A 458,640-nucleotide genomic window follows, 5' to 3' on the forward strand; every position below is an offset into this window, starting at 1 on the left:
CAACGCGGCCTGGGGATGGGACCGCCACCCGCGGACTGTTCCCTACCGCCTCGCCCTGGCGGCGGCCACGCCGTTCGCGGTGGTCGATCCGACGGGAGCACGTTTCGGCCTGCACCCCAGGCGTATCCAGAAACTGCAGTTCGATACCAACATCAGCTCGGAGCGTCTCGCCGACATCGGCTTCACCGCTCAGTATTCGCTTCGCGAGGCCTTCGCCGACTGGCGGCAGGACTGCGGCGGCGGGTTGCCGCAGTGAGCGGGACCTCAGCGCGGTGGCCTGACGGGCTCCACAGCTGAGACCGGAAGAGGCGCTCCAGGGGTGCTGACCGGATCGACGGGCTTGCCGATCACCTCGTAGACGCGGAACATCTCGTCGCTGGTCGCGCCGTCTGCCGAGTAGATCAGCCTGCCGATCCCCGCGCCGGTAGACCATAGGTCAGGGTAGCGGCGGTTGATCGCGTCGGGGATATTGAGCCGGGGATTGGTCGCCACGATATAGCGGATTCCCATGTCCCACGGTCGATTCAAGGCCGCCGAGAAATCGTAGTCACTGGTGATCACGAACTGCTTCGGATGGTCCGAGGACAGCCAGACCCCCCAGGCCAAAAAGGTGTCCATCAACACCGCGCCGTCCGGAAGCTTCTTCGCGTCGAGCCAGGCGGCGAGTTGTCGCTCACTGATCAGCCGCCGGCGTGCGGATTGCTTCTCCGGAGGATGGCCGACCGGATCGACCAGAGAGATGAAGCTCGATTCCAACTGCCCGTAGGCGATGTCCTCGTTGACGATGAGCGGTGTCGTCACCGGGATCGCCACCACCACCGACGCGGTGAGCAGTACAGCGGCGGCTTGGGTGGAACGCCTATCGGCCGTGCTGCGGGCAGCGCCCGGCCGCGCCGATGTCCAACAGGCAACCGCGATGCAGACCACCATCGGGATCGCCAGCAGGTAGAAGCGGAACCATCCGAACGTCATTGAGAGATGTTGTGCCACAGCGGCGAAGGTCAAGGTGGCGCCTAGGACCGCGACTGGAACGACAGTGCTGACCTGCTGTCGCAATACCCCGACCAGAACCGCCATGGCGACGGCGATACCCGTCAGAGGCTGCATGCCGAAGAGGCGTGCGGCGATGACCAGCCATCCGGAACCGGGGTCGCCGCGGCCCACGTGTGCCAGCCGTTGAGCCACCTGGCTGCTGTTCCCGTACTGGGACGAGAAGGTGGCGAACAGTTCGCCGTTGATGATCCAGCCCGTTACTGCCCATACGAGGATGGCAGTGGCAATGGGGAAACCGATGATGGCGAGATTGAGGACGGTCGACTGGACACGGTCGGAATACCGCGAACGGTGCCAGGTGACCGCGCCCACCAGAAGAGCGGCGCCGGCGGCTGCCGGGACCACCTCATAGCGGGTGAGATATCCACACCCCAACGCGATGCCGGCCCAGGCGAGGTCCCCTACGCGCTCGCTGTCGCACCATCGCATCAAGTGACGTACAGCCCACACCAGGCAGAACATTTCCGCGGCCTCGCTCAGGCCGGAGCCGCCGTACAAAATGATCATCGGGTGCAGGGCCACCGCGCCGACGGCGACCCACCGCCACGCCGTCGGGAGTCCGCGGTCGAGCGCGATACCCCGGACCATGAGCGCGGCGCCGGCCATGAACAGCGAGCTCTGGATGACTCCGGCGATCCCGTAGTACTTCAGCGCCGGCCACCAGTGACTGAGTGCCACGAACGGTATGTCGACCATGCTGGGCAGCGGATTCCAGACGAACCCGATGGCCGACAGGTGTGGATCGCGGGCATAGATCGCAAACCCGGCGTTGGCTACCCGATTGGGTGCGTCCGGCTCGAAGATGTTGTACCGCAGCACCAGAACGGTCCCGACCGCACAGTAGAGCGCAGTCAAGACGGTGAAGAGCAGCAACCCCGGCCAGCGCGTGCTGCCCTGGGCCGACTGGTCGGAGTCGGCCTGGATCGGGGCGGCTACGACCGTGGTCACAGCTCTGGGCTGGTGGTGGTACGCCTGCGTAGCCGGATCACCAGAACTGTTGCGGCGATGACGAGCGCGGCGGTGCCGATGCCGAGACTGAGCCACGCCCACCATTTCCAGGCGGCGCCGGGATTGGGCTGGCGGGCCATCGGGCCACCCTCGTTGATGGACATGTTCACCGTACGGCCCTGCGATCCGGTGGCGACCACGTCGCCGACGACTGATGCCCAATGATTGGGCAGGCCGCGGATGTAGTCGAACGACGCGTCGACCAGGGACCAGTCGCCGGTGGCCGAGATGGCCAGCACCGTGCGGTTGTTGGAGGTGAACGCCTGGATGGCACCGACCTGGCCGTTGATATTGAGATCGGTGGCGGGGTCGCCGTTGACGCCGACGTCGCTTGCTCCGTTGGGAACCAGCGGAGCCTTCATGCCTGCCTTGGACAGAGCGGCACCGCTGGTGACGGCCAACAATCCGGTGCCGGAACTGGACGCTTGACCGAAAGTCGTCACCTTCGGGCGCAGGGTCACCGACGTCTGCTGCGCCATCAGATTGATGGCCTGCGCGGCGTACCTGATGTATTCGGGACTGTCCAGTGTCACGTAGAAGTCAGGGGTGAATGCCATTGGCAGTACCGGGAATCCGCCGCGGTTGTTGGTACCCGGCGTAACGGTGACGGTCGATTGCCCGTCCAACGCGAACGTCATGCGGTCATTGAGGGGGGCGCACTCCTGCTGTGGAATGTAGCGAAGCTCTAGTGCGAGTCCGACGTTCGAGGCGATCTCTTCCGGAGGGATCACGCCGCTGATGTCCAGTGTTCCCGAATTGTCCAGCCGGTGAGTGGCCAAAACCGTTGATCCCGAACGGATCAGCACCGATGCCTGGCCGCTGCCGACCGGGGTGTACTTGGCCATCAGGTGGACGCTGGCACTGCTGATCGGGCCCGCGCCGAAGGCGCTCACGTCAAAGCCGGCGTAGATGGTGGTGACCCCGAGGACCGAGGCCTGGCCGTTGACGCCGAGCTGGTCAAAGGTCTTGGTGTTGCTCGACAGTGTGGTGTCGTCCTTGGATGACAGCACAACGGCTGCCGGTGCCTGGGCCAAATTTGTTCTCTGGTCGACGAATAGCTGCACCTGTCGAGCCAGTGTCTGTCCGGTGCCGCTGATCACCAGCGTGGCCGCGGGCGTGCCGGCGTTTTCGACGATCACCCCTGGCTGGCTGTTGTCGCGGATGTCGATCACCCGCACAGTGGGTTCCGTTGCGGGTGCGATGTCCTGGGTGGTGACGTCGATGCGGACCGGCATCGGACGGTACTTCTTGGTCAACTGTGCCACTAGGTCCAGTGCCGCCTGCTGCTGAACGTAGGTCGGATTCGGGCCGACGTTGATCAGGATCTTGTCGAGAAAGCTTGGCAGGTAGTCGGCTACCGATGCCGGGTCGGTCGGCGGCCCGGCGAACGAACTGGCGAGCTGGCTGATCGAAAGCGCCGGTATCTGCGTGCAATTGTTGACGTTCTGGTTGTTGTCGCGGATGACGAAGCTCAGCTTGGCCATGCCGTTGGCGACGAGCGCTGGGGTGATGTCGATTTCGAACGGTACGGTCGTCGCGTCGGCAGGTACCGGGATGGTGCCGAGTACCATGCCGCGGTCGTCGAGAACGTCCACCCGCCCGCTGACCACGTTGACGACCGCGCCGATGACGCCACTGAGCGTCGTCGGCACCGTGCCGGCCGGGACCGGGATCGCGGTCTCGCTGGGTTGATTGGCTCCCAGTAGATCGATCCTGTCCGGCAACCCCAGCTGGGGCCATCCGATCAACCGTGGTGGCTCGGGTGCGGGCTCAGTGGAGATCACCTCGACCACGTCACTGTCCGGATCTGCCGACGCGGGCGCGAGCGCGCTGCCCAGCATCGGTGCCGCAAGCAGAACCGACACCATACTCACGGTGCCGAGTCTGGCGAAAAGTGTTCTCACGAAAGATTTCCCGTCGACTCGGGGACAGTGTGTTTTTCGGACAAGCCGTGGACGGTCTTCTCCCAGAAACACGGCTTGGTCACCAACTGATAGAACGCCTTCACCGCCGCGATGGATTGCAGGAACCAATACAGCGGGACCAGCGCAGCCGCCCACCAGAGGTGGGGTTTACCCAACGCCTGCGCGACGATGAGGCCGACGAAGACCGACATCGGTGCACCGATGAGAAGCAGAATCAGACAGACGTAATAGGTCATCGGTGGGAACACCACTTCGACGGCGTGGGGCCGGCCCAACATCCACGTCGCCAGGATGAACCAGAACAGCAGATTGCACGCCGCGGTAAGCGGCACACCGCCGGTCATGTTGATGAGGCGCCAGGTGCCCTTGAAGCCGATCTCTCTGCGCAGGGCCGCGGGATCGCGCAGATGGACCAGCATGGTCTGCAGGTAGCCCTTGTACCAGCGCGACCGTTGCCGAATCCAGTTCACCACATCGGAATTCGCCTCTTCCAACGTCACCGAGTCCAGGATCCGGGTTCGGTAGCCGCAACGGGCAAGCCGCACACCGAGATCGGCGTCTTCGGTCACGTTGTACTCGTCCCACCCGCCGATCTCCCTCCACACGTCGGCGCGCATGTGGTTGGAGGTGCCGCCGAGCGGCACGACGCAGCGGGCCCGTTCCACCGCAGGCAGCACGACGCCGAACCATTGGTCGTACTCCAACGAGAAGAATCGCGTCAGCAGATTCTGCCGCTCGTTGAAGTAGCCGAGCCGGGCCTGCAGGCACCCGACCTCGGCGGGGGTCTGTCGGAATGCGGCGACGGCCCGACGCAGCTGCAGCGGGTCGGGGATGTCCTCGGCGTCGTAGATGGTCATCAGCTCACCGCGAAGGCCGGGCGTTGCCATGCCGTAGTTGCACGCCTTCGGCTTCGTCTTCGGCATGCTGTGCGGAACGATGATGACCCGGATGGATGTCAGATTCGCGTCGAGCAGTGCCATCTGGGTCGGCAGATCGTCTTCCTCGACGAGCAGCAGGATTTCCAGTTTGTCTCTGGGGTAGTCCAGTCGCCCCACTCCGTTGAGGAGGTTGGCGACGATGGTGGGCTCGTCGTAGACGGGCAGCAACACCGTGTACACCGGCAACTCGTCATCGGTGAGTGCCAGCGCCTCGTCGTCGGAGACCTGGATGAGTGCCGACGAGCGAATCCCGCGCAGCAGAAGATAATTCCGGTCGATGCTGGATGCGAGATAGAAGGCCGCAATCAGTGCGGTCACGGTGGGTGCGACAGCGTAGGGGAATGCGACGCCGCCGGCGATCAGGGCGGCGGTGGCAACACCCAATGCGGTCAGAGTGCGTGCGCCGAGGAGATTGCGGGCCGAAAACCGCGGGTGCAATTCCGCGGGTTGCAGGGTCTCAGTCACTTCTGTGGGAGCCTCCGGGATAGGCGGTGCCGGATCTGCCACTGATCGCGGCCACCAACTTGTCGGCGCGCTGACTCACCAGCGGATCGACGTGATCGAGGCCCTGTGGCCGCTGACGTGACAGCCACAGCCACGAGCCCACGGATGCGTCGAGGACGTCGGGCGGCTGGGGTGCCGGGGGTGCCTGATCACCCGTCAGCGACTGGCTGACGATCACGGTCACCCGCTGGAACAGTGAGCCGGCGCGTTGGGTCCAGGTCAGCGCGTACCAGTCCACCCCGCGGGCGTCGGCGGCGGCGTCGGCGTCGCTGTGGATGGCGCGGGTGCCGGCCGGGATTGCGGTGGAGGTGGCGACCGCTCGATAGCTCACCGGCCGTGCGGTCGGATACCAGACGACATCGGCGAGGTCGTCCAGAACGGCCTCGCTGGGTGTCGAGAGCACGTCGACCGCGGCGGTCGGCATGTCTTTTTCGGCCGGCACGGCATACCTGACCAGTGTGGAGCCGGGCCCGGCGAACTTGGTGACGAAGTCATAGGACGCACCGCGGGACAGACCGCTGCGGGCCGTCCAGTCCGTTGGGACCGTTCGCAGGGTCGGCGCCTCGTGCTGGTGCAGCCCAGCGGCGGCCAGGATCGCGGTGCCGACGGCGAGGAAACCCACCGTCCGCGAGGAACGATGGGGCATTGCCGCGCTGATCGAGCGTTCGGTGGAGTCTGCCGAGCGGCGATCCGGCGCAAGCCGCGCACCGAGAACCGACAGGACGGGAATGACTCCGCCTGTGACGATGATCGTGGCCAGAAACCAGGATGCGCAGCCGAACACCAGCGGTGCGCTGGCCACGAGGCTGATGGCGGTGGCGGCTAGTCGACGATGTGTGGGAAGCGGGCGGGTGGCCAGGTAAACGGCAACCGCGCCGATCGCGGCGGCCACCACTGCGCCGTCGGTTGGGGTTCCGCCCAGGGCGGCCGTGGCCGCCAGGTAGGGCACGGGCGTGGCGAAGAACGCCAGGAAAAGCCACAACGCCCACATCGTGAGGGCGTGGCGCATGCCGAACAAGACGACGACGCAACACACGGCCCACACCAGGACCGCCAGCGACTCCAGACGCCACCACGCTGACAGTGTCGGCATCCGGCCGATCAACAAATAGATGGCCGCCAGACCGAGAACGGTGATCAACGTCGCCACGATCCAGTCCGATTCACCGTCGCCGACCCCGTGTGAGGTCGTGCGGTATCCGGCGGCGATCAGAAGAGCCAGGACGGGCAGGACGATCAGATACGCGGCTCGAGAGCCGGTGACCGCGCCGGCGAAGTTGTGGGCGTAGCTGGATGCGTACGCGACGAGGCAAAGCGATGCCACCGCTATGCCTCGAGGCAACACGCCGAGACCGGTTGGCCGGGCCGGGGCGTCAGTCGAAATATCGTCTGGGAGTTCGCGGTCGGTAACCGGCCGCGGCGCGACGGTGGCCGTCACATCGATGTTTGGCATCTATCCATCCGGTGTCCAAATGATGTTGCAGTAGCTAACTTGCATTTGCATGATCTGTTATGGCAGATGTGATCGATCAGTCAATCACGGTCTTAACTAGGAAAAAGTTACGACGTCAACAAATACAGCAAACTTCTGACCAATCGCTGACAAAACCACCCGAGTGTGGTGCAACTCACGTTTGAGCTGTGAGCGGCGGGTCCTGCGGGTACGAAGCCGCAGTGGATGCGGAATGCTGAAGATCGTGACCGCCGCGCGCACCACTACGTCGATCTACATCGCGTCGCCCGAGGGTGACACCGGTAAGTCCACCGTCGCGCTGGGCATCCTGCACCGCCTGACCGCGATGGTGCCGAGGGCGGGCGTGTTCCGCCCGATCACCCGACGGGAGAACCGCGACTACATCCTCGAGCTGTTGCTGGCCCACAGCAACGCCGGGCTGACCTATGAGGAATGCGTCGGCGTCAGCTATGAACGGCTGCACGCCGATCCCGACGGCGCCATCGCCGATATCGTCGACCGCTACCACGAGGTGGCCGACCGCTGCGACGCTGTCGTCATAGTCGGATCGGACTACACCGATGTCGCCTCACCCACCGAGCTGAGCGTGAACGCCCGCATCGCCGCCAACCTGGGCGCCCCGGTGCTGCTCTCGGTCCGCGCCCGCGACCGCACGCCGGGAGAAGTCGCACAGGTCATCGAGCTCTGTCTGGCCGAATTGGCCGCCCAGCACGCACACACCGCGGCGGTGGTGGCCAACCGTGCTGACCCGGCCCAGCTGGCGGCAGTCGCGCAGGCCTGCGCGGCGCTGGGGCCGCGCGTCTACGTCCTCCCCGAGGAGCCGCTGCTGGTGGCCCCGACTGTCGCCGATCTGAGCGTTGCCGTCGGTGGCGTTCTCGTGCATGGCGACTCCTCGCTGCTCGGCCGCGAGGTGATGGGTGTGCTGGTGGCGGGCATGACCGCCGAGCACTGTCTGGAACGACTCACCGAAGGCGTTGCGGTGATCACCCCGGGTGACCGCTCCGACGTGGTGCTGGCTGTGACGAGCGCGCATGCCGCCGAGGGCTTTCCCTCCCTGTCGGCCATCATCCTCAACGGCGGGCTGCCGCTGCACCGGTCGATTGCGCAACTGGTGAACGGCCTGGGTCTGCGACTACCGATCATCGCCAGTGATCTCGGCACGTTCGAGACGGCGAGCGCAGTGGCGAGCACCAGGGGTCGGGTAACCGCAAGTTCTCAGCGCAAGATAGACACCGCTATCGCCCTCATGGAGCGCTATGTCGACATCGACGAGCTGCAGGACCGGCTCAGCTTGCCGATCCCGACCGTGACGACGCCGCAGATGTTCACCTATCAGCTGATGGAGCGAGCCAGGGCCGACCGGAAGCGGATCGTGCTGCCCGAGGGAGACGACGACCGCATCCTGCGGGCCGCGGGACGATTGCTGCGCCGCGGGGTAGCCGATTTGACAATCCTCGGCGAGGAAGCTCAAGTCCGCTCGCGTGCAGCGGAATTGGGCGTTGACCTGACGGCGGCAACCGTCCTCAATCCGCGGACCAGTGAGTTGTGCGACCAGTTCGCCGAGCAGTATGCCGAGCTCCGGAAGAAGAAGGGAGTGACGCTGGAGCAAGCGCGCGAAACCATGCATGACGTGTCGTACTTCGGAACGATGCTGGTGCACAACGGAATCGTCGACGGGATGGTCTCCGGCGCGGCACACACCACCGCGCACACCGTGCGGCCGGCCTTCGAGATCATCAAGACCCAGCCGGATGTCTCGACGGTGTCGAGCATTTTCTTGATGTGCCTGTCCGACCGGGTGCTGGCCTACGGCGACTGCGCGATCGTGCCGGATCCGACCGCCGAGGAACTCGCCGACATCGCGGTCAGTTCGGCGCGCACGGCCGCGCAGTTCGGGATCGACCCGCGAGTGGCGATGTTGTCCTACTCGACGGGCGACTCGGGCAGCGGTAGCGGTGTGGAGAAGGTCAGGACTGCCACCGAGTTGGTCCGGTCACGGGCGCCGGAGCTGTTGGTGGAAGGGCCGATTCAATACGACGCCGCCGTCGACCCAACCGTGGCCGCCGCCAAGATGCCGGGCTCGGAAGTGGCCGGACGCGCGACGGTGCTGATCTTCCCGGACCTCAACACCGGCAATAACACCTATAAGGCAGTCCAGCGGAGTGCGGGCGCCATCGCGATCGGGCCGGTGCTGCAGGGGCTCAACAAACCTGTCAACGACCTGTCCCGCGGCGCGCTCGTCGAGGATATCGTCAACACCGTGGCGATCACGGCGATCCAGGCACAGGGGCTGTGATGGCCGATACCGTTCTGGTACTCAACTCCGGCTCGTCGTCACTGAAATACCAGCTCGTGCAACCGGATACCGGCGCCTCTGTGGCGCACGGGATCGTCGAGCGGATCGGCGAGGGCACGTCGACCGCCACGTTGAAGTCGGGCACCGAAGAGATCCGCCGTGACGGCCGGATCGCCGATCACGAGGCGGCGCTGCGCACCGCGTTCGACTTGTTCGCCGAGTCCGGCCAGCACCTGAACGATCTGGGGCTGGTTGCCGTTGGGCACCGCGTCGTACACGGCGGCCAGGATCTGTACCGCCCCACCGTCATCGACGATGCGGTGATCGTCAAGCTGAAGGAGCTCGCAGCGCTTGCCCCGCTGCACAATCCGCCAGCCGTACTCGGTATCGAGGTCGCCCGCCGAGTGCTGCCCGACCTGCCACACATCGCGGTGTTCGACACCGCGTTCTTCCATGATCTGCCATCCGCCGCAGCCACCTATGCGATGGATCGGGAATTGGCCCGACGCTGGGATATTCGCCGTTACGGCTTTCACGGCACCTCTCATCAGTACGTCAGCCAACAGGCCGCGCAGTTTCTCGGCGCACCGATCGAATCCCTCAACCAGATCGTCCTGCACCTTGGCAACGGTGCCTCTGCGTCCGCCGTCGCCGGTGGCCGTCCGGTCGACACCTCGATGGGACTCACGCCGATGGAGGGGTTGGTGATGGGGACGCGTTCCGGTGACATCGACCCCGGAGTGCTCGTATACCTGTGGCGGACCGCGGGCATGGGGGTAGAGGAGATCGAGACCATGCTCAATCGGCACTCCGGAATGTACGGCCTTGGTGGTGAGATCGACTTCCGGGTGGTGCATCAGCGGATCGAGTCCGGCGACGAGGCAGCGCAATTGGCCTACGACGTCTACATCCACCGGCTACGCAAGTACGTCGGCGCCTATCTGGCTGTTCTAGGACACACCGATGTGGTGACGTTCACGGCCGGGGTGGGGGAGAACGACGCACGAGTTCGGCGCGACGCGCTGACCGGTCTTGCGCCTCTGGGCATCGAACTCGACGAGCACCTCAACGACAGTCCGGCCCGGGCCGCACGGCGGATCTCGGCCGACAAGTCACCGACGACCGTGCTGGTGATACCGACGAACGAGGAGCTGGCGATCGCGCAGGCCTGCCTGACTGTCATCTAGGTTCCGCGCCGCGGGCGCTACTTGGCGCCAGGCATCGGAATCGGGCGAACGCCCGGAGTGCCGAGCTTGCCCGCCAGCCATGGCAACGCGTCGGCGAACGCGTCACCCGCACCTTGGAAATCGTGCGATGCATGGGTTTTCACCACGGCACATTCGATGCCGTAGCTGCTCACGAGCGAACACAAAGCATGGGCGATATCGGCGTGGTTCTCGGAATTGGTGTCCCATTCCGCCGGTGTCGTGGGCGGGGCGTCGGCGTGCTCGCCCGGCCGGTATTCATCAGTGGTGTCCGACGACACCGCGAACCATGCCGACATTCCGGTGTAGGGACCGTGCCGGATGATCGCCGACCGTGGATCGAATTCTTCCCACGCGGCGGCATCACCTCCGAACAGTCGAGCGATGGTCTGCTCGCGCGTTCCGGCATTGGGGCCCAGTTGACCGTCGACACTGACAATCGCGCTGAACACGTCTGGGTGCATAACCGCGAGCATCACGGCACAGGTGCCGCCCGACGACCATCCGGCGACTCCCCAATTCTCCGCTTTGGGGCTTACGCCGAAAGTCGAGATCACGTAAGGCACCACATCTTTGATGAGGTGATCGGCAGCGTTGCCACGAGGGCCGTTGACGCATTCGGTGTCCGTGCTGAAGGTCCCGCCGACGTCGGGGAAGACGAATACGGGCGCGTTGCCGTAGTGCCGCGCCGTGAAGTCGTCCAGCGTCGCAAGCGCATCGGCCGATCGCAGCCAGTCGTCGGGACGGCCGAACTGCCCGCCGAACATCATCACCGCGGGCAGTTGGGGCGGTGGTGAGGTCGCGAACCATGCCGGTGGGAGATAGACGTACTCCTGGCGATGTTGAAAGCCCGATGCTGCATCGGGTGTCGTCACTTTGACGACCACACCCTGAGTCGGCCGGACTCCTCGGCGTTGCATGTCGGCCAGGGTGGCCTGGTCGATGAAGCGCGGCGACTCGGTACCGGTGATCCGGTCCCAGGCGGATTGCACGGTGGGGAAGTAACCGGTCCAGGTGTTGAGTGCCAGCGCCACGCAGAGCAGACACAGCGGAACCGCCACGAACGCTGCAATCCTGCGGGGCCATCCGGCGCCGCGCCATCCGAAGATCAGTACGATGATGGCCGCTCCGAGGCCGACGATCCACACCCAGAATGTCGCGGGCGCGGGATCTTCAGACAGCCCCTGGTTGTGGATGAACCAGAACGTCAGTCCGGCGCAGATGCCACCGACTATCACCGCGATGGGAAGCCAGAGCAGCAGCCACCGTGGCGATCTGCGTCCTATCGCCGCCAACAGCACTGCCGCGGCCACAACTTGAACGGCGATCACCACCCAGCCATGTAGCAAGCTCACGAGGAACGGCCTTCGCAATCGTTGGGTGCCGGAACGGAGTTGACGCGTTGGTTCATCCAGTCGAGCGCCTCGGCCATGTCGAGCTGGTCGGGAGCGTCACCGGGCAGCCGACGAATGGTGATGACGTCACCCATTTTGCATGCGCGATCCAGCGCGGCGTCAGTCCACGCCGCCGGTGTCGCCGGGTCTTGGTCGCCGTAGATCACCAGCATCGGGCCTTGGGTCGGTCCTTGCGGGAGGCTGCTCTTTTCCAGGAAGCCGCGAAGCGTGTTCGCCGCGGCGGGGGAATGGGGCCGTAGGTCGTCGGGGGTGATCTGACTCGCGATCGTCGCGCGTTCGGCGAGGCCGGCGGGATCACATGCCAGCAGCGCGTCCCACTTCTGCGCGACGATTCCGCTGCGGTAGTCGTCGAGCGGGAAATCGTTGAAGTACGAGTTCTTCACTCCGGAAAGAAATGCCAGGAGATCGAGTTGTTGCTGGCCGTTGAGTGTGCCTGCCTCGGCGGCATCGGCCAGACCGGTGATATCGGCGGCCGGGGAGATGGCGACCGAGCCGAGCAACGTCATACTCCAGCCTTGGTTCGCCGCAAGCTCATTGGCGGCCCACGCCGCCTGTCCGCCCTGACCGATGCCAAGAGCGAGCCAGGACGTCGACGCCTGGCCGCCGGCCCGTTCGATCACCTGGCGTCCGGCACGCACCGAATCGATCAGGTTGTAGCCGACTGTCGTCGAATCGAGATAGGGATGGTAATGGTCCCGGTCCGGCCGATCCTGGATCTTGGCGAGGTCGCCCAGCCCCTGATAGTCCGATACGACGACCGCGTAACCGGCTTGCAGTAACTGCTGTACAACGGCTGACGAATTGAGCAGCGTCGGCGAAGTTGACGGACCGCAGCCTGGTTTGGTGCCGCTGGCGGGATGCCCGAACGCAACGAGTCGCCACCCGCCGTCCGGGGCGGGCCCCTTCGGCACCAACAGAATCGCCGTGACGTGGGTGCCGTTATCGTTGATCCCCGACCGGGACGCGTACGTGAAGCGCTTGGCCCACTCGACTGCCGATTGAAGTGACGGATCGAGATCCCTTGCTGCATCACTGGTGATCACATCGCCGTACTGCTCCGACGGCGCGGGCTTGTCCGTCGTGGGCTGCGGTGACGGGGACTTACCGCATGCGGCGCCGCTCAGAACCACGATCACCAGCAGGGACAGGGCCGTCACTATTCGTCGCACGAACCAGATGGTAGTGGTCGCCGAAGGCGCATCGGCGTCGGTTGAGGTGCATCCGTTGGTCTTGCTGGCCGGTTGTGCGACCTGACGTGGGATAACTCGGCCGGTCATGGTCTAGCTCGGCGGCCGCGGATCGCTGGGGTCGTCGGGGTCGGGGTCACCGAACCAGCGGGACGGGGTGTGCTCGGGGTAGTGGTCGTGCCAAGCCCACCATTCGTAGGGCTTGCTCTGCGGATAGCCCGGTGGGGAATCTTCCCAGGTCTCCTGGCGGCCGAGTGCGGTCATATCGAGGAAATGCCATGTGTTGACGAAGACTTCGTCTCCCCGGCTGTCGATGAAGTACGTGCGGTAGATCTGGTCGCCGTCGCGGATGAAGGCGTTGGTGCCGTGCCACTGGTCGACGCCGAAGTCGACGTCGAAGGCGTTGTCCGGGCCGGGCAGCATGGTGTACCACGGGATGTCCCAGCCCATCCTTGCCTTGATGCGCTGCACGTCGGCCTGCGCGCCGCGCGAGGCGTAGACGAGGGTGGTGTCGCGGGCGTTGAGGTGGGCGAGGTTACCGATGTGGTCGGCCATCAACGAGCATCCGACGCACCCGTGGTCGGGCCAGCCGTGGACACCCGGATCGAGGAAGGCGCGGTAGACGATCAGCTGCCTTCTGCCGCCGAACAGGTCGAGCAGGCTGATCGTGCCGTCCGGCCCGTCGAACTCGTAGTCCTTCTCGACGGGAGTCCACGGCATACGCCTGCGCAGTGCGGCCACGGCATCGCGGGCGTGCGTCAATTCCTTTTCCTTGACCAGCATTTGGTGACGGGCGGCCTCCCACTCGGGTGCCGACACGATGTCTGGCATGTGCACTGTTGCTCCCTCGCGTTATTCAACAAGTTAGTTGAGTATCTTCCTTCAGCGAAGCACGCGGAGCGGCTATAGTCAACAAGATGGTTGAAGATCAAGTGCTGGACCGGACCTATGCCGCCCTGGCCGACCCGACGCGCCGTCACCTGATCGAGGTGCTTCGGCAGGGCGATGCGCGGATCACCGACCTCGCCGCCCCGCTGCCGATGACGTTCGCCGGGGTGTCACGCCACGTCGGAGTGCTGGAGTCGGCCAGCCTCATCCAGCGGGAGGTGCGCGGACGCGAACATTGGGTGTCGTTGCGGCCGGAAGGCCTTACCGCAGCTCAACATTGGATTGACGAGCAGACCCGGTTCTGGTCCGCCCGTGCCGATGCACTTGCCGCACGACTGCGCCGCAAAAAGGCCGACGGCCGATGAGCGAGACGGTGACCGTCGTCGTGTCGCGCGTCATGCCCGCCCCGCCCGCGGTGGTGTTCGACGAGTGGCTCGATCCGGAAGCGCTACAGGAATGGATGTGCCCGAACCCGGTGCGCGTCGTCGAGGTCCGTGTCGAGGCCCGCGTCGGCGGAACGGTGCGCTTCGACGTCGACGATTCGGGCACCAGGGTGCTCATCAGCGGGCAGTTCCTGACCATCGAGCGCCCCCATCTGCTGCGGTTCACCTGGAGCAACTCGAACTGGGAAGATCCCTCGCAGGTGAGCATCGTGAATGTGACATTCGAGCCGGTCGGCGTGGACGAGACATTGATGTCGATCGAGCACACGTTGCTGCCGACAAGTGAATTCGAATCGTTCCACAGCGGCTGGATCGATACCTTCGCCCAGCTCGCCGACCGGTTGGCGTCGCTGTCCTGAACGCACAGTCGATCCCAAGCTGACCGGTTTACCGTCAGCAGCTGTGGTGCGCTGGTCATGTTTGGTGCTGGGCATAGCCGTGTGGGCGTCGGCCACCTTCGGTCCCGTCGGCGAGTACGCACCGGTGCTGTTCTGGGTGCGCGCGTTGCAGGTGCTGCTGCTGCTCTTCGTCGCGCCGTTTCTGCTGGCATCAGCTCGCCCGGTGGCATGGTTGTGCGCGCTCTCGGCGCCCGCCCGTCGAATCGTGGACCGAGCGCTGAGCTCGAGAGTCATGCGGGTGGCACTGTCGCCGTTGACGACGTCAGCCACCATGCTGGCCACGCCGTGGCTGCTCTACCTGACGCCCTGGTATGTCGCCTCGATGACCGGACCACTGGCGGCGGGGACTCGAATACTGCTGTTGCTCGTCGGGTTCGGGTATTTCTACACCCGGCTGCAGATCGATCCGGTGCCGCGACGGTTCTCCCCGCTGCTGTCCATCGGCATCAGCGTCGTGGAATCTCTCGCTGACGGCCTGCTCGGCATCGTGCTCTGGCTCGGACCGCTCGTCGCCTACGACTACTACGCTGCGCTGCAGCGTGATTGGGGGCCGAGTCTCCGGACTGACCAGTCCATCGGCGCGGGCATCCTGTGGATCCTCGGCGACGTGCTGAGCATCCCGTTCGTGGTGGCGCTGATGCGTCAACTCGGGACCGACGAGCGTCGGAAGGCCGCGTTGGCGGACGCAGAACTCGACGAGGCGACCGCTGACGGGGTGTCGGCGCTGTGGTGGGAGAACGACCCTGCGCTGCGTGATCGCTTCTCGCGCTAGAAGGTGCTGGTGGGCCGCACGTTGTTGGCCATGTCGACCAGCGCGTAGCGGTGCGCCTGACTGGTCGCCACCCGCGCCAGACTGCGCAGGGAGGCCTCCACGCCCAGGCGCAGACCGTGCTCGGTGAACGGGAAACCGAGAATGTGGTTGGTGCTGGCCGTGTTCCCGCTCATCCAGTCCATCGCGGTGCCCAACACCAATGCGCGGATCTGCAGCACACGCGGTTCGGAATCGGGCAGCGCCTCCACCCGGTGCGCGGCATCGCGGATCTGCTCCTCGGACAGCTCATGTGCTGACCGCCCGGACAGCAACGTCACCGCGCTGGTCAACCGAGCCGTCGTGAAATGTCTTGATGCGGCCGGGACTTCGTCGAGTGTTCGGACCGCGGCTTCGCGATCGCCCTCCACCGAGAGGGCCCGGGCCAGGCCGAACGCGGCCGAGATGGAGTTGTTGTCGGTGTGCCAGACAGTGCGGTAGAACGGCAGCTCGTCGGAGGTTGCGGCCAGCTCGGCCGTTGCCGCCAGGGCCAGCTTCGGCGCCAGCTCTCCCGGGAAAATGTCCAGCACCTCGGTGAAGTGCTTTGTTGCCGAATCGAAGTCGCTGGTGAGTAGCTCGGAGACCGCCTTGAACCAGATCAGCCGCCAGCGCCATCCCACCCGTTCGGCCAGGTCGTCGAGCTTGCGGTTGGCCTTGGCGACGTCGCCGAGGTCGAGCAGCGCCCGCACCTCCATCAGCGGTAGTTCGATCGACTCCGTGAGGTCGATACCCTCGGAATCGAGTACGCCGTGCCGGGCCGCCCGAAGCGAGTCCAGTGTCTGAACCGGTTGCGAGAGCACCGTCGCGGACAGCACCGTCGCGGCGATGTCGGTGGGATCCACCAGGGGAACCGGCAGCGCGGTGACGATCTCGGCGGCGGTCAGCTTCTCGGCGTGGGCCAGCCCGTCGAGGTACACATCCGTGTGCGCCACCAGCAGTTCCACCCCGAACGCCGCCCGGGTTCGGGTGAAGACGTTCGACAGGCCGGGCCGCGGCACGCCGGTGTCCTCGGCGACCACCTCACGCAGAACACCCAGCAGCTGCGACGACATCTCCTCGGCGCTGGCGAACCGGCGGCGCGGATCGGGGTCGATCGCCCGGCGCAACAGCCGCGCGAACGAGTCGTACTTCTTGAGCACCGGGTCGTCTTCGGGCAGCCCATCGACGTAGCGGCCCTTGCGGGTCCGCAGGTTCAGCGTCAAAGCGGCCAGGGTGCGGCCCACCGTATAGATGTCGCTGGCGACGGTCGGCCCGGTCCGGACGATCTCGGGCGCCTGATAGCCGGGCGTGCCGTAGAGGTAACCGAACGAGTTGATCCTCGAGACCGCGCCGAGGTCGATCAGCTTGAGCTGCTCCTCGGTCACCATCACGTTCTCCGGCTTGAGGTCGTTGTAGCACAAGCCGATCGAATGCAGATAGCCCAGCGCCGGCAGGATCTCCAGCACGTAGGCGATGGCTTCGGACACCGGAAGTTTCTCGCCCTTGGGCAGTTTCAGCGACTTGCCGCCGACGTACTCCATCACGATGTAGCCGACCGGCTCGCCGTGGGAGTCGGGGTGCTCGACGAAGTTGAAGATCTTGACGATCGACGGGTGAACCACCTCGGCCAGGAACTGGCGCTCGGCCATCGCGATGGCCTGCGCCTCGGCGTCCCCGGAATGCACCAGGCCCTTGAGCACCACCGGCCGTTCGTTCACGTTGTGGTCGACGGCCAGGTACACCCAACCCAACCCGCCGTGCGCAACGCATCCCTTGATCTCGTACTGGTCGGCCACCATGTCCCCGGGAACCAGCTGCGGCACAAAAGAATACGGACTGTTGCAGTGCGGGCACCAACCCTCAGACGGCGCCTCGCCATCCTCGGTCGAGCGGCCCACCGGGCGTCCGCAGTTCCAGCAGAACCGCTTCGCCTCGGCGACAACGGGATTGACCATCAACGCCTTGAGCGGGTCGATCTCGGGATACCGGGGAATCTCCACCAGGCCGCCACCGAGACGCCGGGTCGGCGACAACTTGCGGGCCACGGTTTGCATGGACTCGGGCTCGGTGCGCACACTGCCGATCGAGTCGTCGTCGTCCTCGAACTGCGGGCGGTAGATCGCCTGGGTGGCCATCGGCCGCACCGTCGACGCCGAGTCCATGGCGAAATCGTCGAACGACGCGGGCTGGGTTCCGACGTCGACATCTGGCTGATCGGAGGCGGCCATCAGTCCAGGTACCTCGGCGTCGGGGGAGCGGGCGCAGGCCCCAGTACCGTCAACCACTTGCGGTACAACGTGTTCCACGTGCCGTCCCGGCGGATGCGTTCCAAGGTCCCGTTGACGAATCGCACCAGCCCGGTGTTGGCCAGATTGATGCCGATGCCGTACGGCTCCTGGGCCATGTTCGGTCCGATGATGTGCAGATACGGATCCTGGGCCACCAGGCCCGCCAGGATGGAGTCGTCGGTGCTGACCGCGTCGACCTCGCGTTGCTGCAGCGCGACCAGGCAGTCCGCCCAGCTCACCACGGTCACGATGATCGGCGGCGGAGCGATCTGACGCACCCGGTCCAGTGACGTGGTCCCGCTGGCGACGCACACCCGACGCCCGGACAGGTCCGAGGCCTGCGAGATGGCCGACTCGCGTGGAGCCAGAATGCGTTGGTAGGCGGTGAAATACGCCGTCGAGAAGTTCACCAGTTTGCGGCGTTCGCAGGTGATCGTCATGGTCTTGACCACGATGTCGACGGTGTTGTTCTGCAGCGCCGTGATCCGGTCGGCCGACGACAGGATGCGGTATTCGACGGCCGACGGCGTCCCGAAGATGTCGCGGGCCACCTCACCGGCGATGTCGACGTCGAAACCGGTGATCTCCCCGGTGATCGGATCGCGGAAGGAGAACAGGTTGCTGCCGACGTCGAGCCCGACGATCAGCCGGCCGCGGGCACGAATCCCGGCGACCGCCGCATCGGCCTCGGCCTTGGTGGGGAACGGTCGCAGGCTCGCGGTGCGGTCACACGCATTCTCGGACGGATCGGGACGCTGCGGCGGTTGCGGCGCGAGCTCCTGCATCCCGGCCGGTGTCGGCGGGGCCAGGGTCGGCACCGGGGGAGCCCCGATGAACTCCGTTTTGCCGCAGCCGGTGAGCACCGTCGCCGCGGCGATCGCGATGCAGAGCAGCCGGCGCATGCTCATCACCGGTACTCGCTGAGCCGCGGCCACAGGCCGAGCGCAACCGACAGCGCCGCTCCGACCGAGAGCACCACGCCCCCGACGGTGGTGCCGGACAGCACCCGGCGAGCGGACAGGATGTCGTTGCGCAGTTGGTTGCGGCTCTGCCGGATACCGCTCGACAGGGCCGCGTCGAGCTTGTCGAACGCCGGCGTCGAGTCGTCCTCACCGGTGCCCAGCGCCACCTGGGTCGCAGCCTGGTAGTTGCCGACCGAGATGTAGGCGTTGATCCGCTCGTCGGCCTGGCGCCACTTGGTCAGCAAGCCGTCGGCATCGGCCAGGTCGTCCTTGGCGATGGCGTCCTTGCGGGCGAGGTAATCGTTGAGCTGTGTGTGCATGGCTTCGACGCGTTGGTAGTAGGAGCGCTTGCGGACGTCTTCGTCTCCCCGCCGGATCAGCGACAGCGTCTCGTCGGCGCGCGCCTGCTGGGCGGTGATCGCCAGGTTAGTCACAGTTTTCAGCGACTCGGCCGCGGTGTTCTTGGCAGCCCGGCTGCCTGCGGTCGAGATGAGCAACGCCGAACCCACCCAGATGATCATCACGACGATCGCCAGGCCGCCCGCGATCAGGCCGACGTTCACCCGGCGTTTGGTGCGATCGGCCAGCCACCGATGACCGAACGCCCCGAACAACAGCGTCACGGCGACGACCATGATCACCGGCGCCGGGACGCGGGTGGAGGCTGTGGTTTCGGCGTCGACCCGCGCCGAGGTCTGCTCGTACAGCCGCTGCGCGTCCGGCAGGATCTGCTGCTGCATCAGGGCCGAGGCCTCCGAGAGATACGACGAGCCGACCGGATTGCCCATCCGGTTGTTGGTGCGGGCGGTTTCGATCAGGCCGGTGTACACGGCCAGCTGCGCGTTGATCCGGCCCAGCAGCTGCACCAAGGGCTCGTCGGTGAGGCCGCTGGAGGCGCGGGTCACCGCCACGGCCGCATCGGTGATCGCCTGCTCGTAGCGCTGCCGCACCGCGCGCGGCTCGGAGCCGGCGATGAACGCGGTCGCCGCGGCGGCGTCGGCCACCGAGAGCGTGGTGTAGAGCTGGCCGGCGGCGAAGGACAGCGGCTCGGTGTGGTTGAGGACGTTGGTCAGCTGGGTTTGCCGGTCGGTGATCGTCGTCGAGGTGGCGAACGCGCTCAGGATCCCGAGCGTGGCGAGGATGACGCCGAGGGTCAGGATGCGTCCGGGCGTGGTGCGGACGAACCACCACCGGGGATGAGCGGGCGGCGTCGTCGACCGCTGGCCCAACGGCTCGGTCGACGGGTGTGCCAGCTCAACGGTCACGTTCGCGGACCTCATTCCGTGTTGTCCGGATCCACTGCTGCCCTTTGCCGGGAGGCCCGGCGCGCTTTCTGAGACAATCCTAAGAGGTGCTGTGACGGATGGGGCGGGATCGACCGACCTAAGTCCGGCGTGGCGTGCTTATCCTGAACGCGTGCGCGGGGATGGCGACGGTTGGGTGGTGTCGGATACCGGCACGCCCTATTGGGGACGGCATGGCGCCGCGGGGTTGTTGCTGCGGGCGCCTCGCGCCGACGGTACGCCCGCGGTGTTGCTTCAGCACCGGGCCCCGTGGAGTCATCAGGGCGGCACCTGGGCGCTGCCCGGTGGCGCCCGGGACAGCCACGAGACCCCCGAGCAGGCCGCGGTGCGTGAGGCCCACGAGGAAGCCGGCCTGCTCGCCGAACACGTCCAGGTCCGGGCGACCGTGGTGACGGCGGAGGTCGTCGGCGCCGCGGGTGCGTACTGGAGTTACACCACCGTCGTCGCCGACGCGCCCGAACTGCTGAGCACGGTCGCGAATCGGGAGAGCTCCGAATTGCGTTGGGTGGCCGAGGACGAAGTGATCGAGCTGCCGCTGCACCCCGGCTTCGCCGCCAGCTGGGAACGTCTACGCATCACAGCGATGCTGAGCGGTCACGATCACGAGGAATGCCTGCAGCCGGTGCCGCACACCGTGGAGATCCGGGCCGGCGTGTTCGCCTGGTGCACCTCGGCGGCCGCCGAAGTCGGCTGACCCGGTCCGGCGACAACCCGTGGGTCAGCCGAGCGCCGCTCGGAGCCGTCGGGCGGCGGCCTTCGGGTCGTCGGCCCCGGTGATCGCCCGCACCACCACGATTCGGCTCGCGCCGGCCTCGAGCACCTCGGGCAGACGCGCCTCGTCGATACCGCCGATCGCGAACCACGGCTTGGCCGGGCCCATCGCCGCGACGGTGCGTACCAGATCCAGACCCGGCGCCGGCCGGCCCGGTTTCGTCGGCGTGGGCCAGCACGGGCCGACACAGAAATAGTCGACATCCTCGGTGAGCGCGCGAGCGGCCTCACCGCTCTGATGGGTGGAACGCCCGATCAGCGCCTGCGGCGCGACCTCGCGGGCCACGGTCAGCGGCAGATCGTCCTGACCCAGGTGGAGGATGTCAGCCCCGGCCGCGCGGGCGATGTCGGCGCGGTCGTTGACCGCCACCAGCGCGCCGTGCCGGTGCGCGGCCTCGGTCAGGATTTCCAGTGCTGCCAGCTCGTCGCGGGCCTCCAGCGGCCCGAACTGTTGCTCGCCGGGTGATCCCTTGTCACGAAGCTGGATGATGTCGACGCCGCCGGCCAGCGCCGCGTCGGCGAACTGGGCCAGGTCACCGCGTTCGCGGCGGGCATCGGTGCACAGGTAGAGCCGTGCGGTCGCGAGCCTCGCGTGGGGTTCGTGCACACCGCGACGGTAGCGGCTAGCGTGGGGGATCGGCACGGGAGCCCCGGGGCGGGGCTGAGAGTGGAGCGCGACGTTCCAGACCGTCACCACCTGATCCGGGTCATGCCGGCGAAGGAAGCGAAAGGGATATGTCGAAGGATTCTCTGGCTGTCATCGGGGGCGGTGTCATTGGACTCGCGGTGGCGCGGCGCGCCCTGCTCGACGGGCTCTCGGTGCGGGTGCACCGGTACGGCGGGCAGGAGCGAAGCGACCCGGGAATTGCCCGAGCCCTCCCGGGGGCGTCGTGGGTGGCCGGCGGCATGCTGACCCCGCACAGCGAAGGCTGGCCGGGCGAGGAGCAGCTGCTGGCGCTGGGGTTGGAGTCGCTGCGCCTGTGGCACGACGGCTTCCTCGACGGTCTGCCCGCCGATGTCGTCACCGCGCGCGAGTCGCTGGTGGTCGGTGTGGATCGGGCCGATGCGGCCGATTTGCGGACCGTTGCGGACTGGCTGTCGGCGCAGGGTCATCCGGTCACCGTGACGACCACCGCCCGCGACACCGAACCGCTTCTGGCCCAAGGTATTCGTCACGGCTTTGTCGCCGCCGACGAGCTGGCGGTGGACAACCGCAAACTGGTGGCCGCCCTGGAGGCCCACTGTGAGCAGCTCGGGGTGCAGTGGTCGGCACCGGTGGAGCGCCTCGACGACGCGCGCGACGGTGTCGACACCGTCGTCATCGCCAACGGTATCGACGCGCCCACACTCTGGCCGGGCCTGCAGGTGCGGCCGGTGAAGGGCGAGGTGCTGCGGCTGCACTGGCGGCGCGGCTGTATGCCGGTGCCGCAGCGGGTGATTCGGGCCAGGGTGCACGGCCGCGCGGTCTACCTGGTGCCGCGGGCCGACGGGGTGGTGGTCGGTGCGACCCAGTACGAACACGGCCGCGACACCGCACCGTCGGTGGCCGGGGTGCGCGAGTTGCTCGACGACGCCTGCGAGGTGATGCCGTCGCTCGGCGAATACGAACTGGCCGAGTGCGGGGCGGGGTTGCGGCCGATGACCCCGGACAACATGCCGATCGTCGGCCGGCTCGATGAGCGCACCCTGGTGGCCACCGGACACGGCAGGTCCGGATTTCTGCTGGCGCCTTGGACCGCGCAGCGCATCGCCGCAGAGTTGATGGGAGCACGCGCGTGAAGCTGATGGTCAACGACGAAGAACTGGAAGTCGACGACGGCACCACGATATCGGGGCTGCTGGATACGCTCGGCTTTCCCGATCGCGGCATCGCGGTCGCGGTGAACTGGTCGGTTCTGCCTCGTTCACAATGGGATTCGGCGGTGCCCGACGGGGCCCGCGTCGAGGTGGTGACGGCGGTGCAAGGTGGTTGAACAACTCACGATCGCGGGACGTACGTTCGGTTCGAGGCTGATCCTCGGCACCGGCGGCGCGCCGAATCTGACCGTGCTGGAAGAGGCGCTGGTGGCGTCGGGCACCGAGCTGACCACCGTCGCGATGCGCCGGGTGGATGCCGAGGGTGGCACCGGGGTGCTGGATCTGCTTGCCCGCCTGGAGATCACCCCACTGCCCAACACCGCGGGCTGTCGCGGTGCAGCCGAAGCGGTGCTGACCGCACAGCTCGCGCGCGAGGCGCTGGGCACCAACTGGATCAAGCTCGAGGTGATCGCCGACGAGCGCACCCTGCTGCCCGACGCTGTCGAATTGGTGCGGGCGGCAGAGCAATTGGTGGACGACGGGTTCGTGGTGTTGCCGTACACCAACGACGACCCGGTGCTGGCCCGCCGACTCGAGGACACCGGGTGCGCGGCCGTGATGCCGCTTGGCTCGCCGATAGGAACCGGTTTGGGCATCTCCAATCCGCACAACATCGAGATGATCGTCGCAGCCGCCGGCGTGCCGGTGATTCTCGACGCCGGGATCGGCACCGCCAGCGATGCCGCGATCGCCATGGAATTGGGTTGTGATGCAGTTCTTTTGGCCAGTGCGGTGACGCGTGCCGCGGATCCGCCGGCGATGGCGGCCGCGATGTCGGCCGCGGTGACCGCGGGACTGCTGGCCCGGCATGCCGGTCGCATCCCGAAGCGGTTCTGGGCGCAGGCGTCGAGCCCGAGCCTGTCCGGGTGACGGACGAGTGAAGGGCCGCTATGTGGCACTGGGTAGTTCGATGGCCGCCGGCCCCGGGATCAAACCGAGAGCTGCGGGGTCGCCGCTGTCGGCCGGCAGGTCGGCCCGCAACTACCCACACCTGACCGCCGAACGCCTGGGCCTCGACCTCGTCGACGTCACCTATTCCGGCGCCACCACCGCCAACGTCCTGCGCGATCCGCAGCGCGGTGCGCCGCCACAGATCGAGGCCCTCGACGGTTCGGAGGAGCTGGTCACCGTCACCATTGGTGGCAACGACGTCGGCTATGTCCCATTGCTGTTCGCCGCGACGCTGCCGCCGGTCCTGCACAAGCTTCCGGTGCTCGGTGCGCGACTGCATGAACTCCTGGATCCGGCCGCCCGGGGTGTGGCGCTGAACCAGGTGGGTGCGTCGCTGCGTGACGGTGGGCCGGGTGCTGCGGGAGCGATCGCCGCGGGCTCGAATTCTGTTCGTGGACTACCTGACCCTGCTGCCTCCCGCGGGCACACCCGCGCCACCGCTGCCGGACGACGTCGCCGACTTGGGCCGCCACATCGCACAGCGACTGGTCGATCAGACCAGTGAAGCGGCGCTGGCCACCGGGTGCGAGGTGATCCATGCCGCGGAGATGAGCCGCGACCACCACCCCTGGTCTGTCGAACCATGGACAGTCGGCGCCGGTTCCTTGCTGCCGTGGCGGCCGAAGCCGTGGCACCCCAACGCGGCCGGCATGCGCGCGGTCGCCGAGCTCATCGTGGCGAGGGTGCGTCAGCCGTAGGTGTTGGCGGGTGGGGCGATCCGCACCACGCTGGTCACCTCAAGGGTGGGTATCGACCCTGTGCCGGAATAGGTTTGGCCAGCCGGGGCCGTGCCCACCACCCGCAGCCAGGTGTTCTCCGGCATCGCGGCCGCCGCCTGCGCCGCAGGCCCGGACAGGTGCAGCCGGGCCAGTTGAGCGTCGGCGGCACAACAGACGATCACGATCTTGGCCAGGTCGACGCGATCGCCGTCGCGCATCGTGAAACCGGTCGTGGTGATCGGATGGTTGTCCAGGCCGCCGACCTTGCCGACCGCCACCCGCATCAGCACCTCGGGCAGCGACAACGACGGCGCGGGCCCGGGCGGCAGCGGCGGGAACGACCGCGCTATCGACACCGTCGCGGGAGCGGCAGCCCGTGCGCTCAGCGCTGGTGGCACCACGAAGATCAGCAGGATCACCGGCAGCACCAACAGCCAGACAATGCCGTTGCGGTGATGGTGACCGCCGTGCTCGTGGTGGGGACCGCCGCGCCGGATGTCGCGCGCGATCGCGGTCACTGCCAGCCCGAGCAGTACGACGGCCGAGATCGCCAGCCACGGCAACATTCCCGGTTTGACGTATCGGGTGTAGGCCCCGGTGACCGTGACCATGACCAGGGCGATCCCGACGATCAGCAGTAGCGTGTTCTCGGTTTCGCGCCTCACAGCAGCACCATCCCGAACGCCGTCGCCAGCGCCGTCGCCACCACCAGGGTGACCGGGGCGAAGCGCAGCGCGAAACTGCGGCCGAACAAACCGGCTTGCATGGCAACGAGTTTCACGTCGACGGCCGGCCCTACCACCAGGAACACCAGCCTCGGCACCAGCGGCACCATGGTGAGGCTGGCCGCGACGAAGGCGTCTGCCTCCGAGCACAGCGCCAGCACGAACGCCAGCAGCGCCATGGTGATCACGCCGATCAGCAGGTGGCCGGCCACATGCTCGAACATCCACGGCGGCACCACGACGCGCAAGGTTGCGGCGGCTGCGGCACCGATCACCAGATAGGAGCCGGCCTGCAGGAAGTCGTGCCGGGCGGCTTCGGTGAACGCGACCCAGCGGGATTGATCCGCATCGTCCGAGCGGGGCAGCTTGCGGGTGACCCAACCCGGGCGGCCCCACCGCGACCACAGCATCCCCATCACCACCGCGGTCGCCAACGATGCGGCGCAGCGTGCGGCCACCATCTCGGGTTGACCGGGGAAAGCCACCGCGGTGGCCACCAGGACCACCGGATTGATCGCCGGCGCACTGAGCATGAACGTCAGCGCCGCCGCACCGGTGGCTCCGTCGCCGAACAGGCGCCGGGCCACCGGAACCGACCCGCACTCGCACCCCGGCAGTGCCGCACCGGCCACGCCCGCGGCCAGCACCGCCGCGGGCGCGCGGCGGGGCAGCCACCGAGCCAGCCGCTGCGGGGACACGAAGGCGGCGATCAGCCCGCTGATCACCACGCCGAGCACCAGGAACGGCACGGCCTGCAGAAATACCCCGGCGAACACGGTTCCCGCGGTGGCCAGCCGCGGATCGCCGGCAACCCCGTCGCGCATCCAGGTGCCCGCCAGTGCGCACACCACCAGCGCGGCCACCAGCACCTCGGTGGAAGTCACCAGGCGCCGGCGCGGGGACGTGACGGTCATCGAGCACATGGTGCCACCTGAACCTGCGCACTCGCCGATACGTACCCTGGGCGCGATGAAGTACAGACACCTGGCCGCTGCGGGCCGCGTCGCGCTGGCCGTCGCCGTCATCGGCGTGGCGGGATGTAACCGGCCGGCTGACTCGGGCCAACCGGCCGCCCCGGCCAAGGCCGCCGCGCAGTTCGCCGACGAGTTGCGCCAGCGGGTCACCACCGACGCCATGATGGCGCATCTGCAGAAGCTGCAGGACATCGCCAACGCCAACAACGGCACCAGGGCGGTGGGCACCCCCGGCTTCGATGCCAGCGTCGACTATGTGGCCGGTGTGCTCCGCTCGAAGGGGTTCGACGTCCAAACCCCCGAGTTCCAGGCGAAGGTGTTCAAAGCCGGCAAACCGGAGTTGCGGGTCGGCGGCGACACCGTCCCCGCTCAAGCCGCGGAGTTCAGCCTGTCTACCCTGCCGCACGGAGTCACCGGGCCGTTGATCGCCGCGCCCGCTGATGACACGCCGGGCTGTGCGCCTGCCGACTACGACGGTTTGGCCGTCCAGGGCGCGGTGGTTCTCGTCGACCGGGGTAGTTGCCCGTTCTCCGACAAGCAGGCCATCGCCGCCAAACTCGGTGCGATCGCGATGGTCGTGGCCAACAACGTCGACGAGCCCTCGATGGGCGCCACCCTCGGAGAGGCCACCGATGTCAAGATCCCGGTGGTCGGTGTGAGCAAGGCCGACGGCGCGCGGCTGCGCGCCAATCCCGGGCCGACGATGCTCAAGCTCGAGGCCAACACCCAATTGGTCAATGCGCGCAACGTCATTGCGCAGACCAAGACCGGGTCGACCACTGACGTGATCATGACCGGCGCCCACCTGGACAGCGTTCCCGAGGGGCCCGGCATCAACGACAACGGCTCCGGGGTGGCGGCGGTGCTGGAGACCGCTGTGCAGCTCGGCCCCAATCCCGATGTCAAAAACGCGGTGCGATTCGCCTTCTGGGGTGCTGAGGAGCTTGGGACGATCGGATCCAACAAGTACATCGAGTCGCTGAATGTCGACCAGCTCAAAGACATTGCGCTGTATTTGAACTACGACATGATCGGCTCACCGAACCCCGGCTACTTCACCTACGACGGCGACCAGTCCACCACGCCCGGACCCGGGGAGCGGGCGCCGCGGGTGCCGGAGGGGTCGGCGGGTATCGAGCGGACCTTGGTCGCCTACCTGAAGTCGGCCGGAAAGACTGCCCAGGACACGTCTTTCGACGGCCGGTCGGACTACGACGCGTTCACCAGGGCCGGCATTCCCTCCGGTGGCCTGTTCTCCGGGGCCGAGGAGAACAAGACCGCCGATCAGCAGAAGCTCTGGGGTCGTACCGCCGACGCGCCATTCGATCCGAATTATCACAAGGCAACCGACACCCTCGATCACATCGACAAGGCCGCGCTGGGCATTCTCGGCGGGGGAGTCGTGTTCTCCGTCGGGCTCTACGCTCAGGACATCGAGGGCCGCAACGGCATTCCCATTCGCGATGACCGCACTCGGCACGCCGGCACCGTCTCGTAGTCGTCTTTTCGTTGAGACCGCACTCAGATCGCGATTCCGGTCAATTTCGTGATCTACGTGCGGTCTCAATGTGGAAGTCGCAGGGCTAGCGGGCGCATACCCGCCAAAGTTCCTCGGCGGCATCCAGATTCGCCGACTTCAGCCGCTCACCGATGACCGGCTGGGCAAGGAAGTCCAGGACGAGATCCTTGACGGCAGGCTCGATCGGCTCGCGCACGGTGAATGCCCACTCCACGAGTTCACCGAGGTGCTCGGCGGCCGGCGCCGTGTCCATCGCCTGCCAGCGGTTCAGGTGAGCCTGCAGGGGTTGGTCACACCAGTAGGTGAAGTCGATCAGAGTCGGACTGTCGGAGAAGTAGCCCAGGTCGGCCGGATACTCCGCCAGCAGGCCGCTCCACAGGCCGTCGACAAGAGCGGCGACTGCCCCGCGCTCTGGTGCCGGCCAGTTCGGAACGCGCCCGCGCAGCTTGCTGAGGTCGAAGGCGAACACCGGTGCCTTTTCTGCGAGCAACGCCTCGATGAGACGCGGAAAGAAGTGCCGAAAGTCATTGTCTCCCAACGACATCAGGTGCAGGGCTTCTAACTGCGGCAGTGACAGCGAGCGCGGCGGGGTCGCGCGGACATCGGTGGCCGACCATTCGGGACCGCACTGGTCACACACCACCAGATCACGTGGCAGCGGATAACCCTCAAAACAGCCGTAGAGATCCTCCACAGCGGCGATCACGACCGCGCGCCGCGCAGCACCCCCAGGGCCCGCATGCCGTGGTAGATCACGAGTGCGGCGATCGAGCCGAGCGCAATGCCGGTGAACGTGAGATTGCCGATCTTCCAAGTGAAGTCGGCGATGCCGATGATCAGCGCGATCGCGGCGGTCATCTGGTTGATCGGCAGGCTGAAGTCCACCCGATTGGTCAGCCAGATCCGCACGCCCAGCACGCCGACCAAGCCGTAGAGCACGATCGTCGCACCGCCGAGCACGCCGGGCGGGATCGCCGAGATCGTCGCTCCGACCCTGGGGCACAACGCCAACAGGATGGCGGTCACGCCGGCTACCCAATAGGCGGCCGTGGAGTACACCCGGGTGGCGGCCATCACGCCGATGTTCTCGGCATAGGTGGTGGTGGCCGAGCCGCCGCCGAAACCGGCCAGCACGGTCGCGACTCCATCGGCCGCCAGCGCGCGGCCGGTCAGCGGGTCGGTGTCGACCCCGGTCATCTGACCCACCGATTTCACGTGCCCGATGTTCTCGGCGATCAGCGCGATCACCGCGGGCAGGAACATCGGCAGGACCGAGAGGTTCAGTGTCGGGGTCTGGAACTCCGGCAGTCCGATCCAGCCGGCCGCCGCGATCCCCGCGGTGTCCACTTGTCCGAGGGCCAGCGCCAACAGATAGCCGCCGACCACGGCGACGAAAATCGCCAGCCGTCCGATGATGCCGCGGAAGAACGCCAGCGCCGCCACCAGCAGCACCAGCGTGACGATCCCGACCAGTGGGCCTTTCTCGAAATTCGTCTTGGCCGCCGGTGCCAGGTTGAACCCGATCAGCGCGACGATGGCGCCGGTGACGACCGGCGGCAGCGCGATGTCGATCCAGCGGGTGCCGGCCAGATGCACGGCCAAACCGACGACGATCAGCAGAATCCCGACAGCGATCAGCCCGCCCAGCGCGCTGCCGGTTCCGTGCGAGGCCACCGCGGCGGTCACCGGGGCGATCACCGAGAAACTGGAGCCGAGATAACTGGGCAGCCGGTTTCCGGTGATCACCAGAAACAGGAGCGTCCCGATACCGGAGAACAGCAGCGTGGTGGCCGGCGGGAATCCGGTGAGCACCGGCACCAGGAACGTGGCACCGAACATGGCCACCACGTGCTGAGCTCCGATACCCACGGTGCGCGGCCAGCTCAACCGCTCGTGCGGGGCGACGACGAAGTTCTGGTCAGCCCGGCTCTCGACCGGTGTCCAGGTCATGGGAATCACGGTCATACCGTAACCGCCGTACCGCGTAGATGACGGCGCCAAGGACGAGCACCCCCGCCCCGGAGAGTACGGCCGGAAGCGGCAGTGCGACCGACAGCACCACGCAGCCGATCAGCCCGACCGCGGGAATGATGCGGCGGGCAGGAGCGAAGCGACCCGGGGGCTGGCGTGACCCCAGTGTCCAGGCGGACGCATTCGCGATCGCGTAGTACACCAGCACCGCAAACGACGAAAAGCCGATCACCCCACGGACATCGGTCACCGCGGCGAGCACCGCGACCACCACGCCGACGGCCACCTCGGCGCGGTGCGGGACACCGAAGCGCGGATGCACCGCCGCCAGCGCGACGGGCAGGTGGCGGTCGCGCGCCATCGCAAGGGTGGTCCGCGATACCCCGAGAATCAGCGACAGAAGGGAGCCGAGTGCCGCGACCGCCGCACCGACCCGCACCACCGGCTCGAAGCCGGCCGCCCCGGACGTCCGTACCGCATCCGCCAATGGTGCTGCGGCCGTTGCCAATCGGTCCGGGCCGAGAGCCGCGAGCACTGTGACCGCAACGGCCGCGTAGATGACGAGCGCGAGCCCGAGCGCCAAGGGGATGGCCCGCGGGATGGTCCGGGCCGGATCGCGCACTTCCTCACCGAGCGTGGCGATTCGCGCGTAGCCGGCGAACGCGAAGAACAGCAGACCGGCCGCCTGCAGTACACCCAAGACCGTGCCGTGGCCGAGCCGCAACTGGTCGACGTCCCCGCGTCCCGAGGCTGCCACGATCACCACGACCGCGGCCAGCACCGCCAACACGACGGCGACGATGACGCGGGTCAGCACCGCCGATTTCTGGACACCGCGATAGTTCACCGCCGTCAGGCCCACCACCGCGGCAACGGCCACGGCGTGCGCGTAGGCGGGCCATACGTAGAAGCCGACGGTCAGTGCCATTGCCGCACACGACGCGGTCTTGCCGACCACGAAGCTCCAGCCGGCCAGGTAGCCCCAGAACTCGCCGAGCCGTTCCCGGCCGTAGACGTAGGTGCCGCCCGATTGCGGGTAGCGCGCCGCCAGCCGCGCCGAGGAGGTGGCATTGCAGTAGGCGACGACGGCCGCAACCGCCAGCCCGACCAGCAGCCAGGATCCCGCCGCCGCGGCGGCGGGCGCCAGTGCGACGAAGATGCCGGCGCCGACCATCGAACCGAGTCCGATGATCACGGCATCGGTGGTGCCCAATCGGCGCTGGAGCGTGCTCACGGCCGGGATGTTAGGCGCTGAACATGAATGCGGACCGGCGAGGGAGCGGTCGCCCGCGCCCAAGCCGGTCCGGCACGGTCCCCCGACCCATTTCGCGTGGCATCCTCACAAACCAACGACGTACGCGTCGCCGTGCCTGATCAATGTAAGCGAAATATCTGACGGTGTCGTAAATCTTGTCGGAACTGTGATCTTGAAAGTCAGCGGTTGCGGACGATGTTCACGCCCAGATAGGCGCCATAGGCCAGCAACCCGGCCACTGCGAACTTGCGGGTCTTGGGTGCGATCAGGGCCAGCCCGATCGCGGTCTCGATGCCGCCGTCGATGTAGGTGTGCTGCAACGTGTTGTCCGGAAACGCCGATTTGGTGGCGGATTCGAACAGCTCCGGGCGTACGAAGTGCGACAACCCGGTGGCGGCCACCACCAGCCCGGTCGCTTTGATCAACGGCTCTGCAGACATCGACGTCCTCTCGCAGGTCAACTGATGTGGTAGTCGGAGAGCGGGTACGTCGACGCCTCGCGTAATGCCTCATGCGTAGTCATCGGCCGCAACAGCGTCGCCTCACCACTGGGATTGAAATAGTACGACCGCGCCGACGCGCAGTTGCCGAGGGTGAACAAAGAGGTGCCCAGCAGCTCGGTCATCTCGTCCAGATAGCGGGCGTTGGCTTCTTCGGTGATCTCGAACGTGGTTGCCCCGCGTTGCTTCAGTTCGCCGAAGAGCCGGTCCATGTGCCGCATCTGATACTCCATCGAATTGAAAAAGTTCAAGCCGAGGAACGCATACGGACTGGCCAGGCTCAGGAAGTTGGGGAAGTACGGAACCGACACACCTTGATAGGCCTGGAATCGGGTCTCGCGCCACCACTTACCGAGGTTGCGGCCGTCGCGACCGATCACCTCGATGGCCGGGAAGTTCGCTTCCCAGAGATCGAAACCTGTTGCCAGCACCAGGGTGTCGATGACGGACTTGGTGCCGTCGTTGGCGACGATACCGTCGGCCTCGATGTGGTCGATGCCGCTGGACTGCAGGCGCACGTTCGGTCGGGTGAAGGCCCGATAGAACTTGTTGGAGAACGTCGGCCGTTTGCAGCCGAAGTCGTAGTCCGGGGTGAGCTGGCGGCGCAATTCCTTGTCCCGGATGACGGCGAACCGCCACAGCTGGGAGAGGTAGGCCGCGATGCGATTCCCCAGCGGGAAGCGGTTGTAGTGCAGGACGCCCCAGTCGACCAGCACCTCGTAGGCGAAGTCGGTGACGGCGCGGATCGCGCGCTGGGACAGCGGTACGCGAGCGAACAGCCGCTTCGCCCTGGCCGAGAATTTGACGTCGAGTTTGGGCACGACGTAGATCGCTGTGCGCTGATACACGGTGAGATCCGCGGCGTCGCGGGCCAATTCGGGGATGAGCTGGACCGCGGTGGCGCCGGTGCCGATGATGCCGATCTTGCGGTTGGTTGCGTCGTAGCTGTCGTCCCAGGCGGCGGTGTGGACGATCGTGCCCTCGAAGCTGTCGATGCCCGGAATCTCCGGTGTGCGCGGTTGGGACAGGAAGCCCGTCGCGGTGATCAGGTACCGCGCCGCCAGGGTGTCACCGTCGGCGACCGTGACCCGCCACAGCTTGTCCTCCTCGTCCCAGCGGGCGCTCTCGACGGTCGTGTTGAACCGGATGTGGCGGCGCACGTCGTACTTGTCGGCGACGTTGTCGGCGTACTGCTTGATCTCGGCCCCGGTCGAGAACAGCCGGTTCCAGTTCGGGTTGGGCTCGAAGAAATACGAATACGTGGTGGTCGGGACGTCAACGGTCAACCCCGGGTAGTGGTTGACATACCAGGTGCCACCCAGATCGTCCTCGCGATCGAGAATGACGAAGTTGTCGAATCCGAGGCGCTTGAGCTCGATCGCCGCCCCGATTCCGCCGAAGCCGGCGCCGACGATGATCGCGTCGTACTGCGTTGCCATGCGAACAGAATACCGTATCTTACTCGCCAGTAAGATACGCCGTTGGACCCCAATTCGCGGGACTGATGTCGACGATCCATCAGTCCCGCGGACCGGCTCAGCCCGTTGTCGTCGGCGTGGGAGCCGGCGGCAGCGGCGTGCGAAGCGGCTTGGGCGGGTAGGGAGCCCGCTGTGGCGCGGTGGGCAGCGCGTACTTGGTGTAGGTCGGCCGCACTCCGCGCTTCTTGTTGCGCACCCAGGCGGCGTACCGCTTCTTGTAGACGTTGTAGTTGTAGGCGTTCAGCTTGTTGATGTAGTTGAACCGATTGACGTAGTTGGCGTAGTTCGTCTTGTACTGACGATCGATGTAGTTGACCTGGTTCTGCCAGGTCTGCAGCGCGATGTCGTCGGCCCGCTGGATCTCCGCGACCCGTTCGAGGTATTGGCGCATGGCGATGTCGTCGTCGATGACGGCTGCTGCCGCGGCGGCGCTCACCCGGCTGGCTGCGACGGGTTGCGCGATCGTGCTGTCGGCCGCCGGAACCGTCCCGTCGTCACCGGCCCGGCCGTGCAGTCCGAAGAGGCCACCGGCGCCACCGGGCTGGCCGATTCCCGCGGTTGCGGTTCCGGTGCCGAATGTGTCGGCGTCACCACCGCGGCCGCCGTTGCCACCGATGGCGAACAGTGTGCCGCCACCGCCGATCCCGCCGTCACCGCCCTGTGCGTTGCCGTTGGCGTAGGCGACCGCGCGGCCGCCGCTTCCCGCCGCGCCGCCGACACCGGCGAACACCTGACCGCCGTTGCCGCCGAGGCCGCCTTCGGCGTCGCCGTCGTCGGAGTAGCCGTCGCCGCCGAGGCCGCCGGTGCCTCCCATGCCGAACGCTGTGTCGCCGCCTGCGCCACCGGTTCCGCCGAGGCTGTCAGCCGCGTTGTAGGCGGCGCCGTCGCCGCCTTCGCCGCCGCGTCCGCCGATCCCGAACAGGCTTGCGCCGCCTCGGCCGCCGTCGCCGCCGAACGCGGCGTCGTCCGGGTTGGTGCTCTCGGCATCGCCGACGCCGCCGTTGCCACCCAGGCCACCGAGTCCGAAGATGCTGGCGCCGCCCGCACCGCCGTTGCCCGCGAGCGCCGTTCCGGCGTCGGCCACCGCCATACCGCCTTTGCCGCCCTTGCCGCCGGTGCCGTACACGCCGCTACCACCGGCGCCGCCATTGCCGCCGACCGCGATTCCGTCGGCCGAAAACGCGGTGCCGCCGTCACCGCCGTTGCCATTGGTGCCGAAGTAGAAGCCGCCACTGCCACCGGCGCCGCCGTCGGCCGCGATGGCATCACCGCTCGGGCCGTCGACATCCCAACCGCCGTCGCCGCCTCGGCCGCCGTTGCCGACGAGCATGCCGCCCCGGCCGCCGGTGCCGCCGCGGGTGGCCTCGGACGTCAGGGTTCCGTCGACGGCGTAGACCGCGTCCGCGCCGGCGCCACCGGCGCCGCCATTGCCGAACCAACCTGCCGCGCCGCCGTTGCCGCCGTTGAACCCGTTGCCGCCGTTGCCGAAGATGCCACCCCGCCCGCCGTTGCAGGCGGTGCCGGAGGCGCAGGTGTCCGCGGTCCAGGAGTAGCCGTTGCCGGCGATGATGCCGCCGTTCGGGTGCGCGGCAGTGCCGTTGCCGAAGAACACGCTGACGATCGACTCGAAGCCGCCGAGCGCACCGACCGCGGCCGAGCGGGGGGTGGTGGTGACGGCTGCGGCGGTCGGCGTGGTGCTCGCGGCCTTCGGTGACGACACCGTGGTGTCGGTGGCTGCGGCACTGAGATTCTGCTTGTCGGAGCCCGAATCCCGCTGCGTCACAGCGCTCTTCTTGGGTGACGTCGACTCCGGGCCCGAGTTCCGTGCTGAGCCGGCCTTCTTCGACGCCTTCGTCGCTCCGGAACTCGCAGAGGGCTTCGCCGGGCCGGCCGCGGACGAACTCGACTTCGATGAGCCGCTGCCGCTACCGGCCGAACCGGTGTCGGCGGACGCGACCGCCGGGGTCGAGACGATCGCCAGGCCGACGCCGAGGGCGATCACCGACGCTCCGGTCCAGCAAATGAGACCCGAATAGCTACCGACACCAAAGTTTGCTATCGAGCGAATTCGGGCCCGTGCCTCGGCGGCGGAATTATCCTGTGAATGAGCAGTTTTTGCTGCATGACAAAGATTCATGTGTCCCTCTCCGACGGAACGGTGCAAAGAAGCTAGGTTAGCTGACGTGAACTGGCGCAAAGTATGCGCGAAGCATAAAACGGATGTGCCGATACGTCTAGCGATCGGGAAAATCGGCGCGCGACGCCCTGGCGAGCCGAATCCCGCTCACCGTACCGGATTTCGTGCCGCGGGTGTCAGGGCAACGCCGACAGCGCGGCGTCGACGGCGAGGGCCGGCACGTCGAGCTTCTTGGAGCCGAGGTCGTGGCGGGCGCCGGTGATCTCGACGATCTCCACCGGCGCGGGGATGAGCACGGCCGCCTCGCGGAGTTCGTCGATGGTGCCGAACGGATCGGCGGTGCCATGGGTGAACACCGTCGGCACCGTGATGCCGCCGAAGTGCTCAGTGCGTAACCGGTCCGGCTTGCCGGGCGGATGCAGCGGGTAGGAGAACGGGGTCAGCACATCGACGAGGCCGGGATTCTCGGCGACGACCATCGACGTCTGCCGGCCCCCGTAGGAATGCCCGCCGGCGAGCAGCGGACCCGTGGCCAGGGAGCGGGCCAGCGTGAGCGCTTCGACGACCCCGTCCCGGTCGCCACCCGCCGATCCCGACGGCGGACCTTTCGGGCGGCGCCGCCGGTAGGGCAGGTTGTAGCGCACCGCGAGCCAGCCGCGGGCCGCCCACTCGTCGCAGATCCGGATCAGCAGTGGCGACTCCCGGCTGCCACCGGCCCCGTGGGTCAGCACCACAACTCCGGCCGGGGTGCCGTCCGGTTCGTGTGCGACGCCGGCGATCTCGTCGAGGTCGGTCATGGCTGCAGTCGCCACAGCGCCGATACCGGGCCGTGGCCGCTGCCGAGCGGATAGGCCGCGCGCAGGCACTGCGTCACCCAGGCCTTGCCGAACGCCACTGCCTCCGGCATCGAATATCCGTGGGCCAGAGCGCACGCCGTCGCCGCTCCCAACGTGTCCCCGGCGCCGTGGTCGTGTCCGGTGTCCACCCGCGGTGCGTCGAACTCGTGGAAGTCGGTGCCGTCGTACAGCAGATCCGGACTGTGCGTCGAACCCCGCAGATGGCCGCCCTTCACCAGCGCCCACTGCGGGCCCAATGCGTGTAGCGCCTTGGCGGCATCGCGCTGGGTCTGCTCGTCCACGACGTCGATGCCGACCAGCAGTCGCACCTCGTCGAGGTTGGGGGTGACCAGGCTGGCCAGCGGGAAAAGCTGGCTGCGCAGGGTCTCCAGCGCCGAGGGGTGCAGCAGCGGATCGCCGTGCATCGAGGCGCAGACGGGGTCCACGACGAACGGCGTCGTACCGGCCAGGCCGAGGTCGCGCCATGTGCCGGCCACCGTCTCGATGATCTGCGAGGACGCCAGCATGCCGGTCTTGGCGGCCTGCACGCCGATGTCACTGACCACTGCCGACATCTGACCGGCGATCACATCAGTCGGAATCTCGTGGAAACCCTTGACACCCAATGAGTTCTGCACAGTGACGGCGGTGACGGCGACCAGCGAGTGCAACCCGAGCAGCGCGAAGGTGCGCATGTCGGCCTGGATGCCCGCACCGCCACCGGAGTCGGAGCCGGCGATGGTCAGGACCCGCAGCGGGGTCTGGCCCGGCGGGGTCAGGGGGAGCAAGTTCACGGCACTGAGTTTTCCAGAGGGATGTACACCCGGTTGCCGTGTGCGGCGAACTCCTCGGATTTGGCGGCCATGGCGTCGCGAATGTCCTGCGTGATGCGCATGGAGCAGAACTTCGGCCCGCACATCGAGCAGAAGTGCGCGGTCTTGGCCGGTTCGGCGGGCAGCGTCTCGTCGTGGAACTCCCGCGCGGTGTCGGGATCCAGCGACAGTGCGAACTGGTCGTGCCAGCGGAAGTCGAACCGGGCCCGCGACAGCGCGTCGTCGCGTTCCTGCGCACGCGGGTGACCCTTGGCCAGATCGGCGGCATGGGCGGCGATCTTGTAGGCGATCACACCGTCCTTGACGTCCTTGCGGTTGGGCAGGCCCAGGTGCTCCTTCGGCGTGACGTAGCACAGCATCGCCGTGCCGGCCTGAGCGATGATGGCCGCCCCGATCGCCGACGTGATGTGGTCATAGCCCGGCGCGATGTCGGTGGCCAGCGGCCCGAGTGTGTAGAACGGAGCCTCCTCGCACAGCTCCTCTTCGAGGCGCACGTTCTCGACGATCTTGTGCATCGGCACATGGCCGGGACCCTCGATCATCACCTGCACCCCAGCGGCTTTCGCGATCTTCGTCAGTTCGCCCAAGGTGGCCAGTTCGGCGAACTGGGCCGCATCGTTGGCGTCGGCGATCGAACCCGGACGCAAGCCGTCGCCCAGCGAGAACGTGACGTCGTAACGCGCGAGGATCGTGCACAGCTCTTCGAAGTTGGTGTACAGGAACGACTCTCGGTGATGCGCCAGGCACCAGGCGGCCATGATCGAGCCGCCGCGACTGACGATTCCGGTGACGCGTTTGACCGTCAGCGGGATGTGGCGCAACAGCACACCGGCGTGCACGGTCATGTAGTCCACGCCCTGCTCGCACTGTTCGATCACGGTGTCGCGGTAGATCTCCCACGTCATCTGCGTGGGGTCACCCTTGACCTTCTCCAGCGCCTGGTACATCGGGACGGTGCCGACGGGGACCGGGGAGTTGCGCAGGATCCACTCCCGCGTGGTGTGGATGTCGGCGCCGGTGGACAGGTCCATGATGGTGTCGGCGCCCCACCGGGTGGCCCACACCATCTTGTCGACCTCCTCGGCGATCGACGAGGTGACTGCCGAATTGCCGATATTGGCATTGACTTTCACGGCGAAGGCCTTGCCGATGATCATCGGCTCGCTCTCCGGGTGGCGGTGGTTGGCGGGGATCACCGCTCGCCCGCGCGCCACCTCGTCGCGCACGAGTTCGGCGTCGACGCCCTCGCGCGCGGCGATGAACGCCATCTCGGCGGTGATCTCACCCGCCCGGGCCCGCTGTAGCTGGGTGCCGCGGTCGGTGACGATCCCGGGCCGGGCGGGCAAGCCGGCGTGCAGGTCGATCACCGCGTCTGCATCGGTGTAGGGACCTGAGGTGTCATAGAGGTCCAGGTGTTCGTCGTTCGTCAGGTTCACCCGGCGAAACGGCACGCCGTCGCGATAGATCTTCGTGCTACCGGCGATCGGGCCGGTGGTGACGGTGGGATCGACAAAGAGATCGGTCATTTTCACTCCCTACGCCGGCATTACCCGGACAGGTTCTACGGTCGACGGCCGGTCAGCCGTCCTCTCAGCGCACTCGTTGTGCGCTCCCGTGTGGTTGGTTTCCGTCGCCAACGCTAGCAGCCGACGGTGGGGTGAGCTGATCGAGTTTCACGTTTGGCAGCGGTCTTCTCGAACTTTGGCTGCGAAACGTGAAATTCGACGGCGGGCTCCTCGGTTTGAGCGGGGAATCGTTGTCGGGCGGCGCTGGCATGCTCCCGTCATGGCCGAGCGGGAGGTGTTTCTTGCCCGGGAGGCGCTGGCGGATGGCCGGCTCACCAGAAGCGAACTGGCCCGCTGGTACCAGCCGCTTTTTCGCGGCGTGTACTTGCCCAAGGATTCACCGGTCACGCTGTGGCACCGGGCGAAGGCGGCGTGGTTGGCGACCGGCGGTCAGGCAGTGATCACCGGCGTTGCCGCGTCCGGTCTCTACGGCGCGAGTTGGGTCGACGCAGACACAACCATTGAGCTGATATCGCCGCGACATGCTCGGCCGCAGCGGGGTCTGGTTGTCCGGCAGGAGTCGCTCGCACCCGACGAGGTCACCAAAGTTTCGGGCCTTCCCGTTGTGGTGCGCGCACGCGCGGCCTTTGATCTCGGCCGGCATCTGCGGCGCGGCGAAGCCGTCGCCAGGATGGATGCGCTCATGCGAAACCAAGTCTTCTCCGCTGAGGACGTGCTCATCCTCGCCAAGCGGTATCCCGGTGTGCGAGGACTGAGGCAGTTGGGCAGCGTGCTGCCCCTGGTGGATGGTGGGGCGGCCTCGCCGCAGGAGACGCGGCTTCGGTTGCTGTACATCGACTCCGGGCTCCCGCGTCCCACGACGCAGGTCCCGGTGTTCGACGGCTGGCAGGCGGTCCGCGTTCTGGACCTGGGATGGGAGGAATTCCGGGTCGGCTCGGAGTACGACGGCGACGTACATCGCACGAACCGTCGGGCATACGTGAAGGATGTGCGGCTGCGCCCGAAGGTGGAAAGCCTCGGGTGGGCGGTCGACCACGTCATCAAGGAGGACCGCGACGACGAGATCGTCAGCCGGGCCACCAAGCTCTTGAGGTCTCGCGGCTGGAGGCCATGACGGGACCGTGCCGATTTTCACGTTGTGCAGCCGCCTACTCGATCTTTCGCTGCGAAACGTGAAAATCGCCGGGATAGCGGGTCCCGGCGGGCGGGAATAACGATTGGCCGTGAATGATTTGTATAGCTAACATATGTGTTATTGCGCCGGAAGGCGTTCATTGGTTTTTGCTGGACGATTGCACACGAAACGAGATTTGCCCGTGACGACCGAGCTTGACCCGGCCCTGGCCGAGACCGACCGGCGCCGCCGCCGGATGGACCACGACCACCCGCACTACAAGTGGGTGGTCCTGTCCAACACCACGCTCGGCATCCTGCTGGCCTCGATCAACGCCTCGATCGTGCTGATCTCCCTGCCCGCGATCTTCCGCGGTATCGGCCTGAACCCGCTGGCTCCCGGCAACGTCAGCTATCTGCTGTGGATGCTGATGGGCTACCTCGTGGTGACCGCCGTGCTGGTGGTGCCGTTCGGCCGGCTCGGCGACATGTTCGGCCGGGTTCGGATCTACAACATCGGCTTCGTGGTGTTCACCCTGGCCGCCATCGCGCTGTCGTTCGACCCGTTCCACCTCGACGGCGGCGCGATCTGGCTGATCGCCTGGCGGGTGGTCCAGGGCGTCGGCGGCGCGATGCTGATGTCGTCGTCGTCGGCCATCCTCACCGACGCCTTCCCCGCCAACCAGCGGGGGATGGCGCTCGGCGTCAACATGGTCGCCGCGGTAGCCGGCTCCTTCCTGGGCCTGCTCATCGGCGGTGTGCTCTCCGAGATCCACTGGCAGGCAATCTTCTGGGTGGGGGTGCCGATCGGGATCCTCGGCACCATCTGGAGCGTGCGCTCCCTGAAGGAACTGGGCGTCCGCAACCCGGGCCGGGTCGATTGGGCCGGCACCGTCACGTTCGGTGTCGGGCTGACCGTGCTACTCATCGGGATCACCTACGGCATTCAGCCGTATGGCGATTCGACCACCGGCTGGACAAACCCGATGGTGCTGGGCTCGATCATCGGCGGCCTGTTGCTGCTGGTGGCCTTCTGTTTGATCGAGCTGCGGGTGGCGCAGCCGATGGTCGACATCCGGTTGTTCCGATCGGCTGCCTTCGGGATGGGCAATCTCGCCGGACTGATGTCGTCGGTGGGTCGTGGCGGCTTGCAGTTCATGTTGATCATCTGGCTGCAAGGAATCTGGCTTCCTCTGCACGGCTATAGCTTTGAGTCCACGCCGCTGTGGGCGGGCATCTACCTGCTGCCCGCGACGTTCGGCTTCCTCGCCGCCGCACCGATCGCCGGGTCGCTCGCAGACCGATTCGGCGCACGGCCGTTCACGGTGGGCGGCATGGTGCTGATGGCCGTGACATTCGTTGCGCTGCTGATGATCCCGGTGAACTTCAACTACTGGGTCTTCGCGGTGCTGGTGTTCCTCAACGGCCTCGGCGGTGGCATCTTCACCGCCCCCAACACGGCGGCGATCATGTCCAGCGTCCCGGCGTCTCAGCGCGGGGCCGCTTCGGGCGTGCGCGCGACGTTCTTCAACGCCGGCTCCTCGCTGTCCATCGGAATCTTCTTCTCGCTGATGATCGTCGGACTGGCCAACACCCTGCCCGGCGCGATGAGCCAAGGCCTTCAGGCTCAAGGCATTTCGGCCTCGGTCGCCCACGACGTGGCCAACCTGCCGCCGGTCGGCAGCTTGTTCGCGGCGTTCCTCGGCTACAACCCGATCGCCGAGCTCCTGGCGCCCTCCGGTGCGCTGAACCAGCCCGGGGTCAACACCGAAGTGCTGACCGGGCAGACGTTCTTCCCGAACCTGATCACCGAGCCGTTCCATTCCGGGCTGGTGGTGGTGTTCGGTGCCGCCGCGCTGATGATGGTGATCGGCGCGGTCGCGTCGCTGTTCAACCCCGGCCGCTACGGTGGCGATCCGGTTACCGGGCCCCAGGAGTCCGCGACGACGACCGAGTAGCCGGCGGCGGGGCAGTGCCCTCGGCGACCCAGCGATGCAACCGTCCCGCGGTCCGCCACATCGCGGCCTGCAACTCGGCCGGCCCGACTTCGGCTTGCGCGCATGCAGTGAGGCGCTCGGAGATCCTGGACAGGGTGAAGGCGCCCATTCGGGCAGTGCGGTCCCGCGAGGCGCGCATGCTCTGCGCGATCGCCTCCCGGAACTCGAGCAGATCGCCGACCGTCCTGGAACCGCCCGCCGGTCGCTGCCGTCGATACTCTTCGATGAGCGCGTCGATACACGTCAACGCCTGATGCGCAGTACTTTTCGGGATCGGGATGCTGAGGTCAGAGCTCACCGGATCAGCCCAACACAGCCGCTCGAACGGACCGTGACGAGCCGAGAACGGCTACGAATCACGAATCCGAACGGCCGACCAAGATGAGGTCACGAAGAGCGAACGCCGGGACAGCCAGCGCATCGGAGAGCTGGGCCGCGAAGGAGCGGGCGATGCGGGTACCGTCGCGCTGCTCGTCGAAGTCACCGGTCAGATCGACGGCGATCCGGCAACCGAAGGTATCGCCGGCCTCGACCACATCGATGCCCTGAACGCCGACGGGCAAGGGAAGTGTGCTGGCGGCCGCACGAACATGCTCCACCGTCGCTGCCCAATCGACGTACACCGAAACAAACGACCCCATCTCGACCATGGTTCTGCCGGACACCGGTGATCGCCACCCAAATCGCCGAATGTTCACGTACCGGTTACCCGGCGACAGCTCCTGCTAGCCCCCGGAGATGTCCACATTCTCCGGCTGGTCGCCGGACCGTCGCCGGCGGACCACCACAACGGTGATCGCGACGCCCGCGAGGACCACCACCGCCGCGATCCCGCCGCCGATCAGCAGTGTGCGGTTCTGGTGTTGTTGGGCCTGTGCCGCGGGCGCCTGTTGGCCGGCAACGAGTTTGATGTCGTAGCCGGGCAGCGGATCCTGAGCCGGCGGGTCGACGCCGGGCAGCAGCTGCGTCCGAGAGATCTGGAACAGCGCTTCGCCGTGTTCGTCCTTCGACCATTGCCCCCAGGCGGGGATCTCGCCGTCGAGAAGAACGCGGGTGGCATCGCCGACGGCGGGGTCCTTGCCCAGATCCGTCAGCGTGCGCACCCGGAACGGCGCTGAGGTGCCCTGGTCGAATGTCACCTGGACAAGGGCGTTCTTGATGATGTTCAGGGGTGCCGGCTTCTGCGGCGGCGCCTGTCCGGGCGCCGGCTTGAAGCCGCCGCCGGAGAAGCTGCCGACCGAGATGTTGGTCGGCGGAGCCGAACCGGTTTCAGTCGAGGCGGTGAAGCTGTACACCCCGGGTCCAGGGGTGTCGATCACGGCCCGCTGCAGCGGCGGGACGGTGAATGTCCTTGGGGTGCCGCCGGATTCGTATACGACCCGCAGCGGGGCCTGGTACGGGTTGATGAAGACCGGCCGGTAGTACCGGTCGTATGAGGTCCAGCGCGAATTCCATTTCTTGACCGGACTGTTCAGCCGCCCCGCCCTGGATCGGGCGGGCCGGGGGACCGCGGACTTCACCTTGTTGGCGTAGGACCGAGCACCCCTGGTGGTGGTCTTCGGGCCGACGACCCTGCCGCGACGAGCGGTGGTGCCGTCGTCGCGCGGGACCTCGGCCGTGTCCGGCTTGGGCTCGGCGTCGGGCTCGTCGTCCGGGTCTGCGGTGGAGTTGGGGTCGTCGTCCGGGCTGTGGGTCTCCGGAGCGGAGGGCTCTGGGGTCTCGGCGCCGGACGGCTCCTGGGGTGCGCCGTCGGGGTGCTCACCGTCGGCGCCGGGTTCTTCCTCCGTGGGTTGCGGTGCCTCCCCGGGCGCCTGCTCGGGCTCTTGCTGGTCCTCTCCGGGTGACTCCGGTGCGTCCTGGTCGGCGGGGTCGTCCACGTCGGGCGCATAGTCCATGCCGCCGTCGTCGACGTCGCCCGGGTCGTCGAAATCCACGCCGCCCTCGTCGTAGCCGCCGCCGTCGTCATAACCGCCGTCGTCGTATCCGCCACCGTCGTCGTAGCTGCTGCCGCCGTCGCCGTCGTCAGGGTCGGCGGAACTCACCGGGATACCGGCGAACAGCGTCGACATCGACAGTGCGACGGCTGCCGCGAAAGCTGCAGGCTTGTAACAGAACATTGCGGTTGCGCGGCGCACCGAGACCTCCCCCTTGACCACCACGGACCGGCCGCGGCACTGCCATCAAATCATCCTGGCCGCGATGATGGAATGGCTTCGCCGTTTGCTGGGAATAATGGCGTGCCATACCGCCGCATCGCGACTGTCCCAACTGGCCTCCGAATCCGCGCTGCCTTCGGTAGCTTGCTGACCGTGCCCGCGCTGACGAACCGCCAGATCCTCCTTCGCCGTCGCCCCTCGGGCCTGGTGCAATCCACCGACACCGAGCTGGTCACCACGCACGCACCCGATCCCGCCGAGGGTGAGGCGCTGCTGCGCACCACCTATGTGGGACTGGACGCCGCCGTCCGGACCTGGCTCGACGACCAGCCGAGCTACCTGCCGCCGGTGCAGCTCGGCGAGGTCATCCGCGCCGCCGGGATCGGTGAGGTCGTCGAAACCCGGTGTGACGCGTTCACCGTCGGCCAGATCGTCACCACCCTCACCGGCTTTCAGGACTACGCGATCATCCGCGACGACATGTTCAGCACGCCCATCCCCGGCGAGACCGACCAGTTGGCCATCATGAGCGTGTACGGGCCGACCGGCGCCACAGCCTATTTCGGCATGACCGACATCGGCCGCCCGCAGGAGGGGGAGACGGTGGTGGTGTCGGCGGCGGCCGGTGCCACCGGATCGGTGGCCGGACAGATCGCGAAGATCGCCGGTGCCCGGGTCGTCGGCATCGCCGGCGGGCCGGACAAATGCCGTGCGGTGGTCGAGGACTTCGGCTTCGACGCCTGTATCGACTACAAGAACGACGACATCCCCGCCGCCCTGAAGGCGCACTGCCCCAAGGGCGTCAACGTGTACTTCGACAATGTCGGCGGCCCGATCCTCAACGCCGTGCTGGGCCGGCTGGCTCCCAAGGCCCGGGTGGTCCTGTGCGGTGTCATCTCCAGCTACCTCACCGGCGAGCATCCCGGGCCCGCCAATTACGTCAACCTGCTGGCCAAGACCGCCTCGATGCAGGGTTTCAACGCCTTGGACATGTGGGGCCGCTTCGATGAGGCGTTCGCCGATCTGCGCCGCTGGGAATCCGAAGGCAAGCTGGTGCACCGCGAGACCATCTTCGACGGGCTGGACTCCTGCGTCGACGCGCTCAACGGGCTGTTCACCGGCGCCAACATCGGCAAGATGCTGGTGAAAGTCAGCGAACCGTCAACGGCCTGACGACGTCAGCGGCGCACGTCGACCAGCACCGGCGCGTGGTCGCTGGGCGCGGGGTCGCCCTTCTTGCCAGGACGGCGTTCGTCCTTGACGATCTCGGCGTGTGTCACCCGGTTCGCCAATGCCGGTGAGCCCAGGATGAAGTCGATGCGCATGCCGCGACGCTTCTGGAACGCGAGCTGGGTGTAATCCCAGTAGGTGTAGACACCGGGGCCGGGGGTGAAGGGGCGCACCACGTCGGTGAACCTGGTCTCGACGATGTCGTTGAACGCCTTGCGTTCCGGTTCCGACACATGGGTGGCGCCGTCGAACACGGTGATGTCCCAGACGTCCTCGTCCGTCGGCGCGATGTTCCAGTCGCCGACCAGTGCGATCGGCGCCTGAGGGTCGTCGAGCAGCCACGACTCCGCTGTATTACGCAGAGCTGCAAGCCATTCCAGCTTGTACTGATAATGCGGATCCGCCAGGGTGCGGCCATTGGGCACGTACAGACTCCACACCCGCACGCCGCCGCAGGTGGCCGCCAGGGCGCGGGCCTCGGCCTTGGCGTCGGCGTCCTTGCCCCATGAGGGCTGGCCGTCGAAGCCGACCTGGACGTCATCGAAGCCGACGCGGGAGGCGATCGCCACTCCGTTCCACTGATTGAACCCGCAGTGCACCACCTCGTAGCCGGCTTCCAGGAACGGCATGGTGGGGAACTGGTCGTCAGCGCACTTGGTTTCCTGCATGGCCAGCACATCGACGTCGGCGCGGCCGAGCCAGTCCACGACCCGGTCCACCCTCGCGCGAATCGAATTCACGTTCCAGGTGGCCAGGCGCAAGACGTCGGCGGACATGGCCTACAGCGTACGGGGGCTCAAAGACCGGGCATCGACGTAGCGGTGGTGATGATGCAGCCGAAAACCGAGCGAGTGATACAGCATGATCGCGCCCGAGTTGTCGCTCAGCACCTGCACGTACGCCCGGTCGGCGCCGCCCCGCGCGCCCCAGTCGAGCAGGGCCACGCACAGCCGGCGGGCGTGCCCACGCCTGCGGTGCTCGGCGTCGACGTGCACGGCCGAGATACCCAGCCAGCGGGTGCCGTCCGGTGCGGTGGTGATCGCCCCCCGCCCGACCGCGGCGCCGGCCGTCGCGGCGAACACGACCTCGCCGTCGACCACCGCCGTCAGTACCTCGGGCGGCACGTCGCGCTCATAGCAGGCCAGCCATTCCGCATTCGGGCTCGGCAGGAAGGTCACCGCCTCGTCCGGCTCGGTGGCGGTGACGTCGGTGACCATCACCCGGGTGTGCTTGATGCCGTCAACGCGAATCGGCAGCAGCCGCTCCGGCAGCGCCAGCCACGGCTCCAGGCCACGCTGCGCGTACCACTTGACGATCGCGGGCAGCGCGGTGATGTTCGACGAGAAGTCCAGTGGTACAGCCGAGTTGGCTCGGCTGGTGTAGCCGCCCGCGGCCCGCAGCAGCCAGCCGTCCTGCCAGCTCTGCTCGGTGCCCGGCCATGCCAGCGCGGCCGCATGCTCGAGGTTGCGGATCTCGGAGGTTCGTACGGGAACCACGCTGAGCTCCCGTACCGCGACCACATCAGCCGGGCGAACCTCCACCACCCCGTCGGACTTGGTGCGCACCACGATCACCGGGTCGTCCGCCAGCAGCTCACCGATCACGTCGGACATCGGCGGCGTGGTGCCCGCGGGCAGGCGGTGACGAATGCTCACTCGGCTGCCGGTCGGCGGCAGGCTGGTCATCGGTCAGTGACCGAACGGATCGGGCACCTCACCGGGTGTCCACGCCAGGCCGGGCACCCCCCATCGGCGCCGTCCGCGTGTCGGCCGGCACGCGCGCGTGTCATCGCGTGCTGATCGAACAGGGGTGAGCCTCAGCCGGGCCCCCAGCCGTTCCTCTTCGCGGTCTTCTTCGCCGCCCGCGCGTGCCGGCCGATCAGCTTGTCGACGTAGAGGAACCCGTCGAGATGTCCGGTCTCGTGCTGCAGCATGCGGGCGAACAGGTCGTGGCCCTCCAGGGTGACCGCGTTGCCGTCGGCGTCCAGGCCGGTGACCCGTGCCCACTTGGCGCGGCCACACGGAAAGGATTCGCCGGGCACCGACAGGCAGCCCTCGTCGTCGTTGTCCGGGTCGGGCATGGTCTCGGGAATCTCCGAGGTCTCCAACACGGGATTGATGACCACACCCCGTCGGCGCGTGGTCTTCCCGCGCTCGTCGGCGCAGTCGTAGACAAACAGCCGCTTGCCGACGCCGATCTGGTTGGCCGCCAGCCCGACTCCGTTGGCCGCGTCCATCGTGTCGTACATGTCCGTGATCAGATCGGCCAGATCCGCGGGCAGCGAACCGTCGTCACCGACCGGCACGGGCTGCGTCGGCGTATGCAGAACAGGATCACCCAGAATCACGATTGGTCTAACCGCCATGATCGGCAAGCTTAAGTCAGCCGACGCGCGGGCTTGGCTGCCGTCCCAACCGAGACAACCGTGATTGAATGAGCGCCGAGCATAGGCAAGTCATTTGCAGGTCTTCGAAAGGGTCTACAGATCGAAATGGACGGCGCCATGGCACGGGCCGAGCGGTCCAATGACGACGCTGACCTTCCCGATGGGTTGACTCGCCGCGAATACGACGTCCTGGCCTTCGAGCGGCAATGGTGGAAGTACGCCGGCGCCAAGGAAGAGGCCATCAAGGAACTCTTCTCGATGTCGGCCACCCGCTACTACCAGGTGCTCAACGCCCTGGTCGACCGCCCCGAGGCGCTCGCCGCCGATCCGATGCTGGTCAAGCGGCTGCGACGGCTTCGGGCGAGCCGACAGAAGGCGCGCGCGGCGCGCCGACTCGGCTTCGAGGTCACCTGATTTTTCTCCCATGGCGGACCCGCTGGTTACAGTGGGCGCGATGAACGACCGCGTACCTGATTCCGCCGGGCTGCCGCTGCGCGCCATGGTGATGGTGCTGCTGTTCCTCGGTGTGATCTTCCTGCTGGTCGGCTTCCAGGCCATGGGCTCGGGCAATGACGACAGCAGCGACGACACGTCGGTGCGAACGGTGACCACGACGACGTCCAAGACCTCGGCCGCGCCGGCACCCAAGGCCGACGTGCGGGTTTTCAACGTCGGTGAAGGCGAAGGCGCCGCCAGCCGGATCGGTGACCGGCTGCGCGAAGCCGGCTGGAATGTCACCGAGACCAGCAACCTGCAGGTGCCGCCGCTGCCTGCGACCACGGTGTATTACGGCACCGCCGACGGGGAGCAGGCCGCTGCGGAGGCGGTGGCCAAGGTGCTCAACGCGCCGGTGGCCCCGAGAATCCCGGAAATCGCCGAGCAGCCACCGGGCGTGATCGTTTTGGTGACCGGATAGGCTTCGGCTCATGGTCACGACCGTCAGCCCGCTGAGAACTGCCGCCGCCATCCTGTTCGTCGCTCCCGTCGCCGTGTTGAGCGCGTGCAGCCCGAACGAACCGATCGCCTCGCAGCCCGGAACCACGCCCCCGGTGTGGACCGGCTCCCCGGCGCCCGCCGCCGCGGGCGAGGGCACCCACGGCGCAAGCCACGGTGAGGACACGCACGCCGCTCCGCAGGCGTCCGCGTCCAGCGCCGACACCCTGACCGCCCAGATCAAGACGGCCGACGGCACCCAGGTCGCCGCGGCGACCTTCGAGTTCCAGGACGGCTTCGCGACGGTCACCGTGCAGACCACCGGAACCGGCAAGCTGACGCCGGGCTTCCACGGCCTGCACCTGCACTCGTTCGCCAAGTGCGAGGCCAACTCCGTGGCCCCGGCCGGCGGCGCGCCCGGCGACTTCCTCTCTGCGGGTGGCCACTTCCAGGCCGGCGGCCACAGCGGGCATCCCGCCAGCGGTGACCTCGCCTCGCTGCAGGTGCGTGAGGACGGCTCGGCAATGCTGGTGACCACCACCAACGCCTTCACCAAGCAGGATCTGCTGGGCGGCAACGGGACCGCGATCATCATTCACGCCGACGCCGACAACTTCGCCAACATCCCGCCGGAGCGCTACCAGCAGATCCAGGGCGGCGCGCCCGGCCCGGATGAAGCCACGATGGCCACCGGCGACGCCGGCAAGCGGGTGGCGTGCGGTGTCGTCGGCACCGGCTAAATCTCCTTCGGAGAAGCCCGGCCGCATCGACTTCGCCGGGTCACCCCGGCCGACGCTCGGCGTCGAGTGGGAGTTCGCCCTGATCGATGCGGCCACCCGCGACCTCAGCAATGAGGCGGCCGAGGTGATCGCCGATGTCGGCGAGAGCCCGCACGTCCATAAAGAGTTGCTGCGCAACACCATCGAGGTCGTCACCGGTGTGTGTGACACCGTCGACGAGGCGATGGCCGACCTCAAGGGCACCCTGCGCAGCGCGCGCGAGATCGTGCACGGCCGCGGCATGGAGCTGTTCTGCGCGGGCACCCACCCGTTCGCGTCGTGGTCGACGCAGAAGCTCACCGATGCGCCGCGCTATGCCGAGCTGATCAAGCGGACCCAGTGGTGGGGACGGCAGATGCTCATCTGGGGTGTGCATGTGCACATCGGGGTGTCGTCGGCGCACAAAGTGATGCCGATCATCTCCTCACTGCTCAACCAGTATCCGCATCTGCTGGCGCTGTCGGCCTCCTCGCCGTTCTGGGCCGGCGATGACACCGGTTACGCCAGCAACCGGGCGATGATGTTCCAGCAGCTGCCGACTGCGGGCCTGCCGTTCCAATTCCAGACCTGGCGGCAGTTCGAGCGGTTCGTGCACGACCAGAAGAAGACCGGCATCATCGACCACATCAACGAAGTGCGTTGGGACATCAGGCCGTCTCCGCATCTGGGCACCATCGAGGTGCGGGTGTTCGACGGGGTCTCCAATCTGCGGGAGCTCGCGGCATTGGTGGCGCTGACGCACTGCCTGGTGGTGGACTTGGATCGCCGGCTGGAAGCCGGTGAGCAGTTGCCGGTGATGCCGCCGTGGCATGTGCAGGAGAACAAGTGGCGCGCCGCGCGGTACGGTCTGGACGCCATCATCATCCTCGATGCCGACAGCAATGAACGGCTGGTCACCGAGGATCTCGACGATCTGCTGACCCGTCTGCAGCCGGTGGCCGAATCACTGCACTGCGCAGACGAATTGGCTGCGGTCGCCGACATTCCGCGGCGCGGTGCGTCCTACCAGCGCCAGCACCGGGTGGCCGAGGAGAACGGCGGCGATCTGCGCGCGGTGGTTGACTCGTTGGTCGGGGAGCTGGACATCTAGCCCGCGTCACGACGATGCGGGCGGTAAGCCCGAGGAGGAGTGGTGCAATGGACCCGAGGGAGGCGCCCATGAGGATGAGACGACTGGGACTCGCGGTGGTGGCGACGGCCGTCGTCCTGACCGGCGGCGGTTGCGCCAAAGCGATCACCGGCACCCCGGTGGCCACCCCGGGCGAGGCAGGCAAGGGCATGGTTCCCGCCGATCTGCTCACCACGACCTGCCGCGAGTTCCTGACCATGGACACCGTCACACGGCGCGAAGTGATCGTGGCGATCGGGAAAAGCGGGAATCAGCTGGTCTCGATGAACCCCCAGCTGTGGGCGGGAGTGGCCAGCGCGTTGTGCGGATTCGTCGATCCCAGCGCACCGGTCAAGGATGTGGTCATGGGGCAGGGCATCCGGTAGCCATGACCGCCCAGCCGATGTTCCCGCTGCAGTCTGCGCTGCTGCCCGGAGAACCATTGCCGCTGCGGATCTTCGAGCCGCGATACTCGCAGCTGGTGCGGGACTGCTTGGACATGACCGACCCCGCATTCGGGGTCGTGTTGATCACCCGCGGCCGCGAGGTCGGTGGTGGCGATGTCCGCGGCGACGTCGGGGCGCTGGCCCGCATCACCGAATATGCCGACCACGGAATGGGCCAATACCAACTGGGCACCGTCATCGGTGAACGAATCCGGGTGCGCGAGTGGCTGGACGATGACCCCTACCCTCGCGCCGACATCGAACCCTGGCCCGACGAGCCGGGCCCACCGGTGACGCACGAACGCATCGGCGAGATCATCGATGCGATGCTGGCGCTGTTCGAACGCATCGTCAGCGCGCGGGGCGCGCGGTTGCGGCCCGACGCGCTCGCGGTCGCGCCCGAGGTCGCCGACGATCCGTCCCGGCACGTCTATGCGCTCGCCTCGCGGGTGCCGATGGGGCAGGCCGACCGGTACGCGGTACTGGCGGCGCCGACGCTGGCCGAACGGGTCGACGTGCTGACCGACGCGATCGAAACAGTCTCGGCCATGGTCGAATTCCAGATCGCCTCCGACGACACCGGGGAATAGCCGCTCCAGTTCTCTTCTGTCGGGGTGAGATGACACCCTTGGTGCATGACGTCGATGGAACGGCCGATGCCGCCGCTGAATGCCGATGAGCGCACCACACTGGAGAGTTGGCTGGACTTCTACCGCGCGACGTTGGCCACCAAATGCGAAGGCCTTGAGGACGACCGGCTGCGTGTTGCGTCGGTGCCGCCGTCGCAGTTGACGCTGTTGGGCTTGCTTCAGCATGCCGCGGAGGTGGAACGGAATTGGTTCCGTCGCGTACTTGCCGGAGAGAACGCGCCGCCGATTTTCGGACCATCCGATCAGCCCGAGGGCCACGACGGTGGGTTCGCGGTGACGGCGGAGTCGTCACATCGCGCCGCCGTGGCGATCTGGCAGGACGAAATCAGGCACGCGCGCGCGAACTGTGCGACGCGGGCGCTCGATGACACCAGCCCCTTCATGGGCGGTGAGGTGAGTCTGCGCTGGATCTACACCCACATGGTCACCGAGTATGCCCGCCATTGCGGGCACGCCGACCTGATCCGTGAATGCATCGACGGGGCGGCCGGGGTCTGAAACCCATTACCTGTAGCCGACTTACACTTCGCCGGGGCAGGTTCAGAGCTTGTGCGCATCCAGCAGGACGGTGTCGGGCACCGGGTCCTCGAGATCGTCTGGTGCGGGCCGCTTGTAGTGCGCCATCAGGTCGACGGCCGAGGTCGCGGTGACCTCCCAGCCCCGCTCGGTCAGCCACTTCTCGACGTCGGTGCGCGCCTCCATGTACCAGAGCCGGGTGACGTCGGGCAGCTCCGGACCGCCGGCCTCGGCGGCCTCCCGGCGGGCCTGCGCCATCCGCTCCTGGCGGCGGGCCAGCTGTTCGGCGGAGTAGAACGTTTCACCGAACGCCTCCACCGACAACCTGCTGCCGGCGGCGCTGAGCTGGTCGATCTGCTCGAACAGCGCGTCCTGTGCGGCGGCGGGCAGGTACGGCAGCAGTCCTTCGGCGGACCATGCCGTCGGGCGTGATGGGTCAAAACCGTTCTGGCGCAGCGCGGTTGGCCAGTCGTGGCGCAGATCGACCGCGACCGCGGCATACCCGGCGCCGGGCTTTGCCTGGTGCTCGGCCAGTACCCGCGCCTTGAACTCCAGCACCTTCGGCTGGTCGATCTCGTAGACCGTCGTGCCGCTGATCCACGGCAGCCGCCAGGCGCGGGTGTCGAGGCCGGCGGCCAGGATCACGGCCTGATCCAGTCCGTTGGCGCCGGCGGTGGTGAAGAACTCGTCGAAGAACTTCGTGCGCGAGGCGATGTAGGCGGCCATGGCCTGTGCCCGTACCGGGTCGTCGTCCAGAAACGGTGAGCGCCAGCCTGCCTCGACGGCGGCCTCGACGAAGAAGTGGGCGTACGGGTCGAGGTAGAGCGGACATTCGGCGCCGGTCTCCGTCGCCCGTGCGCGGGCCACGCTCAGCGCGGTGGCGCCGACCCCTTCGGTGATGTCCCAGCTGTCGTCGTCGGTTCGGCTCACGGCTCCGGCTTCGCTCCCTCGGTGTTGTCCTCACGCATCTCATCGACCGTCAGCCCGTCGCTGACCCGTTGCTCACGGTAGGCCAGCTGCCCGACCCGATGGGCGATCACCGGCGCGGTGATCAGGGTGAACATGGCGGTCAGCACCAGCATGCCGACGTCGACGTTGCCGCGCAGCCGGATCGTCGCGCCGGCCAGGACCAGCAGCAGTCCCAGCACCTGCGGTTTGGTCGCGGCGTGCATGCGGGTCAGCGTGTCGGGAAAGCGCAGGACACCGACGGCCGCGGTCAGAGCCAGCGCGGATCCGGCCAATACGAGCACGCCCGCCAGCAGATCGAGGGAGTTCATGACTCGTCCCGCCGCGCGATGTCAGGCACCCGGAACCGGGCCACGCTGACCGATCCGACGAAGCTGATCAGCGCGAGGGCGGCCAGGCTGTAGGTGACGGTGGTGTCCAGACTGAACGCCGCCCACGTGCCGATGCCGCACATCGTCACCGCCACCAGGGTGTCGACCGCCACCAGCCGGTCCAGCGTGCTGGGGCCCATCAGGAGCCGGATCATCGTGATCGCCGCGGCCGCGACCAGCATCACGCCCGAGAGCACCCACACGATCGTCATGACTGGACCCCCTCCTCGGCTTCGCTTGCGGCAGGACGCCATTCGGAGTCCCGCTCGAACGCCGCGATCAGCATCCGCTCCAGCTGGGTCAGCTGCCGGTAAAACCGCTCCACTGAACGCTGGGAGCCCACGTCCAGGACATGGACGTACACCAGCCGCCGCGTCTGGTCGATCTCGAGCACGATCGTTCCCGGCGTGAGATTCATGATGTTGACCGCCAGGGCCAGCACCAGATCAGACTTCAGGGCCAGGTGGCCGCGCAGCACCGCCGACAGCGGTGGCTTTCCCGGCCGGATCGCCAGCCAGGCCACCTGTACCGAGGACTGCATCAGCCACCATGCGACATGCAGCACCAGCCGCAGCAGCGATAACGGATGCAACCGGCCCTGCACCGGCACCGACGGCAGCGGCAGCAACAGGATTATCAACAGCGCGACCGCCAGCCCGGACAGCACATTGGCCACCGACACGGTGCCCCACAGCAGCAACCACACCAGAGTCAGCCACACCAGCGTCCAGACCCGAAGCACCCATGTTCTCATCGGTGGCTCACCTCCGCGTTCCCCAGCACCGCGGTGATGTACTGGGCGCGGTCGAGCACCTCGTCGGCCGCGCGATCGGTATAACCGAGGATGGGGCCCGCCGCCACCGTCAACACCAGCCCGACAGCGATCAAAGCCATTGTGGGGACCAGCATTCCGACCGGCATCCGGCCGACATCGCCCCGGTCGTCGAACGAGACGTCATCGGAGTAGTCGTCGAGCAGGACCGACGGCGCGGAGTCGGCGAGGTCGCCTTCGGGTGCGTCGACCCGCGCCCGCCAGAACGCCTTGGTCCACACCCGGGCCACCACATACAGCGTCAGCAAGCTCGTCACCACCGACCCGGCGACCAGTAGCCAGGCGAGTACCGAACCATCGGCGGTACCCGCCTCGAGCAGCGCGACCTTACCGATGAAGCCCGAAAATGGCGGGATACCACCGAGATTGAGTGCCGGCACCATGAAGACGAACGCCAGCAGCGGGCTGGCGGCGGCCAGTCCACCGAGCCGACGCAGGGTCGACGCTCCGGCCTGTCGCTCGATCAATCCGACGACCAGGAACAGGGTGGTCTGCACGATGATGTGGTGGGCGACGTAGTAGATCGCCCCCGACATGCCCAGCCGACTGGACAGCGCGATGCCGAAGACCATGTAGCCGATGTGACTGATGAGAGTGAACGACAGCAGTCGTTTGATGTCGCTCTGCGCGATCGCACCGAGGATGCCGACGAGCATGGTCAGCAGCGCCGCGACCAGCAGTACGTTGTCCAGCCGGCCGGCGGGGAACAGCAGCGAGTGCGCCCGGATGATCGCGTACACGCCGACTTTGGTGAGCAACCCGGCGAACACCGCGGTGACCGGGGCCGGCGCGGTGGGATAGGAATCCGGCAGCCACGCCGACAGCGGGAACACCGCCGCTTTGATGCCGAACGCGACCAGAAGCACCGCGAAGATGGCGCTGCGGGTGCCGGTGGTGACCTCCTGTAGCCGCAGCGACAACTCCGCCATGTTCAGCGTCCCGGTCGTCGCATAGATCAGTGCCAATCCGATCAGGAAGATCAGCGACGACACCATCGACACCATCACGTAGGAGATGCCGGCACGGACCCGTTCCTTGCTGGCGCCGATGGTCAGCAGCACGAAGCTCGCCGACAGCAGGACCTCGAAACCGACGTACAGGTTGAACAGGTCGCCGGCCAGGAACGCCGTGCACACACCGGCTGACAGCACCAGGTAGGTGGGCAGGAAGATCGACACCGGTTGGCGCTCGTCGCCGTCCCGGATGCCCTGCCCGATGGCGTAGAACACCACGGCCAGCAGCACGATCGCCGACACCACCAGCATCATCGCCGACAGGCGGTCGGCCACCAGGGTGATGCCCAGCGGCCCCAGCCCCGCGTCGGTCGGCCCCCAGCCGCCGACATGCAATGCCTGGGTGCCGTCGCGGTCGGTCAGGTAGAGCAGCGCCACGCACACCACCAGCACGCCGCTCAGCGCGGCCAGCGCGATCAGCCGCTGTAGTCGTGGCCTGCGCCCGGCGATCAACGTGAACGCCGCCGCGACCAACGGGATCAGTACCGGCAACGGCATCAGCACACCAGCTGTGCTCATGTGCGATCCCGCTTCGCTTCTCGCGTGGTTGTCATCGTGATCCGTCGTGGCCGGGTAGGGCGTCGAGCTCGTCGGGCTCGTCGGTGTCGCGCTCGGGTACGTGCTGGGGTGCGTCCTCGTCGATCGATGCCGCTTCGGAGTCGGACAACTTCGACACCCGGGTGTCCTCGGGATCGTTGCCGACGTCTTCCTCGGTGGTCAACCGGAACGAGCGATAGGTCAACGCCAGCACGAACGCCGCGATCCCCATCGCGATGACGATCGCGGTCAGGATCATGCCCTGGGCCAGCGGGTCGGCCGTCGTCGTCTCCGCGCCGCTGGTGCGGCCGCGGATGGGTGGGTTACCGGCTTCGCCGCCGACGGTCAGGATCAACAGGTTGACCGCGTTGCCTGCCAGCAGAAGACCCAGCAGCATCCGGGTCAGGTTGCGCGAAAGCAACAGGTACACACCACAACTGGTGAGGCCGCCGATGATGATCAGCGGAACCAGGTAGACGATCATGAGGCTTTCGCTCTCAGCGCGGGGCGGGCGGCGGTGGCCATTTCCTCGTCGATGCGCGCGCCGAGGCTGCGCAACACGTCGAGCACCAGGCCCAGCACGATCAGATACACGCCGAGGTCGAAGAACAGGGCGGTCACGAACTTCACGGAGCCCAGCAGCGGCAGGTTCAGCGAGATGACCGCCGAGGACAACGCGGGAGCGCCCAGCAGCATCGACCCGACGGCGGTGCCGCCCGACAGTGCCAGGCCCGCCCCGAGGATCTTCCCGGCGTCCAGCGGCAGGGTCTCGCCGAGTTCGTAGCGCCCGCCGGCCAGATAGCGCAGCACCAGCGCCAGGCCCGCGGTCAGCCCGCCGGCGAACCCGCCGCCCGGGGTGTTGTGTCCGGTGAAGAAGAAGTACACCGACAACACCATGATCAGCGGGAAGATCAGCCGGGTCGCCACCTCGAGTACCAGGGAGCGGTTGCGTGGGTCGCGCAGTTCGCTGCCGCGCAGCCAGGTGGTGTCGCCGACCGCCGGGCTGTAGGCCAGTGCCGGTAGCGCACCGATGTCGGGCTGGCCGGCGTCGGAGACCCGCGGCGCGGCGCCGAACCGGCGGTTGCGGAACACCAGTGATGCGACGCCGGTGGCGGCGACCACCAGCACCGAGATCTCCCCGAGGGTGTCCCAGGCGCGGATGTCGACCAGCAGCACGTTGACGGTGTTGGCGCCGTGCCCGCGGTCATAGGCCGCGTCGGGTAAGAGGTCGGCGATCGGTGTGCCGGTGCGGGCGGCCATCGCGAACGCGGCCAGGGTGGTGACGGTGGCGCCGACGCCGAGCGCCAGCGCGATCCGGGGGAGCCGGAAGCGCGTGGACTCCTCGGCCTCGGCGGGCAGTGTGCGCAGCACCAGAACGAAGATGACCAGCGTCAGGGTCTCCACCAGGAATTGCGTCAAGGCCAGGTCGGGGGCGCCGTGGAAGGCGAAGATCGCACCGCAGCCGTAGCCCGTGATGCCGACCAGCAGCACGGCCGCCAACCGGTTGCGCATCACGGTGGCGGCCACCGCGGCGGCCAGGATGAGCAGGCCGACCACCGGCTGGACCAGGGAATCCCATAGCCGGAACTCGGGACGGTCGAGCGGGCCGAACGCCAGCACCACCACGGGGAACAACACCAGCGTCGACAGGATCACCGACTGCGTGACGGGAATCGATCCGCGTTGGGTGATCGCCGTCAGCCGGACCGAGGCGACGTCGGCGCCGCGGATCACCGCGTCGTAGATCCGGTCGGCGTTGCCCAGCGGCAGCCAGGATCCCAGCTGGGCAAGGCGCAGACGTTCGCGGCTGACGAACGCCCCGATGCCGATCGCCAGCACCAGTGCGGACAGCAGCAGCGGCAGGTTCACCCCGTGCCACAGGGCCAAGTAGTAGTGGCCGTCGTCGGCGCCGGCGGCCGGCATGGTGGCCGCGTAACCGTCCAGGGTGGTGTCCAGCCGGCTGGGCACCAGACCGAAGAACAATCCGGCCGCGGCCAGGATCGCGGGCGCCACCAGGAAGGCCGCCTTGGGTCGGTGCAGATTGGCGACCAGCGTCGTGGGTTCCTGAGATCCCTTGCGCGCGAACGCACCCCAGAGGAATCGCAGACTGTAGATGGTGGTGAACACCGATCCGGTCACCACGCCGGTGAGCACTACCGGTGCCCACGCACCGAGCGATTGGCTGTGCGCGATGGTCTCGAAGTCGGCCTCTTTGGCGACGAACCCGAGGAATGGCGGGACGGCGGCCATGCTGGCGGTCGCTGCCGCCGCGATGACGAACAGTCCAGGCATGCGGTGGCCCAGCCACGCCAGCCTGCGGATGTCGCGGGTGCCCGTCGAATGGTCGATCACGCCGACCACCATGAACAACGTTGCCTTGAACAGCGCGTGCGCACACAGCATGGCCAGCCCGGCCAGCATCAGATCCTGACCGCCGCCACCCACCATCACCGTGATGAAGCCGAGCTGGCTGACCGTGCCGAACGCCAGGATCAGCTTGAGATCGTTCTCGCGAACCGCGCGCCAGCCGGCCAGCAACATGGTCAGCACACCCAGGGTGATGACCGTGGGACGCCAGCCCGGGGAGTCGGCGAACCCGGGCGCGAGCCGCGCGATGAGGTAGACACCGGCTTTGACCATGGCTGCCGCATGCAGATATGCGCTGACCGGGGTCGGCGCGGCCATCGCGCCGGGGAGCCAGAAGTGGAAGGGCACGATCGCGGACTTCGACAGCGCGCCCACGAGGACGAGGACGACGCCCACGGCGACGGCGGTGCCGTGGGGAGCCTTGATCACCAGTTCCGAGAGCAGATAGGTGCCGGCGGAGTGGCCGAGGATCACGATGCCGGCCAGCATGGCCAGCCCGCCCGCGGTGGTCACCAGCAAGGCCTGCATGGCTGCGCGACGGCTGGTGGCCCGCTCCGCGTAGTGCCCGACGAGCAGGAACGACAAGACGGTGGTCAGCTCCCAGAACGTGTAGAGCAGCAGCATGTTGTCGCTGACCACCAGGCCGAACATGGCTCCGGAGAATGCGACGAGTTCGGCGGCGAAGCTGGGCAACCGGTTCTCGGTGTGGCCGTCACGGTGGTGGAAGTACTCCGCGCAGTAGAACAGCACGAGCGCCCCGATGCCGAGGACAAGCACGCTCATGACCGCGCTCAGGGTGTCGAATCGCAGGGTGATGTTCATCGACAGCTCGGGCGCCCACGGGATGTCGACGGTGGGAGCGGGGCGCCCGGACTGCGGCCAGTTCAGCCCCACCCAGACCAATGAGCCCGCCGGCACCAGGGCCAGCGGGTAGAAGGCCAGCCGCCCCCATCGCCACACGAGAGCCGGCGCCACGGCGGCGGCAATCGCGTGCGCGATCAGGATGACGAGCATGGCACTCCGCTCTAGTGGACGCGCAAGCGCGTCGTCGATCTAGTCGACGCCAGCGCGTCAATGATCTACCGGTCGGTCGGGGTGTCAGCCAAAGGTTTTCGGCTATGTCCTTGGTGCAGTCTACGTGGTTGGCAGTAAGGCAGAATGTCCGGCTGGAGTGCCTTCGTGCTCAGCGTTGCGGCGCTGGCGTTGAAAGTGCTTGTCGAGCAATGCGTTTCAGCATGTTGCGGACGACGACCCGGTGTCCGCCGGATCCGGTCACCAGGGCCCGGTACATCTTGCCGGTGATTCCGGGAAAGGCCGCCCAGGTCTGCGCCGCCACCCGGGTGCCGCCGGCCGGTTCATCGGAGAGCAGGAAGATCAGTCGGTAGACCGCGAAGCAGTGCCGTCCTTTGATGGCGAAGCATTCGTTTTGCTCGGCGGTATCGAGGGTGAATCCGAACGGCACCGTTTGGGGTTCGTCGGGGTTGCTGCACATCGTGTGCAGCACTGCGCGCCACGTCGCTGCCCGGTCTGCGGGGACCGTTATGGCATGCTCATCGATATAGGGCAATCGCTCCATATAGAAGGACTGTACTAGATCGTGGCACCCCCGCGGAAGCACGAAACCGACGCCATCCTGGATGCGGCGCGCGGACTGATCCTCACCGAGGGGCCCCGCGCGGCCAGCGTCGCGGCCATCGCCAAGGCCAGCGGTGCACCGGTGGGCACGCTGTATCACCGGTTCGGCAATCGCGACGGCGTGGTGACGGCGGTGTGGTTGCGCGCCCTCGCACGCTTCCAGGAGCGGGCGATGGCGGCGGCCGGCTCGGACCCGTTGGAGGTTGCGGTCGCGATGGCCCTGGCTGCGCTCGACTTCGCGACGGACTGCACTGAGGATGCCCGCGTGCTGTTGACGATCCGTCCCGGTGATCTGCGCGACGCCCAGCCGGATCCGGACTTCACCGCGACATTGGCGGCGATGAACGCGCCTCTGGCCGACCGGGTGGCTGAGCTGGCTCGCGACCTGTACGGACGCGACGACGCTCGCAGCGTCGATGCCGTCACCAGGGCGATCGTCGACCTGCCCTACGCGGCGGTGCGTCGGTACTCGCACGGTGACGCGATGCCGTCGTGGGCGCGGGCCGATCTGTCGGCGTCGGTTCGCGCGCTGTTGACGGCGCCGGTGCCGGACGGCCCGGTCTAGCGCTGCATGTAGGTGATTGTCTGGACGCTGTTGACGGCTGGGTTGGCCGTGTGGAGGACCTCGGTCGTTCCCGTTGCGCTGGCCGTCATCCGGGCTTGACGCGCGTCGGCGCTCGCGGCGATCGCGATGCCGCCGGCGCTCACCAGGTGATCCGGATGCCGGTAGGCGAAGTTGCAGTTCGCCGGACCGCCATCGGCGCGGCTTTTCCCTTTGAGGAATCCCGTTGCGCCCGAGGCGATCCGGGGTGGATAGCTCGCGACGTTGGCGGTGATGTCGGCAACGAAGACCAGGTCGTGATCGCAGGTATTGGTCAGCTCGAACTCCCACCCGTCGTGGTTCGGTCCCCAGAGGTCCTGTCGATCCGGCATCACGGTCATGGTCGCGTTCATGGGTGTCCTTCTGCGCTCGAGCTATCTGCCAAGTGCCAGTAAGGATCCCGTAGACGGTGACGGCTACGCATCAACCGATCGGTGGGTGAGGGGGAGGAAACCGGTGTCCCCCGATCGGACTACCGACCCGGTGTCACCGGCAGTGGGTCCGCACCGGAAGCATGTGCCCCAGCAGCCCGATCGCCCCGCCGAGGATCGGCCACACCGGCCAGAAATACGCCGTCTCGCCCGTGGTGAGCGCCACGGCCAGCCAGACCGCGAGGACGATCGTGACCATCGCCAGATAGCCGGCCGCGTGCAGTCGCACCGAGGCTCGGGCGGCTTGCTTGCGGGCGGCCACGCGCCGGGGGTCGGTGCGTCGCAGGTGATCGACGGGTAGGTCGGCGAGGACCTGGCGCAGCTGCTCGGTGTTCTCCGCGGCGAAGGCTGCTTGGACGCGGATCTCGTACTCGGCGAGGCCGACGTACCCTAGCGCGAGAGCGTGGGATAGCAGGTCAGCGGTGTTTTCCCGGTCGCGGTCTCCGACCCGGGCGACGGTGGTGGTCATACCGTCCAACTCTGACATGTCACTAATGGACTGTCAACGGGTGTTGTTGAATTCAGGGCATGGCCGATCAGGACAGAATCGTCAGCGCCACCCGACGGATCTCCGCGCCCGCCGCGATCATCTTCGAATTGATCGCCGACCCCGCGCGCCAGCCGGAATGGGATGGCAACGACAACCTCGCGCAAGCAGCCCAGGGCCAGCGGGTCCGCGCCGTCGGAGACGTCTTCACCACGACGCTGACGCTGGGCGCGAACCGGGACAACCACGTCGTCGAGTTCGACGAGGGCCGGCTGATCGCGTGGCGGCCGGCGCCCCCGGGCGAGGCCCAGCCGGGTCACCTGTGGCGCTGGGAGCTCGACGAAGCCGGCGACGGCACTACCGTTGTCACGCATACCTACGACTGGACCGAGTTGACCGACCCGGACCGTCTGCCCCGGGCTCAAGCCACCACCGCGGACAAACTGGCGGCCTCGATCGACCGGCTCGCCGCGCTCGCCGAAGCCGATCGCTGACCAGTCGGCGGACGGGCTACCGACCGGCGGCAAACACGCGAAGCGACTCCACCTGAGCAGGATCCAGTGACGGTCGCACTGCATCGCGGGCCTTCGCCACGTCGGCGGCGGTGACGTCCGCGGCGTCGATCGAGCGGCGCATCGCCGTCAGCGCAGCCTCGCGCAGCAGAGCCACGCAGTCCGCCGCGCTGTACCCGTCCAGCTCGCCGGCCAGCGCGTCGAGGTCGACGTCCGACGACAACGGCACGGATTTACCTGCGGTGCGCAGGATTTCGCGACGCGCATCGGCATCAGGCGGCTCGACGAACACCAGCTTCTCCAGCCGGCCCGGGCGTAGCAGTGCCGGGTCGATCAGATCCGGCCGGTTCGTGGCGCCGAGCACGACGACGTCGCGCAGCGGCTCGATGCCGTCGAGTTCGGTCAGCAGCGCGGCCACCACCCGGTCGGTGACACCGGAATCGAAGCTCTGCCCACGCCGCGGCGCCAACGCGTCGATCTCGTCGAGGAACACCAGCGATGGAGCGGAATCCCTTGCCCGGCGGAACAATTCACGAACGGCCTTCTCCGAGGAGCCGACCCACTTGTCCATCAGTTCGGCGCCCTTCACCGCATGCACACTCAGCCGCCCCGAACTGGCCAGCGCCCGCACCACGAAGGTCTTGCCGCAGCCGGGCGGGCCGTACAGCAGCACACCCCGGGGCGGCTCGACTCCCAGGCGGGCGAAGGTGTCCGGATGCTGCAGCGGCCACAGCACCGCCTCGGTCAGCGCCTGCTTGACCTCGACCATGTCGCCGACGTCGTCGAGGGTCACCGACCCGACGGACACCTCCTCGGTGGCCGAGCGGGACAGCGGCCGGATCACGCTCAGCGCGCCCGTGAGGTCTTCCTGGGTCAGCGCAGGCGGCTTGCCGTCGTCACTCGCGCGGGCCGCTGCCCGCAGGGCGGCCTCCCGAACCAGTGCGGCCAGGTCGGCGCGGACGAATCCCGGTGTGCGCTCGGCGATGTCGTCCAGCGTCAGAGTGCCCGCGGGAACATCGCGCAGCAGCACCTCCAGCAGTGCCTTGCGGGTGGCGCCGTCGGGCAGGCTCAAACCGAGCTCGCGGTCACACAGATCCGGTGCGCGCAGCCGCGGATCGGCCGCATCCGGCTGCTGGGAGGTGGCCACCAGCACGACGCCGGGCGCGACGACCGCCTTGCGCAGCTCGGTCAGGATCATCGCCGACACCGGCTCGGCCGGGGTGGGCAGCAGCGCGTCGATATCGGTGATCAACAGCACGCCACCACCATTCGTGACGGTGGCGACCGCGTCGGCGACAGCGCGCTGTCGATCCTGCGCCGCCAGCGCGCCGGTGTCAGGCCCGTCGAGCTCGACCAACCGGCGCCCTGCGCACACCGCGCGCACCAGCGTCGCCTTGCCGACGCCCGCCGGGCCGGTGACCAACACACCCAGATGCGGTTTGGCGCCAAGCTTTTCCAGCAGCTCCGGCTGATCGAGCGCGAGCTTGAGCCATTCGGTGAGCCGGCCGGCCTGCACGTGCTGGCCCTTGAGGTCGTCGATCGACACCGCCGGGGCCTCCGGCCACGACATCGGCTGGCTCACCGCCGCGGTGGGCACGGGCGCACCGGCCGCCGGCGTCAGACCGTCACCCCAGGTGACCGACGAATTCGGTTGCACGCTCACCGGTCCGGCCGGATCGGTGCCGGTCACGGTCAGCAATTCCGACGTCCAGGTGATCCCCACCGACGAGGTCAGCGCCGAGCTGGCCTGGGTGGTGGATGTGCCGGGGCCGAGGTCGCGCGGGAGCAGCGACACCGTGTCACCGACGGTCATCACCTTGCCGAGCAGGGCCTGGCGCAGAGTCGCCGACGCGACCGACTGGGTGGCCAGGGTCGAGCCGCGCAACGTGACCGAACGTGCGCCGTACACGGTGACCGGGGCCACCAGCACGGTGGTGTCCTCACGCAGGCCGGCATTGGACAACGTCACGTCATCCAGGAGCGCGGTGCCGGCCGGGACATCCGCCGGTGCGATCCCGGCGACGGCGGAGGTGGTCCGGGAGCCGGTGAGCGACACCGCATCCCACTCGCGGATGCCGAGCGCGGCGAGGGCCTCCGGATGCAGCCGCACCACACCGCGCCGGGAGTCCAGCGCGGAGGTGTTCAACCGCGCGGTCAGCGCCAGGTTGGACGGCCCCATGTCAGCGACCGGGCTTGCGCAGGCCGAGGCGGGTCGACCGGCGGTTCGGCTGGCCGCGGCGATCAGCGCGTCGCGCCGCACGCCGCTGTTTGGGTTCGTCGTTCCATGCCTCCGGTCGCGCGGCGACCCAGCGCTGGCTGCGGATGGTGAACGGGATGATGCATAGGTAGCCGGCGATGATCAGCAGGACCAGGATGTACGGGAACAGCAGCAGCGCCGCCGCCGCCGCGGCGATCAGGATCAGCAGGATCGGCGCGGCGTTGGGCGGCATCGACACCGACTTGAGTGCCAGCGTCGGGACCCGGCTGATCAGCAGGGTGGCGTTGGCGGCGAACCAAAGGCAGACGAACCACGGCGAGGTCCACCACCCGTGGCCGAACTGCAGCATCGCCGCGAGCGGTCCGATCACACCGACCGCGCCGCACGGCGCCGGCATACCGGTGAAGTACTGGCGGGTGTAGGCAGGGCGGGTGTCATCGTCGAGCAGTGCGTTGAATCGGGCCAACCGCAGCACGATGCACACGGCGTAGAGCAGCGCGAAGATCCAGCCGACCGGCGAGGTGGGCAGCAGCGTCACATAGACCACCAGCGCGGGCGCGACACCGAAGTTCACCGCGTCGGCCAGCGAGTCGATCTCGGCGCCCATCCGGGACTGTGCATCCAGGGCGCGCGCGATGCCGCCGTCGATACCGTCGAGCACCGCAGCCGCACCGATCAATGCCAGCGCGATGTGCGGGCGCCCGTCCAGGGCGAACTTGATCGAGGTGAGTCCCGCACAGATGGCCAGCACCGTCGTCGCGCTGGGCAGAATGCGCATGGCGGACGGGCGGGGTTTGATCACGGCAGCTGCGCCAACACGGTCTCGCCGGCGAGCGTGCGCTGACCGGGTTCGATCAGAATCTGCGAGCCGGCAGGCAGGTAGGTGTCCAACCGCGAGCCGAATCGGATCAGTCCGTAGGTGTCGCCGATGGTGACCTGGTCACCGGGGTGCAGATCGCAGATGATGCGCCGCGCGAGCAGGCCGGCGATCTGTACGACCACCACCTCCTGTCCGTCCGGTGTGCGGATCAGCACGCTGTTGCGCTCGTTGTCCTCGCTGGCCGCCGCCAGTTCGGCCGAATGGAATCGGCCGGGCCGGTGTTCCACGGCCAGCACCTGGCCGCCGACCGGAATGCGCTGCACGTGGGCGTCGAGCAGCGACAGGAAGATGCTGATCCGGGGCCGCGGCCCGGCCGGCAGACCCAGCTCGGCGGGCGGTTCGACCTCTTCGACCAGACAGATCAATCCGTCGGCCGGTGCCACCACCACGCCGGGACGGCTCGGGGGTGTCCGGGGCGGATGCCGGAAGAAACCGGCGTTGGCGGCGGCCGCGGTCAGACCCGCGCGGCGCAGCCAGCGGTGCTTGCGGCCCACGCCCGCCACCGCCAGGCTCGCCGCAATGAACGGGAGACCGGCGGGGTGAACAGGGGGAACGGTGGAACGCACCAGCGCGACCAGCCGCTGGGGGCCGGACTTCGTGGTGTCTTCCGCGGTGCGGGGGCGTCTGGCCATCGGCGACGATTCTACGTGCGCGCTGTGATTGTGCGGGAGCAGACCTACGAGAGATCCCAGAGCTGGACCTGCTCGCCGGCGGCCACCCCGGTGATGTCCTCGGCGATTTCCAGAAGGCAGTTCGCCGAGGCCAGCCAGCGAAGATGGTGCGATGCCGGTGGACCGTAGGTCGTGACGGTGCCCGCCTCGGGGTCATAGACACCGCGCCGGAACTGGCGTTTGCCCTTCGGCGATGTCAGGTCGTCGGCCAGCACGGCGGTGCGGCGCGGCCGGTTCGGGTTGGCCAGGCCCATCGCCGCGCGCAGTGCGGGCCGGACGAACACCTCGAAGGAGACCAGCGCACTCACCGGGTTGCCCGGCAGCGTGATGATGGACGTGCCGTTCGCTCGCCCTGCCCCCTGCGGCATACCGGGTTGCATGGCGACCTTGACGAAGTCCACCGCCCCCGCGCCGAACGCATCCTTGACCACCTCGTAGGCGCCGGCGCTCACGCCGCCGGTGGTGATGATCAGATCGGCCTGCCCGGCGTAGCCCTCCAGCACGGAGCTGAACTGGTTGACGTCATCGCTCGACGTCGGGGTCGCGACCACGTCGGCGCCGGCCTCGCGGACCGCGGCGGCCAGCATGATCGCGTTGGATTCGTAGATCTGACCGGGTTGCAGCTCGGTGCCCGCCGACACCAGCTCCGAACCCGTCGACATCACCAGCACCCGCAGCCGTGGCTGCACCGTCAGCGAGCCCAGGCCCAGGGCGGCGGCCAGCCCCAGTGCCGCCGGGGTCACCAGCTGACCGGCGCGCAACACCGTCGTCCCCGCGGTCACATCCTCGCCGGCGTGCCGCACGTGCTGGCCGGGCTTGGACGCCGACCGTATCTCGACGGTGTCGATACCGGCATCGGTGGCCTCGACCGGCACCACCGCCGTCGCACCGGCGGGCAGCGGTGCGCCCGTCATGATCCGGTGAGCGGTGCCCGCCGCCAACGTCAAGGAGTCAACGCGTCCAGCCGGAATGTCCTCGGCGACAGGCAATGTGACCGGGCTGGCCGCGGAGGCGCCGGCGACGTCCTCGGCGTGAACCGCGTAGCCGTCCATAGCCGAGTTGTCGAACACCGGCAGCGACATCGGGGCCGCCACGTCGGCCGCGAGAACCAGGCCCTCGGCTTCGGCCAGCCCGACCGTCGCCGCCGGGCGTGCGGTGATCAGATCGGCGACGACCCGCTGATGCTCCTCGACAGTGCGCATCAGACGGGGAATTTCACGCCGGTCAGCTCCTCGGACACCGCCCACAGCCGCTGCTGGACGTCCCGATCGTGTGACTGCTTGCTGGAGCTCACCAGCTTGGGGTGGCCGCGCAGCTCGCGGAACCCGTCGGGCCCGTAGTACTGCCCGCCGGTGACCGCGGGGTCGGTGGCGGCCCGCAGAGTCGCCAGCGCGCCCATTTCCGCGCTGTTCAACAGCAGCCCGCTGATGAGCTTGACACCGGGAAGCGAGCTGCCCGGGACGTGGCGGATCAGCTCGGTGTCGGAAACACCCGGGTGTGCCGCTACGGCAATCGTTTTCGCGTCGGCCGCGGCGAGGCGCCGCTGCAGTTCGTAGGCGAACATCAGATTGGCCAGCTTCGACTGCCCGTAGGAGGCGACGCGCTCATAGCGGCGGCGCTCCCACTGCAGATCGTCGAACGCGATCTTGGCGCGGATATTGTGCGCGACGCTGGCCACCACGACCACCCGTGATCCGTCGACGGGCAGCAGGTTGTTCAGCAGCAGTCCGGTGAGCGCGAAGTGGCCCAGATGGTTTGTGCCGAACTGCAATTCGAAGCCGTCGGCAGTGGTCTGCTTCGGCGGGTACATCACCCCGGCGTTGTTGACGAGCAGATCGATCCGGGGATAGGCGCTGCCCAGTTCGGCGGCCGCTTCCCGCACCGATGCCAGCGAGCCCAGATCCAGCTTGTGCACGGTCACCTCGGCAGAGGGGGCGATTCGCCGGATCTCGGCTGCCGCCGCCTCACCCTTGGCGGTGTCGCGAACCGCCATCACCACCTGGGCCCCGTGCTGTGCCAGCACGCGGGCCGTGTCGAATCCGAGCCCCGTATTGGAGCCGGTCACGATCACAATACGTCCGCTCTGATCGGGAACGTCCGCCTCGGTCCACTTCTGTGCGCTCATGGCACGACGATAGACGGCCCAAGTTGCGGACAATCGGTGGCCGTTTACTGTCGCGGTATGGCTATCGGTGGGGTGCTCTTCGACATCGATGGTGTTCTGGTGACCTCGTGGACGCCGATCCCCGGTGCCGCCGAGGCGTTGGCTGTGCTGGCCGACCACCAGATCGCGCGGTCCTATCTGACCAACACCACCACCCGTACCCGCCGGCAGATCGCCGCGGCATTGTGTGACGCCGGAATGGATGTCCGTCCCGACGAGGTGATCACCGCGGCGGCGCTGACCGCCGACTATGTGCGGGCCAACTATCCCGATGCGCGCTGTCTGCTGGTCAACAACGGCCAGATCGCCGACGACATGCCGGGCATCGACATCGTCGACTCGGCCGACCAGGGCTTCACCGAGTTGGAGGCCCCCGACGTCATCCTGCTCGGCGGCGCCGGTCCTGAGTACAGCCACCGCACGCTCAGCCGGGTCTACGAATGGATGGCCCAGGGCGTGCCGGTGGTCGCCATGCACCGCAGCACCGCGTGGACCACCACCGAGGGTCTGCGCATCGACACCGGTATGTACCTGATCGGCATGGAGGAGACCTCCGGGCGTAAGGCCACCGGTGTCGGCAAGCCTGCACCCGCAGGCTTTCTGGCGTCGGCCGCCCGGCTGGGCGTCGATCCCGATGAGATGTACATGGTCGGCGACGACCTCAACAACGATGTGCTGGCCGCCCAGGTGGTCGGGATGACCGGTGTGTTGGTGCGCACCGGCAAGTTCCGTCAGGACACTCTGGACCGCTGGGCCGCAGACGAATTTGCGATGCAGCCCAATCACGTCATCGACTCGGTGGCCGCGCTGCCGGAGCTGCTCGGGCTGTAGCGGCGGACGCAGGTGGCCCGCGTCCGCCCAACGTCACTCCAGAGTCACGACCGCCGTCGAGCGCGACTCTGGTGTGACGCTCGACGGATGCGATGAGTTTCCCGGCCCTGGCGGGTCTGTCTGGCTATGACCGAAATTCTGATTGTGGCCACCACCATCGACGCACCCGCTGTCGCCGTATTCGGAGTGCTCGCCGACCCCAACACCCACCAGGACATCGACGGCACCGGCTGGGTTCGGGAACCGCTGGACGACGGCAGGGCACTGACCGAAGCCGGGCAGATTTTCCGGATCGCGATGTACCACGACAACCATCCCGACAAGCACTACGAAATGGCCAATCAGGTCACCGTGCTCGAACCGGGCCGGGTGATCGGCTGGGCGCCGGGCGGGCTGGCCGAGGACGGCAGTATCGAACTCGGGGGCTGGACATGGCGTTACGACCTCGAGCCCCTCGGCGACGAGCAGACTCGGGTCACGCTGACCTACGACTGGTCGGGTGCCACCCCGGAGATTCGGAAGAACATCGTCTTCCCGCCGTTTCCGGTCTCGCACCTTGATAATTCGCTGGCGAATCTGGGCAAGCTGGCCACCGACAGGGGATGAGGCGGGCGACCGCCTCGACAGGGCCTCGCGGACCTCCCACGCTCTCGACGACCGGGCCCGGCGCAACGTGGTTGTAAATTTGCTGCGTCTGCCTGCCGACGTGCCACTCCGTGTGGTAAGCATTCAGCCATCAGTGGTCCCGAAAGGGACCATGGGCTTTACCTGTCGGGGGAACGGTCATGCCACATTTGAATTCAATACTTTCGAAACTTGGAACCGGTAGCGGAACTCCTTCCCTAGTGTCGGCACCCGATCTCATCGCTTGAGATATCACGGAACTGACAGGAAGGGCGCGCGGTGCCGATCCTCCTGACCGGGCAAGAATCCGACGAGCAGTTGCGACTACTGGCCGGTGGAAAAGCGCGCAACCTCTGTGACCTCACGGCCGCCGGTTTCCCCGTGCCACGGTGGGCCATCCTCGGTACCGAAGCGTTCGAGAAAGCCTGTGCGGCCGCCGGCGTGAGCATCAGCCAAGCGCCGCTGTCGTTGGCCGAACGTCTTGCTGAGGCGGCGTTCGCCGAATCCGCGCTCTGCGAATTGACCATGCCGGCCGAGATTCGGGATGCCATTGCGGCGGCGGTCGATTATGTGGGCGCCGAAACTGTCGCCGTTCGTTCGTCCGGTCGGCAAGAAGACGGCGACCGCGATTCGTTTGCGGGACTGTTCGACACATTCTTGAATGTGGCCGGGCTCGATGCCACCGAAGACGCGGTGCGGCGTTGCTGGGCGTCGGCCTTCTCCCAGCGGGCCACCCAGTACCGCCACGTCCGCGGGCTCGACTTCGGCGATGTCGCCCTGGCGGTCGTGATCCAGCGATCGTTGACACCGCGCAGCAGCGGGGTGATGTTCACCGTCGACCCGATCACGGGGTCGCCAGACCGGCTGGTGATCAACGGCGTACTGGGCCTTGGTGAAGGTCTGGTCTCCGGCGCCGTCGATTCGGACTCGGTGAGCATCGACAAGGACACCGGCCGAATCCTCGACGAGATGGTCTCCGCGAAGAGTGAGATGATGGTCGGCGCCGCAGGCGGCGGAGTCGCCACAGTCGGCGTACCGGTCGAACGCCGGCAGGAGACCAGCGTCGACCCCGCATTGCGTGCCACGTTGTTGGACTTGGGAATTCGGCTCGAACAACACTTCGGCTCCCCGCAGGATGTCGAGTGGGCCTGCGACGACACCAGCACCTGGATCCTGCAATCCCGCCCGGTCACCACCCTGGATCGCGAGTTCGACCTCACCGCAGAGTATTTCGGTGAATCCACCGAGGAGGTCCGCATCTGGGACAACTCGAACATCATCGAGAGCTTCGCCGGTGTCACGTCACCCCTGACCTTCACCACGGCTCGCAAACTGTACGGCGACGTCTATCGGGCCTACGCGCGCAGCCTGAAGGTCCCACCGGCCCAGCTCGAACAGATGGAGTCGTGGCTGCCGGTGATGCTGGGCCAGTTCCACGGCCACGTCTACTACAACCTGCTGCACTGGTACCGGATGGTGGGCATCGCGCCCGGCTATCCGCTGAATCGGCGGGTCCTGGAAGTCGCGCTCGGCGTCAGCGAACCGCTCGACCGTAAGACGGCAACTCAGTTGCGTCCGTTCATCTTTGCGAATCCTGTTGAGAAGGCGGTGTCGCGGGCCCGCACCACCATCGCCTACCTGCGCAGCATCAGATCCGTCGATGCCATGATCGACGACTTCGATGACACGTTCGTCGACTTCATCGATCGCCACGGACTGATGGACGTATCGGCGATGGACGGGCCGTCGGCGTACCGGATGTTTCGCCAGATCTACGACGAAGTCGCCGATCTGTGGGGTCCGATGATGGTGCTCGACGCCATGTTGCTGACCATGGTCGGCTCGCTGGCCGTCCTCACGAAGACGTTCCTGCGGGGTGCGCCGGAGTGGGTCCAGTTCGCCGTCGTCAACCCCGAACCGGACGTGATCTCCGTCGAACCGGCCAGGGAACTGGCCGACATCGCCGCCTTCGTCCGGGAACACCCCGAACTCGATGAGTTCATCGCGTCAGCCGAGCCCTCGGTCGCCTACGCGCACCTCGCCGAGCGCGCCGACGACGCAGACTCGCCGCTATGGCAAGAGCTGCATTCCAAAATCGAGAAGTACATCGACCGCTTCGGGTATCGGTGTCTGGACGAACTCAAGCTCGAAACACCGGATCTGCGCCAAGATCCTGCCGGGATCTTTCATCTGCTGCGAATGGACACCGCCGGGCAGCGCGAGCACACCGGGAGCTCCGTCCAGGAGTACCTCGATGCGCACCTGCGGGGCCGGCGCCGACGAGTGTTCGATGCGTTGCGACGAAAGGTCCAACGCGCGGCGACGCACCGCGAGCACCTGCGTTTCTGCCGCACCCAGGGCTTCGGCATCCTGAAATCACTTGTGGGGGTGATGGGTCGGGAGTTGGAGCAACGGGGAACGATTCATGACCGGTCCGACGTCTTCCAGTTACGCATCGACGAGCTGTTCGATCTGTACGAGGACGCGATGACCACGGCCGCCGCCCAATCCGCGATCCGCCGCCGAAAACTTCTGCAGGACAGCTACTCACGGTTCGCCGCACCCGCCCGGTTCACCACCACCGGATCTGACTACTCAGAGCGCGAACTGGCGCGGGCCGGCTGGCGGCCGGCCGAAGAGTCGACACATGCGCCCGCCGGAACGGTACTCACCGGAACGCCGTCCAGCCCGGGTGTGGTGACCGGCCGCGCGGTCGTGGTCGAGAAGCCACAGGACTTCTCCAGCGGCATCCTGGTGGCATACCGGACCGATCCGGGCTGGGCGTCGGCCCTGCCGTTCGCGTCCGCGCTGCTCATCGAACGCGCATCCCCCCTCACCCACGTGGCGATCATCGCCCGCGAGCTCGGAGTGCCGACCGTCGTGCAGATCGACGGCCTGACCGACGCGGTACGCACCGGAATGACGGTGAGCGTCGATGGAGCCACTGGCCGGGTGGTCCTGGTGGAAGAGCCCGGGTCATGAACGACGTCGACCGCATCCGCGGCTGGTTGATGGAACCACGGGACAACACCGGGATTCACCTGGCCAATGACAAGAGCGGCTGGGACTTCGTCACCTACCGCGTGCTGGCCGACAATGCGCGACGCATCGCCCGCCGGCTGATCGACGACGGTGTCCGGCCGGGCGATGTCGTCAGCGTCTTGATGCCGACCTCCGACCTGTGTTTGTCGACGATGTTCGGTGTTCTGGCCGCGGGTGCCACCCTCACTCCGATCGTGCCGCCGATGTTCCAACCGCCGGATCAGTACACCGCGCACCTGCACGGCATCCTCGGGGTGTCGGGCTGCACCGCGATGGTGGCCTCGTCCGCCTACGCCGAGCTGGCCGGTCGTGCAATCACCGGTCTTGCCCACGAGCCCACAGTGATTGCGATCGACGGTGTTCCGGAGTCCGAGCTGTTGGATGAGCTCGCCGAGCCCGCTCCCGCGGTGCTGCTGCAGATGACCTCGGGTTCGACGAGCGCACCCCGCGGTGCCAGCATCAGCTGGCGCAGCCTGGCGACCAACCTCAATGTCATGGAAGAACTCTGCGGTATGGCCGACGGCCAGGTCGGTGTCTCCTGGCTTCCCCTGTACCACGACATGGGGCTGATCGGCGTGCTCTTCCAGGCCATGACCCGTCAGCGAAATCTGCAGCTGATGCGCCCCGACCAGTTCATCCGTGACCCACTGCGGTGGCTGAAAGCGGCTGCCACCTCGCAGCACACCGCATCCCCGTCGTTCGGGCTGGTGTACACCAGCACCAGGCTCACGCCAGATGATCTCGGTGACATCGATCTGTCTGGGCTGCGGACGCTGGTCGTCGGGGCTGAGCCCATCAACCCGGCACATCTGCGGGCGTTCACCGAACTGACTGCGGGCCATGGATTTTCCCCCGACGCCTTCATGCCCTCGTACGGTCTTGCCGAGCACACATTGTTCGCCACCTCGCACCGGCTGGGCGAGCCGCACCGGATGGTTCGGGTGGACCGGGCCGCGCTGCGTCACGGTCACCCGGTGCGGGTGCTCTCGCGCGTGACAGGCGACATCACCGCCGACACCGGCAGCGATTGCGTGGTGTCGGTCGGCAAAGCCGCACCGGGACATGCGGTCTGGATCGCCGATGAGTCCGGTGACCGGCTGCCCGACGGGGTGTTGGGCGAGATCGTCCTGTCCGGGCCGTCGGTGGCGCAGGGATACCGCGGAAATTGCGACAGCACCACACGATTCGTCGGCGAGGAGCTGCGCACCGGGGACGCCGGATTCCTGCTCGACGGCCAACTGCACGTATTGGGCCGGATGGGGACCAGCCTGAAGATCAACGGGCGCAGCGTCTTCACCGAGGACCTGGATGTGACGACAGCGGATGCGCTGGGAATCGCGCCGAGTCGCGTCGTCACCGTCGCGGTCAACGAGTCAGAACGCCCCGGGGTCGCGGTGTTCATCGAACACATGAAGGTGACCCCCGAGATGATCACCGCTGCAATCAGATCCCTGCAGGCGAACGTCGGCGAGGACGCCCCGCTGTGGCTGATCAGTACACCGCGCGGAACGCTGTCCCGTACGTCGAGCGGTAAGCCGCGTCGGGCACACCTGTGGCAGCAGTGGCGCGCGGGCCGATTCACCAGGGCTCGATTGCTCGCCATCGGCGGCGCGAATCGAGACGTCCAGGGGCTCCAACGGATCCGCGCCCTGTTCGAGAAGACCCGCGAGCTCGCCGTGATTCCCGATGATGCGACAGTGCATTTCGAGGGATCGCTCGCCGAGGGATTCGGCAACGAGGGCTCGGACATCGACTTCCTGCTGGTGGTGCCCGGCGCTGAACAGCCGGTGATGCCCACGGTTCTGTTCGTCGACGGTCGCCGAGTGGAGGTTCGGGCCCAGTCGCACGAGCAGATCCGCGAACGGCTGCTGAAGGTCAGACGGGCGATCGATACGGGTTCGGTGGCCGGGGTGTCCGAGGACCTGCTCAACAGGGTTCAGCGGTTCCTGCGCGGTATCCCGCTGTACGTCGGGTCCGACTACGGGCAGCTCCTCGACATCGTCTCCTACGCCGAGCTCACCACCGTGCTCAGCTCGTGGTGGCGCCGGCGGGCCAACGGATGCCTGCGCTATGCCGTCGCGCTGGCGCTGCTGGGTAACGACGTCGAGGCGGTCCGGTGGGCCCGAGAAGGTGTGGCGCAGCAGATGAAAGCGTTCCTCGCCGCGCGCGGTGAGGGCTACATCGAGATCAAATGGCTTCCGGAGCAGATCACTCGGCTCTCGCGTGACGCCGACGCGACGGTCGGCGCGCTGCTGGATGACTACCGAGCACTTGACGCCACACCGGCCACACCTGATTCGAGCCGGGACATCGTCGAGCGGGCACTGGCGCTGGCGGTGCGATTGGGCGGCCCGAGAATCACGCTCGATCCCACGAACGTCGTCTTACGGCGGATGCCCGGAGTCACCACCTGGCCCATCGGAACCGCCACTCATGTCGTGCGTGACAGAGCCGACGTGTTCGTACTGTCCGCCGACTGCGCGCAATCGTGGCGGAAGGTGATCTTCGGTGAGTCCCTGGCCACCACACAGGCTGACCCGCAGCATATTCAGCTGTTCGTCGACCACGGCCTCGTCGGGCTGGCGTGGCGCGGCGGGGCAGTCATCACCCCGGTGGCGGCGATGTGCACACCGGGCCGGCCGCTCACACCGCTGCCGTCCACCCAGCGCCCGGTCGTCACGATCGATGGCGTCCTCACCGACCGGGGAATCGTCCGATCCCCGCTGGGCGCACGGGCGTTCGCGGAATGCGCCGGAGCGTTGCTGTTGGCCAACATGGTGCTCGAGAACGCCCGCGAAGACTTCAGCGGTGCGGTCAAGGACGGACAGTGGCAGGTCGCCTCGCTGTGCGGGCGACGGATCGTGATCATGGCCACCCGAATCCTGGCCAGCGCCTGGGGTATCACCCCGCTGCCAGCCGACCCCGTGCTGGCGAGCAGGCTGGAGATGCTGGTACCCGAGCATCCCCAGTTGGCGCAGACCGCTCGCGGCCTCATCGAGCTCTCCATCGCCGATGAGGACGACGCGGGATCGGTACACCAGGAACTCGATGCGTTCGTCGCCGAGGTGCGCAAGGTCACCTGCGGCGAGAACTTCCCCTCGTCGTTCGCGTCCAGGGAAGAGTGGCAGCGCACCATCCGGTACGGATATCACTGGCTGCGCATGGGCGGATACTTCGACGCCTATGTCGAACTGGACGAGATCCGCGATCTGCTGACCACCGGCGGAGCCCAACCTGCAGCAAGGCCGACGTCATGAGCGACATCGGCGATGAGGTTCTGGCGCTGGTCGCGGCGATGGCCCCCGACACGGCCGGCGAGCCGGACCTGAGCAGCGCCCTGGTCGGCGATCTCGGATACACCTCGCTGCGGCTGCTCGAGCTGTCGATCGCCGTCGAGCGCGCCTTCGAGCTGCCGCAGCTCGACCACGAGATGCTCGCCGGCGTCTCGACCGTGGGAGATCTGGTGAATCTCGTTCACGCCCAGAAGGAATCGACATGAGCGGGACCGTGTTGGTCACGGGGGCCGCCGGGCACGTCGGCGCCGGCGTCGTCGGCCGGCTGTCCCGCCGCGGGCGCACCGTCATCGCGCTGACACACGATCGCCCGGTCGCCGCCGCGCGAGAGCTGCACGGCGATGTCCGCAGCGCAGACTTCGGCCTCGACCAGCAGACCGTGTCGGAACTCGCGAATGAGGTTGACGTGGTGGTGCATTCCGCCGCGGTGACCGACTTCGGGCTACCGGAGCAGCGCTACACCGAGATCAACGTTGACGGGACGGCCAATGCCGTGGCCTTGGCGCGCCGCCTGGATGCCGGCCTGGTCTATGTGAGCACCACCTACGTGTGCGGCGAGACCGAAGGGGTCTTCTACGAGGACCAGCTCGATATCGGCCAGCGGTTCAGCAACGCCTACGAACAGAGCAAGTATCGGGCCGAACAACTGGTCGCCGAAGCCGGCCTCCGGTCGGTGGTCGTCCGGCCCGGCATCGTGACCGGGGAATACCGCACCGGGAACACCGAGGTCTACAAGCACATCTACCAACTGCTCAAGGTGATCGTCGAGGGCAGGCTGCGGACGCTGCCCGGAAACTACTCCGCGACATTGGGATTGGTCCCGATCGGCCACGTCGCCGACGTCGTCGCGGCCGCGGTGGAGAAATTCGACGACAACATCGGACGGACATTCCACGCGGTGGGCGCCAACGCCCTTTCGCTGCGCACCGTCTCCGATGTCCTTGCCGAGTATCCGTCCTTCTGCATTCCTGATTTCGTGCCGCCCAGCACATTCAGCGAAGCTGATCTCGACGAGATCGAGCGCCGCTACTTCGACAAGGTCGGCATCCTCTATACGAGCTACCTACGGCGGCGCCTGGAGTTCGACAGCACCAACACCCGCGAGCGACTCGGTGTCACGCCGCCTGCCATCGGTCCCGGCTATTTCCGACGCCTCCTCGACTCCTGCCTGCGCACCGGCTATTTGGGCCGGCCCGAGCCGTCGGTCGCCGAGGTGCTGGCCCGATTGCAGGCCACCAGGAGTCCCGCATGATCCGCACCGACAGCAGGTATGACTCGGACACCTACTTCATCGAGACGTGCGATGCGCTCGCGGCGATGAACATCGACCGTGGCACGTTCGCCCATGAGCATGCACTGATGCTGCTCAAGCCCGATGCGGCCGTCACCGGGGCGATGGGGTCGGCCATCACCTGGCTGCTCGATCACGGCTATCGCATCGCCGGGGCATATCCGGTGCAGCTGACGTATCTGCATCTACGGGCGTTGTGGTACTTCAATTGGCACCGCGCGACCGCCGAGCGTCGCCGGGTTGCGGACCGTCTCGCCGGACTGTCACCGTCGCTGGTCCTCGTCGTCGGCCATCCCGACGATGAGCAGCCGGTCTCGGTTCGGCTCACGGCGGACAAAGGCCCCGCCGACCCGGCGCAGCGGCAACCTCATCACCTACGGCATGCGCTCGCGGCCGGAACCTATCTGCTGAACAAGGTTCATACTCCCGACGATCCCGACGATGTGTTGCGGGAAATGAGTATCTACTTTCCCGATCCGCAACTGAGCGCCGTGATTTCCGCTTGCGTCAAAGGCGCCGACGCAACAGCAGATGCCGTTCGCATCGTCGACGGTATCGAGTCCGGCCTTGACCGCAGAAGCGGTGACCTCACCGCCGCGCAGGACGCCGTCTGGCAAAGCCTTGGTGGGATCGATGTGTGGGATCGACCCCGAACCGGTGAGGAATGGCTGGCCGCATTGGCGGATGCAGATAACCGGGGCATTGACGTCGATCCGTGGTTCCGGATCGTGATCGAGTCCTCCTATCTTCCGATGCACCGACAGGGAAGTGACGGGATATGAACGGGGAGAGGTACTCTCAGACGATCCGCCGGGAGTTGGTGCACAAGCGCGCGGTATCCGAAGTGCTAGTCACCTCGATGGGTGGTCAGGGGGACACCTGGACAGCGCATGCCCAACTGCCACGCCTGCACAGCTTTCACTCCGACGGGCTGGGGCGGCAGGGTTCGTACTACGATCCGCTTCTCGTCCTGGAGGCGTTCCGGCAGGCATGCATCGCGGGCAGCCATCTGTTCTATGACGCACCGCCGGATGCCCGGCATACCGTGCGGCTCTACGAACTGGCCGTGGTCGACTTCGACCATCTGGCGTGCGGTGCCGAGATGCTGGATCTGGAACTGAACTTGGCGGTGCAGAAGGAATTTCGTCGTGACGGCCACGACGCGGTGCATGGTCTGGAAGTTCGTGCCGTCGTGGCCCATGAGGGCACCAAGACGATGGAACTGTCGGCCGCGTTCAACTGGATGCCGGTGGAGAAGTGGGACCGGCTGCGGGCTGGTGCGAGTTGGGACCCGGGGCCACAGCCGGCCCCGGCCGATCCTCGATCGGTCGGCCGGACACGGATGGCGAACGTGGTGATCGGTGCCCCGGTCCGCGCGGCGCAGAGTGGCGCGGCGCGCGCGCCGCTCGTGGTGGACATCAGTCACGCGACACTCTTCGACCATCCCCTCGACCATCTCCCCGGCGGACTCATCATCGAGGCCGCTCGGCAGCTTTCCCTGGTGATCGCCGATTCGCGTGCAGAGGATCTGGTAGGTCCGTCGTGGCTGAAGATCGGGTTTCAGTCGTTCGCCGAAATGGATTCGGTGAGCACGGTGTCGATGACACGCGATGGCGCCGACCCGCTGACGTTCCGGGGCGACATCACGCAGTCGGGTCAGACCAGGGCCACCATCGAACTGGCATTCATGGAATGACGGTCCTGCGGCGGACGGGCGGTATCGGCGCGTTCCTGGTCGAACGTTGCCTGCCCGTCTATCCCGTCTACCTGGCGCTGTGGGTGATCGCGGTCGAGTCCATGGTCGTGGTCGTCGGGCAGTCGTCCGGCCCGTGGCGGCCGTCCTGGGATACCGCGCTGAAGATTGTGGCGCTCAACGCCGCCGGTGCCTTCCTGCGCATGGTCGACGACCAGAAGGATCTGGATTACGACAGGGTGCACAACCCGGACCGACCACTCGTCCAAGGCCGGATCAGCACCCGGGAGTTGCGGATCGCGATGATCCCGGCGGCGGCGGTGGCCGTACTGCTGGCGGCGATGGTCTCGGGTTGGACAGTCGTGTTCGTGGCGCTCATCCTCGGCTACAGCCTTGTCCTGTGGTGGTTGGAGTCGCGGGTTCCGGTGGTACGCGACAACCCGTTGGTGAACCTGGCGGCCGCATGTCCCGCACAGTTCCTGGCAACGGGTTTCGCGATGACGGGCCGGCCAGGTGTCGGAGATGCGTCCTGGGGACAGCTGGCCGCCGTCCTGCTGGTGTTCACCACCGCATTCCTGCATGTGGAGTTGGCGCGCAAGACCACTCGGGTGGCAGCCGCCGATGACCTGCGGTCGTATTCACGGGTCATCGGGCCGACCGCGAGCGGTGGCATGGTTCTGGTTCTCGGACTGTCGGCTGTGCTGATGGAGGTGCTACTCACCTCGCCGTGGAGTTGGTCCGGGCGCTGGTGGCCGATCGCCTGGTTGCCCGCCGTCGCGGCGGCGTTGCCGTTGCTGTCGTCGTGGATCTTCTTCGTGCGGCGCACCGAGGTCCACCCTCGAGGATTGCCAACGTTTTTCGTGATCGTGTTCTACCTCGCCATCGTCGGGCAGGGTTTGGTCTACCACTAGAAAGGGGCCCTAGAGTGCGGATCCTCATACCGCTGGTCGGGAGTCGCGGGGACGTTCAGCCCGGGGTGGCGCTCGGTCTGGAACTCGAGCGCCGCGGCCATGACGTGATCATCGGGGCACCAACGAATTTCGTCGACTTCGTCGCCAGAGCCGGTCTGACCGCGCGCCAGTTCGGCCCCGATGTCCATGCGTTGTATTCCTCTCCGGAGGGTCAGAAGGCATTGGCGGCGGGCAGCACGTTCAAGCTGATGTCGATGGTGTCGAAGCAGATGTCGGAATACGCCGACCGGATGGACGACGAACTGATCGACATCTCCAGGGGAGCGGAGATGATCGTCTGCACCACGTTCAGTGAGGACCGGTCTGCGATCGTGTCTGAGTCCCTGGGTATTCCGATGGTGACACTGCACACCTACCCGTGCCGCAAGAACAGTTTGTACGCGCCGCCGGGATCGGTGCCGGCCAACTGGAAGGTGCCCGGGGTTTTCAATCGCGTGGCGTGGTCCGCGATCGAGCGACTGCGGACCGTGGTGTTCGGGAAGTACCTCAACAACCTCCGGGGCAAGCTCGGCTTACCGCGATCGTGGGCCAGTACCGAATCGATTCTCGCGGGGCGCAATGTCCCCGAGCTGCAGATGTACGACCCCGCGTTCGTGCCGGGCCTGGCCGAGGAGTGGGGCTCGTCGCGGCCGATGGTGGGTTTCCTGTGGTTGCCGCAGTCGGCCCGGGCGGCGATCGGCGAGTCGGCCGAAGACCACACCGAGGTGCTCCAGTGGATGGACGCCGGTACGCCGCCGATCTTCTTCGGGTTCGGCAGCATGCCCATTCTGGATTTCGGATCGGTGCTCGGCATGATCGAGCACATCTGCGAAAGAACCGGCCAGCGGGCGCTGGTCAGCGTCGGCGGCGCCCACCTGAGCCCCGAACTGCGGAACACCTCCGACAACGTGAAGGTCGTCGACGCGCTGGCTCATGACCTCGTCTTCCCGCACTGCAAGGCGGCTGTCCACCACGGTGGCATCGGCACGCTCTTCGAGAGCCTGCGGGCTGGGTCGCCGACGCTGGTGTGCTCGGTGTCGTTCGATCAGCCGGTGTGGGGACACCAGGTCGAAAGACTCGGGGTCGGTGCGCACATTCCGTTCACGAAATTGCGGGCCGATACCCTCGGCGCCGGCATCGATGCCATCCTGGATCCGGATATGCGTTCCCGGGCAGAAGCGTTCGGCGCGCGCCTGCAGGCGACCGGCGACGGTGTGCCGCGAGTCTGCGACATCGTGGAGAAGACCGCGGCCCGCTAGCCGGGTGTTCGGGGCGAGAACACCACCGGCAGGGATGCCGGCGACAGCACGAAATCCTTGGCTTGCGGCTTGACCTGGAAACCGGCAGGCAGCCGGATGTCCCACCGCGAGAACAATGCCGCCGCCTGCAGCGTGATCGACAACAACGCGAATTGGCTTCCGGGGCAATGCCGTTGACCCAGGCCGAACGCCATCATGACGTCCCGGTCCACCGTGTCGGATTCCCAGCGGTCGGGGTCGAAGGTCGATGCATGGGGGAAATACCGGTCCTGAAGGTGCACCATCAACGGGCTGAACAAGATGTTGGTGCCATCTCCGAACTCCACCGAGCCGATGCGTACCGGCCCGTCGGAGGTGAGGATGCTGATCCACGGCGCCCACAGCCGCAGCGTCTCGGTGAGAACATTGCGCAGGTAGCGCAATGCAGGCACATCGCCCACTTCCACTGGGCGAGAACCGACTACGGAGTCCAGTTCGTCGCGGATCTTCGCGGCGATGCCGGGCGCACGGCTCGTCTCGTAGATGAGCCAGGAGAACATCGACGACTGGGATCCGATGCTCGCCGCCAACGCCAGCAGTAGTTCGTCGACGAGGTCGTCATCGGACAGCGTCGCCCCGGTCTCCTCGTCGACGTGATGCAGAAGCGCCGACAGCATGTCGCCCTCGTCGGGTGCGTGGCGCCGGCGCTCGATCAGCGACCGCAGCGCGGCACGGACCCGCCTGGAATCGGCGATGAATCGGCGGTTGGCCAGCAGCCGCAACTGCCTTGCGGTCTTGGGCAGGGCGCCACGAATGATGACTTCGCTGAGCAGCCAAGGGGTTCGCTCGCGGATGACGTCGATCTCTTCGGCGTCGGATTGGGCACGGAACAAGGTTGCCAGCATGGTGCGCATCACCAGCTGGTGCACGCTGGCCCGCAAGTCGGTCTGGGCGCCGCCGACGAGTGAGCCTGCCCAGTCGTCGGCGATCGCTGCGACGGTGACCCCGTATTCGTTGAGGCGGCGTTGGCGAAATACCGGGGCGATCAGTCGGCGCCTCAGGTCGTGTTCGGGCCCGCTGAGTACATTGGTCGCGCCACTGACCAATTCATGGATGGCCTCGCGCATCGGCTCGCGGTGGAAGGACCCGGCGCGGCCGAGGCTGACGTCGCGGATCAGCTCCGGGGTGGTGAGCAGGTAGGAGGCTCGCGGCCCCAGGTACACCCGGACGATGGGACCGATGCCGGGGGCGCGCAGCAGCAACTCGCGCGGGTCACCCGTGACCATGTGGGCGTGGCCGATCAACGGCAGACGCCCTGGCGCCGTGGGGATTCCAGACAGACCGGCTGGCGTCATGGCGGCAGCGTAGCTGGTTTACGACGAGGTGAGGCTGCGAACGGCTTCGATGCGGGCTTTGAGCTGATCGGTGGTGGCAGCGGCCACCGGTGGTCCGCCGCAGACGCGGCGCAGTTCGTTGTGGATCTGACCGTGGGTCTTGCCGGTGCGGTGGTGGGCCAGCGACACCAGGGCGTTGAGTTCGCGGCGCAGATCCCGCAGCTGACCGTGCGTGGTCAGCCGCGGCACCTCACCGCTGGCGGTGCGCTTCTCGATCTGCTCTTCTTGCCTGCGCCGCAACAGATCTCGCATCGATGCGGCGTCGAGCAGGCCCGGGATGCCGAGGTAGTCGGCCTCCTCGTCGCTGCCGGCCGGTGTCGCGGTCCCGAACGACGAGCCGTCGAAGATGACCTGATCGAGCTCGGCGTCGGCGCCCAGATACTCGATCTTGTTGTCGCCCTCGTCGGGTTCGTCGCGGTTCTGCTTGGCCAGCTCCGCCTCGAGTGGATCGTCCTCGAGGTTCTCCCGGTGCGGCTTGCCCAGCACGTGATTGCGCTGTGCCTCCATCTCGCTGGCGAGCAGCAGCAGGTTGGGCACCGACGGCAGGAAGATGCAGGCGGTCTCACCGGGCCGCCGTGAGCGCACGAACCGGCCGATCGCCTGGGCGAAGAACAACGGAGTCGAGGCGCTGGTGGCGTACACGCCGACCGCGAGGCGCGGGACGTCGACACCTTCGGACACCATCCGCACCGCGACCAGCCAGCGCGAGGTGCTCTCCGAGAACTGCGAGATGCGATCCGAGGCGCCCTTGTCGTCGGAGAGCACGACGGTGGGGGCCTCGCCGGTGATTTTGAGCAGCAGGTCGGCGTAGGCGCGGGCTGCGGTCTGATCGGAGGCGATGATCATGCCGCCGGCGTCCGGCACGTGTTCGCGAAGCCCGCGCAGCCGGGTGTCGGCCGCGGCGATCACCGCGGGCATCCATTCGCCGGCCGGGTTGAGCGCGGTCTTCCAGGCCCGGGCGGTCTGCTCGGCGGTCAACGGCTCACCCAAGCGTGCCGCGTGTTCCTCGCCGGCGCTGTCGCGCCAGCGGGCCTCACCGGAGTAGGCCATGAACATGACCGGGCGCACGACACCGTCGGCCAGCGCGTCGGAATAGCCGTAGGTGTGGTCGGCCTGGGAGCGGGCGAAGCCGTCGGGACCGACCTCGTAGTTGACGAACGGGATCGCGCTGTCGTCGCTGCGGAACGGGGTCCCGGTCAGGGCCAGCCGGCGCGTCGCGTCGTCGAACGCCTCCCGGATCGCGTCACCCCAGGTTTTGGCGTCGCCGCCGTGGTGGATCTCGTCGAAGACGACGAGGGTCTTGCGGTTCTCGGTGCGTACCCGGTGCCGGGTGGGATGGCTGGCGACCTGGGCGTAGGTGACGACGACACCGTGATACTCCGCGGAGGTCTGTGAATTCGAGTTGGAGAACTTGGGGTCCAGGGAGATGCCGTGCCGCGCGGCGGCCTGCGCCCACTGGATCTTGAGGTGCTCGGTGGGGACGACGATGGTGACCGCTTCGACGGTGCCTTCGGCGAGGAGCTCGGCGACGATCCGCAGGGCGAAGGTGGTCTTACCGGCGCCGGGGGTCGCGACAGCGAGAAAGTCGCGCGGCTTGGCGGCCAGATACTTGACCAACGCCCGTCGCTGCCAGCCCCGTAACGCCTGGGTGCTGGGCGCATCAACTGCCCGCACCCCTGGGACTCCTCTCGGTCGAGATGGACTCTAGTGCAAGCGGATCCGCCCGCGCACTTCGATCCGGCGTGTCGTCAGACCAAGAAGTTGTCGTTGCGAATGAAGAACTCGCGGCGTTCGTCGTCGGTCAGCTCGCCGAGCTTGGGCAACCCCTCGAAATAGAACTCACGGGGCGCGCCGGGAGCAAACAACATCAAGATCGCGGCGGGCTCGTCGGACTGGTTCCCGAAACCGTGGATGCCACCGGGTGGGACGTACAGGTAGTCGCCTTGCTCGCCGACGGTCCAGTCGCGGCCGTCGAACAACTGGATCCGGCCGGACAGCACGAAGAAGGATTCCGACATGGCCTTGTGAAAGTGCGGCCCGGGGCCACCCGCCTTCGGGCCGAGGTCGACGCGGTACAGACCGAAGTCGCCGCCGGTCGATGTGTCGGTGGCGAGGTAGGTGTACTTGACCGGGCCGACTTCGAAGTCGGCCGGGGTGTCGGCCTTGCGCAAGGTGGCGCTGATGTCGCCGTCCCCCTCGTACCGCGGCGGGGGATAGGGCGGCACATGCAGCGACATGGCTACATTGTGCCGCTCATCCGAGCGGGTAGGTCACGCCCGTCAGTTCTTCGGACACCGCCCACAACCGCTTCTGCGCCGCGACGTCGTGCGACCGGCGATTGGAGGAGACGAGCTTCGGATAGCCCCGCATCTGCAGCAGTCCGCCGGGTCCGTAGTACTGGCCGCCGCGCACTGTCGGGTCGGTGGCCGCGCGCAGCTGCGGAAGCGCGCCCATCTCTGAACTCTGCACGGTCAGCCCGAATCCCCACTCGACGATCTTGGGCAGGTTGCGGCCCAACTCGGTGGCCGAGCTTCCCGGGTGGGCGGCGGTGGCGATGGTGTCGGTCGCGGCCAGGCGCTTCTGGAGTTCGTAGGTGAACAGCAGGTTGGCCAGCTTGGCCTGACCGTAGGCGCGGGTGCGGTCGTAGCTGCGTTCGGACTGCAGATCGTCGAAGCGCATGCGTCCGAATCGGTGGCCGTTGCTGCTGACCGTGACGATCCGCGAGGCCGGGGCGGCGAGCACGCGATCCAGCAGCAGGCCGGTCAGCGCGAAGTGGCCGAGGTGGTTGGTGCCGAACTGCAGCTCGAACCCGTCCTGGGTGGTCTGCTTCGGCGTCATCATCACGCCGGCGTTGTTGATCAGCAGGTCGATGCGGTCGTGACGGGCGCGCAGCTCGTCGGCGGCGGCGCGGATGGACGCCAGCGAGGTCAGGTCGAGTTCTTGGACGCTGACGTCGGCGCCGGGGTAGCGCCGCACGATGAGGTCGGCGGCGGCCTTGCCCTTGTCGAGGTTGCGGACGGCGAGAACCACGTGCGCGCCCTTGGCTGCCAGCGCGCGGGCGGTCTCATAGCCCAGGCCGGTGTTGGCGCCGGTGATGACCGCGGTGCGGCCCGTTTGGTCCGGGATGTCGGCTGCAGTCCAGTGGGCCATGCAGATCTCCTCGTCTAAACTCGATAAACGGAGCGCACGCCCCGGTTTCTTCGACTATACGGAACGTGCGCCCCGCTTTGTCAACGCGTGAAGGGGTGTGAGGTGGTGCTGAGCTGCCGGCCGCTGCGGGCTGATGCCGCGCGCAACCGCGCCCGGGTACTGCAGGTGGCCTACGAGGTCTTCGCCGAGCAGGGGCTGGCCGTGCCGATCGACGAGATCGCCCGGCGCGCCGGGGTCGGCGCGGGCACGGTCTACCGGCATTTCCCGACCAAGGAAGCCTTGTTCGAAGCAGTCATCAGCGATCGGGTGCGCCTGGTCGTGGCGCGGGGGCGGGAGTTGCTCGCCGCTGATCCGTCCACGGCGCTGTTCGAATTCCTCCGCGAGATGGTGCGTTCCGGTGCCGCCGACCACGGCATGGTCGAGGCGTTGGCGAGCTACGGGATCGACCTCGACTCCGCGGCGCCCGGCGCCGAGGCGGAGTTCCTCGAAGTGCTGGGGGAGATGCTGGTGGCGGCGCAACAGGCTGGTGCCGCGCGCTCCGACGTCGGTGTCGCCGAGCTCAAGGCACTGCTGGTCGTGTGCAAGAGCGGCCAGGAATACGGCGACGACGTCGCCGACCGGATCACCAACGTCATCGTGGCCGGTTTACGCGCCGGGTGAACGGTTGATCCACTTCTTGCACTCGCCTAGGGCGAGTGCTAAGAATGTGGTTGGCACTCGCGACCGGTGAGTGCTAGGTCGGGACGGTGAGGCCGGGGCCGCGTACGCGCGGAGCACTCTCCAGCCGTCCGTCGCGGGCACTGCACCCGACCGAAGACGTGCCATCCCCAACCGGAGGATTCACTTCGCAATGTCCAAGATCATTGCTTACGACGAAGAGGCCCGCCGCGGCCTCGAGCGGGGCCTGAACGCCCTCGCCGACGCGGTAAAGGTGACGCTGGGCCCCAAGGGTCGCAACGTCGTCCTGGAGAAGAAGTGGGGCGCCCCCACGATCACCAACGATGGTGTGTCCATCGCCAAGGAGATCGAGCTCGAGGACCCGTACGAGAAGATCGGCGCTGAGCTGGTCAAGGAAGTCGCCAAGAAGACTGACGACGTCGCGGGCGACGGCACCACCACCGCCACCGTGCTGGCTCAGGCCCTGGTTCGCGAAGGTCTGCGCAACGTCGCTGCCGGCGCCAACCCGCTCGGCCTGAAGCGCGGCATCGAGAAGGCCGTCGAGAAGATCACCGAGACGCTCCTCAAGAGCGCCAAGGAGGTCGAGACCAAGGACCAGATCGCGGCCACCGCCGGGATCTCCGCGGGCGACCAGACCATCGGTGACCTGATCGCCGAGGCCATGGACAAGGTCGGCAACGAGGGTGTCATCACCGTCGAGGAGTCGAACACCTTCGGCCTGCAGCTCGAGCTCACCGAGGGTATGCGCTTCGACAAGGGCTACATCTCGGGTTACTTCGTGACCGACGCCGAGCGCCAGGAAGCGGTCCTCGAGGATCCGTACATCCTGCTTGTGTCGTCGAAGGTCTCGACCGTCAAGGACCTGCTTCCCTTGCTGGAGAAGGTCATTCAGTCGGGCAAGCCGCTGCTGATCATCGCCGAGGACGTCGAGGGCGAAGCCCTGTCCACCTTGGTGGTCAACAAGATCCGTGGCACCTTCAAGTCCGTCGCCGTCAAGGCCCCGGGCTTCGGTGACCGCCGCAAGGCCATGCTGCAGGACATCGCGATCCTGACCGGTGGCCAGGTTGTCAGCGAGGAGGTCGGCCTCTCGCTCGAGACCGCCGATGTCTCGCTGCTGGGTCAGGCCCGCAAGATCGTCGTCACCAAGGACGAGACCACCATCGTCGAGGGTGCCGGTGATTCCGACGCCATCGCCGGCCGGGTGGCCCAGATCCGTGCCGAGATCGAGAACAGCGACTCCGACTACGACCGCGAGAAGCTGCAGGAGCGCCTGGCCAAGCTGGCCGGCGGTGTTGCGGTGATCAAGGCCGGCGCTGCCACCGAGGTGGAGCTCAAGGAGCGCAAGCACCGCATCGAAGATGCCGTGCGCAACGCCAAGGCCGCCGTCGAGGAGGGCATCGTCGCCGGTGGTGGCGTGGCTCTGCTGCAGTCGGCTCCGGCTCTCGACGAGCTCAAGCTCGAGGGTGACGAGGCGACCGGTGCCAACATCGTGCGTGTCGCGCTGTCGGCTCCGCTGAAGCAGATCGCCTTCAACGCGGGCCTCGAGCCCGGCGTTGTCGCCGAGAAGGTCCAGAACTCGCCCTCCGGAACCGGCCTCAACGCCGCGTCCGGTGTGTACGAGGACCTGCTCAAGGCCGGCGTTGCCGACCCGGTGAAGGTCACCCGCTCGGCGCTGCAGAACGCGGCGTCCATCGCGGCTCTGTTCCTCACCACCGAGGCCGTCGTCGCCGACAAGCCGGAGAAGGCCGCCGCACCTGCCGGCGACCCGACCGGTGGCATGGGCGGTATGGACTTCTAAGTCCCAGTACGAAAGAAGCCCCGGCTCGCTTGGCGAGCCGGGGCTTTTTCGTTGTCCCCCGTGACCTCACCCCGAGCGTGCGGTTTCATACGCAACACGCCGCGGCGGGCGTATCAATCCGCACAGTCGCGGCCGGGCTGTGGACGGACGAGGCGTGCTTCGCGGACGGCTGACACTCTTCGTTGATGCGGACCGTCCCTTGGCCGTTCATCGCGGCGGAGGCCATGGCGGCTGACCTGCTTTCATTCCGTGAGCTCAGGCGGTTTCATGCCGCGGTCTATCCAGGCGTCTGGGCTCCGCGCGGCGCGGAACTCTCGGCCATCGACCGGGCTCGCGCCGCCTGGCTCTGGTCGGGGCGCTGCGGCGTATTGGCCGGTTTGTCCGCGTCGGCCTTGCTGGGCGCCAAGTGGATCGATTCGGACGTGGCTGCGGAGCTGGTGCATACCAATCGACGTGCACCACAACTGATCTCGGTACATTCGGATACGTTGTTGCCTGTCGAGATCCAACAGACACGGGGGCTGCCTGTCACCACGCCGGCTCGGACCGCGTTCGATCTCGGACGACGACTTGATGTCACGGCCGCAATACAACGGATCGATGCCCTCATGAACGCGACGGAGGTCAAGGTTGACGACGTCTCTGCCGTGATCGCTGCCCATCGTGGGGTCCGCGGGCTCAGGCAGCTGCGGGACGCTTTGGATCTCGTGGACGGGGGTTCTGAGTCGCCGTACGAGACGTTGACCCGAATCCTGCTTGTCCGCAATGGGTTTCCGCGACCGCAGACGCAGATAAGGGTGTGCGACGACGATGGGTACGTGGTGGCCCGGCTCGACATGGGATGGCCCGAATACCGGGTCGGCGTCGACTTCGACGGAGCGCATCACTGGACGGACCCCAAGCAGCGATCGAAGGACATCGAACGTTACGCGCGACTGCCAGAGCTCGGATGGATCGATGTGCGGGTGACGAGTTCGATGCTGCACAACAATCCAGAGGTGTTCCTCGACCGGGTCGGGCAAGCACTCATGGCGCGAGGCTGTCCGCGGACGTGGTGAGTGTGCGTTCTCATCCGCGATCGACGGCGTGTCACGGACGAAACCGCACGCTCGCGGCTCAGCCCAACGGCACGCAGTCGTCGCCGCAGCCGGATGCCGTCGCCCCTCCCGGAACGGCCGGTCGGTGCAGTACCGCCCGCTGCGGAATGACCCGCAACCGCTCGTCGGTGAACTCGCCGCGGCCGTCGACGATCAAGCTGTACCCACCGGGCTCTCGCGGCGGCCACACCACCGTGACGTCGGGGTGCGCGAGCGCGTTGCGCCGCGTGCTGTTGCCCACCGAACCGACGTCGAGCACACCTGCGACAAGCTGAGGATCGACTGCGACGGTGTGCGCGCGGTGCTCGTCGCTCACGGTGATGAGATAGCCGAACGGATAGTCGGCCAGCGTTCCGGCGAGCTGGTCGAGATCCACCTTGACGCTCATGGGCCGACGATACTGCCGCCGATCCACCGAAACCCGGGGAATACCGCCGCACTGCTCTAGGGTTGCCAACCAAATGCCGCTGCCTACGCCGTCCCCCACGTCCACTGCTGTCGTCACCGGCGCCTCCTCGGGCATCGGCGCAGACCTCGCTCGCGAGCTCGCCGCCCGTGGACACGGGGTCACCCTGGTCGCCCGCCGCGAGGACAAGCTCCGAGAGCTCGCGGCCGAGCTCGGCGACCAAGTCCGCGTCGAGGTCATCGCCTGCGACGTCGCCGACGCCGACGCCCGCGCCGCCCTGTTCGACGAAGTCGAGCGACGCGGCCTGACCGTGGACATCCTGATCAACAACGCCGGCATCGGCGTGGTCGGCTCGGTCGCCACCGCACCGGTCGCCGACGAGATCGCTCAAGTACGCGTCAACGTCGAAGCCGTCATCGACCTCACCTCGCGCGCTGTCCAGCAGATGGTGCCGCGCGGTCGCGGCGCGATCCTCAACGTCGGTTCGACGGCAGGCTTCCAGCCGTTTCCCGGGCAGGCCGGCTACGCCGGCACCAAAGCCTTCGTCCGCAGCTTCACCGCCGGACTGCGCGGCGAGCTCGCCGGCACCGGCGTCACCGCCGCGGTCCTGCACCCCGGCCCGGTGCGCACCGAGTTCCTCGCCGCCGCCGGGATGGACGAACGCGAATTCGCCTCTGCCTTCCCGAAATTCATGTGGATGCCGTCGCGGACCGTCGCGAAGATCGGCATCGACGCGCTGGCCGGCGACCGCGGCGACGTCATCGCCGGCATTCAGAACGTGATCAGCACCCGGATCTTCCAGGCGTTGCCGCATCGCGTGCTGCTGCCACTGCTGTCCAAGAGCCACCCTGCGCTCAAGCGCGACGCATCACGCAACTGACGGCCACGGCCGCATCCAGCCCTCGACCGGAAGGTCCAGCCCGTTGCACAACGTGCACACCGTTCGGTACCAGCCGACCGCGATCAACAGCTCGATCCGCTGCTCGTCGTCGAAACTCTCACCCAGCGCCGCCCAGGTGGACGCCGACCACGACCCGGTGCGTTCGAGCTCATCGACCGCGCTGATCAATACCCGCTCCGCAGAGCTCCATCGCGCGTCGTCAGCAGAACCGACCGCCAGCGCGTCAGCCTCGTCACCGGACACCCCGGCGATCGGTCCCCAGAACGCGGCCTGGCCGCCCCACTCGTAGGCGCAGCGCACCAGCCCGCAGATCCGCAGGATCGCAATGGTGCGGACGCGCGGTGGCAGCCGGGTGTCGACGTACAGCGACTCGCCCATCTTGCGCAGCTTGCGCGCCATGTCCGGGTGCCGCTGCAGACACCGCACCAGCAGCAGCGGCTCATAGGTGCGATCCGGATGGCCCCAACTGCCGATGTCGGCGGCGTCGGCATCACTCCACGGCTGAGCCAGCGGCGCGACCCGGCTCAAACCGATTCCCGGGTCGCTGCGCTCCTGCCCTCCGAGGGCGCCGCCTGCCGTCCGCGGATCAGCTTGCCCGGCAGCGCCGACGTCGGCACCCCGTTCTCCGAGATCACCTCACCGGCGACGATCGTCGCGACATAGCCGTCCGCAGTCTGGTCGAGCCGCCGCCCACCCGCGGGCAGGTCGGCCTTGACGGTCGGCTGGTGCAGCCGCAGCGCATCGGCATCGATCACGTTGAGGTCGGCTTTGTAGCCCGCCGCCAGCCGGCCGCGGTCGGCCAGTCCGGCGATCCGGGCGGGCACCGACGTCAGCTCCTGGATCACTCGCTGCACCGACAGTCGGCCTGTCGGCCTGTCCCGCACCCAGTGCGTCAGCATGTAGGTGGGAAAGCTTGCGTCGCAGATCATTCCGTAATGCGCGCCGCCGTCGCCCAGGCCCAGGACGACGTCGTCGCGCTGGATCAGCTCGGCCACCGTGTCCAGCGAATTGTCCCGGAAGTTGGCCAGCGTGACCAGCAGCATGGCGTGACCGTCGTCGTCGAGCAGCCGGTCGTAGGCCTCCTCGAGCGGGCTGACGCCACGGGCGGCGGCCCGTGCGCCGATCGAATCCTCAGGCGAGGGTTCGTAATTCGGCGGATCGCCGAGCGGGAACATGTAGTTCCACGCTTGCGCGGCGAACATCAGCGGATGCCCGTCGCTGGCCGGCTTGTCGTTCAAGATGCGCTCGCGCACTTCGGGTTTACGCATCTCGGCGACGCGCTCGGCCAGCGGTAGGTGGGCGATCTCCCGGTATGCCGGGTACATGACGAACGGGTTGCCGGACAGGTCCAGACCGAGAACAAGGCCGATCGGCCGCGGGAAGATCTGCCCCGTGACGTCGCCGCCGTTGGCGTTGGCCTTCTCGACCATCCGCAGTGCGTCGAGGTGGATGGGTGGGCCCGCGTTTCCGATCGCGAGCGTGAAGGTCACCGGCAGCCCGACGTCCGAGGCGACGTCGAACACCGCGCTGAGTGCGCCCTCGTAGTCTCCGGCCATCAGATCCGGCACGAACTGCAGCAGTCCGCCGCCGGCGTCGTCGACACCTCGGGCGATGGCCTCGATCTCCTCGTATTGCGCTTCATAACTCGGAATCGGTTGTCCACCAGAGGTTTTATGCAGCGTGAGCCGGGATGATGCGAAGCCCAGTGCGCCCGCGCGAATAGCTTCCTCGGCCAGCTTGCGCATCATCGCCAGGTCCTCGGGAGTGGGCAGTTCGCGGTTGACGCCGCGCTCACCCATCACGTATACCCGCAGCGGGGAGTGCGGCAGGAACGCTGCGACGTCGATGTCCCGCTGTCGCGAATCCAGTGCGTCGAGGAATTCCGGGAAGGTCTCCCATGTCCACGGCAGTCCGTCGACCATCACGACGCCGGGGATGTCCTCGACACCGGCCATGACGTCGACGAGCGTGTCGTGGTCTTCCGGGCGGCACGGCGCGAAGCCGACGCCGCAATTGCCCATGACTGCGGTGGTCACCCCGTGAGCCGACGACGGCGTCATCCGATCCGACCAGATCGCCTGCCCGTCGTAATGGGTGTGCAGGTCGACGAACCCGGGGGTGACGAGGAGCCCGGTGGCGTCGATCTCGCGCTCACCTTTCTCGGGGACGGTGCCCACCGCGGCGATGACGCCGTCGGAGACGGCGACGTCGCCGGGGTAGGGCTCCCCGCCCAGCCCGTCGACGATCGTTCCGTTGCGGATGACCAGGTCATAGCTCATACCGACGACATTACGTCGCAACCCCCTGTCACGATGGAGGTGTGATTGATCATTTCGGAATCAACTGTGACAACTACGCCGAATCCCAGGAGTTCTACGACAAGGTGCTGCACGTCTTGGGCTACCACCGGGTGATGGACTTCGGTGAGGCCATCGGTTACGGCACCGACGGCAAGCCGGTGTTCTGGATCGCCGACGCCTCGGCCGGCGCCGCCAACGGACCGAACCGGGAGGTGCACATCGCGTTCGCCGCCAAAGACGCCGAATCGGTTCAAGCGTTCTTCCACACCGCCCTGGCGCTCGGTGTCGAGCCCCTGCACGAGCCGCGCCTGTGGCCCGAATACCATCCCGGCTATTACGGCGCCTTCGTCCGCGACCCCGAGGGCAACAACGTCGAAGCCGTCTTCCACGGCGCGCAGCCTGACGCCCAGATCCCGACGAACTCCGCGTAGCGTTCCGGTTATGGCCGACTCACTGTCCGACGCAGATGCCGCCCGCGAACTGCTGCGGGACTCGTTCACCCGCATCATCGAGCACGTCCAGGACATCACCGACGATCTGACCGAGGAACTCTCGTTCTTCCGGCCGACCTCGACGGCCAACAGCATCGCGTGGCTGGTGTGGCACAGCGCCCGGGTCCAGGATGCGCAGCTCGCCGATATCGCCGGAACCGAGCAGGTGTGGTTCAGCGGCGGATGGGTGGACCGCTTCGATCTGGACCTGCCCCGCGACGCGCACGGCTACGGCCACACTCCCGAGGAGGTCGGCAAGGTTCGGGTGCCCGCCGACCTGCTGGCCGGCTACTACCACGCGGTGCACAAGGTCACCCTCGAGTACATCGCCAGCGTCACCCCCGAGGACCTCGCCCGCGTGGTCGACAAGAACTGGAATCCGCCGGTGACGGCAAGCGTCCGGTTGGTCAGCATCATCGACGACTGTGTCCAGCATCTGGGTCAGGCGGCCTACGTGCGGGGCATCGCCCGCTGATCACCGCCGCGGTCCGCTGGTGGCCGCCGGTCGGGCTGGCCGCGATGGCGCTGCTCGGATGGGCTATGGGCAAGGGCTCTACCGCGGTCGACGACTGGTTCCAGCAAGCCCACGGCAGTGGGCTGGGACGACTGCTGTTCTTCACCGATCAGCGCACGGTGGCGGTGATTCTGGTCGGTGCGCTGGCGCTGGCCGCCTATCGGAGGCGCTGGTCGCTGGTCGCCGCGGTCGCAGTGAGTCCTGTTGCTGCCGTGTGGCTTTCACGCTTATTCAAGGAGATGTTCGGTCGCCAGAAGGGTGGTGCGGTCGCCTACCCGAGCGGCCACACCACGCTGATGGTGGTGGTGCTCGGCATGGTGCTTCTGGTGGTGGGTGCGCGGCTGTGTGTCGTGGCGGTCGCCATCGTCTGGGCGCTGCTGGGGATGCTGGGTCAGGCGGTGACGTATCACTACTTCACCGACGCCGTCGGCGGGCTTCTGCTGGGCAGCGCGATCGCGTGCCTGGCTGCCGCGCTCGTCGACTGGATCGGTCGTTCACCGCGGCGTCACCCCCGGTTTCCTTCACGCTGCTAATTTCCGCGCGTGTCACTAGACAGCCACGGCTACACGGTTTTCGATGACGACGATGACGATCCGGTGCTGCTCGACGCCACCGGCTTGGCCGTCGACACCTGGCGGGAGAACTACCCGTACGAACATCGGATGTCGCGCAACGAGTACGAGGAGCAGAAGCGGCTGCTGCAGATCGAGCTGCTGAAGCTGCAGAAGTGGAGCCAGACGCACGGGCTACGCCATGTTTTGGTGTTCGAGGGGCGCGATGCGGCAGGCAAGGGCGGCACCATCAAGCGCTTCATGGAGCACCTCAACCCCAGGGGCGCTCGGGTGGTGGCACTGGAGAAGCCCACCGAGAAGGAACGCACTCAGTGGTACTTCCAGCGCTACGTCAATCACCTGCCTGCGGCCGGCGAGATCGTGATGTTCGACCGGTCCTGGTACAACCGCGCCGGGGTGGAGCGGGTGATGGGGTACTGCACGCCCAAGCAGCACGCTGAGTTCATCCGGCAGGCGCCGTTGTTCGAGCAGATGCTGGTCAACGACGGCATCAGCCTGACCAAGCTGTGGTTCTCGGTGTCCTCGAGCGAGCAGCGCACCCGGTTCACCATCCGCCAGGTCGACCCGGTCCGGCAGTGGAAACTGTCGCCGACGGATCTGGCGTCGCTGGACAAATGGCACGAGTACACCTCGGCCAAGGAAGACATGTTCGCCTGGACGGACACTGAGATCGCGCCATGGACGGTCATCAAGAGCAACGACAAGAAACGCGCGCGGATCAACGCGATGCGCCACGTGCTGAGTAAGTTCAACTACGACAACAAAGACCATGAGGTGGTCGGCCAGCCCGACCCCTTGATCGTGGGCCGCGCAACTCACTCCGACTGAGGCGTCGCGTCCCCGCAGAGGAGGACGCGTGCGGTTCGCGACGACGCTGCTGATGTGGCTCGTCACGACGCTCTTGTTGGCGGTCGCCCTGCCGGCGGCCTGGGTGCAGCAGCACCTGGTCGACGAAGACGGCTATGCGGCGCTGGCTCAGAAGGCGGCGGCCGATCCCGGACTGCAGTCGGCGATGGCCTCGGAGCTGACCTCGCAGGTGGGCCGATTGGGTACCAGCGTGAACACCGGGACGGTGAGTCTGGTCGCCGCCGCGTACACCGCGAGTTCGACGTTCCCGGGACAGTTCGCGCAGGCGAATCGCTTCGCACACCGCTGGTTGTTCACCGACCGGGTGCGCTCGAGTGTCGATTCGCAAGGCCGGTGGGTGATCGACGCCGCGCCGATGCTCTCGGATGCCGCGTTCAAAGAGACGTTGAATGACTACAACGTCACACTGCCGTCGTCGATACCAGTTCCGTTGACCGACAACGCGCCTGCGGCATTACGGCCCGGTGCGTTGCGTCCGGTCGCGACCTTCGGTCCGTGGGTCAGCGTCGGTGCGGCTGTGGTAGCCGGGCTGTTCGCCTTGCTGACACTTTTTGTGGCCAGGAGTCGGGGCAAGATGCTCGTCGGGCTCGGAGTGTCAGCACTGTTGGTCGGTGCTGCCGGTTGGGCGGCAATCGAATTCGGCCGCAGACGCCTGGATGCGGTGTTGAACAATTCGTCCGGTGATATCCGGCGGATCGCCGAGGTGATGGTCGACACCGCGCAGGACAGCATGCATCAGTGGCTGAACATCACCCTGGTCGTCGGGGGCGGCCTGGTGATCATCGGGGTGATCGTCTCGCTATTGGTGAGCCTGGCCAAGACGAATTAGCGGACGACTATTCCTCGTCGTCCTCTTTGGCGTAGTGCCGGGCAACGGGGTCTCGAAGGCCGTGCAGGACAGCTGCGAAGACCGAGCGATCAATCATCCGCATTCTCGGGAGCCAGTGCTGGCGGCCGGTCGGGGCGACGGTTGTTGTTGAAGGCCGAATAGATTCGGCCATTGATTTTGATGTGGTTGGTCCACTGGAATGCAATCGCCAGCACGGCCACCGCCGTGCCGAGCGCGAAAAATACTCCCTGGCCCCAGTTGGGGATCTGAGAACAGAACAGCAGGGTGATACCAATCGCGCACCCGGTCCAGTAGACGCGGCGCTCGATCGAGTCTGGCGACAGAGTCGCCGATCTCCACAGCGGAAACATGCTGAGAATTCCCCCGCGACTATTGCGGCCAAACCGGCATAGCCCAAAGTGTGCGCCATGACTACCAACTCCCTCCACCACCGCCAGCAGACCTCAATGCTGGGTCGAAAAGCGACCCGATGCCACCGCCAACCTGTTCGCCAGCGGCGCTTCCCACCACACTGGCCGCCACTACGATCGCCGCCGTCGTCCAAGGGCCGGTGAAGGACCCAGCGACGGCTGCGGCTCCCCACGCGGCCGCAGAGCCGCCTGCGAATCCGCCGACAGCACTGCCCAGCTCTTCGTTGCTTCCGCCCTGGATGCGGTCGCTGATTGCGGTGCCGAGTTGAATAATGTCGCCAACTCGTCCGACTTTTCCGGCGATATGTGCCCACTTTTCCGCATCGGCCGGTGACAGCAGGTCTTCCAGCTTCGCGTGGCGCCCACCGGGCACCCGCTCGCCGTAGGCTTCGACGCCCGCGGACGCCGGTCCCGTGTAGTCAGTGAGATCGCTTGCTCTATGGACCAAGTCATTGATCACCGATTTAGCGCCGTCCTCAGACATGCCCTGGCTGGTAAGCGCATTCATCGCTTGCTTCACCGCAACGACGCGTCCGAATTGGTCTCCTTCGTCCAAAGCCTGCGTTGCTTGGTCAGCCGACATCGGCGGCAGGCCATAGAGCCCCTGCTCTAATTTCCGCTGCATGTCTAGCCGCTTCTGCGCCTGCGTGCGCGCGTCTCCGCCGAGAATGGGATCTTTCGGCAGTGGCCCCGTGAAGTGAGCCATCCGGAAATCATCCAGTCGTTCACCGGCCAGCCGACGAGCGTCCGCGTCCGCGCTGGGATTGGTCGCCGTGGCGAAGTCACGCAAACGCGCTGCGGCGTCGGCCTTTTCCGATGTCATCGGCCCGCCGCCGTTGACCAGCGCCTCATCTTTGGCGCGCTGGTTTGCGTCGTAGTAATCGGTGGATTCGCGGCCCCGCTGCTCGGCGCTGGGCTCACCGTCACCGTCGACGCCCTCGATGGGGGCGGGGTCGTAACCGTGCTCGGCGCGCAAGTCGGTCAATGCCGCGTCCAGCTTGGTGCCGTAGTCGTCGCGCAGTGCCTCGACTTGGTGCAGCACGCCGGAGGTCGCTGCGATCGCGTTGTCCTCCAAGGCGGAGGTGTCCTGGTCGTGGGCCAATGCTTGATCGATCAGTGCGTCGATGTAGTGCAACTGGGTGTTGAGGTTCTCCACCTGCATGCCAGAAAAGCGTTGTGTCTCAGCGAGAGTTGCCGCGATGTTCGACAGGTCCACGCCGATCGCCGGCAGTTGGTCACGCTGGACCATCAGCCGGGTCGTAGCGCGTTGAACCTCAGCGCTGTCATTGATCGGGTGCTCACCGTTCTCGCGGTTCCACGAAGCTTGAAATCGCTGCTGTGCCTGCGCGAACTCCGAGTACGTCTCGGCTGTGCAGGCGCCTGCGTTGTAGAACGCCCGGCCGAGGTCGTTGATCGCCCCGGGATCCCCACTCTGCAGCGTCTGGTCCACCTGCCACGGATCGCCGCCGGCCTCACCGACGAGAGCGCCGATGCTGATGTGCTTGAGGCTCGGATAGGCGGTCACAACACCGAACGCAGGGCCTCGGCGTTGCGTTCCTCCATCTCGACGAACACCGACGCTGCCTTGTGTCCCTTGTCGCCTAGTACTCCTAGGCGATTCTCGTGGCTCCGCAGTCGCTGAACGTGGTTGCTGTGTGCCTCGGAGAGGGCGCCGTGAAACGACTCGGCAGCCGCGAAACCACCGAAGATGCCGGCGCCGACTGTTGCGCGACCTAGCTGGTCAGCGCCCTCCATGGCGAAGGAAGCGGCGTTGTACGACCGGTTTGCGCCGGCGCGCATCTCCTCCACGTCGACCTGCATGGCGAACCCCCTGGTGAGTTAGCTGCTAGCTAGAGGGTACTCGATAGTCCGTGCTGGTCAACTCACCCAATCAGCCCAGCATTCGATGCAGGAACGAGTAGCTCAGCGCGGACTTGAACGCCGTCTGCGCGTTGTCGGCCGCCCCGGCATGGCCACCCTCGATGTTCTCGTAGTACCAGACCGGATGCCCGGCTGCCTCGAGCGCGGCCGTCATCTTGCGGGCGTGGCCGGGGTGCACCCGATCATCACGCGTCGACGTGGTGATCAGCACCGGGGGATACCGCTTGTCGGGCGAAATGTTCTGGTAGGGCGAGTATTCCGAGATGAATGCCCAGTCCTCGGGTTCGTCCGGATCGCCGTACTCGGCCACCCACGACGCGCCGGCCAGCAGTAGATGGAACCGCTTCATGTCCAGCAGCGGCACCTGGCACACCAGCGCACCGAAAAGCTGCGGGTACTTGGTCAGCATGATGCCCATCAGCAGGCCGCCGTTGCTGCCACCCTGTGCACCCAGCTGTTCGACGGTGGTAATACCGCGGGCGACGAGATCGCTTGCCACCGCGGCGAAGTCCTCGGCTACCTTGTGCCGGCCCTCCCGCATGGCCTGGGTGTGCCAGCCCGGGCCGTACTCTCCGCCGCCGCGGATGTTCGCCAACACATACGTGCCGCCCCGTGACAGCCACAGCCGGCCCAGCACCCCGTCGTAGCCGGGAGTCCGTGACACCTCGAAGCCGCCGTAGCCACCCAGGAGCGTCGGGCTCGGCGCCCCGTCGTGCTTGTGCCCAACGACGAAGTAGGGGATGGCCGTGCCGTCGTCGGAGGTGGCGAAGTGCTGGGAGACCTCCAAGTCGGTGGCGTCGAAGAACGATGGCGCCCGCTTGATCTCGGTGAGCTCGCCGCCCGCCGTGCCGTGCAGCAGTCGCGACGGCGTGATGAAATCGCTGGAATCCAAGAAGATTTCGTCGCCGTCTGGATCGGTGGCAACGATGACGGTGTTGTCCCCGACGCCCGCGACGGGTTCACGGGTCCAGGATCCCGGTGTCACGATCTCGACCCGACTGGCGACATCGACCAGACTCACCAGCAGCAGGCGATCGAGAGTCCACGAGTATTGGTGCAGGCTGGAATGCTCGTCAGGTTCGAATACAACCGCTAATTCGGCTGTCCCCGCCAGGAATTCGTCGTAACCGGCGGCCAGCAGCGACCCGGCGCGGTATGAGGCGGTGCCAGTGTCCCAGTCGCTGCGCAGTTCGATCAGCAGCCACTCACGGTGGATGGACACGCTGGCGTCGGTCGGGGCGTCGATGCGGATCAACTCGCCGGCGCGGAGCTCGTACACCTGATCGTTGAAGAAGTCGATGGCGCGGTGCAGCATCGTGCGCTCGTAGCCAGGTGTGCGGTCCACCGATGCCCCGACGATCACGTCGGTGACGGGTCCGGTGAACACCGTCTCCGCCTCGGCCAGCGGCTGACCGCGGCGCCACCGCTTGACCACCCGCGGATAGCCGGACTCGGTCATCGAATCAGGTCCGAAGTCGGTTCCCACCAGGACGGTGTCGTGGTCTTCCCATGACACCTGCGACTTGGCCTCTGGGAGTGCGAACCCGCCACCGACGAATTGTCTTGTCACCATGTCGAATTCACGCACGATTGCCGCGTCCGAGCCGCCCGGTGACAGGCTGACCAGAGCCCGCGTGTAATCCGGTTCGATGACGTCGGCGCCCGCCCACACCCACTTCTCGCCGTCGGCGGCGGCGAGTGCGTCGACGTCGATGATCACGTCCCAGTCGGGATCCTCGGTCAGGTAGCTCTCCAGTGTGGTCCGCTGCCACAGCCCCCTCGGGTTCTCGGCGTCGCGCCAGAAGTTGTACAGAAACTCGCCGCGCCGCCGCACGTACGGAATACGGGCATCGGTGTCGAGAACCTCCAACGCCTCGGCGCGCATCTCCTCGAACCTCTCGTCGCTGAATTCGGCGACAGTCGGCTCGTTGTGCTTGCGCACCCACGCGAGCTGCTCGTCACCAGCGATTTCTTCGAGCCAGAGGTAAGGGTCGTCAGAGGCCATGCCTCCATTCTGCTTGCGTCGCCCTCAGCTCAGGTGATGCACCTCCTGCAGCCCGTACACCGGAGTGGGAATTCCTTCGTAGCGAGCCTTGAGCTGCAGCGCCAGATACAGCGAATAATGCCGAGACTGGTGCAGATTGCCGCCGTGGAACCAGAGGTTCTCCTGCTGGGTCGGCTTCCACATGTTGCGCTGCTCGCCCTCCCAGGGGCCGGGGTCCTTCGGAGTGTCCGAGCCCAACCCCCACACCTTGCCGACTTTGTCGGCCACCTCCTGGCCGATCAGGTCCGCCGCCCACCCGTTCATCGAGCCGTATCCGGTCGCGTAGACCACCACGTCGGCCGGTAGTTCGGTGCCGTCGGCGAGCACCACCGAGTTCTCGGTGAGCCGATCGACCTGGCCGTGGGCCAGCTTGATTCTGCCGTCGGCCACCAGGTCACACGCGCCGACGTCGATGTAGTAGCCGGAGCCGCGGCGCAGGTACTTCATGAATAGTCCGGAACCGTCTGCGCCCCAGTCCAATTCGAAGCCGGCTGCCTCGAGCCTGGCGTAGAACTCCTTGTCCAGCTCCCGCATCTGGTCGTACAGCGGGATCTGGAACTCGTGCATGATCCGATACGGCAGCGACGCGAACGTGAGGTCGGCCTTCTCGGTGGTCATTCCTGCCGCCAGCGCGCGTTCGGAATACAAATCGCCAAGGCCGATGTCCATCAACGTGTCCGACTTGACGATGTGCGTCGACGATCGCTGCACCATCGTCACGTCGACACCGTTCTCGTACAGCGCTTTGCAGATGTCGTGCGCAGAGTTGTTCGAGCCGATCACCACAGCCTTCTTGCCCACATAGGGATCAGGGCCGGGGTGGGCGCTGGAGTGATGCTGATCGCCGCGGAAGATGTCCTGACCCGGCAGCACGGGCACATGGGGTTTGCCCGACATGCCCGTCGCGAGCACCAGGTGGGTGGGGTGCAGGGTGAGCCGCTCACCGTCGCGGTCGACCTCGACGGTCCACTGCTTGTCCGCCTCGTCGAAGGTTGCCGACAGGCACGTGGTTTTCGGCCAGTACGGCACCTCCATCACCCGGGTGTAGAACTCCAGCCAGTCGCCGATCTTGTCCTTGGGCGCGAAGACCGGCCAGTTCTGCGGGAACGGCAGGTACGGCAGGTGGTCGTACCAGACCGGGTCGTGCAGGCACAGTGACTTGTACCGCTTGCGCCACTGGTCCCCGGGCCGCTCGTGGCGGTCGACGACGATGGCGGGCACCCCGAGCTGACGCAGTCGCGCACCCAGTGCGATCCCGCCCTGACCGCCACCGATGACCAGCGTGTAGGGCTGCACCGTGCGGCCCAGCTGGGCTTCCTCCTCGGCGCGCTTCTCCGCCCACGACCGGGCATCGGGGTCGTCGCCGTGAACCGCACCCAGTACCCGGGAGGCTCCCTTGCGCTCCTCGTGTCCGGTGAGCTCTTGCAGCGCGGTCAGCAGCGTCCACGCCTCATCCGTCCCTGAGTCGCTTCGAAGGCGCAGGTGTCCGACACCGCGTCCCGCGCCGGTCTCGAACTCGATGAACGCCGACGTGACATCGCCATCGGACGTGGGTTCCTCACGAGTACGGAAACCGGACGGGTCGGTCTCCGACAGCCGGGCGCCGAGCATGTCGGCGATCCGGTCGCGGCCCTCCATCGTCTTGATGTTCCAGGTGAACGACACCAGGTCACGCCAGAAGCTGTCGACGGCGAACATGCCGGCCACCCGCTCGACGTCGCGGTCGGCCAGTGCGGCTTCGAAGGCGGCGAGCCAAGCGTCGACGCGCTGCTGCGGTGTCACATCGCCGGCGGTCTGAGGTTCCAATGTTGAAGTCATGTGAGCTACACCACACCTGTGGCGCGGGGTCTGGCAAGAGTTGCGAACCGTTGCAACGCCATGTGCAACCCCCTGCAACTCTTTCGGATGTGGTCGCCGTCACATAGAACTGCTGCATGAAGGCAGCTGTGTACTACGGACCGAACAAGATCGAGATCGACGACGTCGCCGAACCCGACCCCGGGCCGGGCACCGTCAAACTGAAAGTCGGCTTCAACGGGATCTGTGGCACCGACCTGCACGAGTACTACGCCGGGCCGATCTTCATCCCGACCCAGCCGCATCCACTGACCGCCGCCGAACTGCCGCTCACCATCGGGCACGAATTCTCGGGCACCATCACCGCGGTCGGCGACGGGGTGACGGGATGGGTAGAGGGCGACCGCGTGGCCGTCGAACCCATCTACAAATGCGGCCACTGTGCACCGTGCCGCGCAGGCAATTACAACGTCTGCCAGCAGATCGGCTTCCACGGTTTGATGTCCGACGGCGGGATGGCCGAGTACACGGTGGTGCCGACCAGCATGCTGCACAAGCTGCCCGGCAACGTCTCGCTGGAACTCGGGGCGCTCGTCGAGCCGATGTCGGTGGCGTACCACGCCGCCACCCTCGGCGACGTACGCCCCGGCGACACCGCGATGGTGTTCGGTGCCGGGCCGATCGGGATAGGGCTGTGGTTCGCGTTGCGCGGCAAGGGACTTGACGACGTCCTTGTCGTCGAACCCTCTCCGACCCGGCGTGCCGCCATCGAGGCGCTGGGCGCGAGCACCCTGGACCCAGCCGCCCTCGACGTCACCGGCTTCATCGCCGAGCACACCGGCGGACGCGGGGCCGATGCGGTGTTCGATGCCGCCGGTGTCGCCCCCGCAGTGGCGACGGCGCTGGCCTGCGTAGGGTCCCGCAAACCCATGGTCAGTGTCGCGATCTATGAAAAGCCGCTGGAGACACCACTTCTCAATCTGGTGATGAACGAGTCCCGCATCCAGGGATCACTGTGCTACACCGGTGCCGACTTCGAGGCCGTCATCGCGCTGATGGCCGACGGCAAGTACGACACCACCGGTTGGGTGACCAGGATCCCGATCGACGACGTAGTCGACGAGGGATTCGAGGCGCTGCACGCCGGCACCAAGATGAAAGTGCTCGTCGACCCGAACGGAGAATCATGAGCCTGAACGGAAAGGTCGCGCTGGTCACCGGCGCGGCACGAGGCATCGGACGCGGCATCGCGCTGCGGCTCGCCCGCGACGGCGCTGACCTGGCCCTGGTCGACGTGCGACCGGACGGTATCGACACCGTCGCCAACGAGATCAGCGAGATCGGCTGCAAAGTAACCACATTCGTGGCCGACGTCAGCGACCGGCCACAAGTCTTCGCCGCCGTCGACCATGCCGCGTCGGCGCTCGGCGGCTTCGACATCATGGTCAACAACGCCGGGATAGCCCTGGTCGTCCCGATCGCCGACGTCACCCCCGAACAGATCGAGAAGCTCTGGGCGATCAACGTCAACGGCGTGCTGTGGGGCACCCAGGCAGCGGTCGCCATGTTCAGACAGAACGGCACCAAGGGAAAGATCATCAATGCTTCCTCGATCGCCGGCCATGACGGCTTCGCGATGCTCGGCGCCTACAGCGCCTCCAAGTTCGCCGTACGTGCGCTGACCCAGGCCGCCGCCAAGGAACACGCCGCCGACGGCATCACCGTCAACGCGTACTGCCCGGGTGTGGTCGGCACCGATATGTGGGTGGAGATCGACAAGCGGTTCGCCGAACTGACCGGAGCGGCCGAAGGCGAGACCTACGAGAAGTTCGTCGGTGGTATCGCGCTGGGCCGCGCGGAAACCCCCGATGACGTGGCGGGCTTCGTCTCGTATCTGGCCGGCCCGGACGCCGATTACATGACCGGCCAGTCGGGTCTGATCGACGGCGGCCTGGTTTACCGCTGAGATGCGGAGCACAATCGGCAGTAATGCAAGGGGTGTACGTGCCTGAGCCCGCAGTCGCGCTCGGCGAGGACCCGCGCAACTATGCGCGGCTGATGTCGGCTGTCTATGACGCGACGATGGCGGGCCACCGCGCTCCAGCTCGCCCGCGAGATGTCATCGGCGAATCGTGGCACCGGCTGATGTCCGCCGGTGTCGACCCTGACTGCCGCGCCCAGCCCGTCGTGGAAGCAGGCGGACTGGAGGCACTGCGCCGGGCGTCCGGGCTGATGGCGGTCCTCGACGAGGTGTCCCGCGGGCTGGAATCCCTCGTCGCCGACGGCACCAACATCCTCGTCGTCGCCGACGCGCAAGGTCGGGTGCTGTGGCGCTCGGGCTCGCCCGCGGTCCTCAACAACGCCGACCGGCTGGGCTTCATCGAAGGCGCGCACTGGGCCGAAGGAGAAGTCGGCACCAACGCCATCGGCACCGCGCTGGTGTCCAACCGCGCCGTGCAGGTGTTCTCCGCCGAGCACTTCCTGCGCACCCACCACTCCTGGACATGTGCGGGCGCACCCATCCGAGACCCGCGAACCGGGCAGGTGATCGGTGTCGTCGACGTATCAGGCCCCGCCGCGACCGTGCACCCGACGACCGTGGCGCTCGTCGACGCCGTCGCCCGGCTCGCCGAGTCGCACCTGCGCGAACAACACGACCGCACGCTGAACCGCCTGCGCATGGTCGCTGCCCCGATCCTGGCCCGCATCGGCAAGCCTGCGTTGGCCGTCGACCCCGAGGGCTGGGTGGCGGCCGTCGACTCACTGCCACTGCATCACCGCATCCTGTTGCCCGACGACATCGCGGCAGGCCGCTCGTGGATTCCCACCTTCGGCATCTGCGATATCGACGTGTTGCCCGGCGGTTGGCTGGTTCGTCCGACCGACGACGACGACGCGCCCGCGTTGGCGCAGGCATCGTTGGACTTGACCGTCGCCGGCGCGCCTGCGTTGGACATGACGGGGCAGTTCGGGCATTGGCGCCACGACGTCTCGCTACGTCACGCCGAGATCCTGCTGATCCTGGCCCGCGATCCCCGGGGTCGATCGGCGCCCGAGTTGGCCGCAGACCTCTATGGTGATCGTTCCCGGGTCGTCACGGTGCGCGCCGAATTGTCCCGGCTGCGCAAGCAGTTCGCCGGTCTGCTTGCCGCCCAGCCGTACCGCTTCGCCGGCGGAATCGAGGTGACGGTGCGCTATCCCGCGGACCTCTCGATGGTGTTGCCTGCGTCGACCGCACCCGCGGTTCGCGCCGTTCGTATCAATGCAAGTGTCTCGTAGAGGAGTACCTATGCCAGTGTTCGCCCGCCCCGGAACATCGGGATCTGCCATGTCTTTTCAGTCCCGCTACGAGAACTTCATCGGTGGTGAGTGGGTCGCGCCGGTGGGCGGTCAGTACTTCGAGAATCCGACACCGGTGACGGGTGAGGTCTTTACGGAGGTCGCGCGGTCGACGGACGCCGACATCGAGAAGGCCTTGGACGCTGCGCATTCCGCTGCGCCGGGATGGGGTAAGACGTCAGCGGGGGAGCGGGCGGTGATCCTCAACAAGATCGCCGACCGTATCGAGGCGAACCTGGAATCGATCGCGTTGGCCGAGTCGTGGGACAACGGCAAGCCGATCCGGGAAACCCTGAATGCCGATATTCCGTTGGCAGTGGACCACTTTCGGTACTTCGCCGCCGCGATCCGCGCCCAGGAAGGCTCGCTGTCCCAGATCGACGAGGACACCGTCGCCTACCACTTCCACGAGCCGCTGGGTGTGGTCGGACAGATCATCCCGTGGAACTTCCCGATCCTGATGGCGGTCTGGAAGCTCGCGCCGGCACTGGCGGCCGGCAACGCGATCGTCCTCAAGCCCGCCGAGCAGACCCCGGCCTCGGTGCTGTATCTGATCTCGTTGATCGCCGACCTGCTGCCCGCCGGAGTCCTGAACGTCGTCAACGGATTTGGTGTCGAGGCCGGCAAGCCGTTGGCATCGTCGAATCGGATCGCCAAGATTGCGTTCACCGGGGAGACCACCACGGGCCGGCTGATCATGCAGTACGCCTCCCAGAACCTGATCCCGGTCACCCTCGAGCTCGGTGGCAAGAGCCCCAACATTTTCTTCTCCGATGTGATGGCTGCCAACGACGACTACCAGGACAAGGCCCTAGAAGGGTTCACGATGTTCGCCCTCAACCAGGGCGAAGTGTGCACGTGTCCGTCGCGCAGCCTGATCCAGGCCGACATCTACGACGAGTTCCTGGCCATGGCCGCGATCCGTACCAAGGCGGTGCGCCAAGGCGATCCGCTGGACACCGAAACGATGATCGGGGCGCAGGCCTCCAACGATCAGCTGGAGAAGATCCTGTCCTACATCGAGATCGGCAAAAGTGAAGGCGCCCAGATCCTCACCGGTGGGGAGCGCGCCGACCTCGGCGGAGACCTCAACGGCGGTTACTACGTGCAGCCGACGATCTTCACCGGCGACAACGCGATGCGGATCTTCCAGGAGGAGATCTTCGGCCCGGTGGTGTCGGTGACGTCGTTCACCGATTACGACGACGCGATCCGCATCGCCAACGACACCCTCTACGGCCTTGGCGCCGGAGTGTGGAGCCGTGACGGCAACACCGCCTACCGCGCCGGGCGTGACATCAAGGCCGGGCGGGTGTGGACCAACTGCTACCACGCCTACCCCGCCCACGCGGCCTTCGGCGGCTACAAGCAGTCCGGCATCGGCCGGGAGAACCACCTGATGATGCTCGACCACTACCAGCAGACCAAGAACCTGCTCGTCTCCTACTCGAACAAAGCCCAAGGCTTCTTCTGATGAGTGATTTCGGCGCGCAAACGAGCGCCCAGCGCACGCAACCGCGCCGGAATGACGAGACGCAGCAGGCGCCGCCGCGGGCATTGATCACCGCGGCGGCTGCCGAGCTTGTGCACAGCCTGCAGCAGCGGCACGGGCCGCTGATGTTCCACCAGTCTGGCGGCTGTTGCGACGGGTCGTCGCCGATGTGTTACCCGGACGGCGACTTCATCGTCGGTGACCGTGACGTGCTGCTCGGGGTGCTCGAAGGCGCCCCGATCTGGATTTCCGGTCCGCAGTTCGAGACCTGGAAGCACACCCAGCTCATCATCGACGTCGTCCCAGGTCGTGGCGGCGGCTTCAGCCTCGAAGCCCCCGAGGGGATGCGCTTCCTCAGCCGCGGTCGGGCCTTCACCGACGCCGAAAACCGGTTGCTGGCCAGCGATTCTCCGCTGACGGGAGTTGACTACGAGCGCGGTGCGCGCCCGGCTGAACGGGCCGATCTGGTGGTCGCCGAGGCCGCAGACGCCTGTGCAATCCCTGGTCGGCGCGCCGGAGTCGTTCAGCAATAGTCCGCGCGACTGCACGTACCCTCATAAGCGTGATACCCCTGCCTCGGGCATGGCTGCTCACAAGTGCGTTGCTGGTCGGCACAGTGACCGGTCTGGTGGCGGCGGTCGTGGCCACCCTGCTGGTCAAGACACCCGTCCGCCCTGACCTGGTGGTCGGCTTGGTGGTGGCTGTCCCGAGCGTCATCGGCATGCTGCTGATCCTGTTCTCGGGCCGGCGCTGGATGACGACAGTGGGGGCGTTCGTCCTGGCGATGGCGCCGGGTTGGCTGGGGGCATTGGTTCTGGTTCAGGTGGTGTCCCATGGCTGAAAAAACGTCCCTCCCGTCGACTGAGCCCCACCACGCGCCGATCTTCGACACCGGCCCGCATCCCCACGCGCTCCGGTCGCTGACCGACGAACCCGAGGCCGAAGTCTCGGAGGAGTCCATCGCCTTCAGTGAGTTGGAGAACTTCGACACCGATGCGTTCCTGCACCGGGTCGAGGGGTCGCTGCACGCCGAGCCGGTGGTCGTGCCGCCCGCCCCGACAGCCGCCGCCGGCACGTACCAGTACGTGAAGCGGTGGCAGTTCGTGTTCATCGTCGCCGCGGCGTGGGTGCTGGCCGCCGCGGCCGGCCTGGGCTTCTACTTCTGGTGGTACACCTCCCTGCAGAAGACCCCCGCGGTGTTCTGCGTGCTGATGTACCTCATCGTCTGCTCGGTCGCCAGCATGCTGGTTTCGATGGTGCAGAACCGGCCACCGGTAACGGCGCTGGCCATCGCGCTGATGTCGGCACCGTTGGCCTCGGTGGCCACCGCCGCGCTGCTACATGGCGCCTACTACTTCGAATGGATTGCCCGTCCGACGATAGGCTGAGGTCGTGACTCACTATGACGTCGTCGTTGTCGGAGCCGGTCCCGGCGGATACGTCGCGGCGATCCGCGCGGCACAGCTCGGACTGAACACCGCCATCATCGAACCCAAGTATTGGGGCGGAGTCTGCCTCAATGTCGGCTGCATCCCGTCGAAGGCGTTGCTGCGTAATGCCGAGCTGGCCCACATCTTCACCAAGGACGCCAAGACGTTCGGCATCAGCGGAGAGGCCACCTTCGATTACGGAGTCGCCTTCGACCGCAGCCGCAAGGTCGCCGACGGCCGCGTCGCCGGCGTGCACTTCCTGATGAAAAAGAACAAGATCACCGAGATCCACGGCTACGGGAAGTTCACCGGGCCCAACAGCATCGACGTCGATCTCAACGACGGCGGAACCGAGAAGGTCGAGTTCGACAACGCGATCATCGCGACCGGCTCGAGTACCCGGCTGGTCCCGGGCACCTCGCTGTCGAAGAACGTCGTCACCTACGAGGAGCAGATCCTGTCCCGGGAGCTGCCCAAGTCGATCATCATCGCCGGCGCCGGCGCGATCGGCATGGAGTTCGCCTACGTCATGAAGAACTACGGCGTCGACGTCACCATCGTCGAATTCCTGCCGCGTGCGCTGCCCAACGAGGACGCCGAGGTCTCCAAGGAGATCGAGAAGCAATACAAGAAACTCGGCGTCAAGATCCTCACCGGCACCAAGGTGGAGTCCATTGACGACGACGGGTCGACAGTGACCGTCGTGGTCAGCAAGGACGGCAAGACCGAGGAACTGAAGGCCGACAAGGTCATGCAGGCCATCGGTTTCGCCCCGAATGTCGACGGCTTCGGGCTGGACAAGACGGGCGTCGAGCTGACCGACCGCAAGGCGATCGGGATCGACGACTACATGCGCACCAACGTGCCGCACATCTACGCCATCGGCGACGTCACCGCCAAGCTGCAGCTCGCCCACGTCGCCGAGGCGATGGGTGTGGTGGCCGCCGAGACCATCGCCGGCGCCGAGACGCTGGCGCTCGGTGACTACCGGATGCTGCCACGGGCGACGTTCTGCCAGCCGCAGGTGGCCAGCTTCGGCCTCACCGAGCAGCAGGCCCGCGACGAGGGCTACGACGTGAAGGTGGCCAAGTTCCCGTTCACCGCCAACGGCAAGGCGCACGGGCTGGGCGACCCGACCGGCTTCGTCAAGGTCATCGCCGATGCCAAGTACGGCGAGCTCCTCGGCGGGCACTTGATCGGGCACGACGTCTCCGAGCTCCTGCCGGAGCTGACCCTGGCGCAGAAGTGGGATCTGACCGTCAACGAGCTGACCCGCAACGTGCACACCCATCCGACGCTGTCGGAGGCACTCCAGGAATGCTTCCACGGTCTCGCCGGCCACATGATCAACTTTTGAGACCGACGCTGATCGCCGGTATCGGCGGAATCGTGCTCGGCCACATCCTGTGGCTGATCGGCATCTCGTTGGCGACCAACGGGCAGGACGTCAGCTCCTGGGTGCTGATCCTGTCGGCGGTGATCCTCGTGGTCGCCGCGGTCGTCGGCTATCTGGCCTGGCGGGCGTATCAGCGTAAGCGCATGGTGTTGGCGGCTTTTCTGGGCTGCGTGCCGGTCTCGCCGGTGATCTTCACGCTGATCGTTCTCGGTGTCACCTACCTGTAAGCGGTCTTTGCCAGCTGTTCGTCAGGTCGGTTTCAGGCTGCCTCAAGCATCGCGGTGTCGACTTCCTAACAGCCGGTGCCAGACAGGCTCCGGCTACAAGGGGGTTGTCATGGCCGAGTGGCGGGGTGCTGTGAGCACCAAAGTTCTGATGGCAGTGATCGGCGGGAGTGCCGTGGTCGCGATGGGGGGAGTGACCGTCGCGTTCGACGACGGCGTGCCGATCGATTCGTCGCCGGTGGCGGCACCGGTGATGCCGGGTCCGATGACGCAGGGCGACACCGTGACCACCACGATCGAGCCGGTCGCGATGCCAGGTCCCGTGCTGCCGACGGAGAAGGCGGCGCCGAAAGTGAAGGCCAAGCGCTTCGGCGAGTGAGAGAGCCCGGCCCTAGTCGGGGAAGTCCATCGGAACCCGCAGCGTGGCCAGAATTCCCGCGATCGCATCGTAATGCCCTGCCAGGGCGCAGAATTCGATCACCTGCTCGCGGCTCAAGTGTGTCGACAGCGTTGCGAAGGTGTCGTCGGACAGATCGCGATTCAGAATGAACTCATCCACCGCCGTCAGCAGGGCGCGCTGACGGTCAGTCAGTTCCTCGGCCGTCGGGCCGGCAAAGATCTTGTCCTGCAAGGCCGCATCGACGCCACGGCTGCGGGCCAGCCTGCGGTGCTGCTGCAGCTCGTACTCCGAACCGCGCAGGTGGCCGACGCGCAGGATCACCAGTTCTTTGTCCCGCTTGGGCAGCTTGCCCCAGTTCAGCAGCACACCCGAATACGGCAGAAACGACAGGAACAGCAGCTTGTGCCGCCCCAGGACTTCGAACAGGTGCATATGCGGAGCGCGAATCGATCGGGCGCCCAACCGGGAGATGCCCCAGTTGACCAGACCGAGCTCGCGTCGATCCCCGGGCGGAATACGTTGACCCATCAAGACTCCTTGACCAGATAAGGCGATACCGTGCTGCGGTGCTCATCGAGATCCAGCGCCCGTCCCAATGCCGGGAAGGCCCGCTGCGGGCAGTTGTCCCGTTCGCACACCCGGCAGCCCGCACCGATCGGTGTAGCGCTGTCTGATGACAGATCAAGACCCTTCGAGTAAACCAACCGGCTGGCATGCCGCATCTCGCAGCCCAACCCGATCGCGAAGGTCTTGACCGGTTGGCCGTAGCGCGACGCCCGCCGTTCGACCGTGCGCGCCACCCACATGTAGTTCTGCCCATCGGGCATCTGCGCGATCTGCACCAGGATCTTGCCCGGGTTCGAGAACGTCTCGTAGACGTTCCACAGCGGGCAGGTGCCGCCCGCGGACGAGAAGTGAAAACCCGTGGCGGACTGGCGTTTCGACATGTTGCCGGCCTTGTCCACCCGGACGAACGAGAACGGGACGCCGCGCATGGACGGGCGCTGCAACGTCGAGAGCCGATGGCAGATCGTCTCGTAACTGACCTGATAGAAGGCCGAGAGCCGTTCGATGTCGTAGCGAAAGTTCTCGGCCATGTTGTGAAACTGCCCGTAGGGCAACACCGTTGCGGCCGCGAAGTAGCTCGCCAGGCCCAGCCGAGCCAGCTTTCGCGACTCGTCGCTGGTGAATTTGCCCTCGTCGACCAACTTGTCGATCAGGTCGCCGCACTCGAGATACGCCAGCTCCGTGGCCATCTTGAACACTTGCTGACCCGACGACAGGTGGTTGCTGATCTCGAGAGTGCGCGCGACCGGGTCGTAACGGTGCAGCACGGTATCGCCCATGTCGATACGCCGGATGATGTGCACGCCGTGCACCATGGTCAGCCGGTCGGCCAACTCCCGCGACAGCTCGGCACGGTGCATCCGCATCCGGATGGTGAGATCCTCGGCGGCGGTGTCGAGTTCGTGCAGATAGTTCTGTCGTTGGTAGAAGTAGTCGCGGACTTCCTCGTGCGGCATGGAGATCGACGCCGAGCCACTGCCCCCGGTATTGAGGTTGAACCGGTCCTCGGTGGCCGCCGCCAGCTGCGCGGTGGTGATCCGGTAGCGGCGATGCAGGTTGACGATCGCGCGGGCGATCGCCGGGTGAGTGCCGACGATGTCGGCGACCTCGGTCATGTCGACATCGAGGTCGAGGTCGCGGTCCATGGTCACTTCACGCAGCTCGGCCACCAGTCTGGTGTCGTCCTCCGACGAGAAGAACGTGGCATCGACCCCGAACACCTCGGTGATGCGCAGCAGCACCGCGACGGTCAGCGGCCGGACGTCGTGCTCGATCTGGTTGAGATAGCTCGGTGAGATCTCCAGCATCTGGGCCAGTGCGGCTTGGCTGAATCCGCGTTCGCTGCGGAGCTGTCGTATCCGGGAGCCGACGAACGTCTTGGCCACGCGTCCAGCCTACTCACCCCTGCGAAGGGGGCTTCGCAGCGTTGCCAACGCAGGCTGGTTGGCATCAGGGAAGGCCTTTGGCATGATCGCGCTGGGACGGGATGGGAGAGGACGACAGACCAGATGACCACCAACACCACCGGCACCGGATTGGCGAAGGTGTTGATGCCGGTTCCCGATCCGCACCCCGATGTGTTCGACCGCGAATGGCCGCTGCGCGTCGGCGATATCGACCGCGTTGGCCGGTTGCGTCTGGACGCGGCCTGCCGCCATATCCAGGACATCGGCCAGGACCAACTCCGCGAGATGGGCCACGAGGAAACGCATCCGCTGTGGATTGTCCGGCGCACCATGGTCGACCTGATCCGCCCGATCGAGTACCCGGAGATGCTGCGACTGCGGCGCTGGTGCTCGGGGACCTCGAACCGCTGGTGTGAGATGCGGGTCCGTATCGACGGACGTAAGGGCGGGTTGGTTGAATCCGAGGCCTTCTGGATCAACATCAACCGGGAGACCCAGGGGCCGGCCCGCATCGCCGATGACTTTCTGGAGGGCCTGCAGCGCACCACCGATGTGAAACGGCTGCGCTGGAAGGGCTATCTGAACGCCGGCTCCCGGCACGACGCCAACGAGATCCGCGCGTTCCCCATCCGCGTCAGCGATATCGACCTCTTCGACCACGTCAACAACTCGGTGTATTGGAAGGTCGTCGAGGAGTTCCTGGCGCCGCTGACGGAGCTGTTCGAAGCGCCGCTGCGGGTCACCATCGAACACGATGCGCCGGTCGCGTTCGGCGACAAGCTCGAGATCCTGCTGCATGTGTATCCGCCGGGCTCCACCGACAAGTTCGGTCCGGAGCTCGCGGATCGCACTGTTAGAACGCTCACATACGTCGTCGGCGAAGAGGTCAAAGCCGTCGCATCGATCTTCGCGCTCTGACCGTCGCCGGTTTAACAGTACGGGCGTACTGACCTGCGAGAATCTGCTACTGAACGGTAACTTCTGAACCGGTTCAGCTGTCGACTGTCTTCGCAACCTTCGCAGGGTTACCGCTCGGGTTGGCGAAAATTGGCACTCTTAATGGCTTGAACTGCGCTAATGGTGCGAGGCATGCTCGACTCAGCACACCAGCCATGCTGCGTTGACGTTAACAACTCGAGTGTCCGTCAAGGTGGCCAGTCGATCCGAAGGAGCAGGCGATGTCCAACGTTGGCCAGCCGAAGAGCCCAGAAGAAATCCAGAAGGACTGGGACACCAATCCCCGCTGGAAAGGGATCACCCGTACCTACACCCCGGCCGACGTCGTCGCGCTGCAGGGCAGCGTCGTCGAAGAGGCCACCCTGGCCCGCCGCGGCGCCGAGGTGCTGTGGAACCAGCTGCACGACATGGAGTTCGTCAACGCGTTGGGCGCGCTGACCGGCAACATGGCCGTCCAGCAGGTTCGGGCCGGCCTGAAGGCCATCTACCTGTCGGGTTGGCAGGTCGCCGGCGACGCGAACCTGTCCGGCCACACCTACCCCGACCAGAGCCTCTACCCGGCCAACTCGGTGCCGCAGGTCGTGCGCCGCATCAACAACGCGCTCATGCGTGCCGACGAGATCGCCAAGGTCGAGGGTGACACCTCGATCGAGAACTGGCTCGCCCCGATCGTCGCGGACGGCGAGGCCGGCTTCGGTGGCGCGCTGAACGTCTACGAGCTGCAGAAGGCGATGATCGCCGCCGGTGTGGCCGGTTCGCACTGGGAGGACCAGCTGGCCTCGGAGAAGAAGTGCGGCCACCTCGGTGGCAAGGTGCTGATCCCGACCCAGCAGCACATCCGCACCCTCACCTCGGCCCGCCTGGCGGCCGACGTCGCCGACGTCCCCACCGTCGTCATCGCCCGTACCGATGCCGAGGCCGCCACGCTGATCACCTCCGACGTCGATGACCGCGACAAGCCGTTCGTCACCGGTGAGCGCACCGCCGAGGGCTTCTACCGGGTGAAGAACGGTCTCGAGCCGTGCATCGCCCGCGCCAAGGCCTACGCGCCGTACTCCGACCTGATCTGGATGGAGACCGGCACCCCGGACCTGGAGCTGGCAGCCAAGTTCGCCGAGGGCGTCAAGAGCGAGTTCCCGGACCAGATGCTGGCCTACAACTGCTCGCCGTCGTTCAACTGGCGCAAGCACCTGGACGACGCGACCATCGCGAAGTTCCAGAAGGAGCTCGGCGCGATGGGCTTCAAGTTCCAGTTCATCACGCTGGCCGGCTTCCACGCCCTGAACTACTCGATGTTCGATCTGGCCTACGGCTACGCCCGCAACCAGATGAGCGCCTACGTCGAGCTGCAGGAGCGCGAGTTCGACGCCGAGGAGCGCGGCTACACCGCCACCAAGCACCAGCGTGAGGTCGGCGCCGGTTACTTCGACCGGATCGCCACCACCGTGGATCCGACCAGCTCGACCACCGCGCTCGCGGGATCGACCGAAGAAGGCCAGTTCCACTGATCAGCAGCCCCTGACAGCTGACATCAGGCCCCGTCCTTATATTGGGCGGGGCCTGATGCGTGAGGAGACGAAGTGAGTATTGAACGAGTAGGTGTGGTCGGAGCCGGGCAGATGGGCTCGGGCATCGTCGAGGTGTCGGCCAAGGCGGGTGCGAACGTCGTCGTCTACGAGCCGACCGACGCTCTGATCAACTCCGGACGCGACCGCGTCACCTCCTCGCTGGAACGCGCGACCAGCAAGGGCAAGCTCTCGGAAGCCGATCGCGACGCGACGCTCGCCCGATTGACGTTCACCACCGATCTCGCCGATCTGTCCGATCGTCAGCTGGTGATCGAGGCCGTCGTCGAAGACGAGGCCGTCAAAGGCAAGATCTTCGCCCAACTCGACGAGCTCATCACCGACCCCGACGCCGTGCTCGCGTCCAACACCTCGAGCATCCCGATCATGAAAATCGCTGCGGCGACCAAGAATCCGAGCCGGGTGCTCGGCCTGCACTTCTTCAACCCGGTGCCGGTGCTGCCGCTCGTCGAACTGGTCAACACACTGGTCACCTCCGAGGACGCCATCGCCAGGGTGGAGCAGTTCGCCGGTGAGGTGCTCGGCAAGAAGGTGGTGCGCTGCGGCGACCGTTCCGGGTTCGTCGTCAACGCCCTGCTGGTGCCCTACCTGCTGTCCGCCATTCGCATGGTGGAGGCCGGGGTGGCCACCATCGAGGACGTCGACACGGCAATCGTCGCCGGCCTGTCACACCCGATGGGGCCGCTGCGTCTTTCGGATCTGATCGGCCTGGACACCATGAAGCTCATCGCCGACTCGATGTACGACGAACTCAAGGACGCGCACTACGCGCCGCCACCGCTGCTGCTGCGCATGGTCGAGGCAGGACAGCTGGGCAAGAAATCCGGCCAGGGGTTCTACACCTACTGAGCGTGCCGCCGCGCTCGCCGCTTGTGCATTTCCTCCGTTGATTGGCTAGGCTCCTGGGTTTGGTCGGGGGGCCGCGCTCGCCGCTGTGCATTTCCTCCGTTGATTGGCTAGGCTCCTGGGTTTGGTCGGGGGGCCGCGCAGCAAGCTTGCATTTCGCGGCAACCGGCCGTGCACACAATGCGTTGGAGGTAGCTGTCGATGGTCGATGTGGATACGGATCTGACTCCCTATTACGAGGAATCACAATCCATCTACGACGTCTCCGACGACTTCTTCGCCCTGTTTCTGGGCCCGACCATGGGCTATACCTGCGGCTACTACGAGCGCGAGGACATGACGCTCGACGAGTCCCAGAACGCCAAGTTCGACCTCGCGCTGGGCAAGCTCAACCTGCAGCCCGGTATGACCCTGCTCGACGTCGGATGCGGCTGGGGCGGGGCCCTGGAGATGGCGGTGCAGAAGTACGACGTCAACGTCATCGGCATCACTCTGAGCAAAAACCAGTCGGAATTCGCCCGTAAGCGTCTGGCCAAGCTCGACACCAACCGCTCGATCGAGGTGCGGCTGCAGGGCTGGGAAGAATTCGACGAGCCGGTGGACCGGATCGTGAGCATCGGCGCCTTCGAGGCGTTCAAGGTGGAGCGCTACCCGCTGTTCTTCCAGAAGGCCTACGAGCTGCTTCCCGACGACGGCCGCATGCTGCTGCACACGATCTTGGCGCACACCCAGAAGTTCTTCCGGGACAACGGGATCAAGGTCACGATCAGCGACCTGAAGTTCATGAAGTTCATCGAGCAGGAGATCTTCCCCGGCGGGCGGCTGCCCGCCGTCGAGGACATCGAGCAGCTGGCCCTCGATTCGGGCTTCACCCTCGAGCGCATCCACCTGCTGCAGCATCACTACGCGCGCACGCTGGACATGTGGGCGGCCGAGCTGATCGCCAACCGTGACCAGGCCATCGCGATCACGTCGACGGAGATCTACGACCGCTACATGAAATACCTGACCGGCTGCGCCGACTTCTTCCGCCGCGGCATCACCAACATCGGTCAGTTCACCCTGGTCAAGGGCTGACCGTCAGGCCTCGGCCAGCTTCTTCTTCTCCGCCTCGACGTCGAAGTCGGGCGGCGGCCACGTCAGCTTCATTCCTTTGAGCGCCTCGATCAACAGTTCGTTGATGGCAAGCCGGGAATACCACTTCTTGTCACAGGGGATGACGAACCACGGCGCGTAGTCGGTCGAGGTCCGGTCCAGCATTGCCTGATAGGCCTCTTGGTACGCCGGCCACAGCTTGCGCTCGGCGACATCGCCCGGGTTGTACTTCCAGTACTTGTCCGGACGTTCGAGCCGTTCGGAGAGCCGCCTCTTCTGCTCGTCGAGGGAGACGAACATCGCGCATTTGACGATCGTGGTCCCGGAGTCGACGAGCTCCTTCTCGAAGGCGTTGATCTCGTCGTAGCGCGGCTCCCAGACGTCGCGCGGAACCAGTTCGTGCACCCGCACGACCAGGACGTCCTCGTAATGGGACCGGTCGAACACCCCGATGTTGCCTGCCGCGGGCAGCGCTTTGCGAACGCGCCACAGGTAATGGTGGGCGCGCTCCTCCTCGGTCGGCACGCCGAAGCTCGTGTAGTGGATACCTTGCGGATTGCCTGCTCCGACAACGTGTTTCACGGTGCCGCCCTTGCCTGCGGTGTCCATGCCCTGCAGGACGAGCAGCAGTGAGCGGTTGTCGCCGGCGCGGCCGTTGGCGTACAGCATCTCCTGCAGGCCGGCGAACCGCTCGTTGCGTTCGTCCTGCAGCTCCTCCGACCCGTCCTTGCCGTCGGAGTAACCCGGGGTCGAATCGGTGTCGATGTCGGCCACCTTGTCACCCGGACTGAACCGCAGGACCTTGCGCGGCTCATGGGTCCATTGCGACGGCAGATCACTCATAGCCGACGAGACTAACCCGCAATCACCCGCCTGTGCCGCGGCGCCGCGAAACCACCATGAACCCGACCACGGCCAGCGCCAGGACGCCGGCCGCGACGGCCACGCTGATCAGCACGGTCCGGTTCTTGTCGATCCACGACGTCGACTGCGAGGCGGCCGCCAGCTTCACGTTGTATCCGGGCAGCGGCTCCTGGGCCGGACGTTGGATGCCGGGCAGCAGCTGCGTCTGGTTGATGACGAACAACGCTTCGCCCTTGTCGGTCTTCGACCACTCGCCCCAGGCCGGGACCTCTTCGTCGAGCAGCACCTTGGTGGTGTTGTTGACGGTCGGGTCCTTGCCCAGGTCGGTGAGCGACGTCACCCGGAACGGTTCGGACTGTCCCCGGTCGAACTTGACCTGAACCAGCACGTTCTTCTGGGTGTTCACCGGCGCCGGTTTCTGCGGCGGCGCCTGGCCCGGAGCCGGCTGGTAGCCGCCACCGGAGAAGCTGCCCACGGACAGGTTGGTGGCCGGCCCGGACGCCGGACGCGTCATCGCGGTGAAGTTGTAGGTGCCGGCGTTCGGGACGTTCAACGCGGCCCGCTGCAGCGGGGGCACCGTGAAGACCTGGGTGCGGCCGCCGTAGTCGTACAGCACGCTCAGCGGTGTGCGGTACGGATTGGTGAACACCGGACGGTAGAAGCGGTCATAGCTGATCCAGCTCGAATTCCACAGTGTCACTGGGCTACTCAGGGTCATACCGGTGGTCAGGGTCGAGGTGCTCACCGTCGACGAGACCGACTCCTGGTAGGTGGTGACCTCCTCCGAGGTCACCTCGGTGGACGTGGTGGTCTCGACCTCGGAGGCGAGCGCCGTGGTGAGGTCTTCCTGGGATACCTGCGGCTCTGCCGGCTCGGCGAGTCCGCCGGCGGTCGTGGGCTCCTGCGTGCCTCCGCTGGGGGCAGGTGCCGGGGTGCCGGGCGCCTCGTTGGTCCCGCCGCCGCCGGGGGCTTCGTTGCCGCCGGGCTCCGAGGGAGCGCCGCCCGGTTCGTCGTGGGTGCCACCCGATTCGTCATGCGTGTCGCCGGGAGCCGGTTCGGCTCCGCCGGGCTCGTCGTGCGGCCCACCGCCCGGCACGTCGATGCCGCCCGGCTCGTCGTGAGGGGCTCCGGCAGGCGGCTCGACGGCGCCCGGCTCCTGAGTGATTCCGCCGTTTGACGGCTCCTCTGCCCCGCCGCCGGACGGGGCCTCAGGTGCGCTGCCGCCGTCGTCGCCGCCGCTGTAGCTGCTGCCGCCCCCGTCGTCGTCGCCGAACGGGTCCGCCGCACTGACCGCGGTACCAGCAAACAGCGCCGACGTCGATATCGCGACGGCGGCTATCACCGCCGCAGGCTTACGCAACTTTGCGGTGCTGTCGTTGTCCACCCCGGCCTCCCTAGACCCTTATGACGCGAAACCATTCCGCCCGAGGGCATATCTCATAGGCAGCCCCGAAGGATTGTTCTACATGATCCGCGGCGCTTTCACGGGAGGTTGGGTTTCCTGCATTGATGCGAGTCCGTTTTCGGGGCCGGGCAGTTAACATCATTGGGCTTACGTGCGGATGAGTCTCGGGGGGATTGGTGCGGGCACGAACCTCGTTGATCAGTGCAGCGGTGTTCGCATTGGCGGTTGCTGCCGCCGGTTGTGGACACAACAACTCCGCCACATCGACGTCGGAGTCGGTGGTGGAACCGTCGACAGCTCAGGCATCTCCCCAGGCATCGGGACAGCCGGATGTCAACGACAACGGCGTGCCGGACTCCTCGGGCGACGACAAGGACTGGCCGGGCAAGATGACGGCGACCTACGAGGACGCCACCTCGCCGGAGGCGGTGACCGGTCGTGACCTCATCAAGAACGATCATCTGCTGGAGGATCTGGCCGACGGCATCAACGAGTCGCTGAAGCTGCCGTTCGACATCCCGCTGATCGGCAAGCAGTGCGGCACCGCCAACGCGTACTGGAGCCCCGACGCCAAGTCGGTCACCATCTGCTACGAAGACGCCGCCGACGCGTTGGCCATCTACACCAAGGCCGGTGACTCCGACCCGAAGGCCTCGGCGATCAACTCCGAGATCGCGACCTTCTATCACGAGACCGGGCACATGGTGATCGACATCTACGACCTGCCTGCGACCGGGCGAGAAGAGGACGTCGCCGACCAGCTGGCCGCCTACATCCTGCTGGCACCCGGCCCCGACGGGAAGATCGACCCGGAGTCCGTCCAGGCGGTCAAGGACTTCGCCCGCGAGTTCAAGGGATACAGCGACCAGCGGGGCGGCGAGATCGACGAAGGTCAGCTCGCCGATGTGCACACGCTGGATCTGGCCCGGATGTACAACCTCGAATGTTGGGTTTACGGCGCCGATCCCACGGGCAACGCCGATCTGGTGAGCAGTGGCGCGCTGCCGCAAGATCGCGCCGACGGCTGCGAGGACGAGTACACCAAGTTGAGCAGCTCGTGGGGTACCTTGCTCGGCCCGTATCTCAAGTGAGCGGCGGCAGTACCGGCGACGGGTGCGGGCCGGAGTTGAACCTGGCCAGCGAGCCGCCCGCTTCGACAATGCCGCACAGTGCGTTCCAGCACAGCATCGTCAGATAGTCGATCAACTCGTCGCTGCTCATCCGCGGGCTCGACATCCACGAGTGCGTGGCCAACTGAACCCCACCGACGATCAGATACGCCCAGGGCTCGACGCCGCCGGTGTCCATCCCGGCCCGCTGCATGCGCCTGCGCAACACCACCGCGAGCATCCTGGCGATGATTTGCTCCGAGTCGGCGATGACTTTGGTTTTGCTGGCGGAACTGTTTGCCATGACGAATTGGTAGGTCGCAGGCTCGGTCGCCACAGTGTCGACATACACCCGGATGATCTCGCGGGTGAGGTCGAAGCCGTCGAGGTTCGACGACAGGGCGCCGGCCAAGTTGGGGATGAGGGTGGTTTGCGCGAAGCGCATCATCACCGCGGTGGTGAGGTCGTTCTTGTCGACGAAATAGCGATACAGCACGGTCTTCGACACACCGATTTCCGCAGCTATCTCGTCCATGCTGACGTCGCGGCCGCGCTGGCGGACGGCCTCTAGGGCCCCGTCCACCAATTCGGTGCGGCGCTCGACCTTGTGCTGATGCCAGCGTCGCTTGCGACCGTCAGTCTTGGCCCGGCTGCCATCCAGGCCATGGCTCATATTTTGTGCCACTATCGCGGAGTCCGTTCCCCTCGTTCGCAACGATTCTACGGTTTATCCGAGGGCAGGGTCACATTAACTGGGTCGCGGGATAGCGGATGATGTAGGGGTGGCAGCCAAACACCGCCTCCCGGCGTTGCCGACGGAGGCAGTCCGCACAGGTACCTCCCTTGCGGAATCGTTCGCCGGAGCCGACCCGGAGGCGGATGCGCAACGAGCGCGTGCACTGCGCCGGATGAAGGCTGTGGCGCTGAGCTTCCTGATCGGTGCCACGGTGATCTTCCTGGCCTGCCGCTGGGGGCAGTCGCTGGGTGGCCCGGCCTGGATCGGGTACGTCGGTGCCGCCGCCGAGGCCGGGATGGTCGGCGCGCTGGCCGACTGGTTCGCCGTCACCGCGCTGTTCCGCCACCCGCTGGGGCTCAAGATCCCGCACACCGCGATCATCAAGCGCAAGAAGGATCAACTCGGCGAGGGCCTTGGCACCTTCGTGCGGGAGAACTTCCTGTCGCCGGCGGTGGTGGAGACCAAGCTGCGTGACGCCGAAGTCGCTGGGCGCCTTGGTAAGTGGCTATCGGAGCCGTCACACGCCGAGCGGGTGGCCACCGAGGCCGGCACCGTGTTGCGAGTCGTGGTGGAACTGCTCAACGACGACGACATCCAGCAGGTCATCGACCGCACCATCGTCCGGCGTCTCGCGGAACCGCAGTGGGGGCCGCCGGTGGGCCGGGTGTTGGGCCAACTGCTGGCGGAGAATCGCCAGGAAGCCCTGCTTCAGCTGCTGTGCGACCGCGCCTTCCAGTGGGCGCTCAACGCCGGCGACACGATCGAGCGCGTGGTCACCCGCGATTCACCCAGCTGGTCGCCGCGATTCGTCGACCAGCTGGTGGGGGAGCGGATCCACCGTGAGCTCATGGATTTCACCGACAAGGTGCGGCGTGACCCGAACCACGAACTGCGGCAATCGGCCAACCGGTTCCTGTTCGAGTTCGCCAGCGATCTGCAGAACGACGATGCGACGATCGCCCGCGCCGAGGCGGTCAAAGAGCAGCTGATGGAACGCGACGAGGTCACGCGTGCGGCCGAGACCGCGTGGAAGACGTTGAAACGCTTGGTACTTGAGGGTGTGGACGACCCGTCGAGCACACTGCGAACCCGCGTCACCGAGTCGGTGATGCGGATCGGGGAGTCGCTGCGCGACGATGCCGAGCTACGCGACAAGGTGGACAACTGGATCGTGCGCGGGGCGCAGCACCTGGTCGCCCAGTACGGGGCCGAGATCACCACGATCATCACCGACACCATCGAGCGCTGGGACGCTGACGAGGCGAGCCGTCGCATCGAATTGCATGTCGGACGCGACCTGCAATTCATCCGGATCAATGGCACCGTGGTCGGCTCGCTGGCTGGCTTGATCATCTACACAGTGGCGCAATTACTGTTCTGACCTGCGCTAGCATGAGTGCTTGCAAAAGCTAGCACCCCCGCGTAGGGTGGCGTTCGTACGTACCGGACACCCATCGCGACGGGAGGGAACCCATGGCGCAAGACGGCGATCTTCAGGCCGTGGTATCCAACGCCGCGCATGACATCGGTGGTTTCATCAGGGCGCAGCGTGAAGCCGCTCAGGTTTCGGTGCGGCAGTTGGCCGAGAAGGCCGGTGTCAGCAACCCGTACCTCAGTCAGATCGAACGGGGACTGCGGAAGCCGTCTGCGGAGGTGCTGAGCCAGATCGCCAAGGCGCTGCGGCTATCGGCCGAGGTGCTCTATATCCGGGCGGGAATTCTCGAGCCCGGGGAGGCGAGCATGGTGCACGACGCGATCATCGGGGACACCGTGATCACCGAGCGTCAGAAGCAGGTGCTGCTCGATATCTACACCTCGTTCTGTCAGCAGAACGAAGCTGCCCGTGAGGAGCTCATCCCTGAGTAACAGACCAGCAACTGACGAAAACCATTAACGGACAACAACATCCAATCTGAAAGGAGCCACTACGATGGCTGAGAACAACCCCAATGTCGAAGACCTGAAGGCCCCGTTGCTCGCTGCGGTCGGCGCTGCCGACCTGGCCCTGGCCACCGTCAACGAAATCCTCGCGACCCTGCGTGATCGTGCCGAAGAGGCCCGCACCGAGGCCAGCACCCGCGTCGAAGAGCGTCGTGCCGCGCTGACCAAGCTGCAGGAAGACCTGCCGCAGCGCGCCGAGGAGCTGCGCGGCCGGCTGTCCAGCGAGGAACTGCGCAAGGCTGCGGAGGGCTACGTCGAGTCCGCCACCGCGACCTACAACAGCCTCGTCGAGCGCGGCGAGGCCGCCCTGGAGCGCCTGCGCAACCAGTCCGACCTCAAGGACGTCGCCGCTCGTGCCGAGGGTTACGTCGACCAGGCCGTCGAGCTGACCCAGGAGGCCCTGGGCAACGTGTCGTCGCAGACCCGCGCCGTCGGTGAGCGCGCCGCCAAGCTGGTCGGCGTCGAACTGCCGACCAAGGCCGCCCCCGCCAAGAAGGCTCCGGCCAAGAAGGCGCCGGCCAAGAAGGCCGCCCCGGCCAAGGCTGCGGCCAAGAAGGCTCCCGCCAAGAAGGCGCCGGCCAAGAAGGTCACCCAGAAGTAAGCAGAAGCAATTCGTCGTAAGGACAAGACCCGCCTACGCTTGTAGCCGTGATGCTGCAAGGTGTGGCGGGTCTTGTTCTTCAGGTCGTCTTCTGGGCGGTCACCGCGGTGACCATCTATGCGTTCGTCAATGCGGCGATGCAGCGGCCGGATGCCTATACCGCGGCCGAGAAGCTCACCAAGCCGGTCTGGCTGGTGATCCTCGGTGTCGCGGGTCTGCTGTCGCTGTTCCTGGGAGTCACGGGTGTGGCGATCGCCGCCGTGGCCGCCGGCGTCTACCTGGTGGACGTGCGGCCCAAGCTGCTCGAGGTTCAGGGGAAGTCGCGCTGAGCGCTCGATACGGTCTGGCCGCAGTGCTCCTGGCCGTCCCGGTGGGCCTGAGCCTCGCCGCTCCGGCCACTGCCGCGCCCACGCCCGCTCCGCCGTACATCGACCACGTCAGCTGGGCCGACTGGGGAGACCTGAAGAGCCTGCGGGTGTATCCCACGCCGGCCGGCCGCGCGGTGGCCGGTGAATTGCTCAAGCCCCAGACCGACATCGACGAAGCCTGGGGTGAGGTGCTGGCCCTGGCACCCGAGGCCGACCTTCCCGGAATGCGGGGCCAATTCGTCTGCCACTTCCGGTTCGCGGAGTTCGGTCAGCCCGGCAAGAGCAGCTGGAATCTGGAGCCGTGGCGGCCCGTGGTCGACGACCAGACGATGACCGAGGCGGGCTGCAATCCGGGCGGCCTGGAGGAGCCGTTCTGATGCGGACCCGAGGTGAGGTCGCCGCATTGGTCGACCACACGCTGCTCAAGCCTGAGGCCACCGACGCTGACGTGATTGCGCTGGTCGACGAGGCCGTCGAACTCGGCGTGCTGGCGGTCTGCGTGTCCCCGTCGATGGTGTCGGTGGCCGTCAGGGCCGCGAGCACGCATCCGGAGAGCCTTCTCATCGCCGCTGTCGTGGGGTTCCCGTCGGGAAAGCACCTGCCGGCCATCAAGGCGCAGGAGGCCCGGACGGCCGTCGACGACGGTGCCACCGAGATCGACATGGTCATCGACGTCGGGGCCGCCCTGGCCGGCAACATCGACCAGGTGGCGGGCGACATCGCGACGGTCCGGGCCGCGGTGCCCGGCGCCGTGCTGAAGGTCATCGTCGAGTCAGCCGCCCTGCTGAGCCTGGCCGACGAGGGCACGCTGGTCGCGGTGTGCCGGGCCGCCGAAGGGGCCGGCGCCGACTTCGTCAAGACCTCCACCGGATTTCACCCCGCCGGTGGCGCATCCGTGGTCGCGATCGAGATCATGGCGGCGACCGTGGGCGGCCGGCTCGGCGTCAAGGCCAGTGGCGGTATCCGCACCGCCGAGCACGCCATCGCGATGCTCGACGCGGGCGCGACCAGGTTGGGCCTGTCCGGGACGCGAGCGGTGCTCGACGGGTTGTCGGCTTAGACCCCGGCGAAGCAGGGATCCTGCTGGCCGTTGGGGATCGTCGCGTTCTGGGTGACGAATTTGGCCGTGACGCCCTCGTCGGTGACCGCGACGCTGTCGGCGTGAATGCCCATCGGCAGGTTCTTGGTCAGCGTCGACATGAAGGCGTCCAGTGCCGGCTGCACGGTCTCGCGCGGCAGCGTGAAGCCCAGCCCGGTCAGATTCACCACCTGCAGGGTGAGGCCGCCGTTGGAGATGGCCGGCTTGGTGGTGATGGAGCCCATGGCGCTCTGCAGCTCGATCGTGCCGTCCGACGGGCTCGTGCTCACGCCGCTGACCAGGCTGCCGAAGAACGGGATGGCGTTCTGCACGGTCTCCTTGATGCCGTCCTTGGTCCACGCGATCGTGGCGTCCAGCGACCCCATCGTGCCGGCCGAGTTCGCGGTCTGGTCGATCCGGATGTCATCGAGCCAGAGGTCGAGCTTCATGCCCTTGGCCCCTCGAATCTGATTGCCCGCGGTCTGCACGTGGATGTCGCTGTAGTGCCGCGACAGGTGCTGCAGCAGGAAGGGGCGCGCGCCGAACGAGACGTCGGCCTGGTCTTGCACCACGCAGGAGACGGCTCGCGACACCACGGTGTCGGCCTCATGGCGCACGTAGAGTTCGGTGCCCAGCAGTCCGGCGATCACCACGGCCAGCACGATGACCATCACCAGAACGATCGACAGCGGGTCGCGCAGGAAGCCCCGCTTGCCCTCGTCGGGCTCCTCGCCGGGCGGTGTCTGCGACGGCGGCGGCCCATGCGGGATGTGCTGGGTCGGCGCGTCGGCGGGACCGCCCGGTCGGGGGATGTACTCGGTGGGTGTGCCTTGACCCGGGGAGGCGGCCCATGCCGGCGTGGTCGGGTCGCCGGGGCCGACGGGATGATTGGGGCCCTGTGGCGGATTCGTCACCTGGGCGATTCTGCCTTATCAATCTGAGCGAACTCTGAGCGGTTACGCAGCACCGCGAGGGTTTCCCTGGTTGGCGCGACCCGATCGATGTCGATGTCGGTCACCATGAGCTGGGGATCGTCGCCCGCCGCGGCGACTACTTCACCCAGCGGCGAGGCCACCACACTGCCGCCGACACCGGTTGGCGCCTTGGTCGACGTCGCCAGTTCGTCGCCCGGGTAACCCTGGTCGACGGCGGCGACAAAAGACTGCGAGTCCAGCGCGCGAGCGCGGGCCAGCAGGGTCCACTGCTCCAATTTGCCCGGCCCGGCGCCCCACGAGGCGTGCACGGTGATCAGCTGCGCCCCCCGGTCGGCGAGCTCGGTGTAGAGCGCGGGGAACCGAATATCGTAACAGAGGGTGATCCCGACGCCGACGCCGTCGACGGTGATCACGACGGGCTCCCGGCCGGGGGCCACCGCCTCGGATTCAGCAAATCCGAACGCGTCGTACATGTGGATCTTGTGATAGTGCGCGTCGACGTCTGGCCCAGTCGCCAGGATCGTGTTGGTGACCCGGCCGTCCGGGACGGGGGTGAACATGCCGGCCAGCACGGTGATGCCCGCGCTGTGCGCGATGCGGCGCACCTCGTCGGCCCAGGGGCCGTCGAGCGGTTCGGCCACCGGGGCCAGCGGCACACCGAAGCGGCACATCGTCCCTTCGGGGAAGGCCACCAGCCGGGCACCGGCGTCGGCGGCGCGACGGGTGTAGTCCTCGACCAGCTTCAGGTTCACGGCCGGGTCGGTGTCCGAGAGCAGCTGGGCCAGCGCAATCCGCATGCGGTCAGCCTACGTCCGGTGCCACCGTCGACCATCCGACGGTGAGCACCGCATCGCGGACCGTGCGGCGCTGTGCCTCGATGGGGACACCGGCCGCACGCAGCTCCGCGAGCATTGCGCGCCAGCGATCACGCGGGCCGAACACCGAATGCCCGGCAGCGCTCGCCCACGCACGGTCCGCCGACGACAGCAGGTCGTGGATGGGCTGGCCCGGAACATTGTGGTGGATAAGCACTTTCGGCAACCGCTCGGCCAAGTCTGACGGGCGGTCGATATGCCGGGGGTCGCATGCCAGCGTCAGGCTCACCGGACCATCGCCGTCCAGCAGCACCCAGCAGCAGCGCCGCCCGAGCTCGTCGCAGGTGCCGTCGACGATCAGACCACCCGGCGCCAGCTGGGCACGCATCTGCGCCCACGCCTGGTCCACCGCCTCTTCGGGGTATTGCCGCAGCACGTTGAACGCCCGCACCAGGACCGGATGCAGGCCGGCGAGTTCGAAACCGCCGACCTTGAACTCGACCCCGTCGATGTCGGGTACCACCCGCTGCGGGTCGATCTCCAGCCCGACGACCCGCACATCGGGCCGGACCGCACGAAGCCGTGCGGCCAATTCCAGTGTGGTGACCGGCAATCGGCCGTACCCCAGGTCGACGATCACCGGGGTGGTGGCCGACTCCAGCGCCGTGCGCACCCGGGGGGAGTTGACCATCCAGCGATCGGCGCGCCGCAGCCGGTTGGCGTTGGTGGTGCCGCGGGTGGGAACGCCCACCGGCCGTGGTGGTCTAGTGATGGCGGGCGATCCACTCGCGGGTGAAATCCCGTTCGTTGTCGAACAATCCGCGCAGACCGTCCAGCACCCACTTCTCGATCTTGCCGCCGACGAGCGGCACGTTGACCTTGCAGAGGCTGCGCAGGCGCAGTTCGCTCCCCGCGCCGGTCTGCTGCAGGACGTACGTGCCGTCGAAGTCCAGCGGGGCGGCGGGCACCAATGCCCGATAGTGTCCGTCGGCCGAGTTCTTCCCGGCGTCGAACGGGTCGAAATGTTGTTCGCGGGTGATGGTGAGCCGCAACGGAACCACCGCGGCGATCATCGACGGCATATCGCGGCGCGACACGGTGTGGGTGAACACGATGTCGGTGCCGTTCGCGTCCGAATGAAAATGCGTCATCGCCGAATCCGTGTGCTGCTGATGCTCGGCGACCAGGTCCTCCCAGTACTCGCGACTGGTGAAGCTCTGGTAGAGCTCGGCGACAGGCTTGTCGAGCCCGATGACGTAGTCCATGCGACGGGACATGAGCCCAACGGTACCTGTGACGTCAGCTGTTCTCGGCGATCCACCTGGTGGTGAATCGCTGCTCGGCGTTCAGCAGGTCGACCAGTTGGTGGCCGATGAAGTTCTCCACCTTGCCACCCACCAGGGGGATGCGTACCTCAACGGTGGCGCGAAAAGCCAACTGCGCCTGCAATTCTGCCGGTGTCAGCTGAGCACTTCCGGTCAACGACACCGGCGCGCCGGGGATGGTGCCGCTGACGGTGGCTTCGGCTGCGCCGTCGACAAGTCCGGTCCAGCTCTCCACGCGGCGAATTTCGAGATCGCCATGGTGGAACTGGGTGACCACGGCCGGCAGCCGGTTGACTCGCAGCACCTGGGTGGTCGCCACGTCGACGCCCCCGTTGGCCGTCAACCGAATTGAGTCGAGCGACGCGTGGTCGGCACCGGAATCGGCCAACCGCGCCAACCAGTACTGCTCGTCGCGCAATGCCTGGTGCACCTGTTCGACGCTGCCCTCGTAGGCGGTGGCCATGTCGAATGAGCGCGGCATAGCTGGTGAGGCTACCGTTACGGGCCGTGGCAGCTGGGAACTCATACGGTGGCGCGGCGGTTGCCGAGAACGTGTCGCTGGCTCCGCTGACCACCCTGCGGGTCGGTCCGGTCGCGCGTCGCCTCATCACCTGCACCACCACCGAGCAGATCGTGGCGACGTTGCGCGCCGTCGATGCCGATACCGACGGCCCGGTTCTGGTGCTGGCCGGCGGTTCCAACGTGGTGATCGCCGACGACCTCACCGATGTGACCGTCGTGCTGCTGGCCAGCCGAACCATCAGCGTCGAGGGTGGGCTGCTTCGCGCCGAAGCCGGCGCGGTCTGGGATGACGTGGTCGTCGCCGCCGTCGCGGCCGGGTTGGGCGGGCTGGAGTGCCTGTCCGGGATCCCGGGATCGGCCGGAGCCACCCCGGTGCAGAACGTCGGCGCCTACGGCGTGGAGGTGGCCGACTACCTGACCCGCGTTCGGCTGCTGGACCGGCGCAGCTCGCTGGTGCGGTGGGTGCCCGCCGCGGATCTCGGCCTCGGTTACCGGCACAGCGACCTGAAGAATTCCACCGACGCGGTGGTGCTGGAGGTGGAGTTCGGCCTGGACACGGACGGTCGCTCGGCGCCGCTGCGGTACGCCGAGCTGACGGCGGCGCTCGGCGTGCCTGCGGGGGAGCGGGCTGCACCCGCCGACGTGCGCACGGCCGTGCTGGCGTTGCGCGCCCGCAAAGGCATGGTGCTCGACGCCGACGACCACGACACCTGGAGCGTCGGATCGTTCTTCACCAATCCCGTCGTCCCCACCGCGCAGTTCGATGAACTGCAGGGCCGTTGGGATGGTCCGGTGCCGCACTACCCGGCCGACGACGGGGTCAAGCTGGCGGCCGGCTGGCTGGTCGAACACGCGGGTTTCGGCAAGGGTTACCCCGGCCCGGGCGGTGCGCCGTGCCGGCTGTCGACCAAGCATGCGCTGGCGTTGACCAACCGCGGCGGTGCGACGACCGCCGACGTCCTGGCGCTGGCCCGCACGGTCCGCGACGGTGTGCGCGACAGCTTCGGCATCACTCTGGTGCAGGAACCGGTGCTGGTCGGCTGCTCGCTGTAGGCACTTCCGGCGCCGGGTCCACGAATATTCTGATAATTAACCCGCGCGACGAAAAATGGGGAGAATGGTGGGTGTCAGCCCGCCAACGGGTTTGCTTAGATCATCTACGGGGGATGTGAAATGGCCACTGCCAGCACCAAAACTGTCAATCGCGGACGCAATCGCACACTGGGGGTCAAGACGTGGCTGGGCGCGGGGGCACTGACCCTCGGCGTCGGCGCCGCGCTGGCCGGAGCGACTGCTGTCGCGTCAGCTGATACCGGCGGCCATTCGGCGTCGGGTTCGGCCTCCTCGAGCTCATCCACCAAGTCCGATGCCGGACCCAAGCGCAGCGTGGCCACCTCGGCCCGGACGGTCGCCAAGGTGACGACGGCTCCCTCGAGCGCAGCCGCCTCGAAGCCGGCCGCCGGCGTCAAGCCCGCCGGCAAGACCGCCAGCGCCAACGCGAGCCTTCCGCCGATCAACCAGACCATCGACACACCGTTCGGTCCGATCTCGTTCGTCGCGAACGTGTCCGCGCCGACCCCGCCTGACAGCGGGCCGGTGGCGATCGACGTCACCGCGAAGACTCCGCTCGGCGGCGCCAAGTTCTCGATCGGCGGAACGTCGACATTCACGACGACACCCACGCCGACCAGCACGACGGCGTTGACCGACGGGACCCTCCAACTGCCGCCCGCGGTGGCATTCGCCGCCAGCGCGGCCGGGGCGTTTGTCGGTGCCGGGCTCAGCGCGGCCGACAGCCTGAAGACCTTCGTCGCCGCGGCGCAAAGCGGAAACATCGCGGGGGCGTTCGTCGCCTGGGCCGCGGCCGCGCCGAAGTTCACGAACGCTCTGCTGTTCGGCACCAGCACCCTCGACCTGCCGATTCCGACCGGCGGGACAGGTCCGGCCATCGTGGCGCACATCCCCGTCGGCGGGTTCTTCTCCCCGGCGCGATCGCTGTCGGTGAGCTGGGACGAGTTCAGCACCGTCCAGTCCGGCGTGACGATCAAGCTGGCGGCCGGTGACATCGTGTTTGCGGGATCGAAGTTTGGCGGCGCAGCGCCGGCGTTCCTGGCGATCTTCGGCCTCTGATCTCGGCCACGGTGGGGCGAAGCCCACACTCCGTCGATTAGCAGCCGGGCGGCTGGGTTCCGTATCTTGGATTGACGTGAGCCCAGCCGACCGACCGCCGATCAACCGGCGACGCGCTTTGGCAGCGCTGGCGATCGGCGTTGCCGCGCCCAGTGCGCTGGCGGCATGCGTCAGCGGGCCTGGCAAACAGGCCGCCAAGCAGGGACCCCCGCCGAAGGCGTCGCTGACCTTCACCCCGGCCAACGATGCCAAGGATGTGCTGCCAACGACCCCGGTGAGCCTCGAGGTCAAAGACGGCTGGCTGCAGCACGTCGCGCTGACCAATGTGGACGGCAAGCCCGTGGGCGGCACGCTCAACCGCGATCGCACCACGTTCACCGTCACCGAACCGCTGGGCTACGGCGCGTCCTACACCTGGGCCGGTTCGGCGGTCGGACGTGACGGGCAGGCTGTGCCGATCGCCGCGGCGTTCACCACGATCAATCCCACCAAACAGGTCAACGGCCAGTTCCAGCTGTCCGACGGGCAGACCGTCGGCGTGGCCGCGCCGATCATCCTGCAGTTCGACGCGGCGATCGACGACGAGCACAAACCGGATGTCGAAAAGGCGCTGACGGTCACCACCACGCCGCCCAACGAGGGCAGCTGGGCCTGGCTGCCCGACGAGGTGGGCGGCTCGCGGGTGCACTGGCGCACCAAGGAGTACTACCAACCGGGAACCAAGGTCCACGTCGACGCGCGCCTCTACGGGGTGAAGTTCGGCGACGACTCCTTCGGCGCGACGGACTCGACGCTGGACTTCGAGATCGGCCGCCGCCAGGTGGTCAAGGCCGATGCGACGTCGCACCGCATCCAGGTGATCACCGACGAGGGCGTGATCATGGACTTCCCGTGCAGCTACGGCGAAGCCGACAAGCCCCGCAACGTGACCCGCAGCGGCATCCACGTCGTCAGCGAGAAGTACGCCGACTTCTACATGACCAACCAGGCTGCCGGATATTCGAATGTCCATGAGCGCTGGGCGGTTCGGATCTCCAACAATGGCGAGTTCATCCACGCCAACCCGGCGAGCTCCGGCGCGCAGGGCAATACCAACGTCACCAACGGCTGCATCAACCTGTCCACCGGCGACGCCGAGCAGTACTTCGGCACCGCCGTGTACGGCGACCCGGTCGAGGTGACCGGCACGTCGATCCAGCTGTCCTACGCCGACGGCGACATCTGGGACTGGGCGGTGGACTGGAACGAGTGGAAGTCGATGTCGGCGCTGTCCGATACACAGCCCGAGACCAGCATCCCGAGCACCGCACCGGCCACCCCGACCGACGCGCCGACCCTGTCCGGCACGCCCACGACGACGACGCCGGCACCGGCGAGTTCATCCTCGAGCTCCACCTCGTCCTCGACCCCGACGACGACCGGTACGGCTACGAGCGGCGGTTGAACCGGCTCGCGCTGGCCTGATCGCGGGGCCGCAGCACGATCTGGTCCAGGTTGACGTGCGACGGACGTGACGCGACGAAGCCGATCACCTCGGCAACGTCGGCGGCGACCAGCGGGGTGATTCCCGAGTAGACCGCGTCGGCGCGCTGTTCGTCGCCGCCGAAGCGCACCAGCGAGAACTCCGTCTCCACCGCGCCGGGCGCAATTTCGGTGAGCCGCACTGGTTTTCCGAGGAGTTCGCCGCGCAGCGTCCGGTGCAGAGCGCCCTGGGCATGCTTGGCGGCGGTGTATCCGCCCCCGTTGTCATAGACCTCGAGCGCGGCGATCGAGGTGACGGTGACGATCAATCCGTCACCGGACTCGACGAGCTTGGGCAGCAATGCCCGCGTCACCCGCAGCGTCCCGAGGACGTTGGTCTCCCACATCCAGCGCCAGTTGTCCAAGTTCGCCTCGGCGATCGGTTCCAGTCCTTTGGCGCCGCCGGCATTGTTGACCAGGACGTCGACCCGCGGCACGCTGTCCGCCAACGCGGCGACGGCGGCATCATCTGTGACGTCGGCCACAATGGCGGTGCCGCCGATCTCGTCGGCCAGCCGCTGGATGCGGTCGGCCCTGCGCGCTACCGCGACCACGTGAAATCCAAGGGCGGCAAGACTTTTCGAGGTCGCCTCGCCGATGCCGGAGCTCGCCCCGGTCACTACCGCTACACGGGAATGGGCGTCTGGAGTGATCATCGAACCAACTCTAGTAACTGTGCTAAATTCCCAACGTGATCCGAATCGGTCTGACCAGTTGTCTGGTCGCGCACACCGCGTGTTGTTGTCACGCGACTCGCTGCGCCTGACCCGACCGGACTTTCTTCTTTCGTCCCGCTCACGTCGCCAGGTGTGGCATATGCCCCCCACCTGAAGACTCGAGAAGGACACCCCAAATGCGTACCGTCGCCCTTTCTTCCCACGATTCGCTCCGTACTTCCGCCCATGACGCGGCCCGCATCGCCGCCCATGACGCGGCCCGCGTAGGAGCCCGCCCGCATCCCCTGCGCACCCGCCACCACATCGTGGCCCCGTCGCTGCGGATCCCCGACGCGGCTGCCGCATCGGTTTTCGCGGCGGTTCGCCAACGTGGCGCCATCGGCCGCGATGTGATCGCCCAGGTCACCAACCTGTCGATCGCCACGGTGAACCGCCAGGTCACCGCCCTGCTGGATGCCGGGATTCTGCGTGAGCGAGCCGATCTGGCCGTGTCGGGCGCGATCGGCCGCCCCCGCGTTCCGGTCGAGGTCCATCATGAGCCGTTCCTGACCCTCGGCATCCACATCGGCGCGCGCACCACCAACATCGTCGCGACCGACTTGCTCGGCCGCACCCTGGACGCGGTCGAGACCCCGACGCCGCGCGGCGGTCAGGCTGCCGCACTGGCGTCGTTGGCCGGCAGCGCCCGTCGTTACCTGAGCCGCTGGCATCGCCGCCGTCCGTTGTGGATCGGCGTGGCGATCGGTGGCGTGGTCGACAGCGGCACCGGACATGTCGACCACAGCCGGTTGGGCTGGACGCAGGCTCCCGTCGGCCCGGTGCTCGCCGAGGCGTTGGGCCTGCCGGTCTCGGTGGCATCCCACGTGGACGCGATGGCCGGCGCCGAACTGCTGCTCGGTCTGCGTCGTCCGCCGGCTCAGGCGTCGAGCAGCCTGTACGTCTACGCGCGTGAGACCGTCGGGTTCGCTTTGGTGATCGGCGGCCGGGTGCACAGCCCGATCAGCGGCCCGGGCACCATTGCCGCGCTCCCGGTGACCTCCGAATTGCTTGGCGGCAGTGGGCAATTGGAGTCGACTGTCAGCGACGAGGCGGTGCTTGCCGCAGCCCGCAAGCGCGGCATCGTGCCCGGTTCCGGGCCGGGCGCGTCGATGACCACGCTGCTGCGCACCGCCCGCCAGGGCGATACGCCGACGGCGGTCGGCGCCCGAGAACTGCTGGCCGAGCGGGCCCGCGTTCTGGGCGGCGCGGTGGCGCTGCTGCGCGACATGCTCAACCCCGACGACCTGGTGGTCGGCGGCCAGGCCTTCACCGAATACCCCGAAGGCATGCAACTCGTCGAGGCTGCGTTCGCCGAACGGTCGGTGCTGCCGGACCGCGATATCCGGGTGACCGCGTTCGGCAACCGGGTGCAGGAAGCCGGCGCCGGGATCGTCTCACTGGGCGGCTTGTACGCCGACCCGATCGGCGCGCTGAGACGGGCGCAGAACCGTCGCGAAGCCGCGGTGTAAAGATGGAGGCGTGCGGCACGCCCGGGAACTGAGCGACAGCTCGACCGATCCGATGCCGCGGCGCGTCGCGGTGTTGTCGGTGCACACCTCCCCGCTGGCTCAGCCCGGGACCGGTGACGCCGGCGGAATGAACGTCTACGTACTCCAGACCGCGCTGCACATGGCCCGGCGCGGGGTGGAGGTGGAGATCTTCACCCGGGCGACGTCGTCGTCGGATCAGCCGCTGGTCCGGGTGGCGCCCGGGGTTCTGGTGCGCAACGTCGTGGCGGGGCCCTTCGAGGGACTCGACAAGTACGACCTGCCCACCCAGCTCTGCGCGTTCACCGCCGGAGTGCTGCGCGCCGAGGCCAACCACGAGCCCGGCTACTACGACATCGTGCATTCGCATTATTGGCTCTCCGGCCAGGTCGGCTGGCTGGCCCGTGACCGGTGGGCGGTTCCGCTGGTGCACACCGCCCACACGCTGGCCGCGGTGAAGAACGCCGCACTTGCCGATGGCGACTCGCCGGAGCCACCGCTGCGCGCGGTGGGCGAACAGCAGGTGGTCGACGAGGCCGACCGGCTGGTCGTCAACACCGAAGATGAAGCGCGACAGCTTATTTCGCTGCACAACGCCGACCCGCGGCGGATCGATGTGGTGTACCCGGGTGTCGACCTGGAAACGTTCACCCCTGGCGACCGGCGCACCGCGCGGGCGGCGCTCGGCCTGCCTGACGGCGAGCGCGTGGTCGCCTTCGTCGGGCGTATCCAGCCGCTCAAGGCGCCCGATGTGCTGCTGCGTGCCGCTGCCCGGCTGCCCGGCGTGCGGGTGCTGGTGGCCGGCGGTCCCTCGGGCAGCGGGCTGGCGGCACCGGATGCGCTGGTGGGTCTTGCCCGCGAACTGGGTATGGCAGATCGGGTGACATTCCTCCCGCCCCAGTCGCGCGAGCAGTTGGTCAACGTCTACCGCGCCGCCGATCTGGTCGCCGTGCCCAGCTATTCGGAGTCGTTCGGTCTGGTCGCGGTGGAGGCGCAGGCCTGCGGGACGCCGGTGGTCGCCGCCGCGGTCGGCGGTCTGCCGGTGGCGGTGGCCGACGGAGTCAGCGGTGCGCTGGTCGCCGGCCACGAGCCCGGCCAGTGGGCCGACGCGATCGCCGAGCTGCTGGCCCGCGACCCCGATGAGCTAAGCCGAGCGGCCGTCGCGCATGCGCAGGGGTTCTCCTGGGCGCACACCGTCGATGGGTTGCTGACCAGCTACGGCCACGCGATCGACGACTACGCCAGCGCCCGGCGCCGTCGCGCGGCCGGTGACGCACTGGCCAAGCGCAACGGGCGGCGCTGGTCGATGCGGCGGGGTGTGCGGTTGTGAATGGCGAGCGAGAAGCCGAAGGCGGATCGCGCATCGGCGCAGCAGACGTCCACCAGCTCATCGAGAAGGCACTGGACGAGCACGGGCTGGTCTACACCCGCCACGAAGGCGCCCACGGCGGGTTGCCGGGACTGATCGTCGAGCTGCCGGGGGAGCGCAAGCTCACGACCAACACCCTGCTGAGCGTCGGTGAGCATTCGGTGCGCGTCGAGGCATTCGTCTGCCGGCAGCCCGACGAGAACCACCAGGGCGTCTACCGGTTCCTGCTCAAGCGCAACCGCCGGCTCTACGGAGTGGCCTACACACTGGACAACACCGGCGATATCTATCTGATCGGGCGGATGGGGCTGGAGTCGGTGACCGCCGACGAACTGGACCGGGTGCTCGGCCAGGTGCTCGAAGCCGTCGACACCGACTTCAACACCCTGCTGGAACTGGGCTTCAAGTCGTCCATCCAGAAGGAGTGGGCGTGGCGGGTGTCGCGCGGCGAATCGCTGAAGAACCTGAAGGCCTTCGAGCACCTGATCGACGACGACAGGAACGGGAACGGCCGCGACCACTGATCGGGGTCGTGAGAGTATTTCGGCATGGCTGACTCCACACTGATTCTGCTGCGGCACGGCGAAAGCGAATGGAACGCGCTGAACCTGTTCACCGGCTGGGTGGACGTCGATCTCACCGACAAGGGTCGCGCTGAGGCGGTACGCGGCGGCAAGCTGATGGCCGAGCAGGGACTGCTGCCCGACGTGCTGTACACCTCGCTGCTGCGCCGCGCGATCACCACCGCCCACTTGGCGTTGGACGCCGCCGACCGGCTGTGGATCCCGGTGACCCGCAACTGGCGGCTCAACGAGCGGCACTACGGCGCGCTGCAGGGCCTCGACAAGGCCGAGACCAAGGAAAAGTACGGCGAGGACCAGTTCATGCTGTGGCGACGCAGCTACGACACGCCGCCGCCGCCCATCGAGAGGGGCAGCAAGTACAGCCAGGACGCCGACCCGCGTTACGCCGACATCGACGGCGGCCCGCTGACCGAATGCCTGGCCGACGTCGTGGCCCGCTTCGTTCCGTACTTCACCGAGACGATCGTTCCGGATCTGCAAGCAGGTAAGACGGTGCTGATGGTCGCGCACGGCAACTCGTTGCGGGCCCTGGTCAAATATCTGGACAACATGTCCGACGCCGACGTCGTGGGCCTGAACATCCCGACCGGCATTCCGCTGCGCTACGACCTGGACGCCGATCTGAAGCCGCGGGTGCCGGGCGGCACCTACCTGGATCCCGAGGCCGCCGCCGCCGGCGCGGCCGCGGTTGCCAGCCAGGGCGCCAAGTAACTCCGGTGGTCACCCCGGATTTGGCAAACACGGGGTAAACGGGGGCGGAATACATGCGCGCTGGGAGTGTGACGTGTACCGATTTGGCTGCACGCTGCTGGGATGACGTTCACCGGATGCGTACCCTTTTCCTGTGAGTGTTGGCTCGGTGGTAGTGCTGGCCACCGTCGCGGCGCTGGTAGCGCTTGCTTGCGGACTCGGAATCGGGGCCGCACTCACCCCACGGATCATGGAGCGCAGGCAGCGCCGCGCGATCACCGAAGCCGGCATCACCGTGTCGCAGATGTTGCAGCATGTCGTGTCGCTGGCGCCGATCGGGATGGTGGTCGTCGACTCGCATCGCGACGTGGTGTTCATCAATGACCGCGCCACCGAACTCGGCATCGTGCGGGACCGCCAGCTCGACGAGCGGGCCTGGACGGCCGCCCAAAGTGTCTTGGCCACCGGTGAGGGCGTCGAGGTCGACCTGTCTCAGCCGCAGCGCGCGGCGGCGGGTAGGTCGGGGCTGTCTGTTCGCGGGCACGTGCGCCTGCTGAGCAAGCAGGATCCCCGCTTCGTCGTGGTCTACGTCGACGACCAGTCCGAGCAGGCCCGCATGGAAGCCAGCCGGCGTGACTTCGTGGCCAACGTCAGCCACGAACTCAAGACCCCGGTGGCCGCGATGGGCGTGCTGGCCGAGGCGCTGCTGGAGTCGGGCGACGATGCCGAGACGGTGCGACACTTCGGCAAGAAGATCCTCACCGAATCTCAGCGGCTGGCGAACATGGTCCGCGAGCTGATCGAACTGTCCCGCCTGCAAGGCGCCGAGCCGCTTCCCGACCTCGACAGTGTCGACGTGGATTCGGTTGTCAGCGAAGCTATTTCGCGGCACAAGGTGGCCGCCGACAATGCCGACATCGCGGTGACCACCGACGCGCCGAGTGGGTTCCGGGTGTTGGGCGACCAGTCGTTGTTGGTCACCGCGCTGGCCAACCTGATCTCCAACGCGATCGCCTACTCACCGGACGGATCGAAGGTGTCGATCAGTCGCCGTCGTCGCGGCGACAACATCGAGATCGCCGTCACCGACCGGGGTATCGGGATCGCCCGCGCAGATCAGGAGCGGGTGTTCGAACGGTTCTTCCGGGTCGACAAGGCCCGCTCACGGGCCACCGGCGGTACCGGCCTGGGGCTGGCAATCGTCAAACACGTGGCGGCCAATCACAACGGCAGCATCCGGCTGTGGAGCCAGCCGGGCACCGGCTCGACGTTCACCCTGTCCATTCCCGCCTATCCAGATACCGATGACGACGAAACGGCCGACCTTTCGGCCATTGACGAGGAGGCACTACGCCAATGACCAACGTGTTGATCGTGGAAGACGAAGAATCGCTGGCCGACCCACTGGCTTTCCTGCTGCGCAAGGAGGGGTTCGAGGCCACCGTGGTCGGCGACGGCCCGTCGGCGCTGGCGGAATTCGACCGGTCGGGGGCCGACATCGTGCTGCTCGATCTGATGCTGCCGGGCATGACCGGCACCGACGTGTGTAAGCAGCTGCGGGCCCGCTCCAGCGTGCCGGTGATCATGGTGACCGCCCGCGACAGCGAGATCGACAAGGTCGTCGGCCTGGAACTCGGCGCCGACGACTACGTCACGAAGCCGTACTCAGCCCGCGAACTGATCGCCCGCATCCGGGCGGTGCTGCGCCGCGGCAGCGATACCGAGGACTCCGGAATCGGCGACGCGATCCTGGAGGCCGGCCCGGTCCGGATGGATGTCGAGCGGCACGTCGTGACCGTCGCCGGTGAACCGATTACCCTGCCGCTCAAGGAATTCGACCTGCTCGAGTACTTGATGCGCAACAGCGGACGGGTGCTGACCCGCGGTCAGCTCATCGACCGGGTCTGGGGTGCGGACTACGTGGGGGATACCAAGACCCTCGACGTCCACGTCAAGCGTCTGCGCTCGAAGATCGAAGCCGATCCCGCGAACCCGGTGCATCTGGTCACCGTGCGCGGTCTGGGCTACAAGCTGGAGGGCTAACCGCGCGGCCGCCACCGCGGCTGGGTCTAGTAGGCGCCTTCGCCGCTCAGGACCGTCTTGATGGTCTTGGCGATGATCACCAGATCGCGGATGGGCGACCAGTTTTCGATGTAGCTGAGATCGAGGCGGACGGCGTCCTCAAGGGGAAGGTCGGACCGTCCGCTGACCTGCCAGAGGCCGGTCAGCCCGGGCTTCACCGTCAGCCGCCTGCGGACCAGATCGTCGTACGAGTCGACCTCACGGCGCACCTGCGGGCGCGGCCCCACCACGCTCATGTCCCCGCGCAGCACATTGATGAACTGCGGTAGTTCGTCGATGCTGTACTTGCGAATGATCTTGCCCACCTGCGTGATCCGCGGATCGTTCTTGTCTTTCCAGAACACCGGATCGCTGCCGGCGGCGGCAATCATCGCCGGCGCTTCTGTGTCGGCACCGTCGACCATGCTACGGAACTTCAGCATCTTGAACGTGGTGCCCTTGAACCCGATTCGTTCGGAGGCGTAGAACACCGGTCCGGGGCCGGAGAGCCGCACCGCGAGCGCGGCGAGGAAGAACACCGGCGCCATGACCGTCATCGCGACGAGGGTGAACACGACATCGAACACCCGCTTGGCGGCCGAGTTGGCGCCGTCGTACTGGGGTTTGGTCACCTCGAACATCGCCATGCCTGCGACGGGTCGGCTGTGCAGCCGATCTTCGGCGACGTCGACCAGTCCGGGGGCGATCATGAGGTCCACGCCGAGTGAATCGAGTTCCCAGATCAGCCGGCGGATCTCGGTGGGATGCAGATGATCGGTGGCGGCCAGTGCGACGGTGTGGGCACTGGTGCGGCGGACGGCGTCGGCGATCGCCTGGTCGATGCCCACGATCGGGATGTGGCGTCCGTCGACGTCGATTCCGTCGTCCTGTGCGGTTGGTCCGGCGGGCGTGCAGATGCCCACGACGCGGTAGCCGGCGCCGGGATCGCGCACGAAGTTGGTGGCGACGTCGGCGGCGGTCCTCGCGCTGCCCACGACGAGCACGGAGATCTGGTGCTCCGCACGGCGGAGTTCGGCGGCCGCCACCCGGCGCCAACACATCCGGCTCGCCAGGAGGCCGAGTAGGCCGGCCGAGAAGACGATGGCGAGATACGTGCGTGACACGTCGACGTGCAGGAGCAGCGCACCGATCGCGATCAGTCCGAAAAGCTGGAGTGTGGCGAGGATGACGCTCAGGTACTCACCGACATCGCGGCCCACCACCCGGCGGGCGCGGTATCCGGCGAGGCCGAGCGCGGCCATCCACAGGGCGGCCAGGGTCGCTGAGCCCACGGCGTAGGTCAGCAGGGCAGCGGGATGGCCGGCGAACAGTGTCACCGTCGCGATGGCCGACGCCAGGCAAATGACGGCGGCATCGCTGAGGATCAACCGTTTGGAGTGGCGGAAGCGCCGGGTCTCGCGCCGCGACGCCTGCGCCCGCTGCCAGAGAGGCGGGATGCTGTTCTCGTCAAATAACGCTGAGGTCGAGTTTTGGCGAAGATTCTTCGGACAGCTGTTGCCGACTGAAATCTGGTTATCAGACTGTTCAGCCAACACAGCGAAGATCAGCTCCCATAGTCGTCCAACTGCTATTTACAGCACCGTAACCCCACTTAGGGAACACCGCAACCTTAACGGGAGATGACGAAGATCACGAGTTTCGTACAGAGTGATGCAGAACTAGCAAAGATCGCTGCTAGTGCGCGGGGCAGCGGGGCCGCCAGGGCGTTATATTCGCGCTACTGCGCAGCCCGGGTGGCCGGGTGGATGGCGATCAACGGGAAGCCGCCACGCCGCCGGCACATCGCCGCCAACTCCGAATACGCCTTCTCACCGAGCAACTCGGTCAGCTCCGGGGCGTAGGACTGCCACACCTGCTTGGCGCCGACGTGGGCGGCCGGGTCGCCGGTGCAGTACCAGTGCAGGTCGGCACCGCCTTCGCCCCAGCCGCGCCGGTCGTATTCGGTGATCGTGGATTTCAGGATCTCCGAGCCGTCCGGCCGGGTGATCCACTCCTGGATGCGCCGGATGGGGAGCTGCCAGCACACCTCGGGCTTCATGGTCAGCGGCTCGACCCCGAGCTTGAGGGCCTTGGTGTGCAGCGCGCAGCCGATGCCGGTCGGGAAGCCCGGCCGGTTGAGGAAGATGCAGGCGCCCTTGTATTTGCGGGTGCGAAGGCTCGGTTTGTCGTCGAACTCGTCCATCTCGAGGTAGCCCTTGCGGCCCAGCCCTTTGTCCCGGAACTGCCAATCCTCGTCGGTCAGGTGCTTGACGGCGTCGTCGAGGTTGGCGCGGTCGTCGTCGTCGGACAGGAACGCCCCGTGCGAACAGCAACCGTCGTCCGGTCGGCCCTCGACGGTGCCCTTGCAGGCCGGCGTGCCGAACACGCACGTCCAATTCGACAGCAGCCAAGTCAAATCCGCGGCGATCAGATGTTCCGGGTTGTCCGGGTCGTAGAACTCCACCCACTCGCGGGGGAAGTCCAGGTCAACTTCGCCAGGGTGCGCATCCGTCACAGCGCCCAACCGTAGTCCAAGTGCGCGCGACCTTCGCGGTGGCATTTGCCCCATGTCGCAGGTGCCGCGCAGGGAACGCAGGCTAGTTTTGTTCACGTGCGATTAGGCGTGCTCGACGTGGGCAGCAACACAGTTCATCTGCTGGTGGTCGATGCCCACCGCGGCGGGCATCCAACTCCGATGAGCTCGACCAAAGCCGCGCTGCGGCTCGCCGAGGCGATCGACGACTCGGGCAAGCTCACCCGCCGCGGTGCCGACAAGCTGATCGACACCATCGACGAGTTCGCGAAGATCGCGGCCAGCTCGGGCTGCGCGGACCTGATGGCCTTCGCCACCTCGGCGGTGCGCGACGCCAAGAATTCCGAGGATGTACTGGCGCGGGTGCTCGCCGAAACCGGGGTGAACCTGCAGGTCCTGTCCGGTTCCAACGAGTCGCGGCTGACGTTCCTGGCGGTGCGCCGCTGGTACGGCTGGAGCGCGGGCCGCATCATCAACCTCGACATCGGCGGCGGCTCGCTGGAGCTGTCCAACGGCGTGGACGAGGCTCCGGAGGTGGCGATGTCGCTGCCGTTGGGCGCCGGCCGGCTCACCCGCGAGTGGCTCCCGGACGACCCGCCAGGCCGCCGCCGCGTCGCGATGCTGCGCGACTGGCTGGACAACGAGCTGGCCGAGGCCAGTGCGTTCGTCCTGGACGCCGGCCCCCCCGACCTCGCGGTCGCGACGTCGAAGACATTCCGATCGCTGGCGCGGCTCACCGGCGCGGCCCCGTCGGGTGCCGGTCCCAGGGTCAAACGAACGCTGACCCTCAACGGCCTGAGGCAGCTCATATCTTTCATCTCTAGGATGACCACGACAGATCGTGCCGAGTTGGAGGGAGTCAGTGCCGAGCGGGCGCCACAGATAGTGGCCGGTGCTCTGGTGGCGGAGGCGAGCATGCGAGCACTGTCATTGGAATCCGTGGACATCTGCCCGTGGGCGTTGCGCGAGGGTCTGATCCTGCGCCGACTCGACAGTGAAGCTGACGGAACTGCCCTGGTGGAGACCGCCGTGGGGGATGCTGGAAGCAAGAATTTTGATCGGTCGACTGCCCGATCGAGAGGCACACGATGACAGCACCAGATGACAGCGAGAACAGCCGGCCCATCTCGGTGGCCGAGCTGCTCGCCAAGAACGGAACGATCGGCTCACCGCCGGTCGGTGGGCGCCGCCGTCGTCGTCGCGGCAACAGTGACGCCGTGACTGTCGCCGAATTGACCGGCGAGATCCCGATCATTCGGACCGGCGAAATGCCGGTCGTGCGTGAGGACCCCGTCGTGCGTGAGGACCCCGTCGCGCATGAGGACGAGGTCGCCGAGGAGCCGGTCGAGCAGGAGCCGCCCGCTCAGGCGCCGGCCGCCACCAACGGCTCGGCTGCCGCCACCGAGGTGGTCGAGAACGACGAGCCGCTCGAACAAGAGGAATACCAGGACGAAGCGCCCGCGCGGCCGTTCGGCGGGCCGCCACCGCGCTCGGACAGCCCGCTACCGCGGCGTGAGCAGCGCCCGGAACGTGCCAACGACCCGCGCCCGCTGCGTAGGTCCGAACCCACCCCCGTCGACGAATCGGACTCCGGCGCCGAGCAGATGGCGTTCGACCCGGTCGATGAGGCGGCGCCCGTCCTCGACCTGACCGCCGACGAACAGGTCGACGAAGCCGCCGAGCTGCAGTCGTATCTGCGGTCCTCTGCCGGCGCCCTGTTCAGCGGTCAGACCGTCGCTGACGATCTCGCCCGCCGCGGTGTGGCCGTCGACGAGCACGACGGCGACGCGGCATCGGCAGACCTCGACGCCCAGGCCGCCCAGGACGAGGACTATCCACGCGAAGGCAAGCTCACGGCGCTCTGGCGCGGCCTGCTCGTCGCCGGGCAGTCGATCCTGGCCGTCGCGTTCGGCGCCGGGCTGTTCATCGCGTTCGACCAGCTGTGGCGGTGGAACAACATCGTCGCGCTGGTGCTTTCGGTGTTGGTCATCCTCGGTTTGGTGATCGCCGTCCGAATCGTCCGTAAAACCGAGGACATCGCCAGCACGCTGATCGCCGTGGCGGTCGGTGCGCTGGTGACGCTCGGACCGCTGGCGCTGTTGCAATCGACCTGATTCGTCAGTGCGCCCAGCCATCAAGGTCGGTCTGTCGACGGCCTCGGTCTATCCGCTGAGGACCGAGGCCGCATTCGAGTACGCGGCCGAACTGGGTTACGACGGAGTCGAACTCATGGTGTGGGCCGAAACCGTGAGCCAAGACATCGGCGCCATCGCCAAGCTGTCCCGGCGGTACGACATGCCCGTGTTGTCGGTGCACGCGCCGTGTCTGCTGATCTCGCAGCGGGTGTGGGGAGCCAATCCCATCCCGAAGCTGACCCGCAGCGTGCAGGCTGCCGAGCGGCTCGGCGCGCAGACCGTCGTGGTGCATCCGCCGTTCCGGTGGCAGCGCCGCTACGCCGAGGGGTTCAGCGAACAGGTCGCCGAGTTGGAAAGCCGCAGTGACGTTCTGGTCGCGGTGGAGAACATGTTCCCGTTCCGTGCCGACAGGTTCTTCGGCTCCGGCGACCCGTCGATCGAGCGGATGCGCAAGCGCGGCGGCCGTCCCGGGGTGGGCATTTCGGCGTTCGCGCCGTCGTATGACCCGCTGGACGGCAACCACGCGCACTACACGCTGGACCTGTCCCACACCGCGACGGCGGGCACCGACGCCCTGGAGATGGCCGACCGGATGGGTGAGGGTCTGGTGCACCTGCACCTCTGTGACGGCAATGGCGCCTCGACCGACGAACACCTGGTGCCCGGCCGGGGAACCCAACCGACCGCCGAGGTGTGCCAGATGCTGGCCGCAAGCGACTTCACCGGGCATGTGATCCTGGAGGTCACCACCTCGGGTGCGCGCACCAAGGCTGAGCGCGAGGCGCTGCTGGTCGAATCGCTGCAGTTCGCGCGCACTCACCTGTTGCGTTGAGCGAGAAAGGCATTGATGTACCCCCGGTTCGACGATGCGATGACATTGCACCCGCTTGACAACGGCTTTGAGGCAAACCTCAATGAGCACTGGACAATTGGCCCGAAGGTCCACGGCGGCGTGATGTTGGCGTTGTGCGCCAAGGCGGCTCGCGAGGCGTACGACCACCCGCGCTTCGAGCCGGTTGCGGTGTCGGCGGACTTCCTGTCGGCGCCGGATCCCGGGTCGGTTCGCCTGGTCACAGCAGTGCAGAAGCGCGGACGCCGAATCGGTTTGGTCGACGTCGCCCTCACCCAGGGTGGGCGCACGTGCGTGCGCAGCGTCGTCACCCTGGGCGATCCCGAACATCACGTCGAGCCCCTGCTGTCGGCCAATCCGGTGACACCGCTGATGAGCGTCGAGCCGCCGGAGCACATCGAGCCGATCGGCCCGGGCCATCCGGCGGCGGCGATCAACAATCTGGCGCGCGGCTGCGATATCCGGCCTGATCTGGACGAGACGCGCACCGGGTCCGGTGCGCCGGTGTTCAAGATCTGGGTGCGCCCCAAGGACGGGCCGGTGGACGTGTTGTTCGCGCTGATGTGCGGGGACATCTCGGTGCCGGCGTGCTACGCGGTGGGCCGCCGTGGTTGGGCGCCGACGGTGCAGATGACGGCGTACCTGCGGGGCATACCCGACCCGGGTTGGCTGCGGGTGGCCTGCACGACGACCCAGATCGGCCAGGACTGGTTCGACGAGGACCACACCGTGGTCGACAGCGCCGGCCGCATCATCGTCCAGACCCGCCAGCTCGCCCTGGTGCCCGCCCAGTGACTTCGGCGCGCAAACCGCCGCTGGGCGAACGAAAGCGCGCCGAAATCGTGGGGACCTCGGTCGGCCGACCCAGGCCGAAATCATCGGCCTCCTCCTCGTGCCGCGGGCGGCCCGCATCGGTCGGCCGGCCCAGGCTGAAATCATCGGCCTCCTCCTCGTGCCGCGGGCGGCCCGCATCGGTCGGCCGATAGGGTCTGCGCATGGCCAGAATCGCGATCATCGGCGGCGGCAGTATGGGCGAGGCGATCCTTGCGGGGCTGCTTCGGGCGGGCCGGCAGGTGAAGGACATCGTCGTCTCCGAACGCATGCCAGAGCGTGCCCGCTACCTGGGCGAGAAGTATTCGATCCAGTTGGCGTCGGTGTTGGAGGCGGTGGAGACCGCGACATTCGTCGTCGTTGCGGTCAAGCCCGGTGATGCCGAGCCCGTTGTCGCCGAGATCGCCGAGGCCGCGGCGCGGGCCGACGGCGACTCCGTCGAGCAGGTCTTCGTGACCGTGGCCGCGGGGGTGACGATCGGTTTCTACGAATCGCGGCTGCCCGCCGGATCACCGGTCGTCCGGGTGATGCCCAACGCACCGGCTCTGGTCGGCGCGGGCGTCAGCGCCATGGCGCCCGGGCGGTTCGCCACCGCTGAGCAGCTCGCTGACGTCGCGGCGGTGTTCCGCTGCGTCGGTGACGTGTTGACGGTCCCTGAGAGCCAGCTGGACGCCGTCACGGCCGTCTCCGGTTCGGGGCCCGCCTACTTCTTCCTGTTCGTCGAAGCATTGGTCGACGCGGCGGTCGCCAACGGGCTCGGGAGGGCCGTCGCAACGGACCTTGCCGTGCAGACCATGGCCGGATCCGCGGCGATGCTGCTGGAACGCCTCGACAGCCAGCGGGCTGCTGGCGAAGACGTCGGACTGGACACGTCGCCGGCCCGGCTGCGGGCGATGGTGACCTCACCCGGCGGCACCACTGCCGCTGGCCTGCGGGAACTCGAGAACGGTGGGCTGCGGGCGGCCCTCGCGGCTGCCATCGATGCCGCAAAAACCCGCTCTGAGCAGCTAGGAATTACATCAGAGTAGTTCAAAGAATTTCTGATGGATTGACCCACACCCGTCGCAGTAACCCCATCCGCCACGCTATTCTCCTCGTGTATGCACGGCTGGGTGCCAGCGGTGGGGAAGCCGCTGGAACTGCCGTGCCTGACGGATTGGGTTGCGATGACGTCTATGAACGGGCCATCAGCGCGGGATTCGGCTGGAAAGTCGGCGCGTGATGCCGGCGCTGACAACCCGCCCGCCGCTCGAGCTCAATTTCTCACCGTCGCCGAGGTCGCCGCGCTGATGCGCGTCAGCAAGATGACGGTCTACCGCCTGGTGCACAACGGCGAGCTGCCCGCGGTGCGGGTGGGCAGGTCGTTCCGGGTGCACGCCAAGGCCGTTCACGATCTGCTGGAGACGTCGTACTTCGACGCGGGCTAGCGAGATCGTCAGGCAGGCGTTCATCGCACGCTCGCGAGCTCGTCGGCGCCAGGTCGTTTTCCGTTCCGCATGCCTGCTTAGGTAAGGTGTCCGGGACACAAGAAGCCTGCTCTCGTGCAGGCACTGCGAGGATTTAGGTAGCGGATTTTCATGGGTTCAGTCATCAAGAAGCGGCGTAAGCGCATGTCGAAGAAGAAGCACCGCAAGCTGCTGCGTCGTACCCGGGTCCAGCGCAGAAAACTCGGCAAGTAGTCGTCGCACCCGGCCTGGCTCGGCCATCGTCGTCGAGCCGTGCCGGGTCTCGCGCAGGCCGATAGGCTGTTCTGATGTCTTCCGGCGGTATGGACAACGAAGCCCCGCATTACCCGAAGGTCGTGCTGGTCACCGGGGCATGCCGGTTCCTCGGCGGATACCTCACCGCGCGTCTGGCGCAGAACCCGCTGATCAACAAGGTCATCGCTGTCGACGCCGTCGCGCCCAGCAAGGATCTGCTGCGCCGGATGGGCCGCGCCGAGTTCGTGCGCGCCGATATTCGAAACCCGTTCATCGCCAAGGTGATTCGCAACGGCGAAGTCGACACTGTGGTGCATGCCGCCGCGGCGTCCTACGCCCCCCGCTCGGGTGGACGCGCCACGCTGAAGGAAATCAACGTGATGGGCGCCATGCAGCTGTTCGCGGCGTGCCAGAAGGCGCCCTCGGTGCGGCGGGTGATCCTCAAGTCGACCTCCGAGGTCTATGGCTCGCACCCGCACGATCCGGTGGCGTTCACCGAGGACAGCAGTAGCCGCCGTCCGCCCGCGGAAGGGTTCGCCCGCGACAGCATCGACATCGAGGGCTATGCCCGCGGACTCGGCAGGCGCAGGCCCGACATCGCGGTCACGATCCTGCGGCTGGCCAACATGATCGGTCCGGGCATGGACACCGCGCTGTCGCGGTATCTGGCCGGCCCGCTGGTGACCACGATGCTGGGCCACGACGCGCGGCTGCAGCTGCTGCACGAGCAGGACGCGCTCGGCGCGCTGGAGCGGGCCACGATGGCCGGCAAATCGGGCACCTTCAACATCGGCGCCGACGGCGTGATCATGATGTCGCAAGCGGTTCGGCGGTCCGGACGCGTTGCGATTCCGTTGCCGAATTCCGCGGTTTGGGCACTGTATTCGTTGCGAAGGGCGGGCCGGGCCTCCGACCTCAACCGTGACCAGATGGATTGGCTGAATTACGGCCGGGTCATGGACACCACCAGAATGCGCTCCGAGTTGGGCTTCACGCCGAAATGGACGACGATGGAGGCGTTCGACGACTACGTGCGCGGCCGAGGTTTGACACCGATCATCGATCCGAAATGGGTACGATCTGTGGAGAGTCGCGCGGTCGCCGTTGCGCAGCGGTGGGGCGGCTGAGGGGCCAATGGTGGGGAGAAGGTATCGAAGTGGCGGGTGAATCAAAGGCGAAAGTGATTCCGCTGCACTCGAATACGAGTCGAGTTGCGGCGTCCCGTCGTGCTGCGCAGCGCGCTGATGCGGCGCGCCGTCATCCCTCGCTGATGTCCGACCCGGGCACCCGTGCCTCGGCTGAGGAGATCGCCGCCGTAGTACGAGAAATAGACGCGCGGCGCGCGCCCGGTGGAAACGGGGTCGCCGAAGATGCGCCCAATGAACTGGCGCAACGCATTTCGGCCGTCGCGGAGTATGTCACCAAACGATTCACCGGCGACTATTCGGTCGACGAATTCGGGTTCGACCCGATGTTCAATAACGCGATCGTATTGCCTTTGCTCCGGCCGCTTTTCCAGAATTGGTTCCGGGTCGAGGTCAGTGGCATCGAGAATCTGCCGAAAAAGGGCGCCGGCCTGGTGGTCGCCAATCACGCCGGAACGTTGCCGATGGACGGTCTGATGTTGTCGGTGGCGGTCCACGACCATCACCCGGCGAACCGGGACGTGCGGTTGCTGGCGGCCGACATGGTCTTCGATATGCCGATGCTCGGCCCGATCGCCCGCAAGGCCGGCCACACCATGGCCTGCACCACCGACGCCCATCGTCTGCTCGCCGGCGGCGAACTCACCGCCGTGTTCCCCGAGGGCTACAAGGGCCTGGGCAAGCCGTTCCGGGACCGCTACAAGTTGCAGCGCTTCGGCCGCGGCGGCTTCGTCTCGGCAGCGCTGCGCACCAAGGCGCCGATCATCCCGTGCTCGATCGTCGGGTCCGAGGAGATCTATCCGATGATCACCGACGTCAAGCTCCTGGCGCGGGTGCTCGGGTTGCCCTACTTCCCGATCACGCCGCTCTTCCCGCTGGCCGGCCCGGCCGGGCTGATCCCGCTTCCGTCGAAGTGGCACATCGCATTCGGAAAGCCCATCGAGACGGCCAGCTATGACGAGGCCGCCGCCGACGATCCGATGATCACGTTCGATCTCACCGACCAGGTGCGCGAGACCATCCAGCAGACGCTGTATCAGTTGCTGACGAAGCGTCGCAACATGTTCCTGGGCTGAGCCCGGTCACTGCGGGCTGGTTTGCCTGCCCATTGCCGCCGCGGCGATGGCTGCGACCTGAGCATTGGTTTCCTCGTCGCCGCCGGCTTCACCGATCATGGTCACGACGGTCGTCATCACCGGTTTGCCATCTTCATCGGTGACTTCGCTGCGCAATTCACTGATCACCGTGCCGTGCGATTCGACAACCGAGTCCAGCCACGAGTCGAAGAACAATTTGTCGCCCGCCACGATCCGCCGGTGATATTTGATCTTCTGATCGCGATGAATGACGCGCGCGATATTGATGCCGACATCGAAGTTACGGAAGATGTCGAGCTGCACCTGGCGGCCCGGGATCGCGATGAACGTCAGTGGCGCCACCACGTCGGGGTAACCGGCGGCCTTGGCCGCTTCCTCGCTGTAATGCAGCGGATCGTCGGACTGGATCGCCTTGGCGTACTCGCGGATCTTCTCGCGACCGACGAGGTAGTAGTCCGGATAGCGGTAGTGGGTTCCGATGATGTCGCTGGCGATTGACACCCGGGGAGCCTATCAGCGGGTATTGCGGACGCTGTGAATCAGCGCCGACGTGACACCGCTGCCGCGAGCGCGCCACCGACTGCGCCCAGCGCCAGCGCCGACGGCACCCCGATGCGTGCCGCTTTGCGTGCGGTGCGGAAATCACGGATCTCCCAGCCCCGCTCGCGGGCCAGCTCGCGCAGGTCGGCATCGGGGTTGATCGCGACCGCGGTGCCCACCAGCGACAACATCGGCACGTCGTTGTAGCTGTCGGAATACGCGGTGCAGCGCCGGAGGTTCAGCCCTTCTCGAATGGCCAGCTGCCGCACCGCGTGCGCCTTGCCGACGCCGTGCAGGATGTCGCCCACCAGCCGGCCGGTGAAGACACCGTTCTCCGACTCGGCGACGGTCCCCAGCGCGCCGGTGAAGCCGAGTCGGCGGGCGATCGTGTCGGCCAGCTCGTACGGGGTCGCGGTGACCAGCCACACCTGCTGGCCGGCGTCCAGATGCATCTGCGCCAACGCCCGGGTGCCGGGCCAGATCTTGTCGGCGATGATCTCGTCGTAGATCTCCTCGCCGACGGCGATCAGCTCGGCCGTCGAACGCCCCTCGATGAACGCCAGTGCCTTGCGCCGGCCTTCGGCCACGTCGTCGCTGTTCTCCCGGCCGGTGAGCTGAAACTTGGCCTGCGCGTAGATGAATTTGGCCATGTCGCCGTAGGTGAAGTACTTGCGTGCGGCCAGCCCGCGACCGAAGTGCACCAGCGACGAGCCCTGCACCAGCGTGTTGTCCACGTCGAAAAACGCAGCGGCGGTGAGGTCGGCAGGCGGCGGCTCGGGCGGCTCGGTGGCCGCCGGCCCCGGCTCGCGAACCGCGGCGATGCTGGCGTCGCGCGCCACCGCGCTGGCTTGCTCGGCGACCAACTCGTCGACGGCCGGCTCGGCGCCGGCATCACCTGCAAGCTCCTGGTCGTGGTCCCCGGAACCCATGGGTCAACCCTAACTGCGACACTGGGTCGGGTGAGCCGCGCACACGTCGAGCTGTTGACCCGGGCCGGGTGCAGCATCTGCCAGCAGGTCTACGGGCGCCTCACCGAGTTGGCCGCCGAACTCGATTTCGAGCTGTCGGCCACCGATGTCGATGCCGCTGCGGCCGCGGGGGACAACGCCTTACGGGCCGAATTCGGCGACCGGCTGCCGGTCGTGCTGCTCGACGGGCGCGAGCACAGTTACTGGGATGTCGATGTCGCGCGGCTTCGCGCCGACCTGTCTGCGCGGTGAACACCGGCGGAATTTGGCCAGCTGCCTGCGCAGCGTTTACCGTGGAACTAAGTTTCACTAACGGAGCATTCCGTCACAGCGAGGGAGCGGGCCAGGTGATCGTGCCGTGAGCGTCCTGCTGTTCGGAGTTTCGCATCGCAGCGCTCCGGTTTCGGTTCTCGAGCAGTTGTCCACCGACGAGTCGGACCAGCTCAAAATCGTCGATCAACTGCTGCAGTCGTCGCTGGTGACCGAGGCGATGGTGCTCTCCACCTGCAACCGCGTCGAGGTCTACGCGGTGGTCGACGCCTTCCACGGCGGCCTGTCGGCGATCGGCCAGGTGCTGGCCGAGCACTCGGGCATGCCGATGGGCGATCTGACCAAGTACGCCTACGTCCGCTACGCCGAGGCCGCCGTCGAGCATCTGTTCGCGGTCGCCAGCGGCCTGGACAGCGCCGTGATCGGTGAGCAGCAGGTGCTCGGCCAGGTCCGCCGTGCCTACGCCACCGCGGAAGCCAACAAGACCGTCGGGCGGATCCTGCACGACCTGTCGCAACGTGCGCTGTCGGTGGGCAAGCGGGTGCACTCCGAGACCGCGATCGATACCGCCGGCGCCAGCGTGGTGTCCGTCGCACTGGATATCGCCGCCTCCCGCATGGACGGGTTGGCCGGGCGCTCCGCTGCCGTCGTCGGCGCCGGATCGATGGGCGGGCTGTCGGTCGCGCACCTGCTGCGCGCGGGCGTCACCCACATCGACGTCGTGAACCGGTCGTTGCCGCGTGCGACGCGCCTCGCCGAGAGCATCCGTCAGCAGGGTGCGACGGCCCGGGCGCTGAGCCTCGAGGAGCTGCCTGCCGCGCTGGCCACCGCCGATGTGGTGGTCAGCTGTACCGGCGCGGTCCGTCCGGTGGTCTCGCTGGCCGACGTGCACCACGCTCTGGCCAGCGTTCGTCGCGATGAGACCGCCCCTCCGCTGGTGCTCTGCGACCTGGGCATGCCCCGCGACGTCGACCCCGCAGTGGCCGGTCTGCCCGGTGTGGCGGTCATCGACATGGACCGGGTGCAGCGCGAACCGTCGGCCAGGGCCGCGGCAACCGACGCCGAAGCAGCCCGGCAGATCGTCGCCGCCGAGGTTGCCAGCTACCTGACCGGCCAGCGGATGTCGGAAGTCACACCCACGGTGACCGCACTGCGTCAGCGCGCCGCCGACGTCGTCGAATCGGAACTGCTGCGGCTGGACAACCGGTTGCCGGGCCTGGACGACGCGCAGCGCGACGAGGTCGCCCGCACCGTGCGGCGGGTGGTCGACAAGCTGCTCCACGCCCCGACGGTGCGCGTCAAGCAGCTGGCCAGCGCGCCGGGTGGCGACAGCTACGCCGAGGCGTTGCGGGAACTCTTCGAACTCGATCCGCAGGCCGTCGATGCCGTGGCCGCAGGTGAATTGCCCCTGCTGGCACCGGAATTCGATCAGGGCCGAACCGACGGCACCGGGTAGCGCGGTTGGCCGGCAGTAACGACACGGTGATCCGGATAGGTACCCGGGGCAGTCTGCTGGCGACCACGCAGGCGGGGACCATCAGAGACCAACTGATCGAGCGCGGGCATCGCGCCGAGCTGATCATCATCAGCACCGCCGGAGATCGCTCCGACAAGCCGATCGCCGAGATCGGGGTCGGGGTGTTCACCGCCGCCCTGCGTGAAGCCATCGCCGACGGCCGCGTCGACATGGCGGTGCACTCGTACAAGGATTTGCCGACGGCATCCGACGACCGGTTCACCATCGCCGCCATCCCGCCCCGAGAGGACGCCCGCGACGCTTTGGTGGCCCGCGACGGGATGGTTTTGGGGGAGTTGCCGGCGGGCTCGGTGATCGGCACGAGCTCGGTGCGACGGGCCGCGCAGCTTAGAGCACTGGGTCTCGGTTTGGAAATCCGCCCCCTACGAGGCAACCTAGATACCAGGTTGAACAGGGTAAGCAGTGGTGATCTCGACGCCATCGTGGTTGCCCGGGCGGGCCTGGCCCGTCTTGGGCGACTCGGCGATGTCACCGAGACGCTGGAGCCGGTGCAGATGTTGCCAGCGCCGGCCCAAGGTGCGCTTGCGATCGAGTGCCGCGCGGGCGACACCGAGCTGGTGGCGCTGTTGGGAGAGCTCGACGATCCCGACACCCGCGTCGCGGTCACCGCGGAGCGAACCCTGCTGGCCAAACTGGAGGCGGGTTGTTCCGCACCGGTGGGCGCGATCGCCGAAGTGGTCGAGTCCATCGATGACGACGGCCGCGTCTTCGACGAGCTGTCACTGCGCGCATGCGTGGCGGCAGCAGACGGATCCGACGTGATTCGTGCGTCCGGTATCGGCACACCCGGCCGGTCCGCAGAGCTGGGGCTCTCGGTCGCCGCGGAGTTGTTCGAGCTCGGTGCGCGTGAAGTCATGTCGGTACAGACTCCGCACGTAGAGCGGTAGGCGGGAGTGAAGCGATGACTGGTCATGTGAGCGGTCGGGGACGCAAGGCGAAGCCGGGACACATCACGTTCGTCGGCTCGGGGCCGGGTGACCCCAACCTCTTGACGACGCGAGCCCGCACCGTGTTGGCCAACGCCGCGCTGGTGTTCACCGATCCCGACGTGCCACCGGCCGTCCTGAGCGTGGTCGGCACCGATCTGCCGCCGGCGTCGGGACCCGCGCCCGCACCCGACGGTCCCCCCGCCGACGGCCATGACGAGACCGCGCCGCCGGTGGTCTCCGTCGGCCCGGACATCCGGCCCGCGCTCGGCGACCCGGCCGAGGTGGCCAAGACGCTGGTCCACGAGGCCAAGGCCGGCTTCGACGTGGTGCGGCTGGTCTCCGGCGATCCGCTGTCGGTCGATTCGGTCATCACCGAGGTCAACGCTGTCGCCCGGGCGCACGCCGAGTTCGAGATCGTTCCGGGCCTGCCCGCCACGAGCGCGGTCCCGACCTACGCGGGCCTGCCGCTGGGATCGGCGCACACCGTCGCCGACGTGCGCGGTGAGGTCGACTGGGCGGCCCTGGCCGCCGCACCCGGCCCCCTGATCCTCACTGCGAGCGCCTCGCACCTTCCCGAGGCCGCGCGCACCCTGATCGAGTACGGTCTGGCCGAGGCCACGCCGTGCGTGGTGACCTCCAACGGCACCACCTGCGGCCAGCGTTCGGTCGAGACCACCCTGCACGGCCTGACCGACCGCGCCACCCTGGCCTGCAACAGCGATCCGGCCGGTCCGCTGACCGGCACGCTGGTGGTCACCATCGGCAAGACGGTGGCGCACCGCGCGAAGCTGAACTGGTGGGAGAGCCGGGCGCTGTACGGCTGGACCGTGCTGGTGCCGCGCACCAAGGATCAGGCCGGCGAGATGAGCGACCGACTGGTCGGCCACGGCGCGCTGCCCATCGAGGTGCCCACGATCGCCGTCGAGCCGCCGCGCAGCCCGGCCCAAATGGAAAGGGCTGTCAAGGGTTTGGTGGACGGCCGCTACCAGTGGGTGGTGTTCACCTCCACCAACGCGGTGCGTGCGGTGTGGGAGAAGTTCGGTGAGTTCGGTCTGGACGCTCGGGCGTTCTCCGGCGTGAAGATCGCCTGCGTTGGCGAAGCGACCGCCGACCGGGTCCGCGCCTTCGGCGTCAGCCCTGAGCTGGTGCCCGCCGGAGAGCAGTCCTCGCTCGGTCTGCTCGACGAATTCCCGGAGTACGACAGCATTTTCGATCCGGTGAACCGGGTGCTGCTGCCGCGCGCCGACATCGCCACCGAGACCCTGGCCGAAGGTCTGCGCGACCGTGGCTGGGAGATCGAAGACGTCACCGCCTACCGCACCGTGCGGGCGGCGCCGCCGCCGGCCGAGACCCGCGAGATGATCAAGACCGGCGGGTTCGACGCGGTGTGCTTCACCTCGAGCTCGACGGTGCGCAACCTGGTCGGCATCGCCGGTAAGCCGCACGCCCGCACCATCGTGGCGTGCATCGGGCCGAAGACGGCGGAGACGGCCGCGGAGTTCGGGCTGCGGGTCGACGTCCAGCCGGAGACGGCCGCGGTCGGTCCGCTGGTCGACGCGTTGGCCGAGCATGCCGCCCGGCTGCGTGCCGAGGGTGCGTTGCCGCCGCCGCGCAAGAAGAGCCGACGCCGCTAACCGGAAAGAAGGCATGTCTTTGCCCGGCTATCCACGGCAGCGCCCGCGTCGGTTGCGCTCGACTCCGGCGTTGCGCCGATTGGTGGCCGAAACCACTGTGGAGCCACGGCATTTGGTGCTCCCGATGTTCGTCGCCGACGGGCTCGACGAGCCGCGGGAGATCGCCTCCATGCCGGGGGTCTATCAGCACACCCGCGATTCGCTGCGCCGCGCCGCCGAACAGGCTGTGGCGGCCGGCGTCGGCGGGGTGATGCTATTCGGGGTTCCGCGTGAGTCGGACAAGGACGCGCTCGGCTCGTGTGGGGTGGATCCCGACGGCATCCTCAACGTGGCTCTGCGCGACCTCGCCAAGGACCTCGGCACCGATACCGTGTTGATGGCCGATACCTGCCTCGACGAGTTCACCGATCACGGGCACTGTGGTGTCCTGGATGCCCGTGGCCGCGTCGACAACGACGCCACTAACATGCAGTACGTCAAACTGGCTGTGGCACAGGCGGAATCGGGGGCCCACGTGGTGGGGCCCAGCGGCATGATGGACGGCCAGGTGGCGGCCATCCGTGACGGGCTCGATTCGGCCGGGTTCACCGACGTGCTGATCCTGGCCTATGCGGCGAAGTTCGCCTCGGCGTTCTACGGCCCGTTCCGCGATGCGGTCGCGTCGAGCCTGCAGGGTGACCGGCGCACCTATCAGCAGGACAGCGGCAACGCGCGGGAAGCGTTGCGCGAGATCGTTCTCGACCTCGACGAGGGGGCCGACATCATCATGGTCAAGCCGGCGATGGCATACCTGGACGTGGTGCGAGCGGCCGCCGACGTCTCGCCGGTTCCGGTCGCCGCCTATCAGGTATCGGGGGAGTACGCGATGATCAGCGCGGCCGCGGCCAACGGATGGATCGACGGGCGGGCTGCCGCGCTGGAGTCGCTGACCAGCATCCGGCGCGCCGGCGCCGACATCGTGCTGACCTACTGGGCCGCCGACGTCGCGGGCTGGCTGGCATGACGCATCAACAGCCGCCCACGGCTCCCGCGCGTCCCGCCGACGTCGACACCGGCTTCTGGTTGTGGCTCATCGCCTTACCGCTGATGGTCATCGGCTACCTCGTCGACGCCTACTTCACCGCGAGCAAGCATTCGTCGTTCTTCGTCATCGGGATCACCGTGTTGTTCGCGGTGACGGTGTCGGCGGTGGTCGTCACATTCCTGTTCTTGATGCGGTCCGGCTATCGCTGGACCCGAACGGTGCTGACCGGCGGGGGCTTGGCCAGCGTCATCTACACCGCGGCCAGCCTGTTCAGCACCGAACGGGAGACCGTGCAAGCGGTGGTCTTCGCGGTCACCGGCATCATCGGTTCGGTGTTGATCGTGGGCGGCGCCTACCTGCTGCACCGGCCGGACGCGCACGGGTTCTTCAGCAAGTGACCCGATAGGCTGGCCCGACCATGACCGCAACCCAACCCCGGCCACGCCTTGTCTCGATCGCGTTCTGGTGCTGGCTGGCCGGGTCCATCGTGCTGATGTTGGGCGGCTTACTGCTCGTGTTCTCCAACGGCCCGGTTCCGGTGTTCTTCCGGGGCGCCGGCGTGCTCTGGATCGTGGCCGGTGCGCTGTTGAGCTACATCGCAGGCCGGACCCGCGGCGGCGACACCCGCTTCCGGCGGGCGGCGGTGGGGCTCTCGATCGCGCTGGCGATCCTGTTGGCGCTGTTCTCGGTGATGACCGGCGGCCTGGTGTGGCTGTTCGCCCTGGTGCTGGTGATCGTCCCCGCGGTGTTGATCATGCGGCCCGGAGCCCAGGAGTGGTACACGCCGGAGTCCGATGTCTGACGATCAGCTGACCGAGCAGCCGGAACGGCTGTTCTTCGAAACCGGTGCCAGCTGGTACTGGCTGATCGCCGGGCCGGCGTCGGCGATCGCGATGCTGCTGATCCAGATCAAGGGCGGGGTGGGATTCCAGCCGGTCGTACCGCTGATCTTCCTGGTGCTCGTCACCGGCTTCCTCTACATCCAGGTCAAAGCCGCCCGCATCCACACCAGTGTGGAACTGACCCGCGACGCCCTGCGCCAGGGCACCGAGGTCACCAAGCTGAGCTACATCGTGCGGGTGTTCCCGCCGGCCGAGCATTCGGTGAAATCGCGCCAGCCGCTGGAGAAGTGGCAGACCTCACGGGCTCTCGGAGAATTGTCCGGGGTGCCCCGCGGCCGGACCGGCATCGGCGTCGAGCTCACCGGCAAGCGCACTGCGCAAGCCTGGGCCCGCAACCATCGCGCCCTGCGGGCCGCGCTGACCGCACTGGTTGAGGGCGAGACGGTGGACGCCTCGTGAGGCACATCGTCCAGGTCGTGCTGGCGGCGCTGGCGCTGGCCGGCGCCGTGGTGACCGGGTTGGCAGCCCGCAGCGTGGCGGTCGTGGCGCCGGTCGCCGACGGGCAGCCCTCGACGACGTCGGCGGTCTTCGATCCGCCGCTGATGATGCTGACCTGGTTGCTGGTCACCCTTGCCGGGGTGCTCGCGGTGCTGGGTGTGGCCGGTCTGGTCCGGGCCAGGAGGGCCCGCGCCGAGGTGCAGCTCAGAACACCCGAGTCTGTCCCTCCAGCACTGGAACCGTCGTAGGCAGTTTGTAGGTCTCGACCCCGTTGCGCCACATCACGGCGTCACGGGCATGCTCGGGCAGGTGCTTGACCAGCCAGCGCGGGTCGTCGAACGTCCAGTGCGGGTAGTCCGAGGAGAACAGCAGGATCTTCTCGCATTCCATCCATTCGAAGGCCCGCAGCAGTTCGGTCTTGTCCTCGGGATAGTCCAGCGGCTGGGTGGTGAACTTGATGTGGTCCTTGACGTACTCGCTGGGCTTGCGCGTGATGTCCAGCCAGGACTTGCGCGCGTCGTAGATGGCGTCCATCCGCCACATCAGCGGCAGGATCCAGTTGAAGGCGTGCTCGACGAACACGATCCGCAGCGTCGGGTACCGGTCGAAGACGCCGTCGAAGATCAGGCTCATCACCTGATTGGCGGCCAGCAGTGAGTAGCTGACCATGAAGTCGTGGTTGTAGCTGGGTAACCCGACCGGCGGGATCGGCAGTGTCTCGAACTTGCCCCGGCCCAGATGGCAGCTGACGGTGATGTCGTGTTTGGTGGCAGCCGCCCAGACCGGGTCGTACCGTGGGTCGCCCCACGACGGCCGCGGTTCGGCCTTGATCAGAATCTGCGACATGTACGGGTGGCCGGCCCACTGCTCGATCTCGCGGGCTGCCCCGGCGGGATCTTCGATCGCCACGCTGATCGAGCCGCGCCAGCGCTGGTGCCAGTTGTTGCGGCTGTCCAGCCAGTGTTCGTCGAGCCAGCGGTTGGTCGCAATGGCCGAAGCCTGCGCCGCGTCGGTCAGTCGCGCCCCCGGAGCCAGCGGCTCCAGGATGCAGATGTCGGCGCCGGCATCCATGACGAGCTGGCGAAATGCCAGATCAGGGTCGGTGCCGGCGAACTCGCCGTCGGGCGGGAAGGTGTCGGTGCGCATCGCGTAGGCGTGCGCGTAGTCGGGAGCGTCGTAGTAGATCTGTTCCCCGATGGGGTGCGAGAGGAAGTACTTGGTGCGCCAGGGCTCGGGTATGTAGTCGATCAGCACCCCGCGACGCGGTACCGGGTGGACGTCGGAATCCACGCATCGCACAGCGATGTGTTCGGTCGGTGCTGACCGCTGCTGGATGTGGGTCAGAGTCATCCGGGTCATCTCTTCGTCGTCGGTGTGTCCATCATCCCACTCCGGGCCAGGCAAATCGGGCCGAAAATTAAGTAGTCGGCTACGCATGTCCTCGCGCGGTCGGTGGCCCAGAGTTGGTCACGGGGAGCGAGGAGGCGGCATGGCGCGCATCGGCGATCCGTCGTCCCCGTTCTCGCGCGTGCCCTCGACCCTGCACGGGCAGCTGTTCTTGCTCGCGTTCGATGCCAGGAGCGGCCGGTTCGGCGGCTTCGATCCTCAACTCTTCGGCTTTGCGTTGCGGGCCGCGATGCTGACGGATCTGCATCTGCGGGGATTCCTGGTGGAGCGTGCCGGCAAGCCCGTCCCGGCCCGGGCGGCCAGTCCCGACGATCCGATTCTGCGTGCCGAATTCGCCCAGGTGGGCGTGCACAATCGGGCGACCTGGGCGCAGTTGGTCGTCGGCAACCAGCACGAAGTGATCACCGCGGTCCAGGAACAGTTGGTCAACGAGGGCTGGTTGCGCACTCGGCAACGCCCCGGTCTCCCGGTGTCCGACGCCGGTCTCGAGCCGTTCGACCAGTGCCGGGTCCGCGGTTTGGCCGACGCGGCGCGCGGCGCGCTGTCGAACGCGCTTGACGGCCTGCCCGCGGAGCCCAGGCCCCTGGCGTGCGGATTGCTCGCGGCGGCGGCCGAACTGCCCGTGATGGGCGAGTTCTCCGCCGACGTCCGGGGCTGGGTTCGCCTCGACGGAGTGGCGGCCGGCGACTTGGTTCCTGTCTCCGGGTTGATCGAAGCGATCCGTGATCATCGCGGAGGTGGCCGCCCGGGGCTGATGGGTGGGTCGTCGTGACCGGTGGCCGGCCCCGGCACCTCTGGTCGGTGCCCCCTCCAGACGACTCGGACGACGCCCCTGACCCACCGGACCAGGAGGATCCCGAACCGCCCGAGGACGAGACCGAGGTGCTGTTGTGGTGATCCGGTAGACACTGGACAAGATACCCCCTAGGGGTATCATCAGAACCATGGCGACGACCGACCTTCAGTTGACCGGCATGAGCTGCGCATCATGCGCGGCCCGCATCGAGCGCGGCCTCAACGACCTGGACGGTGTGCAGGCCACGGTGAACTTCGCCGTCGAGCGCGCGCACGTCGAGCATGGACCGCAGGTCTCGGAGCACGATCTGATCCACGCCGTGGAATCCACCGGCTATCACGCCTCAGTGGTGGACCACTCCGGCCACGGACACGACCACATGAACCACGACGTCCCGAGTGAACAGCTGCGCCCCCGGTTGATCGGCTCGGCGATGTTGGCGGTCCCGGTGGTGGCGCTGTCGATGGTGATGCCATGGCAGTTCCCGGGATGGTTGTGGGTGGTGCTGGCACTGACGACCCCGATCGTGTTCTGGGGTGGCTATCCATTCCACAAGGCCGCGCTCAACAGTGCGCGGCACGGGGCTTCGACGATGGACACGTTGGTGTCGCTGGGCACGCTGGCCGCCTACCTGTGGTCGGTGTACGAGGTGGTGACCGGGGCGGCCGGACACGGGCACGGCCACGTCTACTTCGAGGTCGCGGCCGCGGTGACGGTGTTCCTGCTGGCCGGCCGGTATGCCGAGGCCAAAGCCAAGCGGTCGGCGGGCGCGGCGCTGCGGGCGCTGCTGTCGCTGGGCGCGAAGGACGCCACCGTGCTGCGCGACGACGCCGAGGTGCGAATCCCGGTGCAGGACTTGCATGTTGGTGACGTCATCGTCGTGCGGCCCGGTGAGCGGGTGGCCACCGACGGTGTGATCATCGACGGCGCGTCGGCGCTGGACACCTCGGCGATGACCGGGGAGTCGGTGCCCGCCGACGTCGGCCCTGGCGACGAGGTACTCGGCGGAGCGGTGAACACCTACGGCCGAATTCTGGTGAGCGCCAAGCGGGTCGGTGGTGATACCCAACTCGCCCGGATGGCGCGGATGGTCTCCGACGCACAAAGCGGGAAGGCGTCCATCCAGCGGCTGGCGGATCGGGTGTCCGCGGTCTTCGTACCGGTGGTGTTGGCCATCGCGGCGGTCACGCTGGGCGCCTGGCTGGTGGCCGGCGGGTCGGCCACGGCGGCCTTCACTGCTGCGGTCGCCGTGCTGATCATCGCCTGCCCGTGCGCGCTCGGCCTCGCGACGCCGACCGCGATCCTGGTCGGCACCGGCCGCGGCGCTCAGCTCGGCGTGTTGATCAAAGAGCCGCAGGTTCTCGAAACCGTCACCGGCATCGACGCCGTCGTCCTCGACAAGACCGGCACGGTGACCACCGGCTCGATGGCCGTGGCGGCCGTCGAGACCGAAGCCGGCATCGACGCCGACGCGGTGCTGGCGCAGGCGGCCGCGGTCGAATCGGCGTCCGAGCACCCGGTGGCCGCCGCGATCGTGGCCGCCGCCCGGGAGCGTGGCCTGACCGTGCCCGCGGTGCGCGACTTCGCCAACGACCCCGGGACCGGCGTCAGCGGCGTAGTTGACGGTGTGCGGGTGCAGGTGTCCCGCGCCGGCGAGCAGTTAGTCGACGACGGGCGCACCAGCGTGGAGGTGCGCGCCGACGGTAACCGGCGCGGGGTGATCCGGTTGGTCGACGCGGTCAAGCCGACGAGTGCGGAGGCCATCGCCGAGTTGAAGGCGATGGGCATCACGCCGATCCTGCTGACCGGTGACAACCCCGCGGTTGCCGCGCGGGTGGCCGCCGAGGTCGGCATCGCCGCCGAGAACGTCATCGCGGGCGTGCTGCCCTCGGAGAAGGCCGACGCGATCAGCCGGCTGCAGGCGCAGGGCCGCAAGGTTGCGATGGTCGGAGACGGGGTCAACGACTCGGTTGCGTTGGCCACCGCGGACGTGGGCATGGCCATGGGTACCGGCACCGATGCCGCGATCGAGGCCGGCGACATCACGCTGGTTCGCGGGGACCTGCGGACCGTCCCGACCGCACTGCGGCTGTCGTCGCGCACGCTGCGGATCATCAAGCAGAACCTGTTCTGGGCGTTCGGCTACAACGTCGCGGCGATCCCACTGGCGGCGCTGGGCTTGCTGAACCCGATGATCGCCGGCGCGGCCATGGCGTTCTCCTCGGTTCTGGTGGTGACGAACAGCCTGCGCCTCAAGCGCTTCCACTGATTCCGCTCATCTCGCCCAAACCGACGATTCGCAGAAGAACTGCGAGACAAGACCCGCATTTCGTCGACTTCGGCGACAGGGTGACGCTCGTCACGAACCGGTTGGTACAAAGTGCGAAATCTGTAACACTGTTGCACATGACGGATCTTGCCGAATCCCAGTCGGCCACCGACGCCCTGCCACTGGGCCCGCAGTCACTGGTCTGGCGCTACTTCGGCGACAACCGGATGTTCCTCATCGGCCCCCGCCCGGCGGTGCTGCAGAACATGCTCGCCGAACTCGGCCAGGGTGTGCTCGACCATTCGGTGTGGTTCGCCGACACCGCGGCCCGGATCAAACGCTCGTTGCCGCCGATCTTCATGACCGTCTACGGCAGTGAGGACGACAACGCCGGCACCCGGGTCCGCGACTTCCACCACAACATCAAGGGCGATATGCCCGACGGAAGCCGCTATCACGCACTGGATCCCGACACCTACTACTGGGCGCACGCCACCTTCTTCGATCAGGCCCTGTACTTCGCCGACACCTTCGTCAAGCGCCTCTCCCGCGAGGAGAAGGAGCAGATGTATCTGGAGTCCAAGACCTGGTATCGCCGCTACGGCGTCAGCGACCGCCCGATGCCCGCCGACTACGCCGAGTTCGAGCGCTACTGGGACCGGATGATCAACGAGGTGCTGGTCGCGCACCGCACCGCCGCGTACGGAGTCGGCTACGTAACCAAGGGATTCCCGCGGCCCAAAGCCGTCAACCCGATCGTCTGGCGGCTGGTGGCGCCGATCTTCAACCCCGTCGCGGCGTTCCTGACCACCGGTGGGATGCCGCCGCGCACGCGCGAGATTCTCGGCCTGCCGTGGAGCGAGCGCAAGGAACGCAACTATCAGCGCTTCGCGGCGTTCTGGCGCTCGCGTCCGGTCAACTGGCTGTGGGATCATCTACCGATGAACATCCGATACAACGGTTACGCTGCAAAGGGTTTCGCGCAGGCGGGGCATGCCTGACCAGTCGACCGAAGCGATCCTCGACGCCGCGCTCGTCGAGTTCGACCAGCATGGCATCCGCCGGGTCGCCCTGGATGACGTCGCTCGCCGGGCCGGGGTGAGCCGAACGACGATCTACCGTCGCTTCGCCAACAAGGACGACCTGGTGGCCGCGGTGATGGACCGGGAAAACCTGCGGTTGTTCCACGACATCGCCGAAGACTTGAAAAGTGCTCGCCCGCAGTCAAATTACTACGTCGAAGCGTTCACGCAGGCGATCCTGCGAACCCGGCGGCACCGGGTGCTCAACCGCATGGTCGTCGACGAGCCGGCCCTGACGCTGGAGCTGGCCCGATTGCACTACGGTGCCGCGGTGCAGCGCATCGAGGCGGCGCTGCAGGTGATCTTCCCGCCCGGCTTCGCCGACCGGATCGGACCGCAGGCCGTGCATGAACTCGCTGACAACATCTGGCGCTACGCGATGATGGCGATGCTGTTGCCCAGTCCGGTACCCCTCGAAACCGCCGACGAGATAAGAGCGTTCGCCACCAAGCATTTCCTGCCCAGCCTGCCCGAAGCCCTGCGCGCAGTGCCGGTCTAGTTATTGCTGGTGCAATCCAGATCCACGTAGGCGGTGGGCATCGATTGATGCACGCCGGTGACGGTGCATTGCGAAAGCCCGCCGCTCGGCTGGCCGTTGAGCTGAACGTCGTAGCCCTGGCCTTGCAATTGGCTGATGACGTCTGGTGCCGAACCCGTGCCCGACGAGGACGCGATGTGCGCGACGCTGATGAGTGCTGCTCCAATGATGTTGCTGTACATACCTTTAGATAGGCGCCCGGGTTACAGCTCTCAGGTCGTCTGCGGTGGCGGCGCAAGCACCTCCACGACACCGTTGCGCTCGCGGACCTCGAAGTGTGGCAACGGTTTCGGGGCGATCGGCAGGGCGTGCGTGACGACGCTGCCGGCCGGCGAGAACGACGTCGAATGACATGGGCAGCGCAGCCGGTCGTCACCCTGGTCGAACCACAGTTTGCAGCCCTGGTGGGTGCACACACCGGACACGGCGTCGACCCGGCCGTTGACCCGGCGGACGAATCCGTTGACCGAGCCCAGATCGAACGCGCGCACCGCCCCTTCGGTGAGGTCGGCACTCGCCGACACGGTCTGCCACGCACCGTCGGTAGGCACCAGATCCGCCTGGGCGACTTGCTGTTCGGCGCTGTGCGGCCGGATCACCAGCCGATCGACCGACACCCCGGCCACCGCGGCCGTTGCCGCTGCGGAGGTGCCGACGATCACCTGCCGGCGGGTGGCCGACATTCCCCGTTCAGCGGGTGGCGTACTCGTCGACGGTGCCGGGTCCGATGACATTTCCGCGGCCAGCCGGGCCTTGAGCCCGCCGACGAACTCCGGCCGGGGTTCGCCGGCGTCCTCGCGGGCGGCGGTGAGCTCGATCGCGGTGCGCAGCTGCGCTGCCTCGAACTCGTCGGGGGTGAAGCCCTTCGGCTGCCGCCCGGCCAGCATGTCGTCGATGTAGTGGCGAAGGTCGCGGCGGGTCATCTCAGTGCCCCTTCGCTGATCTGTGCGGCCAGCCGTAACGCCCGATGCTGCAACACTTTTGCGTTGGCGATGCTGATGCCGAGCGTACTGGCCGCCTCCCGCACCGAACAGCCTTGGAGGAAACGCAGTTCCAGCACCCGGCGGTAGTTGTCGGGCAGGGCGCCGAGCAGCGCGGCGACGCGCTGAGGGGCGGTGCTCGGCGCGGCGGGACCGAACGCGGTGGTCGGCACATCCTCGATGGTGGTGATCTCGGTGCCCAGCGTGGCCCGCCAGTGCGCGGCCAACACGGTTCGGGCGGTGGCCCGAAGGTAGGCGCGCACCTCGGCGATGCTGGCGGTCAAGCGCAGCGGCCGCATCGCGGCCAGGAATACCTCGGAGGTCAGGTCTTCGGCGTCGGCGCGGTTTCCCACTCGACCGAAAATCAGCCGGTAGACCCACGTGACGTTGTCGTCGTAGACGGCTTCCCAGTCCGGATAGCGAGCGTCGGGGACCAGTCGTAGCTCTGGTCGCGGGCGTGGATCATCCTCCGCCGCCATCATCGTGTGCCTTCCGCTCATCAATGGGAGATAGGCGGCGGGGTTACACAACCGTCCGGTGTAACCGCCGCCCTACCTCTTGATGAGACGGTCCGCGCCGCGGACTTGGTTCAGCCGAGGAGGCAGGTTCCATGCACCACACCCGTACTGCACTGGCGTGCCTGGCGGTCGTTGTCGGCGTCGCGGCATGTTCCACGCCGGCGAAGTCCCCGTCACCGACGGTCGACTTCGGGCCGAACGGCGGCACATCGGTTGGCATGCCAGGGATGTCGAACATGCCCGGCATGCCGATGTCACAGGCCACGACGACCGCGCTCGCCCCGCCGGTCGCCGGAACCGCGGTGGGCATCACCAATTTCGCGTTCACCCCGGCCACCCTCACCGTCAAGGTCGGCGACACCGTCACCTGGACCAACAAGGACGAGGAGCCGCACACCGTCGTCGCAGGAGACGGCTCGTTTCACTCACCGGGTCTGGACGCCAACGCCACCTATAGCTTCACGTTCACCAAGGCCGGCAGCTTCGACTACATCTGCAGCATCCACCCGTTCATGCGCGGCACCGTGGTGGTGAGCGCATGACCGGCGACCCGCACCAGCTGATCCGGCGCCAGCTGATCCGGCACGGTGCCTGGTTCGGTGCAGCCGTCGGACTGGCCGTCGTCGGCGGCGAGGTGCTGTCTCACGTCGCGAGCGCGCCGGCTGCCACCGACACCCGGCCCACGTTGCGGTTCGCTCAGATCAGCGACAGTCACATCGGGTTCACCGGTACCGCCAATGCCGACGTCACGGGATCCTTCGAGCGGGCCATCCGGCAGATCAACAATCTCGGGTACACCCCTGATTTCGTCATCCACACCGGTGACCTCACCCACCTGGCCACCCCGGCCCAGTTCGACCAGGTCAACCAGATGATGGCCGGCCTCAACACCCCGCACGTCTTCACCGTGCCGGGCGAGCACGACTCGGTGGACGACGCCGGGCAGAAGTACCGGTCGGTGTTCGGCGCGGGCACCCGCGGCGACGGCTGGTACAGCTTCGACATCGCGGGCGTCCACGTCATCGGGTTGGTGAACACGTTGAACCTCAAGAAGCTCGGGCATCTCGGGGCCGACCAGTTGGAGTTCATCGAGAAGGACGTGGCCTCGTTGTCGTCTGACACTCCCATCATCGTGTTCAGCCACATCCCGCTGTTCGCGATGTATCCCGACTGGGGCTGGGGCACCGACGACGCCACCCAGGCGCTGAGTTACCTGCGCCGGTTCTCGTCGGTGACGTGCCTCAACGGGCATGTCCACCAATTGTTTTCGAAGACCGAAGACAACGTCACGTTCTACAGCGCCACCACCACGGCCTACCCGCTGCCGCATCCCGGCGACGGGCCCGCACCCAAGCCGCTGACCCTGCCCGCCGGTCAGCTGAAGGATGCCCTCGGCATCCGCGAGGTCAGCTACACGCGCGGCCAGAACGTGCTCGCCCTGAAAGAGGAGACTCTGCAATGACCCGCCTGATCAACCTCGGAATCGCCGCGAGCCTGCTGGTCAGCGCGGCCAGTCACGGCTATCTCTACCTGCACGGATACTCCTCCATCCCGGCCGTCGGGCGAGGATTCCTGGTGCTGACGAGCGTTTTCGTCGCGCTGGCGATTCTGACCGCGCTCGGCGGCCCGGCATGGTTACGTGCGGTGGCGTCAGTGGCCGCGCTCGGTTCGCTGGGCGCTTTCGCGATGTCGCGCACCGTCGGGCTGCAGGGGTTCGTCGAACACGGTTGGCGGCCGGCACCGCATGCGCTGATCAGCGTGCTGGCCGAGGTGATCACCGTGGGGCTGTGCGCCTGGTCGCTGGTCAGGAGCGGGTCAGCAGTACGGCGGATTCGAACGGCAGCATCGTGAACAGTGGACGCCACGCTGCTGAAACATGATGGGCAGCTTCAGTTTTGGGCATCACCCGAGGATTGCTCACGGTGAAGGTGCGCCCGTAGCGTTTGAGCCGGCCGCCGCCGGCCGCGCTGATGTTCTTCAGCCAATCCCGGTCAGGGCCGTAGGTGAGCAGGATCGCGATGCCGTCGTCGGTGGTGAACACCGTCAAGGGGGGTGGCGTGCCGGCTAGCGCGGGGGCGCCCGTCTCGGAGAGACTCCAGGGGGTCCGGTACCGCGCCCCGGAGCGGCGTCCGACGTGTTCGAGGATCCCCATCGTCGGCACGAAGCCGGCCCACAGCCGCTGCACCGGATTGGTGACGTACCGGTTGAACCTGGCCAGCCATTGCGGCAGTTGCATCATCCGATCAAACTCGCAGCGATGGCTTACCTCAAGCCCCCGTGGTTCACCGCCATCCCGTCGTGATCTTGGACACCAAATTCGGTGCGGCAAGGTTCAGCGCCACTGGACTCCCGGTACCGGAACGCTCGTCGGCCCTGACGGCCTACCGCCCCAAAGCCGGCAAGACGGTCGACGGCTACCTCGTCAAGCTGCGACCGACCCCGCTGACCACCCGGTTTTCTCGCTCGAACCGGTGTGAGTACTGCCCGAATCCCGACTCCTACACCCTGTAGTTGAGCATGCGCGCAGTCTGGGACACTGGTGGCCATGAGCAGTACGGATCAGGCCGCCTCCACGGCGGCATCAGCCGGGCTGTTCGCCGACGCCTGCGCAGTCATCCCCGGCGGAGTGAACTCGCCGGTCCGGGCCTTCAACTCCGTCGGCGGCACGCCTCGCTACATCACCTCCGCCACGGGCTACTGGCTGACCGACGCCGACAGCAACCGCTACATCGACCTGGTGTGCTCCTGGGGACCGATGATCCTGGGGCATGCGCACCCGGCCGTCGTCGAGGCAGTCCAGCGCGCCGCGGCCAACGGGCTGTCGTTCGGTGCGCCCACCCCCGGTGAGACCGAGCTGGCCGCCGAGATCATCGCCCGGGTGAAACCGGTCGAACGGGTGCGCCTGGTCAACTCCGGCACCGAGGCCACCATGAGCGCGGTGCGCCTGGCCCGCGGCTTCACCGGCCGCTCCAAGGTCATCAAGTTCTCCGGCTGCTACCACGGCCACGTCGACGCGCTGCTCGCCGACGCCGGTTCAGGCGTCGCCACCCTGGGCCTGCCGTCCTCGCCGGGGGTCACCGGCGCCACGGCAGCCGACACGATCGTGTTGCCCTACAACGACGTCGCCGCGGTGGAGGAGTCCTTCGCCACGTTCGGCGACACCATCGCCGCGGTCATCACCGAGGCGTGCCCGGGCAACATGGGGGCGGTGCCGCCGCTGCCCGGCTACAACGCCGCACTGCGGCGCATCACCGCCGAGCACGGCGCGCTGCTGATCGTCGACGAGGTGATGACCGGCTTCCGGATGAGCCGAAGCGGTTGGTACGGAATCGATCCGGTCGACGCCGACCTGTTCACCTTCGGCAAGGTGATGAGCGGCGGCCTGCCGGCCGCGGCATTCGGCGGCCGCAGAGACGTGATGGAACGGCTGGCTCCGCTGGGGCCGGTGTACCAAGCCGGCACCCTGTCCGGGAACCCGGTGGCAGTGGCCGCCGGACTGGCCACGCTGCGCAACGCCGACGACGCGGTCTACGCCGCCCTCGACGCCAACGCCGACCGGCTGGCGAGCCTTCTCTCCGATGCGCTCACCGAAGCCGGTGTGGCTCATCAGGTTCCGCGGGCCGGCAATTTCTTGTCGGTGTTCTTCACCGACTCACCGGTCACCAACTTCGCTGAAGCGAAGGCCAGCGAGACCTGGCGGTTCCCGGCGTTCTTCCATGCCTTGCTCGACGCCGGGGTGTACGCCCCGCCGAGCGCCTTCGAAACCTGGTTCGTCTCAGCCGCACTCGATGACGCCGCCTTCGACCGAATCGCCGGAGCCCTTCCGGCGGCGGCACGCGCGGCCGCAGGAGCCAAGCAATGACCGAACGGACCGTTGTCCACGTGATGCGCCACGGCGAGGTTCACAACCCAGAGGGCATCCTCTATGGGCGTCTTCCCGACTTTCACCTCTCGGACCGTGGACGCGCGCAGGCGGCCGCGGTGGCCAGCTGGCTGGCTGCCCGCGACGTCACCTACGTGGTGGCCTCACCCCTGGAGCGCGCTCAGGAGACGGCCGCGCCGATCGCCGCGCACCACGGCTTGGCGATCGACACCGACGACGAACTCATCGAGTCGCACAACGTGTTTCAGGGCGAGAAAGTCTCCCCGGGTGACGGCGCGCTGCGTGACCCTCGTAACTGGTGGCATCTGCGCAACCCGCGCACCCCGACCTGGGGGGAGCCCTACCGGGAGATCGCCGAGCGGATGCGGCGCGCGGTGGACCGGGCCCGGATCAAGGGCGCCGGGCACGAAGCGGTCTGCGTCAGCCACCAGCTGCCGGTCGAGACGCTGCGCAGGTCCATGACCGGTGCTCAGCTGCACCACTTTCCGACCCGGCGGCTGTGCAACCTGGCATCGTTGACGTCGTTCTATTTCGATGGGGACGAGTACGTCGGCTGGGGATACGCGGAGCTCGCCGGGCAGTGAAGCGGCTGTTGGTCCTCCTGGTGGCGGCGACGGTGTTGGTCGGCTGCTCCACCGGTGACGACGCTGTCGCTCAGGGTGGGACGTTCGAGTTCGTCGCTCCCGGCGGCAAGACCGACATCTTCTACGACCCGCCGAGCAGTCGCGGCACCCCGGGACCGCTGTCCGGTCCCGAGCTGATGGCCCCCTCGAAGACCGTGTCGCTGAAGGACTTCGAGGGAAAAGTCGTCGTGATCAACGTGTGGGGCCAATGGTGCGGGCCGTGCCGGTCCGAGATCACCCAGCTGGAGCAGGTCTACGCCCAGACTCGTGATCAGGGCGTGGCGTTCCTCGGGATCGACGTGCGGGACAACGACATCACCGCGCCTCAGGACTTCGTCGTCGACCGCAAGGTCACGTTCCCGTCGATCTACGACCCGGCGATGCGCACCATGATCGCGTTCGGCGGCAAGTATCCCGCCACCGTGATCCCGTCGACGGTCGTGCTCGACCGGCAACACCGGGTCGCCGCGGTGTTCCTGCGCGAGCTGCTGGCCGAGGACCTGCTGCCGGTGGTGCAGCGGCTGGCGGCCGACCCGAAACCGGCTGCACCATGACCGGTTTCGCCCAGACCGCCGCCGCGGGCCCGTTGCTGCTGGCCCTCGGTGTCTGCGTGCTCGCCGGGCTGGTGTCGTTCGCCTCGCCGTGTGTGGTTCCGCTGGTTCCCGGCTATCTGTCGTACCTCGCGGCGGTCGTCGGCGTGGACGACACGTCCGGTCCGGTGGCTGTGCGGACGCAGCGCCTGCGGGTGGCCGGCTCGGCGCTGCTGTTCGTCGCAGGATTCACCCTGGTCTTCGTGCTCGGCACCGTGGCGGTACTGGGGATGACCACCACGTTGATCACCAATCAACTTGTGCTGCAACGTGTCGGGGGTGTGCTGACCATCGTCATGGGGCTGGCGTTCATCGGCTTCATCCCGGCGCTGCAGCGTCAGGCCCGGTTCACCCCGCGCCGGTTCGCCGGTGTGGCGGGGGCCCCGCTGCTCGGCGCGGTGTTCGGACTGGGCTGGACGCCGTGTCTGGGTCCGACGCTGACCGGGGTGATCACCGTCGCCTCGGCCACCGACGGCGCCAGCGTCGCCCGCGGTGTCGTCCTGGTGATCGCCTACTGCCTGGGCCTGGGCATCCCGTTCGTGGTGCTGGCGCTGGGATCCAGCTGGGCCGCCAACGGATTGGGCTGGCTGCGCCGGCACACCCGGACCATCCAGATCGTCGGCGGTGTGCTGTTGATCGCCGTGGGGCTGGCCCTGGTCACCGGGGCGTGGAACGACTTCATCTCCTGGGTGCGCGACGCCTTCGTGTCCGACGTCAGGCTGCCGATTTGAGATCCGTCGTCACGTTGATCCGCACCCTCTGGCGGGCGCTCACCTCCATGGGTACCGCTCTGGTGCTGCTGTTCCTGCTCGCTCTCGCCGCGGTGCCCGGTGCGCTGCTGCCCCAGCGCAGCCTGAACGACGCCAAGGTCGAGCAGTACATCGCCGAGCACAACATCATCGGGCCATGGCTCAACCGCCTGCAGTTCTTCGAGGTGTTCTCCAGTTTTTGGTTCACCGCGATCTACGCGCTGCTGTTCATCTCGCTGGTGGGCTGCCTGACTCCGCGGATGATCGAACACGCCAAGAGCATGCGTGCCGTGCCGGTTCCGGCCCCGCGCAACCTGTCCCGGCTGCCCAAGTACGCCGCCGCCGAGGTGGTGGGGACGCAGGAGGCCGTCGCGGCGAGGATTTCCGAACGGCTCAAAGGCTGGCGACGGGTCACCCGCCAGGTGGACGGCGTCACGGAGATTTCCGCCGAGAAGGGTTACCTGCGCGAGTTCGGCAACATCGTCTTCCACTTCTCCTTGCTCGGCCTGCTGGTGGCGATCGCCGTCGGCAAGCTGTTCGGCTACGAGGGCAACGTCATCGTCATCGCCAACGGCGGCCCCGGTTTCTGCTCGGCCTCGCCGGCGGCATTCGACTCGTTCCGCGCCGGTAACAGCGTCGACGGCACCTCCCTGTACCCGATGTGCGTGCGAGTCAACGACTTCCAAGCCCACTACCTGCCCAACGGGCAGGCTCTGTCGTTCGCGTCGAACATCGACTACCAGGCCGGCGACGATCTGGCCGCCGGCACCTGGCAGCCCTACCGTCTCGAGGTCAACCATCCGCTGCGCATCGGCGGCGACCGGGTGTACCTGCAGGGTCACGGCTACGCGCCGACGTTCACCGTCACCTTCCCGAACGGGCAGAAGCGGACCCAGACCCTGCAATGGCGCCCGGACGATCAGCACACCCTGCTGTCCTCGGGCGTGATCCGCGTCGACCCGCCCGGCGGCATGTACCCCGACCCCTCGGAGCGGCGGAAGCACCAGCTGGCGATCATGGGCCTGTTCGCGCCCACCGCCGAACTGGACGGCACCCTGCTGTCGTCGAAGTATCCGGCGGCCAACGACCCGGCGGTGGCCATCGACATCTACCGCGGCGACACCGGGCTGGACACCGGCCGACCCCAGTCGTTGTTCACGCTCGACCCGCGGCTCATCGAGCAGAAGCGGCTGACCATGGTCAAGCGCACCAACCTGCGCCTTGGCGAGGACGTGCGCCTCGACGACGGCACCGTGGTGCGGTTCGACGGCGCCACCCCGTTCGTCAACCTGCAGGTTTCGCACGATCCCGGACAGGTGTGGGTGCTGGTGTTCGCGATGTCCATGATGGGCGGCCTGCTGGTGTCGCTGATCGTGCGCCGGCGGCGCGTGTGGGCGAGGATTTCTGGTGGCGGCGGGCAGGAGCGCAGCCCGGGGATGGATTTGGGTTCGAGCGGTACGGTGAACGTCGAGCTGGGCGGTCTGGCCCGCACCGACAACTCCGGCTGGGGCAACGAGTTCGAGAAGCTCACCGAACGGATGTTGGCGGACCTGCCGGAGCCGTCGAAAGAGAAGGTCTGAGCATGAATACCGAGCACATCGACATCGGGCTGGCCCGCTACTCCGATTGGGCCTTCACGTCGTCGGTCGTCGTCCTGGTCTTGGCGCTGCTGCTGCTGGCCGTCGAACTCGCCTACAGCCGCGGACGCAAGGTCGAGGCCCGCGAGATGGTGTCGGCCGGGGTCGCCGCGGACAGTGACCGCCCCGGCGTCGTCGTCGACAAGCCACGGCGCTCCGCCGATGAACGCATCGGCACAGCCGGCCTGTCGCTGGTGTACCTCGGCATCGCCTTGCTGTTCGCCTGCATCGTGCTGCGCGGTCTGGCCACCGCCCGCGTGCCGTGGGGCAACATGTACGAGTTCATCAACTTGACGAGCTTCTGCGGTCTGATCGCGGCGTCGATCGTGCTGCGCAAACCGCAGTACCGCGCGCTGTGGGTTTTCGTACTCGTTCCTGTGCTCATCCTTCTGACCGTCTCGGGCCGCTGGCTCTACACCAACGCCGCGCCCGTGATGCCTGCGCTGCAGTCCTACTGGCTGCCGATCCACGTCTCCGTTGTCAGCCTCGGCTCGGGTGTGTTCCTGGTCGCCGGTGTGGCCAGCATCCTGTTCCTGCTGAAGATGTCATCACTGGCCGATCCGGGCCGAGAGGGACGGCTGGCCCAGATCGTCCAACGGCTGCCCGACGCCCAGACCCTCGACCGAATCGCTTACCGCACCACGATTTTCGCGTTCCCGATCTTCGGCTTCGGCGTCATTTTCGGTGCCATCTGGGCCGAGGAGGCGTGGGGCCGGTACTGGGGCTGGGACCCCAAGGAGACGGTGTCGTTCATCGCCTGGGTGGTCTACGCCGCATACCTGCACGCCCGCTCGACGGCGGGATGGCGCGACAAGAAAGCCGCGTGGATCAACGTCATTGGCTTCGTCGCGATGGTCTTCAATCTGTTCTTCATCAACCTGGTGACGGTCGGCCTGCACTCCTACGCCGGAGTTAGCTGACTCCAGCCGTGCGCTAGGGTTCAAAGGACCCACGAACAACCACTCGACCCGAAACGATATGTCAGGGGGAAGTGCACGTGTCCACTCCTCATGGGTCCCACCAGGGCCATGAATTAACTGATGCGACAACGGTATTCCGCGCCGAACAGCGGTTCACCGATCCGGCGACCACCGCAACCGAATCCGAACCGGACTGGCTGGCGCCGACGCCGCCGATCGGCATCCCGATGGAATCGCTGACCGCGGCCGCGCCGGTGTTCAACCAGTACGTCGCCGAGCATCCGGTGCCGTCGTACCGCCCGATGGTGCCGCCGACGCCCTATCCGGACCTGTCGACGAGCGCGCTGCTACGCCAGGTGAAGCCGCCGCCGTCCGGTGGCTGGCGCCGTTGGCTGTACCTGGCGTCGGGGAAGTTGATCAACGTCGGTGAGGGCCAGCGCGCCGCGCACCACACCAACCTCGTCGCACAGGTGAACCGTCCGCTGCAGGGCTGCTACAAGATCGCGCTGCTCTCGCTCAAGGGCGGGGTCGGCAAGACGACGATCACCGCCACCCTGGGCGGGACGTTCGCCACCATTCGCGGCGACCGGGTGATCGCGGTCGACGCCAATCCCGACCGCGGGACGCTGAGCCAGAAGGTGCCGCTGGAAACCCCGGCCACCGTGCGTCATCTGCTGCGCGACGCCGAGAAGATCGAGCGCTACAGCGACGTCCGCGGCTACACCTCGCAGGGCCCGAGCCGGCTGGAAGTCCTGGCGTCGGAAAGCGACCCCGCGGTGTCCGAAGCGTTCAGCGCGACGGATTACGACAAGGCGCTGGCGGTGCTCGAGCGGTTCTACAGCCTGGTGCTCACCGACTGCGGCACCGGGCTGCTGCACTCGGCGATGACGTCGGTGCTGTCGCAGGCCGACGCACTGGTCGTGGTCAGTTCGGGTTCGGTGGACGGGGCGCGCAGCGCCTCGGCGACGCTGGACTGGCTGGACGCCCACGGCCATCAGGACCTGGTGCGCCGGTCGGTGTGCGTCATCAACGCCGTCCGGCCGCGGTCGGGCAAGGTCGACATGCAGAAGGTGGTGGACCACTTTTCGCGGCGGTGCCGCGCCGTATGCGTGGTGCCGTTCGACCCGCATCTGGAAGAGGGCGCCGAAATCGATCTCGAGCGGCTGAAGCCGAAGACCCGTGAGGCCCTGGTTCAGCTCGCTGCCGTGGTGGCCGACGGCTTTCCCGCCGTCGACGTGAACGAACGGTTCGGCTAGCGATGGCTAGCGCGGGTTAGCGGGGATTGTTGTCGCCGTGGCTGAGTCGCCACAGGAAGTCGGGATCGTCGTCGGGGCCGACAACCCTGGTCTTCGGCCGGTGCGCCTGGGCGCGAACCGCGCGCCAGCCGACATAGACCGCGGCGGCGATGATCAGAACCAACAGCAGGTACAGCACGAAAACCTCCTTTGTCCGAATATACGCGCGTCGGTAGGCTCGGCGCGGTGTCGGACAATTCGGACAACAAGACCTCGGGCGCGGGCGGTCGTTTGGTGCTCGACGTCCTCGCGTACACCCTTGCGCGGATCGCGCTGGTGGTCGTTCTGACGGCTGCGATCTACTACCTCGGCAAGCTGATCGGGATCACCGAGTTCCCGCTCATCGTGGCGTTGTTGTTCGGGATCGTGCTTGCGCTGCCGTTGGGGATCTGGCTGTTGGCGCCGTTGCGCAAGCGCGCCACCGCGAGCATCGCCGCGGTCGACGAGCGTCGTCGCCGTGACCGCGAGCAACTGCAGGCCCGGCTGCGCGGCAAAAAGTCGACCGACTAGCCGAACGCCAGCGCCAGCGCCACCGCGATCGACCAGACCAGCATTGTCAGGCCGGTATCGCGCAGCACCGGGATGAGCTCGCGACCGCCGAGGCCGCGGCGTACCGGCCCGGCCGCACGCAGGGCCAGCGGTGCGGCGATCAGACCGACCGCACACCACGGCGTGGCGAGCATCAGCACCAGGGTCAGCACGCCGGCCACAGCCAGCATGGACTGGTAAAGGATCCGGGTTCGGCCATCGCCGAGTCGGACCGCCAAGGTGACCTTGCCGGCCACGCGGTCGGTCGGGATGTCGCGCAGGTTGTTGGCCACCAGCACGGCCGACGACAGCGCGCCGGTCGCGACGGCCAGCGCCAGGCCGACCCAGTCGACCCGCAGCGCCTGGGTGTACTGCGTGCCCAGCACGGCGACGAGGCCGAAGAACACAAACACGGCGATCTCGCCGAATCCGGCATAGCCGTAGGGCCGGGAGCCGCCGGTGTACAGCCACGCTCCCGCGATGCAGACGACGCCCACCGCGATCAGCCAGGGCGCACTGACGACGGCCAGAGCCAGCCCGGCGACCGCACCGACACCGAGGCTGACGACGGCGGCGCTCAGCACCGCGCGCGGCGACGCCAGCTTCGAGCCGACCAACCGCAGCGGTCCGGCCCGTTCGTCGTCGGTGCCGCGGATGCCGTCGGAGTAGTCGTTGGCGAAGTTGACCCCGACGATCAGCGCGAGCGAAACGGCAAGTGCCAGTAGCGCCTTCCACCACACGAAGGCGTCCAGCCAGGCCGCTGCGCCGGTACCCGCGACCACTGGCGCCACCGCGTTGGGCAGAGTTCTGGGTCTGGCCCCTTCGACCCACTGCGCGATGCTCGCCATGCCCGCAATCGTCGCACGCAGGTCAGCCCGGTTGCTCAGGTGTCGTGCGGGTACGGGGTGTCGATATTTGCTGGTCGACTAAGCGCTCCGCTGAGCAGCGATAGCTACCCGCCGATGTCGGTACCGCTTCGCTGGGGCGCGACGTTTCGGGCGTATGCCGACGATAAGCACATCAAACTAAAGTGCGGGGATTTGCCGGCGGGTCCGTCTCAGAGATAGCTGACGCCCGTGAGATGGTCCGTCCCGCTGCGGTCGTCCGAGTTCGGCCAACCTAGCACTTCGGCAAACCGGTGCTGCCGAAGAACAGACCCGTAGGGTTCTGGAATGCCGAGAAAGGCTGATCGCCTGCTCAGTCGGAGGGTGGCGGGGGCAGCACGCGGGAGTGGTTGCGCGCTTAAATAATTCACGCGTCAAGAAGGTTTGCTGACGGACCAGCGCATCGCGTTCACCTGCGACTCTCGCAGGGGCTGTGATTGCGAGCCGGACCGCCGAACTGACTGACCGGTAAGTTCTGCGCCAAATACCGCCAACTCCCGATTTCGGCTCCGGTAACTTTTGCCGCGTTCATTCCAGACCCCTCGACAGGAGTAATAATGCGCATTGCTGTGCGGTCGTCCATCGCATCCGGGGTGGCGCTGGTGGGAGCCGGTGCTGTCGCATTCGCACCGATGCAACCGGTCGCGTCACCGCTGTCGAACGTCCACATTCCGGCGGCGTTCTCCAGCGTGGAACTCACCGCGTCGTTCGATCCCGTCACCCCATGGGTTGACCTCGTCACTGCCGCAGTGAGCAATGTGTCGACGATCGGACAGGACTGGCTGGCTGACCCCGCGCCCGCGTTGCGCCAGCTCGGCACGAACTTGTTCGGCTACGGGCAGACCACCGCCACCGCACTCGGGGGCGTCGCCTCGGCGACCTATGACTACTTGACGACGACGGTGCCAGAAGCGCTCACCACCGCGTTCCAGCAGATCGCCGACGGCAACCTGTCCGGGGCGGCAGGCACGATCAACAACGCCCTGGGAACCGCCATCCTGACGATCGGGCTTCCGCTGTTCCCGGTCCTGGATATCCCCGGCAAGATGGCGGACAACTTCGCCGCTGTGGTCAAGACGGTCACCGGGCTCGCGACGGTATTGCCGGCTCTCATCGGCGTTCTCGGCCCCATCGAGGGCTCGATCCAGTCCCTCGGCGACAGCGGGCAAGCGGTGCTCGACGCCCTGGCCGCGGGGCAGACCGTCACGGCGCTGAACGCCGCCATCAACACGCTCCCGACATTCATCGGCGCTGTGATCAACGGCTACGAGTCGACGGACGGCAGCCAGTACCCGGGGCTGTTGTCGCCGCCCGATGAGAACGGCAACAACGCGGGCATCGCGTACACGCTGCTGGTCTCGATCCCGAAGGCGATCGCCACGGCGCTGGGAGCTCCGGCGGCCCCGGCGGGTGCGGCGCTCAAGCCGGCCGCGGCGAGTTCCAAGGCTGTCGCGGCGGAGCAGCCCGCAGCGGTCGAGGCCGCCTCCGGCGAGTCGTCGCAGTCCTCCGAGGCCGCCGACGCCTCGGCGACTGACACGGCGTCGGACAGCGCTGCCTCGGCGACCGTGAAGGACGGGAACAAGGTGACCCCCGGAAAGTCCGGTGTCACGAGTGCGCGGGGTGCGAAGGGCTCGTCGAAGCCGGCCGGATCGGAGACCGCAGGCGGCAAGGGCTCGACCGGGGGAGGCTCCAGCAAGGGTCACTCTGCCCGGCATGGCGCCGGCGGAGCCGACTAGTCCGACTTCAGCAGTACTGACGAGGTAGATGGCAGCCCCCGCGGCGACGCGGGGGACTCGCCATGTCGTTCCAGGCACGCGGAGGATCTGTGTCGACACGTCGACCGGGCGACGTAGGCCGTCAATTGGTTCAACAACGCCGCCACAGGCTGGGCCTCGACGATGTCGAGGCCCATGCGTGGGTGCAGTTCGAGTCGGTCGCGATCGCATTGCACGGACTGGTCAATCGAGCCCTGCTGCACCACCACCATTTGAGTCTCGCCGACGTCCAATTGCTGAGTCATCTGAAGAGTCATGGCCCGAGTCCGATGGGTGCTCTTGCCGAGATGCTGATGGTCACGCCGAGTGCGCTCACCCAACAGATCCAGCGCCTCGAGCGGCGCCGGCTGGTCGACCGGGAGGCGAGCAGCGATGACGGCCGGCGGGTGCTCGCGACGATCACCCGCGACGGGCTCCGGCTGACCGCCGCGTCGTTGGAGACCTACGCCCGTGTGGTGCGTGCGCACTTCCTCGACGAGCTGAGCAGGAATCAGATGATCGCGCTCGGCGACGGTTGCCGGCGGATCAGCGCCCGGTTGAAGGCAGCCGATTCCACCGGGGAGCCGTCCGACAGCCAGTGATCGGCGGGATCGGAACTGCCTGCACAATGGTCGAATGCTCGGAGTAATCGGCGGCAGCGGTTTCTACACCTTCTTCGGGGCCGACGCGCGCAGCGTCAACCTGGATACGCCCTACGGTGAACCGAGTGCGCCGATCACGGTCGGCCGGGTCGGCCAGCACGAGGTGGCCTTCCTGCCCCGGCACGGCCTGAGTCATGAGTTCTCGCCGCACAAGGTGCCGTACCGGGCCAACATGTGGGCGTTGCGTGCGCTCGGTGTGCGGCGGGTGTTCGGGCCGTGCGCGGTCGGCAGCCTCACTCCCGAGCTTGGGCCCGGCGCCATCGTCGTTCCCGATCAGTTGGTCGACCGGACCCGGGGCCGGCTGGACACATACTTCGACTCCGGCGGCATCCATGTCGGCTTCGCCGATCCCTACTGCCCGACGTTGCGCTCGGCGGTGACGGGGCTGCCCGGTGTGGTCGACGGCGGCACCATGGTCGTGGTGCAGGGGCCGCGGTTCTCCACCCGCGCCGAGAGCCAGTGGTTCGCGCGCGAAGGGTTCAGCCTGATCAACATGACCGGATACCCCGAGGCGGTGCTCGCCCGCGAGTTGGAAATGTGTTACGCGGCAATTGCTTTGGTGACCGACCTGGATGCCGGCGTGGATGTCGGGGCGGGTGTTCGCGCGGTCGACGTCTTCGCGGAGTTCGAGAAGAACATGGGGCCGTTCAAGCAGTTGGTGCTGGAAGCCATCGACCAGGTGGCCTCTGACCGCGTGTGCGAGCACTGCCTTGCGCACGAAGGTGTCGAGTTGCCGTTCGACCTGCCATGAGGATCCTGCTGACCGGCGCGGCCGGGTTCATCGGTAACCGGGTCCGCGCGGCGCTGCTCGCCGACGGGCACGAGGTGGTGGCGGTCGACGTCATGCTCGACGCCGCTCACGGTCCCGGTGCCGAACTGCCCGATGACACGCACCGGGTCGATGTGCGCGACGCTGATGCCTTGGCTCCCTTGCTATCCGGGGTCGACGCGGTGTGCCATCAGGCCGCTGTGGTGGGGGCGGGTGTCAACGCCGCCGACGCGCCGTCCTATGGGAGCCACAACGACTACGGGACCGCGGTTCTGCTGGCGCAGATGTTCGCCGCCGGCGTACAGCGGTTGGTCTTGGCATCGTCGATGGTGGTGTACGGCCAGGGTGGATACCGCTGCCCGGAGCACGGTGCCGTCGAGCCGCTGCCGCGGACCCGGGCCGATCTCGATGGCGGCGTGTTCGAACATCGCTGCCCCGTCGGTGGTGAGGAACTGCAGTGGCAGCTGGTGGGTGAGGACGCGCCACTGCGCCCCCGCAGCCTGTACGCCGCCAGCAAGGCGGCCCAGGAGCATTACGCGCTGGCGTGGGCCGAATCCACCGGCGGGTCGGTGGTCGCGCTGCGCTATCACAATGTGTACGGCCCGGGCATGCCGCGTGACACCCCCTATTCGGGAGTGGCGGCGATCTTCCGGTCGTCGCTCGAGAAGGGCGAGCCGCCAAGGGTTTTCGAAGACGGCGGCCAGATGCGAGATTTCGTGCACGTCGACGACGTCGCGGCGGCCAATGTGGCGGCCGTGCGCTCGGAGGCGGGTGGTTTTCTGGCGGCCAACGTGTGCTCGGGGCGGCCGGTCTCGATCATGACGGTCGCCACCCGGATCTGCGAGGCGCGGGGTGGGCCGGCGCCGGTGGTCACCGGTCAGTATCGCAGCGGCGACGTCCGACACATCGTCGCCGACCCGGCCTTGGCGGCCGAGTCGCTGGGTTTCCGGGCACAGGTCGACCCGGACCGGGGGCTGCGGGACTTCGCCTTCGCGCCGTTGCGGGCGTGACCCGCGCCACAGCTCTAAATCCCTTCGCTCCGTGGCTATTTCATGGACGATGACCGCGGTCCCCGGAAGTGGTGACAATCGTCACCTTCGGCGCGGGGAGCGCTGACTGGACCGCGCGAAAGTGGCAGAATCTGGATCGGTTCCAATTTAGCTATTCAAGGAGTGGTGACGATCATGGCTCTGTTGACGATCGGGGATCAGTTCCCGGCTTACGATCTCAAAGCGGTTGTCGGGGGTGACCTGTCGAAGGTCAACGCCCAGCAGCCCGACGATTACTTCATTCAGGTGACCAGCTCGGACAGCCCGGGCAAGTGGCGCATCATCTTCTTCTGGCCCAAGGACTTCACGTTCGTGTGCCCCACCGAGATTGCCGCGTTCGGCAAGCTCAACGACGAGTTCGAGGACCGCGATGCCCAGGTGCTCGGGGTGTCGGTGGACAACGAGTTCGTCCACTTCCAGTGGCGCGCGCAGCATGAGGATCTCAAGAAGCTGCCGTTCCCGATGGTGTCCGACCTCAAGCGCGAACTCGCCCTGGCCACTGGCGTGCTCAACGCCGACGGCGTGGCCGATCGTGCCACGTTCATCGTCGACCCCAACAACGAGATCCAGTTCGTCTCGGTGACCGCCGGATCGGTCGGCCGCAACGTCGACGAGGTGCTGCGGGTGCTCGACGCGCTGCAGTCCGACGAGCTGTGCGCCTGCAACTGGAAGAAGGGCGACCCGACCATCGACGCCGGCGAGCTGCTGGCCGAGGCGGTCTGAGCATGAGCATCGACGCCGTCAAAGAGGCATTGCCCGAGTACGCCAAGGATCTCAAGCTGAACCTGGGCAGCATCGTCCGCTCGACCGAGCTGACCGAACAGCAGCTGTGGGGCGCGCTGGTGGCGACCGCCGCGGCGACCAAGTCCGAGCGGCTGCTGCGCGAGGTGACCGAGGACGCCCTGGATGTGCTGTCCGAGGAGGCGTATCACGCCGCGTTGGGCGCCGCCGCGATCATGGGGATGAACAACGTCTTCTACCGCACCAAGCATCAGCTCGACGGTCGCTACGACGATCTGCGGGCCGGGCTGCGGATGAACATCATCGCCAACCCCGGCGTGGCGAAGGTCGACTTCGAGCTGTGGTCGCTGGCCGTGTCCGCGATCAACGGATGCGATCAGTGCCTGGCCGCCCACGAGAAGGAGCTCCGCGACGCGGAGGTGTCGCGGACCTCGATCTTCGAGGCCATCAGGGTCGCGTCGATCGTGTCCGGTGTCGCTCAGGCCCTGCTCACGGCGCAGGCGCTCGCCACCGCCTGATCACATAGCGGCTCGACTCCCTTCCCAACCCGGTGGTTGGTCGGGAAGGGGGTCGAGCGCATACTGGGCCGGTGAAGACTGAGATCTGCGACCAGTTCGGCATCGACTTCCCCCTGTTCGCCTTCAGCCATTGCCGCGACGTCGTGGCCGCGGTGACCAATGCGGGCGGCTTCGGCGTGCTCGGTGGCACTGCCTACACCCCCGATCAGCTCGATCAGGAGCTCACCTGGATCGACGAGCAGGTGAAGGGCAAGCCGTACGGCGTGGACATCATCGTGCCCGCCAAATTCGAGGGCAAGGGTGAGAACCTGTCGTTCGGTCAGCTCGCCGACCGCATCCCCACGGATTTCCGCGAGTTCATCAACGAACTCCTCGCCGCCCACGACATCGACGTCAGCGATCAGCCGCGGATGGCGGCGTCGTCGCTGAGCGGGGACACCGGCGCCAGCCTGCTCGACGTCTCGCTGAGCCATCCGATCAAGTTGATGGCCAACGCACTCGGCGTCCCGCCGGATTACATGATCGAGGCAGGCAAGCGGACCGGCATCCCCGTCGCGGCGCTCGTCGGCGCCAAGGAGCACGCGATCAAACAGGTCAACGCCGGCGTCGACCTCATCGTCGCGCAGGGCACCGAGGCCGGCGGTCACTGCGGTGAGGTGACCACGCTGGTACTCATCCCCGAGGTCATCGAGGCGATCGAGGCGATCGGCAAGCCGGTGCCCGTGCTCGCAGCGGGCGGGATCGTGACCGGCCGGCAGATGGCCGCGTCCGTCGCACTCGGTGCCGCCGGTGCCTGGACGGGTTCGGTGTGGCTGACCACCGAGGAGGCCGAAACGGCCCCGTACACGGTGCAGAAGTTCCTGGCCGCGACGTCGCGGGACACGGTCCGGTCGGCCGGCCGCACGGGAAAGCCGTCGCGCCAACTGGTTTCGGATTGGACCGACGCATGGGCGCCGCATGAGGGCGGTCGCCAACCGCTGCCGCTGCCGCTGCAGAACATGATCGCCGAGCCGGTGTTGCGCCGGATCGACAAGCTCGCCGAGGGCGGCCATCCAGGTGCTCAGGCGTTGGCGACCTATTTCGTCGGCCAGGGCGTCGGACTGATGAACAAGGTCAAGCCCGCCCGCGAGGTGGTTCTGGAGTTCATCGAGGACTACCTGGCCGCCGCCGAGCGGCTCAGCAGGTCACTCAACGACTGATCTAGAGCCCCTTCGGCGCGGCCTTCACCGCTTGCACGTTGTCGGGGTCGCCGTCGAAGGCGACGTGGGCCGGCCGTCCGGTCGAGAACAGCAGCAGCTCCTCGGGAGCGCCGGTCACCGTCACGGCCGGGCCGTGGCCCGCGGTCAGCACGGTTTTGCCGTCGGGGGTGCGCAGCTGCACGCGGGCCGGCATCTTGGCCAGCGTCAGCCGGGCCATCATTCCCAAGGTGCGCCGCAGCTTTCCGGCCAGTTCCGCGTCGAGCACCCGCGGCTCCCAGTCCGGCTGGGCGCGGCGGATGTCCTCGTGGTGGATGAACATCTCGGCGACATTGGCCACCGAATCGACCAGCTTGAGCGGTGAGTACAGCGGCGGTCCTGCGGCCACCTTGTCCACCAGGTCGTCCCATTGCGTCTGGCCGGCCACCGCGTCCTGCACCTTGGCGGTATGCCCGGCGAACAGCGGAATGAGAATTCCGGGCGCCGCATCGACGCGATACTCGCGAACCATCAAGTGCGCGGCGAGGTCTCGAGCCGTCCAGCCTTCACACAAGGTCGGCGCGTCTGGTCCGACGTCACGCAGGGCGGCGACGAGGGCGGCACGTTCACGCTGGGCTACGGACATCTTGATCAGGCTACGCCCAGACCGACGTTTCGCAGAAAAAGATCGAGTGGATCGCTGTGCAACGTCGATCTCGGCGAACGGCGTCACTCCGACTTCGGTAGCCGGACCTCGAACCGGGCCCCGTTCGCGGTGTTGTGCGCCGACAGCGTGCCGTGGTGTGCATGCACCAACCCGGCCGCGATCGCCAAACCTAGGCCGGAGCCGCTGGGCAGCGATGAATCCTCACGCGGCACACGACCATTCGACCCGCGATAGGCGACGTCGAACACCCGCGGCAGGTCCGTCTCGTCGATGCCGACGCCGGTGTCGTCCACCCGGGCCCACGCTCCGCCCGCGTCGCTGCCGAGCGCCAATGTCACCGCCCCACCGGACGGGGTGTGGGCAATCGCATTCGCCACCAGATTGGACAGCACCCGCACCAGCGCCCGATCACTGCCGATCACCCGGACCGGGTCGGCCGGTACCGACGCGGTCAGGTGCACCCCGGCCCGCTCCGCGGCGATCTTGTGGGCCGCGATCACGTCGTCGACGACCTCGTCGAGGGCCACCTTTTCGTATGGCGCGTGGACCGCTCCGGCGTTGATCTTCGACATCTCGAACAGATCGTCGACCATCTCGGAGAGCCGAACCGATTCGTGTTCAATGTGTTTGGCCTGCACCCGCACCTCGTCGTCGCTGACCACCCCGTCGGCGATCGCTTCGGCCAGTGCGCGGATACCGGCCAGCGGCGTGCGCAGGTCATGGCTGACGAACGCCACCAACCGGCGTCTGGACTGTTCGGCCATCCGTTCGGCGTCGTGAATCTCCCTCTCCCACACCGTCCGGCGGGCCTGATAGCGGGCCAGCATCACCGCCGCGGGAAGTGTCACGATCGCCACGATCAGCAGCACGACGGCGATCGGCGCGAACGTGCTGGTGATCATGAAGCGGCTGGCGCCCAGCACGCCGGTCAGGGTCGCCAGCGTCGGGATCAACACCAGGGCCGCCATCGTGACCGTCATCGACCAGGACCGGGCCAGCCGGATCACCAACGCGCCCAACAGGACTACGGGCAGCGAGCAGGCCAGCGCAAGTACCGCGATCTGGGCCAGATCATGCGGTGGCACGGTCACCGCCGCCGGCTTCACCGCGCCACAGGTACCCACGGCCCCAGACCGTTTGTACGCGGTGATGATCGCCGAGCTTGGACCGCAAGCGCTTGACGTGCACGGTGACCGTCGACAGGTCACCGAAGTCCCAATGCCACACCTGTTGCAGCAACTCCTCGCGGGAGAAGACGGTGTCGGTGTGCGTCAGGAAGAACAGCAGCAGATCGAATTCGCGGTTGGTCAACCCCACCGGCTTGCCGTCGATCTGCACGGCACGCGCCGCGGTCGACACCGTCAGGTCACCGACGGTCATCTCCAGCGGGAGCGCAGATGCGGGGGCCGGCGCGCGCCGCAGCACCGAACGCACCCGCAGTGCCAGCTCGCGCGGGCTGAACGGCTTGGTCAGGTAGTCGTCGGCGCCGGCTTCCAGCCCCGCGATGCGGTCTTCCTCCTCGCCGAGCGCGGTCAGCAGGATCACCGGAATACTGAAGTCGCCCTGCTGCCGCAGGGTCCTACACAGCGACAGACCGTTGGGTCCGGGCATCATCACGTCCAGCACCGCCACGTCGATCCGCTGGGTTCCCAGCACCCGCAGCGCCTCGCTTCCGTCGCCTGCCACCGCCACTTCGAGGCCGTCGCGTTCGAGGTATCGGCGCACCACGTCACGGACGACGGTGTCGTCGTCGGCGATGAGCACACGTGCGGGCATAGGAAAAGGTTAGCCAACAGCAGCCTTCACCTGCAGCAACGTCACGATTTTGTCATTCCCTCACGCGCAGATTCGGCAATGCTCGCCTAGGTTGGCTCCTATGCCCGACTGTCCGGTCACGGTGGTGCTGCCCTGCCTCAACGAAGCGGATTCGCTGCCCACCGTGTTGACCGCCATGCCGGCCGGTTATCGCGTGCTGGTCGTGGACAACAACAGCACCGACGGCACCGCGCAGGTCGCTGAGCAGCACGGCGCGGACGTGGTCCACGAGGCCCGGCCGGGCTACGGATCCGCCGTTCACGCCGGGGTGCTGGCGGCGACGACGCCCATCGTCGCGGTGCTCGACGGCGACGGTTCGCTGGACCCTGCCGATCTGCCGCGGCTGGTCGCCGCGCTGGAGGACGGGGCCGACATGGTGACCGGCCGGCGCCGTCCGCTGCCCGGGGTGACATGGCCCTGGCATGCCCGTTTGGGTACCGCGGCGGTGTGTTGGCGGTTGCGGACCCGGCATCGGCTGCCGGTCCACGACATCGCGCCGATGCGGGTGGCCAAGCGTGACGCGTTGCTGACGCTCGGGGTTGTCGACCGCCGTTCGGGGTATCCGCTCGAATTACTGGTCCGTGCCGCTGCCGCGGGATGGCGAGTAGTGGAGGTCGACGTCGACTACGGCCCGCGGGTCGGCGGCAAATCGAAGGTCAGTGGGTCGGTGCGAGGAAGCTTCACCGCCGCCGTCGATTTCTGGAAGGTCATTTCGTGACACCGAGCCCGGGACCGTTTCCGGTCACCATGCTGGTGGTGGCCAAAGCGCCGATACCCGGGCTCGCCAAAACTCGACTGGCCGTCACGGTGGGGGACGGGGCCGCCGCCGATATCGCCGCCGCCGCGCTGCTGGACACCCTCGACGCGGTGGCCGCGACCCCGGTCACGCATCGGGTGGTCGCGATGACCGGCGACCTGGAGCAGGCCTGCCGGGCCGGCGAAATACATGATCGGCTTGCCGACTTCACCGTGATCGCGCAACGCGGTGACGGCTTCGCCGACCGGCTGGCCAATGCGCACTCCGACGCCGCGATGGTCCGGCAGCCGGTCCTGCAGATCGGGATGGACACCCCGCAGGTGAGCGCGCAGCTTCTCACCGGCTGCGCCCGCCGGCTGCTGGAGGTTCCGGCCGTCCTCGGGATGGCGCGCGACGGCGGCTGGTGGGTGCTGGGGGTGGCCGACGGCGCGAGCGCCGAGTGTCTGCGCGGTGTGCCGATGTCGCAGTCCGACACCGGCGCTGTAACGCTTGCCGCGCTGGAGCACACCGGTATTCCCGTGACCCTCGTCGAAGAATTGCACGACGTCGACACCGTCGACGACATCCCTGTCGTCCGCGCTGCCTGCTCGTCCACGAGCCGGTTCGCCCAAGTCACCCGAGGACTGTGAATGCTGGGACAGCTGTACGACGACGCCCTCGACGGCGAGCGATGTTGGTTGCGCCACGGTGACGGTCGTCGTCACCCGCTTCCGGTGCGCAGCTGGTTGGGGGGTCAGGATGCCGACAGTGAGTTCGACGCGGCCATCGTGGCGCTGTGCGATGGTCCGACGATCGACTTGGGTTGCGGCCCAGGACGTTTGGTTGCGGATCTGATCCAGCGCGGCATTCCTGCCCTTGGTGTCGATCAGTCGCCGACGGCGGTCCGGCTGGCGCGGCGTAGCGGGGCACCGGCATTGCTGCGCGACGTATTCGAGCCGCTGCCCGGAATGGGCCGCTGGCAAACGGTCCTGCTCGCAGACGGGAACATCGGCCTCGCAGGTGATCCGCGCCGGGTCCTTCGCCGCGCCGCTGAACTGCTGCGGGCCGGCGGTCGTTGCGTGGCCGAATTCGATCCGGGGACGGTCGGGGTGCGAACCGGCTGGGTGCGGCTGGAGTCGTCACGCGACATCGGCCCCTGGTTCAAGTGGGCCTCGGTGGGTGTGGACTGCGCGGCCGCGCTGGCCGAAGAAGTCGGGTTGGCGTTGGTCGGGATTCACCCGATCGGCGGGCGTGTGGTGGCTACACTCACGCTGACGTGACGCCGCAGATGGGATCCACCACGAAGGCCACCGGCTTGCGTGGTACAGCAGTGACGGCTCGGGTCGGGGTCGCCCTCGGTGTCGCCGTGGCCGTCTGCTTCGTCACGGGATTGATCAGTCACTTCATCCAGCATCCGCAGCCGTGGTTCTTCTGGCCGACGCGCCCGGTCTGGCTGTATCAGCTGACCCAGGGCCTGCACGTGATCTCGGGCATCGCCGCGATCCCGCTGCTGCTGGTCAAGCTGTGGTCGGTGTACCCCAAGCTGTTCGAACGGCCGATCGTCGGCGGGCTGACCCGCCAGATCGAGCGAGCGTCGATTCTGGTCCTGGTGGGGTCGATGATCTTTCAGCTGTCCACGGGCGTCATGAACATCGCGCAGTGGTATGCGTTCGAGTTCTTCTTCACCACCACCCATTACGCGATGGCCTACGTCGCGGCCGGCGCGGTTCTGGTGCACATCGGTGTGAAACTGCCGGTGATCCGCCGGGCCCTCGGTGAGCCTCTCGAGGAGCCGCCGACCGGGGAGCTGCGGGTCGGTCCCAGTCGGCGGGCGGTGCTGGCCAGCACCTGGCTGGCCGTTGGTGCCGCGACGATAGTCACTGCGGGGCAGACGATTCCGTGGTTGCGGCGGGTCTCGCTGCTGGCCCCGAGGTCGGGCGACGGACCCCAGGGTGTGCCGGTGAACCGGTCGGCGTTCGCTGCCGGGGTCCTCGGTGGTGCGCGCTCGCCGGACTACCGGCTGACCATCGTCAACGGGGCCGCCGTCACGGCGATGACCATCGACGAGCTGGCAGCGATGCCGCAAACCACCCATCGGCTTCCCATCGCCTGTGTGGAGGGCTGGAGTGCCACCGCGGACTGGACCGGCGTCGTGCTCGGCGATCTACTCAAAGCCGTTGGCGCCAAACCGGATTCCGACGTCCGGATGATCTCACTCGAACCGCCCGGCCCGTATTCGCGCACCGTGCTACCCGCGCGGCACACCCGTGATTCCCAGACCCTGATCGCGTTGAAGCTCAACGGTCAGACTCTCGACCTCGACCACGGTTATCCATGCCGGCTGATCGCGCCGACCAGACCGGGTGTGCTGCAGACGAAATGGCTGTCCAGAATTGAGGTGGTGACATGACGTCCAGCCGGGTTTTCCTGGTTGCGCTCGGGCTGGCCCTCGGCGTCTACGGTGTGGTGCTGGTGGCGCAGAACTCTACCGACGTCATCATCCGCATCGTGGTGTGGGCACTGATCGGTGTGCTGCTGCATGACGCGGTGTTCGCACCGGTGTGCGTCGCCCTCGGGTTCGCCGGGCGGCGCCTACTGCCGCACAAATGGTGGACGCCGGTGCTGGTCGCCGCGCTGCTCACGGTGGTCCTGGTGCTGCTGGCGATTCCGGTCTACGACAAGCCCGGACTGCATCTGGACAATCTGACGGTGCTCGACCGCGACTACGAGACCGGCTTCTGGATTGCGCTGGCCGTGGTCTGGGGCGCAGCGCTGCTGTACCTCGTCGGCGACCGAGTGCTACCAGTTGGTCAGGACAACGTGGTTGAGCACCAACGCGCCGACGACGTTGAGGCCCAGCCACCATCGGTGGGCCCGGACCGGCAGCAGGGCACCGGCGGCGGTGAGCCACACCTCGAACGGTAGCCAGATCCGTTCGGTCTCGGCCTTCGACAGCATGGACAGGTCGGCGAACAGGATCGCCACCAGAGCGGCCAGGATCAACAGGTGCAGCCCCGACCGGCGTCTGATCGCGGCGATGTCGAATACGCGGCCGATACCGGCGACGCTGCCCAGCCCGATCGCGCACACCACCGAGGCCAGGTTGGCCCAGCTCCAGTACTGGAACGGCCGGTTCAGCGCGATCCCCTGCCAATAGCGCTGCTGCACAAGGATATAGCCGTCGAACCACCAGAAGCCGGCGATCACGAACACGCCGACCACCGCCAGTGCGCCCAGGGCTGCCGGAACCAGCACCCGAACCGCACCACGCCACGACGACGCACAGAGCAGTACGGCGAGCGCGGGCACGGCCATCAGGGCCAGGCCGTAGTTGAGGAAGATCGCCCACCCCAGCACCAGTCCGGCTGCCACGGCGACCAGCAGGGGCCGGTGTACCGTCCGGCGAACCGCCAACGCCAGCAACGCGATTCCCCACGCCGCGACACCGGCGAAATAGCCGTCGGCGGACACCGCGATCCAGATCGCGGTCGGTGCGACGGCGACGAACGGCGCGACCAGGCGCGCCGTCTGCTCACCGCTCAGCGCTCGTACCGCCACCACGATGGCCGCCGCGGCGGACGAACCGACAAGCAGGCACCACAGGCCGGCCCACGCGCCGCCGCCCAGCCCGATGCGATCGAGCCAGACGAACGTCAGCAGCGCGCCGGGCGGATGGCCGGACACGTGCGTGATCCACGAATTCGGTTGGAAATCCAGGATCCGGCTCGAGAATGTGCGGACCGCTTCCGGGATGTCGGTGATCGTCGGGACCTGATTGAGGTATTCATGCCGGGCGGTGAGCCGGCCGGCGAAGCCGCGCTGCCAGCCGTCGATCATCGCCAGGGAGAACGCCCACAGCATCGAGGTCGCCCACACCGCCAACGTCAGCGCCCGCCATGGCAGTCGCCGCGCCAGCGGGGCGCCCCAGATGACGGCCGCGGCGCCGATGAGGATCGCCGGCACGGTGCCCCAGCCGACGTGGGCGTTCCACCACCCGAAGATTGGCGCGGTGTCGGCGAAGCTCTTGATCTGGGCGGGGGAGCTGTTGATCAGCGGAGTGACGATGCCCAGATGCAGGTGCGGAACCACGAACGCCGCGACCACCAGCAGGACGCCGACGGTGACCGCGACCGCTTCTTTGCGACCGATGCTCACAAGGATCCAGCGTACGGATGTCCCGCGTCCGAGCGATTTCGGCGCGTTTACCGCCGCTGAGCGAACGTCAGCGCGCCGAAATCCCCCAGGACGACCAGTGATCGACGTCCACCGCGATCATCGGACCGTCCAGCGGAACATACTGATACTGAGGATATTTCGCGCGCAACAGGTCATAGCCGCGTTCGCATACCGGATCGTCGTGGTGGATCGCCGCGATGCCGTCGGCCCGCACCCACCACAGCTGAGACCAGTCGTCGTCGTAGTGGTCGACCAGGATGCTCACCCTGGGGTTGGCCTCGATGTTGGCCAGCCGCCGCAGCCGTTGCGTGGTTTTCGGCTTCCCGTCCACCGCTGTGTAGATGGTGGACTCGGCCACCGCGAACACGATCGGCACCACATGCGGAGGGCCGTCCGGGGTGACGGTCGCCAGCCTGGCCACCGTCGCGGCGGCGAAGCGGTCGGCGGGTTCGGTCACCCCTGGGTGGCGGGCTGCTCGATGTCGGCGCCCGCGGTGGTGGCGATGAAGTCGTCGATCAGGTCGACCACTTCCATCGGGCGTTCCACCTGGGGGAAGTGCCCGACGCCCTCCAGGACCTCGAGCCGCACGTCCGGCCGTGTCTCGTGCGCGGAGTAGGCGTGTTCGACGGGAATGATGGCGTCCTGATCGCCCCAGATGACCATCACCGGCATATCGGCGACGTGCAGCCGGTTCAACGCGCTGACGGCCTGCCCGCGGTAGTCGACCACCGAACGCAGCGTGCGCAGGAACGCCTGCCGCGTCTTGGCGTCGGCGAAGGAACTGTAGGCGTTCCAGATCTCCCCGCCGCGCGGCGAAGTGACGCCGAGCTTGCCGAACAGCGACCGCACCCGCTCGCCGGCGGCGAGCACCGGCGGCGGCGCGATGATCGGCATGATCAGCTCGGCGCCGGGCGCGGAGAGCAGTCGCAATGTCCATCCGACGTCCGGCCCCAGACCGCCGCTGTTCATCAGGATGAGGCGCCGGCAGTAGTCGGGGTGCTGATAGACGAATTGCATGGCGATGCCGCCGCCCAGCGACTGCCCCACCACGGTCGCGTGTGTCACGCCGAGTTCGTCGAGCAGGTCGCGCAGAAACACCGCGAACGCACCCAGCGAGTAGTCGCTGCGTGGCTTGTCCGAGCTGCCGTGGCCCGGCAGGTCCGGGGCGATCACCCGATATCTGCGCGACAGCGGGCGCATCATCTGGCGCCAGGTCTGAGAGCTGCCGGCCATACCGTGCAGCAGCAGGATGACGTCGCCCTGACCTTCGTCGCGATAGGCCACCTGGTCACCGTGCAGGTCGAGAAACTTCAGCTCGTCCATACTTCTCTGTCCCCTCTATGTGGCAGCGCCAACCATTGTTCACCAGCCGTAGCCGCCGGGTAGGTCACCGCCGTTGGCGAACCGGTCGCGCAACGCGCGACGGTCCAGCTTGCCGATGCCGCGCCGCGGCAGCTCGTCAAGAATGTGCAGTTCACGAGGTGCCGCCGTCGGGTCGAGCGACTCGGCGAGGTACTCACGAATGTCGTCCAGGCTGGGTTCGAGGGCCCCAGTGACAAGCACCACTGCGGCCGCCACCCGTTCGCCGAGCCGGTCGTCGTCGAGGCCGAACACCGCGCAGTCGGCGATCGCGGGGTGCTGCGACAGCACCCCTTCTACCGGTGCGGGCATCACCGTCAGTCCGCCGGTGCTGATGCCTTCGTCGACCCGGCCCAGCACGCGCAGCCGGCCTTCGTCGTCCACAGCGCCCAAGTCATCGGTCCGGAACCAGCCGGGTTCGGCGAACGGATCGGGGTCTGGCGGGTTGCGATAGCCCAGCGCCAGCGTGGGACCGCCGATCACGATGCGGCCTTCCCCCGGCTCGGCGCCGTCGTCCAGCCGAATCTGCACCCCGGTCAGCGGGATGCCGTCGTAGACGCATCCACCGGCCGTCTCGCTGGAGCCGTAGGTCCGTACCACAGTGATTCCGGCGGCCGCCGCTCCGTCGAGGACCGGCCGCGGCGCGGGCCCACCACCGAGCAGCACCGCATCGAGTTCGGCGAGTGCCGCGCTGGCCTCGGGGTCCAGCAGTGCCTTGGCGAGCTGCGTGGCGACCAGCGAGGTGTAGCGCCGGCCGGAGCCCAATTGTGCGACGGCCGTTGGCAATTGGGTGACGTCGAAGCCCGCTGAGATGTCCAGCTCGACCGGCACCGTCCCGGCCTGCAGGCTGCGCACCAGCACCTGGATCCCGGCGATGTGGTGCGTCGGCAGCGCCAGCAGCCAGGTCCCCGGGCCGCCGAGGTGGTCCAGGGTGGCAGATGCGCTGGCGATCAACGCCGCAGGAGTGAGCATCGCGCCCTTGGGCGTTCCGGTGGTGCCCGACGTCGACACCACGAGCGCGACGTCGTCGTCGATCTCCTCACCGACGCGCAGAGAGCTTGTCAGCAACTCACTTTCACGCAGGTCACCGGCGGGGATCGGAACCAGGGGAGCGTCGCGCCCATCGAGCACGCCATCCAGGGCCGCCATCAATGACTGCGCCGACGGACCGGGCGGAATGGCGAGTGCTCGCAGAGTGGTTATTCGACGTCCTCACTGTCTCGCGGATCGTCCAGCGGCCAGCCGTAGTTCGCCAGCCTGTCGTGGACCCGATCGATGTCCTCCGGAGTGGGCAACGCGTCGGTGATCTCAGTGATCAGTACCCCGATGTCGATGTGATCGAACGCGCCACGCTCGAGCAATGCGTTCGCCACTGCGATGACCTCCTCGTCGCTCAACCTCCGCCGCAGCAGTGCGAACAGCGGCACCTGGTCGGGGTGCGGGACCCCGTCGGGGTAACCGGCTTTGATCCAGGCCACGATTTTGGTGATGAAGTTGGTCACCGCAGCATCTCCCTTGCGGGGGGCGTGTAGGCGCCCTGTGGAATGCACGAAATTCTAGTCGGCATCGAATTGCCGCGCCTACGTTGTACCCCCGATGCGTCGGCCCGGAGAAACCGGAGAAGGCTGGTAGGTTAACGGCCGATGAACACCTGCGGGACGTTCGCAAATGCCCAGTTCGAGGACTTTTGGCAACTGGTCAAAAGGCCCAAACAACCAGCAGAATCTCCCTCATGAGCACGGAGATGATCATCCTGGTGTTGTTGATTGCCACGGCGCTGGCATTCGACTTCACCAATGGATTCCACGACACCGGCAATGCCATGGCGACATCTATCGCCACGGGCGCGCTCAAGCCCAAGACGGCGGTGCTGCTGGCCGGAGTCCTGAATCTCGTCGGCGCGTTCCTCTCCGTCGAGGTCGCGGTCACGGTGACGACGTCGGTCCTCAAGGTGCAGGACGCCAAGACCGGGCATCTGCTGGCCGGTATCGACGCGTCGACGGGCTTGACCATCATCTTCGCCGGCCTGATCGGCGGCATCCTGTGGAACCTGCTGACGTGGCTGTTCGGTATTCCGTCCAGCTCTTCGCACGCCCTGTTCGGCGGCCTCATCGGCGCAGGCCTGGCGGCGCTTGGCAGCAAGGGCGTCAACTGGACGGGCGTCACCCAGAAGGTGCTGATTCCCGCGATCGCGGCGCCGATCATCGCCGGCATCGTCGCCGCGGCCGGCACCTGGCTGGTCTACCGGATCACTCAGAAGGTGCTGGCGCGCCGCCGCGAGGAAGGCTTCCGCTGGGGACAGATCGCCACCGCTTCCTTGGTCGCGCTGTCGCACGGAACCAACGACGCGCAGAAGACGATGGGCGTCATCGCGCTGGCTCTGATCACCACCGGCCACCTGACCGGTGACGTGAAGAAGGACGGCCTGCCGTTCTGGATCATCCTGAGTTGTGCGCTGGCGATCGGGCTCGGCACCTATATCGGCGGCTGGCGCGTCATCCGCACCCTCGGTAAGGGCTTGGTCGAAATCGAGTCGCCGCAGGGTCTGGCCGCCGAAGCCTCTTCGGCCGCAATCATTCTCAGCTCCAGCGCTGCCGGTATGGCGCTGTCCACCACCCACGTCGCCACCGGCTCGATCCTCGGCAGTGGCGTCGGTAAGCCGGGCGCCGAGGTGCGCTGGGCCGTGGCCGGACGCATGGCGGTGGCCTGGCTGGTCACGCTGCCGGCCGCCGCGCTCGTCGGCGCACTGGCCTACTGGCTGTCCTACATCGTCAAGGACGTCAGCGGATCGCAGCTGATGGGTGACGGCCTGATCTTCGTGATCCTTGTTGCCCTGTCCTTCTACATGTGGTGGCGTGCCCAGCAGCAGAAGGTCGACCACAGCAACGTCAACGCCGACTGGGATACGTCGACCAACTCCGTGGTGCCCGCCGAAGTCCGCGCAGCCACCAAGGACGCGAAGCCGGCCGAACCCACCGCCACGGTCTGATCACCGCGACAAGCAGAAGGACACGTTGATGACGTACTTCGAAGCCATTCTCAAGGTGCTGGTGGTCGGGCTCGTCCTCGGTGCCGGCCTGCCGGCACTGTTCGCGACCGGCATGCTGGCCTACTCGTTCGGCGCCGGCGGCGAGGAAGCCGACCATGCGATCCACCGGCCGAACCCGGCGCTGAAGTTCCTGGGGATCGTCCTGTTCATCTTCGTCTCGCTGGTGATCGTGACGGCCGTCGCCTGGATCACCCGGGCGACGATCATCCATCACTTCGGCGTCGACCTCTTCCCGATGCTGAAGAAGTGAGCCTGCGATGACAATCCAACAGCCCCCGCCTTTCTCGACAGCGTCCTCGGCTGGTTGCACAAGGGATATCCGGAAGGTGTTCCGCCGAAGGACTATTACCCGTTGCTGGCGTTGCTGAAGAGGTCGCTGGCGGAGGACGAGGTTGTGCAGGCCGCCCAATCAATTCTGCGCGCAACGGATTTCGATACACCGGTGAGCGAAGAGCAGATCCGCGAAGCGGTCCGCGAGGTCATCGAGAAGGAACCCACTCCCGAAGAGCTGAACCAGGTTGCCGCACGGCTGGCCTCGGTCGGCTGGCCGCTCGAATCGCACTAGCCTCGGCTGTCGCGCCGCAGCGGGTGGTCCTCGGGGATCTGCACGAAGATCAGCGTGATCCCGTCGGGGTCGTTGACGTGCATCTCGTGTAGGCCCCACGGTTCGCGCCGGGCCTCGCGGGCGATCTCGACACCGCGGGAGGTCAGCTCCTGTTGGGTGGCGTAGAGATCGCGCACCTGCAGCCACAGCGACGCGGGGAACGGGCCTTGGGGGTTCGCGGGCGCACCGTGGCCGGCGAGTTCGATGAGCGACTGGCCGGCGTAGAACACCGTCCCGCCGCCGTATTCGCGGGCGATGGCCAGCCCGAGTGCGTCGCGGTAGAAGTCCAGTGAGCGTTCGTAATCCGCCGGCCGGAGCAGCATCCGGCTCGCAAGGATCTCCATCCGTCGTGTCTACCTCAGTTCGGCTGCAGGCGCTGACGCTTCATCGCCCGGTTCATCGCGCCGGGTGCGACGACGTCGAGCGCGCGGGCGGTGACGGCCATCCGCGGAGCGATCCGCACCGGGCGGTGCCGCGCCGCTTCGATCATCCACTGGCCGGCCTCGTCCGGGGTCAGCGCGGGAAGCCCGTCGTATTCCTTGGTCGGCGCGATCATCGGGGTGGCCACCAGCGGGTAGTACAGCGTCGTGGAATGCACGCCCTGGCCGGACCATTCGGTCTCGATGACGCGGCTGACCGCGCTGAGCGCGGACTTCGACGCGTTGTACACGCCGAACAGCGGTGAGGCTTCGCTGAAGACGCCCCAGGTGGCGACGTTGATGATGTGCCCGTCGCGGCGCTCCAACATGGCGGGCGCCAGCCCGCGGATGAGGCGCAGCGGCGAGAAGTAGTTCAGCATCATGGTGCGCTCGACGTCATGCCAGCGGTCCAGCGATTCGGCCAGTGGTCTGCGGATCGAGCGGCCGGCGTTGTTGACCAGGATGTCGACCGCGCCGACCTGCTGCGCCAGCGCGTCGACGGCGTCGAGGTCGGACAGGTCGCACGGGATCGCGGTCGCGGATCCGCCGGCGTCGGTGATGCGGTCGACGACCTCGGCGAGCAGGTCCTCGCGGCGGGCGACCACGATGACCTCACACCCTTCGGCCGCGAACAACTCCGCGCCGGCAGCGCCGATGCCCGATGAGGCGCCGGTGATCAGCACCTGCTTGCCGCGCAGGTCGACGGTGATGCCGGTCGGCAGGCTCAGCGGTGGTCGCATACCGGTCAGCGCGATGGCCTCGGTGATTCGGCGCAGGGGGTTCACGGCTGCTGAGTCTATGTGTGGCAGATCGGGCGCGGTTTCGTGCGCTGGGCGCACGCGAGCGCGCCGAACCTGAGGGCTCGACTAGAAGTAGCGCGGGAACGGACTCCAGTCGGGGTCGCGCTTTTCCAGGAAGGCATCCCGGCCCTCGACGGCCTCGTCGGTCATGTAGGCCAGCCGGGTGGCCTCGCCGGCGAACAGTTGCTGGCCCACCAGCCCGTCGTCGAGCAGGTTGAAGGCGAACTTCAGCATGCGTTGCGCCTGGGGTGATTTGCCGTTGATCTCCTTGGCCCACTGCACGCCCACGCTTTCCAGCTCGGCGTGGTTGACCACCTCGTTGACCGCGCCCATGTGATGCATCTGCTCGGCGGTGTAGGGCCGGCCGAGAAAGAAGATCTCCCGGGCGAACTTCTGGCCGACCTGACGCGCCAGATAGGCGCTGCCGTACCCGCCGTCGAAGCTGCCGACGTCGGCGTCGGTCTGCTTGAACCGGGCGTGCTCGCGGCTGGCGAGGGTCAGGTCGCAGACCACATGCAAGCTGTGCCCGCCGCCGGCCGCCCATCCGTTGACCAAGCAGATGACGATTTTCGGCATGAACCGGATCAGCCGCTGAACCTCAAGGATGTGCAGCCGCCCGGCACGCGCCGGATCGACGGACTCGGCGGTTTCTCCCTCGGCGTACTGGTATCCGCTTCGGCCGCGGATGCGTTGGTCGCCGCCCGAGCAGAACGCCCAGCCGCCGTCTTTGGTCGACGGCCCGTTGCCGGTCAGCAGCACCACGCCGACGTCCGGCGACATCCGGGCGTGGTCGAGGGCGCGGTACAGCTCGTCGACGGTGTGCGGCCGAAAAGCGTTGCGCACGTCGGGACGGTCGAACGCCACCCGCACCGTGCCGTCGGAGACGTGCCGGTGATAGGTGATATCGGTCAGGTCCTCGAAGCCGTCGATGGCTCGCCACTGCGACGGGTCAAACGGATTGTCAGTCAAGGGTTTTGAACTCCATCACTTGAGGGGATCGAATCGGAAAACTGCGCAGCGGCCGGCCAGGGCCTCGAACTCTTCGGGCTTGCCCTCGGTGACCAGCCCGGCGTTCTTCATGAAGCTGACACCGGTCGGAACCAGGACGGGGAACTCGCGCAGCAGTGGGCGCGCCTCCTCGGGGGGCAGCTCCACGATGCGCACTGCTTCACTGCGCCGGCCTGTGCTCAGGGTGACGACGCCGGCGGCGCGGGCGTTGCGCACCCAGTCCGCGCCGGGGAAACCGCCCACCACGTACCGCTTGCCGTCGACGGTGAACGGGGTGATCGGCGTCGAGCGTGGCTTGCCCGATGTGCGCCCGGGAACGGTCAGCACCATCGGGCCTTCGGTTCCGCCGAACGGCACACCGAGCCGCATCATCAGCATGAAGATCTTGTTCATCGGCTTGAGCCACCACGGCGGCCTGATGCGCTCGGTGTCTGCCATGCCCAAAAAGGTACGCCTAGAGCCCGATACCGCGGTCGCGCAGTGCATCGATGAGACCGGTCGGACGCTCGGCGACCGGAAGCGGGTCGACCAGGATGAAGCCGCAGCCGAGGTGGCGCGCGGCGCCGTCGTTCTCCTCGCTGTCGCCGACCATCAGCGCCTCCTCGGCCGCGACACCGAGGCGCTGCAGCGCGATCTCGAAGATTCGCGGATCGGGTTTGACCGCGCCGACTTCGAACGACAGCACGAATTCGTCGGCGTCCGCCCCGGCGGTGCGAAACGCGGGCCGGATGTCGAAGGCGATGTTGGAGACGATCGCGGTACGCAAACCCTGCGCCCGAAGCGACTGCAAGACCTCGACGGTGTCTGGGTAGGGCACCCACGACGCCGGGTCGACCGCCTGCCGGTACAGCGATTCCGCATGCTGATCCGGCAGGCCCGCGTCGCGCAGTGCGTGCAGGTAGGCCTCGCGGTGCAGGGCCGGTGCGAGGTCGCGGTTGACCCACGCCCGTTGAGCCTCTTCGGTTCTCGTCACCGAACCGCCGGTCGGGTGGGTGAGGCGTTCCATCAGTTCGGCCTGCGCATGCTCGTCGACTGCGAGACGGCCGTCGTCGTCGATCAATTCCATGCCGTCAAACCAGCTGTCGTCCTCCTCGAGACGAAACAGGGTGCCGGAGAAGTCGAACAGCACAGCGCGTACGGGCATGGCCCCATGCTGCCAGTGCGCGAGAGGGACGCTGCTCAGGGCCTGGGATTGGTCCAGGTGGGATTGGTCATGCCGGGCACAGTCGAGGTCGGCGTGGGATGGTGCAGTCGGTGCTCCATCATCGACGCGCCGCGGTAGTACGCGAACGCCATGCCCAGAGCGATCAGACCTGCCAGGAACGCGAATTGCAGCGCCACCGAGACCGCTCGGGGCACGGCGGGGACCGTGATCCTGCTGCGGATGCTCGGAGCGACCCGCTCGGCCCGCGGCATCACCGGCGTCTCTTTGCCGCGCAGGAACTGCATCACCACGTCGGTGGCCCGATGGATCTGCTCACGGTCCACGTAGAGCTGGACGCCGTCTGTCGCTGCGCCTCTCAGGCCGCTCGGGCGGGCTACGTACCCGCCGATGTCGGCGTCATGCAGGAGCGCGAGAACCGGTGCCGCGTGGGCAGATTCGAGATCGGCGAGGATCACCCAGGTGTCGGCCCACACATCGTTGTCCTGGCCGCCCGGCGGCAGCCAGAACATGATGTCGCGCTCTTTGAGGTACTCGAGCGGGATAACCCGAGACAGCATCACCCAAGTATGCGCCGAACAGCTAGCCGATGGCTCGAGATGACCCTTCCCAGAACTGCGCCCGCACGGCCTTCTTGTCCGGCTTGCCCAGCGCGGTCACCGGCACCGAGTCGACGATGATCACCTGCTTGGGCGCCTGCACCGAACCCTTGCGGTCCTTGACCGCGGCCTGGATCTCCGCGGTCAGCGTGGCGACTGCGTCGTCGTCGGAGGGATGATCCGGCCGCAGCACGATCACCGCGGTGACGGCCTCGCCCCACTTCTCGTCGGGGGTGCCGATCACACACACCTGCGCGACCGCGGGATGCTCGGCGACGACGTCCTCCACCTCACGCGGGAACACGTTGAAGCCGCCGGTGACGATCATGTCCTTGACCCGGTCGACGATGAACCAGTAGCCGTCCTCGTCCTCGCGCGCCATGTCGCCGGTGTGCAGCCAGCCGTCCTTGAACGTCTTGGCGGTCTCTTCCGGCAGGTTCCAGTACCCGCCGGACAGCAGCGGCCCGGACACGCAGATCTCGCCGACCTCACCTTGTGGCACCTCGTTGCCGTCGGCGTCGAGCAGTGCGGTGCGCGCGAACAGGGTGGGCCGCCCGCATGAGGTCAGCCGCTTCTCGTCGTGGTCCTTCTTGCCGAGGTAGGAGATCACCATCGGGGCTTCGGACTGTCCGTAGTACTGCGCGAAGATCGGGCCGAACCGGCGGATCGCCTCGGCCAGGCGCACCGGGTTCATCGCCGAGGCGCCGTAGTACACCGTTTCCAGCGACGACAGGTCGCGGGTGTGCGAATCGGGATGGTCCATCAACGCGTAGATCATCGACGGGACCAGCATGGTCGCGGTGATCTTCTGCTCCTCGATCACCCGCAGCACCTCGGCCGGGTCGAACTTGGTCAGCACCACGAGCTCGCCGCCCTTGACCACGGTCGGCACGAAGAACGCCGCGCCGGCATGCGACAGCGGGGTGCACATCAGGAACCGCGGGTTCTCCGGCCACTCCCACTCGGCGAGCTGAACCGTCGTCATCGTGGTGATCGACTGAGCGGTGCCCAGCACACCCTTCGGCTTTCCGGTGGTGCCGCCGGTGTAGGCCATGCCGCCGACGTGATCGGGGGGAAGGTCGGCCGCCACCAACGGCTTCGGCGGGTACTTGGCGGCCTCGGCGATCAGGTCCACCGCGGAATCACCGAGGGCCTCGGGGACCGGGCCGAGCGTCAGCACCTGCTTGAGGGCGGGCACCTTCTCGAGCAAGCCCTGCGCCCGCTCGATGAACATCGGGTTGGGATCGATAATCAGCGACGTCACACCGGCGTCGTTGAGCACGTAGGCGTGGTCGTCCAGCGAGCCGAGAGGGTGTAGTGCCACCCGGCGATATCCCTGGGTCTGGCCGGCACCGATGATCATCAGCACCTCGGGTCGGTTCAGCGACAACAGACCCGCTGTGGCCCCGGTTCCGGCGCCGAGCGCCTCGAAGGCCTGAATGTACTGGCTGATGCGGTCGGCGAGCTCGCCCCCGGTCAGGGTGGTGTCACCCAGATGCAGCACCGGCTTGTTCTTGTTGCGCTTCAGCGCGCCGACGGTCAGGTGGCCAGAATGGAGGGGATGGCGAAGCAGCTCGTCACTCATGCGGTCCACATTAGAACGTGTTCCAGTTCGGAAGGAAGGGCGTCTCGATGACTGACGTGGGCAAGCAGCTGCGCTCGGCGATCCTCACGATGACAGCCGAGCGGGCCCCGCGGACGATTTGTCCGTCCGACGCCGCCCGGGTGGTGGACCCCGATCACTGGCGTGAGTTGATGGATGCGGCTCGCGATCTCGCCCGCGAGCTGGCCAGGAGCGGGGATGTCGTGATCACCCAGAAAGGGGAGGTGCTCGACCCGGATGGGGAGTGGCGTGGACCCATCCGGATCCGACGAGCCGGCACCTGAACTTTTGCCGGCATGGCAATCTGGCTCGTATGCAACCACCCGAACCACGCTTCCTCGATGACCGGCCGGCGTACTGGGCCGAGCACAAGCCTGATGGTCAGGCCATCAGTTACCTGGACCGCAGTTGGACCTGGGCGCAGTGGGACGACCGGATCCGGCGGCTGGCAGGCGCTCTGGTGGAGCGCGGCATCGGCCGCGGCGACGTGGTGGCATTCCTGGACAAGAACCACCCGGCCTGTGTCGAGCTGCAGCTCGCCGCTGCCTCGCTCGGCGCCGCCACCGCCGTGATCAACTTCCGGCTGGCCGCCGATGAGATGGACTACGTCCTCAATGACTCCGGCGCCAAACTGCTGATTGTCGGCACCGAACTGATGGGCGCTGTCGACAAGATCCGCGACAAGCTGACCAATGTCTCGGAGGTCATCGAGGTCACGCCCGACGGCGCGGACGGCGACGGGTACGAGGCCCTGCTGGCCGCGGCCACCCCGGTAGGGCGGCCCGCCGAGGTCGATCCCGAGGATGCCGCTTTGGTCATGTATTCCTCGGGCACCACGGGCCGGCCCAAGGGTGTGGTTCTCTCGCACCGAAATGTGTTGGCGCACACGATGAACGCTGCGACGTTCGAGTTCGGCGACGACGACAAGAACATGGTGGCGATGCCGTTGTTCCATGTCGGTGGGTCCGCCTACGTGCAGTACAGCATTCACGCCGGTGTCCCGACGATCATGACGCGCGAGGCTGACGGTGCCTCGCTTGCCGGAGCGCTCCTGCAGGGTGCCAACCGAACTTTCCTGGTGCCCGCGGTGCTGGGCAAGGTGCTGGAGTCCGGCGAGGACGCGGTCAAGCTGTTCAGCGCGCTGCGGACCTTCGTGTACGGGGCTTCCCCGATGCCGCCCGCGCTGCTGAAATCGGCCCTGAAAGCCTGGCCCGACACCGATTTCATCCAGGTGTACGGCCTGACCGAGGTGTGCGGCGCGATCACCCAGCTCTCCCCGGAGGTGCACCGCGACGACTCCCGGCCGGAGCGGCTGATCAGTGCCGGGCAGCCCTCGCGGGAGGTGGAGGTCCGGGTTGTGGACACCGACACCCTGGCTGAGGTGCCGGTCGGTCAGCCCGGCGAATTATGGTTCCGCACACCGCAGCTGATGAAGGGCTACCACAACAAGCCGGAGGCCACCGCCTCGACCATCACCGAGGACGGGTGGTTCCGTTCCGGTGACATCGGCCGCGTCGACGAAGACGGCTTCATCTTCGTCGAGGACCGCCTCAAGGACATGATCATCTCCGGCGGCGAGAACATCTACTCCGTGGAGGTCGAGCGGGTGCTCACCGATCATCCTGCGGTGCTCGACGCCGCGGTGTTCGGTGTCCCGGACGAGAAGTGGGGCGAGTCGGTCAAGGCGGTCGTCGAACTGTCGCTCGGCGGTACGACGTCCGAGGAGGAGCTGATCGCCTGGTGCCGGGAGCGGCTGGCGCACTACAAGTGCCCGCGCAGCGTGGAGATCTCGCCGGCGCTGCCGCGCAACCCGACGGGCAAGCTACTCAAGCGCGACCTGCGCAACCCGTACTGGGAGAACCGCGGCCGCGCGATCTGATGGCGGTGGAGCTGGACGACCTGCTGGATCGGTTGCATGTTCTCGCGCTGCCGATGCGGGTTCGGTTCCGCGGCATCATGGTTCGCGAGGTGGCCTTGATCGACGGGCCTGCGGGCTGGGGTGAGTTCGGCGCGTTCGTCGAGTACGAACCACCCGAGGCCGCGCACTGGTTGGCCTCCGGTATCGAATCCGCCTACCGTGCACGGCCTTCCGTTGTCCGCGACGTGGTACCGATCAATGCGACGGTGCCCGCCGTGCCGGCCGAGCAGGTGCCGGAGGTGTTGGAGCGATTTCCCGGGACGCGTACCGCCAAGGTGAAGGTGGCCGAGCCGGGCCAGACGCTGGATGACGACGTCGCCCGGGTGAACGCGGTGCGCGCGGTGATCCCGACAGTGCGGGTGGACGCCAACGGCGGGTGGACCGTCGAGCAGGCTGTGGCCGCCGCGGCCGCGCTGACCGCCGACGGTCCGCTGGAATACCTTGAGCAGCCGTGCAAATCGGTGGCCGAACTGGCCGAAGTGCGCAGCCGGGTTGACGTCGCGGTGGCCGCCGACGAGAGCATCCGCAAGGCAGCCGACCCGCTGGCGGTGGTGCGCGCGCGGGCAGCCGATATCGCGGTGCTCAAGGTGCCGCCGCTCGGTGGGGTGCGGGCACTGTTGGACATCGCCGCCGAGATCGACATCCCGGTGGTGATCTCGAGCGCGCTGGATACCGCCGTCGGCATCGCCGCCGGCCTGACCGCGGCGGCGGCACTGCCGCGGCTGGAGCATGCCTGCGGGTTGGGGACCGGCGGATTGTTCGTCGAGGACGTCGCGGAGATCACCTTGGTCGATGGCGGCCTGCCCGTCGGTGATGTGGTGCCGGATCCGGCGCGCGTGGCCGCGCTCGCCGCGCCGGCCGAGCGCCGTGACTGGTGGATCGAGCGGGTGCGCGTGTGCCACGCCCTTCTCGCCCAAACCGACAAACGGGCGAGCAATCGCGAGTAGATCGCTGCAGAACGTCGACCTCGACGCTAGAAACTGCCCTTCAACTCCGCGACAGCGCGGCGGACGAAGTGAGCCAGGTCGTGCGTGTCGTCGGCCAGCCACTGCTCGAAGGCCAGGTGGAACACCGCGGCGCCGGCCTCGGCGGTCAGGCGTGCGGTGGTCTCCGGGACACCGCGGCTCACCAAGCCGTCGGCCATCGCGGCGGCCAGTGCGGATCGTTTGGACAGCTCGCGTTCCTGCAGAGCGGGATTGGCGTCGATCACCGCTTGCCGCAGCCGTGATGCGTCCCGGCGATAGCCGAAAGTCGCGCCCAACGCCTGTAGCGCTGTGCTGACCGCATCCAGGGGGGCAAGTGAATCGGGCGCTTCTGCAACGCCTTTCGTCAACTGCTCCAATAGCTGGGGCTGGCCGCCGAAGAGCACTTCGCGCTTGTCGGCGAAGTAGCGGAAGAACGTGCGCTCGGTCAGACCGGCGCGCTCGGCGATCTCCGCCACCGTCGTCTGGTCGAATCCGCGCTCGGTGTAGAGCGCCATGGCCGCCTGGTGCAGGCGGCCCTGCGCATCCGGCTCCCAGCGGCCCATGCGGGAATTTTAGCGGGATGACAGTTGCTGACATCAGCGCTAGTGTTCGATGACAGCGACTGACATGGAGGTAGTCCCATGAAAATATTCGTCACCGGAGCATCCGGCTGGGTCGGCTCGGCCGTGGTGCCCGAGCTGCTGGCCGCCGGACACCAGGTGCTCGGTCTGGCCCGCTCCGACAAGTCCGCCGACGCGGTTGCCGCTGCCGGCGCCGACGTCCACCGCGGCGACCTCACCGACGTCGGCAGTCTGCGCAGCGGTGCCACGGATGCCGATGCCGTCATTCACCTGGCCTTTCACCATGACTTCGACAACTTCACCGACGCGGGCGAACTCGACCGCGCCGCGATCACCGCCCTTGGTGAGACCCTGGCTGATTCTGGCCGGCCGCTGGTGGTCACCAGCGGCACGGCCGGGCACGCGCCGGGGCAGGTTCTCCGCGAGGACCAGACCGCCAACCCGCAGTCGTTGCGCGTCTCCGAGCAGGCCGCGTTGGCGTTCGCCGACCGCGGTGTGCGGGTGTCGATCGTGCGACTCGCGCCGTCGGTCCACGGCAACGGCGACTACGGGTTCGTCCCGCACCTCGTGGGAATTGCTCGCGAGAAGGGTATTTCGGGCTACGTCGGCGACGGTGCAAACCGATGGTCGGCCGTTCATCGTGACGACGCCGCACACCTGTTCCGGCTCGCAGTCGAAGGTGCGCCTGCCGGAACCGTGCTGCACGCGACCGGCGAGGAAGGTGTTACCACCCGCGCGATCGCCGAGACCATCGGTCGCGGCCTCGGCGTTGCGGTCACCAGCGTCCCGGCCGAGAACGCGATGGATCACTTCGGCTGGATCGCTGGGTTCTTCAGCCTCGACATGCCGGCCGGCAGCGCCGTCACCCGCGAGCGGTTCGGCTGGCAACCCACCGGCATCGGATTGCTCGAAGACATGGAGCAGCACTACTTCTGATGGAAGGGCGGTCCGCTGAAATATAGGCTTGCCGTGTGCTGCGCCCTGGTGATCAGTTCGCCGGCTACGTCGTCGACCGGATGCTGGGGCGCGGCGGCAACGCGATGGTCTATCTTGCCCATCGGCAGTCCGAACCCGCCGTTGCGCTGAAGATCCTGACCGATGTGCATCGCGACCCCGCGGCGTTGGAACGTCTGCGACGCGAATTCGACATCGCCAGCGGCCTGCACCACCCGCACATCGCGGCGATGTTCGACCGCGGACCTGACTGGCTCACCATGCAATATGTCGCCGGGGGCAATGCGACCGCTCTGGCATCGTTGGCTGACAAGCTGTCGGCGCTAGCGCAGATCGCCGATGCGCTTGACTACGCACACAGCGTGGGCGTGGTGCACTGCGACATCAAACCCACGAATATCCTTGTCGCTGAAGATTTTCTGGATGGCGGTGCGGTCCTGATCGATTTCGGAGTGGCCCACGTTGCGGGCGAGCAGTGTCCTCCGATGGCTGCCCGCCCGTCCCACGTGCAAGCGTCGTTACCGTACGCAGCACCAGAGTTGTTGACCGGGTCACCGCCGTCGCCGGCGACCGATGAATACGAGCTTGCCTGCACCGCAGTCGAATTGATCGCCGGCGCTCCGCCGTTCACGGCCGCCACCCCGATGGGACTTTTCGACCGCCACCTTCATCACCCGCCGCCGCGGCTGTCATACAGGATCGATTGGGTGCCGCGCGCGTTCGACTCCATCCTGGCGAAAGCAATGGCGAAGCGTCCCGAGGCCCGATACCAGACGTGCACGGAATTCGTCACGTTGATCACGCGAGCGCTGACGTGACACCCGGGAAACGTTGTGTAACCGAGGTTTAACCGCAGGTGAGTTTGGGGTAGGGCGCCAGCTGGATATTCCCGGGCAATGGGAGCGCCAACTACATACGACAATTCCGCGTTGGCCCACGAGGATGTCGGCTATCACAAGGGGCTCAAGCCCCGGCAGTTACAGATGATCGCGATCGGAGGCGCGATCGGCACCGGCCTGTTCATGGGTGCCGGTGGGCGCCTGCATACGGCAGGCCCGGGACTGTTTATGGTCTACGCCGTCTGCGGCGTGTTCGTCTTCTTCATCTTGCGCGCACTGGGAGAGCTGGTACTCCACCGGCCGTCGTCAGGGTCTTTCGTGTCCTACGCCCGAGAGTTCCTGGGGGAGAAGGCGGCTTACGTGGCCGGCTGGATGTACTTCTTCAACTGGGCGTGCACGTCGATCGTTGACGTGACTGCGATCGCGCTCTACATGCACTATTGGGGCGCCTTCAAGGCAATCCCGCAGTGGACCATCGCGCTCATCGCCTTGGTGATCGTGCTGACCGTCAACATGATCTCGGTCAAGGTCTTCGGCGAGATGGAATTCTGGGCCGCCCTGATCAAGGTCGTCGCACTCGTCACGTTCTTGGTTGTCGGCATCGTGTTTCTCGCGGGCCGCTTCACCGTAGAGGGTGCGACCAGCGGACCATCGATCATCGCCGACCACGGCGGGATCCTGCCCACCGGTCTTCTGTCGTTGGTGGTCATCACCTCGGGCGTCATATTCGCTTATGCAGCAGTCGAATTGGTCGGCACGGCCGCGGGGGAGACGGAGAATCCGGAGAAGGTCATGCCAAAGGCCATCAACTCGGTGGTGTTCCGCATCGCGGTGTTCTACGTCGGATCGCTGATCTTGTTGGCGCTCCTGCTGCCGTACACCACCTACAAGCAGGGCGAGAGCCCGTTCGTCACATTCTTCTCTCGCATCGGGGTCCCGGCTGCCGGCACGATCATGAACTTCGTCGTCCTGACCGCGGCGCTCTCGAGCCTCAACGCGGGCCTGTATTCCACCGGCCGGATCCTGCGGTCGATGGCGATGAACGGGAGCGCACCGCAGTTCACCGGCCGGATGTCCAAACGCGGCGTGCCCTTCGCCGGTATCGCGCTCACCGCCTGCTTCACGGTGGTCGGCGTGTTCCTCAACCTCGTGGTTCCGGCCGAGGCGTTCAACATCGCGCTGGACCTCTCCGCGCTCGGCATCATCGCATCGTGGGCGACGATCGTCATCTGCCAGATCCAGTTGTATCGCTGGTCGAAGAAGGGGATCTTGAGCCGGCCGGCGTTCCGCCTATGGGGGACGCCGTATACGAGCTACGCCACGCTGGCGTTCCTGGCCATCGTCACCGGACTGATGTGTTACGAAAACTACTGGAATCTGGTGGCCATCGTGGCTCTCGTCCCGCTGCTGACGATCGGCTGGTATGCGGTCCGCGGCCGCGTGCTGGCAATGGCACAGGAGCGCGTCGGGTACACCGGCGACTACCCGATCTCCGCGGAGACCCCGCTGATGGACGAGTATTTGCGCGAGGATCGCGAGCCCCGCTGACGCGCAGCCGAAGCGGGATTTAAGTAGGTCACTACGCAAGTCGGCCGTGGCGGTCGCCCCGACACTGAAGCGATGTCAGCGCTCCGCGTCGGAATAATGGACCCCATTGTGGCGGCACGCCCCACGGTCGATTTCCTCACTAAAGCCAACTACGCGGCCGCGGCCGCCGCCCGGGTTGACTCGTTCTGGGTGCCCGATCACCTGAATTCGCTGTTCCCGCGCTCCCTGTGGAACAACCCGAAGTACTGCGGCGGGGCCACCCTGCTGCCGCGCGGCGACGCGTACCTGGAGCCGTGGACCATGCTCGGCAATATCGCCGCCCGCAACCGCGCATGCCTTCGACTCGGCATCGGCGTGACCGACACGGGCCGGCGCAATCCGGCCGTCACCGCGCAGGCAGCGGCCACCCTGCAACTGCTGACCCGCGGCCGCGCGATCCTCGGCATCGGCAGTGGCGAACGAGAAGGCAACGAACCCTACGGCGTGGAATGGTCCAAGCCGGTGGCCCGGTTCGAAGAAGCCATGGCGACCATTCGGGCGTTGTGGAATTCCAAGGGGGAGTTGGTGAATCGCGACTCCCCGTTCTTTCCGCTGCGGAATGCGATCTTCGAGCTGCCGCCATACAAGGGCAAGTGGCCAGAAATCTGGATCGCCGCGCACGGTCCGCGGATGTTGCGCGCGGCCGGTCGCTATGCCGACGGGTTCTATCCGGCGTTTCCGCACACGCCGCAGGAATACGCGCAGCGGCTCGAGGCCGTCCGCACCGCAGCTTCTGACGCAGGGCGCGATCCGATGTCGATCAAGCCGGCGCTCTGGTTGATGACATTGGCCGCCCGGAACCAGGACGACCTCGCCGAGGCGCTCGAGTCCGAAGTGGTCCGAGCGGCGGCACTGAATGCTCCCGATCACTTCTACGCCCGCCACGGCGCCCACCATCCGCTCGGCATCGGCTTCACCGGCGCGCAGGACATCCTCCCGCAGGACATGGATGAGCAGACGGCGTTGTCGCACGTCAAAGCGATCCCTGCTGAGGTGGTGCGCGACTGCCTGCTGTGTGGGACGCCCGAGGAGATCGTCGACCGGGCGGCGCAGTGGCGGGATTGCGGCGTCGAGTACGTGGTGCTCGCGAACATCGGGCCGTTGCAGCGCAGCCTGCGTAAAGGCGCGGCGTCGATGCTGCCGCTGCTGCAAGCCGTGCGGCGCCTCAAGAAGCTGTGATGTCCTGATTTGTGGGGTGCATGGCCTAGACGCCATCGCCGGATGCCTCGACACTGAACGCATGGCGCGATCGGTGGTGATCCTCGGGTTTCCCGGCGTCCAGGCCCTCGACCTGGTCGGGCCACACGACGTATTCACCGGCGCCGCGCTGCTCACCGAGGGCGGATACCGGGTCAGCGTCGCCTCCCGCGACGGCAGCCCGGTGAGCACGCCGACAGGCCTGGCCTTCGTCGCCGAGGCGATGCCCGAACCCAAGGACATCGACACCCTGATCCTGCCCGGCGGCTCCGGCGTCGACGATGCCCGCGAGGACCCTGCCACCATGGCCTGGATTCGTACGGCCGCGGCCAACTCGCGCCGCGTCGTCAGCGTGTGCACCGGCTCGTTCCTGGCCGCCCAAGCCGGTCTGCTCGACGGGTGCCGCGCCACCACGCACTGGGCGTTCGCCGATCGGATGGCCCGCGAGTTCCCAGAAGTGACCGTCGACCGCGAGCCGATTTTCCTGCGCAGCTCGGCCACGGTGTGGACGGCGGCCGGGGTGACAGCAGGCATCGACCTGTCCCTGGCGCTCGTCGAGGATGACTACGGCACCGAGGTCGCCCAGACCGTCGCGCGCTACCTGGTCTTGTTTCTCCGGCGGCCCGGCGGTCAGACCCAGTTCGCGGCGCCGGTGTGGATGCCGCGCGCCCGCCGCCAACCCATCCGCGAGGTGCAGGAGGCCATCGAGGCCGAACCCGGTGCCGCCCACAGCATCACCGAGCTGGCCCGCCGCGCCGCCATGAGTCCACGGCACTTCACCCGGGTGTTCACCGACGAGGTCGGCGAGGCTCCCGGCGCCTACGTCGAACGCGTGCGCACCGAAGCCGCCCGCCGTCAGCTCGAGGAGACCGACGACACCGTCGTCACCATCGCCGCGCGCTGCGGTTTCGGTACGTCGGAAACGTTGCGGCGCAATTTCATTCGACGGGTCGGCGTCTCACCCGATCAATACCGCAAAACGTTCGCATAGAGGAGAATGTCATGCAGATCGCCATCGTGCTCTATCCCGGTTTCACCGCCCTGGATTTCATCGGCCCCTACGAGGTGCTGCGCTGGCTGCCCGACGCCGAAATCCGCTTCGTGTGGTACCAGCCCGGTCCGATCACCGCCGACTCCGGCGTGCTCGTCGTCGGCGCCACCCACTCGTTCGACGAAACACCCTCTCCCGACGTCATTCTCGTGCCCGGCGGGATGACGACGATCGAGCACTCCCGCGACGAGAAGCTCCTCGACTGGGTGCGCCAGGCACACCGGACCGCGACCTGGACGACGTCGGTGTGCTCCGGTTCGGTGATTCTCGCGGCGGCGGGATTGTTGAAGGGCAAGCGGGCGACGTCGCACTGGGCGGCGCTGACCGCGCTCAAGGCGCTCGGCGTCACGCCGGTCAAGGACGAACGCGTGGTTCACGAAGGGGACATCGTCACCAGCGCCGGGGTGTCGGCCGGCATCGATCTCGCGCTGTGGCTGGCCGGACAGATCGGCGGTGAGGAGCGCGCCAAGGTGATCCAGCTGTCGATGGAGTACGACCCGCAGCCACCCTTCGACTCCGGGCACATGTCGAAGGCGTCGGCGACCACCAAGGCCTCCGCTGCCGCGCTGATGGCCAAGGATCTGGCGACGCCCACCCAGCTCAAGGCGATGACGTCACTGCTGTGGTCCGGCGCCATCGACGCCGCGCGGTCGAAGGCACGGCGGAAACGGGGTCGCGTAGCCTCTGCCAGGTGATCAACCTGGCCTACGAGGACAACGGCTCCGGCGATCCGGTGCTGTTCATCGCCGGCACCGGCGGCGCCGGCCGAACCTGGCACATCCACCAGATTCCGCGGTTCCTGGCGGCGGGCTATCGCTGCGTCACGTTCGACAACCGGGGCATCGGCGCCACCGAGGAAGCCGGCGATTTCACGCCGGAGCAGATGATCGCCGACACCGCCGCCCTCATCGAGGACGTGATCGGCGGACCCACCCGGATCGTGGCCATCTCGATGGGCGCCTACATCGCCCAGGAGCTGATGCTGACCCGCCCGGAGCTGGTCACCCAGGCCGTGCTGATGGGCACCCGCGGCCGTCTCGACCGCACCCGCAAGTCGTTCCGGGCCGCCGACGTCGAGCTCACCAAGGCCGGCATCCAGCTGCCTCCCGCGTATGCGGCGAAAGTGCGTGTGCTGGAGAACTTCTCACCCAAGACCATCAACGACGAGAAGGCGATCGGCGACTGGGTGGAGATGTTCACCGCCTTCCCGATCAAGCGCACTCCCGGCCTGCGGGCCCAGCTCGAGGTGTATCCCAAGGACAACCGGCTGGCCGCTTACCGTTCCATTACCAATGAGGTGCTGGTCATCGGGTTCGCGGACGACCTGCTCACCCCGGCGGCGCTGGGCCGTGAGGTCGCCGACGCCATCCCCAACGGCCGATACGTGCAGATCGGGCACACCGGCCACCTCGGATTCCTGGAGCGCCCGGACACCGTGAACAACGCGATGCTGGACTTTTTCGCAGGCACTCTCGTCTGATGTCGAGCCCGATCGACGTGTGACACGCTGTAGTAATGAACCCATCGACGGCTCAGGCCCGCGTCGTCGTCGACGAATTGATCCGCGGCGGCGTCCGCGACGTGGTGCTCTGCCCGGGTTCCCGTAACGCCCCGCTGGCCTTCGCGCTCTCCGACGCAGACCGGGCCGGCCGGCTTCGGCTGCACGTCCGCATCGACGAGCGCACGGCAGGCTTCCTGGCGATCGGGCTTGCGGTCGCCGAGCGCGCCCCGGTATGCGTCGCGATGACCTCGGGCACCGCGGTGGCCAACATGGGTCCGGCCGTCGTCGAGGCCAATTACGCCCGGGTGCCGCTGATCGTGCTATCGGCCAACCGGCCCTACGAGCTGCTGGGCACCGGCGCCAACCAGACCTTCGAGCAGCTCGGCTACTTCGGCACCCAGGTCCGCGCGTCGATCAGCCTGGGCCTGGCCGAAGGGGGCCAGGACAAGCTCGACTCGCTCAACGCGCAGTGGCGCTCGGCCACCTGCCGGGTGCTGGCCGCGGCCACCGGCGCACGCTCGGCCAACGCAGGCCCGGTCCAGTTCGACATTCCGCTGCGGGAACCGCTGGTTCCGGATGCTGACTCAGGTGCGGCCACGATCCCGCCCGGCAGGCCGGACGGCAAGCCCTGGACGTACAGCCCGGCGGTGGCCTTCGACCAGCCGCTGCACATCGATCTGACCCCCGACACCGTGGTGATCGCCGGGCACGGCGCCGGTGTCCACCCGAACCTGGCCGCGCTGCCGACGGTCGCCGAGCCGACCGCCCCGCACGCCGCCAACCCGCTGCACCCGCTCGCGCTGCCGCTGCTGCGGCCCCGCCAGGTGATCATGCTGGGCCGCCCGACGCTGCACCGGCCGGTGTCGACGCTGCTGGCCGACCCGTCGGTGCCGGTGTTCGCCCTGACCACGGGTCCCCGCTGGCCCGACGTATCCGGCAACTCCGCGGCCACCGGCACCCGAGCCGAGACCAGCGGCACGCCCGACCCGGCGTGGCTGCAGCGCTGCGCGGAGGTCAACGCGCACACCATGGCGGCGGTGCGCCAGCAGCTGGCCGCTCACCCGCTGACCACCGGCTTGCACGTCGCGGCCGCGGTGGCCGCCGCGGTGCGCCCGGGGGACCAGCTGGTGCTCGGCGCGTCCAACCCGGTCCGTGACGCGGCCCTGGTCGGGCTGAACACCGAGGGCATCAAGGTGCGCTCCAACCGGGGAGTGGCCGGTATCGACGGCACGGTGTCGACGATCATCGGCGCGGCATTGGCGCATACCGGCCGGACCATCGGTCTGATCGGGGACATGACGTTCGTGCACGACAGTTCGGGGCTGCTGATCGGCCCGACGGAGCCGACGCCGAAGAACTTGACGATCGTGGTGTCCAACGACAACGGCGGCGGCATCTTCGAACTCCTCGAGCAGGGCGACCCGCGGTTCTCGGATGTGTCAGCGCGGATCTTCGGCACCCCGCACGATGTCGACGTCGGCGCGCTGTGCCGGGCGTATCACATCGACGCCCGCCAGATCGAGGTCGACCAACTCGGCGGCGCGCTCGCCGAACCCTTCGAGGGCATGCGGGTTCTCGAGGTGAAAGCCGACCGGTCGTCGTTGCGACAGTTGCACGCCGCGATCCGGTCGGCGCTGTGATCGCGCGCCTCCTATCGTGGGTGAAACCGGCCCTGCCCCGGCGCGAGCCGGACGTCGTCGACACCACACGGCGGAAAGTGCTGCGCTGGAGCAAGTGTGCGGTGTGGATCCTCATCGGTCTGGTCACGCTGCAGTCGCTGCTGCTGGTCGCCGGTGCGTGGCGCAACGATCGGCAGATCGAACGCAACATGGGTGTCGCGCAGGCCGAGGTCCTCTCGGCAGGCCCGCGCCGCTCGACGATCGAGTTCGTCACCCCGGACCGCGTCACCTACCGCCCCGAGCTCGGTGTGCTGTATCCCTCCGAGCTGGCCGAGGGAATGCGCATCTACGTCGAGTACGACCGCAATGACCCGGATCTCGTTCGCGTGCAACACCGTACGGCTGCACTCGCGATCATCCCGGCCGGCTCGATCGCGGTGGTGGCGTGGTTGATCGGTGGGCTGGTCTTGACGGGTCTGGTTCTGCTGGAACGCCGGGTGAATCAGGTCGACATCAGCTTGGACAACCAGTTGTTGTCGTAGATGTCGATTTTCTCGTTGGTGTTGAGGTCGAACACCGTTGGGGTGCCGGTGTCGATGGCGTCGATCTCGTAGAGATATTCGAAGTTGGTGTCCGCCATTTCCTGGATGTCCAACGCGGGCTTGCCCGCCCGCATCGCGTCGACGGCAGCGGCGGGCAGCCCGCTTTCGCGAGCCATGTCGGCGATCTGAGCGTCGCTGGGCCCCTTGCCGTGCGAATCCTGGTGGCCCCAAAGGTCTTGCACGAACGCCTGGAATGCCTTACCTGACGTGTTCGGACCCGCCGCCAGGAACATCGCATTGCTCACCCGGTCGGAATAGCCGCCGGGCTTGTCATCAAGAAATGTCAACGGGCGGTACGTGACGGCGAGCTGGCCGAGGTTGATGTAGCGGGCCAGCTCGTCACCGAAATCCTTCTGCAGATCGGCGCAGTGGCTGCACTGAGGTTCGGTGTACAACTCGATGTGGACCCGCGCGTCCGGGTCACCGGCCACGATGCCGAAACCGTCCTTGCTCAGGGCCGTCCCCGGCCCGCGCGGATCCACCTGTGCCACACCGGCAATTTCTCTGCTACAACCGGTGGTCAAGATGACCAGCGCCACCACGAGCACAGACCAGAACCGCATGCTCGCACGGTACCGCGTTCCACCTGGTTTTCGTGTCGTGTATGCCCGGGCGCAACCTCGCTGACAAGCGCCGGTGGCATCCTGAAGTTCGTGCGCGTTGCCATTGTCGCCGAGTCCTTCCTGCCGAACGTCAACGGAGTGAGCAACTCGGTGCTGCGGGTGCTCGAGCATCTCCGCCGCACCGGCCATGAGGCACTCGTGATCGCCCCGGACACCCCGCGTGGTGAACCGGCGGCCGAACGGATCTACGACGGGATCCGGGTGCACCGGGTGCCGTCGCGGATGTTCCCCAAAGTGACGTCGCTGCCGCTGGGGGTGCCGCGGCCACGCATGGTGGGGGTGCTGCGCGGCTTCGATCCGCATGTGGTGCATCTGGCCTCGCCCGCGTTGCTGGGGTACGGCGGCCTGCAAGCCGCCCGGTACCTCGGGGTGCCGACGGTGGCGGTGTACCAGACCGACATCGCCGGATTCGCCCAGAGTTACGAGATCGGCGTCGCCTCGCGCGCGGCCTGGGCCTGGAACCGGCATCTGCACTCACGAGTGGACCGCACGCTGGCGCCGTCCACTGCGGCGATGGAAGACCTTGCCACCCATGGCATTCCGCGGGTGTTCCAGTGGGCCCGCGGTGTCGACGTCACCGGCTTCGCGCCGTCGGCGCGGAGCAACGAGCTGCGGGCGCGCTGGTCACCGGCGGGCAAGCCGATCGTCGGCTTCGTCGGGCGGCTCGCACCGGAGAAGCACGTGGAGCGGCTGGCGGTTCTCGCGCGCCGCGACGACCTGCAGCTGGTGATCGTCGGCGACGGTGTCGACCGCGACAAGCTCCGCGCGCTGATGCCGTCGGCGGTGTTCACCGGGGCGCTGTACGGCGAGCAACTGGCCACCGCCTACGCGAGCATGGACGTCTTCGTCCATCCCGGCGAGCACGAGACGTTCTGCCAGGCCGTGCAGGAGGCGATGGCGTCGGGTTTGCCGGTCGTCGCGCCGAACGCCGGTGGCCCTCGGGATCTGGTGGCGCCGTACCGAACCGGACTGTTATTGACGGTCGCGGAATTCGAAGCGCGCCTGTCGCAATCGGTCGATCATCTGCTCGACGAGCGGGCGCGCTATTCGCTCGCCGCTCGCCGCAGTGTGCTCGGCCGGACGTGGCCGGCGATCTGCGACGAGTTGCTGGGCCACTACGAAGCGGTGCGGATCAATGGGCGACGACGCAGAGCGGCGTGAGTCTGGTGCCACGCCAACGACTTTCCTTAATTGTTCCTGCGAAACCTTTTCATAGCCTGTGAGCGGGCGCACACTTGAACGCAAGCGGGGGAACGCTGAATGCCAGTAAGTGCCAATGACAACACCACCTCTCCAAGACCTGGGGGCGTCCGAATGAACGACGCGTCGTATCGCCAAGATCTCAGCGAATTCGCACTCGAACTCCGTAAGTTGGCTTACACCATGCCTGCTGGGCATGAGGACCGACTGATCCACCTCAGCGAACGTATGGCGAGTCGTGCGCGTCAATTACCGAGAGTCGACGCGCACGCGATCTGATCAGCCCTGGGCCTCGACGGCGACCGGCTGCCACTGCTCCCAGTTGGCGATGCGGCTTTCGTAGTCGGCCTTTGCGGTCTGTAGCGGTGACTCCCCGAAGAACACCCGCAGCGGGGGAGTCGGCGCGTCGACGACTTTGAGAATCGCCGACGCCGACGCCTTCGGGTTGCCGGGCGCAGACCATCGTTGCTTGCGAGCCTCGTCGACCTGGCGGTGCAGTTCTGCGTAGTCGGGCAGTTCGGCCGAGCGCTTCGAGGACGAGCCGGACCAATCGGTGTCGAACCCGCCCGGCTCGATCAGTGTGACGTGGATGCCGAACGGCGCGACCTCCTGGGCCAGCGCCTGCGAGAAACCTTCGAGCGCCCACTTCGACGCGTGGTAGATACCGACGAGCGGGAACGCGGTGATGCCGCCGATCGACGACACCTGGATGATGTGGCCACTGCCCTGAGCCCGCAGATACGGCAGCGCGGCCTGGGTGATCCACAGCGCGCCGAAGACGTTGGTCTCGAGCTGGTCGCGCGCATCGCTCTCGGAGAGTTCCTCGATGAAGCCGAAGTGACCGTATCCGGCGTTGTTGACGACGATGTCCAGCCGCCCGAAGTGGTCGTGCGCCCGCGCAACGGCGGCGAAGTCGGCGTCCCGGTCGGTGACGTCGAGCTGGATCGGCAGGATGGCGTCGCCGTACTGGTCGACCAGGTCGGACAGGGTGTCGGTGTTGCGCGCCGTGGCAGCGACCTTGTCGCCGCGGTCCAGGGCGGCGATCGCCCACTCCCGGCCGAACCCGCGCGATGTCCCGGTGATGAACCACACTTTTTCGCTCATGCGTCTAGCCAACGCATCGACAGGCGAAGCATTCCCGCTCGGGTAGCGTCGGCACCGTGAGCCGCGCGACGCTGGACAAGGATCCCCGCGATGTGGCGTCGATGTTCGACGCCGTCGCGCGGCGGTACGACATCACCAACACCGTGTTGTCACTGGGGCAGGACCGCGCCTGGCGGCGGGCGACCCGGTCGGCGCTGGGCATCGGGCCCGGCGACCGCGTGCTCGACCTCGCGGCAGGGACCGCGGTGTCGACGGTCGAGTTGGCCCGCTCCGGAGCGTGGTGTGTGGCCGCGGACTTCTCGGTCGGCATGCTGCGGGCTGGTGCCGCACGGCCCGTGCCGAAGGTGGCGGCCGACGCGACCAGGCTGCCGTTCGGCGATGCGGTGTTCGACGCGGTGACGATCAGCTTCGGGTTGCGCAATGTCGTCGACCATCCGGCGGGCCTGCGGGAGATGGCGCGGGTGACCCGCCCCGGCGGCCGGCTGGTGGTGTGCGAGTTCTCCACCCCCGTCGTGCCGGTGTTCTCGACCGTCTACAAGGAGTACCTGATGCAGGCGCTGCCGCGGGTGGCCCGCGCGGTGTCGAGCAACCCGGACGCGTACGTCTATCTGGCCGAGTCCATCCGGGCCTGGCCCGATCAGGCGGCACTGGCCCGGCAGATCCGCGACGCCGGCTGGTCGGACGTGCGGTGGCGCAACCTGACGGGCGGGATCGTCGCGCTGCACTACGCCGTCAAGGCCTGAAGAACGCTAGCGGCCGGCGTCTTCCAGCACCTGATACCCGGCGTTGTAGCCGGGGATGAACGTGATGCCCGGTCCGCCGTGGCAGCCTGCACCACCCAGGTAGAGGCCTTCGATCGGGATCGGCTCGTCGATGAACCCCTTGGGTCCCGGCCGGTTGACCCCCATCAGCTCGGGCTGCAGCAGCCCGTGGCAGAAGTCGCCGTTGGGCGCGGCGAACATGGTGTTCATGTGATACGGCGCGAACGTGATGTCGCGGATCAGGATGTCCTTGAAGTTCGGGGCGTAGCGGGTGATCTTGTCGACAACGCGTTCTGCCATCACGGTTTTCAGGTGACCATGCTGATCGCGCGGGGCCTCGATCGGGAAGCCGTAGGCGTACACGCTGGCGGCGTGCTTGCCCTCCGGCGCCATCTCGGGATCGCCGACCGTGGGCATCTGGATCGACAGCGCGGGGTTGTCCGGCACTTCGCCGCAGCGGGCCATCTCCCACTGGCGCTGCTGTTCTTCCGGTGAACCGAACATGCCCACCGACATCTGCATGCCGGGCTCGTTGAGGAAGTCGTAGGGCGCGGCGTACTGGGGCAGCCCGTCCAGAGCGAAGTGGATCTGCATGAACGACGCCCGGTGATCGCGACCGCCGAGCCGTGTCACCAGCGACGACGGAAGATGGTCGACGCCAACAAGATCCAGCAGCGTGGTCTCCGGGGCGAGGTTGGACACCACGATCGGCGCGTTGATCACCTCGCCGTCTTTGAGGCGCACCCCGGTGACCTTGCCGTCCTCGACGAGGATCTGTTCGACCTTGGTGCGGTAGCGCATCTCCCCGGCGGCGTCGACGAACAGGTCTCGCAGATGCTCGGCGAGCACGCCGATTCCGCCCTTGAGTTTGGTGGTCATCGGGCCGCCCTCCGGGGGCATGGCCATCGCGAACGCCAAACATGTTGCGCTGCCGGGGGTGTACGGGCCGCGGTAGGTGGAGTTCACCGCCAGGAACGCCAGCATGCCGCGGATCACGGAGTGCTTTTCCTTGTCGGGCAGGAATCGGTCGACGACGTCCATCGCCGATCCGAACAGCATCTCGTGGATGGCGCGCCGCTCGTTTTCGTCTGCGGCACAGGCATACATCTCGTCGATGGTCTTCGGCAGCGCCAGCGCGTCGAAGCGGCCCAGGGCCTTACCAGGGCCGGCGCTCCAGGCGTACAGGTTGGCCATGGCCATCACGGCGTCCATGCCGTGCTTCTCGTTGAGATGGTTCATCATCGCCATCGGGTCGCTGTGGAAGACCATTGCTTCCTCGCCGTTTTCCCCGAGGTTGACCGACATGATCTCCGAGGAGATGGTCGGCAACGTGTCCAAGCCGAGCTCGCTGTTGATCTTCTGCGCGGTGGGGAAACGCACCGACCCGGCGATCTCGAATTTGAAGCCGTCGATCAGCTCGACGGTGGCCGACATGCCGCCGCTGTAGGTGTTGGCCTCCAGGCAGAGCGTGCGAAAGCCGGCTCGTTGCAGCACCACCGCTGCGGTCAGACCGTTGTGTCCGGCCCCCACGATGATCGCGTCGTAGTCACTCATGCGGCGGAGCTTATGCCGCAACCGCCGCGATGTGAAGAAGTTTTGTCAAATTTGTCACTTCTGTGCGTCGCCGGTTCTGCACCGCGGTCACGGTCAGCTGAACGGCTTGCGCGGATCCAGGATTCGCGATCCCGCACCCGCCACGCGCCAGGCCCGGGCCACCAGGTCGGCGTCGTCGTCGGTGACCAGGTTGCCCATCACCCGCACCGCGATGCCCATCAGCCGCGACGAGCGCATCGCGACCGGCCCGGTCAGCGGCAGGAAGCGCGGCAGCGTCAGCAGCAACCCCAGCCGGCGGGCCACTGAGAAGCCGCGCCCGTAGTGGGCCTGCAGCATTGCGGGCCACGCCGAAGACAGGTCGCCGGAGCCCAGCATCTCGGCGGCCATCCGCCCGGTCTCCAGCCCGTAGTCGATGCCCTCGCCGTTGAGCGGGTTCACACACGCCGCCGCGTCGCCGATCAGCACCCAGTTGGGCCCGGCCACGCCGGACACCGCCCCACCCATCGGCAACAGTGCCGACGACACCGCCCGCGGCGGGCCGTCGAATCCCCATGACGCCCGCTTCAGGTCGGTGTAGTGCTTGATCAGCGGCCGCAACGCCACGTCGGCGGGCCGCTTGGCCGTGGCCAGCGCGCCGACGCCGATGTTCACCTCGCCATTGCCCAGCGGGAAGATCCAGCCGTAGCCGGGCAGCACCTGCCCGTCGACGGAACGCAGCTCGAGATCCGAGGAGATCCAGGGCTCCGAGGAGCGCGGCGACGCGAGGTATCCACGAACCGCCACCCCGTACACCGTCTCCTGATGCCACGCCCTGCCGAGCACCCGCCCGAACGGGGAGCGCGCGCCGTCGGCCACGATCACCCAGCGGCATGACACCCGAGACCCGTCGGCCAGCACCACCGCATCCACGTGACCGCGCGAGTCGCGTGATACGTCAACGGCTTTCACGCCGAGCAGCATCGACGCGCCGGCGTCCTCGGCGACCTTGCGGATCCGGTCGTCGAGTTCGGTGCGCGGCACCGCCGAGCCGCCGGACGGAAACGACGGCCCGGGCCACGGAACCTCGACGTCGGCGCCGAACCCCGACAGGCGCAGCCCGTGGTGGCGGATGTGGCCGTCGAGCCAGTCGCCGAGCCCGAGTCGCTGCAACTCGAGCACCGCGCGTGGGGTGAGTCCGTCGCCGCAGGGCTTGTCGCGGGGGAACTCCGCGGCGTCGATGACGAGCACGTCGTGGCCGCGCCGGGCCGCCCAGGCGGCCGCCGCCGAGCCGGCCGGCCCGGCCCCGACGATGACCACGTCTGACCGCAAGTCCATGCCCCCAGTATGTTGGCAGGGTGAGTACTCCGGCCACGGTGGTAGCAGGGGTGGACTTTGGTGATCCGGCTTTCGCCAAGAGCGTCCGCGACGGGGTAGGTCGTGTCGAAGAGCTCATGAGCACCGAACTGCGTGGCGGTGACGAGCTGATGACCGAAGCCGTCGTGCACCTGTTCGAGGCCGGCGGCAAGCGCTTCCGCCCCCTGTTCACGGTGCTGTCCGCGCAGATCGGCCCTGAGCCCGATGCCTGGCAGGTCACGGTGGCCGGCGCGGTGATCGAGCTGGTGCACCTGGCCACGCTGTATCACGACGACGTCATGGACGAGGCGCAGATGCGGCGCGGGGCGCCCAGCGCCAACGCCCGCTGGGGCAACAACATCGCGATCCTGGCCGGCGACTACCTGTTCGCGACGGCGTCGCGGCTGGTCAGCCGGTTGGGTCCGGACGCGGTCCGGATCATCGCCGAGACGTTCGCACAGTTGGTCACCGGTCAGATGCGCGAGACCAAGGGCAACACCAACGGTGTGGATCCGGTCGACCACTACCTGAAGGTGATCTACGAGAAGACCGCCTGCCTGATCGCGGCGTCGGGCCGCTTCGGAGCCACCTTCGCCGGCGCCAACGACGACCAGATCGAGCGGCTGAGCCGGCTCGGCGGGATCGTGGGCACCGCGTTCCAGATCTCCGACGACATCATCGACATCGACAGCGATCCCGACGAGTCGGGCAAAACCCCGGGCACCGACCTCCGCGAAGGCGTGCACACGCTGCCCGTCCTGTACGCGCTGCAAGAGACCGGTCCTGACGCCGACCGGCTGCGTGAGCTGGTGAAGGGCCCGATCGAGGACGACGACGCCCTGGCCGAGGCGCTCGCGCTGTTGCGTGCCGGTGACGGCATCGCCAAGGCCAAGGCCACCGTGCAGCGTTACGCCGAACAGGCCGGCGAGGAGCTGGCCGGTTTGCCTGATGGACCTGGCCGTCGCGCACTGGCGTCACTGATGGACTACACGATCAACCGGCACGGCTGACGGCGTCGCGGAACCTCACGGTCGGTTCGAGGCGTTAACCTCCCGGAGAGTGCGTTTGCTCGTAGGAGGAATTGATGACTTGGCATCCGACCGCCAACACGTTCAAGACGTTCGCGCTGCTTGTTGGGATGTCGGCGCTGATCGTCTTCCTCGGTTCGCTGTTCGGGCGCAACGTGATGTTCCTTGCGCTGGTCTTCGCGATCGGCATGAACGTCTACGTGTACTTCAACTCCGACAAACTCGCGCTTCGCGCCATGCACGCCCAGCCGATCACCGAGGTGCAGGCGCCGCAGATCTACTCGATGGTCCGCGAGCTGGCCACCACGGCGCACCAGCCGATGCCGCGGCTGTACATCAGCGACACGGCCAACCCGAATGCGTTCGCCACCGGTCGCAATCCGCGCAACGCGGCGGTGTGCGTCACCACCGGAATCCTCAACCTGCTCAGCGAGCGTGAACTGCGTGCGGTGCTGGGCCACGAACTGTCGCACGTCTACAACCGCGACATCCTGATCTCGTGTGTGGCCGGCGCGCTGGCCTCGGTGATCACCGCGCTGGCCAACATCGCCATGTTCGCCGGGCTGTTCAGCGGCAACAATCGCGAAGGCGGTCCCAATCCCTTTGCACTGTTACTGGTTTCGCTGCTCGGTCCGATCGCTGCCACGTTGATCCGGATGGCGGTGTCCCGCTCGCGTGAGTACCAGGCCGACGAGTCCGGAGCTGAACTGTCCGGCGATCCGCTGGCGCTGGCGTCGGCCTTGCGCAAGATCAGCGGCGGAGTGGAGAACGCACCGCTGCCACCCGAGCCGCAGCTGGCCGACCAGGCGCACCTGATGATCGCCAGCCCGTTTCGGTCCGGGGAGAAGATCGGCAAGATGTTCTCCACCCATCCGCCGATCGCCGACCGGATTGCGCGACTCGAGAAGATGGCCGGCCACTAGCCTTCCGGCGGGCGGGAGCGAAGCGACCCGGGGACTAGCTGGTCGACGCGACCTTCTCGACGTTGGTCTTGGCGGCGTTCGGGCTGACGATGCCTTCCTGGCGCAGCGAGCGCAGCACCATCGCGCGCAGCTGGCGGCCTACCTCGAACTGCTTGCCCGGCAGGGTACGGGCCACCATGCGCAGGTTCACGGTGTCGACCTTGATGCTCTCGACACCCATCAACGACGGCTCGTCGAGCAGCAGCTGATCCAGGCGTTTGTCGGAGGTGGCGGCCGCTGCGACGTCGTGGAGCACGTCGTTGACCTTGTTGAGGTCGGCGGTCGTCGGCACCGGGATGTCGACCACCGCCCGCGCCCAGTCCTTGGACAGGTTCAGCGCCTTCACGATCTGCCCGTTGGGGATGGTGAACACCTCGCCGTCGCTGGTGCGCAGCTTGGTCACCCGCAGGGTGACGTCCTCGACGGTGCCTTGAGCTTCGGCCGAGGATCCGCTGACCGTCAACGCGACCAGGTCACCGAAGCCGTATTGCTTCTCGGTGATGATGAAGAACCCGCTGAGCAGGTCCTGGACGATCCGCTGGGCTCCGAAACCGAGGGCGGCACCCAGGACGGCGGCCGGGGCGACCAGCGAGCCGATCGGCAGGCCTAGCTGGTCGAATACGTCGACCGCGACCACGGTGTAGAGGATGGCGATCGCGACCGATGAGATCACCGAGGAGACGGCGGCGCGGTGCTTGGCGCTCTCCGATCGAACCAGTTCGTCGCTGGTGTTGAGACGCCGCGCGATTTTGGCGGCAACCCAGTTGATCAGCCGGGTGCCGATCAGCGCGGCAATGATGACCAGGACGATGTGCAGCCCTTTGGTGCGAAGCCAGTCGCCGAGACTGCCGTTCCAGAAGTCGTGCCATTGATTGGCGGCCAGGTACGTCGTTGTCAGTGAGTTCATAGTCCTTACGCGAATTGCCCTGTCGTGGCGCTCGTTTGGTGTGCGTGACGCACGGGGTCCGCTTTTGCGTTTCCAGATCGGCGGGGTTCTACACATCGGTGGTGGTGTGGATCACGGTTCTGCCGAGGCCAGGACGTCGGGGCCTGGCGGTAACGAATCGCGACCGCGGAGCCGAAGGACCAGGTGAATACGCAAACTGCGCCATCGGTGGCGCTTACGTAGGGTGTGGTGATGCTGAGCAGAATCCTGATCGGCCTGATGAGCGTCGCGGGGGCGGCGGCGATCGGTACGCCGGGCATGGCCGCGGCAGATCCCGAGCCGGCGCCCGCCCCGGTCCTTCCCAACGTCAACGCCTACACCCCGGTGAGCCCGGTGCCCTACACGGCGATGGGCGGCAACTGGTACGCCTTCGCCGGGCCGCCCGGGGTGGTGTGCGTGCTGGACAAGCAGAATTCCAGCTACGGCTGCAGTGGGGCATTGCCCGGTGCGCCCGGTGGCGCGAACCTCGTCAGCGCGGGTCCGTCCGGCGAGCCGGGGTTCTCGAGCAGCGGCGCGTCGCTCTACGCGGCCGCCGGTGACGTCAAGCCGCTGCCGCCGAACACCCGGCTGAGCTTCCGCGATATCAGCTGCGGGGTCGACGGTGGTGGCGTCGTGGCGTGCGTGAACAACCACGACCAGGTCGGCTTCGTCGTCGGGCCGGGAGCGACGTTCACGTCGGGGCCCAGCCCGATGCTGGATCGGCCGAAGAACTCGAACCCGTTGTTCCCGTCGTTCCCGGGCTGAGTCGCGCTAGAAGTGTGAGTCGTTGACCTCGTGGCCGGGCTTCTCGGCCATCAGGCCGCGGTAGGCCTGTTCGACGTTGGCGCCGTGGTTGACGACGGCATCGACCTCGCGCGCGATCGGCATGTTCAGGCCGTACTTCTCGGCGAACTCCATGATCACGCTGGCGGCTTTGACACCCTCGGCGACCTGGTTCATGGAGGCGATGATCTCCTCGATGGACTTGCCGGAGCCGAGTTGTTCGCCGACGTGGCGGTTGCGGCTGCGCTGCGAGGTGCAGGTGACGATGAGGTCGCCCATGCCGGCCAGGCCGGCGAAGGTGTCGCGGTGCCCGCCGATGGCTTCGCCGAGCCGGGACATCTCCCGCACGGCGCGAGCCATCACCAGCGCCCGGGTGTTCTCGCCGATGCCCAGCGAATAGCCCATGCCGACGGCGATGGCGTAGACGTTCTTCAGTGCGCCGGCGATCTCGACTCCGACGACATCGTCGGTGGTGTAGACGCGGAACCGCTTGGTGCGGAACATCTTCGCCAGGTTGGCGGCCAGGTGCTGGTCGGGCATGGCCAGCACGGCGGCGGCTGCGTACCCGTCGGCGACCTCACGCGCGATGTTGGGGCCGGCGAGGATGCCGGCCGGGTGACCGGGCAGAACCTCGTCGATGATCTGGCTCATCCGCATGTTGGTGCCCTGCTCGAGACCCTTGACCAGGCTGACGACGGGCACCCACGGGCGCAGTTCCTTGCTCAGCTCGGCCAGCACGCCGCGGAAGCCGTGGGACGGCACGCCCATGACGACGACGTCGGCGCACTCGGCGGCTTCACTGAAATCGGTGGTGGCCCGCAAGGTTTCCGAGAGTTCGACCTCGTCGCTCAGGTAGCGCGAGTTTCGATGGTTCTCGTTGATGTCCTTGGCGGTCTCCTCCGAGCGCACCCATTGCAGCGTCGGCCCCCGGCGGGAGCAGATGGATGCGACGGTGGTTCCCCAGGATCCGCCACCGAGCACGACGACTTTGGGTTCGCGGCGTTCAGAAGTCATGGTGTTCAGCGTATTGCGAATACCCGGTTGTTCATGGGGAGTTCGTGCAATCGAGTTGCGCGGGTGCGCAGGGCTGGTGGGTGTCTTTTTCAGAACGCGATATCACCGGTGATATCGCGTTCTGGACAAGTGCACCCACCCCGCCCGCAGTTGGGCTATCCGGCCACCCGCGCCGGGGACGCCACCCGCCCGAACGTCATGTCTTCGTCGATCTTGTCGATGAAGTGGTGGTCGAAGGCGTCGGCGAGATAGTTCTGCCGCACCACCCACGGCCGCTTGAGACCCGACTTCGGCAGGGCGTGCAGGTTGCGCAACACGTAGCCGGCCTGGATGTCCCATGCCGGCTTTTCGGCAATGGGTTCGCCGCCCAGGTGCGGGAAGGCGTGGGTGTAGCCGTGTGAGTTCATGTAGTCGATCAGCTTGGCCGCCGCGCGGGCGGTCATGTCGGCGCGCAGCGTCCACGATGCGTTGGTGTAGCCGATGCACCAGATCAGGTTCGGCACGTCTTCGAGCATGTGTGCCTTGTAGGAGAACCTTTCCTGGGGCTTGATCTCGTTGCCGTCCAACGTGATTCGCACCCCACCGAGGGCCTGCAGTTGCAGGCCGGTCGCGGTGACGATGATGTCGGCCGCGAGGTGCTTACCCGACTTCAGCGTGACGCCGGTGTCATCGAAGCGGTCGATGTGGTCGGTGACAACCTCGGCGCGGCCGTCGGAGATCACCTCGAACAGGTCGCCGTCGGCCACCAGGCACAGGCGCTGGTCCCAGACGTTGTAGCGCGGCTTGAAGTGCACGTCGACCGGATAGCCGGCGGGCAGCCGGCTGAGGTTCTGGGCCCGGATGATCTTGCGGGCCAGGCCGGGGACGGTGCGGGCCAGGAACCACACCATGCTTTCGAAGGCGACCGCGAAATAGCGGGCGAACGCGTGAGAAATCTTGCGGGGAAAGACTTTTCGGACGGCCTCGATGAGCGGGTTGACCCGGGAACCGGCCAGCAGGTACGTCGGTGAGCGCTGCAGCATCGTCACTTTGGCCGCCTTTTGCGCCAGCGCCGGAATCAGCGAGATGGCGGTGGCGCCGCTGCCGATGACGATCACCTTCTTGCCGGTGTAGTCGAGATCCTCCGGCCAGAACTGGGGGTGCACGACGGTGCCTGCGAACGTCTCAAGGCCCGGGAAGTCGGGGGTGTAGCCCTCGTCGTAGTTGTAGTAGCCCGAGCCGAAGAAGACGAAGCGTCCGCGATAGGTCGTGCGTTCGCCATTCTCCAGCGCGTGCACGGTCCAGGTGTCGGTGGCCGAATCCCAGTCGGCCGACTGCACGTAGGTTCCGAAATGGATGTTGGGCAAGATGCCGTGCTTGCGCGCGGTGTCTTCCATGTATTCGCGGATGTGGTCGCCGTCGGCGACGCCTTCCTTGCGAACCCACGGTTCCCACGGCCAGGACAGCGAGAAGATGCTGGAGTCCGAGCGCACCCCCGGGTAGCGGAACAGGTCCCAGGTGCCGCCGATGCGCTCGCGGCGCTCCAGGACGACGTAGCGCGTGCCGGGGTTGCGCTCGGCGATGCGGTACGCGGCGCCGATCCCGGAGAACCCGGCGCCGACGATCACGACGTCGTAGGAGCCGCCGTCGGTCTCGGCGGGTACGGGGGCTGTCTCCGGGGTGGCGGTCATCGCGGTCCTCGCTTCGCGTGGGTGGTGATGCTCACCACACTAGGCACTGACCGGTTGGTTGAGCGAGGGCCCTTGGTCTACCGGTAGTTGACGAACTGCAGGGCCACGTCGAGGTCGGCACCTTTGAGCAGGGCGATGACAGCCTGCAGGTCGTCACGCTTCTTGGAGCTGACCCGGATCTCGTCGCCCTGGACCTGCGACTTAACCCCTTTGGGGCCTTCGTCGCGGATGAGCTTGTTGATCTTCTTGGCGTGCTCCTGGTCGATGCCCTGCTTGAGGGTGCCCGACACTTTGTAGGTCTTTCCGCTGGCCTGCGGTTCGTCGGCGTCGAAGGCCTTCATGGAGATGTCGCGGCGGATCAGCTTTTCCCTGAAGACGTCGACGGCGGCCTTCACCCGCTCCTCGGTGGAGCTGACGATCTCGATCGCTTCATCGCCCTTCCAAGCGATGGTGGTGTCGGTGCCGCGGAAGTCGAACCGGGTGCTCAGCTCTTTGGCCGCCTGGTTCAGCGCATTGTCGACCTCTTGACGGTCGACCTTGCTCACGATGTCGAACGATGAATCCGCCATTGGACGCGTCCCTTCGGTTGATCGGCCGGTTTGTGTCTGAGGTACATGATCGTTGTACCCTGCTAGTCGCACCAAACCGGATCCCCGGCGCGGCGCACCCAGGCAGGTTGCCCGAGCGGCCAATGGGAGCGGACTGTAAATCCGTCGGCGAAAGCCTACACAGGTTCGAATCCTGTACCTGCCACACCAGTCAGGCCCCTCATCGAGGGGGCCTGAGGTATTTCCAGCCGACGCTTTGTCTCAGTTGGTCGCCAACCCCAGCAAACCGGCTGCGATCGTTGCGTTCGCATCAAACCGGCGTCACACCGTGGTGGACGGCACCCTCAGCGCGATCGCGCGAGGTACTGTTGCTGTCGTTGGCTACCACGTCGTCGTTTGCGGAGCTGGCGTCGTAAAGGGCCGCTAATGGCCAATTGCGAAGGATCGCAACAAAACACGGGGATCAGATATGTCGACGTCAACTCAGGGTCGTTGCCGCAGAACGCACAGCGCCGAGGGTTTGCTCGTGCTCCGGTGGCTGCAGCTCGGTGCGGCGTCCATCGGCTTGGGTTTGGCGCTGGTGGGCTGGTCGCTGGTTGGGCCGGAGATTGGTGTCGCGGGCGCAGACAGCGGCGCCGGGTCGTCGTCGTCGGGACCGGCAAGTTCGTCGTCCAAGCGGGTCGCCTCCGCCACTACGGCGACGTCCGGCCGTCGCGGGGTGGTCGCACCGCGTGCCGATGTCGCACCTCGCACGGTGAACCGGGCTGAGCGCAACGCCGTCACGGCTCCGATGGTCACCGCAGCGAGCAAGGGTGACCCCTTGGGTGCGCTCGGCAAATTCCTCACGGGCGGACTGAAAGAACTCCTCAACCGGAAAACGCTTCTGAACCCCTTGCAACGATTGGACGACTTGACCCCCAAGCAGAAGAGCTTGTTGGACTTGATCCCGAAAATCCCTGTACGCAAGGAAGATTCGCTGTGGTACCGAGAGGTGCAGGCAAGAGAAGCGGAGCGGACCCAGCAAGCCAGCGCGAACAAACAGCGGATGGCCGAAATCATACTCAAGGGCGCCAGATTGACGGCGAGTGATGGAACCGCGGTCTACTCCATGGACGGGAAAGTATTCGTCCGGTACACCATCACGTCTTTCACCATCGGCCCCAAGGGGCGAGTTGATGGTCCGCTTGAACCCCAACTTTTCACCCTGTCCGACAGAAGTTCTCAAAGGAACAAGGACGCCATGATCCGGTCCATCCTGAAGCTTGACCCGGCACAGGTTCGCAGCACCTGGGGAAAGTAGCCGTCGAGAGCTCTCGGATCTTCGCTGAATCTGTGAAATTATTGACGAGTGCGTAATTCGGATCGGTTTTGGCCGCTTAGTCGTGGTAGCTGAGCCGCGATGGACCTGATAGCCCTCGGTCGTGCCCGTCAGGCGGTACTGCGGCTCGGTGTCGTGCTGATCATGGTCGGCGCGATGATCGTCGGCACATCCCCGGGCGACTGGCTTGCGGAGTGCATCTGGATCGCCGCCTACGCGCTCGCCGCGATCGGTGCCGCGGTTCTCGCTGTCTCACCCGCCGGCAAGTTGATCAGCGGCCCGCGCTGGCACATAGCCACCGCAGCCACCGACATCGTGGCGGTGGCGGGTTTCCATCTGCTGACGTCGGGCGGTTACGTCCCGTTGCTGCTCATCGGGTTGCTTCCGCTGATGGTGATCGTCGAGTTGTCGTGGCAACGCGCGGCAATTGTGTTGTCGCTGAGCGTGGTTGCGTTCATGGGGACGCTTATCGCCGATACGTCGATCCATCAGCAGATCGGATGGCCGGCAGCCGGGTTCCTCGTGGTGTTGTACGCATACCTGTGCTGCGCGGCATTTCTCGCGACCTATGTTCACGCGCGCCAAATTGCGGAAATCTCCTCGGAGCGCACCGCAAGTGAACGCCTGGCCCATCAGGCCACCCACGACGAGCTGACCGGTCTGCCCAATCGTGCCTACGTACTGGCCCGGATCACCGACGCGCTTACCCGAGACGGGCGGGATGCGTTGTCCGCCGTGCTGTTTCTCGATGTCGACGATCTGAAAGCCGTCAACGATTCACTGGGACACGACGCCGGGGACGCGATGCTGCAGGCTGCTGCGCAAAGCCTGCAGCGTTCGGTGCGAGCCGGCGATGTGGTCGCCCGGCTCGGCGGTGACGAATTCGTGGCGCTGCTGTTCGGCCCCACGACCCGCGAGGCGCTGGACGGTCTCAGCGAGCGAATGCATGCCGCATTGGCCGAACCGGTGCGCATCGGCGACACCACCCTGCGCATGACCGCCAGCATCGGCATCGCCCCGATCAACGAGCGTGAGCAGAACACCGCGGCCACCATCCTGCGGGACGCCGATCATGCGATGTATCAAGCGAAACGGCTGGGCCGCGGTAAGAGTGCTTACGCCCCCGGCCAACTCGTCGACTCGAGTGGATCGAGCTAGTCGCGTCGGCTGCTCAGACCGACAGGATGTGTCCTTCGTTGGCCGGGACGGTCCCATCCAGCAGTGCCGCATAGCACTGCTCGACGGCGTCGCGACCGTGTCGCGTCACTACGGTCATCCACGGATGTTCGGCGTCGTCGATGCGTGCCAGGAATGCCGTCCACGCCGAGGCCAACCGCTCTTGCAGACCGTCGGCGCCCCACTCCGCCGCCCGCTTGCGGGCCTGTTCGGGCGCGAAGAACAACTGCGGCGGCGGGCCGGGCAATTCACCCCCGCCACCGAGTGAATCCCAATGGGTCGCGCCCACCGCGCAGCTGTAGGCCAGCAGATCGCCGAGTCTGCGGTGCACCGCCCCGCGCAGCGCGGTGTCCCCGCTCATGTCGACGTACACCGACGCGACCTCGGAAAGTGTGCCCGCGTCCTCGTAGCAGACGACGTCGTCGTAACAGCCGAGCGAGCGGGTGAATTCAGCATTCGCCGGCGACGTCAGCCCGACGACGGTGACCTCCCCGCCGCGCTGCGCGAGGCAGAACGCGGTGCCGTACGCGGTCTTGCTGGACGCACTGGACAGGATCACCGTTGTGGCGCCGAAGAATGCGTTGTCGGCGAGGAAGTCGTCGATCAGGAACGACGTGGCGAACAGTGGACGCAGAAGCGCCTGCTGAGCCTCGCGGTCGAGTCGATAACCAGGGTCGGCACTACACCGTACGTACTGGTTGTAGACCGCGTGCAGCGCGCGCCGGTGCTCGGAGCCTTCGGCAAAACCACCCGGGTGCACATCGGTGGCCCGCAGCACCACCTCGTCGGCGATCGGCCAGTAGCCGTAGAACCGCTCGCCGACTTCCACTCCGGGACAGCGTGATTCGACGACGGTGGCGAAGCCCCACACCGGGATCTGACCGGTGGCCGAATCGCCGGTCGGATAGAACTGCCAGTAGTTCATCACGTCGCCGAGCGCGGCGTAGGTGATGTTGTTCGACGTCAGGGCGAAGGCGTCGATGCGCAGGCGTACCTCTGCGTCGTCAAGGCTGGGTGCGGGGGACTCGTCCCAGTGGGTCGTGTGCAGATCGTTGCGCTGCACTACGAATTTCGTCGTCATCGGTTCTCCCAGCGTCATCGTTGACGGGCACGACGGTAACCGACCGCGGCTGTCGTCACCGGACTTGGTCATCGGCGTAGGGCGGACCCGGTATCGGACGGGCTGAGGTTTCCCGCGTGGATCCCCTGGGTACACGGGAGGTTGCAGGTTCAGAAGTTGTGCCGCGCAGTCCTGGTACCGCGAGACCAACGTAATGGAGCTTGCCATGTCGGAGTATTCAGAAATGACGGCTATGTTCCGTCACCTCAAGTCGCTCGAAGCCGGTTCGCTGGCATTTCGTCGTCAGCGCAACGACATCATCGAATACGGATTGCCGCTCGCCGATCACATCGCCCGCAAGTACAGCGGCCGGGGAGAACCGTTCGATGACCTTCTGCAGGCCGCCCGAACCGGTCTCGTGAACGCCGTCAACCGCTTTGACGTCGACAATGGCGCAGACTTCCTGTCGTTCGCCGTGCCCACCATGATGGGCGAGGTTCGTCGGCACTTCCGTGACCACACCTGGGCCGTCAAGGTGCCGCGCCGCGTCAAAGAGATTCAGCCGCAACTCACCAAGGCTCGTGCGGAGTTGTCGCAACGCCTCGGTCGGGCACCGAAGATCGTCGAGATAGCCGAGTACCTCGGCATTGCGCGAGAGCTCGTCGTCGAGGGAACTCTCGGTGGGGCTCAATACTCGACTATCTCCACCGATACTCCGACCGGGGATGGTGACGACGATCGGCCTGTCGGCGCTGTCATCGGCACGATCGATCCCAAGCTGGACAGGGTCCTCGACATCGAGACAGTGCGGCCCCTGATCGCTGCGTTGCCCGAGCGGCAGCGGATCGTTCTCAACCTTCGGTTCTTCGAGAACATGACTCAGAGCCAGATCGCAGAACGCATCGGCTGTTCGCAGATGCACGTCTCACGCATCCTGTCCAAGGCGCTCGAGACAATTCGCGACCATGCCGTTGAATCCCGGCTGGCCGCTGCCGGGTAACCGGTTGTCGTTTCGGCCAAAGCTATAGCCCAGCATCAATCCGGAGAAGAGGCAGATATGCCTGCGGTTCCGGCCAACGCCAGCAGCGCTGTCGCCACAGTCATGCCCGGCGTGGCATAGCCGATGTCGACCATCGAGCACCGATTCCTCGACGCGTTGGGCGAGACGCGCGGTGTGGAAGCTGCCGACCGGTTATGCCAGACGTGTGTCGAGTTGATCGATGTCGATGTCGATGTCGATGCGGCGGCGTTGTCTCTGGTGTTCGACGGTGCCAACATCGGCACGGTCGGCGCCAGTGACGCGCAGGCACGGGTGTACGACGAAATGCAGTTCGTGGTGGGTGAGGGACCGTGCTTGGATTCTGTCGCGCACCGCGCACCGGTGCTGGTCGCCGACCTCGCCGACGCCACCGAACAGCGTTGGCCGGCATACGGACCGATGATGATCGCTCACGAGATCCGCGGCGTGTGCGCCATTCCGGTGGTGGTGGCCGGTGAGTATGTCGGGGCACTCGATTTGTTCCGCATTGCTCCCGGCGACCCATCCCGTGAACAGCTCGCGGGGATGATGGTCGCCGCAGAGTTGGCCCAATTGCCGTTGCTGGACCTGCTGAGCGACGATCTGCAGGCCGGGTTTTCTGACCCCGGGAGCAACGCGTGGGAGGACCTGAACGCATTGTCCCGCTCGGAAGTGGGTCAGGCCACAGGCATGCTGATGGCTCAATTGGGCCTCAACGCCACCTCTGCTCTGGCCCGGCTTCGGGCATACGCATACGCATCGGGTCGCAGCGCGACCAGCGTCGCTCGCGACATCATCGACCGCCGATTGTGGTTGGAGGCAGACTGATGAACAGGCCCTTTTCGATCCAATGGTGGCCGGCGGTGCCATCCCCGAATGATGAGAGTGGGCGACGATGAGCGCACCCCGGGAAACTCAGGTGCTGGGAGCAGTGGTGGCGCTGGTCGACAGTCTGCTCGACGACTTCGACATCGTCGAACTGCTGACCGACCTCACCGGACAATGTGCGCGGCTGCTCGATGTTCGAGCAGCAGGCCTTCTCCTTGCCGGTCCACGCCAAGATCTTCATCTGATGGCGGCAACCTCGAAGAGCTCTCACGACCTGGAGATCTTTCAGCTCCAGGCAGACGAGGGACCGTGCTTGGACTGTTTCATTACCGGACAAGCGATTTCCGCGCCCGACCTGGATGCAGAGCGAGCTCGCTGGCCGCGTTTCGTCCCCGCGGCCACCGAGGCCGGCTTCGTTTCGGTCCACGCGGTTCCGATGCGTGCCGCGGGCACGCTGCTCGGTGCACTGGGACTGTTCGGCACGCGACTCGGGGCGCTCAACGACGCCGATCTGCTTGTCGCGCATTCGTTGGTGCATGTGGCGTGTGTGGCTATCCTGCAAGGACATTCACCGACGCCGAACACCGTCGGCCCGTCGCTGCGAGCGGCGCTGAATGATCGCGTGGTTGTCGACCAGGCCACGGGCTTCGTTGGCGAGACCCTCGGTGTCCCCATGGAAGAGGCATTCCGTCTCCTACGCCAGTATGCGCAGAACCATCCCGAACATCTCACTGACATCGCTCGACAGTTGGTGGGTCAACCCGCGCGGCGCGCGGGGATTCTGGCCGCGTTGGCAGAGCTGGTCCCAGAGGTCTGATCAGCCACGCCGCTGGTCAGTCAATCGCAGATTCGTGCTCCGCGACGAGCCAACGCGCCACGTCGACCAGCTTGATATTCGTGTCCGCCGATGCATGGGTCAACATCGCGAATGCCTCAACCCCGGTGATGTTGTGGCGGTGCATCAGAATGCCTTTGGCTTGACTGATGACATCGCGGCTGGCCAGCGCAGCATGGAACTGGGTTGCGGCGGCTGTGCCGAACATCGCCACTGCCGCGTGCTGGGCGACAATCGTGCCGACATCGACGGATTCCTGGGTGAACGCGTTCGGTTGAGCGCCATAGAGGTTCATTGCCCCGAGGGTTTCGGATTCCACGAATAGCTGAAATGAGAGCAGACTGTGCACATCCAGCGAGATCGCTTGCCGGACGAACTCAGGCCAGCGTGTTTCGCTCGACATGTCGTCGATGAGGACGGTGTGGTGCTCCCGTAAAGCGGTGATGCAGGGGCCGTCGCCGAGTTCGCTCTGCAACTGGTCGAGGTGGGCGACGATCGGATCGGTGGGAGCCTCGGCTACTACCGTGCCGCGCTGGATCAGGGAGATGCCTACCCACCGCGCCCCGGGCACTATCGCTGTGGCCGCGTCGACGATGGTCTGCAAGGTGTCGGCCCGGCTTTTCTGCGCTTGCAGGCGCATCGCAAAATTGCCCAGGGTTCGGGCTAATTCGTTGCTGGCGTCGGCGGGCATCAAACAACCTACCCACAATGGAACGAAATCATCCCCCACGACCCCGCCGGCACGTGTCTGAACCGGCGGGATCTAAGCAGGTCGTATGGGCGCGCCCACCGCATCTGCTTACACCAGTTATCCCCGGTCATGCTGCGCCCAAACACATGCAGTTGCGCTCAATATGGAACGCCGAGCGCCAGAACCGCTGTGTCGTCTTCGATACCGGATCCGAAAGTGCCTAAAAGTTGGCGGATTTCGGCGATCAAATCGTCCGCGTTGGTTGGCGTCAGGGCCGTGACAAATCGGCGCAGTGCGCCGTCGTCGTCGTATCGGCGTTTACCCTCGCCGACCCGTGCCTCGGTCAGACCGTCGCTGTAGAGCAGCAGGGTGTCGCCCGGCGCAAGTCGTAGCGAGGCGTCGACGAACCGCGGCCGGTCGGTCAGGCCGACAGCCATCCCGCCGGTGAGATCCAGATAGTCGACCTCACCGGAGCGCTCCATCAACAGCGGAGGCGGATGCCCACCACTGGCCAACCGCACCTCGAATCCGTCCTCCTTCTGGGTGAGAGTGCCGAATACCACTGTGCAGAACCGCGTTTGACCATCGCGATACTCCTGGCCGATGACGGTGTTCAGCCGGTGCAGCACCGTGATCGGGTCGGGGTCGACGACAGCGGCTGTGCGCAGCGTGTAGCGGGTCAACGACGTGATCGCCGCGGCCGCCGGTCCCTTACCGCACACATCGCCCAGGAAGAACCCGGATACGTTGTGTGACAACGGGAAAAGGTCGTAGAAGTCACCGCCGATGTCCTGCACCGACGCATGGTAGTGGGCGGCAGCGGTGAGCCCCTCGGGCACTGAGAGCGACGGAGGCAGTAGCGACCGACGCAACGTCTCGGCCAACGACTCGGCCCTGGCTCGCTCGGATTCGGCGCGCTGGCGTTCCTCAAGCAGAGCTCGTTCGTACGACCGTCGTTCGCGGGCGTCTTGGATGTCGACGCGAATCAGTGCCGGGCGCCCGTCGTCACCGCTCTTGACGTTGGCGGTCAGAAAGACGGACCGGCGCGAGCTGTCGGCAGCCCGCAGTTCCACGCTGATGCCTTCGAGTTCGCCACTCATCTGCAGCAGCGGCGCGAAGTGCGTTTCGAAGTGGATGCGCCCGCCGACGGTGAACAGATCAGTGATCTGCTTGCCGCGCAACGCATTCGGCGTAGTTCCCAGCCAGGACGCCAACGTGGTGTTGGCGTCGAGGATGCGTCCGTCCGGGGTCGCCGCCAGCTGACCGCTGGGTGCGTTCTGCCACAGATCCTCGGTGTCGGTCATGCGTAGGCAAATGCCGCAAGTACTTCGGCGGTGGCCTCGGGCGCGCTGACGTGCGGGCAGTGGCCGGTCGCGTCGAGAGTGATCAGTTGGGCGTCGGGGATGCGATCACGGACGTAGGCGCCGACTTCGGGCGGCGCGATGACGTCCTGGCGGCAGTCGACGATCAGCGTGGGAACCGGGACACCGGCGAGGTCGGCTCGGTTGTCGGAGAGAAACGTGGCGCGGGCGAAGATCTTCGCGGCTGCGGGATTGGTGCGGCAGAACGTCGTGGCGAGGTCCTCGGCCAGCTCAGGGCGGTCGGCGTTGCCCATGATCGTCGGGGCCATCGACTGCGACCAGCCGAGGTAGTTGCTTTCCAGAGATTCGAGTAGCTCGTCAATGTCGGCGCGGCTGAAACCGCCGCGGTACCCGTCGTCGTCGATGTAGCGCGGAGACGGGGTGATCATCGCCAGCTTGCTGAACCGGGCCGGCGCCGTGGACACCGCCAGCACCCCGATCATGGCGGCCACCGAGTGCCCAACGAGCACCACATCGCGCAGGTCTAGGGCCTCGGCGATCTCCACCACGTCGTCGGCGTAGCCCTGCAGCGACGCGTACTTGCCCGGGTCCCACGCGGCGGGGTCGGCGTTCCCCGAACCGACGTGGTCGAACAGAACGATGTCGAACCGGTCCCGCAGCCGAGAAGCCACCGGGTGCCACAGGTGCTGGTCGCAGCCGAAGCCGTGGGCCAACAGGAGCGTCGGCCCGTCCGCGTCACCCACGCGGGTGACGTGGTTGCGGGAGACGACGTCCATCAGGGCATTCTTGCGCAGTTAGCGCCGGGTCCCGGATCGTGTCCGCTTTTCGGCATACATGGCGGCGTCGGCACGGGCCAGGACTGCTTCGGCCAGGTCGCCGCCGCCTACGACCGCTGTTCCGCAGCTGGCGCCGACGGTCAGTGCCCCAGCGCTGGTGGGCATGTCTTCCTGCAGCACGGTGACCAGGCGCTGACGCAGGCTGAACGGGTCGGGGGCGAACGAAGATGCCAGCAGTACGGCGAACTCGTCCCCGCCGATCCGTGCTCCGAGATCCTCGGCTCGGCAGGTGGTGGCAATGCGGCTGCCGATGATCCGCAGCACCTCGTCACCGACAGAGTGGCCGTACACGTCGTTGATCGGCTTGAACCCGTCGAGGTCAATGTAGAGCACGACAGCTACCGGGTTACCGGTCCCGGCGGCGCCGGAAATCATGCCTTCCAGTCCCGACAGGAACGCAGCCCGGTTGGCCAACCCGGTTAGGGCGTCGACGGAGGCGGCACGGGCCTTCTCGTCCATGACATGGGCGCGGGCCAAGGCCTTGGCGATGAACTGAGCCAGCTGTTCGAGCAGGTTCACGTCCTCTTCGGCGAAGGCGTTCGGCTCGCTGCAGATGACTTTCAAGACGCCCTGCGTGCGGTTCCCATCGACCAGCGGAACGACGATCATCGAGCGGGCGTGCACCCTGCGACAGGCCTCCAGGTCCACCCGGGGATCGGTCTCGGTGTCGGTGGAAATCAGGATCTTGCCGGTTCGGACGCACTCTCCGGACATGCTGCCCGACATCGCCAACCGCAATCCTTCGGTGCCGGCGAGTGAACCGGCGGTGGTGGTGTAGACCATCTCACCGAACTCGGCGAGCTCGATCACCGCGCCGTGAGCATGGGTCGCTTCGCGTGCCTGTTCCGCGACGATCTTCATCACCGCATCGGCCGTCGCATCGGCCTCATTGATTGCTTGCTGCACCTTGATGATGGTCTGCAAGGTCGCTACCGACAGTTCGCCCCCCACGGGCTGGATATTAGGGGAAAAGACGCGGTCAGCGTAGGCAATAAACAATTCGCGTAAGTGCGTTTACGCGTACACACGCACGTCACCCATGGCGTGTGCTATACCCCTAGCAAATTAGCTTTCACGTCAACATCGGGGGTTGGTGCCATGGGCCTGGGACAGCAGGGTCGTTACGTCGGTCGGGTCGGAGCATTGGCGGTGGCCCTCGGTGTCGGCGGGTTGATCGTCGCGCTGCCTGCGGTCGCCGGCGCGGACGACGGGGCGGGGAACTCGGGCAAGACGACGTCGTCGGCCGGCAAGGCTGCCCCGCGGACCGCGGCGAAGACGGGTCCGCGTGCCCCGAAGGCGCCGACGTCGGCGCCGGCCGCCGCGGCCAAGCCGGCCGCATCGATCTCCGGAGCGAGCCGGCGCCCGCTGGACCGGGTCAGCGGAAGCGGCGACCCGTCGGCTCCGATCACCGAGCCGCTGTCGTTCGCGGTGCTGGCGGCGACCCGCCGGGACGGAACCGCCCGATCGGCACGCTCGGTCGCCACCGGCGGAACCACCTCTGCGGCAGCCGCTTCGGTGCCCAGCGCCGGCGGCACGGTAACCACGCCGCCGGCCGCGGGCGCCACCGCGGGCAGCGCACTCGGCACCGCTGTGCGCAACTTCATCGACTCGCATTTCCCCGGCTGGAGCCCGATCGCCGACGAGTTGGCGCCGATCGTCGCCAACGGCATCCAGGACCTGGTCGCCAACGGCAAGATCAGTGCCGAGGTGCAGCAGCTGGTCGCGAATAACACGATCATGCAGTTCGTTTCGACGAAGATCTCCGCCGCGCTGCACACCTATCTCGGTGTGCCGTCGCCGGTCGGCACCGTCGTCGGCAATGCGGCGGTCGGCTTCGCTCGCACTGTCCTCGGCAACGCCGGCGTCCAGGCCGCGCTGGATGTCATCGCCACCGCCGTGCAGCCGGACAGCGCGCAGGCCACTGCGATCGCAGCCGGGTTGGCTGTCAACGATATTGCGCCGCTTGCGAATTACCTCAAGGCAGTGGTCGCGAACTCCTCCGACGAGATCGCGACCTTCCTGAGCAACTCGGCGGTTCAGGCTGCGCTGGCGTCAGGTGTCTCTGGTGCGGTCATTGACTTGACCAGCGGTGGGGTCATCCCGACATGGCTCGGCAACGTCGTCGACGGCTGGGTGACCTCCGCGCTGGGGGGCAGCCCCACCGCGACCGCTGTCGGCAATGCGCTGGGCGCAGCCGTACAGGGCTTGCTGAGCAACACCAAGGCGGTGCAGGGTGTGGCCGCGGTGGCCGGCGCTGCTGTCACCGACATCTTGTCCGCACCGGGCGTCCCGGCCGCGCTGGCCGACTACATCACGCAGTTCGGCACCGCGCTGCTGGCGGGCGAGAACTGGATCGACGCACTGGATGTGGCCTGGCAAGGGCTGCAAGGCAATTCGGCGTTCCTGTCGGCGCTGGCTCCCGCCGCGGGTGACGCTGTGTCGTCACTGGTCACCAATGCTGATGTGGTGGCGGGCCTGGCGTCGACGGTCAAGACGCTGGTGATCAACTTGGCGGCCGACGAAGGTTTCCGCACTGTCGTCGGTGAATTGTTCGGGCCGACCTATGGTCCGACGCTTGCCGAGGCTCTGGCCGATCCGAAGTCCGCGGCGCAGCTCGGTGCGACGGCCGGCTCGGTGATCACCAGCTTCCTTGCCCAGGACGGCGTGGCGGAGACGCTGTCGGCTGCCACCGAGCAGATCGTCGCGGCGCTGCTGAGCGGGGTCTCGCCTGTCGACGTGCTCCAGGGCGCTGTGCAGCAGCTGGCGTCGGACCCGGCGTTGGTGGCGGCATTCAATGCGACCGTGCCGGATGCGCTGCAGTCGGTGCTCAAGGCGCCGGCTGTCAGGGACGTGATCAGCACGGTCGCGCAAGGTGTCGTCAATCAGCTGATCGATTCGACTCCGCTGAACAACACGGCCCTGGATCCGGTGGTGAGCCAGGTAGCCAAAGCCACGGTGCAGGCCTTCGTGTCCAACCCGGCCGCCCAGGGCCTGATCGGCGATCTCGCCGGGGATCTCCTCGGCGGAGCGCCGCCGGCCGATGTGGTGCAGACCGTCATTTCCAGGGTCGTGAACAGCCCCGCACTGCAGATCGCGCTCGGGCAGTCGCTGGGGCAGGGCTTCGGCGCGCTGCTCGGTGACAATCCGGTCGCCTACGCCGTCGGTCAGCTGGCCGGAATCGGCACGGCGCTGGCGTTGGTGTTGAGCTTCGGGGTGGCGAACCTGTTCGGTCTGACTGGCGGCTTGTCGGCGTCCTCGGTCCCGAGCGGCAGCTCGTACTTCGTGACATTGCAGATTGCCTGACCCTCCTGGGTGACCGGGCTCTGAATCCCCTCGTGCAACTTTCAGGGTGTGCTATATCTAGCAAACTATTGTGCGGGCTGGGGTGGGGGTGACTGCAATGAGCCTGGGGCAGCAGGGTCGTTACATCGGTCGGGTTGGCGCGTTGGCCGTCGCCCTCGGCGTCGGAGGAGTGATTGCGGCTCTGCCCGCGGTGGCATCAGCGGATACCGGCGCGGGGGACTCGGGTAAGGCCACGGCCTCGGCAGGTAAGCACGCCCCCCGAACCCCGGCCAAGCCGGACGGCCGCACCCCGAAGGCCCCGCTTCCGGCGGCGGCAACCAAGCCCGCTCGTGCGATCTCGGCAAGTAGCCGCGTGCCGTTGGCCCGCCTCGGCGTGGGTCACGATCCCCTCGCTCCCGTTACCGAGGCGATTTCATGGGCGGTGCTGGCGGTGACTCGTCGTGAACAGTCCGGGCCGACAGGGATCTCCGTCCCGGCAAGTTCGGTGACCACCGCGGAGCCGGCCGACGGGATCGCCCATTCGGCCAGGACGCTCAACCATGTCAGTCCAAGCCAGAAGACCGGCTCCGCAGCTTCTGTGCCGTCCGTTCAACTCGCGGAGGTGCCGGCCGCAGCGGAGGTCGAAACCTCGGCTGACATGACATTTTGGAATGACGTCGTCGCCCCGGCTCTCACCGATTTCGTCGAACTCGGCATCAAGTTCAGTGATCTCACCGCCGCCAAGCAAGCCGTGGTGAATTTGTTTCTGCCAGTAGCCATCGAATTGATGGGTGAGGCCCTGTACGGGGACCCGGTTAACGGCGCCCTGTCCGGACTGGCCGGCAATCCGGACTTCGCCACCTTCGTCAGTAATCAGGTAGAGACCAGCTTGGCGGGCATGGGGGCGTCCCAGGGCGCCGCCCAAGTCGCCGGTGCCGCAGCGGCCTACTGGTGCACATCAGTGTTGAACGACACCTTCTTTCAGAATGCGTTCGGAACATTCATCCAAACGTTGACGGTGATTCCGAACGGCGGCGGAGCCCTCGATCTGCTGGGCGATCTCGTGACGACAGACTTCACCGTGAACGATCTCGTGAGCGCGGACCTGCTGGAAAGCGCTCCGACAGTCGTGGGATCGCTTGCCGCCTTCCTGACGGACGAGGGCGTTCAAAGAGCGCTGGCGACGGCCACGTTCGGTGCGGTCAACATCCTCCTCGGCGCGCAGGGCGATCCTGCCTCGACCGACTTCGTGACATTCATCGGTGACAGCATTGGTAACTCGCTGGCCTCGGCGCTGGGTGGTGGTCCCGCCGCGATACAGATAGGCGCGGCGATCAGCCAGGCCACCGTGACCTTCCTGACCACACCGGCTGTTCAAGCGAAGATCGCCGACGTTGCGGGATCGCTCTTCGGCTACACGGTGGATGGTGAAATCGCCCGCTGCACAGGGCTTTTCTGTCAGAGTGGCGTCGCCGGCGAGATCGGCAGCGTGGTCGGCACGTTATTCGCGGCTGTGGGGCTGGGTGACAACCAGGCAGATGCAATCGAAGGCGCCGTGCAGTCACTGCAAGGCAGCACAGCCGTCCAGGACGGGATCGCGGGCACAGTTGCGAGCGCGGTGTTTTCACTGTGGGCAGATTCTGCCGTGCAGCAGGGCTTCGGCACATTCGTGACCGACGCGGTGTCGGCGTTCACCGCTGACTCGGCCACGCGGCTGTTGGTGGGCCAAAGGGTCGAGCAGTCGGTCACCTCGGCGCTGGGCGGTGGCCCGGTTGCGGTGGGGGTGGGGGCCGCGGTGAGCACTGCGGTGCAGAACCTGTTGGCCAATCCCGCTGGGGTGAACGGATTGTTGGCGGTCGCCGGCGCAGCCCTGAGCTACGTCGGGATCCCGATCGGCGTATCGACGGTGATCGAGCAGGTGCTGCCTGCCATCATCGCCGGGACCGATCCGGTGACCGCTCTGGCGAACGCATGGCCTTCGTTGCGCACCTCGTCGGCCATCGAGGACTCGCTGCCCTTGGCCGTCAAGCTGGGGTTGCAGACCTTGTTCAGCTATCAGGGGCTGCTGCCGGCGCTGGGCGCCTTCATCACCGATGTCGTATCAGGTTCGGCGGCAAGCGAACCCGTGCAAGCCTGGGTCGGCCAGCAAGTGCAGCAGGGGTTGACGGCGGCGCTGAGCGGTAGTGCTGCCGCCGCCGGGATCGGTAGTGCCGTGGGTGCCGCGGTGCAGAATCTGGTTGCCAATGTGACGTTCGTCAACGGCGTCCTCGGTGCTGCAGGATCGGCATTGACGACTCTTCTCGGTACTTCCGGGATTGCGGCAGACCTGACCGGAGCAGGGGAACAGGTCATATGGTCTCTGCTCGCCGGAAACGACGTGGCCGCCGCTGTCGGAGCTGCTTGGCAAGGGCTGCAGTCTGATTCGATGTTCACGTCGGCGCTCGGCACTGCGGTGGCCAGCGCCGTCTACGCCTTCACCAGCGACACTGGTGTGGTCGCGGCACTCGCGGCGACCACCAGTGCCCTCGTCAGCGACCTGGCATCCGACGCCGCTTTCCGGACGTTCCTCGGTGCGCTGGCCGGTCCCACCTTCGGTCCGACGTTGGTGAGCACGCTGGCCGATCCGGCGGCCGCAACGCAGATCGCCGCGACGCTGGGCTCCCTGATCACCGGTTTCTTGGGCTATGCCGGGGTACCGGGCGCGCTGTCGAATGCCGCGCAGGACTTCGTCGCCGCGTTGTCGGCCGGGGCGACCGTCAGCGGCGCCGTGCAGGGTGCCGTGCAATATCTGCAGGCCGATTCCGCGATCAAGGCCGCACTCGACGCCATAATTCCGCCCGGGTTGCGTTCGCTGCTGACCGTGCCCGCGGTGCAACAGGCGGTCGGTGAAGCGGCGCAGGGTTTGGTCGCCGACTTCCTCGGGACGACGCCGTTCCACAACGCCGTGCTCGATTCGCTGGCGGGTCAGGTGACCAAGGTCGCGGTGGATTCGCTGTTGTCCAATCCCTCGGTGCAGACCCTCATCAGCAGCCTGGCCGGTGACATCGTCAACGGCACCCCGACCAGCGATCTTGCTGACACGGTGATCCAGGCCGTGGTGCGGAGCCCGGCGCTGCAGGTCGCCATCGGAATGGCGCTGGGGCAGGGGATCGGATCGCTCTTCGGTGCCAACCCGGTGGGCTTCCTGGTCGGACAGGTCACCGGAGCGACGGCGGCGCTGCTGATCGGACTGCTCTCGGGGGTGTCGTTGATCGTCGACCAGGTCAGCGGCAGCGCGGCGGCCGTAGCGCCACGGAGCAACTCCTATCTGCTCATTCGGGTGCCGGCGGCGTGACCGAGGGCCATACTGATCAACTAGCAAATCGCCCTCAGGCGATCTTGTATTGAGGGGAAAAGGATCATGATCACAGCCGCAAAGACTCGTTACACCGCCACCGGTGTACTCGCCGCCGGTGCGGCTGCGAGCGCGTTACTGGCTGGCGCCGCTCTCGGGTCGGCCCCCGCTGCGCACGCGAGTTGCGCGTCCTTCTTCGGTCTGGGGAACAGCGCCGACTGCTCCAGCACGCCGCTGAGCATCGCGATCGCGGTCGGCAGTGGCGCCACCGCGCACGCGAGCGGACTGTTCGGTGGAGCGTTCGCACTCGGGACCAATTCGGCAGCGACCACCGGCGACGCGTTCACCTTCGCCACGGCCGCCGGGGACGGCTCAGTCGCCACCGCGAATGGGCTGTTCGGTATCGCAGCACAGCTGGGTCCGAATGGCTCCGCCACTACCCAAGGTTCGGGCCTGTTGACGAACCCCGGGTTCAACATTGCGCTGAACGTCTCGGCACTCGGTGCGCCGACCGACAGCAGTAGCGTCATCGCCGGCGGTACGGGTGCAGCCGGGAACATCGCCCTCAATCTGTTCGGCCGGGGGACCGCGAACAATCCGGACAGCATGAAGGTGGTCTCGCACGGCCTGCTCAACATCGCTACGAACTGGGGCGGCCACGACAACGTCATCGAGGCCGGTGATGCCGCGACGAGCTCGCTGCTCAACTTGACCACGAATCTCTTTGGCAGCAATACCAACGTCACGGCCGAGGGCGGCATCTTCAACTGGGCCACCAACCTCCTCGGCAACAACAACACCGTTACCACGAATGGCAGCCTGGTAAACACCGCGAGCAATCTGCTCGGCAGCAATAACACCGTCACCACAACGGGCGGCTATGGAAACTGGGCCCGCAACATTCTCGGCAATGGCAACACCGTGACGATCACCGGCGGCTACGCGAACGCGGTCCGAAACCTGTTCGGCGGCGGCAATACCGTGACAGTGGCGGGCGGCGCCTATGGAAGCACCGCGCAGAACTGGTTCGGCACCAACAATGCCGTGACCGTTGCGGGAGGCATCTATAGCTCGGCCAGTAACTTCCTCGGTGGCAACGGCAATACACTCGAGTCGACGACCGGGTACAACAACTCGGTGGTAAATCTCGTCGGCAGTGGCAACACGCTGTCCGCTGGTGGCGCCGGCAGCAACTACAACCTGACCTTCAATTCGTTGGGCAGCAACAACCAGGTGTCCTCGGGCGGCGCCGGCGGTAACCTCACGGCCGGGTTCAACTTTGCCGGCGGTACCAACACCGTGACCGCGGGACCGGGACCGCTCGCGCTGGCCGGCACCATCTTCAACAACGGCGCGACCGTCACCAAGCAGAACCCGGGCATCGCGATCAACAACTTCCGCATCGGCGGGGCTCAGGCGACCGGCGGCTCGAGCAGCAAGGCTCCAGCGGCCAAGGCCAACGACACCGGGAAGAAGAAGGGCACCGCCGGGAGTCGGCGGGGTAGCCACTAACGGCTTGCTGCGGGCGCCAATACCCGAGCCCAGCGAGAGCTCCTAGCCCATCGGACCCATGTCGTCCGGCATCGGTGCGTCGCAGCGGGCGCGGAAGTCCGCGGCCGGCTGCCGCACGGCCTTGAGCTGGTCACGCACGTCGGGATTGGCCTGAAGGTAATCGGCTACAGCAGTGCGCATCTCGTCGCGCGACTTGCCCTTGAGGCCGGTGAAGAAGGCGTTCACGTCGGGGTGGGTGAACAGGTAGACCGACATCCCAGCGTTGACTCCGGACATGACCTGGGTGAGGTCGCCCGCCGTACAGTTCGGCTCGTCGGCGGCGGCGGTTGCCGCGCTGCCGATCAGCAGTGCGCCTGAGATGATCCCGGCGCTGATCACGTTGCGGACCAACATTCGACTACTCCTAACGATGAGGGATGGACAGGTTAGCGCGGGCCGATTCCCGGTCGGCCCGGCCGGATCGGCGGCGACGGTGGACGAACCGGCGGTCGCGGGTTGAGGTCGATGTCGATGCCCCAGGAGTCGTCGCAGTACCACGGATCGGCGCAGTAGCCGGGGTAGACAGGCCCGGCGGTCGGCGGTGTGGGACCGCCGCCGCGAACTTCGCCCTGCGCGCACACCGTCGCATAGCCAGCGCTGTCGCAGTCTGCCGCGGCGGGTGTGGCCGAAATGAGGCTGGCGGGCACGGTCGCGATGATCACCCCGAATGCCAAGAAGCACGAAGCTTTTCGCATGACGTCACCTCTGCTCCCCGTCCGGAGGTATGCGCGACCACAACGATCGGGCCGCCTCCTGGACCTGATTGTTGGTTGAGCATATCCCTCCTGCCATATGTGCAGGTGAAGTTAGGAACTATGGCTCCCAACGTAAGTCCGTTTACGGGCAAGTTGAGTACTCGACTACGCAACCCGTCTGATCGACACAGTCGGACCATGGTGGTCTGCGGGCGTGGGGCTCGCGGTGATCAGGATCTGAGGGAAATCATGAGCAACTCACAACAAACGATGGCGCCTAACGGGGTGTCGAAGACCGCGGACCTCGTCGAAACCAATCCCGACGACTTTGGCCCGGAACCCTGGGACCCGGGCATGCTCACGCTGTTCGATGTTCGTGGCAGGTTCGTGAACCGTCCGAAATTCAGCAGGACTCAACCGGTGGACCGACAGAGGATCCGGCTTCCGCTCCCGGTCGGTGACGTCGCTCTCGGAGAATTGGTGCTCGATCTGACGGCTCGGCACCCTTACGCGGACATCGGTTGGATGGACTTCTATCAGCCCGGCCGATGGGACTGCGAAAGCGACAGTGTCTACATGTCCACCATTCGTGTGAATCCGCCCGGATCATCGACCAACTGGGACGGCACTGTTGGCTATGGCCACTTCACTGCACCCGCCGACAATCTCTACGTGGTGGTGTTGAACTTCTCCGGCTATTCGACGTCTCAGTGCATGAGTCTTCGTGGGCCGTGGGGTAAAGCGACGGCGAACCTTCCGGCGGCGAGCTACGACGCCTCTGGACACCTGCTGCCCAGAACCGCTGCGGTCAGAGCTGTTTGGGATGCGCGAGCCGGCGAGAAGGGCTGGTGTGACTTTTCTGCTGTGACAGGCTCGACAGCGAGCGTGATCCTGCCGGGGTACGTGGATCTTGGTATCCCGCTCGTCTTCTTTCATTCGCTCCAGATCTACACGGCCGCCTGAGCTGCGGGACCTCAGAAGGCGCCCGGTTCGCCGGGCTCGCTGTCGAGTGCTTCGCGGTTGGTCACCAGCAGCCAAACGAAGTACAGCCCGCCGACCGCGATCAGGCCCAGCACGATCAGGCCGGGAACCCTTGCCTCACTGGGTGATACGAGCGCGAAGATCGAGAAGGCCACCCACACCAGCGCCGTGTAGGCCACCGGCAGCTCGAACCGGCCGAGGCTGAAACCGCCCTCCTTGCGTTCGAGGCGTTTGCGCACGCAAAGGTAGAGCACCACGATGCCGCCGTAGATCAGTGCGGGCAGGATGGTCGACGCGACGATCAGCTGCAGCAGGGCCGCACCGCGCAACGTGAGCATCAAGACCACGCCGATCACGAAGATGAGAATGGTCGCGGCGACTGGTGTTTGGGTCCGCGGGCTCACCCGCCGCAGCACCGTGTGGCCGGGAAACCGCGAGTCGCGGGCCATGGCGAACGCCTGTCGCGAGCAGGCGGCGATCATCACCATGCCTGCGCCGAACATCGCAAACACGATGCCGGTCAACAGAACTCGTTCCATCACCGGACCCAGCTGATCGTGGATGATCGTCGCCACCGGTGAGCCGCTGGTGGTGACTTCGGTGATGTCCTTGATCGCGAGCGTCAGGATGATGACGAACACCAGGCCCAAGGTCGCCGAGGCGATCACCGACGAGACGATGGCGCGTGGAACGCTGCGGAACGGATCCTTGGCCTCCTCAGCGAGATTCGCCGCGGAGTCGAAGCCGACCAGCGTCACCAAGCCCATGATCATGCCGGCCATCAACGGCCCGCCGATCGCGAAGTAGTTGGGTGCGTCGGCGGCCACACCCCGGGACACCAGATTGGCAGTGGTGCCGGTCCCGGAGAACATCATCACGGCACCGAGGCCGACCACCAGGATCGCCAGGATCCCCAGCTCGAGACCGACCGCACCCGAGGTGACTACGCCGAGCAGGCGGGTGGAGGCGATGACGAGGATGGTCTGAGTGAGCAAGATCGCCAACGTGATCACGCGGGCGACGTCCTCGTCGGGCGCCATCCCGAACAGCGGCATCAGCGCTTGGCTGGCCAGGGCGTTGTCCATCGCCGCCACCGCGATCGCCAGGAACCAGAACGTCAGCCAGCCGAACAGCCACCCGACTTTCGGGCTCGCCAGCCGCGACGCCCACTGGTAGGACGATCCGCTGAGCGCAATGCGAGCGGCGAATTGCGCCACCACCAACGCGACGAGCGTCTGGCCCACCGCGGCGATGATCCACAACCAGATCCCCACCGGCCCCGAATAATTCAGCACCGCACCGTAGGTCGCGAAGATCCCGACGACCACCGAGATGAACGCGAACGAGATCGCGAACACTTGGAACGAGCCGAGGGTGCGCTTCAGTTCGGGTTGATAGCCCGAATGCCGGAGTTCCTCGTCGGTGGATTCAACGGTCATTGCGGCACCGGGCCTTCCTCGAAGTCAGAGCAACCATAGGGGACGAGCGGGAGTTCGGGCGGCGGCTTGAGCAGCATCCAGACCGCCACCGCGGATGCGAGCAGCAGAACCGAACCGATGCCCGCGGCGACGGCCAGTCCGTCGGTGAACGCGGCTTGGGCTGCGGCCAGCAGGGCATGCGCCTTGTCCCCGCCGAGGGTTGCGGCCGCCCGGTGGGCGGCGGCCAACGACTGTTCAGCGTGCGCCATGACGTCAGCGTGGATGCCGGCCGGCCGGTCCAGACCGCGGTAGACGGCGGCGATCACGCTGCCCAGCAACGCGATCCCGAGCGCCATGCCCAGCTCGTAGGCGGTCTCCGAGACACCTGCCGCGGCACCCGCGCGCTCCGGCGGGACGCTGGTGATGATGATGTCGTTGGCAACCGTGAACGCCATCCCGAGGCCCGCGCCGATGACGAACAGGGCGACCCCGAGCGGCCAATAAGGGGTGGTCGGGCTGATCAGCGTCAGCGATGCCAGCGCCGCACCGATCGCCGTCAGCGATGTCGCAAGCACTGCCCGCGGCGAGCGGTACCGCACGACGAAGCCGGCCAGCACACCGAAAGTCATTGCCGCCAGCGCGGCAGGCAGTTCGGCGAGCCCGGCCTGCAGCGGGCTGTAGTCGTGGACCAATTGGAAGAACTGGGACAAGAAGAAGAGCACACCGGACAGGCCGAGGATCGACAACATGTTGGCCGTGATCACGCCGGAGAACCCGCGGTTGGCGAACAGGCGCACGTCGATCAGCGGGTGGGCTGCCTTCAGCTGGCGCCGCACAAACAGTGTCAGGGCGGTTACGCCCACCAACCCCGCGACGACGATGTCGGCGTGCAGTCCGTGTGTGGCGCCCTGCTTGGCGGCGTAGACCACGCCAAGCACTCCGATCAGCGACAGGCCGGCACCGAGCGGATCCCACGGGCCCGGGGTCGGGTTGCGCAATTCTGGCAGCAGTACCGAGCCGCCGACCAACAGGACGATCACCACCGGCACGTTGATCAGGAAGACCGCGCCCCACCAGAAGTGCTCCAGGAACAGCCCGCCGACGACGGGACCGAGCGCGGTGCCTGCTGAGAACACGGACGCCCAAATGCCCACGGCGACAGCACGTTCCCGCGGATTCGGGAACAGGCCCCGGATCAGGGCCAGGGTCGACGGCGCCAGGCTGGCCCCGGCGACACCCAACAGCGCGCGGGCCGCGATCAGCATCCCGGCCGTCGGTGCATACGCGGCCAGCACCGACGCCATCGCGAAAGCGGTTGCGCTGGTGAGTAATAGCTTCTTGTGTCCGACCCGGTCGCCGATGCTGCCCATAGTGACGAGCAGGCCGGCGAGCACGAACGAGTAGATGTCTCCGATCCACATGATCTCGGTGGCCGTCATACCGAGATCCCGGCCGAAGACCGGTGTCGCCACGGCCAGGACCGTGCCGTCGACTCCGATGAGCAGCACGCCCAGGCTCAGTACACCCAGGGCAAGCCAGCGGTGTCGCATGGATTATCCGGCGTGGCAGAACACGTCGACCTGAGCGGTTTCGAAGGCGTCGCGCTGCTGACCGCCGTGGTGCTCGTGACGGTCCTGGTGCACCGAGATCACCGAGCACTTGTCCAGCGGCATGGTGCCGTCTTTGTTGATGACGACGTGCACGCCTTGGTCGCGCAGCTGGCCGATGGTGTCGCTGGCGGTGGAGGTTCCGCCGTCGGTTTCGGGGGTTTCGGCGGCCGCGTGGCCGGCCAGCCCGACCGCGAGGGCGGCCAGCACCGGGGCGGCGAGGGTGGCGAGGGTGAGCTTGGCGGCGGTGGCGGTGATCATGCTGACGACGTTATGGCGCGCAGGCACCCTGCATCATCGGCCGAAGTATGCGTTTATGCAGGTACGGCATGGTGCAAATTATGTAGACGCGCCGTGCAGCACCTTGTTCTCGTGCGCCCACGCCGCGGCTGCGGTGCGGGAGGAGACGCCGAGTTTGACGTAGATGTTGGCCAGGTGCCGGGCGGTGGTCTTCTCGCTGATGAACAGCTTCTTGGCGAGATCGCGGTTGGACAGGCCCGCCGCGACGCCGGCCAGCACCTCGAGCTCACGTTTGGTCAAGCCGCCGGGTGCTTCGGCCGGCTGCGCCTGGGTCACTGCCACGCCGAGCTGTTGGTAGATCGCTTGGGCGTTGGCCGCGTCGCCGTCAGCCCCGGTGGGGTCGCCGGTGCCGCGCCGGGCCAGCGCGATCCAGTCGTAGACCTGGGCCATCTCGTAACGGCATTGCGTGCTCCGGTAGCGCCGCAGGGCATCCTGCAGGACAGGCAATGCGTCGGCGTGGCGGCCTTGGCTGGCGAGGACCGCCCCGCGGGCGTGGCGAGCCCAGGCGCGAAAACCGGGGGAGTCGAATTTCTCTGCGCCTGCTTCGAGTTCGGCACTGTAGCGGTCGGCGTCGTCGAATTTGTCTCGCGCCAAGGCGATTTCGACGGCGGCAGGGAGCAGCCGCAGGCGGTTGATCTCGTCCTGTTCGGCATCCATCCGCATGCGCAGGTCGGTGGCGGCGGCGTCGGCCTCGCCGAGGTGGCACCTTAAAAGGGCTTCGCCGGGTTGGGGATCCTTATTGTGGTCGCGTGCCGTGGCGAAGGCCTGCCGGGCGCCGTCGATGTCGCCTTTGCGTCGCCGGATCTCGCCGAGTTCGTAGTAGCCCTTGCCGACGGTGCCGGGGAAGTCACCCATGGCGGCGATGGCGTTGATCAGTCGCTGCTCCACCTCGCTCAAGGTCTTGGTGGCGCTGTGCAGGTCCATCTTGTGGACCTCGCAGGTGGTGCCGTACCAGGAGGCGGTGACCTTCGGGCCTGTGCGCCAGACCTCCATGGCGTCGAACCAGGTCTTCATTCGGGTGAGGTCGGCCAGGCGGTGGCATTCGTGGATGACGGCGCAGTAGATGTCGCCGGCCCAATCGAGGGGGACCTGGTCGGCGAGGACGGGCATCATCGCTTCGTCGAGTTGGGCGAAGGCCTCGCTGGTGCGGGCGAAGGGCAGCATGGTGACGCCGCTGGCGGTGAAGCACAGCGCGTTGAACCCTGGGTCGTCGAGTCGTTTGGTGACCTCTTCGAGTTCCTCGGCGAGGGCCTTCGCGACGTCGTTGCGGCCTTCGTCAATGGCGACGAGCGAGTCGATATAGAGAAGGTAGGCCAGGACCCGGTCGTCGGGTTGTTTGTCGTGCAGGCGGCGGGCGCGGCTGATCCAGACCCGAGTAATGGTCAGATCGCCGCCATTGAACCACTGCAGGGCGACCTCGACAGCCTTCATGGCGGCGCCGTGGGTGTCGTTGGCGGCGTTGAGGCGGTTAAAGGCCTGCTCAGAGAGCTGCATGGAGTGCCGGCCGTGGCCGAGACGCCAGGCGGCCAGGCCGAACGACGACAGATCGTCGGTGCTGAGCTCGCCGGTTTCTTGGGCTTCGGTGAACTGTTCGTAGGCGGTGCGCCAGTCGCCGTGGGCGTAGGCGGCGCGCGCGGCCGTGAGCTGGGTGTCGGCTGCCATGGTGATCGGCTAACGGTATCGCGGGTGGCAACGATGTAATGGCTGAACAGTGCTGGTGCTTCGGCGGTGTCGTGGGTTGTCGGCCAAGCCTTGTGCTGCGGGTTTTCAGATTGTCTGCATACTGTTGACAGCCGTTGACTTCGGAAGGGGTTGCTCATGCGTGCTGGCTGTGTCGCTGCCGTGGTGTGCGGTGTTGCGCTGGCGATGGCGCCGACGGCGAATGCGGCCGAGGACCTGATGAGCGGCAGCTACACCGTGAAGGGCCCGAACGAGATCATCGACACCTGGACCATCTCGAACCTGTGCAATGTGATCGAGACGGGCTGCTTGGCCAACATCAAGTCCCCGCTGATCGAGGGTCAGGCCGTCTACCAAGGCGCGCACACCTGGATGATGCGAGTCATCGGTCAGGTGCCGGTGTGCCCGGACCGATCCAAGACCAAGGGCGCGATGGTCTTCACGTGGAACACCCAGACGCTGACCGGTTCGGTGACCGAGATTCAACAGGGCAACTGCGTGTTGACCCGGCCCGGGCAGTCGCAGATTCCGATTACGTTGGTGGCTGCTTAGGGGTTGGTGGCGTGGCTGCGGACGGAGCCACGGCCGCTGAGGGCCGATGATTCGTCAGCGTGCCGCGCTAACTTGGCGATTCGCTGGTACGCCCGCGCCGAAAACTAGCCCCTCGTTCTGAGGGTTGCACCGCGTCTTGCTTCCTGGAATGAGGCCGACGATCCAGGACAGCTTCGCCGGCGGGCCTATCTGGATAACACTGAATCGCTTCTCGTGGTGTCAAGAATCGACGGTGATTGGTCCCTCGTACTTAACGTTGGATTGCCGCCGGTCGAGTTCAGACTGGGATTATCGTCAGTGAAGCGGGCGCTTTGAACAAGTAGCAGGCCACGGCTATGGGGGAGAAATGAGCGACAAGAAGACTCGGTCGTGGGCGGGCACCTCGGTGCATCGCATTGACCTGGACGCCGGTCAGCTGCCCGACATGGCTTGCGGCGTCAATGGGGTGGCGCAACAGAAATGGTTTCGGCCCACCCACATTGATGTGGAATTCGACCCGAAGGGTTTGGTGGAGACCCGAATCTACGGTCCGCAGATTAGGCAGGACGGCTCTCTAAGTGAGCGTGAGCTGGACCATCGCTGGCGTCGGTCATGACCGAGCGCGGCCCTGAGTGGGGCGAAATGACCGACAGCGGGGACAGGCGATGAGATCGTGGCGGGCGTCGCGACGTCGATAGCAATGCCTCTGCGCGCCAACACGGCTGAAGGTGGAGTCTTGACGCCCAAACGGCTCGTCGTCTATCGAGGCCATGGCATCTGTGTGGGCAAATGGAAATTGGCGGACGGAACGGCGAAGGCATGGGATATCACGTTCCAACACTGGCCCAGTGCAATGCAGATGTCGACGGAACAGGCTCGGGCATTGCGCGATGCCCTAGTGGCTGTCCTCGGTGACACGGTCGCTCAATGACAAGGTTCCGGTTCGACTTACCCGAGTGGTTCTCCGACAACGCGGACCAAGTCCGCAGTGACTTAGCCGGTTATTTCGGAGGAGGGAAGCAACCCTTCACCGGACGATGGTTCGAGGAGTTTGCGGCCATAGGAGATCCGAACCGCTTTGAAGCTTCGGACCTACTTGCTGTTGAAGCGCTGAGCGTGACGGTGCCCACCGAGGCTGCAGCGTCGCTTCTCGTCGCAGAGAGCGAGCGCTTCAACTCACTGCTCAGGGAGATCCCCCGCGAGCAGAACCTCTGGGAGGTGAGTCGGCTGGATGTCAACGTGGGAAGCGCCGCCGACAGATTGCACGCGGAGCTGCGCACCTTGCCGGGTATCGAGTGGGTCATCGCGGGCAAGCTGATGGCGGCGAAACGCCCCAAGCTGATTCCGATCCTCGACAATGAGGTCCGCAACTACCTGCAACCTCCGAAGAACCTCTTTTGGGTGACTATGCATGACGAGCTATCGGATCCTGCACGGCGCCAAGTAATCGCGGAAGTCTGCCAGGCCGCACCGGCACACGTGAGCTTGCTGAGACGGATGGATGTTGCGCTATGGCGAGCGGCGAAGCGCGGTGCTCCGCGGTGAGCTCAACGCAGTTCTCGTGTCGACGAATGGCACACCAATTATTCATTCACCTCCGCCAATCGTTGGTCGAGGTAGCGAGCTACTGACGGATTAGCGATCAGGCGCTTCTTTCCGTCCGGGCCGTGAATTTCCCAGTGGGACTTTGAGTGTTCGACCACAACGGTGTGCAGAGGATCGGCGCCGATGAGCATGCCACGCTTGAACAAGAGTCGCCCGTGTTCGCGAGCTTCTTGACGGGTAGGCGGACGCGTCGATGAACACCCATGGCAGAGCCACATTCCGCTAAGTGGCGTGTGGACACATCTCTTGCAAATGGCGATGCCGCAGCAATCACACGCAACAATGCCATCGGCACACGCCGGGCAGACGGGTTGTTGGCAGTAGCCGCATTGAGCGGCAACTGATCCGAAATGCCCCTCCCGATCAATCCCGCCCCAATCGAGAATCTGCCTGCTGATCTGATCGGCTCGGCGGGCGTCGGTCTGGCCGGGTGCGAGGACGACGTCGTAACGCCACTCGTGGCCGCCGCTAACAGTGACACTCTGCGTAACCGATGCACCGATATCCAACCGGATCCGGGGTGTCGGTGGGATGAGCGACTGCAACAGGCCTCGAAGCCGTTGCGGTAGATCACTAAACTGCGGGAGCGCGACCGATTGGTCCGGGATCCACGCGGCGAGCGCATCGCTCGTGCCGTCGGCGACTGACCGTGGGCCGGTATTGATCTGCCCGCGCGGCTCGATGTGGTTTGCAACCGCGGTGGCGTTCGAGAGAGTAGACAAAGTGACCTTGTTCGGATCGGTGTAGACACCGACCTCGTCGGCGTCACCCAAGCCCATCTGCCGCGACAGTAGCGTGGCGGCAGGCGCATGCTCAGACATTGAAATCAGGTACCAGTGCACCTCTTCGAGGCGGCGCACACCGAGCGTGACCAGGTTCGCCATGCTGGAAATGACTGCCTCGGTGTCAGTTCCGATGACCATCTCCCGGACCGTCGGCTCGGGATTCCATGCATCAGTCACCCACGGCGGCCGCGACTCGGCCGCACCCCACTCTGCGGTGACCTCGTGCTCGTCCGAGTCAACAATGGTTATCTCGCTGATTCCCTCAGGCGTGATCGCAACCTCGAAACCCGAACGCTCCCAGCGCATGATCAGCGGAGTGGTCGAGGGCTGGTCCATAGCGTGCAGGACGGACCTAAGCCGATTCGGCGTCTGCAGGGCCGCCTCCGGACAGTGCGCCAACGGCGGGAATAGTTCTACGACAGCTGCAGCTAGGTCATCCGTAGGAGACGGTTGTGGTTTGGGGCTTCTCCCGGAGGCATCGAGCTCTGGGGCCGACCAGACCGAGCGGAATTCGCGTTTCGAGTGCACGACGAGCCGAGGGTCTGTGCGTGTCGACTCGGGCTGGAGTATTTGGGCAGCCGGGACGACCTGAGTCTGCAGCGCGCGACTTGCCGACAAGCGCAAGGAGTACGAGTTGTCGATGTGACTGCGGTCGAACGCAACCCACCGTGTAACAGCGCTGTGGCGGATGATGGCTTGCTCGTAGGCCCGTCCGCGGTTGATGAGGACCACAAGCGCGTGGTCGTCCGTACCTGCTTGAATCGTTGTCCCGTGCGCCGCGAGAGCTGCAGGCAGCGTCGCCCGCTGCTCGTCTGTTATCGGTGCCATCCTGTCGCAGGCTGGGCAGAGATCGTCCACTCGGCACGACATGCACATGGCTCGTTCGCACATCGCGCATGCAGCGACCTGCGGGTCCCGACCGCAATCGGTGCAGGCGTGGTCACCACACAGAAGGCATCGAACCGGGGAGACTTTGTGGCTAGTAGATGCGCATCGCCGGCAAACCTCATGTGAACAACCCCCACATGTAAGCGAGGCCAGCTGGCCGAAGTCGTCACAGGCGCGACATGCCCAGGATTCGCACGATGAGCAGAGCGCCGCTGACCCCGCGGCGTAGAAGTGACCGTCCCGGCATACTCCGAAATTCGATTGCCGGATTCCGAGGTCGTTTACCTGGGGAGTCAGCGGAGAGCCATCGAATGTCTGGTAGACGTGCGTTGCGGTGCCGTGTCCTTGCCAGGTCTCCGCAACTTCCAGACCATTGCACAGCGCAGCAGTAAAGCTACCTGTGCTCTGGGCGATCAGCTCCGAGGCCAATTCACTCGGCAGTAAGGAGATGCCCTGTATTGCTGATGGATTGGAAACCACGCCCAGCGCCAGAAGCGAAGCGTTGTCGGCTGCGACGATTTCTGCATCGGCAGTGAGCTCGACCAGCTCTGCGACCGGACGTATGTCTCGTTTCTGTAATCTGCATTCCGACGGCGACGGGAAGTCTCCGACAATTTGAACAATTTCGTCCGTTCGCTTTCCGAGCCTTCCCCCCGGCATCCCGATCGCGGAGAGATAGTCGTAAGCACCCAACTGTTCGGCAGGTGTGAATCCATGCGGGCATCCGATCCACGCGCCGACCTCGTCGCTTCCGTGCCGAGCGTTGACTAGAACCGCCTCGTTCCTCCGTTCCAAGGCCACGTGAAGTCCCGGCAGTTCCGCATTGGCGATCGAAGGACTGTCAGTCGCTGGCGCCTGCCACTGAAGGGCGGCACTTCGCACATCTGATATCTGAGGGACTCCTTCGTCGTTCACGGAGGAGTCCTCCTGCACGATCTGATGTGCTTCGAGATAGGTGTCCACGAAATACGAACGGCGAGTGATCAATACAGCGGGACGTGGTGGCGGCATGACATCACTGCGCAGCTTCTGCAGCAGATGGGCGAGTCCGGACTCCACTTCGGACGTAACAGGAACCTCCGGTGCCGAGGTCGGTAGGTCGGCTACGGCCTTGTTGTCGATCGACGAACCGGCATCGGAAGCAATCGACCGTTCGACCGCGACCCTTTCGGTGCTATGCAGCCGGGCGCGCGTATTGCTGTCTTGCAATCGACGCCCGGTCAGGTCCCGAGTAATAAGGCCGCAGTCCAACGGCAGGCCGTTCTGTCTTGCGTACGCACGCAGGCGGACCCGTTGGGGGTCGGCCGCGTCAGACTCGTGAACAATAACCGCTGAAGTTGAGTCGGGTCGGACCAATTCGGCGACTCGATCGCCCACTCGAAGGATGTTGCCTCGGTTGAGCTTCCAAGCGATAGAAAATTCGTCATCCAGTTCAGGCACGCGCTCTGGTGAGGCACACGTTTGGCAGAGCCCCCCTGTATCGCGGCGGCATTGAGCACAGCTCGACTGTCCACATACGGCGCATGGTGCGAAGACCGCATCGTCGCCGCAACCCTCGCATAATGAGCGGGCACACGACTCGCAATGGGTTACTTCTGATTCGTCGACCCAATGCATTGCGGAGCAGAGCGCAAGTATCTCGATTGCTTGACCGGAGAAGTCGCTCTCCACCGTTACGGGTTCGTTGGTACCCCACTCGTAGGTCAACGTAGCTTCGTCGCCGCTGGGCCCCTGCCATGTCTCTTCGACCAACCAGTCGTCTTCGTCGAGGGTTACCGCGAGGATCTTGGCTCTAGCGCGTATGTCTGGACGCCGACTGAGGCGAGCCTCCTCGGAACGCAGAGCGCGTTGCAGGCGTGTGCGATCCTCCGTGACTGCCTCGGCAATCTGGGCTTTGTAACCTGTGGTGATGCGAGAAAGTTCCTGATTCTGCTGCTTCTCCACGAGCGTCGAGCGTTCACGACGAAGCTTTTCGAGCTGGGCCTTCGCTGCGCGTTCGAACTCAGCGATTACTTTCGGAGCGGTGTCGAATGCCGGCGGCAGTGATTCTCCGTCCTCGAGTGGACGTCGTCGGAGTCGACGTTCGTTGTGCCCGTTGATGTCCGCCGTGATGAGGTGCTCAGTTGTCTCGGCCTCGCCCACTGTCGCTCGGAACGTCGCTTGCCCGCTCCATGAGCCGGAAGGTACGAGACGCCGGCGGAGCAGTCGGATGTTGGCGGCATGTCGATACGGGCTAGGTCCGATGTCATCGGGGATCACCGGCACGGTCGCGTGCATGTCCCCGCGTACACGGAGCAGGCCAAGCAGCTCGTCGAAGACCGGTGATCCGACAGCGCACAGTTCAGCATCAGGATGGTGTTCCAGTCCGAAACGGTCGAACGCCAAATGCATGAGAGTGCGGCCGCCAAGTTCCTGATCGAATTCCTCGTCGAACTTCGCTGTGATGAATGCTCCATCGCCGCTGCCAGTGTCGTGCACAATGACCGCGCCGAGCGCTTCGAGAACATTCCTCACCCATGCCTGTACCCGACGCTGGCGCATCCGTGCACGCTCGCTAACCTCGGGAGCCAGCTCCGTGCTGCCCGCCTTCGTAAGCTCTTTGCGATGCTCGAAACCCGTCGCCATCCACTTGCTCATACCGGCGTCTGCGGCGATCAGTTGCGATGCCTTCTTGCGAGCGTCGACAAGCTCAGTCCCCAGCTTGTTAAGCAGAGTATTCATTTTCGCGTCGCTCTCGGCGAATAGGGCCTCCATGACGCGTGTTTCGAAGCTCGCAGTCTTTGAGTCGTCGAGTTCACCGAGAATCGTGGTGACCTGCCCGAAGAGCAGCTCGAACATGCGAAGCTTCTCAGCTAGCAGCCGGAAGACGCTTTCGTCGATTGTTCGTTGGGCGTAGAGGTTGGCGACGAACACCTCATCTTTGGGCTGCGTCAAGCGATCCACACGACCAATACGCTGCTCGATGCGCATTGGATTCCAAGGCAAGTCGTAGTTCAGAACGCAGTTGCAGAACTGGAGGTTTTGACCTTCTGCTCCGGCGTCCGTCGAAATCATGATGGGGGCGTCACCGGATCTGAAAGCAGCTATCGTAGCTGCACGTTCGCTGGCAGACATCGAGCCGTGGAACGATCGCGCGCTGAGCCCTTCGGCTTCCATCCGTCGGAGTAGCCCAGTGACTGTGTCTGTGTGCTGGGTGAAGATCAGAACGCGGCCATGCTCCCGCATCCAATCTCGAGTTATTTGAATTGCCTTGTCTTCCCGGGCCGACGTCTTGATGTCCATGGCAAGGTGACCAACTTCGTGCAGCACTTCGCGCACGCGGGCGTCGGGATGGCGGTCCGCCATTCTGAGTGCCGTCGTTCCCATCGAGAACGGACTGGCCGTCAACCTTAAGGCAAGGCTGCGACGCCGCATTGTGTCGCCCGATTCACGCATCACGTTGCGCAGCAGTTGCGTTGCCAGCGCATACAATTCGTTCTCACGAGGTCCTAGCGTGATAGGGACATCGACGGCGCGACGCACCACTCGGTCGACTCCTGCTTGGGCCCGCGTGGTGCGAATCATCACGCTGCTGATGAGGCGCCGGAGGGCAGCGGGGTCGTTCGGAGTACGGGGGTCGTAGCCGCGCATGAATTGCCGCTTGAAATCGTTGACCGAGTTGAAAGTGCCAGGACGCAATAGCTCGACCAGCCGGTAGAGTTCGAGCAGATCGTTCTGGACCGGCGTCGCGGTAAGAAAGAAGGCGTACCGGCATGCGGTAGTTAGTGAAGTGATGAGGTCGCGAGTCTTGCGCGCGCCAGAGCCAGCCGCGCGGTGAGCCTCATCGACGATCACAATGTCCCACGGCTTTCTAGTGAGCTTATCGGCATTGCTCCGACCCAGCGTCAAGCTGAGGATTAACCTGTCCTGCTGGTGGATCTCAGGGCCACGGGCGGCGACGTCAAAACTCATGTCGAACTTGGTGCTCATCTCCTCACGCCACTGGTCACGCAACGGTGCCGGGCATAAGATGAGCACCCTCTTCGCAAGACCACGGAGCGCGAGCTCTTTGATGGCGAGTCCCGCTTCGATCGTCTTGCCCAAACCAACTTCATCAGCCAGGACGGCACGTCCACGCAAGCGCGACAACGCGTGTCGCGCCACCGCTTCCTGATGAGGCATCCGGTCGACATTCGACACGTCGACCGCTAAGAGCTCCTCGAAATCGTCGAGTGTTGCTAGCTCTTCGCCTTGAAGGCGTAGCTCGACAAGGTCGAGTGTGTCGAAGCCAGCGGCTTTCAATTGCTCGGCCAACAATTCTCGTGCCGTGCTGAGGAAGCCGATTATCTTGTCGCCCCCGGTGCCCCAGTCATACTCGGTGTCTGGGTGGAACTGGCGGTCTACCGTCGCTCGGCGTCGCTTCGCCTTCGCCCCGCTCGATTTGGCGACAGGAATAGGTGGTGGTGCTGCAATACTGATCTGGCTGGGCGTACCGGGAGGCAGAAGCTGCAGTCGATACACCTGATCGACGAGGCGCAGCCGCAACAGGCCACCCTCTTGACCGTAATCCTGAAGGCGCTCACCGAGAAGCTCGCCGGTGAGTTGTCGGCTGCGCCCGCTCCATTGGGCGAGAAATGGTTCGCCCTCGAGTTCGAGGTGAATGCTTGAGCTGTGCTCTGGTAGAGCCAACACCGAACATTCACGCTCGGTTAGAGCGAGTTGGCCAGTCTCCAGCCACTGCTGTGTGATTCGCTTTTCGATCATTGAGGCTCCGTGATGCCAAGGGTTTTCGCGCCGAGAATCGTGAGGGCGAGGGACTGGTAAGCGGCTTGAGAGGTTTCGCGTATGGCGGCACGGCGCTCAATCAATCCCTGGCCGATGAGCTTCGCGACTGCTTCATCCCAGCGCCGCTCGCCGTTGCGTACGTGGCGCAGCGCACCGAACTGCGGACAGCTAAGGACGCCGACGCCTAGCGGCCGACCCTCGCCGAGTGATTCTCGCCCAAGCACCGCCGCCTTCAGGCTGGCTTCGCCATATGCCCCACGGCGAAAGGCGGATGCCCATGCAACAGCCTGCAGCGCAATGAGGTCGACGTTCACGAGTAGCTCTGGGTCTGGCACCATGTGGTCCGCCAGTGCTGCCCACGGAGCTGGTTGACCGCTGCAGATGTCGCACGCCTCGACATCCCTGCTCTTGCAATCCGGAACCGCGTCCCCGAAGTGTTCTCCGACTGCTACGCGACGGCAGTGCGAATCGGCCGTGGCATAGTCGATCATCGCCTGCAGACGACGCTTTTGCCACCACTTCCATCGCGCGGATTCGCTTTCCAATGCCTGTGTAGGCGCGACACGCGTAAGCGTGCGGACACGGCGCAGTCGGCGCGAGCTGGAGAAGGTGACCAGACGGTCCAGCGACCAATCAATAAGCTGCTGTTCCAGTTTGTCGGGATCGTATCCGTGCTCATCCTTAAGCTGTTGAAAGTCAAGCTGGATACGGACATTGGGGCGAGCCCTGTGGGTCTTGTAGAAGAACTCGCGAAACATGCGGCGTTCGTCTTCGGCCTCTGGTTCTCGACGCCCGACATCAACCATTCCTCGTGCCGAGCAGTCCAATCCCTGTTCTATTGCATGGACACGTTCGAGCTGAGCGAGGTGCACGTTGATCTCGTCGTCGTCGATGCCGAGTTTGTCAGCCATCTCGTCGATATCGAAGACTCGGCTATCGCCTCGTTCAGGGCAGTCCCACAAGGCGGCCAGCAACTGTTGGGTGATGGTCGCGTCGGCCTTAGTTCCGTGGGCCTCGATAAGTCGCCGGCGGCGGGTGAGGTCGGCGTTGGTGTAGAGCAGCACGCAGTCGCCGGAGATATCGCGCGCACGGGCAGCGCGGCCAGCTTCCTGGGCATAACCATCGAGTGAATCTGGTAGGTCGTAGTGCGCGACCCACCCGATGTTGGGCTTGTTGATACCCATCCCGAAGGCTTTGGTTGCGACGATGATTTTTGTCGTATCGGAGTCGAAGTCTTCTTGGACGGCGTCGCGTTGTTCTGGAACCATGCCCGCGTGATACGGCCGGGCAGCGTGACCGGCGCGACGAAGCAGCGCTGCAATCTCCTCCGCCAGAGCACGTTTGGATACGTAGATGATTCCTGATTTGTCGCTTGCCCAGGTTACGAACCGGAGCAACTCCCGTGCGCGATCGCGCTCGTCCGCACATCTCACCACGCGGAAGCGAAGATTGGGCCGGTCGCTTGGCTCGCGGATGGTGATGGGATCTTGCATATCCATCGCGGTGGTGATGTCCGCTTCGACCTCGGTTGTGGCTGTCGCGGTCAGACCCGCTCGCGGCGGTCGAGTTTTGAATGCTGCAACGGATGCGGGGACTTGCCGGAACTCCGGCCGGAAGTCATGTCCCCAAACGGAAACACAGTGCGCCTCATCGACGACGACGCGGTTGAGCTGCTGGCGACCGAGGGCTCCGCGCAAGATTGGATCGCGCGCCAATCGCTCGGGCGATACATATAGAAGGCGCACCTGACCGTTGGCTGTATCGCGCAATATCTCAGTTTGTATCACTCGCGACGTGGTACCAGTGATGCCCTGTACCGGTCGGATGCCGCGTCGACCGCGAAGGTCGTTGACTTGATCTTTGATAAGCGCGACGAGCGGCGAGACGACGACCGTCGCACGAGCCTGCGGGGCAAGCAGGGCCGGTAGTTGGAAACACAATGACTTCCCGAATCCTGTGGGCAAGACGGCCATTACGTCTTTGCCATCGACGATGGCTCGCATTACTTCAAGCTGCTTTGGATGCAATTTAGTGATGCCGAAGAGCTTCTCGGCCGCCTCGGTGAGCTTTGCAGTGGGGTCCTCGCCCTCGACGAGTCTCAGGGACTCTAGTAATTGCGTGACATCGTCACGACCAAACGAGAGGGCCTCCGACAGGTTGGGCGGCTCGCCGGTGACGAACTCGATAGCGCGTGTCCACGCGTCGTCACGGTCGACGGCTTCGTGAATGACTGGATTGGGCAGTGAGCCAAGGATTACCCGTTGGGCTTGCGTGGGTGCATGCAGCCGCCGGTCGCATACGAAGGCTGCACCTCTGTCCGTTTCGGAACGAATCAACCGGCCGAAGCCCTGCGTGAAGAGCATGGCCGTCATCGGCAGGACGTAGTCGAGAAACGGGTCGCCGCCCCGCTCGGCTATGGCACGTTGCCGTGCCGATACGAGAGGGTCGTCGGGATGGGGGTAGGGCGGCTTTTCAATGAATAGGTACGAAAGCGTCTCGCCCGGGGCATCGAATCCCTCCCAGTACGACTTGAGCCCGTAGAGCACTGTGCCGGGCTCAGTCCGGAAGCGATGAGATATCTGGGAGCGTCCGAGTTCATCTTGGACGAGAAGTTCAACCCCGCGATCCTTGAGCTCTGCCTCTCTCGTCCGGACCCCGTGGGCTACCGTTTCCATGCGCTTACGGGCAGCGAATAGGGTCAACGTCTTTCCGCCAGAAAGTGACAGAAAGCCGGCTTGGTCCGCGGCCATCTCCTCACAGAATTCGCGTTCGTTGACCGGCACGGGCACCGGAAGATGGTTGGTGAGCACCACTACCGATTGATTCTGATAGTCGAATGGCGACGACAACAGCAGCGCCCGGAACGCATCGTCGTCAGGGTCTGGGTTGATACGGATGCCTAAACGAGAGGCGAGGTAATCGAAACGGCGTTCCACGGTCAGCGTGGCCGAACAGAGCACTGAGGAGTGAGTACGGTCAACCACGTGCTGCTTGAATTCAGGGAAGACGTGGATGGGCATGCGCTCAAACGTCCACGCTGCAGGGTCGTCTTCTTCCGCCGCGAGTCGGTAAACCCAAAGGTGGCTGTCGGACAGAGTTCCCATAGCTTCTAAGAGGGCGATGGCGTTGTCGAGGCGCTCGGAGTAGCCCCGCAATCGTTGTTTGGCCGATCTCAATCCGCTGATCTCTGACAGCGAGTCTCGAAGGCTGATAACAGCTTTGGCGAGCTGAATCAACCAGTAGCGGACGGTCGATGAAGCTTGTCGTAAGGTTCGGAACTCCGGGCGGTTGTTGACCACTCCGGCCTGCAGTACTACAGCGTCGGCTTTGCCCGCGTACTCATGCAGGTAGGTGTCGATTGCCTCTGCGAGTTCTGTAGCGGTTGAACGTACCTGGGCGGTCACCGTCGCAATTGATTCGAGTGCGTCGACGACGCCCGATTCAGCCCGGGCCTTCGAGCGAATCTCTCTGATCAGTCTGGAACGTGGCGACAAGCTATTCACGAGAATCTCGAGCTCGAGGGCGTCCACGCGTTCGGTCCAGGCAGCGGTCAAGGAGTCTTCGAGGGCGTGTGCCTCATCGAATACCAGATCGGCGCGGCCTTCGGCAAGTACGTCTCCGGGAGCTCGCGAACCCTGCTGCTCGAGCTTTATCCAGCTCGCGATGAGCGCGTGGTTGATCGACACGACGCCAGGCGCCTTGTCGAGACCTACCAGCTGCTGCATGAGAGGGCAGACGCTCGCCCACGCGCAATTTCGCCGATCGCAGCCTCCTGAATTGGTACGAAGTCGAGCCCGCGTCCTTGCGTAACGAGCATCCGTACTGCGCAGCGTGTAATCCGTGACGTCGTCCCACGTGCCCGACGGCGATGTAGCCAAGCCCCGAATGGCCACGGCCAGTGCGAGTCCGGACGACTCGGTGTCAGTGAGCACGATTTCAAGTTCGCGCGCGCAGACATAGTTGCCTACGCCCTGGATCTGTCGAAATGGTGCGCGCAACAAGCCGTCCTCGTGGAGGCGCGTCGCATCGGCACGGAGTTGGTTCTGGAGTGCCTTCGTTGCCGTCGCGACCAACACCGGGCGGGCTGCTTGCGACGCACGGCCGAGGGCGGGAAGCAGATACGCGAGGGACTTACCGGTTCCGGTCGGAGCCTCAACGGCTAGCCGACCGCCGCGATCGAAGACCTCTGCGACGGCATGTGCCATTTCTTGTTGGGCTGGGCGGGGACGCAGACCATGGCGTTGGTGAAGGGTTGGAAAGTCGTCGCGCGCGGCCGACCAGGCGTCTGGTGACGGCGACCCGGTCGCCTCGAGTAGGGGATCGGATGGCCGGGTCAGCGCTGACAGTGTCGGTGCGTCGGCCAACTGGGGGAGAAGCTTTGCGAGGGGGTGATCGTGCGTTTCGAGTGCAGCGATGGCGAGCTGCCAGCTTGGATCGCTCGCATCGACTGAGGCCAGCAATGTTCGAACGACTTCAGATGTGGCAGTGGCATCCGAAACTGCTCGATGTGGGCTGTCGTTGTTGACTTCGTAGGCCAGGCAGAGATCTGCGAGCTGGCGGTTGGGCATTGCGACGTTGACAAGCAATGACAGATGAATGCTGTCAGCACTTAAGGGAAAGGGAACTGGCGGTGCGCCGGCACGGCTGGCGGCTTGCGCTAGGAACGGAAGATCGAATGCGAGCAGATTGTGGCCGATGACAAGGTCGATGTGTCCCAGCTGCGTCGTCAAGGCGGCCAAGGCGTGTTCAAGCGAGACCGGTTCGGGCGCGGTGGACGTTGGTCGTTCGACTCCGTCGGGTAGCCCGACGGCGAGGTCGACCAAGACCGTGCCGTCCATGCGTACGAGCGCTATCTCGGTGATGAAGTCGCTCGCGCGGTGTAGCCCGGTGGTCTCGATGTCCAGCACGGCTACACGGTCGATCGAAATGCGCTCCGGCCGTGCGACGTACCAATCCGTTGCTTCGGGCTCTGCTTCGTCTGTTTCGGCATGATCGTCGCGATCCGCAGCCGCGATCGACAGCCGGCCGTCGGCGGTGATTTGAAAGCGGTGTGGGAATCGGTCCGGCAGGTGCAGCACCCGATCAAGGGCAAGGACGAAATGTTCCTTGCGCAGCCGGTCGCGAAGCTCAGTCGCGGTGAGTGGACCGTCTTCGGCGAGAATGCGGTGCGCGGCTTCCGCAGCCGGAGGCAGCGGACGGTTTTCACTGCTCACGAGCACTCCGCGGCCGCAAGCGCTCAACCCATTTTCGCAGCGCAGTATCATTACCGCTCAGCACCCGAAACCCCCGCCTGCGACAAACCGACAAATTTTCGACCAGGTCAGTACTGGCCGGCCGCTCAGACGATACTCAGTCCCAGGGACAACGACATTAGGGTTGCTAAAAACTATTCGCGGAGCCTTCGGCTAGGCGTCAACGCAGGTCCTCTAGTAGGGCCGGCGCCCTTATCGGAGGGGCCCAACCATTCATCAGCCTGGTTGAGTACGGACAGCGGCACGCTCGGTGCGCCGTATAACAGGGACGTCCGTACCTGTTTGACCTCGTGGCCGGGCGTGGAGGATCACAGTGGAAACAGTTCTAGGACGCGTCTGGCTAGCCTTTGGGTCCTGGCATCGATCTCCGACTCAGTCCACTGGGATGCCTCGACGACGTCAGCGTTGAGCGGTAATCCATTCCGGAAACCAACGAACTTCTTGTTTGCGTCCTTGCGGTTCTTTTTTGACTGGAAGGACTTGTTGCTCAGAGTGCTGTTGTAACCAGTAATCGTGAGATTTCCGAGTCTATGGACATGCTGTTGCTGAACCGCTGAAGCCTTCTCGGCCCCGCCCAGCATCGTCAGCCATTCCTTCGGCAGCCCGGGCCCCTGGGGAAGGATGTGCTCGATCGTCCACTTGTAGTGATTGCCTTCGCGTTCCCACAAGTCAGTGAAGGTCTCATTCGTCATATCTGCTTGGGCGAGAGCAACGAGTATGTATCGAGTGACATCGGCGTTCTCGTTGTAGAGCGGGCCGGTGAGCTTGGCTTCGAACGTCTGGTCATCGGACACGACGTTGCGAAGTCGTCGCTTGACTACGTCGACGACCTGCTTTCCGGTCGATCCGGCGACGTCGGAGATGATTGACATGAAGAGTCGCTGAAGAACGTTGGTCGCGGGATCGCCTGTCAGGTTCCGTCGGACGAAGAAGCTGACCAGCGTCTCGGTGACTGACTGAAGCAGGGAGTCGGTTAGTGCGTAGTCGTCACGGTATGTCATCAGATAAAGGAGAAGCGCCTCTGAAGGCGCGCCTTGCACGCGGGCCAGGTTGGCCAGTGCATCGTCGAACTTATTGGTTGACTCGTCCGCGTCTAGGTTGCCAACTATGCGGCGATAGACACTCCCACAGAGCAGAATGTCTTTCAGCCGTCCTTGCAGGTCCGCGTCGATGACCTTCTCGTAGATTTTGATGAGATTGGACCGAGTAGCTATGGGCGCCTTCGGGATCGAAGGCAATTCATCTTTGAATGCGTTGTAGTAGTGCCGGAAGAATCGCTCCTGGATCTTGTAATCATCGCCAAGATCGTCGAGTAACTCGTTCCATTGGTCGAAGACGTGGTCTGCAGTCAGTCCCTTCAGCTGCTTCTTGTCGGCAGCTGCAAGTAGCGAGTTCTTGATGATGTCGATGGGCGTCAGAGGAATTCCACGATTGTTCAAGGACTCGAACAGGGTGAAGGCGTCCGCGGTGCTCTCCACCTCCAGCTTCACGAGGATCGCGTGTTTGACCCGCTTGAGTAGTTGGAGGACTGGGAGTACTGTCGACCTCGGCCCCGCGAGTTGGTCGATGCGAGCGCCGAAGTGGTTGTATGACTTCATAATCCGGCGATTGCCGAGAAACTTGACTGTTGGCGCCTTCACGTCCAATCCGCACGTCTTCAAGACGTTCAGGTAATCGGCGTGATTGCTATTTTGAAACTGGGGACGAACGCGCAGCCGTGTCGGATCCTTCAAGATGAGTTGGCGACGCAGCGTGCTGAGGTCAACCACGCCGTCCTCGTCTAGTTGGTCACTGCGGTCGCTTAGGAACTTGTAGATCGCGGCGAGCAGGATTGACAGCGTCGTCATCCGTTGCTGACCATCGACGAGCTCCAGAACGCTTTCTTTGGTCGCATTTGCGGTGCGGTTTATGCATATTATTGTGCCGAGAAAGTGGCCAGAGCTTGAGTCTTCTTCCTCCAGTAAGTCATCAAAGAGTTCGTCCCACTGCTGCTTAGACCATGCGTACTCCCTCTGGTACTTAGGTATCTCGTACACAACATCGTTTTCAGAGCTCAAAAGTTTGTATACCGGTTCGTCTGCAACCGACTTGATCACGATCGTTTCCCCACTTCGTCGACTTACCTGACTAACACACGGTCTTGCGATGCCACGAGCTTCGCGTTCGCGAGGTCGGTGAGTCGCTCGCTGAGTGTCGCTTTCGCCAAACGCGGAGGCAGTGCCGCTGAAAACTTCAATCCGCGAAGCGCATTGGGGTCCACGTCGGGGCTAGCCCACTCGTTCGAGGCGAGTGCCTCGGAAAACTCGTCTACTGAAATTCCCGGGACGAGGCGAACGGATTTCTCACCGATCCGCTGTCGCGGATCGATCGTCGATGGCAGTGACGCTTGAAGTGTTCGGTTGGCTGCTGTGCCTGCCCATGTCCACCACCGGCCTGCTGAGTCGTTGGGAAGTCGGACGATGAGTCGATCAGGTGCGACGGCGTCGGCATATTGCTGCTGCAGAGCCTCAAGCACTTTCGTCGCGCGTGCCGTGAATGACACCCCTTCTGATACAGCGCCAAGTAATACAGAGCGCATCCCTCTAGCGATGTCGAACGACAACCCTCCACTGGTGCCCGACCACTTTGCTTTCCCACCGCCGTCGGCCGCTTCAACAAAGCACCGCCGGCGCTCCCAATCGACATGAGTGACTTTCCATGACCGTCCGCCGAGCAAGAGAAGTCTCGGTCCAGCAACTTCTTCCGTCAGCAGGTCTGTCCCGATAGTGCCCACCTCGACGCGTCCGGCCAGTACCACGAATTCCGGTGGAGCGGTGAATACGGCGGTGAGATCGGAGAAGTATCGTCGTCCGAAACGCCGCTCAGCCTCCGGCCCAATCTGCATGAAGGGACCGTCCTGCTCGAAATAGCCTTCTGACAAGAGATGTTCGAGGATCGCGGGCGTGGTCGAGTCAAAGACGGCTAACTCGCCCCACCACGACTTCCAGTCAGCTGAACTGATCCGGTGCTCCTGCAGGCACAAGGCCATTAGCTGCTGCGCGGCAATGTGCCTTGGGTGCGGAGGAGGCACAATGGGTTCGACCCATGCCTGGGCCCACTGGTTCAGCATTCCGGCAGTCAGCAGCACTGACTCATCGTCGAGACATAAGAACAGACAATTGCGTTCGGTTCCGGGTCTTCGACCAGTCCGGCCGAGCCGCTGCAGGAACGACGCTACGGTCCGGGGAGAGCCAATCTGAATGACGCGGTCCAGATCGCCAACGTCAATGCCAAGCTCCAGTGTCGAGGTCGCGACGATCACAGTGTCACGTGCGTCGGTGAATGCGGCCTCTGAGCGCCGTCGCTCAGCCGCCGACAGCGAGGAGTGCGAGATGTATGTCTCGATTCCGTGAGCGGTCAGCCCGGCACCAAGTTCTTCGGCCTGACGCCTACTGTCCACGAACACGAGGCGCTTCTCGCCAGCATGCAACGAGGCGATCACCTTCGCGGCGTTGGCTATTGACCCAACGAAGTCGACGGTGATATCAGGCTTGGCGGAGGCAGCCTCCACAGAGGGCGTGATGACAGTCTTATCGCGCCCGTGGAAGCTGCCTTGCAGCCAGGTCAGAAGTTCGTCGGGGTTACCGACGGTCGCCGACAAGCCAATGCGCTGCAGATCGCGGCCGGCGACACGCGAAAGCCGTTCCAGTACCGCGAGCAGATGCCAGCCCCGGTCATCCCCGGCGAACGCGTGGATCTCATCGACGACGACCGCGCGCAGTCCGGAGAAGAGCACCCGCGGGTTTACCTTTGTGGAGACCAGCATCGACTCGATCGATTCCGGAGTGGTCAGCAGGACGTCGGGTCTATCCGTCAGAATCCGCTGCCGCAGCGCCTGGCTCACGTCGCCATGCCACACCGCGGCTGATCGGCCCAGCCACTTGCAGTACCCGTCGATCCGCGGTTGCAGGTTGTTGAGCAGCGCTCGCAGCGGCGCCACGTACAACACTGACACGCCCTGCCAGTCTTCGCCTGCCATCCTCGACAGCAACGGAAACACTGCTGCCTCGGTCTTACCACCAGCCGTCGGCGCCAAGACGAGAGCGTCGCGGCCGGCGAGAATGGGTCCGACCGCGTCGGCCTGGGTAGGTCGAAGGCCGTTCCAGCGCAACGTGTTCGCGAGGTGATACTGCAGGCCAGGGTGTAACCGGTCGAAGGCATCCATCAGAGATCAAGCGTCACGTCGTCAGCCGTGAGTGCCGCGCGTTCGGCGTCGGAGAGTTCGGCGGGGGCAATTCGGATTTCGTAGTCGCGGGACGGGTCAAAGTCGGGAAACTGTTCGATTTTGTCAAGCACGTCCACGAGCTTGCGCAGGAACAGTCGTGGCGCGATCCCTACCTTGCCGCCGAGTTCGCCGGCGATGGCGGCCGCGAACTGTGCGAGGAACTCGTCGTCGGCAATGGCGCTAACCCGTTCGGCGTCGAGGACTCCAGAGAGGTAGAGATCGCGCACCCGGGCACCGAGTTCGATGAGACGAGTCTGGTCGAACCCCGTCAGTCGCAGCTGCGGTGCGCGCGGGTTGTCGAAGCGGGCATCTTTCGCGAACTCCGTGTGCAGGCGATCAGCGAGCGGAGGTAGCAGCGGGATGCCCTGGCGCCCCTCAAAAAACGCCGGTGTCCCGGTGATTAGCAGATACAAGCCGGGGAAGTGCCCATCGTGGACCTCATCGATCAGCTGCCGTAGCGCATTCAAAGCCTTGGCGCGCGCGTCACTACGAATACGCTGCAGCGTCTCGACCTCGTCGAGCACCAGAAGCAAGCCCGGGTTTCCCGCGTCGGAAAGCACCGCCAACAGCCCGCGCAGAAAGCCAAGGGCCAAAAAATGGTCGAGGTCGCCTTTAACGCCGGCCCGACGTTTCACGGCGGCGGCGACGTGGGGTTGCCCACCTAGCCACGCCACGAGCCCGTCGGCCCCGTCGTGGTCGCCGTCCGCAACGAAACGTCGGTACGCGCGGATGGCGATCGGGAACACAGGCGCGCGGGTGGCTACCTCGGCAAGGCGTCGCTCCAAGAGCGCATCGACGTCGATGTCTTGTTGGCGCGCATCATCTTCGATGGTGAACAGCCACGCATCGAGGATCGGTCGCAGTGCGCTCGGCTGGATCGACGCCGTCCGCAGCGACTCGATGCTGCGTCGGTAGACGGTCTCCAATTTATGGAGCGGGGTGTCGATCTCGTTGATCTGCACCTCCGCAACCGCGAAGCCTTTCTTCATCGCGCGGTCGGCGAGCCAACGCGCGAAAAAGGTTTTACCGGAACCATATTCGCCGCGCACAGCCTTGAACACCGCACCACCGCCAGCGACGACGTCTAGTTCGGCGTCGAGTTCAGCCTCGAAGCGACCGAGGCCGACAGCCAACTGATCGAGCCCGTTGGACGGTACGGTGCCGCGACGTAGAGCGTCGAGGATCTCTCGGCGCCGCCGGGCAGAGACCGGCGATGTCATTCGGATACTCCGAATTGTTCCTTCAGCACAGCGGCATCGAGGCGAACGACACCGCCGCCAACCCGGAGTACTTCGTAGCCCTCGACATCGAGGACGCGCTTGGCTTGCATGAGGGCGCCATTGACGCTGGCGATCGCGACGCCGAGCGCGGCAGCGGCCTGGGCGACGGTGACCTCGTGCGCCGAGGTATCGACCAGCACTTGCAGCAGCCCCTGGATCTGGGCTTGCCGTAACACGATTCGCCCGGCCAGCTTCAGCTGCTCGGCAAAAACCTTGGTCGCTACCACGTCGGCCGCAAGCCGGCTCTGCTGCACGATAATCAGACCGGCATCGGAGCCGTCATCAAACAGGCTAGGGCCGTCTTGTGCAGGCTTGCGGGACGGTTTCGTGGTTGGGCTTTTTGGTGCATCTTGAGCTTTGATGGGCTCGGCATACCACCAGGGCGGTTCGGCACCGACGACCCGCGAGGCGCCGTCAGGAAGCTCGCCGGCAATGAGGACCACTACCGGGACGATGGCTTCGGCCGGGGTCGCGCCACCGTGGTAGCCGGCATTGCGGGCGCCGTAACGAATCGTCTCGTCGACTGCGAGGACGACTGTGTTGGTCTCGGTCATCACTCGGGGGCCGGTGACGGCGACTTCGCGGTCCGGATCGACGTTCGCGAGATCGCCATGCGCCCGCTGGCCGTAGGTATTGGCGCGGGTCACCTTCGCGCTGGAGCCGTACTCGATGATGTGCCCGTGGTCAGAGGTGATGACGACGGTTCGCCCGGCGTTCTTGGAGGCATTCAGCAGCGGGCCGAGGTAGGTGATGGTTTCCAAATTCCAGTCGGTACCGCCGGGGTCGACGTGATGCAGAGTGTCGTCGACGTAGTTGAGGACTACGGCGACCAACGGCTGGTGTGTGACGTCGGCGATGGCGTTGCGCACGTCGCTGGCGAGTTTCGCCCCGCTAGGCACCGCATCGAGGGCCTTCTTGTGGAAGATGGGGTCGGGAACACCGCCCGTCGCCTCCAGCTGTGCGTTGTGGAGGAGCGATAGGAACCCGGAGCGCTCCGGCCCGTCGCCGCCTTCGCGCAGTTCCCCGCAGAGTAGCGAGCACCGGCTGCGTTGCGTGAGGGTAGGGAGCACCGCGAGTGCCGATGCGCGGCGTGCATCATGATTCGCGGAAAGCTCTGTCCAGCCTTCCAATTGGGTGGACCTGACGAGATCATTTGTCGCTGCCATTGATAGCCCGTCGACGACGACAAGCAAGGTGGGCGACTTCTTGGCGATCGGTACGACGAGGTCGTGCATGACGTTCTCGATGGTCTGCACGGGCGGTGTCGGCGCGTCGGCCAGCGCGGCGGCGAAGGAGCGGTCGTGCTGTGCTCGGCGGGCGAGGACGACGTCGATGATGGCGCGTAGGGCCGCTGCGGGGATGGGTTGGTCGGCCCCTCGCCGCGCCGTCACCAGTGCGGTGTCCACCCAGGAGTCGATGCGGACGTACCGCTCGGTCGACGGCGCGAGCCCCTGTGCGGGGGCGACGGGGGCAGCCAGCCAGCGGGCTAGGCGGACGGCACCGCCGAACGCGCGACAGGTGTGGTCGCGGTCTGCGAGGAAGTGCTGTTGCACCTGCGTCCAGTGCGTTTCGATGTCGCGAAGCGCTTCTTCGGGTAGCAGCCGGGCATCGAGGTCGGCTGGTAGTGGGTGCGGCAATGCTTCGGTGATCGCGTCGGACAATGTGACGAGCCGCGCATCGAGTCCCTGAGGCAACAGTTCGGAGGCTGCTGCGGTGGCGTTGATTCCGAGTTCGTTCACGATCGACGCTGCAGTGGTCAGGACGGCTTGTTGTTGTTGGGCGTTCAGAGAGTTGGTGACGAGCCCGCGGGTGTGCTGGTACCAGGAGTTCAAGTCCTCACCGTCGAGGTCACCGAGTGCATAGCTGCCGAGGAAGACACCGAGGGCCTTGCCGTCGGATTCGTCGAAGAGCCCCGCGACGACACCGAGCGGAACCAGGTCGGTGATTCGCTGCGCAGACAACAGAGCATCGACCGGTTTGCGGAGCCGACCCGAACGCTCGGACAACCACGACTGGAACGCGGACGTGAGTTCGGGCCCACCCGAAGCAGACAGCGTGACAAGTCCATTCGTAACATCTTGGGACCGGCTCCATTCGAGCACGGCCAACGCGTCGATCTCCACATCGACGTCTTTGACGATGTTGAGGACGTCGCGCGCGACTGTCGCCATGGCGTGGTCGCGGGTGAGGACGCCGCCGGGTGCGGGGATGTAGGCGTCGGGCGACAACGCGGTGAGAAGTCCGTTGGCGATCGCCCGGTCGTTGTGGGTTCGATACAACGCCGGCTCAATAGTGGTGGCAGAGAAGTTGCTTTTCAATGCATCCCACGGGTCGGGCGTGATGAGCCGGCCATCAAGCAGATGCGCGAGGACGGTGTCACCGAGATCGTCGTCCTCGACGTCGGTGAGGACAACCGTCCACTGATCGGGGTGGCGCTGGTCGATGGCTTCCCAGAGTGCCAACACCGATGGACATGCCACGACCATGACGGGTGTGCCTTCATAGCTAAAGGCGTCGCCATCCCATGACGGTTTGGCGCGCAACCCGAGAACACCGCTCTTGTAGTGTTTGTCGCGAGCCTTCTTCAGGCGAGCCCGAATGATCGGTTCGGTGGCGGTCAGGGTGCTCAATCGACCCACCAGTGAACGTGAACTTCCTTGCCGTGCGCGTCGATTGCCTTTTGGAGGTCGGCGACGAGAGTCGAGATGTCCTCGGCAGTACTCAACGTGACATCGCCCTTGACCGTTCGCGGCGGCGGAGGCGGTGGTGGAGGCGTGCCACCACCGTCTTCGTCGACGACCCATGCAACGAGTTTGTTCTCGACGGAGGCGAGTTCGTCGCTGAGCGAACGTCCGGGGACCGAAATTGCTTGATGGAGGGCCTTTTCGATGGCGCGCGCACTGTCGCCACTTGCGTCACCGCGTTGTACGCCTTGCAGGAGTCGTTCGACGAGCTTCCATTTGAAGCTTCGCAGCGCCTGAGTGTCCCGGCCTGCATCGTTGCGGATCTGGCCGGCGGTCTCGGCCGCGACCGGAAGCTCGGCGCTCGCCATGGTGTTGATCACGGCGACGTTCCCCGACAAGCCCTGCAAGCGGTCCGTGAGACTGCGCAACGCGATGGCTGAGGCGAGTCGGTCGCCGGAGCCTTGGGTTAGCCCGAGTCGTTGGTAGGCGCGTTCGACTTCCTCGACGAGGTAGCCCAGTTGGTTCGTGCTCTCGGCCGCCTTCGCGCGAACCTGGGTGGCGAAGTCGGCGACGTTCGCACCGGTGAGGTAGGTACGAGCGATGGTGTACCCGAACAGCTTCGACGCATTCGAGCGGGCGGTATCCCACGCTTGCTGCTCTGGGAGTTCTTCGGCCCGCAGCTCGATGTTCGGCGACATCCGCCCCAAAGCAGGCGCTGGGCAGGCTGCGCCAGCGTTGAACCAGGCACGTTTCCGTAGCAGTGCCCATGCGCTGATCACGAGATCCCGCGCCTCCGGTCGTAGGCCCCATGCCGGTGTGATGGCCTCAATGTGCTGTTGCATCGCGCCCACCGTCAGCGGGTCAGCCGCGAGTGCGGCGCGATCGAGTTCACCCGCCCAGTACGCGAAGGAGTCCTCGCCGAATAGGTAGTGGTCTTCGGTGGCCTTGCCGACGCGAAGTGGTCCCGCGACGCGGCGGACGATCTTGCGGTCGGTGCCCGGATCGGTGGGCACCCGGCCGTCCCGGTTGGTGGCGGCTTTCTCGACGTAATCGCGCACTGTCTCGAAGTTGCGGGCGGTGACTTCGTCGGACGGGGGATCGAAGGCAGGGTGTTGCGGGTAGATCGCTGAGAACGCTTGGTCGACGATCTTCACCAGCGCGTCGTCCAGGCTCGCGGCCGGGGGCAGGGCGGGGCTGAAGTCTCGCGACAGCGACGTGAGCACGTCGAACTGCGTTGACTCTTCGGAGATTCGCTTCAGATCGGCCGGTTCGATGCCGTAGGCCTGCTTGAGCAGGCTCTCGAGGCTGGTCAAAGTGCCGCTGAGGAGGTTCTCCAGGATGCCTCGGGCCTGGGCTCGATCGGTCGCTGAGAGGTGATCGGAGTTCTCCGTCCATCGGTCACCACTGCCGGTGAAGAGCCAATCGAGTTTGACCAGCAACGCCAAATCGTCCATTGCGGCCTCAGAGAAGAATCGGGGCAGCCACACGAGGGTGTTTCGATCGCCGTTCGTTAACAGCCGGTCGATGCGGTTGACGTCGTCGGCGCTGGTGTAGCCGGCCTCGTCGAACGGGTAGTCGACCACCACCCGCCAGGTGCCGGGTCGGGGGTCGAAGGCCTGTTCGGGTGTGGACCCGGCGTCGCGGACGTTGCCGAAGACGATGTCGACTTCGCGGCGTGATCCGCGCCAGATCACCGTCCGGGTCGCGGCACCGCTGAGATCGTCCTGTCCGCTCGGAACCCCGAGGGCCTTGTGAACGAGGCGACGGATGAGGACGCGGCGTCGGCCCGCATTGTCTTCGCCGCGAACGCGTTCGATGATCGACTGGTAGTCGACGTCGGCGAGCTGCACCCGGATAACGGGGTTGGCGCCTTCGGACACGGTGATCTCGGGGACGTCCTTCTGCGCCCACTCGCGGACGACACCGAGTACGACGCGGGCTTCGCCGCCTGCCATGCGTGCCTTGATAGAACCATGGTTGAGCGCGGCAAGCCGTGCGGCGGTGATATCACGCAGAGCAGGGACTTTCGGTGCAATCGCGGAGAGCAACAAGGTCTTCGCGATGCGTTCCTGCCCACGAAAACCCGATGGAACCGAGGCGGGATCCTTCTCGAGTTGTTCGAGGCTGACGGAATGCTTGTCAAGCAGGCTGGGCAGCAGACGGTTCTTATAGAGGTCTGACGCCGCCTTGAACATGGCCCCTGCGTGCCCGTCGATGGGGTCGCTGCCGTCGACGATGAAGTCATAGGAGTCGCCGACAGGAATGAGGTCATCGACGGTCAGTGTGTCGCGCAGGGACACCAGCATGCGTTGCATCACCTTCAATGCGGTGCGCTCGCGCTGCATCACCGAGGAGAGATTGCGCAGGGTGGACACGAGCGCCGGGGAGAACGGATAGGTGAGCCGAAATTCCTGTTCGGAAGCACCTCGATGCCGATCGTCGGTATTGAGGCTGTCCTGCAACACATCCCATACCGCAGCGGTGCGGGTGAGGTTGGCGAAGGCGTCGTCGAGAATCTTTCGGGCGGCATCGTCCTTGGGCTTCAGAAGCCGCGCGTGGGCGACTTCGGCGAGGTTGTCGTCGCCAAGCTGGATTTCACGGAACCGGCCCTGCTGGAATTGGAAGGCGCTGTCCAGCGCTTCTTGCTCAGCGCCGGAGGCTCCGGCGTCGGCGAACCACTTCCTGAGGTCCATCTGTCGAGAGATGAATGAAATTAACGGGATTGCGCGTTGACGTCCCGATGACTCGACGAGCTTGGTGATCTTTTGGGATTCGCGGGCGAAGAACTCGGCGTCACGCACGGAGAACGCGAGCCAGAGCACCAGTTCGTCGAGGAATAGCACGACGCCGTCGTAGCCCAGGTTCTTGGCGTGTTCGGAGATTACGACGAGGCCGCGGTCAAGGTCGATATAGTCAGCGGTCTCGGAGAACGAGGTGAAATAGCTGTTGACGAGTGCGGACACCAGTTCACGGCGTTCAGCGTCCTCAGCGGTGGCGGCGCGGGCCGCTTGGTAGCGCGGCAAGTCCCACGCTGCACCCAGAAGGCCGCCCCAACCGGTGCCCTGTGCCTTACCCCCTCCCAGTCCGGCGAGAAACTCGTCGTCGCCCATGCGTGTGCGGAGATTGTCGGCGTCGTCGAGCAGTGAGTCGGATACGTGCACGGCCGGAAGCGGCGCATCGGGGTGCAGGGCTTTGATCTGTTCGACGTACCCCTTGAGTACGGCCTGCTCCAGGCTCTTGGCGCCCAGCAGGTGGTAGGTGAGCCGCAGGATCTTCTTGCCGTTGAGTTCTCCGTCATAGCGCCCGGTGAGGTCGCGAAACTTCTCGGTGCGTAACGCCTTGTGGTTGCCGAGAAGGGCGTAGAGCACTGCCATGAAGTGGCTCTTACCGGAGCCGAAGGATCCAGTAAGGTAAGCCGCTCGTGAGGTGTCCTTGGTCAGTGCGTCGGCGACGATGTCGATGGCGGCGTTGAAGTTGTCGCGCAGGGACGCGGTGAGCACGTACTGGTCGAGGGCGGCCTCGATGTGGGTGTCATCGTTGGTGCTGTCGGTGAGGCGCAGCACGTAGTCGTCGGCGCCGACGCGTTCGGGTATGTCGATGACGTCGCGCAGCAGTGTGGTCACGATGTCTTGGCCTTCCGCCCTCGGCCGGTAGGTTCGGGCCGCCACGTGGCCAGCTCGGTGACGGTGAGGTGGTGTTCGGCCAGACGAGTGGTCAACTCGTCGGCGATGGTGTCAGCGACGGATTCGCCGAACTCGGGATCTATTTCGTTGTGCCATTGGCGAACCCAGGGGAGCAGCTCGTTGAGCCCGGCGAGCAACGGAATGAGTTTGCTGGTCTCCCAGCCTTCTTCGATGCGCTGGCTGATCAGCCCGGCGAGAGCCAGTGCTTGGTCGGCGTGATCCCAGCCGGCCCAGCCCAGCAGCTCGGTGGAATCGGAGTCACGCCCGGCGCCTGGATAGGAGATGAACCTTTCTTTCGGCACGTCGAGCTTGCCCCGGTGCGACCAGTAGGAGGCCTTGGCGAAGTCGGTTGGCTTGTACTTCGGCGGTACCGCAATCGGAGTATCGAGCTTCTCGCCGTTGTCTTCGCGGCGCTGCAGGTTCCACGTCTCTTCCCAGACCGTGCGCTTCTCCAGTCCTGATTGCTTGTAGCGGTACGCCGAGAGGTACGGGACACCTTCGTCTGCGAGGAGTTTTACCAATGCAGTGCCTGTAGAGACGTTGGGGTCGCCGGCCCAGAGCCGCAGCACTTTTCGGAAGTCGTCGTCGCGATCGAGAATGTCGGCCAACTGTGCAGTCGACATGGTGGTCGGGCGCCCTTCGCGGTCAAACCACAACGACCGGTTCTCCACTCGGTCGAGCAGCCAATCGCGCAGAGCGGACTGTACCTGCTTGTCCCATGGCTCAACGGCCCAGCGCCGCTTGTACTCCGGTCGCTCCAACAATCGGATATGCGGGTTGGATTCGATTGCATCAAGTCGACGCTGCAGGAGTTCCTGGTAGTCGGCGGGCAGGTGGCCGGGAATCTCAGTGATGGGCGTTGACGAGTGGCGGTCGAACCAGGCGGTTTCTTCGCCGTCCTTCATCCGTCGTGCCAGGGCGATCTCGAAGGCGCGCTGCCCGAGGGTTATTTCGGGAAGTTCTGCGTCGTACGTGAGGTCGTCCTCGATGAGGCCGTAGATGCGGTAATACTCCCAGTCCAATTCCTCTTGATAAGTAATCATCAGGGCGCGTAGTCGATCTGATTCGGCGCGGGCATCTTCGAGTGATGTGGCAGTGGGGGTTTCACATTTGATAAGTGAAGCAGGAGATTTTGCTTGACACCCCTGGGCGATCTCGTCGAGCACCGCGGCCCGTTCGACGGGCGTACTCGCGGGTAGTGGGAAATTTTGGAGGGTGGTCCCAGTGAACTCATACGTCCGAGACCAAGAATGTTCCGCTGCACCGCCTTTGGGTTGACTGTTCTGCTTGAGCCAGAAGCACGCCACCGACGAATTCAGCACGCCCAGTAGCCGCAGATGGTCCTCGACCGACGCACCTTCGGGCAGCTTGATCACAGGTGCAGATTGCTTGAACACTTTGCCGCCGCGGTCCAACACGAAGTGGTTATGGGTGGCGATGAAGGCGAAGGTGATTGAGAGGGGAACCTGGTAGCGCTTGGCAAAGAACATCGAGTACTCAAACCATTCGAGACCTCGTTCGATCTGCGTGTTGCCATAGGCGATCCGGGACCTTAGAAGAGTCTTGTAGGGCCACAATATACCGACTGTTGATCGATCTGCCTCTGCCGCATACGACTTCTCGGAATACGGCCACAAAGACCACGTAGGTTGTGAAATGTCCCAGTCTCGGACTGCATCACCCTCCACTAGCTGTCGTCGAAAGCGCGGCGGTACTCCTGCGCGGCGGAGCGATTGCTCACCCAGCATGTATGCGGAATCTTCACGGGTTACCGCGCCGAATCCAATCTCGGCTGTTCGGTCGGCGAGTGCAAGTTTTCGCTGACGGTCAACGAGTTCCATCAGGCCGACAGCTCCGCCGCCCGTCAGGCTCCACGGATGAGTTTTGAGGGTTTGTCTCGGTAGGTCGGCAACACTGATATAGACATCTTCGTAGCCAGCTTCAGCAGCATGATCGACGATTGATGACCAGTACGGGCCATATCCGCACTCGAGGGCATCAGCGGGACTCTCCCTTACTCCCTTGCTGAGGACGGCGCGTACGGTCGCCGCAGCTGGGGTGCGATTGCGCCCGAATAGAATTGCAGTTGGAGTTCCATCCATGTTATGCCCGGGAATCCACGCGCCTTCAGAATCAATCACAAGTTGAAGATCCACGGTCGGCAGGAAGGCCTCGATCAGCTTGGAACCAAATTCGCGTTTCATGAACGAGTTCGACGTGATCTGCCCGACCCACCCGGCAGGTCGCGCGCGTCTAGGTCCGTACGCGAGTCGGAATAGTAACTCCATGAACGGAACCGTCAGCGCATACTGACGATATGTACTCTTGTACAACTGACGGTAGGTCGCATTCAGCGCCGCGTCTTTGACTGTGATGTACGGCGGGTTTCCTACAACGACATCGTGTTCGCGCTGCAGGATCTCAGTTAGCGCGTCCGCGTTCTCGGTGGTGTCGGCGCGCACTGAGGGTCCGTTGGCAAGAAGGTCTTCGGGCAACAGCTGCTGATTCGCGCCCCACAGCAGGCTGTCGCCGGCGGCGAGGTGCGGTTCGTAGGCGATACGCTGTTCGATACTGGAGTCACCGGCCGCCCGCAGTGCTGCGACCAGGAGTCGGAAGCGTGCGATCGCGACGGCGAACGGGTTGATGTCGACGCCGTAGATGCCGTCGAGGGCCTTCTCGACTAGTTCGCGTGGGCCGAGCGCTGGGGCGTGGCGCTGCCACCTCTCATGCAGACGGTGGAATGCGCCGAGCAGGAAGTGCCCCGACCCGCACGTGGGGTCGATGATCGTGAAGCCCTCCAGCGGGCGATCGGCAAGGGCGGGCTCCATTGTCTGGTCGAGGATGAACTCCTCGACGAATTCTGGTGTTTGGAGTAGTGCGTAGGTCTTCTTGGCGTGCTCGGAGAGATCCTGATAGACATCGCCGAGGAAGCGAGTGTCCATGTCGTGGAACGCAAATGCCGGTTCACCGTCAACGTTCTGCTGCCACCAGAACTCCAACAGTGCGCGAGCCGCATCACCAGACGGCGCGACCAAATGGATCGGCGAGTACGAATCGACGAGCGCGGCAGTCGCCGGGAACTTCGCGAAGTGCGCGATGACCTGACCGATCCACTCCCGGTCGGTGTGTTCGGGATTCTGCTGGAAGTACGCCCGCCGTGAATCTAAGGCGTGCGTGCGCTCATCAGCGTCCGCCCCGGAGATCCACCGCGGCGTCACCAGTGCGTTGTCCTCGCAATAGCGGGCGAACACGGTCAGCAACACCCACGCGACCGCAGCCTGGGTGACTCGATCGTTGCGCCACTCCTGCCACGATGCCGCAGTGCGATTCGCCGAGGCAGCCTTGTCGTAGTCACGCTTCCACGCGTCATACACATCGACCTGGCGACTTTCAGCGTCGGCACCGTCGACTCGGGCGCGCAGATCCGCTTCGAGGTCAAGCACCTGCCGGCGCAGCGCCGCCACCAGATCCGATGTGGCCGCAGCCATCACACCACTCCTTCGTCATCAGTCGCAGACACGAGATCGGCAGTCGGGCGCCACATAATGAACTGCCCACCGGGAGAGCCCAATTGAATCGGCTTGCGATCCACCAACGCGCCGTGCTGGCCGCGCAACTGCGGCAGGACCACCCACACTGGGCGGCGCCGTGGGGCGGCGAGATCGCTGAGTGCAGCAAGGACGTCGAGGTGGCCGTAGCGCGCAAGGGGTGACACTTCAGTCAGAATCAACGGCTGCTCACTCGGCTCACCGTCGAACACCTCTGCGCTCAGGTCGTCACGCAACTGCGGGACCACACGATCGATCACGGCGCGCAAGCCACGAGCGTCCAGGCTGCCGGCATCGGCCGCGTCCGCGCTGCGCACCAAGTCCCATGAGATGCCTTGTTGACTGGCCAACTTACGCATTGACTCGATCAGCCGAGTCGTGACATCGACGACGAGTCCGTCGTAGGCGTCGGCGAGTTCCCGCGCGACCCTCTCGTGCTCACCGGGCCTATCCGGCGGGATCGGCACTCCGATCGCGACGAACCCGTGCTCGTCCTGTGACCGGCGCAGCGTCACGCGTTGGGCGGCGTCATCTCGCCACACCGTGGCCGGGGGTTCTGTCGTCGGTGGGATCGTCGTTGGGCTGCGGGTGTGCATTGTTGTCGCACTGGGAGGTTGAGCGTCCCGAAACCGGTAGGTGCTTGATGCGGCGTCCCACTCCAGGTTGAGCGTCGTCTGCTTGAGGAATGTATCCAGATGCGGCGGTGCAGGAACACGGTCGAGTTCGGGGAAGCGGGCGCTCACCCGGCTCCGGATCTGCGACGGGGACAACGACTCCGACTGCGCCAGGCCGGTGAGTGCAGTCTGAATCGCGGCTGATGGCGCAATGTCCTTATTGTGCAGCTCGGCGCGCCCGGACACAGCGGCATGCTTGGAAATGGCCGCAGCCAAGCGGATCAGCCGGCCGTCGGTGGGCAGCGCGGTTTGCGCACCCGGGTCACTGACCGAGCGGTAGCCGTCCAGGAAGGCCTTGCCCAACTCCCGCGCCGCTGTTGGTGCGGGGATGACGATGTTGCGATCGGCGGCCACCAACTCGTCGGCGCGCTTGGCTGTCGATTCCGCCGCAGCTAGCAGGAGTTCGTCGGTCGCGAGCAGGGCGAGGCGGCGACCATGCCTGCGCCGAACGAATTCCTTGGTGCCCGAGGCAGTTTCGTGTTCGCTGAGCCGTTCCAGCGCGACCCGGAGCAGCCCACCGGCGGCACGATCGGCGCGCGCTCGCTGTGACAGATCGGTCGACGTCACCGGCGCCTCGGGCAGGCGGGCGCGAATCTCCGCGGTCAGGGTGTCGATGGCCGCGACGCCACCGAAGTCGGAAAGCACCTGGAGGGTGATCTCACTGACCGCGTCCAAGAGTTCCCGGGTGTCTTGGCGCTCAGCCCAGTCGTCCTGTAACTCCTTGAGCAGCTGTGGTCCGCGTTGGGCCGCCTTACCCAGGTTGGCGGCAAGTTCGGTGCTACTGGCGAAGGCATCGAGTCCCGGCTTCGCGCCAAGCAGCAGCTCGGCGGCGTCCTTTCGTGTCGAGGCTCGTGCTCCAGAGACTGCCGACAGCAGCAGGTCCACGGCGTCGTCGAGCCCCATCAGGGCGTCGCCGGATGCTTGTTTGCGTTCCTTACCCAGCCGCTTTGTCCAGGCACGGAAGCGAGTAGTGATTTCCTTGCGGGTGTCCTTGGCCTCACGTGCTACCAGCCGATTTAACCGCGTCGAATCCAGTGCCATGAGTTCGCCTACCGTGGTCACTTGCACGGTCGCCAACGCCGACACCGCCCGGGCGCTCAGGCCAGAATTCGCCAGAGGTGTTGCGATGGCGGCATTCTTGGCGGCTTCGTCGTCTACCTGGTCCTCCGGCTCGTTGGCGAGGGTGCTGAAGATTGCGCGCCAGGCTCGCAGCATGTCCTCGGCAGTGTCCTGTCGGTTCTCTGCGCGGCGTGACAGTGCGGCGGCGAAGAACTCGGTCATCGCGGGCGCGATCGTCGGCTCAAACATGTCGGGTCGCAGCGTGACGTCGTCGTCGACGGTGGCAGGGTTGGCGTTTTCGTCGGATCCGTACCACGGTGTCTTGCCGGTGGCCATCTCGTAAAGCACCACGGCAGCGCCGTAGCGCTCGGCTGCGGTGTCGTACTGGCGGCGCTCTCCGATGCCGAGGAAGGGGTCGAGGTACGGCGGGGTGCCGGCGTCGACGTTCTTGGCGTCCACACCTGCCATCGAGAAGTCGAACATCACCAGGTGCGAGTCGGCGCGCGGACTTGACTGATAGACACCAAGATTCGACGGCTTGATGTCCCGCTGGGTGACGCCAGCGCGTTCCAGGGCAAGCAGTGCCGTCAGCAGGTCGGTTCCCCAACGTTCGAGGACGTCGATGGACAGCCGGCCGCGGTTGTTGAGTTCTTCGGCAAGCGTGGTCCGGCCCGCGTACCGGAGCAGCAGTGCGGTGCGCCCACCGACGTCGAGGCAGTCGTGCAGAGTGACAATGCGTTCTTCGTTCTCGAGCTTGCCGAGCACCTTCGCCTCGGCGAGCAGGCGCTCGGCGGCGTCGGCGTCCTTGGCAACCTTAAGGACCCGCTCGGCGTCGCCCACCTGCTTGTCGGTGACGAGGATGCCGACGGCGGTCGAGCCAGCACCCAGTCGTTGGCGGTAGACGAATCGTCCGTCGAGTTCAGCGCCGGGACCTGCTTCCAGCGGATCGGTTCCGGTGGCCTTGCCCAGCAAGTCCTCGCGCACGGCGGTGAGTTGTTCGAGGAACGAGGCTATGTCGGCAATGCGGTCGGCAGGGCTGGGGTTGGTGGCGTCGAGGACGAGCTGCCGAAGGGGCGTCCGAACTTGCGGCATCTCAGCGGCGAGGTCGAGGCCACGGTCGCGGCGCAGTCGATCAATCAGTTCGCCGCGCTCGGTAGCTGGCGGCTGACCGCTGAGGATATAGAACGCCAGCGCGCCGAGACCGAAGACGTCGACGCGCGCCGGATCGGTAGGTCGATGCCCTTCGGGCGCGGAATACAGCTGTGCGGCATCGCTGGGGCTGGCCGCCATCAGGCTCAGTGAACCCGAGGAGAGCCTGCTGACGGCGGTGTCGGGGTTGGCGGGCAGTACTCCGGCGCTGTCCCAGTCGGTGACCTGGGGCAGCAGCTGCGAGCCCTTCTCTCGGATGGCAATGGCGCGAGGGTTGAGGCTGCGGTGCACGACACGATTGCGATGCGCGTAGTGGATGATGTCGGCGATGCGGCCGATGAGGTCCAGTTGCCGCTCCAGCGAGACCTTGCCCTTGTTATCCGCGAGCCAGAGATCGAGCGGGACGTCGCCCTTGGGTTGCGGGAACACCAGACCGACACCGAGTTCAGGCTCGTTGACGATGTCCTCAGGTACCTGCAAACCGTCGAAGCGCAGGCGGGACAGCAGGTGGTACTCAGAGGTGACGGCCCGGGTGCGGGCGTGCTGCTCAGCGGTGGGGGCGCCCTGGCTGGTCAGGTAGAAGCGGATGCGGGCGTGGCGCTCGGCGTCGACGTGGTGAAACGCCGGCCAGTCCTGCCAGCCGTCGCCGTCGGCGAGCGGTTGCTCGTCGATGATCCACGAGCCGACCTCGCGCTGTCGCCGTGGTGCCAGGCCGATCGCCTTCATCAGCCCGGCGATGAGCAGGCTGTTGTGTTCGGTGATTGGCTCGTGTCGGGCGGGGGCGAGCAGGCGCTCGGAGATGCCGGGTAGTCCGGTGTTCTTGGTGGCGCCATCGCGTCCGTAAAGGTTGATCGCCGCGCTCGGCGAGAGATCGCAGACGAACTCGGGGTGGCTGAGGAACACCAACTCCTGCACGTAGGGGATCTTGCTTCTGGCGTCGTTGCCACCTCGTTGGCGGATCGCGTCCTTCAGCAGCGAAGCGAAATACTGGGCCTTGCGGCGTGCCAGCAGCAGTGGAGAGTCCTCGGCACGGTTGCCGTTGCGCATCCATACGTGGTCGTTGCCGCGCAAGATGCCGCGGTAGTGCTTGAGTTCGATGAGGTAGAGGGTGTCGCGGGCCAGGACGAGCAAGTCGACCTCATGCCAGCGGCCGCGGTTGTCTCGGAACTCGAAGTTCGCCCAGGCGCGGAACGGAGGAGCGTCGGGCAGGGCCTCCTTGATGGCGTCAAGGCCTTGCTGTTCATGGGCGAATTGCGACTCGGCGATCTGGACCCAGCGTCCGTCCTTCACCGGTTCGGTACCCCCTCGTCGCAGTGTGCAGAGACAAACTTACTTAGTTGCGCTCGGCTGGTGGGGCGATATGCGGCCCCCGCAGACCCGCAGTCCAAGTGAATTCGCAGTATGAGGCTTTGTACCGACAAACTCCGAGGAAGGGCGGTGGTTCAAGTCGTCGCAGCGGGTAATACGACGACCGACCCGTCACGGTTACGAACCACATCAATAGCCACATCCGACGCGCGTTCAGCCACGTCGACGCCGCTTCCCAACTGATGGAGGCGGTGACTGGCCCGTAGAAGATCGTCCACCTCGCCCCTCGTGAACACAACATCTCGGATGCCGCGGGAACGAGTCAATTCGAGGGCCGACAACCCCCGACGGACCGAGGCAATGCCGGACTCAAGCTCGACTAGCCGCTCGCGGTCGGCACGCAGGATACGAACGAAGTTTTCGAACGGGTGGTCCGCTCCTTCTAGCTGCGCCTGCTCGACGGCCTGAAGCACGATGACCCTCTGCTTGAGCGCGATCGCGAGTGCCGCTAACTCCAGTTGCGCGTGGAACTCGCCACCCTCTTGGTCGACGCCGGGAAATGCTTTGCGCACTGCAGCGAGCTCGACAGGTCCCGTCCCAAGCTCAGAAAGCGACTTTTGCCACCGGGTCAATCGACGTCGAGCGGCTTCAATCGCCGTGTTGATGGCGTAGACAGCGGAGTCGAGGCCAAGAGCAACGCCGATGCGCCCCTGATCCAAGAGGATCGCGGTGGCCTTATCGACCGCGTCTCGGCAGCCGTCCAATTCGCTTCGCTCACGGTCGATATGGGTCTGATCGAGCTTCTCCAACATCTCCGTTATGCGTTCGATTGCTTGTTCGCGCCTTCGATCGGCATAGGCGCTCACGCCGACGGCGACTGCCATAAACACCAGCGGAGCGGCGACCGTAAGCGCCCCCGCACTGGCCGCCGCGACACCCGCTGTACCGGCTGCTCCTGTGGCTGCTCCGGCCGCTGCAGCCTGTCCCGCCACGGGCACAAATGTTGCTTGTGCAGCGATGCCAGAGGAGTTGACCAAGGCGCTGTGTACACCGCCGGCGGCGGCCTTCGACGTCATGGGTCGAACGAGCCCCTTGCCGATTTGGTCCACAACCTTGGCGGGGACGACCATGCGATACAGGGCTTCGCCGGCCACTGAAACTTGCGGCACTGCAGGAGTCGACCTTGAGGTCTGACCAATCAGCTGCGAGAGATTCTGGGCGAGTGGGCTTGCGGCATGGAGTGCGATGCCGCTGCTTCGATCGAGTCCTACTGGAACTGGGTGGACTTCCAGTGTCGTGATCGGAGCCTCGCACAGCGTGGCCAGGATGGAGCGGAGATCGGCAAGCCGGGCAGGTGTCATATGGGTGTCGGTGCCGAGGTCCGGCAGATGTACATCTTTGGTGGCCAGTGTCCACACCGGCACCACTGTCTTGCCGTCTTCTCCCACGGCGCAACCACCTCATCCATCCGCGACACATTAATGGGACGACCGAAAGGTTAACCGGAAGGCCGACAAGCGGAGCTCGCTTCGACGTACTGACGTCGTCCTAACGCATGGAGGGGGTCCGCTGTCACGTATTCGCGCAGCAAACTCTAGGAACTGCGCCGCTGAGGTGAGAGGTTACTTTGCAGCGCTAGGCACAGCTCCGATGTCCATTCCATCAACACATTCGTCGTTTCGGTCCGCAAGGAGCGATGTGCAGTGGCGCTGGCAAACACGCAGTGTCCACCGGTGTGCTTCCGAAGCCATCGGAAGGCGTTGCAGCGCAGCGCATCTTGCATGTCCTCCGGCACGAACCCGTGAATTGGATTGGAGCGCAGCCCGATCGCCGCAGTCACACCGCCACCACCCGGACCAGATCGCGAAGCCCCGTGAAGTCGTCGGCACTGCGGGTGTAGAGGTCCAAGTCATGCGCATGTGCAGTAGCCGCGATCAGCAGGTCTGCGAATCGACTGCGCGGTCTGCGGCCTTCGCTGATGACCGCCGCAACGACGAGACCGTAGCTGCGAGCTGTCCTATCGTCGAACGGGATTGGCTCCAGCAGGGATTCGATCTCCTGCAGCCGTAATTGGCGTTTGGCGGCCTCGACCGGCGTACTCGCCAGGAGGGGACCGGCTGCCAGCTCGGCCGCGGTGATGGCCGAAATTGCCATCTCGTCCGGTAGCTTGTCGACGACGGCCGGATCGTGCCAGTCGATCACCACCGAGGTGTCCAGCAGGCCGGCCGCCATCTAGATGCTCTGATCGACGGCGGCGTCGAGGTCCTGACGAAACTGGTCAGGATCGATCCGAACACCCGCGCCGGCAGTGCGTGCCAAGTCGTCGCGGCTGATGAACGTTTTGCGGGCGGACTGAATAGGGCGAAGCTCCGCGACCGGCTCTCCATGGCGAGTGACGACGAACGTCTCACCCGCTGCGACCGCATCCATGAGCTTCGCGTTCTCATTGCGGAGTTCTCGCTGCGGGATTGTCCTGGCCATACCGGCCAGTGTAGCGAGATGTGCTACATCGTGCTACGCGCCTTCGCGAGATCTATCGTGCAATGGGCGTCCGGTGAACCGGTGCCAGCTACGCTGGCTCGGCACCCACGAAAGGCAGACATCCATGCGACTGTTCATCACCGGAGTCGACGCCGACGGCAAGTCCTGCGTCGTCAGCAACGACGAGGTCGAGATCAACTCAGTCGCACCCGGTTTCGGCATCGCTATTCCTTACAACACGACGCAGAGCCCGCCACCGGCACGCCCGCAAGGGAACGCCGACCTGATCGACCAGTTCCTCGAGCCGGGTCATGTCCGCTGGATGGTCGTCGACCAAGGCGCCAACACCGAGACCCCTAAGCACCACACCGACACCCTCGACCTCGAGCTAGTCCTGAGCGGCAGCGTCGACCTCATCCTCGACGACGGCGCGCACCGCGTCGAGGCTGGCGACATGGTCCTCATGACCGGCGTCGACCACGCCTGGAAAGCCGGCCCCGACGGGTACCGCATGGCCGCCGTCCTCATCGGCACACCGCCGCCGGCATAAGCCGCGTTAGGTCGCCCCAACCCCTAGACAACGACAGTTGTCAGACGGGAAACTTGGTCATGCACAAGGGGTTCACGCTCGCAGCGGCAGTCGTAGCGGCGGCACTAACCGCGCCAATCGCCCACGCCGACAACCCAACCCCGTCACTCCCGCAGTTCGTCCCGCGCGAATCCGACTGGCAGCCCAACGTCGCCGTCTACCCGTACAACCTCTGGCAGAACCGCGTCACCCCCGAGCAAGTCACCGCCATGCGCGACTCCTGCCAATGGTTCAACGCCCAATACGACCAGTTGATGAGCCAAACGCTCGGCTTCCAAAAGCTCCTTGACAGCCAACACGACAACTGGCAGGCACCCGCTGTCCAACAGGCCGCGAACACGATCGAGGCCAACCTCGACCAGTCGGCGGCCTTCCTCGATCCACGCGCCCATACACTCTTCATCGTGAACTACCCCGACCAGAGCGAGTATTCGCCTGTCTACAACGGGGATTCGATGTACCACCTCTGGTATCAGCTCACCCAGATCAGCGACAACATGAAGCACCAGCTGCCCTCCGGTCAGCTCAACGCGCACATCGCCACCGCCAGCGTCTACGGCAACACCATCCGCGACTCCGGAGTGTGCGCCGGAGCCTGACGCCAGGCCGTAACCTCGACCAATGATGATCGGTGTAGCCGCAGCACTGCTGGCGTGCTTCGGCTACGGGGTCTCCTCGGTGCTGCAGGCCTACGGGGCGCGCCGGTCAGCAGCGGCAGCACGCGACCGCGGCGCCACCGGACACGTCACCGCCACCGGCGGACCGACCCTGCTCTCAACCCTGCACGCCGCCATCACCGCAGCCTTCATCGTCGGAATCGTCCTGGACGTCGTCGGCTTCGTCGGCAGCGCGGTCTCGGCGCGGCTGATTCCACTTTTCCTGTCCCAGACGATCATCAGCGCCAACCTCGTCGTCACCGCGGTACTGGGAATCGCGGTCCTCGGCATCGGATTGCGCCGTCGCGACTGGATCGCCATCGTCGCGGTGATCGCCTCGCTGTTCGTGCTCGGCCTCGGCTCCGGGGAGCGTGGTGAGGTGGACCCCGAGCGGCTTGTCCACTGGATCGTGCTCGCGGTGTCGGTGCTGATTTTGCTGGGCGGGATCGCACTCACACGCATCCTCGGGTCGCGCAGTGCCGTCATGGCCGGACTGATCGCCGGCGTGCTGTTCGGCATGCTCGCGATCGGCGTGCGGGTGCTCGATGGCGTTGAGCCGTTTCAACCGTGGGTCCTGCTGGCCGACCCTGCCGCGTGGACGGTCGCCGTCGCCGGAGTCGGCGGCTTCTACCTGCACACCGTCGCGCTACAACTCGGCTCGGTGAACGGCGCCACCGCGGCCCTCGTCGTCGGCGAGACGGTGGTGCCCGGCATCGTCGGCGTCGCATTCCTCGGCGACAGCTCCCGGCCCGGGCTCGGCTGGGTGGTGGCTCTCGGATTCGTCGGAGCGGTTGTCGGCGCCGTGGCGGTCGCGGTTTTCGGCGCGATCGGTCATCAGACCGCACCCGAAACCGAAGTCCCGCAACCTACCTAAGCGGCCGTGAACCGAATCGCCGCCAGCTTGTTCACCTCGACCGCCTCGGCGAACTCCGCTAAGGACGGCATCCGGTCGTCACGGAACTGCAGCCCCATCATCCGCTGCGCCCGCTTGGCCCCATACGAGATAGCGCACCGATGGAACAAATCAGCCGTCAACGCCCGATCCTCGATCAGCTCGCCCCGCATCGGCGTCTCGCGCCCGTCGTAGAGCACCGTCGCTGCTGCGCCGCTGCGGAAGTTCAGCTTCCACACGCTCCCGATCAACGCGTACAGATCGCCATCGATCCAATGCGCAGAGACCGGCACCACGAACTCCCGACCGGTCTTGCGTCCCTTGAACGACAGCACCATGAATTGCTTACGCAACCCGCCAGCCAACGGGGTGCGCAACAGATACCGCATGAGCGGGTTGACGGCCCGCATGATCGCGTCTGGCGGGGGCGCCGTCGTGATCGCCGCTGACTTATCCACGGACCAACGGTACGTCCGCAACCCGCATAACCGCAGGTCATTCGCTACACAGCCGACGGCAAGGTTGCACCTCGGCACACGCAACGGCTTTCATGGGGTGATGGATCGTCGTCAGATGCTCATGACCACCGGCCTCGGCCTCCTGGTCGCCGCCACCAAGATCCCGCAGGCCAACGCCGCACCGACCACATCCGCCCCACAGGCCCCGGCCCCGCAGAACTACATCTTCCACGACGAGTTCGACGGCCCCGCCGGCTCGGCTCCCGACCCGTCGAAGTGGACCACCGCCCTGGCCCGCGAATCGATGGAAGACCCCACCTTCTGGGAGCTGCCCCAAAACGTCGGCCAGTACCGCGACGACCGTCGCAACGTCTACCTCGACGGCAACTCCAACCTCGTCTTCCACGCCGCCAAAGACGGGCCCACCTACTACAGCGGCAAGATCTTCGGGAAGTGGCAGGGCGGCATCGGCCACACCTGGGAAGCCCGCATGAAGCTGGACTGCCTGACCCCGGCTGCTGGCCCGCCTTCTACCTCTCCAACGAAAGCCCCGTCAACGGCGGCGAAGTCGACGTCATGGAGTGGTACGGCAACGGCAAGTGGGCACCCGGCACCGCCGTGCACGCCAAGCTCAACGGTGGCGAACACGTCAGCCAGACCATCTCCGTCGATAGCGCCTGGCACACCTGGCGCGTCGTGTGGGACGACGCGGGTATGAGCTTCTCCAAGGATGGCGCGGCGCCCTACTTCACCGTGCCGGCCCGCTCACTTCCGGACTGGCAGTTCAACGATCCCGGCTACACGATGATGCCCGTGTTCGACCTCGCGGTCGCCGGATCCGGCGGCGGCGATCCGACCGGCGGCAGTTACCCGGCCAACATGCTGATCGACTACATCCGCGTCTGGTAGTTGCTTCATCGAGACTGCGCTCAGATCGTAATTCGGCGAGAATTGAAGATCTGGATGCAGTCTCGATGCGCAGACCGCAGAGTCGAAGTCCCAGACCCGGACTGGGGTAAGCGCTTGTCCAGAGCGTGATATCGCCGGTGATATCACGTTCTGGAACAACGTCATACCACTAGGAGCGCCCACATTCGATTGGCCGACACCAACGTCGAGCGTGCGGGCTATCGGTGAAACCGCCGCCGAAAATCGACAAGAGCCCACACTCTCGGCGGGTAGACGGTGGAAGTCGATGGCCGCGATGATCTCCTTCATCGGCCTCCCTTCGCGCTATGGCGCAATCAGCTGCCCCGCGTCCGAAGCCGCCTGCAGCAGTTGGGAAATGGTCAGCGCGCCGTAACCCGTCTCCACGGGACCCATCGGCAACCCCAGCCACGGCACCACCGTCGGATCCGGGTCGACGTCGAGGTTGTACGCCTGCATGCCCGGCAGATGATGCTCGAAGAAATTACCCAGCGTGTCGACCATGAAGATCAGATCGCCGATCGGGCCGTAGCCATACAACGCCGACGCATTGAACAGCGGCGCAACGGCATTCGGGTCGCCGATCATCACGATCGCGCCGTAGTGCGGCTTGCTCCCGCCGGCGGGCACATAGCTCGGCATGAACGGCTGCAGACCCGGGAGATCGGTAGCGAAGTACGCCGCCGGGTCACCATAGGTCTCGATGTTGACGAACCCGGAGTCGGCGCCGTTGCCCGCGACGATGGTGTTGATACCTGGACTCTCGAAGCCGATGCCGTCCAAACCCGTCTGCTGCGCAACGTATTCGGCCTCCCAACCGCCCAGTGAGTGGCCGGTGACGAAGATGTCAGACGCGCTGTAACCCTGCAGGGCAGCGTCGGCCTGTACCCGTTGCGCGAAGGCCAGCGCGTCGATGAAAGCCCGCGGAGTCGTGTGGGTGTAGAGGACCTGCAGGTCGGTGACGATCTGCGAGATGGCGATCAGCGGGTTGAACAACAGGTTCGTCCCGCCGGTGGTGCCCTGATAGGCGATGATGATCTGATTCTGCGGGGTCACCCACACCTGCGCTCGCTCGCCCGACAGGATGTTGGTGGACGTGACCGGTACCCCGTTGACGGTGAACGGCCGCAATCCGCCCGGCACACCGCCCAGCACGTATTCCGCCGCGGCGGCGTTGAGGAATTGCGCGACGGTCGGCGTCAGTGCGGTCGTCGGTCCGGTGTAGGTCATGGTGGGCGGCACCGGTTGCGTGGTCGGGGTGGCGTCCAGTCCCACCGCGTGCTCGATTCTCCGGAACACCGCGAAAATCAGGTTGTCGAACGGCGCGAAGTCGAGGGGGCTTTGCGGGCCGCCGACCGCGGCGGTGAGGTCGAGCGACTGCAGCACGGTGTTGACGATGTGGCCGGGCAGTGCGATCAGCTTGGCGATCGGGGACAGCGGTGCCGGGGGAGTCGGCGTCGTCGACGAGGTGACCGTCGCCGCGAGCGCAGCGCTTGCCGTGGGCTTCCTCGCCGTGGTCGCCACGGCACGGGTGGACGTGGCTGACGCTTCCGTACCCGGTGTGGGCGCGCTGATCGGAATGGTGACCGCGGACGCACTCGCCGAAGCAGTCGAGTTACCTTGCGACGCAGTCGAACCCGGTTGCATCGCCGAGCGGCGGGCCGTCGCAAGGCTGCCGCCACGATGACTGTCGCGGCCGCTGGCCGCTTTCCTCGGGCCGCTCGCCTGCGACTGACTTGACGACGTCGACGACGACCCGGCGTGGCCGGTATCGGCCCAGGCCGCAGCTTGCCCGCCGACGGTTCCGATGCCCAACCCGATGCCCACCGCAAGCGTGGCCAGGCCGCAGCGCGACGCTGTCCGCTTCCGTTGGCTGGCGCGGCGCTGCGTTCGTACCGTCATCGATCCCCATATTCCGTCACGGTGGCTCTACGTTTGCTGACGACGATATGACAACGGGAGATGTCGGTCTCGATTTTGACTGCCAAACCTGCGCGACACGCATCGAGCACGAAGTCCGTCCACAGTCGCCACCTTTAGCGACGCCGCACCGGCCGGCCTAGCAGCGTGACTTCCATCAGTCGGCGGATCGTCGCGACCGAATCAGGCCCGGCCTCACGGGCGAACAGCCGCCGGAAGTCGACCGTCAACGCGAACGCCGCACCCACTGCGTACCTCGCCGCGCCGATCTTCATCTCAGGACGGGCCGCCGTCACCAGCCGCGCCCAGGCGTCCATCGTCGAGTGCTCGATGGTCTCGAGCACCCGCAGATCCTGCTCCGGAACATTGTGTCGCTCTGTGTAATACACGTACGGCAGATCCGGCCACTCCATCACCCGGCCGAGGTACTCGTCGACCAAGTCGTCGAGCGTCTCCTCCGGATCGGAGTTGCGCGACAACGCATCCGCGGTATCACTGGAATGCCGGTCGGCGGCCCGCCGGTATGCCAGCGCCAAGATGTCCGCCTTACCCGGGAACGACCGGTACAAACCCGACGCCTGAATGCCGATCGTCGACGCGATGTCCTCCATGCTCGTGTTGCGGTAGCCGTTCTCGTAGAACAACCGGACCGACTCGAAGAGCACGTGCTCGTACATCCCGGCCTCGGCGCCCACCACCAGAGGCGCGGGACGGGCAGCGCCCCCGCGCCGCCCGGCAGGCAACTCGGCGGCCAGAACATCACCGGTCATCGTGCACAGACAAGTGCGGATATCGCCTGCCGCGAGCGGATTGGAGTGATCGGTGATGCTGCCGATGACGGTCAGAGCCGCTGCCGACAGTGTCCACGCCTGGCTCGGCCGCAATTTGGGCCTCAGCTTCAGCAGTGGACGATGCATGCGCTCGTTCACCACTTTGAGTTGGTGGACCAGGATCCCGCGGTCAACTTCTTTGAGATAACGCGCTTCCCAGCGATACAGCCCTCCAGCCGCCCGGTTGGCGATGGTGGCGTCGACCAACGCAGAGGTCAACGCCTGCAACGTCATTGCCGGATCGTCGTCCGCATCGTCGGCGAACGCGGTGACGTCGACCAGCATCTGACTCAGCCCCAGCACGGCGTCGCGGAACAGGTCGTACTTGCTGGGGGAGTGGCGATACAGCGCGGCGGGCGTGATGCCGACCCGCGCGGCGATGTCCTCCATACTGACGGCGTGGTAGCCCTGCGACCCGAACGCATCGGTCGACGCGCGCGCTATCTGCGCCTTGCGATCCTTTGGCCGGCGCCGAACAGCGGGGTCGCCTTCTGACACGGATTCCACGCTAGATCACACCCCACCGAATTCTGGTCGTAGCACCGAACTCAACGCCGACAGCGGGATGTGCGCCTGCACGGCGCCGCCATCCATCGACCACTGCATGACGCCCGGGGTGTAGTTGATCGGCGAATCGTGCGCCACCGGATAGTCCGGCATGTAGAGGATCAGTTCGTCACCGGACAGTGCCCACGCCTTGTATCCGCCGGAGTACACCTTGTCCGGTCCCCACCGGTCCGCCACGAACGGATAGCTGCCCGCCTGATGCGGCGGCGCCGCCGCATCCAAAGCATCGGTGATGAACGGCTCACCCAGCGAGGCGATCGCGCCGAAGCCCACCCCGGGCTTCAGCACATCGGCCAGACCCAGCCGAACCCCGCGACCCATGTCCCAGGTGAACGTGCGAAAGGCGTTGTTGGGCTTGGGCCCGTCAGCGTGGTAGTCCTCGTGGAACACCACGCTGAGCACGTCACCGCGCTGCAGGATCTGGAAGTTCTCCTCGCCGAAGCTGTCGGCCACCATGTGCACGCCAACCGTGCGCCAGTTGTCGACGAGCTGTGTCAGGTAGTCCCGGATGGTCGGGCCGGTGACGGGGTTGTCGACCAGATCTCCGGGCACCGCCACCTTGATGTCACGCACGGCCTTGCGCTCCGACAGCACCGAGGTGTGGCAGTACGCGCCGTCCCAGTCGGCCCCCAGGCCGGAGCAGAAGTCCGGTGCCGACGCGCCGGCCACCGGAGCCGCCACCAGCGCGCCCGCAGTGAGAACGCCGAACAACCGCCCAAGCATCAGGGGAGTTCGACTTTGCTTGCCCGCCAGGCTCCGTCGACCTTTTCCATCGTCATCTTGACTCGGCTGCGGTCGATGCGCGGATCCGGCGCCGCCTTGTTGGCCACCGTCTGGTCGACGAACATCAGCACGACCACCTTGTCGGGCGTCGCCGACTTGACCGCCGAATCGATCACCACGCCGTGCGCGGTGGCCTTGTTGTCCAGCAGCAGCTGACGCAGCTGTGCGCTGGATTGCGAGTACATGTCTTTGAATTCGCCGGTCGCGCCGTTGAGCACGTCCGCGAAGTTCTGGTCGACGTTGTTGGAGTCGATGCTCGTCAGCACCTGTGCGTAGCGCACGGCCGCCGCCTGCCCATCCCGTGAGGCCACCTCGACCCGGTGGTCCTGCCACGCCTGCCAGCCCAGGACGCCGCACCCCGCGAGCAACGCAACGATCAACGCGCCCAGCAACACTCGCCGGATCAGCGGCCAGCGCCGCCGCGGTGGCTGCTCCGCGGCGGGCTCGTCGGCTGCCCCCTCGGCGGCCGAGACCTCCACCTCGGGATCGGTATCGGGCTCGATGTCAGTGGTAGCGGTCACCGTAATCTCCTTTAGCTCGGCGGTTCGATCGGCAGCACCGGGCCGCCATAGGGGGTCGGAATGGTGTAGCGGCCCTTCGGTGTCGGGTCCGTTGTGGCACCCAGATCGGCACCCGGCGGGGGGCCGGCAGTGTCGTCGCCTGCCGGCCGCGGAGCGTTCTTCGCGCCCCGGATCAGCACGGCCGGATCGTCGTCGCGGCAGTACGTGTACAGGTAGGGCTCGGGGTAGTCGGCCGACGACGCAGGGCGCCGAGGCGTGCCGTAATCGCATGCGTAGCGCGGGTAGATGTCGGCGGTCGCCCACAGGCCGTGGTCGTGCATCACGGTGCTCCACGCGTCAAGCAGTGACCCGCGGTAGTCCGGGAACAGCGCGTTGAGGGCCGGCACCCGGACGTACAGCAGCTGCGACGCGGTGGCCATGCTGGTCAACAGTCCCACCATGGTGTCCGAGTTGTCGGTGAACAGAGTGTCGGTGGCCGAAAGAGTCTGCGGCGTCTGGTCAACCAACCGCCGATACCCGTCGACCATCTTGTTCACCCCGACGAAGGTTCGGCTGAGGTTGCCGGTGGTCACCGCGATGCCCGCATTCTTCTCGGCCGCCGTCGTCAGCACGATCCGGCTGGTCCGCAGAATGCTCGTGGTCTGCGGCAGAACCGAATCCAGTGTGGACAGCAGGAAGGTGCCGCCGTCGATGATGTCGGCCAGCTTCTGCGGGCCTTGGTTGGTGAGGCTGAGCTCCTTCTTGATCAGCTCGAGCTTGGCCGGGTCGACCTGCTTCAGCATGCCGTCCGCGTGGGCGAGGACGTCGGCAAGGCTGACCGGCACCGACGTCTTGCTCTGCGCGATCACGCTGCCGTCGTGCAGATACGGGCCTGCGTCGGAATCCGGTGCGAATTCGATGTACTGCTCCCCGGCGGGCGAGAGCCCCGACACCCGCACCGGACTCGCGGCGGGGATCTGTACGTCCGAACGCACCGTGGCCACCGCATTGACCCCGTTGGGTGTGATCGCCAGCGACTGCACCCGCCCGATCGCCACTCCCCGCAGCGTGACGTCCTGATTGGGCAGCAGCCCGCCGGATTCCGACAATTGGATTGTCACCCGGTACGCCGAGTCGAACGGCGACACCCGCAACGCACCGAGCATCACGTACGCGGCACCGACCACCAGTGTCATCACCAAACCCGCTGTCGACAGCCACAATCGATGCCGATAACCGAATCCGACCACCCGCACGACCCGGTCGGCTGCGTAAGAGATCATGGCGGCGGCTCCGACGGCGGCGGTCCGGGGGAGGACCCGGGGGTGCGACGATCAGCTGGCCCGGATCAGTCGGGCTCGGCAGTACGGGCACCTGCGGAACGCCGGGACCGGACCCGACGACCCGCTGCTGCAAGCGCCACAAGGTGTACTTGAACGAGCCGACCATCTGGGCCCAGTCGTAGCGCTTGGGCCCGTGGAACCCGGGGTCGCCGAGGAAGCCGGCATCGGGCATCGACCCGAGCACCAGCCGGTCAATACTCGCGCGTACCGAAAAGCCATTGCTGGCAGTCGCTTTGATGATCGGAGGCATCAGGCGGTTCAACGCGGCCAGATTGGCATCCGGGGCCAGCACCAAGTCGTTCCACGACCGCGCGATGGTGTTGACGTCGCCGATCACACTGCGCCCGCTGGTATCGGTGCCCGCGATCGACGGGAACTTCTCCAGCTGCTTGCTGGTGTCACCGGCCTGCTGTACGACGTCGGCGACGGTGTCGGCGTTGGCGGCCAGCGTGTCGGTCGCCGGACCCGCAGCCACCAACACCTCGGTCAGCGCCTGGTTTTTGGCATCGAGTTCTTTGGCCAGTTGCGATGTTTCGGTCAACGCGTCCGAGATCTGGTCTGAACGTGCCGTCAGTGTGGACAGCGTGCCGTTGGTCTTGGCGATGATGTCGCCGAACGCCTGGCCCTGGTCACCAGTCGCCTTGCCCATCCCGTTGATGATGTTGGTGAGGTTGCGTACCGCGCCGCCGTTCACCATTACCGCCGCCGAGCTGAGCACCGATTCCACCGTGGCCGCGGCCGCGGTGTTATCCAGGCCGATCGTGTCGCCGTCCTTCAACAACGGCGTGGTTGCAGAAGCGTCAGCCGGTGGTTTCAACGCGATGAACACATCGCCCAGCGGGGTGGCCGAACGCAATTCGGCGGTGCTGCCCTGCGGCAGGCGCACCCCGTCCATGATCCGGATGGTGGTCACCGCCGTGTAGTTGCGCGCCACCATGGATTCCATTTGGCCGACGTCGGCGCCGGCGAGCTTCACTTTGGCGCTGGCGGGCAGGTTCAGCGCGTTGGAGAACACCGCGGTCAGCCGGTAGCCGCCGCTGCCGACCGTCGGCGCCGGCAACGGCAGGCTCGACAGTCCGTTCGACGAGCAGGCCGTGGCGCCCACTGCAACGACCAGAACAGCGACGAGCCGCTTCATTTCTGCCCCATCGCAGCCATGCCGTCCAGCACATAGGACAGCCCGAAGTCCGGTCCGAAGTCCTGCAAAGTGCCGGTGCTGCAGCCCAGCTGGCGCAGGCCCATCAGGTTGCAGATCTCCTTGGTGTACTGGCTGTCGAACAACACCCGGTCGGTGAGAACCCGGGCCCGCGCCGCACCGTTGTTCTGGTCGACGACGTTGTACATGTTGTCCAGCGTCAGCGGTGCGACGTCCAGAAACTCCTTGAGATCCCGCTGACGTTCGACGAGCGTATTGGCGGTGGTGCTGCCGTTGTTGACAACAGCTTTGATGTTGTCCCGGTTCTTCTCCAGGAAATCCCCGACCTGCGCGAGCAGGGTGTTCATCGTCTTGCCGGTGGTGCCGCTGCCGAAGTCCTCGTCGTTGACGATCTGGCTCAGCTGACGCACGGTCGAGCCGAAGTCACGCAGCGTCGCGTCGTTGTCGGCCGCGGCCTGCAACAACGAGCTCAAGTTGCGCACGATCGTGGTGAGCTGATCCCGGGTCTGCTCACCTCCATCGGCACTGAGCCGCAGTGCATTCGAGAGCTCGCCGAGCGCGTCCTTGATCTTCTGTCCGTTGCCGTCGGCGATCGCCGCACCCGAGTTGACGACATCGGCCACCGGACCGTTGCCGTTGCCGTCGCCCTTGAGCGACGTCGAAATCTTGTCCAGCACTCCCAGCACTCGAGCGAACTCGACGGGAGTTTTGGTCCGCGGCAGACCGATGGTGTCGTTGTTCTTGAGCACCGGGCCGCCGCGATACGGCGGAGTGAGCTCGATCTGCCGGTCGGTCAGGATCGACGTCGAGATCGTCACCGCTTGCGCGTCGGCCGGGATCTGCACCCCACGGTCGACGGTGAATTGGACTTCGACGTAGCTGCTCTTCGGCGTGATCGCGGTGACCTTGCCGACCGGCATGCCCAGCACCGCGACCGTGTTGTCGACATAAAGTCCGGCGGCACTGTCGAATTGGGCGCGCAGCGTGATGTGGTCGGTGGTCGAGCGGAAGTACACCCACGCCACGGTGACCGCGGACGCGACGATCACAACGGCTACCGTCATGAGAGCCAACAGTCGCGCGCTCACTTGCAGTCCTTGAAGTAGGAGATCATGCCGAACTGCTTGGCCCGCCCGCTGATGGCGCACATCCACGAGTCGATGGCGATGCCGTTGGGTGTGTTGAAGTCGACGGCGTTTCCGGTGCCGCTGGCATTGGCGAAGCCTCGCAGCGCTACCGGACCGGCCTGCAGGGTGCTGCGGAGCAGATCGTCATGCTGGGCCAACAGGTCTGACAGCCGACGCAGATTCGTGATGGTCTGGTCCAGTTCGCCTCGGTTGGTCACCACGGTGGTGCTCATCGTGTTGACCAGGTTGGTCAGCGCCGCGATCATCGCGTGAAACGTCGCACTGCGATCCACGAACCGGCCGATCAGCTCCTGCCCCTGATTGATCATGGCGGCAATGTTGGCGTGCTGACGTTCCAGCGTGCTGCTGATCAGATCGGTGCTCTTCAGCAAGTCACCCAGTTGGTCTCGGCGATCGGCGATCACCGTCGACAACGTCTGGATGTTCTTCATGGCCTGCGGCACGACAGCGGGCAGGCCCTGCATCTGCCGGCCGAGGACGCCCAGCGACGTCGCGAACGCATCGGTGTCGACCTGCTCATAGGTGGTCGTCACGTCGGCCAGTGCGGCCTGCAAGTCGTAGGGCACCTCGGTGTGCGACAGGTCGAAGGTGTTGTCGGGCAGGCTTCCACCGTCCTCAGGCTCCAGCGCCAGATAGCGCGAGCCCAGGATGGTGGCGACCTTGATGACCGCTTTCGACTCCTTGCCGAGCGCGATGTCGTCGCGCACTTCCAAGCCGGCTTCGACGTGGTCCCCGGCCAGCTTCATGCTGGTGACCTTGCCCACCTGGATGCCGCCGATGGTGATCGGGTTGCCCACCTGCAGGGCGGCGGCCTGGAGGAACTTGGCCGTGTAGTGCCGATGAGAAATGTTGGCTGCGTTGGCAATCAGCATGGCGCCGACGATGACCGTGACCACAGCGACGGCGATCAGCCCTAGCCACGTCTTGTTGTAACTCTCCAGCGTGCGCCTAGCCATTGGCCATGTTCCTGCATCGTGGGGTGTACATCGCCTTGTTCCCGGGGGTTGCCGCGTTGACGATGATCGGGGTGATGTCGTTGAGCCCGGGGAAGAATCCGGTGCCGTTCAGGTCGCAGGCGTACGCGTTGGCGTAGGCGCCTTCGTTGGTGATCCGAGCCAGCCCTTTGAGCAGCAGCGGCAGGTTGGCCCCGGTGAATGCCAGCTGCGGTTCGATGTCGACGAGATGCCCGGTGAAACCCGGCTGGCGGGTGATCGTGTCGTTCAGCGCAGGGTTCACCGAAGTGGAGATGGTGGACAGCTGGCGCAGCACCCGCGCCATCGTGCCGGTCGAGTCGATCAGCTCGGGACGCCGCGCGTTGAAGTCGGACACCACCTTGCTGGTCTGGGACATCACCTGGTCGAGGCTCGTGTTCTGCTTGGCGAGGTTGGTCATCACCGTGTTCAGCTGCGTGATGACGTCACCCAGTGCCTGATCGCGCCCCGCGAATGTGTCGGTCAGCGTGGATGTTTGGTTCACCAGGTTCACGATCGAGGCATTGTCACCCTGCAGCGATTGGATCACGCCTTTGGTCAGGTTGTCGGCGTCACGGGGGTTCAGCACGCTGAACAGCGGCTCGTAGCCGTTGAGCAGCGTGCCGACGTCGAAGGACGGGTCGGTGCGTTCGACCGGGATGGTGGCGTCCGGCGCCAGCGGGCCCGGGCTGCCGATCGTGCCGAGTGACAGCCCGAGGTACCGCTGGCCGACGATGTTCTGGTACGTCACCGAGGCGACGGTGTTGCCGAACAAGGGCTGCTCGTTCTGGACGACGAACGACACCTTGGCCAATTTCCCAGCCAATTCGATCTTTTCGACGCGCCCCACCCGCACTCCGGCCATCCGGACGTCGTCGCCTTCCCGAAGGCCGTAGACGTCGGTGAACATCGCGGCGTACGACGTGGTGGGGCCGGCGACGTCTCGGCGCAGCGTCACATACACCAGCCACGTCAGTGTCACCGCCACAACCATGAACAGCGACAGCCCGATCAACGGGGCACGGAATCTCATCACGATCCGCCGGCTTCGGCGGGCAGCGGTGCAGGTGCGGCGGGCGCCGCCGGCACGTTGCCCGGGTCGGCGGTGCCGGGCACCGCAGGAAACGGCGGGGCCCACCACGGCGTCGGGGGATTCGGATCGGCCAGGTTGGGAGTTGGATTGATCAGTGGCGGCCCGACAGCGACGAGGTTGCCACCTGCGCCGACGACAGTGCCGGGGGGCGGGGCCAGATCCTTCGGCGGCTGGTAGTTCTGCGGCAGCAACATCTCGGGCAGATCGGGCCGCACCACGATCTTCGGCGCGGTGTAGCAGCTGTTACCCAGCAGTTGGCCGTACCGGGGGCAATCGGCGCGGGTGTAGTCATAGCTCGGTGTCAGTGACAGGTTCACGCGCATGTTGCCGGTGTCCAACTCGGGCATCCACACCTCGTCGAAGAACTTGCGCGACAACCCGTTCAGCTTGGTGAATGCCGGTACGAACTTGCCGGCATTCATCGCGAGGCTGCCCACAACCGGTGTCAGATCGTGGCTGATACCGGTCAGCTGATCGATGTGATTGTCGAGCGCGGTGCGCATCGTGCCCACAGTGTGCGTGCCACCGGTCACCAAGGCGGTGAGCGCCGAACGCTTTTCGGCCAGCACCTGCATGGGTTGCACAGCCTGGTGCAGGGCGTCGACCAGATCGGGTGCGGTCTGGGCCAGCCCATGAGTGGCGTCGATCAGCGCCGACACCGTCGAGGGCCCGTCATCGGTGCTGACCACCGAGTTCAACTGGTCCAGTAGCCGATTCAACTGGGCGCCCCCGGTGAGCAGCTTCCCGCGCCGGTTCTCGGTGGCGGCGTTGACCGCGGCCAGGATGCCGACGCTGCGGTCCTCACGTCCGCGCCCCGTGGCGGCCAGCACATCTCGCAGCTTGCTGATGGTGGTCTGGAACAGCACGGTCGGTAGCTGGGTGTCCTCGGGAATGTGCTCGCCGGACCGGATCGCCGGCCCTGCGCCTGCGGGCACGAGTTGCACCGACGAGACCGCGAACACGTTGGACGGGACCACCCGTGCGGTCACCGTCGCCGGGATGGAGCCGGCGTATTCGGGTTTCAGGTCGATGTGGACGTAGTTGGGATGGCCGTTGGCGGCGGGGATGACGCTGTCGACCGAGCCGACCAGGACACCGTGATACTTCACGTCCGACTTCTGCGGCAACCCGTCGCCGACGTTGACCAGATCGGCGACCACCCGAACATAGTTGTCGAGCTTGCCGTTCGACTTGAGCAGCAGCAGCGTCGTCACCAGGGCGGCGACCACGACGACCGCCAGCCCACAGATCAGCAGCTGCCGGTCGGTGGGCCCGCGCCCGTCCAAGTCAAGGGAATTCGCCATTCAGCCGCCGAACCTCGCTCCGGCGTCGACGCTCCACAGTGCCATGGTCATGAGCATGTTCACCACGATCGTCACCGTGATGGCTGCGCGCATCGCATGGCCCGCCGCGATGCCGACACCCTCGGGTCCGCCGCTGGCGTAGAAGCCGTAGTAGCACTGGATCGTCGAGGCGATCCAGACGAACACGACGGCCTTCAGCAGTGAGTACAGGATGTCGGTGCCGGACAGCATCAGAGTGAAGTAGTGCATGTACGCGCCGTTCGATCCACCGCTGATCACCTCCACCACGATCTGGGTGGTCAGGTAGCTCACCGCCAAACACAAGACGTAGAGCGGGATCACGGCGACCACCGACGCCATCAACCGGGTGGTGACGAGGTAGGGGATGGGGCGGATCGCCAGCGAGTCCAGCGCGTCGATCTCCTCGGCGATCCGCATGGAACCCAGCTGCGCGGTGAACCGGCAGCCGCCCTGCGTCGCGAAGGCCAGCGACGCGGCGATCGGCGCCAACTCGCGGGTGTTCACCAACGACGAGATGATTCCGGTCGCAGGCCCGAGGCCCAGCAGGTTCAGAAAGTTGTAGCCTTCGATGCCGACGATCGCGCCGACCGTCACACCCAGCACCAACGCGACGCCTGCGGTGCCGCCACCGACGACCAATGACCCGTTGCCCCAGGCGATATCGGATAGCAGCCGGGCGAACTCGGTGCGGTAGTGGCGCAACACGATCGGTACCGCGGCGACCGCGCGAATGAAGAACACCAGCATGTGGCCCAACCGCACGACCGGCGAGGTGAGCGTCCGGACGAACCGGGCCCACGGGACCCGGAACGGGCTGTAGGTCGATGCGGTCACGTCACAGCCCCACTCGCGGGAACAGCATGTTGTACAGCTGGCTGATCGCGACGTTGACGATCATCAGGATCAGAATCGATTCCACGACAGCGGCATTCACCGAGTTGGCCACCCCGGTCGGGCCACCCTTGGTGGACAGCCCTTTTTGACTGGACACGATCGCGACGATGGCGCCGAACACCACGGCCTTGAGCAGCGCGAGCACCATGTCGCCGGGCGTGGTGAACGAGGCGAAGGTGGCCACGAAGCTGCCGGGGGCGCCGTTCTGGAAGTAGACGTTGAACAGATAGCTGGCCAGGAACCCGACGAAGCACACCACTCCGGTCAGAGCCACGCCGATCATGATCGCGGCGGCGAACCGTGGGACGACCAGACGGCGGATCACCGAGACACCCATGACCTCCATGGCGTCGATCTCTTCGCGCATCGTCCGCGAGCCCAGATCAGCGGTGATGGCTGAGCCGACGGCGGCCGCCATCAGGATCGCCGCAACCAGGGATGCGGCCTGCCGGATCACGGCCAGGCCGCTGGCCGCGCCGGCCAGCGAGGTGGCGCCCACCTGCCCGGCAAGCAGCGCGAACTGGATGGACAGCGTCACGCCGACCGGCAAGGCCACCAGCACGGTCGGAACCACGGCCGTTCCGGCCATGAAAGCGCCTTGGCGGACGAACTCCTGCAGCGGGAAACGGCCGGTGACGAGGTCGACAAATAAGTACTGCAGCGTTCTCACGCCCAGGACGAACTGGTCGCCCACGGTTGCCAGTGATGCGAGGGGATGCCGCTTCACATAGCCGACGGTCCATTCGCCGACGACGTCCACGGCTTTGGGGTTGGCCGCAGCGTCCGCAGAGGGAAAATTGTCGGCCGTCACCATCGTGCCCGCATCATCGCCAATCCCAAATATGCTGACCTAGTGGACTTTTGAAGATCAGAATCGAGTTCGCGAGTGATGTTCACGCACCTCGACCCATCACCTCGCGAAGTCCGAAGTCCGCGACGTCAACCTCCCCAACCTGTGGTCACGGTAGGACCCAGCCGGCGCCGGCGTCAAGAAAATGAAGAATATTCATTAACATAATCGGACATATGGTGCCGACAAGTGAACCAACGGTCGCGGTGACGCCAGGGGTTGCGCGGCTCAGGCGACGCGGTCGGGCAGTGCCAACTTCAGGATGCTGCGCTGGACCTGAAGGAACTGGCCCAGCAGCGAGCCGGTGGTGTACGGCAGCCCGTACTCATCGCACAACGGGCGAACCCGTCGGGCGATCTGGGCGTAGCGATTGCTCGGCAGATCGGGAAACAGATGGTGCTCGATCTGGTAGCACAGGTTTCCGCTGAGGAAGGCGAGCACCCGCCCGGCCGTGAAGTTGGCGCTCCCCAGCATTTGGCGCAGGTACCACTCGCCCTTGCTTTCGTCCTTGATGGCTTCGGGCGTGAATGTCGCAACGCCGTCGGGAAAATGCCCGCAGAAGATCACCGTGTAGGCCCACAGATTGCGCACGATATTGGCAGCGACGTTGGCCGACAGCGCCCGCCGCCAACGAGGTCCGTTGAGCACCGGGATCGCAACGTAGTCTTTGATGACCTGACGCCGAATCTTGGCCTTCAGTGCGCGCGTGTGGCCTTGGCGTTGCTCAGTGTTCGTTGCGCGTTCGTGTTCGGAATGCAGACCGTGCAGGGCGATGCCCCATTCGAAGATGACGGCCAGCAGCGCGTTACGAAACGGCTGCATCAGGTTGCGCGGGCGCCATTCGACATCGCGGGTCACCCGCATGATGCCGAAGCCGAGGTCGTCGTCGACACCGACGACATTGGCGAAGACGTGGTGGCGGTAGTTGTGCGAGTACTGCCATTGCGACGAGAGCCCGGCCATGTCCCACTCCCAGGTGGTGGAGTGGATTTCGGGATCGTTCATCCAATCCCATTGTCCGTGAACAACGTTGTGGCTGATCTCCATGTTCTCGATGCTCTTGGCCACGGCCAGAGATGCCACCCCCAGAAGCCACCCGCGCCGTGATCGGCTGCCGAAGATCAACAGGCGGGCGCCCGCATCCAGCGCCCTCTGGAACGTGATCGTTCGACGGATATAGGCGGCGTCGCGTGCGCCGCGGGAGTCCTCGATATCGCTGCGGATCGCATCGAGTGCGGCCGTCAAGTTATCGATGTCCTGCTGGCTCAGATGCGCATAGTCAGCGACGTCTGTGATAGCGATGGGAGTCCCTCAACAAATCGACCGTTGCGTTGAGCGGCAACGGCATTGGAGAAAGTGCCCGGCTGTGAGCGGATGCTCGCGGCGCCGCAGAGGTGGAGCGCCGATTCGGGCCGGCTGAATGTGCCAGCATCACCAGCTTACCCGTCCGGGGAAGTGCTGCCGACCGCCGCGGTTGCCGCCCGGCTTCGGCAAATCCGAGCATTAACGTTCTGAGTAGAGGAGGGTGTAGCGATGGTCGTGGAACTCAGGGGCGTCGAGCCGGCATGTCAAGCCTGGTGCGTCTAGCTTGACGATCCTGGACGACCTTGTTGCGGCCGTCGACGGCCAGCGTGGAGTGAAAGCCGCCGACCGGCTTTGTGAAGCGTGTGTGCTGCTGCTCGACATCGATGCCGCCGCGATCTCGCTCGTCTTCGACGGTGCGAACGCGGGCACGCTGGGCTCCAGCGGTGCTTCGGCCCGCGCGTACGACGAATTGCAGTTCACCTACGGCGAGGGACCGTGCCTGGACTCGGTCCTCCAGCAGGGCCCGGTGGTGGTGGTCGATCTGGCCCACCCCGGTGAAGCCCGTTGGCCCAGTTACGGACGGGCCATGCTGGAACATCGGATCCGCGGAGTGTTTGCGATGCCGGTACTGGTAGCTGGTGAGTACGTCGGCGCCTTGGACCTCTTCCGGGCGCATCCGGGCGCCTTGGCGGGTGAACAATTAGCAGGCGCGGCAGCTGCCGCGGAGTTGGCCGGCATCCCGGTGCTGGATCTACTGGTCGGCGACTTGCAGGCGGCCGTCGATGATCCCAGCAGCAATGCGTGGGCGGAGCTGTGCACGCTGAGTCGCGCCGAGGTCAGCCAGGCAACCGGAATGTTGGTGGCGCAATTGGACGTAGACCCCACCGAGGCGTTGGTGCGGCTGCGTGCCCACGCCTACGCAACGGGTCGCACTGCGACCGAAGTCGCCCGCGACATCATCGACCGGCGGCTCAGACTGGAGACGGACCGATGAACCACGACAGAACCGCACGCACATCCAGGCCGGGAGGCAAGCATGGTGAGCGATGACCTTCGCGAGACTCGCGTGCTCAGCGGGGTGGTATCACTGGTCGACAGTCTGCTCGACGATTTCGACGTTGTGGACCTGCTGACCGAACTGACTGAACGCTGTGCCGAACTGCTCGACATCGCGTCGGCGGGATTTCTGCTCGCCGATCCACTGCGGCGACTTCATCTGGTGGCCGCCACCTCGGAGCGGACGCGGGATCTCGAGCTGTTTCAACTGCAGGCCGAGCAGGGGCCCTGCATCGACTGCTACCGGACCGGCGAGCCGGTCGTGGTGCCCGACATCGCCACTCAGGTCGACCGGTGGCCGCGGTTCGCCCCGGCCGCGGCGGAGGCCGGCTTTGCGGCAGTGCACGCCCTACCGATGCGCGCAGCCGGCGTGGTGCTCGGAGCGCTGAACTTGTTCGACACCCGGCCCGGTGGACTCAGCGAAGCGGATCGACTGGTCGCTCAGACCCTCGCTCACATCGCGTGTGTGGCTGTGCTGCAGGAACATTCGCCCACTCTCGATACCGTGGTGTCGCCGCTGAGGTCCGCCGTCATCAGCCGCACGGTCGTGGAGCAGGCCAAGGGATTTGTCAGCGAGGTGCTCGGTGTCTCGATGGATGAGGCATTCCGGCTGCTGCGCACCCACAGCCGGGCGCGCGGCGAGCATCTGACGGATGTCGCGCGGCGGCTGATGAGAGACCGGCATACCCGGCCGGAGTTGATCCGGGCACTCACCGAACTTGCCCACGGACAAAAGCGGCAGTGAGCACTCACTGCTGACGTGCCCGGGCCCGCCGGACCGCCTCGTCGACGAGCTGCTCGGCGACGTCAGCCAATTTGATGTGCTCCCGCTGGCTGATACGGGTGAGCCGCTCGAAGGCCTCCTGCGCGGTGCCGCCGGAACGGCTGCGGATGATGCCGATCGCCTGGTCGATCACCGCCCGGCTGCGCAATGCCTGTTGCAACTGCGTCGTGCGCAGTCGGGTGCTGGCCAGCAGTTGCGCGTTGTACACCGATACCGCTGCGGGACCGGCGAATTGGGTCCCCAGATGGACGGCGTGTTCGGTGAACGCGTCGCGGCCGTAGGCGTAGGAGTTGATCGCGCCGATGACCCGGTCACCGACGGTCAGCGGCAGTGCCAGTACCGAGTGCACGCCCATGCGGGCCACCGAACCGCCGAAATGCGGCCAGCGGCTGTCGCTGCCCAGCGAACCGCTGATCGCCGGTCGTCCGGACCGGATGCAGGTGATGCACGGCCCCTCGCCGAGCTTGTCGTACTGCAGGGCGTCGATGGTCTTGATGAAGTCCGCAGTCACCGACCACGCCTGGATGCGTAAGTCGTCGACCGAAGCCGGGCGGTGGGGCTCGATCACCGTGACGCCGGCACCATCGGCTCCCGGTATCGCCTGAACCGCGAATTGTGCTACCTGGCCCAGCATTTCGTCGACGCTGGCGGCGTCCGCGACAATTCCCGCCAAACCGCTGAGCCCGGCGTTCAGGTCAAGTTCGTCAGAGTGGAGCTGCGCCGGGGAGAGCTCTGGTTCCGGGGGCGTTTTGCGGCCCGGCTGCACGTCGTAGTCGTCCATCGACCCCCCGTGTGTCACTGGGCGGAGAGAGCGGGATCCCCGCTCGATCAATGTACCGCTGCCTCAGGTGACCAACGCCAGCGCGTGAGCGCGTCGCAGTTTGCCGGACGGGGTCTTGGGGATGACTCCCGGGGCGAGCACCACCACGTTGCGCGGCCGGGCGTTGACTTCCACCACCACCTCGTGGATCACCTGGTGTTCGATCCGGCGGACCTCGTCGTGGTCATCGAAATTCTTGCATTCCACCGCCACTGCGAACGATTCGCGGGAATGCCCCGCATCGAGCCGGACGGCTACCGCGCAGCCCGGGCGCACTCCGTCGACGCGGGCGGCGGCGCGTTCGATATCGGTCGGATAGATATTCCGCCCGGCCATGATGATGACGTCCTTGAGCCGGCCGCAGACGACGATCTCGCCACTCTCGGTCAGGTAGCCCAGGTCGCCGGTGTCGTACCAGCCCTGATCGTCCTGCGCCGAGATGAACCCGGCGACCGTGGTGTATCCCGGCGTGACCGGCTCGCCCCGCAGGTGGATGACGCCGACTCCGCGGGCGGGCAGCAGTGCGCCGTCCTCGTCGAGGATGCGGGCCTCCAGCCCGTTCAGCGGGGGGCCGAGTGTCACCAGGCGCCTGGTGTTGCCGCGGGTTGCGGGTACGGCACGGTGCAGGACTGCCAGCAGGTCCGCGTCGATCTCGTCGACGGTCATGCCCACGCCGCACGTGGAGAACGACGCGGCCACGGTCGTCTCGGCCATGCCGTAGGCGGGCAGTATCGCCTCCGGTCGCAGCCCGTGCGGTGCACCGGCATCACACAGGTCCTCGACATCGGCCGGATCGACCTGCTCGGCACCCGACAGCGCCCACCGCAGTGACGACAAATCGAATTGGCCGGGGGAAGCGAGGCTGCGCAGCCGCTTTGCCAACAGCTTGTAGGCAAAGTTCGGGGCTGCGGTCATGGTGCCCTTGTATTTGTCAATCAGCTTGACCCACAACAGGTTATCGCGGAGGAAGTCCATCGGGGTCATCTTGATGAGCTCGACGCCGAAGTACATCGGCACGGTCAGGAATCCCGTCATGCCCATGTCGTGGAAGCACGGCAGCCAGCTGACGATCACGTCGGACTCGACGTCCACTTCGGCGCCGACGAACATCGCCTCGGCGTTCGAGACGACGTTGGCGTGCGTGATCTGGACCGCCTTGGGAGAGCCGGTCGAACCCGAGGTCAGTTGCATCAGGGCCAGGTCGTCGTCGCGGGAGTCCACGGCACGCACCGGGTTGGCTTTCAGTAGTTCGCCCGCGACCACCACCCGGATTCCCCGCTCAGTGAGCAGCGGCACCGCCGGCAGGAACGGCTCGCCGACGACGACGGCTACGGCGTCGATGGTCTCGAGGACCGCCATCGTCTCCTCAGCCCAGCGCAGCAGGTCGGTGCGCGGCGTCGGCTGGTGCAGCATCGTGACGCTGGCGCCTCGGATCCAGATGCCCTGAGCGGTCGGCGCGATGTCGACGGGATATCCGGCGAGCACCGCGACGGCATCGCCGTGGCCGACACCTGCGGCCGCCAGGCCGCCGGCAATCCGGCTGGCGCGCGCGTGCACCTCGGCCCAGCTGTGGCGCACGGGGGCGTCGGGCTCGCCCGTCACCATCCCTTTCATGCTCCATTGGGCGTTACTGAGCATGGTTTCGGTGAACTGGCTCAACGGAGCCTTCCTTCTGCACGCCGCGCCTGGTGCGCCATGCGATGTTGTGGCCGCAGATGACTGCCGCGAGTAGTCGTATGAAGCAGCGCTCATTCGACGCTGTCTGATAGGCCACGCGCCCGAGCTGGGCGCCAGATCTTGCGGCCGGATTACGTCGGGCCGGGGGGACCGGGACGGCGGGGCGTTCAGATCGCCGCCGTGACGTTTCCGTGAGGCTGGTGGGTCAGCCCCTATGACCGTACCGTGCCAAGGCCCAGGTAGGCGCAGGCTCGCAGGCAAATGTGACCCCTCTGTTTCGTCTCGCCGACTGGCGGCGTCCCTGGCAAAGGTGATGTAGCTTCAATCGACGGTCGGGGGAGCTGCCAAGGAGTAGATGGTGGAGGCGACACCATTTGGGCACTATCAGCTGCAGGAGCTGATAGGTCGCGGCGGTATGGGTGAGGTTTACCGGGCCTTCGACACCAAGACCGATCGGGTGGTCGCCCTCAAGGTACTGCCGCACCGGCTGGCCGAGGACGAGACCTTCCAGCAACGATTCAGGCGGGAGGCCCAGGCCGCCGCCGCCCTCAACGAACCGCACGTCGTGCCGATACACGGCTACGGCGAGATCGACGGTCGGTTGTACCTGGACATGCGGCTGATCGAGGGCCGCACGCTGGGATCGATCCTGTCCGACACCGGCAAGCCGTTGGAACCTGCGCTCGCGGTCAGCATCACCGAGCAGGTCGCCGCGGCCCTGGACGCCGCCCACGCCGCCGGCCTGATCCACCGCGACGTCAAGCCGTCCAACATTCTGATCACCGGTCGCGACTTCGCCTACCTGATCGACTTCGGGCTGGCCCGCACCGCCAGCGAGGCAGGGCTGACGACGGCCGGCAGCACGCTGGGCACGCTGGCGTACATGGCCCCGGAGCGGTTCAGCGGCAGTCAGGCCGATCACCGCTCCGATGTCTACGCCCTGGCGTGCGTCCTCTACGAATGCCTCACCGGCGACCGGCCGTACCCGGATGACAGCTTGGAACAGCAGATCGCCGGGCACATGACCACGCCGGCCCCGCGACCGTCCGAGAAGAATCCCAAGCTGGCCGCGTTCGACGATGTCATCGCCAAGGGCATGGCCAAGAAAGCCGCGCAGCGGTACGCCAGCGCCGGGGAACTGGCCGCTGCCGCGCGCCAGGCCCTGACCGCACGGGTTCGCAAAGCCGGGAGTTCCGGGCGGCACGTCCTGGCCGCAGAGCCGCGGCCACACCGCCGACGCGCGTTCGCCGCCATCGGAGCAGCCGTCGTACTGGTGGCCGCCGCGGGTGTGGGTGCCTGGCAATGGCAGGGATCGGACAATCGGTCTGCCGGCGCAACGAGTCTGGCGGGCACCGCATCCAGCTCGCAACCGCTACCGCAGGCCGACGGCGCGGTGCCGTCCATCGCGGCGATGGTGCCGGCCAAGATCCGGGACTCGGGCCGGCTTGTCGTCGGCGTGAACATCCCTTATGCGCCAAACGAATTCATCGACGCCGACGGTAAAGTGGTCGGGTTCGACGTCGATCTGATGAATGCCGTCGCCCGCACGCTCGGGCTGACACCGGAATATCGCGAGACCGCGTTCGAGGCCATCATCCCGTCGGTGCGCGCTGGCGATTTCGACCTCGGCATGTCGTCGTTCACCGACACCAAGGAACGCGAAGCCGCAGCCGATTTCGTCACCTACTTCCGGGCCGGCACCCTGTGGGCGCAGCGGCCCGGGGCCGCGATCGACCCCGACAACGCCTGCGGCCTCAGGGTCGGGGTGGCCTACCCGTCGCTGCAGGAGTCCGAGGAGTTGCCTGCCAAGAGCAAGGCATGCGTGGCTGCCGGCAAGCCCGCGATCAAGAAGGTCATCTACACCCGTCAGGATGATCTCAACACCGCGCTGATGGCCGGTGAAGTCGATGCGATGTCGGCCGATTCGCCCGTCACCGGGTTCACGATCAAAACCAGCGGCGGACAACTCGAGGCCGCCGGCGCGGTGTTCGACTCCGCGCCCTACGGCTGGCCGGTGGCCAAGGATTCCGGTCTCGCCGAGCCGCTGCGCCGGGCGCTGCAGCACCTGATCGAGACCGGGGAGTACCGCACCATCGCCACGATCTGGGGTGTCGAGAAGGGAATGATCGACAAGCCGTCGATCAATGCTGCCGTGCGCTAGCGGGATAGCGCGCTCAGTCCTAGTCCTCGTCCTCGATGACGTGCATGGCGGCTTCCTCCGCGGAGGCCGCCCCGCCGTCGATGCCGACGTCCTCGGCGACGAGTTCGGACTCGTCGTCCTCGCCGAAGCCCGCATCGGGAGCTACCAGCCGGCCCGATCGCGCGCGACCGACCTCGTCATCCTCCGGATAGTCGGACTCGTCACCGTCAGCGCCGTCCAGCTCGTCGAGCACATTGTTCAGCCGGGACACCGGGTCGGGTTCCTCCTCGGCCAGCAGCTCGTCCAGAGTCTCCGGGCCGGGGTGGTCGAGATTCGTGCGGGCAACCGGCCGCTCCGGAGGGGAAATGCCCTCGTCGAGGATGTCGTCGACGCCGCGATCGACCAACGTGTCCTCGGCTTGGAGCTGGTTATCGTCTTCGACGCTGTATTCGCCGCTATCGGCGCTGTCGTCCCAAGTGCTCACAGCTCCAGAATGTCACGACTCTGGACCAGGGCCACGAGGTCTTTCGTCACCAGCGGCCGGACCGCCGTCACCACGCCCACGCCGGCGGTTGCCAGTTCTTTGAGCCCATAAAGATTCGATCGGCACCATCAGCGCATGGACTCACCTCGTTCCGGATTCCGCCGGGCCGCCGTGACCTCGTGGGCGTTGGCCGGCATCGGCATCGCCGGAGTGGCCGGCGCATCCGCGTTGGCATACGGCGACACCGTCAAGCCAGCCGTTGCCGAGCTTCCGGCCGTTGACGCCGTGGCCACCGACCCGGCCGCGGAACTGCCACCGCCACCTCCCGCCGTCGAACCACCCCCGGCGCCGATTCCCGCACCGGACACACCTGCGCCGCCGAGCCCGGAGTCGACGACCGCGCCGGCGCCTGCGGAGACGTACACACCGCAGCCGACCTACACCGAGAAGCCGGCCTACACCCCGAAGGCGACAGTTCAGCAACCGGCGCCGGCACCGGCACCGGCGCCGAGCGCGAAGTCGCAGCCCTCGTTCCCGATCCGGCAGAGTCACGTCCCGGCCGGTGGCGGGGGCACGTCGGGCGGCAACAGCTTCTCCCCGCACGTCACCGTGTCACGTGGGTCATGACCGACGAGGCTCTGTGGGCGCTGGGCCGTGGCAACGGCATCGTGGCGCTGGTATTCATGACCGTGTCGGTGGCCTTGGGCATCGCGGCCCGATCCGGACGCCCACTGCTGGGGGTGCTGCCCAGGTTCGCCGTTGCCGATGTCCATCGCTTCGCCGCACTGTCGTCGACGCTGCTGGTGGCGCTGCACATCGTGCTGCTGTTCCTCGACCCCTACGCCAAGTTGAAACTCATCGACGTCGTAGTGCCGTTCCTCGGCGCCTACCGGCCGCTGTGGCAGGGGCTGGGCACCGTCGCCGTCGACGTTCTCGCCGTCGTGGTGATCACCGGCCTGCTGCGCCACCGCATCGGTCCGCGAGCCTTCCGGATGGTGCATTGGGCGACCTACTCGTTATGGCCGGTCTCGATGGCTCATGCGCTGGGCAACGGCACCGATACCGGACGGGTGTGGTTCCTCGCGATCGCAGGCGGCTGCTCGGTCGTGGTGGCAGCGGCGCTGATCTGGCGGCTGCGCGCGAACTTCAGTGAGTACGCCGATGCCTAGCGCACCGCGGCTGCTGGCCGCCGCCGGGCCGAGTCTCGCCGAGCACGTCGACTGCTTCGGTGATGTCCCGAAAATCTCTGACAGTCAACTCATTTCACGTCTCAACGACGCCGGGCTGTCGGGGCGGGGCGGCGCGGGGTTCCCGACCGGACGCAAACTCGCCGCGGTCACCGGCCGAGACCCCGTGGTGGTCGCCAACGGTGCCGAGGGAGAACCGTTGAGCCGCAAGGACGCGCTGCTGCTGACCCGGGCGCCGCACCTGGTGATCGACGGCCTGCACATCGCCGCCCGCGCGGTCGGCGCCCACACCGGCTACCTGTACGTCCACGCCGATGCCGTGGCATCCGTGCGCGCGGCCCTCGACGAGCGACGAGCGGCCGGGTTCGACTCCAACCGTGTCGACGTAACGGTGGTGCAGGCTCCCGACACCTTCGTCGCGGGCGAGGAATCCGCTGCGATTCGGCACATCGAGGGCGGACCGGCGCTGCCGCGAGACCGCACCGTCCCCGTCGCGGTCTCAGGTGTGCGAAAGCGCCCCACCCTCGTCAACAACGTCGAGACGTTGGCGCACATGGCGTTGATCGCCCGTCACGGGGCCGACTGGTTCCGCTCCGTCGGCGACCCGGACGACCCGGGCACCATGCTCGTCACCCTCTCGGGCGCGCTGGACGGTGAAGGCGTCGTCGAGGTCCCGACGGGTGTGCCGGTCACGGACCTGATCGACACCCGAGCGGTGTCGGCGGTTCTCATCGGTGGCTACCACGGAAGCTGGCTTCCATCAGATACTTTCGCCGGAATGCGGCTCTCGCGCACCGGCTTGAAAGCGCTGGGTGCATCGCCGGGCGCCGGAATCGTCCACGCCCTGGCTATGACCGAGTGCGGCCTGGTTCGCACCGCCGAGATCGCCGGTTACCTCGCCGACGAGAGTGCACGCCAGTGCGGTCCCTGCCGCAACGGCCTGCCGCGGCTGTCCGAATTGATCGACGAGTTGGCCTACGGGCGCGCCAGTGACCATCTGGTCAAAGAGATTCGGCGTATCACCCGGCTTGTGGACGGCCGAGGAGCGTGTCGGCACCCCGACGGGACCGGGCGTATGGTCCGCAGCGCGCTGCGCGCGTTCGCGGCCGATATCGAGCAGCACCGCCTGGGACGGTGCAACAGCGTGGTGCCGGCGACGCCGGTGTCGAAAATGCCGATGGCGTAGCCGGGCATCGTCTGCCGGAGCAGGTTAGCCGGCAGTCGCGAAAAGTGCTGTCCGCGAGGACTATCCGATGCTATTGCCGCGCGTCGTCGGTATGGGGCTCAGCGGGTCTTGGCGTTCGCCACGGTTTGACTCTGCGGGCCGTCGGACTTGGAGCGCTTGTCGGCCCGTTTCTCTTTCAGGGACTTGCCGGATTTCTTGGACATACCCTGTCGCGGGGACTTGTCGGACATCGTTGGCCCTTCAATAGGGGGTCGCGGGACTTGTCGGACATCGTTGGCCTTCAATAGGGGGCCGATGGCGTCCCGGTCCCTTGGACTCTACGCCCGAATCCCCGAAACGGGGTCCGACAAGGCAAGTTCGTGCGTTCTTGACCGGCAAATTTTCCTGTCCCGCAGGATATTTCACGTGATCGGCGGGCGGTCGAGGCGATCACCGTTCGATACCGGCGACGCCAGCCGCACAGCGAATCCGGCATTGACCGACGCTCTGAGAGGTCCGGGGTGTAGTGTCAAAGGAAGATCCGTTCTGCATTGGCGGGGACCGTTAGGCTCGGGCTACGTCCGCGGGTCGACTCTTCTAACCCTGAGGAATTTCCCAGATGGAAAGCTCCGACCTTTTCTCTCATCCTGTCGAGACGACGGATGCTGCGTATGAGACGGCCAATGTGCCTGTCCCGCACCCGATTTTCTCTGGACTCACCGAGTCCCACTCGCCGGAATCGGCGTCCTCGTGAACGGCATGTCCGGGAGCCGGCGCCTGGCCAGCCCGGTGCGCGTCACACTGAAACCCAACCTCGGCGGTGACATCGACGGCGCCTGGTGGCCGCATTCCTTCGCGCTTGCGCGCGAACTGCCGGAATTGATCGAGGCACTGCACCCGGTGCTGGGTGAAATCATCGATATCAAGATCAACTGGTCCTCGTCGTCCGGCACCCCGGTTCTGAAGACGCTGACCTCGGGGGCGGTGTCGATGCACGGCTGGAACGACCGCCAGCATCGGCTGATGATTGTCTCCGGCCGTACCGGCTGCGCACGGCTGCTCGTGGTTCCCAGCTCCACGTCGGTGAATCTGGGGCGTCTGGTGATACGGCGCGCGGCCGCAATGGATCCTGGCGCCGAGCACGACAGCTCTATGTGCGATATCGCTGACGCCGTGATTCGTGCGGCAGAGGCAGAGTGCTCCCTGTGGTCAGCCCAGCTTCTCGAGGCCGCCGCGAAGGTCGAAGCCTCCGCGCCCTGACGGCGTCGGCTGGTAGTTAGCACGCCACGTGGGCCAAGTGCTGCCGCGCGACGGCGGGTTCACTGGGCTCGGTTGACTCAGCGATGCCCAAGCCACGTCCGGCCGTCTCGGTCAGAAGCAGCACGCTGACCAGGCTGACCACGGTGAAGCCGGCCATCATCGCGGTGATCGACCAGCTGCCGTACGACGACAGCAGCATGGGGGAGAGCACCGGGGGCAGCGCGCCGCCGATGATGCCGCCGACGTTGTAGGACAGGCCGGCGCCGCTGTAGCGGTAGCGGACCGCGAAGATCTCCGGAATGAATGCGGCCAGGGGGCCCATCATGATTCCGATGATGCCGTAGGTACCGATGATGGCGATGCCGTAGCGGACGGGGTCGCCGGATTGGATGAGCGGGAACAAGATCAGCGTCCAGGGCAACGCCAGTGCGGCGCCGAGCGCGAGGATGCGGCGACGGCCGTAGGTATCGCTCAGGATCGCCGATGCGGCGACGAACACCAGCGAGCACACTCCGCCGGCCACGCCCACCAGCAGGATCAGGTCCTCGTCATAGTGCAGGTGCGTCGCGGCGTAGTTGGGGAAGTAGGTGCCCACCTGGAACGCCAGCATGAATAAGCCCATCACCGCGCCCGCCGCCAACACCACCTCGCGGCCTTGCTGCCGGATTGCCTCGGCGATCGGAACCCCGCTGGGGCCCTCGGCCGCCGACTCGGCGAACACCGGGCTCTCCTCGAGGTGCAGCCGGATGTAGAGCGCGACCGCCACCAGCACTGCGCTGATCAAGAACGGGATGCGCCAACCCCATTGCAGGAATGCCGTTTCCGCGTCGCCGAAGGCGCCGTGCACCCCGAGGAAGACCAGGTTGCCCAACACCAGCGCAGTGCCCAGACCCAACTGGGTGAACATGCAGTAGTACCCACGCTTGCCCTGCGGTGCCTGCTCGGCGCTCATCAACGCGGCGCCGGCCCACTCGCCGCCGACCGCGAAGCCTTGCAGCAGTCGCATGCTGATCAGGAGCAGCGGCGCGGCCGCGCCGATGACGGCGGTGCTGGGTATGAGACCCACACCGACGCTGGATGCACCCATGATCACCAGCGTGAACACCAAGGTGTTCTTTCGGCCGATGCGATCGCCGAAGTGCCCGAACACCGCGGCCCCGATCGGCCGGGACAGGAACGCCGCCGCGAATGTGCCCAGTGAGGCGATCGTCGCCATCAGTGGACTCAGACCCGGGAAGAACACGTGGGGGAACACCAGCGCGGCGGCGGTGCCGTAGATCAGGAAGTCGTAGTACTCGATCGCCGAGCCGACATAGCTGGCGAGGGCGACCCGGCGGATAGGTGTTTCCATGACGCAATCGTCGCCTGTGGCGTGCGCCACAGGTATCCACCGGCGAGTGGATCTTGGCAGTTGACCGTGATGTCCACCGATCGGTGGACGGCTCAGACCCTCGCCTAACCGCCGGGAGCCGCGGCGGTCATCATGACGGCGGGCGCCCGATCGGCATCTGTTCCGACAGGCACGACGAGCAGGACAAGCTTCCCGCCGCCATGAAGCCCACCAAGTGGAGGTGACCCGATGGGTGATGGCGTTCCGAAGTATTGCCGTACGTGGAGCCCACTCGCATCGGTGCCGACACACGTCCTGACCGGCAAATCCGGCAATCGGCTGGAAACTGTTCGTTATCAACGGAAATCGATAAGGATCGTGGCGGTGCGCCGGCATGGTGAGCGACGTGTCCTGTGCAGTCGAATTCTCTCGCCTGCCGTCGTTGTAGCTCACGGCCTGGTCGCGGGGTGTAGAGTAAATGGTGTTGGGAATTCAGCCAGTCCGGAATGACTCAGCCGTCCGCCGCTGACTCGCCGAGCATTCGCTCATGCCGGGCACGTCGGTGACAACCGCAAGACGGGATCACCTTGAACTTTCCATCTGTTCTTCCAACCAATACACCAATTTCCATTGGCCGCCAAGGCTTTTCCGGCATCCCGCGGGTCGGCATTCTGAGCACATATCCGCCGACATTGTGCGGATTGGCCACGTTCAGCGCAGCGCTGGCCGACGGGCTTCGTGCCAACGGCGCCGCAGTCGACGTGGTCCGGATCGCCGATGGACCGCCAAGCGGCGACGTCCAGGTCATCGGGGAGTTGATCAACGGTGTTCCGGCGTCGGTGTCCGCAGGCGTACAGCTGCTGAACAGATCTGACGTTGTGGTCATACAGCACGAGTACGGGATCTACGGCGGAGCTGACGGCGAAGATGTCGTCGACATCATCCGTGGGATACAGGTTCCGACGATCGTTGTTGCCCACACGGTGCTCAAACAGCCTACGCCGCAACAACGTTGGGTGCTGGAATCGATAGTGGCCCAAGCCGATCAGGTTGTCGTGATGACCACCGCTGCCCGCGATCGCCTTTGCCTGGGTTACGAAGTCGACAGCCGAAAGATCATCACGATTCCGCACGGGGCTACCGTCACCGCCAGGGCGGATGTCAAACGTTCCGGTCGTCCCACGCTCTTGACCTGGGGCCTGCTGGGGCCGGGCAAGGGCATCGAGCGAGTCATCGATGCCATGGTCACGCTCAGCGAACTGCCCGGGCGGCCCGTCTATCTGATCGCCGGCCGCACACATCCGAAGGTTCTCGCCGCGGATGGCAACGCCTACCTTGATTCTCTGCGGGAACGCGCCAACAGCCGCGGCGTCGCGGACTCGGTGAAGTTCGATGTCGTATACCGGGACAACAAGGCGCTTGGCGCGATCATTCAGTCAGCTGCGGCGGTGGTCTTGCCATACGACTCCACCGAACAAGTCACCTCGGGCGTACTCGTTGACGCTATCGCCAACGGACGTCCGGTCGTGGCGACCGCGTTCCCTCATGCGGCCGAATTGCTCGGCGACGGCACCGGAATCGTCGTACCGCACGGTGATACGGATGCACTCACATCCGCCCTGCTTTCGGTGCTGACGCAGCCCCGGTTGGCCGGACATATGGCGGCAAGAGCGCGCCTGTTGGCCCCGACGATGGCCTGGCCGATGGTTGCCAAAGATTATCTGGTTCTGGCTCAACGTCTCTGCTCCAGAAGGTCGGCACTCGTATGAGCGAGATATTGATTCCGAAGTTCGACCAGCTTTTTCGGATGACGGACCACCGCGGGACCTTTGAGCACGCATGTTTTGACGAACCGCGGCCCGAGCACGGCTATTGCACTGACGACATGGCCCGCGTGCTCGTCGTCGCCGCCCGTGAGCCCGGTGCTTCCGGTGAGGTCAATCGCCTGGCCGGCGTTGCCGTGCGGTTCCTGAATGACGCCCAAGCCCTCGGTGGCGCCTGCCGGAACCGAATGGATTCTGCCGGTAGGTGGTTGGACGACCCGAGCCTGGACGACTGTTGGGGCAGATGCATCTGGGGCCTCGGTACCGCAGTGGCGCACAGCGACGTCGTATGGGTGCGCAAATCAGCGCTCGTCCAGTTCGAGCGCGCGGCGCAAGCACGTTCGAAGTGGCCGCGCGCGATGGCATACGCCGCTTTGGGCGCCGTTGAAGTTCTCACGGTCCATCCTGATCATCACGCTGCCCGCAAACTGGTCACCGATTACGCGGTCTCGATAGCCAAGCCGAACGGGGATCCTGACTGGCCGTGGCCCGAGCCGCGTCTGCGCTACGCCAATGCGGTTCTGGCCGAGGCGATCATTGGCGTAGGTGTGGCGCTGGAGGCACCGAAACTGTGGCAGCGGGGGCTCGACCTGTTGGCCTGGCTTCTGGACATCGAAACCTTCAATGGGCACCTGTCACCCACTCCGGTCGCGGGGCGGGGCCCGGGCGACCCCCAACCGGCTTTCGATCAGCAGCCGATCGAGGTCGCAGCGCTGGCCGACGCCTGCGCTCGCGCCGCTGCCGTCGACGCCGCCGCACAGTGGAACGACGGTGTGCGAAATGCTGTGTCGTGGTTCACCGGTGCCAATGACGCCGGCCAGCTGATGTGGGATCCGGCCACCGGCGGTGGATACGACGGACTGCTGGCCGACGGGGTCAACCTCAATCAAGGCGCTGAGTCGACGTTGGCAATGATCTCGACGATGCAGCACGGCCGGCGAATATCGTTGCTGCAGAGATGACGTCGATGGAAGTTGATCTCGCCAAGCGTGTCCCACTGCGGCTGACGCTTGACAGGTCACGGGTCGTCACCCGGCTGTTCGTGCCTGGCCAGGAAGGATTCGAGCAGCAGGATTCGCGGGCGGGTGCGGTGCTCGCGCGCATCCTTGCGCTGGGTGAAGACGATGTTATGCGCTCACTGGATGACGTGATCAGCCGGTTCGACAGTCGGCATCGCGATCTGGGCGGCACGTTCCGGCGGCACGCCCGAGAACTCGCTGACCGGCTGCGGCCAGACGCGCGAGTGTCCGATGCCCGGATGCTGTTATTGGGCGCCACCTTCACCAGCGAGTACGCGATCGAGGGTGCGGCGCTGTGCAATCCCAGCATTGTTGCGCACCCCGACCAGACCGGGACGACCGCGGGTGAACTCCGGATTGTGTTGAGTGTCCGCGGTATTGGTGAAGGCCATCGGTCCTCGATCGGGTTCCGGACCGGTGTGGTCGATGCGTCGGGATGTCCTCGCATCGACCCTCTGGGTGCGTTCGCCACGGTCGGCGCGACGTCGGCGGGCGGCTTGGACGCCGCCGTCTTCCGCAGCGAGCTTCACCGACTCGATGATGACGGGGAAGCAGCCAACTACGTCCTCGAACCACTCGGTGAGTGCTTTAGCCGTAGCGACCTGGAGGAGAGGCTGGTCCAACTGCAGTCTCACTCGAGCACTCGTGGACGTGTGCTCGAGACAATCGCCGAGAGCCGCGCGATCGCGGACAGGAGCTACGCTGTCGAATTCCCGCACCAGGTGCCGATTTCCGAACGCGTGCTGTGGCCTGCGATGGACGCCGAATCGGTCGGTATGGAGGACGCGCGCTTCGTGCGCTTCGTCAACGACGACGGCTCTGTGACCTTCTACGCCACCTACACCGCATACAGCGGATCGCACATCAGCCAACAGCTGTTGGAGACGGCCGACTTCCGGTCATTCACCTCGAAGCCCATGGTTGGGCGCGCTGCGGCCAACAAGGGTTCGGCATTGTTTCCGCGTCGCATCAACGGTCGGTACGCCGTGTTGTCCAGGGCGGATCGCGAGTCGAACTCGATCGCGTATTCGGATCACCCATTTGTGTGGACGGACGCGCGACCGTGCCAGCGCTCGGTCGAGTCCTGGGAGGTCTTGCAACTGGGCAACTGTGGTTCACCGATCGAGACCGATGCCGGCTGGTTGGTGCTCACCCATGGTGTCGGCCCGATGCGCACGTACCGGATGGGTGCGCTGTTGCTCGACCTCGACGACCCGACGAAAGTGATCGGCCGGCTGCGCGAGCCGCTGCTGAGTCCCGCCCCGGACGAGCAGGACGGTTACGTCCCCAACGTGGTCTATTCGTGTGGCGCACTCGTCCACGCCGACACCTTGATGCTGCCGTACGGAATTGGTGACGCCTCGATCGGATTTGCGACCGTCGCGATGCCCGATCTGATGTCGGCGCTCGGGGCGCGATGACGCGGTGTCGAGAAACGATTGCAGCCGAGGAGATTTGGGATTCCGAAGGCGGTCGGTTAGAGCCTGCGGTTGTCGTTCCATCGAGATTCTGATGGACATGAGCGCAGAGCGGCCGGGCAGGGCATCATGGTCGTTATGAAGCGTGAGGTGGCCGCCCAGCTCGAGGTGGAGATCACCGGTGCGACGACTCTGGAGTTCCAGATCGCCGTCGCGCCGCACCCGGGGGCCGACGTGTCCGAGGCGTTGTCCTTCGTCCTGAACGGGCACCCCGTCGCAGCGGCGGAGATCAGCGGTGAGCACGGCAACCGAATCCACAAACTCGAGGTTCCGGTGGGAACCCTGAAGGTCGCCTATGAGGCAACAATCAGCGGCCAAACCAACCCGGCCCCGGTGACCGACTACGACTTGTCAAAGTACCTGCGCCCCAGCAGGTATGCGGAAGCTGACAAGTTCTATGGCTTCGCCGCAACGGAGTTCGGTAGCTATCTCGACTCTGAATCGCTGTTGGAGCACGTGGCATCGTGGGTGGGAAACAGACTGAACTATGTGCCTGGCTCCAGCGACCCGATCGATGGAGCTGTGGACACATTGCTGGCGGGCGCGGGGGTGTGTCGTGACTTCGCGCACCTGGTCGTCGCTCTGTTACGGGCGGTCAATGTGCCCGCCCGAGTGGTCTCGGTGTACGCGCCGGGTCTGTACCCCATGGATTTTCACGCTGTCGCCGAGGCGTACGTGAGAGGACAGTGGTGGGTTGTCGACGGAACGCTCTTGGCGCCACGGCAAACCCTGGTGCGGATTGCCACCGGCCGTGACGCGGCGGACATTGCGTTCCTGGACAACCACAAGGGCGCGATCACGCTGAACAGACTTGAGGTCATGGCGATCGTCGATGGCGATCTGCCCAGAGACTCTCTCGACCAACTGGTGTCGATCCAGTGAGCCGAGAGACCACGTCTGGCTGATCCGGACCCGTGCAACGTCAACCTGAACCCGTTGAGGTAGCCCGCCCATCTGAAGTGGGGCGCTGTTGGCGTTGAGCCGCAATGGATTACGTCGTCACCTGGTGTGGGTAGTCCTGCGCGCGATGCTGGAACGACAAGATGGTGGGGTTGCGGACAACACCGTCGCGAATCTCTACAGCCCGGGAGATCGTCGTGCTGCTGTCCCAGGCGTCCGGTCCGGCCAGGACTGTCGAGATGTGCGGCAGCAACGCCTCACTGATTTCCCACGTCGCCGAATTCCACAGGTACGACGGGCTGTGGTCGACGGCGTAGTAGTACACGCCGGAACCCACGGTGATGACCGGGTCGGTGAACGACGTCGGCCGGGCCCAGCTGAAGCCCATCCCGGTGTCACAGGAGACGTCGACGATCAGGCTGCCGGGAGCGAACGCCTCGAGTTCGTCGGCGGTCACGAAGATCAGCGGCGACTCGGGATTCTGGAGGACGCAGTTGACGACGATGTCGTTGTCGGCCAGCAGTGTCGCTGCCGGCGCAGGACCGTCGGGGGTGTCCGCCCACGTGCGCGCGGCGTCGTCGGGGTCCTGCCACATCTTGAAGATCTGGGTGGAGTGAATCGGCGAGGCCACCGCGGCCGCGTCGCGGTTGGTGAGCACCCGCACGTCGTCGACGCCGTGCGCATTGAGCGCGGTGACCGCTCCACGAGCGGTCGCACCGAAACCGATCACCGCCGCCCGCAACCGTCGGCCATAACTGCCGGTGATGCCGGCCAACTGCATCGCATGCAGGACGGAGCAATAACCGGCGAGTTCATTGTTCTTGTGGAATACGTGGAGGGCGAAGGAACCATCGGCGTGCCAATGGTTCATCGCCTCGAACGCGATGATCGTCAACCGCCGGTCGATGGCGGCCTGGGTCAACGCAGCGTCCTGGACACAGTGTGGCCATCCCCAGACCACTTGCCCGACGTTCATCTCGGCGAGGTCTTCGGCCTGAACCTTGGGCAGCAGGATGACGTCACACTCCGCGATCAACTGGTCACGCGGCTTGATCCCGGCGACCAGCCCGGCCAGAGTCTCGTCAGTGACGCCGAAGTGCTCGCCAAAGCCATGCTCGAGAAACATCCGCTCTCGCAGCGCGGCGTCGATTCTGTCGATATGCGAGGGATGGATGGGTAGCCGAAGCTCGTTCTCCTTGCGCGACCGAGCGAGCACGCCCAGTGAAAGTTGAGGATCCTCAGAGCTTTTCGACATCCAATGGGCCTCTGTTCCCGAAGGCGGCGCGTTGACAGCTTGGCCGCGGAGCCGACTGGCCACCGCACACAACCATAGCTCAGGTCAGAGGCGGTACATCTCCCGTGACATCGATGCCTGCTCGACGAAACTGGCGCGCTGCGGCGGGTAATGCGGCTTCTTGCCAGGTGGCTCCTGCTCGGTGAATGCGGGCGCTCGCAGCCATGCGGCAATGCGGCTCAGGAAGCGTCCCGGCGACAGCCCGCCGGCTCCGATAGCGACCATGACGGTCCTCCGTTCGATCAACCCCTCGCGCTAGACTAAATCGTCTAGTCTGTTTGGTCTAGACGATGTGGTCTAGGCCACATCGTCTAATCGCAGTCAGATGCGACCTATAGTGGGGAAAGCCCAGTTCATCGATGGTTCGAAGGCGGTTCGAATGACGACGCAGCAGGAAGCGGCGCTCTCGCACAAGGAGCGGCTCTTTCGCGCTGGCGCGAAGTTGTTCTATGAAAACGGCTTCCACGGAACCACGATCGACGCCGTCCTCGCGGAGGCCGGCGTGCCGAAGGGCTCGTTCTACCACCACTTCGGCTCCAAGGATGCGTTCGGCCAAGCCGTCTTGAGCCGGTACATGGGGTCCCAGGGTGAACTGGTCGCGACGTGGGCCGCCAGAACCGACCTGTCGACCGCCGAGAAGGTGACCGGCTACTACCGGGATATGTCGCAGGTCTTCGTCAAATCAGGTTTCCAGACGGCGTGCCTGACCGGAAAATTCTCCACGGAGGTGGCCGCCACCTCTGACGTCTTCCGGCCGCAGCTGGCCGGACAGATCGATGGGTGGAAGGCGCGGCTCTCAACGCTGTTCGCGGCCGGTCAGAAGAAAGGCGACGTCCGCCAGGACCGTCCGGCCGAGGACCTCGCCGATGTGGTGCTCGCTCTCATTCAGGGTTCCTTCGTGTTGACGTTGTCGACCCGGGACGAGCACACACTCGCGACGGTGTGCGACACGATCCGGCAACTCATCGAACCCCCGAACTGAGGCGTCCGGCGATTCAGATATCGCCGGGATGATGACCCGCCCAAAAGCGAAGGGCTGGTGCGGCATTGCCGCACCAGCCCTTGCTTGTGGTATGAGGTCCGAGTCAGACCGCGGAAACCCGCGTGGCCTGGGGGCCCTTGGGTCCCTGTCCGACCTCGAACTGGACTCGCTGGTTCTCCTCGAGCGACTTGTAGCCGTTGCCCTGGATTTCCGAGTAGTGCACGAACAGATCCTGCTCGCCACTGTCAGGAGCGATGAAGCCGAAGCCCTTTTCGCCGTTGAACCATTTCACAGTTCCCTGTGCCATCTATTTCTTCTTCTCTCATTCAGATGGATGCCGGAGGCATCCCTTGCTCGCTCCGGCGGGCCCGCCGGAACGAAATCTAGTTGGTGCCAACCGCTGAGCGCGGCCGACGGGCACGACGGCGGCCGGGCTGGCCACCACCGTGAGCTTGATTGCTGCCGGACTGGCCGCCGCGAGACTGACCGCCGCGAGGCTGGCCCGACTGGCCACCACGAGCCTGGCCACCACGGCCGCGACCCGGGGTGGACGCGCGGCGAGGGGCGGCGGGCGCCGCCGCGGGTGCCGGAGCCTGGTATGCGGCGACCTCACCGACCAGTGCCTGCACGGGTTCCGAATCTGCCGAAACCTGTTGCGGGGTGGCCTTGATGCCGGCCTTGCGCAGCAGCGCCTGGGTGTCGCGGCGCTGCTCGGGCAGCACCACGGTGACCACGTCGCCGCTCCGTCCCGCTCGCGCGGTACGACCTGAGCGATGCAGGTATGCCTTGTGCTCGGCGGGCGGGTCGATGTGGACGACCAGCTCGACGTCGTCGACGTGGACACCGCGGGCGGCGATGTCGGTCGCGACCAGAACCCGGGCCGTCCCGGCGGCGAATGCCGCCAGGTTGCGGTCGCGGGCCGGCTGAGAAAGGTTGCCGTGCAGATCAACTGACGGAATGCCGGCCTGGGTGAGCTGCTTGGCCAACTTGCGGGCGTGATGCTTGGTGCGCAGGAACAGGATTCGGCGTCCGGTGCCCGAGGCCAAGGCGTGCACCAAGTCCTTCTTGGCGTCGACGCCGGCCACGTGGAACACGTGGTGGGTCATCGCGTCGACCGGCGACGTGTCCGAGTCCACCGCGTGCGACACCTGGTCGCGAAGGAACCGGGTCACCAGCTTGTCGACGCCGTTGTCCAGCGTCGCCGAGAACAGCAGGCGCTGTCCGCCGGCCGGGGTGGCGGCGAGGATCCGGGTGACGCCGGGCAGGAAGCCCAGGTCGGCCATGTGGTCGGCCTCGTCGATCACGGTGATCTCGACCGCGTCGAGGGTGATCAGACGCTGGCGCATCAGGTCTTCCAGGCGTCCGGGGCAGGCAACGACGATGTCGACGCCGGCCTGCAGAGCCTTGACCTGCTTGTTCTGCGGAACGCCACCGAAGATGGTGGTGACCCGCAGACCGGCAGCCTCAGCCAGCGGTTGCAGCGCCGCGGTGATCTGGGTGGCCAGCTCACGGGTCGGCGCCAGGACCAGGCCCGAGGGTCGGGATGAGCGACGGGTGGTGTCAGCCAGCCGGCTGACCAGCGGAATAGAGAACGCCAGCGTCTTGCCGCTGCCGGTCTTGCCCCGACCGAGCACGTCGCGGCCGGCCAGAGTGTCCGGCAGGGTCGAGACCTGGATCGGGAAGGGATGGGTGATGCCGCCGTCGGACAGTGCGCGCACCAATGAAGGGCGCACGCCGAGATCGGCGAACGTCAATTCGGGATTCATGAAGCCTTTCGGGCATCGATACATGGCGAGATTGCCGGAGGGCAAAATCGATCGCCGCGAGACTGTGTGCTTGGTGGCACTGATCAGCTGAACTCGGCTTCCGCAGAGCGGTTGTGCCGGTGAAGTGAAGGTGTTCCACGACGTGCTGGTGGCTCTTTCGAGCAGCCAACGTTGTTGTAAGCATATCAGCTTGTAGCCGGTATATATTCCCGGAGTAGCGGGTATCCCTCGCGTCAACCTGGACGCGACCGAAGGGGTCAGCGGTTATGACAGCGTTGCGGACCGGCGATGGACTCGCCGATGTGGTGGTCACGGCAGTGGCGTCGACGACTGCTCTGGCACCGGACGCCGAAGAAACCTGGCAGCAATTGCTCGAGGGCGGCAGCGGCATTCGCCAGCTCGACAAGTGGTTTGTGCACGAATATGAGTCGCCGGTGCGCATCGGCGGGGCGCTGCGTGAGGACTTCGACGAACACCTCAACCGGGTTGAGCTTCGCCGGCTGTCCTATCTGGGCAAGATGTCGACCGTGGTGGGTCGCCGGCTCTGGGCGGCCGCCGGCTCACCCGAGGTCGACACCAGTCGGCTGCTGGTCTCGATCGGCACGGCCCTGGCGAACACCGAAGAAATCGCCGAGGGCGCCGTCGACTGGCACGCCCGCGGTCTGCGGGCGATGTCACCGCTGGCGGTCCAGATGCACATGCCGAATGCGCCGGCCGCCGCGGTCGGGCTGGAACGCAAGGCCAGAGCCGGTGTGCTTGCGCCGTTGATGGGCGATGCATCCGGTGCGGGTGCGATCGCGCAGGCCTGGCGGCACCTTGTGTTGGGGGAGGCCGATGTCGCGATCTGCGGCGCGGTGGAGACCCAGATCGAGGCGGTGCCGGTGGCGGCCTTCCACGAGCTCGGCCTGCTGTCCACCAACAACGACGATCCGGCCGGCGCGTGCCGCCCCTTCGACCGGCATCGCGATGGGATGGTGCTCGGTGAGGGCGCCGCCATGTTGCTCATCGAAACCGAGGAGCATGCCAAGGCCCGCGGCGCGCCGATCCTGGCTCGTCTCCTGGGAGCTTCGACGAATTCCGACGCCTACGACCTCCTCGAACCGGACCCGACCGGAGAGACGGCCGCTGCCGCGATCTCCCACGCGATCGACCTGGCCGGGCTGGAGCCATCCGACATCGACCACGTCAACGCCCATGCCACCGGAACGACGTCGGGGGACCTCGCCGAGGCCCGCGCGATCCGGCGCGCCTTCGGCGGCCACACGCCCGCGGTCTACGCGCCCAAGGCGGCGCTCGGTCACTCGTTGGGTGCCGCGGGTGCGATCGAGGCGGTGCTCACTGTGCAAGCCCTGCGCGACGGTGTCGTGCCGGCCACCCGCAACCTGAAGGACCTCGATCCCGAGATCGACCTCGACGTGGTGGCGGACCGGCCGCGCCGAGATGACTACCGCTATGCCGTCAGCACCACGATGGGCATGGGTGGCTACAACGTGGTGCTGGCGTTCGGTGCCGCCTGATCAGCGCTTGACCAAGGTGAACTGCCCGACTTCGGACACACCCCGGCGGAAGAAGTCCGAGCAGCCCACGAGGTAGCGCATGTAGCGGTCGTACACCTCGACCGACGTCACCTCGATGGCCCGATCCCGCGCAGCCTCCAGTCGCTCCGACCAGATGTCGAGGGTGCGCACGTAGTGCGGCGTCAGGTATTGAAGCTCTTCGACCGCGAAGCCGGCCTTCTCCGAGAATTCGACGACATCCTCGTCGCACGGCACCGCCCCGCCGGGGAAGATCTCCTTGGAGATGAACCGCATGAACTTCAGGTCCGACATCACGATCGGAATCCCGAGCTCCGGCCAGCGCTTCAGCGGGTGGCCCATGATGGTCTGCAACACCATTCGCCCGTCGTCGGGCATCACGCGGTGGCACGTGTCGAAGAACGCGGCGTAGCGATCCTTCGGAAACGCCTCGAACGCTTCGATACTGACGATCCGATCGACCGGCTCGTCGAACTCTTCCCAACCGCGCAGCTGAATTTGCCGAGACCGCTTGGTCTCGACGGCATCAAGCACCTCTTGGCCCAGTGCGCGTTGATTTCTGCTCAACGTCAAACCGAGTGTGTTCACGTCGAATCTTTGCGCTGCACGCTTCATCACCGAGCCCCAGCCGCAGCCGACGTCAAGCAATGTCATTCCGGGCTGTAAGTCCAACTTGTCCAGCGCCAGATCGATTTTCGCGAGCTGCGCTTCTTCGAGCGTGGAGTCCTCACGCTCGAAGTACGCGCAGCTGTAGGTGCGCGACGGATCCTGGAAGAGCGCGAAGAAGTCGTTCGAGAGATCGTAGTGCGCCTGGACATCCTCGTAGGCCGGGCGCAGCTGCGTTGAACCTGAACCACTTTCCGTCATCGTCGGCTGACCCCCTCTACTCGAGATGTGTACGCAGTCACGACGCCAACTATGAAAAAAGGCTAACCGATTGCCTTTTCACACGTGAACTGGCATATGTCGGTGTAGCCGTTGCGGAACAGATCCGCGCACCCCGTCAGGTACTTGTCGAAGCGCTCGTAGATCTCTTCGGACGTGATCGCGATCGCCTCGTCCTTCTTGGCTTCCAAGTTCGCTGCCCAGGTGTCCAGCGTGCGGGCGTAGTGCGCCTGCAGGTGCTGCTCGCGGGTCACGTCGTAGCCGGCTGTGACGGCGTGCTGACGGACCATCGAGGCGAGCGGCAGCCGGCCACCGGGATAGATCTCGTCCATGATGAATTTGATGAAGCGCACCCGCGACATCGTCAGCGGAAGCTTCTTGGCTTTGATCTCCTCGTCCTCCGGAATGATGATCGTGTGTAGCAGCATCACCCCGTCGTCGGGCATCCAGCTGAAGGTCTTCTTGAAGTAGTCGTCGTACTTGTTGAAGCCGAAATGCTCGAAGGCGCCGATCGACACGATCCGGTCGACCTTCCCGTCGAACTCTTCCCACGGCTGCAGCCGAACTTCCATGCTGCGGCTGGTGTCGATGTTCGGGAACCGGTTCTGCTCGATGTGCTGCTTCTGGTTCTCCGACAGCGTCAGGCCGATGACGTTCACGTCGTACTTCTCCACGGCGCGCTGGATCGTCGAGCCCCAGCCGCAGCCGATGTCCAGCAGAGTCATGCCGGGCTCCAGACCGAGCTTGCCCAAGGAGAGGTCGACCTTGGCCATCTGAGCTTCTTCGAGGGTCATGTCGTCGCGCTCGAAATAGGCACAGCTGTACGTCTGGGTGGGGTCCTGCCACAGCTTGAAGAAGTCGTTGGAAATGTCGTAGTGGAACTGCACTTCCTTCTTGTCCGACCCGCGAGTCTGGGACGCGGACTTCGACAGCCACTGCGATGAGGGAGACGTTGTACGGGGTGTGTCAGTCACAGGCGTTCCGTCCTCAGTGCGGGGGTAGCAATCCGACGCGGTGTACCCATTCAGACTGATCTCAATCATCACTGTGCGTGGGCATTTCGCCGACTACGGTGGTCGACGTGGCCGATGCCGATGGTGTCCGCTGGGACGGCAAATATGCGGGCCGGACAGCCGGGTCGCCGCGTCTGCCCGAGGTGTTCGCGCCATACGCCGACGAGCTCCCGACAGCGGGCCAGGCGCTGGAGTTGGCCTGCGGATTCGGGCAGGCGTCCGTCTGGCTGGCTGAGCGTGGGCTGACCGTGTGGGGCGTGGATGTGTCGGCCGTGGCGATCCAGCAATCACAGGGCCTGGCCGCTCGCCGCGGAGTCGGCGACCGCTGCAGGTTTTCGGTCGCAGATCTCGACGACGGACTTCCCCCGGGGCCGCCGGCCGCGATGATCCTGTGCCATCGGTTCCGCGATCCGGCACTCTATTCCGCGATGAGCGACCGACTGGCGGCCGGCGGTCTGCTGGCGGTCAGTGTGCTCAGCGAGGTCGACGCCGAGCCTGGGCCGTTCCGCGCCCGCGCCGGTGAACTCCAGCGTGCCTTCGCCGGATTGCAGCCGTTGTCAGCCGGGGAGGGCGCCGGCCAAGCCTGGCTGCTGGCGCGCCGTCCCCGCCGCTAACGCAGCTTGACCATCCGAGTCGTGGAGCTTTCGTCGAGCTCCACGACGTCGGTGCGGGATCGCAGGAAGTCGCTGAACGACTTGAACCCCAAGGACTTCTCCGAGAAGGACGGGTCCATCCGCTTCATCTGGGCTTTGACCGCCGAATTGTGCAGCCAGTCGGCGTCGTCCTTGCCAAGGCCGATCTGCAGCGCCCGCTGCAGCAGCGCAGTGGCCGCGGTCTGTGGATCGGGCGACTCCTTGTCGGCCGACGCGCGCTTGGTCCGCTTCGGTGATTCCTCGGCTGCCGTCGGCTCGACCTCCGGGACACCGGGCAGCGAGTCGTAGATGACGAAATCGTCGCAGGCTGCCGCGAGCGCCCGGCTCGACGACCCGGCCACACCGATGCCGACCACATAGCGGCCCAGCCGCTTGCAGCGCTGAGCGAGCGGGATGTAGTCGGAATCGCCGGCCACGATCACCACGTGCGTGAGGTCGGGCAGCCGGAACATGTCTTCGACGGCGTCGACGGCCAGCCGGATGTCGGCACCGTTCTTTCCATAAGCCGCCGCTGGGAACAGCTGCACCAAGTCCACCGCCCGGCCCACCAGCTGCTGCTGGTACTCCGCGTTCACCCCGGCCGACCAATCGGCGTACGCGCGCGTCAATACCACCGTCCCGAACGACGACGCGAAATCCAGGATCGCCCCCACGTCGACGCGCGCCCGGGTCAACTTGGCGTTCTCCAAACCCTTGGCCTTGTCGCGCTGAAAAGAGTTGCGGCCGTTGACCTGGTCGTAGCGGGAGATGACGATGTTGTCGAAGTCGAGGTACACCGCAACGCGTGCAGCGCCAGGTTCGGTCATGTGCTCGAGTCTTGTCCATGTTGTGACGCGGCACGCGCCTTTGCCCGAACGTGAAGCTCTTCCAGTGCGTCTATGCTTCAGGGGCCCGGCTGATTTGGGTATCCCGCCAACAGTGGCCAACCTCGTAAAATTCGCATGGAGCAAACAAGTTGACCTTGAGTCGTCGTGCCCGTGGAGCCTGCCTCGGCGTGGTTCTGGCGGTGCTGGCCGTGCTCGGCGGAGTCGTCGTCACCTCCGCGCCGCACTGCCCGGAGCACTGCCGTACTGAGGCCGCGGCCCTCAATCCACAGCCGGCGCCGTCGAAGGACCCGGCCGCCGTCACCCTGACGCCGGCCGATGGCGCCACCGACGTCGACCCGCTGGGCGGGATCACCGTCGTCGCCAACTCCGGCATGCTGACCCACGTCACGATGGTCAACGACGCCGACAAGGCGATCCCGGGGATCGTCACGCCGGACTTCAAGACCTGGAAGCCGACCGTGCCGCTGGGCTACGGGCGCTCCTACACCCTCACCGTCGAGGCCCGCGGCCCCGGAGGTGTGCCGTCGACGATGTCGTCGACGTTCCAGACGCTGGTGCCCAGCGATCAGACCCAGGTGTCGTTCACGGCGGCGGGCTGGCAGCCGATCGACGGTGCCCGGGTGGGGATCGGCACCGTCGTCGTGGCGCACTTCGGCGAGCCGATCAGCGACCGGGCCGCCGCTGAGCAGCACCTGTCGGTCACCACCAACCCGCCGGTGCGCGGATCCTGGTATTGGATGGACGACCAAACCGCCCACTGGCGTCCCGAAAAGTACTACGCCCCAGGCACTTCGGTGACGGTGCGAGCCAACATCTACGGGGTGCCGCTCGGTGACGGCTTGTACGGCGAACAGGATTCCGCCGCGACATTCACCATCGGCGATGCGCACGTCTCCGTCGCCGACGACACGACCAAGCAGGTCAGCGTCTTCGACAACGGCAAGTTGGTCCGGACCATGCCGACCTCGATGGGCCGGGGTGGCACCGAGACGATCGGCGGGCAGACCCTGTCGTTCTGGACGCCGCCCGGTGTCTACACCGTGATGGATAAGGCCAACCCGGTGATCATGGACTCGTCCACTTATGGGCTGCCCATCAACTCGCGGCTGGGCTATCGCGAAACAATCCCGTATGCCACTCGCATCAGCCCGGACGGCATCTACCTGCATCAGCTGAACGCGACAGTGTGGGCGCAGGGCAATACCGACACCTCGCACGGCTGCCTGAACCTCAGCGGGGAGAATGCCGCCTGGTTCTACGACTTCTCTGTGCCCGGTGACGTGGTTGAGGTGAAGAACACCGGTGGCCCGCCCCTGCAGCTGACCCAGAACGGCGACTGGACGGTGCCGTGGAGCGAATGGCTCAAAGGCAGTGCACTGCACTGAGTCGGTATTGGGAGAATTAAATTTCGCTAATGAATGGATGTTTGCTGCAGGTGGTCGCCGACTCGGTCTTCGTCGGGTGACGATCCTGGCCCGCAGACGTCTATGATCTCAGGCGTCAAAGGTGACGCCGGCAACTCATCGTCGACCTGTTCTGGAGTGATTTTCGGTGGTCTTTTCCCGTCCCGCTCGCACGGCCAGCCTGGTGGTGGGGGTGTTGCTTCTCGCTGTTCTGGTGAGCGATGTCGCCGGGCTGCCGGGATGCCAGGGCGTGTGCAAGACCGCCACCGCGACCGCCCAGGTGCAGTTGCCGCCCGCGCCGCCGAAGCCACCGATGCTCGGCATCGCACCGGCGAACGGTTCGACCGATCTGAGCCCGCTGAGCCGGGTCTCGGCTCAGGTGGTCGGGGGCAGCTTGACGAACGTCTCGCTGGTCGACGACTACGGCAACACTCTGGCGGGCGCGTTGTCGCCGGACGGTACCTCGTGGCAGCCTGCCAAGCCGCTCAAGTACGGGCGTACCTACACGATGCAGGTCGCCAGCCAAGGCGCCAGTGGCGTGCCGCTCACGCGGACGACCAAGTTCTCCACCGCCTCACCTGACTACCTCACCCACGTGTACCTCGAGACGCCGGGCGGCCTGCCCATCCACGACGACGTCCGCTACGGCATCGGCACGATCATCGCCGCACGCTTCGACGAAGACATCTCCGACAAGGCGGCCGCGGAACGCAACCTGGTGGTGACCACCAACCCACCGGTACAGGGATCCTGGTACTGGGTCGACGACAGGACCGCCCACTGGCGCCCGGCCAAGTACTACGCGCCAGGCACGACCGTGTCGGTGGCCGCCAACATCTTCGGAGTGCGAGTCGGCGACGGGATGTACGGCGAGGAAAACGAGAAGGCCACCTTCACCATCGGCGATGCGCACGTCTCCATCGCCGACGACACCACCAAGACGGTCAGTGTGTTCGACAACGGCAAACTGGTTCGATCGATGCCCACGTCGATGGGGCAGGGTGGGTACCAAACCATTGCGGGACGGACGTTTTCGTTCTGGACGCCACCCGGGGTGTACACCGTGATCGACAAAGCCGAATCGGTGACCATGGACTCGTCGACCTACGGTCTGCCGGTGGCCTCGTCGATGGGCTACAAGGTGAAGATCCCGTACGCCACCAGGATCAGCACCGACGGCATCTATCTGCATCAGCTGAATGACACGACGTGGGCGCAGGGCAATACCAACGTGTCGCACGGCTGCCTGAATCTCAACGGTTCGAACGCCTCGTGGTTCTTCAATTTCTCGCAGCCCGGTGACGTGGTGGAGGTCAAGAACACCGGCGGCCCGAAGCTGGAGATCTGGCAGAACGGTGACTGGTCGCTGCCGTGGGGCGAATGGTTGAAAGGCAGTGCGCTGACGCCGAAGCCGTAGGGCTTCAGGGCTTCTTGCCGCCCCGGGCCGAGCCGGCGGCGCCGACATCCTTACTGGCGGTGGACTTCGCTGTGCTCTTGGCCCTCTGATGTGCCGGTGGTGTTCTGCCGGCCACGGTGCTCGGGGTGGTGGTGCGCCGCAGGTTTCCCAAGCCTGGCTCGGAGCGCTGACGGTGGCGAGAGCTTCGCGACACGGACGCCGCTCCACTCTTGAAGCCTGAATCAGACGCTGCAGCAGGCGATAACTGCCTAGCCAGGGAGGTGAATGCGTTCTTGGCGATATACAGGGGGCCGATCGCCCAGCCTGTGATGCCCAGCTCGAACGCGGTGGTGGGGTCAACGTCGTACCGGCCGCCCATACTGGCAAATCCGGCCCCCGCGGCCAGCACCAAAAAGCTCACCGCGATGCTTGCCGGCAAGGTGATCGGTGCGGCCACGTACCACGCCGGGATCAAAGCGACAACGGTGGCCGCGGAAACCGCAGACCAGACCACCGAAGCGGGGTCCGGCAGTGAGTTGGCTTGCCGAGCCGCCGCTGAGCCAGGGGCCAGCGGCATCACTACGTCGGAGTATCGGTCTGTTGCGGTCAGCTCCACAGAGAGAGTGCGCAGCGGTAACGCTGATCCATCTTGTCTGCTCGTGACACCAGGGGGCTGTGGTGGCGCCACAAGACCTGCGGTGATGATGGCCGCGACGGCGACGCCGACGAGACGAGACGTGTTGCCGCTGTGAGGACTTGATTCACCCATCCGACGGGCTTTTGTTGGCAGTGCGGCGTGAGCCTGCGGTTCCGGTGTGTTGCGTGAGTTTGGGACGATCGCCTTTGGCTGTTCGATGAGCTGGCGGCGTGGGGGCTGCGTGGACGGTCCGAGCGCCGGTCCGTCGAGAGCTGGCCAGTCCGGGGCCAGCCGCCTTGCGGGCTGGCCGAGCGGTGGTCGACTGTTCAGCGGTCGAGGACGAAACAGTCTGTGTCGGTACTGATTTCGCTGTGAGCGCTAACAGTGGGGACCCCAAGAACAATGGGGCAGCGACGAAGAACGCGGCGCTCGCCTGGAGGATGAACACTGGATCGAGGGTGATCGACTGCATGCTGACGCCGCGCACCAACACGTTGAACAACACGCCCGCAGTGAAGCTCAGCGGAAGGGTGACGGGGAACGCCCCATACCAAGCGGCTCCGATCGCGATCAGGCCGATCGTCGCCACCACCTCCTGTGGAGTTGGTATCCCGACGGGAGGTAGCGCGACCGCAGCCGGGCTGCGGTCGGACGGCGCGCTGGCGGCGGTGGTCAGCGCTGCAGCGGTGAGATCGACCGCAACGGTTTGTCGCTGAAGCGTGGGCGCGCCGCGGGGGACCGCCGCGTCTGCGGTGGTCGGCGCAAAGACCAGACCAGTCGCGATGATGACAGCAACGGCAAGGCGCAGGACGTTGGCCGTGCGAGTTGGCTCACGCATTCGATACCCCCCGGGACGAGCGACTACCGAAAAGCGTATCTGACGCTTAGGTCAGTTTTCGGTATTCGCGGAGCTCGGCAGGGATGTGTCGCACATCACACAGGCGTAGCGTTGGAGGTGTCTCTGGAAGGAAGGGAGACGCGATGAAGGGTGCATATCGCGATCCGGTGGATCACTCCCGAACGACACAGCCGCACGCCGGCGAATCGTTCATCGACACGCTCTGGCTTCCCGGCCTGTTCCTCATCGCGCTCGGCGTGATGGGGCTGGTCGGCGTCATCGCTGCGCTGGCCTACAACCATCACGAACTGCTCCTGATGCTGGGCTCGATTGCCGCAGGGCTGCTGATTATCGGGGCGCTGCTGATCATGGCCGAGCATCACCGGGTGGTGCGCGTTGAGCGTCGTTGGCTGGCGGAACACCCCGGCCACACGTATCGCCACACCGCGTAGCCGGATCGGTTCTGGTGCACCCGGATGGGTCCGGGTGTAGATCAGCGGTGTGCCGACCAAATACGCGTTCACGTGCAGATTTGCGCGATTCTCATTTGCTGATAATTACCTGACTGTCAATAAACCGGTAACGGTTGTGAATCAGTTCACAGTCCGCCCTTGCTCGTAGTCAGTGCCTTGAACAGTATTTATACCGATCCGACTGACAGTGTTCTACGAAGTCGCGGCGGACACCCTAGCGATCCCCTAACCCCCTAATGGGGGTTGCTGGGATATCCCGGTACACCCCGTACCGGGTAGGGGACCGCGCCCCATTTCGGGGTGCGCGTCATCTCCATACCGTGGCTAGTAATCACCGGGCGGGGCCGGCGATCGAGCTTTCCAAGCACTAGGAAGGAACGTCCAATGGACTCCCTGCTTCAATTCATCCTTGACCTGTTCAACAACGAGTCTGCGGCGCAGTCGTATGTGGCCGACCCGAATGCCGCGCTGGCGAACGCGGGACTGGCCAACGTCAGCCCCGAGCAGATTCAGTCGGTCGCTGCGTCCGCAGTCCCCGGCCTCCAGCTTGCCGGTGCGGACCCGGTGTCCGGTCTGGCTCAGGCTCTTTCCAACCAGTACGGCTTCGCGCCGGTGGAAGGGCTTCTCTCGGCCCCCGGTGCGGCTGCCGGCGTGGTCGCCGACCAGGCACTGAACCTCGGAGTCGACGGTGGCTCGAACTTGGCCGCCGCGGTCGGCGACGGACTCGGGGTCGGCCTGGGTGAGAGCCTCGGCGCCGGACTCGGTGCCGCGCTCGGCGGCGGCGTCGAGACGGGTCTCGGCCTCGGTGGAGCAGTCGGCGGCGGCGTGGAGACCGGTCTGGGCCTCGGTACCGGGCTGGGCGGCGGATTCAACACCGGCGGAGGTCTGCAGACCGGACTGGGCGCCGGGATCGGTGCCGGCTTCCAAGCCGGGCTGAACGTCGAGGTCGAGGCGGGCTTCAACGCCGGCCTGGGTGCTGCGGTTGGCGGCGGCTCCGAAATCGGTGGCCAGACTGGGGTTGGTCTGGGCAGCGGTTTCGGTACCGGCTTTGGTGCCGGCGGCGGCGCAGAACTCGGCGGTGGCTTCCACACCGGCCTCGGCGCTGAACTTGGTGGCGGTTTCAATGCCGGCTTGGGTGGCGGGTTTGAGGGTGGCACCGAGATTGGTGGTCACTCGGGCGTCGGTCTGGGTTCGGGCTTTGGTGCCGGTGTTGGTGCCGGTGGTGGTTTCGAGGGTGGCGCTGAACTTGGTGGCGGTTTCAATGCCGGCTTGGGTGGCGGGTTTGAGGGTGGCACCGAGATTGGTGGTCACTCGGGCGTCGGTCTGGGTTCGGGCTTTGGTACTGGTGTTGGTGCCGGTGGCGGTTTCGAGGGTGGCGCTGAACTTGGTGGCGGTTTCAATGCCGGCTTGGGCGGCGGCATTGAGAGCGGCGCTGAGATTGGCGGGCACAGTGGCATCGGTGTGAACACCGGTTTCACCGGTGGCGCTGAGCTCGGTGGCGGTTTCCAGAGCGGTGCTGAGCTCGGTGGCGCCGCGGCCGCGGCCGCAGGCGCAGGTGCCGCAGCCGGCCTCGGCGGCGGCGCTAATGTCCACGGACAGACTGGTTTTGGTGGTCACGTTGGTGGCCAGTTCGGCGGTGGTGTCAACGCAGGCAGCAACTTCGCCGCCGGTGGCGGCAGCCAGCTCGGCGGCGGTGCACAGATCAATGACCGTGCCCGGGTGATCGACGCCAGCGAGGTCGACGCCGACCGGCGCACCACGCTCAGCGGCAGCACCAACACCAGTGCCAGCGGAGGTGCCGGCGGCTCGGCAAATGTCGGAACCGGCCTGAGTGCGCAGGAGAATGCCAACTTCAACAGCACCTCCAATGTCGGCTTCAGCAGCCCGCTCGGCGGCGCCAGCATCGGCAACCAGACCGCTGCGGCCGGTGGCGGAGCGATCGGGCTCGGTGGTGCAGGTGTGACCGCAGCCGGCAATGCCGCGGCGAGCAGCACCACCGCTGCCGCGTTCGCCAGCCCCTTGGGCAGTGCGACCGCCGGTGCTCAGGTGGCGGCGAGCAACACTGCGGCAGCGAGCTTCCTGCACAACGACGGCGCGGCCCTTGGCGGCCAGACCAACGTCGCTGCCGGGTTCGGTGGGCAGACCAACCTCGGTGGAGTCGTCGGTGGACAGACCCATGTGGCGGCCTCGGAGACGTCGGCTGCACACGTTGGTGGCCAGACCGGCATCAACGGTGGGTCGAGCATCGCCGGCGGGGCCACGGCCTCCGGTGGTGGAAGCTCGAACTTCCTGAACCACGAGGCGTCCAGCCTGAATCTGCACAATTCGGTTCAGGCGGCCGGCGCGACGAGCGGCTCGGCAGCGGCCGACCACGTGTCGGCGGGCGGAAACACGGCGTTCCAGAATGCTTTTGGCGGCCAGGCCGACATCCTGGGCCACGACACCGCGGCCCTCGGCGGCCACGGCTCGGTCAATACCGGGGCCGGCGCAACGGCGTCGGCGGGCACTCAGGGCTCGGCGACGACCCCGTCGCAGGGCAGCGTCATCCACACCGGTGGCTCGGCGACCGGCGGCGGACAGGTCGCTACCGGTTCCAACGGCGGCTCGGTGATCACCACGACGCAGGGCGGCGCCAACGCCGGCACCTCGAGTTCGGTTGACAACAGCCACAGCTCGGCGACGGTCGACCAGCATTCGGCCTTCGACGCGTCAAGTCACGCCGCGGCGACGCCGGTGCCCGATCACTCGACGTACGACCAGTCGGCTCATGCGAGCACCGACTACTCGAGTCACTCGCTGTACGACACGAGCCACGACAGCGCGGCGTCGCACAGTCAGGCGAGCGCCGATCTGTCGGCACACAACCAGCTCGATCAGCACCACCCGGGATTCTGACCGGACAGGCTTGACACAAATCGGTGGGGACCGCATGGTCCCCACCGATGTGTCTGTGCCGCAGCCGTTTAACTAATCGAACACCTCGGCCAACTCCGCGCCGGCCAGCGCCTGCCGCGCATAGGCCCGGACGTCGGCGTCGCTGTCGTCCAGCGCGGCCGTCAGTGCGTTGCGGGCAGCCGGCTGGGACACCCATCGGGTCAGGCCCAACACGGCCGCTTTACGCACGTCCAGATGCCGGTCGTCCAGTGCGCGGACCAGCACCTCAACCCCGGTTTCGCCCGCGCCCGACAACGCACGAACGGCTCCCACCCGAATCTGCCACGCCGTGTCGCGCAGCGCCCGCTCGATGTGCGGAAGGTCAGCGTCATCGCAGCCGACGTCGCCCAAGGCGGCCAACGCCGCAGCGCGCACCAGTGGGTCGGGGTCGCCGGTGAGCTGACGGACCGCGTCGGGTCCGCTGGCCAGGGTGCCCAGACCGTTGGCGGCGGCGATACGCACCTCGCGATTGTCGTCCCCGGCGGCCGAGGCGACCCCGTCGGCGTCGTCGACCGACACCAACGCCCGGACCGCCTCGATACGCACCCGATGATCGGGATCGCCAAGGGCCGAACGGAAGCTCCGGACATCCCCCACCCGGCGGAAGCTCAGCAGGTACAGCGCGGAGCTGCGGACCACCGGATCGGGTGACGACAGAAGCGGCTGTGCCGCTTGCGGATTGGGCAACACCTCGACCAGCTCACGCACACCCTCGGACGCGGCCCTGCGCACACCCGCGTCGTCGTCGGCCAGCGCCGCGATCAACGCATCCGCATACCCTTCGCAGAGGTGCTCACTCAACGCGTCGACCGCGGTGCGGCGCACGGCCGGCTCGGGATCGGCGAGAAACTCGGCCAGGTCCTCGAGCGACGGCGATTCGAACGCCAGCACGGCGGCGATCCGCGGCGATGGCGGCTGCGTGGGTGGCTGGAGCACCGCGGTCACCGGCGTCGAGTTCCAGTGCCGGTCGTGGGCGATCGTCGGTTGTGCCACCGGAATCGGCTCCGTCCCACCGGTCGGCAGATCGTCGAGGCCGGGCACCGGAACGAAGTAAGGGGCGACCGGCCGCTTGAGGAACTCCATGGTCCCGTCCACGGTCTTGCGGAGGTTCAGGTGGTAGCGCCAGTTGACATCATCACGCTCGGGCACGTCGGAGCGATCGTGGTACAGGCCCCAACGGGATTCGGTTCGGGTCAGCGACGATCGCGCCGCCATTTCCGCGCAGTCCCTGATGAAGGACACCTCGACCGCGCGCATCAACTCGTGCGGGGTGCGTGCGCCGATCTGCTCGATCTCGCCGTGCATGCGCTCGAAGGTGTCGACCGCGATCGACAGTTTCGTCGCCGTCTTCGGCGGGGCGACGTAATCGTTGACGAAGCGGCGGAGCTTGTACTCCACCTGCGGCTGCGGCGGCCCGTCGGGATGGTGCAGCGGCCGGTACACCAACTCGTGAGCCTCGCGCAGCTGCTCGTCGGGAAGTGACTGCGGCGCAGGCAGATCGGTGATCGTGGAGGCGGCGTGTTCACCTGCCAGCTCACCGTAGACGAACGCGCCGATCATATAGTTGTGCGGCACGCAGGCCAGGTCTCCGGCGGCGTACAGGCCCGGAATCGTGGTGCGGGCATGTTCGTCGACCCACACTCCCGACGCGGAATGACCGCTGCACAAGCCGATCTCGGAGATGTGCATCTCGATGTCGTGGGTCCGGTAGTCATGGCCGCGGTTGGCGTGGAAGGTGCCGCGGGTGGGCCGCTCGGTGGTGTGCAGAATGTTCTCCAGCGCCGTCAGCGTCTCGTCCGGTAGGTGACTGACCTTGAGATAGATCGGCCCCCGCGCGGATTCGATCTCGCGCTTCACTTCAGTCATCATCTGACCCGACCAGTAGTCGGAGTCGACGAACCGGTCCCCGTCGGCGTTGACCTGGTAGCCGCCGAACGGGTTCGCCACGTACGCACAGGCCGGTCCGTTGTAATCCTTGATCAGCGGGTTGATCTGGAAGCACTCGATGCCCGAGAGTTCCGCCCCGGCGTGATACGCCATCGCGTAGCCGTCGCCGGCGTTGGTCGGATTCTCATACGTGCCATACAGATAGCCCGATGCGGGCAGTCCCAGGCGGCCGCAGGCACCGGTCGCCAGAATCACTGCTTTGGCTGCGACGGCGACGAACTCTCCGGTGCGTGAGTTCAATGCCGCGGCTCCGACCGCGCGGCCACCGGACGTGAGAACCCGCACGGGCATGAGCCGGTTCTCGATCTGGATCTTCTCGCGCATCGACTTCTGGCGCAGCACCCGGTACAGCGCCTTCTTGACGTCCTTGCCTTCCGGCATCGGCAGAACGTAGGACCCTGAGCGGTGCACCCGGCGCACCGCGTACTCGCCGTGCTCGTCCTTCTCGAACTTGACGCCGTAACGCTCGAGACGCTGCACCATCGCGAAGCCCCGAGTCGCGGTCTGATAGATGGTGCGCTGGTTGACGATTCCGTCATTGGCGCGGGTGATCTCGGCGACGTAGTCCTCCGGCACCGCCTTGCCGGGGATCACAGCGTTGTTGACGCCGTCCATCCCCATGGCCAGTGCGCCGGAGTGCCGGACATGCGCCTTCTCCAGTAACAACACCTGCGCGCCGTGCTCCGCGGCGGTCAGCGCCGCCATCGTGCCGGCGGTACCACCGCCGATGACGAGCACGTCACACTCCAGTCGCGTGGTGTCGGCGAGGTCAGGAATCTGCATCAAGAAGCTCCGGGGTATCAAGGGCGGCAATGAGTTCCGATCGCAGCGCGCTGCGATCAGCGGAGGAGTCGCGCGGCGTCGGAACGTCGTGCAGGGCGCGGAGCGGGTGACCCGCCCGCCCGAGCACGGCGATCCGGTCACCGATGAGCAGCGCCTCGTCGACGTCATGAGTGACGAAGACGACGGTGGTCGGATGGGCGCGCCAGGTGTCGATCAACAACTTCTGCATGCTCGAACGGGTCTGCGCATCCAACGCTCCGAACGGCTCGTCCATCATCACCGCACGCGGCGCACCGGCCAGACCGCGGGCCAGTTGCACCCGCTGGCGCATCCCGCCGGACAGGCTCTTCGGCAGGTACCGCTCGAAACCGGTCAACCCGACATCGGCGATCCACCGCAGCGCTTCCTCTCGACGACCCTCTCGCGGGGTGCCGGCAAGCTTGAGGGCCAATTCGACGTTGGATTGCACAGTGCGCCAGGGCAGTAATGCGTTGTCCTGGAACACCAGTGCTCGGTCGCGGGAGGTGGTGCGCACGGGCCGGCCTTCGGCCAGTACCTCGCCGGCGTCTGGGCGCAGCAGGCCGGCCAGCGCTCGCAGCACGGTGGACTTGCCACACCCGGACGGCCCGGTGAGCACCAGGATCTCGCCAGGGCGAACCTCGAGGTCGAGGTGATTGATGACCGGATTTCCGCCGTAGCTCAGCACTAAAGCACTGAGCTGCAACGCCATTCCCGTTTGCGGTGCGGTGAGCGTCATCTGGTCTTCTCCTCGCCGCGGGGCAGCCACCGGGTGACGCGGCGGCCCAGCACTTCGACGGCTGCAGAGGTGGTGAACCCGAGGACGCCGATGGTGATGATGCCGACGAAGACCTCGGGATAGGCCAATACGGTGTAGGCCTGCCAGGTCCGATAGCCGACACCGAGCCGACCGGAGATCATCTCGGCGGAGATGACACAAATCCAGGCAACGCCCAGACCGACCGACAGGCCGCCGAAGACTCCCGGCAGGATGCCCGGCAGCACCACACGAATCAGGACATCCCATCGGCTGCCGCCGAGGGTGCGCACCGATTCCTCCCAGATCGTCGGCAGGGCGCGCACCGCATGCCGGGTGCTCACCATGATCGGGAAGAACGCCGCCAGGAACGTGATGAAGACGATGCCCGCCTCGTCGCTGGGGAACAACAGGATGGCCACCGGGACGATCGCGATCGCCGGAATGGGCCGGGCGAGTTCGGTCAGCGGTCCGAAGACGTTGGCGAACGCGGCTGAGCGCCCGAGCAGAATGCCGGTCACCACGCCCACCACCGCCGCGAGCGCGAATCCGGTCAGGATCCTGATCAGCGACTGCCCGAGGTCAAGCCAGTACTCCTGCGCAGCAAGTCGTTTGGTGAACGAGCTGACGATCTCGGTCACCGTCGGCAACGTATCGAAGCGCACCCAGAACCGCACGTGGTTGGCGGTCAGCACCTGCCACAGCGCGATCGCCGCGACCACCGAGGCGATCCGAACCGCCCATGAGCCCCACGGACGGCGCCGTGACCGGGCCGGTTTCGGCGCCGCGGCGCCGACTCCCACGGTGACGGGCCCGGCGAGAACCGCGGGCTGGGTGGTCATACCGCGCCGGCCAGCGCGGCCTGGTAGTCCACCACCTTCGCGTCGGGATGTGCCGCGATGTAGCGCTGTGCACCGGCTTCGGTATCGAATGGCAGGTAACCGTTGTTGGCGGCGGGCGACTGCACCCACACCGACCGATCGGCGAACCAGCGGGTACCCAACTCGGTGTCTGGAATGTAGGCCGCGATCACCTTCTCGCCCTTGGCGTTGGCTTCGCGAAGCGCCCGCAACAAGCAGCTGGGATTGGCGGCGGGCTGCGTGGTGGGCTGACCATCGATCCACAGTTCACCGGCCAGCGCGGGGTCGGTGACCGCGACATTGCAGACCGGGTCTTGGCCACCGACCGTGATCGGATTGGTCGTGGCCGCCACCGCGGAGTCATAGTTGAGGTTCCGGTCGGCGAACGCCTTGCGCAGCGGTGCGTCGTTGACGAACTGATCGATGTTCAGATCGGCGAAGTCACCGATGGACTTCAGGTACGGGATATCGCTTCTGAAGGCATCGACCAGGGACTGCTTCAGGGTGGGGTCGAACGAGACCGCGCCGCCGGGACCGTTGTAGAGGTACACCACTTCCTGGGGAAGTCCGCTGCCGTCGGCCACCAGCTTGGCTGCCTCGAGTGGCTTCTCGTGCAGGAAGTCGGTCGCGTCGATCTGGGCCTGGAGGAACGCGTCGAGGACTTCGGGATGTTGGGCCACGTAGTCGCGGCGGACGACCACGCCGTGAAAGGTGGGGACATTCAACTCGGCACCGTCGAACAGCAGCCGTCCCTTGTTCTGGAATGCCAGCAGCCCCGGCCACGCGACGAACTGTGCGAAGGCTTGCACCTGACCGGATTCCAGCGCCGATGCTCCGATCTGCGGCTGCTGGTTGAGTACCTCGACGCCGGTCTTCGGGTCGATTCCGGCCTTCGTCAACGCTCGCACCAGCGTGCCGTGGCCGGCCGACCCCACGGAGGCCGACACTTTCTGGCCACGCAGGTCGGTGAGAACCCGGTCGGGCGAATTGGGGCTGACCACAACCATATTGAGGGCGCCTTTGGCGTTGTACCCGGTGATCGAGACGACCTCGGTCTTGGCGCGCTCATTGGCCTGGGTCTTGGACCCGTTGATCAGCAGTGGGTAATCACCCATCGAACCGATGTCGATCTTCTCGGCCAGCATCTGTGCGGTGATCGGTGCACCGGTGTCGTAGTCCTGCCACTGCACCGTGTACTTGACGTTGGTCCGCTTGGTGATGTCATCGAGTCGCTTCTCCAGGAAGCCCTTGGCCTTCAGCAGGGCACCCGCGGTGGCAGTGTTGATGGTCTTGGACTGGTAGCCGATGACGACATTGACCTCACCGGCCGACTGGGCCTTGGAGTCCAGCGAGCAACCTGCCGCCGACACGGTGAAGAGGGCAGCCGCCAGCGCGGCCGTAAAGCGGTGTTTCATGAATTACTCCGGGAATTCGGGCTTTTCAGCGAAGGAGATAGGGCATGTTGACGGTGACGGCGCCGGTGGGACAGCGGGCTGCACAGGGGCCGCAGTACCAACACTCGTCGACATGCATGAAGGCCTTGCCGTTCTCCGGGTTGATGGCCAGCGAGTCGAGGGGACAGATGTCCACGCACAGGGTGCATCCCTCGATGCACAGCGACTCGTCGATGGTGACCGGGACGTCGGCCCGCTGATTGATCAGTGTCATCACAACTCCCTGACGAGATTGCCGCGCAGGGTGATTCGGTCGCCCCGCATGCGGATGTATTCGAGATCGACGGGTCTGCCGTCATCGAGATGAGTCAGCCGTTCCAGTAACAGAACCGCGGCGCCTTCCGGTACCTGCAGAATCGCTGCCGAGTGAGCATCGGCGGGTACCGCCTCCACGGCGAGGCTCGCCGATCCCAGCCGCTGGCCGGTGACCTCTTCGAGCAGCGCGAAGATGTCGTTGGTTTCCAGGGGGTGTTTCAGGACCTCGGCTCCGACGTCCGGTGCCAGATAGGTCTTGTCCAGGCTCAGCGGTAGATCGCCGAGGAACCGCAGCCGCTCGACGAACAGCACCGGTTCGCCGGGCTGCAGTTGGAGCCGGCGGGCGACCGCCGGGGGAGCGGCCACCGACATCGCCGCTCGCACTTCATTGCGGACCTCGCCGTAGCTTGTGAATGTTTCCTTCAGTCCGACAAGCGCATCCAAGCCATGGTCGTATTTGCGGATGGCGACCTGCGTGCCGACCTTCGGGCCCCGATCGATAAGGCCCTCCTCTTTGAGGGTGGCCAGGGCTTCGCGAACGGCGTTGCGGGACACCCCGAACTCCACCGACAGTTCCGCCTCGGCGGGAAGGCCGTGCGGATAGCCGCCGTCGTGGATGTGATGGCGCAGGACGTCGGCCACGAGACGAGCCTGATCGGCCCGCGCCCGGCGGATCGGCACCGGCTCGGCGTCGCCCATCGCACCCTCCTGACTGACTCACATCTCTCGTCAACCACGGTAAAGCCGCTGACCAAGGCATCCAGCAAGGCGCTTGCGGGTGCAGCGAGTTGCCGGCGTATTGCGCCGGTCGGCATCGGTTCGGACCTGCCGTTACCGGCGATCAGCCAGCTATTGCGCCACCACGGCGTCGAGCAACGCAGTTCTGATCGCGCTGAGCGGAAAGGCTGGCGGGCCGATCGTCGTCGACTATCACATCCGGTGTGGCACGTCGCTGATCAGACCGCCGTCCATCACGAACTCCGAGCCGGTCGCATAGGACGATTCATCGCTGGCCAGGAACAACACAAACGACGACACCTCGTCCGGCTCGCCGAGGCGACCCATCGGGGCGGCGACCAGATCGTCGGGCATGTGTGCGGTCATCGGGGTCCGGATCATGCCGGGATGCAGCGAGTTGACGCGAATGCTGTTGGCCGCCAGCTCGAGTGCGGCGGATTTGGTCAGCCCGCGGATCGCCCATTTGGATGCGACGTAGCCGTGGTTGCCAGGCGTTCCGCGCATCGCCTGGATGGACGACATATTGATGATGGAACCGCCGCCCGCGTCGGTCATCGGCTCGATCACGGACTTGATGCCGAGCATGGTCCCGGTCAGGTTGACGTCGATAACCCGTTGCCAGCGTTCACGTTCCAGGTTCTTCAGGGTGCGCCGGTAAACGATGCCGGCATTGTTCACCAGAACGTTGAGGGTGCCGAATTCGCACAGGGCCAGCGCGACGGCCGCCGCCCAGTCGTCGGGATCCGAAACATCGAGGTGGATGTACCGGGCGTCGTCGCCGAGTTCGGCGGCCACCGCGGCGCCCTCGTCGTCGAGAACATCGCCGAGAATCACCTTGGCTCCCTCGCCGACCAGAAGCCGGGCATGGGCTGCGCCCATCCCGCGAGCGGCACCGGTGATCAAGGCAACCTTGCCGTCGACGCGTCCCACCCGCCGCACGGTACCCGGCCGGCCCGCTCGAGTTGCGTTACTTCCCCGCTAGCTGAGACCAGGTGTCCAGTACGTTCTCGTAGGCCGTCGGCTGAACCGCGATGGAACCCACGAATGGATGCTCCATCGCAAACGTCAGATAGAGAACGAACGCGAGCAGAGAGCCGGCCAACGCGATCAACGCGCCGTGGATTACGACGTCGGAGGAGGGAAAGGTGTAGGTGAACAACAGCATCACCATGCCGCCGCCCAGCAGCAACACCCACAACTCGCCAGGAATCTCCGACTGGCTGCCGGAGATTCGCGTCTTGCGGGCGCTGCCCAATTCGTCGAGCCGGGTGATGGACTCCTGATAGAACGCGATCTCGCTCTGCTTGGCCGGTTCGATGTGCAGGAAGCTGTTCCACACCGCGGTCAGGTGCTCGGATTGCTGCTCGATGGTCTCCCCGCGTCGCATGCGGGGAAATTCGTCGTCGATGACGTCGTTGGTGTAGTCGATCAGGCTCCGCTGAATTTCGGCCCTATCGGCGACCGGCAGGCCGGTGGAATCGCGCAGCAGGTCGGAGATCGCGGACGCCTCCGCCTCCGTGCCCCGCTCAGCCTGATTCAACTGCTCCCACACCACCACGACGACGAAGGCCACCAGCACGGCGTAGAGCACCCCGGCAAGGTCGAACACGTGGCCCGCCACCGCGCCCGACCGTGCCAACCGTCGCTGGGGGAGGATGCGTCGGCTCAGCACCAGCCCCAGCACGGCCAGGCCGACGGTGATGATGACCACCACAAACCCGACGAGCGGTGCGGGCAGCTGCAGGAGCCAGATCACGGCGTACCTATTGCCGCCGCATTCACCCGCCAAACAGCGGCCCGCGTCGATAGGGTTCCGCTGTGCTCGAGGTGATCGCCAAGGGCGGGGCCACTGCCACCCACCCCACACCGCTGCTGTTCGTACACGGCGCCTTCCACGGGGCCTGGTGCTGGGACGACCACTTCCTCGACTACTTCGCCGACCGCGGCTACCACGCTCTGGCGCTGAACCTGCGCGGCCACGGTGCCAGCCCTTCCGCGGTGCCGATCAACTCCTGTGGCGTCCTCGACTACGTCCAGGATGTGAAGACCGTCGCCGACGATCTCCCGGTGCCGCCGGTGGTTATCGGTCACTCGATGGGTGGCTTCGTGGTGCAGAAATACCTGGCGGTGCACGAGGCGCCCGCCGCGGTCCTGGTCGCGTCAGCCCCGCCGACGGGCATCGCTCCCGCGACGGTGCGAGTGGCATGGCGACATCGACGCCAATCGGTGCGCACCCGTTCTTTCAGTAGACCGCTGGATTTCTTTGCAGCGCAGGGTGTTTCACAGGCCACCTTCTACCATTCGGACACGCCCGAGCATATCGTCGCCGCGTGCACGTCGCGGCTGAGCGCGGAAAGTGCCCGGGTGCTCTACCGAGATCTGTTGTATCGCCACCTCGCCCGGCCCAGCCGGGTCCGGGCACCGGTGCTGGTGCTCGGCGCCGAGCTCGACGGATTCTTCACACCGAAGGAGGTGGCCGCAACCGCGCGGGCCTATCGCACCGAGCCGGTGATGTTTCCGGGCATGGGTCACAACATGATGCTCGAACGCGGCTGGGAATCCGTGGCCGACCACATTGACAGGTGGTTGACAGCAACTCTTTGCTGACGCGGCGGTTAGTTCGGTCTTCGAATGGGCAACCAGACCCAACCTACAAAGGAGGCCCGAATGTTGCACAGCGTCGTGCTGGCGGCCAGCGACAACATCGAAGCGGCGGGGTTCATCCTGCGCGGCATCAAAGGCATCTTCGTTGCCATCGGCAGCATCATCGCCGCGATCATCTGCGCCGTCATTGCGGGGATGAAAGGACGTAACCCGTTCGGCTGGGGCATTCTGGGGCTGTTCTTCTCCATCCTGACGCTGATCGTCATCATCGTCATCCCCAGCAAGAAGTCGTAGCGCCGTCAGGCGCGAAAGCCCGCGAGAACCGCCTGCACGCCAACGTCCCAACGGCGATCGACCGAGGACGCCGACGTCCCCAGCCAGCGCCCGGCCTCCTGGACCGCCAATCCCTGGGCCAGTGCGAGCAATACGTGGGAGATGTCGACCGGGTCGCCTGCGAGTAGGCCGGCGTCGAGGCATCGCTGCACCTTCCCGACGAGGATCTGCCGCACGGTCGGCGCGGACGCCAGCTGGTCAGGGTCGGGGTCGAGCTCCTGGAACGGTCTGCTGAACATCACCCGTGCCAGCGGCGGGTAGTCCAGGCAGAACCGGCGGAACACCGGAATCACGGCCCGAAGATCGCCCAGCTCGTCAGCCGTCTCGGGTATTGCGACCAGCTCACCGCCGAGACGGCGGAAGCCTTCGAAGAACACCGCCCGCAGCAGTCCGTCCTTGTCGGAGAACAACTCGTAGACCGCGGGCACGGAGGTGCCTGCGCGCTCGGCGACGCGGCGAGTGGTGAAGCCCGACATCCCGTCTTTGCACAACGTGTTCACCGCCACGTCGACCACGCGGTCGCGCAGCTCGGGAGTGCGCTGCTTGACCCTGGGCACGAACTACTACATTCCGAACTCGGAACGGATGTTGTCGATACCTTCGCGCATCGCATCCAGGGTGGCCTGGCGGGCGCGCAGCTTGCTGGCCAGGTGCGCGCTGGCGTTCAGCGCGGTGAACTCATGAGCGGCTTCCTCGGCGCGCGCCAAAACCTGGTCATTCATCGCGATCTCGTCGACCCAGCCGCCGGCCAGTGCGGTCTCGCCCAGGAAGTTCTTGGCCAGACCGACCGCCTGCTGATAGGCCGACGGCGTCAGCCGCAGTCGCATGATCTCCAGGGCGGGGTAGGGCAGCACCATCCCGATCGCCACCTCATTGGCCTGAAAGTTGTAGGTGGGACCGGCAATTCGGTGATCGGTGCTGCACGCCAGGAACGATCCCATCGCGATCGCGTGACCGGTGATCGCAGCGACGACGGGCTTGGGGAACGACAGCAGTCGGTGCGACAGGTTGAACCCACCCTGCAGCATCTCGACGGAGGCCTCGATGTCGCCGGAGCGGAACACCTTCAGGTCGAAGCCGCCGCTGAAGACGCGGTCGTTGCCTGCGATCACCACAGCGCCGGCGTTGTCGCCCTCGGCGCGATCCAGGGCGTCGTTGATCTCCTTCAGCATGGCCGGACTCAGCACGTTGACCTTGCCGTCGTCCAACGAGATGACCGCGACCGCGTCGTCCTTGCGATAACTGACCGACCCGCTCATGGATGCTCCTTCGTCGCAGCGTCTAATTTCGTATCGACGTTACGTAACGAAGTTCCGATTGCCAAGAGGCGATCCGCCTACCCGTGCCGAGGCAGCCGCACGACTTCCGTGGGCTGCTCGAACCTCTCCCGCCGCCACCGGCTCTGAGTTTCCTCGGCGGCCCGCTTCATCCGGGCGATCTCCTCGCGAAGGACATCGACGCGCGTCTCTTTGGTGGCGAAATGGAAGTAGTCGAGTACGTTCCGCAACAGTTCGAGCTTCTCGCGCTCGCGCCGTGCCAGATCGTGCCCGGTCATCATTTCAACGCGGTGCACCGGCTGCAGAGTGTCCCAGTCCAGCGCCACTTTGGTCCGGTACACCGTGCGCTTGCGGCCGAAGGTCTTGGCCCACCAGCCCTGCGGCTCGGGCTGGTCGTGATAGGACACCACCCCCTCGAATCGCGAGTCGATAGACTCGCCAAACTGGCTGCGATCAAGCGCCGAATCCCACACCGTGCGCCACTCCTGCGCCGGTGCGAGCTCGGGAATGCTTTGCGGCAGAGCCAATTCCACGATGTCGGTGAATCCGTCCTCGGCATGCTCGTAGCGGGCCACCGTGGGCGGTTTGGGAAAGGCGAAGCCTACGTCGTAGGCCGCGGTGGCGCCGTAATTGCGGACCACCAGTTCGATGACATGCCAGTCCGCGGAGTGCGGCTCCATGAACATCGCGACATGCGGCCGCGCCTGCTTGTCATTGACTCTCTGTTGTCGACGAATCTGCCGATGCGCGTAGATCAGCGCCGCCAGCCCCAGCAGCACTGCTGCCCAGGCGGCGACCGCCAACCACGTGCCGGCCCCGACTCCGGTGACATCTCCCCACAGATCCGCGAGATCACTCGCGTTTTCCACCTCATGCTTATATCACAGCAAACCGATGTCTTCAGTATTGACGAGATTGAAAGTTATTGCCGCGCTGGGCCAATCGACGCTGCAGCGCGTACGGGCTCGCAGCCATCGATGCGCGGCGCCGGCGCACGGCCAGCGCGATCGGCAGTACCGGGGAAACGCCGCAGGCCTGCGCGAACTGCGGCGCGGTCAGGCCGTCCGCCGAGTTCATATCGCAACGGCCGAACGGCGGCGCCCCTTCCGGCAGTCCGCCACCGTAACCCTGCCCGTCGGTGTACTGGTGGGCGACTTTGCCCGGGTAGGGCGGATTCGAGCCGTATGACGCCACGACCAGCCTGATGCCGTCCGGTTTGGTGGGCCACAACCGATTCAGGTCACCGACATTGCCGTAGCCGATCACCTTCGCGGTCGAGCCGACGTAGGCGCCCACTTCGCGGTAGGCGGCATTGATCCCGGCGGACTGGTCACCGGAGATCTGACCACCCCACGACTCGACGTCGATCATCACCGCCATCTTCGGATGGGGCGCTCGCACTTGGGATTTGAACGTCTCGACGGTCTCGCGCCAATTAGGCCGCCACACGAAGTAGACGATGAAAAAGGCCAGGCGCCCGATGTCGACATTGCTCAGACACCAGCCGTAGTTGTTCACCCAGCGGCGGTCGCGGTAGGTGCCGTCATTGGAGCGGATGCGCAACACCGGATACGGATAGGTGTCGTTGACGCCGACCTGCCACTCCGAAATGTCGGCATACAGGGTGTCGGCCATAACTGATTATGGCTACTGCCAACGTAATTGGAAGTGTCAGGCGCCCATCAGCGTGCGCCACTGGTCCAGGCTCGACGCTTTGTAGACGTAGTTGGATCGCTTGACCTCAGACAGCGTGGCGCTGGGCTCGATCGAGTACCAGTGCCCGGGGAACACCGTCGGATCCCCGGAGAGTGCGGCCAGCTGCTGAAGACTGCGAAACATCTCGTCGACGTCGCCGCCGGGGAAGTCGGTGCGCCCGCAGCCATCCAGGAACAGAGTGTCGCCGGCGACCAGGCGACCGTCGAGCAGGAAGCACTGGCTGCCCGGCGTGTGGCCCGGAGTGTGCAACAGCTCGATGTCGATGGCGCCGACGGAGACCTTGTCGCCGTGCTCGTGCGCGGTCAGGCTGCTCATGGGAATGCCGGTGACCCGCGAGACCCAATCCGCTTCGTGGGTGTTGACGTGCACCGGGACTTCGACCCGCTCGAGGAGTTCGGCCAGGCCCGCCAGGGTGAAGCCCATCATCGACCCGCCGACGTGGTCGGGGTGGTGGTGGGTGACCAGGACGCCGGACAGGTGCATACCGTCGGCCTCGAGCGCGTCGACCAGGTCGCCGGCGGCGTAGGCCGGATCGACCACGACGGCGTCGCCGGTTTCCCGGTCACCGATCAGGTAGGCGAAGTTGCGCATCTGCTGCGCCATCATGTCGCCGGCGGCAAAATCCCGGCCGGAGAGCAGCTGGCGGAAATACAGACGGTCCGTCGATGCCATGGCTTCACAGTAAGCGTCTCCGCGTGCCGCGCTCAGCCCGGCCCAGGGGCCGATCGGGTTCCCACTCGAGCGGTTTGGCTGAGCCCATCCGCAGGCTGTACCCTCTTTAAGGCCCACGGCAGTTCGTCGCTCGCGGGTCAGGCCCCCTTAGCTCAGTCGGCAGAGCGTTTCCATGGTAAGGAAAAGGTCAACGGTTCGATTCCGTTAGGGGGCTCGGTGGACACTCGGATCTCGTGGCCGACCTCTGGGCGCCGCGGGGCTCCGCAAGTGCCCATCGGGGCGGTGTAGCTCAGCTGGTTAGAGCGCACGACTCATAATCGTGAGGTCGGGAGATCGAGCCTCCCCACCGCTACAGGTAGACGCAAACGAGAACGTGAAAGAAGGCAACGAACGTGGCCTCCAGTACCGACGTACGGCCGAAGATCACTTTGGCGTGCGAGGTGTGCAAGCACCGCAACTACATCACCAAGAAGAACCGTCGTAACGACCCCGACCGGCTCGAGCTGAAGAAGTTCTGCCCGAACTGCGGCCAGCACCAGCCGCACAAAGAGTCGCGCTGATTTCGCCGGCCGTCGCGACGACGGCCAGCCATCAGTGCCGAGGTTGACTAGATAGGTCCTGCTCCGTGGCTTTGTCCCAAGAATTGGTCGGGCGCCATTTTCGCTACCCCGACTACTACTTGGTCGAGCGGGAAAAGATCCGCGAGCACGCCCGAGCCATCCAGAACTTCGATCCGGCGTTCTTCTCCGACGAGGCCGCCGCGCAGCTGGGCTATGACGGCGTTCTGGCGCCGCTGACCTTCACGTCGATGCTGGGCTACGCCGCTCAACTGGCCTTCTTCGAGCACGCCGACATCGGGATCACCGACAAGCAGATCGTGCAGGTCGACCAGGTTCTGAAGTTCGTCAAGCCGATCAAGGCCGGCGACAAGCTCTACTGTGACGTCTACGTCCACGACATTCGTCGGGCGCACGGCACCGACATCATTGTCACCAAGAACGTGGTCAGCAACGAGGACGACGAAGTAGTACAGGAGACCTACACGACGCTCGCCGGGCGGAGTGAGGGAGATGGAGAGAGTGGCTTCAACGATGGCACTGCGTGAGTTCAGCTCGGTCAAAGTGGGTGAGGAACTGCCGGAACGGGTGATCACCCTGACCCGCGCCGATCTGGTCAACTACGCCGGCGTGTCCGGCGACCTCAACCCGATCCACTGGGACGACGAGATCGCCAAGCAGGTCGGGCTGGACACCGCGATCGCGCACGGGATGCTCACCATGGGTCTCGGCGGCGGCTATGTGACGAACTGGCTTGGTGACCCAGGTGCGGTGACCGAGTTCAACGTGCGCTTCACCGCGATCGTGCCGGTACCCAACGACGGTGTCGGTGCCGAGATCCTCTTCACCGGCAAGGTGAAGTCGGCTGACCCCGAGACCAAGACCATCACGATCGCGTTGATCGCGACCACCGGTGGCAAGAAGATCTTCGGCCGTGCCGTCGCAACGGCGAAGTTGGCGTAACCATGGCACTCAAGACTGATATCCGCGGAATGGTCTGGGAGTACCCCGACACCTTCGTGGTGGGCCGTGAGCAAATCCGCCAGTACGCCAAGTCGGTGAAGTCGCCCGACCCCGCCTCGATGGACGACAAGGCCGCCGCCGAGCTCGGCCACTCCGGTCTGGTCGCTCCGCCGACTTTCATGTCGATCCTCGCGGTGATGATTCAGAACCACTTCTTCCAGCACGTCGATGTCGGGTTGGAGACACTGCAGATCGTCCAGGTGGATCAGAAGTTCAAGTTCTACCGGCCGATCGTCGAGGGCGACGCCGTGCGCGGCACGATGTATATCGAGTCTGTCGACGAGCGGTTCGGCGCCGATATCGTCACCACCCGCAACGTCCTCATCGACCAGCACGGTGAGATGATCATGGAATCGTTCACCACGCTGATGGGGCACGAGGGTGACAACTCGATCTCGGCAGGCTGGGATCCGGAGACCGGACAGGTTCTGCGCAAGCCGGTCACTCACGACTAACGACGGATTAACACCTGCTTGGTGTGCCGTTGTACACTCGGACCTCGGGGTTTTCCCAGATAAGCGCGCTGTCCGTCGGTTCGGGTTTGACCGGACGGGGAGCGCGCGAATTATGTGGGGACTTCCCGGCGAGTTAGACAGAGGGGCGTAGCTCAACTGGCAGAGCAGCGGTCTCCAAAACCGCAGGTTGCAGGTTCAAGTCCTGTCGCCCCTGCTTCAACTGAATAAAGCTGGACTGAACATGGTGGACACTGGAGGGTGCACACCGGGCTGGGTACTCCAGCCCACACGTACTCGACACAAAGGAGCATGCGGTGAGCGACGAGCGCGAAAGTGCTGACGCCGCAGGCGACGGCCGATTGGATCGCGACGAGGACACCACCGGCGGTCAGACCGTCGTCGTGACCCGCCCCGCGCGTCCCACGGGCAAGCGGTCCCGGCGCGCCGGAGCCACTGCGCTGGCCGAGCCGGAGGAAGTCGAATCGACCGCCGAAGAACTCGGCGTCGAGGACAAGCCCGGCAAGAAGACGAAGGCCAAGAAGAAGAAGGTCAAGTCCGGGCCGTCGCGCAACCCCATCCTGTTCGTCTGGAACTACCTCAAGCAGGTCGTCGCCGAGCTGCGCAAGGTGATCTGGCCCAACCGCAAGCAGATGGTCAGCTACACCACCGTGGTTCTGCTGTTCCTGGCCTTCATGGTTGCCCTGATCGGTGGGGTCGACCTCGGCCTGGCCAAGCTTGTGCTGTGGGTGTTCGGCTAGCGAACGCTGACGTTTTAGAGAGGACTGACTACCGTGACAACCCCCGAAGGCGATACGCCCACGGGTGAGGCGCTCGTCGATGTGATCGACGAAGACGCTGCCACACCTGAGATCGAGGCGGCGCCTGACGCTGAGACGGCGGAAGCCGCCGGCGAGGCTGCCGAGGAGGAGCTCGATCCGGCCGCCGCGCTCAAAGCTGAGCTGCGCAGCAAGCCGGGCGACTGGTACGTCATCCACTCCTACGCCGGCTACGAGAACAAGGTGAAGGCCAACCTCGAGACTCGCGTGCAGAACCTGGACGTCGGCGACTACATCTTCCAGGTCGAGGTGCCCACCGAAGAAGTCACCGAGATCAAGAACGGCCAGCGCAAGCAGGTCAACCGCAAGGTACTGCCCGGCTACATCCTGGTGCGCATGGAACTGACCGACGATTCGTGGGCCGCCGTGCGCAACACCCCGGGTGTCACCGGCTTCGTCGGCGCGACGTCACGGCCGACCGCGCTGTCGCTCAACGATGTGGTGAAGTTCCTGCTGCCGCAGGGTGCGGCGAAGAAGCCCGGCAAGGCGGCGTCCACTGCTGCGGCCGCGTCCTCTGAGGCCACCCTGGAACGCCCGGAGATCCTGGTGGACTTCGAGGTGGGCGAGTCGGTCACCGTCATGGACGGCCCGTTCGCGACGCTGCCGGCCTCGATCAGCGAGGTCAACGCCGAGCAGCAGAAGCTCAAGGTGCTCGTGTCCATCTTCGGCCGCGAGACACCCGTCGAACTGACCTTCAACCAGGTCGCCAAGATCTGATCGCGTTCTGCGATCGCTAGAAAGGAAACAACCCCGAATGGCCCCGAAGAAAAAGGTCGCCGGGCTGATCAAGCTGCAGATCCAGGCCGGGCAGGCCAACCCCGCCCCGCCGGTCGGCCCTGCGCTCGGCCAGCATGGCGTCAACATCATGGAGTTCTGCAAGGCGTACAACGCCGCGACGGAAAACCAGCGCGGCAACGTCATCCCCGTGGAGATCACCGTCTACGAGGACCGCAGCTTCACTTTCGCGCTGAAGACCCCGCCCGCCGCTCGGTTGCTGCTGAAGGCTGCCGGTGTGCAGAAGGGCTCGGCCGAGCCGCACAAGACCAAGGTTGCGAAGGTCACCTGGGATCAGGTGCGCGAGATCGCCGAGACCAAGAAGGAAGATCTCAACGCCAACGACATCGACCAGGCTGCCAAGATCATCGCCGGCACCGCCCGGTCGATGGGCATCACTGTCGAGTAGCTTGCGGATCGACCAGACAGAAGTCGAATAATTCGTTTGGCGCCGCATGGGCGGCGTCGAGCCACGTGGCAGGGCTGGCATCGGCCCGCAGAGACCACGACCTCATCAATTAGGAGAACGAAATGAGCAAGACGAGCAAGGCCTACCGCGAAGCCGCGGAGAAGGTCGACAAGACCAAGCTGTACTCGCCGCTGGAAGCCGCGAAGCTGGCCAAGGAGACGTCGTCGAAGAAGCAGGACGCGACCGTCGAGGTGGCGATCCGGCTCGGTGTCGACCCCCGCAAGGCCGATCAGATGGTCCGCGGCACGGTCAACCTGCCCAACGGCACGGGTAAGACCGCGCGCGTAGCGGTGTTCGCAGTGGGGGAGAAGGCCGAGCAGGCCAAGGAAGCCGGTGCGGACATCGTCGGCAGTGACGATCTGATCGAGCTGATCCAGGGCGGCATGCTGGACTTCGACGCCGCGATCGCCACCCCGGATCAGATGGCCAAGGTCGGCCGCATCGCCCGCGTGCTGGGCCCGCGCGGCCTGATGCCGAACCCCAAGACCGGCACTGTCACCCCGGACGTGGCCAAGGCCGTCACCGACATCAAGGGCGGCAAGATCAACTTCCGCGTCGACAAGCAGGCCAACCTGCACTTCGTCATCGGTAAGGCGTCGTTCGACGAGAAGAAGCTGGCCGAGAACTACGGTGCTGCGCTCGACGAGATCCTGCGTGCCAAGCCGTCGTCGTCCAAGGGCCGCTACCTGAAGAAGATCACTGTCTCGACGACCACGGGCCCGGGCATCCCGGTCGACCCGGCCGTCACCCGGAACTTCACCGAAGAGGCGTAAAGCTATTCGACCGGTGGCCGTCTACTTCGGTAGGCGGCCATTTGTCGTTTCTAGGACGTGGTGGGGTCGATGGGCACCCTGATCGTGGCCAGCAGGGCACGGTGATCAGAGCCAGGAACCTTGATGGTGCGCACCGATTCGGCCGCGGCGTTGCGGGTGAGCACGTGGTCGATGGTGATGAGCGGTGGGACTCTCCTGTTGGATGGGAATGTCGGGGCGAACCCTGATCCGCTCTGTTCGACCGCGTCGCGGTAGCCGTTGGTGAGTAAGTCCCGGAACTGGCGCATGTCGGGGGTGCTGTTGTAGTCGCCGCCGATGATGACGGCGGCCGGCCCTGCTGTCTTCGCGAAGTTGTCCAATTGAGCCTTCGCGCTTGCCATTCCGCCGCGCCATTCGGCGACCGTATTCGTGTCGCCGGCGATAGGGGAGTAGACGTGCACGCTGGCGAGCAGCGGTGCGAAGCGCAGGCCGGGAATCTCTACCCGGGCTGCCGGGATACTCACCCAGCGGTGCCGTGGTTCGGACAGCACCGTGAGGGGATAACGACTCCACATCCCGATTCCGCCGGCACCTGGGGCGGGGAGTAGGTGTGAATAGGGAAATGCTGCGTCGACGCCGGCGTGATGCAGGCGTTGCACTTCCTCAGGTGTCAGCTCAGAGACCGTGATCACGTCGGCGTTCGCGTTGGCCAGCTTGACGAGAAAGTGAGGATCCGCTTGCCCGTAGCGGAGATTCGATGACAGCACCCGAATCTCTTGGTGGGCAACAACATCGGGTGCTCGCCCAAGGAAATACCACGAGATCTGGAGTGCAAGGCTGGCTGCCACAACCGCGACGGTGACCATCGATAATAGGAATCGGCGGCGTGATGCCGTCGCCACCAGGACCGCGAACGCAGCCAGCCATAAGTACGGTGATCCGACGGCCAGCATCAGACCCGGCATATTCGCAATCGGTTGGGTCCGCGCGATGAGGGCGAGGCTGGTGAGTGAGAGTGCCGCGGCTGCCAGCGTTGTCGACAGGGCGACGCGCGTTCTGGGAGACAAGCGTGGCGGCCCTTCCGGTCTGCCGTCAGTTGTCCGCACGCTACCAAGTTCGGCGGACCGGCTCATCCGTCGTTCAGCGGTTGCGGGATCGTCGGAATATGCACGGTCGCGAGAAGGGCCCGATGGTCAGAGCCGTCGACCGTAACTGCGGTCAATGATGTTGCTGTGGCTCGCCTGGTAAGTACGTGGTCGATCTCCAATGCCGGCGGCAGCCACGAGTCGGCTGGAAATGTGGGTACAAACCCGGCACCAGTCTGGTCGGTCGCATCGCGATAGCCATTGGACAACAGAGCGCGAAATTGCTGCATGTCAGACGTCGTGTTGAAATCGCCGGCGACAATCGCAGCCGCCTCACCGGCCACGTCGCTGAACCTGTCGAGGACTGCTTTGGCGTCTGCGATACTGACCTCCCAGCCATCGACAGTGTCTCTCTGCGATGCGACCGGTGAGAACACGTGGACGCTGGCGATGAGCGGCGGCACTTGGACGCCGGGTACCTGGACTCGTGCCGCGACCATCGTGAAGCTTCGGCGGGCTCCCGGCGACACCGCGTCCAGTGGATACCGGCTCCAGAGACCGATCCCCCCGGCCCCGGCTCCAGGAAATAGCACCGAATACGGGAATGCGGCGTCGATCCCGGCTTGTGAAAAGCCTTCGACGGCCTCGGGGGTCAGCTCTGAGACAGCGATGACATCAGCAGACTCTTTGGCCAGCTTGATGAACGCCGCAGGATCGGCCTGCCCCTTCCGGAGATTCGACGAGAGCACTCGAACGTCAGCGAATTGCGTCGTCGCGGGACGTGTGAAGGTGTAGCGGGGAATCTGGATCGCCGTGGTGATGGTCAACACGAGCACCGAAATGATTGTCAATGAGGTGCGACGCGCTATCGCCGACAGGATCAGGCCTACCAGCGCCATGACCGGGGCGTACGGCGACGCAGCTGCTACGACGACGCCGAAGAGGGTCGATATCGGGCGCAGCCGCGCGACAAGTGTCAGTGCCGCGAGCGCGAGGATGGCAACCGCGAGTGCCGTCGCGAGGACGGGCCGTTTGCCAGACATGCTGCTGGGCAGGCTACGTGCGCGCGGGACGAGTCATGATGCTCGGCACAATTCGAGGATCGGCGGCAGCAGGGCGGCGATTTGCCTACCGACGGTGGCAAAGACCTCCGGATCCTGTCCGATGGGATCGGCGATGTCGAACAACTCCTGTGGTGTGAGTTGTGGACGCAGGGCCGGGAGGTCCGCGATGCTCTTTGCGCCATGTACGGAAGCGAGTTGAGCGGCCTCGCTCATCGTGAACGTCCTGTGCAATTTCTGGGGCGCGATCGCCAACGCCGCGTCACGATGTGCCGTCGTCATCGTGATGATCAGATCGACGCCGGACACGGTCCTCGGCTTGAATTGGCGCGCGGCGAAGTCTGACGCATTACCACCGAGCGATTCCAGCACGGTGGCAGCGTCTCGATGAATCGGATGTGCGGTCACCGCGCGAATGCCCGCGCTGGAGGCCCTCAAGTTGGCGATCTGAGCTTGGTCTGCGTACGCGATGGCAAGCCGTTCTGCTGTGGGTGACCGGCAGATATTGCCGGTGCAGACAAACAGTATGTGCAGGACCTACTCCTTGCTATCCGGCATCGCACCGATAGCACAGCCTCGGACGAATCGGTGCGGTGCCGTTAGTACGCGCCGCTGCGCGCGAAAACCACTTGAGGCGTTTTGGCCATGATCCGGAAGTCCCACATCAACGACCAACTCCCTACGTACACAGAGTCGAGATGCTGGAGATCCGCATATGTCAGCTGGCTGCGTCCGCAGACCTGCCACAACCCGGTGATACCCGGCTTGACGTCCAGGCGCGCCAGGGCCGCACCGTCAATGCGGTCCGACTCCTCAGTCGGAAGGGGCCGCGGCCCCACCAACGACATCTCGCCGATGACGACGTTGATCAGCTGCGGAAGCTCGTCGAGGCTGGTCTTACGGATGAACGCACCGACCCGCGTCACCCTGGGATCGTTCGCCATCTTGAACAGCGGTCCATCAGACTCGTTGAGCGCGGCGACGGTATCGCGGCGCTGCCACGCGTCAGCTGTCATGGATCGGAACTTGAAGATTTGGAAAGGCTCCCCGGCCCGGCCCATTCGCTCCTGCCGGAAGAACACGGGTCCCCGGCTGTCCAGTTTGATGGCCAGCGCGACCAGCAGCATTGCCGGCGATAGCACCACGAGCGCCAAACTCGCCGCGACCACGTCGATAACGCGTTTAGTCGCGCGGGCACCCGGTCCCAACGACGCTGTAGGTAGGTGCATCAACGTGAGCCCGTGGAGCTCCTCAGCTTCACTGCGCCAGTTGTGCAATTCGAAGTAGCGCGGGATCTCCGATACCGGCACCCGGCCTTGCAGTCCCCGCAGCGCTTCGAGCACCGCCATGTCGCTCGCGTTGGGAAAGCCGACTATGACCCGGTCGATATTATGCGCTTCGCAAAGAGCGGGAAGATCAGCCAGACTGCCGAGCGCGTGCGCTCCCGCCGGCGCTTCGTCGTCGACGTGCCCGACGACGAACGTGTCCGGGCACCTGCGAAGTCTGGATGTCAATCGATCCGAGATCGGGCCGGTGCCCACCACCAGAATCCGAGTGACAGTCGGGTCAAACATCCGGACGACCAGTCGACGCCCTAATGGAACCAGGACGATGGCGGGCAGCACCATGGCCACCGCCGCAGTCAACGTCATTCGGCCGCCGCGCAAGAAGAAGGCGTCCACGGCGAGTGCAAGTAGTGCGGCCGTCGGCAGGCATCGCGCGATCACCGCAGGCCGCCACCACTCACTCGGTCGCAGCCGCGAGGCGGGCCGACGGTATAGCCCGTGCAGGTGCAATGCCACCGCCATCGCAAGCGTGGCGATTATGACGCTGCGAACACCGAGCGTGCCGGCTCGCTGAGCACTGATCTGACTGAGGACCACGGCACCGATTGATGCCGACGCGCTCAGGGTCACCAGATCGGCAATCTGCAGGAAGTACCGATGGCGCAGACCGACCTTTTGAGCCTGCTTGGTGTCATTGTCAGGCTGTTTCGGTATCGGCGCAGTTCGCCCGGCCTGATGCGCCGATGGATGTGGTGGCGTGATTTCAATCGTCATAGCAGTTCCCCCCGTATTTCACTTACCGCGTCACCAGCCGAAGCCGATCAGCCGGAGACCCGATCCGACAAAATCGGCTTCCGACAGGCAATTCCGTCCATCGACCACCAGGTCGCCGCGCATCACCCGACGAAGCCCGGCCGGGTCGATCGACCGGAACTCCGGCCATTCTGTCGTGACAACAACAGCGTCAACCCGGTCGGCTGCCTCGTAGGCATCACGTGTGATGCGGATGGCTGACAATTCGTCAGGCAACGACTTAACGACAGGATCGAATGCCGACACCACCGCTCCGGCAGCCAGTAGGCGACGGGCAATGTCCAGAGCTGGGGCATCACGCAGATCGTCGGTGCCGGGCTTGAACGTCAGACCGAGAAGCGCGATCCGACGGCCCTTGAGGACATGGAGCTCTCGCTGAAGCTTGCGGACGACACTCGCACGCTGCGACTTGTTGATACCGACCGTCGCTTGCAGCATTGATGGCGTATAGCCGTACTCCTGGCTGGTCGAAATCAGTGCCGCGACGTCCTTGCCGAAGCAGGAGCCGCCCCAGCCCACGCCAGGATTCAGGAAGGCACTGCCAATCCGGTGGTCGGCGCCAATCGCAGGCAACACCTGGCGGACGTCGGCGCCGAACAGTTCGCACATCTGTGCCATTTCGTTGGCGAAACTGATCTTGGTGGCCAGGAATGCATTCGCCGCATACTTGATCATCTCGGCGGACGCGAGGTCCGTCGTGATGAGTGCTGGCCGAAGAGTCCGGCGTCCACCCTCGAAAGACTGATCGAGCACTGGCGCGTATAGCTCGGCGACGTGGTTGACATCGGCGGCTGCGCCTCCAAGCACGATCCGGTCCGGGTACAGGAAGTCGTCCAGCGCGCACCCCTCGCGCAGGAACTCCGGATTGGACACGACATGGAACGAAAGTTCCCGGTCGTCACCGAGCGCGTCTTCCAGGATCGTGCGGGTCCAGTTGCCGGAACCAACCGGAACGGTCGACTTATTGACAATCACTACACCTGGGCGAAGGTACGGCGCCAACGACTGGATCGCGCCTTCCAGCTGCGAAAGGTCGGGAGCGCCCTCGGGCCCAGGGGGAGTTCCCACACAGAGGAACACGAAGTCGGCGTCGGACAGCGCGTCGGCTGGGCGATCAGTGAACTGGAGGCGCCCGGTCGACAGCGCGGCTTTGAGCATCTCCGGCAGGCCGGGCTCGACGAAGGGTGCTTGACCTTGGTTGAGCTGGCTCGTACGCAGCGAGTCGCTGTCAAGGCCGCAGACGGAGTGCCCCAGGAACGCCAAGCAGGTCGAGGTCACTGCACCCACGTAACCGGTACCGATCACAGCGACTTTGTGTCGGGGATGCTCCTGCGTTTCCTGAACCGAGTAGGACGCCGGTGCACCAGCGGTGAAATCACCGTGCATTTGGTCGCGGAACCAGGAAATGGTCTTCGTCAATCCATCCGTGACATCGACCTGTGGTTCCCAGTTCAATTCGGTTCGTGCCAGGGTGATGTCGGGTTGACGCTGGGACGGGTCGTCCCGCGGCCGGTCGTAGAACTCGATCGGCGAGTCGGACCCGGTAATCTCGCGGATGAGCTCAGCGAGCTCGAGCATGGTCAATTCGTGTGGGTTGCCGATGTTGACCGGACCGGCGAGGTCGGAGAACAAAAGCCGGATCGCGCCTTCGACGAGGTCGTCGACATAACAGACGGATCGGGTCTGGCTGCCGTCGCCGTGAACGGTCAACGGCACGCCGGCGAGCGCCTGGTTGACGAAAGCCGGAATAGCGCGACCGTCATCCGGACGCATGCGAGGCCCGTACGTATTGAAGATCCGCATGATTGCGGTATTGACGCCGTGTTTGGTCCGGTACGCGGTGGTGGCTGCCTCGGCAAAGCGTTTCGCTTCGTCATAACAAGAGCGTGGACCCACTGGATTGACGTTGCCCCAATAGCTTTCGGGCTGAGGGTGCACGTGCGGATCGCCGTACGTCTCCGACGTGGAGGCCAGCAGATAGCGGGCGCCCTTCTCCTTGGCCAAGCCGAGACTGTGAAGCGTTCCGAGTGAACCCGCCTTCAACGTCTGAATCGGGAGTTGCGCGTAGTCGATCGGCGACGCGGGGGATGCGAAGTGCAGGACGAAATCGACCGGTCCGGGGACTGAGATGAAGTCGCTGACGTCGACCTTCATCAGTCGGAAGCCGTCGCGGCCCTGCAGGTGAGCGACGTTCTCGGGTTTGCCGGTCAAGAAGTTGTCGAGGCAGATCACGTCAATGTCGTGCGCGAGGAGCGCCTCGGCCAAATGCGAGCCCACAAAGCCCGCACCACCCGTTAGTACCGCTCGCCGGCGCATAATGTCGCGTCTCCGATTCAGCGCTCAAGGCCGAGTATTGACGGCAGGTTCCGGCCGGCGATCGCCTCCTTCAGGCGCGCGCAACCAACTGGTATCGATCGTCGACCAGTACCACGACGCTTTTCGGACTCCGGTGTGGTCACGTAGATTTCCCCCGCCTTCAAGACCCTGCCAGTCCCCATCAAAATTCCGCTATCAGCTGGCCCTTCCTGGCGCCCTGACGTTATCACCGGGCGACGTTCCCGGCAACGTGAACAAACTTATTAGCCCGGCGCTACGGCTCCGGGTGAATCGGCAGACATTTTAGGCAAAGTTCGACTCACAGGTTCGAGGTGGGGGCCAACTAACCGGTCCACTGAGGCCGCAGGCGCGTGCCGGTTGAACGGCCCCGGTGATCCTCGAGCTCACGACTTGAGCGAGGCGCCGCACAAAGCCGATACGATCCCCCGGTGAAGGTAGAGGTGCGCGAGACGACAATCCCGGAAGTCCTAGTCGTGGACCACGAGGTCTTCGAGGATGAGCGCGGATTCTTCATGGAGGTGTACCGCTCGGATCAGTTCGCGGAATACGCGGATCTTGGTCTCCCAAGTAGTTTCGTGCAGCTCAACCACAGCCGTAGTGCTCGTCACGTGACCCGCGGCCTCCACTTCCAGTGGGAACCCCCGATGGGCAAATTGATGCGCGTGGTGCGTGGTGAGGCATTCCTGGTCGCTGTCGATATTCGCCCGGACTCGCCGACCCTTGGCCAGTACGCGAGCATCATCGCCAACGAACGCAACCGTCTGCAGCTGTGGGCACCCGCAAGCTTCGCGCGCGGGTTTTGTACGCTCTCCGAGGTGGCCGAAGTCGAGTACATGACGACAGGTACGTACAACGCCGCTGCCGAGTCAGGCATTCGGTGGAATGATCCAACGATCGGTATCGAGTGGCCGGTTGAGGAGCCGATTCTGTCTCACAAGGATTCCAAAGCGCAGTCACTTGCAGAGTGGCTGGAAAGGCCTGAGGCGCAAGCCTTTTCAACAGGGGGATAGGTTCGATGAGGATATTCATCGCGGGGGGCGCCGGATATATCGGTACCGTGTTGGCACCCCGCTTGGCTGCCCGTGGCTACGATGTGACCGTCGCCGATTTGGCCTGGTTCGGTAACCACCTGCCTCCGGAAATCCCGGTCATTCACCAGGATGTCATGTCCATTTCGGAAGATGACCTCGCAGGAATTGACGTGGTCATATTCCTGGCCGGCTTGTCGAACGATCCTATGGCCGAGTTCAGTCCTGTCCTCAATTACGTACACAACGCAGCGGCTCCGGCAAACCTGGCCTACCTCGCCAAACGTGCGGGTGTGCGGCGGTTCGTTTTCGCGTCGTCTTGTTCGGTTTACGGATTTACTGAGGACGAGCTGTGGGACGAGGATTCACCGACCGTCACCGCGCATCCATATGGAATCAGCAAGTTGCAGGCCGAAGCAGGCGTTCGACATCTGCAGGACAGCTCATTCAGCGTCATCATCCTGCGAAAAGGGACGGTGTGCGGCTATAGCCCTCGCATGAGATTGGACTTGGTCATCAACACGATGTTCAAGACCGCTTTGCAGGACGGCAACATCACCGTCAACAACCCGTCTATCTGGCGACCGATTTTATCTATCCAGGATGCAACTGCTGGGTATATTCGCGCAGTCGAAGCCAGTCCCTCGGTAAGTGGAACATTCAATATTGCGTCGGAGAACACAACGCTGGGTGCGCTCGCCGACCAGATCGAGGCGACGCTCAGGCGAGAGCTCGACTTGGAGCCTGAGTTGCGGATTCTCGAGAAGGCGGACTTCCGCAACTACAAGGTTTCCGTGGATCGCGCTCGGGTGCAGCTCGGATTCAAACCCGCCTATGGCATAGACCGCATCGTCGAGGATCTTATTCGGCACCGAAATGAATTCGCCGATATGGACAATCCCGCCTACTACAACATCGCCACATTCCGGAACATCATGAGCGGCGAAACCGCCGCGCAAGGCCACACGGCCCTGAGCCCGGTGGACTAGCCGTGGCCGCGGTGATGGTGTTAGGCGCCACCGGTCAGCTCGGCGCCGATGTGGTGGATGCTTTCGGTTCCGCCCGATCCGAGGTGATTGGTCTGGGGCATCGTGAAGTGGACGTGACGGATTTCGCGTCTGTTTCGGCAGTCGTAGGAGCGGCGCGCCCAGCACTCGTTGTTAACACCACCGCCTTCCATAACCTCGAGCTCTGTGAGGAGGATCAGACCTCTGCGTTTGCGGTCAATGCGATTGGAGCCCGCAATGTGGCGATGGCGGCCCATGCCACTGGGGCAGCCCTTATTCACATCAGCACGGATTATGTCTTCGACGGCTTAAAGCAATCTCCCTACGATGAGGGCGATTTGCCTGGACCGCTCAATGTTTACGGGGCTTCGAAACTCGCGGGCGAGCAACTGGTTCGCGCGGCTTGTCCTCGGTCCTTCGTCGTGCGTACGTCCGGCCTCTACGGGCCTCGCCCGTGCCGGGCCAAAGGTGGCTTGAACTTTCCCTTGTTGATGCTCAAGCTTGCGAGGGAAAAGGGTGAGCTGACAGTGGTGACTGACGAAGTTGTTTGTCCGACTTATACTCCGGACCTGGCTCGGCAACTTGTCGCTTTGTCGAACACGGAAGCTTACGGCACCGTTCATGCTACCGGTGTGGGCGAAGTATCCTGGCACGGATTCGCCACAGAGATTCTTCGGCTCAGTGGCCTTACGAATGTGCCGGTCCACGAGGCCACATCTGCAACCATGGTGCGAAAAGTAAAGCGCCCTTCATATTCGATTCTCGCGCACCGCCGGTTGCAGCAGTTGGACATCGTGGCGATGCGGCCATGGGAGGAAGCTTTAACCGACTACGTCCGACTACTCGGTCAGCTCTAAAACGAGTCCGAGTAGTCCGGCGCTTCACCGATCACCCAGCGGAAGTACCGCTCGTGATCACGCCCAACCTTGTCCCACGAGTAATACTGGGTGATCCGTTCTCTGCAAGCTATCGCAGCTTCTGGCCGAAGGGTGTCGGCATCGCGGTCGGCTCGTTCAAGCGCAGCCAAGAGCGACCCCGGCTCTTTCGTCCACAACAAACCATTGCCAGCCAGAACTTCTCGGTTGAAACGTACATCGTGAGCTAGCACGAGATTGCCACAGCCCATCGCCTTGAGGAGCGACGGATTCGTACCGCCGACTTCATGGCCATGGAGATATGCCTTCGCCCCAAGGTGTAGAGCCTCGATGTGACCATCGGTGTAGACAGGCCCGAGGAAACGAATGCGGGGGTCCTTTGTCTTATGAAGCTCTTTGAGGTACTCGCTCTCGTAGTTCGCGCCGCCGGCGACAAGCAGTGGCTCCTTCACTGATGAACGCTCGAACTCGCGCAAGATTATGTCGATGTTGTTCTCGGGCTCCATGCGACACGCAACCAAGTAGTATGAACCCGGCTCAACGCCGTACTCCGCGAGTATCGCGCGATGCCGCGAATCATCCTCGACTTCAAGGGTATTGCCGCCGTTGGTCAGGAACGCGCTAGGTGTTCCCCACTCCTCGATGTAGAACTTCTGGAGCTCCTTGGCGTCAGACACGAGGTGCTTGGTGATGTGTCGAGCGAGCCAATAGTTGGCTATCAGATACGCCCGAGCAATGCGGCCCCATTTGCGTCGCTTCCAGTCGAGGCCGTCGGTGTTGATGACAATGCGCCGACGTAGCAAGAAATGAGGGATGTATGCCCACACCGTCCGGCACGCGAGCACGTAGTACACGTCGTGTCGGCGAGTGAACAAGGCATGGAGGCTGCACAACAGCTCATGCAAGACCGTCTCAGTGAATTTGCCGTAAACCGTTGGCAGCCGGACGAGTTGAACCCCGTGGAATTGGTCGCCCACTTCCGGAGCTGTGTACTTCGGCATGCAGTACAACCTCACCTCGTGACCTGAATCCACGAGCCTAGGCCCCAACTCAGTCACCAATGTGTCGAAACCGCTCCAGGCTGCTGGAACACCACGTGCCCCGAATATCGATATTTTCATTGCTGGTAATGGTAACGGCCTATCCCGCATCTTTGCGAGGGATCAGTGCGACAAGCGATCTCAGCTTCGCCCGCGCACCGCGCAAACGTCATCACCCCCGAAAGGTCCAGCTACTGGCCCTCAAACGCCGGATCGGCGCCATGCTCGCTGTAGAAAGCAGGCAGCGTGCTTTTGCCGCCCTGCGCGGCGCCACGGTCCGATCTACGTCAACGCCCCCGGTCGACAAACACGATGCATGATCACACAGGTGGTCTTGGACACCCGACCGTGTGCAAATCCCGCGCTGCCGGCTCTGGAAGCAGCCATGTTGCGGTTGGGGCGGTGCCGAAGCGGGCTGATGCGTTCAACTCATGCGCGAGTATCCCGGCTGAATTCCGGGGGCGGCAGCACCCGGAGACTGCAGATCTCCGACTACATATTGGTGGGCCAGCGTTGTGAGCTCGAGCAGCCGTGACCGACGCGGTCCAAAAAGTATTGCCTTGACGAGCGCCTTTGTGAACGACACAGCCGCTAATCGCCCCGCGATAACGCGGTAGCGAAGTGAGAGCTTCGGCGATCGTGTGAGCGCCAACTGAAGCTTCAAAACATCGAGCGAGCCGACGCCGGCGGCAAAATTCGATTCACTAGTTGTTCCGTAGGTGTGCACCCGGACGGAAAGGGGCTTATCGATCCAAGCAGCGGCACCGTGCTCAAGTAATGCTAGGCAGAAGCCCACGTCCAACAACTGCGGTAGCTCGTGCGAGAAGCCTCCGACGCTTTCTCCGGCGTCCCGGTTGAACATGATGGCGGTCGGCTCGCCGAAGAGGTTTCGTCGCGCTCCGTCACGAATGAACCTCTCAAGGAGTACGACGCCGTCGGTGCATTCAGACAATGGTTCCAGTGGTCCATGGAGCTCACTGGAGTCGCGAAGGAAGGTCTCAACAGTCGAGTCGACTGTGCGCCGTGAGAACGCCAGCATCGCCTGAGGAAACGACTCGAGAGCGGAAACCATCAGCGAGATTGCACCAGGAAGAAGATAGTCATCAGCATGTACGAACTTGACATACTTGCCACGAGCCAGACGAATACACCGGTTGTGGTTGCCAACTAATCCGAGGTTGTGGTCATTCGTGAGTACGTGAATACTATCCGAGTATTTACGGCAAATTGTGACAGTATCATCAGTTGAACAGTCGTCAATCACAAGGACTTCGACGTTGTCGTAGTCCTGCGAGGAAATGCTGCGAAGACAGCGCTCGACGGTCGCCTCGCTGTTGTATGTGGGAACGCATACCGTAACAAGGGGTGGCGGTGGCGCAGTCACTATCGGACCTTCCATCTCTCACGTCGAGCTGTGACAGCGCTCTTGATACCATCTTTGACGAATCGCGCAGTATCAAAGAGCTCGCTGTTGAGCGAAGCGGGCTTCCAATGTCCAGCGCCTGGCGGGCGGCCGACATCTGAAAATGTCCGCCATTCGTGAAAGTCAGACTCAAAGTTGTCTGCCGGAAATGGCATTACACTTAACTCCGGGGTGGCGGCACAGGCGTATGGAAAGGATAGTTGGTCTCGCCGCGAATAACGGAGTACCTGTTCCCACCAAATTGTGTTGAACCTCTCGACGGCCGCATTATTACGCCGTATCAGAATGGCCGTCCAATAAACTGGCTGCGCAAACAGATTCGGCATTGTTCGCGAATAGGTTCTTTTCTGCTCCCTCACTCGTCGGGGATCATCGAAGCGGCCATGGAGGATCGCTTCAAACTCCTCCGAGAGCGACTGGTGGTAGCTGTGTAGAGGCAGGGCGACGTCCACACCTGCAGGGAGAAACCTCTCGACAAGTTCCTCCACGGCGACCTTCAGCCGGACGCGATTATCAATCCAGACCGTCACGTCGTATGTCGAAAGGGCGGGATGCCCAAGGATCTTGATAGCTCGTGCGCTCCTGATCGGATCCCCTGGGACGCGCTCTTTATCTTGAATGTGCGTCCATGGTGAAGTGGGTGATGGAGTCTGTCCGACGACTGGAGCTGCCGCCACCGAGGCGTCTTCGAACCGGTAATAATCGATATTGCCCGCAGGATAATCTAGGCTATCTTGATCAGGTAATATTGCCGTGGGCGTCTCGTATCCCCCGATTGTTGCAGTATAAAGCGCGATGTCAGCCACGTTTTCTTCCTACGCTACCTAGATCGTCGAACTCTCGTTTCAGTTCTACTTGCTCTGCCCCATTGAATCCTTCATATGAACCGCGGTGAATTGCCAGTGTGCGGCCCCCTTGTGATCCGGCGAAGCCCGCAAACCTCACCTAACTCGAACCTGCCGTACGAGCCCGCGCAGTCCACGAGACAGTAGCTGCTTGATCATGGCAAAGTCACCGGGTCTGAACCTATAGAAGTCACCAATCGAGGTGCCGCATTTTTTGATCGACCACGCAATTCCTATGTTACTTGAAATTAAGTTTCCGACTAAGGTCGCAGTTGCCGCACCCATTGCACCAAATCTTGGGGCCAACAGCAAAACTAATGCGATGTTGACAACGCATGCCACAAGCAGGGCTGAACTCCGCAGGTGCGGGTGCCCAGACGATGAGAGTGCCACCCCCGCGAGTGATCCTGGATTTCCTAGACAGACGGCAGTCAAAAGTATGAAAAGTACCGGAATCGATGCCGAGAAATCCCGGCCGAATAATAAGGGTACAAGTATCGGCGATACTACTCCGACCGCCAGGCAGAGAATTAAAACAATTATCGTTGAAACTCGCGAGAGATCGCCCACTTCCGCCGGTCGTACACCTCGATCGCTGAGGTGGGTAAACGCAGTTTCTCGGAGCGCGGAGTTGACCATGAGCGGCAATTCACTTATCGACACAGCAACGGCGTATAGACCGAGTTCGAAGGCGCCAGCTAAAGGCGACATGAGCACCTGATCGATGCGCATCAGAAGTATTCCAGATATCGTGCCTACCCATATCCCGGCTCCGAACCGCAATACTTGCCTATTCGTTACGACCTCGAGTGTTGCGGCAGGCGGTTGTGTTGTCAAGAGCGGTATATAGATGATCGCGCCAGTCAAGGTCGAAGTGATTGTCACGATTGCCGCTGCTACGAGCCCGAGTTCTCCAATTGAGAAAAGCACAGTTAGAGGGATCAACTTCGTCGCCGCGGTGATTATGCGCTCGACTGTTATCGCGGTCCATCTGTTCTGTGCAGCTGCTACGGCACGTACTATGGACAAAAGAAGAGAGGGAATAATCAGAGCAGCAGACACCATAATAAGGCGACGAACGGTGGGATTGTCACCGCTGATCCAGGGCGACACTATGACGAGGATCGCGGTCGCGATCGCCGCGGGAACCAAGGTCAGCACCATACCGCGTTTAGCGATCATCTTGGTCCTGCTGCGGTCTTGAGCGATAAAAAAGGTCACAGCCTCGGGTAGCCCGATCGTTGCTACTGTGACGGTCAGAGCGAGCGGAGTGGTGGCTGCTGCTAGTTGACCCCGCCCCTCGACGCTGAGGGCATGAGCAAGGATCGGTCCCGTAGCGAATGACGCCGCTGGCGTGAAGATTCCGCCGATCAGGTTGATCGCGGCATGTCGTGCAAGACCAGAACCCCGGTAACCGTTCTCGTCTGAGTCCGATGACGGTCCGTTCACGGGACGTTACAACTTCGATAAAGGTTTCGGTTCAGCCGTTCGGCTGCAATCTGGTCTACGGAAAAGGTCGTCTCGAAAGGTCGGCGCGCCAGCATATAAGTGCCGCGGGCGATCCGAACTGCGGTTGACATGCATTCGGCAGCGGGGGTCAGTTCACTTACGAGCGGCTTTGACCGAGGGCTGGTCACGGCAGGTCGACCTAAGCTCTTCGGATGAATGCACTGCCGGACTTGTCGGGCATCAGAACCACTCGCTCACCAGCCTCCTTGCAGAACTCGTCGATGGCTTGCTTGGCGCCAGGCCAATGGCCGCTCGAATAGTCGTGCAGCATAAGTAGCCCGCCTGGGCTCAGGCGTGGGTAAAAGAAATCCAAGCCGGCCTTCATTGGGTCGTAGAGGTCGCAGTCCAAGCTCACCGCGCAATATCGCGCTGAGTCGTGCTCCGCGGCCAACGACTGAGGGAACCAGCCCGGGTAGAAGCGGCACACCCTGCTCGGCTCGCCGATCACTTGGCGCACATGATCGATTGAAGTATCGGAGAAATCGCGGTCCTTATCGGCGTCCACCCCGGTCAGGTCCCGTTTGTCGAATCCTTCGAATGTGTCGAAGAGATCGACGTTGCGGCCATGCAGGTCACCGAAGTGTGCCAGCACAGCGGCCGTATTACCCCGCCAAACGCCAAGCTCGGCCAAGTCGCCTTCAACGTTGTCGTCGAAGATCTGTTTGAGGTTCAACACCAGTGACCAGAACCGTGGCCAGTCCCCGCCGTTGTTAGCGCGGTTAGTGGAGAGGAACCGTCTGTGCAGATCCTTGAACTCTATTGGGTGCTGCCCAAATACTGCTTGGGAATCGGGTTGATATGCCAGGTAGAGGTTCGCTGCGTTGGACATCCCGAGTCGGAAGGGCGCTCTTTGCAGGTTGTGCTTGGCCAGCGATTTCTGTTCTGCTGCTTTCTTGACAAGCAGCCTCTTCCGTTCGGCTGCTGGTGCCCGCATCCATCGACTGATTCGGCTCACGCCGATCCCCCTCTCGGTTGCTTTCCCAGAATCCGCAGGGTAGCGCAAGGAACTCTCCTTGGGAGGCGTCAGATGGCTTGTGTAGAGCGTCTAAGGTCCCTACGGACGGTCGACACCGACCGATCCGGTCTGCCAACAATGTATCTATGTGGACGTCAAGGTCGGCCAGGGCGTCCATGGGTCCGCAACAACGCCGCCGCAAATCCCCTCCAGCACGGTTGCTCTACGCGCGCTCGGCGCAGTAGGACGACAAGCAGCGGTCTGGCAGTGACACGTCCGTGATAGTCCGGTAGTTAGGCCACAAAAGCCAGATAACGGCCCCCATCTGCCCACACAACGACATTAGTGTTGAATGAACGGTCGCACAGTCGCGTCAGCGGAGCGAACACCACGCAAGGGCCTACCAGCTGGCCGGTGATCACTGGGCACAATTGCTGATGGCGGTGATCCAACTGGCAAAAGCTCGGCTTTGAGGAGAGACTGACCTAGAGTCGGATAACTGCCGCCAGATCCAACTGTTTGAGACCGCAAGCAAGTTCTGCTTGCGCGACCCGACACGACGAAGGTGTGGCGACAGGAGAGAGCAGCCAGTACAAGACTTGAAAGGCGGACTCATAGCCAACTATCTCGCGTCGGAGAAGTCGAACACACCCGTGTCTGTGATATTCGTTGGTTACAACAGCGAAGCCGCATTCGCAAAGTACCTCCCTGATTTCGCCAGTTCATCACCTGCGAATTTTCAGATGATCCTTGTCGATAATGGTTCGATGGACCGGACCGTGACCAAATTTCGAGAAATATTCCCTCACGGCGACGTAATTGAGACCGGAGAAAATCTAGGTTTCGCAAAAGCTGTCAACATCGGTGCCGGCAAGGCAACGGGGGACTGGCTCCTGCTTCTTAACCCTGACGCAGCAGCGAAGGGAACAGATATCGTCGCACTCCACGAATCGGTAGTGGGACGCAGTGAATGCGCAGTAGTGGGGCCGCTTTTCAAGAGCGGGGGAAAAGTCATCCCCGCGGGGCGGTTTCCGACCGCTTGGAGGATGTTCCTTCACGCGACCGCGCTATCGGTATTCGCGCCAGTCGGTGGTCTATTAGAAGGCCATTATATCCGGGTAAAAGCAATCGGGCGCGGTCTGCGCCCCGTGGATTGGGTTACGGGTGGGTGTTTGCTGGTTAGACGGGATGCATGGACGACTGTTGGTGGACTCACGGAACGATGGTTTATGTACGGCGAGGATCTTGATTTTTGCTATCAAGTGAAGCGTTATGGTTACGAAGTTCTTTTAAATCAAGACGTCACAATTTTCCATGAGGTTGGCCAGTCGTCGTCAGGCATCGACGGAAAGATTTCCGTGGTCTGGCTGAAGAATTTGTTCGATTTCTATTCTTCGCAAATCGTAACGAATTCTGTTGGAAGGCTTGCCTGGAAGTCGGTCGTGAGCCTGGGGTTCTTCGGACGAAGTGCGTTGTTCGCTTTCCTTGCACGTATGCGGAGGGACGGCCGTTTGGCATGCGAAGCGAAGAGATTCCGTATTTACGCGGCCGCAATCCGCCCTGGTCCTGCAGACTTTAAGCGCGCAAGGTAACTATCGAAGAAGTGAAGGGCGGAGGGGGGTTGGTCCGTGATACTGATTTTCGTGACATTGGCTTCGCTAGTCATTGCGCTGGCTTCGGCTAACCATCGATGGCAGCCATACGCGCTGTCGGGCGCCTTCTTCGTGCGGATAGCGGTCCCCTCTGAAGTGGGTAATATAAGCGTTTCTGGCGCACTTCCTTCGTTGCATGTTTCAACGGTTCTCATCCTGTTTTATTGCGTGGTTTGGCCACTGGCAACGCGACGAAAAGAGGCCAGCACCCCGGGTCCTGCGCCCATACCCGTCTTGTGTCACGTGATTATCGGCACAGTCGCCGCCGGCTCAGTCATAATGAGTGGCTCGCTCGCCTCAATGGGTTTCGTCGCAGGTCTTACGCTGAATCAGATTGTCGCCCCGTACTTATTCTGTGTACTTGTCTATAATGCATCACGCCGGCACATCTCGTTGTACGAGCATGCTGGGCGCCTATTTGCCCTAATCTGTGTTCTCGAAGCCGTAATTGCGCTGGCAGTGCACTTACAGCTCGTACCCCAGCCGTACCTGTCGACGTTTTCATCACTTAATTCATGGTCCAGCTTGGTGGGCAGAGAACGAGGGACGCTGGAGCATCCACTAGCCCTCGGCCTATTCCTCGTCGCCGGTATTCCGATGGCGGTATATTTCAGGTCACGAATTATGGCGTACGTTGCCATACTCCTGATGGTATTAGGAATCAGTTTCACCCAGTCGCGAATCGCGATGCTGGGCGCGGTGGCTGGAATTGTTTATCTCATGTTAATTGGTTCAAAGTCGATTCGTCAACGGATCACCTTGCTTATTGTGGCTTTCGCGGGTTATACGGCTCTCGACTCGGCAGGAGCTTTTGATGGCATACGCGACCGAATTAAATTTGACGACGGCTCTTCGCGAGGGCGAATTCTTGCATTCAATCAATTTGTCGACAATTGGCGTCAGTTCCAGTTCGCGGGCGTTGGAATGGAACTCAACAAAGAATATTTTCGAACACACGGGATTCGGTCGAGTGGCGAGTCTGCTGCAATCGGTTACGCCGTCGGCATAGGGATACCGCTGACTCTGCTCTATTTTGCGGCAATCGTCTGGTTGATCGGGCGTGCGGTTAAGCAGGCGAACCGTATAACTCCGCCGCCGCGGCCTCAGCGATCATTGTTCTCGTGTCCATTCAGTTGTATTCCTCGGTGACAACGGAATCAGCAGCTGGAATGATTCTCTGGACGACTATAGGTATTGCCCTCGCGGCACCTTCGGTCGCAGGCGGGGAAAAACGCGCAGCGCGATATGAACCTGTCCGGCGAACGCCGCGGGCTTCGCATGGCATGGTCGGTCCGTTTGTCCACCGGTGAAGAGTCCGATCGAACCGGCTGCGTTGAGGAACTAAGGTTCCTCGCATAGACACTGTGAGCCTTGATCGTACGAATCAACCAGAGGTGAAGGTGTCGCTTGCTGGCGCGACCCGCGCTCGGGATTGGAGGCCGGCGTGGCTTTTGAGTCTCGCTTAGGCTAATCATGGGTCGATTTGGATTGCCGATTGGTGATCTGCCTTTATTCCGCGGTCGCGGAAGGTGCGCACGGACCGCGGCGGGGTAGCAATGCAGGTCGTCCGTCGGGATGGAAGGTCAGTAATCAATCCTGGGGCAGTGGGCTCGACAGACCCGGGTGGGCACCGAATGGATTTCCAGTGGTCCCGAGCCATACCGCGGTTGACGGAGACTTCGACGCGCCGCGTGTCAGTAGATTCCTCGCCGCGGCGTCGCGCTGGTTGTGAAGCATAACGTGCTGGGCGGGGATGCGGAGCTGCTGCTGCCATGGTGGCTGACGGTACGCCCCCGGTCTGTGAATGCAGCCTCTTATTAGGTGCCCTTGCGATATCGGCGACTGCTCCGCAAAATCCGTAGCTGATTGTGGCATGCGAGGCACGCCACGTCGCCAGATCGTCTAGACTTCGAGTCGCTCGAGTCGACCGCGGTGCTGACGAATCGACGGCGGGGCACGGGGTTCGAATGTCTGTCAGGGGGAACTGTTGAGCAAGTACATAGCTCGTAGTGCCGGAGTGCTCATTGGGGTGCTGTTGTTCTTAGGAGCGCTGGGATCTGGGTCGGCCAGCGCGGATAATGAATGGGCCGGGAAGACATACGAGAAAGCGCAGCAAAGCCTGAGCGGTGATGGCTGGAAAGTAGAGATCGCGACACGGCAAGGCGAATACCTGCCGCTCGACAAGTGCATTGTCACCGGGTCGCGCAGAGCCCCCTTCCGGGATTCCAGCGGGAAGAGGGCTGGAAAAGTGCAACTCCTCGATCTGAACTGCAACGATACGTCCGCCTCGGACGGCCATCCAGGTAACTCAGTCGCGTCGCCGGAAGGAAAAGCCGCAGCGGTGCTGCGAAGTAAAGCAATTGGCATTAGTAAGGATTATGCATCAGCAGTCGCGGAGGGGAAGGCGCCAGCTTGTGCATCCGAGTCCTATGTTTATAGGTGCAAAGAGCTCTGCACTTTAACCGGTGCATGCTCTGAAGAGCTGCTTTCGTACTTGGGACTCTAAGGCGGCAGCGAGCCCTTATTAAGGCGTTAAGGGGTGCGTCCCAAAGCCGGCCTGGTATTCGTGGCTAGAGCGGTAAATAATTTTCAGCGAGGCATTGCAGAGAGCAGCTCGCTCGTTGGACTGTCATTTCAGCGCAAATAAAGTATGGCGAAATTTGTCTTCAGTACTTATCATTGGTGCAGGCATGTGGTCTGTGCAGCTATGACCTCCGGCGTTCAGCCGTGCCGCAGGCTGGCAGCAGACGGATTAACTCCGGAGCTACGAACAATGAGAGTGAGATACATTGAACGAGGATACGCGTCAAGAAATTGCTGAGTTCCCAACAAAGAATTAGAAATATGTCGATCTCAATTAAGCGAACCATCAAGACGGCTATTCGGGCTATCGGATACGATGTTAACAGACTGCCTGCTGATTCGGTTCCTGCGCTCGATCTGAATCGTCTTTCCGGGAATGGCCGCCTCGTCGCCGGACCATTTCTCGGCGAATTCGGTTGGGAATTAATGCAGTGGCAGGGTTACGCTCGGCAACTTGCGAAGTTTTATAAGGAAACGATAGTTTACGGTCGGGCCTCATCTGCTTATTTCTATCGGGACTTTGCATCAGAGTACAGAATAGTGGAGTGTGACTCCTGGGACACGGCTGGATACGAGCTCCACAATTTCGATTATGACGAATGGGCGCTTGCCCGCGGTTGCGACGATTTATTATTGGCCGACAATCGGTGCTACCAGTTGCCAAACTATTTCGGTCAAGCCTTCATTCCTTTTGGTGAGTACAAGAAAGCTAACGCCTACGATGTAGTGCTACACGCGAGAAATGTTCCGATGATGCCTGGCAACTCCGAGAAGCATCTACGAAACTGGTCCAAAAGCCGGTGGGTCGACCTATGTCGGAGGCTTGATGGTCTTCGAGTTGCGGCGGTGGGCATTCCTGAACTTTCGTACTGTCCTGGGAATGTGACCGACTTACGGGGAATCGAAACTGAAGATCTGTGTTCTGTATTGGCGAGCTCCAAGATATGCGTCGGCCCTTCATCTGGGTTGATGCATCTTGCGACGTTATGTCGGACGCCTCAGTTAATTTGGACATCCGATGAATACAAGTTCGGTTTTGGAGGAACCGCATATCGCTACGTTCGAAGTTGGAATCCATTTGCCACCCCCGTCAAGGCGCTGACTCAAATGGGTATTAATCCCACGGTTGAATACGTCCATGCTGAGTTGGAAGCCTTTCTTTCCGAATTACCGCAAAAAGATTTGCGACAATCAAAGTGAGCGGACTACCGATCGATCCGGTCGAAGCGGCCGGTTAGGTGCGATCACTAGGATTTGCCGCTCACGCGGTTTCGCCTACCAAACGACCAGCGGCGGGGCGCAGAGCTTTCCCGCCGCGACTCTGCGCGAGTAGAGCACCCGCCTCAAGTGGGCTGCTTGCCGGGTCGAACTCGAGAAGGTCATGTTGCTGGGCTACACGCCCGCTTGGGACGATAGTTGCGGGTCCGGTTGCGTTCGCGCGCGATGATACATTCAACATTCGTGTGACGGGCTAAGGCGTGCGCGAGCTGCTTGCGCTTCGACGAGTGCCTCGAAGGAACTCGACCGGGTTGGGCGTGAGGAGAAGGCCCTCTCGAGCGCATTGTCACCGCTGGCCCAACCGCGGCGAAGAATGCTCGGCGTGGATGTCGCAAGGAACGCGGCGCCCGCCACTTGTGCGATACCAGCCACATCCATGGTCTGCTGGCATAATGGGTGAATATGCCAAACGATATACCCCGTCGCGGCGTGCTGGGCCTAGGCGTCGGTGCAGCCCTCGGCGGCGCAGGAGTTATCGCGATTAATTCCCTCGCGCCGCGCGTCGAAGCGGCGTCAGGCGAATCGCCGGGCGAGTCGGAGCCCGATGCCACCAAGCTGGAAAAGGACAATCGTGGCGTAATTTACGGTCGAAATGGATTCCCTGGTCCACTGAGTGTGTCCAATGATTCCAATTGGTCGGTCACGGACCTGCCTCACCCGCTGGGCGACTTCACTGCGGGATTGGGCAGCAGATTCGTCAACCCGGATCCGTCTGATGGAGCGTCAGGCGGCGTTTTCAACACGGGTGTGATCACACAAGTCGAGGGTGCTGCCGGAGAGCAGCCTGAAGGCAAGCTCTTTCTTGACTCCCTGCTGGTGCGACTCGGCCTCAGGAGCTACAACGACTCCGCCGCTACAGCTTTCGCGGGGGCTACCGGCGTCGAAATGAACTTGGCGGTTGATGGTGACGACAACAGTGTCCAACACCTGACAGGCTATTACGTGGTCCCGATTCTTGGACAGGTCAACCGTGGTGGGACATCGGGCCGTATTGAGACCCTGCAGATGGTCCGGACCGATAGCATCCAAGGCGCCCTCAACGCGACGGGCCTGCACATCGAGAGTCTCGTCGGAATCTATGCAGGCCGGCCTCTTAAAGACACCTCGAATCCGAACCTGACCGTCGGCAGCCAGTACTCATTGGTGTCCGAGCCGGGCACATTGATCTACACCGACGCCGCAGAGGATTCGGCGTGGCTGGGCATACAAGACAAGCGCAATCCCGCGAACACTGTATGGCTCAGGATCGCCGAGTCCGGAAACTTAGAGTTCTGTAGCAAAGATGGAACGGTCATCGCGGCTTTGACCGCCGCGGGTGAGCTGACGGTCACTTCGATGGTGGCTCAGAATATCGTCGCTACCGCCGAAACTTGGCGAACCGTGACTTCGCCGCCAGAGTCTGGATCTACCTATCAAAACACCACTGGTGCTGGGCTGGAGATGTCGGCCAACTACACGCCCGGTAGCGGCGCGGGCAACATCACGGTCGACCTCAGCGCTGACGGTACGGGCTGGCGAACATGGCTGACCCAGGCGTTCGGAGATGGTGGTACCGCAGGTCAGGCCATTTTTCGTTGTCCTGCCAACTGGTATTACCGGATCACCCTCAGCGGCGAGGGCGCCAGCCTCGGCGCCTTGAATGCGCTCGGGTAGCAGGGTGCGTGCCGGGCTGGGGGAGCGGCCGCCTACAACTCGAACGTTCTAACCGTGGTTGCCCCCACCACGAGTGGATCCTGTGGGCTCGAAAATGGTGATGAGGCAAGCGCTTCGCTTTGACTTTGATGCCGCTGTGGCGGTGAGCAAAGGGCACCATTCGTTCCGCGTATGCGAGATATGTCGGTCCGTTGAGATCGCGAAGACGGGTGTGTAACGACAGGTTATCGTTAGCACGTCGTCCACTCGGGCGGGGAGAGCAGGGGGCTCACGATGTCAGATGCTGATCGACCTGGCGAAACGCACGCCGGGTCAACGATGGCCGCGGACGCGGCTCTGCTCGAATCCTTCGACGAGGGCATGCGGGCACATCTCTTGGTCGCCGAAGACGTACGAATCGGACTCGCAAAGCCCTTTAGAGAGATGCTCAAAGCCTGGGAAGCCGCCATTCGCGGTGGTGGCAAGATTTTGTTCTTCGGCAATGGAGGCAGTGCAGGTGATGCCCAGCACCTCGCGACGGAACTAACCGTCAGATTTCATGCCGATCGTCCTGCCATCGCGGCTCTCGCGCTGACGACCGATTCGAGTACCTTGACTGCCGCGGGCAACGATATCGGTTTTGATGCGATCTTCTCCCGGCAGATTGAGGCGATCGGCCGACCCGGCGACCTTGCGCTCGGTATCTCAACATCCGGCAAAAGCCCCAATGTTCTGCGGGCGTTGAGGACTGCCCGCGAGGGGGGGCTCGTCGCGGCCGGGTTCACGGGGGGCACTGGGGGCGAGATGCCAAGTGTGACCGACCTCCTCCTTGTGGTTCCTTCGGCCGACACCGCGCGAATCCAGGAAATGCACATCACTCTCGGCCAGCTCTTGTGCGGTGCGCTCGAGGAGCGGCTCGGACTTGTCTAGGGGATACGTTAAGAGTGGCAGTTCCCAGTCGGAGACGTTCGCGTGAACGATAGCCAGGGATTCTTGGATTTCGATGCTTCGCATCTCGCCGGATTTATCGAACGCTTTCCCGAGCAGCACATCGTGGTCGTCGGCGATGTCATGCTCGACAGCTTCGTTTACGGTGACGCACAACGGATTTCACCAGAGGCGCCGGTCCCTGTGCTTCGCTTCAGCAGCGAAATGACGGCGCTCGGTGGCGCAGGCAACGTGGTTCGCAACATCTCGGCGTTCGATGCCGATGTCGCGTGCGTCGGTGTTGTCGGCGACGACGTCGTTGGCCGCGAAGTCGAGGCTCTGCTTAGCGGGCAGCGCGGTGTCACCTGTGCACTCGTGCGGATGCCGGGCCGCCCGACGACAACGAAGGTCCGCTACCTCGCGGCCGGCCAACAGGTGGTCCGAGTCGACCGCGAAGAGCTCGCGGCCATCGACAGCACCGCCGAAGACGAGGTGATCGCCGCGGTCAAGCAGCAGGTTCGCGATGGCAGTCTCATCATTCTCGCCGACTATGCCAAAGGCGTCCTGACGCGGCGTGTCCTTGACGAGATCATCGCGTTCGCCCGAGCCAAGGGCGTCCGCACGGTCGTCGAGCCCAAGAGCGCAGATTTCGCCCGCTACCGGCACGCGCATCTCATCATCGGAAATGCGAGCGAAATCGCCGCCGCAACGCGTATGCCGACGGCCACCGACACCGACGTGCACGCGGCAACGCGCGAGGCGCAACGCCTTGGTGACTTCCAAGCTGTGATCACAACGCGCTCCGAGAAAGGCGTCGTCGCGCTCGACGACAACAGCGTGCTGCACAGCTTCCCGGCGCGGGCACAGCAGGTGTTCGATGTCTCCGGGGCAGGTGACACGGTGACGGCAACCGTCGCATTGATGCTGGCGACAGGAGCGTCGCTTGCCGAGGCCGCCTACATCGCCAACGAGGCGGCCTCAATTGTCGTCAGTAAGCTCGGAACATCCGTCACCTCTGCCGACGAGCTCAAGGCCCGGCTTCAAGAAGATGACGGAGTCAACTACGCCGACAAGATCGCGTCGCTCGATGACATGTTGGCGCGCGTGCTGCAGCAGCAGCGCACCAAGCGACGTGTCGGCTTCACCAACGGTGTGTTTGACATCCTGCACGTCGGCCACCTGTCGCTGCTGGCGCAGGCACGCGTCGCGTGCGACTACCTCGTCGTCGCTATCAACTCCGACGACTCGGTTCGGCGCCTGAAGGGACCGGAGCGGCCGATCAACACTGAGCACGATCGGGCGCTCTTGCTCGCCGCACTCGAAATGGTCGATGGCGTAGTCATGTTCGGCGAAGACACGCCACTTCGCGTCATCGAGACATTGAAACCCGATCTCCTAGTCAAGGGAGCCGACTATCGTCGCGAGCAAATTGTGGGGGGTGATTTCGTCGAGCGCCGCGGCGGTCGGGTGGTGATCGCTAACCTCGTCGGCGAGCGTTCCACGACGCGCACAATCGACAGAATTCGCAGACAAGCAGAAAAGGCCGACTCGTGATTGTAGTGACGGGCGGTGCCGGCTTCATCGGCTCGAACGTCGTCGCTTCCGTGGAGGCCGAGGATGACATCGCAGTATGCGACTGGATCGACGACGACAAGCGGCCAAACCTCGCGGCCCACCGCGTCAATGAAGTTGTTTCGCCGGACTCGCTCTTCGAGTTCCTCGCCGATCGGGCTAGTGACATCGAATTCGTCATCCATATGGGTGCGAATTCCTCTACCACTGATCCTGATGTCGACCGGGTCTTCCACTACAATCTTGACTTCAGCGACGCCCTCTGGAGATGGTGTGTGGCGCAACGCGTACGGCTCATCTACGCGTCGTCGGCATCGACGTACGGCGACGGGAGCGGCGGATTCGAGGACCGGCAGGACCGCGAGTTTCTCACAACGTTACGCCCGCTTAACGCTTACGGCCTCAGCAAGCATGCCTTCGATATGCGCGTCGCGCGGTGGATTGAAGAAGAGCAACCAACGCCCCCACAATGGGCCGGGCTCAAGTTCTTCAACGTCTACGGCCCCAACGAGTATCACAAGGGCGACATGATGAGCCTCGTTGCCAAGATGGTGCCGGTGATCGAGCGCGGAGAGGTTGTTCGGCTTTTTCGCTCGCACAAGCCTGGGTATCGCGACGGCGAACAGCTACGCGACTTCGTATACGTCAAAGACGTTATCGCAGTGATCGATTGGTTGCGTGCCAACCCCGGCGTGAACGGGTTATTCAACGTCGGCAGCGGTAAGGCGAGGTCGTTCCTCGATCTAACTCTCGCTACCTTCGATGCCCTCGGCGCGGAACCGAGAATCGAATTCGTTGACATGCCTGAACATCTACGCGACCGTTACCAATACTTCACTGAAGCGCCGTTGGACAAAATCCGCAGCGCAGGCTTCGAACGTCCAGCCACCGGACTGGAAGAGGGGGTCCGGGATTACGTTCTGGGCTACTTGAAGGACGGCCGGGGCTACGCGTGAACCCAGCGTTCGAACCACGCCAAGGTCTCGTTAAGGTCCTGGAATCGGTTCACTTTGGGTGCGCCCGCGGGCGCCGGCCCCGGGTCCCCCAGGAGGGCGATTGCCGAAACTCCCGCGGCGGATGCGGCAAGGGCGTCCCTCCATCCGTCGCCCACCATTGCCGATCGCGCAGGGTCGATGCCGTGATCCGCGATAGCGTCGAGGAACATCCCCGGTTTCGGCTTCCGGCTTGGATGATCTGCGCGATAGCGCTCTACCCGAGCCTCTGGATGGAACGGCGAAAAGTAGACCGCGGTCAACGGAGCGAGCTCCTGCTCGAATCGGTAGCGGACGAACCCCATCAGGTCCTCGAACGCCGGCTCGTCGTAGTAGCCCCGTCCTATCCCCGACTGATTGGTGACCACGATCGGAAGCATTTCATGCGCGACAGCCATTCTAACTAGATCGAATATGCCGTCGACAAATTCGAAATCCTGACGGCGCCAGACAAAGCCGCGGTCGACGTTGATAACTCCGTCGCGATCAAGGAAGAGCGCGCGGTTCATTCCGTGAGCCTAACGTCTCTCAGGACCTACTGGAGGCGACCGGCGCGCCGGTCGTGCGATGACATTGCCGCCAGAACGTGGGCGTGCTCGGCGTGGGATACCCCGACCGCGTATCGTGGTTGAAACGCGCGAAGGGGGATCGAGTGGCTAGAAGTGGCTCCTGCCAAACTATTCAGCCATCCTCAGTTCCACACCTCGCAGAGGGTGTGGAATGAAGGCCGCGATCTCTGATGGATCCAGGATCCTATATTTTCAAGCCAGGAACCTAGGGGACGCGGTAATCGGGACGCGATTGGTGGAAACCTTTGGTCGTTCGTTTCCGCGTTCTCCGATCACAGTGTTCACGCGTCCCGAGCTTGCAGATATATATCGACATAATCCCCATGTCGATGAGCTGCGGTTCGCCGCGTTTCCCGTTGGCTCGGCAAAGAATACCGGAATTGGTGAGGTCCGACGACTGTGGTGTGAGCTCGGTCGAATTCGCCGTCAACGATACGATCTGGTGGTCAATTGCGAGGGCGGTCTCGGTGAGAATGTCCTCGCGTGGCTGATGTCCCCACGGCACAACAGTGGCCCCATTTGGTCCATAGACCATCCACGAAACTCCTTCTTTCGCACCGGGTTGGGTGGACTGATCCGTTACCCGGTGACGGTTCCTGTCGACGTCCCCGACGTTTATTCCGCAATGGATGAGCTCGCTAGAGGCCTCGGTGCCATGCGTCCGGCGAAATCACGGCTCTATGCATCCGGCGGCCGTGAATTGCGGTGTCGCGAAGAAGCCGAGATCATCGGCATACACCCACTCGCCAGCCAGGCGGGAAAGCTCTGGGCAGCCGAGAGATGGCGTGAGCTCATAAGGATCCTCAGGAGTCGTGGAAGATCCGTAGTGCTCTTTGGCGCATCCAGCGAGCGGGAGAGACTCGCTGCTCTCATTCCGGATCCGACCGACGAAATGGTCACGATCGAAACGCTTCCGTTATTGGAATTCTTCGAGAAGCTGACCGAGGTTCGCACGCTGGTGTGCCTCGACAGTTTTGCGGCACATGTCGCTGCCGCTATCGAGACGCCCGCTGTCATTCTCACTGGGAGTGGAATGTCGGAGGTGTGGACTCCACCGGGTGCAGAGGTGATCGACGGCGGCAAAGGTTATCCGCCGCCCGATGGGGTGCGATGCGGGGATGGCCTTGCGTCCGGAATGCAGAGGATTGCCCTGGCAGAGGTGGTGGCAACTCTCGAACGCCTTGGCGTGCTCTAGAGGCGATGTCAGTGCTGGCCTGACCGGGGTGAACGCTCAGTCCGACACCGTTTTATCCGCCGCATTTGCCGGGACTGCGATTTCGGGCTTTGACTCTTCTTGCACGTCGGAGGCGCGTGAATCGCTTAGCCCAGGCTGTTGCGGCGCTTCATTGTCGCCATAGTAGCTGTAGTTGTAATTGTAGCTGGTCCCTCCTCGAAGTGGTGTCATCGTCAACACCGCTCCTAGCAGTAAGGCGCCGACATCTTTCAAGGTTCCTACAGCGTGCGCGAGTTGCTCGCGCTTTGTGCTACCGAATTTAGCGATTATTAGCGCTCCGTCTGCGAGAGCTGCCAAGATTGCTCCGTCCGTTACTGCGAGTAACGGGGACGAATCGATGACGACATAGTCAAACTTCGCGCGGAGCTCGTTTAAGACATTTTTAGCTGCCAGGGATCCAAGAAGTTCACTCGGATTGGGCGGGGCAGCGCCTGCGGTCAGGACCGTCAACCGGGGAAACTTTGTCGCTTGCAATGCCTCGGATAGTGAAGTTCTCCCGCTGACTACTGTGCTCAACCCGACTTCATTTACCAAGTCGAGGTATCTAGCTACGGATGGGCGCCTCATATCGCCATCGACGAGAGCGACGTTATGGTCTGATTCTGCCAACGCAAGTGCGATATTCATCGCTGTGGTCGTTTTTCCCTCGTTTGGCGCTGAGCTGGTGATTACAATGACTCGCGGTGGTGTGTCGACAGCCAAGAATTGCAGATTCGTCCGAAGTTTTCGGAAGGCTTCTGCAATAGGTGAGTTGTCATCCTCGAATAACAGAGCTGGCTTGTCACGCCGAGCCTTGTCGAGCGGAATGCTGCCTACAACACCCACTCCGGTGATGCTCCCGAGCGTCTCCCGGCTCTTCACTGTGTTGTCAAGCAAGTCACGGAGAATCGCCAGCCCTACTCCCAACGCAATACCCAGAAGGACACCTAGTCCGATATTACGGGCGGTTTTCGGAAGTACTGGCTTGGTGGGAATGGAAGCACGCTGTTCGACCACGACGCGTGCATCGGGCGGAGCTCCCGCCTTCGGAGGAGTCTCTAATTCGCCTACCAACGCAACGAATTCGTCAGACAAAGCATTTGCGATGTCACGTGCTCGAACCGGCGACTTATCGAGGACCGATACATCTATAAGCACAGTGTCGGGTTTGGCGGTTGCTTTGACCTTTTCTCGCAGGTCGTCTGCGGACATATCGAGGTTGAGTTTGTCGATTGTGCGCTGAGCCAGCGTCTGACCCATCAATAGCTCGGTGTACGACAGCACGCGTTCCTGCGAGAAACGGTTGCCCTGATATAAGTCGCTCAGCGACGAGCCGGACGATGTAGAGACGAACAGTCGTGTAGAAGCCTCGTATTGCGGCGTCGTCGCAACCGTATATGCGATAGCGGCCAAGGTAATCACAAGCGCGGTCACGCTGACGGTCATCCAGCGGGTCCGCAACAACTTCGCGAAATCCTGCAAACTCATTGTGGCCCCCTTGCTAGCTTTCCATGGCGCGGAGGACCGCCCGCCGGTCCCGTAGATGCTCAGTTTGGGCTCGTGTCCCCGTTATGCAGCCTATCAACGGAGGCGCTGAGTCACCGCGATGGCTGGAGTAACCGGCAACCCGAAAGGACTTTCTGTGCCTACCGCGTGCATGTCGGCACCGCGACTTTGGGAATAACATCGTCCGCCAGCGGCTGAATCGGAACTCGCGGGGCTCCGCCCGTCGTAGGCTCAGTGAGCCGAAATATCAATTCGACCGTCTGTCCCGGCGGTATGGCCACCTGAGACTCGAAGCTTGGATGGCCGCGCTCTGTTGATCCGAACACGCGGGTCCTCTTGCCGTTGGCGAGGACGCTGTTGACCTCTGCGCCCTTGGTTGTCAGCAGGCGGACCGAGGTGATCATCGTGCCCCGTGGAATGCTTCCCGGGATCTCGGGATAGAAGCCCAGCCTCCCTGCTACGTAGTCTGGCAGACCGGCGACGTCCTTCAGTGTATTGGTCAGCCGGACTGTGACGGTAGACGTACGCTTGTCGCCGTCGCAGCCGTCGGCGACATACTCGATCGCCCGATCCAGATAGTAATCCATCTTGTTGCCGCCGAGGTTGTTGACGACGACTTCGGCGTAGGGTGCCGGGTCGTCAGGAATTTCATGGGCTAACTGCGTTCTTTCCAGAAGCGCTTGATCAGCTGGGTTGGAGCTCCACACTGCGATTCGGCGCTCGCTGACCGCCCGCCCCAAAGCGTTGAGCAGCTTGCGTGGCGACTCCACCGGCGTAGTGAGCTTCTTGACTACTTCCGTGGCAATGTCTTGCAGGTATCGCTTTCGTCCGCTTTGGTCGTTGGGATCGGGAAAGCGTGCATAAACTGTGGACTCGGTCAGCTCCACGACATTGTCCTTGGTGACGATTTCGCCGGTAGGTAGCGTAACTGGGCCCGTCGCGCCAAGGATGTAACTCAGTGCTATGGGGTCAATGGAGATAACGCCATCGACGTTCATCCCTGACTGCTGCGCCCAGATCTGCTTCCAGATCTGGGCCGCATAGGGGAAATGCGAGCTCTGATTGCTGTTACGAAAATCGGTGGTGGGATTGGTGAAACCGTACTGTTCGTCGAATTCAGGATTCACAGCGAACGGAGTGAACTGCTTGTTGAGCTCGGTGTTTGCTCCGAGTGTGTCTACTGAGGGCTTGCCGTCGTCGAACCTGAGGATCCCGAAGCCGCCGAGTAGGCCGCCGGTGCCTCGGGCCTCTGCGTTCGTCTGGAATCCAATAAAGTAGCTGCGCGGACCGTCGGCGCCCAGCATCGACGGCGCCAATTGCGCCGCCAGAGCCGTGTTGCCGAGCAGCTGCGCAATGTCTGCTGTCTGCGCCTGAAGTTGTGACCGCGCTCCGCCGACAGCTGATAGGTAGCTTGGTTCTGTAATTGCTTGCGCGGCCGTGTTCAGGCGCGCTGCGTCTGCCGCGATCTTACTTAGTACGGGTTCTTCTCTACGCAACGCCGTCACGTCGAGCCTGCCGTTGGCGAGCAACTGATCCGGTGCGACCGTGGTACCGGCATCTGCGGTGGGCTTCAAAACGTCGGCAGCCAGGCCGAGCACCACATCTGATATCTGCTGACCGGTCTTGAAGGGACTGCCCAACCACGGCACGACGGAAACGATGTTCCAGGGCACCGAGTGGGTCGCGTCTCGGGCTGCCTGCGCGTGCGACTGTGCATCTGCTGCGAAGTGCGAGGCGTCTTTCGTATTCCCCTGCAGGAGTGCATCTTTGGCTTGCTGTGCGCTGGCGCGGGCTTGCTCGAGACCTGTCTTCGCCTGGTCGGCCCGTAAACCGAGCCAACCGCCAAATACGATGAGAACGAGGAGTGCTCCCAACGCTCCCCAGACGACGTTGCGACTCCTGTACCAGGGTCGCTCATCGTCATCGTCATCGGTGAGGTCTACATGGTTATCTTCCGGGTTGTCATTGGCCGGTCGTCGCGAAAAGAACTTCACTCAGTCAATTCCCCATGCTCCAGTGCGGTCTGTATCTGTGCAGCCGCGTCAGCCGACCAACAAAAAACGACCCGCCAGCTGTCGATCGACAACAACTGACGAGTCGTTCTCGTAGATTGCTAGCTCGAGGTGCCGTACGGACCAATCTTGATGGCCTTGGCCACGTTGGTGGCTGCGTTGTCGAATCCGTTGCCGATGTTCGTAAACGCGTCACCGATCGGGCCAGGGAGGATCTGGCCGGCAAGGTTGAAGGCAAGTCCGGTGAACGCGAGACCACCGTAGACGAACGTACCGAAGTACTGCACGCCTGCCTGGACCGCACTCTGGGCTGCATCGACGAACCCGGAGATGAAGATCTGAATGACCTGTGCCGGCGGGGTGGCGCTGGCGGCGGCCTTCTTGTTGGAGCCGGGCGTCGCAACCGCGGCGCTAGGCGTGTCGACGATGACCACCGGGTCGACGAGGAGCTCGGCAGAGTTGCCAAGTCCCTCGGAGAACGATGCCAGGCTCGGTGCGGCGTGGGCGACAGCCGGAGTGATCGCGGCGGCTGCTGCGACGGCCACGGCAGCGGTGCTCACCTGAAGCTTGGTTGACATGGCAGAGAACTTGCTTGCTGCAGTAGTCATCTAGACCCCCCTATAAATGTTCCTGTGTGCTTCCTGAGGCCGCTGCTTCGCATTGCCTGAGAAATTAAAGAAAGAGTCCCATACCACCCAGGTCCTGTCAACCGGAAACCGTCACCTTTCATCAGGCATTTCCCCGCGAAACGACCTCCCATTCGGATGGCACCGAGTGCACAAATCGGCGCTCTGGGAAGTGCTGCACAAGTGGACGGCACCGATCGCCCGGCATGTCACGTCGGTGGCCGCCGTATCCGATGAAAAGGCTTGTGCGGCAACCGGTTACGCGGACACCGACCAGGCGAAGCCGCTGACGTCGCGAACCGAGGCCGCGAAGACGTCCGGCATCGTCGCCGGGAACAGCAGGTCGCCGCCATGGCAGGTGCCCGCCACGACACGGCCGACGGTGGGAACACCGGCGGCTAGCAGCCTCCGGTAATAGAGCAGTCCTTCGTCGCGCAGCGGATCGAGTTCGTTCACCGAGATCACGTGCGGAGGTAGGCCGGCAAGATCCTCGTCGCTGGCCGCACCGGCCCAGCAGGTGGGATCGCCCGTGTGCGTGGCGTCGGGATCGTAGATGGAGCCCAGCAGCGCGGCCTGTTGGCAACTGATGAAATATCCGTCGTTTTCCCGCAGCGACGGCAGGTCATCGGGGTAGTCGAGCCAGCGGTTGGAGATGTACGGGCAATGGGCGTAGGCCCCGCCGATCTCGTCGAGCCACCCTTCACGCTTGGCTTTGTGGACGACGGTCAGCGTCAGGTTCCCGCCGCCGGACTCGCCGCACACGATCAGCCGACTCACGCCGAGGTCCGCGGCATTGGCGTGCACCCACCGGGTCGCGGCCGCGCAATCGTTCAATCCGGCCGGGTACGGATGGGCGCCGAGGCGGCCGCCGGAATTGCGGAACTCCACGCCCACCACCACCAGGCCGGTGGCGGCCATGCTCTCCCTGATGTGCCGATAGCCCGCGTCCGCGGCGCTCGCGATCGCCATGCCACCGCCGTGAAAGTGCACCACGGCCGGAAGTGGACCGTCGGCGTGATCAGGCCGGCTGACGAAGAGCGTGATCTCGTGGCCGTCGGCGCCGGGGATGGTCACCGTGGTGGTGGTGACGCCGGCCGGCGACGGAGCCGCGGAAGCCATCATCGAGATCACGCCGCCGACCGCTTGCTCGGCGGCCGCGGCATAAGCCAGCCGATCCGCCAACGGTGAGTCGAGGGTCAGCGGCGCATCCGGAAGCACGTCGGCCAGCCCGAGCGGCGCCAGCGCCGCCACCATCCGGGGATCCGATCGCGGATCGGTGCCAAGGGTGCAATTCGGATCAGCGAGCCGCCCAACAGACATGGGCCCGAGACTAACTCGGGCCCATGGACTGCATTCGGCGATTCGCCGATGGAGAAATGCCTGCTAGGCGGTGGCGCCCGGCTTGAGGTAGGTGACGAGACTGACGTCGAGCTGCTCGTCGAGGTAGTAGTACTGGCAACCGGTCAGGTAGCGCATGTAGTTGTTGTAGCTCTCTTCACCGGCGGCGGCGATCGCCTCGTCCTTGTGCTGCTCCAGGCGCGCGGCCCAGATGCCCAGGGTCTTGATGTAGTGATTGCGCAGCGACAGTGGCTCGGGCACAACGAAGCCCGCCTTCTCGCCGTGCTCGACCAACATCGAGGTGCTCGGGATGCGGCCGCCGGGGAAGATCACGTCAAACATGAACTTGGCGAAGCGGGCCAGCTCGAAGGTCAGCTTTTTACCGCGGGCGGTGAGCTCATACGGGTGGTAGCCGCAGCTGCTCTGGATGGTCATCCGGCCGTCGTCGGGCAGGATGTCGAACGAATTCTTGAAGAAGTCGTCGAAGCGCTCGAAGCCGAAGTGCTCGATGGCCTCGATCGACACGATGCGGTCGACGGGGCTGTGGAACTGCTCCCAGCCCTCGAGCCGGACGTCGAACGTGCGATCGGAGTCGATCTTGCTCAGCAGCTGATCGCAGTACGCCTTCTGGTTGTTCGACAACGTCAAGCCGATGACGTTGACGTCGTATTTCTCCATCGCGCGCTGCAATGTCAGGCCCCAGCCGCAGCCCACCTCGAGCAGCGTCATGCCGGGCTTGAGGTCGAGTGCGTCGAGATGCTGGTCGACATTCGCGATCTGCGCTTCGGACAGCGTGACGTTCGGTCCGGTGAAGTACGCGCAGCTGTACTTGCGGGTCGGGTCCTGGAACACCCCGAAGAAGTCGTCCGAGAGGTCGTAATGCGCCTGAATTTCTTCGAAATGGGGCCGCATGTCCTTGGTTTCACTTGCCTCGGGCATGAGAGTTACAGCCTTCCTGATTCTGCTTGTCTGCCTGCATCACGGCCCCCGCACGTGATTTTTGCGCGCGCACCAGTATGCACTTTGTGATCTGGACCATACCGTCTCGGCTCACCGAACCGGTGGCCAAACAGTGCCCTAACCGGGCGTTTCTTTCGCCTGCTTCTCAAGCGTGAACTGGTCAACGTCGATGTACCCTACCCGGAACCCGCGGGCGCAGCCGGTGAGGTACTTCATGTACCGGTCGTAGACCTCCTCGGATTGCACCTCGATGGCCTTGTCGCGGTTGGCCTCCAGCGCGGCCGCCCAGCAATCCAGGGTGCGCGCATAGTGCGGTTGCAGCGACTGCACCCGGGTGAGGGTGAAGCCTGCCCTGGCCGAGTATTCATCGACCTTTTCGACCGACGGCAGCCGGCCGCCCGGGAAGATCTCGGTGATCATGAACTTCGCGAAGCGGGCCAGCTCGAACGTCAGGGGAATCCCCTTCGCTTCCATCTGATCCACCGTGAACGAGGTGATGGTGTGCAACAGCATCACCCCGTCGGCGGGCAGGACCCGGTACGCCATGGCGAAGAAGTCGTCATAGCGATCGAACCCGAAATGCTCGAAGGCACCGATTGACACGATCCGGTCGACGGGCTCGTCGAACTCTTCCCAGCCCTTGAGCTCAATGCGCTTGTCCCGCGGGCTGTCGGACTCGGCGAACAGCTGCTCCACGTGATCGTGCTGGTTCTTCGACAGGGTCAGTCCGATGACGTTGACGTCGTACTTCTCCAGCGCCCGCAGCATCGTCGCGCCCCAGCCGCAGCCGACGTCGAGCAGGGTCATGCCGGGCTGCAAGCCCAGCTTGCCCAGAGCCAAGTCGATCTTGGCGATCTGCGCCTGCTCCAGGGTGTAGTCGTCCTTTTCGAAGTACGCGCAGCTGTAGGTCTGAGTGGGATCGAGGAAGAGCCGGAAGAAATCGTCGGACAGGTCGTAGTGGGCCTGTACATCCTCGAAGTGAGGTTTGAGTCGTTTTGCCATCTCGGTGTGCCTTTCGCATTGAATGCTTCAGGCAGCAACCACAAATCCCCCCGTGGAATGCGATCACCGCTGTATGCAGACCCGATGCTAGCCGCTCAGGCTGCGAGTAGACGATTCCGAAAGATAACCGTTGTTACCTAGCTGACCTCGGCAAATGTGGTTTTGAGTTCGCCTGCAATGTCGTCCCAGAGGGCTTCGGGCAGGTCATGTGCCATGCCGTCGAAGAGGACCAGCCGCGCGTTGGGGATCGTCGCCGCGATCGAGCGGCCGCCCGCGGGGCGCATCAACTTGTCGGCGCGGCCATGGATCACGACAGTCGGTGCACTGATCTGGCGGTCATAGTGTTTCAGGCTGCCGCTGCCGAGTATCGCGGCGAAATGCCGGGCGATGCCTTGCGGATAGTGGGACCGGTCGTAGGCCTCGATGGCATTGGCCCGCGCCTGCTCGTCGGGAACGGGATAGCCGGGGCTGCCGAGAATCTTGCCGACCCGGACCACGTTCTCGACGATCACATCGCGCGGCGCATTCGGTGGCGGACCGGTGATCAACGACAGCAGTGATCGAGGCGCCGGGGGAGGGAGGAACGCAGAGTTGTTGGACGAGAAGATGATTCCCAACGCTTTCGTCCGTCGGCTGTACCTCGCCGCGAAGATCTGCGCGATCATCCCGCCCATCGAGGCGCCGACGATATGGGCCTGCTCGACCCCGAGGTGATCGAGCAGCGCCCCGGCGTCGTCGGCCATGTCCTCCAGTGTGTATACCGATGAGCTGGCCCGCCCGACATAGGACTTCGCCAGCTTGGGCACCAACCGGCCGCCGGCCCGTTGCCCGTGCAGCTTGGTGGACAGCCCGACGTCGCGGTTGTCGTAGCGGATCACCCGATAGCCCTGGTCAACCAGTTTCTCGCAGAAACCGTTGCGCCACAACAGAAGCTGAGCGCCGAGGCCCATGATCAGCAACACTGCCGGGTCGCCGGGATTGCCGAGGTCCTCGTAGTACAGCTCGATGTCATCGGAAATGGCAGCCGTGCCGGTACGGATTTCCATCAGACCTCGACGTCGCTCTGGTGCTCGCGGCTGACCTCGACCATGAAGTTGGCGAAGTATCCGCCGAACTGCGGATCGTTCATCATCTGCCACTTGGGTGCCAGCAGTTTCATATACCGCTCGACATACAGGAACTGCTTACCGATCAGCACCAGCTCGCGCGGGAGCTTGACGTCATAGGCGTCTGCCAGGGTGGACAGCTGCTTGCCGATCTCGGCGTAGGACATGTCGCCGAGCGTCTTCAGCGTGAGAGGAGCCGCGAACTCTTCGAGATCCTTGGCAGCTTCCTTCTCCGGTTTGGTGGTGCCCACCGCGCCGAGCAGCACGACGATCTTGCCCGCCGCGGCGTGGTCCTTCTTGACCAGCAGTGCATAGACGAGCTCGCGCAGCAGCCAGCGGGTCCGCGGGTCGATGCGACCCATGATCCCGAAGTCCAGGAACACGATCCGGCCGTCGTCGTCCACCAGCAGGTTGCCGGCGTGCAGGTCACCGTGGAACAGGCCGTGGCGAAGGCCGCCCTCGAATGTGGAGAACAGCAGCGCCTTGACCAAGTCGGTGCCGTCGAAGCCCTTCTTGCGGATCTCCTTCACGTCGTCGATGCGCACGCCGTGCACGCGTTCCATGGTCAACACCCGCTCGCTGGTGAACTCCCAGTGCACCTCCGGAACCCGGATGTTGCGGCCCAGCGGGGACCCGTGCAGACCCGACACCCACGCCTCCATCGACTGCGCCTCGATGCGGAAGTCGAGCTCCTCGGCGAGGTTGTCGGAGAAGTCGGCGACCACGTCCTGTGCCGACAACCGCCGGCCCAGCTTGGCCAGCTCGACGAGCTGGGCGAAGCGCTTGAGGATCTGCAGGTCGGCAGCCACCCGGCGGCGTATGCCGGGGCGCTGGATCTTGACCACGACCTCCTCGCCGCTGTGCAGGGTGGCGAAATGCACCTGGGCGATCGAGGCTGACGCGAAGGGCTGCTCGTCGAACTTCGCGAAGAGCTTCGCCGGGTCACCACCGAGTTCCTGCTGCAGAAGCTTGTGCACCTCGGTGGTGTCTGCGGGCGGCACCGCGTCCAGCAGACTGCGGAACTCCCGGCTCAGATTCTCGCCGAAGGCACCGGGGCTGGAAGCGATGATCTGGCCGAACTTCACGTAGGTGGGTCCGAGGTCGGCGAAGGTCTGCGGGATCTGCTTGATGACCTTGTCCTGCCAGCGGCCACGGCCGGGCAATGTGGTGAGCACGCGGGCGCCGGTGCGGGTGAGCTGCCACCCGGTTGTGCCGATGCGGGCAGCCTCGACCGGCAACGGAACGCGATCGAGCTTGGCTACTTCGCGGTGTTTGGTCGAATTCATTCTTACCAGTCTGCCAAATATGCACGTGGTACCCCAATTTCTGCTGGCACATTGGGGTGGTGGATAGCGCGCAAACCCATGAATTCGCATGTCGTCTCATGGACGAAATCTGGCGCCGACTGGACTCGACCGATCTCGCCACCTTCTATCACCGCGACGTGGTGGGACACCACGACAGCCCGCGCGGATCCGATCGATTGGCCTACGACGACGTGGTTCATCGGCTCGATTTCGACCGGCAAACGTTTACCGACCCGGTTTATGAGATCGCCGACCTCATTGCCGGCGAAGACCGCTTCGCAATTCGGTTCCACTACGCCGCGACGTTGATCAGCACCGGCGAGCGATATCGATCAGAGGCCGCGTACTTCTACCATCTGCGGGACGGCAAGATCGCCGAATTCTGGCTGCTGGCCGACGTCGACTTCGACTACAAGGAGTGACCGTCACGCCTTGGGGCGCCACGGGGTCAGCCACGGCTGGGGTGCCATCCCTTCCGCGGCCGCGACCAGCTCGTACATCGTTGCGCCGTCGATGGATTCGCGGATGATGTCGGCATGGCCGGCGTGCCGGGCCAGCTCAGCGATCAGGTGCTCGAAGACCCACCGCACCGACCAGGCGTCGACGTCATCGGGAAACCACGGTGCGTCCCGCGGCACCGGCACCGCGTTGTCCAGATCTGCGGTCTCGACCAGCCGCAGCGACGCGGCATTCTGGACGGTCATTGCGTCGATGAGCTGGGCCAATGTCTCGTCGGCCCGCATCACATACTCGTCCTGATACTCCCGGGCGCGTTCGTCGAACGGGCGGTCATCGGCCGGCGGCTCGTCCGGGGCCGCGGCCACCCGCTGCATCCAGGACCGCTGCACCCCGGTCGCGTGTTTGATGAGACCACCGATCGACAACGTGCTGACGGTCGGCGTGGATCGCGCCTGCTCGTCGGTCAGGCCGTATGCGACCGCGATGAATGCGCTCTGGTGGTAGGCGAGGAACTCGCGCAGCGCGTGACGTTCGTCGTGAACGGGTGGGGCGAGGGTGGGCATGATGGGTTCTCCTGATCAGCGGTGGGCGTAAAGGTCGCGAAGGCAAGCGATTTCAGCACCGTGATGGATGACCTCACGGTTGATGTGCAAGATCAGCTCCGATAGCGCGTACTCGGCGTAGGGGCCTTCGGCCGGCCCGCACGGCCGGGCGAGATCGTCGTCGGACAATCCCCGCACCCCGGTGATCCAGCGCGCGTAGGCGTCGTCGAGTTGGGCCAGCGCCGTGTCGGCATCGGTGGCGTAACGCCAGCTCTGGTAGTCGGCGGGTGGGCCGCCGAAGTGCGAATGGTTGCGCATCGCCAGCACGCCGACGATGACGTGGGCCAGCCGCCAGGCGATCGTGGTGAACGGCTCCGGCTGTGGGGGCGGATAGGCGAAATCGATGGAGCCGTCACCGTGCACAGTCCAGCAATCAGCCACCGGCTCCCAGAAATACTCGTCGTCGGTCAGGCCGGCAAGGCGGGGCCGCAATGCGTTGTGCCAATGCCAGTCCAGCTGGTCGGCAAGTTGGGTTGTCCACGTCATATCCGAAGGCTTTCACGGATTGCGGACAGCTTCTGTCCGCAGACTGCGCGAGACTGGAGTCATGTCCGCGACAACGAGCCGGGTGCTGCAGCTGCTCGGCCTACTGCAATCGAGGCGGGTGTGGTCGGGCGAGGAGCTGGCGCAGCGACTCGGGGTGACCACCCGCAGCGTGCGGCGAGACGTCGAGCGCCTGCGTGAGCTCGGCTACCCCGTCCACGCCAGCACCGGGCACGGCGGCGGCTACCAGCTCGGCGCGGGGGCCGCGCTGCCTCCGCTGCTGCTGGACTCCGACGAGGCCGTCGCAATGGCCGTCTGTCTGCGGCTCGCAGCCGGTGGCAGCGTCGCCGGCGTCGGAGAGGCAGCTCTGCGGGCACTGACCAAGCTGGACCAGGTGATGCCGGCCCGGCTGCGTTCCCAGGTCGCCGCCGTGCACGACGCCACCGTCACGCTGACCCCCGAAGCCGAGTCGCCGGTGGATCCCGAGGTGTTGATGACGCTGGCGCGGGCATGCCGGGACGCTGAACACGTCGGTGTCGACTACGTCGACCGGGCCGGTGTCCCGACCAGCCGGCGCCTGGAGCCCTACCAGCTGGTGACCACCGGACGGCGGTGGTACCTGCTGGCCTACGACCGCGACCGTGACGACTGGCGCAGCCTGCGGCTGGACCGGATGGCCCGGGTTCGCGCGAAAGGGAGCACCTTCACCGCGCGGGAAGCCCCCGATGCCGCCACCTACGTCCGCCGCGCCATCACCACCTCGCCCTACCGCTACGTCACCAGGGTGCGCTATCAGGCCGCGAAAAGCGTTATGGAACAGCACTTCTCGCCGACGACAGTAACTATCGAGGACGACGGCCCGACCTCCTGCGTTGTCGTCACCGGCGCCGACGACCCCAAGGCTCTGGTGCTGCATCTGGCGATGCCGGGTATCGCCTTCGAGCTCCTCGAACCCGAGGAGGTCGCCGAGGGGGCGCAGGCGATGTCAGCGCTGCTGGCCGATGCCGTCAGGCGGTAAGACTGAGCAGACATGGGTACCTGCATTCCATGCGGATGGCCACCTTCAACATCTTGCACGGCCGCAGCCCGGATGACGGGCAGGTCAATCTGGAGCGGTTGTCCGAGTGCATCCACCGGCTTGACCCCGATGTATTGGCCCTGCAGGAAGTCGACTGCGAACAGCCGCGCTCGTCGCTCGCCGACCTCACGGCGATCGCAGCCGCGGCGATGGGTGCCGTCGCGCACCGCTTCGTCGCCGCCATCTCCGGCACCCCGGGGGCGACCTGGATGGCCGCCACCGGTAGCGAGCAACCAGGGACCGCCGGCTACGGCATCGCACTGCTGTCGCGCTATCCCGCGATCTCCTGGCAAGTGCTGCGGCTACCCCGGATTCCGGCCCGGTTCCCGATGTATCTGCCCGGCCCCAACCGGGTGCAGATCGTCCACGAGGAACCGCGGGCGGCGATGCTCGCACAGCTGGACACCCCGTTCGGAGTGATGACCGTCGCCAACACGCACTTGTCGTTCGTGCCCGGGTGGAACCGCGTGCAGCTGCGCCGGCTCATTCGCGATCTGAACGGGCTGCCCGGTCCGCGAGTGCTGATGGGTGACCTCAACATGTCGGGGCGGTCACCGAGCCGGCAGACCGGTCTGCGTTCGCTGGCCAGCGCGCCGACGTTTCCGCGGCACTGCCCGGACCGTCAGCTCGACCACATCCTCACCGACCATGACGGTCTGGTGGCCACCGAGGCCGGTACACCTGTGCTGCCCGTCTCCGACCATCGCCCGCTCGTGATCGACGTGTCGCTCCGCTGACCGGTGGTGGGGCCGTACATTGCTGGCGTGCGGATAACCTCCGCGGAGTCGACGGAACTCTTCGTCGGACCGCCCGATGCGCCGCTTCAGGTGGTCCGCGTCGGCTATAGCGCGGCCGATGCCGGCACTGTGCGGATACTCGGCGACGGCGTGCAGTCCGACAGGGTGGCGGTGCCGCGCGGCGACGGGGTGGCGGAGGTGCCGGTCCGGATCGAGCGGCCGGCGCCCGGCGATCTTCGGGCGGCCCGCGCGGTCGGCGATGACGTCGAATTCCCCTTCCAGCTCACCGTCGCCGAACCGGGCTGGACCATGTACATGGTCAGCCACTTCCACTACGACCCGGTGTGGTGGAACACCCAGGCCGCCTACACCAGCGTGTGGACCGAGGATCCGCCCGGACGGGCCCGGCAGAACAACGGCTTCGCCTTGGTCGCCGCCCACCTCGAAATGGCCCGCCGCGACCCGCATTACAAGTTCGTGCTCGCCGAAGTCGACTATCTCAAGCCCTATTTCGACACCCATCCGGAAGACCGTGCCGATCTGCGCCGGTTCATCGCCGACGCCCGGGTGGAGGTGATGGGCGGGACCTACAACGAGCCGAACACCAACCTGGTCGGCGCCGAGACCGCGATCCGCAACTTCGTGCACGGCGTCGGGTACCAGCGCGACGTGCTGGGTGCCGACCCGGCGACCGCCTGGCAACTCGACGTGTTCGGGCACGATCCGCAATTCCCGGGCATGGCCGCCGACGCCGGACTGACGTCGAGTTCGTGGGCCCGCGGACCGCACCACCAGTGGGGACCGATGGCAGCCGACGGCGACCCCAGGCGCATGCAGTTCCCGAGCGAGTTCGAGTGGATCGCGCCGTCGGGACTCGGGCTGCTGACGCACTACATGCCTGCGCACTACTCGGCCGGATGGTGGATGGACTCCGCGGCGACGCTCGCCGACGCCGAGCAGGCCACCTATCACCTGTTCACCGAACTGAAATCGGTGGCACTGACCCGCAATGTGCTGCTGCCGGTCGGCACCGACTACACCCCGCCCAATGCGTGGGTCACCGAGATCCACCGCGACTGGAACGCCCGCTACACCTGGCCGCGATTCGTCTGCGCCCTGCCGTCGGAATTCTTTGCCGCCGTGCGCGCGGAGACTGTTGAGCGCGGGGTGACGCCGTCACCGCAGACCCGGGACATGAACCCGATCTACACCGGCAAGGACGTGTCGTACATCGACACCAAGCAGGCCAACCGGGCCGCCGAGGATGCGGTACTGGGTGCCGAGCGGTTCGCGGTGTTCGCGGCGCTGCTCTCCGGCGCGCGATATCCGGAGGCAGCGCTGGCCAAGGCCTGGGTGCAGCTGGCGTACGGCGCCCACCACGACGGCATCACCGGCTCGGAATCCGATCAGGTCTATCTCGACCTGCTGACCAGTTGGCGTGACGCCTGGGAGCTCGGTTCGGCCGCCCGATCGGGGGCGCTGGAGCTGCTGTCGCGGGCCGTCGCGCCCGAGTCGGGCGCGGTGGTTGTATGGAATCCATTGGCGCACAAGAGAACCGATATCGTGACGGCCCGGCTGACGGCGCCGATCGGCCCCGGAGTGTCGGTGGTGGACTCCGCGGGGGAGTCGCATCCCGCCGTCGTCTCCGACGACGGCCACCTGGTGAGCTTCCGGGCCGACGATGTCGATTCCCTCGGCTGGCGCAGCTACCGACTGGCGGCCACGCGCAAGCCGACCGGGTGGCGCCCCGTCGACGGGGTCGAGATCGCCAACTCCCACCACCGGCTGCGGGTCGACCCGGCTCGCGGGGGCGCGGTGGTGTCCCTCGTGGAGGTGTCGACCGACCGCGAACTGATCGCGCAGGGTCGCGTCGGCAACGAACTGGCCGTGTACGACGAGTACCCCGCACACCCGCAGGCGGGGGAGGGGCCGTGGCATTTGCTGCCGGCCGGTCCGGTGACGTGTTCGGCTGCAGCCGTTGCAGATTCGGTTCAGGCCTACCGCAGTCCCCTCGGCGAGCGGCTCGTCGTGACCGGTCGGGTCGGCGAGCTGCTGCGCTACACCCAGGTGCTGACCCTCTGGCATGGTATCGACCGGGTGGACACCAGCACCACCATCGACGAGTTCACCGGAGCCGACCGGCTGGTGCGGCTGCGCTGGCCCTGCCCGGTGCCCGGCGCGCTGCCGGTCAGCGAGGTCGGTGACGCCGTGATCGGACGCGGGTTCGGGCTGCTGCACGACCATGCCACGGGGGAGGACCGCGCTGTCGACTCCGCCAAACACCCCTGGACACTGGACAATCCGGCACAAGGCTGGTTCGGTCTGTCCTCGGCGGCCCGCATTCGGGTTGGCCACGACATGCGGGCGGTGTCAGTGGCCGAAGTGGTGGTCCCCACCGAGGACACCTCCGAGGCCCGCGACCTGATGGTCGCCCTGGTGCGCGCCGGGGTGACGGCGACCTGCAGCTCTGCCGGACACCCGCGCTACGGGCACCTCGACGTCGACTCCAATCTGCCGGACGCGCGCATCGCGGTCGGCAGCCCCGAGGACAACGCGTTCACCGCCGCGGTGCTCGCCGCGGCAGATCCCGCCTACGCCGCCGAACTGCGCCAACAACTTTCGGAATCCGGACAGGCGCGGGTGTGGGTCCCGGCCAGTGAGTCGCTGACGGCGGTATGGCAGCCCGATGCCGACCTTCGCGGTGTGCTCGCGCTGCCGGTGCTCATCGTCGCCGGAGACGGGGCCGTGGCCGCCGTCGTCGAGGACCTCGGCGACGCCCAGATCGACGTCAGCCAGGACGCGCCGTCGGGCCTCGGCGAGTTCGAATCGCGCACCGTCGCCCTGCTCAACCGCGGCGTGCCGGGCTTCGGCGTCGAACCCGACCAGACACTGCACAGCTCGCTGATGCGGTCGTGCACCGGTTGGCCTTCCGGAGTGTGGATCGATCCGCCGCGGCGCACAGCTCCGGACGGGTCCAATTTTCAGCTGCAGCATTGGACACACACCTTCGATTTCGCACTGGTGTCCGGCCGTGGTGATTGGCGGTCCTGCGAGATGCCCTCCCGCAGTGCCGAGTTCGCCCACCCGATGTTGTGTGTGGTGGCGGATGAGGGGGTGGAGACTCTGGCCGCCGATGGCTCGCTGCTGCGCATCGAACCGGCCGGCGCACTGCATCTTGCCGCGCTCAAGGTCGGGGGCAACCCGACCGCCACCGGAAGTTCCGCCGCCGTCGACCCCGAGGACGTCACCATCCGGCTGGTCGAAACTCGCGGTACGACAGCCGAAGTCGCGCTGTCATCTGGGGTGGGCGCAGTGTCGGCGGTGGTGTCGGCCGACCTGCTGGAAGCCGCCCGTGCCGGTGATGCGCCGCCGCTGCGGCTGCACGGCTACCAGATCGCGACCCTGCTGGCCCGGCTGGACGTCCACGCCGTGTTGGACGCCGACGGTGCCGCGCTGGCTCCCGACACCGAGAGCGCGCAGCCGTTGTACGCCCGCTACTGGCTGCACAACCGCGGCCCGGCCCCACTGGGCGGACTGCCCGCCGTCGCACACCTGCACCCCGACACCATCTCTGTCGATGCCGGCCGGACCGTGCGGCTGCGACTGACCGCCGCCAGCGACTGCAGCGACGCCACCCTGGCCGGAGAGGTGCGACTGCGCGGACCGCGCGGCTGGGTCATCGAACCCGACGTGCTGCCCTTCGAACTGACCACCGGCCACCACCGCGAAGCCGAGATCGTCGCGACCGCGCCGCCTGATGCGCAGCCCGGTGACTATCCGATCTGCGCGCAGCTCACCTTGTCCGGCGATGTGCCCGCGGCGTGGAAACAACCCGTCGAAGACGTCTGCGTGGTGTCGGTCGGTACCCCCGGCACACTGGTGCGCCTCGTCGGCGAGCCCCCCGACATCGTCGTCGCCCCAGGGGAGCGGGCCCGCCTTGCCGTCACCGTCGGCAACGGCGCGCACACCGACCTGTCGCTGGAAGCCCACCTCATCAGCCCGTGGGGGACCTGGGAGTGGATCGGCCCGGCTGCGCTCGGCGCCGTCGTCGGCGCGACATCGGAGGTCGAGGTCGCGTTCGACATCGCGCCGCCGCCGTGGACGGCACCCGGGCAGTGGTGGGCGGTGGTCCGGATCGGGTGCGCGGGCCGGTTGCTCTACACACCCGCGGTGGCGGTGACGGTCCGATGAGCTTGGCCGCCATCGTTGCCGGGGTGGACGTCGAGGTCGGCGAAGTCGACGACCGCGAAGCCGCACTGCGCGCCACACCCCAGGTCGCCGCGCTGCCCCGGCCGCACACGAGTGAAGGACGCCAACTGCGCCGCTGGCTCACCCAGCTGCTGGTCGCCGAGAAGTTGGTGGCCCGCGAAGCGGAAGCGCTCGGGGTGAGCGTGACCGAGTCGACGCCGGAGGAGGATGAGCTGCTGCCCGATTCCACCGCACGACTGGAGATCGGCAGCATCGCCGCCGCGGTGCTGGCGGCCCCGATCGCCCGGGCGCTCTTCGCGCGCATCACCGACGCGGTGGAGGTCGACGACGACGCCGTGACGGACTTTCACGCCCGGAATCCGCGGCGGTTCGTGCGCTTCGCCGGCACCGGCGTCTGGCGGGTCGCCAGTGAGCCCGAGCTGACCGACGTGCGCCCCCTGATTGCCGCGCTGCTGCTCGGTGCGGCCCGGCGGCGCCACTTCCGGATGTGGCTCGGCCAGCGGCACGCCGACCTGGTGTGGCTGGCACCCGGCTACGAGCATCCCGGCGACCCGCGCCAGCCCGACAACACCCACAAGCACTGATGGTCACGACGCTCGCAGTCGACATCGGCGGCACGAAGATCGCCGCCGGCCTCGTCGACGCCGACGGCAGCCTGCGATACGAAGCCCGGCAGCCGACCCCGCACACCGACGACCCCGACCAGGTGTGGGCCACGGCCGCTCGCGCCATCGCCGACGCGCTCGCCGAGGCGGGCGGCCCGGTCGACGGTGTCGGTATCTCCTCAGCCGGCCCGATCCACCTGCCCGACGGAACCATCAGCCCCATCAACATCCCCGCGTGGCGTCACTTCCCGGTCGTCGAACGAGTGGTCGCGGCCGTCCCCGATGTGCCGGTGCGCCTCGGCGGCGACGGGCTTTGCATGGCGCTGGGTGAGCATTGGCGCGGGGCCGGCCGCGGCGCCGCGTTCCTGCTCGGCATGGTGGTGTCCACCGGGATCGGCGGCGGACTGATCCTCGACGGCGTGCCGTACCACGGGCGCACCGGCAACGCCGGTCACGTCGGCCACGTCGTCGTCGACACCGCCGGACCGCCCTGCACCTGCGGCGGCCGTGGTTGCGTGGAAGCGATCGCCAGCGGACCGCATCTGGCGCAGTGGGCCCGGTCTCAAGGCTGGGACGGTGCCGACGCCAAGGAATTGGCTGACGCCGCGGCGTCCGGACATCAGGTGGCGCTGGCGGCGTTTCGCCGGGGCGCCCGCGCCATCGCCGCGATGATCGCCTCGGTGGGCGCCGTCTGCGACCTGGACCTCGTCGTCCTCGGTGGCGGAGTGGCCAAGGCTGGGCCGGTGTTGTTCGACCCGCTGCACGAGGAGCTGCGCACGTATGCCGGGCTGGAGTTCCTGTCCGGGTTGCGGGTGGTCCCCGCCGCGCTCGGCGGCGAGGCGGGCCTGGTCGGCGCGGCCGCGCTGCTGCGCGGCTGACCAGCGGCTCGCACGCGTTTTGGCTGATCCGGGCAGCGCACGCTATCCTTGCTCAGTTCCACCGAAGACCGTCGGTCACCGAGCAATCGGTTGAAGGTCCCGGATTCCCGGGCGGCCCACGCAGGAGGACGAGGTAACAGTATTTTTCTGTGCGCCCCGACCAGTCCTGTGTCGGGGCGTTTGTGATTTCTGGCTCTTCTCGCTCGTCGGTTGGTGGACGTCCCAACCATCACGAGGAGGCAAGCATGGCTAAGCCTGAAAAGGCCACCGCGGTCGCCGACATCGCCGAGAAGTTCAAGGAGGCGACGGCCACCGTCGTCACCGAGTACCGCGGCCTGACGGTGTCCAACCTTGCCGAGCTGCGTAGGTCACTGGGTGCCGGGGCCAGCTACACCGTTGCCAAGAACACCTTGGTGAAGCGGGCGGCGTCCGAGGCGGGTGTCGAGGGTCTCGACGATCTCTTCGCCGGTCCGACCGCCATCGCGTTCATCCAGGGCGAACCCGTTGACGCCGCCAAGGCGATCAAGAAGTTCGCCAAGGAGAACAAGGCACTGGTCATCAAGGGCGGCTACATGGACGGTCGCGCGCTGACCGTCTCCGAGGTCGAGCGCATCGCCGATCTCGAGTCGCGCGAGGTGCTGCTGTCCAAGCTGGCCGGCGCAATGAAGGCGAAGCAGTCGCAGGCCGCGGCGCTGTTCGTGGCGCCCGCGTCCCAGATCGCGCGCCTGGCCGCAGCTCTGCAAGAGAAGAAGGCTGCAGAGGGTTCCGCCGAACCCGCTGCCTGATCCAAACCACCACAAAGCACACAGATAAGGAATCACCATGGCAAAGCTGTCCACCGACGAACTGCTCGACGCGTTCAAGGAAATGACCCTGCTCGAGCTCTCTGAGTTCGTGAAGCAGTTCGAGGAGACCTTCGACGTCACCGCCGCCGCTCCGGTCGCCGTCGCGGCTGCCGGCCCCGCCGCCGGTGGCGCTGCCGCCGAGGCCGCCGAGGAGCAGTCGGAATTCGACGTCATCCTCGAGGGTGCCGGCGACAAGAAGATCGGCGTCATCAAGGTCGTCCGTGAGATCGTCTCCGGCCTGGGCCTCAAGGAAGCCAAGGACCTCGTCGACGGCGCCCCCAAGCCGCTGCTCGAGAAGGTCAACAAGGAAGCCGCCGATGACGCCAAGGCCAAGCTCGAGGCCGCTGGCGCGACGGTCACCGTCAAGTAGTTTCGGTATCACCGAAGGAGGCCCCCGGATTCGTCCGGGGGCCTTCTCGTTGTTGGGCCAATTCGTGCATTTACCGCAACGGCTCGCCAGCGGGCCGGACCGGACCATCACAGTTTTGCGAGCGTCAATAACCGTAGTGACACAACCCGAGTGGCACGAGGGGCCGTGCGCTACAGTGACTCAAACCACAGGCCATCGCGGCGGTGGCTGACCGGTGTGGGCGGAAGGATCTGGCGTGGGTATTGCTATTCAGGTCGAGGGGCTGACTAAGTCATTCGGTTCCCAGCGAATTTGGGAAGACGTGACCCTCGATATCCCCGCCGGTGAGGTCAGCGTGCTGCTGGGCCCGTCGGGTACCGGTAAGTCCGTGTTCTTGAAGTCGTTGATCGGTCTGCTGCGCCCCGAGCGCGGCAAGATCATCGTCGACGGCACCAACATCATCGAGTGCTCGGCCAAGGAGCTCTACGAGATCCGCACGCTGTTCGGCGTCATGTTCCAGGACGGCGCGCTGTTCGGCTCGATGAACCTCTTCGACAACACCGCCTTCCCGCTTCGTGAGCACACGAAGAAGAAGGAAAGCGAAATCCGCCAGATCGTCATGGAAAAGCTCGACATGGTCGGCTTGGGTGGCGACGAGAACAAGTTCCCCGGTGAGATCTCCGGCGGTATGCGCAAGCGCGCCGGGCTGGCCCGCTCACTGGTGCTCGACCCGCAGATCATCCTCTGCGACGAGCCCGACTCCGGTCTGGACCCGGTCCGCACCGCATACCTGAGCCAGCTGCTGATCGACATCAACGCTCAGATCGACGCCACGATCCTGATCGTGACGCACAACATCAACATCGCCCGCACAGTGCCCGACAACATCGGCATGCTGTTCCGCAAGCACTTGGTCATGTTCGGCCCCCGCGAGGTGCTGCTGACCAGTGACGAGCCGGTGGTGCGTCAGTTCCTCAACGGTCGCCGTATCGGCCCGATCGGCATGTCCGAGGAGAAGGACGAGTCGACGATGGCCGAAGAGCAGGCCTTGGTCGACGCCGGCCACCACGATGGTGGTGTCGAGGAAATCGAAGGCGTGCCGCCGCAGTTGACGGTCACCCCGGGCATCCCGGAACGCGACGCCGTCCGGCGCCGCCAGGAGCGGGTGCGTCAGATCCTGCACACCCTGCCCCCGGCCGCCCAGGAAGCCATCCGCGACGACCTCGACGGCACCCACAAACTGCCCAGCCACACCTTCGCCGGTGAAGAGGGCAACTGACCCAAGCTAACTATCAGCGAGAAGCCCCAACCGAAATCGGTTGGGGCTTCTCGCTTTTCGGGTGAGAATCCGGATCCGCACGGGCACCGGCGGCGCGCGCAGGAAATGACGCTTTGGCCAATTCGCATCGTTGCGGCGATTTGCTGGGTTAGCGTTTGGCCCGATCGCGCAGGAGGAGGCGACTAGGTGCGACGCGACCGGCGGGTCTGGTGGGGGGCGGTTGCGGTCTTCGCCGGCATCGGCGCAGGCCTGCTGACCGGTACTGCCACCGCCGCCGCCGACACCGGTGGCAGCCCCGACCATTCGGGTGGCGCATCCACCTCGCAGGCGTCGACATCGCCGACCACGTCCTCCGCTGTCGCAACCGGCAAGACTCGCACCGCGGTCGCCGCCGTCGTCTCCGGCCCGCGCACCACGAAGCCCACCGCCAAAGCCACCGCACCCACGGCGGCGGCCCGCCGACAGACCACCTCCCGCCCGGCAGCGAAACTGTTGACCAGCGTGCTGTCCGCGCTCGGCGTCGCACCGCCGCAGACGGCAGCCCGCACCACCTCCCCGCCGGCGACCGGCACCAGCGCGCGTCCCGCGGCGGCGTCGAACCTCGCCGAGGCCACGGTCATCACGCCGCCCGCGACCAACGGCGTCACCGGGGTCAAGGTCGGGCACTCGACGCTGACGATCCCCGTCAACGGCGGCTTCAACGCACCCGCCGACTGGTACTTCCCGACCCAGGCCGACGGCTCGGTGCAGGCCAACGGCGTCATCTGGCTGCAGCACGGGTTCCTCGCCGACAAGGCGTTCTACTCGGAGCTGGCCACCCAGCTCGCGAAGAACACCAACTCCATCGTGGTGGCGCCGACACTGCCGTCGTTCCCGCAGCTCACCTGCCGCGGCTGCACGCTGTACGGCGTGCCGATGCAGAAGGCCGCCGCCACGATGTTCCTCGGCGGTCGGCCGGCATTGACCATCAGCGCCAGCCAGGCCGGGTATGACGGCGTGTTGCCACAAGACTTCATCCTGGCCGGGCATTCAGCCGGCGGCGGATGGTCGTCATCGGTCGGCGGCTACTACGTCGACGCCCTCGCGCCGACCGACGAGAACCACCTACTCGGGGTGGTGATGTACGACGGCGTCACCATGAACGGCACCCTGCCGCAAGCCATCGCCAGCCTGGACACCCGCGACATCCCCGTCTATCAGGTGGCGGCGCCGGCCCAGATGTGGAACACCTTCGGCTCCACGACCGACCAACTGCTGGCGCTGCGGCCCGACCAGTTCGACGGAGTCGTGCTGGTCAACGGATCGCACGTCGACGCGATGCTGGGCAGTAATCCACTGGTCGACTTCTTCGCCCAGCTGGTCACCAAGCGCTCGCCGTCCGGAAACACCTCCGCCGTCGACACACTCAGCAGCGGCTGGATCAACGACTTCTACGCCGGAGCCGGCCCAGCCGACCCGCAGTACGGCATCTATGGCGCCGCCAGTCAACCGATCATCCTGGGCAATGCCGCCGCGGTCGTGCTGCCCACCCCGCTGGCCAGTCAGCTCGGCCCGCTCCAGAAGCTGATGAAGAAGTGGACCGCCCTCGTCATGCCGCTGTTCTTCGGCGGTCCGCCCAGCACGGCCACGGTCACACCGGTGGGCGCCGGCCCGGCCGTGACGGCACCGACCCCCAACGGGGTGACCGGGGTGCGAACCGGCAACACCACGCTGACCATCGGAGTCGGCTCGAGGACCTACAACGCCCCGGCCGACTGGTACTTCCCGACGCAGGCCGACGGCTCGGTACAGGCCAACGGCATCATTTATCTGCAGCACGGATTCCTGGCCACCAAGTCCTTCTACACCGTGCTGGCCCGATCGCTGGCGCAGCAGACCAACAGCATCGTCGTCGCGACAACGCTGCCGTCCTTCGCCCCGCTGGGCTGCCCGACCTGCACCATCAACAACCCCGCGATGCAGCAAGGCGTCGCCGACCTGTTCCTCGGTGGCCGCGCCGCACTGACCATCAGCGCCGCCGACGCCGGATATCAGGGGACTCTCCCGGACGACTTCACGCTCTCCGGGCATTCCGCGGGTGGGGGACTGGCCGTGGCCGCCGGCAGTGACTACATCACCTCGCTCGCGCCCGGCGACGACAACCATCTGCTCGGCGTGGTGATGTTCGACGGCGTCGCCAACGGCGACGGTCTCACCGGCGCGCTGGCCACCCTCGACGGCATACCGGTGTACACGATCGCCGCGCCGCCGCAGTCGTGGAACGCGTTCGGCCGCACCACCACGCAACTGATCGCCGACCGGCCGGACCAGTTCGTCGGCGTCGAACTGGTCAAGGGCTCGCACACCGACTCGGTGATCGGCTCCGACCCCTTCTTCGACTTCTTCGCCGCGATCTTCGTCAGGCCGTCCGCCCCCGGTAACGCCTCCGCCGTGCACACGCTGGCGGCCGGCTGGATCAACGACTTCTACGTCGGCGCCGGCCCGGACTCACCGCAGTACGGGCTCTACGGTTCGGCCGGCCAGTCGATCGTCATGGGGCCGACCGCCGCCATCGTCTTGCCGACTCAGCCGGCCGCCGCGGCAGCCCGCTCGATCGCGGCCTGACGAATCGATGACGTCCCGGCCCGCCGATGGGATTTCGATCCCGAAATGGGCTGGCACTGAGTAGCTTTTGCCGGATCGTCAATTTGGGAGGCAGGTCAGCGATGTCGCAACGTCAGGTCTTGATGGGCACCGGCGCGATGGTGGCGGGGTTGGGTGCGGCCTTGCTGTCCGGCTCCGCTGTGGCCCATGCCGACAACGACGGCAGCGCCGGTTCGACGGCGTCGTCGAACGCGTCGTCCTCGGCTTCGGGCAAGTCCACCGGCGCGAGCAAGCGGACGTCCACGCCGTCGTCCGCCACGCGGTCGGCGCGCTCCTCGCTCGCCGCGCAGAAAGCCAGCCCCACGGCTGCCGCGACGCCGGCGCCGACGACCGTCACCGTCGGCGTCGCCACCTCACGTCGAGCCGGGCTGCGGTCGCTGGCCACGACGCCGTCGGCACCGGCATCCGATCTTCTGGCCAGCACGGCGCTCAGCGTGCTCGCCAACCTGGGGGCGGTGCCGCGCACCACCATCCCCGCCGCCACCACCACACCGAGCGCTCCGACGACCACGGCGACCACAGCGACCACGCTGCCGGTTGCGCCGACCAACGGCGTGACCGGTGTGCTCGTCGGTCATTCCCGGCTGGACCTGCCCGGTGCGTTCATCGGTAAGACCGTCGCCGCCGACTGGTACTTCCCGACCCAGGTCGACGGCAGCGTCGACGCCCAGGGCGTCATCTGGCTCCAGCACGGGTTCGGGGCCACCAACACCTTCTACTCGGCGCTGGCCAAGGACTTGGCGCAGCAGACCAACAGCATCGTGGTCGCGCCGACCCTGTCCTCTGTTCCCATGACATTCTCCGGTGGCTGCCTCACCTGCGAGGTGACCCAACAGGACGCGGCAGCCCTGCTCGGACCGGACCGCGCAACGCTGCTGAGCAGCGCCACCGCGGCCGGCTTCACCGGGGTGGCACTCCCGGAGCGCTTCGTCCTGGCCGGCCACTCGGCGGGCGGCGGCTTCGCCACCGCGGTCGCCGACGACTACCTGGGCGGCGCCGACGCCCAGTACGACCCGTCCGATCTGGTCGGCGTGCTGATGTTCGACGGGGTGTCCAACGGCGCCCTGACCGGATCCTTCGCCAGCCAGGTCGCCGACCTGGCCGCCGCGGACAAGCCGATCTACCAGATCGCCGCACCGGCGCAGAGCTGGAACCTGTTCGGCGCGACCACCAATGTGCTGGCGGCGACGCTTCCCGGCACGTTCATCGGCGTCGTCCTGCAGAACGGCTCGCACGTCGACTCCATGCTGGGGGTCAACCCGCTGTTCAACGTGGTGCTGCAATTGGTGACCAAGCGGGTGCCCGCCGGAAACACCGCGGCCGTCTACACGCTGAGCAACGGCTGGATCAACGACATGTACGCCGGCGCCACCCCCGAGGCTCCGCAGTACGGCTTCTATCCGGCGGCCAACCAGCAGATCATCATGGGACCGACGGCTGCGGTCGGGCTGCCCGCCGCGGAAGCCAACCAACTGGGACCGGTCGACAAGCTCGTCAAGGGCTTGGTCGACACGGTCGCCAAGCTCTTCGGCGCCCAGCTGCCTGCGCCGGTCAACAGCGGTGACAACGGGCTGGACCCCAACAATCCCGTCGTCTCGGTCGGCAACGGCGTCACCGGCGTCCGGTTCGGGTCGTCCGTTCTCAACATCCCCTGCGGCCCGAACGGCTATGCCGCCCCGGCCAACTGGTACTTCCCGACCCAGGCCGACGGCACCGTCGCAGCCAACGGCGTGATCTGGCTGCAGCACGGGTTCCTCGGCTTCAACGACTGGTACGGCACCGCGGCCCAGCAGTTGGCCCAGGAGACCAACAGCATCGTGGTGGTGCCGGACATCTTCTGGTTCAACACCCCGCTGTGCCCGGGCTGCTACCTGGGCGGCGAAGAGATGCGCGAGGCGGTCGCCGGCATGTTCCAGGGCAGCCGGTCGGCGCTGAACATCAGCGCCAACGCTGCCGGTCTCAGCGGCGCCCTGCCGGAGAAGTTCCTGCTCAGCGGGCATTCCGCGGGCGGCAACTTCGCCACCGCGGTCGGTGCCCTGATCACCCAGACCGATCAGGTCGACAACCTGCTCGGGGTGGTGATGTTCGACGGTGTCTCCCGCGACCCGCTGTTCACCGACTCGCTGACCGCGCTGGCCGGCGCCGGTATCCCGGACTACCAGATCGCGGCGCCGCCGCAACGCTGGAACGCCTACGGGGTGGCCACCGAGCTGATGCAGGCCTTCTACGGCAACCAGTTCTACGGCGTGCAGATCGACAACGGTTCACACACCGACGTCATCGCCGGTAACAACCCCTTCGGGCTGCTCGGCGAGCTGCTCAGCACGATCATCGTCAAGCCGTCCCCGCCCGGGGGCAAGACGGCGGTGCGGACGTTCGCGTCGGGCTGGATCAACGACATCTACGCCGGACGCGGGCCGACCGATCCGCTCTACGGCATCTACGGCAGCCCCAACGACGGCACCTACGTCCCCAACCAGCCGATGGTGATGGGTCAGGCCGGGGCGGCCACGCTGCCGGCGCCGCCGCCGGTGACGGTGGATTCCAACCTCCCGCCGGACCAGAACTACCTGGGGACCTGGTACGAGCAGGGCAGCGTGCGTCAGTTCTTCTCGATCGGGCTGGTCAACACCAAGGCGCAGTACAGCCTCAACCCGGATGGCACCATCCGGGTGCAGAACTCCGGTAACTACTTCACCGCCAACGGGCCCGCGGTGAACATCGTGGGCTCGGCGGTTCCGGTCAACGAGTTCAACACCCGGCTCAATGTCGGCTTCTTCTCCGGCACGCCGAGCAGCGCCGAACCGGGCAATTACTGGATCCTCGACTACGCCACCGACTACAGCTGGGCGATTGTCAGCGACTCGTCTGGCTACAGCGGGTTCATCCTGACCCGGGAGCAGACCATCGGCGATACCGAGTACCAGGCATTGCTGGCCCGGGCCAGGGAGCTCGGCGTGTGGGGCCTGATCCTGCGGACCCGGCAATATCCGACATCGTCGGCCGCCGTGATGCCCGGGCCCGCCGATGTGCCGGCCAGCGTCACGGTGTGAGGGCAAAGCCGGCCTTGCGATTTATCCACACCAAATACCGCGTCAACGCTTGACGGAAGGGCCTAAACGGGTCAGTCTGTTGACCAGCATGTGTGCATGGGTAGCAAGTTCGCCAGCCAGCGCCAGCCTGCCCGGCACCCGGTTGTTGAGGAATGCGCCGTTCTCCGCTATTGTTGGACGTTGCGCTGGCTGCATCCTGCCCACCTCAACCTGCACCTGATATCGCCGGTCTTTTAATCTGAGCCCAGCTCAGAGACCTCTTGGCGTGTCGCGTGCGTCGGGGACAGGCCCGGGCCTCGAGTAGGCCAGCCGAACCGACGCAGATATCGCGACCTCCCGGATGCTTCCGGTTTGTCGCATTAGGTGCTGGAAGGATGCATCTTGGCAGTCTCTAGCCAGAGCAAAACGACTACTACTTCTAACTCCGTTCCCGGAGCACCAAAACGAATTTCGTTCGCGAAGCTGCGCGAGCCGCTAGAGGTACCCGGCCTGCTCGACGTCCAAACGGAGTCGTTCGAGTGGCTGATCGGCTCGCCGCGCTGGCGCGCGATCGCTGAGGCTCGTGGTGACGTGAACCCGGTGGGCGGCCTCGAAGAGGTGCTCACCGAGCTGTCGCCGATCGAGGATTTCTCGGGCTCGATGTCGCTGAGCTTCTCGGACCCGCGTTTCGACGAGGTCAAGGCTCCGGTCGACGAGTGCAAAGACAAGGACATGACGTACGCGGCCCCGCTGTTCGTCACGGCCGAGTTCATCAACAACAACACCGGCGAGATCAAGAGCCAGACGGTCTTCATGGGTGATTTCCCGATGATGACCGAGAAGGGCACCTTCATCATCAACGGCACCGAGCGTGTCGTGGTGAGCCAGCTGGTCCGTTCGCCGGGTGTGTACTTCGACGACAGCATCGACAAGTCCACCGAGAAGACGCTGCACAGCGTCAAGGTGATCCCCGGCCGCGGTGCGTGGCTGGAATTCGACGTCGACAAGCGCGACACCGTGGGTGTGCGTATCGACCGCAAGCGCCGCCAGCCGGTCACTGTGCTGCTGAAGGCACTCGGCTGGACCAACGAGCAGATCCGGGAGCGCTTCGGCTTCTCCGAGATCATGATGTCGACGCTGGAGAAGGACAACACCGCAGGCACCGACGAGGCGCTGCTGGACATCTACCGGAAGCTGCGCCCGGGCGAACCGCCGACCAAGGAGTCGGCGCAGACCCTGCTGGAGAACCTGTTCTTCAAGGACAAGCGCTACGACCTGGCCCGGGTGGGTCGCTACAAGGTCAACAAGAAGCTGGGCCTCAACGCGGGCCAGCCGATCACCAGCTCGACGCTGACCGAAGAGGACATCGTCGCGACCATCGAGTACCTGGTGCGCCTGCACGAGGGCCAGACCACGATGACCGCTCCCGGCGGCGTCGAGGTCCCGGTCGAGGTCGACGACATCGATCACTTCGGTAACCGTCGCCTGCGTACCGTCGGCGAGCTGATCCAGAACCAGATCCGGGTCGGCCTGTCCCGCATGGAGCGGGTCGTCCGCGAGCGGATGACCACTCAGGACGTCGAGGCGATCACGCCGCAGACCCTGATCAACATCCGTCCCGTCGTGGCGGCGATCAAGGAGTTCTTCGGCACCAGCCAGCTGTCGCAGTTCATGGACCAGAACAACCCGCTGTCGGGTCTGACCCACAAGCGTCGCCTGTCGGCGCTGGGCCCGGGTGGTCTGTCCCGTGAGCGCGCCGGCCTCGAGGTCCGCGACGTGCACTCCAGCCACTACGGCCGGATGTGCCCGATCGAGACCCCTGAGGGTCCGAACATCGGTCTGATCGGTTCGCTGTCGGTCTACGCACGGGTGAACCCGTTCGGCTTCATCGAGACGCCCTACCGCAAGGTCGAGGGCGGCAAGGTCACCGACGAGATCCACTACCTGACCGCGGACGAGGAGGACCGCCACGTCGTGGCGCAGGCCAACTCGCCGACCGACGCCGACGGCCGCTTCACCGAGAGCAAGGTGCTGGTCCGCCGTAAGGGTGGCGAGGTCGAGTACGTCGACGCCACCGAGGTCGACTTCATGGACGTCTCGCCGCGCCAGATGGTGTCGGTCGCGACGGCGATGATCCCGTTCCTCGAGCACGACGACGCCAACCGTGCCCTGATGGGTGCCAACATGCAGCGCCAGGCGGTTCCGCTGGTGCGTAGCGAGGCACCGCTGGTGGGTACCGGCATGGAGCTGCGTGCGGCCATCGACGCCGGCGACGTCATCGTCACCGACAAGGCCGGTGTGGTCGAGGAGGTGTCCGCCGACTACATCACCGTGATGGCCGACGACGGCACCCGGCACACCTACCGGATGCGCAAGTTCGCCCGCTCCAACCACGGCACGTGCGCCAACCAGCGTCCGATTGTGGACGCCGGGCAGCGCGTCGAGTCGGGCCAGGTGCTCGCCGACGGTCCGTGCACCGAGAACGGTGAGATGGCGCTGGGCAAGAACCTGCTCGTCGCCGTCATGCCGTGGGAGGGTCACAACTACGAGGACGCGATCATCCTCTCCAACCGTCTGGTTGAGGAGGACGTGCTCACCTCGATTCACATCGAAGAGCACGAGATCGATGCCCGCGACACCAAGCTGGGCGCTGAGGAGATCACCCGGGACATCCCGAACGTCTCCGATGAGGTGCTGGCCGATCTCGACGAGCGCGGCATCATCCGCATCGGCGCCGAGGTCCGCGACGGCGACATCCTGGTCGGCAAGGTCACCCCGAAGGGCGAGACCGAGCTGACCCCGGAGGAGCGGCTGCTCCGCGCGATCTTCGGTGAGAAGGCGCGCGAGGTCCGCGACACGTCGCTGAAGGTGCCGCACGGTGAGTCCGGCAAGGTCATCGGCATCCGGGTGTTCTCCCGCGAGGACGACGACGAGTTGCCCGCCGGTGTCAACGAGCTGGTCCGCGTCTACGTGGCCCAGAAGCGCAAGATCTCCGACGGCGACAAGCTCGCCGGACGCCACGGCAACAAGGGCGTCATCGGCAAGATCCTGCCTGTCGAGGACATGCCGTTCCTTCCGGACGGCACCCCGGTGGACATCATCCTGAACACCCACGGTGTGCCGCGTCGTATGAACATCGGCCAGATCTTGGAGACCCACCTCGGGTGGGTGGCCAAGGCCGGCTGGAACATCGATGTCGTCGGCGGGACGCCCGAGTGGGCCGCCAACCTGCCGCAGGACATGCTGTCGTCGGAGCCGAACAGCATCGTCTCGACGCCGGTGTTCGACGGTGCTCGCGAAGAGGAGCTGCAGGGTCTGCTGAGCTCGACGCTGCCCAACCGTGACGGCGAGGTTCTCGTCAACGGTGACGGCAAGGCCGTGCTCTACGACGGCCGCAGCGGCGAACCGTTCCCGTACCCGGTGACGGTCGGCTACATGTACATCCTCAAGCTGCACCACCTGGTGGACGACAAGATCCACGCCCGCTCGACCGGCCCGTACTCGATGATCACCCAGCAGCCGCTCGGTGGTAAGGCGCAGTTCGGTGGTCAGCGGTTCGGTGAGATGGAGTGCTGGGCCATGCAGGCCTACGGCGCGGCGTACACGCTGCAGGAGCTCTTGACCATCAAGTCCGACGACACCGTCGGCCGGGTCAAGGTCTACGAGGCGATCGTCAAGGGCGAGAACATCCCCGAGCCGGGCATTCCGGAGTCGTTCAAGGTGCTGCTCAAGGAGCTGCAGTCGCTGTGCTTGAACGTTGAGGTGCTGTCTTCGGACGGTGCGGCAATCGAGATGCGTGACGGTGACGACGAGGACTTGGAGCGGGCTGCCGCGAACCTCGGAATCAACCTGTCGCGCAACGAATCTGCCTCTGTCGAAGATCTGGCCTAATCAGTATTTCTAGTCCCGAAAGGGGAAAGGGAGTTACGTGCTAGACGTCAACTTCTTCGATGAACTCCGGATCGGTCTTGCGACCGCGGACGACATCCGCACCTGGTCCTTCGGTGAGGTCAAGAAGCCGGAGACCATCAACTACCGCACGCTCAAGCCAGAGAAGGACGGCCTGTTCTGCGAGAAGATCTTCGGACCGACTCGCGACTGGGAGTGCTACTGCGGCAAGTACAAGCGCGTCCGCTTCAAGGGCATCATCTGCGAGCGCTGCGGCGTCGAGGTCACTCGCGCCAAGGTGCGCCGCGAGCGGATGGGCCACATCGAGCTGGCCGCACCGGTCACACACATCTGGTACTTCAAGGGCGTTCCGTCGCGCTTGGGCTATCTGCTGGACTTGGCGCCGAAGGATCTCGAGAAGATCATCTACTTCGCCGCCTACGTGATCACCGCGGTCGACACCGAGATGCGCCACAACGAGCTCTCCACTCTCGAAGCCGAGATGGAGGTCGAGAAGAAGGCTGTCGCCGATCAGCGTGACGCCGACCTGGAGGCCCGCGCCCAGAAGCTCGAGGCCGATCTGGCCGAGCTCGAGGCCGAGGGTGCCAAGTCCGACGTGCGCCGCAAGGTGCGCGACGGTGGCGAGCGCGAGATGCGTCAGCTGCGCGACCGGGCCCAGCGTGAGCTGGACCGGCTCGACGAGATCTGGACGACCTTCACCAAGCTGGCCGTCAAGCAGCTCATCGTCGACGAGAACCTGTACCGCGAGCTGGTCGACCGCTACGGCGAGTACTTCCAGGGCTCGATGGGTGCGGAGTCGATCCAGAAGCTCATCGAGACCTTCGACATCGACGCCGAGGCCGAGAGCCTGCGCGACACCATCCGTAACGGCAAGGGGCAGAAGAAGCTTCGCGCCCTCAAGCGCCTGAAGGTGGTCGCCGCGTTCCAGCAGTCGGGTAACTCGCCGATGGGCATGGTCCTCGACGCGGTGCCGGTGATCCCGCCGGAGCTGCGCCCGATGGTCCAGCTCGACGGTGGCCGCTTCGCGACCTCCGACCTGAACGACCTGTACCGCCGCGTGATCAACCGCAACAACCGGTTGAAGCGACTGATCGATCTCGGCGCTCCCGAGATCATCGTCAACAACGAGAAGCGGATGCTGCAGGAGTCGGTCGACGCGCTGTTCGACAACGGCCGTCGTGGCCGGCCCGTCACGGGACCCGGCAACCGTCCGCTCAAGTCGCTGTCCGATCTGCTCAAGGGCAAGCAGGGCCGGTTCCGTCAGAACCTGCTCGGTAAGCGCGTCGACTACTCGGGCCGTTCGGTCATCGTGGTCGGCCCGCAGCTCAAGCTGCACCAGTGCGGTCTGCCGAAGCTGATGGCCCTCGAGCTGTTCAAGCCGTTCGTGATGAAGCGTCTGGTCGATCTCAACCACGCGCAGAACATCAAGAGCGCCAAGCGGATGGTCGAGCGTCAGCGTCCCCAGGTGTGGGATGTCCTCGAAGAGGTCATCGCCGAGCACCCGGTGCTGCTGAACCGTGCACCCACGCTGCACCGCCTCGGTATCCAGGCCTTCGAGCCGCAGCTGGTGGAGGGCAAGGCCATCCAGCTGCACCCGCTGGTCTGTGAGGCCTTCAACGCCGACTTCGACGGCGACCAGATGGCAGTTCACCTGCCGCTGAGCGCCGAGGCGCAGGCCGAGGCCCGCATCCTGATGCTGTCGTCGAACAACATCCTGTCGCCTGCGTCGGGTAAGCCGCTGGCCATGCCGCGTCTGGACATGGTCACTGGTCTGTACTTCCTGACCACGCTGGTTGCCGGCGAAAAGGGTGAGTACACCGCTGCCGCCAAGGATGTGCCGGAGACCGGTGTGTACAGCTCGCCGGCCGAGGCGATCATGGCGATGGACCGTGGTGCACTGTCGGTTCGGGCTCAGATCAAGGTGCGCCTGACGCAGCTGCGTCCGCCGCACGAGGTCGAGAACGAGCTGTTCGGCGAGAACGGCTGGCGCCCGGGCAATGCCTGGACCGCCGAGACCACGCTGGGCCGGGTGCTCTTCAATGAGCTTCTGCCGCAGGGGTATCCGTTCGTCAACGAGCAGATGCACAAGAAGGTCCAGGCCCGGATCATCAACGATCTGGCCGAGCGCTACCCGATGATCGTCGTCGCGCAGACCGTCGACAAGCTCAAGGATGCCGGTTTCCACTGGGCCACCCGTTCGGGTGTCACGGTGTCGATGGCGGACGTCATCGTGCCGCCGGAGAAGCAGGAGATCCTCGAGCGTTACGAGGCCGAAGCCGAAGGGATCGAGAAGAAGTACCAGCGCGGCGCGCTCAACAAGCAGGAGCGCAACGACGCTCTTGTCGAGCTGTGGAAGGAAGCCACCGAAGAGGTCGGTAACGCGTTGCGGGCGCACTACCCCAACGACAACCCGATCATCACGATCGTGGACTCCGGTGCGACGGGTAACTTCACCCAGACTCGAACGCTGGCCGGCATGAAGGGTCTGGTGACCAACCCGAAGGGTGAGTTCATCCCGCGGCCGATCAAGTCCTCGTTCCGCGAGGGCCTGACGGTGCTGGAGTACTTCATCAACACCCACGGCGCCCGAAAGGGTCTGGCGGACACCGCACTTCGTACCGCCGACTCGGGTTACCTGACCCGTCGTCTGGTGGACGTCAGCCAGGACGTGATCGTGCGCGAGCACGACTGCGGCACTGAGCGCGGCATCCTCGTCGACCTGGCCGAGCTCCAGGCCGACGGCAGCCTGATCCGGGATCCGCACGTCGAGACCTCGGCGTACGCCCGCACGCTGGCCGCGGACGCGGTCGACGCAGGAGGCAACGTCGTCGTCAACGCCGGACACGATCTCGGCGACCCGGCGATCGACGCCCTGCTGGAGGCAGGCATCACCTCGGTCAAGGTCCGCTCGGTGCTCACCTGCACCAGCGCCTCGGGTGTGTGCGCGATGTGCTACGGCCGTTCGATGGCCACCGGCAAGCTGGTGGATATCGGCGAGGCCGTCGGCATCGTGGCCGCACAGTCCATCGGTGAGCCCGGCACGCAGCTGACCATGCGCACCTTCCACCAGGGTGGTGTTACCGGTGGCGCCGACATCGTCGGTGGTCTGCCCCGCGTGCAGGAGCTGTTCGAGGCGCGTATTCCGCGGAACCGCGCACCGATCGCCGATGTGGCCGGACGGGTTCAGCTGGAGGAGACCGACAAGTTCTACAAGATCACCATCGTTCCCGACGACGGGAGCGAGGAGGTCGTGTACGACAAGCTCTCCAAGCGTCAGCGTTTGAAGGTGTTCAAGCACGACGACGGTTCCGAGCGACTGCTGGTCAACGGTGACCACGTCGAGGTGGGCCAGCAGCTCCTTGAGGGCTCGGCCGACCCGCACGAGGTGCTGCGTATCGAGGGTCCGCGCAAGGTGCAGATCCACCTGGTCAAGGAAGTCCAGGAGGTCTACCGGGCGCAGGGTGTGTCGATCCACGACAAGCACATCGAGGTCATCGTCCGGCAGATGCTGCGGCGCGTCACGATCATCGATTCGGGTGCAACGGAGTTCCTGCCCGGCTCGCTGACCGAGCGTGGCGAGTTCGAGTCGGAGAACCGGCGTGTGGTTGCCGAGGGCGCCGAGCCCGCGGCCGGCCGTCCGGTGCTGATGGGTATCACCAAGGCGTCGCTGGCCACCGATTCGTGGCTGTCGGCGGCGTCGTTCCAGGAGACCACTCGCGTGCTGACCGATGCGGCGATCAACTGCCGCAGCGACAAGCTGCAGGGTCTGAAGGAGAACGTGATCATCGGCAAGCTGATCCCGGCCGGTACCGGTATCAACCGTTACCGCAACATCCAGGTTCAGCCCACCGAGGAAGCCCGCGCTGCGGCGTACACGATCCCGTCCTACGAGGATCAGTACTACAGCCCGGACTTCGGTCAGGCGACGGGTGCCGCGGTGCCGTTGGACGATTACGGCTACAGCGACTACCGCTAACTGAATCAAGGAAAAGCCCCCGCTTCGGCGGGGGCTTTTTCTATTGCCGTCCATTGCCGAACGTAACGCCAGGGCGGCTTTCGGCGCCGAATGCAACCCTGGCGTCACGCTCGGCCGCCGCGGCGATGAGTTCGGGCGGCTGGCCGGGTCTACCTTGGCGACGGTCGAAAGATCCCGGGAGGAATGCGTGCCCCAATTGCTCAGAGTCCACAACATGATGCTGTCGCGCGACGGCTTCGGCGCGGGCCTCAACCAGTGTTTCGAGCGGCCGTTCGGCGACGCCGATCAGCCTGCTCTCTTCGCGTGGGTGGGTGCGACGGCCAGCTGGGTGGGCCGGCGCGAGCCGGGAGGGACCCGCGGCCTCGACGACTACTTCACCCGTGACTACTACAACAACATCGGCGCGGAGATCATGGGCCGCAACAAGTTCAGTCCCTACCGCGGGCCATGGGAGGACCACCCTGAGTGGCAGGGCTGGTGGGGCGAGGAGCCGCCGTTCCACACGCCGGTGTTCGTCATGACCCACCACGAGCGGCCCTCGCTGACGTTGGGGGAGACGACGTTTCACTTCGTCTCCGACAGCCCGGCGCGCGTCGCGGAGCAGGCGAAGGCGGCCGCCGGCGGCAAGGATGTCCGGCTCGGCGGCGGCGCGACGACGGTTCGGCAGTTCCTCGACGCGGGCCTGGTCGACACGCTGCACGTGGCGGTGGCCGATGTGACGATCGGCGCCGGATCGCGGTTGTGGGAGTCGCCCGACGAACTCGACGACCGGTTCCACCACGAGGTCGTGGCCAGCCCGAGTGGGGTCACCCATCACCTGTTCTGGCGGAGATGACGGCTGTGCACGGCGTCGGTGCGCGCGCCTAGACTCGACCCGTGCTCATTGGTTCCCATGTCCACGGTGACGATCCGCTGGCAGCCGCGGCCGCCGACGGCGCCGAGGCGGTGCAGTTCTTTCTCGGCAATCCACAGAGCTGGAAGAAGCCCGCACCGCGCGACGATGCCGAGACGCTGAAGGCGTCGCCGGTCCCGCTCTACGTGCATGCGCCGTATCTGATCAACGTGGCGTCGGCCAACAACCGGGTGCGGATACCGTCGCGCAAGATCCTGCAGGACACCTGCGACGCCGCCGCCGAGATCGGCGCGACCGCGGTGATCGTGCACGGGGGTCACGCCGACGACAACGACATGGAAGCCGGCTTCGAACGCTGGGCCAAGGCCCTGGCGCAGCTGGAGGCCAGCGTGCCCGTCTACCTGGAGAACACCGCAGGCGGCGATCATGCGATGGCGCGCCATTTCGACACGATCGCCCGGCTGTGGGAGCGCATCGCCGACACCGGCATCGGGTTCTGCCTCGACACCTGCCACGCCTGGGCGGCCGGCGAGGAGCTGATCGACGCCGTCGAGCGGATCAAAGCCATCACCGGCCGCATCGACCTGGTGCACTGCAACGATTCCCGCGACGCCAAGGGGTCCGGCGCTGACCGGCACGCCAATTTCGGTACGGGACAGATCGATCCGCAACTTCTCGTCGCGGTCGTGCAGGCGGCCGATGCGCCGGTGATCTGTGAGACGGCAGACGAGGGCCGCAAGGACGACATCGCCTTTCTGCGGGAACATCTCAGCTAGCCGCGCACCCCGGCCGGCCCGGCTAGACCAGATACACCTTCCGCAGCGTCTCGGTCACCGTCCACACCGTCGGGGTGTCCTTGGCCAACCGCACCACGTCGCCGGTGCCCAGCGTGAGAGTCGGGCTGCCGTCGTCGAACTCGACGGTGGCCGCGCCGGAGAGCACCACGAACAGTTCGTCGGCCTCGACGTCGCGCATGACTCCGGGCGTCATCTCCCACACTCCGACCTCGAGGCCGCCGAATGTGCCGAGTTCGGCTGTCCCGGTGTGGGGCTCACCGCGCACCGACTGGTCGGCGGGCACCGGTTCGTGTTCGAGCCATTGGGTGGCGGCGTGGATGACGGAGTTCGGCTTCACGCCATCCAGCCTGCCATATTACGAATCTTGTGCGATTGTCGTAGAACTGTAATAGTGGTGTCATGTCGGATACGCATGTCGTCACCAACCAGGTCCCGCCGCTGACGGACCACAACCCGGCCAGCTCTCCGGTTCTGATCGAGGCGCTCATTCGCGAGGGCGGCGAGTGGGGGTTGGACGAGGTCACCGAGCTCGGCGCGCTCGCCGGCAGTGCCCTGGCGCAGCGCTGGGGAGAGCTGGCCGATCGCAACCAGCCGATCCTGCACACCCACGACCGCTACGGCTACCGCGTCGACGAGATCGAGTACGACCCCGCCTACCACGAGCTGATGCGCACGGCGATCGCGCACGGAGTGCACGCCGCGCCGTGGGCCGACGATCGTCCCGGCGCCCATGTGGTCCGCGCGGCGAAGATGGGGGTGTGGACTCCCGAGCCCGGGCACGTGTGCCCGATCTCGATGACCTACGCCGTCGTCCCCGCGCTGCGGCACAACCCCGACCTCGCCGAGATCTATGAGCCGCTGCTGACCAGTCGGGAGTACGACGCCGAACTGAAAGTGCCTGCCACCAAAGTCGGTATCACCGCGGGAATGTCGATGACCGAGAAGCAGGGCGGCTCCGACGTCCGTGCCGGCACCACCCAGGCTGTCCCCAACGGCGACGGCAGCTACACCATCACCGGTCACAAGTGGTTCACCTCCGCGGCGATGAGCGACATCTTCCTGGTGCTGGCGCAGGCTCCCGGTGGGCTGAGCTGTTTCATGCTGCCGCGCGTACTTCCCGACGGCACCCGCAACCGAATGTTCCTGCAGCGATTGAAGGACAAGCTCGGCAACCACGCCAACGCCTCCAGTGAGGTGGAATACGACGGTGCCATCGCCTGGCTGGTCGGCGAGGAAGGTCGCGGCGTGCCCACCATCATCGAGATGGTCAACCTCACCCGGCTGGACTGCACGCTGGGCAGCGCCACCAGCATGCGCAACGGCCTGACCCGCGCCGTGCACCACACTCAGCACCGCAAGGCCTTCGGCGCCTATCTGATCGATCAGCCGTTGATGCGCAATGTGATCGCCGACCTCGCCGTCGAGGCCGAGGCGGCCACCATCGTCGCGATGCGGATGGCCGGGGCCACCGATGCCGTCGTCCGCGGTGACGAACGTGAGACTCTGCTGCGCAGGATCGGCCTGGCGGCCGCCAAGTACTGGGTGTGTAAACGTGCCACCCCGCATGCCGCCGAGGCGATGGAATGCCTGGGCGGCAACGGTTATGCCGAGGAGTCCGGGATGCCGCGGCTCTATCGCGAGGCCCCGCTGATGGGCATCTGGGAAGGTTCGGGCAACGTCAGTGCCCTGGACACGTTGCGCGCCATGGCAACCCGTCCCGAGTGCGTCGGTGTGCTCTTCGACGAGCTGGCGATCACCGCAGGTCAGGATGCCCGGCTGGATGCTCACGTCGCCGACTTGCGTTCGGAACTGGCGAACCTCGACGGCATCGAGTACCGCGCACGCACGATCGCCGAGGACATCACGGTGGCGCTGCAAGGTTCGCTGCTGGTCCGCCACGGTCATCCCGCGGTCGCCGAGGCGTTCCTGGCCTCCCGGGTGGGCGGCAACTGGGGCGGTGCGTTCGGGACGCTGCCTGCCGGGCTCGACCTCGCGCCGATCATCGAACGCTGCCTGGTGAAGGGATGACCGACCTCAAGACGATGACCTACGAGGTCACCGATCGGATTGCCCGCATCACCTTCAACCGACCCGAGAAGGGCAACGCGATCGTCGCGGAGACCCCGCTGGAGTTGGCCGCGCTGGTGGAACGCGCCGACCTGGACCCAAATGTGCACGTGATCTTGGTGTCTGGCCGCGGCGACGGATTCTGCGCCGGTTTCGATCTCGGTGCCTACGCCGACGGCTCGTCGTCGGCCGGCGGCGGCGACCGGCAGGGCACCGTGCTCGACGGCAAAACGCAGGCCGTCAACCACAAGGCCGACCGGCCGTGGGATCCGATGATCGACTATCAGATGATGAGCCGTTTCGTGCGCGGCTTCTCCAGCCTGATGCATGCCGACAAGCCGACGGTGGTGAAGATTCACGGGTATTGCGTGGCGGGCGGCACCGATATCGCGTTGCACGCCGACCAGGTGATCGCCGCCTCCGACGCGAAGATCGGCTATCCGCCGACCCGGGTGTGGGGTGTTCCCGCGGCCGGGTTGTGGGCGCATCGTCTGGGTGATCAGCGCGCCAAACGTCTTCTGCTGACCGGGGATTGCATCACCGGCGCGCAGGCCGCTGAGTGGGGACTGGCGGTGGAGGCGCCGGATCCGGCCGACCTCGACGAGCGCACCGAACGGCTCGTGGAGCGCATCGCCGCGGTGCCGGTGAATCAGTTGATCATGGTGAAGCTGGCGATGAACACCGCGCTGTATCAGCAGGGCGTGGCGACCAGCCGGATGGTCAGCACGGTGTTCGACGGGATCGCCCGGCACACACCGGAGGGGCACGCGTTCGTGGCGGACGCCCGCGAGCACGGCTTCCGGGAGGCGGTCCGCCACCGCGACGAGCCGTTCGGTGACTACGGGCGCCGCGCCTCGGGAGTGTGAGCGTGCCGCAGTCGTTGGCGAAGATGACCGCTCGCTCGGTGGTGCTGAGTGTATTGCTCGGCGCCCATCCGGCCTGGGCCACCTCGGCCGAATTGCTGCGGCTGACATCGGATTTCGGCATCCGCGAGCAGACGTTGCGGGTCGCGCTCACCCGGATGGTGGCCGCCGGCGATCTGGTGCGCTCCGACGACGGGTATCGACTGTCCGATCGGCTGTTGACCCGCCAGCGCCGCCAGGACGATGCGCTCTACCCCCGCATGCGCGACTGGAACGGCGACTGGGTCACCTTGGTGATCACCGCGGTCGGCATGGATGCCCGGGCCCGCGCCGCCTTGCGTAACACTCTGCAGCTCAAGCGGTTCGGTGAGATGCGAGAGGGAGTGTGGTTACGTCCGGACAACCTCGGCGACGTGCTGCCCGCCGAGATCGCCGATCGGGTGCGGGTGCTGCACGCGCGTGACGACGATCCGGCCGAGCTGACCGGGCGGCTGTGGGATCTGGGTGGCTGGGCGATCACCGGACAGCGGCTTCTCGACGAGGTGACCGCCGCGCAGGACATTCCGGCACGCTTCCGTGCCGCCGCCGCGATTGTGCGCCACCTGCTCACCGATCCGGTATTGCCGGAAGAGCTGCTGCCGGCGCGCTGGCCGGGCGCCGCACTTCGGCGGGCCTATGCAGACTTCGCCGCCGAGCTGGTCGCGCGGCGGGATGAGGGACAACTGGTGGAGGCGACATGACCGAGCAACCGAATCCGGTGCGAGTAGAACGCAACGGAGGAGTCACGACGGTGATCATCGACCGTCCGCAGGCCCGCAACGCCGTCAACGGCCCTACCGCGATGGCCCTGTTCAACGCTTTCGACGAGTTCGACAAGGACGAGTCGGCGTCAGTGGCGGTCCTGTGGGGCGACAACGGAACCTTCTGCGCCGGAGCCGATCTCAAGGCCATCGGCACACCCGACACCAACCCCACCCATCGCCCTCGGACAGGGTCCGATGTCGCCGGCCCCGCGGCTCCGGGACCGATGGGACCCAGCCGCATGCAGCTGTCCAAACCGGTGATCGCCGCGGTCAGCGGGTACGCCGTGGCCGGCGGCCTGGAACTGGCGTTGTGGTGCGATCTGCGGGTGGCCGAGCAGGACGCCGTGTTCGGGGTGTTCTGCCGCCGGTGGGGGGTTCCGCTGATCGACGGCGGCACCGTGCGTCTGCCCCGGCTCATCGGCCACAGCCGGGCGATGGACCTGATCCTGACCGGCCGGGCCGTCGGCGCCGAGGAAGCTTTGGCCATCGGCCTGGCCAACCGGGTCGTCCCGACGGGCCAGGCCCGCCAGGCCGCCGAGGAGTTGGCCGCCGAACTCGCTCAGCTGCCTCAGCTCTGCCTGCGTTCGGACCGGATGTCGGCGCTCAACCAGTGGGGTCAGTCCGAAGCCGACGCCATCGATTTCGAATTCGGCAGCCTGTCGCGGGTGGCCGCCGAGTCGCTTGCCGGCGCGCAGCGATTCGCCAAGGGCGCCGGCCGGCACGGCGCCAAGGCGTGAGAGCTAAGAGCTCTTGTTGAGCGTGTTGCCCGACCCGAGGTTGTTCACCTTCGGGTCGCCCTTGTAGGTGATCGTGTTGTTGAGGCCGACGACGGAGAGTTCCTTGTCGATCGTGCCGAAGGTGATCTTGTTGTCCGCGCCGCCGATGTTCACCGACGCGCACGTTCCCTTCACCGTCAGAGTGTTGTTGGACCCGCCGACGTTCAGCGACTTGCCGTCGGCGCAGTCGATCTCCGCGGTCGTGCCGAACGAGCCGTAGTTGATGGTGTTGCCGACCTCGACCTGAGCGCCTGAGCTACCGGCGGTTGCCGTAGGCGAGGGGGAGTCCTTGCTGGTGGATCCGCAGCCCGCCAGTGCGACGGCGGCGAGAACGCTGATCCCAGCGATGAGTGTGGGGGAGTGCATCGGCATTCGTCCGTCCTTCGCGATTTCGCCGGAACGCGGTCGATCCGGTTCGTCATTCCTAACTCGTGCTGTCGTTGACGACGTTATCGGCGATCGCGGTGTTGGACGACCCCTGCGTGGTCACCGCCGCCACGATGCCGACGCCGCCACCGGGGATGTGACCGTTCCGGTGATACCAACCGGCAAGGCGGCAACGCAGGTCATGATGAACCCGCCGCCGGTGTCCCCAGCTCACCGACATGCCTCACTTTCCATCAACCCGAGTTGGAGCCCACGTGGCAGCCGGTCGGTCAACTAGAGTTCTCCGTCGATCCACCAGTGAAGGGTTTGTGATGACACCTCGGCCGGAACCGGAGTCGGCGGCTGCCCGTCCGCGCCCGGGCAACCGGACGTCGGCGAGGTCGAGCAAGCTCAGCCGCGAGGTCATCGTCAACGCGGCCCTGACCTTCCTCGATCGGGAGGGCTGGGACGGTTTGACGATCAACGCCCTGGCCACCCAGTTGGGCACCAAGGGCCCGTCGCTCTACAACCACGTCCACAGCTTGGAAGATCTGCGTCGCACGGTCCGCATGCACGTCATCGACGACATCCTGCAGATGCTGTCCACCGTCGGGCAGGGCCGCACCCGCGACGACGCCGTGACCGCGATGGCCAGCGCCTACCGCAGCTACGCGCACCACCACCCGGGCCGCTATTCGGCGTTCACCCGCATGCCGTTGGGCGGTGATGACCCCGAGTTCACGGCCGCGTCGCATGCCGCCGCGGCCCCGGTCATCGAGGTGCTGGCGTCCTACGGCCTGGACGGCGACGACGCGTTTTATGCCTCGCTGGAGTTCTGGGCGGCGCTGCACGGGTTCGTGCTGCTGGAGATGACGGGCGTGATGGACATGGTCGACACCGACGCCGTGTTCTCCGACATGGTCTTGCGGCTGGCCGCCGGGATGGCGCACCGAAACGGAGCGCACGGCTGAGCCCGCATCGAGCACCCGAATAACGGTGCTATGGGAACCGGTGCCGACATTCACGCGTTGACCTGCAGTAAGGCCCGCTAGGAGGCCCGCGCACCGAGTTTGGAGGGGCGTGCCGCGCCTGGTATCGTGGGAGATCGTGCCTGGCCGTTAGGGGCGCTTGCGGAGACGCATGCGCGCACGCCGGGCCAATTCGCATGTCCAGTATGCATCGGATCCGACCGGTGCACGGTGTGTGCGACACGCCCGGCAGCGGGGTAAGCCGCAGGGCTAAAACTGCAGTACAGAGACTTGAAGAACGTTGAAAGACGCACGAGAGACAGAAAGCCGGTAAATGCCAACCATTCAGCAGCTGGTCCGCAAGGGTCGCACCGACAAGGTCGCGAAGGTGAAGACCGCCGCCCTCAAGGGCAGCCCGCAGCGCCGCGGCGTGTGCACCCGCGTGTACACGACCACCCCGAAGAAGCCGAACTCGGCACTTCGCAAGGTGGCGCGCGTGAAGCTGACGACCGGCGTCGAGGTCACCGCCTACATCCCCGGTGAGGGCCACAACCTGCAGGAGCACTCGATGGTGCTGGTGCGCGGTGGTCGTGTGAAGGACCTCCCCGGTGTGCGTTACAAGATCATCCGCGGCTCGCTGGACACCCAGGGCGTCAAGAACCGCAAGCAGGCCCGTAGCCGTTACGGCGCGAAGAAGGAGAAGAGCTGATGCCGCGTAAGGGTCCCGCTCCCAAGCGTCCACTCGTCAACGATCCGGTCTACGGGTCCCAGCTGGTCACCCAGCTGGTCAATAAGGTTCTGTTGGACGGGAAGAAATCGTTGGCCGAGCGCATTGTTTATGGCGCGCTCGAGCAGGCTCGCGAGAAGACCGGTACCGATCCGGTCCTCACGCTGAAGCGAGCGATGGATAACGTCAAGCCCGCCCTCGAGGTGCGTAGCCGCCGCGTCGGTGGCGCCACCTACCAGGTGCCCGTCGAGGTGCGCCCCGAGCGCTCCACCACGCTGGCCCTGCGCTGGTTGGTCAGCTTCTCGAAGCAGCGTCGCGAAAAGACCATGATCGAGCGGCTGGCCAACGAACTCCTCGACGCGAGCAACGGCCTTGGCGCCGCAGTGAAGCGACGCGAGGACGTTCACAAGATGGCTGAGGCGAACCGGGCCTTCGCGCACTACCGCTGGTGATCGCATCGCCGGAGTCGCGCGACGAAGCGTGGCTGCGGTGGCGTCTTCATACACCGAACTAAGAAGCGAAAGAGTGGGAATTTAGCCGTGGCACAGGACGTGCTCACCGACCTGAACAAGGTCCGCAACATCGGCATCATGGCGCACATCGATGCCGGCAAGACGACGACGACCGAGCGCATCCTCTTCTACACCGGTATCTCGTACAAGATCGGTGAGGTGCACGACGGTGCCGCCACGATGGACTGGATGGAGCAGGAGCAGGAGCGGGGTATCACGATCACCTCGGCCGCTACCACCTGCTTCTGGAACGACAACCAGATCAACATCATCGACACCCCGGGCCACGTCGACTTCACCGTCGAGGTGGAGCGCTCGCTGCGCGTGCTCGACGGTGCCGTGGCCGTCTTCGACGGCAAGGAAGGTGTCGAGCCGCAGTCCGAGCAGGTCTGGCGTCAGGCCGACAAGTACGACGTGCCGCGCATCTGCTTCGTCAACAAGATGGACAAGCTGGGCGCCGACTTCTACTTCTCGGTGCAGACCATGAAGGATCGCCTCGGCGCGAACGTGGTCCCGATCCAGCTTCCGATCGGCTCCGAGGGTGACTTCGAGGGCGTCGTCGACCTGGTCGAGATGAAGGCCAAGGTCTGGCGCGGCGAGACCAAGCTCGGCGAGAAGTACGACGTCGTCGACATCCCGGCCGATTTGCAGGAAAAGGCCGAGGAATATCGCACCGCGATGATCGAGTCCATCGCCGAGGCCGATGACGACCTCATGGAGAAGTACCTGGGCGGCGAAGAGCTGACCGTTGAGGAGATCAAGGCCGGCCTGCGCAAGCTGACCGTCACCAGCGCGGGTTACCCGGTGCTGTGCGGTTCCGCGTTCAAGAACAAGGGCGTGCAGCCCATGCTCGACGCGGTCATCGACTACCTGCCGACCCCGCTCGACGTTGCGGCCGCCGAAGGTCACCGCCCGGGCAAGGAAGACGACATCGTCTTGCGCAAGCCGTCGGCCGACGAGCCGTTCTCCGGTCTGGCGTTCAAGGTGGCCACGCACCCGTTCTTCGGCAAGCTGACCTACGTCCGGGTGTACTCGGGCAAGGTCGACTCCGGCGCGCAGGTCATCAACTCGACCAAGGGCAAGAAGGAGCGGCTGGGCAAGCTGTTCCAGATGCACTCCAACAAGGAGAACCCGGTCGAGTCGGCGTCCGCCGGCCACATCTACGCGGTGATCGGCCTCAAGGACACCACCACCGGTGACACCCTGAGTGATCCGAACGACCAGGTTGTGCTCGAGTCGATGACCTTCCCGGATCCCGTTATCCAGGTCGCCATCGAGCCCAAGACGAAGAGTGACCAGGAGAAGCTGTCCCTGGCCATTCAGAAGCTGGCCGAAGAGGATCCGACCTTCAAGGTCAACCAGGACCACGAGACCGGCCAGACCATCATCGGCGGCATGGGCGAGCTCCACCTGGACATCCTGGTGGACCGGATGCGCCGCGAGTTCAAGGTCGAGGCCAACGTCGGCAAGCCGCAGGTCGCCTACAAGGAGACCATCAAGCGCGCGGTCGACAAAGTCGAGTTCACGCACAAGAAGCAGACCGGTGGCTCCGGCCAGTTCGCGAAGGTTCTCGTCGCCATCGAGCCGTTTGTCGGCGAAGACGGCGCGACCTACGAGTTCGAGAACAGGGTCACCGGTGGCCGCATCCCGCGCGAGTACATCCCGTCGGTGGATGCCGGTGCGCAGGACGCCATGCAGTACGGTGTGCTCGCCGGTTACCCGCTGGTGAACTTGAAGCTCATCCTGCTCGACGGCGCGTACCACGACGTCGACTCGTCGGAAATGGCCTTCAAGATCGCCGGCTCCCAGGCGCTGAAAAAGGCTGCCGCGCAAGCGCAGCCGGTCATCCTGGAGCCTGTTATGGCCGTCGAGGTCACGACGCCCGAGGATTACATGGGCGACGTGATCGGCGACCTGAACTCCCGCCGTGGTCAGATCCAAGCCATGGAGGAGCGCAGCGGTGCTCGCGTCGTCAAGGCGCACGTGCCGCTGTCGGAGATGTTCGGCTACGTCGGGGACCTGCGGTCCCGGACCCAGGGCCGGGCGAACTACTCCATGGTTTTCGATTCGTACGCTGAAGTTCCGGCGAACGTCTCGAAGGAGATCATCGCGAAGGCGACGGGTCAGTAATCCGTTGCTCTGGCAACACAACTGAAGAAATCAACACTGCTTTAGCAAGCAACAACAAGTCCAGGAGGACACAGAAGTGGCGAAGGCGAAGTTCGAGCGGACGAAGCCGCACGTCAACATCGGGACCATCGGTCACGTTGACCACGGCAAGACCACGCTTACCGCAGCAATCACCAAGGTTCTGCACGATAAGTACCCGGCGTTGAACGAATCGCGCGCATTCGACCAGATCGACAATGCGCCCGAGGAGCGTCAGCGCGGTATCACCATCAACATCTCCCACGTGGAGTACCAGACCGAGAAGCGTCACTACGCGCACGTCGACGCCCCCGGCCACGCTGACTACATCAAGAACATGATCACCGGTGCCGCCCAGATGGACGGCGCGATTCTGGTGGTCGCCGCCACCGACGGTCCCATGCCGCAGACCCGCGAGCACGTGCTGCTCGCCCGCCAGGTCGGCGTCCCCTACATCCTGGTGGCGCTGAACAAGGCCGACATGGTCGACGACGAGGAGCTCCTGGAGCTCGTCGAGCTGGAGGTCCGCGAACTGCTGGCCGCTCAGGAGTTCGACGAGGAAGCCCCGGTCATCAAGGTGTCCGCACTCAAGGCCCTCGAGGGTGACCCGCAGTGGGTCAAGAGCGTCGAGGATCTGATGGACGCCGTCGATGAGTCGATCCCGGACCCGGTCCGCGACACCGACAAGCCGTTCCTGATGCCCGTCGAGGACGTCTTCACGATCACCGGCCGCGGCACCGTGGTCACCGGTCGCGTCGAGCGTGGCGTGATCAACGTGAACGAGGAAGTCGAGATCGTCGGCATCAAGCCGACCGTCACCAAGACCACGGTCACCGGTGTGGAAATGTTCCGCAAGCTGCTCGACCAGGGCCAGGCCGGCGACAACGTCGGTCTGCTGGTTCGTGGCGTCAAGCGCGAGGATGTCGAGCGCGGCCAGGTCGTCGTGAAGCCCGGCACCACCACCCCGCACACCGAGTTCGAGGGCAGCGTCTACATCCTGTCCAAGGACGAGGGCGGCCGGCACACGCCGTTCTTCAACAACTACCGCCCGCAGTTCTACTTCCGTACCACGGACGTGACCGGCGTGGTGACCCTCCCCGAGGGCACCGAGATGGTGATGCCCGGTGACAACACCGACATCTCCGTCAAGCTGATCCAGCCGGTGGCCATGGACGAGGGCCTGCGGTTCGCGATCCGCGAAGGTGGCCGCACCGTCGGCGCCGGCCGGGTCACCAAGATCATCAAGTGATCTGAATTTCGTCGCGAAGCGGCGCTCACCTTCGGGTGGGCGCCGCTTTCGTTTGCCGGAAACCACTGTTGCGCCGGTGCTAGGCTTCGGCATCCACAGCGGGGTGGGGCCATGGACGACGACGATTACCAGCAGCCGGCATACCCGCCGTCGGTCCTCTTCGGCGGCGCGGCGCTGCTGGCTGTGCTCGGTGGAATCGTCGCGTCGGTGCTCATGGTCAGCGCGGCGAGCGTCGCCATCCACCATTCACCCCCGGCGCCCCGCAGCCAGCCGGCCGCCCACCCGGCGTCGCCGGCGCCTGTTCGGCCCGCGGCGCCGGCAGAGCCCGACGCTCACAACAGTCTCGAGGTGTTCGTCAATCGATTGGTCCCGCAGTTGCCGGCCTTGGATCAGCTACTGCAAACCCCCTGAACTGCAACAAGTGGTCCCTAGCGGGTGTCTTGGAGTTAGTCTGATCGCGACATTGCTGGCCGAGAAGGGGTGTGCCAAATGTTCGGGCGGTATCTCAAAGCGCAATTGACCGTGCTGCTGTTCGGCGGCCTCGTCGGTCCGATCTTCCTGATCGTCTACTTCGCTCTCGGGCCGATGGCGCGGCCGTACATCGGGTGGATGTTCTGGGTCGGCCTGCTGATCACAGCGGGCGACGTGCTCGCCGCCCTGTGGTTGACCAACGCCGGTATGAAGTCGGCGGCCAAGCACGAGGAGCTGAACCAGAACGGTGTTCTGGTGCTGGCGCAGATCACCGGTATCTCGGATACGTCGTGGTTCGTCAACGACCAACAGATGATCAAGGTGAACCTCCACTTCGAGGTGCCCGGCTATCAGGGTTTCGACACCCAGGAGACCATGGCGTCGAGCCCCACCCGCATGCAGATCCTCAACGCCCACAAGTTGGTCGCGCTCGTCGAGCCGGGCACGCAGAAATACGAAATCGACTGGAACGCCAGCGCTTTGATCGCCGGTGTGGTGCCCGCGCAGTTCACGCTCGCCGAGGACAACAAGACCTACGACCTGCGGGGGCAGGCAGGGCCGTTGATGGAGATCATGCAGATCTTGCGCGCCAATGGCGTGCCGATGAACGGCACCATCGACATCCGGTCCAATCCTGCTGTGCGCCAGCAGGTGATGGCCGTTGTTCGGCGGGCTGCCACCGGGCAGCCGGCGACTGCGCCGCCGCAACAGTTTGCGCAGCCCGCTGCCGCCCCGCCGTACGTGCCGCCGCCGATGCCGGAAGTGTCGACCGCACAACGTCTTCAAGAACTCGAGACCCTGAGGGCCACCGGCTCGATCACCGAGGCTGAATACACCGCCAAGCGACAACAGATCCTGGCCGACCTCTAGCTGATGTCCTCGACCGAAGCGCCGACGCGGGCCGACGAAAGGGAAGTGGTCTGGTGACATCTGCATCCGCGTCGTACGGCGTGCATTCCGAAGTGGGAACGCTGCGCAAGGTGCTGGTGTGTTCGCCCGGCCTGGCCCACGAGCGGCTGACCCCGACCAATTGCGACGACCTGCTGTTCGACGACGTGCTCTGGGTGCAGAACGCCCGCCGGGACCACTTCGACTTCATGGACAAGTTGCGGGACCGCGGTGTGGCGGTGGTCGAGTTGCACAACCTGCTCGCCGAGACGATGGATATTCCGGACGGCCGCACCTGGCTGCTCGACCGCAAGATCGTCGCCAACGAGGTCGGGATGGGACTGGTCGACGACACCAGATCGTTCCTCGACGAGCTACCCGCCCGTCGACTCGCCGAGTTCCTGATCGGCGGGTTGTCGACCCGCGACCTACCTGTCGACCTCGGCCGGGGCTACCGCGCCCTGGCCCGCGAGCATGCGGGAATCACCGAGTATCTGATGCCGCCGCTACCCAACACGCTGTACACCCGCGACACCACCTGCTGGATCTACTCCGGTGTGACACTCAACCCGCTGTTCTGGCCGGCCCGGCACGACGAAACGCTGTTGATGAAGGCCATCTATGAGTTCCATCCCGACTTCGCCGGGTCGACGGTGTGGTGGGGTGACCCTGAAAAGTCTTGGGGGATGGCCACTATCGAGGGTGGAGATGTACTGGTGCCCGGCAACGGGGTGGTGTTGATCGGGATGAGCGAACGCACCTCGCGGCAGGCGATCACCCAGGTGGCGGCGACGCTGTTCGAACGCGGCGCGGCCGAACGGATCATCGTGGCGGGGATGCCCAAGCTGCGCGCCGCCATGCACCTCGACACGGTGTTCACCTTCGCCGATCGCGATGTCGTGACGATCTATCCCGAAATCGTAAACAACATCCAGACTTTCACGCTGCTGCCCAGCGATTCGGCCCCCGGCCTCGACGTCATCGAGGAGACCAAACCGTTCGTGGAGGTGGTCGCGAACGCCCTGGGCCTCAGCGCGCTGCGGGTGGTCGAAACCGGCGGCACCGCCTACGACTCTGAGCGGCAACAGTGGGACAGCGGCAACAACCTGGTGGCCGTCGAGCCGGGCGTGGTGTTCGCCTACGACCGCAACACCCACACCAACTCGTTGCTGCGCAATGCCGGGGTCGAGGTCATCACGATCGTCGGTGCCGAACTGGGCCGCGGCCGCGGCGGCGGTCATTGCATGACCTGCCCGATCATCCGCGACCCGGTCGCCTACTGAGCCGACCGGATCCCGCGTCTGGTCCCCGGTGGACCGGTATTTAGAACACGTTCCAGTTCTCTTGCTAGCCTGGCCTGAGCTGACTGAAAGGACCATTGATGACAACATCGTCGGGGACCCTCGAGGGGCGAGTGGCGTTCGTCACCGGTGCCGCGCGAGGCCAGGGCCGCGCCCACGCTGTCCGGCTGGCACGCGAAGGCGCCGACGTGATCGTCTCCGATATCTGTGCGCCGGTCAGTGACACCATTCCCTATCCCGGGACGACCCCCGAGGATCTGAACGAGACGGTCCGGTTGGTTGAGGCCGAGGGCCGCAAGGCGCTGGGACGCCAAGTCGACGTCCGCGACGACGCCGCGGTTCGCCAGCTGGTGGCCGACGGGGTCGAACAGTTCGGCAGGCTCGACATCCTGGTCGCCAACGCCGGCGTGCTGTCCTGGGGCCGGTTGTGGGAGTTGACCGACGAACAGTGGAACACCGTCATCGACACCAATCTCACCGGGACCTGGCGCACGTTACGTGCCGTCGTCCCGGCGATGATCGACGCCGGCAACGGCGGCTCCATCATCGTGGTGAGCTCGTCGGCAGGTGTGAAGGCCACCCCGGGCAACAGCCACTACGCCGCGTCCAAGCATGGGCTGACCGCGCTGACGAACTCGCTCGCGCTGGAAGCCGGTGAGTACGGCATCCGGGTCAACTCCATTCACCCGTACTCGGTGGCCACCCCGATGACCGAAAACGACGCCATGTTGGGCGTTTTCGGCGCGCACCCGAGCTATCTGCACGGCTTCGCCCCGATGCCCTACCTTCCGGTTGGCCAGAACGCGACGGGCAAACGGTCCGACTTCATGAACGTCGACGAGGTCGCCGACGTGGTGGTGTGGCTGGCCGGCGATCAATCCGCAACCCTGTCGGGTTCGCAGATCAGCGTCGACCGCGGTGTGATGAAGTACTAGCGGTCAGCCCGGGAGTACCAGCACTGGAACGGGGCTGTGCCGCAGGATCTTCGAGCCGCGCGAGCCCAGGAACACCCGCGCGATTCCCCCAACGGGTGATGTGCCGATAGCCAGCAGGTCACCGTCCTGCCAATCGACGGCGTTCAGGGCATCGTCCCAACCGTTGCCGGTGGCCACCTCTAGATCCACGTCCGGACCCACCACGCCATCGGCCTTCAACTGCGCCAACGCCTCCCGTGCGTAGCCGGCCAGCTGTTCGAGGATCGAATCCTCGGCGCTCAAGCCGACTTCCGGCGGGTACATCGTGCGGCCCCGAACCGCGAACGTGATCACCCGCATGGGCACGTTGAGCCGCCGACCGAGCGCGGCGACACGCTGGACGACATGCAGCGTGTCGGCCGTTCCCGGGTAGGCGGCCGTGATCCGGGTCAGGCCGCCCGCCTTCGAACCGCGATACCCGCGCGGGCTGATCGCCATCGGCACCGGCGAGGAGTGCAGCAGGCGGTCGGCGGTCGAGCCGATCACCACCTGCCCGAGCTTTCCGTCGGCGGCCGAGCCCAGGATCAGCACCTCGGCTTTCAGGTCGGAGATCGCCTCCAGTAGGCCGCCGGACACCGAACGGTGAGACACCTTGTGATACCTGACGTCCAGCCCATCGGCGATCGCGTCAATGCAGTCTCGGGCCTGCGCCGCGGAGGTCGTCGCCAATTGTTCGGCGTACTGGGCATATTCGGCGTCGATTCGGCCCAGCGACGGAGTCATCCACGGTCGTGGAACGACGGTCACCACGGTCAGCGATGTCTGCAGGGTCCTGGCGGCTTCGACGGCCAGGTACAGGGGCGGGCGGCCACTCTTTCCCGCGAGGTAGCCGACGGCGACGGTCACGGCTCGTCCTTGTGCTTGGTGACGAAGTGGTGATCCGGTGGCTCCTCGTCGAACATGACGTCATCGTCGCCGGGCACCGACGTCGGAATGTACCCGTCGGAGCCCCCGGCGTTCAGCGCGCTGTGGCGTCTCCCCCAGAACAGATAGAACAGCAAGACCACAGCGACGCAACCACCGAAGACCAACCACGTCTGCCACCGCAGACCGTAGAGCACCGCGGCGCACGCCAGGATCGACAGAACGGGAGTCACGGGGTAGCCCGGGACCTTGAACGGTCGCTCGAGGTCGGGTTGGCGCACCCGCAGGAGGATGACACCGGCCGACACGGTGATGAACGCGACCAAGGTGCCGATCGACACGGCATCGAGCAACCAGTTCAGCGGAAGGAAGCCGGCCAGGATGCCCGTGACGGCGGCGACGATGACGGTGTTGCCCACCGGAGTCATGCTGCGCGGGTTGACCTTTGCAAACATCGACGGAAGCAGACCGTCCCGGCCCATTGCGAAGAGGATGCGTGTCTGTCCGTACATCACGACCAGCGTCACCGAGAAGATGGAGACCACCGCGCCGGCTGCCAGAAGGGTGCTGGCCCAGGTGCTGCCGGTGATGTTCTCCAGGATCACGGACAGCCCCGCTTCGGCTTGTTCATCCGATCCGAAGTCCGCGGCGTCCTGGGTGCCCAGGCCGGCGAAGGCGACCAGAATATAGAAGGTGGTGACCACGAGGAGTGCCGCGATGATGGCCCGGGGCATGGTCTTCTGGGGATTCTTCACTTCGTCACCCGCGGTCGACACCGCGTCGAGGCCGATGAACGAGAAGAAGATCATGCTCGCGGCGGTGGTGATGCCGGGAACGCCCTTGTCCCAGAAGCCGTGGAAGTGGTCGGCGTTGAACGCGGTGAGCGCGATGACGATGAACATCCCCAGCACGCTGAGCTTGATCAGCACCATCACGGTGTTGACGAAGGCGGACTCGCTTGCGCCACGGATGAGCAGCGCCATGCACATCAGGATCAGAAGGACCGCGGGCAGATTGACGATGCCGGGGGCGGAGTCCCAGGGGGCGGCACTCAAGGACTGCGGCAGCTGCCACCCGAACAGGTTCTGCAACAACTTGTTCAGATAGCCGCTCCACCCGACGGCGACGGCCGAGATGGATACGCCGTACTCGAGAAGCAGACACGCTGCCACACCCATGGCGACGACCTCGCCCATCGTCGTATAGGCGTACGAGTAGGTCGAGCCCGAGACCGGCACCGACGACGCCATCTCTGCGTAGCAGATCGCCGACAGTCCGGCCGCGACGGCGGCGAGCAGAAACGAGACCAACACCGCCGGACCGGCTTCCGGCACCGCCGCGGACAGCACGAAGAAGATCCCGGTGCCGACGGTCGCCCCGACTCCGAAGAGTGTGAGCTGAAAGGTGCCGATACTGCGCTTCAGATGGTCGGAGGCGCCGTGTGCTACCGGAGCGCCGGCAACGGGGCGGCGACGGAACAACTGCTGGGAGAGGCTCAGCGGCGGTGCGGTCATAGTGCCTCCTGGGGTCACCAAACTGAACTACTCGTTAAGAGTGTGCACCTGCCTGCTCCAGCACACGTGCGAACTGTCCAACCGCCCAATCGATCTCCTCGGCGGTGATCACCAGCGGGGGAGCGAACCGCAAGGTCGATCCATGAGTGTCCTTGACCAGCACTCCGCGCTCGGCGAGGGTGAGGCTGAGCTGCTTGCCGGTACCGAGGCGTTCGTCGATGTCGACTCCGGCCCACAGTCCCATACCGCGGACCGCGAGCACCCCGTGGCCGATCAGCGACCGCAGCCGGGCGTGCAGGTGCAGGCCGAGTTCTGCTGAGCGGGACTGGAATTCACCGCGCCGTAGGATGCCGACCACGGTGGAACCGATTGCCGCGGCCAGCGGATTACCGCCGAACGTCGACCCGTGCTCGCCGGGATGAAGGACGCCGAGAACGTCGCGGTCGGCCACCACGGCCGACAGCGGAACCACGCCGCCACCGAGTGCCTTGCCGAGCAGATAGACATCGGGCACCACACCCCAGTGGTCACACGCGAAGGTGTGACCGGTGCGCGCCAGGCCGGACTGGATCTCGTCGGCGATCAGCAGCACGTTGTGCCTGCTGCACACGGCGCGCAGTCGGGGCAGGTAGTCGTCCGGCGGGACGATGATCCCGGCCTCGCCCTGAATGGGCTCGATGAGCACGGCGACCGTGTGTTCGTCGATCGCCGCTGCGACCGCGTCGGCGTCGCCGAAGGGCACCGATCGGAAGCCGGGGGTGAACGGGCCGAAGCCGCCGCGGGCGGTGTCATCGGAGGAGAAGCTGACGATGCTTATCGTGCGTCCGTGGAAGTTGTTGTCCGCGACCACGATATTCGCCATCCCGGCGGGGACACCCTTGACGTCGGCGCCCCACTTGCGGGCAATCTTGATGCCACTCTCCACTGCCTCGGCGCCGCTGTTCATGGGCAGCACCATGTCCTTGCCACAGAGTCCGGCCAGTGCGGCGCAGAACGGGCCGAGCTGGTCGGAGTGGAAGGCGCGGCTCACCAACGTCAGGGCGTCGAGCTGGCGGTGGGCTGTGGCGACGATTTCGTCGTTGTGATGGCCGAAGTTCACCGCCGAATACGCCGCGAGGCAGTCCAGGTAGCGCCGGCCTTCGACGTCGGTGATCCATGCGCCGCGGGCGCTGGCGGCCACCACCGGAAGCGGCGAGTAGTTGTGCGCGGCATAGGCGTTGTCCAGTGCGATTGCCTCGGCGGTTGCGCCGGTGACGGTGTCGGCCACGGTCATGTAAACACCTCCAGCGTGCAGCATTTCACCGAGCCGCCGCCCTTGAGCAGCTCGGAGAGGTCGACGCCGATCGGGTGGAAGCCGGCCCGGCGGAGTTGTTCGGCGAAGCCGGTGGCCTGCGCGGGGTACACCACGTGCTTACCGTCGGACACCGCGTTGAGCCCCAGCACGTAGGCATCGGCACTCGCGACTTCGATGGCGTCGGGGAAGAGCCGGCGCAACTGGGCTCGCCCGTCGGCGGTGAACGCCGACGGGTAGTAGGCGATCGTGGTGTCGTCGAGCACGGTCAACGCGGTATCGAGGTGGTAGAACCGAGGATCGACGAGTTCCAGTGAGATCACCGGCATTCCGGTCAGGGCGCCCACCTCGGCGTGCGCGTGCGGATGCGTGCGAAAACCGGTGCCTGCCAGAATCATCGATCCGACGACCAGCAGGTCGCCTTGGCCCTCGTTGACGTGGCGGGTCGCTACCGGATCATGCCCGTGTCGGCCCATCCAGGCGGCATATGCCACCGATTCGCCATGCCGCTCGGCATGCTTGAACCGGGCGACGATCGCGGTGCCGTTGATGATCAGTCCGGCGTTGGCCGCGTACACCATGTCCGGCAGGCCCGGTACGGGCTCGACGAGGTCGACGGTGTGGCCGAGCCGGCGATACGTGTCGCGCAGGTGTTCCCATTGGGCGAGCGCCAACTCGACGTCGACGGGCGTGCTGGTGTCCATCCACGGGTTGATGGCGTATTCGACGCTGAAGTACGTCGGTGGGGTCATGGCGTAGTGGCGGAGTCGCTGGCGGCGCGGTGTCCTCGTCGACCCGACGGCGACATCGGGGGATATCGTCATGAATCAACCATAGAAGTGCGGTTTGACGCAATCAATCGTTAACTATTGCGTGTCCATGAATGATCTATTGCGTCACCGCTAACATTGCGGTGATCTGTTGTGTGCGGGCGAAAGGGGCTGTCGAATGGATCGGTTGGATGACACCGACGAGCGGATCCTGGCCGAGCTCGCCGAGCATGCCCGGGCCACCTTCGCCGAGATCGGGGAACGGGTGAACCTGTCGGCTCCGGCCGTGAAGCGCCGGGTCGACCGGATGCTGGACGCCGGGGTGATCCGCGGTTTCACCACGGTCATCGACCGCAGCGCGGTGGGCTGGAACACCGAGGCCTACGTGCAGGTCTACTGTCACGGCACAATCGCGCCAGATCGGTTGCGGGCGGCCTGGATTGACATTCCCGAGATCATCAGTGCCGCCACCGTGACCGGAACTTCGGACGCCATCCTGCACGTGCTCGCTCGCGACATGCGACATCTGGAGGCGGCGCTGGAACGCATCCGGTCGAGCGCCGACATCGAACGGAGCGAGAGCATCGTGGTGCTGTCCAACCTGATTGACCGGTCGCCCGCCTAACTGGTCGGTTGGCGCAGGCTGGCGCGCACTTCGCGACGGCGATCGTGTATGAACACCACGTGAGCACGAGCGAGAACGGCATCCTCATCGTCGGCGGCGGCCTGGCCGCCACCCGCACGGCTGAGCAACTGCGCAAGTCGGAGTACACCGGCCCGGTCACCATCGTCAGCGACGAGGTGCATCTGCCATATGACCGCCCGCCGCTGTCGAAGGACGTGCTGCACGCCGACCTCGACGATGTGGTGCTCAAGCCCGCCGAGTTCTACGCCGAGAATGACATCACGCTGCGGTTGGGCAGCGCGGCCACGTCGTTGGACACCGCCGCTCGGACCGTGACCCTCGCCGACGGCTCGGTGCTGGGGTACGACGAGCTGGTCATCGCCACCGGCTTGGTGCCCAAGCGCATCCCGTCGTTCCCCGATCTGGAGGGCATTCGCGTTCTGCGCTCGCTCGACGAGGCGCTGGCGCTGCGTGCCCACGCCGCATCGGCCCGGCAGGCGGTGATCATCGGCGCCGGCTTCATCGGCTGCGAGGTCGCGGCAAGCCTGCGCAAACTCGGCGTCGAGGTGGCGCTGGTCGAGCCGCAGCCGGCTCCGCTGGCCTCGGTCCTGGGCGAGCAGGTCGGAAACCTGGTGACCCGCCTGCACCGCGCCGAGGGTGTCGACGTGCGCACCGGCATCGGGGTGGCCGAGGTGCGCGGCGACAACGGACACGTGACGACCGTGGTGTTGTCCGACGGCAGCGAGCTGCCCGCCGACCTCGTGGTGGTCGGCATCGGGTCGCGCCCGGCCACCGACTGGCTGGAGGGTAGCGGCCTGGCCGTCGACAACGGTGTGGTGTGCGACGAGGCTGGCCGCACCAGCGTTGCCGGCGTGTGGGCGCTCGGTGACGTCGCATCCTGGCGCGACGCCACCGGACATCAAGCCCGCGTTGAACATTGGAGCAACGTGGCCGAGCAGGCCCGGGTCATCGTGCCGTCGATGCTGGGCCAGGAGGCGCCGTCGGTGATCGTGGTGCCCTACTTCTGGAGCGACCAGTACGACGTGAAGATCCAGTGCCTCGGAGAGCCGGAGGCCACCGATACGGTCCACATCGTCGAGGACGACGGCCGTAAATTCCTGGCCTTCTACGAGCGTGACGGCGTGGTGGCCGGGGTGGTCGGCGGCGGTATGCCCGGCAAGGTCATGAAGACCCGCGCCAAGATCGCGTCCGGCGCCCCCATCGCCGACGTTCTTCCCGCGTCCTAGAACTCGCCGCGTCCTAGAACTCGCCGAGGTAGAACCGCCCACCCTGGTCGTCCGTGCACTCCGCCATCAGCCCGTACGGCTGGCGGGCGGGCTCGGTCAGAACGGTTCCGCCCGCCTCGCGCACCCGGCCGACCGCCGCGTCGATATCCGCCACCGTCCACATCGGCACCGTGTTCGGCGTGGGTGAGCCGCCCGCCGCGCCGGACATCGGGTGTGCGTTCTGCACTGCCCAGCCGTCCTCGACCCGGCCCCGTTCGAACGTCCACCCCAGCACCTGGCCATAGAACTCGCGGAAGGCCGCCGAGTCGCCGACCTCGTAGGTGACATAGGACAGCTCGCCGTGGCCTGCGCCGTTGAGCAGCGGACGGCGTTGGCCCGGTGCGGGCCGATAGATGGCGAACACGCCGCCCTGAGCGTCACCGGCCTCCAGCAGTGAGCCGATCGCGGATTCGCGTGACGCCCCCACCCATCCTCCTGCGGCCAGGATCGCGGCGCGCGCCTCATCCACATCGTCGACCGCATAGCAGCAGAACACTGCCGGGCGCTCGGATGTCGAGAAATCGATCGCCTCAACGGTATTGGTCACCCGCCCGGCCGGGTCGTACTCCCACCCCAGCACGTGTGAGTAGAAGACGGCCGCACGGGCGGTGTCCGGGCTCTGCACCGACACGCAACCGATGTCGCCGTGTCGGATCGGCTCGCGAGTCGGCCCGCTGAGCATCCACCGATGGCCGAAGGGGTCGCGGATGGTGGCGGTACGGGCGCCGTGCCCGTCGTAGGGTTCGCGTTGAACCTCGGCACCCTGAGCCCTGGCCCGTGCCAGGGCGGCGTCGGTGTCGATGACATCCACCATCAGGCTCACCGAGTTGACCCCCCGCTGCGGCGCCTGCAATCCGAGATCGTCGAATTCGTCGGCCAGGTACAGGACACCGCCGCTCATCGACAGTTCGGCGTGGCCGATGCGTCCGTCATCCATCACGATCGGGTCGCCGATCAATTCCGCGCCGAAGGTGTCGCGGTACCACTCGATCGCGGCGCGGGCGTCGGCCACCGTGAGGTAGGGCAGTGCGGCGGGGCGGGGGATGCCGGTCTGGGCTGCCGGCGCGTTCAGTTCGGCGACTGCTGCCGCGGTGCCGCTCATGGTGACTCCCTGGGTGTTGGCGGGTAAGGACAACGCGGACTCGAGCCGCGCACGCAACTCGGCCGCGAAGGACGGATCCGGTTGCACGGGAAGGTCTTCGGTGGTCAAGACGCGCAAGGGATCGGTCATGAAACACCTCCTTCCGGGTAGAGCTTTCTGAAGGCACGCCGGGCGCGGACCAGGAGCGCCTCGGTGGCATGCACGCTGCGCCCGATCAGCTGCGCGCACTCGGGCACCGAGCAGTCGTCCATGTAGCGCAGTGCGAGCACCACACGATGCGCTTCGGGGAGTCGGGCGAGCACGCTTTCGGCGACGAGGCGGTCCAGTTGCGCGTCCCACTCGTCGGCCGCTTCGCTCTCCGGCACATCGGCGACCGGCACCGTGGCCCGGGCCGAACGGCGCCGGTAGTGGTCGGCGAGTTTGTGCCGAGCCACCCCGAGCAGCCACGGAACCGCCAGCGGCGGTGGTGCGGGCCGCCGGGCGGCGTCCATCGCCGCGAGGAACGTCTCCGACGTGAGGTCCTCGGCGGTGGCCTGATCGCCGCACCGGCGGACGAAATAGCCGTAGACGACCGGAAGCGCGTCGTCGTAGAGCTCTAGCAGCCGGTACGGAGCATCGGGGGGTTCCGGATCCGCGCTCACACCCTTATCGTCGTCGCGCGAGGCCGGACTCCGACGGGTCTGGCGGAACTTTTTTCCGGTCTACTCTGACGCTCCGCGGTCAGCGGCCGTCGAGGTCGTCGAGTCCGTGCGCCACGACATCGAAGGCATCGCCGATCGCCTGCGGCAGCGAGACCGTCTCGTCGGCCAGCCAGTACTCGTAGGCCGACAGGGCGACGCCGAGCATCAGCCAGGCGACCGACTGCGGGACCAGGTCACCGGGCTTGCCGCCGGTTCGTGCGGCCACGAAGTCTGCGACCACGCCCCGCCAGCCGGCGTACATCGTCATCGAATGCGCCTGCAGCTCGGCAGTCTCCAGGATCACCCGCATCCGCTGTCGGTGCCGTTCGGTCTCAGAGGGATCGAAAGTGTTGAATGCCAACAATGCTGACCGCAGCGCCGGGCTGATCGCCTCGGTGTCGGCGACCCGGTCGAACAGGTCGCGGAAGTGCTGCAGGTGAGCGTCGAAGTCACCCCAGGGGATCGCATTCTTCGACGGGTAGTACCGGAACAGCGTGCGCCGGGCGATACCCGATGCCGCAGCCACGTCGTCGACACTGACCGAGCTGAACCCGTAGTTGGCGAACAGGTCGAGAGCGACGTCGGTGATGTGGTCCCCGGTGGTGGACCGACGCCGCCCCACGCGGGCGCTCGGGGGACCCGCCGGCGAACCCCCAGCGGAATCCCCGGAACCAGTCGTCATCGACCCGCCCTTTCTTTTCGGCACTCGATGCCATATTCTTGCGATCTCGATCACAATTGTCGAGAACCTGGGCCGACGAAAGGGTGCTTTTCATGGAGCCGAGCCAAGCAACCGAGACCGAAACCGAACTGGTGACCGAAACGCTGGTCGAAGAGGTCTCCATCGACGGGATGTGCGGGGTCTACTGACCGTGCCCGCCCACGCTGTGGGCGATCCGGCTGTGGCCGGGTCGGCCTTCGACCCGGCACTCAGCTGGCGCCTGCATCCGCAGGTGGCCGTGCGACCGGAACCCTTCGGTGCACTGCTGTACCACTTCGGGACCCGGAAGCTGTCGTTCCTGAAGAACCGCACCATCCTGGCCGTCGTGAATTCGCTGCCCGAGCACCCCGACGTGCGCTCCGCCCTGCGGGCCGCGGGAGTGGATGAGTCCGACGAGGCGCCATATCTGCATGCCCTGAGCGTGCTGGTGACCTCGAACATGTTGACCTGCAAGGATTCCCAATGACTTCGGTAGCACCGGTACCCCGGCTGATCGAGCAGTTCGAGCGCGGTCTCGATGCCCCGATCTGCCTGACCTGGGAGCTGACCTACGCCTGCAACCTGGCGTGCGTGCACTGCCTGTCGTCGTCCGGCAAGCGCGACCCGCGTGAGCTGTCCACTCGCCAGTGCATGGACATCATCGACGAGCTCGAGCGCATGCAGGTCTTCTACGTCAACATCGGTGGCGGCGAACCCACTGTGCGCCCGGACTTCTGGGAGCTGGTGGACTACGCCACCGCGCACCACGTCGGGGTCAAGTTCTCCACCAACGGCGTCCGCATCACCCCCGAGGTGGCCGCGCGACTGGCCGCGAGCGACTACGTCGACGTGCAGATCTCCCTCGACGGCGCCACGGCGGAGGTCAACGACGCCGTGCGCGGCCCCGGTTCGTTCGAGATGGCCACCCGGGCGCTGGAGAATCTGGCCGCCGCCGGCTTCAAAGACGCCAAGATCTCCGTGGTGGTCACCCGCCACAACGTCGACCAGCTCGATGAATTCAAAGCTCTCGCGGACCGCTACGGCGCCACCCTGCGCATCACGCGGCTGCGTCCTTCCGGGCGCGGCGCCGACGTCTGGGACGAGCTGCACCCGACAGCCGAGCAGCAGGTGACGCTTTACAACTGGCTGGTCGCCAAGGGTGAGGGAGTGCTGACCGGCGACTCGTTCTTCCACCTGTCCGGCCTGGGCGCGCCAGGTGCGCTGTCCGGGCTGAACATGTGCGGCGCGGGCCGGGTGGTCTGCCTGATCGACCCGGTCGGTGACGTCTACGCCTGCCCGTTCGCCATCCACGACCGCTTTCTGGCTGGAAACATCGTGCGGGACAACGGTTTCGACAACGTATGGAAGAACGCCCCGCTGTTCCGTGAACTGCGCGAGCCGCAGTCGGCCGGTGCCTGCGGCAGTTGCGGGCACTACGACGCGTGCCGGGGCGGCTGCATGGCCGCGAAGTTCTTCACCGGTCTGCCGCTCGACGGTCCCGACCCGGAGTGCGTCGAGGGCTACGGGGTGCCCGCCCTGGCGACCGAGCGGGACAAGCCCCGCCCCAGCGCCGATCACTCCCGCGGCAAACCGATCCTGCTGACTCTGTCCACCCGGCCACCGGCCAAGCCCTGCAACGAAAGTCCGATCTAGTCATGGCACGCGACACCTGGTTCGAAACCGTCGCCATCGCGCAGCAGCGCGCCAAGAAGCGCCTCCCCAAGTCTGCGTACGGCGCACTCATCGGTGGCAGTGAGAAGGGCCTCACGGTCAACGGCAACAACGAAGCCTTCAATGAGCTGGGCTTCGCCCCGCACGTCATCGGCGCGCTCGAAAAGCGCGACATGGCAACCACGGTGATGGGCCAAGAGGTTTCGGTGCCCGTGCTGATCTCACCGACCGGGGTGCAGGCCGTGCACCCTGACGGCGAGGTGGCCGTCGCCCGCGCCGCCGCGGCCCGCGGCACCGCGATGGGGTTGTCGTCGTTTGCCAGCAAGCCCATCGAAGAGGTCGTCGCGGCCAACCCGAAGACGTTCTTTCAGATCTACTGGCTGGGCGACCGGGACGCCATCGCCGCCCGCGCCGAGCGGGCCCGCGCCGCCGGGGCCGTCGGGCTCATCGTGACCACCGACTGGAGCTTCAGCCACGGGCGGGACTGGGGCAGCCCCAAGATCCCGGAAAAAATGGACCTCAAGACCATGATCAAGATGAGTCCCGAGGTTCTGACCAAGCCGAGCTGGTTCTACCAGTGGGCCAAGACCCTGCGCCCGCCGGCCCTGTCGGTGCCGAACCAGGCCGGCAGAGGCGAGGCCGGCCCGGCGTTCTTCGACGCCTACGGCCAGTGGATGGGCACGCCCCCGCCCACCTGGGACGACATCGCCTGGCTGCGCGAGCTGTGGGGCGGACCGTTCATGCTCAAGGGTGTCATGCGGATCGATGACGCCAAACGCGCTGTGGACGCTGGCGTTTCGGCGATCTCGGTGTCCAACCACGGTGGCAACAACCTGGACGGCACCCCGGCGTCGATCCGCGCGCTGCCTGCCATCGCGGAGGCGGTGGGCGACCAGGTCGAGGTGCTGCTGGACGGCGGTGTCCGCCGGGGCAGCGACGTCGTCAAGGCCTTGGCGCTGGGCGCCCGTGCGGTCATGATCGGCCGTGCCTACCTGTGGGGTTTGGCCGCCAACGGTCAGGCGGGTGTGGAGAACGTCCTCGACATCCTGACCGGTGGCATCGACTCGGCCCTGCGGGGGCTGGGCAAGGCGTCGGTTCACGACCTGACAGCCGAGGACATCTTGGTGCCGGACGGCTTCGTCCGGGCGCTGGGAGTGCCCGGCGGCGGGACGCACTGACCCCGTCATAACCTAGCCTCTGGTGCTGGCGTGACTGACGGGACGACGGTGAACGCTCCTGGTGGGCACCGCGGTCCCGATTGCGAAAGAAATCCGTCTTCTCCTCGAACAATTGGCGCACAGCAGGTGAATTCGGCCTACCATCGGCGCGTGGCTTTCCGGAGCGAGCTGGGCAACTCGACATCGAGTCAGCTTCGCGATACCTCGCCCACGATCTTGATCCCGGTCGGTTCGACCGAGCAGCATGGCCCGCACCTGCCGCTGGACACCGACACCCGCATCGCCACCGCGGTCGCCCGGGCCGCCACCGACGACCTCAACGGCTCCGGTCATGATCAGTTTCTGCTCGCGCCCGCGATCGCCTACGGCGCGTCCGGCGAGCATGAGGGCTTTGCCGGGACCGTGTCGATCGGCACCGCGGCGCTGACGACTGTGCTGGTCGAGTACGGTCGTTCGGCGTGTGGCTGGGCGCGACGGGTGGTCTTCGTCAACGGTCACGGTGGCAACCTGGAAGCCATGCGCTCCGCGGTGCGCCTGCTGCGCACCGAGGGCCGCGACGCCGCCTGGTGCCCGTGCATCGCCGAGGGCGGCGATGCCCACGCCGGTCATACGGAAACGTCTGTATTGCTACATATTTCGCCGGCGGACGTCCGCACCGATGCCTGGTGTAGCGGTAACAGGGCACCACTGGCTACCCTTTTGCCGCAGATGCGTCTCGGGGGGGTGGCCGCGGTGAGTGAGGTGGGCGTGCTGGGTGACCCGACGACGGCGACTCCGGTCGAGGGTGAGCGCATCTTCGCGCAGATGGTCGCCGATTGTTCACGACGTGTCGGCCGGTGGCGCCCGGCCGGCGACGGGCTGCTGATATGACCCAGCCGCGGTTGCCCGACGGCTTCGCGGTACAGGTCGATCGTCGGGTGCGCACACTCGCCGAGGGCTCGGCCCTGCTCGGGGGTTCACCGACCCGGCTGCTGCGCCTGGCGCCGGCGGCCCAGACCTTGCTGGACGGCGGCCGCCTCGAGGTGCGCGACGCGGTGAGCGCCCAGTTGGCCCGCACGCTGCTCGACGCCACCGTCGCTCATCCCCGCCCCGCGGGAGGTCCTTCGCATCGCGACGTCACCGTGGTTGTTCCGGTGCGCAACAACCCCTTTGGACTCTATCGGTTGATCATGTCCCTGCGCGGTATGCGGGTGGTGGTCGTCGACGACGGATCTGAGATGCCGGTTCAGCCCGACGATTTCGCCGGTGCCCGCTGTGACGTCGAGGTGGTACGCCACGCGCGCAGCAAAGGCCCGGCGGCAGCTCGTAACACCGGGCTTGCCTCTTGTGCAACAGATTTCGTTGCTTTCCTGGACTCCGATGTCGTGCCGCGGCGCGGCTGGCTCGAGGCGCTGCTAGGTCACTTCTGTGATCCCGCGGTGGCGCTGGTGGCCCCGCGCATCGTCGGGCTCGGACACAGCGATCAGCTGGTCGCCCGCTACGAGTCGGTGCGGTCGTCGCTGGACCTCGGTGAGCGCGAGGCTCCGGTGATGCCCTACGGGCGGGTGTCCTACGTGCCCAGTGCGGCGATCATCTGCCGGCGCTCGGTGCTGCTCGAGGTCGGGGGATTCGACGAGACCCTGCCCTCGGGTGAAGATGTTGACCTGTGCTGGCGGTTGATCGAGTCGGGCTCGCGGCTGCGCTACGAACCGATCGCGCTGGTCGCCCACGAGCACCGCACTCAGATGCGAGAGTGGCTGGGTCGCAAGGCGTTCTATGGCAGCTCCGCAGCTCCGTTGTCGATCCGGCACCCGGACAAGATGGCCCCGGTGGTGATTTCGGCGTGGAGCCTGCTGGTGTGGTTGCTGATGGCCATGGGCTCGGTGAGCGGCTATCTGGCCTCGCTGGTGTTCGCCGGGGTGACCACCCGCCGCACGGCCAAGGCCATGCAGAACACCGACGCAGGCATATCCGAAGTGATGGTCCTGGCTCTGCGCGGTATCGGCGCCGCCGCCCTGCAGCTGTCGGCGGCGGTCTGTCGGCATTACTGGCCGCTGGCGTTGGTGGCGGCTCTGTTGTCCCGCAGGTGCCGGCAGGCGATCCTGGTGGCGGCGGTGCTCGACGGCGTGCAGGACTGGATCACCCGCAACCGCAGCACCGACGTCGAGGGCAAACCGATCGGCCTGTTCGCCTACCTGTTGCTCAAGCGTCTCGACGATCTGGCCTACGGCGCCGGGCTGTGGACGGGTGTCATCCGCGAGCGCACGTTGCGGCCGTTGAAGCCGCAGATCAAAACCTGACTCGGTGGCCGACCACAACACCCGCAGCGACGTCCTGATCGTCGGTGCCGGCAGCGCCGGATCGGTGCTGGCCGAGCGCCTCTCGGCGGACCCGTCGTGCCGGGTCACCGTCGTCGAAACCGGCCCCGGCCCCGACGAACCGGGTGTCCGGGACCTCACCCGCAACGGACTGCAGTTGCCGATCGGCGCCGCGAGCCCGCTGGCCCAGCGCTATCGCAGCCGCCTGACCGACGACCCGCCCCGGGACGCCGACATCGTCCGCGGTGTGACGGTGGGTGGCTCCGGCGCGGTCAACGGTGGCTACTTCTGCCGGGCACTGCCCGTCGACTTCGACGGGCCTGGCGTGCCGGGCTGGTCATGGAGCGAGGTCAGACCGCACTACCGTGCCATCCAGACCGACCTGGACTTCCCCGACCGCGCCGACGGTGGTCCCATCGCCATCCGGCGCACCGACGAACTCGTCGGCAGCACAGCAGCTTTCGTCGACGCCGTCCAGGCTGCCGGACTGCGCTGGCTGCCCGACCTCAACACCGAGCCCACCGGGGACAACGCGCCACCCGGCATCGGGGCGGTGCCGCTGAACATCGTCGACGGTGTGCGCAGCGGCCCGGGCGCGGCCTTCCTGGAACCGGCCGCCGCCCGCCCCAATCTGACCGTGCTACCGCGCACCCGAGTCCTGCGCGTCAGACTGTCCGGCGGTCGCGCAGTCGGGGTCGAGACCGCCGGGCCGAACGGGCCGGGCGTGTTGGAAGCCGACCGCGTGGTCCTCTCGGCGGGTGCCATCTCCTCGGCGCAACTCCTCATGCTCTCGGGTGTCGGGCCCGCCGCGACCCTGCGCCGGCTCGGTATCGCGGTGTCGGCCGACCTGCCGGTGGGGCAACGAACCTGGGACCACCCGGAGTGGGTGCTGCCGACAACCTGGACCGTCGCGCCGCAGCGGCCGGTGCTCGAAGTGGTGCTGGTGATCGATGGCCTCGAGATTCGTCCGTACACAGGTGGTTTCATCGCCATGGTCGGTGACGGCACCGCCGGCCGTCCCGATTGGCCCCACCTCGGTGTGGCGCTGATGAGTCCCCGGGCCACCGGGCACGTCGCGCTGCAGTCGGCCGACCCGATGGTCACCCCGTTGATCGAGCACCATTACGACAGCGCGGGCGAGGACACCGCCGCGTTGCGGCGCGGCTGCGACTACGCCGCTGAGATACTAGGAACCACAACACCACTCGGTGAGCCGATGTGGTCGACCTCCCAGCATCTCTGCGGCACGGCTCCGATGGGGCTCGAGACCGACGAGTATGCCGTCGTCGATCCGCGGTGCCGAGTGCGGGGGATCGACAATCTCTGGGTGGTGGACGGTTCAGTCCTGCCGCGTATCACCAGCCGCGGCCCCCACGCGACGATCGCGATGATCGGGCACCGCGCCGCTGACTTCGTGTCGGCGGGTTAACCGTCGGACGAGCCGCAGTTGGCGGCCGTCCCGGCCAGGGGCCCACAACCCGATCAGCACGGCGGCACCCGCGACGAGAATCGCGAGCACCATGATCGAGCTCTGCATTGCGTGCAGGAAGGCCGACTTGCTGATGTCGGCCAGCTGGGCGCCGGCGGGCCCGAGCCGGGTGGAGACCGCCAGCGCTTCGGCCAGTGAACCACCGGCGGACTGTCGCACGGGCGGCGGAAACGCCGACAGTTGGTCGCCGAGGCGGTGAGTGTATTGACCGGCCAGCACCGAGCCCGCCAGGGCGATACCCAGCGCGGCACCGACTTCACGGACGGTGTCGTTGACCGCCGACGCCACACCCTGCTTGTCGTCGGGTGCGGCGTTCATGATCGCCGACGTGGTCGGGGCGGTGCACAGCCCGACTCCAGTGGAAAGTACCAGCAGCGGCCAGGCCAAGCTGAGGTAGGACGAGTCGATCCGCAGAGTCAACAGACAGATGAATCCGGCTGTCAGGAAGAGCAATCCGGTGAAGACGACCACCCGCAAACCCAGCCGCGGCAGGTACCACGACGACGTCACGGACAGCACGGCCAGCGGGAGTACCAGTGGGGTCAGCGCCATTGCGGTTTGCAACGCCGAGTAGCCCAAAATCAGCTGTGTGCACTGCATGACCAGGAACATGAACCCGAAGTTGGCCAGGAACAACACCGCGATCGCAGCCGCACCGGTCGCGAAATCGGCTCGCCGAAAAAGGGATACATCGAGCAGCGGATGTATTCGGTGGGCTTCCAATACGCCGAATGCCACCGCAAGCGCCAGCCCCGCGGCGAGACAGCAGATCACCAGCGGATCCGACCAGCCGCGTTGGGGCGCCTCGACGATGCCGAACACCAGTATTGCGACGGCGCCTGCGATCAGTACCGCGCCGGGCCAGTCGAGCGGGGGAGTCGCAGCGTCGCGGGAATCGCTGACCGTCCAGGTCAGCACGAACAGCAGCACGCCTGCGCCTGCCAATGCCCAGAAGATCGACTGCCACGGCCAAAATCGCAGCAAGACACCGGAACCCAACATTCCAAGCACCGCTCCGCTGCCGGCCACCGCGGCCCAGATGCCAACCGCCTTGGTGCGTTCCGACTTCGGGTAGACCACGGTGAGAAGGGACAGCGTGGCCGGCATGACGAACGCAGCTCCGGCTCCGGCCACCGCTCGGGCGGCGATGATCTGAATCGGTGAGTCGAAGAAGATCGGCGCCAGCGATGCCGACGTGAAAATGGCCAGGCCGATCAATAGAGCGCCGCGGCGGCCGTAGCGGTCACCGATGGCTCCGGCCGGCAGCAGCAGGCAGGCCAGAACCAGCGTGTAGCTGTCGACAACCCAGGTGAGCTGGGACTGGTTGGCCGAGGTCGACACGGCGATGTCGCCCAGCGCGGTGTTGAGGGCGATCATCGAGGAGATCACCAGCGCCACGCCCAGGCAGGCGACGGCCAATGTCCACGTTCGCTGCAGAGTCGAGACGTCCTGGAGTCGGCTATCGGTACCCTTGTCGGGCCGGATCGAGGTGTCCACGCAGGGCCTTCCTTCGGTCGCAGGTCCAACTGTGAGACTATCCGTCTCAAAAATATTCAAACGTGCTGATCGGCACCGGGGAGGATTCAACTCATGGCAAGCCGACGCAGTGACCCCAGACCTGCGCGTTCACGCGCGCGGTTACTGGACGCCGCAACGGCATTGCTGCGCACGGGCGGCCCCAGCGCGGTCACCGTAGACGCCGTAACGCGCGGCGCGAACGTCGCCAGGGCAACCCTGTACCGGCATTTCCCGAGCGGAAACGACTTGCTGGCCGCCGCGTTCCACAGCTTGATCCCGCCCGCCCCCATGCCGCCGGAATCCGGGACGTTGCGGGAGCGCCTGCTGGCACTGCTGCAGGCGCAGGCCGACCTCATCTCGGAGACCCCGGCCCTGTTGTCAGCGACCTACTGGCTGGCGCTGGGCCCGGACATGGAACACCTGCCCGGCAAGGCCGGGGACGCCGACAGCCCGGAGGTCCGCACCCTGCGGGAGCGGGTGGCCCAGCAGTACGGCGCACCGTTCGACGCGATCTTCGACAGCCCGGACGCCCGGCGTGAACTCGGCGAGGTCGACCGCGCGCAGGCCATCATGCTGTTGATCGGCCCGCTGGTTGCCGGCCGGATCAGTACGCTCGCCGACTTCGACTACCGCGAGTGCGCCCGCGCCGCGGTGGACGGCTTTCTGGCCGTCCACCGGATCAGTGAAATCACTTCAGCGAGTAGCGAATCGGCAGGCGTTTGAGGCCACCGACGAAGGTGGTGGCCATCAGTTCGGGGTCGCCGGCGAGTTCGATGGACTTGATACGCGGGACCAGTTCGGTGAAGAAGCTGTTCATCTCCATGCGGGCCAGGGCGGCACCCAGGCAGAAGTGCACGCCGTAGCCGAAGGACAGGTGCTTGTTGGGGTCGCGTCCGACGTCGAAGCGCATCGGGTCGGCGAAGACCTCTTCGTCGCGGTTGGCCGATACGTAGGACAGCAGCACGGCTTCGCCCTTGGCGATGGGGACACCGCGCACCTCGGTGTCGGCCTGGGCGGTGCGCATGAACTCCTTGACCGGCACGACGCAGCGGATCATCTCTTCGACCGCGGTGCCCATCAGGCCCGGATCATTCTGCAGCCGCTCGAGCTCGTCCTGGTTGCGGATGAGTTCCAGTAGACCGCCCGCGATTCCGGCACTGGTGGTGTCGTGGCCGGCGCTGGCGACGATCACGTAATACGAAGCGGTGTCCATGTCGGACAACGGTTCTCCGTTGATCGTGGCGTTCGCGATCGCCGAGCTGAGATCCTCGGTGGGGTTTTCGCGGCGCGACGCGGTCAACGCGTTGAAGTAGTTGAAGAAGTCCAACAGCACCGCAAGCATGTCGTCGGTCTTGCCGCCGCGTTGGAACTCCTCGTCGTCGCCACCGAACATCTCCTGGGTGAGCTTGAGCATCCGCGGAAAGTCCGATTCCGGCAGGCCCAGCAGCGACAGGATGATGTAGAGCGGGTAGTTGACCGCGATCTCCTGCACGAAGTCGAGCTCGGGCCCCTGCTCGAGCATCTTGTCGACATAGATCTTGGCCAGCTCGTCGCAGCGGGTCTTCAACGCGCGCATGGCTTTCGGGCGGAACCAGTCGGCGCCGATCTTGCGCATGTCGCGGTGCAGCGGATCGTCCATGTGAATCAGCGTGCGCAGGCCGATCCCGGCTTCCATCTGCGCGCGCAGTACGTCGTCGGCTTCGGCGATCGCCAGCAGTGGCCGCGGATCGTTGGTGAACAGGTCGTTCTGACGCTCGATGTCCATGATGTCGGCGTGCTTGGTGATCGCCCAGAACGGCCGGTATCCCTCGGCCTCGACCCACGACACGGGGGCATGTGCACGCAGGTGAGCAAGCGAGGCGTGCATCCGCGTCTCATCGGTGTAGCCCAGCGGACTGGCCAGAACCCGGGCCGCCTTGTCCATGATCCGTGGGGTCATCGGGTCTCCTCGCTCACTCATACCAGAAACTTGACGGGTGTCAGGTTGCAAGTTTGGCGCGAATTCTGCCAGGTCGCAGGCAAATCGCGCGAATTGCCAGGTCATGGCTTGAGTGGCCCGCCGCGTAGGCTCAATTCTTGTGCCACACCAATCGAGGAGCCGACGAGCACGGCGCGCGATGGTGCTGCTCATGGCCCTGGTGGTGTCGGCATGCGCACGGAACGGCAGCGAGCCGCAACCGCAGGTTGCCGCGGCCGCCGAGCCGGGGCCGGCAGTGGTACAGACCGCGGGGGGTGCGCTGCGTGGCGTCGTCGCCCCCGGCTATCGGGTCTTCAACGGCATTCCCTACGCGGCCGCACCGGTGGGGTCACTGCGCTGGCAGCCGCCGCAGCCGGCGGCGCCGTGGCCCGGCGTGCGTGATGCCACCAAGCCAGGCCTGCGGTGCATCCAGGACACCACCTACGACCCCGACTACGGACGGCCCACCGGCGAGGACTGCCTGAACCTCAACGTCTGGACCCCTGACGGTGCGAGCCGCTCCCATCAGAAGCCGGTGATGGTGTGGATTCACGGTGGCGGCTTCCTCAACGGCAGTGCCGACATCTACGACGCGCGCTGGATGGCGACCCAGGGCGACATCGTCGTCGTCACCATCAACTACCGGCTGGGGACCCTCGGGTTCCTGGCGGATCCCGCACTGAGCCCGGACGGCGACGTCGGCAACTACGGTCTGGCCGATCAACAGGCCGCGCTGCGGTGGGTCCGCGACAACATCGCCGAATTCGGCGGTGACCCAACCAAAGTCACGATCGCCGGTGAATCGGCGGGTGCGATGTCGGTGTGCGACCATCTGGTCGCGCCCGAGTCGAAGGGCTTGTTCCGCGCCGCGATCCTGCAGAGCGGACCGTGTCAGGCGCAGGCGGATCGGCCCACCGCCCAACAGGTCAGTGCCGAGTACGCGGCCGGGGCGGGCTGCACCGATCCCGCCACGGTGGCGGCGTGCTTGCGAGCGCTGCCGACCGACGCCCTGCGACGGGCCCCGCTCTATGTCGGGTTCGGCCCCGACAAGCTGACCGGGCCGGTCACCGGTACCGACCGGTTGCCCGTTGACCCGATGATCGCGTTCGCGTCGAGTCGGGTTCCCCGGACGCCGGTGCTCGTCGGCAGCAACGGTGACGAGTTCGCGATGTTCGCCGCAATCGAGTACCTCAAGGATCGGCAGCTGCCGCCCTACCCGCAGCTGATGGCGAAGACGTTCGGCGTGGACGCCGCCGCGGTCGCCGAGCGCTATCCGCTGGACCGGTATGGGGGCAGTGTCGGCCTGGCCTACTCCGCGGCGGTCACCGACAGCGTATTCTCTTGCCCCGCAGACCGAATCGCGTCCGGTTTGGCGCACACCGGGCCGGTGTACGCCTACGAGTTCAACGACCGCACGGCGCCGGCGCCGGATCCACTGCTCGCGGCTCCGTTCCCCGTCGGGGCCAGCCACTCACTGGAGTTGCGGTATCTGTTCGACGTCGGCGGCGCCCGTCCGCTGGACCCGGCGCAACGCGTGTTGTCCGACCAGATGGTGGCCTACTGGAGCCAGTTCGTGAAGACCGGTTCGCCGGAGGTGTCGGGGTTGCCGGACTGGCCTGAGTTCGGCGCCGACGAGGCCGGCGGCAAGCGATTGTCGCTGCAGACCGGTGACTTGACGGTCACCACCGACTTCAGCGCGCGGCACCAGTGCGCGTTCTGGACGAGCCGCACCGGGGCGCGCTAGCCGCTCCAGCGGGGGTGAGCCACCACGGCCAGCGCTTCGGCGACGTCGGCCGCCAGCGGCCGGCGCCGGTCCCCGCGATTCCTCACCCACTGTTGGAAGGCGAAATCGGCTGCTGCAAAGGACAATTGGACCAGAAGGCCGGGGCGCCAATCCTCGGTCGGGTCGGCGTCCATGCGCGCAGCCACGAGCTGAATCATCTGGTCGCGATCCGCGGTGGACAGCAGCGTCGCCCGGTCGAGCAACTCGGGTGCGGTCAGGATCGCCGCCCGCCAGTTCTCCAGATCGACATCCTCGAATGACCCGACCCGGCTGACGATCGCGGCGGCCAGGGCGGCATCGGGGGCCTCGTCGCGCGGGCGACGCGCCAACAGCGATGCGATCGCGGCGTTACCGCGCTGGACGGCCCCCAGCAGCAGATCCTCCTTGGTCGCGACATGGCGGAAGAACGTTCGCGGTGACACCGATGCTTCGGCGGCGATGTCGTCGGTGGTGACGTTGCCGAATCCCCGTGCGGCGAACAGTCGGTAGGCCGCGGCATGGATATCAGCGCGCACCTGCGCCCGCTGCCGGTCCCGCAGGGTCGGCGGCCGTTCCGCGGGCGGGCTGCTCACCGGTAGGTACCCATCCCGCCGTCGATGTTGATGGTCTGGGCGGTCATGTACGAGGCGTCGCGGCTGATCAGGAAAGCCACCACCGCGCCGATGTCGGCGTGCGTGTCGCCGATCCGGCGCAGCGGGACACCTTTGACGATCTTGTTGTAGATATCGGGGTGTGCGTCGCTCCATCCCGCGACACCGTCGGAGTTGGCGAATGGGCACACCACGTTCACCCGGATGTTGTCGACACCCCCTTCCAGCGCAGCGACTTTCGACATACCCCGAATCGCTTCCTTGGCGCCCGCGTAGGCGCCGAACGACTTCTGTCCACCGGTACCGCTGCCGGAGCCGAAGTTCACGATGGACCCGCCGCCGGCGGCTTTCAGTACCGGATAGGCGGCCTGCATGAGGAAGAAGGTGGCTCGCGGGCCGATGTCGAAGACGAGGTCGTAATCGGCCATGGTGATGTCGGTGAACGGCTTGGGTTCATCGGTGGCGATCGCGTTGTTGATCAAAGCGTCGATCCCACCGAACGATTCGACCGCGACGTCGATGATGTGCTGATAGCTGGAGTGGTCGCACAGGTCCGCCACCAGCGGCACGGCGTGCTGGTCATCGCGCAGGGCTCCCGCGACGCCGATCACACCCGGGTCCCGGTCGACCAGCAGCACCGAGGCGCCGCGTTCGAGGAGCGCCGCGCTGATTCCCCGGCCGACTCCGCGCGCCGCTCCCGTGACGATCACCCGGTGACCGCTCAGCGATCCCGGATGCCAATAGGTCGGCTCAGGGGACACCACGATGCAACTCCTCCGATGTGCGTGCAGTACCTGGGAACTCGATGAACTCCACCGCGGTTCCGTCGGGATCCTTGACGAAGAACATTCGAACACCCGCGATGTCGAACGGTGGCTGGTCCGGCGCGATGCCCGCCGCCTGCACCTGCCGGTATGTGGCGTCGAGGTCGGTGACCGACAGCGAGATGTTCTGGTTGCCGACGAAAGACCGCCTCGCCGGGCGGCTCTCTGTACCCAGTGACAGCAGCTCGATCATCACCCCGCCGATCAACCCGCCGACGACCCGGCCTTGATTCCCGTCGCCGCCGCCGAGGGCGTGGTCGAACGGCTCGCCGGCCATGGTCTGGTCGAACACCACGTCCATGCCGAGCAGTCCCCGATAGAACCCCAGCGCTCGGTCCATGTCGGTGACCCCGACCACCAAATGTGAAAACCGAAGATTCGGAAGGCTTTCCACGATCACTTGGCCAGGTGTGGCGCGGCCCGTCCGGCGATCAGCGGCAGGTCGAGATACGTCTTGATGCCGGGGGAGGCGTCGCAGACGTACGGTATGGCGCTGATGCAGTGGTTGGCAGTGGCCACCACACCCGGATTGCGCTTGAGACCCTCCTCGACCGTTTCCGGTTGCAGCCCTTTGAAAGTCAGCGACACATCGCAATCACCGGTGACCTCGACCTCGAAGCGCTCTCCCTTCTCGCCGAGCGTCCACGGTGGGTCGAGTTCCACGTCGCACATCAGCCAGTTCACCGCGGCCGTGACGACCGGCTCGTCGTCGACGATCGCCTGCCACTTGAAACGGCGAGCGGCCACCGTTCCTGCCTCCATCGGAACCACCAGCTCGTCGGTTCCGGTGACGGCGACAGCGACCTCCTGCGTGGAGCGGATGCGCGGATCGGACCGGAAACCCAATTGGTCGGCGACCATGCGCACCGATTGTTTGAAGCCGGCTTCGAGCAGCGCGGCAATGGGTCCGCTCATCGCCTGCTCCGGCGTCAGGCCGAATCCCATCACCTCCCGCACGACGAGTGGTGCGTTGTAGGTGCGGATGTCGGAGAACTCCTCGGCGCGGACATGGGTGATGGCGGCGGTGAGCGCGGAGATCATCAACGGGAACCGCTCGGTGATGCCGCCGGGGTGAATACCGGAGCCGTGCAACGTGGCGTTGCCTGCGGCACACGCCTCCTCGAGGGCCTGCACCGCGGGGTTCTCCCGGTCCGGGTAGACCCAGCCGACCGGGGTCACCACATTCTTGCCGGAGCGCAGGATCTTGGCGACGACCGAGTCGTCGGGCAGCAACGGGGAGTACATGACGCAGTCGGCGTCCAGCGCCAGCAGCTCGTCGATGTCGGTCGTGGCAGCCACCCCGATCGGGGCTTCGCCGATGACCTCGCCGACGTCGCGGCCGTGCTTGTCGGCGCTGTGAACCCAGCAGCCGACGAGTTCGAGTTCAGGGTGGCGCAGCACGCCCTGGATTGCCGCCTTGCCCACACCGCCGGTTGCCCACTGAATGACGCGATACATAAGCGGCATCGTATGCCGATATGGCAGTGACTGTCACGTATTTGAGGGCAGAAATGCGTCGATGACCCACCGGTCG

General features: G+C 65.8%; 432 protein-coding genes, 4 tRNA genes, 5 pseudogenes and 2 riboswitches (1 of these 443 running past the window's edge). Of the genes and pseudogenes, 238 read left to right on the top strand and 203 right to left on the bottom strand.

Annotation, left to right across the window (positions count from 1 at the left end; all coding sequences use genetic code 11):
* Window positions 1-256, top strand: partial view of an NAD-dependent epimerase/dehydratase family protein gene (locus D3H54_RS03050; RefSeq protein ID WP_149377807.1) — the end only. 710 nt of this gene lie to the left of the window's left edge; only the last 256 of its 966 coding nucleotides appear in the window; its start codon lies beyond the left edge, outside the window; it ends in the stop codon at window positions 254-256.
* Between the two features lie 8 nt (window positions 257-264).
* Here the strand turns inward: D3H54_RS03050 and D3H54_RS03055 are convergent, their stop codons facing one another.
* The 4 genes from D3H54_RS03055 to D3H54_RS03070 are packed head-to-tail and all read right to left on the bottom strand — an operon-like array spanning window position 265 to window position 6,752.
* Window positions 265-2,001 carry a glycosyltransferase family protein gene (locus D3H54_RS03055; protein ID WP_286199095.1) on the bottom strand — a complete coding sequence of 579 codons (1,737 nt, stop codon included), beginning with the start codon at window positions 1,999-2,001 and terminating at the stop codon, window positions 265-267.
* Window positions 1,998-3,929 carry a hypothetical protein gene (locus D3H54_RS03060; RefSeq protein ID WP_149383312.1) on the bottom strand — a complete coding sequence of 644 codons (1,932 nt, stop codon included), beginning with the start codon at window positions 3,927-3,929 and terminating at the stop codon, window positions 1,998-2,000. Before D3H54_RS03060 ends, D3H54_RS03055 begins: the two co-directional genes overlap by 4 nt.
* A gap of 32 nt (window positions 3,930-3,961) precedes the next feature.
* Window positions 3,962-5,389 (bottom strand): glycosyltransferase family 2 protein, encoded by a 1,428-nt coding sequence (locus D3H54_RS03065; protein ID WP_432246476.1) that lies wholly within the window; start codon window positions 5,387-5,389, stop codon window positions 3,962-3,964.
* On the bottom strand, window positions 5,382-6,752 hold the full coding sequence (locus D3H54_RS03070) for a hypothetical protein (protein WP_149377809.1): 1,371 nt from the start codon (window positions 6,750-6,752) through the stop codon (window positions 5,382-5,384). Before D3H54_RS03070 ends, D3H54_RS03065 begins: the two co-directional genes overlap by 8 nt.
* Window positions 6,753-7,113: 361 nt before the next feature.
* Here D3H54_RS03070 and pta point away from each other — a divergent pair, with 361 nt between their 5' ends.
* Window positions 7,114-9,198, top strand: coding sequence for a phosphate acetyltransferase (pta, locus tag D3H54_RS03075; RefSeq protein ID WP_149377810.1), 2,085 nt, complete (start codon window positions 7,114-7,116; stop codon window positions 9,196-9,198).
* Window positions 9,198-10,385, top strand: coding sequence for an acetate kinase (locus tag D3H54_RS03080; protein ID WP_149377811.1), 1,188 nt, complete (start codon window positions 9,198-9,200; stop codon window positions 10,383-10,385). The genes pta and D3H54_RS03080 overlap by 1 nt, the downstream gene beginning before the upstream one ends.
* 17 nt (window positions 10,386-10,402) lie before the next feature.
* Here D3H54_RS03080 and D3H54_RS03085 read toward each other — a convergent pair whose 3' ends face one another.
* The 3 genes from D3H54_RS03085 to D3H54_RS03095 form a co-directional block, all read right to left on the bottom strand.
* A complete protein-coding gene (locus tag D3H54_RS03085) occupies window positions 10,403-11,758 on the bottom strand; it encodes an alpha/beta hydrolase (protein ID WP_168214763.1) in 1,356 nt (451 codons plus the stop codon).
* Entirely contained in the window at window positions 11,755-12,987 is a 1,233-nt protein-coding gene (locus D3H54_RS03090) for a lipase family protein (RefSeq protein WP_168214764.1), read from the bottom strand. Before D3H54_RS03090 ends, D3H54_RS03085 begins: the two co-directional genes overlap by 4 nt.
* A gap of 111 nt (window positions 12,988-13,098) precedes the next feature.
* Entirely contained in the window at window positions 13,099-13,842 is a 744-nt protein-coding gene (locus tag D3H54_RS03095; RefSeq protein ID WP_149377814.1) for a DUF899 domain-containing protein, read from the bottom strand.
* Between the two features lie 80 nt (window positions 13,843-13,922).
* On the opposite strand from D3H54_RS03095, the gene D3H54_RS03100 reads away from it, so the two are divergent.
* The 3 genes from D3H54_RS03100 to D3H54_RS03110 are packed head-to-tail and all read left to right on the top strand — an operon-like array spanning window position 13,923 to window position 15,506.
* Complete coding sequence (locus tag D3H54_RS03100) at window positions 13,923-14,258, top strand: ArsR/SmtB family transcription factor (RefSeq protein ID WP_149377815.1); 336 nt, start codon at window positions 13,923-13,925, stop codon at window positions 14,256-14,258.
* A complete protein-coding gene (locus tag D3H54_RS03105; RefSeq protein ID WP_149377816.1) occupies window positions 14,255-14,695 on the top strand; it encodes an SRPBCC family protein in 441 nt (146 codons plus the stop codon). The genes D3H54_RS03100 and D3H54_RS03105 overlap by 4 nt, the downstream gene beginning before the upstream one ends.
* A 43-nt stretch (window positions 14,696-14,738) precedes the next feature.
* Window positions 14,739-15,506 carry a cytochrome c oxidase assembly protein gene (locus tag D3H54_RS03110; protein ID WP_353620046.1) on the top strand — a complete coding sequence of 256 codons (768 nt, stop codon included), beginning with the start codon at window positions 14,739-14,741 and terminating at the stop codon, window positions 15,504-15,506.
* On the opposite strand, the gene D3H54_RS03115 is transcribed toward D3H54_RS03110, so the two are convergent.
* The 3 genes from D3H54_RS03115 to glnX are packed head-to-tail and all read right to left on the bottom strand — an operon-like array spanning window position 15,503 to window position 20,036.
* On the bottom strand, window positions 15,503-17,749 hold the full coding sequence (locus tag D3H54_RS03115) for a serine/threonine-protein kinase PknG (RefSeq protein ID WP_149377818.1): 2,247 nt from the start codon (window positions 17,747-17,749) through the stop codon (window positions 15,503-15,505). The genes D3H54_RS03110 and D3H54_RS03115 overlap by 4 nt on opposite strands.
* The gene (locus D3H54_RS03120; RefSeq protein WP_210419638.1) at window positions 17,749-18,717 is read right to left on the bottom strand and encodes a glutamate ABC transporter substrate-binding protein; all 969 of its coding nucleotides are present in this window, start codon (window positions 18,715-18,717) and stop codon (window positions 17,749-17,751) included. The genes D3H54_RS03115 and D3H54_RS03120 overlap by 1 nt, the downstream gene beginning before the upstream one ends.
* Window positions 18,717-20,036 (bottom strand): protein kinase G-activating protein GlnX, encoded by a 1,320-nt coding sequence (gene glnX, locus D3H54_RS03125; RefSeq protein ID WP_149377819.1) that lies wholly within the window; start codon window positions 20,034-20,036, stop codon window positions 18,717-18,719. Before glnX ends, D3H54_RS03120 begins: the two co-directional genes overlap by 1 nt.
* Window positions 20,037-20,187: 151 nt before the next feature.
* Here glnX and D3H54_RS03130 point away from each other — a divergent pair, with 151 nt between their 5' ends.
* Entirely contained in the window at window positions 20,188-20,769 is a 582-nt protein-coding gene (locus tag D3H54_RS03130) for an NUDIX hydrolase (RefSeq protein WP_210419639.1), read from the top strand.
* A gap of 24 nt (window positions 20,770-20,793) precedes the next feature.
* On the opposite strand, the gene thiE is transcribed toward D3H54_RS03130, so the two are convergent.
* Window positions 20,794-21,453 carry a thiamine phosphate synthase gene (gene thiE / locus D3H54_RS03135; RefSeq protein ID WP_149377821.1) on the bottom strand — a complete coding sequence of 220 codons (660 nt, stop codon included), beginning with the start codon at window positions 21,451-21,453 and terminating at the stop codon, window positions 20,794-20,796.
* A 24-nt stretch (window positions 21,454-21,477) separates the two neighbouring features.
* A riboswitch (TPP riboswitch) is annotated at window positions 21,478-21,587 on the top strand.
* Between thiE and thiO the strand changes: the two genes are divergently transcribed.
* The 4 genes and pseudogenes from thiO to D3H54_RS03155 all read left to right on the top strand — a co-directional run bounded on the left by thiO (window position 21,582) and on the right by D3H54_RS03155 (window position 24,352).
* Window positions 21,582-22,625, top strand: a complete 1,044-nt coding sequence (gene thiO / locus D3H54_RS03140) for a glycine oxidase ThiO (RefSeq protein WP_149377822.1) — start codon at window positions 21,582-21,584, stop codon at window positions 22,623-22,625. Its footprint overlaps the riboswitch before it by 6 nt.
* The gene (gene thiS / locus D3H54_RS03145; RefSeq protein ID WP_149377823.1) at window positions 22,622-22,819 is read left to right on the top strand and encodes a sulfur carrier protein ThiS; all 198 of its coding nucleotides are present in this window, start codon (window positions 22,622-22,624) and stop codon (window positions 22,817-22,819) included. The genes thiO and thiS overlap by 4 nt, the downstream gene beginning before the upstream one ends.
* Entirely contained in the window at window positions 22,812-23,573 is a 762-nt protein-coding gene (locus D3H54_RS03150) for a thiazole synthase (RefSeq protein WP_149377824.1), read from the top strand. Before thiS ends, D3H54_RS03150 begins: the two co-directional genes overlap by 8 nt.
* A 40-nt stretch (window positions 23,574-23,613) precedes the next feature.
* Window positions 23,614-24,352 (top strand): annotated as a pseudogene (locus tag D3H54_RS03155) (SGNH/GDSL hydrolase family protein).
* On the opposite strand, the gene D3H54_RS03160 reads toward D3H54_RS03155, so the two are convergent.
* Both D3H54_RS03160 and D3H54_RS03165 read right to left on the bottom strand, forming a co-directional pair.
* Window positions 24,343-25,038, bottom strand: coding sequence for a TIGR03943 family putative permease subunit (locus D3H54_RS03160; protein ID WP_149377825.1), 696 nt, complete (start codon window positions 25,036-25,038; stop codon window positions 24,343-24,345). The pseudogene D3H54_RS03155 and the gene D3H54_RS03160 overlap by 10 nt on opposite strands.
* On the bottom strand, window positions 25,035-26,012 hold the full coding sequence (locus tag D3H54_RS03165) for a permease (RefSeq protein WP_149377826.1): 978 nt from the start codon (window positions 26,010-26,012) through the stop codon (window positions 25,035-25,037). Before D3H54_RS03165 ends, D3H54_RS03160 begins: the two co-directional genes overlap by 4 nt.
* A gap of 55 nt (window positions 26,013-26,067) precedes the next feature.
* Between D3H54_RS03165 and D3H54_RS03170 the strand changes: the two genes are divergently transcribed.
* Complete coding sequence (locus D3H54_RS03170) at window positions 26,068-27,570, top strand: M28 family metallopeptidase (protein ID WP_149377827.1); 1,503 nt, start codon at window positions 26,068-26,070, stop codon at window positions 27,568-27,570.
* Window positions 27,571-27,655: 85 nt separating this feature from the next.
* On the opposite strand, the gene D3H54_RS03175 is transcribed toward D3H54_RS03170, so the two are convergent.
* The 6 genes from D3H54_RS03175 to D3H54_RS31085 all read right to left on the bottom strand — a co-directional run bounded on the left by D3H54_RS03175 (window position 27,656) and on the right by D3H54_RS31085 (window position 34,578).
* On the bottom strand, window positions 27,656-28,297 hold the full coding sequence (locus D3H54_RS03175; protein WP_149377828.1) for a hypothetical protein: 642 nt from the start codon (window positions 28,295-28,297) through the stop codon (window positions 27,656-27,658).
* Window positions 28,294-29,541: a uracil-xanthine permease family protein gene (locus tag D3H54_RS03180; RefSeq protein ID WP_210419640.1), complete on the bottom strand. Its 1,248-nt coding sequence runs from the start codon at window positions 29,539-29,541 to the stop codon at window positions 28,294-28,296. The genes D3H54_RS03175 and D3H54_RS03180 overlap by 4 nt, the downstream gene beginning before the upstream one ends.
* Complete coding sequence (locus D3H54_RS03185) at window positions 29,510-30,736, bottom strand: APC family permease (RefSeq protein WP_432246571.1); 1,227 nt, start codon at window positions 30,734-30,736, stop codon at window positions 29,510-29,512. Before D3H54_RS03185 ends, D3H54_RS03180 begins: the two co-directional genes overlap by 32 nt.
* A 260-nt stretch (window positions 30,737-30,996) precedes the next feature.
* Window positions 30,997-31,257: a DoxX-related protein gene (locus D3H54_RS03190; RefSeq protein ID WP_149377830.1), complete on the bottom strand. Its 261-nt coding sequence runs from the start codon at window positions 31,255-31,257 to the stop codon at window positions 30,997-30,999.
* A gap of 17 nt (window positions 31,258-31,274) precedes the next feature.
* On the bottom strand, window positions 31,275-32,756 hold the full coding sequence (locus D3H54_RS03195; RefSeq protein ID WP_149377831.1) for a flavin-containing monooxygenase: 1,482 nt from the start codon (window positions 32,754-32,756) through the stop codon (window positions 31,275-31,277).
* Between the two features lie 97 nt (window positions 32,757-32,853).
* Window positions 32,854-34,578, bottom strand: coding sequence for a hypothetical protein (locus tag D3H54_RS31085; RefSeq protein WP_168214765.1), 1,725 nt, complete (start codon window positions 34,576-34,578; stop codon window positions 32,854-32,856).
* A gap of 10 nt (window positions 34,579-34,588) precedes the next feature.
* On the opposite strand from D3H54_RS31085, the gene D3H54_RS03205 reads away from it, so the two are divergent.
* Complete coding sequence (locus D3H54_RS03205; RefSeq protein WP_149377832.1) at window positions 34,589-34,831, top strand: hypothetical protein; 243 nt, start codon at window positions 34,589-34,591, stop codon at window positions 34,829-34,831.
* A 277-nt stretch (window positions 34,832-35,108) separates the two neighbouring features.
* On the opposite strand, the gene D3H54_RS03210 is transcribed toward D3H54_RS03205, so the two are convergent.
* The 3 genes from D3H54_RS03210 to thiC all read right to left on the bottom strand — a co-directional run bounded on the left by D3H54_RS03210 (window position 35,109) and on the right by thiC (window position 38,127).
* Window positions 35,109-35,729: an alpha/beta hydrolase family protein gene (locus tag D3H54_RS03210; RefSeq protein ID WP_149377833.1), complete on the bottom strand. Its 621-nt coding sequence runs from the start codon at window positions 35,727-35,729 to the stop codon at window positions 35,109-35,111.
* The gene (gene thiD / locus D3H54_RS03215) at window positions 35,726-36,562 is read right to left on the bottom strand and encodes a bifunctional hydroxymethylpyrimidine kinase/phosphomethylpyrimidine kinase (protein WP_149377834.1); all 837 of its coding nucleotides are present in this window, start codon (window positions 36,560-36,562) and stop codon (window positions 35,726-35,728) included. The genes D3H54_RS03210 and thiD overlap by 4 nt, the downstream gene beginning before the upstream one ends.
* The gene (gene thiC / locus D3H54_RS03220; RefSeq protein ID WP_149377835.1) at window positions 36,559-38,127 is read right to left on the bottom strand and encodes a phosphomethylpyrimidine synthase ThiC; all 1,569 of its coding nucleotides are present in this window, start codon (window positions 38,125-38,127) and stop codon (window positions 36,559-36,561) included. The genes thiD and thiC overlap by 4 nt, the downstream gene beginning before the upstream one ends.
* Window positions 38,117-38,227: riboswitch (TPP riboswitch) on the bottom strand. (Overlaps the previous gene by 11 nt.)
* 159 nt (window positions 38,228-38,386) lie before the next feature.
* Between thiC and D3H54_RS03225 the strand changes: the two genes are divergently transcribed.
* Window positions 38,387-39,241 (top strand): hypothetical protein, encoded by an 855-nt coding sequence (locus D3H54_RS03225; RefSeq protein ID WP_149377836.1) that lies wholly within the window; start codon window positions 38,387-38,389, stop codon window positions 39,239-39,241.
* 256 nt (window positions 39,242-39,497) lie between these two features.
* Window positions 39,498-41,198 (top strand): MFS transporter, encoded by a 1,701-nt coding sequence (locus D3H54_RS03230; RefSeq protein ID WP_149383316.1) that lies wholly within the window; start codon window positions 39,498-39,500, stop codon window positions 41,196-41,198.
* On the opposite strand, the gene D3H54_RS03235 is transcribed toward D3H54_RS03230, so the two are convergent.
* The 3 genes from D3H54_RS03235 to D3H54_RS31090 all read right to left on the bottom strand — a co-directional run bounded on the left by D3H54_RS03235 (window position 41,161) and on the right by D3H54_RS31090 (window position 43,372).
* Window positions 41,161-41,535, bottom strand: coding sequence for a hypothetical protein (locus tag D3H54_RS03235; RefSeq protein WP_149377837.1), 375 nt, complete (start codon window positions 41,533-41,535; stop codon window positions 41,161-41,163). The two genes, D3H54_RS03230 and D3H54_RS03235, sit on opposite strands and share 38 nt — an antisense overlap.
* A 58-nt stretch (window positions 41,536-41,593) precedes the next feature.
* Entirely contained in the window at window positions 41,594-41,878 is a 285-nt protein-coding gene (locus D3H54_RS03240) for a hypothetical protein (protein ID WP_149377838.1), read from the bottom strand.
* A gap of 84 nt (window positions 41,879-41,962) precedes the next feature.
* A complete protein-coding gene (locus tag D3H54_RS31090; protein WP_168214766.1) occupies window positions 41,963-43,372 on the bottom strand; it encodes a hypothetical protein in 1,410 nt (469 codons plus the stop codon).
* A 174-nt stretch (window positions 43,373-43,546) separates the two neighbouring features.
* Here D3H54_RS31090 and D3H54_RS03245 point away from each other — a divergent pair, with 174 nt between their 5' ends.
* A complete protein-coding gene (locus tag D3H54_RS03245; protein ID WP_149377839.1) occupies window positions 43,547-44,566 on the top strand; it encodes an NADP-dependent oxidoreductase in 1,020 nt (339 codons plus the stop codon).
* A gap of 5 nt (window positions 44,567-44,571) precedes the next feature.
* On the opposite strand, the gene D3H54_RS03250 is transcribed toward D3H54_RS03245, so the two are convergent.
* From D3H54_RS03250 to D3H54_RS03260, 3 genes and pseudogenes are all read right to left on the bottom strand, one after another.
* Entirely contained in the window at window positions 44,572-45,384 is an 813-nt protein-coding gene (locus D3H54_RS03250) for an exodeoxyribonuclease III (RefSeq protein WP_149383317.1), read from the bottom strand.
* Between the two features lie 18 nt (window positions 45,385-45,402).
* Complete coding sequence (locus D3H54_RS03255; RefSeq protein WP_149377840.1) at window positions 45,403-46,308, bottom strand: N-acetylglutamate synthase, CG3035 family; 906 nt, start codon at window positions 46,306-46,308, stop codon at window positions 45,403-45,405.
* 3 nt (window positions 46,309-46,311) lie between these two features.
* Window positions 46,312-46,988: pseudogene (locus D3H54_RS03260) on the bottom strand (peptide deformylase).
* A gap of 126 nt (window positions 46,989-47,114) precedes the next feature.
* On the opposite strand from D3H54_RS03260, the gene napA reads away from it, so the two are divergent.
* From napA to D3H54_RS03295, 7 genes are all read left to right on the top strand, one after another.
* Entirely contained in the window at window positions 47,115-47,423 is a 309-nt protein-coding gene (gene napA / locus D3H54_RS03265; RefSeq protein ID WP_036343097.1) for a nucleoid-associated protein NapA, read from the top strand.
* A 40-nt stretch (window positions 47,424-47,463) separates the two neighbouring features.
* Entirely contained in the window at window positions 47,464-47,925 is a 462-nt protein-coding gene (locus D3H54_RS03270; RefSeq protein ID WP_149377842.1) for a LytR C-terminal domain-containing protein, read from the top strand.
* 10 nt (window positions 47,926-47,935) lie between these two features.
* A complete protein-coding gene (gene sodC / locus D3H54_RS03275; RefSeq protein ID WP_149377843.1) occupies window positions 47,936-48,682 on the top strand; it encodes a superoxide dismutase[Cu-Zn] in 747 nt (248 codons plus the stop codon).
* The gene (locus tag D3H54_RS03280; protein WP_149377844.1) at window positions 48,663-49,811 is read left to right on the top strand and encodes a glutamate--cysteine ligase; all 1,149 of its coding nucleotides are present in this window, start codon (window positions 48,663-48,665) and stop codon (window positions 49,809-49,811) included. The genes sodC and D3H54_RS03280 overlap by 20 nt, the downstream gene beginning before the upstream one ends.
* A 68-nt stretch (window positions 49,812-49,879) precedes the next feature.
* Window positions 49,880-50,215, top strand: a complete 336-nt coding sequence (locus tag D3H54_RS03285; protein WP_147291988.1) for a hypothetical protein — start codon at window positions 49,880-49,882, stop codon at window positions 50,213-50,215.
* Window positions 50,216-50,217: 2 nt separating this feature from the next.
* On the top strand, window positions 50,218-50,865 hold the full coding sequence (locus D3H54_RS03290; RefSeq protein ID WP_149377845.1) for an LON peptidase substrate-binding domain-containing protein: 648 nt from the start codon (window positions 50,218-50,220) through the stop codon (window positions 50,863-50,865).
* A 45-nt stretch (window positions 50,866-50,910) separates the two neighbouring features.
* Window positions 50,911-51,423 carry a DinB family protein gene (locus tag D3H54_RS03295; protein WP_168214768.1) on the top strand — a complete coding sequence of 171 codons (513 nt, stop codon included), beginning with the start codon at window positions 50,911-50,913 and terminating at the stop codon, window positions 51,421-51,423.
* Between the two features lie 42 nt (window positions 51,424-51,465).
* Here D3H54_RS03295 and D3H54_RS03300 read toward each other — a convergent pair whose 3' ends face one another.
* From D3H54_RS03300 to D3H54_RS03335, 8 genes are all read right to left on the bottom strand, one after another.
* Window positions 51,466-52,371: an SAM-dependent methyltransferase gene (locus D3H54_RS03300; protein WP_149377846.1), complete on the bottom strand. Its 906-nt coding sequence runs from the start codon at window positions 52,369-52,371 to the stop codon at window positions 51,466-51,468.
* The gene (mnhG, locus tag D3H54_RS03305) at window positions 52,368-52,718 is read right to left on the bottom strand and encodes a monovalent cation/H(+) antiporter subunit G (RefSeq protein ID WP_149377847.1); all 351 of its coding nucleotides are present in this window, start codon (window positions 52,716-52,718) and stop codon (window positions 52,368-52,370) included. Before mnhG ends, D3H54_RS03300 begins: the two co-directional genes overlap by 4 nt.
* On the bottom strand, window positions 52,715-52,990 hold the full coding sequence (locus tag D3H54_RS03310) for a monovalent cation/H+ antiporter complex subunit F (protein WP_149377848.1): 276 nt from the start codon (window positions 52,988-52,990) through the stop codon (window positions 52,715-52,717). Before D3H54_RS03310 ends, mnhG begins: the two co-directional genes overlap by 4 nt.
* Window positions 52,987-53,532 carry a Na+/H+ antiporter subunit E gene (locus D3H54_RS03315; RefSeq protein WP_149377849.1) on the bottom strand — a complete coding sequence of 182 codons (546 nt, stop codon included), beginning with the start codon at window positions 53,530-53,532 and terminating at the stop codon, window positions 52,987-52,989. The genes D3H54_RS03310 and D3H54_RS03315 overlap by 4 nt, the downstream gene beginning before the upstream one ends.
* On the bottom strand, window positions 53,529-55,142 hold the full coding sequence (locus D3H54_RS03320; RefSeq protein ID WP_149377850.1) for a Na+/H+ antiporter subunit D: 1,614 nt from the start codon (window positions 55,140-55,142) through the stop codon (window positions 53,529-53,531). The genes D3H54_RS03315 and D3H54_RS03320 overlap by 4 nt, the downstream gene beginning before the upstream one ends.
* Window positions 55,143-55,173: 31 nt before the next feature.
* Window positions 55,174-55,644, bottom strand: coding sequence for a Na(+)/H(+) antiporter subunit C (locus D3H54_RS03325; RefSeq protein WP_149377851.1), 471 nt, complete (start codon window positions 55,642-55,644; stop codon window positions 55,174-55,176).
* A complete protein-coding gene (locus D3H54_RS03330) occupies window positions 55,641-58,541 on the bottom strand; it encodes a Na+/H+ antiporter subunit A (protein ID WP_149377852.1) in 2,901 nt (966 codons plus the stop codon). Before D3H54_RS03330 ends, D3H54_RS03325 begins: the two co-directional genes overlap by 4 nt.
* 169 nt (window positions 58,542-58,710) lie before the next feature.
* A complete protein-coding gene (locus tag D3H54_RS03335; RefSeq protein ID WP_149377853.1) occupies window positions 58,711-59,103 on the bottom strand; it encodes a hypothetical protein in 393 nt (130 codons plus the stop codon).
* A gap of 21 nt (window positions 59,104-59,124) precedes the next feature.
* On the opposite strand from D3H54_RS03335, the gene D3H54_RS03340 reads away from it, so the two are divergent.
* Window positions 59,125-59,727 (top strand): TetR/AcrR family transcriptional regulator, encoded by a 603-nt coding sequence (locus D3H54_RS03340; protein WP_149377854.1) that lies wholly within the window; start codon window positions 59,125-59,127, stop codon window positions 59,725-59,727.
* Here D3H54_RS03340 and D3H54_RS03345 read toward each other — a convergent pair.
* Both D3H54_RS03345 and D3H54_RS03350 read right to left on the bottom strand, forming a co-directional pair.
* Window positions 59,724-60,116, bottom strand: coding sequence for a hypothetical protein (locus tag D3H54_RS03345; protein ID WP_149377855.1), 393 nt, complete (start codon window positions 60,114-60,116; stop codon window positions 59,724-59,726). The genes D3H54_RS03340 and D3H54_RS03345 overlap by 4 nt on opposite strands.
* Window positions 60,117-60,249: 133 nt before the next feature.
* On the bottom strand, window positions 60,250-60,663 hold the full coding sequence (locus D3H54_RS03350) for a DUF1707 domain-containing protein (RefSeq protein WP_149377856.1): 414 nt from the start codon (window positions 60,661-60,663) through the stop codon (window positions 60,250-60,252).
* A 59-nt stretch (window positions 60,664-60,722) separates the two neighbouring features.
* On the opposite strand from D3H54_RS03350, the gene D3H54_RS03355 reads away from it, so the two are divergent.
* On the top strand, window positions 60,723-61,175 hold the full coding sequence (locus D3H54_RS03355) for an SRPBCC family protein (RefSeq protein ID WP_149377857.1): 453 nt from the start codon (window positions 60,723-60,725) through the stop codon (window positions 61,173-61,175).
* Window positions 61,176-61,191: 16 nt separating this feature from the next.
* On the opposite strand, the gene D3H54_RS03360 is transcribed toward D3H54_RS03355, so the two are convergent.
* From D3H54_RS03360 to D3H54_RS03380, 5 genes are read right to left on the bottom strand one after another with little or no spacing between them, the layout of a single operon-like run.
* The gene (locus D3H54_RS03360) at window positions 61,192-63,372 is read right to left on the bottom strand and encodes an AAA family ATPase (RefSeq protein WP_149377858.1); all 2,181 of its coding nucleotides are present in this window, start codon (window positions 63,370-63,372) and stop codon (window positions 61,192-61,194) included.
* A gap of 1 nt (window position 63,373) precedes the next feature.
* Window positions 63,374-64,189 carry a CDP-alcohol phosphatidyltransferase family protein gene (locus tag D3H54_RS03365; protein ID WP_149383319.1) on the bottom strand — a complete coding sequence of 272 codons (816 nt, stop codon included), beginning with the start codon at window positions 64,187-64,189 and terminating at the stop codon, window positions 63,374-63,376.
* A gap of 20 nt (window positions 64,190-64,209) precedes the next feature.
* Window positions 64,210-64,923 carry a phosphatidylserine decarboxylase gene (locus tag D3H54_RS03370; protein WP_149377859.1) on the bottom strand — a complete coding sequence of 238 codons (714 nt, stop codon included), beginning with the start codon at window positions 64,921-64,923 and terminating at the stop codon, window positions 64,210-64,212.
* 44 nt (window positions 64,924-64,967) lie between these two features.
* Complete coding sequence (moeA, locus tag D3H54_RS03375; protein WP_149377860.1) at window positions 64,968-66,164, bottom strand: molybdopterin molybdotransferase MoeA; 1,197 nt, start codon at window positions 66,162-66,164, stop codon at window positions 64,968-64,970.
* Window positions 66,164-67,087: an SDR family NAD(P)-dependent oxidoreductase gene (locus D3H54_RS03380; RefSeq protein WP_149377861.1), complete on the bottom strand. Its 924-nt coding sequence runs from the start codon at window positions 67,085-67,087 to the stop codon at window positions 66,164-66,166. The genes moeA and D3H54_RS03380 overlap by 1 nt, the downstream gene beginning before the upstream one ends.
* A gap of 57 nt (window positions 67,088-67,144) precedes the next feature.
* On the opposite strand from D3H54_RS03380, the gene D3H54_RS03385 reads away from it, so the two are divergent.
* The 10 genes from D3H54_RS03385 (at window position 67,145) to D3H54_RS03430 (ending at window position 80,109) form a co-directional block, all read left to right on the top strand.
* Window positions 67,145-67,957 carry an HAD-IIA family hydrolase gene (locus D3H54_RS03385; protein WP_149377862.1) on the top strand — a complete coding sequence of 271 codons (813 nt, stop codon included), beginning with the start codon at window positions 67,145-67,147 and terminating at the stop codon, window positions 67,955-67,957.
* A 126-nt stretch (window positions 67,958-68,083) separates the two neighbouring features.
* A complete protein-coding gene (locus tag D3H54_RS03390; protein ID WP_149377863.1) occupies window positions 68,084-68,563 on the top strand; it encodes an SRPBCC family protein in 480 nt (159 codons plus the stop codon).
* A 297-nt stretch (window positions 68,564-68,860) separates the two neighbouring features.
* Window positions 68,861-71,563 carry a phosphoenolpyruvate synthase gene (locus D3H54_RS03395; RefSeq protein WP_286199097.1) on the top strand — a complete coding sequence of 901 codons (2,703 nt, stop codon included), beginning with the start codon at window positions 68,861-68,863 and terminating at the stop codon, window positions 71,561-71,563.
* Window positions 71,560-74,880 (top strand): AMP-binding protein, encoded by a 3,321-nt coding sequence (locus D3H54_RS03400; RefSeq protein WP_149377864.1) that lies wholly within the window; start codon window positions 71,560-71,562, stop codon window positions 74,878-74,880. The genes D3H54_RS03395 and D3H54_RS03400 overlap by 4 nt, the downstream gene beginning before the upstream one ends.
* On the top strand, window positions 74,877-75,122 hold the full coding sequence (locus D3H54_RS03405; protein ID WP_149377865.1) for an acyl carrier protein: 246 nt from the start codon (window positions 74,877-74,879) through the stop codon (window positions 75,120-75,122). The genes D3H54_RS03400 and D3H54_RS03405 overlap by 4 nt, the downstream gene beginning before the upstream one ends.
* Window positions 75,119-76,168 carry an SDR family oxidoreductase gene (locus D3H54_RS03410; RefSeq protein ID WP_149377866.1) on the top strand — a complete coding sequence of 350 codons (1,050 nt, stop codon included), beginning with the start codon at window positions 75,119-75,121 and terminating at the stop codon, window positions 76,166-76,168. The genes D3H54_RS03405 and D3H54_RS03410 overlap by 4 nt, the downstream gene beginning before the upstream one ends.
* A complete protein-coding gene (locus D3H54_RS03415) occupies window positions 76,165-76,989 on the top strand; it encodes a nucleoside-diphosphate kinase (RefSeq protein ID WP_149377867.1) in 825 nt (274 codons plus the stop codon). Before D3H54_RS03410 ends, D3H54_RS03415 begins: the two co-directional genes overlap by 4 nt.
* Window positions 76,986-77,903 (top strand): AfsA-related hotdog domain-containing protein, encoded by a 918-nt coding sequence (locus D3H54_RS03420; protein ID WP_149377868.1) that lies wholly within the window; start codon window positions 76,986-76,988, stop codon window positions 77,901-77,903. Before D3H54_RS03415 ends, D3H54_RS03420 begins: the two co-directional genes overlap by 4 nt.
* A complete protein-coding gene (locus D3H54_RS03425; RefSeq protein WP_149377869.1) occupies window positions 77,900-78,811 on the top strand; it encodes a UbiA family prenyltransferase in 912 nt (303 codons plus the stop codon). Before D3H54_RS03420 ends, D3H54_RS03425 begins: the two co-directional genes overlap by 4 nt.
* A 14-nt stretch (window positions 78,812-78,825) precedes the next feature.
* On the top strand, window positions 78,826-80,109 hold the full coding sequence (locus D3H54_RS03430; RefSeq protein WP_149377870.1) for a glycosyltransferase: 1,284 nt from the start codon (window positions 78,826-78,828) through the stop codon (window positions 80,107-80,109).
* Here the strand turns inward: D3H54_RS03430 and D3H54_RS03435 are convergent.
* The 4 genes from D3H54_RS03435 to D3H54_RS03450 form a co-directional block, all read right to left on the bottom strand.
* A complete protein-coding gene (locus D3H54_RS03435) occupies window positions 80,106-81,443 on the bottom strand; it encodes a cytochrome P450 (protein WP_149377871.1) in 1,338 nt (445 codons plus the stop codon). The genes D3H54_RS03430 and D3H54_RS03435 overlap by 4 nt on opposite strands.
* A gap of 18 nt (window positions 81,444-81,461) precedes the next feature.
* Window positions 81,462-83,156, bottom strand: a complete 1,695-nt coding sequence (locus D3H54_RS03440) for a DEAD/DEAH box helicase (protein WP_149377872.1) — start codon at window positions 83,154-83,156, stop codon at window positions 81,462-81,464.
* Between the two features lie 74 nt (window positions 83,157-83,230).
* Entirely contained in the window at window positions 83,231-83,719 is a 489-nt protein-coding gene (locus D3H54_RS03445; RefSeq protein WP_149377873.1) for a cupin domain-containing protein, read from the bottom strand.
* Between the two features lie 16 nt (window positions 83,720-83,735).
* The gene (locus D3H54_RS03450) at window positions 83,736-84,632 is read right to left on the bottom strand and encodes an SDR family NAD(P)-dependent oxidoreductase (protein ID WP_149377874.1); all 897 of its coding nucleotides are present in this window, start codon (window positions 84,630-84,632) and stop codon (window positions 83,736-83,738) included.
* 102 nt (window positions 84,633-84,734) lie between these two features.
* Between D3H54_RS03450 and D3H54_RS03455 the strand changes: the two genes are divergently transcribed.
* The 3 genes from D3H54_RS03455 to D3H54_RS03465 all read left to right on the top strand — a co-directional run bounded on the left by D3H54_RS03455 (window position 84,735) and on the right by D3H54_RS03465 (window position 88,166).
* A complete protein-coding gene (locus D3H54_RS03455; RefSeq protein WP_149377875.1) occupies window positions 84,735-85,292 on the top strand; it encodes a TetR/AcrR family transcriptional regulator in 558 nt (185 codons plus the stop codon).
* A 190-nt stretch (window positions 85,293-85,482) separates the two neighbouring features.
* Window positions 85,483-87,108 carry a chaperonin GroEL gene (groL, locus tag D3H54_RS03460; RefSeq protein WP_149377876.1) on the top strand — a complete coding sequence of 542 codons (1,626 nt, stop codon included), beginning with the start codon at window positions 85,483-85,485 and terminating at the stop codon, window positions 87,106-87,108.
* A gap of 185 nt (window positions 87,109-87,293) precedes the next feature.
* On the top strand, window positions 87,294-88,166 hold the full coding sequence (locus tag D3H54_RS03465; protein ID WP_149383321.1) for an endonuclease domain-containing protein: 873 nt from the start codon (window positions 87,294-87,296) through the stop codon (window positions 88,164-88,166).
* A gap of 58 nt (window positions 88,167-88,224) precedes the next feature.
* On the opposite strand, the gene D3H54_RS03470 is transcribed toward D3H54_RS03465, so the two are convergent.
* Window positions 88,225-88,593 (bottom strand): pyridoxamine 5'-phosphate oxidase family protein, encoded by a 369-nt coding sequence (locus D3H54_RS03470; protein WP_149377877.1) that lies wholly within the window; start codon window positions 88,591-88,593, stop codon window positions 88,225-88,227.
* A gap of 73 nt (window positions 88,594-88,666) precedes the next feature.
* On the opposite strand from D3H54_RS03470, the gene D3H54_RS03475 reads away from it, so the two are divergent.
* Window positions 88,667-89,491 carry an SDR family NAD(P)-dependent oxidoreductase gene (locus D3H54_RS03475; protein WP_149377878.1) on the top strand — a complete coding sequence of 275 codons (825 nt, stop codon included), beginning with the start codon at window positions 88,667-88,669 and terminating at the stop codon, window positions 89,489-89,491.
* Here the strand turns inward: D3H54_RS03475 and D3H54_RS03480 are convergent.
* Both D3H54_RS03480 and D3H54_RS03485 read right to left on the bottom strand, forming a co-directional pair.
* The gene (locus D3H54_RS03480; RefSeq protein WP_149377879.1) at window positions 89,480-90,040 is read right to left on the bottom strand and encodes a carboxymuconolactone decarboxylase family protein; all 561 of its coding nucleotides are present in this window, start codon (window positions 90,038-90,040) and stop codon (window positions 89,480-89,482) included. The two genes, D3H54_RS03475 and D3H54_RS03480, sit on opposite strands and share 12 nt — an antisense overlap.
* Window positions 90,037-91,791: an N-acyl-D-amino-acid deacylase family protein gene (locus tag D3H54_RS03485; protein ID WP_149377880.1), complete on the bottom strand. Its 1,755-nt coding sequence runs from the start codon at window positions 91,789-91,791 to the stop codon at window positions 90,037-90,039. The genes D3H54_RS03480 and D3H54_RS03485 overlap by 4 nt, the downstream gene beginning before the upstream one ends.
* 41 nt (window positions 91,792-91,832) lie before the next feature.
* On the opposite strand from D3H54_RS03485, the gene D3H54_RS03490 reads away from it, so the two are divergent.
* The 5 genes from D3H54_RS03490 to D3H54_RS03510 are packed head-to-tail and all read left to right on the top strand — an operon-like array spanning window position 91,833 to window position 95,085.
* Window positions 91,833-92,243, top strand: a complete 411-nt coding sequence (locus tag D3H54_RS03490; protein WP_149377881.1) for a VOC family protein — start codon at window positions 91,833-91,835, stop codon at window positions 92,241-92,243.
* Window positions 92,244-92,253: 10 nt separating this feature from the next.
* Complete coding sequence (locus D3H54_RS03495) at window positions 92,254-92,778, top strand: mycothiol transferase (RefSeq protein WP_149377882.1); 525 nt, start codon at window positions 92,254-92,256, stop codon at window positions 92,776-92,778.
* A gap of 44 nt (window positions 92,779-92,822) precedes the next feature.
* Entirely contained in the window at window positions 92,823-93,350 is a 528-nt protein-coding gene (locus tag D3H54_RS03500) for a phosphatase PAP2 family protein (RefSeq protein ID WP_149377883.1), read from the top strand.
* A gap of 9 nt (window positions 93,351-93,359) precedes the next feature.
* Window positions 93,360-94,217 carry a polyphosphate kinase 2 gene (gene ppk2 / locus D3H54_RS03505; RefSeq protein WP_149377884.1) on the top strand — a complete coding sequence of 286 codons (858 nt, stop codon included), beginning with the start codon at window positions 93,360-93,362 and terminating at the stop codon, window positions 94,215-94,217.
* Between the two features lie 28 nt (window positions 94,218-94,245).
* Window positions 94,246-95,085, top strand: a complete 840-nt coding sequence (locus tag D3H54_RS03510; RefSeq protein WP_149377885.1) for a hypothetical protein — start codon at window positions 94,246-94,248, stop codon at window positions 95,083-95,085.
* 89 nt (window positions 95,086-95,174) lie between these two features.
* Here D3H54_RS03510 and D3H54_RS03515 read toward each other — a convergent pair whose 3' ends face one another.
* The 5 genes from D3H54_RS03515 to D3H54_RS03535 all read right to left on the bottom strand — a co-directional run bounded on the left by D3H54_RS03515 (window position 95,175) and on the right by D3H54_RS03535 (window position 101,259).
* Complete coding sequence (locus D3H54_RS03515; RefSeq protein ID WP_149377886.1) at window positions 95,175-95,456, bottom strand: hypothetical protein; 282 nt, start codon at window positions 95,454-95,456, stop codon at window positions 95,175-95,177.
* Window positions 95,457-95,517: 61 nt separating this feature from the next.
* Window positions 95,518-97,041, bottom strand: coding sequence for a putative alpha/beta hydrolase (locus tag D3H54_RS03520; protein WP_432246479.1), 1,524 nt, complete (start codon window positions 97,039-97,041; stop codon window positions 95,518-95,520).
* On the bottom strand, window positions 97,038-97,337 hold the full coding sequence (locus D3H54_RS03525) for a DUF2563 family protein (RefSeq protein WP_149377888.1): 300 nt from the start codon (window positions 97,335-97,337) through the stop codon (window positions 97,038-97,040). The genes D3H54_RS03520 and D3H54_RS03525 overlap by 4 nt, the downstream gene beginning before the upstream one ends.
* Window positions 97,338-97,407: 70 nt before the next feature.
* Entirely contained in the window at window positions 97,408-99,402 is a 1,995-nt protein-coding gene (locus D3H54_RS03530) for a prolyl oligopeptidase family serine peptidase (RefSeq protein ID WP_149377889.1), read from the bottom strand.
* 24 nt (window positions 99,403-99,426) lie between these two features.
* Window positions 99,427-101,259: an NAD(P)/FAD-dependent oxidoreductase gene (locus tag D3H54_RS03535; protein ID WP_210419642.1), complete on the bottom strand. Its 1,833-nt coding sequence runs from the start codon at window positions 101,257-101,259 to the stop codon at window positions 99,427-99,429.
* A 116-nt stretch (window positions 101,260-101,375) separates the two neighbouring features.
* Between D3H54_RS03535 and D3H54_RS03540 the strand changes: the two genes are divergently transcribed.
* The 10 genes from D3H54_RS03540 (at window position 101,376) to D3H54_RS03585 (ending at window position 109,498) form a co-directional block, all read left to right on the top strand.
* Window positions 101,376-102,428 carry a 2,3-butanediol dehydrogenase gene (locus tag D3H54_RS03540; RefSeq protein WP_149377891.1) on the top strand — a complete coding sequence of 351 codons (1,053 nt, stop codon included), beginning with the start codon at window positions 101,376-101,378 and terminating at the stop codon, window positions 102,426-102,428.
* Complete coding sequence (locus D3H54_RS03545) at window positions 102,425-103,204, top strand: acetoin reductase (RefSeq protein ID WP_149377892.1); 780 nt, start codon at window positions 102,425-102,427, stop codon at window positions 103,202-103,204. Before D3H54_RS03540 ends, D3H54_RS03545 begins: the two co-directional genes overlap by 4 nt.
* A gap of 23 nt (window positions 103,205-103,227) precedes the next feature.
* On the top strand, window positions 103,228-104,517 hold the full coding sequence (locus D3H54_RS03550; protein ID WP_149377893.1) for a GAF domain-containing protein: 1,290 nt from the start codon (window positions 103,228-103,230) through the stop codon (window positions 104,515-104,517).
* 10 nt (window positions 104,518-104,527) lie between these two features.
* A complete protein-coding gene (gene adh, locus D3H54_RS03555; protein ID WP_149377894.1) occupies window positions 104,528-106,051 on the top strand; it encodes an aldehyde dehydrogenase in 1,524 nt (507 codons plus the stop codon).
* Complete coding sequence (locus D3H54_RS03560; protein WP_149377895.1) at window positions 106,051-106,602, top strand: DUF779 domain-containing protein; 552 nt, start codon at window positions 106,051-106,053, stop codon at window positions 106,600-106,602. The genes adh and D3H54_RS03560 overlap by 1 nt, the downstream gene beginning before the upstream one ends.
* Before the next feature lie 29 nt (window positions 106,603-106,631).
* Window positions 106,632-106,910, top strand: coding sequence for a putative holin (locus D3H54_RS03565; protein ID WP_149377896.1), 279 nt, complete (start codon window positions 106,632-106,634; stop codon window positions 106,908-106,910).
* Window positions 106,903-107,457 carry a hypothetical protein gene (locus D3H54_RS03570; RefSeq protein WP_149377897.1) on the top strand — a complete coding sequence of 185 codons (555 nt, stop codon included), beginning with the start codon at window positions 106,903-106,905 and terminating at the stop codon, window positions 107,455-107,457. The genes D3H54_RS03565 and D3H54_RS03570 overlap by 8 nt, the downstream gene beginning before the upstream one ends.
* Window positions 107,458-107,461: 4 nt before the next feature.
* The gene (gene lpdA, locus D3H54_RS03575) at window positions 107,462-108,856 is read left to right on the top strand and encodes a dihydrolipoyl dehydrogenase (RefSeq protein WP_149377898.1); all 1,395 of its coding nucleotides are present in this window, start codon (window positions 107,462-107,464) and stop codon (window positions 108,854-108,856) included.
* Window positions 108,853-109,122 (top strand): hypothetical protein, encoded by a 270-nt coding sequence (locus D3H54_RS03580; RefSeq protein WP_168214769.1) that lies wholly within the window; start codon window positions 108,853-108,855, stop codon window positions 109,120-109,122. The genes lpdA and D3H54_RS03580 overlap by 4 nt, the downstream gene beginning before the upstream one ends.
* A gap of 109 nt (window positions 109,123-109,231) precedes the next feature.
* The gene (locus D3H54_RS03585; protein ID WP_149377899.1) at window positions 109,232-109,498 is read left to right on the top strand and encodes a hypothetical protein; all 267 of its coding nucleotides are present in this window, start codon (window positions 109,232-109,234) and stop codon (window positions 109,496-109,498) included.
* 12 nt (window positions 109,499-109,510) lie between these two features.
* On the opposite strand, the gene D3H54_RS03590 is transcribed toward D3H54_RS03585, so the two are convergent.
* Both D3H54_RS03590 and ramB read right to left on the bottom strand, forming a co-directional pair.
* Entirely contained in the window at window positions 109,511-110,047 is a 537-nt protein-coding gene (locus D3H54_RS03590; protein WP_149377900.1) for a carboxymuconolactone decarboxylase family protein, read from the bottom strand.
* Complete coding sequence (gene ramB, locus D3H54_RS03595; protein WP_083118155.1) at window positions 110,047-111,471, bottom strand: acetate metabolism transcriptional regulator RamB; 1,425 nt, start codon at window positions 111,469-111,471, stop codon at window positions 110,047-110,049. Before ramB ends, D3H54_RS03590 begins: the two co-directional genes overlap by 1 nt.
* 123 nt (window positions 111,472-111,594) lie before the next feature.
* On the opposite strand from ramB, the gene D3H54_RS03600 reads away from it, so the two are divergent.
* The 4 genes from D3H54_RS03600 to D3H54_RS03615 all read left to right on the top strand — a co-directional run bounded on the left by D3H54_RS03600 (window position 111,595) and on the right by D3H54_RS03615 (window position 115,958).
* Entirely contained in the window at window positions 111,595-112,410 is an 816-nt protein-coding gene (locus tag D3H54_RS03600) for an acyl-[acyl-carrier-protein] thioesterase (protein WP_149377901.1), read from the top strand.
* 260 nt (window positions 112,411-112,670) lie between these two features.
* Entirely contained in the window at window positions 112,671-113,957 is a 1,287-nt protein-coding gene (aceA, locus tag D3H54_RS03605) for an isocitrate lyase (protein WP_115319047.1), read from the top strand.
* A gap of 72 nt (window positions 113,958-114,029) precedes the next feature.
* Entirely contained in the window at window positions 114,030-114,884 is an 855-nt protein-coding gene (locus tag D3H54_RS03610; RefSeq protein ID WP_149377902.1) for a 3-hydroxybutyryl-CoA dehydrogenase, read from the top strand.
* A gap of 198 nt (window positions 114,885-115,082) precedes the next feature.
* Entirely contained in the window at window positions 115,083-115,958 is an 876-nt protein-coding gene (locus tag D3H54_RS03615) for a cyclopropane mycolic acid synthase family methyltransferase (RefSeq protein WP_149377903.1), read from the top strand.
* Between the two features lie 3 nt (window positions 115,959-115,961).
* Here the strand turns inward: D3H54_RS03615 and D3H54_RS03620 are convergent, their stop codons facing one another.
* Window positions 115,962-116,819, bottom strand: coding sequence for a polyphosphate kinase 2 family protein (locus tag D3H54_RS03620; protein WP_149377904.1), 858 nt, complete (start codon window positions 116,817-116,819; stop codon window positions 115,962-115,964).
* Window positions 116,820-116,841: 22 nt separating this feature from the next.
* Window positions 116,842-118,224: a hypothetical protein gene (locus tag D3H54_RS03625; protein WP_149377905.1), complete on the bottom strand. Its 1,383-nt coding sequence runs from the start codon at window positions 118,222-118,224 to the stop codon at window positions 116,842-116,844.
* 194 nt (window positions 118,225-118,418) lie between these two features.
* Here D3H54_RS03625 and D3H54_RS03630 point away from each other — a divergent pair, with 194 nt between their 5' ends.
* On the top strand, window positions 118,419-119,336 hold the full coding sequence (locus D3H54_RS03630) for a DUF4344 domain-containing metallopeptidase (RefSeq protein WP_432246480.1): 918 nt from the start codon (window positions 118,419-118,421) through the stop codon (window positions 119,334-119,336).
* Here the strand turns inward: D3H54_RS03630 and D3H54_RS03635 are convergent.
* Complete coding sequence (locus D3H54_RS03635) at window positions 119,329-120,027, bottom strand: TetR/AcrR family transcriptional regulator (protein ID WP_149377906.1); 699 nt, start codon at window positions 120,025-120,027, stop codon at window positions 119,329-119,331. The two genes, D3H54_RS03630 and D3H54_RS03635, sit on opposite strands and share 8 nt — an antisense overlap.
* 109 nt (window positions 120,028-120,136) lie before the next feature.
* Between D3H54_RS03635 and D3H54_RS03640 the strand changes: the two genes are divergently transcribed.
* From D3H54_RS03640 to deoC, 6 genes are all read left to right on the top strand, one after another.
* Window positions 120,137-121,471, top strand: a complete 1,335-nt coding sequence (locus D3H54_RS03640) for a DUF445 domain-containing protein (protein WP_286199098.1) — start codon at window positions 120,137-120,139, stop codon at window positions 121,469-121,471.
* A 92-nt stretch (window positions 121,472-121,563) separates the two neighbouring features.
* The gene (locus D3H54_RS03645) at window positions 121,564-121,956 is read left to right on the top strand and encodes a helix-turn-helix domain-containing protein (RefSeq protein ID WP_036343176.1); all 393 of its coding nucleotides are present in this window, start codon (window positions 121,564-121,566) and stop codon (window positions 121,954-121,956) included.
* Between the two features lie 64 nt (window positions 121,957-122,020).
* Window positions 122,021-122,632 carry a heparin-binding hemagglutinin gene (locus D3H54_RS03650; protein WP_149377907.1) on the top strand — a complete coding sequence of 204 codons (612 nt, stop codon included), beginning with the start codon at window positions 122,021-122,023 and terminating at the stop codon, window positions 122,630-122,632.
* A 53-nt stretch (window positions 122,633-122,685) separates the two neighbouring features.
* On the top strand, window positions 122,686-122,961 hold the full coding sequence (locus tag D3H54_RS03655) for a DUF2516 family protein (RefSeq protein ID WP_172507268.1): 276 nt from the start codon (window positions 122,686-122,688) through the stop codon (window positions 122,959-122,961).
* Window positions 122,962-122,984: 23 nt separating this feature from the next.
* The gene (locus tag D3H54_RS03660; RefSeq protein ID WP_149377908.1) at window positions 122,985-123,377 is read left to right on the top strand and encodes a DUF2599 domain-containing protein; all 393 of its coding nucleotides are present in this window, start codon (window positions 122,985-122,987) and stop codon (window positions 123,375-123,377) included.
* On the top strand, window positions 123,377-124,060 hold the full coding sequence (deoC, locus tag D3H54_RS03665; protein WP_149377909.1) for a deoxyribose-phosphate aldolase: 684 nt from the start codon (window positions 123,377-123,379) through the stop codon (window positions 124,058-124,060). Before D3H54_RS03660 ends, deoC begins: the two co-directional genes overlap by 1 nt.
* Here the strand turns inward: deoC and D3H54_RS03670 are convergent.
* The 5 genes from D3H54_RS03670 to D3H54_RS03690 are packed head-to-tail and all read right to left on the bottom strand — an operon-like array spanning window position 124,057 to window position 127,634.
* Complete coding sequence (locus D3H54_RS03670) at window positions 124,057-124,992, bottom strand: LmeA family phospholipid-binding protein (protein WP_432246481.1); 936 nt, start codon at window positions 124,990-124,992, stop codon at window positions 124,057-124,059. The genes deoC and D3H54_RS03670 overlap by 4 nt on opposite strands.
* On the bottom strand, window positions 124,989-125,810 hold the full coding sequence (locus D3H54_RS03675) for a carbon-nitrogen hydrolase family protein (RefSeq protein WP_149377910.1): 822 nt from the start codon (window positions 125,808-125,810) through the stop codon (window positions 124,989-124,991). The genes D3H54_RS03670 and D3H54_RS03675 overlap by 4 nt, the downstream gene beginning before the upstream one ends.
* Window positions 125,811-125,814: 4 nt before the next feature.
* Window positions 125,815-126,600 (bottom strand): class I SAM-dependent methyltransferase, encoded by a 786-nt coding sequence (locus D3H54_RS03680; protein WP_149377911.1) that lies wholly within the window; start codon window positions 126,598-126,600, stop codon window positions 125,815-125,817.
* Window positions 126,593-127,105 (bottom strand): DUF2505 domain-containing protein, encoded by a 513-nt coding sequence (locus D3H54_RS03685; RefSeq protein WP_149377912.1) that lies wholly within the window; start codon window positions 127,103-127,105, stop codon window positions 126,593-126,595. Before D3H54_RS03685 ends, D3H54_RS03680 begins: the two co-directional genes overlap by 8 nt.
* Before the next feature lie 22 nt (window positions 127,106-127,127).
* Window positions 127,128-127,634, bottom strand: a complete 507-nt coding sequence (locus D3H54_RS03690) for a DUF2505 domain-containing protein (protein ID WP_149377913.1) — start codon at window positions 127,632-127,634, stop codon at window positions 127,128-127,130.
* 5 nt (window positions 127,635-127,639) lie between these two features.
* On the opposite strand from D3H54_RS03690, the gene D3H54_RS03695 reads away from it, so the two are divergent.
* From D3H54_RS03695 to D3H54_RS03705, 3 genes are all read left to right on the top strand, one after another.
* Entirely contained in the window at window positions 127,640-128,728 is a 1,089-nt protein-coding gene (locus tag D3H54_RS03695) for a UDP-N-acetylmuramate dehydrogenase (protein WP_149377914.1), read from the top strand.
* A 120-nt stretch (window positions 128,729-128,848) separates the two neighbouring features.
* A complete protein-coding gene (locus D3H54_RS03700; protein ID WP_149377915.1) occupies window positions 128,849-129,805 on the top strand; it encodes a hypothetical protein in 957 nt (318 codons plus the stop codon).
* 76 nt (window positions 129,806-129,881) lie between these two features.
* Window positions 129,882-131,249, top strand: a complete 1,368-nt coding sequence (locus D3H54_RS03705) for a L,D-transpeptidase (RefSeq protein WP_149377916.1) — start codon at window positions 129,882-129,884, stop codon at window positions 131,247-131,249.
* Here D3H54_RS03705 and D3H54_RS03710 read toward each other — a convergent pair.
* Window positions 131,233-131,982 (bottom strand): SDR family NAD(P)-dependent oxidoreductase, encoded by a 750-nt coding sequence (locus D3H54_RS03710; RefSeq protein ID WP_149377917.1) that lies wholly within the window; start codon window positions 131,980-131,982, stop codon window positions 131,233-131,235. The genes D3H54_RS03705 and D3H54_RS03710 overlap by 17 nt on opposite strands.
* Before the next feature lie 197 nt (window positions 131,983-132,179).
* Between D3H54_RS03710 and D3H54_RS03715 the strand changes: the two genes are divergently transcribed.
* The 6 genes from D3H54_RS03715 to D3H54_RS03740 all read left to right on the top strand — a co-directional run bounded on the left by D3H54_RS03715 (window position 132,180) and on the right by D3H54_RS03740 (window position 138,215).
* On the top strand, window positions 132,180-133,511 hold the full coding sequence (locus D3H54_RS03715; protein ID WP_149377918.1) for an ROK family protein: 1,332 nt from the start codon (window positions 132,180-132,182) through the stop codon (window positions 133,509-133,511).
* Between the two features lie 52 nt (window positions 133,512-133,563).
* Window positions 133,564-134,859 (top strand): D-inositol-3-phosphate glycosyltransferase, encoded by a 1,296-nt coding sequence (mshA, locus tag D3H54_RS03720; protein ID WP_149383326.1) that lies wholly within the window; start codon window positions 133,564-133,566, stop codon window positions 134,857-134,859.
* 32 nt (window positions 134,860-134,891) lie between these two features.
* Window positions 134,892-135,422: a type III secretion system chaperone family protein gene (locus tag D3H54_RS03725; RefSeq protein ID WP_149383327.1), complete on the top strand. Its 531-nt coding sequence runs from the start codon at window positions 134,892-134,894 to the stop codon at window positions 135,420-135,422.
* A 24-nt stretch (window positions 135,423-135,446) separates the two neighbouring features.
* Window positions 135,447-136,193, top strand: a complete 747-nt coding sequence (locus tag D3H54_RS03730) for a phosphoglyceromutase (protein ID WP_149377919.1) — start codon at window positions 135,447-135,449, stop codon at window positions 136,191-136,193.
* Between the two features lie 133 nt (window positions 136,194-136,326).
* Complete coding sequence (locus D3H54_RS03735; RefSeq protein WP_149377920.1) at window positions 136,327-137,532, top strand: sensor histidine kinase; 1,206 nt, start codon at window positions 136,327-136,329, stop codon at window positions 137,530-137,532.
* Window positions 137,529-138,215 (top strand): winged helix-turn-helix domain-containing protein, encoded by a 687-nt coding sequence (locus D3H54_RS03740; protein WP_149377921.1) that lies wholly within the window; start codon window positions 137,529-137,531, stop codon window positions 138,213-138,215. Before D3H54_RS03735 ends, D3H54_RS03740 begins: the two co-directional genes overlap by 4 nt.
* 26 nt (window positions 138,216-138,241) lie before the next feature.
* Here D3H54_RS03740 and D3H54_RS03745 read toward each other — a convergent pair whose 3' ends face one another.
* Together D3H54_RS03745 and D3H54_RS03750 are read right to left on the bottom strand one after the other, a co-directional pair.
* Entirely contained in the window at window positions 138,242-139,621 is a 1,380-nt protein-coding gene (locus tag D3H54_RS03745; RefSeq protein ID WP_286199099.1) for a sugar transferase, read from the bottom strand.
* 350 nt (window positions 139,622-139,971) lie between these two features.
* Window positions 139,972-140,793 (bottom strand): DUF3109 family protein, encoded by an 822-nt coding sequence (locus D3H54_RS03750; protein ID WP_210419644.1) that lies wholly within the window; start codon window positions 140,791-140,793, stop codon window positions 139,972-139,974.
* Between the two features lie 51 nt (window positions 140,794-140,844).
* On the opposite strand from D3H54_RS03750, the gene D3H54_RS03755 reads away from it, so the two are divergent.
* The 9 genes from D3H54_RS03755 (at window position 140,845) to D3H54_RS03795 (ending at window position 148,503) form a co-directional block, all read left to right on the top strand.
* Window positions 140,845-141,858, top strand: coding sequence for a Ppx/GppA family phosphatase (locus D3H54_RS03755; RefSeq protein ID WP_210419645.1), 1,014 nt, complete (start codon window positions 140,845-140,847; stop codon window positions 141,856-141,858).
* On the top strand, window positions 141,855-142,880 hold the full coding sequence (locus tag D3H54_RS03760; protein WP_149377924.1) for an Rv0497 family membrane protein: 1,026 nt from the start codon (window positions 141,855-141,857) through the stop codon (window positions 142,878-142,880). Before D3H54_RS03755 ends, D3H54_RS03760 begins: the two co-directional genes overlap by 4 nt.
* A gap of 7 nt (window positions 142,881-142,887) precedes the next feature.
* Window positions 142,888-143,733 carry a sugar phosphate isomerase/epimerase family protein gene (locus D3H54_RS03765; protein ID WP_149377925.1) on the top strand — a complete coding sequence of 282 codons (846 nt, stop codon included), beginning with the start codon at window positions 142,888-142,890 and terminating at the stop codon, window positions 143,731-143,733.
* Window positions 143,734-143,748: 15 nt separating this feature from the next.
* Window positions 143,749-144,546, top strand: coding sequence for a thioesterase family protein (locus D3H54_RS03770; protein WP_149377926.1), 798 nt, complete (start codon window positions 143,749-143,751; stop codon window positions 144,544-144,546).
* Between the two features lie 200 nt (window positions 144,547-144,746).
* Window positions 144,747-145,610: a pyrroline-5-carboxylate reductase gene (gene proC / locus D3H54_RS03775; RefSeq protein WP_149377927.1), complete on the top strand. Its 864-nt coding sequence runs from the start codon at window positions 144,747-144,749 to the stop codon at window positions 145,608-145,610.
* A gap of 138 nt (window positions 145,611-145,748) precedes the next feature.
* Window positions 145,749-146,009: a helix-turn-helix domain-containing protein gene (locus tag D3H54_RS03780; RefSeq protein ID WP_036343205.1), complete on the top strand. Its 261-nt coding sequence runs from the start codon at window positions 145,749-145,751 to the stop codon at window positions 146,007-146,009.
* A gap of 150 nt (window positions 146,010-146,159) precedes the next feature.
* Window positions 146,160-146,261: a 30S ribosomal protein bS22 gene (locus D3H54_RS03785; protein WP_003402602.1), complete on the top strand. Its 102-nt coding sequence runs from the start codon at window positions 146,160-146,162 to the stop codon at window positions 146,259-146,261.
* A 74-nt stretch (window positions 146,262-146,335) separates the two neighbouring features.
* The gene (locus D3H54_RS03790; RefSeq protein WP_149377928.1) at window positions 146,336-147,409 is read left to right on the top strand and encodes an SDR family oxidoreductase; all 1,074 of its coding nucleotides are present in this window, start codon (window positions 146,336-146,338) and stop codon (window positions 147,407-147,409) included.
* A 29-nt stretch (window positions 147,410-147,438) separates the two neighbouring features.
* A complete protein-coding gene (locus D3H54_RS03795; RefSeq protein WP_149377929.1) occupies window positions 147,439-148,503 on the top strand; it encodes a lysophospholipid acyltransferase family protein in 1,065 nt (354 codons plus the stop codon).
* A gap of 6 nt (window positions 148,504-148,509) precedes the next feature.
* Here D3H54_RS03795 and D3H54_RS03800 read toward each other — a convergent pair whose 3' ends face one another.
* The gene (locus tag D3H54_RS03800) at window positions 148,510-149,025 is read right to left on the bottom strand and encodes an FAS1-like dehydratase domain-containing protein (protein WP_149377930.1); all 516 of its coding nucleotides are present in this window, start codon (window positions 149,023-149,025) and stop codon (window positions 148,510-148,512) included.
* A gap of 38 nt (window positions 149,026-149,063) precedes the next feature.
* The gene (locus tag D3H54_RS03805) at window positions 149,064-149,993 is read right to left on the bottom strand and encodes an HAD family hydrolase (RefSeq protein WP_149377931.1); all 930 of its coding nucleotides are present in this window, start codon (window positions 149,991-149,993) and stop codon (window positions 149,064-149,066) included.
* Window positions 149,994-150,023: 30 nt separating this feature from the next.
* Between D3H54_RS03805 and D3H54_RS03810 the strand changes: the two genes are divergently transcribed.
* The 9 genes from D3H54_RS03810 to D3H54_RS03850 all read left to right on the top strand — a co-directional run bounded on the left by D3H54_RS03810 (window position 150,024) and on the right by D3H54_RS03850 (window position 157,014).
* The gene (locus D3H54_RS03810; RefSeq protein ID WP_149377932.1) at window positions 150,024-150,284 is read left to right on the top strand and encodes a glutaredoxin family protein; all 261 of its coding nucleotides are present in this window, start codon (window positions 150,024-150,026) and stop codon (window positions 150,282-150,284) included.
* A 106-nt stretch (window positions 150,285-150,390) separates the two neighbouring features.
* Entirely contained in the window at window positions 150,391-151,758 is a 1,368-nt protein-coding gene (locus tag D3H54_RS03815) for a glutamyl-tRNA reductase (RefSeq protein ID WP_149377933.1), read from the top strand.
* A gap of 26 nt (window positions 151,759-151,784) precedes the next feature.
* Window positions 151,785-152,726: a hydroxymethylbilane synthase gene (hemC, locus tag D3H54_RS03820; protein WP_168215032.1), complete on the top strand. Its 942-nt coding sequence runs from the start codon at window positions 151,785-151,787 to the stop codon at window positions 152,724-152,726.
* 14 nt (window positions 152,727-152,740) lie between these two features.
* Window positions 152,741-154,402 carry a bifunctional uroporphyrinogen-III C-methyltransferase/uroporphyrinogen-III synthase gene (locus tag D3H54_RS03825; protein WP_168214770.1) on the top strand — a complete coding sequence of 554 codons (1,662 nt, stop codon included), beginning with the start codon at window positions 152,741-152,743 and terminating at the stop codon, window positions 154,400-154,402.
* 13 nt (window positions 154,403-154,415) lie between these two features.
* A complete protein-coding gene (hemB, locus tag D3H54_RS03830) occupies window positions 154,416-155,405 on the top strand; it encodes a porphobilinogen synthase (protein ID WP_149377935.1) in 990 nt (329 codons plus the stop codon).
* On the top strand, window positions 155,402-155,824 hold the full coding sequence (locus tag D3H54_RS03835; RefSeq protein WP_149377936.1) for a hypothetical protein: 423 nt from the start codon (window positions 155,402-155,404) through the stop codon (window positions 155,822-155,824). The genes hemB and D3H54_RS03835 overlap by 4 nt, the downstream gene beginning before the upstream one ends.
* A 20-nt stretch (window positions 155,825-155,844) precedes the next feature.
* Window positions 155,845-156,228 carry a hypothetical protein gene (locus tag D3H54_RS03840; protein WP_149377937.1) on the top strand — a complete coding sequence of 128 codons (384 nt, stop codon included), beginning with the start codon at window positions 155,845-155,847 and terminating at the stop codon, window positions 156,226-156,228.
* The gene (mce1N, locus tag D3H54_RS03845; protein ID WP_149377938.1) at window positions 156,221-156,727 is read left to right on the top strand and encodes a transport-regulating membrane protein Mce1N; all 507 of its coding nucleotides are present in this window, start codon (window positions 156,221-156,223) and stop codon (window positions 156,725-156,727) included. The genes D3H54_RS03840 and mce1N overlap by 8 nt, the downstream gene beginning before the upstream one ends.
* A complete protein-coding gene (locus tag D3H54_RS03850) occupies window positions 156,724-157,014 on the top strand; it encodes a hypothetical protein (protein ID WP_149377939.1) in 291 nt (96 codons plus the stop codon). The genes mce1N and D3H54_RS03850 overlap by 4 nt, the downstream gene beginning before the upstream one ends.
* Here D3H54_RS03850 and D3H54_RS03855 read toward each other — a convergent pair.
* Window positions 156,971-158,116 carry an amidohydrolase family protein gene (locus D3H54_RS03855; RefSeq protein WP_168214771.1) on the bottom strand — a complete coding sequence of 382 codons (1,146 nt, stop codon included), beginning with the start codon at window positions 158,114-158,116 and terminating at the stop codon, window positions 156,971-156,973. The two genes, D3H54_RS03850 and D3H54_RS03855, sit on opposite strands and share 44 nt — an antisense overlap.
* 139 nt (window positions 158,117-158,255) lie before the next feature.
* Between D3H54_RS03855 and D3H54_RS03860 the strand changes: the two genes are divergently transcribed.
* The 5 genes from D3H54_RS03860 to D3H54_RS03875 all read left to right on the top strand — a co-directional run bounded on the left by D3H54_RS03860 (window position 158,256) and on the right by D3H54_RS03875 (window position 162,819).
* Window positions 158,256-158,945 (top strand): GOLPH3/VPS74 family protein, encoded by a 690-nt coding sequence (locus D3H54_RS03860; RefSeq protein ID WP_168214772.1) that lies wholly within the window; start codon window positions 158,256-158,258, stop codon window positions 158,943-158,945.
* Window positions 158,942-159,070 (top strand): hypothetical protein, encoded by a 129-nt coding sequence (locus D3H54_RS31620; protein ID WP_286199100.1) that lies wholly within the window; start codon window positions 158,942-158,944, stop codon window positions 159,068-159,070. The genes D3H54_RS03860 and D3H54_RS31620 overlap by 4 nt, the downstream gene beginning before the upstream one ends.
* A gap of 47 nt (window positions 159,071-159,117) precedes the next feature.
* Window positions 159,118-161,238, top strand: a complete 2,121-nt coding sequence (locus D3H54_RS03865) for a heavy metal translocating P-type ATPase (protein WP_149377941.1) — start codon at window positions 159,118-159,120, stop codon at window positions 161,236-161,238.
* Window positions 161,239-161,375: 137 nt separating this feature from the next.
* Window positions 161,376-162,239 carry an oxygenase MpaB family protein gene (locus D3H54_RS03870; protein WP_149377942.1) on the top strand — a complete coding sequence of 288 codons (864 nt, stop codon included), beginning with the start codon at window positions 161,376-161,378 and terminating at the stop codon, window positions 162,237-162,239.
* Window positions 162,232-162,819 carry a TetR/AcrR family transcriptional regulator gene (locus D3H54_RS03875; RefSeq protein ID WP_149377943.1) on the top strand — a complete coding sequence of 196 codons (588 nt, stop codon included), beginning with the start codon at window positions 162,232-162,234 and terminating at the stop codon, window positions 162,817-162,819. The genes D3H54_RS03870 and D3H54_RS03875 overlap by 8 nt, the downstream gene beginning before the upstream one ends.
* Here the strand turns inward: D3H54_RS03875 and D3H54_RS03880 are convergent.
* From D3H54_RS03880 to D3H54_RS03890, 3 genes are read right to left on the bottom strand one after another with little or no spacing between them, the layout of a single operon-like run.
* On the bottom strand, window positions 162,816-163,040 hold the full coding sequence (locus D3H54_RS03880; RefSeq protein WP_149377944.1) for a hypothetical protein: 225 nt from the start codon (window positions 163,038-163,040) through the stop codon (window positions 162,816-162,818). The genes D3H54_RS03875 and D3H54_RS03880 overlap by 4 nt on opposite strands.
* Before the next feature lie 30 nt (window positions 163,041-163,070).
* Window positions 163,071-163,781, bottom strand: coding sequence for a Rieske (2Fe-2S) protein (locus tag D3H54_RS03885; RefSeq protein WP_149377945.1), 711 nt, complete (start codon window positions 163,779-163,781; stop codon window positions 163,071-163,073).
* The gene (locus tag D3H54_RS03890; protein ID WP_149383331.1) at window positions 163,778-164,317 is read right to left on the bottom strand and encodes an RNA polymerase sigma factor; all 540 of its coding nucleotides are present in this window, start codon (window positions 164,315-164,317) and stop codon (window positions 163,778-163,780) included. The genes D3H54_RS03885 and D3H54_RS03890 overlap by 4 nt, the downstream gene beginning before the upstream one ends.
* 131 nt (window positions 164,318-164,448) lie before the next feature.
* Between D3H54_RS03890 and D3H54_RS03895 the strand changes: the two genes are divergently transcribed.
* From D3H54_RS03895 to D3H54_RS03905, 3 genes are read left to right on the top strand one after another with little or no spacing between them, the layout of a single operon-like run.
* Window positions 164,449-164,898 carry a cupredoxin domain-containing protein gene (locus D3H54_RS03895; RefSeq protein ID WP_149377946.1) on the top strand — a complete coding sequence of 150 codons (450 nt, stop codon included), beginning with the start codon at window positions 164,449-164,451 and terminating at the stop codon, window positions 164,896-164,898.
* Window positions 164,895-165,818, top strand: a complete 924-nt coding sequence (locus tag D3H54_RS03900; protein WP_149377947.1) for a metallophosphoesterase family protein — start codon at window positions 164,895-164,897, stop codon at window positions 165,816-165,818. Before D3H54_RS03895 ends, D3H54_RS03900 begins: the two co-directional genes overlap by 4 nt.
* Window positions 165,815-166,207 carry a hypothetical protein gene (locus D3H54_RS03905; RefSeq protein WP_149377948.1) on the top strand — a complete coding sequence of 131 codons (393 nt, stop codon included), beginning with the start codon at window positions 165,815-165,817 and terminating at the stop codon, window positions 166,205-166,207. Before D3H54_RS03900 ends, D3H54_RS03905 begins: the two co-directional genes overlap by 4 nt.
* On the opposite strand, the gene D3H54_RS03910 is transcribed toward D3H54_RS03905, so the two are convergent.
* Window positions 166,161-166,592 (bottom strand): PNPOx family protein, encoded by a 432-nt coding sequence (locus D3H54_RS03910; protein WP_149383332.1) that lies wholly within the window; start codon window positions 166,590-166,592, stop codon window positions 166,161-166,163. The two genes, D3H54_RS03905 and D3H54_RS03910, sit on opposite strands and share 47 nt — an antisense overlap.
* 68 nt (window positions 166,593-166,660) lie before the next feature.
* On the opposite strand from D3H54_RS03910, the gene D3H54_RS03915 reads away from it, so the two are divergent.
* The 8 genes from D3H54_RS03915 to D3H54_RS03950 all read left to right on the top strand — a co-directional run bounded on the left by D3H54_RS03915 (window position 166,661) and on the right by D3H54_RS03950 (window position 174,014).
* Complete coding sequence (locus D3H54_RS03915) at window positions 166,661-166,867, top strand: hypothetical protein (protein ID WP_149377949.1); 207 nt, start codon at window positions 166,661-166,663, stop codon at window positions 166,865-166,867.
* Window positions 166,868-166,901: 34 nt separating this feature from the next.
* Window positions 166,902-168,218, top strand: coding sequence for a glutamate-1-semialdehyde 2,1-aminomutase (gene hemL / locus D3H54_RS03920; protein WP_149377950.1), 1,317 nt, complete (start codon window positions 166,902-166,904; stop codon window positions 168,216-168,218).
* The gene (locus D3H54_RS03925; RefSeq protein WP_149377951.1) at window positions 168,215-168,823 is read left to right on the top strand and encodes a histidine phosphatase family protein; all 609 of its coding nucleotides are present in this window, start codon (window positions 168,215-168,217) and stop codon (window positions 168,821-168,823) included. The genes hemL and D3H54_RS03925 overlap by 4 nt, the downstream gene beginning before the upstream one ends.
* On the top strand, window positions 168,820-169,416 hold the full coding sequence (locus D3H54_RS03930; RefSeq protein WP_149377952.1) for a TlpA disulfide reductase family protein: 597 nt from the start codon (window positions 168,820-168,822) through the stop codon (window positions 169,414-169,416). Before D3H54_RS03925 ends, D3H54_RS03930 begins: the two co-directional genes overlap by 4 nt.
* Window positions 169,413-170,183 carry a cytochrome c biogenesis CcdA family protein gene (locus tag D3H54_RS03935; protein WP_102805325.1) on the top strand — a complete coding sequence of 257 codons (771 nt, stop codon included), beginning with the start codon at window positions 169,413-169,415 and terminating at the stop codon, window positions 170,181-170,183. Before D3H54_RS03930 ends, D3H54_RS03935 begins: the two co-directional genes overlap by 4 nt.
* Window positions 170,184-170,230: 47 nt before the next feature.
* Complete coding sequence (gene resB, locus D3H54_RS03940) at window positions 170,231-171,781, top strand: cytochrome c biogenesis protein ResB (RefSeq protein WP_149383333.1); 1,551 nt, start codon at window positions 170,231-170,233, stop codon at window positions 171,779-171,781.
* Window positions 171,782-171,783: 2 nt separating this feature from the next.
* On the top strand, window positions 171,784-172,758 hold the full coding sequence (ccsB, locus tag D3H54_RS03945; RefSeq protein ID WP_149377953.1) for a c-type cytochrome biogenesis protein CcsB: 975 nt from the start codon (window positions 171,784-171,786) through the stop codon (window positions 172,756-172,758).
* A 77-nt stretch (window positions 172,759-172,835) separates the two neighbouring features.
* Entirely contained in the window at window positions 172,836-174,014 is a 1,179-nt protein-coding gene (locus D3H54_RS03950) for a MinD/ParA family ATP-binding protein (protein WP_168214773.1), read from the top strand.
* A gap of 16 nt (window positions 174,015-174,030) precedes the next feature.
* Here D3H54_RS03950 and D3H54_RS03955 read toward each other — a convergent pair whose 3' ends face one another.
* Window positions 174,031-174,192, bottom strand: coding sequence for a hypothetical protein (locus D3H54_RS03955; protein WP_096309908.1), 162 nt, complete (start codon window positions 174,190-174,192; stop codon window positions 174,031-174,033).
* Window positions 174,193-174,239: 47 nt separating this feature from the next.
* Between D3H54_RS03955 and D3H54_RS03960 the strand changes: the two genes are divergently transcribed.
* Window positions 174,240-174,563 (top strand): DUF4229 domain-containing protein, encoded by a 324-nt coding sequence (locus D3H54_RS03960; protein WP_149377955.1) that lies wholly within the window; start codon window positions 174,240-174,242, stop codon window positions 174,561-174,563.
* Here D3H54_RS03960 and D3H54_RS03965 read toward each other — a convergent pair.
* Complete coding sequence (locus D3H54_RS03965; RefSeq protein ID WP_149377956.1) at window positions 174,560-175,429, bottom strand: 1,4-dihydroxy-2-naphthoate polyprenyltransferase; 870 nt, start codon at window positions 175,427-175,429, stop codon at window positions 174,560-174,562. The genes D3H54_RS03960 and D3H54_RS03965 overlap by 4 nt on opposite strands.
* A gap of 593 nt (window positions 175,430-176,022) precedes the next feature.
* On the opposite strand from D3H54_RS03965, the gene D3H54_RS31095 reads away from it, so the two are divergent.
* From D3H54_RS31095 to D3H54_RS04000, 7 genes are all read left to right on the top strand, one after another.
* Window positions 176,023-177,201 carry a hypothetical protein gene (locus D3H54_RS31095; RefSeq protein WP_168214774.1) on the top strand — a complete coding sequence of 393 codons (1,179 nt, stop codon included), beginning with the start codon at window positions 176,023-176,025 and terminating at the stop codon, window positions 177,199-177,201.
* Between the two features lie 89 nt (window positions 177,202-177,290).
* Window positions 177,291-177,821: a MarR family winged helix-turn-helix transcriptional regulator gene (locus tag D3H54_RS03975; RefSeq protein WP_286199101.1), complete on the top strand. Its 531-nt coding sequence runs from the start codon at window positions 177,291-177,293 to the stop codon at window positions 177,819-177,821.
* A gap of 34 nt (window positions 177,822-177,855) precedes the next feature.
* Entirely contained in the window at window positions 177,856-178,632 is a 777-nt protein-coding gene (locus tag D3H54_RS03980; protein WP_149377958.1) for an S-methyl-5'-thioadenosine phosphorylase, read from the top strand.
* Complete coding sequence (locus D3H54_RS03985; RefSeq protein ID WP_149377959.1) at window positions 178,629-179,660, top strand: NAD-dependent epimerase/dehydratase family protein; 1,032 nt, start codon at window positions 178,629-178,631, stop codon at window positions 179,658-179,660. The genes D3H54_RS03980 and D3H54_RS03985 overlap by 4 nt, the downstream gene beginning before the upstream one ends.
* Window positions 179,661-179,834: 174 nt before the next feature.
* Window positions 179,835-180,422, top strand: coding sequence for a peroxiredoxin (locus D3H54_RS03990; protein ID WP_115319060.1), 588 nt, complete (start codon window positions 179,835-179,837; stop codon window positions 180,420-180,422).
* A 2-nt stretch (window positions 180,423-180,424) separates the two neighbouring features.
* Complete coding sequence (ahpD, locus tag D3H54_RS03995) at window positions 180,425-180,958, top strand: alkyl hydroperoxide reductase AhpD (RefSeq protein WP_149377960.1); 534 nt, start codon at window positions 180,425-180,427, stop codon at window positions 180,956-180,958.
* A gap of 71 nt (window positions 180,959-181,029) precedes the next feature.
* Window positions 181,030-182,157 carry an NAD(P)H-dependent flavin oxidoreductase gene (locus tag D3H54_RS04000; protein WP_149377961.1) on the top strand — a complete coding sequence of 376 codons (1,128 nt, stop codon included), beginning with the start codon at window positions 181,030-181,032 and terminating at the stop codon, window positions 182,155-182,157.
* A gap of 1 nt (window position 182,158) precedes the next feature.
* Here the strand turns inward: D3H54_RS04000 and D3H54_RS04005 are convergent, their stop codons facing one another.
* The 3 genes from D3H54_RS04005 to D3H54_RS04015 all read right to left on the bottom strand — a co-directional run bounded on the left by D3H54_RS04005 (window position 182,159) and on the right by D3H54_RS04015 (window position 184,576).
* On the bottom strand, window positions 182,159-182,779 hold the full coding sequence (locus D3H54_RS04005) for a TIGR03085 family metal-binding protein (RefSeq protein ID WP_149377962.1): 621 nt from the start codon (window positions 182,777-182,779) through the stop codon (window positions 182,159-182,161).
* A gap of 83 nt (window positions 182,780-182,862) precedes the next feature.
* Complete coding sequence (locus tag D3H54_RS04010; RefSeq protein ID WP_149383335.1) at window positions 182,863-183,885, bottom strand: sensor histidine kinase; 1,023 nt, start codon at window positions 183,883-183,885, stop codon at window positions 182,863-182,865.
* Window positions 183,872-184,576, bottom strand: a complete 705-nt coding sequence (locus D3H54_RS04015; RefSeq protein WP_149377963.1) for a response regulator transcription factor — start codon at window positions 184,574-184,576, stop codon at window positions 183,872-183,874. The genes D3H54_RS04010 and D3H54_RS04015 overlap by 14 nt, the downstream gene beginning before the upstream one ends.
* Before the next feature lie 100 nt (window positions 184,577-184,676).
* Here D3H54_RS04015 and D3H54_RS04020 point away from each other — a divergent pair, with 100 nt between their 5' ends.
* Genes D3H54_RS04020 through D3H54_RS04035 form a run of 4 tightly spaced genes read left to right on the top strand, consistent with a single transcriptional unit; the run spans window position 184,677 to window position 187,761 of the window.
* Window positions 184,677-185,333: a glycosyltransferase family 2 protein gene (locus D3H54_RS04020; protein ID WP_149377964.1), complete on the top strand. Its 657-nt coding sequence runs from the start codon at window positions 184,677-184,679 to the stop codon at window positions 185,331-185,333.
* 29 nt (window positions 185,334-185,362) lie between these two features.
* Window positions 185,363-186,001, top strand: a complete 639-nt coding sequence (locus tag D3H54_RS04025) for a TIGR04282 family arsenosugar biosynthesis glycosyltransferase (RefSeq protein ID WP_149383336.1) — start codon at window positions 185,363-185,365, stop codon at window positions 185,999-186,001.
* Window positions 186,002-186,631 carry a methyltransferase domain-containing protein gene (locus tag D3H54_RS04030; RefSeq protein ID WP_149377965.1) on the top strand — a complete coding sequence of 210 codons (630 nt, stop codon included), beginning with the start codon at window positions 186,002-186,004 and terminating at the stop codon, window positions 186,629-186,631.
* Between the two features lie 8 nt (window positions 186,632-186,639).
* A complete protein-coding gene (locus D3H54_RS04035; RefSeq protein ID WP_168215034.1) occupies window positions 186,640-187,761 on the top strand; it encodes a molybdopterin-dependent oxidoreductase in 1,122 nt (373 codons plus the stop codon).
* Window positions 187,762-188,150: 389 nt separating this feature from the next.
* Here D3H54_RS04035 and D3H54_RS04045 read toward each other — a convergent pair whose 3' ends face one another.
* The 5 genes from D3H54_RS04045 to D3H54_RS04065 form a co-directional block, all read right to left on the bottom strand.
* Window positions 188,151-189,506 (bottom strand): hypothetical protein, encoded by a 1,356-nt coding sequence (locus D3H54_RS04045; RefSeq protein ID WP_149377966.1) that lies wholly within the window; start codon window positions 189,504-189,506, stop codon window positions 188,151-188,153.
* Between the two features lie 67 nt (window positions 189,507-189,573).
* Window positions 189,574-189,984 (bottom strand): TIGR03668 family PPOX class F420-dependent oxidoreductase, encoded by a 411-nt coding sequence (locus D3H54_RS04050; protein ID WP_149377967.1) that lies wholly within the window; start codon window positions 189,982-189,984, stop codon window positions 189,574-189,576.
* The gene (locus D3H54_RS04055) at window positions 189,981-190,850 is read right to left on the bottom strand and encodes an alpha/beta fold hydrolase (RefSeq protein ID WP_149377968.1); all 870 of its coding nucleotides are present in this window, start codon (window positions 190,848-190,850) and stop codon (window positions 189,981-189,983) included. Before D3H54_RS04055 ends, D3H54_RS04050 begins: the two co-directional genes overlap by 4 nt.
* A gap of 39 nt (window positions 190,851-190,889) precedes the next feature.
* Entirely contained in the window at window positions 190,890-192,035 is a 1,146-nt protein-coding gene (gene menE / locus D3H54_RS04060; RefSeq protein WP_210419647.1) for an o-succinylbenzoate--CoA ligase, read from the bottom strand.
* Between the two features lie 50 nt (window positions 192,036-192,085).
* Window positions 192,086-192,388 carry a DUF3349 domain-containing protein gene (locus D3H54_RS04065; RefSeq protein WP_115318612.1) on the bottom strand — a complete coding sequence of 101 codons (303 nt, stop codon included), beginning with the start codon at window positions 192,386-192,388 and terminating at the stop codon, window positions 192,086-192,088.
* 230 nt (window positions 192,389-192,618) lie between these two features.
* Here D3H54_RS04065 and D3H54_RS04070 point away from each other — a divergent pair, with 230 nt between their 5' ends.
* From D3H54_RS04070 to D3H54_RS04080, 3 genes and pseudogenes are all read left to right on the top strand, one after another.
* The gene (locus D3H54_RS04070) at window positions 192,619-193,875 is read left to right on the top strand and encodes an inorganic phosphate transporter (RefSeq protein WP_149377970.1); all 1,257 of its coding nucleotides are present in this window, start codon (window positions 192,619-192,621) and stop codon (window positions 193,873-193,875) included.
* A gap of 28 nt (window positions 193,876-193,903) precedes the next feature.
* Entirely contained in the window at window positions 193,904-194,185 is a 282-nt protein-coding gene (locus D3H54_RS04075; protein ID WP_149377971.1) for a hypothetical protein, read from the top strand.
* 33 nt (window positions 194,186-194,218) lie between these two features.
* Window positions 194,219-194,500: pseudogene (locus D3H54_RS04080) on the top strand (DUF3349 domain-containing protein); the annotation flags it as partial.
* Here D3H54_RS04080 and D3H54_RS04085 read toward each other — a convergent pair.
* The 7 genes from D3H54_RS04085 to fadD8 all read right to left on the bottom strand — a co-directional run bounded on the left by D3H54_RS04085 (window position 194,497) and on the right by fadD8 (window position 200,112).
* Entirely contained in the window at window positions 194,497-194,883 is a 387-nt protein-coding gene (locus D3H54_RS04085; protein WP_149377973.1) for a VOC family protein, read from the bottom strand. The pseudogene D3H54_RS04080 and the gene D3H54_RS04085 overlap by 4 nt on opposite strands.
* A 14-nt stretch (window positions 194,884-194,897) precedes the next feature.
* A complete protein-coding gene (locus D3H54_RS04090; protein WP_286199102.1) occupies window positions 194,898-195,743 on the bottom strand; it encodes an SDR family oxidoreductase in 846 nt (281 codons plus the stop codon).
* An 81-nt stretch (window positions 195,744-195,824) separates the two neighbouring features.
* On the bottom strand, window positions 195,825-196,727 hold the full coding sequence (locus D3H54_RS04095; protein WP_149377974.1) for a 1,4-dihydroxy-2-naphthoyl-CoA synthase: 903 nt from the start codon (window positions 196,725-196,727) through the stop codon (window positions 195,825-195,827).
* A gap of 15 nt (window positions 196,728-196,742) precedes the next feature.
* Window positions 196,743-197,204, bottom strand: coding sequence for a nitroreductase/quinone reductase family protein (locus D3H54_RS04100; RefSeq protein WP_149377975.1), 462 nt, complete (start codon window positions 197,202-197,204; stop codon window positions 196,743-196,745).
* Window positions 197,205-197,220: 16 nt separating this feature from the next.
* The gene (locus D3H54_RS04105) at window positions 197,221-197,910 is read right to left on the bottom strand and encodes an HAD family hydrolase (protein ID WP_149377976.1); all 690 of its coding nucleotides are present in this window, start codon (window positions 197,908-197,910) and stop codon (window positions 197,221-197,223) included.
* Between the two features lie 35 nt (window positions 197,911-197,945).
* Window positions 197,946-198,488 carry a hypothetical protein gene (locus D3H54_RS31445; protein WP_210419648.1) on the bottom strand — a complete coding sequence of 181 codons (543 nt, stop codon included), beginning with the start codon at window positions 198,486-198,488 and terminating at the stop codon, window positions 197,946-197,948.
* A 22-nt stretch (window positions 198,489-198,510) separates the two neighbouring features.
* On the bottom strand, window positions 198,511-200,112 hold the full coding sequence (fadD8, locus tag D3H54_RS04115; RefSeq protein ID WP_149377977.1) for a fatty-acid--CoA ligase FadD8: 1,602 nt from the start codon (window positions 200,110-200,112) through the stop codon (window positions 198,511-198,513).
* Window positions 200,113-200,159: 47 nt separating this feature from the next.
* Between fadD8 and D3H54_RS04120 the strand changes: the two genes are divergently transcribed.
* From D3H54_RS04120 to D3H54_RS04130, 3 genes are read left to right on the top strand one after another with little or no spacing between them, the layout of a single operon-like run.
* A complete protein-coding gene (locus tag D3H54_RS04120) occupies window positions 200,160-200,414 on the top strand; it encodes a DUF3253 domain-containing protein (protein WP_149377978.1) in 255 nt (84 codons plus the stop codon).
* 29 nt (window positions 200,415-200,443) lie between these two features.
* On the top strand, window positions 200,444-202,009 hold the full coding sequence (locus D3H54_RS04125; protein WP_149377979.1) for a long-chain-fatty-acid--CoA ligase: 1,566 nt from the start codon (window positions 200,444-200,446) through the stop codon (window positions 202,007-202,009).
* Window positions 202,009-202,995 (top strand): o-succinylbenzoate synthase, encoded by a 987-nt coding sequence (locus D3H54_RS04130; protein WP_149377980.1) that lies wholly within the window; start codon window positions 202,009-202,011, stop codon window positions 202,993-202,995. The genes D3H54_RS04125 and D3H54_RS04130 overlap by 1 nt, the downstream gene beginning before the upstream one ends.
* A 26-nt stretch (window positions 202,996-203,021) precedes the next feature.
* Here D3H54_RS04130 and D3H54_RS04135 read toward each other — a convergent pair whose 3' ends face one another.
* Entirely contained in the window at window positions 203,022-203,576 is a 555-nt protein-coding gene (locus tag D3H54_RS04135) for a TetR family transcriptional regulator (RefSeq protein WP_149377981.1), read from the bottom strand.
* A 78-nt stretch (window positions 203,577-203,654) separates the two neighbouring features.
* Here D3H54_RS04135 and D3H54_RS04140 point away from each other — a divergent pair, with 78 nt between their 5' ends.
* From D3H54_RS04140 to D3H54_RS04180, 9 genes are all read left to right on the top strand, one after another.
* Window positions 203,655-204,530 (top strand): SDR family oxidoreductase, encoded by an 876-nt coding sequence (locus D3H54_RS04140; RefSeq protein WP_149377982.1) that lies wholly within the window; start codon window positions 203,655-203,657, stop codon window positions 204,528-204,530.
* Window positions 204,531-204,565: 35 nt separating this feature from the next.
* The gene (locus tag D3H54_RS04145) at window positions 204,566-205,366 is read left to right on the top strand and encodes a serine/threonine-protein kinase (protein WP_149377983.1); all 801 of its coding nucleotides are present in this window, start codon (window positions 204,566-204,568) and stop codon (window positions 205,364-205,366) included.
* A 78-nt stretch (window positions 205,367-205,444) separates the two neighbouring features.
* Complete coding sequence (locus D3H54_RS04150; RefSeq protein ID WP_149377984.1) at window positions 205,445-206,935, top strand: amino acid permease; 1,491 nt, start codon at window positions 205,445-205,447, stop codon at window positions 206,933-206,935.
* Window positions 206,936-207,007: 72 nt separating this feature from the next.
* A complete protein-coding gene (locus D3H54_RS04155) occupies window positions 207,008-208,153 on the top strand; it encodes an LLM class flavin-dependent oxidoreductase (RefSeq protein ID WP_149377985.1) in 1,146 nt (381 codons plus the stop codon).
* A 61-nt stretch (window positions 208,154-208,214) separates the two neighbouring features.
* The gene (locus tag D3H54_RS04160) at window positions 208,215-209,162 is read left to right on the top strand and encodes a GlxA family transcriptional regulator (protein ID WP_149377986.1); all 948 of its coding nucleotides are present in this window, start codon (window positions 208,215-208,217) and stop codon (window positions 209,160-209,162) included.
* 11 nt (window positions 209,163-209,173) lie between these two features.
* Entirely contained in the window at window positions 209,174-209,917 is a 744-nt protein-coding gene (locus D3H54_RS04165) for a DJ-1/PfpI family protein (RefSeq protein ID WP_149377987.1), read from the top strand.
* Window positions 209,914-210,702 carry an alpha/beta fold hydrolase gene (locus D3H54_RS04170; protein ID WP_083118252.1) on the top strand — a complete coding sequence of 263 codons (789 nt, stop codon included), beginning with the start codon at window positions 209,914-209,916 and terminating at the stop codon, window positions 210,700-210,702. The genes D3H54_RS04165 and D3H54_RS04170 overlap by 4 nt, the downstream gene beginning before the upstream one ends.
* A gap of 35 nt (window positions 210,703-210,737) precedes the next feature.
* On the top strand, window positions 210,738-212,363 hold the full coding sequence (menD, locus tag D3H54_RS04175) for a 2-succinyl-5-enolpyruvyl-6-hydroxy-3-cyclohexene-1-carboxylic-acid synthase (RefSeq protein ID WP_149377988.1): 1,626 nt from the start codon (window positions 210,738-210,740) through the stop codon (window positions 212,361-212,363).
* Window positions 212,364-212,383: 20 nt separating this feature from the next.
* A complete protein-coding gene (locus D3H54_RS04180) occupies window positions 212,384-212,884 on the top strand; it encodes a DUF3592 domain-containing protein (protein WP_286199103.1) in 501 nt (166 codons plus the stop codon).
* Here the strand turns inward: D3H54_RS04180 and D3H54_RS04185 are convergent.
* On the bottom strand, window positions 212,845-213,507 hold the full coding sequence (locus D3H54_RS04185) for a DsbA family protein (protein WP_149377990.1): 663 nt from the start codon (window positions 213,505-213,507) through the stop codon (window positions 212,845-212,847). The two genes, D3H54_RS04180 and D3H54_RS04185, sit on opposite strands and share 40 nt — an antisense overlap.
* A 90-nt stretch (window positions 213,508-213,597) precedes the next feature.
* Here D3H54_RS04185 and D3H54_RS04190 point away from each other — a divergent pair, with 90 nt between their 5' ends.
* Complete coding sequence (locus D3H54_RS04190) at window positions 213,598-214,728, top strand: glycosyltransferase family 4 protein (protein WP_149377991.1); 1,131 nt, start codon at window positions 213,598-213,600, stop codon at window positions 214,726-214,728.
* A 318-nt stretch (window positions 214,729-215,046) separates the two neighbouring features.
* Here the strand turns inward: D3H54_RS04190 and D3H54_RS04195 are convergent, their stop codons facing one another.
* Window positions 215,047-215,871, bottom strand: coding sequence for an SDR family oxidoreductase (locus tag D3H54_RS04195; RefSeq protein ID WP_149377992.1), 825 nt, complete (start codon window positions 215,869-215,871; stop codon window positions 215,047-215,049).
* A gap of 56 nt (window positions 215,872-215,927) precedes the next feature.
* On the opposite strand from D3H54_RS04195, the gene D3H54_RS04200 reads away from it, so the two are divergent.
* Complete coding sequence (locus tag D3H54_RS04200) at window positions 215,928-216,614, top strand: demethylmenaquinone methyltransferase (protein WP_149377993.1); 687 nt, start codon at window positions 215,928-215,930, stop codon at window positions 216,612-216,614.
* 6 nt (window positions 216,615-216,620) lie between these two features.
* Here the strand turns inward: D3H54_RS04200 and D3H54_RS04205 are convergent, their stop codons facing one another.
* The gene (locus tag D3H54_RS04205) at window positions 216,621-218,186 is read right to left on the bottom strand and encodes a phytoene desaturase family protein (protein WP_149377994.1); all 1,566 of its coding nucleotides are present in this window, start codon (window positions 218,184-218,186) and stop codon (window positions 216,621-216,623) included.
* A gap of 93 nt (window positions 218,187-218,279) precedes the next feature.
* Window positions 218,280-219,500 carry a menaquinone reductase MenJ gene (gene menJ / locus D3H54_RS04210; RefSeq protein WP_149377995.1) on the bottom strand — a complete coding sequence of 407 codons (1,221 nt, stop codon included), beginning with the start codon at window positions 219,498-219,500 and terminating at the stop codon, window positions 218,280-218,282.
* Between the two features lie 20 nt (window positions 219,501-219,520).
* Here menJ and grcC1 point away from each other — a divergent pair, with 20 nt between their 5' ends.
* Window positions 219,521-220,528 carry a nonaprenyl/(2E,6E)-farnesyl/geranylgeranyl diphosphat synthase gene (gene grcC1, locus D3H54_RS04215; protein ID WP_210419649.1) on the top strand — a complete coding sequence of 336 codons (1,008 nt, stop codon included), beginning with the start codon at window positions 219,521-219,523 and terminating at the stop codon, window positions 220,526-220,528.
* 74 nt (window positions 220,529-220,602) lie between these two features.
* Window positions 220,603-221,469: a zinc metalloprotease HtpX gene (htpX, locus tag D3H54_RS04220; protein ID WP_149377996.1), complete on the top strand. Its 867-nt coding sequence runs from the start codon at window positions 220,603-220,605 to the stop codon at window positions 221,467-221,469.
* Window positions 221,470-221,503: 34 nt separating this feature from the next.
* Here htpX and D3H54_RS04225 read toward each other — a convergent pair whose 3' ends face one another.
* Window positions 221,504-222,415, bottom strand: coding sequence for a mechanosensitive ion channel family protein (locus tag D3H54_RS04225; RefSeq protein WP_149377997.1), 912 nt, complete (start codon window positions 222,413-222,415; stop codon window positions 221,504-221,506).
* Between the two features lie 231 nt (window positions 222,416-222,646).
* Here D3H54_RS04225 and D3H54_RS04230 point away from each other — a divergent pair, with 231 nt between their 5' ends.
* The gene (locus tag D3H54_RS04230) at window positions 222,647-223,198 is read left to right on the top strand and encodes a hypothetical protein (RefSeq protein WP_149377998.1); all 552 of its coding nucleotides are present in this window, start codon (window positions 222,647-222,649) and stop codon (window positions 223,196-223,198) included.
* Window positions 223,199-223,204: 6 nt separating this feature from the next.
* On the opposite strand, the gene D3H54_RS04235 is transcribed toward D3H54_RS04230, so the two are convergent.
* The 3 genes from D3H54_RS04235 to D3H54_RS04245 form a co-directional block, all read right to left on the bottom strand.
* Entirely contained in the window at window positions 223,205-224,230 is a 1,026-nt protein-coding gene (locus D3H54_RS04235; RefSeq protein ID WP_149377999.1) for an NAD(P)H-dependent glycerol-3-phosphate dehydrogenase, read from the bottom strand.
* Window positions 224,231-224,385: 155 nt separating this feature from the next.
* Entirely contained in the window at window positions 224,386-225,900 is a 1,515-nt protein-coding gene (locus D3H54_RS04240) for a flavin-containing monooxygenase (RefSeq protein ID WP_149378000.1), read from the bottom strand.
* Window positions 225,901-225,977: 77 nt separating this feature from the next.
* A complete protein-coding gene (locus D3H54_RS04245; protein WP_149378001.1) occupies window positions 225,978-226,469 on the bottom strand; it encodes a YajQ family cyclic di-GMP-binding protein in 492 nt (163 codons plus the stop codon).
* Window positions 226,470-226,570: 101 nt separating this feature from the next.
* Here D3H54_RS04245 and D3H54_RS04250 point away from each other — a divergent pair.
* The 3 genes from D3H54_RS04250 to D3H54_RS04260 all read left to right on the top strand — a co-directional run bounded on the left by D3H54_RS04250 (window position 226,571) and on the right by D3H54_RS04260 (window position 228,924).
* Window positions 226,571-226,653, top strand: a tRNA-Tyr gene (locus D3H54_RS04250).
* A gap of 321 nt (window positions 226,654-226,974) precedes the next feature.
* Window positions 226,975-227,748, top strand: a complete 774-nt coding sequence (locus D3H54_RS04255; RefSeq protein WP_149378002.1) for a hypothetical protein — start codon at window positions 226,975-226,977, stop codon at window positions 227,746-227,748.
* Between the two features lie 99 nt (window positions 227,749-227,847).
* A complete protein-coding gene (locus tag D3H54_RS04260) occupies window positions 227,848-228,924 on the top strand; it encodes a GGDEF domain-containing protein (RefSeq protein WP_149378003.1) in 1,077 nt (358 codons plus the stop codon).
* A 13-nt stretch (window positions 228,925-228,937) separates the two neighbouring features.
* On the opposite strand, the gene D3H54_RS04265 is transcribed toward D3H54_RS04260, so the two are convergent.
* Window positions 228,938-230,023 (bottom strand): DUF2855 family protein, encoded by a 1,086-nt coding sequence (locus tag D3H54_RS04265; protein ID WP_149378004.1) that lies wholly within the window; start codon window positions 230,021-230,023, stop codon window positions 228,938-228,940.
* A gap of 232 nt (window positions 230,024-230,255) precedes the next feature.
* Here D3H54_RS04265 and D3H54_RS04270 point away from each other — a divergent pair, with 232 nt between their 5' ends.
* The 3 genes from D3H54_RS04270 (at window position 230,256) to D3H54_RS04280 (ending at window position 232,665) form a co-directional block, all read left to right on the top strand.
* Window positions 230,256-231,002 carry a SigB/SigF/SigG family RNA polymerase sigma factor gene (locus D3H54_RS04270; protein WP_286199249.1) on the top strand — a complete coding sequence of 249 codons (747 nt, stop codon included), beginning with the start codon at window positions 230,256-230,258 and terminating at the stop codon, window positions 231,000-231,002.
* Between the two features lie 123 nt (window positions 231,003-231,125).
* A complete protein-coding gene (locus D3H54_RS04275) occupies window positions 231,126-231,848 on the top strand; it encodes a GAF and ANTAR domain-containing protein (protein WP_149378006.1) in 723 nt (240 codons plus the stop codon).
* 67 nt (window positions 231,849-231,915) lie between these two features.
* Complete coding sequence (locus D3H54_RS04280) at window positions 231,916-232,665, top strand: GAF and ANTAR domain-containing protein (protein ID WP_149378007.1); 750 nt, start codon at window positions 231,916-231,918, stop codon at window positions 232,663-232,665.
* A 16-nt stretch (window positions 232,666-232,681) separates the two neighbouring features.
* Here the strand turns inward: D3H54_RS04280 and D3H54_RS04285 are convergent, their stop codons facing one another.
* The 4 genes from D3H54_RS04285 to D3H54_RS04300 form a co-directional block, all read right to left on the bottom strand.
* Complete coding sequence (locus D3H54_RS04285) at window positions 232,682-233,374, bottom strand: GAF and ANTAR domain-containing protein (protein WP_149378008.1); 693 nt, start codon at window positions 233,372-233,374, stop codon at window positions 232,682-232,684.
* Window positions 233,375-233,532: 158 nt separating this feature from the next.
* Window positions 233,533-234,678: a SpoIIE family protein phosphatase gene (locus tag D3H54_RS04290; RefSeq protein WP_149378009.1), complete on the bottom strand. Its 1,146-nt coding sequence runs from the start codon at window positions 234,676-234,678 to the stop codon at window positions 233,533-233,535.
* Window positions 234,675-235,472, bottom strand: coding sequence for an alpha/beta fold hydrolase (locus D3H54_RS04295; protein ID WP_149378010.1), 798 nt, complete (start codon window positions 235,470-235,472; stop codon window positions 234,675-234,677). The genes D3H54_RS04290 and D3H54_RS04295 overlap by 4 nt, the downstream gene beginning before the upstream one ends.
* Window positions 235,473-235,490: 18 nt before the next feature.
* A complete protein-coding gene (locus D3H54_RS04300; RefSeq protein ID WP_149378011.1) occupies window positions 235,491-236,531 on the bottom strand; it encodes a GGDEF domain-containing protein in 1,041 nt (346 codons plus the stop codon).
* Between the two features lie 99 nt (window positions 236,532-236,630).
* Between D3H54_RS04300 and D3H54_RS31100 the strand changes: the two genes are divergently transcribed.
* The 3 genes from D3H54_RS31100 to D3H54_RS04315 all read left to right on the top strand — a co-directional run bounded on the left by D3H54_RS31100 (window position 236,631) and on the right by D3H54_RS04315 (window position 243,660).
* Window positions 236,631-238,835: a hypothetical protein gene (locus tag D3H54_RS31100; protein WP_168214775.1), complete on the top strand. Its 2,205-nt coding sequence runs from the start codon at window positions 236,631-236,633 to the stop codon at window positions 238,833-238,835.
* 97 nt (window positions 238,836-238,932) lie between these two features.
* The gene (locus D3H54_RS04310) at window positions 238,933-242,148 is read left to right on the top strand and encodes a hypothetical protein (RefSeq protein WP_149378012.1); all 3,216 of its coding nucleotides are present in this window, start codon (window positions 238,933-238,935) and stop codon (window positions 242,146-242,148) included.
* 66 nt (window positions 242,149-242,214) lie between these two features.
* The gene (locus tag D3H54_RS04315) at window positions 242,215-243,660 is read left to right on the top strand and encodes a beta strand repeat-containing protein (RefSeq protein ID WP_149378013.1); all 1,446 of its coding nucleotides are present in this window, start codon (window positions 242,215-242,217) and stop codon (window positions 243,658-243,660) included.
* Window positions 243,661-243,702: 42 nt separating this feature from the next.
* On the opposite strand, the gene D3H54_RS04320 is transcribed toward D3H54_RS04315, so the two are convergent.
* Together D3H54_RS04320 and D3H54_RS04325 are read right to left on the bottom strand one after the other, a co-directional pair.
* On the bottom strand, window positions 243,703-244,053 hold the full coding sequence (locus tag D3H54_RS04320) for a heme-binding protein (protein WP_149378014.1): 351 nt from the start codon (window positions 244,051-244,053) through the stop codon (window positions 243,703-243,705).
* Window positions 244,054-244,085: 32 nt separating this feature from the next.
* A complete protein-coding gene (locus D3H54_RS04325; protein ID WP_149378015.1) occupies window positions 244,086-244,394 on the bottom strand; it encodes a hypothetical protein in 309 nt (102 codons plus the stop codon).
* A 249-nt stretch (window positions 244,395-244,643) separates the two neighbouring features.
* Here D3H54_RS04325 and D3H54_RS04330 point away from each other — a divergent pair, with 249 nt between their 5' ends.
* Window positions 244,644-245,357: a hypothetical protein gene (locus tag D3H54_RS04330; protein WP_149378016.1), complete on the top strand. Its 714-nt coding sequence runs from the start codon at window positions 244,644-244,646 to the stop codon at window positions 245,355-245,357.
* 11 nt (window positions 245,358-245,368) lie between these two features.
* Here the strand turns inward: D3H54_RS04330 and D3H54_RS04335 are convergent, their stop codons facing one another.
* The 4 genes from D3H54_RS04335 to D3H54_RS04350 form a co-directional block, all read right to left on the bottom strand.
* Window positions 245,369-246,814 carry an APC family permease gene (locus D3H54_RS04335; RefSeq protein ID WP_149378017.1) on the bottom strand — a complete coding sequence of 482 codons (1,446 nt, stop codon included), beginning with the start codon at window positions 246,812-246,814 and terminating at the stop codon, window positions 245,369-245,371.
* Window positions 246,811-248,343, bottom strand: coding sequence for an MFS transporter (locus D3H54_RS04340; protein ID WP_149378018.1), 1,533 nt, complete (start codon window positions 248,341-248,343; stop codon window positions 246,811-246,813). Before D3H54_RS04340 ends, D3H54_RS04335 begins: the two co-directional genes overlap by 4 nt.
* A gap of 3 nt (window positions 248,344-248,346) precedes the next feature.
* On the bottom strand, window positions 248,347-248,661 hold the full coding sequence (locus tag D3H54_RS04345; protein ID WP_149378019.1) for a hypothetical protein: 315 nt from the start codon (window positions 248,659-248,661) through the stop codon (window positions 248,347-248,349).
* Window positions 248,662-248,739: 78 nt separating this feature from the next.
* Complete coding sequence (locus D3H54_RS04350; RefSeq protein WP_149378020.1) at window positions 248,740-250,362, bottom strand: helix-turn-helix transcriptional regulator; 1,623 nt, start codon at window positions 250,360-250,362, stop codon at window positions 248,740-248,742.
* A gap of 156 nt (window positions 250,363-250,518) precedes the next feature.
* Between D3H54_RS04350 and D3H54_RS04355 the strand changes: the two genes are divergently transcribed.
* The 3 genes from D3H54_RS04355 (at window position 250,519) to D3H54_RS04365 (ending at window position 252,456) form a co-directional block, all read left to right on the top strand.
* Window positions 250,519-250,932, top strand: coding sequence for a hypothetical protein (locus D3H54_RS04355; RefSeq protein WP_149378021.1), 414 nt, complete (start codon window positions 250,519-250,521; stop codon window positions 250,930-250,932).
* A 346-nt stretch (window positions 250,933-251,278) separates the two neighbouring features.
* Window positions 251,279-251,527 carry a hypothetical protein gene (locus D3H54_RS04360; protein WP_149378022.1) on the top strand — a complete coding sequence of 83 codons (249 nt, stop codon included), beginning with the start codon at window positions 251,279-251,281 and terminating at the stop codon, window positions 251,525-251,527.
* Window positions 251,528-251,838: 311 nt separating this feature from the next.
* Window positions 251,839-252,456, top strand: a complete 618-nt coding sequence (locus tag D3H54_RS04365) for a DUF6308 family protein (RefSeq protein WP_149378023.1) — start codon at window positions 251,839-251,841, stop codon at window positions 252,454-252,456.
* 38 nt (window positions 252,457-252,494) lie between these two features.
* Here the strand turns inward: D3H54_RS04365 and D3H54_RS04370 are convergent, their stop codons facing one another.
* The 12 genes from D3H54_RS04370 to D3H54_RS04425 form a co-directional block, all read right to left on the bottom strand.
* Window positions 252,495-258,932 (bottom strand): SNF2-related protein, encoded by a 6,438-nt coding sequence (locus tag D3H54_RS04370; RefSeq protein ID WP_149378024.1) that lies wholly within the window; start codon window positions 258,930-258,932, stop codon window positions 252,495-252,497.
* Window positions 258,929-264,166, bottom strand: a complete 5,238-nt coding sequence (locus D3H54_RS04375) for a RecQ family ATP-dependent DNA helicase (protein WP_149378025.1) — start codon at window positions 264,164-264,166, stop codon at window positions 258,929-258,931. The genes D3H54_RS04370 and D3H54_RS04375 overlap by 4 nt, the downstream gene beginning before the upstream one ends.
* Before the next feature lie 347 nt (window positions 264,167-264,513).
* Window positions 264,514-266,301, bottom strand: a complete 1,788-nt coding sequence (locus tag D3H54_RS04380; RefSeq protein ID WP_149378026.1) for a DUF262 domain-containing protein — start codon at window positions 266,299-266,301, stop codon at window positions 264,514-264,516.
* A 23-nt stretch (window positions 266,302-266,324) separates the two neighbouring features.
* Entirely contained in the window at window positions 266,325-268,409 is a 2,085-nt protein-coding gene (locus D3H54_RS04385) for a DEAD/DEAH box helicase (protein ID WP_149378027.1), read from the bottom strand.
* Window positions 268,409-269,689: a BREX system ATP-binding protein BrxD gene (brxD, locus tag D3H54_RS04390; RefSeq protein WP_149378028.1), complete on the bottom strand. Its 1,281-nt coding sequence runs from the start codon at window positions 269,687-269,689 to the stop codon at window positions 268,409-268,411. The genes D3H54_RS04385 and brxD overlap by 1 nt, the downstream gene beginning before the upstream one ends.
* Window positions 269,686-272,388: a BREX-2 system phosphatase PglZ gene (gene pglZ / locus D3H54_RS04395; protein ID WP_286199104.1), complete on the bottom strand. Its 2,703-nt coding sequence runs from the start codon at window positions 272,386-272,388 to the stop codon at window positions 269,686-269,688. The genes brxD and pglZ overlap by 4 nt, the downstream gene beginning before the upstream one ends.
* The gene (locus D3H54_RS04400; protein WP_149378030.1) at window positions 272,376-276,056 is read right to left on the bottom strand and encodes a DUF6079 family protein; all 3,681 of its coding nucleotides are present in this window, start codon (window positions 276,054-276,056) and stop codon (window positions 272,376-272,378) included. The genes pglZ and D3H54_RS04400 overlap by 13 nt, the downstream gene beginning before the upstream one ends.
* Window positions 276,053-279,604 carry a BREX-2 system adenine-specific DNA-methyltransferase PglX gene (pglX, locus tag D3H54_RS04405; RefSeq protein ID WP_149378031.1) on the bottom strand — a complete coding sequence of 1,184 codons (3,552 nt, stop codon included), beginning with the start codon at window positions 279,602-279,604 and terminating at the stop codon, window positions 276,053-276,055. The genes D3H54_RS04400 and pglX overlap by 4 nt, the downstream gene beginning before the upstream one ends.
* Window positions 279,604-283,836: a BREX system serine/threonine kinase PglW gene (gene pglW, locus D3H54_RS04410; protein WP_149378032.1), complete on the bottom strand. Its 4,233-nt coding sequence runs from the start codon at window positions 283,834-283,836 to the stop codon at window positions 279,604-279,606. Before pglW ends, pglX begins: the two co-directional genes overlap by 1 nt.
* Window positions 283,837-283,988: 152 nt before the next feature.
* Entirely contained in the window at window positions 283,989-285,302 is a 1,314-nt protein-coding gene (locus D3H54_RS04415) for a hypothetical protein (RefSeq protein ID WP_149378033.1), read from the bottom strand.
* Between the two features lie 388 nt (window positions 285,303-285,690).
* Window positions 285,691-286,086 carry a type II toxin-antitoxin system VapC family toxin gene (locus D3H54_RS04420; RefSeq protein ID WP_149378034.1) on the bottom strand — a complete coding sequence of 132 codons (396 nt, stop codon included), beginning with the start codon at window positions 286,084-286,086 and terminating at the stop codon, window positions 285,691-285,693.
* Window positions 286,087-286,335: a type II toxin-antitoxin system Phd/YefM family antitoxin gene (locus tag D3H54_RS04425; RefSeq protein ID WP_149378035.1), complete on the bottom strand. Its 249-nt coding sequence runs from the start codon at window positions 286,333-286,335 to the stop codon at window positions 286,087-286,089.
* A 124-nt stretch (window positions 286,336-286,459) separates the two neighbouring features.
* Between D3H54_RS04425 and D3H54_RS04430 the strand changes: the two genes are divergently transcribed.
* Genes D3H54_RS04430 through D3H54_RS04440 form a run of 3 tightly spaced genes read left to right on the top strand, consistent with a single transcriptional unit; the run spans window position 286,460 to window position 288,454 of the window.
* The gene (locus D3H54_RS04430) at window positions 286,460-286,885 is read left to right on the top strand and encodes a cupin domain-containing protein (protein WP_149378036.1); all 426 of its coding nucleotides are present in this window, start codon (window positions 286,460-286,462) and stop codon (window positions 286,883-286,885) included.
* Window positions 286,886-286,944: 59 nt separating this feature from the next.
* Window positions 286,945-287,523, top strand: a complete 579-nt coding sequence (locus D3H54_RS04435; protein WP_149378037.1) for a hypothetical protein — start codon at window positions 286,945-286,947, stop codon at window positions 287,521-287,523.
* Window positions 287,524-287,545: 22 nt separating this feature from the next.
* Window positions 287,546-288,454, top strand: a complete 909-nt coding sequence (locus D3H54_RS04440; RefSeq protein ID WP_149378038.1) for a hypothetical protein — start codon at window positions 287,546-287,548, stop codon at window positions 288,452-288,454.
* On the opposite strand, the gene D3H54_RS04445 is transcribed toward D3H54_RS04440, so the two are convergent.
* On the bottom strand, window positions 288,451-288,882 hold the full coding sequence (locus D3H54_RS04445) for a hypothetical protein (protein WP_149383340.1): 432 nt from the start codon (window positions 288,880-288,882) through the stop codon (window positions 288,451-288,453). The genes D3H54_RS04440 and D3H54_RS04445 overlap by 4 nt on opposite strands.
* A gap of 148 nt (window positions 288,883-289,030) precedes the next feature.
* On the opposite strand from D3H54_RS04445, the pseudogene D3H54_RS04450 reads away from it, so the two are divergent.
* Window positions 289,031-289,839: pseudogene (locus tag D3H54_RS04450) on the top strand (glycoside hydrolase family 16 protein).
* Between the two features lie 324 nt (window positions 289,840-290,163).
* Here D3H54_RS04450 and D3H54_RS04455 read toward each other — a convergent pair.
* The 13 genes and pseudogenes from D3H54_RS04455 to D3H54_RS04515 all read right to left on the bottom strand — a co-directional run bounded on the left by D3H54_RS04455 (window position 290,164) and on the right by D3H54_RS04515 (window position 304,539).
* The gene (locus D3H54_RS04455; RefSeq protein ID WP_149378039.1) at window positions 290,164-291,759 is read right to left on the bottom strand and encodes a hypothetical protein; all 1,596 of its coding nucleotides are present in this window, start codon (window positions 291,757-291,759) and stop codon (window positions 290,164-290,166) included.
* A gap of 134 nt (window positions 291,760-291,893) precedes the next feature.
* Window positions 291,894-293,105 (bottom strand): TetR/AcrR family transcriptional regulator, encoded by a 1,212-nt coding sequence (locus tag D3H54_RS04460; RefSeq protein ID WP_286199105.1) that lies wholly within the window; start codon window positions 293,103-293,105, stop codon window positions 291,894-291,896.
* 15 nt (window positions 293,106-293,120) lie between these two features.
* Window positions 293,121-293,897 carry a mannan-binding lectin gene (locus D3H54_RS04465; protein ID WP_149378041.1) on the bottom strand — a complete coding sequence of 259 codons (777 nt, stop codon included), beginning with the start codon at window positions 293,895-293,897 and terminating at the stop codon, window positions 293,121-293,123.
* The gene (locus tag D3H54_RS04470; RefSeq protein ID WP_432246573.1) at window positions 293,897-294,484 is read right to left on the bottom strand and encodes an Rv1363c family protein; all 588 of its coding nucleotides are present in this window, start codon (window positions 294,482-294,484) and stop codon (window positions 293,897-293,899) included. Before D3H54_RS04470 ends, D3H54_RS04465 begins: the two co-directional genes overlap by 1 nt.
* Before the next feature lie 5 nt (window positions 294,485-294,489).
* Complete coding sequence (locus D3H54_RS04475) at window positions 294,490-295,740, bottom strand: MlaD family protein (protein ID WP_149378043.1); 1,251 nt, start codon at window positions 295,738-295,740, stop codon at window positions 294,490-294,492.
* Between the two features lie 493 nt (window positions 295,741-296,233).
* Window positions 296,234-296,776: pseudogene (locus D3H54_RS32310) on the bottom strand (MlaD family protein); the annotation flags it as partial.
* 158 nt (window positions 296,777-296,934) lie between these two features.
* On the bottom strand, window positions 296,935-298,020 hold the full coding sequence (locus D3H54_RS04485; RefSeq protein ID WP_149378044.1) for an MCE family protein: 1,086 nt from the start codon (window positions 298,018-298,020) through the stop codon (window positions 296,935-296,937).
* A gap of 20 nt (window positions 298,021-298,040) precedes the next feature.
* Complete coding sequence (locus D3H54_RS04490) at window positions 298,041-299,060, bottom strand: MCE family protein (protein WP_149378045.1); 1,020 nt, start codon at window positions 299,058-299,060, stop codon at window positions 298,041-298,043.
* The gene (locus tag D3H54_RS04495) at window positions 299,053-300,108 is read right to left on the bottom strand and encodes an MCE family protein (protein WP_149378046.1); all 1,056 of its coding nucleotides are present in this window, start codon (window positions 300,106-300,108) and stop codon (window positions 299,053-299,055) included. Before D3H54_RS04495 ends, D3H54_RS04490 begins: the two co-directional genes overlap by 8 nt.
* A complete protein-coding gene (locus D3H54_RS04500) occupies window positions 300,108-301,472 on the bottom strand; it encodes an MlaD family protein (protein WP_149378047.1) in 1,365 nt (454 codons plus the stop codon). Before D3H54_RS04500 ends, D3H54_RS04495 begins: the two co-directional genes overlap by 1 nt.
* Window positions 301,473-302,327, bottom strand: a complete 855-nt coding sequence (locus D3H54_RS04505; RefSeq protein ID WP_149378048.1) for an ABC transporter permease — start codon at window positions 302,325-302,327, stop codon at window positions 301,473-301,475.
* Between the two features lies 1 nt (window position 302,328).
* Window positions 302,329-303,201, bottom strand: coding sequence for an MlaE family ABC transporter permease (locus D3H54_RS04510; RefSeq protein ID WP_149378049.1), 873 nt, complete (start codon window positions 303,199-303,201; stop codon window positions 302,329-302,331).
* Between the two features lie 264 nt (window positions 303,202-303,465).
* Complete coding sequence (locus D3H54_RS04515; protein WP_149378050.1) at window positions 303,466-304,539, bottom strand: fatty acid desaturase family protein; 1,074 nt, start codon at window positions 304,537-304,539, stop codon at window positions 303,466-303,468.
* 286 nt (window positions 304,540-304,825) lie between these two features.
* Here D3H54_RS04515 and D3H54_RS04520 point away from each other — a divergent pair, with 286 nt between their 5' ends.
* A complete protein-coding gene (locus D3H54_RS04520; protein ID WP_149378051.1) occupies window positions 304,826-305,536 on the top strand; it encodes a GAF and ANTAR domain-containing protein in 711 nt (236 codons plus the stop codon).
* A gap of 45 nt (window positions 305,537-305,581) precedes the next feature.
* The gene (locus tag D3H54_RS04525; protein ID WP_149383341.1) at window positions 305,582-306,343 is read left to right on the top strand and encodes a GAF and ANTAR domain-containing protein; all 762 of its coding nucleotides are present in this window, start codon (window positions 305,582-305,584) and stop codon (window positions 306,341-306,343) included.
* Between the two features lie 4 nt (window positions 306,344-306,347).
* On the opposite strand, the gene D3H54_RS04530 is transcribed toward D3H54_RS04525, so the two are convergent.
* Entirely contained in the window at window positions 306,348-307,163 is an 816-nt protein-coding gene (locus D3H54_RS04530; protein WP_149378052.1) for a GAF and ANTAR domain-containing protein, read from the bottom strand.
* A gap of 63 nt (window positions 307,164-307,226) precedes the next feature.
* Window positions 307,227-308,861, bottom strand: coding sequence for a fatty acyl-AMP ligase (locus tag D3H54_RS04535; protein ID WP_149378053.1), 1,635 nt, complete (start codon window positions 308,859-308,861; stop codon window positions 307,227-307,229).
* Between the two features lie 376 nt (window positions 308,862-309,237).
* Between D3H54_RS04535 and stpK7 the strand changes: the two genes are divergently transcribed.
* A complete protein-coding gene (gene stpK7 / locus D3H54_RS04540) occupies window positions 309,238-311,040 on the top strand; it encodes a serine/threonine protein kinase StpK7 (RefSeq protein WP_149378054.1) in 1,803 nt (600 codons plus the stop codon).
* 19 nt (window positions 311,041-311,059) lie between these two features.
* Here stpK7 and D3H54_RS04545 read toward each other — a convergent pair whose 3' ends face one another.
* Complete coding sequence (locus tag D3H54_RS04545; RefSeq protein ID WP_149378055.1) at window positions 311,060-311,503, bottom strand: DUF5709 domain-containing protein; 444 nt, start codon at window positions 311,501-311,503, stop codon at window positions 311,060-311,062.
* 135 nt (window positions 311,504-311,638) lie between these two features.
* Between D3H54_RS04545 and D3H54_RS04550 the strand changes: the two genes are divergently transcribed.
* From D3H54_RS04550 to D3H54_RS04560, 3 genes are read left to right on the top strand one after another with little or no spacing between them, the layout of a single operon-like run.
* Window positions 311,639-312,130 carry a hypothetical protein gene (locus tag D3H54_RS04550; RefSeq protein ID WP_149378056.1) on the top strand — a complete coding sequence of 164 codons (492 nt, stop codon included), beginning with the start codon at window positions 311,639-311,641 and terminating at the stop codon, window positions 312,128-312,130.
* Entirely contained in the window at window positions 312,127-312,672 is a 546-nt protein-coding gene (locus D3H54_RS04555) for a ferric reductase-like transmembrane domain-containing protein (RefSeq protein ID WP_149378057.1), read from the top strand. Before D3H54_RS04550 ends, D3H54_RS04555 begins: the two co-directional genes overlap by 4 nt.
* A complete protein-coding gene (locus D3H54_RS04560; protein WP_149378058.1) occupies window positions 312,665-313,876 on the top strand; it encodes an NADH-ubiquinone oxidoreductase-F iron-sulfur binding region domain-containing protein in 1,212 nt (403 codons plus the stop codon). The genes D3H54_RS04555 and D3H54_RS04560 overlap by 8 nt, the downstream gene beginning before the upstream one ends.
* Window positions 313,877-313,974: 98 nt before the next feature.
* Here the strand turns inward: D3H54_RS04560 and D3H54_RS31625 are convergent, their stop codons facing one another.
* Entirely contained in the window at window positions 313,975-314,106 is a 132-nt protein-coding gene (locus tag D3H54_RS31625; protein ID WP_286199106.1) for a hypothetical protein, read from the bottom strand.
* Between the two features lie 508 nt (window positions 314,107-314,614).
* Here D3H54_RS31625 and D3H54_RS04565 point away from each other — a divergent pair.
* On the top strand, window positions 314,615-315,115 hold the full coding sequence (locus D3H54_RS04565; RefSeq protein ID WP_286199251.1) for a DUF5994 family protein: 501 nt from the start codon (window positions 314,615-314,617) through the stop codon (window positions 315,113-315,115).
* Between the two features lie 16 nt (window positions 315,116-315,131).
* Here D3H54_RS04565 and D3H54_RS04570 read toward each other — a convergent pair whose 3' ends face one another.
* The gene (locus D3H54_RS04570; protein ID WP_149378060.1) at window positions 315,132-316,466 is read right to left on the bottom strand and encodes an MFS transporter; all 1,335 of its coding nucleotides are present in this window, start codon (window positions 316,464-316,466) and stop codon (window positions 315,132-315,134) included.
* 566 nt (window positions 316,467-317,032) lie between these two features.
* On the opposite strand from D3H54_RS04570, the gene D3H54_RS04575 reads away from it, so the two are divergent.
* The 4 genes from D3H54_RS04575 to D3H54_RS04590 all read left to right on the top strand — a co-directional run bounded on the left by D3H54_RS04575 (window position 317,033) and on the right by D3H54_RS04590 (window position 321,647).
* Window positions 317,033-318,214: a glycosyltransferase gene (locus D3H54_RS04575; protein WP_432246485.1), complete on the top strand. Its 1,182-nt coding sequence runs from the start codon at window positions 317,033-317,035 to the stop codon at window positions 318,212-318,214.
* A complete protein-coding gene (locus tag D3H54_RS04580) occupies window positions 318,211-319,230 on the top strand; it encodes a glycosyltransferase (protein WP_149378061.1) in 1,020 nt (339 codons plus the stop codon). The genes D3H54_RS04575 and D3H54_RS04580 overlap by 4 nt, the downstream gene beginning before the upstream one ends.
* Complete coding sequence (locus D3H54_RS04585) at window positions 319,227-320,708, top strand: glycoside hydrolase family 130 protein (protein WP_149378062.1); 1,482 nt, start codon at window positions 319,227-319,229, stop codon at window positions 320,706-320,708. Before D3H54_RS04580 ends, D3H54_RS04585 begins: the two co-directional genes overlap by 4 nt.
* Before the next feature lie 135 nt (window positions 320,709-320,843).
* Window positions 320,844-321,647 carry a transglutaminase-like domain-containing protein gene (locus tag D3H54_RS04590; protein WP_149378063.1) on the top strand — a complete coding sequence of 268 codons (804 nt, stop codon included), beginning with the start codon at window positions 320,844-320,846 and terminating at the stop codon, window positions 321,645-321,647.
* Window positions 321,648-321,756: 109 nt separating this feature from the next.
* Here D3H54_RS04590 and D3H54_RS04595 read toward each other — a convergent pair whose 3' ends face one another.
* Both D3H54_RS04595 and D3H54_RS04600 read right to left on the bottom strand, forming a co-directional pair.
* Window positions 321,757-322,920, bottom strand: coding sequence for a N(5)-(carboxyethyl)ornithine synthase (locus D3H54_RS04595; RefSeq protein WP_149378064.1), 1,164 nt, complete (start codon window positions 322,918-322,920; stop codon window positions 321,757-321,759).
* An 84-nt stretch (window positions 322,921-323,004) separates the two neighbouring features.
* Window positions 323,005-323,184 carry a hypothetical protein gene (locus D3H54_RS04600; RefSeq protein ID WP_149378065.1) on the bottom strand — a complete coding sequence of 60 codons (180 nt, stop codon included), beginning with the start codon at window positions 323,182-323,184 and terminating at the stop codon, window positions 323,005-323,007.
* A gap of 154 nt (window positions 323,185-323,338) precedes the next feature.
* Here D3H54_RS04600 and D3H54_RS04605 point away from each other — a divergent pair, with 154 nt between their 5' ends.
* Window positions 323,339-323,941, top strand: coding sequence for a TetR/AcrR family transcriptional regulator (locus tag D3H54_RS04605; protein WP_149378066.1), 603 nt, complete (start codon window positions 323,339-323,341; stop codon window positions 323,939-323,941).
* 103 nt (window positions 323,942-324,044) lie between these two features.
* On the opposite strand, the gene D3H54_RS04610 is transcribed toward D3H54_RS04605, so the two are convergent.
* Together D3H54_RS04610 and D3H54_RS04615 are read right to left on the bottom strand one after the other, a co-directional pair.
* The gene (locus D3H54_RS04610) at window positions 324,045-324,248 is read right to left on the bottom strand and encodes a cold-shock protein (RefSeq protein WP_036343377.1); all 204 of its coding nucleotides are present in this window, start codon (window positions 324,246-324,248) and stop codon (window positions 324,045-324,047) included.
* A 76-nt stretch (window positions 324,249-324,324) separates the two neighbouring features.
* Entirely contained in the window at window positions 324,325-325,707 is a 1,383-nt protein-coding gene (locus tag D3H54_RS04615; protein WP_149378067.1) for a DEAD/DEAH box helicase, read from the bottom strand.
* Window positions 325,708-325,973: 266 nt separating this feature from the next.
* Between D3H54_RS04615 and D3H54_RS04620 the strand changes: the two genes are divergently transcribed.
* The gene (locus tag D3H54_RS04620; RefSeq protein WP_149378068.1) at window positions 325,974-327,224 is read left to right on the top strand and encodes a KasA/KasB family beta-ketoacyl-ACP synthase; all 1,251 of its coding nucleotides are present in this window, start codon (window positions 325,974-325,976) and stop codon (window positions 327,222-327,224) included.
* On the opposite strand, the gene D3H54_RS04625 is transcribed toward D3H54_RS04620, so the two are convergent.
* Both D3H54_RS04625 and D3H54_RS04630 read right to left on the bottom strand, forming a co-directional pair.
* On the bottom strand, window positions 327,225-328,109 hold the full coding sequence (locus D3H54_RS04625) for a cyclopropane mycolic acid synthase family methyltransferase (RefSeq protein ID WP_168214776.1): 885 nt from the start codon (window positions 328,107-328,109) through the stop codon (window positions 327,225-327,227).
* Window positions 328,110-328,171: 62 nt separating this feature from the next.
* A complete protein-coding gene (locus D3H54_RS04630) occupies window positions 328,172-329,101 on the bottom strand; it encodes a cyclopropane mycolic acid synthase family methyltransferase (RefSeq protein ID WP_149378069.1) in 930 nt (309 codons plus the stop codon).
* Between the two features lie 107 nt (window positions 329,102-329,208).
* Here D3H54_RS04630 and D3H54_RS04635 point away from each other — a divergent pair, with 107 nt between their 5' ends.
* Complete coding sequence (locus D3H54_RS04635) at window positions 329,209-329,754, top strand: class I SAM-dependent methyltransferase (protein WP_168214777.1); 546 nt, start codon at window positions 329,209-329,211, stop codon at window positions 329,752-329,754.
* Here the strand turns inward: D3H54_RS04635 and D3H54_RS04640 are convergent.
* On the bottom strand, window positions 329,751-330,599 hold the full coding sequence (locus D3H54_RS04640; RefSeq protein WP_149378070.1) for an NYN domain-containing protein: 849 nt from the start codon (window positions 330,597-330,599) through the stop codon (window positions 329,751-329,753). The two genes, D3H54_RS04635 and D3H54_RS04640, sit on opposite strands and share 4 nt — an antisense overlap.
* A gap of 149 nt (window positions 330,600-330,748) precedes the next feature.
* Here D3H54_RS04640 and D3H54_RS04645 point away from each other — a divergent pair, with 149 nt between their 5' ends.
* Both D3H54_RS04645 and D3H54_RS04650 read left to right on the top strand, forming a co-directional pair.
* Window positions 330,749-332,005 carry a L,D-transpeptidase gene (locus D3H54_RS04645; RefSeq protein WP_149378071.1) on the top strand — a complete coding sequence of 419 codons (1,257 nt, stop codon included), beginning with the start codon at window positions 330,749-330,751 and terminating at the stop codon, window positions 332,003-332,005.
* 166 nt (window positions 332,006-332,171) lie between these two features.
* Window positions 332,172-333,440 carry a L,D-transpeptidase gene (locus tag D3H54_RS04650; RefSeq protein ID WP_149378072.1) on the top strand — a complete coding sequence of 423 codons (1,269 nt, stop codon included), beginning with the start codon at window positions 332,172-332,174 and terminating at the stop codon, window positions 333,438-333,440.
* 4 nt (window positions 333,441-333,444) lie between these two features.
* Here D3H54_RS04650 and D3H54_RS04655 read toward each other — a convergent pair whose 3' ends face one another.
* A complete protein-coding gene (locus tag D3H54_RS04655; protein ID WP_149378073.1) occupies window positions 333,445-334,035 on the bottom strand; it encodes a hypothetical protein in 591 nt (196 codons plus the stop codon).
* A gap of 145 nt (window positions 334,036-334,180) precedes the next feature.
* Window positions 334,181-334,894, bottom strand: coding sequence for a hypothetical protein (locus D3H54_RS04660; protein ID WP_149378074.1), 714 nt, complete (start codon window positions 334,892-334,894; stop codon window positions 334,181-334,183).
* A gap of 143 nt (window positions 334,895-335,037) precedes the next feature.
* Between D3H54_RS04660 and usfY the strand changes: the two genes are divergently transcribed.
* Entirely contained in the window at window positions 335,038-335,346 is a 309-nt protein-coding gene (gene usfY, locus D3H54_RS04665; protein WP_149378075.1) for a protein UsfY, read from the top strand.
* A 405-nt stretch (window positions 335,347-335,751) separates the two neighbouring features.
* The gene (locus tag D3H54_RS32315; protein ID WP_210419650.1) at window positions 335,752-338,262 is read left to right on the top strand and encodes an IniB N-terminal domain-containing protein; all 2,511 of its coding nucleotides are present in this window, start codon (window positions 335,752-335,754) and stop codon (window positions 338,260-338,262) included.
* Window positions 338,263-338,334: 72 nt separating this feature from the next.
* On the opposite strand, the gene D3H54_RS04680 is transcribed toward D3H54_RS32315, so the two are convergent.
* The 8 genes from D3H54_RS04680 to D3H54_RS04715 all read right to left on the bottom strand — a co-directional run bounded on the left by D3H54_RS04680 (window position 338,335) and on the right by D3H54_RS04715 (window position 346,869).
* Window positions 338,335-341,031 carry a fumarate reductase/succinate dehydrogenase flavoprotein subunit gene (locus D3H54_RS04680; protein WP_149378078.1) on the bottom strand — a complete coding sequence of 899 codons (2,697 nt, stop codon included), beginning with the start codon at window positions 341,029-341,031 and terminating at the stop codon, window positions 338,335-338,337.
* Window positions 341,018-341,761, bottom strand: coding sequence for an ABC transporter ATP-binding protein (locus D3H54_RS04685; protein WP_149383345.1), 744 nt, complete (start codon window positions 341,759-341,761; stop codon window positions 341,018-341,020). The genes D3H54_RS04680 and D3H54_RS04685 overlap by 14 nt, the downstream gene beginning before the upstream one ends.
* Before the next feature lie 23 nt (window positions 341,762-341,784).
* Window positions 341,785-342,648 carry an ABC transporter permease gene (locus D3H54_RS04690; protein ID WP_149378079.1) on the bottom strand — a complete coding sequence of 288 codons (864 nt, stop codon included), beginning with the start codon at window positions 342,646-342,648 and terminating at the stop codon, window positions 341,785-341,787.
* A complete protein-coding gene (locus D3H54_RS04695; RefSeq protein ID WP_149378080.1) occupies window positions 342,645-344,081 on the bottom strand; it encodes an ABC transporter substrate-binding protein in 1,437 nt (478 codons plus the stop codon). The genes D3H54_RS04690 and D3H54_RS04695 overlap by 4 nt, the downstream gene beginning before the upstream one ends.
* A 25-nt stretch (window positions 344,082-344,106) precedes the next feature.
* Complete coding sequence (locus D3H54_RS04700; protein WP_115318720.1) at window positions 344,107-344,334, bottom strand: 4Fe-4S dicluster domain-containing protein; 228 nt, start codon at window positions 344,332-344,334, stop codon at window positions 344,107-344,109.
* The gene (locus tag D3H54_RS04705; RefSeq protein WP_149378081.1) at window positions 344,334-345,074 is read right to left on the bottom strand and encodes a GntR family transcriptional regulator; all 741 of its coding nucleotides are present in this window, start codon (window positions 345,072-345,074) and stop codon (window positions 344,334-344,336) included. The genes D3H54_RS04700 and D3H54_RS04705 overlap by 1 nt, the downstream gene beginning before the upstream one ends.
* Window positions 345,075-345,305: 231 nt before the next feature.
* A complete protein-coding gene (locus D3H54_RS04710; protein WP_149378082.1) occupies window positions 345,306-346,043 on the bottom strand; it encodes a glucose 1-dehydrogenase in 738 nt (245 codons plus the stop codon).
* A 37-nt stretch (window positions 346,044-346,080) separates the two neighbouring features.
* Window positions 346,081-346,869, bottom strand: coding sequence for a bestrophin-like domain (locus D3H54_RS04715; RefSeq protein WP_115318723.1), 789 nt, complete (start codon window positions 346,867-346,869; stop codon window positions 346,081-346,083).
* 62 nt (window positions 346,870-346,931) lie between these two features.
* On the opposite strand from D3H54_RS04715, the gene D3H54_RS04720 reads away from it, so the two are divergent.
* Both D3H54_RS04720 and D3H54_RS04725 read left to right on the top strand, forming a co-directional pair.
* A complete protein-coding gene (locus D3H54_RS04720; protein WP_149378083.1) occupies window positions 346,932-347,720 on the top strand; it encodes an alpha/beta hydrolase in 789 nt (262 codons plus the stop codon).
* 60 nt (window positions 347,721-347,780) lie between these two features.
* Complete coding sequence (locus D3H54_RS04725; protein ID WP_115319086.1) at window positions 347,781-348,011, top strand: deoxyribodipyrimidine photolyase; 231 nt, start codon at window positions 347,781-347,783, stop codon at window positions 348,009-348,011.
* A 5-nt stretch (window positions 348,012-348,016) separates the two neighbouring features.
* Here D3H54_RS04725 and D3H54_RS04730 read toward each other — a convergent pair whose 3' ends face one another.
* From D3H54_RS04730 to D3H54_RS04750, 5 genes are all read right to left on the bottom strand, one after another.
* Window positions 348,017-348,607 (bottom strand): TetR/AcrR family transcriptional regulator, encoded by a 591-nt coding sequence (locus tag D3H54_RS04730; protein ID WP_149378084.1) that lies wholly within the window; start codon window positions 348,605-348,607, stop codon window positions 348,017-348,019.
* 6 nt (window positions 348,608-348,613) lie between these two features.
* Complete coding sequence (locus D3H54_RS04735; protein ID WP_149378085.1) at window positions 348,614-349,309, bottom strand: crotonase/enoyl-CoA hydratase family protein; 696 nt, start codon at window positions 349,307-349,309, stop codon at window positions 348,614-348,616.
* A 77-nt stretch (window positions 349,310-349,386) separates the two neighbouring features.
* Window positions 349,387-350,196: a DUF8453 domain-containing protein gene (locus tag D3H54_RS04740; protein WP_149378086.1), complete on the bottom strand. Its 810-nt coding sequence runs from the start codon at window positions 350,194-350,196 to the stop codon at window positions 349,387-349,389.
* Between the two features lie 31 nt (window positions 350,197-350,227).
* A complete protein-coding gene (locus tag D3H54_RS04745) occupies window positions 350,228-350,962 on the bottom strand; it encodes a glycoside hydrolase family 25 domain-containing protein (RefSeq protein ID WP_149378087.1) in 735 nt (244 codons plus the stop codon).
* 36 nt (window positions 350,963-350,998) lie between these two features.
* A complete protein-coding gene (locus D3H54_RS04750; RefSeq protein ID WP_149378088.1) occupies window positions 350,999-351,715 on the bottom strand; it encodes an MBL fold metallo-hydrolase in 717 nt (238 codons plus the stop codon).
* Between the two features lie 141 nt (window positions 351,716-351,856).
* On the opposite strand from D3H54_RS04750, the gene D3H54_RS04755 reads away from it, so the two are divergent.
* From D3H54_RS04755 to rplA, 11 genes are all read left to right on the top strand, one after another.
* Window positions 351,857-351,929: transfer RNA gene (locus D3H54_RS04755), tRNA-Thr, on the top strand.
* 64 nt (window positions 351,930-351,993) lie between these two features.
* Window positions 351,994-352,067 (top strand) — tRNA-Met (locus D3H54_RS04760).
* Between the two features lie 40 nt (window positions 352,068-352,107).
* On the top strand, window positions 352,108-352,275 hold the full coding sequence (gene rpmG, locus D3H54_RS04765) for a 50S ribosomal protein L33 (protein WP_005143733.1): 168 nt from the start codon (window positions 352,108-352,110) through the stop codon (window positions 352,273-352,275).
* A 65-nt stretch (window positions 352,276-352,340) separates the two neighbouring features.
* The gene (hadA, locus tag D3H54_RS04770; RefSeq protein ID WP_115318731.1) at window positions 352,341-352,820 is read left to right on the top strand and encodes a (3R)-hydroxyacyl-ACP dehydratase subunit HadA; all 480 of its coding nucleotides are present in this window, start codon (window positions 352,341-352,343) and stop codon (window positions 352,818-352,820) included.
* Entirely contained in the window at window positions 352,807-353,235 is a 429-nt protein-coding gene (gene hadB / locus D3H54_RS04775) for a (3R)-hydroxyacyl-ACP dehydratase subunit HadB (RefSeq protein ID WP_115318732.1), read from the top strand. Before hadA ends, hadB begins: the two co-directional genes overlap by 14 nt.
* Window positions 353,236-353,237: 2 nt before the next feature.
* The gene (gene hadC / locus D3H54_RS04780; RefSeq protein ID WP_115318733.1) at window positions 353,238-353,750 is read left to right on the top strand and encodes a (3R)-hydroxyacyl-ACP dehydratase subunit HadC; all 513 of its coding nucleotides are present in this window, start codon (window positions 353,238-353,240) and stop codon (window positions 353,748-353,750) included.
* A 141-nt stretch (window positions 353,751-353,891) separates the two neighbouring features.
* Window positions 353,892-353,964, top strand: a tRNA-Trp gene (locus D3H54_RS04785).
* Window positions 353,965-354,064: 100 nt separating this feature from the next.
* Window positions 354,065-354,508, top strand: a complete 444-nt coding sequence (gene secE, locus D3H54_RS04790) for a preprotein translocase subunit SecE (RefSeq protein WP_149378089.1) — start codon at window positions 354,065-354,067, stop codon at window positions 354,506-354,508.
* A 33-nt stretch (window positions 354,509-354,541) separates the two neighbouring features.
* Window positions 354,542-355,303 (top strand): transcription termination/antitermination protein NusG, encoded by a 762-nt coding sequence (gene nusG, locus D3H54_RS04795; protein ID WP_149378090.1) that lies wholly within the window; start codon window positions 354,542-354,544, stop codon window positions 355,301-355,303.
* A 37-nt stretch (window positions 355,304-355,340) separates the two neighbouring features.
* On the top strand, window positions 355,341-355,769 hold the full coding sequence (rplK, locus tag D3H54_RS04800; protein ID WP_036343413.1) for a 50S ribosomal protein L11: 429 nt from the start codon (window positions 355,341-355,343) through the stop codon (window positions 355,767-355,769).
* 122 nt (window positions 355,770-355,891) lie between these two features.
* Complete coding sequence (gene rplA, locus D3H54_RS04805; RefSeq protein ID WP_102807063.1) at window positions 355,892-356,602, top strand: 50S ribosomal protein L1; 711 nt, start codon at window positions 355,892-355,894, stop codon at window positions 356,600-356,602.
* A gap of 50 nt (window positions 356,603-356,652) precedes the next feature.
* On the opposite strand, the gene D3H54_RS04810 is transcribed toward rplA, so the two are convergent.
* From D3H54_RS04810 to D3H54_RS04830, 5 genes are all read right to left on the bottom strand, one after another.
* Window positions 356,653-357,648, bottom strand: a complete 996-nt coding sequence (locus tag D3H54_RS04810; RefSeq protein WP_286199109.1) for an endonuclease/exonuclease/phosphatase family protein — start codon at window positions 357,646-357,648, stop codon at window positions 356,653-356,655.
* 62 nt (window positions 357,649-357,710) lie between these two features.
* Window positions 357,711-358,709, bottom strand: a complete 999-nt coding sequence (locus tag D3H54_RS04815; RefSeq protein ID WP_149378092.1) for an endonuclease/exonuclease/phosphatase family protein — start codon at window positions 358,707-358,709, stop codon at window positions 357,711-357,713.
* Between the two features lie 33 nt (window positions 358,710-358,742).
* Window positions 358,743-359,261 (bottom strand): arsenate reductase/protein-tyrosine-phosphatase family protein, encoded by a 519-nt coding sequence (locus D3H54_RS04820; protein ID WP_149378093.1) that lies wholly within the window; start codon window positions 359,259-359,261, stop codon window positions 358,743-358,745.
* Window positions 359,262-359,326: 65 nt separating this feature from the next.
* Complete coding sequence (locus tag D3H54_RS04825) at window positions 359,327-360,787, bottom strand: sugar transferase (protein ID WP_149378094.1); 1,461 nt, start codon at window positions 360,785-360,787, stop codon at window positions 359,327-359,329.
* Window positions 360,788-360,817: 30 nt separating this feature from the next.
* Window positions 360,818-363,142 (bottom strand): UDP-glucuronate decarboxylase, encoded by a 2,325-nt coding sequence (locus D3H54_RS04830; protein ID WP_149378095.1) that lies wholly within the window; start codon window positions 363,140-363,142, stop codon window positions 360,818-360,820.
* 449 nt (window positions 363,143-363,591) lie between these two features.
* On the opposite strand from D3H54_RS04830, the gene rfbC reads away from it, so the two are divergent.
* From rfbC to rfbD, 3 genes are read left to right on the top strand one after another with little or no spacing between them, the layout of a single operon-like run.
* Window positions 363,592-364,173, top strand: coding sequence for a dTDP-4-dehydrorhamnose 3,5-epimerase (gene rfbC / locus D3H54_RS04835; RefSeq protein WP_149378096.1), 582 nt, complete (start codon window positions 363,592-363,594; stop codon window positions 364,171-364,173).
* Between the two features lie 5 nt (window positions 364,174-364,178).
* Window positions 364,179-365,180, top strand: a complete 1,002-nt coding sequence (locus D3H54_RS04840) for an NAD-dependent epimerase/dehydratase family protein (RefSeq protein WP_149378097.1) — start codon at window positions 364,179-364,181, stop codon at window positions 365,178-365,180.
* Window positions 365,181-365,182: 2 nt separating this feature from the next.
* Window positions 365,183-366,055, top strand: a complete 873-nt coding sequence (gene rfbD, locus D3H54_RS04845; protein WP_149378098.1) for a dTDP-4-dehydrorhamnose reductase — start codon at window positions 365,183-365,185, stop codon at window positions 366,053-366,055.
* Here rfbD and D3H54_RS04850 read toward each other — a convergent pair.
* From D3H54_RS04850 to D3H54_RS04870, 5 genes are all read right to left on the bottom strand, one after another.
* Window positions 366,052-367,194, bottom strand: a complete 1,143-nt coding sequence (locus tag D3H54_RS04850; RefSeq protein ID WP_168214779.1) for a DUF1972 domain-containing protein — start codon at window positions 367,192-367,194, stop codon at window positions 366,052-366,054. The genes rfbD and D3H54_RS04850 overlap by 4 nt on opposite strands.
* A 343-nt stretch (window positions 367,195-367,537) precedes the next feature.
* Window positions 367,538-368,497, bottom strand: a complete 960-nt coding sequence (locus tag D3H54_RS04855; protein ID WP_168214780.1) for a glycosyltransferase family 2 protein — start codon at window positions 368,495-368,497, stop codon at window positions 367,538-367,540.
* Window positions 368,497-369,342: a glycosyltransferase domain-containing protein gene (locus D3H54_RS04860; protein ID WP_149378101.1), complete on the bottom strand. Its 846-nt coding sequence runs from the start codon at window positions 369,340-369,342 to the stop codon at window positions 368,497-368,499. The genes D3H54_RS04855 and D3H54_RS04860 overlap by 1 nt, the downstream gene beginning before the upstream one ends.
* 135 nt (window positions 369,343-369,477) lie before the next feature.
* Window positions 369,478-370,830, bottom strand: a complete 1,353-nt coding sequence (locus tag D3H54_RS04865; RefSeq protein WP_149378102.1) for a flippase — start codon at window positions 370,828-370,830, stop codon at window positions 369,478-369,480.
* 199 nt (window positions 370,831-371,029) lie between these two features.
* A complete protein-coding gene (locus tag D3H54_RS04870) occupies window positions 371,030-371,845 on the bottom strand; it encodes a TylF/MycF/NovP-related O-methyltransferase (protein ID WP_149378103.1) in 816 nt (271 codons plus the stop codon).
* A gap of 653 nt (window positions 371,846-372,498) precedes the next feature.
* Here D3H54_RS04870 and D3H54_RS04875 point away from each other — a divergent pair.
* The 7 genes from D3H54_RS04875 (at window position 372,499) to rfaD (ending at window position 382,445) form a co-directional block, all read left to right on the top strand.
* Window positions 372,499-373,437, top strand: a complete 939-nt coding sequence (locus D3H54_RS04875) for a glycosyltransferase family 2 protein (protein WP_168214781.1) — start codon at window positions 372,499-372,501, stop codon at window positions 373,435-373,437.
* A 51-nt stretch (window positions 373,438-373,488) separates the two neighbouring features.
* The gene (locus tag D3H54_RS04880; protein WP_149378105.1) at window positions 373,489-374,646 is read left to right on the top strand and encodes an O-antigen ligase family protein; all 1,158 of its coding nucleotides are present in this window, start codon (window positions 373,489-373,491) and stop codon (window positions 374,644-374,646) included.
* 1,695 nt (window positions 374,647-376,341) lie between these two features.
* Window positions 376,342-377,280, top strand: a complete 939-nt coding sequence (locus D3H54_RS04885) for a glycosyltransferase family 9 protein (protein ID WP_149378106.1) — start codon at window positions 376,342-376,344, stop codon at window positions 377,278-377,280.
* 480 nt (window positions 377,281-377,760) lie between these two features.
* A complete protein-coding gene (locus tag D3H54_RS04890) occupies window positions 377,761-379,011 on the top strand; it encodes a hypothetical protein (protein ID WP_149378107.1) in 1,251 nt (416 codons plus the stop codon).
* Window positions 379,012-379,284: 273 nt separating this feature from the next.
* The gene (locus D3H54_RS04895; RefSeq protein WP_210419651.1) at window positions 379,285-379,920 is read left to right on the top strand and encodes an SIS domain-containing protein; all 636 of its coding nucleotides are present in this window, start codon (window positions 379,285-379,287) and stop codon (window positions 379,918-379,920) included.
* A 42-nt stretch (window positions 379,921-379,962) separates the two neighbouring features.
* Window positions 379,963-381,471, top strand: a complete 1,509-nt coding sequence (rfaE2, locus tag D3H54_RS04900) for a D-glycero-beta-D-manno-heptose 1-phosphate adenylyltransferase (protein ID WP_149378108.1) — start codon at window positions 379,963-379,965, stop codon at window positions 381,469-381,471.
* The gene (gene rfaD, locus D3H54_RS04905) at window positions 381,468-382,445 is read left to right on the top strand and encodes an ADP-glyceromanno-heptose 6-epimerase (protein ID WP_149378109.1); all 978 of its coding nucleotides are present in this window, start codon (window positions 381,468-381,470) and stop codon (window positions 382,443-382,445) included. Before rfaE2 ends, rfaD begins: the two co-directional genes overlap by 4 nt.
* On the opposite strand, the gene D3H54_RS04910 is transcribed toward rfaD, so the two are convergent.
* Window positions 382,436-382,990, bottom strand: coding sequence for a D-glycero-alpha-D-manno-heptose-1,7-bisphosphate 7-phosphatase (locus D3H54_RS04910; RefSeq protein ID WP_149378110.1), 555 nt, complete (start codon window positions 382,988-382,990; stop codon window positions 382,436-382,438). The genes rfaD and D3H54_RS04910 overlap by 10 nt on opposite strands.
* Before the next feature lie 295 nt (window positions 382,991-383,285).
* Here D3H54_RS04910 and D3H54_RS04915 point away from each other — a divergent pair, with 295 nt between their 5' ends.
* A complete protein-coding gene (locus D3H54_RS04915) occupies window positions 383,286-384,245 on the top strand; it encodes a glycosyltransferase family 9 protein (RefSeq protein ID WP_168214782.1) in 960 nt (319 codons plus the stop codon).
* Between the two features lie 36 nt (window positions 384,246-384,281).
* Here D3H54_RS04915 and D3H54_RS04920 read toward each other — a convergent pair whose 3' ends face one another.
* The 8 genes from D3H54_RS04920 to D3H54_RS04955 form a co-directional block, all read right to left on the bottom strand.
* Complete coding sequence (locus D3H54_RS04920; RefSeq protein WP_149378112.1) at window positions 384,282-385,751, bottom strand: tyrosine-protein kinase domain-containing protein; 1,470 nt, start codon at window positions 385,749-385,751, stop codon at window positions 384,282-384,284.
* Between the two features lie 158 nt (window positions 385,752-385,909).
* Window positions 385,910-387,763, bottom strand: coding sequence for a DUF4012 domain-containing protein (locus D3H54_RS04925; RefSeq protein ID WP_149378113.1), 1,854 nt, complete (start codon window positions 387,761-387,763; stop codon window positions 385,910-385,912).
* A gap of 119 nt (window positions 387,764-387,882) precedes the next feature.
* The gene (locus D3H54_RS04930; protein WP_149378114.1) at window positions 387,883-388,359 is read right to left on the bottom strand and encodes a hypothetical protein; all 477 of its coding nucleotides are present in this window, start codon (window positions 388,357-388,359) and stop codon (window positions 387,883-387,885) included.
* 306 nt (window positions 388,360-388,665) lie between these two features.
* Window positions 388,666-389,727 carry an alpha/beta hydrolase fold domain-containing protein gene (locus D3H54_RS04935; protein ID WP_149378115.1) on the bottom strand — a complete coding sequence of 354 codons (1,062 nt, stop codon included), beginning with the start codon at window positions 389,725-389,727 and terminating at the stop codon, window positions 388,666-388,668.
* Between the two features lie 63 nt (window positions 389,728-389,790).
* Complete coding sequence (locus D3H54_RS04940; protein ID WP_149378116.1) at window positions 389,791-390,684, bottom strand: cyclopropane mycolic acid synthase family methyltransferase; 894 nt, start codon at window positions 390,682-390,684, stop codon at window positions 389,791-389,793.
* 138 nt (window positions 390,685-390,822) lie between these two features.
* Window positions 390,823-391,707, bottom strand: coding sequence for a cyclopropane mycolic acid synthase family methyltransferase (locus tag D3H54_RS04945; RefSeq protein ID WP_149378117.1), 885 nt, complete (start codon window positions 391,705-391,707; stop codon window positions 390,823-390,825).
* 137 nt (window positions 391,708-391,844) lie between these two features.
* A complete protein-coding gene (locus D3H54_RS04950; RefSeq protein ID WP_149378118.1) occupies window positions 391,845-392,753 on the bottom strand; it encodes an alpha/beta fold hydrolase in 909 nt (302 codons plus the stop codon).
* The gene (locus D3H54_RS04955) at window positions 392,753-394,099 is read right to left on the bottom strand and encodes an ABC1 kinase family protein (RefSeq protein WP_149378119.1); all 1,347 of its coding nucleotides are present in this window, start codon (window positions 394,097-394,099) and stop codon (window positions 392,753-392,755) included. Before D3H54_RS04955 ends, D3H54_RS04950 begins: the two co-directional genes overlap by 1 nt.
* A gap of 98 nt (window positions 394,100-394,197) precedes the next feature.
* Between D3H54_RS04955 and D3H54_RS04960 the strand changes: the two genes are divergently transcribed.
* Window positions 394,198-394,542, top strand: a complete 345-nt coding sequence (locus D3H54_RS04960) for a nuclear transport factor 2 family protein (protein ID WP_149378120.1) — start codon at window positions 394,198-394,200, stop codon at window positions 394,540-394,542.
* Window positions 394,543-394,545: 3 nt separating this feature from the next.
* Here D3H54_RS04960 and D3H54_RS04965 read toward each other — a convergent pair whose 3' ends face one another.
* Window positions 394,546-395,142: a DinB family protein gene (locus tag D3H54_RS04965; RefSeq protein WP_149378121.1), complete on the bottom strand. Its 597-nt coding sequence runs from the start codon at window positions 395,140-395,142 to the stop codon at window positions 394,546-394,548.
* A gap of 15 nt (window positions 395,143-395,157) precedes the next feature.
* On the bottom strand, window positions 395,158-395,667 hold the full coding sequence (locus tag D3H54_RS04970; protein WP_149378122.1) for a DinB family protein: 510 nt from the start codon (window positions 395,665-395,667) through the stop codon (window positions 395,158-395,160).
* A gap of 61 nt (window positions 395,668-395,728) precedes the next feature.
* On the opposite strand from D3H54_RS04970, the gene D3H54_RS04975 reads away from it, so the two are divergent.
* The 9 genes from D3H54_RS04975 (at window position 395,729) to D3H54_RS05015 (ending at window position 408,248) form a co-directional block, all read left to right on the top strand.
* Window positions 395,729-396,682 carry a helix-turn-helix transcriptional regulator gene (locus D3H54_RS04975; RefSeq protein WP_149378123.1) on the top strand — a complete coding sequence of 318 codons (954 nt, stop codon included), beginning with the start codon at window positions 395,729-395,731 and terminating at the stop codon, window positions 396,680-396,682.
* Between the two features lie 29 nt (window positions 396,683-396,711).
* Window positions 396,712-397,479: an endonuclease/exonuclease/phosphatase family protein gene (locus D3H54_RS04980; RefSeq protein WP_149378124.1), complete on the top strand. Its 768-nt coding sequence runs from the start codon at window positions 396,712-396,714 to the stop codon at window positions 397,477-397,479.
* A gap of 27 nt (window positions 397,480-397,506) precedes the next feature.
* Complete coding sequence (locus tag D3H54_RS04985; RefSeq protein WP_149378125.1) at window positions 397,507-401,670, top strand: glycoside hydrolase family 38 N-terminal domain-containing protein; 4,164 nt, start codon at window positions 397,507-397,509, stop codon at window positions 401,668-401,670.
* Window positions 401,667-402,272 (top strand): DUF7158 domain-containing protein, encoded by a 606-nt coding sequence (locus tag D3H54_RS04990; RefSeq protein ID WP_149378126.1) that lies wholly within the window; start codon window positions 401,667-401,669, stop codon window positions 402,270-402,272. The genes D3H54_RS04985 and D3H54_RS04990 overlap by 4 nt, the downstream gene beginning before the upstream one ends.
* The gene (locus D3H54_RS04995; RefSeq protein ID WP_149378127.1) at window positions 402,272-403,171 is read left to right on the top strand and encodes an ROK family protein; all 900 of its coding nucleotides are present in this window, start codon (window positions 402,272-402,274) and stop codon (window positions 403,169-403,171) included. Before D3H54_RS04990 ends, D3H54_RS04995 begins: the two co-directional genes overlap by 1 nt.
* Window positions 403,172-403,416: 245 nt before the next feature.
* A complete protein-coding gene (gene rplJ / locus D3H54_RS05000; RefSeq protein ID WP_149378128.1) occupies window positions 403,417-403,956 on the top strand; it encodes a 50S ribosomal protein L10 in 540 nt (179 codons plus the stop codon).
* Between the two features lie 37 nt (window positions 403,957-403,993).
* Window positions 403,994-404,386 carry a 50S ribosomal protein L7/L12 gene (gene rplL, locus D3H54_RS05005; protein ID WP_099249671.1) on the top strand — a complete coding sequence of 131 codons (393 nt, stop codon included), beginning with the start codon at window positions 403,994-403,996 and terminating at the stop codon, window positions 404,384-404,386.
* Window positions 404,387-404,621: 235 nt separating this feature from the next.
* Entirely contained in the window at window positions 404,622-405,644 is a 1,023-nt protein-coding gene (locus D3H54_RS05010; protein ID WP_102807093.1) for an ABC transporter ATP-binding protein, read from the top strand.
* Window positions 405,645-405,830: 186 nt separating this feature from the next.
* A complete protein-coding gene (locus D3H54_RS05015) occupies window positions 405,831-408,248 on the top strand; it encodes a hypothetical protein (RefSeq protein WP_149378129.1) in 2,418 nt (805 codons plus the stop codon).
* Window positions 408,249-408,360: 112 nt separating this feature from the next.
* On the opposite strand, the gene D3H54_RS05020 is transcribed toward D3H54_RS05015, so the two are convergent.
* Window positions 408,361-408,711: a hypothetical protein gene (locus D3H54_RS05020; protein WP_149378130.1), complete on the bottom strand. Its 351-nt coding sequence runs from the start codon at window positions 408,709-408,711 to the stop codon at window positions 408,361-408,363.
* Between the two features lie 10 nt (window positions 408,712-408,721).
* Between D3H54_RS05020 and D3H54_RS05025 the strand changes: the two genes are divergently transcribed.
* The 5 genes from D3H54_RS05025 (at window position 408,722) to D3H54_RS05045 (ending at window position 420,833) form a co-directional block, all read left to right on the top strand.
* The gene (locus D3H54_RS05025; RefSeq protein WP_149378131.1) at window positions 408,722-411,340 is read left to right on the top strand and encodes a lipocalin family protein; all 2,619 of its coding nucleotides are present in this window, start codon (window positions 408,722-408,724) and stop codon (window positions 411,338-411,340) included.
* A 381-nt stretch (window positions 411,341-411,721) separates the two neighbouring features.
* Window positions 411,722-415,210, top strand: coding sequence for a DNA-directed RNA polymerase subunit beta (gene rpoB / locus D3H54_RS05030; protein WP_502707711.1), 3,489 nt, complete (start codon window positions 411,722-411,724; stop codon window positions 415,208-415,210).
* Between the two features lie 37 nt (window positions 415,211-415,247).
* A complete protein-coding gene (locus D3H54_RS05035) occupies window positions 415,248-419,204 on the top strand; it encodes a DNA-directed RNA polymerase subunit beta' (RefSeq protein WP_149378133.1) in 3,957 nt (1,318 codons plus the stop codon).
* Window positions 419,205-419,391: 187 nt separating this feature from the next.
* Window positions 419,392-420,039 carry a dihydrofolate reductase family protein gene (locus tag D3H54_RS05040; RefSeq protein ID WP_149378134.1) on the top strand — a complete coding sequence of 216 codons (648 nt, stop codon included), beginning with the start codon at window positions 419,392-419,394 and terminating at the stop codon, window positions 420,037-420,039.
* Between the two features lie 41 nt (window positions 420,040-420,080).
* Window positions 420,081-420,833 carry a deoxyribonuclease IV gene (locus D3H54_RS05045; protein WP_149378135.1) on the top strand — a complete coding sequence of 251 codons (753 nt, stop codon included), beginning with the start codon at window positions 420,081-420,083 and terminating at the stop codon, window positions 420,831-420,833.
* A gap of 22 nt (window positions 420,834-420,855) precedes the next feature.
* Here the strand turns inward: D3H54_RS05045 and D3H54_RS05050 are convergent, their stop codons facing one another.
* The gene (locus tag D3H54_RS05050; RefSeq protein WP_149378136.1) at window positions 420,856-421,191 is read right to left on the bottom strand and encodes a cupin domain-containing protein; all 336 of its coding nucleotides are present in this window, start codon (window positions 421,189-421,191) and stop codon (window positions 420,856-420,858) included.
* A gap of 62 nt (window positions 421,192-421,253) precedes the next feature.
* Between D3H54_RS05050 and D3H54_RS05055 the strand changes: the two genes are divergently transcribed.
* The 4 genes from D3H54_RS05055 to D3H54_RS05070 are packed head-to-tail and all read left to right on the top strand — an operon-like array spanning window position 421,254 to window position 425,324.
* Window positions 421,254-422,882: an acyl-CoA dehydrogenase family protein gene (locus D3H54_RS05055; RefSeq protein WP_149378137.1), complete on the top strand. Its 1,629-nt coding sequence runs from the start codon at window positions 421,254-421,256 to the stop codon at window positions 422,880-422,882.
* Window positions 422,879-423,787 (top strand): crotonase/enoyl-CoA hydratase family protein, encoded by a 909-nt coding sequence (locus tag D3H54_RS05060; protein WP_149378138.1) that lies wholly within the window; start codon window positions 422,879-422,881, stop codon window positions 423,785-423,787. Before D3H54_RS05055 ends, D3H54_RS05060 begins: the two co-directional genes overlap by 4 nt.
* Before the next feature lie 23 nt (window positions 423,788-423,810).
* On the top strand, window positions 423,811-424,524 hold the full coding sequence (locus D3H54_RS05065; RefSeq protein WP_149383347.1) for a PaaX family transcriptional regulator C-terminal domain-containing protein: 714 nt from the start codon (window positions 423,811-423,813) through the stop codon (window positions 424,522-424,524).
* On the top strand, window positions 424,521-425,324 hold the full coding sequence (locus D3H54_RS05070) for a crotonase/enoyl-CoA hydratase family protein (protein ID WP_149378139.1): 804 nt from the start codon (window positions 424,521-424,523) through the stop codon (window positions 425,322-425,324). The genes D3H54_RS05065 and D3H54_RS05070 overlap by 4 nt, the downstream gene beginning before the upstream one ends.
* Window positions 425,325-425,327: 3 nt before the next feature.
* Here D3H54_RS05070 and D3H54_RS05075 read toward each other — a convergent pair whose 3' ends face one another.
* Window positions 425,328-425,729: a DUF3060 domain-containing protein gene (locus D3H54_RS05075; protein ID WP_149383348.1), complete on the bottom strand. Its 402-nt coding sequence runs from the start codon at window positions 425,727-425,729 to the stop codon at window positions 425,328-425,330.
* A gap of 58 nt (window positions 425,730-425,787) precedes the next feature.
* Window positions 425,788-425,964, bottom strand: coding sequence for a hypothetical protein (locus D3H54_RS31105; RefSeq protein WP_168214783.1), 177 nt, complete (start codon window positions 425,962-425,964; stop codon window positions 425,788-425,790).
* A 97-nt stretch (window positions 425,965-426,061) separates the two neighbouring features.
* Here D3H54_RS31105 and D3H54_RS05080 point away from each other — a divergent pair, with 97 nt between their 5' ends.
* The 9 genes from D3H54_RS05080 to D3H54_RS05120 all read left to right on the top strand — a co-directional run bounded on the left by D3H54_RS05080 (window position 426,062) and on the right by D3H54_RS05120 (window position 434,928).
* The gene (locus D3H54_RS05080) at window positions 426,062-426,700 is read left to right on the top strand and encodes a TetR/AcrR family transcriptional regulator (protein WP_149378140.1); all 639 of its coding nucleotides are present in this window, start codon (window positions 426,062-426,064) and stop codon (window positions 426,698-426,700) included.
* Between the two features lie 331 nt (window positions 426,701-427,031).
* Window positions 427,032-427,406, top strand: a complete 375-nt coding sequence (rpsL, locus tag D3H54_RS05085; protein ID WP_036343468.1) for a 30S ribosomal protein S12 — start codon at window positions 427,032-427,034, stop codon at window positions 427,404-427,406.
* Window positions 427,406-427,876, top strand: coding sequence for a 30S ribosomal protein S7 (rpsG, locus tag D3H54_RS05090; RefSeq protein ID WP_149378141.1), 471 nt, complete (start codon window positions 427,406-427,408; stop codon window positions 427,874-427,876). Before rpsL ends, rpsG begins: the two co-directional genes overlap by 1 nt.
* A gap of 87 nt (window positions 427,877-427,963) precedes the next feature.
* The gene (gene fusA / locus D3H54_RS05095; RefSeq protein ID WP_149378142.1) at window positions 427,964-430,066 is read left to right on the top strand and encodes an elongation factor G; all 2,103 of its coding nucleotides are present in this window, start codon (window positions 427,964-427,966) and stop codon (window positions 430,064-430,066) included.
* A 76-nt stretch (window positions 430,067-430,142) separates the two neighbouring features.
* Window positions 430,143-431,333, top strand: a complete 1,191-nt coding sequence (tuf, locus tag D3H54_RS05100; protein ID WP_149378143.1) for an elongation factor Tu — start codon at window positions 430,143-430,145, stop codon at window positions 431,331-431,333.
* A gap of 111 nt (window positions 431,334-431,444) precedes the next feature.
* On the top strand, window positions 431,445-431,744 hold the full coding sequence (locus tag D3H54_RS05105; RefSeq protein WP_149378144.1) for a hypothetical protein: 300 nt from the start codon (window positions 431,445-431,447) through the stop codon (window positions 431,742-431,744).
* 78 nt (window positions 431,745-431,822) lie between these two features.
* The gene (locus D3H54_RS05110) at window positions 431,823-432,674 is read left to right on the top strand and encodes an SHOCT domain-containing protein (RefSeq protein WP_149378145.1); all 852 of its coding nucleotides are present in this window, start codon (window positions 431,823-431,825) and stop codon (window positions 432,672-432,674) included.
* 53 nt (window positions 432,675-432,727) lie between these two features.
* Window positions 432,728-433,975, top strand: coding sequence for an arginine deiminase (locus D3H54_RS05115; RefSeq protein WP_149378146.1), 1,248 nt, complete (start codon window positions 432,728-432,730; stop codon window positions 433,973-433,975).
* A gap of 98 nt (window positions 433,976-434,073) precedes the next feature.
* Entirely contained in the window at window positions 434,074-434,928 is an 855-nt protein-coding gene (locus D3H54_RS05120; RefSeq protein ID WP_149378147.1) for a mycofactocin-coupled SDR family oxidoreductase, read from the top strand.
* A gap of 3 nt (window positions 434,929-434,931) precedes the next feature.
* On the opposite strand, the gene D3H54_RS05125 is transcribed toward D3H54_RS05120, so the two are convergent.
* Genes D3H54_RS05125 through ddaH form a run of 4 tightly spaced genes read right to left on the bottom strand, consistent with a single transcriptional unit; the run spans window position 434,932 to window position 439,460 of the window.
* Window positions 434,932-435,813, bottom strand: coding sequence for a universal stress protein (locus D3H54_RS05125; protein WP_149378148.1), 882 nt, complete (start codon window positions 435,811-435,813; stop codon window positions 434,932-434,934).
* Window positions 435,810-437,345, bottom strand: coding sequence for an amino acid permease (locus D3H54_RS05130; protein ID WP_149378149.1), 1,536 nt, complete (start codon window positions 437,343-437,345; stop codon window positions 435,810-435,812). The genes D3H54_RS05125 and D3H54_RS05130 overlap by 4 nt, the downstream gene beginning before the upstream one ends.
* 34 nt (window positions 437,346-437,379) lie before the next feature.
* Window positions 437,380-438,618, bottom strand: coding sequence for an ornithine--oxo-acid transaminase (gene rocD, locus D3H54_RS05135; RefSeq protein ID WP_149378150.1), 1,239 nt, complete (start codon window positions 438,616-438,618; stop codon window positions 437,380-437,382).
* Window positions 438,615-439,460 carry a dimethylargininase gene (gene ddaH / locus D3H54_RS05140; RefSeq protein ID WP_168214784.1) on the bottom strand — a complete coding sequence of 282 codons (846 nt, stop codon included), beginning with the start codon at window positions 439,458-439,460 and terminating at the stop codon, window positions 438,615-438,617. The genes rocD and ddaH overlap by 4 nt, the downstream gene beginning before the upstream one ends.
* Before the next feature lie 124 nt (window positions 439,461-439,584).
* On the opposite strand from ddaH, the gene D3H54_RS05145 reads away from it, so the two are divergent.
* Both D3H54_RS05145 and D3H54_RS05150 read left to right on the top strand, forming a co-directional pair.
* Window positions 439,585-440,031 (top strand): Rv2324 family transcriptional regulator, encoded by a 447-nt coding sequence (locus D3H54_RS05145; RefSeq protein WP_036343479.1) that lies wholly within the window; start codon window positions 439,585-439,587, stop codon window positions 440,029-440,031.
* Window positions 440,032-440,075: 44 nt separating this feature from the next.
* Complete coding sequence (locus D3H54_RS05150) at window positions 440,076-441,278, top strand: NAD(P)/FAD-dependent oxidoreductase (RefSeq protein ID WP_432246574.1); 1,203 nt, start codon at window positions 440,076-440,078, stop codon at window positions 441,276-441,278.
* Between the two features lie 13 nt (window positions 441,279-441,291).
* Here the strand turns inward: D3H54_RS05150 and D3H54_RS05155 are convergent, their stop codons facing one another.
* The 3 genes from D3H54_RS05155 to mftR all read right to left on the bottom strand — a co-directional run bounded on the left by D3H54_RS05155 (window position 441,292) and on the right by mftR (window position 443,781).
* Entirely contained in the window at window positions 441,292-442,548 is a 1,257-nt protein-coding gene (locus D3H54_RS05155; protein ID WP_149378152.1) for a VOC family protein, read from the bottom strand.
* Window positions 442,545-443,060 (bottom strand): RNA polymerase sigma factor, encoded by a 516-nt coding sequence (locus D3H54_RS05160; RefSeq protein ID WP_149378153.1) that lies wholly within the window; start codon window positions 443,058-443,060, stop codon window positions 442,545-442,547. The genes D3H54_RS05155 and D3H54_RS05160 overlap by 4 nt, the downstream gene beginning before the upstream one ends.
* Window positions 443,061-443,139: 79 nt before the next feature.
* Entirely contained in the window at window positions 443,140-443,781 is a 642-nt protein-coding gene (gene mftR / locus D3H54_RS05165; protein WP_149378154.1) for a mycofactocin system transcriptional regulator MftR, read from the bottom strand.
* Between the two features lie 92 nt (window positions 443,782-443,873).
* Here mftR and mftA point away from each other — a divergent pair, with 92 nt between their 5' ends.
* The 7 genes from mftA (at window position 443,874) to mftG (ending at window position 450,374) form a co-directional block, all read left to right on the top strand.
* Window positions 443,874-443,969, top strand: coding sequence for a mycofactocin precursor MftA (gene mftA, locus D3H54_RS05170; protein WP_071947491.1), 96 nt, complete (start codon window positions 443,874-443,876; stop codon window positions 443,967-443,969).
* A gap of 2 nt (window positions 443,970-443,971) precedes the next feature.
* Window positions 443,972-444,286 (top strand): mycofactocin biosynthesis chaperone MftB, encoded by a 315-nt coding sequence (gene mftB, locus D3H54_RS05175; protein ID WP_370509344.1) that lies wholly within the window; start codon window positions 443,972-443,974, stop codon window positions 444,284-444,286.
* Complete coding sequence (gene mftC, locus D3H54_RS05180) at window positions 444,283-445,452, top strand: mycofactocin radical SAM maturase (RefSeq protein WP_149378155.1); 1,170 nt, start codon at window positions 444,283-444,285, stop codon at window positions 445,450-445,452. The genes mftB and mftC overlap by 4 nt, the downstream gene beginning before the upstream one ends.
* Window positions 445,453-445,454: 2 nt before the next feature.
* Window positions 445,455-446,648, top strand: coding sequence for a pre-mycofactocin synthase MftD (gene mftD / locus D3H54_RS05185; RefSeq protein WP_149378156.1), 1,194 nt, complete (start codon window positions 445,455-445,457; stop codon window positions 446,646-446,648).
* A 126-nt stretch (window positions 446,649-446,774) separates the two neighbouring features.
* The gene (gene mftE / locus D3H54_RS05190) at window positions 446,775-447,518 is read left to right on the top strand and encodes a mycofactocin biosynthesis peptidyl-dipeptidase MftE (RefSeq protein WP_149378157.1); all 744 of its coding nucleotides are present in this window, start codon (window positions 446,775-446,777) and stop codon (window positions 447,516-447,518) included.
* On the top strand, window positions 447,515-448,927 hold the full coding sequence (gene mftF, locus D3H54_RS05195; protein ID WP_149378158.1) for a mycofactocin biosynthesis glycosyltransferase MftF: 1,413 nt from the start codon (window positions 447,515-447,517) through the stop codon (window positions 448,925-448,927). The genes mftE and mftF overlap by 4 nt, the downstream gene beginning before the upstream one ends.
* A gap of 4 nt (window positions 448,928-448,931) precedes the next feature.
* Window positions 448,932-450,374: a mycofactocin dehydrogenase MftG gene (mftG, locus tag D3H54_RS05200; protein WP_149378159.1), complete on the top strand. Its 1,443-nt coding sequence runs from the start codon at window positions 448,932-448,934 to the stop codon at window positions 450,372-450,374.
* On the opposite strand, the gene D3H54_RS05205 is transcribed toward mftG, so the two are convergent.
* The gene (locus tag D3H54_RS05205) at window positions 450,285-451,931 is read right to left on the bottom strand and encodes an MFS transporter (RefSeq protein WP_149378160.1); all 1,647 of its coding nucleotides are present in this window, start codon (window positions 451,929-451,931) and stop codon (window positions 450,285-450,287) included. The genes mftG and D3H54_RS05205 overlap by 90 nt on opposite strands.
* Window positions 451,932-452,024: 93 nt before the next feature.
* Here D3H54_RS05205 and D3H54_RS05210 point away from each other — a divergent pair, with 93 nt between their 5' ends.
* Complete coding sequence (locus D3H54_RS05210; RefSeq protein WP_149378161.1) at window positions 452,025-452,675, top strand: TetR/AcrR family transcriptional regulator; 651 nt, start codon at window positions 452,025-452,027, stop codon at window positions 452,673-452,675.
* Here the strand turns inward: D3H54_RS05210 and D3H54_RS05215 are convergent.
* On the bottom strand, window positions 452,641-453,891 hold the full coding sequence (locus D3H54_RS05215; RefSeq protein WP_149378162.1) for a cytochrome P450: 1,251 nt from the start codon (window positions 453,889-453,891) through the stop codon (window positions 452,641-452,643). The genes D3H54_RS05210 and D3H54_RS05215 overlap by 35 nt on opposite strands.
* Window positions 453,892-454,069: 178 nt before the next feature.
* Here D3H54_RS05215 and D3H54_RS05220 point away from each other — a divergent pair, with 178 nt between their 5' ends.
* Window positions 454,070-455,653, top strand: a complete 1,584-nt coding sequence (locus D3H54_RS05220) for a carboxylesterase/lipase family protein (protein WP_149378163.1) — start codon at window positions 454,070-454,072, stop codon at window positions 455,651-455,653.
* Here the strand turns inward: D3H54_RS05220 and D3H54_RS05225 are convergent.
* From D3H54_RS05225 to D3H54_RS05240, 4 genes are read right to left on the bottom strand one after another with little or no spacing between them, the layout of a single operon-like run.
* Window positions 455,650-456,264, bottom strand: coding sequence for a TetR family transcriptional regulator (locus D3H54_RS05225; RefSeq protein WP_149378164.1), 615 nt, complete (start codon window positions 456,262-456,264; stop codon window positions 455,650-455,652). The two genes, D3H54_RS05220 and D3H54_RS05225, sit on opposite strands and share 4 nt — an antisense overlap.
* Window positions 456,261-457,046 carry an SDR family NAD(P)-dependent oxidoreductase gene (locus D3H54_RS05230; RefSeq protein WP_286199110.1) on the bottom strand — a complete coding sequence of 262 codons (786 nt, stop codon included), beginning with the start codon at window positions 457,044-457,046 and terminating at the stop codon, window positions 456,261-456,263. Before D3H54_RS05230 ends, D3H54_RS05225 begins: the two co-directional genes overlap by 4 nt.
* The gene (locus tag D3H54_RS05235) at window positions 457,033-457,500 is read right to left on the bottom strand and encodes a VOC family protein (protein WP_286199111.1); all 468 of its coding nucleotides are present in this window, start codon (window positions 457,498-457,500) and stop codon (window positions 457,033-457,035) included. The genes D3H54_RS05230 and D3H54_RS05235 overlap by 14 nt, the downstream gene beginning before the upstream one ends.
* 2 nt (window positions 457,501-457,502) lie before the next feature.
* Window positions 457,503-458,573, bottom strand: coding sequence for an NAD(P)H-dependent amine dehydrogenase family protein (locus D3H54_RS05240; RefSeq protein ID WP_286199112.1), 1,071 nt, complete (start codon window positions 458,571-458,573; stop codon window positions 457,503-457,505).
* Window positions 458,574-458,640: the final 67 nt, after the last annotated feature.

Origin of the sequence: Mycobacterium sp. ELW1, from assembly GCF_008329905.1 — a bacterium.
Classification (GTDB): Bacteria; Actinomycetota; Actinomycetes; order Mycobacteriales; family Mycobacteriaceae; genus Mycobacterium.

Excerpts from the sequence above, each read along its gene's own strand:
- D3H54_RS03060 (WP_149383312.1), bottom strand. The coding sequence starts at position 3,929 with ATGGTGTCGGTTCTGCTTGCGGCACCGATGCTGGGCAGCGCGCTCGCG.
- pta (WP_149377810.1), top strand. The coding sequence starts at position 7,114 with ATGCTGAAGATCGTGACCGCCGCGCGCACCACTACGTCGATCTACATC.
- D3H54_RS03080 (WP_149377811.1), top strand. The coding sequence starts at position 9,198 with ATGGCCGATACCGTTCTGGTACTCAACTCCGGCTCGTCGTCACTGAAA.
- D3H54_RS03100 (WP_149377815.1), top strand. The coding sequence starts at position 13,923 with ATGGTTGAAGATCAAGTGCTGGACCGGACCTATGCCGCCCTGGCCGAC.
- D3H54_RS03105 (WP_149377816.1), top strand. The coding sequence starts at position 14,255 with ATGAGCGAGACGGTGACCGTCGTCGTGTCGCGCGTCATGCCCGCCCCG.
- D3H54_RS03115 (WP_149377818.1), bottom strand. The coding sequence starts at position 17,749 with ATGGCCGCCTCCGATCAGCCAGATGTCGACGTCGGAACCCAGCCCGCG.
- D3H54_RS03120 (WP_210419638.1), bottom strand. The coding sequence starts at position 18,717 with ATGAGCATGCGCCGGCTGCTCTGCATCGCGATCGCCGCGGCGACGGTG.
- thiO (WP_149377822.1), top strand. The coding sequence starts at position 21,582 with ATGTCGAAGGATTCTCTGGCTGTCATCGGGGGCGGTGTCATTGGACTC.
- D3H54_RS03165 (WP_149377826.1), bottom strand. The coding sequence starts at position 26,012 with ATGACCGTCACGTCCCCGCGCCGGCGCCTGGTGACTTCCACCGAGGTG.
- D3H54_RS03170 (WP_149377827.1), top strand. The coding sequence starts at position 26,068 with ATGAAGTACAGACACCTGGCCGCTGCGGGCCGCGTCGCGCTGGCCGTC.
- D3H54_RS03180 (WP_210419640.1), bottom strand. The coding sequence starts at position 29,541 with ATGACCTGGACACCGGTCGAGAGCCGGGCTGACCAGAACTTCGTCGTC.
- D3H54_RS03185 (WP_432246571.1), bottom strand. The coding sequence starts at position 30,736 with ATGGTCGGCGCCGGCATCTTCGTCGCACTGGCGCCCGCCGCCGCGGCG.
- D3H54_RS03190 (WP_149377830.1), bottom strand. The coding sequence starts at position 31,257 with ATGTCTGCAGAGCCGTTGATCAAAGCGACCGGGCTGGTGGTGGCCGCC.
- D3H54_RS03195 (WP_149377831.1), bottom strand. The coding sequence starts at position 32,756 with ATGGCAACGCAGTACGACGCGATCATCGTCGGCGCCGGCTTCGGCGGA.
- D3H54_RS03210 (WP_149377833.1), bottom strand. The coding sequence starts at position 35,729 with ATGACCGACCTCGACGAGATCGCCGGCGTCGCACACGAACCGGACGGC.
- thiC (WP_149377835.1), bottom strand. The coding sequence starts at position 38,127 with ATGACCGATCTCTTTGTCGATCCCACCGTCACCACCGGCCCGATCGCC.
- D3H54_RS03225 (WP_149377836.1), top strand. The coding sequence starts at position 38,387 with ATGGCCGAGCGGGAGGTGTTTCTTGCCCGGGAGGCGCTGGCGGATGGC.
- D3H54_RS03230 (WP_149383316.1), top strand. The coding sequence starts at position 39,498 with ATGGACCACGACCACCCGCACTACAAGTGGGTGGTCCTGTCCAACACC.
- D3H54_RS03240 (WP_149377838.1), bottom strand. The coding sequence starts at position 41,878 with ATGGGGTCGTTTGTTTCGGTGTACGTCGATTGGGCAGCGACGGTGGAG.
- D3H54_RS03255 (WP_149377840.1), bottom strand. The coding sequence starts at position 46,308 with ATGACCAGCCTGCCGCCGACCGGCAGCCGAGTGAGCATTCGTCACCGC.
- napA (WP_036343097.1), top strand. The coding sequence starts at position 47,115 with ATGGACGGCGCCATGGCACGGGCCGAGCGGTCCAATGACGACGCTGAC.
- D3H54_RS03270 (WP_149377842.1), top strand. The coding sequence starts at position 47,464 with ATGAACGACCGCGTACCTGATTCCGCCGGGCTGCCGCTGCGCGCCATG.
- sodC (WP_149377843.1), top strand. The coding sequence starts at position 47,936 with ATGGTCACGACCGTCAGCCCGCTGAGAACTGCCGCCGCCATCCTGTTC.
- D3H54_RS03285 (WP_147291988.1), top strand. The coding sequence starts at position 49,880 with ATGAGGATGAGACGACTGGGACTCGCGGTGGTGGCGACGGCCGTCGTC.
- D3H54_RS03290 (WP_149377845.1), top strand. The coding sequence starts at position 50,218 with ATGACCGCCCAGCCGATGTTCCCGCTGCAGTCTGCGCTGCTGCCCGGA.
- D3H54_RS03295 (WP_168214768.1), top strand. The coding sequence starts at position 50,911 with ATGACGTCGATGGAACGGCCGATGCCGCCGCTGAATGCCGATGAGCGC.
- mnhG (WP_149377847.1), bottom strand. The coding sequence starts at position 52,718 with ATGAACTCCCTCGATCTGCTGGCGGGCGTGCTCGTATTGGCCGGATCC.
- D3H54_RS03310 (WP_149377848.1), bottom strand. The coding sequence starts at position 52,990 with ATGACGATCGTGTGGGTGCTCTCGGGCGTGATGCTGGTCGCGGCCGCG.
- D3H54_RS03315 (WP_149377849.1), bottom strand. The coding sequence starts at position 53,532 with ATGAGAACATGGGTGCTTCGGGTCTGGACGCTGGTGTGGCTGACTCTG.
- D3H54_RS03320 (WP_149377850.1), bottom strand. The coding sequence starts at position 55,142 with ATGAGCACAGCTGGTGTGCTGATGCCGTTGCCGGTACTGATCCCGTTG.
- D3H54_RS03325 (WP_149377851.1), bottom strand. The coding sequence starts at position 55,644 with ATGATCGTCTACCTGGTTCCGCTGATCATCATCGGCGGCCTCACCAGT.
- D3H54_RS03330 (WP_149377852.1), bottom strand. The coding sequence starts at position 58,541 with ATGCTCGTCATCCTGATCGCGCACGCGATTGCCGCCGCCGTGGCGCCG.
- D3H54_RS03335 (WP_149377853.1), bottom strand. The coding sequence starts at position 59,103 with ATGGAGCGATTGCCCTATATCGATGAGCATGCCATAACGGTCCCCGCA.
- D3H54_RS03345 (WP_149377855.1), bottom strand. The coding sequence starts at position 60,116 with ATGAACGCGACCATGACCGTGATGCCGGATCGACAGGACCTCTGGGGA.
- D3H54_RS03350 (WP_149377856.1), bottom strand. The coding sequence starts at position 60,663 with ATGACCACCACCGTCGCCCGGGTCGGAGACCGCGACCGGGAAAACACC.
- D3H54_RS03355 (WP_149377857.1), top strand. The coding sequence starts at position 60,723 with ATGGCCGATCAGGACAGAATCGTCAGCGCCACCCGACGGATCTCCGCG.
- D3H54_RS03360 (WP_149377858.1), bottom strand. The coding sequence starts at position 63,372 with ATGGGGCCGTCCAACCTGGCGCTGACCGCGCGGTTGAACACCTCCGCG.
- D3H54_RS03365 (WP_149383319.1), bottom strand. The coding sequence starts at position 64,189 with ATGCGCATTCTGCCCAGCGCGACGACGGTGCTGGCCATCTGTGCGGGA.
- D3H54_RS03370 (WP_149377859.1), bottom strand. The coding sequence starts at position 64,923 with ATGGCCAGACGCCCCCGCACCGCGGAAGACACCACGAAGTCCGGCCCC.
- moeA (WP_149377860.1), bottom strand. The coding sequence starts at position 66,164 with ATGCGCACTGTCGAGGAGCATCAGCGGGTCGTCGCCGATCTGATCACC.
- D3H54_RS03380 (WP_149377861.1), bottom strand. The coding sequence starts at position 67,087 with ATGAGCGCACAGAAGTGGACCGAGGCGGACGTTCCCGATCAGAGCGGA.
- D3H54_RS03385 (WP_149377862.1), top strand. The coding sequence starts at position 67,145 with ATGGCTATCGGTGGGGTGCTCTTCGACATCGATGGTGTTCTGGTGACC.
- D3H54_RS03390 (WP_149377863.1), top strand. The coding sequence starts at position 68,084 with ATGACCGAAATTCTGATTGTGGCCACCACCATCGACGCACCCGCTGTC.
- D3H54_RS03400 (WP_149377864.1), top strand. The coding sequence starts at position 71,560 with ATGAACGACGTCGACCGCATCCGCGGCTGGTTGATGGAACCACGGGAC.
- D3H54_RS03405 (WP_149377865.1), top strand. The coding sequence starts at position 74,877 with ATGAGCGACATCGGCGATGAGGTTCTGGCGCTGGTCGCGGCGATGGCC.
- D3H54_RS03410 (WP_149377866.1), top strand. The coding sequence starts at position 75,119 with ATGAGCGGGACCGTGTTGGTCACGGGGGCCGCCGGGCACGTCGGCGCC.
- D3H54_RS03415 (WP_149377867.1), top strand. The coding sequence starts at position 76,165 with ATGATCCGCACCGACAGCAGGTATGACTCGGACACCTACTTCATCGAG.
- D3H54_RS03420 (WP_149377868.1), top strand. The coding sequence starts at position 76,986 with ATGAACGGGGAGAGGTACTCTCAGACGATCCGCCGGGAGTTGGTGCAC.
- D3H54_RS03425 (WP_149377869.1), top strand. The coding sequence starts at position 77,900 with ATGACGGTCCTGCGGCGGACGGGCGGTATCGGCGCGTTCCTGGTCGAA.
- D3H54_RS03435 (WP_149377871.1), bottom strand. The coding sequence starts at position 81,443 with ATGACGCCAGCCGGTCTGTCTGGAATCCCCACGGCGCCAGGGCGTCTG.
- D3H54_RS03445 (WP_149377873.1), bottom strand. The coding sequence starts at position 83,719 with ATGTCGCTGCATGTGCCGCCCTATCCCCCGCCGCGGTACGAGGGGGAC.
- D3H54_RS03450 (WP_149377874.1), bottom strand. The coding sequence starts at position 84,632 with ATGGCCCACTGGACTGCAGCCGACATCCCGGACCAAACGGGCCGCACC.
- groL (WP_149377876.1), top strand. The coding sequence starts at position 85,483 with ATGTCCAAGATCATTGCTTACGACGAAGAGGCCCGCCGCGGCCTCGAG.
- D3H54_RS03465 (WP_149383321.1), top strand. The coding sequence starts at position 87,294 with ATGCGGACCGTCCCTTGGCCGTTCATCGCGGCGGAGGCCATGGCGGCT.
- D3H54_RS03470 (WP_149377877.1), bottom strand. The coding sequence starts at position 88,593 with ATGAGCGTCAAGGTGGATCTCGACCAGCTCGCCGGAACGCTGGCCGAC.
- D3H54_RS03475 (WP_149377878.1), top strand. The coding sequence starts at position 88,667 with ATGCCGCTGCCTACGCCGTCCCCCACGTCCACTGCTGTCGTCACCGGC.
- D3H54_RS03485 (WP_149377880.1), bottom strand. The coding sequence starts at position 91,791 with ATGAGCTATGACCTGGTCATCCGCAACGGAACGATCGTCGACGGGCTG.
- D3H54_RS03495 (WP_149377882.1), top strand. The coding sequence starts at position 92,254 with ATGGCCGACTCACTGTCCGACGCAGATGCCGCCCGCGAACTGCTGCGG.
- D3H54_RS03500 (WP_149377883.1), top strand. The coding sequence starts at position 92,823 with ATGGCGCTGCTCGGATGGGCTATGGGCAAGGGCTCTACCGCGGTCGAC.
- D3H54_RS03515 (WP_149377886.1), bottom strand. The coding sequence starts at position 95,456 with ATGTTTCCGCTGTGGAGATCGGCGACTCTGTCGCCAGACTCGATCGAG.
- D3H54_RS03525 (WP_149377888.1), bottom strand. The coding sequence starts at position 97,337 with ATGCAGGTCGACGTGGAGGAGATGCGCGCCGGCGCAAACCGGTCGTAC.
- D3H54_RS03530 (WP_149377889.1), bottom strand. The coding sequence starts at position 99,402 with ATGGCCTCTGACGACCCTTACCTCTGGCTCGAAGAAATCGCTGGTGAC.
- D3H54_RS03535 (WP_210419642.1), bottom strand. The coding sequence starts at position 101,259 with ATGACTTCAACATTGGAACCTCAGACCGCCGGCGATGTGACACCGCAG.
- D3H54_RS03540 (WP_149377891.1), top strand. The coding sequence starts at position 101,376 with ATGAAGGCAGCTGTGTACTACGGACCGAACAAGATCGAGATCGACGAC.
- D3H54_RS03545 (WP_149377892.1), top strand. The coding sequence starts at position 102,425 with ATGAGCCTGAACGGAAAGGTCGCGCTGGTCACCGGCGCGGCACGAGGC.
- D3H54_RS03550 (WP_149377893.1), top strand. The coding sequence starts at position 103,228 with ATGCAAGGGGTGTACGTGCCTGAGCCCGCAGTCGCGCTCGGCGAGGAC.
- adh (WP_149377894.1), top strand. The coding sequence starts at position 104,528 with ATGCCAGTGTTCGCCCGCCCCGGAACATCGGGATCTGCCATGTCTTTT.
- D3H54_RS03560 (WP_149377895.1), top strand. The coding sequence starts at position 106,051 with ATGAGTGATTTCGGCGCGCAAACGAGCGCCCAGCGCACGCAACCGCGC.
- D3H54_RS03570 (WP_149377897.1), top strand. The coding sequence starts at position 106,903 with ATGGCTGAAAAAACGTCCCTCCCGTCGACTGAGCCCCACCACGCGCCG.
- D3H54_RS03585 (WP_149377899.1), top strand. The coding sequence starts at position 109,232 with ATGGCCGAGTGGCGGGGTGCTGTGAGCACCAAAGTTCTGATGGCAGTG.
- D3H54_RS03590 (WP_149377900.1), bottom strand. The coding sequence starts at position 110,047 with ATGGGTCAACGTATTCCGCCCGGGGATCGACGCGAGCTCGGTCTGGTC.
- D3H54_RS03600 (WP_149377901.1), top strand. The coding sequence starts at position 111,595 with ATGACCACCAACACCACCGGCACCGGATTGGCGAAGGTGTTGATGCCG.
- aceA (WP_115319047.1), top strand. The coding sequence starts at position 112,671 with ATGTCCAACGTTGGCCAGCCGAAGAGCCCAGAAGAAATCCAGAAGGAC.
- D3H54_RS03615 (WP_149377903.1), top strand. The coding sequence starts at position 115,083 with ATGGTCGATGTGGATACGGATCTGACTCCCTATTACGAGGAATCACAA.
- D3H54_RS03620 (WP_149377904.1), bottom strand. The coding sequence starts at position 116,819 with ATGAGTGATCTGCCGTCGCAATGGACCCATGAGCCGCGCAAGGTCCTG.
- D3H54_RS03635 (WP_149377906.1), bottom strand. The coding sequence starts at position 120,027 with ATGAGCCATGGCCTGGATGGCAGCCGGGCCAAGACTGACGGTCGCAAG.
- D3H54_RS03645 (WP_036343176.1), top strand. The coding sequence starts at position 121,564 with ATGGCGCAAGACGGCGATCTTCAGGCCGTGGTATCCAACGCCGCGCAT.
- D3H54_RS03650 (WP_149377907.1), top strand. The coding sequence starts at position 122,021 with ATGGCTGAGAACAACCCCAATGTCGAAGACCTGAAGGCCCCGTTGCTC.
- deoC (WP_149377909.1), top strand. The coding sequence starts at position 123,377 with ATGCGGACCCGAGGTGAGGTCGCCGCATTGGTCGACCACACGCTGCTC.
- D3H54_RS03675 (WP_149377910.1), bottom strand. The coding sequence starts at position 125,810 with ATGCGGATTGCGCTGGCCCAGCTGCTCTCGGACACCGACCCGGCCGTG.
- D3H54_RS03685 (WP_149377912.1), bottom strand. The coding sequence starts at position 127,105 with ATGTCCCGTCGCATGGACTACGTCATCGGGCTCGACAAGCCTGTCGCC.
- D3H54_RS03690 (WP_149377913.1), bottom strand. The coding sequence starts at position 127,634 with ATGCCGCGCTCATTCGACATGGCCACCGCCTACGAGGGCAGCGTCGAA.
- D3H54_RS03700 (WP_149377915.1), top strand. The coding sequence starts at position 128,849 with ATGGCCACTGCCAGCACCAAAACTGTCAATCGCGGACGCAATCGCACA.
- D3H54_RS03710 (WP_149377917.1), bottom strand. The coding sequence starts at position 131,982 with ATGATCACTCCAGACGCCCATTCCCGTGTAGCGGTAGTGACCGGGGCG.
- D3H54_RS03715 (WP_149377918.1), top strand. The coding sequence starts at position 132,180 with ATGCGTACCGTCGCCCTTTCTTCCCACGATTCGCTCCGTACTTCCGCC.
- mshA (WP_149383326.1), top strand. The coding sequence starts at position 133,564 with ATGCCGCGGCGCGTCGCGGTGTTGTCGGTGCACACCTCCCCGCTGGCT.
- D3H54_RS03730 (WP_149377919.1), top strand. The coding sequence starts at position 135,447 with ATGGCTGACTCCACACTGATTCTGCTGCGGCACGGCGAAAGCGAATGG.
- D3H54_RS03740 (WP_149377921.1), top strand. The coding sequence starts at position 137,529 with ATGACCAACGTGTTGATCGTGGAAGACGAAGAATCGCTGGCCGACCCA.
- D3H54_RS03750 (WP_210419644.1), bottom strand. The coding sequence starts at position 140,793 with ATGCCACCGCGAAGGTCGCGCGCACTTGGACTACGGTTGGGCGCTGTG.
- D3H54_RS03760 (WP_149377924.1), top strand. The coding sequence starts at position 141,855 with ATGACAGCACCAGATGACAGCGAGAACAGCCGGCCCATCTCGGTGGCC.
- D3H54_RS03770 (WP_149377926.1), top strand. The coding sequence starts at position 143,749 with ATGTACCCCCGGTTCGACGATGCGATGACATTGCACCCGCTTGACAAC.
- proC (WP_149377927.1), top strand. The coding sequence starts at position 144,747 with ATGGCCAGAATCGCGATCATCGGCGGCGGCAGTATGGGCGAGGCGATC.
- D3H54_RS03780 (WP_036343205.1), top strand. The coding sequence starts at position 145,749 with ATGACGTCTATGAACGGGCCATCAGCGCGGGATTCGGCTGGAAAGTCG.
- D3H54_RS03785 (WP_003402602.1), top strand. The coding sequence starts at position 146,160 with ATGGGTTCAGTCATCAAGAAGCGGCGTAAGCGCATGTCGAAGAAGAAG.
- D3H54_RS03790 (WP_149377928.1), top strand. The coding sequence starts at position 146,336 with ATGTCTTCCGGCGGTATGGACAACGAAGCCCCGCATTACCCGAAGGTC.
- D3H54_RS03805 (WP_149377931.1), bottom strand. The coding sequence starts at position 149,993 with ATGGGTTCCGGGGACCACGACCAGGAGCTTGCAGGTGATGCCGGCGCC.
- D3H54_RS03825 (WP_168214770.1), top strand. The coding sequence starts at position 152,741 with ATGACTGGTCATGTGAGCGGTCGGGGACGCAAGGCGAAGCCGGGACAC.
- hemB (WP_149377935.1), top strand. The coding sequence starts at position 154,416 with ATGTCTTTGCCCGGCTATCCACGGCAGCGCCCGCGTCGGTTGCGCTCG.
- D3H54_RS03835 (WP_149377936.1), top strand. The coding sequence starts at position 155,402 with ATGACGCATCAACAGCCGCCCACGGCTCCCGCGCGTCCCGCCGACGTC.
- D3H54_RS03840 (WP_149377937.1), top strand. The coding sequence starts at position 155,845 with ATGACCGCAACCCAACCCCGGCCACGCCTTGTCTCGATCGCGTTCTGG.
- mce1N (WP_149377938.1), top strand. The coding sequence starts at position 156,221 with ATGTCTGACGATCAGCTGACCGAGCAGCCGGAACGGCTGTTCTTCGAA.
- D3H54_RS03855 (WP_168214771.1), bottom strand. The coding sequence starts at position 158,116 with ATGACTCTGACCCACATCCAGCAGCGGTCAGCACCGACCGAACACATC.
- D3H54_RS03860 (WP_168214772.1), top strand. The coding sequence starts at position 158,256 with ATGGCGCGCATCGGCGATCCGTCGTCCCCGTTCTCGCGCGTGCCCTCG.
- D3H54_RS03865 (WP_149377941.1), top strand. The coding sequence starts at position 159,118 with ATGGCGACGACCGACCTTCAGTTGACCGGCATGAGCTGCGCATCATGC.
- D3H54_RS03870 (WP_149377942.1), top strand. The coding sequence starts at position 161,376 with ATGACGGATCTTGCCGAATCCCAGTCGGCCACCGACGCCCTGCCACTG.
- D3H54_RS03875 (WP_149377943.1), top strand. The coding sequence starts at position 162,232 with ATGCCTGACCAGTCGACCGAAGCGATCCTCGACGCCGCGCTCGTCGAG.
- D3H54_RS03880 (WP_149377944.1), bottom strand. The coding sequence starts at position 163,040 with ATGTACAGCAACATCATTGGAGCAGCACTCATCAGCGTCGCGCACATC.
- D3H54_RS03885 (WP_149377945.1), bottom strand. The coding sequence starts at position 163,781 with ATGACCCGCCGCGACCTTCGCCACTACATCGACGACATGCTGGCCGGG.
- D3H54_RS03890 (WP_149383331.1), bottom strand. The coding sequence starts at position 164,317 with ATGGCGGCGGAGGATGATCCACGCCCGCGACCAGAGCTACGACTGGTC.
- D3H54_RS03895 (WP_149377946.1), top strand. The coding sequence starts at position 164,449 with ATGCACCACACCCGTACTGCACTGGCGTGCCTGGCGGTCGTTGTCGGC.
- D3H54_RS03900 (WP_149377947.1), top strand. The coding sequence starts at position 164,895 with ATGACCGGCGACCCGCACCAGCTGATCCGGCGCCAGCTGATCCGGCAC.
- D3H54_RS03905 (WP_149377948.1), top strand. The coding sequence starts at position 165,815 with ATGACCCGCCTGATCAACCTCGGAATCGCCGCGAGCCTGCTGGTCAGC.
- D3H54_RS03910 (WP_149383332.1), bottom strand. The coding sequence starts at position 166,592 with ATGCAACTGCCGCAATGGCTGGCCAGGTTCAACCGGTACGTCACCAAT.
- hemL (WP_149377950.1), top strand. The coding sequence starts at position 166,902 with ATGAGCAGTACGGATCAGGCCGCCTCCACGGCGGCATCAGCCGGGCTG.
- D3H54_RS03925 (WP_149377951.1), top strand. The coding sequence starts at position 168,215 with ATGACCGAACGGACCGTTGTCCACGTGATGCGCCACGGCGAGGTTCAC.
- D3H54_RS03935 (WP_102805325.1), top strand. The coding sequence starts at position 169,413 with ATGACCGGTTTCGCCCAGACCGCCGCCGCGGGCCCGTTGCTGCTGGCC.
- resB (WP_149383333.1), top strand. The coding sequence starts at position 170,231 with ATGGGTACCGCTCTGGTGCTGCTGTTCCTGCTCGCTCTCGCCGCGGTG.
- ccsB (WP_149377953.1), top strand. The coding sequence starts at position 171,784 with ATGAATACCGAGCACATCGACATCGGGCTGGCCCGCTACTCCGATTGG.
- D3H54_RS03965 (WP_149377956.1), bottom strand. The coding sequence starts at position 175,429 with ATGGCGAGCATCGCGCAGTGGGTCGAAGGGGCCAGACCCAGAACTCTG.
- D3H54_RS31095 (WP_168214774.1), top strand. The coding sequence starts at position 176,023 with ATGCGCATTGCTGTGCGGTCGTCCATCGCATCCGGGGTGGCGCTGGTG.
- D3H54_RS03980 (WP_149377958.1), top strand. The coding sequence starts at position 177,856 with ATGCTCGGAGTAATCGGCGGCAGCGGTTTCTACACCTTCTTCGGGGCC.
- D3H54_RS03985 (WP_149377959.1), top strand. The coding sequence starts at position 178,629 with ATGAGGATCCTGCTGACCGGCGCGGCCGGGTTCATCGGTAACCGGGTC.
- D3H54_RS03990 (WP_115319060.1), top strand. The coding sequence starts at position 179,835 with ATGGCTCTGTTGACGATCGGGGATCAGTTCCCGGCTTACGATCTCAAA.
- ahpD (WP_149377960.1), top strand. The coding sequence starts at position 180,425 with ATGAGCATCGACGCCGTCAAAGAGGCATTGCCCGAGTACGCCAAGGAT.
- D3H54_RS04005 (WP_149377962.1), bottom strand. The coding sequence starts at position 182,779 with ATGTCCGTAGCCCAGCGTGAACGTGCCGCCCTCGTCGCCGCCCTGCGT.
- D3H54_RS04015 (WP_149377963.1), bottom strand. The coding sequence starts at position 184,576 with ATGCCCGCACGTGTGCTCATCGCCGACGACGACACCGTCGTCCGTGAC.
- D3H54_RS04020 (WP_149377964.1), top strand. The coding sequence starts at position 184,677 with ATGCCCGACTGTCCGGTCACGGTGGTGCTGCCCTGCCTCAACGAAGCG.
- D3H54_RS04025 (WP_149383336.1), top strand. The coding sequence starts at position 185,363 with ATGCTGGTGGTGGCCAAAGCGCCGATACCCGGGCTCGCCAAAACTCGA.
- D3H54_RS04030 (WP_149377965.1), top strand. The coding sequence starts at position 186,002 with ATGCTGGGACAGCTGTACGACGACGCCCTCGACGGCGAGCGATGTTGG.
- D3H54_RS04035 (WP_168215034.1), top strand. The coding sequence starts at position 186,640 with ATGGGATCCACCACGAAGGCCACCGGCTTGCGTGGTACAGCAGTGACG.
- D3H54_RS04055 (WP_149377968.1), bottom strand. The coding sequence starts at position 190,850 with ATGGACGAGCTGAAGTTTCTCGACCTGCACGGTGACCAGGTGGCCTAT.
- menE (WP_210419647.1), bottom strand. The coding sequence starts at position 192,035 with ATGGCGGCCCTGGATGGCGTGCTCGATGGGCGCGACGCTCCCCTGGTT.
- D3H54_RS04070 (WP_149377970.1), top strand. The coding sequence starts at position 192,619 with ATGAGCACGGAGATGATCATCCTGGTGTTGTTGATTGCCACGGCGCTG.
- D3H54_RS04075 (WP_149377971.1), top strand. The coding sequence starts at position 193,904 with ATGACGTACTTCGAAGCCATTCTCAAGGTGCTGGTGGTCGGGCTCGTC.
- D3H54_RS04085 (WP_149377973.1), bottom strand. The coding sequence starts at position 194,883 with ATGGAGATCCTTGCGAGCCGGATGCTGCTCCGGCCGGCGGATTACGAA.
- D3H54_RS04100 (WP_149377975.1), bottom strand. The coding sequence starts at position 197,204 with ATGGCAGACACCGAGCGCATCAGGCCGCCGTGGTGGCTCAAGCCGATG.
- D3H54_RS04105 (WP_149377976.1), bottom strand. The coding sequence starts at position 197,910 with ATGCCCGTACGCGCTGTGCTGTTCGACTTCTCCGGCACCCTGTTTCGT.
- D3H54_RS31445 (WP_210419648.1), bottom strand. The coding sequence starts at position 198,488 with ATGCTGTCTCGGGTTATCCCGCTCGAGTACCTCAAAGAGCGCGACATC.
- fadD8 (WP_149377977.1), bottom strand. The coding sequence starts at position 200,112 with ATGAGTGACGAGCTGCTTCGCCATCCCCTCCATTCTGGCCACCTGACC.
- D3H54_RS04120 (WP_149377978.1), top strand. The coding sequence starts at position 200,160 with ATGACTGACGTGGGCAAGCAGCTGCGCTCGGCGATCCTCACGATGACA.
- D3H54_RS04125 (WP_149377979.1), top strand. The coding sequence starts at position 200,444 with ATGCAACCACCCGAACCACGCTTCCTCGATGACCGGCCGGCGTACTGG.
- D3H54_RS04130 (WP_149377980.1), top strand. The coding sequence starts at position 202,009 with ATGGCGGTGGAGCTGGACGACCTGCTGGATCGGTTGCATGTTCTCGCG.
- D3H54_RS04135 (WP_149377981.1), bottom strand. The coding sequence starts at position 203,576 with ATGGGCCGCTGGGAGCCGGATGCGCAGGGCCGCCTGCACCAGGCGGCC.
- D3H54_RS04140 (WP_149377982.1), top strand. The coding sequence starts at position 203,655 with ATGAAAATATTCGTCACCGGAGCATCCGGCTGGGTCGGCTCGGCCGTG.
- D3H54_RS04150 (WP_149377984.1), top strand. The coding sequence starts at position 205,445 with ATGGGAGCGCCAACTACATACGACAATTCCGCGTTGGCCCACGAGGAT.
- D3H54_RS04155 (WP_149377985.1), top strand. The coding sequence starts at position 207,008 with ATGTCAGCGCTCCGCGTCGGAATAATGGACCCCATTGTGGCGGCACGC.
- D3H54_RS04160 (WP_149377986.1), top strand. The coding sequence starts at position 208,215 with ATGGCGCGATCGGTGGTGATCCTCGGGTTTCCCGGCGTCCAGGCCCTC.
- D3H54_RS04165 (WP_149377987.1), top strand. The coding sequence starts at position 209,174 with ATGCAGATCGCCATCGTGCTCTATCCCGGTTTCACCGCCCTGGATTTC.
- menD (WP_149377988.1), top strand. The coding sequence starts at position 210,738 with ATGAACCCATCGACGGCTCAGGCCCGCGTCGTCGTCGACGAATTGATC.
- D3H54_RS04185 (WP_149377990.1), bottom strand. The coding sequence starts at position 213,507 with ATGCGGTTCTGGTCTGTGCTCGTGGTGGCGCTGGTCATCTTGACCACC.
- D3H54_RS04195 (WP_149377992.1), bottom strand. The coding sequence starts at position 215,871 with ATGAGCGAAAAAGTGTGGTTCATCACCGGGACATCGCGCGGGTTCGGC.
- D3H54_RS04205 (WP_149377994.1), bottom strand. The coding sequence starts at position 218,186 with ATGAGTGACTACGACGCGATCATCGTGGGGGCCGGACACAACGGTCTG.
- menJ (WP_149377995.1), bottom strand. The coding sequence starts at position 219,500 with ATGGACTTGCGGTCAGACGTGGTCATCGTCGGGGCCGGGCCGGCCGGC.
- htpX (WP_149377996.1), top strand. The coding sequence starts at position 220,603 with ATGACTTGGCATCCGACCGCCAACACGTTCAAGACGTTCGCGCTGCTT.
- D3H54_RS04225 (WP_149377997.1), bottom strand. The coding sequence starts at position 222,415 with ATGAACTCACTGACAACGACGTACCTGGCCGCCAATCAATGGCACGAC.
- D3H54_RS04230 (WP_149377998.1), top strand. The coding sequence starts at position 222,647 with ATGCTGAGCAGAATCCTGATCGGCCTGATGAGCGTCGCGGGGGCGGCG.
- D3H54_RS04235 (WP_149377999.1), bottom strand. The coding sequence starts at position 224,230 with ATGACTTCTGAACGCCGCGAACCCAAAGTCGTCGTGCTCGGTGGCGGA.
- D3H54_RS04240 (WP_149378000.1), bottom strand. The coding sequence starts at position 225,900 with ATGACCGCCACCCCGGAGACAGCCCCCGTACCCGCCGAGACCGACGGC.
- D3H54_RS04245 (WP_149378001.1), bottom strand. The coding sequence starts at position 226,469 with ATGGCGGATTCATCGTTCGACATCGTGAGCAAGGTCGACCGTCAAGAG.
- D3H54_RS04260 (WP_149378003.1), top strand. The coding sequence starts at position 227,848 with ATGGACCTGATAGCCCTCGGTCGTGCCCGTCAGGCGGTACTGCGGCTC.
- D3H54_RS04265 (WP_149378004.1), bottom strand. The coding sequence starts at position 230,023 with ATGACGACGAAATTCGTAGTGCAGCGCAACGATCTGCACACGACCCAC.
- D3H54_RS04270 (WP_286199249.1), top strand. The coding sequence starts at position 230,256 with ATGTTCCGTCACCTCAAGTCGCTCGAAGCCGGTTCGCTGGCATTTCGT.
- D3H54_RS04275 (WP_149378006.1), top strand. The coding sequence starts at position 231,126 with ATGTCGACCATCGAGCACCGATTCCTCGACGCGTTGGGCGAGACGCGC.
- D3H54_RS04280 (WP_149378007.1), top strand. The coding sequence starts at position 231,916 with ATGAGCGCACCCCGGGAAACTCAGGTGCTGGGAGCAGTGGTGGCGCTG.
- D3H54_RS04285 (WP_149378008.1), bottom strand. The coding sequence starts at position 233,374 with ATGCCCGCCGACGCCAGCAACGAATTAGCCCGAACCCTGGGCAATTTT.
- D3H54_RS04290 (WP_149378009.1), bottom strand. The coding sequence starts at position 234,678 with ATGACCGACACCGAGGATCTGTGGCAGAACGCACCCAGCGGTCAGCTG.
- D3H54_RS04295 (WP_149378010.1), bottom strand. The coding sequence starts at position 235,472 with ATGGACGTCGTCTCCCGCAACCACGTCACCCGCGTGGGTGACGCGGAC.
- D3H54_RS31100 (WP_168214775.1), top strand. The coding sequence starts at position 236,631 with ATGGGCCTGGGACAGCAGGGTCGTTACGTCGGTCGGGTCGGAGCATTG.
- D3H54_RS04310 (WP_149378012.1), top strand. The coding sequence starts at position 238,933 with ATGAGCCTGGGGCAGCAGGGTCGTTACATCGGTCGGGTTGGCGCGTTG.
- D3H54_RS04315 (WP_149378013.1), top strand. The coding sequence starts at position 242,215 with ATGATCACAGCCGCAAAGACTCGTTACACCGCCACCGGTGTACTCGCC.
- D3H54_RS04320 (WP_149378014.1), bottom strand. The coding sequence starts at position 244,053 with ATGTTGGTCCGCAACGTGATCAGCGCCGGGATCATCTCAGGCGCACTG.
- D3H54_RS04325 (WP_149378015.1), bottom strand. The coding sequence starts at position 244,394 with ATGCGAAAAGCTTCGTGCTTCTTGGCATTCGGGGTGATCATCGCGACC.
- D3H54_RS04330 (WP_149378016.1), top strand. The coding sequence starts at position 244,644 with ATGAGCAACTCACAACAAACGATGGCGCCTAACGGGGTGTCGAAGACC.
- D3H54_RS04335 (WP_149378017.1), bottom strand. The coding sequence starts at position 246,814 with ATGACCGTTGAATCCACCGACGAGGAACTCCGGCATTCGGGCTATCAA.
- D3H54_RS04340 (WP_149378018.1), bottom strand. The coding sequence starts at position 248,343 with ATGCGACACCGCTGGCTTGCCCTGGGTGTACTGAGCCTGGGCGTGCTG.
- D3H54_RS04345 (WP_149378019.1), bottom strand. The coding sequence starts at position 248,661 with ATGATCACCGCCACCGCCGCCAAGCTCACCCTCGCCACCCTCGCCGCC.
- D3H54_RS04350 (WP_149378020.1), bottom strand. The coding sequence starts at position 250,362 with ATGGCAGCCGACACCCAGCTCACGGCCGCGCGCGCCGCCTACGCCCAC.
- D3H54_RS04355 (WP_149378021.1), top strand. The coding sequence starts at position 250,519 with ATGCGTGCTGGCTGTGTCGCTGCCGTGGTGTGCGGTGTTGCGCTGGCG.
- D3H54_RS04360 (WP_149378022.1), top strand. The coding sequence starts at position 251,279 with ATGAGCGACAAGAAGACTCGGTCGTGGGCGGGCACCTCGGTGCATCGC.
- D3H54_RS04365 (WP_149378023.1), top strand. The coding sequence starts at position 251,839 with ATGACAAGGTTCCGGTTCGACTTACCCGAGTGGTTCTCCGACAACGCG.
- D3H54_RS04370 (WP_149378024.1), bottom strand. The coding sequence starts at position 258,932 with ATGATCGAAAAGCGAATCACACAGCAGTGGCTGGAGACTGGCCAACTC.
- D3H54_RS04385 (WP_149378027.1), bottom strand. The coding sequence starts at position 268,409 with ATGGATGCCTTCGACCGGTTACACCCTGGCCTGCAGTATCACCTCGCG.
- brxD (WP_149378028.1), bottom strand. The coding sequence starts at position 269,689 with ATGACATCGCCGGTCTCTGCCCGGCGGCGCCGAGAGATCCTCGACGCT.
- pglX (WP_149378031.1), bottom strand. The coding sequence starts at position 279,604 with ATGGCTGCGGCCACATCGGATCTGGTGGCGGCGCTGCGCCGGCAGGTG.
- D3H54_RS04420 (WP_149378034.1), bottom strand. The coding sequence starts at position 286,086 with ATGGCGGCCGGCCTGCTGGACACCTCGGTGGTGATCGACTGGCACGAT.
- D3H54_RS04425 (WP_149378035.1), bottom strand. The coding sequence starts at position 286,335 with ATGGCCAGGACAATCCCGCAGCGAGAACTCCGCAATGAGAACGCGAAG.
- D3H54_RS04430 (WP_149378036.1), top strand. The coding sequence starts at position 286,460 with ATGCGACTGTTCATCACCGGAGTCGACGCCGACGGCAAGTCCTGCGTC.
- D3H54_RS04435 (WP_149378037.1), top strand. The coding sequence starts at position 286,945 with ATGCACAAGGGGTTCACGCTCGCAGCGGCAGTCGTAGCGGCGGCACTA.
- D3H54_RS04440 (WP_149378038.1), top strand. The coding sequence starts at position 287,546 with ATGATGATCGGTGTAGCCGCAGCACTGCTGGCGTGCTTCGGCTACGGG.
- D3H54_RS04445 (WP_149383340.1), bottom strand. The coding sequence starts at position 288,882 with ATGCGGGCCGTCAACCCGCTCATGCGGTATCTGTTGCGCACCCCGTTG.
- D3H54_RS04455 (WP_149378039.1), bottom strand. The coding sequence starts at position 291,759 with ATGACGGTACGAACGCAGCGCCGCGCCAGCCAACGGAAGCGGACAGCG.
- D3H54_RS04465 (WP_149378041.1), bottom strand. The coding sequence starts at position 293,897 with ATGCTTGGGCGGTTGTTCGGCGTTCTCACTGCGGGCGCGCTGGTGGCG.
- D3H54_RS04475 (WP_149378043.1), bottom strand. The coding sequence starts at position 295,740 with ATGATCTCTTACGCAGCCGACCGGGTCGTGCGGGTGGTCGGATTCGGT.
- D3H54_RS04485 (WP_149378044.1), bottom strand. The coding sequence starts at position 298,020 with ATGACGGTAGCCGTTGTGATCGTCGCGTCCGCGGTCACCGTGGCGTGG.
- D3H54_RS04490 (WP_149378045.1), bottom strand. The coding sequence starts at position 299,060 with ATGGCTAGGCGCACGCTGGAGAGTTACAACAAGACGTGGCTAGGGCTG.
- D3H54_RS04495 (WP_149378046.1), bottom strand. The coding sequence starts at position 300,108 with ATGAGATTCCGTGCCCCGTTGATCGGGCTGTCGCTGTTCATGGTTGTG.
- D3H54_RS04500 (WP_149378047.1), bottom strand. The coding sequence starts at position 301,472 with ATGGCGAATTCCCTTGACTTGGACGGGCGCGGGCCCACCGACCGGCAG.
- D3H54_RS04510 (WP_149378049.1), bottom strand. The coding sequence starts at position 303,201 with ATGGTGACGGCCGACAATTTTCCCTCTGCGGACGCTGCGGCCAACCCC.
- D3H54_RS04530 (WP_149378052.1), bottom strand. The coding sequence starts at position 307,163 with ATGGACGACTACGACGTGCAGCCGGGCCGCAAAACGCCCCCGGAACCA.
- D3H54_RS04550 (WP_149378056.1), top strand. The coding sequence starts at position 311,639 with ATGGACTCACCTCGTTCCGGATTCCGCCGGGCCGCCGTGACCTCGTGG.
- D3H54_RS04555 (WP_149378057.1), top strand. The coding sequence starts at position 312,127 with ATGACCGACGAGGCTCTGTGGGCGCTGGGCCGTGGCAACGGCATCGTG.
- D3H54_RS04560 (WP_149378058.1), top strand. The coding sequence starts at position 312,665 with ATGCCTAGCGCACCGCGGCTGCTGGCCGCCGCCGGGCCGAGTCTCGCC.
- D3H54_RS31625 (WP_286199106.1), bottom strand. The coding sequence starts at position 314,106 with ATGTCCGACAAGTCCCCGCGACAGGGTATGTCCAAGAAATCCGGCAAG.
- D3H54_RS04565 (WP_286199251.1), top strand. The coding sequence starts at position 314,615 with ATGTCCGGGAGCCGGCGCCTGGCCAGCCCGGTGCGCGTCACACTGAAA.
- D3H54_RS04570 (WP_149378060.1), bottom strand. The coding sequence starts at position 316,466 with ATGGAAACACCTATCCGCCGGGTCGCCCTCGCCAGCTATGTCGGCTCG.
- D3H54_RS04580 (WP_149378061.1), top strand. The coding sequence starts at position 318,211 with ATGAGCGAGATATTGATTCCGAAGTTCGACCAGCTTTTTCGGATGACG.
- D3H54_RS04585 (WP_149378062.1), top strand. The coding sequence starts at position 319,227 with ATGACGTCGATGGAAGTTGATCTCGCCAAGCGTGTCCCACTGCGGCTG.
- D3H54_RS04590 (WP_149378063.1), top strand. The coding sequence starts at position 320,844 with ATGAAGCGTGAGGTGGCCGCCCAGCTCGAGGTGGAGATCACCGGTGCG.
- D3H54_RS04595 (WP_149378064.1), bottom strand. The coding sequence starts at position 322,920 with ATGTCGAAAAGCTCTGAGGATCCTCAACTTTCACTGGGCGTGCTCGCT.
- D3H54_RS04600 (WP_149378065.1), bottom strand. The coding sequence starts at position 323,184 with ATGGTCGCTATCGGAGCCGGCGGGCTGTCGCCGGGACGCTTCCTGAGC.
- D3H54_RS04605 (WP_149378066.1), top strand. The coding sequence starts at position 323,339 with ATGACGACGCAGCAGGAAGCGGCGCTCTCGCACAAGGAGCGGCTCTTT.
- D3H54_RS04610 (WP_036343377.1), bottom strand. The coding sequence starts at position 324,248 with ATGGCACAGGGAACTGTGAAATGGTTCAACGGCGAAAAGGGCTTCGGC.
- D3H54_RS04615 (WP_149378067.1), bottom strand. The coding sequence starts at position 325,707 with ATGAATCCCGAATTGACGTTCGCCGATCTCGGCGTGCGCCCTTCATTG.
- D3H54_RS04620 (WP_149378068.1), top strand. The coding sequence starts at position 325,974 with ATGACAGCGTTGCGGACCGGCGATGGACTCGCCGATGTGGTGGTCACG.
- D3H54_RS04625 (WP_168214776.1), bottom strand. The coding sequence starts at position 328,109 with ATGACGGAAAGTGGTTCAGGTTCAACGCAGCTGCGCCCGGCCTACGAG.
- D3H54_RS04640 (WP_149378070.1), bottom strand. The coding sequence starts at position 330,599 with ATGACCGAACCTGGCGCTGCACGCGTTGCGGTGTACCTCGACTTCGAC.
- D3H54_RS04660 (WP_149378074.1), bottom strand. The coding sequence starts at position 334,894 with ATGCGTGAGCCAACTCGCACGGCCAACGTCCTGCGCCTTGCCGTTGCT.
- usfY (WP_149378075.1), top strand. The coding sequence starts at position 335,038 with ATGAAGGGTGCATATCGCGATCCGGTGGATCACTCCCGAACGACACAG.
- D3H54_RS32315 (WP_210419650.1), top strand. The coding sequence starts at position 335,752 with ATGGACTCCCTGCTTCAATTCATCCTTGACCTGTTCAACAACGAGTCT.
- D3H54_RS04680 (WP_149378078.1), bottom strand. The coding sequence starts at position 341,031 with ATGCAGATTCCTGACCTCGCCGACACCACGCGACTGGAGTGTGACGTG.
- D3H54_RS04685 (WP_149383345.1), bottom strand. The coding sequence starts at position 341,761 with ATGGCGTTGCAGCTCAGTGCTTTAGTGCTGAGCTACGGCGGAAATCCG.
- D3H54_RS04690 (WP_149378079.1), bottom strand. The coding sequence starts at position 342,648 with ATGACCACCCAGCCCGCGGTTCTCGCCGGGCCCGTCACCGTGGGAGTC.
- D3H54_RS04695 (WP_149378080.1), bottom strand. The coding sequence starts at position 344,081 with ATGAAACACCGCTTTACGGCCGCGCTGGCGGCTGCCCTCTTCACCGTG.
- D3H54_RS04700 (WP_115318720.1), bottom strand. The coding sequence starts at position 344,334 with ATGACACTGATCAATCAGCGGGCCGACGTCCCGGTCACCATCGACGAG.
- D3H54_RS04705 (WP_149378081.1), bottom strand. The coding sequence starts at position 345,074 with ATGGGCGACGCCGAGCCGGTGCCGATCCGCCGGGCGCGGGCCGATCAG.
- D3H54_RS04725 (WP_115319086.1), top strand. The coding sequence starts at position 347,781 with ATGTTGCACAGCGTCGTGCTGGCGGCCAGCGACAACATCGAAGCGGCG.
- D3H54_RS04735 (WP_149378085.1), bottom strand. The coding sequence starts at position 349,309 with ATGAGCGGGTCGGTCAGTTATCGCAAGGACGACGCGGTCGCGGTCATC.
- D3H54_RS04745 (WP_149378087.1), bottom strand. The coding sequence starts at position 350,962 with ATGGCCGACACCCTGTATGCCGACATTTCGGAGTGGCAGGTCGGCGTC.
- D3H54_RS04750 (WP_149378088.1), bottom strand. The coding sequence starts at position 351,715 with ATGGCATCGACGGACCGTCTGTATTTCCGCCAGCTGCTCTCCGGCCGG.
- hadB (WP_115318732.1), top strand. The coding sequence starts at position 352,807 with ATGGCACTGCGTGAGTTCAGCTCGGTCAAAGTGGGTGAGGAACTGCCG.
- hadC (WP_115318733.1), top strand. The coding sequence starts at position 353,238 with ATGGCACTCAAGACTGATATCCGCGGAATGGTCTGGGAGTACCCCGAC.
- rplK (WP_036343413.1), top strand. The coding sequence starts at position 355,341 with ATGGCCCCGAAGAAAAAGGTCGCCGGGCTGATCAAGCTGCAGATCCAG.
- rplA (WP_102807063.1), top strand. The coding sequence starts at position 355,892 with ATGAGCAAGACGAGCAAGGCCTACCGCGAAGCCGCGGAGAAGGTCGAC.
- D3H54_RS04815 (WP_149378092.1), bottom strand. The coding sequence starts at position 358,709 with ATGTCTGGCAAACGGCCCGTCCTCGCGACGGCACTCGCGGTTGCCATC.
- D3H54_RS04825 (WP_149378094.1), bottom strand. The coding sequence starts at position 360,787 with ATGACGATTGAAATCACGCCACCACATCCATCGGCGCATCAGGCCGGG.
- D3H54_RS04830 (WP_149378095.1), bottom strand. The coding sequence starts at position 363,142 with ATGCGCCGGCGAGCGGTACTAACGGGTGGTGCGGGCTTTGTGGGCTCG.
- D3H54_RS04840 (WP_149378097.1), top strand. The coding sequence starts at position 364,179 with ATGAGGATATTCATCGCGGGGGGCGCCGGATATATCGGTACCGTGTTG.
- D3H54_RS04850 (WP_168214779.1), bottom strand. The coding sequence starts at position 367,194 with ATGAAAATATCGATATTCGGGGCACGTGGTGTTCCAGCAGCCTGGAGC.
- D3H54_RS04885 (WP_149378106.1), top strand. The coding sequence starts at position 376,342 with ATGTCGATCTCAATTAAGCGAACCATCAAGACGGCTATTCGGGCTATC.
- D3H54_RS04890 (WP_149378107.1), top strand. The coding sequence starts at position 377,761 with ATGCCAAACGATATACCCCGTCGCGGCGTGCTGGGCCTAGGCGTCGGT.
- D3H54_RS04895 (WP_210419651.1), top strand. The coding sequence starts at position 379,285 with ATGTCAGATGCTGATCGACCTGGCGAAACGCACGCCGGGTCAACGATG.
- D3H54_RS04910 (WP_149378110.1), bottom strand. The coding sequence starts at position 382,990 with ATGAACCGCGCGCTCTTCCTTGATCGCGACGGAGTTATCAACGTCGAC.
- D3H54_RS04920 (WP_149378112.1), bottom strand. The coding sequence starts at position 385,751 with ATGAGTTTGCAGGATTTCGCGAAGTTGTTGCGGACCCGCTGGATGACC.
- D3H54_RS04930 (WP_149378114.1), bottom strand. The coding sequence starts at position 388,359 with ATGTCAACCAAGCTTCAGGTGAGCACCGCTGCCGTGGCCGTCGCAGCA.
- D3H54_RS04935 (WP_149378115.1), bottom strand. The coding sequence starts at position 389,727 with ATGTCTGTTGGGCGGCTCGCTGATCCGAATTGCACCCTTGGCACCGAT.
- D3H54_RS04940 (WP_149378116.1), bottom strand. The coding sequence starts at position 390,684 with ATGCCCGAGGCAAGTGAAACCAAGGACATGCGGCCCCATTTCGAAGAA.
- D3H54_RS04945 (WP_149378117.1), bottom strand. The coding sequence starts at position 391,707 with ATGGCAAAACGACTCAAACCTCACTTCGAGGATGTACAGGCCCACTAC.
- D3H54_RS04950 (WP_149378118.1), bottom strand. The coding sequence starts at position 392,753 with ATGGAAATCCGTACCGGCACGGCTGCCATTTCCGATGACATCGAGCTG.
- D3H54_RS04955 (WP_149378119.1), bottom strand. The coding sequence starts at position 394,099 with ATGAATTCGACCAAACACCGCGAAGTAGCCAAGCTCGATCGCGTTCCG.
- D3H54_RS04960 (WP_149378120.1), top strand. The coding sequence starts at position 394,198 with ATGGACGAAATCTGGCGCCGACTGGACTCGACCGATCTCGCCACCTTC.
- D3H54_RS04965 (WP_149378121.1), bottom strand. The coding sequence starts at position 395,142 with ATGCCCACCCTCGCCCCACCCGTTCACGACGAACGTCACGCGCTGCGC.
- D3H54_RS04970 (WP_149378122.1), bottom strand. The coding sequence starts at position 395,667 with ATGACGTGGACAACCCAACTTGCCGACCAGCTGGACTGGCATTGGCAC.
- D3H54_RS04975 (WP_149378123.1), top strand. The coding sequence starts at position 395,729 with ATGTCCGCGACAACGAGCCGGGTGCTGCAGCTGCTCGGCCTACTGCAA.
- D3H54_RS04980 (WP_149378124.1), top strand. The coding sequence starts at position 396,712 with ATGCGGATGGCCACCTTCAACATCTTGCACGGCCGCAGCCCGGATGAC.
- D3H54_RS04990 (WP_149378126.1), top strand. The coding sequence starts at position 401,667 with ATGAGCTTGGCCGCCATCGTTGCCGGGGTGGACGTCGAGGTCGGCGAA.
- D3H54_RS04995 (WP_149378127.1), top strand. The coding sequence starts at position 402,272 with ATGGTCACGACGCTCGCAGTCGACATCGGCGGCACGAAGATCGCCGCC.
- rplJ (WP_149378128.1), top strand. The coding sequence starts at position 403,417 with ATGGCTAAGCCTGAAAAGGCCACCGCGGTCGCCGACATCGCCGAGAAG.
- rplL (WP_099249671.1), top strand. The coding sequence starts at position 403,994 with ATGGCAAAGCTGTCCACCGACGAACTGCTCGACGCGTTCAAGGAAATG.
- D3H54_RS05055 (WP_149378137.1), top strand. The coding sequence starts at position 421,254 with ATGTCGGATACGCATGTCGTCACCAACCAGGTCCCGCCGCTGACGGAC.
- D3H54_RS05060 (WP_149378138.1), top strand. The coding sequence starts at position 422,879 with ATGACCGACCTCAAGACGATGACCTACGAGGTCACCGATCGGATTGCC.
- D3H54_RS05065 (WP_149383347.1), top strand. The coding sequence starts at position 423,811 with ATGACCGCTCGCTCGGTGGTGCTGAGTGTATTGCTCGGCGCCCATCCG.
- D3H54_RS05070 (WP_149378139.1), top strand. The coding sequence starts at position 424,521 with ATGACCGAGCAACCGAATCCGGTGCGAGTAGAACGCAACGGAGGAGTC.
- D3H54_RS05075 (WP_149383348.1), bottom strand. The coding sequence starts at position 425,729 with ATGCACTCCCCCACACTCATCGCTGGGATCAGCGTTCTCGCCGCCGTC.
- D3H54_RS05080 (WP_149378140.1), top strand. The coding sequence starts at position 426,062 with ATGACACCTCGGCCGGAACCGGAGTCGGCGGCTGCCCGTCCGCGCCCG.
- rpsL (WP_036343468.1), top strand. The coding sequence starts at position 427,032 with ATGCCAACCATTCAGCAGCTGGTCCGCAAGGGTCGCACCGACAAGGTC.
- rpsG (WP_149378141.1), top strand. The coding sequence starts at position 427,406 with ATGCCGCGTAAGGGTCCCGCTCCCAAGCGTCCACTCGTCAACGATCCG.
- D3H54_RS05105 (WP_149378144.1), top strand. The coding sequence starts at position 431,445 with ATGGACGACGACGATTACCAGCAGCCGGCATACCCGCCGTCGGTCCTC.
- D3H54_RS05110 (WP_149378145.1), top strand. The coding sequence starts at position 431,823 with ATGTTCGGGCGGTATCTCAAAGCGCAATTGACCGTGCTGCTGTTCGGC.
- D3H54_RS05120 (WP_149378147.1), top strand. The coding sequence starts at position 434,074 with ATGACAACATCGTCGGGGACCCTCGAGGGGCGAGTGGCGTTCGTCACC.
- D3H54_RS05130 (WP_149378149.1), bottom strand. The coding sequence starts at position 437,345 with ATGACCGCACCGCCGCTGAGCCTCTCCCAGCAGTTGTTCCGTCGCCGC.
- rocD (WP_149378150.1), bottom strand. The coding sequence starts at position 438,618 with ATGACCGTGGCCGACACCGTCACCGGCGCAACCGCCGAGGCAATCGCA.
- ddaH (WP_168214784.1), bottom strand. The coding sequence starts at position 439,460 with ATGACGATATCCCCCGATGTCGCCGTCGGGTCGACGAGGACACCGCGC.
- D3H54_RS05145 (WP_036343479.1), top strand. The coding sequence starts at position 439,585 with ATGGATCGGTTGGATGACACCGACGAGCGGATCCTGGCCGAGCTCGCC.
- D3H54_RS05155 (WP_149378152.1), bottom strand. The coding sequence starts at position 442,548 with ATGACCGATCCCTTGCGCGTCTTGACCACCGAAGACCTTCCCGTGCAA.
- mftR (WP_149378154.1), bottom strand. The coding sequence starts at position 443,781 with ATGACGACTGGTTCCGGGGATTCCGCTGGGGGTTCGCCGGCGGGTCCC.
- mftA (WP_071947491.1), top strand. The coding sequence starts at position 443,874 with ATGGAGCCGAGCCAAGCAACCGAGACCGAAACCGAACTGGTGACCGAA.
- mftC (WP_149378155.1), top strand. The coding sequence starts at position 444,283 with ATGACTTCGGTAGCACCGGTACCCCGGCTGATCGAGCAGTTCGAGCGC.
- mftD (WP_149378156.1), top strand. The coding sequence starts at position 445,455 with ATGGCACGCGACACCTGGTTCGAAACCGTCGCCATCGCGCAGCAGCGC.
- mftF (WP_149378158.1), top strand. The coding sequence starts at position 447,515 with ATGACCCAGCCGCGGTTGCCCGACGGCTTCGCGGTACAGGTCGATCGT.
- D3H54_RS05210 (WP_149378161.1), top strand. The coding sequence starts at position 452,025 with ATGGCAAGCCGACGCAGTGACCCCAGACCTGCGCGTTCACGCGCGCGG.
- D3H54_RS05215 (WP_149378162.1), bottom strand. The coding sequence starts at position 453,891 with ATGACCCCACGGATCATGGACAAGGCGGCCCGGGTTCTGGCCAGTCCG.
- D3H54_RS05220 (WP_149378163.1), top strand. The coding sequence starts at position 454,070 with ATGGTGCTGCTCATGGCCCTGGTGGTGTCGGCATGCGCACGGAACGGC.
- D3H54_RS05240 (WP_286199112.1), bottom strand. The coding sequence starts at position 458,573 with ATGCCGCTTATGTATCGCGTCATTCAGTGGGCAACCGGCGGTGTGGGC.